The sequence below is a fragment of the Rhizobium sp. NZLR1 genome (assembly GCF_017357385.1).
GTDB lineage: Bacteria > Pseudomonadota > Alphaproteobacteria > Rhizobiales > Rhizobiaceae > Rhizobium.
Genome location: NZ_CP071632.1, coordinates 2,995,042 through 3,449,172, shown reverse-complemented (window position 1 = coordinate 3,449,172; position 454,131 = coordinate 2,995,042). Strand labels below are relative to the sequence as shown.

Below are 454,131 nucleotides of genomic sequence, written 5' to 3'. Positions count from 1 at the left end.
AAGGGCCAAGGCCAGCTTGTCGACGGGAGCGCTCATGAAATGCGACAATCCCCAGATGCCGGCGGCCATCAGGGCGACGCTGGCAAGCGCGCGGAAGTTTGCCGCGAGCTGCTGGAAGAACGGCAGATTGATTAAGCGCTTGACGAGAAGCATGTTGACAACGGTGGAAATCAGACCCGTCAGCACGCGCGCATAAACGACGCCCGGAAGCCCGGCCATCATGAGACCGGCGATGATGATGGGAATGCGAACCACCAGCATTTGCGTGTCGCGGATAAACAGCATCTTGGTATGGCCCTTCGCCATGCCCAGCGGCTGGACGAGCGAGCCAAGGGTCTGCAGGGCGAAGACCGATGCAAGTGCCTGCACGATGAAGATCGCAGGAGCCCACTTCTCTCCCAAGGCAAGCCGCATCATCGGGTCAGCCACAACAGCCATGCCGATTCCGGCCGGAAGCGCCACCGCAGCCAACAGGGCCTGTGCGCGCTGATAGGCTGCGACAAGCCGGACCGGGTCGTTCCGGACCTTCGAAAAGCCCGGATAAATCGTCTGGTTCAACGGCGCGGTAGCCTCGCGCGTCGGCAGCGTCGAAAGAGTGTTGCCGACCGTATAGTGACCAAGCTGTGTGGCGCCCAGCATCTTACCGATCAGCAGATACTCGATGCGCCAGTTCAGCGTGTTGACGATCTGTCCGGCCGTCAGCCAGACCGAGAAGGAAAACAATTCGCGGGCATGGCGGAAGGTTATGCGCGGCCAGAACGGCAAGACGGTGTAGGACACGATGATATTGGTCACCTGATAGGCAAGGGTGCCGATGACGAGAGCCCAATAGCTCTGGTAGATGGCGGCAATTGCCACCGTCACGACGAAACCGACCAGCTTTTGCGAGACGTTCAGCACGAACTCCTGCCAGAAGATCAGATCGCGCTGGAGCATGACGCGGCGTGGGTTGGCGAGGCCGCTCAGGAGCAGGCTGAAACTCAAGGCAAGCATCACGCTCGTCAAACGAGGTTCATTATAAAACTCGGCGATCGGATAAGACGCGGCGGCAAAGAGCAGCGCCAATATGGCGCTTCTTGTCACGCTCAGTGTCCAAACCGCGCTGAAATGGGTTTCGCTCGGAGACTCGTGGCGGATGAGCGCCTGATTGAGCGAAAGCTCAGTGACCGAACTCAAGATGACTTGAATCGTCGTTGCAATAGCGACGAGACCAAAGTCAGCCGGTACGAGATACCAGGCGAGGACAAAGGTGCTGAGTGCCGAAAGCCCGTTGACGATGGCGCGGGACAGGCTCAGCCACATGCTGCCCTGGATCAGTCGGTCGGTCACACTGCTCATGGGCGAACGGCTCCCGAGGTCGCGGACATTGACCATTTGAGCGGGCCGCATGCGCATCGAAGGTGCTTCTGCTCCTTGCCGGCGCAGAGGGTATTCATGAAGTTAGAAAGCATCATGCTTTAATTGCCTCGTCACGAAAGCGATTGCGACCTTAAAGGGCGCTTGCCGCTTTCTTGGAAAAATCTTGCTTCAGCCGGTTCAGCTCGACCAGCATTCTCTCGTGTGCTCTTACAATAGACTCGTCTGTGCTGAGCTGGCCCGGCTTCTCTGCCACTCGCTGCAATGTCTTGACGGTCGATCCGAAGACATAATTTCCGGTCAGCTGGCGGATCCGGCGGTGACGGAATGTTACGTTCTTCAATAGGTAGGTATTTTTCCGAACCAGCGAGGCTCCGGCTTCGACGAGGTTCGACGGGCCGATCGGGTCGAAATCGATCTCCAGATCAAGTGCACTCGCCCAGTCGTACCACTTGGCTCTGTTCCCTGGAGCGATCGGGCGAATCGCCCGCCAAGGAACGCGAAGCGCGTCTGATATAATGCAGCCATGCATCGCTTCCGAGACGACTTTATGTGATGCGCTGATTTCGGTCAGAACTTTTTCCACCGACCAGCGCGGATCGATATAGTGGATACCGGCGAGATCGCAAACCTTATCCCAGCTGCCGTACATGGCGCTTTCATAATGCGGCATGAACGAGACGGGATAACGCTTCTCGATGCTTTTTGCATCCCAGCAGCTCCGCGTGAGGATGCCCGAATCGCCGATGGCGTAGCTCGAATCGATGCCGAGAATCTCGGCGGTCTTCTTTCCGCGGACGAAATAGAATGTCCAGTTGCGATCGACTTTCGGCGGGTTGGTGTAGCCGCCATAACCCGAGCCGAAGACAATCTTCTGCATGTTCGGATCGAAATTGTCGTAGAGGATCGAACCGATGCCGAGAAAGAGCTGGCCTTCGTCATCGTCGAAGAAGCCGGGTAGCAGACGCTCCCAGAGCCAATGGTTGAGTTCATCGCCGAAATTCTCGTGTTTCCCGCGGTAGGCAAACATCTTCATCGTGCTTCTCCAGTCGGCAAGTGCTTGACGATCGAGACCGTCTCGTCTTCGCGTGCCATGCGCCCGTAACGCGAAATGATCTCGATATCGCTGCGGATTATCTTTGCCGGATTGCCCGCGACCAGCGAGCGCGGTGGAACACTCTTGGTCACCACCGAGCCCGAGCCGATGACGCATTCGTCGCCGATTTCAACACCGGGCAAAATGATGCTGCGGGCGCCGATGAAGCAGCGTCTGCCGATTCTCGTGTGAAGATAGAGCCCGCGCGTGAGGTCGTGGGTCAGGATCGCCGCCTCAAAGGCGACATAGGTTTCCGCGCCGATATGCAATCCCTTCGGATTGGTCTTGTCGAACCGCACGCTCAGGGAAAAGCTGGCCGTCGGATCGATGTCCATTCCCCAGAACTTCGTATAGTAGAGCCATTTGGCCTTCACAATTCCGTTCCGCAGCGGCCGAAATACGTTCAGTCCCCACTTCGGCTTTTTTCCTGTCTGCACCATCAAGTCCGACCCCGGCTGGAAAATTCGTCTAGCACGGAACTGTAATAGTCCTCGAGCATCCCCGTCTGACGACGTAAGTCAAAGCGCTCGGCCACCAGAAGCGGTGCCCGCGCGCTAAAGGCTGTCCACAGGGCCTGGTCATTGAGCAGCCTTCCGACTGCTTCGGCCATTCCTGCGACATCCCGCTCCTCCACGAGATAACCAGTTTTCCCCTCTTCGATCGCTTCGCCCACGCCTCCCGAGCGAAATGCGACGACCGGAGTTCCCACGGCTTCGGCCTCGAGATTGGCCAGGCCGAAAGCTTCAGCGTGACCATTATCGAGGGTCACGCTTCCATGGAGATAAAGCTCCGCACTGGCGAGCAGATCCCTTATCTCAGTCTGCGACAGATTTTCATGGATCGTGACGCTTGGCAAGGAACGACGCGCCAGTGCTTCGATTTCCTCCTTCAAAGGACCCTGGCCGACCATGACGAATTCGACCGGAGTGCCGGCGGCCGCCACGCGTGCCAGCGCGTCGATCATGAAGCGGTGGCCCTTATAGTCGACGAAGCGGGCAATGGAAACCACCAGCCCTTTTTTTCGTGGACGTGGCTCCATTTTGAACAGATCGAGATCGATGCCGATATGATGGCGATAGACGCGGTCGGCGCGAAAGCCGAGCGCCAGCAGCCGATCGCGGATGAAATCGGAAACGGCGATATTCCAGCTGTTCCAGCCAGCCATCTCGCTCCGGCCCTTGGCAAAAAAGCGCACCTGATTGAAGCCGCCCGGCTTTTTCGGGTCACCGCCATAGGTGGCGTCGAACCCGTGGAATGTCGTGACCAGCGGCTTGCCGGCGGCGCGCGCCAGGGGGCCGATGACATAACCGTTCTTGCCGAAATGGGCGTGAACGAGATCGGCCTGGCCGATCGCCGGAAAGAGAAAGGGAAGGCCGATCTGCGGAATTTTCAGAAGCAGTTCGCCGGCCCGCGCAACGGGAGACCGACGGATGTCATGAACCGGGATAGTGGATTTTTTGGTGTGGGCGGACGGAATTCGCGTGCCGGCAAGAATTTCAGCTTCGAAAGAACGAAATGCTACCGCCTGATTGAGAACAAATGCCTGGCTGGCAGGCAAAAATTTTTCCACGTAAATAACGGCTTTTCTCATGAATCTGTCGACGTCTCCGTTGTCTTGCCCATCACATCGCCTCTATTGCCCGCCTGATGCCATTAACCGCACTTCTCGGCGCATTGTTGTCGTCATAAAGATTAACGCGCTTTGCGCAGGCTGCGTCGGGAGCGGCTTCGTTCTCAATGCGCTCGCCGTATTTTTCCGACATGCCCCATACTGTCACGCCTTTCAAGTCGCCACGCTCGGCCGCCACAGTGATCACATCACCGAAAATATCCGCGTATGACGTCGGCGAAAAGCCTTTGTCGCGGTTCAGGAACTGGCAGGAGGCATCAAGCTCGGTGATGAACACGCCGACACCCATGTCCTTCAGCGCCGCGCAGAAGCGCCCCATTCCTTCCGGATCGATCCGGTCGAGGCCGGGACGGAAATGCGCCTGCAGCCCCACCGCATTGATCGGCGATTTCCGGGCGACGAGATCCTCAACGATTCTCAGGATACGCGCGCGCTTCTGTTCGAACACGTCGGATTTTTTCTCCAGATGCGTTTCGTTCAGCACCAGCATTGCGCCGGGATTTGCCTCATGTGCCATATCGAAGCTCATACGGATATAGTCGTCGCCAAGAAGGCGTCGGAAAACACAATCTCGCAGATCCGGCGCATCATATTCCAACGGCTCGTTCACCACATCCCAAGCGTCGATTGAGTTCTTATAGCGAGTGACAACCTGTTTTATGTGACGGTTCATCGTCGCCTGAATCGCCTTCGCGTCGGTGATGTCCGACACCCACTCCGGGACGCGATACCAGATCAGCGTATGGCCATAAACCCTCATGTTGTTTTTTTGCGCAAATGCAACCATCCGGTCCGCATTCCTGAAACTGAAAACACCGGGCCTCTTTTCCGTCGCATTCCACTTCAGTTCGTTTCGCGGCGTTATTGAATTGACGTTATTGATGTATATCTCGGAAGCAATTGGATCGCTGATATTTTGCAGGTCGATTGCCGATCCGAATCGGAACGCCTTGCCGTCGGCAAGGGCGCGCAGCCCTCCCGCTGAAGGCACCTGTGCCAGGACGTGGCCCGCATTGGCATACAACAGGGCGAGCGGAACCGAGGCGAGGAAACGTCTTCTATTCATTTTATCTCTCACGGTTGGCTTTTTTGATGTCCGCGGCCAAATTTAGAGGGCCAGGCTCGTCGGCAACGCGGCATTCGCGTTCAATTCAACGGAGTAATTCAACCCTAAATATGCTTTCGCAGTAGGGGATATTGTCAGTGTCTGCTAGACTTTTCAGCCGGCGCCACGATATAAACTGTTCTGGAGGGCGCTGGTGATGGAAGATTGGTTTAGCTACCTGATAAGCTGTTTTCATATGGCATTGCAAAATGCCGTTTTTTTTATGACGACCATTCGAAACGATCTATTTCTTCTCGATGCCCGACAATTCTCGGCGCTCGTTCTCGGTGTCACCGGCGTCATTTTTCTGTCGTTCGCAGCGCTTGTCAGGCTGTCGGGGCGGCTGCGTCGATCGGAGGCCGCCATTCGCTCGCTGAACGAAGACCTTGAGCAAGTCACGCAGGACCTCAATGTCGAGCGTGTCTGGCGCTTGGCGGGCGGGGACAGCACCGAACGGCCGAGTGCGGACAGTTTGAAAGAGCTTTACGAGATTTTGGCCAGGCATCACCACGATGCAAGTTACATGGCGTGAGAAGTCGGCGCATAATCTCAGCGGACCCTAATGCGGATGTTCCTGACTTTGTGCCGGTGCCTTGGCATCGGCAGGAATGGATGCCGATGCCGGCCGCAGGTCGGTCCCGACCGTCGGCTCGGGCGATCGAAGCCATGCTCTCTCGGAAAAATAGTTTCTCGTTCTTTTCTGGGGTCCCGAAGTGGCATCCAGGGCTAGCGTAAAATTATACCGCCCAGGATTGAGCACTTCGCGGCTGAAATTGATGCTGGCTCCAAAGCCGTCTTCCTTGATGTCCCTCAGATTTTTGATCGCGTTCAGCGTCTCGTGAAAATCGAGCCATTGCGGTTGCCGCAACATGGTTTCGAAAATTCGCAGAATGTTGGGATCGAGCTGACCATTTTGATCCGTCTCGGGATTGATGATTTTCACCCGCATGTTGTTGATCGCGCCGGCGGCGTCGCCGCGAACGATGACGAAGATGGAGCTCGGAAGCTGATCCTTCTCCCGCTTGCCGCTATGCTCGAAAATGCATTCGAACGTATCGGCGTCGAAGCTTGCCGCCGCCCAATCGCTGGTTTCGATGCCGGCATTGCGCAGCGCCGCACACATTGCAGGCCCGGATATCCGCCATGTCCGCAGAAAAGTCGACGCGGTCTGTGCCACCGGCGGTTCGATGATATGCAATGGAAACGTGAAGGTGGCTGGGGGCGTCGGGCGGAGCAGAGCTTTGGGGGGAGGCGGCTTAACGTCAGCGGGAAAGAGATCGAAGCCAAAGTAATGGCCCACCGTCTTCAAGTGTTTCATATCGTTGGAAAGAAGCACCGTTCCCATGACCAGCGAGAGGGAAATCGTCAGCAGCAACCAGAAGACCACGGGAATCTTCCGTTTTCCCACCGGCAGTTTCGCATTTGCGGACGATGAATTCTCAGGCAAGCTTGTCTTCTCCGGTGCGAGAAGGGTTTCGATCGGGCTGTCTAAATCCAGCAGTATACATTTATCCGTTAAATATCTTTGGCTTCGTGTCGGCAATTGGACGCCTTTGGGATGTGGTACTGGCGGGCAGCCGCTGCTCCCGCGGACAAGGGTTATTATGTCGTCGGCGTCGATCTTCCGGCGATGGTATTGCCAAGGCCAATATCAACTATCCCAACCTCCCGCGGAATATCGGCTCGGCCTATGACGCTCGTCGCTCAAAAGCCTCTTTAGAGACGGCGTCGAAGTGGCGCCGATTTCGAACAGCATTCGTCAATTTCGAGGGGTGCGGCAGAGCGAGAGAGCGCGCTTTATGCAGCCTCTCCAAGGCATCCGCTGCAATAATCCACAGGTTGTTTTTTTACTGTGTGCAGTGCTGAAAAAAAGTCCTTACCAAATATTTACTTTTAGTTGCATTTTTGCTTAAACTCTCCATTATACAGCTGGGCGTGCTGATGAGGTGGGAGACTTATTCACATGAAGGCTAAATCCCCGAATTCGATCGACGTCTATGTTGGCAACCGCGTGAGGATCCGGCGAAAGACGCTCGGGATGACCCAGCATGGTCTGGCCGAATTTCTGGGCATTACCTTCCAGCAGATCCAGAAATACGAAAAAGGCACGAACCGAATAGGCGCCAGCCGTCTTCAGCGCATATCCGAGATTCTTCGCGTGCCCATCGGCTTTTTCTTCGAGAACGGCGGTTCTGGACCGATCGAAGGCGAGACTAGCGAATTGAACAAGTTTTTGTCCTCGAAGGAGGGGCTGGCGCTCAACAAGGCATTCATCGCCATCGAGGATCCGAATATCAGGCAAAAACTGGTGGCATTGGCCAAAAGTCTGGCGGTCGCGGGATTCTCTGAGATCGACGGTGAGTTGCATGATCCGGTTGTAAACGGCTAAGGACGGATCGTGCTTCATCTGCAGGCATTCGGCGATCTGCGGTTGATCGAGACGAGTGGCGACTTGGTTCGCTACCGGATCAAAGGGCTGTTGACGACAGCCTGTATTTTTGCCGGCCATTCCAGTCATTATAGGCATACCTGGCGAGGCAGGCGCCGTCGTTCGTCGGCGCAGGTGCCTTCGGCTACGTCGATGGCTGAGGCGGTGTCCTGACACACCGCGCCCACTATTCCGACAGGATCATGTCGCCGGGGGAAACTCTTTCCCGCGTCGAACCTCTTTTGGCCAGATTCGGCATTACCAGGGTTGCACGACATACCGGATTGGACGACATCGGAATCCCTGTCTGGTGCGCATATACCCCGAATTCGCGGTCGATCGTGATTGCGCAGGGAAAGGGCCTGACCGATCTGGACGCCAAGGTATCCACTGTCATGGAAGCCCTCGAACGGGCGGTCGCCGGCGAGCCGTTCGTCAAGCTCGTTCACGGTTCCTCTTCTCGCCTGCAGGCGATGGGCTGCGAGGTCGACAGGTTGAGCTGCCTGACCGCCGTCCATAAACCCGATCTCGGGCCGGACGACGAGACGGAATGGGTTGCCGGCGTCAATATCCTCAGCGGCGGCGAGATCCACATTCCCTTCGAAGCGGTGGTGCTCGACCGGACGCGTAATGCGCGATACTGGATGTCGTCGGATGGCTTGGCTTCGGGAAACAATGCCGAGGAGGCAATCTTTCATGGCGTACTGGAGCGTATCGAGCGCGACGCCCATGTGTTGTGGCAGGTCGGCGGGGAAGCCGATCTTTATGCCCGCTGCGTCGATCCCCGCGGTTTTGGGGATGGCGCCCTCAACGGGCTGATCGACAAAATCGAAGCATCGGGATTGGCGCTCAGGCTGTTCGATATTACCAGCGACATCGCAATCCCCTGCTTCACCGCCATGCTGGGCCCCGGGGAGCTTGTTCCGGCCCCCAGGCATCTTCACGTCAGGAGTGATCTTCGCGGTGGCAGGGATCTTCGCCGTAAGAGGGACATTCGCCTTGTCGAGGTAACCGGCGGCACCGGGGCGCATCCGTTCCCGGTGCGCGCGGCCATTCGCGCGGTGACGGAAGCCGTGCAATCCCGGCTGACCCATATTAGCGGCGCCAGGGACGATATTTCGCCTGCAACTTTCTCGAGATCCCTCCCGCCGCTGATGCGGCGAGCCTTCGATGCGGTTGCCGCACCGCCTGCTACCCTCCATCGTGACGGTGCGGCAGGCCAGCAACAGGATCTGACGCATCTGCTGCAACATGTGCTTGACGCGCTGCGCAGCAGAGGGATTGCTTCGGTCATCACAGTGCGCCTCAGCGACGACACGCTTCCCTTCAGCGTCGTCAAAGTCGTTATCCCTGAACTCGAAAATCCAGAGGGGGAACGCGCCCGGCGATTTGGGACTAGGGCACTGGCCAAGGCGATAGGGCTTTGAAGATCATTTTCGCAGGTCCCAGTCTTCCCGATGCGGCGTTGCTTGCCGGCGAGGCGATCCGCGTCCTGTCGCCTGCCATGCAAGGCGATGTCCTGGCTCAGGTGGAGCAGGGCGCCAATGTCATCGGCTTGATCGACGGCTGCTTCGAATATGCCGCACCGGTTTGGCACAAGGAAATTCTCCATGCTCTCTCGCTTGGCGTGGCCGTCCTTGGGGCAGCAAGCATGGGCGCCTTGCGGGCCGCGGAATGTCATCCGTTTGGGATGATCGGGATCGGCCGCATTTTCGAGGACTATCGCTCCGGCCGGCTGGTCGACGATGCCGCCGTCGCACTCATCCACGCGCCGAGCGCACTGAGCAGCAAGCCACTGACGATCCCGCTTGTCAATGTCAGCGCCACGCTCGATGCGATGGAGGATCGCGGGCTGTTGGCAGCCGGGTTGCGCCAAAAGCTCGAAGATGCCGCAAGCGCGATCTTTTTCAAGAAGCGGACCTGGCGGGCGATCGTCGAGCAATGTGCTGACATGGCCGAGCCCGGCCGTCCGCAACTGCTGGCGGCCCTTGCTTCGAATTCCGTCGATCAAAAACGTATCGACGCGCTGGAATTGCTGAAGGCCGTGCAGGACGCCCGCGACATTCGCTCGAATGCCGATCTGCCTTGGACACTGCATGAGACCTCATTCCGGACTCGACCTGCACCGTGAATCGAAGGCGGCAATGTCACCGGGGGTTGTGTCACGCTTTTTTCACGGGCTGGATCACGTCAGCGCGCGTATCATTCCTTCAATTGAAGGGAGAAATGCACATGGGCGTGACATTGGCTGCCAAGAGAGACGCAGACCGCGCGGCGGAAGACGGTCCCGACGAACTCATCGCGCTGGCGCGAATGATCGCCTATGCACGGCAGGTCGCTCAGGATGTCAAACTGCAGCTCGCGACGAACTGCCTCGATCTGGCGCTCGAGGCCGTGAAGCAGGAGGTGGGGGAGGGGTTGACCAAGGAATTGGCCGAATTGAGTTCGCCGGTCCCGCAAGTAAGCGTGAGATGTCATTAACGCGTCGATCACGCGACTTCACACCTTCGAACCCACGCATAACCGCGAAAATCAACATCGATTTTCGCGGTTATGCGTATGTGAGCACTCGTCGATCGAAGCAGAGCCCTTCGATCCCGTCGCGGGGGAAATAGCGGATTGAAGCCGAACCCGCGCGTTGGCAATCGACCAATTGCGGCTTGGAGAAAGCCCGGCTAGTTGCAGGTCGCTGATGGTCGGCGCGTTAGGATTTGCCGGTTCCCGTCACATGGGTAGTTTCAAGCGAACGACAAACGATCTTCTTGACGTTGCTTCCGGGTAGGGAAGCGGCGCGAATTCGCGTTTACATGTCTACTGCGCGACCGGCCGATCGAGGGCCGGTCCCTGATCTCAATGGGTCAGATTGCGCTTCTGGGCCAGCAGTAAAATGTAATCGTCGGCAATGTCTGCGATGGCCATCGCGACTTCCGCCGGATCGCACCCCTCGACCCTCGTATTTGCAATGAACTGATAAACCGCCTTCTCGATCTGCTTCCGGCAGATCATCACGCGTTCATCGTAACCAAATTCCGGAATATGCGATGCCATATCACTCATCAGGTCGGCTCCCTCACTACTTACAGTGACCATGACACAAATTACAAGTTGAGCAAGCAAATGCTTTATGAAGGGTTAATTCCCTCTCGAGGTGCGGCCATTTCGACACAGGTTTGGCATACCATCAGACCTTCCGGCGTGTTGAAACGAGACGGGTCTAGGGATGCCGGGCGTGTCGTGTCGAAAGGATCCCGCACGAGGCCGACGCATCGGCCTGGCACCGGTATCTCAATCAGCTGTGCCGGAATCCCTGCACCGGATTGCGAAATCAACGGATCGGTTGTTGCCGGCTTGAGCGGCGCAATTGTTCCGTGTCGTGCTGTGTAACCGCCTGATTCTGCGATATATTGAACCATCGTACATCTCCGCTGCCTTCATCCGGCGGTCCTAAACTGCACCGGCACCTCTCGGGCGCGTCATCATCTCCATGACCGTCAGGGCCGTCAATTGTGATCCTGCCGTCGGTATGCCCGGCAGGTTGTCGGGCGGCTGCGGGGGAACGGTTTCGGTCGATTTTCTGCTCTCTGGGAAACCGAAACCGAGGCCGAGGGATAAAACAAACTGCGACTGGTCATCGTAGTTATCAAGTAAATTTTTATCAAAAGGTTAAATAATAAGTTTCAGACAGAGGTTGTATTTGAGCATCAATCAAAAGGCGAATAAAATTCTAAAATGCAATAATCGCATGGCATATCTATTAATAGTCTCAATAATTTTATTAGTTTCTATCATGCGCCTATGTCGACCATGTTACATGATCGGATTGAGGAAGTTACGTTCATGCGTAAATAATTCGGTTACCGACAGAAAGTATAGCTTCTGATGCGGGTTGACGAGCGACGCACCTGCCATCCTCATTCGAAAATGTGAGGTTGTCTCATTGAGCGTATCTCTTCCGCGCGACATCACTGTCCGATGCAATATTTTGCGATGCCGACATAGAGGCAACAGCAATCGCTTGCGACAATCTTCCGCAAGCAAAGTTGAGGACCCGTCGGGGTGGGTGACGGGTCCTCCGGTAGGAAACGCTTGTACAGTGCGTAGGTATGATTGCAGTTAAATTCGATCTTGTCCAAGATTATTATTGGGGTTATTATAATTTATGTAAATTATTACTTTAGCTACGGTTCTCCGGCGTAGTATCCTTCAAGGGTCGCCGAATGGAGAGCTCACTCCGACGAGCATTTTCAACCATCTATAATTTTTAGGACCAGGCGGCGACTGTGTCTTAGCTGCGCGCGGTCGGGCGGCCGCAGCCGGCGAGAATGCCGATCAAGCAATTGAGCATACCGTTCGATCCACCGCAGATGCGAGGCCTGAGCGATGCGAAACGGAGTACCGTTGTCGCCAAGCTGGCAAACCTTCTGATGGCCGCGGCCGGCGTCGCGGCGAAGGAGGCGAGCAATGACGAGCAATAATCTCCTTCCCGCCACGGTGCTGAAGCGCAAGGCGGGATGGATACAGATCAGCTTCCTCATAGGTAGATGGTGACCGTCTTTTTGGCGGCGCGCGTCGCTTTTGCACCGGCAATCTGTCGACTACGAACAGCTGCTGGCTAGAAATATCTTGTCGAATAACCATTACTCCATCTATTGAAACTCAAACGTCCATCTTGGTGTAACTTCTTTGCGATCGTGTGGAGTTGAGAGCTTGAAGAAATCGGCAAGAAGCGAAGCAACTGTTGCTGTTGTAATCCCGGCCTACAACGCGGAACGAACTCTGGCTGAAACAATCAACAGCGTTCGCAATCAAACGCATCATGCGCTCGATATCGTCGTGGTGGACGACGGTTCCAAGGACGATACCCTGGCCATTGCGCAAGAAATCGTTAAAATTGATCCGCGCGTGCGAGTATTGAAGCAAAGAAATTCAGGCGTCGCTGCTGCTCGAAATGCGGGTTGGCGCTCTACCCCTGCCGACCTAGTGGCATTCCTAGATGCTGATGACCTTTGGTCACCTGATAAAATTGAGCGACAATTGGTGGCATTGGAGACAGGCGGCCCACAAGTCGGGCTAGTCTACACTTGGTATGCGATGATCGACCATAAGAATTACGTCATTTACCGGAGCAATGAGATTTCCGTCGAGGGAGATGTGCTCGACGAAGTACTTGCCAAAAACTTCATTGGAAATGGAAGCTCGCCACTCGTACGGCGGAATGTCCTCGAGGCGACCGGAGGATTTGACTCCTCACTCCAACAGCGCGAGGCGCAGGGATGTGAAGATTATTTCTTCTACTGCCTGGCCGCTGAACTCTCGCATTTTGTAGTGGTGCCGGATCATCTTGTCGGCTATCGCCAAACCCCCGACAACATGTCAGCCAATCTGACGCGAATGCTTCGGTCCTGGATTCTGGTCGCGGATGAAATGCTAACGAGACACCCGGAAAAGGGTTTTGCAATCCGGGCCGGCCTACGCCGCTGTGGCCGGTGGCTCGCCCAGAGGGCTGTTGAACAAGGTCAATATCGCGCGCTCATCGGACTTGTGGCTACCATGTCGCGACATAACAAGCCCATTGCCGCCGAGATGCTTGTGGTTGACGCGAGATCAAAGGCAATGACGAGCCTCAAAAAAAAGGCCCGATCATGGCTGAAGCAGGAACCTAATTTCTCTCCAAATCCCAATCATCGCTTTGCTCTAGGAACAAAGTACGATGCGGGTTGGACGGTGGACCCCCCCATTCTTGTCTCAGCCAAATAGCAGATTTGCGAACTCTGACTGGGTGATCCCGCGAAAAACCTCCTGTCTTTTCAATGCGAGCTTATCGGCATCCGCCCGCACCGTGCCGCCGACGCAGCTTAACCCGATCCGGTAACCACATTGTTCGGCTATGTCCCGGATAGCGGGGTCGAAGTCGCCGTACGGATATGCGACCGCCAGCACTTCTCGACCTAGGCGTTTTTCAAGCATAGCTTTGGAGCCAGCAAGCTCTCGCAATAGGCTCTCCGGTGCCAGGGCCGATAAACGCACGTGCCGGACACCGTGGGCGCCCAGCGTCACGTCGCTGTTCGCGACTGCCGCAAGTTCCTCCCAAGTTAGCAGTGGAGCCGGCGATCCATAGGCCGAATCCCATATTGCGGAGCCGCCGACCCTATCGGTTGGGACAAAGAGTGAGGATGGGAAGCCGTATCGATGTAGCAGTGGGAGGGCATGCGTCATGAAATCGCGCGTAGCGTCGTCGAAGGTCAGGACTAATGTCTTTTCTGGCGGTTTGGCACCTTCATCGAAACAAGCAAGCAGCCGGTCCAAAGTCATCCCGCGCCATCCGGCGTCGCGCAGGAAGGCCAGTTGAGTTTCGAAGGCCTCCGGAGATTGGCGGTATCGAGCAAGCTGTTCCACACCGTCGTCCGAAATCTGATGATACATCAAGATCGGGACATCGTTCCAGTCGGCGGCCGCTTCCACAACTTGCCCCCCTCTCCAGCGTACTTGGCTAGCGACCTGAAGAGGCAAAGGCTGCGCCGTGTTTACTTCCACGCGTGTCGGCTCAAGGAAACCCCCGTGCTCCACCTTCTCGAACCTTTGGATTCTATAGAGCGGACTCTTGGCTTCGACCGAGAGAGTTAAATCCGGATGCTGGTCAAACATCTCACCTATGCCGACCGCACCGAATTCATGCGGCCACCCAAATCCTGTCTCATGCGGCATATCAATCAGGAGGTTGGCGTGGGCAGTAACGAACCAACCACCAGTGCGAAGACTGCCCGCAATCTTATCGACTATCTGCTGGAGTTTTTCTCTGTTCTCGAAATAGTACAGAACTTCACTGCAGACAATGAGATCGTAAGGCCCTTCTAGCTCGTCGCTCAAAAGATCCAACTGCCGATAGGTTACCGCGGAATCATGGTCCTGAAGCGAGGCCGCTCGAGCGACTGCCGACGCCGAAATGTCGGTCGCCAGCAGGTTGTCGACGCGGGAGGCCAACATCCGTGTAAAGGTTCCTTCCGCGCAGGCCAGCTCAAGGCCGTTTGAAAAGCGCCGATCGTCCAACAACGAGAGTGTTTGAAGATATTTCACAGTCTCATAGTTGTTTCGGTAGTCCCAAGGGTCGACCTGGGAAAACAGCTCCTCCCAGTACGCCTCCGTATCGTATCTCGGCACCTCATCGCCCACCGGGCCGGTTTTTTTCGACGGCGTCTCCTTGGATATCTGCGTTGAGGCTGCAACCGCCCGCTGGCTTTCCTCTTCAACGATTCGATCGAATTCGGCGCGCCCGGCATGCGCCATGCCTGATATCGAGTCGACACGTGTTGGTGTCGGCTCCTTCTTGCTCCACCAACCCGTTACTGTCTTAGCTTCGGCCCAATATGATATTTTCGCCATGAGCTTCAGCACCTGTTGAGCTACTCCGCTGTAGCTTGGCGCTGCCATGCTGGCGGAGGCGGCGCGCCCGTCATCCTGATCAGGAAGATTGACGAAGCCATCTTCTGCCAACAAAACCGCTGTTGGGTGCTTCAGATCGTCGAACTCCGGGCCGAATACCGTCCTAAGTCGACTTCGGATAGCATCCGCTTCGATTGCTCCGAAGACAACAAACTCCAGTTGCCCCAGCAGCGTCGAACCTCGCCAGATGCAACAGCGCAACCGCTCAATGCCGGGCAAGATAAGGTCAACGATAGGTCGATCCAAATCAATTGGCTCTATTTTTGTTGTTCCGATCGTGCTGGGCACGTCGGTCGGCAGCTGGTCCGCGACCTTTCGCTCCAGTGAACGAATCAACAGGGAACCAAAAGCTTCTTGGGGACCATGCCGGTTAAGCCAAGCCTCTAGGTCCGGAAGCTTGCCCTGGATCTTCGACCAAAGTCCGGGCCAAATCGGCTCGTCGGGGAAGGCGCCGACCACAATCCCGTCCATTATTATTGCACTGAGCGCGTAGGCGTCAGCGTCAGGTGGGATAGGCTCCGCCACCCGCTCAAGCAGTTCGCCAGGATTGTCGCCCTGACCTATTGAGGCGCCGACAAGCCAGATCGCGAGATACCAGCACGCCGTTCCCAACGCAGCTTTTGTTATTCCCTGGGCGAGCGCCGGCACCGGATAGGCGATGCGCGGATCGGAATGGTGGCCGCGCCGGATCACCTTAAGACCAAAATCGAGATGCTTAACCCTGTTTGACGACAGCGAACCGGCCTCTACGCTAACGTCGGCCATCAGGCCTTCGACCGGCGCAAATTCGGCGCCCACTCGAGCGAGGCGCTGCCACAGGTCCCAGTCCTCGCACATTGCCATCTCCGGATCGAAGCCGCCGAGTTCTGCAAGCCGGGACCGGCGAAGCAAGGCGGCGTGGATCGCGAAGGGGCAATAGCGCGCTGCTTCGGCAAACGGATTGTCCATTTTCACTGCGGGGTGAGACTGCCACCAGGGAGCACCATTTTTCAGACGGCGCCAACCGCAATGCAGAATGTCGGCCTGCGGCAAAGTTCGAGTGTGATTCAGCATGGTTTCGAGATGGAAGGGTGCCAGCGCGTCGTCTGAGTCGAGAAAGACGACCCAGTCGCCTTTCGCCTGTGCCAGTCCCGCATTGCGAGCAGCTGAAACGCCGCGCTGCTCCTGCCGCAGCACACGGAAGCGCGTATCCCGAGCCGCGAAACGGTCCGCGATCTCAGCGGTCCGATCGGTTGAACCATCATCAATGATGAAGCATTCCCAGTCGGCATGACTTTGCGCTATCAGGCTTTCCAAAGTCGAAGAAATCGTTGTTTCCGCTCCATGCGCCGGTGTAATGATGGAAACCATCGGCATAATTGTTGCTTCCTACGATAACGATCACGCTAGTGTACCGGGTCAGTTCGCGAGTATGATGATCTTTACTACTTTGAGGCAAGGTGTATTTAACCGGTGGCAGAAGTGAGCCGAAATGCCTGAACATCTCAAGGATGATGCGCTTGATCGCGCGAAGCGACGGGACCAATGCTGGCGTCGTGATCAGTGGAAGCCCTTGATCCACGTCTGTCTGCAATGGAACGATTTGCTGTTAGAACTTCTGGCACGCGATCTGAAGATGAGATATCAACGGTCCGCAATTGGCCTCGGCTGGTCCTTGATGCGGCCATTGAGCCAGCTGTTGGTTTTTTCGCTGATCTTTCGTAAGGTCCTGCCCCTAGATATTCCCCATTACACCACTTTCGTCTTTTCCGGCGTGTTGGCCTGGGGTTGGCTCAGCACTGCGGTGCCCGCAGCGACGACTTCCATAACCGGCAGCAGCGAACTGGTGCGCCGGCCGGGCTTTCCGATCGGGATACTTCCTGTTGTCGCAGTCATCACACAGGCAGTTCACCTTCTGCTCGCTCTGCCACTCCTCTTCATCATCTCGTTTATCGAGACCGGGGGCCCGACTTTGAGCGTCGTCGCACTTCCACTCGTCTTCCTTGCGCAGGCGCTGTTCACGATGGGCCTGTCCTATCTTGTTGCGGTTGCGCATGTCCACTTCCGGGATACTCAACATTTGGTAGGCGTAGTTTTGATGCTGGGTTTCTACCTGACACCCGTGTTCTACAGCCCACTCAAGGCGAGTGAGCCGATGGCCTTAATTCACACCTGGAACCCGATGGCCTGGATTCTCGAGGGGTACCGCGCCATTTTCGTCGAACACGCGTGGCCTCCCGTTGATGTCTATTGGAAGACTGCGCTGATTTCTTTGCCGATGCTATTTGCTGGCATTTGGCTGGTCGAGCGTGGCAGCGCACGCCTAGTGGACGACCTATGAGACAAGGCGCCATCACCGTCCACGATGTCGGCAAGCGCTACCGTGCGCAAGGGGGTGCACGCTCTACCACCCTGAAGGGTTACCTTTTGTCCGGACGGTCCGTGGTACAGTCGACAAGCTTTTGGGGCCTGCGCCACATCAGCTTCGCGGTTGCGCCAGGGCAAGCTGTCGGCGTGGTCGGGCTAAACGGGGCCGGGAAGTCCACTTTGCTGCGTCTGATCGGCGGTGTTGGTCGTCCGGACGAAGGGCAGATCAAGGTGATGGGTCGAATTGGCGCCTTGCTCGACATCGGGGCGGGCCTGACCGACGATTTGACGGGGCGCGAGAACATCTTCCTGCTGGGTGTTATCGCGGGAATGCGGCGGACCGAGGTTGCCGAGCGGTTTGACGAGATTGTAGCCTTCGCCGAGTTGGAGGCGGCCGTTGAGAATCCGGTTCGCAGTTATAGCACCGGGATGCGTATGCGCCTGGCATTCGCCGTGGCAGTTCATGTGCGCCCGGACATCTTGCTTATCGATGAGGCCCTCGCCGTAGGCGACCAAGCCTTCCAGCAGAAGTGCATTGCAAGAGTGAAGGAGATACTGAAGGACGGCGCCACTATCTTTTTCGTGTCACACGACGTCTCGCAGGTAAGAGAAATCTGCGATCACGTGCTGTTCCTGAGAGGCGGACGCGTCGTGGGCTACGGACCAATCGACGAAATGCTCCCGCTTTATACCTCGGCTGTCGAGGCGAAGGTCGCCAGCGTTCCGCACGAACCGTTCGCCGTTACAAAACTGCCCGTCGAACTTGTGCCGCAGGTCAGCCGGTTCGGCAATGGCGAACTCCAGATCACAGCCGTAGTGTTGCTGAACGAGCAAAGCACGCCGACAAGTACCATCGTTGCGGGCGACCGGCTGTCGATTTCACTGACCTATGTTGGCGCCACCAGAGATCGCAACGCCGTTATCGTCATCGGCATCTACGCGGCGGACGATACGTGCTGCTTCGAGACCGACAGCAAGTTGGCCGAATTCGCCCCTGTCGTAGACACGGACACGGTGCGCATCGAAACATCACTCAATCGTATCGACCTGGCGCCCGGCGACTATCGCGTTACTGTAGGCCTTTTTTCGGCAGACTGGCAGCAGGTTTACGATTATCACGCCGAAGTCTATCCTCTCGCCGTGACCGGCCCCGGCCCAAGAAAGGGTATGCTGAATCCTCCGACACAGTGGGAGCAGGTGCAGTCGCGCCCCACCGCGACCTCGCCGGACCACGGCTCATTGGGTCAGCGCAGCTTGGATCGGAACTCCTGATGCGCCTTGCGGTTCGAGACATCGACATTCTTGACCTTCCGCCAGATTTTGAACCGACCGATGACTATCAGGGTGCACTTGTGCTGATCCGGGTCGCCGGTCGTCCGTGCGGCCAAGCTGTGATCGCCTTCGACACCGATGGCTGCAAGACGCCAATTAAAGACCGGATTCTGTCTGCGGCCAGTTCGTCGGTGTTCGAGGCTTGGCTGAGGCATCGGCTGGCCCTCCCTGACCCGTCGCCGACTCCAAGTCAGCTGCCGAAAGCTTCCGTGGTGATTTGCACGCGCGATCGTACCGAAGATCTGGAGCGCTGCCTCACCGGGCTTTTGGCTATGCCCGATAAGGCCGATATTCTCGTCGTCGACAATGCCCCATCGAACGAGGCCACGCGAGATTTAGTCGGGCGCTTCGACACTGTGAGATATCTGCGCGAACCGCGTCCTGGTCTTGACGTCGCGCGCAATACTGCCCTTCGCAACACAGAAGCAGACGTCGTCGCCTTCATCGACGACGATGCGGTCCCCGACCCGCTATGGCTTAGAACCTTGCTTCGCAATTTCGAGGACCCCCTAGTGCTGGCCGTAACCGGCCTTACCATGGCGGCAGAGCTGGAAACGGACTCGCAGATCGCCTTTCAGCATTTTGGCGGTTTTTGCCGTGGTTTCAGGCGTCAGGTCTATGATGCCCATAACCTGGACCCATTCATGGGATGGCATGCGGGTGCCGGTGTCAACATGGCGTTGCGCCGAACGATCGTTGATGCGGTGGGGTGGTTCGACGAGGCTCTTGACGCTGGAACGCTAAGTCTGGCTGGTGGTGACACAGACATGTTCCGGCGTGTGCTCGAAGCCGGATATCGGATCATCTACGATCCCGAGGCTCTGAACTGGCACCGCCATCGTCGCTCAAGCAAGGAACTGCAGCAGCAGATGTATGGCTACGAGGTTGCATCGTTCGCCATCTTGACGAAGGCCCTCCTGTTCGAGGGAAACCCGCGTGCGCTCCCTCGCATGGTTCGTTCGTATCTCAGGCTTCTTCGGCGGTTGTTTCAACCTCGACGGAGACACCAATTCAGCCTGCCTTACAACGACGCCTTAACGCAGGTCAGAGGTGCTGTGAACGGCCCGGTCCGTTATCTGAGGGCGCGGGCGCGAGCAGGGGAGGCAGGGCATAAGCGTGGTTGACATCAGCGTTATCATACCAACGCATAATCGTGCTGCCATGCTGAGATCGCTTTTAAGCAAGCTCGACGCTCAGCGAGATGGGACCCCAGCCTTCGAAGTCCTGGTTGTGGCGGACGGGTGTGAGGACGACACGTCGACAATGCTCTCGTCGCTTCGTACCCGCGTTCCGCTTCGTACCCTGACGTTGCCGGGCGTCGGTCCGGCACTCGCCCGCAATGCGGGGTCGCAGGTCGCGAGCGGCCGTTTATTGATCTTCCTTGATGACGACATTCAGCCCGGGGAAAACTTCGTTCGGGCGCACGTCGTTGAACATCAGCGCCACCCTGGGGGCGTAGTGATAGGCCCCTACCCGCCACTTCCGCACATTGCAAAGGATCGCTTCCGCCTCAGCGCGCGCGCATGGTGGACGAGGCACTTCGAGCGCGTGTCCCGCCCTGGACATCAGTTCGCCTTTACCGATGTGCTGACAGGAAACCTTTCGCTGGATGCAGACCTATTTCAGGCAATGGGCGGGCTCGATCCTCAATTCGCCCGTGCACGAGAAGACTTCGAATTTGGTCTGCGTCTGATCAAAAAAGGGGTTCCAATTCGTTTTGCTCCTGACGCATTGGGCTATCATCTCGAACATCAAACGACGACACTCATCGGAAAGATGGTGCGCAGGCATCAAGAGGGACGCTCCGATGCCTTGATGGCTCGTAAGCACCCCGACATACAGCGGCTGCTGGCGATTCATCGGTTCGCCGGACGAAAAGGGCGGAAGAGGCGCCTGCAAAGGACTATCGCTACCCGCGCCGGTTCTGTCCTTGACCCCCTCGTCAAGGCTGGCCCCGGCGTCCTCCAAATGTTGGAAAAGGCTGGCCTTCGCAGGCTCTATGAGAAGGTAGAGCGACAGTGCAGTGGATATCATTATCTTCGCGGCGCCGCGGAAGTGTTGGGTGAGGATTGGCGGCTTCCGACGGATCCGACAGCTTCCACCGATGAAATCGACGTGCTCGAGATCAATCTGGACCAAGGCCTTGAGGCAGCCGAAGCAATGCTGGCGGAACGCCGACCCCTTGCTGCTCGTATCATGAATGGGACGGTACATGTCGGCGACATGTGTCACCGGATCGGCGCCGAACCGTGGGACGCACGGCATTTCCGTCCGTGGCTGAACCGCCAGGCAATACATAGATATCTTCCTGTGGCGCTTGCCGAATGGCAGGGTCAGCCGATCAACGTCGCCTCGCATTTGTCCGACTTCACATTGAACACGCTCAATAACCCCAGTTTCCACGCGCATATGATCGAACAGCACGTCCAGTGGATGCAGGCGAAACTGCGTTCAGCACTCTACGACAATACGAGTAAGTCGTAGCGGCCGACGCTGCTGCAGCCGACCGCCAGGTTCAGACGCCCCACCGCGCCCATGCCGATGCGCCCGCCGCGGGGGCAGTTCCGGCTGTCGCGGAGAAAGTACATGACGCGCATGCTCGATGGTCTCAGGTCGCACGACACGCTCGGCCAGGGCCGCGGCCGTCTCGGGCCTTTCGATATAGGCTTGTCCTACGGGAAGACCATCCGACAGAAAGACCACCAACCCATCAAAGATCAGGGGCGAAACGGCATCGAGGCGAGAGGTGGCGAGATCGAGATAATGAATCGGTACGGCAAACTTATATCCTTCAGATCGGACGGAATTGGTTCTCGCACCGTCACCATCTCAATCAAACCGTGAATATACGCCACCTGCACTCAGTACGCGAGTCTCGAAAGCTGATATGGTTTATTCTGCAGCCTGCGCCTTCATTTGGTCCCTGAACCAGTCGAGCGTCATCGCCACGCCCTGTTCATAGGTGATTTTGCACGACCACTCGGGCATGACATAATGCGCGTTGGTCAGGTCCGGCCGTCTGTTCGTGGGGTCCTGCGGCGGTGACGGCTCGAAGACGATCGGCACGCCGCCGACCAGCTTGGAAATATATTGCGCGACTTCGAGAACCGAGATCTCGCGATCATTGCCGACGTTCAAAGGTCCCTTATAGTCGGTTTCATTGATCCAGAAATAGCGTGCGAAACCATCGACGACGTCATCGACATAGCCCCAGCTGCGCGACTGCTTGCCGTCGCCGAATACAGTAATCGGCCGGCCCGCCAGCGCCTGGGTGATGAAGTTGGAGACGGCGCGGCCGTCATCGGGCCGGGTGCGGGGACCGTATGTGTTGAAGGGACGCACGACCTTGAGGTCGAGCCCCTGGGTACGCTGCATTTCAAACAGCAGCGATTCCGTGCAGCGCTTGCTCTCGTCGTAGGACGAGCGTGGTCCGGTGCAGTCCACCTGGCCCTTGTAGGTCTCCGGCTGCGGCGACACCAGCGGGTCGCCATAAACTTCGGACGTCGAGGTGAAGCCGAAACGCCCGCCCTTCTTCAAGAGCTCCAGCAGCCGAAATGCCCCGAGAAGATTGGCGGAAATCGTCCTCTTCGGTTCCTTCATATACCATGGCGGCGATGCCGGGGAGGCCAGATGGTAGATTTCATCGAATTTTTCAGAACTGCGCAGCGTCTCGACGTCCGACTTCACGAAGTGAAAACGGGGATCCCTGATGTGGGCGATATTGTCGAAAAGTCCGGTCCAGAGGTTGTCAACAACAACCAGCTTCTGGACGTCGGATCTAAGTAAAAGCCGGTCGCACAAATGCGATCCGATAAATCCAGCTCCGCCAGATATCAATACGCTTTTCATTGCATTGCGCCTCGTGACTTTGAGAATGTGGTTTGTTTATTAGCATCACCTTTAAGGCGTGGCAATTCATTAGAAGTATTCTAGAAAATACTCCCTTATTAATCTTAATTATTCATATGTCTTACTTAAAGTAGTGTCGCCGGATTCGGCATCGGAACGACTGCGGGCGCGGCGCGTCGTCGATCGCACCAGTTTGTATCACGAGGGCGTCGGTCCGGCATCGGGCTAAAGTCTGACCCGATTTTCGGAAGCAACGAAGCAGAATTCAAGTGATGCCGTTTGCCGTTGACGCCCCCCGGTCCGGCGTGCACTCACGCCGGCCAGGCCTGTTTTCCGATCAGTCGGCCGAGAGCGCGGTCAATATCTGATAGGCTGCAGCGACACGATCCTCGTTGGGGTAGTTCTTATTGGCCAGGATGACGATGCCGAGCCGCTGTCTGGGGATGAAGACGAGATAGGCGCCGAAGCCATTGGTCGAGCCGGTTTTGTTGATCCACACATCGTCGCGCGGTTGCATCGGTGGCTGCAGTTCCGAAACCGGCATGGTCTTCAGCATCGCGGGCGAATTGCCCTCCAACACGTCGTTCAAAACCATGGGATAGGCATATTGCTCCCAGATGAGATCCTGGGTCATCGCCCCGGCTTTGAAATATCCGATATGGGTGTTGGTGATAGCCTGCTGCAGTTTTTCGTCGAGCTTGACCAGGCCCATATTGGCGCCGACGAAGCGGATCATGTCGCCTGCGGTGGATTTGACGCCATAGGCTTCGGATGAGAGAACGGCCGGCATCATCCGGGCTGGCTCGCCGCTGCGCTTATAGCCTTGAGCATAGTCCGCCAGCCGCGCTTTCGGCACATCGATATAGGTGCTTTTCAATCCGAGTGCGGCAAACAGCTTGCCCTCCATCAAAGCCGTAAAATCCCCGTGCATGGCTTTCGCCACGATATAGCCGAGCATGCCGATGCTGGGATTGGCATAACTTCTCTCAGTCCCAGCCGCATAGGAGGGCTGCCAGGCTTCGAAATATCCGAGCAGCTGTTTTTCGGTTTTGATCTCATCGGGAAGCTGCAGCGGAAATCCGCCCGCCGTGTGGGTGCCCAGATTCATCAGGGCGATATCGCCGAACGGCTTTCCCTTCATCGCCGGCAGAAATTTTCCGACCTTGTCCGACAGCGAGAGTTGTCCGCTTGCTTCGGCGTAGGATGCCAGCGTCACCGTGAAGGTCTTGCTGATCGATCCGAGTTCGAACAGCGTGGTCGGCGCCACCGGCCTGCCGGTGTCCTTGGATTCGACGCCATAGGTGAAGATGTGGTCCCGGCCGTCGGCAGTGATGGCGACGGCAACGCCGGGGATGGCGTATTTTTCCATAATCGGCGTGATCGCGGCATCCGTGATCGCCTTCAACTTGGTCTCGTCGGCGGCAAAAACACTTGTGGCAGCGCAGGCCGAGAGCAAGACGGCCGATAAAATTCTTATCCCAACGCTTTTCATAACCATCATCCTCCAAATCGAAATGGCAACCAAAACAAGCGCAAAAGCGCATGGGGAGGACGTTTACTCGCGCTATTTTCCAATCACAAATGATGATATCTCGCAGCAGCCACAAGAAAATCTAATGCATGTCGCCCGGAAGTGGGCGGCGGTTCCGGGAGAACGACATGCATCAAAACAAAGGGCTCAAATGGTTCGGCAATTCCTCCCCTTGAACGGCCTGCGTGCCTTCGAAGCCTCCGCACGGCATCTGAGCTTCACCCGCGCCGCGATCGAGCTCTGCGTCACCCAGGCGGCGGTCAGCCAGCAGGTCAAAGGGCTCGAGACCCGATTGGGCGTGGCGCTGTTCCAGCGTCTTCCCCGCGGCTTGAAAATCACTGCGGAAGGCGAGGCGCTGCTGCCGACGGTGACGGCCTCCTTCGACCAGATGGCGACGACGCTGGACAGGATCGAAGCCGGGCAGGTGCGCGAATTGCTGTTTCTCGGCGTTGTCGGGACATTTGCGGTCGGCTGGCTGCTGCCGAGGCTCTCGGATTTCCAGCGCCGGCATCCCTTTATCGATCTCCGCATGTCCACCAACAACAACCGCGTCGATCCGGCCGCCGAAGGGCTGGATTTCGCCATCCGCTTCGGCAGCGGTTCATGGCACGGAACGCAGGCGCAACGCCTGTTCGAAGCGCCGCTCTCGCCTCTCTGCATCCCCAAGCTGGCGGAACATCTGCAATCGCCTGAGGATCTTGCCGGAGCGGTGCTGCTGCGCAGTTACCGGACGGATGAATGGAGCACCTGGTTTCAGGCCGCCGGCGTTCCCCCCACAGCGCAGGTCCATGCCGGCATCGTCTTCGATTCCTCCGTCGGCATGATGGAGGCGGCCCTTCAGGGGCTCGGCGTCGCGCTCGCGCCGCCATCGATGTTCACAAGGCACCTCTCCTCAGGCGCGATCGTCCAGCCCTTCGCCACCGCCATATCGCTCGGCAGCTATTGGCTGACGCGCCTGCAATCGCGGCCGGTCACGGCGGCCATGCAGGCATTTTCGGATTGGATCGGTGCGCAGCTGAGCGCTGCATAAACATCGGAGCGCCCACGGACGTGGGCGCTCCGAGCCGCATCAATTTTGGAATGCCAAGATCACTTTTGAATGCAAGTGTCGACGGTGTCCTTGGTGCATTCGTCAAGGCCGGTAAACACCGGATCCTCGACCTTCTTACCGGATATCATGTTCATCATCACGGTTGGCGCCTTGTAGCCCATTTCGAACGGCCGCTGGCCGACGAGCGCGGTGACCAGGCCTTCCTTGGCGATCGCCACTTCGTCGCCGATCGTGTCGGCGGCGCCGATGACGAATTCGTTCTTGCCGATCTTGTCTGCCATCGGCTTGAACAGGTCGCGGTAGGGCTGCGGGGCGCCAAACAGCGGCCAGCCGCCCATGATGCCGAAGGCATCGAGGTCGGTATTGGCGGCGAGGATGTCGGTCATCGCCTGAACGCCCTTGGCGCCATCGTCATTGGTAAAGACCGGGCAGCCGGCAACCTCCGTCCAGCCGCCTTCACCCTTCAAGGCCGCGAGACCCTTCTTTCCGCTCAGCGTATCGCGCATGCCCTGGGCGCGGCGCAGGATGTTGTCGGCGCCGGGATTGCCTTCGATCGTGCAGATCTTGCCGCCCTTCGGCTTGGCCTTCTTGATGTATTCGCCGATCTTGGCGCCCATCAGATAGTTGTCGGTGCCGAGATAGGTCTTGCGGAGAGCGGCGTCATCTGCCGAAAGATCGGCATCGAGCGTCATCACGGGAACGCTCGGATTGGCCGTCTTCAGCGTCTGGGCGATCAGCTTGGCGTTCGACGGCGAGATGGCGATGGCGGCGGTATCGGCTTTGCCAAGCATATCCTGGACGATCTGCGCTTCGCCGGCTTCATCGGAGGTCGATGCCGGGCCGGTGTAGAAGCATTCATATTCGGCGGATGCGTTTTCCTTGTTCCACTTCTGGCAACCCTGGTTGATCGCCTCGAAGAACGGGTTGTCGAGGCCTTTGACGACGATAACCAGCTGCTTCTTGGCGGCCAGGGCCTGTCCGGCCGTCAGCGCCAGGACTGCAGCTGTAAGCAATAATGCCTTCCTCATAGCTTCCTCCCATTGAAAAAGACGGACGCTTCTGCACCCGCCGCGTCATCAACCTGGATACCAGACGACCCGAGGCTCCTCCTTCGATCGCTGGTATTCCCAAGCCGAATTGATAAGCTTTTCCAGATCGTAGACGGGGTTCCAGTCCAGCAGATATCTGGCCTTGCTATTGTCCATCCAGTTCGAGTGAAACTGGCTTTCGATATTGACCGAGCCGAGCCCGCGCGTGCGGGCGAGATAAGCGGCAACCTCGCCATAATCGACGGGCCGATCCATCGAGATGTTGAAAAGCTGCCCCTTGGCGCGCGGATTGTCGATTGCCGCGAGGATCGCCGAGACGAGATCGTCGACATGGACGAAATTGCGTTTCAGCGGCCGGCCATCGGCGTCGCGCAGCAGCGGCACCGTGCCATCGCGGAGATAACGCTCGGCATCGGCTGCCGGCACCAGCGTCTTCCAGTCCGGCCCGCCGAAGACATCCTCGCCGAAGGACAGCGTGAACTTGAAATCGTCCTTCTCCATGATCCACGGCGCGCGCAGACAGCAGGTGTTGATGCCGTATTGGATGGCGAATTGCTCGAGCATTACCTCTTCCAGCACCTTGGACAGCGCGTAACAGCCGGGATAGGCGCGATGCGGCGTCTTTTCGGTCACCGGCCCGTCATGGCGATAGAAGAAATGCCCGATGCCGGCATCGCCGCCGATGAGGATGAACTGCTTTGCCGTGGGGCTGGCGCGGAACGCCTCGAGCAGCCAGAACAGGCCCTTGACGGTGATATCCATCACATCGGCGGGGATTTCCTTGCAGGTGGCGAGATGCACGACATGGGTGACGCCGTCCATCGCCGCTGCAACGACATCGCTATCGGCGATCGAGCCCTTGATCACACTGACCCGGCCGGTTTCACCAAGCACACGATTATGGCAAAGCGCGCGAATGCGTGCGTTGGAAAATTGTGGCTCGTCAAGCAGCCCAGTAATAAAGCGCCGCCCGACCTTGCCCGTAGCCCCGGTGACAAGGATCAGCATACTTCTCTCCCCCAGTAACAGCTAATATCTATGCGTTTCCGGCGTCAATCTGTATTTATCGTACAAAATAGATTTTTGTGATGAGGGGACGTTTTAGCGGACTATTGATTGACGATTCCTGGCGCTTTTGCATTAATGAGCGCAATCGCTTTTCCGGGAGGAGATCGGCTGAGCGAGATCGTAGGCGTCTGACTGGCAACCGGGTATCGGCAACCGGCGGCGAAGGCAGGCCTGCAGTTAAGGGGAGGGTAGTCGGCTGGTCGCGGTTCTCGAGCTCACCAATATTTCAAAACATTTCGGCGCCATCCAGGCGGTCAACGACGTGTCGTTCGCGCTCGAAGCCGGCCAGGTCGTCGGCCTGATGGGCGATAACGGCGCCGGCAAGAGCACGCTGGTCAAGATGATCGCCGGCAACTTTCGGCCGAGCGAGGGCATCATGCGTCTCGAGGGCCGGGAGATCGTCATGCATCGCCCGATCGAGGCGCGCCAGCACGGCATCGAGATCGTGCACCAGGATCTGGCGCTCTGCAACAATCTGACGGCGGCGGCAAACGTCTTCCTCGGGCGCGAGCTGCGCCGCGGCGTCGGTCCGTTTCGCATCCTCGATTACGGGACGATGTATCGGCGCGCCGGCGAGATCTTCAGGGAGTTGAAATCGGAAACCCGCCCGCGCGATCTCGTCAAGCAGATGTCGGGCGGCCAGCGGCAGGCGGTGGCGATCGGGCGCACCATGCTGTCGGAGGCAAAGATCGTGCTGATGGACGAGCCGACCGCCGCCATCTCGGTCCGACAGGTGGCCGAGGTCCTCAATCTGATCCGCGAGCTGCGCGACCGCGGCATTGCGGTCGTGCTGATCAGCCACCGCATGCCCGATGTTTTCACCGTGGCCGACCGGGTGATCGTCATGCGCCGCGGCCGGAAAGTCGCCGACAAGGCAATCGAGGCAAGTTCGCCTGAAGAAGTCACGGGTCTGATCACCGGCGCCATCGAACAGGTTTGAGCCGCGCCGCTTATCCCGCGGGAGAAATACCGCTGACGGGAATGCCCCATCTGGAGTGAGAGGTCGAAATGGCAGTAACATTGGACCAGACGATTGCACAGAAGCAGCGCAGCCGGCTTGCGGAGTTTGTCGGCGGCCAGACATTCTGGGTGCTGATCGCCGTGCTTCTCGCCTGCCTCTTCCTGTCCTTCGCCACCGATTCCTTTGCGACGACGAAGAACCTCTACAACATCACCCGCAACGTCACCTTCGTCGCCATCATCGCGCTCGGCATGACGCTGGTGATCATCACCGGCGGCATCGATCTGTCGGTGGGCTCGGTGCTCTGCCTCTGCAGCATGGTGCTGGCGGTCACCATGAACGCCGGTTATTCCATCGAGGTCGGCATAACGGCCGCGATCGTTACGGCGCTGGCGATCGGCGCCTTCAACGGCGTGCTGATCGCCTATCTCAATTTCCCGCCCTTCGTGGTGACGCTCGGCATGCTGTCGATTGCGCGGAGCCTGGCGATGGTCGCCTCGAACAACACGGTGGTCTTTCAGTTCGGCCCCGATCATGACAAGCTGCTGGCGCTTGGCGGCGGCGCCTGGTTTTTCGGGATCGCCAATCCGGTTCTCTATATGGTCATCCTGGCGCTCATCACTGGTTTCGTGCTGCGCTGGACGCGCTTCGGCCGCTATATTTTCGCGATCGGCGGCAATGAACATGCCGCCACGCTGACCGGCGTTCCCGTCCGCCGCATCAAGGTCGCCGTCTACATGATCTCGGCGCTGTCGGCCGGCATTGCCGGCATCGTCCAGACCGGCTGGCTCGGCGCCGTCACCACCAATATCGGCGCCGGCATGGAACTGCAGGTCATCGCCGCCGCCGTCATCGGCGGCGCCAACCTCGCCGGCGGCATCGGCACCGCCTTCGGCGCCCTGGTTGGCGCGGCCCTGATCGAAGTGATCCGCAACAGCCTCGGCCTGCTCGGCATCAATGCGTTCTGGCAGGGGACGTTTATTGGCGGGGCGATCGTGCTGGCGGTGCTGTTTGATCGGATACGGAATCTGCGGCAGAGCGAGTAGGGTTGGGCTGGACAAGGAGTCCGCGGCGCACCGAAGGGTGCGGGTGGTCCAAACTTGCTGAGATATGGATCCCTCTGCATGAGCCTCATGGGTCTCCCGTGAAGACGCCGATATACCCACCTTTGGGGGAGAATAATAACGATCGGTCGGTCAATCCCGGCGGTCAGGTCGTCATGCTCGCGTTCTCTGTCCATCGAAGCCCCAGTTCCCGACTTGCCACATATTGGCAACCCGCTCCGTTGGTTACCGTAACATACGTGCCCAAAGGCACGGTGTATGCAACTCTCAGCACGGCAGTGCCAGCATCAAAATGCCGGCGATGACATGCGGAGAGGAAGTGAGATGTTGCAGCCGGTCCAAGGCGGCTCTGCGGGCGCGCAGCCTCCGAACAGAAGGAAGATCGAGCTTGTGACGTTCTTCGCACTTGCCTTCGGCATCTGGCCGGTGATCGCCGTCGGCGTCGTCGGTAGCTACGGGTTCGCCGTCTGGATGTGGCAGATCGTCTTTGGACCTCCCGGGCCTCCAGGTCATTGAGGCGCTCCATGCAGACAAAAGCGCTTTCGCGCCGACAACTGTTCCTTGGCTGTCCCGACCCGGCATCCGAAGCGGACGCGTCAACATCAGTGCCTCATACGGCCATGGTGACGGAAGCCTGCCTGTCCAAGCGGGGCGTCGCCTGCCGGTCGTGCGACGAAAACTGTCCCGACAACGCAATTCGATTCCGGCCGCGGATCGGCGGGCCGTTTTTTCCCGAAATCGACGAAAAACTCTGCACCGGATGCGACGCCTGCCTTGTGGTCTGTCCTGTCGGCGCAATCGCGACCCGCACAAATGAACTGGAGGGTCGCAATGCCTGAAACTCCATCGCTCTATCACATATCGAGCGCGGTCGTCGCGACGCTGCCTACCGCGACTCTTAGCGTTCTCGGCCAGCTTGCGATGATGAAAAACGTTGAAGTCCACGGCCATGGCGGCGGCAAGATTGTCATCGTCATCGAAGGGACAAGCACAGGCATGATGGGCGAATGCCTGTCGCGCATATCGCTGTTCGATGGGGTCATCTCCGCGAATATGGTTTTCGAACATGTCGAAACGGAGGGGGCGTAGATGACCGGTGAACTGACCCGTCGTGACATCCTGAAGGCGCACGCAGCAGCGATAGCCGCGGCGACCGCGGGCATTGCGCTTCCCGCCGCCGCGCAGCAGGTGCCTGGAGGCATCGACGCGCTTGAGATAAAGTGGTCGAAAGCGCCCTGCAGGTTTTGTGGGACCGGCTGTGGCGTCATGGTTGGGGTCAAGCAGGGCCAGGTCGTCGCCACCCACGGCGACATGCAGGCAGAAGTGAACCGGGGCCTGAACTGCATCAAGGGCTACTTTCTTTCGAAGATCATGTACGGCCAGGACCGGTTGAAGACGCCTCTGCTTCGCAAGCAGAACGGCGTCTACGCCAAGGAAGGCGAGTTCGAGCCGGTGAGCTGGGATGAGGCCTTCGACGTGATGGCCGCGCAGTGCAAACGCGTACTGAAGGAAAAGGGGCCGACCGCCATCGGCATGTTCGGCTCCGGCCAGTGGACGATCTTCGAGGGATACGCCGCGACGAAACTGATGCGCGCCGGCTTCCGGTCGAACAATCTCGATCCAAACGCCCGCCATTGCATGGCGTCTGCCGCCGTCGCCTTCATGCGAACCTTCGGCATGGACGAGCCGATGGGATGCTACGACGATTTCGAGAATGCCGACGCCTTCGTGCTTTGGGGTTCCAACATGGCGGAGATGCATCCGATCTTGTGGACGCGTGTCGCCGATCGTCGCCTCGGCCAACCGCATGTCCGGGTCGCGGTGTTGTCCACCTTCACCCATCGCAGCATGGATCTGGCCGACATACCCATCGTCTTCAAGCCCGGCACGGACCTGGTGATCCTGAACTACATTGCCAACCACATCATTCAAACCGGGCGGGTCAACGAGGCATTCGTCCAGAAGCATACCAAATTTGCCCGCGCCGCGACCGATATCGGCTACGGCCTGCGCCCCGATGATCCGATCGAGGTCAAGGCAGCAAACTCGGCCGATCCGGGCAAGACCGAGCCGATGAATTTCGAGGCTTTCAAGGACTTCGTCTCGGACTACACGCTGAAGAAGACGGCTGCGATGACCGGCGTCGATCCGGAGTTTCTCGAGCAGTTGGCCGAGCTTTATGCCGATCCCGCCCGGAAAGTCATGTCGCTCTGGACCATGGGTTTCAACCAGCACGTCAGAGGCGTCTGGGCCAATCAGATGGTCTACAACCTCCATCTTCTCACGGGCAAGATCTCCGAGCCGGGCAACAGTCCGTTTTCCCTGACCGGTCAGCCTTCCGCTTGCGGTACGGCGCGTGAGGTCGGAACTTTCGCCCATCGCCTGCCTGCCGACATGGTCGTGACCAATCCCGAGCATCGCAAACACGCCGAGGAGATCTGGCGGGTCCCTCACGGCCTCATTCCCGAGAAACCGGGTTACCACGCCGTACAGCAGGACCGGATGCTGAAGGATGGCAAGCTGAATTTCTACTGGGTGCAGGTCAACAACAACGTTCAGGCTGCGCCGAATACAGCCAACGAGACTTACAACGGCTATCGCAACCCTGAAAACTTCATCGTCGTCTCGGACGCCTATCCGACGATTACCGCGATGAGTGCCGACCTCATTTTGCCCGCCGCCATGTGGGTGGAAAAGGAAGGCGCTTACGGCAACGCCGAACGCCGGACGCATGTGTGGCACCAGCTTGTGCAGGCTTCCGGCGAGGCTCGCTCCGACCTCTGGCAGATGATGGAGTTCTCCAAGCGCTTCACCACCGACGAGGTCTGGCCGGCGGAACTGCTGGACGCCAATCCGACTTTTCGCGGCAAGACGCTATTCGACGTGTTGTTTCGCAACGGCGAGGTTGACCGGTACCCTGTCGAGGAAATCAGCGCCGACTACGACAATAACGAGGCAAAGGCCTTCGGCTTCTATGTCCAAAAGGGGCTTTTCGAAGAGTACGCCGCATTCGGACGGGGACATGGCCACGATCTGGCGCCCTACGACGTCTATCACGAGGTTCGAGGACTGCGCTGGCCCGTGGTCAATGGGCAGGAGACCAAGTGGCGATACCGCGAAGGATACGATCCTTATGTGAAATCCGGCGAGGGTTTGAATTTCTACGGCCAGGCGGATGGTAAGGCCGTCATCCTGGCGGCGCCCTACGAGCCTCCCGCAGAATCGCCCGACGACGAGTTCGACGTCTGGCTGGTGACGGGACGGGTCCTCGAACATTGGCATTCCGGTTCGATGACAATGCGGGTTCCCGAGCTCTACAAGGCGTTTCCCGGCGCGCGCTGTTTCATGAACGCAGACGACGCGCGAAAACGCGGCATCAACCAGGGGGCCGAAGTCCGCATCGTCTCGCGGCGTGGTGAAATCCGCACCCGGATCGACACCCGCGGCAGGAACCGGATGCCATCCGGCGTCATCTTCGTCCCGTGGTTCGACGCCAGCCAATTGATCAACAAGGTCACGCTCGACGCCACCGATCCCATCTCGAAACAGACGGATTTCAAGAAATGCGCGGTCAAGATTCTCCCCGTCGTCGGTTGAGGCGACCCGAATGGACAGCCATTGCAGCGGGTTTGCTGGTGTTCGTCACGACGGCATCAATCGCCCAGGTCGTCACCCAGAATGTCCCCCAGCTTCAGGGACCGCCTGATGCCATGCAGTCCGAGCCTGCCGCCGTCCTCCCGAGATGGGTGGTCGATGACCGCCGCCAGATGCGCGCCTATCCCGACCAGCCGCCTATTATCCCGCATTCGATCGAGGGCTATGAGCTTTCGGTCAACGCGAACCGGTGCCTCTCCTGTCACAAGCGGGAGTTCACCCAGGACTCCGGCGCTCCGATGATCAGCGTGACCCACTACATGACGCGGGACGGCCAGATGATCGCTGATGTCTCGCCCCGGCGCTATTTCTGCACGGCCTGCCATGTTCCCCAGGCTGATATCAAACCGCTGGTGCCAAGCATGTTCAAGGATATGAGCGAACTTGGTTTCAAGCCTGCGGGAAGCGAGTGACGACGATGATCGCTTGGGTGAAGCGCCTCATTCTGTGGGCATGGTCAGTCTTGACGACGCCGGCCGCGACGATCGGATTGGGCGTCCTGACGCTCGGCGGCTTTATTGGCGGCGTCATGTTCTGGGGCGCATTCAACACCGCTCTGGAGCTGACCAACACGGAGAATTTCTGCGTGTCGTGCCACGAGATGAAAGACAATCCGTATGAGGAGCTGACCCGGACAATCCATTTTTCCAACCGCTCGGGCGTGCGCGCCAGTTGTCCGGATTGCCATGTTCCTCATGACTGGACGGACAAGATTGCTCGCAAGATGCAGGCTTCGAAGGAAGTGTGGGGCAAAATCTTCGGCACCATCGACACCCGGCCGGAGTTTCTTGAGCACCGTCTCAGCCTGGCGCAGAACGAGTGGGCCCGGATGAAGGCCAATGACAGCCTCGAATGCCGCAATTGCCATTCGGCAGTCGCAATGGACCTGCAGAAACAGACGCCGAGAGCCGCGGCGATCCACACGCAATATCTGCTTCCGGGGAAGGCGACCTGCATCGACTGCCATAAGGGCATTGCGCACGAGCTGCCCAACATGCAGGGAATTGATCCCGGCTGGAAGATGCCAAAGGAGCTTGAAGGAACGCAGACGTCGGTCGGCGACCCCATCGACGACCTCAGGCGCGCTATGGCCGAAATCCATACGCAGCAGTTCTGAATGAGGCGTCTGAAGGTGGCGCTGGACGCGCTGACCATGCCCTCAGGGATGCGCATCCTCATAGCCATCCAACTCAGGGCATCCCCTGATGTTGCCGAAGCCGATCACCCGCCGGTCGCCCGATTGATCCAGACCTCTGAGCACGATGACATTGTCATCCTGCTGTATAATCTCGCTGCGATAGATGCCGGCCCGGAGCGCCAGGTTTTTTGCCTGGCTTACGTTGCATTGTCCGGGCGGTGGAGTGACGTGCCAGTATCTCGTGCCTTGACCATCCGACTGCCATCCGCCAGAGGCGGCGAATCCCGATACGCTGGATAGCAGCATGGCACACGACACTATCGAGCTGCCTAGAACCAGTTTCATCTATCCTCCGTCAGCCGTCGGCGTCTCAGGGCTCGTTGCTACTCTACTTGCCCCGGTTGCAATGGATAATCAATTTCCCTTGTTGTCACCACAGTAGATGGTGCGCGCTAACATGGTGCTAACGCGGGTCCAGCGGCAACGAGATGATGTCGCCCCGTAGGCTGCCAGGCGGAGAAAACGGAAATGCTCTGGCGGCGGTGGCGCAAGTGGATCGAGCCGTTCGATAATATGGCTGCGCTAGAATTTTTGCGATGCGTGATGAGAACCAACTCATCGAGACGATGGGGGGTATGCCGAAAGTCCGGACATGAACACCAGGTTCACCGTCTCCGGCGTCTGGCCGCTTAATTTGATGGAGAAGCGGAAGGCGTGGGACCAGCGTTCGGCTGAGAACTTGCCGTTCGTTCGGATTGCCCGGCGTGCGGCGGTACCAGGAAATCGAGGAGACCGTCGCTCCGTAGATCGGCGGTTCGCTTTTCCAGAATGTCGCCGATCAAGGTCGTCAGAAATTCTGCTGTCATATGGTTCCAGTCTGTGATGAACGGAACCCCCTGCTGCTCGTGAGGCATTTCTCCTTGTCGTAATCGCAGTGAAGCTTGACGATATCGACGTAGGTGAACGCAAGATCGGATGGGAAAAATGGCAGTTGCGCTAAAGGCTGGTTGGCCGGCGGATAGGCCGCTTCCCGCAGGCATATGGAGGCATCGGATTTTCTCTGAAACATCAGCCCCAGGCACGAGTGCAATTCGTCGAGCTGAAAATAATTTCCGAAAACGAAAATGCGCGCGTCAGCCGAGTGGCTTTTCATCCAGGAAAGAAGTTCGAACCGGAAGGGGTTGACGGAGTACTCAAAAGGCCGAAGGCTCGTGAGGAAGATCGCTTTCGTTCGGCTGAGCAATGATTTGTCGTTGATATATTTTTCAAAGGGAATGCAGTATTTATCGTAAATGCTGGCGCGTGAGGGGGCCTTCACACTATCGTTCTTGATCTCCACCATGCAGTTTAAATAGCTGAGTGCCACGACTTGATATCGGTCGGTATCGATGTAATTTTTCAGCGCGATTGACCAGTTTCTGGCGTGCGAGTCCCCAATGATGAAGATAATGGGCTTTCCAGCTTGAATGTTGTCGTTCAAGCCTAGAAAAGTGCTTTCGAGCTGCGCCTCGTTCGCCTGCGCGAGAGGTGAATAGACTTCATCCAATCTGTGAGGAAAACCGGCCATAGTGATTGCTGACAGGACAGCAGCCGTGATGGTGACAACGGATGAGCTGAGGGTGATCCAGAGAGCGCGGCTTCTCCTGGTGTGGCGAAGGGGCTTTTCGATGACGACAAAGCTGGCGACGGCGACCAGGACCGTCGCAGCGATGGCGAGAAACTTGTCGCTGTTGTCGAAATTCAGGCTTGTCGACCGCCAGAAGGCGAAGACCGGATAATGCCACAAATACAAGGAGTAGGAGACTATTCCGGTGAGCGCCGCAGGCCGAGACGCCAACAGGCGCCCGATTGCGTTCTCACGGCTGGCGAATGCGAGCACCAGACAGGTCCCAATGACGGGGATCATAGTGAGCAGGCCAGGATGAACCGTGTTCTTTTTAAACAGGATCAGTGAACCAAGAACGAGGACAAGCCCGGCCGCCGCGAGCAACGGCTGGGGGCGAGGCCGTCCACGCCGCACCTCGTAATAGGCGAGAAGTGTTCCGGCTAGCAGTTCCCAGGCCCGGGTGAGCGGCGAGTAGAAGGCCTGTTGCTGATCATGCCGTACGGTTATCACACACCAGACAAAGCTGAGGGCTGCCACGACCAGCACGCATGGCAAAAACTTGGATTTCAAGTATCGGCGCACGATCAGCAATATGACCGGAAAGCCGATATAAAACTGCTCTTCGACGCTCAACGACCAGGTGTGCAGAAAAGGCTTGAGAAGTGCGTTCGGCTCCCCGTACTGAGCCGCGGTGAAATAAAAATAGATATTCGATCCAAAGAGGAGCGACGAACCTATGGAGTTCGCGTAATCTATGAGTTCCGTTGGTAATAAAAGATAATAGGCTACGGGTATTGTCGCGAAAATGACTGCGAACAACGCAGGCAGAATTCTTCGCGCGCGCCGAGCGTAGAATCTAAGGAAATCGATACGCCCCGTTGCTTCGATTTCCGTCAACAAGATTTGCGAAATCAGGAAGCCGCTGATCACGAAAAATACATCGACGCCAATGTACCCACCCTGAAGCAGCGTGTGGCCGGCAACCGTGAACTCGGCGTGATAAAGAATAACGCCTATCACCGAGATGGCCCTCAAGCCATCGATCTCTGGTCTGTAAGCCTTCAATGCGCCTGCCTTCGATATCGAGAGCGTCACTTGGCCGCGCGCAAGAGCGGCGCTTTTGGGCTCCCTAACACAGAGATCCTGCGCCCGTCGATCCAAATGATCCGGTCAGCGAAAAGGAGGAGCCCGTGCTCCGCTCCCACGTCGTCCTCGCCGGCCGAATCTGGGATCGCCTTCCGTGGACGAGCAACGGGATTACGAGCAGGCACGATCTCTCACCCAACCGGATGATTGTAATCACCGGTCCGGTCTATAGTTGAAACCAGCGACAGGGCTCGATCTTCACGACGAACTCTTTCTAAAGATCATGCCCGAGCAAGCCGATGTGGCTGGTGTAAAGGAACCTTCGTGGCTGCAGCAGCCTCGATTGGTCCAATAGGCCATGTCATCGGGTGATGATTAAAGGTGACGCCATGCGTAAAACGCTAGCAGTCGGCGGGGCCGTCTTGATTGCCATGTACTTTCTCGGCGGCATGAGCGCGAGACATGAGATCTTTCCTTGGCCACAACTTTCCGCGCTGAGAAAAATGGTTGGCGGCGAGAAGGCAGCGGCCCCAAGCCGATATAGTTTCGACGACAAGGAACGACTCATCGGGGATGAATCGAAATCGCCTGTGACCTGCCCGACTCAAACTGCTCGAACGGCTGTCTTACTCATTCTTGGCCAATCGAACGCGGCCAACGACGGAGGACAACGGCACCGGTCAAATTATGGCGCTCGCGTTGTCAACGCCTTTGACAAACGGTGCTTCATCGCGGCGTCGCCACTTCTTGGATCGACCGATACCAAGGGAGAGTACTGGACGTTGCTTGGCAATTATTTGATTGCATCGGGACAGTATGACAGCGTCATCCTCGCGCCTCTCGCATATTCCGGATCTGAGGTCGCGCGCTGGGCGACCGGCGGTGACCTCAATCCTGTGCTGGTCGATACAATGAAACAGCTTCAGGATTCCGGTTATCGGATAACGGGCGTCCTCTGGGTCCAGGGAGAGAAGGACCTCGTTATCGGCACCACCGCGGAGGCCTATCGGGATCATTTCATGTCGATGGTTGACACATTGCGTCAGCACGGCGTCGAAGCACCAGTTTACATTTCGATCGCATCGAAATGCCTCGAACCGAGCAATGGCGGCTTCAAGGAGCATATTCCAGACAATGCGATCGTACGGGCGCAACTGGCCCTGTCAAAAAGCGGCCACGGTATCCGAGAAGGCGTAAATTCTGACGCATTACTCGATGGGGATGACCGCTACGACGATTGCCATATCGGAGGCACAGGCGCGGAGAAAGTGTCGCGGGCCTGGCTGAGCCTTCTGCGCGGCGATAGCCGGCTGGAAAGCTCGGGATAGTCATCGCTGAACCGGTTTTCGCACCTTCGCACGCTTCGGCCTCGGCTCCGTCGCTCTCTGACGGAGTGGACGGTGGCGAAGGTGACGTCGTCCAGCGCGCCATGTATCCGCCACCAGACACGCTATGACTGAAAGGAAGCCGAGGACCGGCTTGCGGATCTCGGCCGCGATTGCCGTCGCATCAAGCCCTGATGATCGAGGTCAGCCCTCCGGCGGCGACGCAAACCGGCTGGCCTCGAACGGGCCTTTGGCGGCGACCGGGATGGCATCCTCATCGGATGTCGCGACACCAGCCTCACGATGAACCGTGCGGGGGGAAAGACGAGGCGCGCTCAATCCCATCGCCTCGCCGGGAGAATGCAGCGCCCATTTCATCAGCGCCGCTTCGGAGGTCGATCCGAGGAAATCTGCCTCTTCCCAGGAGGCGGTCATCGGCAGGGAGGCGATCATATCAGCGCCCGGCCTGGAGGTCGTCTGAGCAACGATGCGGCGATGGAAGCGGGCGTGGGCCGGCAAACCAGGCGTCTGTCTCTCCGGAAGGGCATCAATCGGGCCGATCGATGCAGTCTGTAGTGTGTCGTCCGTGCCGGCGTCGTGCGCAAGGGCGGGCGGGCGCATCGCCGGGATCGGAATCGGCAAGGATGAAACATCCCCGGCGGAGCCTTTGTCATCCCGCCCGGCCGCGCCGGTCTGCTGCGCGAGCGCATTCAATGCTCGGCTTTTCGGCGCCGGCAGAAGCGCCGTCACGAGTTTGCCGTCTGTGCTGTCGCCGCCAGGCGTGCTCGGCGCTCCCGCGTCTTCGTCTTCTCCAGCGGTGCTGGCAATCTGGATCGCGGTGGGGCCGCGCTTCCTGTGGTTCGCAACCGCCTGATTGTATCCCGGCAGCGGCCGGCCATCGGCCGGAAGATGCATCGTCTGCCCATTCGGGAATATTCGCGCCAGTTCCTGTCGCGACATGCGGGGCCAGGCCCTGACATTGCCGACGTCGAGATGCACGAAGGGCGATCCCGAGGTCGGATAATATCCGACGCCGCCGACCTGCATTTGCATGGCAAGTGCCCGCAGCGTCGCAAGCTTCACGCCGGGAACGTAGAAATCCATCGCCTTGCCCAGCATGTGCTGGCTCTTCTTGGCGACACCCGTGCTGCGCGAGCGGTTGCGCAGCATGTTGTTGGTCGTGGGAGATCGATAGGCGGAGACGATGTGGATGTAATCCTTGCCGCCGCTGCGCTTGTACACCTCCCAGACCAGGTCGAGCAGCCGGGGATCCATCCGGGTCGGCTCGTTCCTCCGCCAGTCGCGCAGAAACCGATTGATCTGGGCAAGGCCTTTGGGATCGAACTTTCCGTCCCGCTTGTAGGTAATCGTCGCCTTCTCGCCCGTATGGGTAAAGAACAGCTTCAGGGCGCGATCTTCCGCCGAGGCAAAGGATGCAGAACCGACAAGGGCAGGGAGCGCAAACAGAGCCGGCAGAATGGTCTGCGCTGCGAAGCGTTCCGCACGCGACAGGAGCGCGGCAATTCCGCCCAAGGCTCCGGCCGACAATCCTTGCAGTGGATACTTCAACACGAACAAACCCGTCCTACACCAAACGCTCGACGATGGGCGGGAACCTCCGCATCCATCACGCTCAGTAAAGCCAGCTTATGGTCAACAAATTCCTAACAAGCGAGTGCGGAGCTCGGCGAATTGAGGATGCAAGATCCAGCGCGAGGGCGACGTCGTCCATCTCGTGGCGCAGCAGCTCTTCGACCTGTCGGGCGACTTGTCAGGCTTGGCGGACCGCAACATGGATTTCAAGCCGCCGAGGGCAGGGGAGACGAGTTCGCGCACGGCTCGCCGGGTAGTCTGCACTCTCGCGACCGGGCGAAGCCGCCGCAACCGCAGGACATCTTCGTACCGGATCGCCACATAGACGCGCTCAAGGTGAAGGCGATGACTTCCACCGCAGGAACGCCTCGGCCCATGACGCATTCCCGCGCCAAGAAGTCCAAGTCCACTAGCTTTTCTTCGAAAAATCCGGCCTTTCTAAGAAACGCAGATCGCCGAGAAGTTCCCCAACGAGGCTGACTTCTGGAGCGAGCGTCGATAGGCTATTGCGGCGGAAGGCCGGCCCGCGCAAGGTCTGCCGCGGCTTGATCGAGAATGGAAGGATCTCGGAAGTTCCACGTCTGCCGCCACGACTGGATCGTCGCAGTGGGAGCCGACTTGAGCATCTTCTCGACGGCAGCTCGGGCGTCTGCCTCGCGTCCCAGCCGCATATAGGCGATGGCTAGTTGCAATCGTGCGTCGGCGAATTCCGTGGTCTTCAGCACCTCGACTGCGTCTTCGTTTTTGCCAAGTACGATATAGATAAAACCTCGAACATAATTAAAAAACCAAGATAGCCCGGGGTCCCGCGCGGCTGCAGCGTCGGTCAGCTCTAGCGCCTTTTCGGGTTGACCGGCTTGTAGAAAGATACTTCCTGCATCCGTAAGGGTGAATGCATTATAGGGTGCCGCAGCGATGGCCTTGTTCATTGCCGCAACAGCGCCATCATGGTCTCGTTTGAGGGTCAGGAGCCAAGCATTGAGCCAGTATGCCAATCTCGCCACTTGCGGGCTTGGGTTCTTGTCTGCGAGGGCCTGATTGACCAGTCGCTCCGCTTCCCGAAGATCTTCCTGCGGGTCAGAACTGTAGAGTAGCGCAGCGTTCAACCAATGGGACCACCCCAACTCCACAGTCAGAAGGGGGGAGCCGGGGAAGACCTGCAGCCCCTGTCGCGAGATCTCACCGGATCGCTCGAGACCTTCCTTGGTGTAAAGGTTCAATTGGCTTTCCGCGCGCAAGTAGTAGTCGTATTCAGCCAGGTTCGTGCTATCCTTACCCCAGGCCTGACTGTAGTCCGCTTTGCGAATGGCTCCGAATTCGCCCGTCATCGCCCCCACGATCTTGCCGGTCAACTCATCCTGAAGCGCCCATGGGTCGGTTCCGGCCTTGTCGAAGCGGTCTGCCCAGACATTGTCCCCCGTTTTGCTGTTGATGAGCTGTGCAACGATGCGCACTCTATCGCCTTCCTTGCGCACGCTGCCCTCGACGACATAGCCGACGCCCAGTTCCTTGCCGATCTGACGGATGTCGCCTTGCTTGTCCTCGTATGCAAACGACGACGTTCGCGAGACGACCGCAATGTCAGAAAAGCGCGAGAGGATGGCGATGACGTCGTTCGCCAGCCCTTCTCCCATGTACCCCAGGCTCTTGTCCGCACTTAGATCCTTGAAGGGTAGTACGGCAACTGATGGCATCGCACCGGAACCTGTAGGAGAGGTCAGTGTCAGCGGATACTGTAACGCCATCCATGCGGCCACTACGGCCGCGATTGCTGCCGGGACTCCAATGGCCCACCATCGTCTGTCGATCCGGCGCTTGTGCCGAATGCGTCGGCGTGGCGCGGCGTCGATGCGCACTTGGTAGACATCGACAAGCTCTTCGATGTTCTTGACCTTCTGCCGTCCAACGGAGTCGAAGGTAAATGCGAGCTTGTTCTCGACCTCCTTCGCCACCTTGCCAGAAACGCAGATCCCGCCTGGTGGCGCGAGTTGCTCCAGCCTCGCCGCGACGTTCACGCCTTCGCCATAGCGGTCGTCACCGTCGACGATCACTTCGCCGATGTTGATGCCGATGCGGACGTTGAACCTGTCCTCCTCAGGAACAGCGGCGTTGCGCTCGGTCATTCCGCGCTGCAGAGACACTGCACATTCGACGGCGTCGACCACGCTGCCGAACTCCGCGAGGAGGCCGTCGCCCATGAGCTTGAAGATGCGCCCATGATGCCGCGCAATCTCGGGTTCAAATAGCTCGCTGCGTCGCGCTCGAAGACGGTCAAATGTGCCGGCTTCATCCTGTTCCATAAGTGCGGAGTAGCCGACTACGTCGGCGGCCAGAATTGCAGATAATCTCCGCTCCATGTCTTAGTTCCCCGACATGAATTCTCCCTAGCCACTATACATCACTTTGCCGCGTAGTTCACGAATGTCTAATAAACATGCATCAGCATTCCACCGGTAGTGCCAGCCGCGCCGCCGGCTTTGGATGAGAGGAACAGGATGAAAGCTCTCGGGGTCGGGATCTCAGGGCTGATCACCTTCGCCGGCCCGACTGTCGGCGGTATCGTGGCCTATGCCAGTGACGGGGCTGTATCAGCGTTGAGGCACTGGCTGAAGATCAACTAGACGCTTCACCCGGTCCAACCAACCGCTACGACGGACGTCCGGTCTTGCTTGTCCCTAACGCACTTTGAGGTTGAATAAAGCATGTGATCAGGCATAGTCAGGGCATGGTTGATCTCTCGTTTCCTTGGCCCATCGGCCCCATTCCCATAGCCATGACTGTCTGGGCGTCTTATGGTCTTTACCGTGCAGTTGTAACACGCGACGGGGTTACGTGGGCGTCAGTAGTTTCAATACTGGGGCTGGTGGCATTCATGGCAGCACTCACTGCCCAAATCGTGAGGCCCGTCATCGACCAAACACTCGCCCTGATCATAGCCCAATTTCTCGGAACGGTTGCGTGCTTCCTGCTCGGCAAGCTACTGTGGTCCGTTCAAAAAACGAAACCGGAATTGTCTTTCAGGCGTCGCGTGAAAGTGTTTCGCGGCATGGGCATCTGCCTGAGTGTCCTGTTTGTTATTGACGGTCTTATCTTTTTGTTCGCTGACGCCGGAAAATGTCAACATTTCAAAGGGTACATGGCTGATAAGTGTGCTGCGCAGGAACTATTTATTGGAATTCATGACCTTCCAGTGGAAATTTATTTTGGAGTTGTCTTGGGCGTTCCTGCACTGGCCGGACTGATTTTAGGAATTTGGGCGCTGTTTAGGACAGCTGGCCTCCCAAATGCCGACGAACCAGATGCGAAAAACAGTGCCGGCGGTTGATGCCTGGTGGTTTTGCAGTTGGTGGTGTCCTCGGAGCTATCAGTCGCACCAGTCATTCCGATGTCTCGGGCTCCAGGTGCGCGCGAAGCCTTCCCGAAGCAGCGTCTTGCCGACCTCTTCACCGTTGGCCCGATAGATATTGACGAGCGGCCGATGCGTTTGTGTCCTGTCCACCGCGCCGCTGACCCGCCATTCCACTCTTGCTCCGCCAGTCGGTATCGATGATTTGGAAACTCGGTGAGGTCATCTTACGAGGGCTGCGGGAAGAGCGGGATAGTGCGGTGGTTTTCGATTGATAGGAGAGAGCTTGTCTTGGCATGCCTATATTGATGAGAGCTATACTCCGGACCGCGATGCTTACGTCATCGGCGGCTGCATCGCTACTGATACAGACTGGATAGAATTCTCTGAAGAATGGCGTTTGTTCACAGAGCGCTTCGGCCGGATCGATGCGGCTAGACATAGATATTTCCATATGACGGAAATGACCCACAGATTAGAAGAAGTAGGGTTTTTCTATTCGGTGATAAGCAAATATGTGCCCGTTTTCATGTCTGCACGCTTCAATCGATCTGAGTTTGATCGCGCAATAAGACGAATTTACATCCCTGGTGCGGCGATCGAATGGGATCTTGCCAACTATTATTGGATCGCTTTTCGGTGCCTAATGGATAAATTCCACCTAGCAGTCTGCTGAAAAACCCACTGGCTTTTGGGCTGGACACATGATTCCATCTTGCAAGTGATTTCGAGGGAATTTGGATGCGCGGCGGGGATGATCGGACGGGGTCGCTGTTTTCGTATGTCGACCTTGAGGCACGGGTTCCGGCCCGGCATCCGCTTCGGGCGATGCGCGAACTTGTGAACACCTCGTTTGTGGCGTTGGATGGATCGTTTGCAGCGCTGTATGCCAACACCGGTCGGCCGTCGATTGCGCCGGAGCGGATGCTGCGGGCGGTGCTGCTGCAGATGCTCTATTCGATCCGCTCGGAGCGTCAACTGATGGAACGGCTGGAGTTCGACCTGCTGTTCCGCTGGTTCGTCGGGCTTGGCATCGACGATGCGGTCTGGGATGCCTCGTCGTTTTCGAAGAACCGGGACCGGCTGCTGACGACGGAGGTTGCCCAGGGTTTCCTGTCGGCGTTGCTTTCGCAGCCTGCGGTCAAGCGGCTGTTGAGTGCGGAGCATTTTTCGGTCGACGGCACGATGCTGAAGGCGTTTGCCTCGATGAAGAGCTTCCGGGCCAAGGACGGTTCGGATGAGCCGCCGGAGGATGGCCGCAACGGCGAGCGCAACTTTCGCAAGGAGAAGCGCTCGAACAAGACGCATGCCTCGACGACGGACCCGGATGCGCGTCTGTACCGCAAGGGCAATGGCCAGGAGAGCCGCTTAGCCTATCTGGGGCACGCACTGATGGAGAACCGCAACGGGCTTGTGGTCGACGGCGCGGTGACGCATGCGACCGGCACGGGCGAGCGGGATGCGGCGAGCGCACTGAGCGAGGGCCTTGGCGAAGGGGCGACGCTGGGCGCCGACAAGGGCTACGACGCGGAAGCCTTCGTCGAGGAGTTGAAGGCTCGCAAGATCGTGCCGCATGTGGCGATCAATGGGACGGTGAGCAAGACGGGCAAGGTGCGCAAGACGGCGGTGCCGCCAGAGGTGGCGCAAAGTGCCGGCTATGCGATCAGCCTGCGCTGCCGCAAGCGGATCGAGGAAGTCTTCGGCTGGGTCAAGACGACGGCCGGGCTGGCGCAGCTCAAGCTGCGCGGACTGGACAAGGTGAAGGCCGCCTTCACCTTCGCCCTTGTCGCGTACAACATCATCCGCCTTCCCAAATTGATCGGATCGACGGGCGAAGTGTGTCTTGAGGGAGATCAATAAGCCGATATGGCCAGAAAACCCGCCTCAATCGGCCAAAATCCCACCGCACGACAGCCAGTCTGTAAAAAAATCAGACCCACAGCAAGCAACTGCGCCAACGCAGAGCGAATTTCAGCAGCCTGCTAGAGCGGCCGCAACTGGAAAAGTTGATACCGTTAGACGAGGTCGTTCAATTTCATATGGATGACACGTTCGATCGGAAGTCCGTTGAGCGCCTATGGAATGAATACATTTTTCATCGTCCGGAGGACATTCGCGATCGTTACGCCGATACCCCGATATTCGAAAATGATAAGAAGGTGGCCCCATTGCAGGCCGCTGACTTTTGGGCCTGGTGGGTTCGTGAATGGAGCGACCGGGGCGCTCCACAGCGAATATTGCGTCATGATTTCGAGGAATTTGCCAAGCCAAGCATTCGCCGATCACCTCGAGTCACGCTGGACATAGAGTTCACTGAAGAGCAATTTTTGCCGACCCTTGCTCGAATGGCGAGGAGGCAGTCAGGTAGAGAGGTAATAATTCTGCCTCCATAGGGCTTCCCCGCCAGGCCGCGAGGTAACAATGGATACCGTGTTTCCTGCAGATCCATCAACATCGCCATCTTCATCCAGTTGGTGCACCGGCAGATAGGTGTTCCTCTTCATCCAATCCCGGACGATAAACCTGACCATGTGGTTGCGCGTCTTGCCGAGCTCGCCCGGCAAATACAAGGTTTTTTTGGATATCAGGCGTCGAAATAGCGATGTCGATGTCGTTCCGAGCGGATATCGATTGCCAAACCAGTTTTCGCTGCGAAATATGCCGCCGGTTAATGATCCATGGGGAGGGGAGGCATGGGGGTACCAGATCGATTTGCTATCGAATATCCACGCCGAGCGCTCGAGCTCATCGAAATGCTCGAGGCATCCGCGCGGGAACATAGTCTGCTAGGGTCATTTGGCCTTTTGGCAGCGTCCGCGGTCCTTACGATCCCGTTTGAGCGCATGCGCACCAGTCACTTTCTGCACGATGTCGAACGCGATGGCGACCTAGTGAAACACCTGAAGGCCCTAGAGGGGGCGGAATTTCTGGAAGCGCCATTTTGGCGGAAAGCGCCGAACGATCAAGAATGGCGACAGTCCCGTATCATGAGCAACGTCGATACGGTGCATAGGTGGCAGGATCCAGGCGGCTGCGATCCACGCTCGGAGGAGGCGAACACGATCCAGACACGTAAAGCCAGCGAGGTGCTGCGTGTGCTCCGCAACGCCCTAGCGCATGGCAACATCATCTATCTCGACAAGGATGGCCAAGAGATCGCTGGAAATCAGATGATGTATATGGCTTTCCTCTCGCGTTACGAGGAAAGTCCGGAACAACGCGACCAAGCTGAGACCTACAGGGTGGTGATCACGACCGAGGAAGCCTTCTTGCACTTCGTGAAATGCTGGGCCGAGTGGATCGGCGGTCTTGCCCTTGATCGACGAGTGGTGTCGGCGGCATGAGCGGGCGCTTCTCTCCGTTTGTGGTAAAGGCGCTTGCAGACGTCATAACCGGTGGCGCTGGGCAGGGGCGCGATGTCACCAAACCGATCGGGATATACCGGAGCGGCCCCAAGATCGAGGCATTGTTTCTCGACTGCAGTCTCGACATGCGCATCGGGAATAGTTCACGCGTCCCTGCGACGATCCAATTTCTACGTGACCTCGTCAGCCAATGGGACGACGGTGACGCAATGAAGCGGGTTATCCTGCGTGTGTGTGATCCACGCGAGTATCTCTCCGCGCCTGAGAAGGCTGTTGCGGTCAGACAGCACGTCAACGCCGCACTGGAAGCCGATGGTCTAGCCGTCACCATTGTCAGTGGTGCGGCACACTTGGTGGAGCGCCCCGGCGCTGGCCTTATCGTCGAGCCATTCATCAGCAAGGTCGAAAAGCTGGATTTTGACACCGTGCAGATCGAAATCGCTCGAGCGCTCCCGAGTATCAGCGCCGACCCGGAAGACGCGGTCACAGCAGCATGCTCGCTTGTCGAGGCAGTATGTCGCTCGATCCTGATTGAACTTGGATTGCCGCTGCCGCCAAAGCGCGACATCGACGGATTGCTCAAAGCCGTGCAGGAACCATTGAGCCTCTCGCCCGGCCGCACCGATCTGCCTCCGGAGATCGAGCAAGATGTCCGCCAGGTGCTGGGCGGCCTTACGTCAGTCACCAAAGGCATCGGTGCGCTGCGCACCCATGCTGGCGACGCCCATGGACGTGAGAAAGGCTTCCGCCGCATCGATCCTCGCATCGCACGTCTGGCGCTCAATTCCGCAAGCTCGATCGCCCTATTTCTGATCGAGACCTGGGAGAGCAAACAGCATCGCCACCTGCCGCAACACAGCGAGGAGGCATGAGCGGTCATCGGGCCAAGCGTGCGCCGCGTAGCCGCCGTGGAAGAGGTTCATGACGAAGGTTTTGAGGATGTCTTCAACGTCGGCCTTGGTGAAGAATTCTACGCACTCATCTGTAGCGGAACGCCAGTTTTTGCAAGGTCGCAAAACTGTCGCTTTAATCGGGAATTTGCGACACTAGATATTAGAAACCAGATTATGAAAAATGCAGGCGAAATACTCATTCTTACGGGACCGCCCGGTTCGGGGAAGACCACCACGGCGCTGGCCCTTGCCGAAGAACCCGGCTCGCCCAAGGTTCATCTTCATTCTGACGACTTCTGGCACTTCATCAAAAACGGTGCCCTCCCGCCCTATTTGCCCGAGGCGCACGAACAGAACGCCGTGGTCATGGATGTGCTCGCAGGTGTTGCCGAAGGCTACGCAAAGGGCGGCTATTTTGTCGTTGTGGACGGTATAATCGGTCCTTGGTTTCTGCAATCGTTCAAGGCAATTACCGCGCCCCTCCACTACGTTGTTTTGCGGCCGCCGTTGGACGTGGCCATACTTCGCTGCCAGGAACGTGGTGGCGATACGTTGACCGACCCGGAACCGATCACTGCGCTTTATAAACAGTTCTCATCGCTAGAGGAGCTTGAGAAGCATGTTCTATCTACTGATGGACAAGCCCGCCACGACACGCTCAGCATGGTGATCGAGGCCGTAGAGGGCGGCAAATTTCGATTGATGGCATAGAAGCACGGCACCGACACGACAACCGCCAGCACTAACGTTCCTCTACCTCCTTGTCGCAAAACCCACTCGAAGAATGGGAGTTCGCGACAGAAAGTATTCCACATTTCAGTTATGGGCTGGGCTTTAATGCACCGGCGTTCTTTTCGAAATTGCACTCATAGCATTCAGCTTGAATGTTTGAGATATCGTCCGTCCCGCCGTGATAGACCGGTAGCTTATGCCCCTTCGTCCACGTGTATTTGTAACGGGGATCTGGCCGCTTGGGAATCACCCCACGGCCGCTTGCATTCGGCGCAAGTCGGGCTCGCCGCAAGCAAAGACCTCCATTCCGCTGCGATATGTTTGCCGCCATTCGGACGCATTGAATGAGTAAAATCGATCGCCGATACGTAACCGCACTTGCGCGTCTCTCCACAGGCAAAAAGGTGCCGCTTGCACGTGATCGAGGCAGGAGACGGAGCCTACGCGAAAGCGGAACTACAGAATGGCACAGATACCGTACATCCGTTGATTCAACTGCATTATTCGGGGTGCGGTGCATGCTGTTGGCAAGCGGAGTGCACGTTGTTGCCAAGCTGGTGCACGCTGATGCCAAGAGAAAGAGAAAATGGCGCACCCGACAGGATTCGAACCTGTGACCTTTGGAATCGGAATCCAACACTCTATCCAGCTGAGCTACGGGTGCATGCCGAAGGCGGTTTGAATCGCCTGTCCGATGGGTGGTTCTTAGCCTAGCTTGCGGCCGGCTTCAATCGCGAATTTCTCAGAAATACCGATGCTTGCGGTTTGGCACGTGTTTTTATTCGTCAGCCTTCGGATTGAACGAAAAACTCCGCCGGCCTTGCGGGCGGCGGAGTTCGATTGTCGTTAGCGGGGCGCCTGCGGCGCTCAGATCTGCATGGCGCCGGGGCCGGGGATGGCTTTCGGCGGCACCTTGCCGAGGATGATCATCCCCAGCACTTCATCCTTGGTCACATCCTCGGTGCGGGCGTGGCCGACGAGCTGGCCGTTCTTCATCACCGAGACGCGGTCGGCGAGGTCGAAGACGTCGTGGATGTCGTGGCTGATGAGGAAGATGCCGATGCCTTCCTTCTTCAACTGCTTGATCAGCTCGCCCACCTGCGCCGTTTCCTGGGGACCGAGCGCTGCCGTCGGCTCGTCCATGATCAGGATGCGGGCGTTGAAGAGGATGGCGCGGGCGATCGCCACCGATTGCCGCTGGCCGCCCGAAAGCGCCTTCACCGGCTCCTTGAAGCGCTTGAAGTTGGGGTTGAGCCGCCCCATCACCTCGCGCGCCGAGGCTTCCATCGCCACGTCGTCGAGTGTGCCCCAGCGGGTTTTCAGCTCGCGGCCGAGATAGAGGTTGGCAGCGGCGTCGACATTGTCGGCGACGGCAAGCGTCTGGTAGATCGTCTCGATGCCGTATTTCTTGGCATCGCGCGGATTGCGGATATCGGCCGGCTCGCCGTTGATCAGGATATCGCCGCTGTCGCGCTTGTAGGCGCCGGAGAGGATCTTGATCAGCGTCGATTTGCCGGCGCCGTTGTGGCCGAGAAGGGCCACGACTTCGCCGGGGTAGAGATCGACCGAGGCATTGTCCACGGCATGGATGCCGCCGAAGGAGATCGAGATGTTTTTCAGTTCCACGAGGGGAGTGCGTTGATCAGCCATGTTTAGGGCTCCTCTCACTTGGCACGGGAGCGATAGACGGTGTCGAGCCAGACCGCCACGACGAGGACGGTGCCGACGACGACGCTCTGCAGCGGTGTGTCGACATGCGCGAGAACCATGCCGGATTGCAGCGATTGCATGACGAGCGCGCCGAGCATGGCGCCGGCAATCGTGCCGGTGCCGCCCGCCAGCGACGTCCCGCCGATAACGGCGGCGGCGATGGTGTAAAGCTCGTCGAGCGTGCCCTGCGAGTTGGTTGCGGCGTTGAGGCGGGCGGTGGAAATCGCGGCTGCGATTGCCGCCAAAATGCCCATCAGCGCGAAGATGCGCACGGTCACCCAGCGGGTCTTGATGCCGGCGAGCTCCGCCGCCTCGGGGTTGCCGCCGATCGCAAAGACATAGCGGCCGAAGCGCAGCCGTGTGGCGATGAAGGTCATGATGATGCCGACGACGATGGCGATCAGCACCGGCACGGCGATGCCGTAGGGAATATCCAGGCCGGTTTCGGGCCAGGGAATATTGTTGGCCTCGGCATATTTCTTGGCGATGTTGATCGGCCAGTAATAGCTGTTGGCGATAGAGACGGCGCCGAGGATCAGCACGCAGCTGAGGGTGGCGAGGAAATATTCAGCCCATATCGGCCGGCGCGGAAAGCCGAAGCGGCGGCGCTGCCGGCGCGAGCCGATAATGCTGGCCACGACGAAGAGGCAGGCGGCGATGCCGACGATCCAGCTCCAGGTGGCGCCGATCGAGCCCTCTGCGCCGCCGCCCATGATGCGGAAGGTCTGGTCCATCGGCGCAACCGTCTGGCCGCTGGTCACAAGCCAGGTCGCGCCGCGCCAGACGAGCAGGCCGCCGAGGGTGACGATGAAGGAGGGAACGTTCAGGAAGGCGATGATCATGCCCTGGAAGGTGCCGATCAGGCCGCCGGCGATGAGACCGACCAGAAGCGTGATCGCCCAGGTGAAGGGGCTGTCGAAGCCGATATATTCCGGCAGGATCTTGGCCTGGGTCACGCCCATGATCATGCCGCAGAGGCCGAGCACGGAACCGACCGACAGGTCGATGTTGCGGGTGACGATGATCAGCACCATGCCCGTCGTCATCACGGCGATGTCGGTCGTCTGGACCGAGAGGTTCCAGAGATTGCGCGGGGTCAGAAACAGGCCGCCGGTGATGATGTGGAAGCCGATCCAGATGATGATGAGCGCGCCGATCATGCCGAGCAGACGGGTGTCGATCTCGGTGGCACGGAAGAAGCGGGTCACCGGACTGGCTTCCGCCGTTCGCGGTCCGCTCGATGTCGTTGATTTTACCATTTCGGCCATGGGTTTGCCGTTCCCCCATTATGTTTGGACGGGTGCGCCGGCGTGCCCGAAACTGTTGGCGGCGTCATTCGTCTGTTCTTCAACTGACCATCGCGATGCTTCCGGAAACCGTGGCGTGGCGTCGCGACACCCTTCCGGCAGGGAATGCAAGTCCGCGATGGTGCGGCGGGCGGAGAAAACTTCGTGGTTGGAGCTCTCATCCGCATCCGGCGCCGCAACGGTGTCTCCGCTGCGGCGCCGGCATTTCGTTCGAAGCGTGCTTACTTGCAGGCAGCGACAGCGCCGGCCTTGACGCCCTGGCAGGCTTCAGCCTTGGAAATCCAGCCGGCGTCGATGACGACGTTGAGGTTTTCCTTGGTGATTGCCTGCGGCTTCAGGAAGACAGAGTGCATTTCCACGCCCTTCGGGCCGCCCTTGAAGGTCTGGGCGCCGTCGATCTTGCTCATGTCCTTGCCGCCGGCGAGGTCGAGAGCGATTTCGGCAGCGCGGGTGCCGAGTTCGCGGCTGTCCTTCCAGACGGAAACCGTCTGCGTGCCGAGAGCGATGCGGTTCAGCGCTGCCTTGTCGCCGTCCTGGCCGGAAACCGGAACGGAGCCGGCAAGGCCCTGGGCGTCGAGAGCTGCGATCGCGCCGCCGGCGGTGCCGTCGTTCGAAGCAACAACGGCGTCAACCTTGTTGTTGTTGGCGGTCAGGAACTGCTCCATGTTGCGCTGAGCATTCTCAGGCAGCCAGCCGTCGGTATAGGCTTCGCCGACATTCTTGATCTTGCCGGCGTCGATCGCGGCCTTCAGCACTTCCTGCTGGCCCGAGAACAGGAAGTCGGCATTCGGGTCGGAAGACGAGCCCTTGATGAAGACGTAATTGCCTTCCGGCTTGGCCTTGAAGACGCCCTGGGCCTGCAGGCGGCCGACTTCCTTGTTGTCGAAGGTGATGTAGAAGGCAGCCGGGTTTTCGATCAGACGGTCATAGCCGACAACCGGGATGCCTTCAGCAGCGGCCTTTTCGATCGCCGGGCCGATGGCGTCGGAATCCTGGGCGAGAATGATCAGCGCGTTGGCGCCCTGCGAGATCAGCGATTCGACGTCAGTCAGCTGCTTTGCGGCTGAGGACTGCGCGTCAGCGGAAATGTACTTGGCGCCCTTGGCTTCGAGAGCCTTCTTGATCGCGGCTTCGTCGGTCTTCCAGCGCTCTTCCTGGAAATTCGACCAGGAAACGCCGACGACGAGATCGGCAGCCATGGCAACGGTATGCACGGAAACGAGAATGGCCGCCCCGGCCATCAGCTTCAAAATAGACTTCATAATATCCTCCCGAGTGAGTTGCGACCGGCCCAGCCCATGCTTCCTCCGGCCACCGCGAAAAGCTGTCCAGAAAAATTCGGATTATTTTCTCGACAGTCGAGAAATTTAGTGTCAGAGATTTTTTCAACTGTCAACACTGCACTGCCGGCTTAATTTCCCTTGCGGAACGGCGGCCGGAGATGCAGTGAGAACCGCGGGCGGAACTAGCAGGGGGAGAGGGCGGCATTCATGCTGACCAAGTCGAGCACGGAGCTGGTCCGGCAGAGAAACAGCGTGCTCGTGCTGTCCGTGCTGCGTCGCCACGGCGCGCTCGCCCATACAGAAATAGCCGATTCCACCGGACTTTCCTCGGCCACCATCTCGGCGATCACCGCCGATCTGGAACGCGCCCAGATTATCGAAAAATCCGAGCAGCAGGCAGCCAGCGGCCGCGGCCGGCCGCGCGTGCTTTTGCGCCAGCGGCGCGATTGCGGCTATCTCATCGTCGTCATCATCTCATCGGATGCGGTGCAATATTCGCTTGTCGATTATGCGGGCAAGCTGATCGATCGTTTCAGCGAGGAACGCTCGCATGATCCCTCGGGCGCGGCCCGCTTCGTTCAGGCGGTGCGCGCCGGGCTGTTGCGAATTCTCGATCGTTCGAGGATCACACAGGAAAAAGTGCTGTTGATCTCGATCAGCAGCAAGGGGCTGGTCAATTCCACAGAGCCGGTGCTCGTCTGGTCGCCGATCTTCGGCAGCGAGCAGATCGATTTCGAATCAGCGCTGCGGCCGGAATGGCAGGCCAAGGTGATCCTCGACAACGAGACGCTGCTGGTCGCCGCCGCCCTCGGCGCGCGCGAGGAGATCGTCAAGGGCGCCGATTTCCGCTCGCTCGCCGCCCTCTCGCTCGGCCACAGCGTCGGGCTCGGCATCGTCCGGCGCGGCAACCAGACACAGGAGATCTCGGCGCCCAATTTCGGGCACATGCTGCACATGGCGGGTGGCGGCCTCTGCCGTTGCGGCACACGCGGCTGCATCGAGGCCTATGCCGGCTTCTACGCCATCCTGCGCGGCGCCTTCGAAGTGCCGCTCGATACCATTCCCGCAAAATTCGTGCCCGTCGCCGAACTCGACAAAATCGCCGCCAAGGCCCGCCAAGGCCACCGCATCCCCGCCTTCGCCTTCCGCCAGGCGGGCCTAGCGCTCGGCAACGGCCTGTCGCGCATGCTTAGCCTGACCGAGCGCATGCCCATCGCCATCACCGGCCCCGGTACGCGCTATTACGACCTTCTGCGCCAGGGGATCGAAGAGGGTCTCGGCCAGTCGCATATCGTGCGCATGGAGGGCATGCCGGAAATCCGGGTGGTCGCCGATGAGCAGATCCTCGTCTTCGAAGGCCATCTCAACCGGGCACTGTCGGTGATCGACCAGGATATTGTAATTTCGGGGGGACAGGGTGGAGATTAGTGAGAGATCCTGCTGGCGCTTCGGCTGCGGCCGTGGATTGGAATGACGGAGGTTGAGGAGAGGGAACGGCAGGAGGCGCGGACTGGCAGGAGCGCCGCTGCATTCGTATCTGGCCATCCATCGCTGTTCTGCTGCGGAGGTCACCCCACCCAACCTCACCGCACCCGCACGCTGCTGAATTGCCTCAGCATCTCGCCTCCTGCCAGTCGCGTCCTCCCACTCTCCGTCATCCTCGGCCTTGAGCCGAGGACCCATGCCGCAGCCTCCGGCGAGGATGGGCAGGGTCGCATTTCCTCTTGTTCCCTCATTCCTGTGCTTGTCACAGGAATCCAGTGCGCCCAAGTCTTTGGGCGCGGGAGACGCTCTTCAAGGCCGATGGGTTCATTCACCGCGCAGACGCGCGGTGAATGAATTCCTGTGACGAGCACAGGAATGAGGGAGGGAGAGGTCGCGGCTCGATCCCGGTGCGTTGTGGCAGTCGGGATGACAGGCCGGTCTAGGCGCATTTACCCCCAAACGCAAAACGGCCGGGCAAACACCCGGCCATCCCACACATATCACCCGATCGAAAGCGAGCCGTCACCCAACCTTGACCAGCTTGCCTTCCTTCACCGACTGCACCGCCGCATCGGCAAGCGCTAGTGCTGCCAAACCATCGGCGCCCGAGGGCGAGATCTTCGTGCCCTTTTGGATCGCGGCGATGAAGGCGGCGATTTCGTTGGCGTAGGCTTCGGTGTAGCGGGTCATGAAGAAATCATGCAGCGGCGGGCGGGTGTAGCCGTCGCCGTTTGCGACTTCGATCGAGACCGGGCGCTGGTTTTCGGCCGCGGCCATGCCCTTTGCGCCATGCACTTCGATGCGCTGGTCGTAGCCATAGGTGGCGCGGCGGGAATTGGAGATGATCGCCTGCTTGCCGGATTTCGTCTGCAGGATCACCGAGACGCTGTCATAGTCGCCGGCCTCGCCGATCGCCTTGTCGACCAGCACGGCGGCGGTCGCCAGCACCGAGACCGGCTCTTCGCCGAGCAGGAAGCGGGCCATGTCGAAATCGTGGATGGTCATGTCGCGGAAGATGCCGCCCGAGCGCTTGATATAATCCACCGGCGGGGCGCCGGGGTCGCGTGAGGTGATCGTCACCATCTCGACATCGCCGATCTTGCCCTCGTCGATGACCTTGCGCACGGCCATGAAATGCGGATCGAAGCGGCGGTTGAAGCCGACCATCAGCTTGGCGCCGGTCTCTTCCACCACCTTCATGCAGGCCTTGACGCGGGCAACGTCGAGATCGATCGGCTTTTCGCAGAAGATCGCCTTGCCGGCGCGGGCGAAGCGCTCGATCAGGTCGGCATGGGTGTCGGTCGGCGTGCAGATGACGACGGCGTCGATATCCTTGGCGGCCTCGATCGCCTCGATGGTGCGGACCTCGCAGCCATAGGCCGAAGCAATGGCGTCGGCCGCCTGCGGAAAGGCGTCGGCGACGGCGACGAGCTTTGCATTGGCGTCGCCGCTGACGGCTTTCGCATGAACCTTGCCGATGCGGCCGGCGCCGAGAAGACCAAATCTCACTGTCATAGCAACCTCCCTTGAATTCGGAACAAACAAACCGAATTGCCAAAAATCTGGAATTTTCATTCCATTATCTGTGCGCGGCGTCAAGCCCGCGGCTCTTTCACATTTGCAAGATTCAAACTAAAGACAAGCGCCACACATGCCACCGGCAGTGTGACACATGCAAAGAGCAGTGCGACACATGCTAAGCGCAGTGTGACATATGCGACCGCGGGGTAGAGATGCAACTGATTGATCCGAACCATCCGGCATACCGGCGCCTTTGGGTGCGTGTTGCCATCGTTGCCGTCTGCTTCGGCTGGGCGGCGTTCGAGATTGTCGGCGGTGATCCCTTCTGGGCGGTGCTCTCGGCTGCGGCCGGCGCCTATTCCTTCTATATGCTATTCTGGACCTTCAAGCCGCAGCCAGAGGTCGCCGAGACGACCGCGGAGCCTGACGTTGGTGAAGAGGAGAAGCCGGCGGAGATATCCACCGTAAATCCTTCGAAGGACAGTAAGGCCGAGTAATCAGCGCAATCGCCGCAGCGCCTCGTCGATCAGCAGATTGGCGAGCATCATCCGCTTCGTCGCATTGTCGCGAAAGGGCAGGGCGACGCCGTCGGGGTGATTGGCGCGGGCGAAGGCGCGGCGCTTCTCGCTGAGCGTCAGCGGCGTGTCGGCAGCCGAGATCGCCAGCTCGGCGGCAACCTCCTGCGGTGTTGTCCGAGTCAGATGATCCGGCATGACGGGCTCAGGTTCCGGCAAAGGCGTTGGTTTGTCCACGATCTCAGCGGCCGCTTCGTGTTCCAGATTGTCGAAATAGGCCTGGCCGACGCGCTGCGAGGCGACCGAGACACCCTCCATGACATCGAAGGCAAGCCCGGTGCCGAGGCCGGCCACGCGATGGGCAGCGGGCGCCTCAGCGTCTTCATCCGTCTCGTCCTCCGCCTTCAGCCGCTCGAGGACTGATTGAAATACTGATTGTCCGAACAGCATCCGCCTTCCTTAAGTGCCCTCCGTTTTTCTACGAAACACGGAAGTGCTCTATCTTTTCAAACGCAATTCCGGACGCAAAAACCGCCGTCCACTTTTGCTGGAATTGCTCCAGCACCCATTAAAGGCGGGCAAGATGGCGCAGGGCTTGCGGGCCGCGTCAGCCCGCCTGCTTCAGGCTCTCCTCGAGGATGATGTCGTAGAGCAGCCTTGCGCTCGGCGGCAGCGCCCGTTCCCTCGCCGTGATCAGGCTATAGGGTTTGACGTTGATATCGAAGTCGATTGGCAGCATGCGCACGTCCGAGGCCTTGGCGCTTTGGCTCGCCAGGAACTGGGCGACGTCGGTGGCAACAGGAGCGATCGCGTCGGTTCCGCAGACGATGGCGCAGGTCAAAAGCAGCGAAGAGGTGTTGACGATATTTTCCGGCAGCGCCACGCCGCGCGACAGGAAAATGTCCTCAATCGTCCGGCGCAGCAGCGTGCCCGGCGGCTGGAACACCCAGTCGTAATCCCTGATGTCGGAAAGGCTGCTGGTCTTTTTCTTTTTCAGCAGCGGATGGCGGTTGCGCACGATCAGGCAGGCCCGCTCGATGCCGATCTCGGTCACCTCGAACAGGCGCGGATTGAGATCGTCGGGAATGCGGCTGATGATGAAGTCGTGGCGGGCGGCGAGCAGCTCGCGGGCCAGCACGTTGCTGGTCTCCACCTGGATATTGATCTCGATGCCGGGATAGGCCTTGCGCACCCTGTTGATCGCTGGCACGACGAGGCTCATGGCCGGCGCCGTCACCGCGCCGATGAACACTGGGCCGCCCTTGCCGCTCTTCAATTCGCCGATCTCGCGGCTTGCCTCGCGCAGCTCCAAGAGGATCTTTCGCGCCCGTCTGGCAAGGGCTGCGCCAAAGGTCGTCAGCACCACGCCGCGGGCGACGCGCTCATAGAGCGGCGTCTTGATGATTGATTCCATTTCGGACAACATGCGCGATGCGGCGGGCTGCGAGATGTTTAAGACTTCCGCAGCTGCGGAAATCTGTCCGCTATCTTCGATTGCGACGATCATGCGCAGGTGATTCAGCTTAAGTCCTGCACGTAAAAGGTTGTCATCGCCGAAACTATCGCTGTGGATATCGACGTGATCCATCAAAATGGGCTCTGAAATAATCGTCATGGTTGCAGCCTCCTCGCTGCGCTCCATCAAAAGTAATACTTTTTAACGATATACCAAAATTGTTATGCACGTTACCACTTATTCTATTTGACAGTTATAGGAATCCATACCAGTTTGCCGCCGTGTGCTGGTTGGCACTCAACACGTGTGAGATCGTGGAGGAGACCTACTTCGTTTCTCACCATCTGAAGTATCTATCCAATACGGAACCTGCCACAGTTTCGGGGCGGGCGATTTTTCGTCCGCTGCTTATTAACAAAGGGAGAGAGAAATGAAGTCCATTATCTCATTGATGGCTGCGGCTGCCTTCGGCGTCGCTTCGTTCGTTGCACCGGCAATGGCTGCCGACAAGGGCACCGTCGGCATTGCCATGCCGACCAAGGCTTCGGCTCGCTGGATCGACGACGGCAATAACATCGTCAAGCAGCTCCAGGCTGCCGGCTACCAGACCGACCTGCAGTATGGCGACGACGATATTCCGAACCAGCTTTCGCAGATCGAAAACATGGTCACCAAGGGTGCCAAGGTTCTCGTCATTGCTTCGATCGATGGCACGACGCTTTCCGACGTTCTCCAGAAGGCTCATGACGCCGGCATCAAGGTCATCGCTTATGACCGCCTGATCCGCGATTCGGGCAACGTCGACTACTACGCGACCTTCGACAACTTCCAGGTCGGCGTTCTGCAGGCTGGCTCCATCGTTGACGGCCTCGGCCTCAAGGATGGCAAGGGCCCGTTCAACATCGAACTGTTCGGCGGTTCGCCGGATGATAACAACGCCTTCTTCTTCTATGATGGCGCAATGTCCGTCCTGCAGCCTTACATCGACAGCGGCAAGCTCGTCGTGAAGTCCGGCCAGACCGGCATGGATAAGGTCGGCACGCTGCGTTGGGATCCGGCAACGGCCCAGGCCCGCATGGACAACCTGCTCTCGGCTAACTACACCGACGCCAAGGTCGACGCCGTTCTGTCGCCTTACGACGGTCTGTCGATCGGTATCATCTCCTCGCTGAAGGGCGTTGGTTATGGTACGGCTGCCCAGCCGCTGCCGATCGTCACCGGTCAGGACGCTGAAATCCCGTCGGTCAAGTCGATCATCGCTGGCGAACAGCATTCGACGATCTTCAAGGACACCCGCGAACTCGCCAAGGTCACTGTTGCCATGGTCGATGCCGTCATGTCCGGCAAGGAGCCTGAGGTCAACGACACGAAGACCTACGACAACGGCGTCAAGGTCGTTCCGTCCTATCTGCTGAAGCCGGTTGCCGTCGACAAGACCAACTACAAGCAGATCCTCGTCGACAGCGGTTACTACTCTGAAGACAAGCTGAAGTAATCAGTTAAGCAGGAGACCGGAGCCCGCGCTTGCGGGTTCCGGTCTTCGATTTTATGATCGCCAAACCGCTTGGCGGCTCAAGACGCTGGAACTTTGACTATGGACAATACCATCCTCGAAATGCGGAGCATCACCAAGACGTTCCCAGGCGTCAAGGCGCTGGAGAATGTGAACCTCAAGGTTCGCAAGGGCGAAATTCACGCGTTGGTAGGCGAAAACGGGGCCGGCAAATCGACCCTGATGAAAGTGCTATCAGGCGTCTATCCGACAGGAAGCTATGAAGGCGACATCGTCTATGAAGGCGAGACGCGCAACTTCAAGGTCCTGAAGAATTCCGAAGAAATCGGCATCGTCATCATCCACCAGGAACTGGCGCTCGTGCCGTTGCTGTCGATCGGCGAGAACATCTTCCTCGGCAACGAGAATGCCAAGAGCGGCGTCATTAGCTGGGACGAGACGTTCAACCGCACCAAGCAGCTGCTCAAGAAGGTAGGCCTCTCGGAATCTCCGAACACGCTGGTCACCGACATCGGCGTCGGCAAGCAGCAGCTCGTCGAGATCGCCAAGGCGCTGTCGAAGAGCGTCAAGCTGCTCATCCTCGACGAACCCACCGCCTCGCTCAACGAAAGCGATTCCGACGCGCTGCTCACGCTGCTGATGGAATTCCGCAATCAGGGCATCACGTCGATCATCATTTCCCACAAGCTGAACGAAATCCGCAAGGTCGCCGACCAGATCACCGTGCTCCGCGACGGCATGACCGTCAAGACTCTCGACTGTCACGCGGACGAAATCAGCGAAGACATCATCATCCGCAACATGGTCGGCCGCGATCTCGAGGATCGCTATCCCCCGCGTTCGGTGCCGATCGGCGAAACCATCCTCGAAGTGAAGAACTGGAATTGCTATCATCAGCAGCACCGCGACCGTCAGGTCCTGCACGATATCAACGTCACCGTCCGCAAGGGCGAAGTCGTCGGTATCGCCGGTCTGATGGGTGCCGGGCGCACCGAATTCGCCATGAGCCTGTTCGGCAAGGCCTATGGGCACAAAGTTTCGGGCGACGTGCTGATGCACGGCAAGCCGGTCGACGTCAGCACCGTGCGCAAGGCGATCGACGCAGGTCTTGCCTATGTCACCGAAGACCGCAAACAGCTCGGCCTCGTGCTCAACGACACGATCCTGCACAACACGACGCTGGTCAATCTGAAGGCCGTGTCGAATGCGTCGGTCATCGACAGCGTCAAGGAATCCAAGGTCGCGTCCGACTATCGCTCGAAGTTGCGCATCCGCTCTTCCAGCATCTTCCAGGAAGCGGTCAATCTGTCCGGCGGCAACCAGCAGAAGGTGGTGCTGTCGAAGTGGCTGTTCTCCAATCCCGATGTTTTGATCCTTGACGAGCCGACGCGCGGCATCGATGTGGGTGCAAAATACGAAATCTATACTATCATCAATCAGCTCGCGGCTGACGGCAAAGCCGTTCTGATGATCTCGTCGGAAATGCCGGAACTTCTTGGCACCTGCGACCGCATCTACGTCATGAATGAAGGGCGTATCGTTGCGGAACTGCCGAAGGGAGAAGCGAGCCAGGAAACCATCATGCGCGCCATCATGCGCTCAGGAGAGAAGAAACAATGACGCCGATCAACCAACCCATCGCTGAGCAAGGGCGTGTCGTCTCGATCGGAGACTACGTTCGCGGCAACATCCGGGAATACGGCATGTTCATCGCGCTGATCGCGATCATGGTGTTCTTCCAGATTTCGACCGGCGGCGTTCTCTTCAGGCCGCTCAACCTGACCAACATCATTCTGCAGAACTCGTTCATCGTCATCATGGCGCTCGGCATGCTGCTCATCATCGTCGCCGGCCATATCGATCTTTCGGTCGGCTCCGTCGTCGGTTTCATCGGCGCCATCGCCGGCGTGATGACGGTGCAATGGCACGTCAACTATGTCGTCGCGGCGATCGTCTGTCTTGCCATGGGCGCGCTTGTCGGCGGCATCCAGGGCTATTTCGTCGCTTATCACAAGATCCCGGCCTTCATCGTCACGCTCGCCGGCATGCTGGTCTTCCGCGGCCTGACGCTGTTCGTAATGACGGCTTCGGGGACCGGCACCAGCATCGGTCCTTTCCCGCCGGAGTTCCAGTTGATCAGCATCGGCTTCCTGCCGAACCTTGTCGCACTGGGCGGCATCAATTCGACCTCGATCATTCTGACCGTCGTCGGCGCCGTCGCGCTGTTCTATCTGGCGTGGCGCAAGCGGCTGTCGAACGAGAAGCACGGCAATGACGTCGAACCTTTGGGCTTCTTCCTCGCCCAGAACGCCCTCGTCAGTCTTGCCATTCTCGGGCTCGGCTGGCAGTTGTCGATCTATCGCGGCTTCCCGAACGTGTTGGTCATCATGCTCGCGCTGGTTGTCGCCTACGCCTTCATTACCCGTCGCACGACGATCGGCCGCCGCATCTACGCCATGGGCGGCAATGAGAAGGCGACCAAGCTTTCCGGTATCAACACCGAGCGGCTGACCTTCCTGACCTTCGCCAACATGGGCCTGCTTGCCGGCCTCGCCGGGCTGATCGTCGCGCTGCGCCTCAATTCGGCGACGGCCAAGGGCGGCTTCGGCCTTGAGCTGGACGTGATCGCCGCCTGCTTCATCGGCGGTGCATCGGCCCAGGGCGGCGTCGGCAAGGTGACCGGTGCGGTCATCGGCGCCTTGATCATGGGCATCATGAACAATGGCATGTCGATCCACGGCCTCGGCACCGACTCGCAGCAGATGGTCAAGGGCGCGGTGCTTCTCGCTGCCGTGTTCTTCGACGTCTACAACAAGAACAAGGGCTGAGCGCCAGAGCGCAGCCCAGGCATTCGCAGTCATAAGAAAGATGGATTCCGGCTCCTGATGGAGCCGGACAGGCGGAGCTTTTCTTAGTCTTCGCCGGAACGAGAAGGATCGAAGTCGTGCTTATTTCCCAGATCAAGGGTGCCAACGGAGAGATCGTCGTCGCCGTGCGCGAGCAGGGCGGCGCAGCCAAGTCCGTCAACAATGCCGGCAGCGTCTATGCGCTGGCGATGGAAGCCGCCGACGGCGGCAAGTCGCTTGCCGCGGTTATCGAGGCCCATGGTTACGGCGATGCCGTCGATCTTGAAAAGGCCTATGTGGACGGCCGCTTCCTGCCGCCGATCACCCATCCCGACGCCGCCCATCTGCATCTGACCGGCACCGGCCTAACGCATCTCGGATCGGCGGCCACCCGCGATTCCATGCACAAGAAGACCACCGAGGCGGCCGAGGAAACGCTGACCGACTCGATGAAGATGTTCAAGATGGGCCTCGAGAATGGCAAGCCGAAATCCGGCGAAAAGGGCGTGCAGCCGGAATGGTTCTATAAGGGCAACGGCTACGGCGCTGCTGCCCCCGGCGCGCCGCTGATCTCGCCGTCCTTCGCGCTCGACGGTGGTGAAGAGCCTGAAATGGCTGGCATTTACGTCATCGCCACCGACGGCTCGCCGTTCCGCATCGGCTTTGCCCTGTCGAACGAGTTTTCGGACCACGTCACCGAACGGATCAACTATCTCTATCTGGCCCACTCCAAACTGCGCCCGGCCGCCTATGGTCCGGAAATCCGCATCGGGCCCGCACCCGACGATATCCGCGGCACCTCGCGCATCAAGCGCGGCGACAAGGTGATCTTCGAAAAGCCCTTCCTGTCGGGTGAAGCGAACATGTCGCACACCTTCGCCAATCTGGAATATCACCACTTCAAATACGGCCTCTTCCGTGCACCGGGCGATGTCCATGTCCATATGTTCGGCACGGCGACGCTGTCTTTTGCCGACGGCATCAAGGCGGAAGAGGGCGATGTCTTCGAAATCGAAGTCGCCGAATTCGGTCTGCCGCTGCGCAATCCGCTGAAGGTGGCCGCCGAAGAAGAGATTGCCGTCAAGCAACTCTGAATTCTCATAGACGGTAAAGGAGGCTTGTTAAGCCCATGACCATTTATCAAAACCTGATCGCCGGCGAATGGGTCGGCTCGAACGCGACGAAGAACATCAACCCGTCGGATACCAACGAAGTCGTCGGCCTTTATGCCGACGGCAGCGCCGAAGACACCAAGAACGCCATCGCCGCCGCCAAGGCCGCTTTCCCGGCTTGGTCGCGCTCCGGCATCTGGGAACGCCACGTCATCCTGAAGAAGGCCGGCGACGAGATCATGGCGCGCAAGGACGAGCTGGGCGCGCTGCTTGCCCGCGAGGAAGGCAAGACGCTGCCGGAAGCCACCGGCGAAGTCATCCGCGCTTCGCAGATCTTCGAATTCTTCGCAGGCGAAGCCCTGCGGCTGGCCGGCGAGGTCATCCCGTCGGTGCGCCCGAACATCGGTGTCGAGATCACCCGCGAGGCGCTCGGGGTCATCGGCATCATCACGCCGTGGAACTTCCCGATCGCCATTCCCGCCTGGAAGATCGCGCCGGCACTCTGCTACGGCAACACTGTCGTCTTCAAGCCGGCCGAACTGGTGCCCGCCTGTTCCTGGGCGATCGTCGACATTCTCAATCGCGCCGGCCTGCCGAAGGGCGTCTTGAACCTGGTCATGGGCAAGGGCTCGGTCGTCGGCCAGGCCATGCTCGAAAGCCCGGACGTTCACGGCATCACCTTCACCGGTTCCACCGGCACCGGCCGCCGCGTGGCCGCCGCTTCCATCGAGCATAACCGCAAGTTCCAGCTGGAGATGGGCGGCAAGAACCCGATGGTCGTGCTCGATGATGCCGATCTTTCCGTCGCCGTCGAGGCCGCCGCCAATTCCGGCTTCTTCTCCACAGGCCAGCGCTGCACGGCATCCTCGCGCCTGATCGTCACCGAAGGCATCCACGACAAGTTCGTTGCTGCTTTGACCGACAAGCTGAAGACGCTGGTCGTCGACAATGCGCTGAAGGCAGGCACTCATATCGGCCCAGTCGTCGATGAGCGGCAGCTGAAGACCGATACCGACTATATCGAGATCGGCAAGAAGGAAGGCGCCAAACTCGCCTTCGGCGGTGAAGTGGTTTCCCGCGACACGCCCGGCTTCTACCTGCAGCCGACGCTGTTTACCGAAGCGACCAACCAGATGCGCATTTCGCGCGAAGAGATCTTCGGACCTGTGGTCTCGGTGATCCGGGTCAAGGATTACGATGAGGCCCTGGCAACATCGAACGACACGCCGTTCGGCCTTTCGGCCGGCATCGCCACGACCAGCCTGAAACATGCGACGCACTTCAAGCGCAATGCCGAGGCCGGCATGGTGATGGTCAACCTGCCGACGGCGGGTGTCGATTTCCATGTGCCGTTCGGCGGCCGCAAGGGCTCGTCCTATGGCCCGCGTGAGCAGGGCAAGTACGCGAGCGAATTCTACACAACCGTCAAAACCGCCTACACGCTGGCTTAAAACAAAGCGCGATGATCCGGGCCGTACGAGGCGGCCCGGCAATCACCTGAAGGACAGAGACAATGAAGAAGAAAGCCGAATGGCCGCGCAGGCTGAGGTCGCAGGAATGGTACGGCGGCACGAGCCGCGACGTGATTTACCACCGCGGCTGGCTTAAGAACCAGGGTTACCCGCACGACCTGTTCGACGGCCGGCCGGTGATCGGCATCCTCAACACATGGTCGGATATGACACCGTGCAACGGCCATCTGAGAGAGCTCGCCGAGAAGGTGAAGGCGGGCGTCTGGGAGGCCGGCGGCTTCCCGCTCGAGGTGCCGGTGTTCTCGGCATCCGAAAATACCTTCCGCCCGACCGCGATGATGTACCGCAACCTTGCCGCGCTGGCGGTGGAGGAGGCAATCCGCGGTCAGCCGATGGATGGCTGCGTGTTGCTGGTCGGCTGCGACAAGACCACACCGTCGCTTATCATGGGGGCTGCGTCCTGCGACCTGCCGTCGATCGTCGTCACCGGCGGGCCGATGCTGAACGGCTATTTCCGCGGTGAACGCGTCGGCTCCGGCACGCATCTGTGGAAATTTTCCGAAATGGTGAAGGCCGGCGAGATGACGCAGGCTGAATTCCTTGAGGCGGAAGCCTCGATGAGCCGTTCGTCGGGCACTTGCAACACGATGGGCACCGCCTCCACCATGGCTTCCATGGCTGAGGCGCTCGGCATGGCGCTGTCCGGAAATGCCGCGATCCCGGGTGTCGATTCCCGCCGCAAGGTCATGGCGCAGCTGACCGGCCGTCGGATCGTGCAGATGGTCAAGGACGACCTGAAGCCTTCCGAGATCATGACGAAAGAGGCTTTCGAGAATGCCATCCGCACCAATGCGGCGATCGGCGGATCGACCAACGCCGTCATCCACTTGCTCGCCATTGCCGGCCGTGTCGGCATCGATCTTTCGCTCGACGACTGGGACCGCTGCGGCCGCGACGTCCCGACCATCGTCAACCTGATGCCGTCGGGCAAGTACCTGATGGAAGAGTTCTTCTATGCCGGCGGCCTGCCGGTGGTGCTGAAGCGGCTCGGCGAGGCGGGCCTGCTGCACAAGGATGCGCTGACGGTCTCCGGCGAAACCGTCTGGGACGAGGTCAAGGACGTCGTCAACTGGAACGAGGACGTCATCCTGCCGGCTGAGAAGGCGCTGACCTCTTCGGGCGGCATCGTCGTGCTGCGCGGCAATCTGGCGCCGAAGGGCGCGGTGCTGAAGCCTTCGGCGGCCTCGCCGCATCTCTTGGTGCACAAGGGCAGGGCAGTGGTGTTCGAGGATATCGACGACTACAAGGCCAAGATCAACGACGACAATCTCGACATCGACGAAAATTGCATCATGGTCATGAAGAACTGTGGGCCGAAGGGTTATCCAGGCATGGCCGAGGTCGGCAACATGGGGCTGCCGCCTAAGGTGCTAAAGAAGGGCATCCTCGACATGGTGCGTATTTCCGACGCCCGCATGTCCGGAACGGCCTATGGTACCGTGGTGCTGCACACCTCGCCGGAAGCGGCGGTCGGCGGGCCGCTCGCGGTCGTGCAAAACGGCGACATGATCGAGCTGGATGTACCGAACCGTCGTCTGCATCTCGACATTTCCGACGAGGAATTGGCGCGGCGGCTGGCCGAATGGCAGCCGAACCATGATCTGCCGACATCAGGCTATGCTTTCCTGCATCAGCAGCATGTCGAAGGGGCCGATACGGGCGCCGACCTCGACTTCCTCAAGGGATGTCGCGGAAACGCTGTCGGCAAGGACAGCCACTAACAAGGCGAATTTCAAGATTGAAAGGCGGGGCATTGCCCCGCCTTTTTCTTTGCCCTTATACGATGAAGAGATGGCCCTATATTGCTACAAGTGTTGAGGAGATGTGGTCATGCCAAGACGGTTGGCGCAGCCGAGTTCGAGGCAAGGTCCCTGAACCTTATCGATCAAATGCAGAGCGACAATGGATCCATCGTGATCACCAAGCGCGGCAGAGCAGTTACCGTGCTTTCGCCGACACTCGGGACAAACGAACGCAAGAGTATTCTCGGTGCGATGAAGGGCAATGCCCTGCGTTATGACGATCCGCTGTCCCCGGCATAGAGCATCGCTCTTTTGTTCGGCCGCGCTCGCATCATGGTTTCCAAAGTCGGGAATGTGTTCTCGATGGTATTAAAGTAAGGGCTACCTGGCGGCAGGACCATCGGGTAGGCGCCTACACGCTCGATGGCATCTCGCATCCCTGCTGCCTTGTGGGTCGGTAGGTTGTCGATGACCACGGCATCACCCGCTTGAAGGCTAGGCGACATCATCCACCTCTTCGCTGTGAATGATGTTGAATCAGCTTCGAGCCGTGTCGTCTTCACGATCGATGCATCGCTCACGGGAGCATGGATTTGCTACTTATTAGTCACACTACTTCGAAAATACACCGAGTACAAAAATCCCGATGGTGCCAAACTTCTGCGTGAGCTACATGTCGGCAAACAGCCGGAACGAGTTCGGCAATTGCGACAATCCGCAACTTGAGGGGGAAAGTTCCCGCGCATGGATGGCATCCTTTCGCAGCATCTGGACTCCGGTCTTCGTGCGCTGTGCGGCATTGCTGGGTTCTATCGAATTGCCGCCGACCCGGCCCAGCTGCAGCACGACTTGGCGTTGAAAGGACGGACCTCCCAGGCCGCCGATATTCAGCGAGCAGCCAAAATCATCGGCCTGAAGGCGCGTGTTGTGGAGAACGTCACGGAGCAACGCCTTCGTGTCATGCCCGCGGCACTGACACGCTGAATGGCGGGGCAGGTGCTGACACCTTGATCGGTGGTGCGGGCAACGACACTTATATCGTCGACAATGCCGGCGACCTCGTCACCGAAGCCGCCGATAATGGGATCGACACGGTTCGCACCAACCTGGCGAGCTATACGCTTGCCGACAATGTCGAGAACCTGAGCTTTGCCGGCACTGGGGTGTTTGCCGGAACAGGGAATGCGCTGAACAACGTTATCGTCGGCGGCAGTGGTTCCAATACGCTAACGGGTGGCGCCGGCAACGATATCCTCACTGGTGGAGCGGCAGCCGACGTCTTCGTTTATTCGCCGAACTGGGGCCACGATACGATCACAAACTTCGTGGCAATCGGCTCCGCACATGACGCGATCTGGATCGATGACAGCATTTTCGCCGACTGGGCATCGCTTTTTGCGGCAACCAGCAGTCTGGGAGTGATGCAATTATTACAGCCGATTCCGACAACACCATAACGCTGAAGAATGTTGCTGTTTCAAGCCTTCAGTCGTGGGACTTCTTGTTTGCGTGACCTTCGCTTGGGCCTTGCGGCACAAATTCTGCCGGGGTGGGCTGATGCCGCTCAGCTCTGGCTCTGGCTTTGCATCTGGCCGCCGTTCTCGACCTTCACGGTGACCGACAGCGTTTCGCCCGGCGTGCCGATGCGCATGCCTGAAATCGGCGCGGCGTCGCGGTAGCAGAGGCCGGAGGCGACGCGGACATAACGCGTATCCGGGCAGATTTCGTTGGCTGGATCGAAACCGACCCAGCCGAGGCCGGGGATATGGGCCTCGGCCCAGGCATGGGTCGCCGCCTGTTCGACCTTTTCCGCCATCATAAGATAGCCCGAGATATAACGCGCCGGCACCTGCAGGGCGCGGGCGGCGGCGATGAAGATGTGGGCATGGTCCTGGCAGACGCCGCTCTTTTTCTCAAGGGCCTGTTCGGCCGTCGTCTCGGTGTTGCTGGTGCCGGGCTTATAATCGACCGTTTGGTGGATTGCTTCCATGAGCGCATGCATGCGGGCCAGCGCATTATCGCCGCCGACGTCCTTGATCAGTTCCTTGACCAGCTTGCCGCCCTTGGTCAGCGGCGTTTCGCGCAGGAAAAGCCAAAGTGGGCAGAAGCCGGTATGCGGGCCGGTGACACCGTTGTTATCCGCCGTCTCGACCTCACCTTCGGCCAGAATGCGCGTCACGTCCTGCTCGCCTTCCAGCGAGACCAGGTTGACGTGATTGCCGTACTGGTCGTCATATTCCACCTCGGGGGTGGCGCCCTCGACGTTCAGCGACCAGCCGAGCACCTTCTGGGCGGGGCTCGTCGGCGGCGTCAGTCTGAGCCGCTGCAGCGAGAACTGCGCCGGTTCGTCGTAGCGATATTCGGTGAGGTGGCTGATTTTCAGTCTCATGTTCTGATCCGCTTAAACGTAGAACCGGTAGCCGTTGGAAATCTCGGCGCCGAGCTGATTGTTGCGCGAGACGAAATCCTCCAGGAACTCATGCAGGCCCTGATCCATGATATCGCGGATCGCCCGCGTCTGCAGCGTGGTGCGGATCGCATCGGCGGTATCGTGGGCAGGCAGCCGCTCCTCGTAATCCTGGGCGAGATAGCCGAGATTGCTGACGATCTTCTCGTAACAATAGGCGAGTGAGCGCGGCATCTGGACGTTCAGGGTCAGGAAGTCGGCAATGTTCATGGCGCGGTATTCGCCGTCATAGGCCCAGCTATAGGCGCGGTGGGCGGAGACCGAGCGCAGGATCGATTCCCATTGCACGTTGTCGAGAGAGGAGCCGACGGCCGAGACCGAGGGCAGCAGCACGTAATATTTCACGTCGAGGATACGGCTGGTATTGTCGGCCCGCTCGATGAAGGTGCCGATGCGGGCGAAATTATAGAGTTCGTTGCGTAGCGTCGAACCATGGAAAGCGCCGCGGATCAGGCCGGCGCGGCGCTTGATGGCGTCGATCACCTCCGGCATTTCGGCCGGCTTGACGCGTTTTTCGAGGAGCGACTTCAGGTCGATCCAGCATTCGTTGGTCGCTTCCCAAGTCTCCCGCGTCAGCGCGGTGCGCACCATGCGGGCGTTGTTGCGGCCGGAGTCGATGCAGGACATGACGCTCGACGGGTTGGCGCGATCGCGCAGGAGATAGTCGATCGCGTCGGCGTTGGTCAGCTTCGCATGGCCCTCGTCATAGGCCTCGCGTACGCCGGCACTTTGCAGCACGCCATCCCAGTTGTCGTCGCCGGCGCTGCTGCGGGTCAGCGACATGCGTAGCCCGGCATCGACAAGGCGGGCGATATTTTCGGCGCGCTCGATGTAGCGGAACATCCAGTAGAGGCCGTTTGCGGTTCTTCCGAGCATCAGTCCTCCAATACCCAGGTGTCTTTGGTGCCGCCGCCCTGGCTGGAATTGACCACCAGCGATCCCTGCTTCAACGCCACGCGGGTGAGCCCGCCCGGAATGATCTGAACCTTGTCAGATACGAGCACATAGGGGCGAAGGTCGACATGGCGCGGCGCAATCCCTTTGTTGACGAGGATTGGCACGGTGGAGAGCGACAGCGTCGGCTGGGCGATGTAGTTGTTCGGCTTGGCCTTCAGCTTCTCAGCGAAATCGGCGCGCTCCTTCTTCGAAGCCGTCGGGCCGACCAGCATGCCGTAGCCGCCCGAGCCGTGCACTTCCTTGACCACCAACTCTTCCAGATGCTCCAGCACGTATTTCAGGCTGCTCGCCTCCGAACAGCGCCAGGTCGGCACGTTTTCCAGCAGCGCCTTGCTGCCGGTGTAGAATTCGACGATCTCCGGCATATAGGAATAGATCGCCTTGTCGTCGCAAATGCCGGTACCAGGTGCGTTGGCGATGGTGATATTGCCGGAGCGGTAGACGTCCATGATGCCGGGAATGCCGAGCGCGGAATCAGCTCGGAAGGTGAGGGGGTCGAGGAAGTCGTCGTCGACGCGGCGGTAGAGCACGTCGATCGCCTCGTAACCGCGGGTCGTCCGCATCTTCACCTTGCCGTCGATGACGCGCAAATCCGAGCCCTCGACCAGTTCGACGCCCATCATGTCGGCGAGGAAGGAATGCTCGTAATAGGCCGAATTGTAGATGCCGGGCGTCAGTACCGCGACGCGCGGCTTGCCGGCGCAGCCGGGAGGAGCGAGGGACGCGAGGCTCTGGCGCAGCAGGTAGGGATAGTCCTCGACGCGCTGCACCTTGTTCTCATGAAAGAGCTCGGGGAACATCTGCATCATGGTTTCCCGGTTTTCCAGCATGTAGCTGACGCCGGAAGGCGTACGCGCATTGTCCTCGAGCACGTAGAACTGGTCCTCGCCGGTGCGCACGATGTCGGTGCCGACGATGTGGGTGTAGACGCCGCCGGGCGGGCGGAAGCCGACCATCTCGGGGATGAAGGTAACGTTGTTCTCGATCAGCTCGCGCGGGATGCGGCCGGCGCGAATAATCTCCTGCTTATGGTAGATATCGTCGAGAAAGGCGTTGAGTGCGATCACCCGCTGCTCGATGCCCTGGGCGAGCCTGCGCCATTCGCGGGCGGAGATGATGCGGGGAATGATATCGAAGGGGATGAGCTTTTCGGAGCTATCGGCATGGCCATAGACCGCGAAGGTGATGCCGGTCTTCCGGAAAATGTTTTCCGCATCGCGGGACTTGGCAATCAGATGCGCCCGGTCTTGGCTGTTGTACCACTCGAAGTATTTTTCATAAGGCGGGCGAGGATTTTCGTCCCCGGTAATCATTTCATCAAATGCCAAAAGTGCAGCTCCCCTTTTCGTTCATTTGAATACAACGCAAATGGCAATGCAAGAACCATGCGCAGTTCGAGGAAAAGATTTTGCGCTGCGGGAAACGGGTGAAAATCCGGGCATTTAAAGTGGTGCGGTGCGGCATGCCGGATAATCGATCTGCAGGCTTGCGCAAAATCTGAGCATTTGATCGTTTTTCGTTCGGTCGCCGTGGTTTGTTGGGCGCCGACAGAACCCCACTCTCCTCATCCTGTGCCTGTCACTGGGATGAGAAGAGTGGGGAAAGCCGGCAGATTCGTCCTGCAATCCCAACCATCAGCGCAATTACAAATAAGCATCAACGCTTCGACTTTGACTGAACGGCCGGGTGCGGCTATCAGCGCGACCAGCCCTTCTCTCGCGAGCATCCCCATGTCCCTCGATCGCCTTGCCCCCGCCGTTTTCGTCCTGCTCTGGTCAACGGGCTGGGTGGTGGCGAAATACGCCTCGCTGCATTCCGAGCCCTTCACCTTTCTTTCGATCCGCTACGCGCTGTCGGCGGCGGCCTTCCTGGGGCTCTGCCTGGCGGCGCGGGCGCGATGGCCGACAAGCCGGGCGACGTGGCTACGCGCCATCTATTCCGGTTTCTTCCTGCATGGTTTCTATCTCGCCGGCCTCTGGTGGGCGATTGCCAACGGCGTGCCGGCCGGCATATCGGGAATCATCGCGGCGCTGCAGCCGCTTTTGACGGCAATGGCAGCTCCCTTCTTGGTCGGCGAGCGGCTGCAACAGGCACAGAAATTCGGGCTTGGCCTCGGCTTCATCGGCATTGCCATCGCCATTTCGCCGAAGCTCCTCGATCCGGCAACCGCCGATCTCACACATGCCGCTCTGCCGCTGGCGATCAACCTTATTGCCATGGGGTCCGTTACCTACGGCACGCTTTACCAGAAGAAGCACCTGCAATCGGGCGACCTCAGGACCATCGCGACGCTGCAATATATCGGCGCGCTGATGCTCACGCTGCCGCTTTCGCTCATTTTCGAGCAACAGCATTTCGATGGCTCCGCGCAGGCCTATGGCGCGCTCGCCTGGTCGGTCTTCGGGCTGTCGATGGGTGGCGTCGGGTTGCTGCTTCATCTGATCCGCCGCGGCCAGGTTTCACGAGCTGCCTCGCTGATCTACCTGATGCCGCCGGCCGTCGCCCTTGAGGCCTTCATCGCTTTTGGGGAACCGCTGACGCTGCCGTTGATCGTCGGCACCGTGGTGGTCGTGACGGGGGTCTACCTGACGAACCGCAGGGCATTCAGCGAGCCTGCGGAAGCGTAGATAGCAAAAAGGCCGGGAAATCCCGGCCTTTCTGCTTTTCAGTCTATCGATGCTTAGGCGCGTTCGCGGCGCTGGCCGCCGCCATTGCGGGAGCCGGAGCCACCGCGACGGTCGCCGCCGTTGCCGTCGCGACGGGGTTCCCCGCCCTGGGCCTGCTGTGGGCCGCGGTCTTCACCGTGCTTGCGAGCCGGGCGGCCGTGGGCGTGGCGGCCGTTGCCGCGATGATGACCGCTCGGCTCGCCATTGGCATGGCCGCCATGGGCGGGACGCTGCGGCTTTGCCGAGGGGCGGAAGTCGGAGGTCGAGGCCAGATCGTTGTCGGGACCAAGATTCGGGGTGGCTTCGCCGCGGCGCTGGCCGCGGAAATCCTCGTTGCGAGCGGTGCGTTCGGGACGCGGACGGCGCTCCTGGTGGCTGCCGCGATGCTCCGAACGGTTCTGATCGCCACGGCCTTCGCCACGACCCTGACCTTCGCGCGCCTGACCTTGGCCGCCACCACGATTGCGGTTGTTGCCATTGCCGTTAGCGCGGCGGGGGCCGCCACTGATATTTGCCGGCGGCTCGCCGCTTGCGACTGCGATGTCGATGCCCATCAGGCGCTCGATGTCACGCAGCAACTTGGCTTCGTCGGGGGCGCAGAAGGCAATCGCGATGCCGTCGCGACCGGCGCGCGCCGTGCGGCCGATGCGGTGAACGTAGGCGTCGGGCACTTCGGGCAGGTCGTAGTTGTAGACATGGCTGACGGCCGGGATGTCGATGCCGCGGGCGGCAACGTCGGTGGCGATCAGTGTCTTGATGCTGCCGTCGCGGAAGGCCTTCAGCGCTCGCTCACGTTGCCCCTGGCTCTTGTTGCCGTGGATCGAGGCGACGGAATAGCCGATGTTTTCGAGATGCTTCATCAGCTTCTCCGCACCGTGCTTGGTGCGCAGGAAGACGATGGCGCGGCCATCGGGGTTTTCGGTCAGCGACTTGCGGAGCAGTTCCGTCTTGTCGTTCTTGCCGCCGACGAAATGGACGTATTGCTCGACCTTGTCGGCAGCCTTGCCGGGCGGTGTGACTTCGACCTTGACGGGATCGACGAGGTAGTCACCGGCGAGATCGGCGATTGCCTTCGGCATGGTGGCCGAGAAAAGCATGGTCTGGCGCTTCTTCGGCACCATCTTGGCGATCTTGCGCAGATCGTGAACGAAGCCGAGGTCGAGCATCTGATCGGCTTCATCAAGCACGAGATAGCGGACTGTGGTCAGCGAGATCGCCCGGCGATTGATGAGGTCGAGCAGGCGGCCGGGCGTGGCGACGAGGATATCGGTGCCCTTTTCGAGCTGAAGCTGCTGCTTGTTGATCGAAACGCCACCGACGACGACGTTGATGCGCAGATGCGACTTGCGGATGAACTTCTTCAGGCTCTCGGCGATCTGGTTCACCAGTTCGCGGGTCGGCGCCAGGATCAGCGTCCGCGTCGTGCGGTTGTCGGGGCGACGTTCGTCGGCAAGCAGCTTTTCGATGAGCGGCAGGCCGAAAGCGGCCGTCTTGCCGGTGCCGGTCTGGGCAAGACCGATCAGGTCGCGGCCTTCGAGAAGGAGGGGAATGGCATGTTCCTGGATCGGCGTCGGCGTTTCGATGCCGAGCTGGAACAAAGTAGCGACGATCGGCTTGGAGACACCAAGCGATTCAAAATTAGTCAAGGCATAACCTTTCGGGGCGCCACAACGACTATCGCCGGAACGCACCATGCGATCCGGTTTCATTCTGGCGTCAAGAACCCCGCGTGAAGTGGGAACTTGTGAGTTGGAAAAAGCTTTCCAGCGCTTCTGGCCGCTCATGGGAGTGCGGCGCTCTATCGAAATGCGCTTTTGTCCCTTCTTCCTGCGTCCGTATTTTCTAGCAGGGGCACGCTCACGCGGCGGCCGGAAGGGTGAAAGCTGAGCCGCATTTGGGCTAGTTCTCTCACAAAGTCAAGTGCAGTGCACAAGAAAGCCTCAGCCAGGCTCAAGAGAAGGCATGACGAGGACGAAGCTTTCCGATGCGGTCTCCGCGCCGTTGACGAGGATGGCGATGCGATGTTTACCGGGATAATAGCGCCGCGTGGTAATCGGCCGCATGGCGTGGCGGCGCTCGATCGCGTGGCTTTGGCCCGGCGCGAGCATGATCGTCTTGCACTTGAAGACCTTGGGCGAGAGCGAACCGTCACCCTTCACGTGGTGGATGGCGTAGTCGATCATCAGCGATTGCGGGGTCTCGCCGGCATTCGTCACGCGGATTTCGAAATCCAGCCCTTCGCCGAAGAGCACCTCGCTGTTTGCGAGCCGCAATTCGCATGCGAGCGAGGCAGCCGCGCCGAAGCCGAAATTGGCGAGCGCCTGCGTATGGCCCTTCTTCAAAAGCGTGCGGGAGGCGTGCTTCAGCAGCCAACGGCGTTCGCGGGTGGCGTTTTCGATGTGGCCGGCGATGAAGGCGGCGACCATGTCCGGATGATCCTTGGCGATATCGTTCAGGCTGTTGGCGACGGAGCGGCGAACATAATCCTCCGGATCGTCGATCAATTCGGTCAGGATCGGCAGGATCGGCGCCGGATCCTTCACGAGCTGCGACAGGCGCATCGCCCAAGGCAGACGTGGCCGCGTTCCCTCGCTCGCCAGCCGGCGCACATGCCGATCGGGATCGTCGACCCAGCCGGAAATGATGGCAAGCGCACGCTGCTGGTCGCGGTGGATGAACGGGCGGATGCCGAATTCGGCGGTGAAATACGGCGTCAGCGCCTTCAGGAGATCGAGACCGAGTTCGAAATGATCAAGGCCGCGTGTGGCGATGAACTGGTTGACCGGCAGCAGCATCCAGCCTGATAGACCGGGCCTGCCTGATGCAGGGAGGCTCGCCTTCAGGATAGCGGCCGCCCCAGGAAAATCATCGGGAAGCGTGGCAAACAGCGCGTCGCGGATCAGGGCCGAGCGTTCCATCAACTCCATCTCCCCGAGGCCATCGGTCGCCAGCGTCACGAAACGGCCCTTGTCGAAGGCGGGCGCATGGGCGGCGATGCGATCGGCCATGTCGCCGACCAGCGCCTGATGCAGCAGGTTCTTGAGCGGTTCCGGCATGCTGATCCTCCTACCTATCTGGTGGCCGCAAACACCAAGTTCGGATAGAGCCGTTCAATGACGGCGCACCGCATGGCGATAGCGAGATCGTCGTGAAAGATTTCGAGCGCTTTGCCTGCGTCTTTCGGCGTGAGCCACCCGTCAGTCAGGCGCCAGCGACGGAAGAACAGCCAGTCAAGCTCGTGCCGGGATATAAACTCCAAGCTACTTCGTGCCCGTTCCGGAGTGTCGGATGAACTTATCATGTTGGCGTTCGGCCCATATTTGGCGCGTGACTCCTCTAAAGCTGCCGCACTTCGTTGCATCTCGGCTGTCACCTGCGCATCGGTGATGGTGACAAGTTTGTCCATTTCGGCGCGGATATCAGCCGGTATCCTGACAAGAGCTTGCTCCAATGCGTTAGAGAAACGGGGATCGGAGGTGAAACTCATTTCCCATTCCTCTGGCCAGTCCCGCCAGAACACGGTTTCAGCAATCTCCGTCCAACGGCCTTCGGCAAGCAGCCCCAATGCCCGAATGACAGGCAAGACCTCGGATGTTGCGAACGCAGGACCAAGACCGTTTGCAGCCGCGATATTCGGCGGAGGCGGAGGTGGTGCGCCTAACCGGTAAACGAGAAAGCCGCCCGTCGATAGAGGCACGCTGCCATCAGGCAGGCGATAAGATAGCAGCCTCTGTTGTGCCGCCAGCCGAAGCACCGAGACGCACAGATCGTCCCAGCGTGGCAGTTCGAGAGGTAGCTGAGCATTCTTACGCGGGATTGTGCCCCCGCGGGTTTCATCGGCCTGTCCGAGTGCCACCAGAGCTTCGCAACCGATCTGATAGGCCGTCAGGAACATATGGTTCCAGCCCTCTTCCCCATCGCCGCGCGGGATGTTTCGGGATAGGAAGCCGACTACGTCTGCCGCCCAACCGGCAGCCGGGATTTTCAAGGCCATTCCGCCTCTGCCCTCCGCATGTTAAATATCCGGCTGATGCTCGAAATTCGATCGATAGCGAAAGCGAAAAGCACGAACGCTTCGAGGGGATTACTAGCTGCCTTTTGCGATATTTAACAGAGTGACGAATAGATCGCTTATCGAGGATGCAGCGCGCAATTGGTGCTCCGATACTGTGGAGCCAAAGCGCTTCATCGGATCGAGCGATGTTGCGGACACTGCGCCATCGGCATTGATGCCGAAGCTGCTGTTGGCCCGGCGCCGCCGGGAGGTCAAGTGGCGCCGGTTGCGGTTTCAGCTATTCGGTGCAGACTTTGACGCGGTAGGGATCGCCCCAATCGTCGCGCCGCCATTCGAGGTGGCAATACGACGGCCGGTAGTAGGTCCGGTAGACCGGATAGGGGCGATAAGCGGGATAGGCGGGGTAGGCAGGATAAGCGGGATAGGCCGGGCGTGCGGCCTCGGACAGCAGAGCGCCGCCGACGACGCCGGCGGCAAGCCCGCCCCAGAAGGCATCGCGTGGACGGGCATCGGCGGTGGTGGCGGTGGCGAGCGAGGCGCTGACAAGGGTCAGCGCGATCAGGCCCGTCGCCATGGTCTTATGAAGAACGGACATGCTGTTTTCCTTGATTTAGACTGGCTTCGATAAAGCCATGTCCAGACTCCGCCCGGATCGCGGCGGCGAAATGGCCGCGCAAGCGCTTCCCGCATTAAATTTTCGTCATGATTCCAACGGGTCCCGGCAGGGGGTGGAATGATGCATAGGGTGGCATTGCCGCCGATATCGCCGCTTTTCAGTCTCGTGCAAGTCCGGGCTCCCAATGTGAGGCAGTTTCAGCCTGGTGAGCGGGCTCGTAAAATTCCCCCGCTAAAATTTATGGTTAAAACCTTGTTAAAAGCCTTGGTGTTACAGTCTTTGTAGTTGATATTTCATTCATTGCGGGAGCGACAATTTCTTGAAATCAGCCGGGGATCTATTGGAATTGGCTTGCCGCCGGATCGCTGATCTGGACACCCCGGCCTATGTCAAGAACAGCGAGCTGCGCTATGTCGCCGTCAACGAGGCCTATGCCGATTTCCTGGGCCGCGAGATTTCCGATTTCATCGGCCGGCGCAGCCGCGAGCTGTTCGACCGTCCCGAGGAAGAGGAGCGCGAGGATAGGGAACGCCGCGCGTTGGTGTTCGGTAGCGAGGAAAACGCCATCTGCTTCGATGCAGCCGGTCTCGGCCATGAGCGCATCCAGATCGAAAGCTTCTCACCGTCGCCTGAGCGGGCCTATGTGCTCGGTATCTTCGAAGTGCGCGAGACGGCGCGTCGCGCGGTTGACGGCGGGCGGGTTGCTAGCGATCCCAGGATCGCTGGCGATCCTGGGATTTCGGCCGATTTTGCCCGCGTGCGCGAGGCGCTGGAAAAGCTCGACCATCCGATCGGCATCTTTGCCGGGGATGGGCGACCCCTGATCGTCAACGCCGCCTATCGCAACAGCGCAAAGCCGGCTGCTCCCGGCGATACGGGCTGGCACGAAAGCGTCAACGAACGCGATCTGTTGCGCATCATCATGGAGGACCTGCCGGTCGCGGTTTTCGTACGCGACGATAGGCACCGCCTCGTCTATGCCAATCAGTATTACGAGACCTTCGGTGGCTATGACCGCTCGCAGGTGCTGGGGATGACCGAGCACGAAATGTTCGGACCAGAGGACGGCGAGGCGATCTACCAGGAAAACCGCCTGGCGTTGGAAGACGGCCTGTCGAAAGAGATCGAAAGCCAGATGCCGAGCAAGGATGGCCGCATTCATCCGCTCATCTCGCGGGTCAACCGCGTCGTGACGCCGGATGGGCGCACCTATGTCGTCGGCTCCTTTTCCGATATCTCGCCGCTCAAGGAGCGGGAGACGGCACTGATCGAGGCGAAGAAGCAGGAAGAGGTGCTGCATCGGGATATCGAAAGCATCCTTCGCTCGCTGCCGGTCGGCGTGCTGATCCTCGACAACGACCATCGGATTCTCTACGTCAACGACGAATTCTACAGCATTTGGGATCTGCCACCCGACGATCCCTTCGACGGCCGCCCCTTCATCGACGTCATCCGCCGCAATTCCGAGCTCGGCCGCTACGACGGCACGCAGACGCCGGATGAGATCTACGCTTTCCGCAAGCACCTGTTCGAGACCGATGCGCCCGAGCCGATCGAGCTCGATTGGGCAGGCGGTAAATCCGTCATCTTCGACAGTCGCCGTATTTCCAACGACCGTATCTTGCTCTCCTATGCCGACATCACGGCTGTTCGCGAGCGGGAGAAGGAAATCCACGAGGCCCGCGCCGCGCTGGAGCGGCTCGGCGAGATGATGCGCGATGCGACGCATGCCATGTCGCAAGGGCTCGCCATCGTCCAGGATGGCATCATCAAGCTGTCCAACGAGTCGCTTTCAGAGATACTGCGCATTCCAGCTTCCCATATCGAGCCAGGCGAGGGCTGGATCGGGCTCTTCGATTTCTGCGCGGCGCGCGGCGATTTCCATGATGCAGCCGCCGAGATCCTGCAGGGTTGGCGCGCCAACATCGCATCGAAGCAACCGATCTCCACGGTCTTCCATGTAGCAGGCGAACGCTGGGTGAACATGGAGGCGACGGTCAGCGAGGGGCAGCATTGGGTGGCGCTTTTCACCGACGTCACCGAGCTCAAGAGCCGCGAGGAGGACCTGCGCCAGCTCTTGTCGCGCGCCGAAGCCGCCGACCGGGCCAAATCCGAATTCCTCGCCAATATGAGCCACGAGATCCGCACGCCGATGAACGGTGTGCTCGGCATGGCGGAACTGCTTGCCAAGACCAATCTCGACACGCGCCAGAAAACCTTCATCGACATCATCGTCAAGTCGGGCAATGCGCTGTTGACGATCATCAACGACATCCTCGACTTCTCGAAGATCGATGCGGGGCAGATGAAACTGCGCAAAGCCGCCTTCGACATCACCGAAGCGGTGGAGGACGTGGCGACACTCCTATCCTCGCATGCTGCCGAGAAGAACATCGAGCTCCTGGTGCGGGCCGCACCGGATCTGCCCGCCGCGGTGATCGGCGATGCCGGGCGTTTTCGCCAGATCGTCACCAATCTCGTCGGCAATGCCGTCAAATTCACCGAGCGCGGCCACGTCTTCGTCGATGTCGGCTTCCAGACGGTTGCCGGCGGCGAGATCCTGGCGAGCGTCCGCATCGAGGATACCGGTATCGGCATCCCGCGCGAAAAGCTCGAATCGGTCTTCGACAAGTTCTCGCAGGTCGACGCCTCCTCGACCCGGCGGCATGAGGGAACGGGTCTCGGGCTTGCGATCACCGCCGGCCTTGTCGATCTCTTCGGCGGGTATCTCAATGTCGAGAGCGAATGGGGCAAGGGCTCGGTCTTCACCGTCAATCTCCCCTTTGCGGTGGCTGCAGCCCGCCTCGAGCCGAAACCGCTGCCAATCAATGTGCAGGGCGCGCGCGTCCTCGTGGTCGACGACAATGATGTGAACCGGCGCATCCTCACCGAGCAGCTTTCGCTCTGGGGCTTTGACGGCGTGGCCGCCGAGGGCGGGGGCACCGGTCTTGCGATCCTGGAGGCGGCGGCGGATCTCGGCATTACCGTCGATGCCGTCGTGCTTGATTATCACATGCCCGATATGAACGGCGCCGATGTCGCGCGCCGGCTGCGCGCCGATCCCCGCTTCGTCGAGCTTCCGATCATCTTTCTGACGTCGATGGATATTTCAGGCACAGAAAAGGAATTCGCGGCACTGAACGGTCATGCGCATCTGATGAAGCCGGCGCGCGCCAACGTGCTGCGCAATACCGTCGTCGAGGTCGTCCGCGCCGGCCGCGTGAAGCAGGTTTCAGAAGCCGAGATCGCCCGGCTGCAGGCGCAGGCGGTGGTGCCGGCACCGCCGCCTGAGCCGATGCCGCAGCAGCGGGCGCCTGAATTCGTCGATGTGCTCGTCGCCGAGGACAACGAGGTCAACCAGATCGTCTTCACCCAGATCCTGCAAGGAACGGGCCTCTCCTTCCTCGTCGTCGACAATGGCGAGCAGGCGGTTGCCGCCTGGGAGCGACACACGCCGCGCATCATCATGATGGACGTCTCGATGCCCGTCATGAACGGCCATGAGGCGACCCGGACGATCCGCGCGCGCGAAAAAGGGCAGGGGCATCGCGTGCCGATCATCGGTGTCACCGCCCATGCGCTCGAAAGCGACCGCGACCTCTGTCTCGACGCCGGCATGGACGACTATATGTCGAAACCGATCAGCCCCGAATTGTTGGAAGAGAAGATTCGGCAATGGCTCCTCAAGGACGAGCAGCAGCCGGGGCGCACCAGCTACTGATCTCAGTCGGAAAACAGGATGCTCTCGAAATCCTGAACTCCGTTCAAGATATGCAGGACCTGGATGCGATCCTTGCCGCCCGATCAAAGATCAGATAATTCCCGTAGGGCGGCGGACGCCGTGTTCATAGCGCGGGACCAGTGAAAAACCGTTCGGCGTTTCCGCCAGACGTTCACATCGTTCCATCAGTTCATGAATAAAGCTTACCGCCCGCTGCGGATTGTCCTTGCCATATAATCGTTAGCAACAGTGGACTGGAAGCAGCAAACGTTACCTGTCGGGCGCCTTGATGCCGCAGAGCATTTCGCGTTTGCCGGCGAAGCCCTGGCGGCGCTCGACGGTAAAGCCCGCCGCGATGAGGTTGCGGCGTACGAAACCGGCCGCGGCATAGGTGGCGAAAGTGCCGCCGGGCGCGGTCTTTTCGTTGACGCGGCGCATCAGTTCTTCCGACCACATATCGCCGTTGCGCGAAGGGGCGAAGCCGTCGAGATACCAGGCGTCGAAGCCGGGCTTTGCGGCTGCGACGCCGTCGAGTGCTGCGCCGCAGACGACGCTGAGCCTCATCTGGTCGTCGAGGTCGAGCGAGACGGTATCGGCAGGCGTTGGCGGCCAGGCCGCCGTCAGCGCCTCGCGTTCGGCATCGATCTCCGGCCAGTGGGAGAGCGCACGGCTGATTTCTTCGCCGCGCATCGGGTGGAGCTCGAAGGAGATGAAATGCAGCTGCTGGCCGGGCACGCTGTACAGCTTCCATCGCCGCCAGGTCTCGGCGAAGTTCAGGCCGGTGCCGAAGCCGAGTTCGCCGATCACGAATTCCTGCCGCCCGTTCCAACGCTCCGGCAGGCCGTTGCCGGCGAGAAAGACATGGCCGCATTCCAGCCGCCCATCGGTCTGGCAATAAAAATGGTCGCCAAAGGCGAGGGAATAGGGCATATCGCCGTCGCGCCATTCGAGCGGCTGCGGCGCGCCCGCGCCAATCTGATCGGGGTTCACGTCTGTCATGGAAAAAGCCGATAATCCTCAGCCGGTCTCAGGTCAATCGTCCTGCGAATTGCTGATCGTCGGCGGCGGCATCATGGGTCTCTGGGCGGCCGTCCATGCCGAGCGCCGTGGCATCGCTACCCTTATCGTCGACGCCGGCAAATTGGGTGGAGGTGCGAGCGGCGGCCTGCTCGGCGCGCTGATGCCGCATATGCCGGATCGGTGGTCTGAGAAAAAGCAGTTCCAGTTCGATGCGCTGGTCTCGCTCGAAGCCGAGATCGCCATGCTGGAAGCCGAAACCGGGCTTTCGGCCGGTTACCGCCGTTCCGGGCGGCTGATCCCGCTGCCGAAGCCGCATCTCAACAAGATAGCGCGCGCTCACTCCGAGGATGCCGAGCGCCACTGGTGCGCAGGCGAGCGCCGCTTCCATTGGCACGTGCTCGACAGCCCGCCGGTCGACGGCTGGATCGAGGCATCCGCCGGCGAGAGCGGTTTCGTGCATGATACGCTCGCCGCCCGCGTTGCGCCCCGCTCACTGACTGCGGGGCTCATTGCCTTCTTGCGACAGGCAAAACATGTGCGGATCATGGAACACGCGGCGGTGACCGGTGTCGATCCCGACTGCGGCACGGCCGACATAGGGAGCGAAACCATCACTTTCAGCGACTGCATCCTGGCCGCCGGTCACCAGTCTTTTCCGTTGCTGCAGGCGCTGACCGCCGGGCTGAAGCGACCGCTCGGTCAACCGGTCAAGGGGCAGGCGGCGCTGTTGAAAGCCGATCTCGACCCGGCGCTGCCGACGATCTTCCTCGACGGGCTCTATGTCGTCGCGCACGAGGGCGGGCATGTGGCGATCGGCAGCACCAGCGAAAACCGCTTCGACGATTCCACATCGACCGACGCTCAGCTCGATACGCTGATCGCCGCGGCGCGGGAGATCGTGCCGGCGCTGCGCGACGCCCCTATCGTCGAGCGCTGGGCGGGGCTTCGCCCGAAGGCGATCGACCGTGACCCGATGATCGGCCGCCACCCCGATCATCCGCGCCTGATCGCGCTGACCGGCGGCTTCAAGGTCAGCTTCGGCCTGGCCCACCGGCTGGCGGAAGCGGCGATATGTATCGCAGGCGATACGGATTGCGGATTTTTGCTGCCGGAAAGCTTCGCAATTTCAAGCCATATCGCGGCAGCTTCACGTTAAACGTGAATTCGACGCCGCTTCGTTTCGTTATTCTGTCATGCAAATCACCTATCTGCTTGCGCATCGACAGCGCCGGATTTGATCGGCGCTCAGTTCCTTGATGGAGGAAATTGCATGCGCTATGCCATTTGCTTCACGCCTCCGGCGAGCGACCCGCTGTCGCTTGTGGCTGCCAGTTGGCTTGGCCGAAACGTGTTTTCGGGCGATATGGTGGAGCCGCCGGCAGTTCGTGGCCTTGGCATTCACGAGATCGCCTTCCATACCGCCGTGCCGCGGCGCTATGGTTTTCACGGCGTTCTGAAGGCGCCGTTTCACCTGGGTCACAATATGTCCGAAGCGCAACTCCTGCGCGATCTGATGCGTTTTTCCGGGACCTTCGTCCCCTTCCAGATTCCGCGCATCGAAGTCGCACGGCTCGGCAATTTCTACAGCTTGCTGCCGAGCGCCCCCTGCGAGCGGATCCAGTATCTCGCTTCGGCGATCGTCCAGGAATTCGATCGTTTCCGCGCGCCGCTCAGCGAAGCCGAGATCGAGCGCAGCGATCCGGACGGGCTGTCGGCAGCGCAGTTTTCAAACCTGCATCGCTGGGGCAATCCTTATGTGATGGAAGAGTTCCGCTTTCATATGCCGGTGACAGGACCCGTCAACGCGATCGACATGGCGCGCATCGAGCCGGCCCTGCGGACGATTTTCGCGCCTGCCCTCAGTGACCCGGTGACGGTTTCAAACGTGGCGCTGATGATCGAGGAGGGCACGGGCGGTCCCTTCCGCGTTCATTCGCTGCACCCGATGGGCAAGGTCAGCGCGCGCAAGATCGCCTGAGCGTGCCGATGGGCTAAGCCATTGTACTGCAAAGGCAAAATCGGATTGAGCAGTTTCCTTCTCGACATTCCGGCTGCGGATGCTACCGTTCGCCGTCTTTTCAGAAGGTGATTTGATGGTATCCGAGACTTATCCGCGCAATCTCGTCGGCTACGGGCGACAGACGCCCGATCCGAAGTGGCCGGGCGAGGCGCGCGTCGCCGTGCAGTTCGTCATCAATTATGAGGAGGGCGGCGAAAGCTCGATCCTCGACGGCGATCCGGCTTCTGAAAATCTGCTGTCGGAGATCGTTGGCGCGGCCGCCTGGCCCGGACAGCGCAATCTCAACATGGAATCGATCTACGAATACGGTTCGCGCGCGGGCTTCTGGCGGCTCTGGCGGATGTTCACCGATCTCAAGGTGCAGGCGACCGTCTACGGCGTAACGCTAGCGATGGCGCGCAATCCTGAAGCGGTCGCTGCGATGAAGGATGCCGGCTGGGAGATCGCCAGCCACGGTTACCGCTGGCTGGAATACAAGGATTTTCCGGAAGATCTGGAGCGCAAGCACATCCTCGAAGCGGTGCGCCTGCACGCCGAGCTTACCGGCGAGCGGCCATACGGCATGTATCAGGGCAAGCCTTCCGACAAGACGCTTCGGCTGGTGCAGGAGGAGGGCGGCTTCCTCTATTCCTCCGATTCCTATGCCGACGATCTGCCTTACTGGGTGAAGGGCGTCGATGGGAAACCCTTCCTGATCATCCCCTATACGCTCGAAACCAACGACATGCGCTTTGCCACACCGCAGGGCTTCAATACCGGCGATCAGTTCTTCACCTATCTAAAGGATGCCTTCGATACGCTCTATGAGGAAGGCAAGGCGGGCAGCCCGAAGATGATGTCGGTCGGCCTGCATTGCCGCCTCGTCGGGCGCCCGGGCCGGGCGGCGGCGCTGAAGCGCTTCATCGAATATGTGCTGAAGCATGACAAGGTCTGGATTCCGCGCCGCATCGAGATTGCCGAGCACTGGCACAAGCACCATCAGCCGGACGCGATCTGATGCTGTCGCGCGAGGATTTCGTTTCCCGCTTCGGCGGCGTCTTCGAACATTCGCCTTTCATCGCCGAGCGCGCCTATGACGCCGGCAGCGTGAACGAGCCTCTGACGGCGGCCGGCGTACATGCGGCGCTTGCCGCCGTCTTCCGCGCGGCAAGCCGACAGGAGCGTCTCGGGGTGCTCAGCGCCCACCCCGACCTTGCCGGGCGCCTCGCCATATCGGGTGAACTTACCGAAGACAGCCGCAAGGAGCAGTCCGGCGCCGGTCTCGACCGCCTGAGCCCTGCCGAGCACGCCCGCTTCACAGAACTCAATTCGGCCTATGTCGAAAAATATGGCTTTCCCTTCATCATCGCCGTCAAGGGGCTCGGCAAGGAGGATATCCTGGAAGCTTTCGAAACAAGGATCGGCAACGGCCGGGACGAGGAGTTCTCGACCGCGACGGCACAGGTCGAAAAGATCGCGCTGCTGCGTCTGACATCGATGTTGCCGGAGGCTGAATGAAGGAGAGGCGCGCTATCGACTATCTCAATGACATGCAAAAGGCGGCATCCCAAGCGTTGTCCTTCATCGGCGGAATGGATGAGGCGGCTTTCGCCGAGGACCAGCTTACCTTCAAGGCCGTTGCCTTTTGCCACTTCACCATCGGTGCTGCGGCATCCCGTCTGCTGGTGTCCCATCCGGAATTTGCCACCGAGCATCCCAATCTGCCGTGGACCAGGATCTGCGGCACCGGTAATCGCATCCTCGACGACGTCTTCGATCTCGATCCCTCCGAAATCTGGGAGGCGACGTATCGGACGCTGCCGGAGCTGCTTCGGGAGATCGATGCCGTCCGATACTGGCATGCCCAAGGCGAGTGACGCGATGTCTCGGTTTCTCGACATTCGTCCTCTCACCAACTCCGCCTTCGCTCTCTTCGGTGAGGTGATCGAAGCCGATCCGGCCGCGATGCGGCTCATCAATGGCGGCACGACGGAGCGTTTCCATGCGCTGGCCGCGGCGCAAGCGACGGGCGAAGGCGCACGCGTCATCATCAATCTCTTTCGCGGCCAGCCGCGCAGCTTTCCCTATGACATCGACATGATGGAGCGCCATCCCTTCGGCAGCCAGAGCTTCTCGCCAGTCTCCGGCCGTCCCTTCCTCGTCGTCGTCTCCGAGGACGAGGGCGGACGCCCGGGCAGACCGCAAGTGTTTTGCGCGCGCGGGGACCAGGGAGTGAACTACCGCCAAAATGTCTGGCATCATCCGCTGATGGCGCTTGGCCAAGTCTCCGATTTCCTGGTCGTCGACCGCGACGGGCCGGGCAACAATCTGGAAGAGTTCTTCTTCGAAACCCCCTACATCATCAAAGAGCCAGCCCCATGACCGGACTGACCACCCATGTTCTCGACACCGCCCTCGGCAAGCCGGCCGAACGCCTTAGGATCGATCTTTTCCAGCTCGACGGCGAGATCCGCAGGCATCTGAAGACGGTCGAGACCAATGCCGACGGCCGAGTCGACGGCGGTCCCATCCTCGCTGGCGAACATTTCCGAGCCGGCACCTATGAACTGGTCTTCCACGCCGGCGATTATCTGAGGGCCAGCGGCACGCCGCTGCCGCATCCGTCCTTTCTCGATCTGGTGCCGATCCGCTTCGGCATTGCCGATGTCACGGCGCATTATCATGTGCCACTGCTGATTTCGCCCTACGGCTATTCCACCTATCGAGGGAGTTAGAAATGCGTTTTGCCGCGATCGCCGACATTCACGGCAACCATCTGGCGCTTGAAGCCGTGCTTACGGATATTCGCGCTGAGGGCATCGAGGACATCGTCAATCTCGGCGATTTCTTCAGCGGGCCGCTGGAAGCCGGTCGGACCGCTGATTTGCTGATGCCGCTTGGCCTGACCTCGGTTCGCGGCAATCACGATCGCTATCTGATCGAGCAGGATCCGGCCTCCATGCATGCCTCGGATGCTTCAGCCCATCGGCAATTGACGTCGTCCCATCTCGACTGGATTCGCAGCCTGCCGTTCAAAACCGTCTATCGCGGCGAGGTGTATCTCTGCCATGCGACGCCGAAGGACGATAATCTCTATTGGTTGGAATCGGTCTCGGCGGATGGCGTCGTCTTCCTGAAGCCGGTCGAAGCGATCGAGGCGCTGGCCGAGGGCATAGACCTGCCGCTGATCCTCTGCGGCCACAGCCACCTTCCCCGTGCCGTCCGTCTCTCCGACGGCCGCCTGATCGTTAATCCCGGCAGCGTCGGCTGCCCCGCCTATGACGACGACCGGCCCTATTACCACAAGATCGAAGCCGGCCATCCGCTGGCCGGCTATGCCATTCTGGAAAAGACGGCGGCGGGATGGACGTGGCAGTTCAGGAATGTCGCCTACGACCATATGGCGATGTCGGCACTGGCCGCCGAAAGGGGCCGTGGCGACTGGGAGAGCGCGCTGGCGGCGGGTTGGGTGAGATAGCCCAGACCCGCCTGCACGCGATCATTCCTTCTTCGGCGCCGCAGGGGCGATCGTCTTTGCCGGGGCTGCGGCCGCTGCCGGCGCTACCGGAGGCGCGGCCGGTATTGCCGGCTTTACCGGAGCCGGAACCAGCTTTGCCGGTTTCGCGCCATCGAGATTTCCAAGGAGGGATGAGATGGCGTTGTCGCCGTCGAAGCCGGCCTCTTTCAGCAATTTGTCGAGGATCGGCTTGTTTGCCTGATAGGAGAGGAGCTGGCCGGCCAAGCCTTCGCCGAGGCCGATGCCGCTTTCGCCGTTCGCGCCCCCGCGGCCCAGCATGCCGCCGGTGTCGAAGATCCTGATGTCAGAGATTTTCTCGATCGGCTTGACCGCCTCGGCGAGCTCGATCAGGATGTCGATCATCCTGCGATAGGCGACTATCGTGTCATCGAGCGCCGCCCATCACGCCGAAAATCTGCACAGCGAGGCCGCGCGCCCTAATCGTGTTGAACCCAGGTTCGATTGGCCGCGCCTATTTCGAGGAAATCGCGAAGGCTGTGAGCGGTCCTGGCGAGCCTGATCCGGCGCGGCTTACAGAGATCATGCTGCGGCACGGCCTGATTCCCGCCTGAAAAGACTCGGCCGCCGCCCGGCTGACAAGTTCCGGGCCTCCCATCCCAATGGAACCGGCGCGGGCCGTCTTAGGCGTGTGCGCAAAGCGGACCCGCCGCCGCTCGCGGTCGAGAGCCGCCGACGGCTTTCTGAAGCTACTGGACCCGCAGCCTGAAGTGGGCAGATGAGCACTAATCATGGGGAGCGGTATAAGCTTAACATACCGTTAGGAGGACGGAGGCAGCGTCGATTGTCGGATCACATTTGCCGATGGAAGCATAGGCGACAGATCGGCTCCGCTCCCTATCGGGCGGCCGTGTGCGCCTCGCGAATACCGGCGTTGATACGGTTGATGATGGTCCATATGAGAAGTAGAGCCACCACCGCCCAAAGCCACGAAGTCCATGCTGCAAACGTACCACCAACCGCGACGAAGGTGCCGAGCGCGCCAAAAAGCACCGCGCGGTCGCTCTTGCCCAGCGGCCCGTCGTAACGCCGGTTTGCCCCGACCGTTTGACCCAGAACGCCGGTAAATTCCGTCAGCGCCGAGAGGAATATGACGGCCATCGCCGGCACCAAGCCGTTCGGATCGATGAGCGCAAACGGCAAATACAAGGCGGTATCCGACACGACATCACCGATCTCGTTCAGATACGCGCCTAAAATGCTCTTCTGCCCATGTTCGCGCGCGAGCATGCCGTCGATGGCGTTGAGGCCCATGCGCAGGAGAAACCATACGGGCACCAGCAGGAACCAATGCGGAAGCGGAACAACGCTCAGAAAAACGCCCAATGCAACCGAGACGGCGGCGGCAACTGAAGTCACCTGATTGGCGGTGACGCCTCGCGCGGCGAGGGAGCGCACCAGAGGGCGAAGAATATTCTGAAATCGGGACTTCAATTGATAGACAGACATGCTACCTCAGTGGAATTTCGTGGCATCGGAAAGGTCTATCCCGGCTTTGGCGGTGCAGATCGTTGTATTTTTGAGGAAGGCCACACTTCATATCGGTTCTCGCAAAGGGCTTACATTTGCGACTAGACTTTTGCAATGAAGACAAATCACTGTTCCCGCCAGTGGTTGCAATCCACCCACCAATCAGAATTGGAGAAGACCGTGCTGCAAACTGCCGATAGCGGGCAACCGTCCTCGACGGCCAGACCAATGCATGAATCCGAATTCGCATCGCATGATGGCATACGGCTTTTTTATCGGGCGTGGCCTGCGACGGGGGCTGCACCGAAGGGCGTAATCATTCTTCTCCATCGCGGCCACGAGCATAGCGGCCGTGTCGCCCATCTCGCCACCGAGCTCGGCCTCGATGATTTTTCCTTCTACGCCTGGGACGCACGCGGCCACGGGCGTTCACCGGGAGAGCGCGGCTATTCGCCATCCTTTGCTGCCTCGGCGCATGATCTCGATTGCTTCGTCCGCCATGTCAGCGGGACAAGCGGCACTGCCGTCGAAGACATCGCCGTCATTGCGCAGAGCGTCGGCGCGGTTCTCGCTACCACCTGGGTGCACGACTATGCGCCACCGATCCGTGCGCTCGTGCTTGCCTCGCCGGCCTTCAGCGTCAAGCTCTACGTGCCTTTTGCCAAAGAAGGCATTGCGCTCTGGGAAAAGCTTAAGGGGACATTCTTCGTCAATTCCTATGTCAAGGCGAGGTTCCTGACGCATGACCCCGAGCGCATCGCCTCGTACGAATCCGACCCATTGATCACCCGGCCAATTGCCTCCAACATCCTGTTGCAGCTCTATGAGGCGGCCGCCCGCGTCGTCGGTGACGCCCGCGCCATCACCGTCCCGACCCAACTGCTGATCTCCGGCAGCGACTGGGTGGTGCGACACGCCCCGCAGCACCGGTTTTACGAAAACCTCGGCAGCCGTATCAAGGAACGGCATGTGCTTGCCGGCTTCTACCATGACACGCTTGGCGAAAAGGACCGCGCGATTGCCCTGGCCGAGGTTCGCCGTTTTATCGGCGCGCGTTTTGCCGAGCCCCGGGCGCCTGCCGACCTTCGCAGCGCCCATATCCAGGGCTATACAAAGGACGAGGCCGACCGGCTCGCGAGCCCGTTGGACGCCACATCCCCACGCGGCATCTACTGGGCGCTCAGCCGCCTCAACATCAAGACTGGCGCCCTGGTGTCCGAAGGCATAAAGACGGGGGTCAAGACCGGTTTTGATTCCGGCTCGACGCTCGATTACGTCTACGAGAACATGCCGCGCGGGCTCGGTCCCGGCGGGCGTTTGATCGACAAGGTGTTCCTCGAGGCGATCGGCTGGCGCGGCATCAGGCAGCGCAAACTGCACTTGCAGGACCTGATCGACCGCGCGCTGCAGCGCCTGAAAGCAGCCGGCCGCAGCACCCATATGCTCGACATCGCGGCCGGGCACGGCCGTTATGTCCTTGATGCGATCGAGACGGCTGCCGTGCGTCCCGATAGTGCGCGGTTGCAGGACTATTCCTCCATCAACGTCGATGCCGGCCGCAACAGCATTGCCGCGCGGGGACTGAGTGATTTCGTGAGCTTCCGCCAGCAGGATGCCTTTGACGGCGAGGGGCTGGCTGCAATCACGCCGGCCCCGGATCTCGCGATCGTCTCCGGCCTTTACGAGCTGTTTTCCGACAATGCGATGATCGCCGCATCGCTCAACGGGATCGCCCGGGCGATGCGGCCCGGTGGTCTGCTTGTCTACACCAACCAGCCATGGCATCCACAACTGGAGATGATCGCCCGCGCATTGACCTCCCACCGCGGCGGCGAGGCGTGGGTGATGCGGCGGCGGACGCAAGAGGAAATGGACCAGCTGGTCGCCGCAGCCGGTTTCCGCAAGATCGAACAGCGCATCGATCAGTGGGGCATTTTCACCGTCTCGCTGGCCGAGAGAGTCTGAGGGCAAACCGTGGACAAGGCACGTTCTACTTTTTCCCGGGCAGCACCGGTCCCGAAGCGGGCGGCGCTCTGGCTCGTCTTCCTGGCGCCGTTCTTCTATCTGAGCTATGGCGGCGCCAATTGGCTGGCATCGCAACGCGCTCATGTGCCAAACGTCGCCTTCGCATGGGAAAGCGCCATTCCGTTCCTCGGATGGACCATCATTCCATATTGGTCGATCAATCTGTTCTATGCACTCTGCCTGTTCATCAACACGACGCCGCGCGATGTGGATATGCTCGCGAGACGTTATCTGACGATCCAGATAGTAGCCGTCGCCTGCTTCGTCGTGTTTCCGCTCGAAGCGATCTTCGTGCGGCCGGCAACGAGCGGCCTGCCTGGTTTCATGTTCGCCGTCCTCGGTGGCTTCGATAAGCCGTTCAACCAGGCGCCGTCGCTGCATATCGCGCTCCTGATGGTGATCTGGGATCATCTGCGCGGCCGGCTGCCACGGAAGGCACGGCTTATCTGGCACTTCTGGTGCTTCCTGATTGGAGCCTCCGTGCTGACGACGTGGCAGCATCAGATCATGGACATACCGACCGGCATGCTGCTCGGTTTGTTTGCCGCCTGGCTTTTCCCGCGCGATGCCGGTTCGCCTCTCGCGAACTTTGCGATGAGCGGCGACCCAAGGTCGCGCCGTCTCGGCATCTATTATCTGTGCGGTGCCGTCGCATTTCTCGGCCTTGGAGCGCTCTGCACTCCTCTATCGGCCGCAGCGCTTCTGTTGCTCTGGCCGGCTGTTGCGCTGGCGATCGTCGCAGTCGGATATTTCGGCGCCGGCCCGCAGATATTCCAGAAACGCGTCGATGGCCGGGCCACGCTTGCCAGCCGCTGGCTACTGGCGCCCTACCGGCTCGGCGCTGTCATCAACGTTTGGCTCTGGACCCGCAGAATGCCGGCATCCGTGGCGATCGCTGATGGTGTCCATCTTGGTCGTTTTCCGCGTTGCCACGAGGCCAACCGTTTTGCCACGGTGATCGACATCACCGGCGAACTTCAGCGGCCGAAAGGGACGCTGGCGGGCTGGTCCAGCTTTCCAACCCTTGATCTGACCGGCCTCGACAAGATCCAGACCCGAGCTGCGGCGAACCTTATCGAGGTTGCGCGCCAGCGGGGACCGGTCCTCGTCTGCTGTGCGTTAGGTTTCCAGCGGAGCGCCGGCGTCATCGTGCGCTGGCTGCTCATCAGCCGACGGTGTGAAAATCCAGCTGAAGCGCTGCGGCTGATCGAACGGGCGGGGTGGCGTGTTTATCTGCCCGTGGAAAGTCTCCATTCCGTGGCGGAGGGCTTACAATGACGCAATGGAATGCCACAGCCTCGGCGGCTGCGCGAAATCTCGGCCGCAATTCAATCTTCTGCGGGCTGACAGCGCTGTTGCCACTGATTGTCGGCCCGATCACCGCGGAATATCGAGGCTTCGCTCCACCGCTTGGCTGGCTCTTGATGCTCGTTTTCTGCGTCATTGTTCTTGCGCTGGCGATCCATCTCCTTTTCGATGCGCTGTTGTTTCGCCTCGCGTCGACCTACGACACCGAGACGGCCGGTCTTGCAGCCGTCGACGACCTGTTGTCCCGCATGCAGCTTCGCACGCTTGACAGGACACCGCCTGGCCTCGAGAGGCGGATTGCCGGATCGCTTCGCATCGTCTGGCAGCAGCGTTTTGCGCTCGCCATCTGTCTCGCGATTTTCGCGATCCTTCTGCTCGATGCGACCGATGGGCAGCCGCTCTGCTGAATACGACCGCAGGCGATTGATGCAAACGCTCTCCGGCACGTGTCTGGCAGGTCTTGTACTCAATGACTCAGCAATCGCGACGGCAATTCCGGGATTCGTGTCTTCTAAGCTGGCTTCTCAAGCAGGTCACTGCCGCCCCGATATAATCGACGAATTCACATCGTTGATATCGCGCCGGCCGCAGAGCGCCATGGTGAGGTCCATCTCCTTGCGGATGATGCCGAGCGCCAGCGTCACGCCTTCCTTGCCCATGGCGCCGAGGCCGTAAAGGAAGGGGCGGCCGATATAGGTGCCCTTGGCGCCGAGTGCCACCGCCTTCAGCACGTCCTGGCCGGAGCGGATGCCGCCGTCGAGATGGATCTCGATGCGGTCGCCGACGGCATCGACGATCCTCGGCAGCATGCTGATCGAGGAGGGGGCGCCGTCAAGCTGGCGGCCGCCGTGGTTGGAAACGACGATCGCATCGGCGCCGGTGTCGGCGGCGGCCTTCGCATCCTCCGGATCGAGCACGCCCTTGATGATCAGCGGGCCGCCCCATTGCTCCTTGATCCAGGCGACATCGGCCCAGGAGAGCCGGGGGTCGAACTGCTCGTGCGTCCATGCGGCCAGCGAGGTGATGTTGGAGACATTTTTCGCATGGCCAATGATGTTGCCGAAGGTGCGGCGCCTGGTCTGCAGCATATCCAGGCACCAGAAGGGCCGGGTCGCCAGCTGCCAGATGTGCTTCGGGGTGAATCTCGGCGGCGCCGACAGGCCGTTGCGCAGGTCCTTGTGGCGCTGGCCGAGGATCTGCAGATCCGCCGTCAGCACCAGCGCCGAGCATTTGGCGGCCTTGGCGCGGTTGATGAGGTCGAGGACGAAATCCTTGTCCCTCATCACATAGAGCTGGAACCAGAAGGGGCGCGTCGTCACCGACGCAACGTCCTCGATCGAGCAGATGCTCATCGTCGAGAGCGTGAAGGGAACGCCGAATTCTTCCGCCGCGCGCGCCGCCAGCATCTCACCATTGGCATGCTGCATGCCGGTCAGGCCGGTTGGGGCGAGTGCCACCGGCATCGACACTTTCTGGCCGATCATCGTCGTTTCCAGCGTGCGGTCGGTCATGTCGACCATCACCCGCTGGCGCAGCTTGATCTGGCTGAAGTCGCTCTCATTCGCCTGATATGTGGATTCCGTCCAGGCGCCCGAATCCGCGTAGTCGAAAAACATCTTCGGCACACGGCGCCGTGCGAGTTTCTTCAGGTCGGCGATGGTGAGCGGAGTGGCCATGAATTGAACCTTCAATCTGATTCCAGCTGTCGGTGGTAACATGGTTTCGCAGCAGTATTGCGGGAAATGGGCGGGTGAGGCAGCTTCGCACGGGGCAATGGGCGTGTCAGCGAAGCGCCGCCTTCAGGGCGACACCTGCAACATAGGTCTCGGCAATCGCCCGGTCGTCGCCCATCGTCTGCAGCAGGAAGAGTTCCTCGGGCAGTGTCTTTACCACCTCCAACTTCAGCGCCATCGCCGGTGTTGCCGCCGCATCGAGCACGACGAGATCGGCTTCGGTGCCGGGTTCCAGCGTGCCGATCCTGTCGGTTAGGGACAGGGCTTCGGCATTGCCGCGGGTCATCAGGTAGTAACTTTCGAGCGGGTTCAGCCGTTCGCCGAGCAGTTGCTGGATCTTGTAGGCCTCGTCCATCGTCTTCAGCATCGAATAGCTGGAGCCGCCGCCGATATCGGTCGCGACGCCGATGCGGACCGGCTTTTCCCGCCGGACAAGCGCCTTGAGGGGAAACAGGCCGGAGCCTAGGAAGAGGTTCGAGGTCGGGCAGTGGACGGCAACGGCCCCCGCTTCGCTCATGACATCGGCTTCGCGATCGGACAGGTGAATGGCATGGCCGAAGAGGCTTTTCGGCCCGAGCAGGCCGTAACGGGCATAGATGTCGGTATAGTCAATCGCATCGGGATAGAGTTCGCAGGTGAATTTGATCTCGTCGTGGTTTTCCGAAAGATGCGTCTGGATGTGCAGGTCGGGAAATTCGCGGGCAAGGGCTGAGGTTGCTTCCATCTGCGCCGGCGTCGAGGTGATGGCGAAGCGCGGGGTGATGGCGACGTGGTTGCGGCCCTTGCCGTGCCAGTCCGATATTACCTGGCGGGTCTCGTCATAGCCCATCTCGGGCGTATCAAGCAGGCCCTGGGGGCATTGCGGTCCATCATCACCTTGCCGCCGACCATGCGCATATTGCGCTTCATCGCCTCGGCGAAGAAGGCGTCGGCCGAGGTCTTGTGCACGGAGCAATAGGCGACCGCCGTCGTCGTGCCATGGCGGATCAGCTCGTCGTAGAAATGCGTGGCGATCCTTTCAGCATGCGCGCTTTCGACGAAGCGGCATTCCTCAGGGAAGGTATAGGTGTTCAACCATTCGAGCAGGTTGGCGGCATATGAGGCGATCACCTGCATCTGTGGAAAATGCAGGTGCATGTCGATGAAGCCGGGCAGGATCAGATGCGGGCGGTGGTCGATCTCGGCCGTGCCCTCGGCTGCTTTTGCCTTGACGTCGGCATAGGAGCCGACCGCAGCGATCAGCCCGTCTTCGATCAGCAGGCCGCCGTCCTCCTCGTAGCGATAGCTTTGGCTGTCGGCGAGGCTTAGCGGCGCACGATGGAAGGAAAGCAGGCGGCCGCGCAGGAGTGTCGTCGTCATTGTTTCTTGCCTTCGACTGCGCTCTCGAACCAGGCGACGAGCAGCTTGCGTTCGTCCGGCGTGACGTCGGTGATGTTGCCGGGCGGCATGGCATGGCTGCGGCCCGCCTGTATATAGATTTCGCGGGCATGGGCGGCGATTTCTGCGTCGTTTTCGAGCACCACACCCTTTGGCGGCCGGACGATGCCCTCATAGACGGGCTCGGCCGCGTGGCACATCGAGCAGCGCGTCGAAACCAGCTGCTTGACGGCGGGGAAATGCGGATCACCGGCGAATTGCTGGAAGGCCGGTGCTACGGCTGCCGCATCCGTTTTGCCGGTCAGCAGTTTCGGCACTGTGGAAAGCCACATGATCAGGATGAAAAGGATGACGGTGACGATCCAAGTCCAGGTCGGCCGGCCCTTCCTGGCATGCGTGGTGTTGAACCAATGGCGGATGGTGACGCCCATCAGGAACACCAAGGCCGCGATCACCCAGTTGAATTGCGTTCCGAAGGCCAGCGGATAGTGGTTCGACAGCATGAAGAAGATGACCGGCAGGGTCAGGTAGTTGTTGTGCAGCGAACGCTGCTTGGCGATCTGTCCGTATTTGGGATCGGGCGTCCGCCCGGCGATGAGATCGGCGACGACGATCTTCTGGTTCGGGATGATGATCATGAAGACGTTGGCCGACATGATCGTCGCGGTAAAGGCGCCGAGATGAAGGAAGGCGGCGCGGCCGGTGAAAAGCTGCGTATAGCCCCACGCCATGACGACCAGCACAACATAGAGCACCGCCATCAATCCCCAGGTATTCTTCCCGAGTGGCGATTTGCAGAGCAGGTCGTAGACGATCCAGCCGAAGGCGAGCGACGCTAGCGAGATCAGGATCGCGACGGGCGGGCTGATATCGAGCACGTGGCGGTCGATGAGGAAGAGGTCGGCGCCGCCGTAATAGACGATGCAGAGCATCAGGAAGCCGGAAATCCAGGTGAAATAACTTTCGTATTTGAACCAGGTCAGGTGCTCCGGCATCTGGGCGGGCGCCACCAGATACTTCTGGATATGATAGAAGCCGCCGCCGTGGACCTGCCATTCCTCGCCGTAGGCGCCGGGCGGCAGGTGCGGGCGTTTCACCAGCCCGAGATCGAGCGCGATGAAATAGAAGGACGATCCGATCCAGGCGATCGCAGTGACGACATGGAACCAGCGCGCCGCAAAGGCGAGCCATTCCCATGCTATGGCATATTCATACATCGAGTTCCCCTGTCTTCCTCCGACTCGTGACATTGCTGAAATTTTGGCGGGGAGGGAAGAGGAGATTCGGTTTTGCCGAAGCCGTCGACCGCAGTCGCATCGCAGATCTGCGGTCGCGTGCCTAAAAGCTGCCGAGAAGGCTGTGCATTATCTGTCTCTAATACGGAATACGCTAATTCAGCGGACCTTGAAACTACGATGGTTCGATTACAGTTATTTGCAGGCCGCCGGAATAAAATAAGGACCGTTAGATCATCGGCGGCGCATTCATCGACGGAGAAGATGCCCATGCGCAGCATTCTGACGTGTGTGATGATTGCGTATGCGTCGCTGGCGACGGCTCACGACGCACCTACGGGGTGGAGTTATGACCCCTATTGTTGCAACGGCGACAGTCATAATGGCGATTGCCAGATGATCCCTTCGAAAAGCGTGGCGGTGACGCCGGGCGGATATCGAGTGACGCTGCTGCCGGGCGACCACCGGCTGGTCACGCATGCTCACGTCTTTCTGCTGCCGATGACGAAGGCGATGCAATCGGGTGACAACGACTATCATCTCTGTCTGTTTCCAAACGAGGATACGCCGCGCTGTTTCTATGCGCCGGAGATGGGATATTGAAGCCGGACTAACAGATCGGACAGGTCGGAACCAAGCCCGGACACCCGATGAACTAATTCCCGGCCGCCTTCATTTCCTCAAGGATCCAGTTGCGGAAGGCCTTGATCTTCGGCACGTTGCGGCGGTTTTCGGGGTAGACGAGCCAGTAGGCCTTGCCGTCGCTGCGGGTCAGTTCGAATGGCTGATAGAGCCGGCCGAGCGCGATCTCGGCTGCATAAAAGGCCGGATGGAGGATGGCGACACCGTGGCCGGCGATCGCCGCATCGGCTTCCACCGCCTGGGAGCCGAGCTGGTTGCGCGGGCGGCGATCGAGGTCCGTCTCGGTGATGCCGGCTGCCTCGAACCATTGTTTCCACCAGATGTCGCCGGCGTCGAAGAGATCGAGCTTCAACAGATCACGCGGCTCCTTGATGCCGCCTGCCGATTCCGCCAGCTTCGGGCTCAGCATCGGCGTGAACTCCAGCCCCATCAGCCGGTGCAGCGTCAGCCCCGGCCAGTTGCCGTCGCCCCAGCGGATGCCGACATCGATCTGCTCACGGGCGAAATCGATGATATCCGAGCTCGCCTGAAAGCGCACCGCGATCGCCGGATGTTTCAAGTGGAAAGAGCCGAGGCGCGGCGCCAGCCATTTCGAGGCGAAAGTGTGGGTTGAGCTGATGGCCAGCGTGCCTTCGACGCTGTCGCGTGCCGTCGCCATCGCGTCGTGCAGTATGGCGAAGGCCTCGGTCACCTTCGGCGCCAGCCGCTCGCCGGTTTCCGTCAGCGCGATCTGACGGGGGCGGCGCAGGAAGAGCGGCTCGCCGACATTCTCCTCCAGCAACTTGATCTGGTAGCTGACGGCTGTCTGCGTCATGCCGAGCTCGTCGCCCGCCTTGGTGAAACTCCCGAGCCGGGCCGCGGCCTCGAAGACGCGCAGCGCATTCAACGGAAATTGCTTCGAAAGCTTCATGGATAAGTTCTCTTGATGCAGGCAGACGGTTGTTCGATTGGAATTGCAGCATTTTCGGCGGCAAACTGCAACTCATACCATCAATCCACCGAGGTGATGCCATGGACTGCCATGCTATCGAAGAGCGCCGGCCGCAGCAGAGAATCCAGATTTTCCGGCGCCTTGCCGACTGGTTGGCGGGTGGTGCCGACCGTTTCCGCCGTCTGCCCCGGCTGGATCTTTCCGCCACGCCAGACCGCGTCAAACGCGACCTCGGTTTCCTCGACGGACGCGATCCCTACTACGAGGACGAGCGTATGCGGTAGGCGCCAAGCGCCGTCAGGATCTCGGCGGCGGTCATGGCGGCGATCACTTCGGGTCGTTTGTCCCTAACCACGGCGCCGCCGATCGGCAGCGTCAGCCGCTCGATCCAGTCGCGCTCCCCGCCGCCTTCACGGGAAAGCCAGCCTGCGAAAGTGGCGCGCTTGGTCGCCGAGCCGATCATGCCGGTATAGGCAAGGTCGCTCCTTGCCAGCGCTTCGCGGGCGATGAGAAAGTCGAGCGCATGATCATGCGTCAGGATGACGGCCGCGCCGCCAGCCGCAATCTCGTTCACCAGTGCTTCCGGCATCGGGACGAGGCGGGTCTTCGTCCGAGCAGGCAGGTTGGCGAGTTCCTCCTGCCGCGTTTCGACGACGGTGACCGAGAACGGCAATGGCGCAAGGGCTGCGGCCAGCGCCCGGCCGACATGGCCGGCACCGAAGAGATAGACTTCGGGTAGACGCTCGATCTCGCCCAAAAGTTTTGCCTCCAACTCACCTTTCACCGCCTGCGTCAGTCTGCGAAACCGCAACTGCGTGCGGCCGCCGCAGCATTGGCCGATCTCGGGGCCGAGCGGGATATCCATGATGGCCTTTCCGCCCGAGCCAGCCAGCATCTCCCGCGCATTCGCGATCGCCATGAACTCGAACTGCCCGCCGCCGATCGTGCCCCATAGAGCTGTTTGCGAGACGAGCATGAAGGCGCCGGCCTCACGCGGGGTGGAGCCTTGTGTGCCGGTGATGTCGATGAGGATGCTGTCGGGATGGGCGGTGAGGAATGTGGGGAGGTCGGTCATAGGGAGATGGCCGATAGGTAAGTGGCTGTGTTACCCCCCTCTGTCCTGCCGGACATCTCCCCCACAAGGGGGGAGATTGGATGGGGTTGACGGCTTCGCCAAACAACTAAAGCGCTGCTACTCCAACGGGGCAGATGGGGAGCGATGCTCCAACCTTTTACCGATCTCCCCCCTTGTGGGGGAGATGTCCGGCAGGACAGAGCGGGGTAACATTGACTCCGTCCGTCCTGTTTAAACAACAAACCAGCCGGACTCATCCTACACCCGCTTCATCCGCTCCACCGCCATCAGCACCCGCTCTGGCGTCGCCGGGGCGTCGAGTCTTGGGCAGACCTTGTAATTCGCCACACTTGCGACCGCCATCGACAGCGCTTCCAGCACAGAGATCGCCAGCATGAAGGGTGGTTCGCCGACGGCCTTGGAGCGGCCGATGGTGGCCTCAGTGTTCTCCGACCATTCGGCGAGGCGGACGTTGAAGATCTTCGGCCGGTCGGAGGCGAGCGGGATCTTGTAGGTCGAGGGAGCATGGGTGCGCAGGCGGCCCTTGTCGTCCCACCAGAGCTCTTCCGTCGTCAGCCAGCCCAGGCCCTGCACGAAGGCGCCCTCGACCTGGCCCATGTCGATTGCGGGGTTCAGTGAGCGGCCGACATCGTGGAGGATGTCGGTGCGGTCGATCAGGTATTCGCCGGTCAGCGTGTCGATCGAGACTTCGGTGCAGGAGGCGCCGTAAGCGAAATAATAAAAGGGCGTGCCGCGGCCGGCCTTGCGGTCCCAGTGAATCTTCGGCGTCTTGTAGAAGCCGGCGGCGGAAAGTTGGACGCGGGCGAAATAGGCCTGCTTGATGAAATCGGGGAAGGGGATCTCGATTTCGCCGACGCGCACGCGGTTCGGCAGGAAGACGACGTCGGCGGGGCCAACATCCCATTTCTCGGCGGCAAACGCCACCAGCCGTTCCTTGATCTGACGGGCGGCGTCGAAGGCCGCCATGCCATTGAGGTCCGAGCCGGAGGAGGCGGCGGTGGCGGAGGTGTTCGGCACCTTGGCCGTCGTCGTCGCGGTGATTTTCACCCGGTCGATGTCGACCTGGAAGCTGTCGGCCAGCACCTGCGCCACCTTGGTATAGAGGCCCTGGCCCATTTCGGTGCCGCCATGGTTCAAGTGGATCGAGCCGTCCTGATAGATATGGACGAGGGCGCCGGCCTGGTTGAAGGCGGTCATGGTGAAGGAGATGCCGAATTTGACCGGCGTCAGCGCGATGCCCTTTCTGATGTAACGGCTGTCGCGGTTGAAGGCGATGATGGCGTTGCGGCGCGCCCGGTATTCGGCCGTTTCCTCCAACTCCTCAACGATGCGGGCGATGATATTGTCCTCGACCTCCTGATGGTAGGGCGTGAGCGTGCGGCCGGAGCCCGGCTGGCCGTAGAAATTCAGCTTGCGGATATCGAGCGGATCCTTGCCGAGGGCATAGGCGATCTCCTCGATGAAGCGCTCGGCGCCGAGCATGCCCTGCGGTCCGCCGAAGCCGCGGAAGGCGGTGTTGGAGACGGTGTGGGTTTTCAGCGGTTTCGACTGGAGATGCACATGCGGATAGAAATAGCTGGAATCGGCATGGAAGAGGGCGCGGTCGGTCACCGGTCCCGAGAGATCCGAGGAGAAACCACAGCGCGCCGCGTAAGTGGCGTCAACCGCATGGATGCGGCCTTCGGCATCGAAGCCCACCTCATAATCGACGAGGAAATCGTGGCGCTTGCCGGTGGCGCTCATGTCCTCGTCGCGGTCGGGGCGGAATTTGATGGCGCGGCCGAGCTTCTTGGCGGCGATCGCCGCGAGCGCTGCGAACTGATTGCCCTGCGTCTCCTTGCCGCCGAAGCCGCCGCCCATGCGGCGGACGTTGACGGTTACGGCGTTGGAAGGGATATCGAGCACGTGGCCGACGATGTGCTGGATCTCGCTCGGATGCTGCGTCGATGACCAGACGGTGACCTCATCATCTTCGCCGGGGATGGCCATGGCAATATGGCCTTCGAGGTAGAAATGCTCCTGGCCGCCGATGCGCATCCGGCCCTTCAGCCGCATGGGGGCATTCGGCATTTCCACTTCAGGCTCGCCGCGCTGGAGCGTCATCGGGGTGATGACCAGCGGGCTGCCGTTGGCGAGCGCGCCGTCGATATCGCTCCAGTGCGGCAGGTCGCGATAGTCTATCTTCGCCAGCCGTGCGGCCCGGCGGGCAGCTTCGCGCGTTTCGGCGATGACGGCAAAGATCGGCTGGCCGTGAAATTCGACCTTGGTTTCGGCGAGCAGCGGCTCGTCATGGCTGCCGTTGGAGCTGACGTCGTTGACGCCTGGCACGTCCTTGCCGGTGAGGACCCAGACGACGCCGGGATAGGCGGCGACCGCGGACAGATCGATGCCGGCGATTTCGGCATGCGCCCGGTCCGAGAGGCCGAGGGCGCCGTGCAGCAGGCCGGCGGGTTCGGGGATATCGTCGATATAATCGGCGGTTCCGGTGACATGCTTATGTGCCGAATCATGCCGCAGCGAGCCGTGCATCGGGCCTGAAATGATGACCTTTCGATCTTCGAAGGTGGACTTATCCATTAGATCAGCCCTCCAAGCGTAGCCACACGGAATGAGGGAGGGGAGGAGATCGCGGCTGTTCCCATCAAAGCTTGCATTCCGGGCGTGCTAATCAGTGTATCCATCACGCCACCTCCTCGAACCGCTTCAGCTCAGCCGGCGCGCCCACCGTTTCCAGGTAGAACCGCGTCAGCAGGTTCTTTGCCGTCAGCTGGCGGTATTCTGCCGTGGCGCGCCAGTCGGTCAACGGTTGGTAGTCGGTGTCGAAGGCGGGGCGGGCGGCCTCGATGGTCGCCTCGGTCCAGGGTTTACCGATCAGCGCGGCCTCGACCGTGCTGGCGCGTTTCGGTGTTGCCGCCATGCCGCCGAAGGCGATGCGGATCTCGGTGATCATCTCGGCCTCGTCGAGCGTCAGCAAGAAGGCGCCGAGCACGGCGGTGATATCCTCGTCGCGGCGCTTGGTGATCTTGTAGGCAGCAAAATGGCTCGCATCGGCCGGATAGGGCACGAAGATGCTCTCGACGAATTCGCCCGGCTCGCGGTCCTGTTTGCCATAGCCGATGAAGAAATCCTCGAGCGGCATTCTGCGCTGGCCTTGCAGCGACCGCAGCGTCAGCGTCGCGCCGAGCGCGATCAGCGGCGGCGGGCTGTCACCGATCGGCGAGCCGTTGGCGATATTGCCGCCGATCGTCCCCATGTTGCGCACCTGCTCGCCGCCGATGCGGTCGATCAGCCGCCCAAGCGCCGGGATTTTCTTGGAAATCGCCGCGAAGGCCCTGCTGTAGCTAACGCCGGCGCCGATGGTGACGCCGTCCTCGCCTTCCGTGACCGACTGCAATTCGCTCAGATGATTGATGAAGACGACCGGGTTCAGCCGTCGCATCTGCTTCGTCACCCAGAGGCCGACATCGGTCGCGCCGGCGACGACGATCGCGTCGGGCTCCTGCGAGAGGACTTCGGCCAGCGCCTGGATGGAAGCAGGCACGATCAGCCGGTCTTCGCCACTGGTAATCCTGATGGTGCCGCTCGCCTGCATGGCCCAGAGCCGCGCGACGATTTCCGAACGTGTCCGCTCCAGCGGGTCGAAGAGCGCGCTCGGCCGCATCAGGCTCACCTGCTCGGCAGCCTTGACGATCGGCTCGTAGCCGGTGCAGCGACAGAGATTGCCTTGCAAGGCCTTTTCGATTTCCTGGCGGCCAGGCTTTTCCTTCGTCAACCACAGACCATAGAGCGACATGACAAAGCCCGGGGTGCAGAAGCCGCATTGCGAGCCGTGGCAGTCGACCAGCGCCTGCTGCACCGGGTGCAGTGCGCCGTCCCGGCCGGCCAGATGCTCGACGGTCACCACGTGTGTGGCATGCAGCGAACCTAAGAAACGGATGCAGGCATTGACCGATTCATAGGCGAGCTTGCCGTCCGCGAGCCGCCCGACGAGCACGGTGCAGGCGCCGCAATCGCCTTCGGCGCATCCTTCCTTGGTGCCCGTCAGCCGTTGCCTCACCCGCAGAAAATCGAGAAGCGTCTCGGTCGGCCCGACATCGGTGAGTGCGATGTCCTGGCCATTCAGGATGAAGCGGATGCTGTCGTTCATGATATTCCCGGTTGTTTTTTCCAAATGGTTAAGCCGCCGTCCAGCCACCGTCAATCGAGATGTGCGTTCCGGTCACTTGGCGGGCGGCGTCGCTGGCGAGGTAAAGCGACAGCGCACCGATTTCCTCGGCCTTGACGAATTCACGGGTCGGCTGCGCCTTGAGGATGACCTCGCTCTTCACCTGTTCCTCGGTCATGCCGCGGGCCTTGGCGGTATCCGGTATCTGCTTTTCGACGAGCGGCGTCAGCACGTAACCGGGGCAGATGGCGTTCACCGTCACGCCGAATTCGGCAAGCTCCAGTGCCGCGGTTTTGGTGAGGCCCAATATACCATGTTTTGCCGCGACATAGGCGGATTTGAAGGGAGAGGCGACCAGGCCGTGGGCCGAGGCGATGTTGATGATGCGGCCGTGTTTTTTCGCCTTCATCAGCGGGATGGCGGCGCGCATCGTATGAAAGGAACTCGACAGGTTGATGGCGATGATCTGGTCCCATTTGTCGATCGGGAAATCCTCGATCTTCTCAACATGCTGAATGCCGGCATTGTTGACGAGGATATCGACGGTGCCGAAGGACTTCGCCGCCGTTTCAATCAGGTCGGCGATCTCGGCGGGCTTGGTCATGTCGGCCGGATGATAGAGCGCCCGGCCTTTAGACAATGATTCAAGCCGCTCGACGATCGCCTTGATTTCATCAGTCTTTCCGAAACCGTTGATGACGACGTTGTCGCCCGTGTCGGCGAATGCAGTGGCGATCGCAAGGCCGATGCCGCTGGTGGACCCGGTGACGACGACTGTTCTGCTCATGCTGTTCTCCCGTGAAAGGCGCGATGCTGCGTTGCAACGTTAGTGGCGAGGTTATGCCCAAAGCCGGCGGGCTGGCAATTCCGCTTTATTCGCTTTTCTCGCCCGCATCGGTGTCCTATTGATTTGTCACGATAATCATATGCCGGAGCATTTCCGTTTTTCTTCGAATCACGGAAATGCTCTATCTCTTTTTTCACGCAATTCCGGACGCAAAACCGCTGCACACTTTTGCTGGAATTGCTTTAGCGGGGGGATTTTCATGGGTGGATTTGTACTGGCGATCGATCAGGGAACGACATCGACGCGGGCGATCGTCTTCGATCGCGACATGCATGTCGCCGGCAAGGGCCAGAAGGAATTCACCCAGATCTATCCGCGCTCCGGCTGGGTCGAGCACGATCCTGAGGAAATCTGGGATTCGGTTGTCTCCACCGTCAATATGGCACTGCGCGATGCGGGGATTACCGCCAAGGATATTTCGGCGCTCGGCATTACCAACCAGCGCGAGACTGTCGTCGTCTGGGAGCGCGAGACGGGCCGGCCGATCCAGAATGCCATTGTCTGGCAGGACCGGCGCACGGCAAGCTATTGCGATAATCTTAAACGACAGGATCTGGAGCGGCTTTTCACGAAGAAGACCGGCCTGATCCTCGATCCCTATTTTTCCGGCACCAAGCTTTCCTGGATGCTCGCCAATGTGAAGGGCGCACGGGCCCGTGCTGCAAGGGGCGACCTCTGCTTCGGCACGATCGACACCTTCCTGATCTGGCGGCTGACTAATGGCAAGAGTTTCGTCACCGATGCCACCAACGCCTCGCGCACGCTGATGTTCAACATTGCTGAAAACGCGTGGGACGAGGATCTGCTCGATATTCTGAGGGTGCCCGCCGCCATGCTGCCGGAGGTCAAGGATTGTGCCGCCGATTTCGGCACGGTCGATCCCGCGATCTTCGGTGCTGCAATCCCTATCCTCGGTGTCGCCGGCGACCAGCAGGCGGCCACCATCGGCCAGGCGTGTTTTCAGCCGGGCATGCTGAAATCGACCTACGGCACCGGCTGTTTCGCGCTGCTTAACACCGGCGCCGATATGGTGCGCTCGAAAAACCGGCTGCTGACCACCATCGCCTATCGCCTGAACGGCCAGACGACCTATGCGCTTGAGGGGTCGATCTTCATCGCTGGCGCGGCGGTGCAATGGCTGCGTGACGGGCTTCGCATCATCGGCAGCGCCGCCGAGACCAACGGGCTTGCCGAACGAGCCGATCCGACCCAGGAGGTCTATCTCGTGCCCGCCTTCACCGGGCTTGGCGCGCCGCATTGGGATGCCAATGCGCGTGGCGCGATCTTCGGACTGACGCGCAACAGCGGTCCGGCGGAACTCTCGCGGGCAGCGCTCGAAGCGGTCTGTTACCAGACCCGCGACCTGCTCGATGCCATGCAGAAGGACTGGAAGAATGGCGGCGACGACACCGTGCTGCGCGTCGACGGCGGCATGGTCGCCTCCGACTGGACAATGCAGCGTCTTGCCGACCTGCTCGATGCCCCGGTCGACCGCCCGGTGATCCTGGAGACGACGGCGCTGGGTGCCGCATGGCTTGCCGGCAGCCGGGCAGGGGTGTGGCCGGACAGAGACGGCTTTTCGGCGACGTGGAAGCGGGACCGGCGATTCGAACCCGCCATGGAGGAGAAGGTACGGGCGGCAAAGCTCAAGGGTTGGAAGAATGCGGTCAAGCGAACGCTGAGCGAAGGGTGAGGGCAATCAGCGCCGCAATATAGCTTCGTTCGCTCCGGCAAAATGCCCAGCTGCGGCATCGCCGTGCTCTGCAAGATCACGAATTTCCCCCAATAATTTTGATGCGGCCTGTCGGCTAAGCGGTTACTCCTTCGTCATTCGGAAAGAGGAGTGACCCGATGCTTTATGCAATCCTTTGTTACGCCCATGAGGAAACCGTCTTTGCCTGGACCAAGGAGGAGGAGGCTGCCGTCATGGAGAAGCTCTATGCCGTGCAGGAGCCGCTTGCCGCAGCCGGCAAGCTCGGCCCCGTCGGCAGGTTGATGCCGACGACGGCGGCGACGACGGTGCGCAAGGGCAAGGACGAGGCTTTGGTCATCGACGGCCCATTTGCAGAAACGAAAGAGGCGCTTCTCGGCTTCTACGTGGTCGACTTCGAAACGCTCGATGAGGCGATCGCCTTCTCGAAACAGCTTTCGTCGGTCAATCCAGGTTCCACCTCTTACGAAATTCGGCCTTTCTACGTCTTCAGGCCGGGAGATGCTTCATCATGACCGATATTGCCTGGATCGACCTTGCACTTGCCTCGGCCCGCCCGAAAGCCCTTGGCGCCCTGCTGCGCTATTTCCGTACTCTCGATACTGCGGAAGAGGCGTTTCAAGAGGCATGCCTGAGGGCGATCCGGACATGGCCGGAGAAAGGGCCGCCGCGTGATCCCGCGGCCTGGCTCATCTTCGTCGGCCGAAACAGCGGGATCGATGCGGTGCGTAAGCGGACGAAGCTCCAGGCCTTGCCGGATGAGGACGTCATCTCCGATACCGAGGATGCCGAAAGCGACATCGCCGAGCGACTGGACGATTCCCACTATCGCGACGATATCCTGCGGCTGCTGTTCATCTGCTGCCATCCGGATCTGCCGGCGACCCAGCAGATCGCGCTGGCGCTGCGCATCGTCTCCGGGCTTTCGGTGCCGCAGATCGCCCGTGCCTTCCTGGTGTCGGAAAGCGCCATGGAGCAGCGCATCACCCGGGCCAAGGCACGGGTGGCGAAGGCCGGCGTGCCTTTCGAAACGCCAAGCCCTGGGGAAAGGGCCGAACGGCTGTCGATCGTCAGCACGATGATCTATCTCATCTTCAACGAGGGCTATAGCCAGGCCGACCCGAAGCATGAGGCTGCGGCCTTCAGCGACGAGGCGATCCGGTTGGCACGCCTGATGCTGTATATCTTCCCGTCCGAACCGGAGTTGATGGGGCTGCTTGCACTGATGCTTCTGCAGATCTCGCGCCGCCCGGCGCGCTTCAGCGCCGAGGACGAGATCGTGCTGCTCGAAGATCAGGACCGCGCGCGCTGGAACCAGCCCCTCATCAACGAGGCTTTGGCGCTGCTCGACAAGGCGCTGCGACACCGCCAACCCGGCCCCTATCAGCTACAGGCGGCCATCGCCGCGATCCATTCTCGGGCAAAACGTGCCGGGGATACCGACTGGGTGGAGATCGATCTGCTCTACCGCGCGCTGGAGCGTCTCCAGCCGTCTCCTGTCGTGACGCTCAATCGCGCTGTCGTGGTTTCCAAACTGCGCGGACCGCAGGATGCGCTCGATCTCATCGATCCGCTTGGCGAAAAACTCGGCGGCTATTTCTACTATCACGGCCTGCGCGGCGGGCTGCTGAAGCAGCTTGGCTTGACCTGCCAGGCGCGCGAAGCCTTCGACCGCGCCATTGCGCTTGCCCATTCGGCGGCTGAAGCGGCTCATATCCGCCGGCAGATCGACAAGATGCAGGAAGAGGCGACGCAGCCGACCGCAAAATAATCAGGAAAAATCGGCACGCTGTCGGAAAGGCAAACTTCGATACGTCCTTGCTACAACCTGGGAAGCAGGTTTCATTCAATTGGAGAGATGCCGAATGACCGCCAGCACGCAACATGAACTCGTCCTCGTTCGCGAATTCGACGCGCCGCGCGAGAAGATCTACAAGGCATGGACCGATCCCGACCTCATGAAACAGTGGTTCGTGCCGCGCCCCTGGGGTGTGGCGGAAGCGACGCTCGACGTCCGCCCCGGCGGGTCCAGTGTCATCGTCATGCAAGATCCCGAGGGCAATCAGTATCCGAACCGTGGCATCTATCTCGAGATCGTCGAGAACGAGAAGATCGTCTTCACCGATGCCTATACCAGCGCCTGGGTGCCTGCCGAGAAACCTTTCTTCACCGGCGTCATCCTGCTCGAAGATCTCGGCAATGGGCGCACGAAATATACGGCGAAGGCGCTGCATTGGCGCGCCGAGGATAAGGAAACGCACGAGAAGATGGGCTTCCACGAGGGATGGGGCAAGGCTGCTGAGCAACTGGCGGAGCTGTTGGCGAAGATGTGAACGGCGCGGGCGTTGGCGCTACTCAAGCGCGGCATGAAGCAGCTTGGAAAATGATTCCGCCGTGGCTTCGAAGTCGTTGAATTCAGATTCGAATTTGTGGGTGGGTTCTGTCCCTTGATGTCTGCCGAAGCAGGGCAAAGACATCATGCCACTATCGAATTTTTCGAACATTCCGTTCCAGAGTTTGTATTTGCGCTCCGTCTCGGCGATCCTTATCTCCGGGCGGAATTCAACAGGATGCCGACAATGGAACTGGGCCTTTATACATTCGCCGACGTCAATCCCAACCCGTCCCGCAGCAAGGGCGCGGAAGGGGCCGAGCGGCTGAAGCATCTGATCGAGGAGATTGAGCTTGCCGATCAGGTGGGGCTCGACGTCTTTGGGCTCGGCGAACATCATCGACCGGATTACGCGGCGTCGGCTCCCGCGGTCGTGCTGGCGGCGGCGGCCGTCAGGACGAGGAATATCCGGCTGACAAGTGCGGTCACCGTGCTTTCTTCCGATGATTCCGTGCGCGTCTTCCAGCAGTTTTCGACGCTCGATCTGATTTCCAACGGCCGGGCCGAGATCATGGCGGGGCGCGGCTCCTTCATCGAGTCCTTCCCGCTATTCGGCTACAACCTCGAGGACTACGACCAGCTTTTCGAAGAGAAGCTCGATCTGCTGCTGGCGTTGCGCGATAGCGAAGTGGTGGAGTGGAAGGGCGAGCTTCGCGCTGCGATTAACGGGCGCGGCGTCTATCCCAGGCCGTTGCAGGATCCGCTGCCGCTCTGGGTCGCGGTCGGCGGCACGCCGCAGTCGGTGGCGCGCGCGGGCGCGCTCGGCCTGCCGGTGGCGCTGGCGATCATCGGCGGCGAGCCGCGCCGTTTTGCGCCGCTCTTCGATCTCTATCGCGAGGCCGCGCGCCGGGCAGGGCAGGACCAGGCGAAGCTGAAGACCAGCATCAATGTCCACGGCTTCATCGCCGATACGACGGAGGCTGCGGCAGATCAGTTTTACGGGCCACAGGCCGAAGTGATGAACCGCATCGGGCGCGAGCGCGGCTGGGGGGCAACGAGCCGGGCGCAGTTCGACATGTCGCGCGGGCCGAGCGGGGCGCTCTTCGTCGGCGATGCCGAGGCGGTCGCGGAAAAGATCATCGCCCATCATACACTCTTCAAGAACGACCGCTTCCTGCTGCAGATGGCGATCGGGCTGATGCCGCATGCGCAGATCATGCGTGGCATCGAGCTCTACGGGACGAAAGTCGCGCCGATCGTCAGAAAGGCGTTGACTGAAAGCGGCGAAGGGGCGAAAGCCACAGCGTGAGGCGGCCGTGGCCGTTCTGCGCAAGGCCGGAATAGACGAATGGTTATCGCAAACGACGACGAACTGGCGAAGCTCAAGGAGATCGGCCGCATCTGCGCCAACGCCATCCAGGTGATGGCGGCGACGATGGAGCCCGGCATGACGACGCTGGAACTCGACCGGATCGGCCGCAAGGTGCTTGAGGATTCGGGCGCGCGCTCGGCGCCGGAGTTCTGCTACCAGTTTCCCGGCGCCACCTGCATCAGCATCAATGAGGAAATCGCCCACGGCATTCCCGGCCCACGCGTCATCCGCGCCGGCGACCTCATCAATATCGACGTTTCGGCTGAGAAGGACGGCTTCTTCGCCGATACCGGTGCCTCCTTCGCGATGCCGCCCGTCAAGCAAAAGATCGAGCGGCTCTGCCGCGACGGCAAGCGGGCGCTCTGGGCCGGCCTCAACCAGGTGAAATCGGGCGAGCCGCTCGCAAAGATCGGCACCGCCGTCGGCGCGTTCGCGCAGAAGAACCGCTACACGCTGGTCGCCAATCTGGCGAGCCATGGCGTCGGCCGCTCGCTGCACGAGGAGCCGGCCGAGCTCTCGACCTGGCCGGACCCTTCAGAAAAACGCATGATGACGGAAGGTCTCGTCTTCACCGTCGAACCGTTCCTGTCGCTCGGCGCGACATGGGCGGAAGGCGGCGACGATGCGTGGACGCTCTATGCCGATCCAAAGGCGCCAACGGTGCAATATGAACATACGGTGGTTGCAACGCGCAACGGGCCGGTGGTGCTGACCTTGCCGGATGGGCGGGCGTAGGGCGCAGCCTCGAAGCACGCCGCAACGCTGCTCCTTGCATTCATCGGACGGGCCGAGCACCAACCTCGTCCTCAACCGCGCGTTTCCGGCTTGCCGCCCTGCAGGATTTCGGTGGCGGCGCGTTCCAATATGCCGGCGATGCGGGCGGCTTCGGGTTTCGACCAGGGATAACGCATGCGCAGGGCCGAGCGCAGTAGCATGCGGGCAGCGCGAATATCGCCGCCGTCCTGCATGAAATCGCCGTCATCACCCTCGTCGGCGCCGTGGCGGTCGGTTTCGAACACACGCTTCACATAGGCCATCTTCTCGCCGATGCGCTCGAGCTTGGCGAGCGTGTGCAGGATCATGTCGCGGTTTTCCTCGACGCGGCGACGGCCGGCCTCGGTGATACGATAGAGCTTCTTGGTGCCCTCGGCCTCCACTTCGGCAAGACCGGTTTCCTCGAGATAGGTGAGCGCGGGATAAATGACGCCGGGGCTCGGTATATAGAAGCCGCCAGAGCGCTCCTCCAGCAACTTTATCAATTCATAACCGTGGCGCGGTTGCTCAGCGAGCAGCGCCAGGATGACGAGCTGCAGATCGCCGGCAGCGAACTTGCGGCCCATGCGGAAAGCTTCGCCGAACATGCCGCCTTTAAAACCTCTCATGAGTTTTCCTTTCATCAGCAGATATATCGTTGGTTATGTCGTAAAACATATATCGTAAGATAGTCTTTTTCAAGGGAAGCGAGGAATTTTTCATGTTTCCGGAAATTGATCGATCGATCAGAATTACTTGATTGTGATGCAGATGCTGCGGCGCGATAAGCGCTGCATGCTCGAGCGCATCCGTCACTCCCCGCCGAACCTCGTTTCCACCGCCGCTGCCGGCGCCGTCGCTATGGCCGCCGCCATGGGCTTCGGGCGCTTCTCCTACACGCCGATCCTGCCCGGCATGATCAGCGGCGTGCCGCTTTCGGCTGCGGATGCAGGCTTCATCGCGTCGGCGAATTTCCTCGGTTATCTCGTCGGCGCTGTGTTTGCCGCCTATGGCTGGGCTGCGGGGCGCGAACGACTGGTGGCGCTTTTGTCGCTGCTGGCGACCGCGATCCTGCTTGCGGCCATGGCCGCCACCCAATCCGTCGCGGTCTTTGCTGTCATCCGGTTCCTCGCCGGCCTTGCCAGCGCCTTTGCGATGGTCTTCACCTCGTCGATCGTGCTCAGCCACGGGGCTGCTGCCGGTAATGACCATGTGCAGGCGGCGCATTTCGGCGGGCCGGGGGCGGGTATCGCACTATCCTCGGTCATGGTGTTTCTCATCGGCCTTGGTTATCACGACGGGCCGGGCGGCTGGCGGGCCGACTGGATCGGCGGAGCGCTCTATTGCGCGGCAAGCCTCGTCGTCGTCTTCCTGTTGCTGCCGTCAGCCCCGGCGCAATCGGCGCAATCGGGCAAGGAGCCGGCGCTTGTCTGGAGCCGACCGATGGTGCTGCTAACGTTGTCATACGGCCTGTTCGGCTTCGGCTACGTCATCACCGCGACCTTCCTCGTCACCATCGCGCGCCTTTCGGCGACAGGACCCTTGGTCGAATTCCTTTGCTGGTTCATCGCCGGGCTGACGTCGGCGGTGGCGCTGTTTGCCTGGAAGCCGCTTGTCAGGCGGCTCGGGCTTGGCGGCGTTTATGTCGCAGCCCTTCTGATCGAGGCGGCCGGCGTGCTTGCGACTGTGGCATTGCCGCATTCCGCCGCGCCGCTGGTCGGCGGTGCGCTGTTCGGGGCGACCTTCCTGGCGATCACGGCTTACGGGCTGCAGATCGGCCGCAAGCTTTCGCCGGAAAGCCCGCGGCGGATACTGGCGATGATGACGGCTGCCTTCGGTGTCGGCCAGATCGTCGGGCCTGTTGTTGCCGGCTGGATCGCCGAGCGCAGTGGCAATTTCACCGCCCCAACAGTGATCGCCGCCATCGCCCTTGTTGCCTGCGCAGCGTTGGTGATGCCGGTGATCAAGAAAATCGCATAGAGCGATTCAGCTTCGCAGAACTGCTCCATAATTTTGTCTCTACGCAATTCCGGACGGAAAACCGCTTCCCACTTTTCCTGGAATTGCTCTAACCCGTTACATCTCCGTAACAATGGGCCGAACCCATTGCTGCTTCCTTCGAACTGCCTTAGTTTCCGGCAAAATCAGTGTTCCGTGACACTCCCGACACTCACAGTTCAGGAAAGCAAAGCTCCCCGTGTTTCATTCCTTTTTTCCGCAGCCGAAGGCGTTCTTTACCTCGCTTGTTGTTTGGACGCTGATTTCCATCGCCGGCTGGTATCTCTTTGCCGCTAATCTCGGTGCATCGCTCGGCTATGCGCCGGTCGCCGAGGAACAGCAGCCGATCGACCTGTCGTTCTTCCTGCTGCCCGAAAATGTCTGGTTCTACAGCTATTTCTTCCTTACGGCGGTGATCTTCTGCGGCGCATGGCATCTGAAGGCGCTGCACCACCCTTGGAAGCTGTGGTCGATCTGGGGTTCGGCGCTGATTATTTTCGTCACCTATTTCGGCGTCCAGATCAGCGTCGTGATCAACAACTGGCGCCGGCCATTCGGCGACCTGCTGCAGAACGCATTGTCGAAGCAGCCAGGCATTTCCGTCGACAATTTTTATAGCTTAATGTGGGTCTTCTGTCAGATCGCGTTCCTCAGCATGTTCGTGTCGATCATGACCGACTTTTTCACCAGCCACTATATCTTCCGCTGGCGCACGGCGATGAACAATTTCTACATGTCGAAGTGGGAAAAGCTGCGGCACATCGAAGGCGCCTCGCAGCGCGTTCAGGAAGACACGATGCGCTTTTCGAGCACGCTCGAAGGTCTCGGCATCAGCCTCATCAACTCGGTGATGACGCTCGTGGTATTCCTTCCGATCCTTCTGGCGCTGTCGCATTATGTGACGGAACTACCGTTCATTGGGCCGGTGGCGAATTCGCTCTTCTGGCTGGCGCTCTTCTGGTCGGCGTTCGGAACGGTTTTGCTGGCGGTCGCGGGTGTCAAGCTGCCGGGCCTGAACTTCCGCAACCAGCGCGTCGAAGCGGCCTATCGTAAAGAACTGGTCTATGGCGAGGACCATGCGGAACGGGCTCAGCCGCTGACCGTCACCGAACTCTTCGGCAACGTTCGCCGCAACTACTACCGCATGTATTTCCACTACATGTATTTCAATGTCGCCCGCTATTTCTATATCCAGGCCGACGCACTCTTCGTGGTCTTCATGCTGGTGCCGACGATCGTGGCGGGCACTATCACCTACGGTATCTTCCAGCAGATCTCGACCGCCTTCGGGCAGGTCAGCAACTCGTTCCAGTATCTCGTCAACTCCTGGACAACGATCATCGAACTGCTCTCCATCCACAAACGCCTCAAGGCCTTCGAGGCAGCAATCGACGATGAGCCGCTGCCGGATATCGACCAGCGTTATCTGGAGCGTGATGCTGGTGTCGTGCACGCCGACGGTTGATGAGTGGGGTTGCCTGGATGGGGAAGGGCACGTGGGCATTCGATGACGGCATGCCGTGCGGCCCCTCATCCGACCCTGCGGGCCCTCTTCTCCCCGCCGGGGAGAAGAGGGAGTCGAGGCGCCGCTGCTTGTCTCTTCTCCCCTCGGGGAGAAGGTGGCGGCAGCCGGATGAGGGCCCCACACGGCACCACACCTCATTCCAAAAATAACTTATTACAGCCCTGACGACTGCTGCAATTTCCCGCGGGCCTCGATCAGCGAGATCGCTTCGGAATAGCTGACGCAGGCGACGTCGGCGCGATGGCAGACGTCGCCGACCAACCGGTCGAGGGCGCGCCAGTAGGCGCCGCCGTTCATTTCGACGAAGTGGAAGCCGAGCTGGAGGGGGGTGCGGCCGCCGGCATATTGTTTGTCGAAAGCCTCTTTGAAGGCCGAATAGGCGCGCTCCTCGAAGGCAGCGCTGTCCACTCTGTCTTCTTCACCCTTGGAATGGCGGACGAAGAGATTGTAGTCCATGCCGATGATCGGCTTTTCGCTCGGGCCCTCGGGGATCAGCGGCAGGCCGAAGCGGATGATGCCGTCTTCCTCGACCGGCATGGCCGGACCTTTGGTGACGAGGCTTGCGTCATAGCTGAAACCCGCCTTCTTTTCGGCGGCGATCATATCGGCGCCCGCCGTTGCGGAAAGATAGGGTGCGCGAAAACCCTTGATGCCATGGTCGACCAGATCCCGCCAGCCGGCCGGCTCCTGGAGGCCGACGCTTGTCCAGGCATTTTTCAACGTCGCGTGGAAGGTGGCGTATTCGGCCGACCAGTCGGCCTCGCTCCAGAGACGGCCATCGAAATGGCCGCAGGCATGGCTCGATATGTCGTGGCCTTCGAGATGGGCGTGCCAGATATTGCCGAGCCTTTCGCGGATCTCGTCGTCGCTCTGGGCGAAGCCGACATTGGATTTGCCGCGCTTCTGATGCGGCGCCTGGTAGGCCTTCTTCGCCGCCTCGTTCATCAGGAAAGTGCAGGAGAGGAAATAGGTAAAGTGGGCGCCGTTCTTCGCGGCCATCTCGCGGCTCTTCAGCCAGAGCGCATTGTCGTGGGCGCCGTCGAACGAAATGATGACCAGCTGTTTCGGCCGGTCGGCCGCCTCTGCCATCGTCGGCAGGAGGAACGACACAGCCAGACAGGTGGAGAGGAGATGACGAGACATGGACACCGCGACAATTTGTTCGCGATTTCCCTCCGATAGAATTGCGGCGAAGCTGCGGTCTTACTGGCATTTTTTCACGCCAGCCGGTAAGCCATGACAAACGGCACGGAAGGGACCCGCAATGACTTTGCTTATCGTCGGCATTATACTTTTCCTCGGGGTGCATTTGGTGCGGGTGGTATCGCCCGGCTTCCGCCGTTCGATGATCGCAAGCCTCGGCGAAAAGGGGTGGCGGGCGGCCTATTCCATCGCGAGTCTGGCGACGCTGATCCTATTGATCTACGGCTTCGGGCGGGCGCGTGAAGTAACCGGAATGCTTTACAATCCGCCGGTCTGGATGGCGCATATCACGATCACGCTGATGCTGATCGCAATGATCTGTCTCGTCGCCTCGCTATTGCCGGCGGGGCATATCGCCACCAAGACCAAACATCCGATGGTGCTGTCGGTGAAAATCTGGGCGCTTGCCCATCTGCTCGCCAATGGTGAAACGTCGTCGGTGCTGTTGTTTGCGGCCTTCCTCGCCTGGGGCGTCATCCTGCGCATCTCGCTGAAAAGACGGCAGCGGGCGGGCGAGATCGTGCTTCGGCCCTTCGTCTCGGCCAAATACGACCTCTATGCCGTTATCATCGGCATCGTCGTCTGGGCGCTGATCATCTGGAAGCTGCACGAATGGCTGATCGGCGTTTCGCCGCTCGCCATGTGACCTGCGCATACCCCCGAAAATCGATTCCGATTTTTGGAAAGGATTATACGCGGATTCAAAGTGTTAGAGCGTCCTTGGCGCGTCTGAAAAGACGCGCGGCGCTCTAATCTTTCATATCCCCCTTACAACGGCGGCAAAATGGAGTAGAAGGCCCGACAATGTGCGTTTTGCACAACGTATAGGTATTTCCGCGGCCGGAGACGAGAATGGCATTCAACGACGACAGCTTCATCCGTGAAGTCAATGAGGAATTGCGCTCCGACCAGATGAAGGGCGTCTGGCGCCGGTTCGGCCGCTATATCATCGTCGTCGCCATCCTGATCGTCGCCGGCACCGCCGGCAAGGTTCTCTTCGAATATTGGGACGATACCCGCTCCTCGGGCGCCGGTGACCAGTTCCTGGCGGCGATGAAGCTTGCCGACGAGAACAAGAATGACGAGGCGCTGGCCGCGCTCGACAAGCTCGAAAAGGAAGGCCACGGCGCTTATCCGGTGCTGGCGCGCATGCGGGCCGCGACTGTCGAAGTCCAGAAGGGCGATACCGCTGCGGCGATCGCTTCCTTCAACGAGATCGGCAGGGACAATGGTGTTCCGGCCGCCGTGCGCGATGCCGCCAAAATGCGGGCCGGCTGGCTGCTCATCGAAAACGGCTCTTACGAACAGGTTTCGGCCGCGATCGAGGAAATGGCCGTCCCAGGCAACGCTTTCCGCCATTCGGCACGCGAAGCGCTCGGCCTTGCTTCCTTTAAGGGCGGCAACATGGCGCAGGCTCGGCAGTGGTTCCAGTCGATCGTCGATGATACCGACAGCCCGCGCAATGTTGCCAATCGCGCCCACATGATGCTTGATCTCATCACCGCATCCGGCAAGGCGCCCGCCGCGCAGGGCTGAGTTTTAAGGAAAAAGAATGAGTTTCACGGTCGCGATCGTCGGTCGTCCGAATGTCGGCAAGTCGACCCTTTTTAACCGCCTGGTGGGTAAGAAGCTGGCGCTCGTCGATGACACGCCGGGTGTGACCCGCGACCGCCGTCCGGGTGATGCGCGGCTGATGGGCCTGACCTTCACCATTATCGACACGGCCGGTCTGGAAGAGGCCGACGCGGAAAGCCTGCAGGGTCGGATGCGCGCCCAGACGGAAGCGGCGATCGACGAGGCGGATCTTTCGCTTTTCATCGTCGACGCTAAGAGCGGATTGACGCCCGTCGATACCGATCTTGCCGAAATGCTGCGCCGGCGCGGCAAGCCGGTGGTTCTCGTCGCCAACAAATCCGAGGCGCGCGGCTCCGACAGCGGCTTCTACGACGCCTACACGCTCGGGCTTGGCGAGCCGACGCCGATTTCGGCCGAACACGGCGAGGGCATGCTCGATCTGCGTGATGCGATCGTCGAGGCTATCGGCAAGGACCGGGCTTATCCGGCGAAGGAGGAGGTCGCCGTCACCAACGTCGACATTCCTCAGTCTGAAGGCGAGGGCAGCGATGAGGACGAAGAGCCTGCCTATGACGACACCAAGCCTTTGCGCGTGGCGATCGTCGGGCGGCCGAATGCCGGCAAGTCGACGCTGATCAACCGTTTCCTCGGTGAGGACCGGCTTTTGACCGGGCCGGAGGCGGGCATCACTCGCGATTCCATCTCGGTCGAATGGGATTGGCGCGGCCGCACCATCAAGATGTTCGATACGGCAGGCATGCGACGCAAGGCCAGGGTGATCGAGAAGCTGGAAAAGCTCTCTGTCGCCGACGCGTTGCGCGCCATCCGTTTCGCTGAGACAGTGGTGATCGTCTTCGATGCGACGATCCCCTTCGAGAAGCAGGACCTGCAGATCGTCGACCTGGTGCTGCGCGAGGGCCGCGCGGCCGTTCTCGCTTTCAACAAGTGGGATATGATCGAGGACCGGCAGGCGGTGCTTGCGGACCTTCGCGAAAAGACCGATCGGCTGCTGCCGCAGGCACGGGGCATCCGCGCGGTGCCGATCTCCGGCCAGACCGGCTGGGGCCTCGACAAGCTGATGCAGTCGATCATCGACACCGACATGATCTGGAACAAGCGCATTTCGACGGCGAAGCTCAATCGCTGGCTAGAAACGCAACAGATCCAGCATCCGCCACCGGCCGTTTCCGGCCGCCGCATCAAGCTGAAGTACATGACGCAGGTCAAGGCTCGCCCGCCGGCCTTCATGATTTCCTGCACGCGCTCCGACGCGCTGCCGGAATCCTATACGCGTTATCTGATTAACGGGCTGCGTGCCGATTTCGACATGCCGAGCGTGCCGATCCGTATTCATTTCCGTTCGGCTGAGAATCCGTTTGAAGGCAAGAAGAGGCGGACGTAGGGGTTCTTGGGGCGCCAGTTGGCGTTTGTGGAATATCCGTTCGCGTCGTGCCTGGGGTTACCCCTGCCGGGCATCTCCCCCACAGGTGGGGAGATCGGCTGGGCGGACCCGCTCGCTCCAGCATCAATTGTTTGGGGAGATGCTATCCGCGAGTCGATCTCCCCCCTTGTGGGGGAGATGCCCGGCAGGGCAGAGGGGGTAACCCCAGGTACGACCTATCTCGATCGTCTTGAACCTAAGCCACGCTCTTATTCAGCGCCTCGCGTAGCGCCACGATCTCAGCCTGTAGCCGAGTAAGATCCGCTGCATCGCGACCGCTGGCCTCGGCGATGCAGCCCGGTATGCCAGTCGCTTTTTCCTTCAGCCGCTTGCCTTCTTCGCTGAGGCGGATGACGACGACGCGCTCGTCCTCGCGGCTGCGTTCGCGCCTGATATAGCCGGCGCTTTCCAGGCGTTTGAGCAGAGGGGTCAGCGTGCTCGATTCCAGGAAGAGCTTTTCGCCGAGGCCGCCGACGGTCTGGCCGTCCTGTCCCCACAGCGCGACCATGGCCAGATATTGCGGATAGGTGAGGCCGAGTGCGTCGAGAAGCGGCTTGTAAACGCGGTTCAGCGCATGGCTTGCCGTATAGACGGCGAAGCAGATGAAATCGTCGAGCTTCAGCTGATCCTGCATGGTCATCTCCAGAACTGAGCGAGTTTATATCGTACGATAAATAATCGCAAGCGTCTTTTTGGCATGGCAGATATGCGGATATGTAAATTGTGCAATAAATAGTCGTGCGCGATACAAAAGCCGTGTTTACGCCGAACACGGAACCGAGAGGACAAGACAATGTCGACCATCAAGACCGCAGTTTCCGCAGCAGCACTCCTGGCAGCCTCCGCCGCCGGCGCGCTTGCTGATCCGGTACTCGAGCCGACAACGCAGAAGTTCATCGATGGCCTTGCCGGCGGCAAGCCGATCTATACGCTATCGCCGACCGATGCCCGCAATGTTCTGGCCGGCGCGCAGAAGGGCGATGTGAAGAAGCCTGCGGCGCAGGAAGAGGATAAGGTCATCAAAACAGGCCCGACCGGCAGCATCAAGCTGCGTATCGTCCGCCCGGAACAGGCCAATGGCACGCTGCCGGTCATCCTCTATTTCCATGGCGGCGGCTGGGTGCTCGGCGATGCGGATACGCATGACCGGCTGGTGCGCGAGATCGCCAACGGCGCCAATGCCGCCGTCGTCTTCGTCGATTACGAACGCTCGCCGGAGGCCCGTTATCCCGTTGCCATCGAGCAGGCCTATGCCGCAACCAAATATGTCGCCGAGCATTCCAAGGAGCTCAACGTCGATGCCGGCAGGCTCGCGGTCGCAGGCGACAGCGTCGGTGGCAACATGGCGGCGGTGGTGACGCTGCTTGCCAAGGAGCGCGGCGGTCCCGCCATCGACCAGCAAGTGCTGTTCTACCCGGTCACGGACGCCAATTTCGACAACGGTTCCTATAACCAGTTCGCCAATGGCCCGTGGCTGACCAAGGAAGCGATGAAGTGGTTCTGGAACGCCTACCTGCCCGACGAAGCCAAGCGCAAGGAGCCGACGGCTTCGCCGCTGCAAGCCTCGTTGGAGCAGTTGAACGGCCTGCCGCCGGCGCTGGTCATCGTCGACGAGAACGACGTGCTGCGCGACGAGGGCGAGGCCTATGCCCGCAAACTCAGCCAGGCTGGCGTCCGAGTCACGTCAATGCGTTACAACGGCACGATCCACGATTTCGTGCTCTTGAACGCCATTGCCGAAACGCCTGCTGCACGCAGCGCGATTGCGGTTGCGAACGACACGCTTCGCAACGCTTTGCACAAGTAGGACGGATTAGTCCGCGGAGGGGAGAGGCCCGGCGGTTTCGCCGGGCTTTCTGCTTCTTGGAAGTGACTTGGCAAATTGCCAAGCCTTCTTCCATTTCGGCGTGATGACGCCGTTGGCAGCGCGGATGTTGTTGATGAACTGCAGCGTCGCCGCTTCCCAGGAATATTGCATGGCAAGCTCGCGCGCCTTGCCGCGCGAGGCGGAAAGCGCGGCAAGGCAAGCGGCCTGAAGGTCCTGGTCCAGCGCGCCGACGTCGCTGTCTTCGCCGATGATATCGAGCGGGCCGGTGACCGGATAGGCTGCGACCGGCACGCCCGATGCCAGCGCTTCGAGGATGGTGTTGCCGAAAGTGTCGGTGAGCGAGGGAAAGACAAAGACATCGGCCTGGGCATAGGCGTTCGCCAGATTCTCGCCGAATTTCACGCCGGTAAAGTGCACCTCGGGATACCGCTGCTCCAGCTCGGCGCGTGCCGGGCCTTCGCCCACCACAACCTTCGAACCCGGCAGGTCGAGATCAAGAAAGGCCGGCAGGTTCTTTTCCAGGGCCACGCGGCCGACCGTCATGAAGATCGGGCGAGGAAGGCCGAATGGCTTCTCTTCAAGAGGCATCGGATGGAATTGCGTGGCGTCAATGCCCCGGGTCCAGGGCATGAGGTTCTTGATGCCGCGTGCAGCAAGCTCGCGAGCAAGGCTCGGCGTCGCGACCATGCACCCAGCGCCGCCATTATGGAACCAGCGTACGAAGGCATAAAGCCAGCTCTGCGGTATCGGCAAGCGGGCGGAAACATATTCGGGAAAGCGCGTGTGATAGCTGGTGGAGAAGGGCATGCCCTTACGCAGGCACCAGCGGCGAGCGGTCAGCCCCAGCGGGCCTTCGGTGGCGATATGCACATAGGAAGGATTGTGTTTTTCGATCTCGCGGGCGATGCGGCGGTAATTGGCGATCGACAGGCGGATTTCGGGATAGGTCGGGCAGGGGATGCTGTTGAAGCGCTCCGGCGTGACCATCGAAACCGCAACGCCCATCGTCGCCAATTCGCGGTTGGTGTTCTCGATCGAGCGCACGACGCCGTTGACCTGCGGATGCCAGGCATCGGTGACGATCACCAGACGTTCAGGCAGGTTGCCGGCGGCTGTAGCATTGGCCCAGCTCTCGCCATGATGAGTGTTTGCTGGACGTTGCAGCATGTCACAATTTCCATCCGCGTTGCCTCGATATGCAACGCTTAGCCCCAAAGCGGGGTTCCGGAACGGCGATTCCCGCCTGCCTATTTTGAGGCATGATCATGATGGAAATATTACAGCCGCATGCCAGCGGTTGCAGGGCTTTCAGCCGCCGGATTCCCGCGATTATGTCAGCGGTCGATCGCGGCTTTCGTGCGGAACGAACGACGGCGCCGGTCGTGGACCGGCGCCGTTTGGAAGGTTAAGCGGCGGCGGAAGCCGAGCTTGCAGTCGGAACTTCCGAAATCGTCTTCAGAACCTGCGAAGCGATCTGGTAGGGGCAGCCCTGAGAGTTCGGACGGCGGTCTTCCAGATAGCCCTTGTAATCGTTCTTGACGAAGGAGTGCGGGACGCGGATCGAAGCGCCACGGTCGGCAACGCCGTAGGAGAACTTGTTCCACGGTGCCGTTTCGTGCTTGCCGGTCAGGCGCTTGTCGTTGTCGGGACCGTAGACTTCGATGTGGTCCATCAGGTTCGTTTCGAACTGCGCCATCAGCGCTTCGAAATAGGCCTTGCCGCCGACTTCGCGCATGAACTTGGTCGAGAAGTTGCAATGCATGCCCGAACCGTTCCAGTCGGTGTCGCCGAGCGGCTTGCAGTGATACTCGATGTCGATGCCGTACTTTTCGGTCAGGCGCTGCAGCAGGTAGCGAGCCATCCAGATCTGGTCGGCGGCTTTCTTGGAGCCCTTGCCGAAAATCTGGAATTCCCACTGGCCCTTGGCCACTTCGGCATTGATGCCTTCGTGGTTGATGCCGGCAGCGAGGCAGAGGTCGAGATGTTCTTCGACGATTTCACGGGCGACGTCGCCGACGTTCGAATAGCCGACGCCGGTGTAATATGGACCCTGCGGAGCCGGGTAGCCCTGCTCGGGGAAGCCAAGCGGACGGCCGTTCTGGTAGAAGAAGTATTCCTGCTCGAAACCGAACCAGGCATCTTCATCGTCGAGAATGGTTGCGCGAGCGTTGCTCGAGTGCGGCGTGACGCCATCGGGCATCATGACTTCGCACATGACGAGCGCGCCGTTGGTGCGGGCCGGGTCGGGATAGATGGCGACGGGCTTCAGCACGCAATCGGAACTGCGGCCTTCGGCCTGCATGGTCGACGAACCGTCGAAGCCCCAGAGCGGAAGCTGTTCCAGCGTCGGGAATACGTCGAATTCCTTGATCTGCGTCTTGCCACGCAGGTTCGGTACCGGAGTGTACCCATCGAGCCAAATATACTCGAGCTTATATTTTGTCATCGTGACTCTCTCAATGCGACAAAGGTGAGCAAATCCGGAAGCGATTTCGGCGCGTAAAGCGCATCCGACCGCCAGGGGATGACACTTTAAAAGCACGTAGCGTGCCAGTTTGGCTGAGGGAGAAGAAAAAATCGCAAATCGGCAGGCCAACATGCGTTTTCTTTTGCCGAAACCACCCCGTTTTGACGGGGGAAGGCCGTATCATCAGCAGGAAACCGAGTTTTTCGCTGCGGAACCGGATGAAAATTTCGGCGTTAACTTGGGAGTGATGAAGTGTTGAACAAATAGGCGGACGCTCTCGGCGCAGACAGCATATCGATCCATCATAATATATTGATGCATATAATTTGTGCAATTTGCATAAACTATGGGCACCGTGTTATGGTCGTAGCCTTGAATGTTGATGCGCCGAACTGAATGGAGGCGATCTCATGCCCACCGGTTTCCACCGTGAATCTGCAACGATCTACCAGTTTCCCGTTAAGCCGACGCGGACCGCCAATCGGTTCGAACGCGCCCGGCTGATGGAACGCGAGGCAGCCGACGTCTGCGACGCAGCGCTTGACAGCTGCTGGTATCATGACGAGGCGGTTCGCGAGTCCGATCGGCCGACGAAGTCCTGATTTTTTATCCCCGCAACCCGGGGCAAAAACTTCAACAGGCGAGCGCGCTTGCGCGTGCGGGTCAGCCGCCCTTCAATCCAAGCTTGTCCTTTGCCACCAGCGCGCCGTGTTCACTGACGACGTGGGCTGCAACGCTTGCGGCGAAGCCGGCTGCTGCGGTTGCGTCCTCTGTTTCAAGATAGTGTGCGAGGAAGGCGCCGTTAAAACTGTCGCCCGCGCTGGTGGTATCGACCACCTTCTCCACCTTTTCGGCCGGAACGAAGCTCTCTTCGCCGGCAAAGTTCAATCTCACCCCATCCGCGCCGTTCTTGACGACGACGTCGGCGGCGCCGAGTCCGTGATAGCGGTGGATCGTCGCCTCGATGGAATCATCACCGAAATGGGCGGCCTCGTCGTCGAAGCTCGGCATCACGAGCACGGACGAGCGAGCGCCCTCGCTGATCGTCGTGTGCATGATGTCATAGCTCGACCACAGGCGGGGGCGGATGTTCGGGTCGAACACCACCAGCTTGCCGGCGGCCTTGGCGCGGCGGATTTCGGCGAGCAGCGTCGTGGCATCCTCCGGCGGCAGGATGGCAAGGGTGATGCCGGAGAAATAGACGACATCAGCGCTTTCCACCGCCTCACGCAGGCGATCCGGGTCGGCCGCGAGGCTGCGGGCAGCCGAATTATCGCGCCAGTAGCTGAAGGAGCGCTCGCCGTTTTTCAGGTTGATCATGTAAAGGCCGGGCGTCTTGCCCTTGATGCGGTGAATAAGGCTGGTGCCGATGCCTGCCTTGTCGATGAAGGCCACCATCTCATCCGACATGGCGTCCTCGCCGAGGGCGGTGAAATAATCGACCGACCAGTCGGCGGCAAGGCAGGCGCGGGCATACCAAGCGGTGTTGAACGTATCGCCGGCGAAACCTTTGCGCAGCAGGCCGTCACCTGCCTGCGAGAGTTCCACCATGCATTCACCGATCGATAGAAACCGTCTGCTCACCTTGCCCTCCCGGCATTGCTCTTCATCGCTGATACGCGGAGCCAGCCAGAGTGACAAGCGCTGATATCATTGGCGCCGATATCGCGGGAGGTAAAAGCCCGCCCTCGAGACGCGGCGAAGGCGGGCGCTGCGAGGGCTGCCTATTCGTGGATGGTGTAGCTGCCCATCTGGCAAAGATCCTGCGTATCTTCGGTGGTTTCGAGGTTTGATCCTTCCTCGAACTCGAAGCGCATATCGTATTTGCAGACGGTGCGGCCATCGGCGATGGTGATGTCCATGCTTTCGCCCGGATTGAGAACTTCATCGCCGAAGACGTCCTCTTCCCAGTTGTCGACGCCGGTTGGAGCGCTGTAGAAGCGCGCCAGGACGGAGTTCGTGCCGTTGGTCAGCTTGAACTTCAGATCTTCGGCATGCGACGAAGCGGCGGAGGCAGCGATAATCGCGGCCGCAACCGCGATCAATCCTGATAGTTTCGATCTCATATATGCGTTCCCCAGCCCTTGATTGGGCGGGAAAGAAATAGCACGTGCGCGGATAAATCTTTCTTATCGGGGATTTTAGAACCCAAAATAAGTCCGCTTTTCCAAGCGCTTCATCCTGAAGTTGCGTGGCCGCTCATGGCCTGTCCATATGATAACAGGCGGCCTTCTGACCGGGGCGGACTTCCTCGGTCGGCGGCATTTCGGTGCGACAGATATCGGTCGCCTTCCAGCAGCGCGGCGAGAAGACGCAGCCTTTCGGCGGGTTGAGCGGCGAGGGCGGATCGCCCTGCAGGCGGATGCGGGTGCGCAGCCGCGCGAGCTTCGGATCCGGGATCGGTGCTGCGGAAAACAGCGCCTGCGTATAGGGGTGAGCCGGATGATCGAAGACGGTGGCGCAGTCGCCGGCTTCCACCACCCTGCCGAGATAGAGCACCAGAACATCGTCGGAGATCAGCCGCACGACGGAAAGATCGTGGCTGATGAAGATCAGCGTCAGGCCGAATTCCTTGCGCAGCTTGCGCAGAAGCGTGATGACCTGGCCCTGGATCGAAACGTCGAGAGCCGAAACCGGCTCATCGCAGATGATGAGCTTCGGTTTGGTGATGACGGCGCGGGCAATGCCGATGCGTTGCGCCTGGCCGCCGGAAAATTCGTGCGGATAACGGTTGATCATCTCCGGCACCAGGCCGACGGCGGTCATGATCTCGCGGACGCGTTCGGTGCGCCCGGCCTTCGAAAGTTTCGGCTCGAAGACGGTGAGCGGCTCGGCGATGATGTCGCCGACCGTCATGCGCGGGTCGAGCGAGGCGATCGGATCCTGGAAGATGATCTGCATGTCGCGGCGGGCGGCGCGCATTTCCTCTTCAGACAGGTCGAGAAGGTTGCGGCCCTGCCAGAGGATGCGGCCCTTCTGCGATTTCAGCAGCCGCAGGATGGAGCGGCCGAGCGTGGACTTGCCGCAGCCGGATTCGCCGACAATGCCGAGTGTGCGGCCTTCTGCGAGGTCGAAGCTGACATTGTTGACGGCGGTGAGGAAAATCGGCGGTTTGAACAGGCCCTTCGCCGGCAGTTCGAACTGGGTCGTCAGGTTCTCGACCCGCAGAAGCGATCGTTCAGCCATGGCTCAGCAACTCCTCACGACGCGGGAAGGGATGGTAGCAGGCGGCGCAGTGGCGCGGCGCCAGTGTTTCGAGTGACGGCGGACGGTCGATGCAATCGTCCTGGACCTGGGAACAGCGCGGCGAGAAATTGCAGCCCTTCGGCAGGTGCTGCAGGTTCGGCGGGCGCCCGGGGATGACGACGAGATCGTCGACATCCTGGTCCGGCCGCGGGATCGAGGCATGAAGCGCCGCCGTATAGGGATGGGCCGGGTTGTCGAAGAGTTCGTCGACGGGCGCTTCCTCGACGATGCGGCCGGCATACATAACGGCGACGCGGTCGGCGAGGCCGGCGACGACGCCGAGATCGTGGGTGATCATGATGAGTGCCGTGTTCATCTCCGCCGTCAGATCGTTGAACAGATCGAGGATCTGTGCCTGGATGGTGACGTCGAGCGCCGTCGTCGGTTCGTCGGCGATCAGCAGCTTCGGTTTGGTAAGCAGCGCCATGGCAATGACGATACGCTGGCGCATGCCGCCGGAAAGCTCATGGGGATAGAGATGGAAGCGCCGCGTCGGGTCGGGGATGCCGACGCGTTTCAGCATGTCGAGGGCCGCCTCGGATGCAGCTCGCGCCGTCAGGCCGCGGTGGACCTCGAGCTGTTCCGTCAGCTGCCGGGAGATCTTCAGCGACGGGTTCAAGGCGGTCATAGGGTCCTGGAAAACCATCGCCATGTCCTTGCCGCGGATCTGGTCGAGCGCGCGCGGCTTCAGCGACAGTACGTCCTTGCCTTCGAGCAAGGCCTGGCCCGTCGTCCTGCCGTTCTTGGCGAGCAGGCCCATGATGCCGAGGAAGGTCTGGCTCTTGCCGGAGCCGGATTCGCCGACGATGGCGATGCGTTCGCCGCGCCGGACGGTGAGATTGATGTTCGAGACCGCCTTTACCTCGCCGTCAGGTGTTTTGAAGGTGATCGAATAGTCCTTGAGTTCAAGGAGTATTTCTTTCTGCGTTTCATGGGGCATTCTAGCGATCCTTCGGGTCGAACGCATCGCGCAGGCCGTCGCCGATGAAGAGCAGACTGAGCAGTAGCGCCACGAGGAAGCTTGCCGGGAAGATCAGCAGCCACGGCATGCTTTCCATGGCATCGCTCCCCTCGGCGATCAGCGTGCCGAGCGAGGTCAGCGGTTCCTGGACGCCGAAGCCGAGATAGGAAAGAAAGCTTTCGGTGGCGATGATCTCGGGCACGGTCAGTGCTGCGAAGATCACTACGGGTCCGACGAGGTTCGGAATGATGTGCTTGAGGATGATCTTGAGCGGTCTCTGCCCGGAGGCACGGGCCGCCTCGATGAATTCCCGGTGCTTGATCGACAGCGTCTGGCCACGCACGATGCGGGCCATGGTCAGCCATTCCAGCGCGCCGATCGCGGCGAAAAGCAGATAGACGTTGCGGCCGAAAATTACCATCAGCAGGATGACGAAGAGGATGTAGGGGAACGCGTACATGATGTCGACGAAGCGCATCATGATCGCGTCCAGCCTGCCGCCAATATAGCCCGAAATCGCACCGTAAAGTACGCCGATGACGACCGAGACGACGGTCGCCGTCAGCGCCACAGCAAGGGAGATGCGGGTGCCGTAAAGCACGCGAGCGAGAAGGTCGCGGCCGTTCGGGTCGGTGCCGAAATAATGGCCGGTCTCAATCGAGGGCGGGATGCGGAAGGCGGCCCAATCAGGATCCTCGTAGTTGAAAGGAATGAACCAGGGGCCGAGGAAGGCGGCGAGGATCAACAGCGCCAGGACCACGATCGATAGGACGGCCGCCTTGTTGCGCCCGAGACGGCGCAGTGCATCCTTAGTGAGCGAACGGCCTTCGGGTGCCAGGCCCTCCGCTTCCAGAAGCTCCTGGGCGAGCAGCTCGCGTTTTGCGGGGTTGAGGATCATCGGTTTCTCACTTTCGGGTCGAGCCAGGCATAGGCGATATCGACCAGAAGGTTCAGGAATACGATCAGCACCATGTAGAAAATGACCGTGCCGAGAACCATGCCGTAATCGCGGTTCAGCGCTGCGTTGACGAAGTAGCGGCCGATGCCGGGCAATCCGAAGATGCTTTCGACAACGAGCGAACCAGTGAGAAGATAGCTTGCCGCCGGCCCGAGATAGGAGACGACAGGCATCAACGCCGGTTTCAGCGCATGACGCATTACCGTCAGCCGCGGGCCGATGCCCTTGGCCTTGGCTGTTCGGATGAAGTTCTGGTTCATCACCTCGATCATCGAGCCACGGGTGATGCGCGAGATGCGGCCTGCATGCGGCAGAGCCAGAACGACGATCGGCAGGACCAGGTATTTGATCGAGCCGTCACCCCAGCCGCCGACCGGAAACCAGGCGAGATGGATGCCGAAGATAAGCTGCAGGATCGGCGCGATCAGGAAGTTCGGCAGCACGACGCCGACCAGGATGAGAGCACCGAGAATGTAATCCGGCGTCTTGTTCTGGTAGAGCGCCCCAAGACAGCCAACGGCGACGCCGATGATGATGGCGAGCACGAAGGCGGCCGTGCCGATGGTGAAGGTGTAGGGCAGACCGATCATGATCTGCTGTGCGACGGTAAAATCCTCGCTGGCGAAGGAGGGGCCGAGATCGCCCCGGAGCAGGTCACCGACATAGATCAGGTACTGCTGAATCAACGGCTTGTCGAGATTGTAGTGGATCGCGAGGTTCTTCAGGATCACCGGCGGCAATGGCCTTTCGCCATCGAACGGGCCGCCGGGGGCAAGGCGCAAAACGAAAAAGCAGGCTGTGACGGCGATCCACAGAACGGGGATCGTCGAAAGCAATCGACGGAGGGCGTATTTGATCATGGTCGTGGGCCGGTCCTTCCAGCAGTGCGCGAGAAGGACCGTTTTCCCTTACTCTTTCATCGACAGCCAACGGGTGCGGTGGATGTCCTGGATGTTGTCGACGAAGCCTTCGATCTTCGGAGAAACGACGTTCTTCGAAACGTAGTAGTAGATCGGCAGGGCGGCGGAATCATCCAGCGCCAGCTGCTCGGCCTTCTTGAAGATTTCGGCGCGCTTTTTCAGATCCGTCTCGGCGTTGCCGTCCTTGATCAACTTGTCGTACTCGGGATTGGACCAGCGGCCGTAGTTCATCTGGACGCCTGTGACCAGGAGATTCAGGAAATTGTCCGGATCGTTGTAATCGGCGAGCCAGCCAGCGCGGCCGATCTGCACCTCGCCGCGCTGCAACTGGTCATAGTGCACCTTGGTCTCGGCATTGACGAGTTCGACATTGACGCCGAGCGGCTTCCACATCGAGGCGATCGCAACGGCGATGCGTTTGTGGTTGTCGTTGGTGTTGTATTTGAGCTCGGCAGTCAGCGGATGATCCGGGCCGAAACCGGCTTCCTTCAGCAGCTTCTTGGCTTCTTCGACCTTGTCCTTATAAGGAAGGTCCTTCCAGGAGACGTAGGCCGGTTCGCCGTAGTTTGCGGTACCCGGCGGAACCCAGGAATAGGCCGGCAGTTCGCCGGTGCCGAGAATCTGCGGGCCGATGACTTCGCGGTTGATCGCCATGGAGAGAGCCTGGCGCACGCGCTTGTCGGCGAAGGGCGGCTTGGTCGAATTGATGACGTAGTAGTAGAGGCCGGAGAAGGGCGCCACATGCGCCTGGCCAGGCAGGTTCTTTTTCATCCACTCGTACTGGTCGGTCGGGAAGTCGGTGAGGATATCGAATTCGCCGGCGCGGTAGCGTTTCAGCGCGGCTTCCTGGTCTTCGAGCACGAAGAACTTCGCGCCGTCGATCTTCAGGTCCTTGGCGCCGTACCACTGGTCGTTCTTGACCGTGGTGACATGCGAGCCCGGAACCCATTCGACCGGCTTATACGGACCGTTAGTAACGATGTTGCCGATCTTGACCCAATCCTGCCCCTTCGCCTCGACGACGTGCTTGGGCAGCGGATAGGCGGTGTAATGCATCAGGGCATTGAGGAAATAGGGGGTCGGATTTTCAAGGGTGATTTCGAGTGTCTTGTCATCGATCGCCTTGACGCCGAGCTCGTTGAGATCGGTGATCTCACCCTTGTTGATCTTTTCGGCATTCTTGATGGTGAACTGCAGATAGGCATAATCGGCGGCGTTCTTCGGGTCGACGAGGCGCTGGAAGGCGAAGACGAAGTCTCCCGCCGTTACCGGCTGGCCATCGGACCACTTGATGCCGTCGCGAAGTTTGAAGGTGTAAACCTTGCCATCAGGCGAAATCGTCCAGCTTTCTGCCTGGCCGGGGACCGGATTATCCTTGGCGTCCTCGGTGACCAGACCTTCGAAGATGTCGCCGGCGATACGATTTTCCCAGTCTCCGGAAAGCTTCTGCGGATCGAGCGACTGCGGGTCGCCACCATTGTGAATATTCAGTGTGGCGGCATGCGCCGAAAACGCCAGCAATGTGCCAAGCATTGCAGAGGCGAGAAATTTTTTCGTGAACTGGTTCATGGTGGGTCCACCTTTCTAGGCTTTGCGCCTTTATTAGACATCTGTTCCCGACGTTTGACCTCTTACGTGCAGGTCAGCGCGCACCTTATCGCAAAGGAATCGCGTTGCAACCCCAAATCCGGACGCTGGAAACGGGTTGTGGATAAGCCTATATGCGTCTCCTCCTTGTCGGATCGCGACGACGCGTCGCTGCCCTCCTAACCGCCTCCATTAAGGCCCCACCCTGGTTGTCTTTTGCCCCGTCCGCTTTAGTGTGGCGGCGCAGACGAGGCAGGAGATTTAGTCGATGGCATTGCAAGCAGGCGGGAGTGCGGACTGGTGGCGCGGCGCGGTGATCTATCAGGTATACCCGCGCTCGTTTCAGGACACCAACAGCGACGGGCTCGGCGACCTCAAGGGGATCACCCGCCGGCTGCCGCATATTGCCAGCCTCGGCGTCGACGCGATCTGGCTTTCGCCCTTCTTCAAGTCGCCGATGGCCGACATGGGTTATGACGTTTCCGATTATTGCGATGTCGACCCGATCTTTGGGACGCTCGCCGATTTCGACGAGATGATGGCCGAGGCGCACGGGCTCGGCATCAAGGTCGTCATCGATCAGGTAATCTCGCACACGTCCGACCGGCATCCGTGGTTCGTCGAGAGCCGGACAAGCCGGACCAATCCCAGGGCGGACTGGTATGTCTGGGCCGACCCGAAGCCGGATGGCACGGCGCCGAATAACTGGCTGTCGATCTTCGGCGGGCCGGGCTGGGAGTGGGACGGCGTGCGCCGGCAATATTACCAGCACAATTTTCTGACCTCGCAGCCGGACCTGAATTTCCACAGCAAGTCCGTGCAGGATGCGGTGCTGGAGACGGTGAAGTTCTGGCTCGACCGCGGCGTCGACGGCTTCCGGCTGGATACCGTCAACTATTATTTCTGCGACAAGCAGCTCAGAAGCAATCCGCCGCATGAGCCTGATGAGGATCATGCCGGCCTCGATGCGCCCGACAGCAATCCCTATGGCATGCAAAACCACCTCTACGACAAGACGCAACCGGAAAACGTCGATTTCCTCAAACGCTTCCGGTTGCTGCTTGACCAATACGAGGATCGTACGACCGTCGGTGAAGTCGGCGACGGCGGGCGTTCGCTGAAGACGGTGGCCGCCTATACCAGCGGCGGCGATAAGCTGCATATGTGCTACACATTCGACCTCTTGGGACCGGATTTCACCGCCGAGCATATTCGCGGCTGCGTCGAGGCTTTCCAGAAGTCAGTGACCGACGGCTGGGTCTGCTGGGCTTTTTCAAACCACGACGTCATGCGCCATGTCAGCCGCTTTGCGCTGACGGCCGATGAGCGGCCCGTCATCGCCAAGCTGGCGATCTCGGTGCTTGCGGCGTTGCGCGGCTCGATCTGCCTCTACCAGGGCGAGGAGCTCGGTCTGCCGGAGGCGGAGCTCGCCTTCGAGGATCTGCGTGATCCCTACGGCATCCGCTTCTGGCCGGCCTTCAAAGGCCGCGACGGATGCCGCACACCGATGCCCTGGGAGGCCGGCAAGGCGCATGCGGGCTTCACGTCTGCAGAAAAGAGCTGGTTGCCGGTGCCTTACGAGCAGGCGGCACTTTCCGTGGATACGCAGGAGGGGAACGACAGCTCGGTGCTGCATCACTACCGCAAGACGCTCGCATTCCGAAAAAAACACGCGGCGCTGATCGACGGCGAGATGACCTTCATCGGCACCAACCAGGATCTGCTCGTCTTCACCCGCGAAAAGGACGGGGAAAAACTGCTCTTCGTTTTCAACCTGACGCGCAAGCCAGCGGAATTCCGCCTGCCTGGGGGCTTGGTGCTGGGCGAACCGCTTGAGATGCCGGGCTTTGAACCGGTGTCGGCTTCGGGGCTGGTGAAGCTTGCGGCGCTGGACGGGTTCTGTGCGCGGGTCTGATGTCCACGCTATCGCCGCGCAGGAGATCGGGCTTGAACTGACGACGAGGCATCACGCGGTTTGAGATTTGGATATCCGCTCTCACGAAATCTCGTATGCCATATCAGTTGTATCACCCGATCAGTGCGAACTTGTCCACATCCACCATGCCGCGGTCAGAGATCTTCAGGTGCGGGATGACCGGCAGCGGCAGGAAGGCGAGTTGGAGGAAGGGTTCCTCCAACGTGGCGCCGAGAGCGAAGGCGGCCTTACGCAGATGGTGCAGCGTATCGCGGACCGTTTCATAGGGCTCGAGGCTCATCAGGCCGGCGATGGGCAGGGCGATTTCGCCGGTAACCTTGCCATCTTCGACAACGACGAAGCCGCCCTTGATCTCGCCGAGGCGGTTTGCGGCATGCGCCATGTCTTCCTCGCTGACGCCGACGACGCAGATATTGTGGCTGTCATGGCCGACGGTGGAGGCGATCGCGCCTTTCTTCAGGCCAAAGCCCTGGACGAAGCCGTTGGCGTGGTTGCCGTTCTTGCCATGGCGCTCGATGACGGCGACCTTGATGATGTCGTTGGCAAGGTCGACCGCCGTCTCGTTGCCCCTGACGGGCAGGCGGTAGCGGCGATGCTCGGTGATGATCTTGCCCGGCATGACGCCGATAACTGGCGTTTCGCCCTCGGCGACCGGCACGCCGAAATGGGCGGCGTTGACGGGCCGGGCCTTGACGCTGTCGAGGCCGATCGGTGCAACCGGTCTGCGTGAGGAAAAGAGCGCATCGGTGACGCGGCGACCGGCGGAAAAGACCATGTCGGCACGGCAATCTTCCAGGCTCTCGAGTACCACCAGGTCGGCGCGCCAGCCCGGCGCGACCAGGCCCCGGTCCCTGAGGCCGAAGGCGCGGGCGGCCGAGATCGAGGCGGCGCGGTAGATCGCCAAGGGCTCGACGCCGCTTGCGATCGCCGTGCGGATCATGTGATCGAGATGGCCCTGTTCGGCGATATCGAGCGGATTGCGATCGTCGGTGCAGAGCGCCAGGAAGGGTGAAAGCCGCTCGGTGATAATGGGCATCAGCGCGGCAAGATCCTTGGATACCGAGCCCTCGCGCACGAGGATATGCATGCCTTTGCGGATCTTTTCCAGCGCCTCGGTGGCGGTCGTGCATTCATGCTCGGTGCGGATGCCAGCCGAGAGGTAACCGTTGAGGTCGTTGCCGGTCAGCAGCGGCGCGTGACCGTCGATGTGGCCGCCCTGGAAGGCGTCGAGCTTGGCCATGCAGACGGGATCCTTGTGGATCACGCCGGGGAAATTCATGAATTCGGCAAGGCCGATGACCTTCGGATGGTGGCGGAAGGGCAGGAGGCGCTCGATCGGCAGATCGGCGCCGGAGGTTTCGAGATGGGTTGCCGGAACGCAGGAGGAGAGCTGGACGCGGATGTCCATGATCGTCTCGAGCGCGGATTGGAGAAAGAACTCGATGCCGGCTGCGCCGAGCACATTGGCGATTTCGTGCGGATCGCAGATCGCGGTGGTGACGCCGTAGGGCAGAACGCAGCGGTCGAATTCATGCGGTGTGACGAGCGAAGATTCGATGTGCAGATGCGTGTCGATGAAGCCGGGAACGACTGTTTTTCCCGATATGTCGATCTCGGTTTCACCCTGATAATTGCCCGAAGTGCCGACGATGCGATCGCCGCCGATGGCGATGTCCGACTGGACGAGTTCGCCGGTGACGAGATCGAAGAAGTGCCCACCCTTCAGCACGATATCGGCCGGCATGCGGCCGACGCCCTGGTCGATGAAACGCTCAAGTCTGCTGGTCATGGCATTGCTCACATTGCAACCGATTCCGAAGTTATAGCCGATCTGCGGCGACATGCGATGCCTGCAAACAAAACCGGGCGCCGTGGTGGCGCCCGGTCGCTGTCTCGATGTCGTGGCTTACTCGGCGGAAACGATCTTGCCGCCTTCCCACTTGTAGAGCGAGAAGCTTTGCGAGGTCAGGTCGCCGGTTTCGCCATAGGTGACCTTTCCGATAGCGGTCGGGATCTCCTTGCCGTCCTTCAGAGCGGCCGCGACGGCTGCACCATCCTCGGCGCTGCCGGCCTTCTCGATGCCGGCCTTCAGCACTTCGACAGCGGCATAGGCGTTGAGCGTGAAGGCTTCGGCCGGGATGTTCTTGGCAGCGAGCGCCTCGGCTGCGGCCTTGGAATCCGGGCTCTTCGTTGCGTCCGAGGCGTTGGTGAAGACGGTGCCGGCGGCGGCATCCGTGCCGATTGCCCAGAATTCGGTGTTGGAGAGGCCGTCGCCACCGATGATCGTGGCGTTGGCGGCGAGGTCATGCAGCTGGCGGGCGAGCAGGCCGCCTTCGGGGTGGTAACCGCCGAAATAGACGACGTCGGCTTTCTCCGACTTGATGCGGGTGGTGAGCGCGCTGAAGTCCTTGTCACCAGGGGTGATCGCGTCGTTGACGACTTCGGTGATGCCGCCGGCGTTCAGCGTCGCCTTGAAGGCGTCGGCGAGGCCTTTGCCGTAGGCGCCCTTGTCGTTGACGATGGCGACGCGCTTGTCCTTGAAATTCTTCAGCACGTATTTGGCGGCAACTTCGGCCTGCTGGTCGTCGCGCCCGCAGGTGCGCAGCACGTTGGTAAGACCGCGCTTGGTCAGGTCGGGGGCCGTCGCAGTCGGAGTGACCATCAGCACGCCGTTTTCAGCCAGCACGTCCGACACCGGAATGGCGACACCCGAGGTGACCGGGCCGACGACGAAGCGAATGCCGTCGGCGACGACCTTGTTGGCGGCGGAAACACCCTGCTTGGGTTCGCCGGCATCGTCGGCCAATTCGAGGATAACCTTCTGGCCGAGAATGCCGCCCTTCTTGTTGATCTCGTCGACGGCGGTCTGAGCGCCGTTCTTTACCTGGTCGCCATAGGCGGCGACGGGACCGGTCAGCGGCGCAATCAGGCCGATGGTGATATCGGCGTGAGCAAGCGGTGCAAAGGCGAGCGACGCAACGAGGGTCGCCGTCAATGTCTTGAGGGTCATAGTCTGTCTCCTTGGATGGGGTCATTGACCCGCGATGAGGTGCTACGCCGGCTTTCCGGATCGTTCAACAGCGCTAGGCTGTGCCAAGGACGATCGATTTCGGCGCGATCAATACGTCCTCCGGCCATATTTGGCTCGGATGGATGCAACGGCAAGATTTCTAAGAATTTTGGTGAGATTCCGCAAGATGATAACAAAATGAAACGAAAATCGAGGCAGGGCGGCACGGTTTCGTCGAAAATCGTTCGATCCGGCCCTGTCTTCCGCTTTTCGGAGGAGGCTCGGGGAGCCCATATAAGGGATGAGCGGATGTTCTCTCGTATCTGGAACTTCAATTTTGTTTGAGATTAACATTTGATTCTACCAATCAGAGTAGAATCATTGTTCGTGCATATATTGCTGCGATGCAAAAACGGTCGACGATAAACAGAGAGATATTTCAGGAACAGAGATCTGCATGCTCAAGCGTATCGAAGCCAGACAGGTGCGCACCGGAATGTTTGTCGAGGCGATCGAGGGTGTGTGGCAAGATCCTCTTCTGTCCAAGAGAAGATTTCTCCTGCGCCGTGAAATGGATGCCCTGACTCTTCGCAAGAGTGGCATTCCAGGCGTAGTCATCAATACCAGCAGGGGCGTCGATATTGATGGCCTGCCAACTGGCAATATCGAGATCGACACCAAGGCCGCACACGAGACGATTCAGAAATCCGTGCAGGTGCTGGAGAACGTTTTCGGTCGGTTGCAGCATGGCGATGGGATCAGCGTCGATCAGGTGGCGCCGGTGATTTCCTCGGTCTCCAAGTCGATCGATCAGAACCCGACCGTCTTCCTAAGCGTTACGCGCCTGAAATCCAGGGACGAGGTGACGTTCCTGCATTCCATTTCTGTGAGTGCGCTGATGATCCTTTTCAGCCGCCATCTCGGACTTGACGAGACAACCGTGCAGATGCTCGGCACAGCAGGATTGCTGCACGACGTCGGCAAGCTCGAAATTCCGCTCGAGGTGCTCAACAAGGAAGGACGCCTGGACGAAGACGAGATCAAGATGATCCGCGACCATCCGGAAAAGGGACACGCAATCCTGTCGCGTCAGGAAGGCATGCCGGAGATCGTTCTCGACGTTTGTCTCAACCATCATGAGCGGATCGACGGCAAGGGTTATCCCCGCAAACTTTCCGAGACGCAGGTCAGCTTCCATGCGCGCCTTGCGGCGATTTGCGACGTCTATGACGCCGTCACCTCGGTGCGACCCTACAGGGCGCCATGGAGCGCCAGCCAGGCACTGAAATGGATGCTTGGTAACGAAGGGCATTTCGATCGCCGGCTTCTGAAGAAATTCGCCCTCTGCCTGTCGGTCGCCGCCGTGACCTGAGGTGGATCCATCAAAAAAGGCCTGCGTGGACTTGCGCCCGCCGCAGGCGATGATGCCGAAAGCTTGAGAACTTTCTCAGATATTGTTCTGCAGGATGGTCCGCAGCTTGCCGAAGAGTTCATCGATGTGGTGCTTCTCGATGATCAGCGGCGGAGAGAGTGCGATGATATCGCCGGTGGTGCGGATCAGCAGGCCGGTTTCATAGGCTTTCAGGAAAGCGGTGAAGGCCCGCTTGGTCGGCTCGCCAGCGATCGGATCGAGTTCGATCGCGCCGATCAGGCCGGTGTTCCTGATGTCGATGACATTGGGGCAGTCCTTCAGTGAATGCAGCGCGTCGGCCCAGTAATCGGAAAGCTCGGCGGCGCGTGTTAGCAGCCCCTCTTCCTTGTAGGTGTCGAGCGTGGCGAGGGCGGCGGCGGAGGCGATCGGGTTGCCGGAATAGGTGTAGCCGTGGAAGAACTCGATCATATGCTCCGGACCGTTCATGAAGGCATCATGGATTTCGGAGGTGACGAAGACGGCGCCCATCGGAATGACGCCATTGGTCAGTCCCTTGGCTGCGGTGATCATGTCGGGCTTGACGTCGTAATATTGCGCGGCGAAGGGCGCGCCGAGGCGGCCGAAGCCGGTGATGACCTCGTCGAAGATCAGAAGGATGCCGTGTTTGGTGCAGATCTCGCGCAGCTTCTGCAGGTAGCCCTTCGGCGGGATCAGGACGCCGGTGGACCCGGCCACCGGCTCGACGATGACGGCGGCAACGGTGGAGGCATCATGCAGGGTGACGATACGCTCGAGCTCAGTGGCGATGTCGCCGCCATGCTCGGGCTCGCCGCGGGTGAAGTTGTTCTTGCCGGGCTGGTGGGTATGCGGCATGTGATCGACGCCGGTCAGCAGCGTGCCGAACATCTTGCGATTGCTGACGATGCCGCCGACGGAAATGCCGCCGAAGTTGACGCCGTGATAGCCGCGCTCGCGGCCGATCAGGCGGAAGCGAGACCCATTGCCCTTCACGCGGTGATAGGCGAGCGCCACCTTGAGCGCCGTCTCGACGGATTCGGATCCGGAATTGGTGTAGAGAACGTGGTTCAGGCCTTCGGGAGCAATGTCGACCAGGCGGTTTGCCAGTTCGAAGGCCTTAGGGTGGCCGAGCTGGAAGGCCGGGGCGTAATCGAGCTCGCCGGCCTGCTCACGGATCGCCTCGGTGATCTTCGGGCGGCAGTGGCCGGCGTTGACGCACCAGAGGCCGGCAGTGCCGTCCAGCACCTGACGGCCGTCATGGGTCGTATAATACATGTCCTTGGCGCCGACGAACATGCGCGGCTCCTTCTTGAACTGGCGATTTGCCGTGAACGGCATCCAGAAGGCGCGGAGATCGTTCGGTGCATTGAGGCGATTGGACATCTGTTCTCCTGGCCGCTGACGGCCCTTTCCGGGGCTTCACGCCCAAATTTTGACTGCCCGGTCAAATTATCAGGGCTTCCCGAGGCGTCAACGGGGAAAACGCCCGAGAGCCACCGGGGCGGGAGGTTCGAGTTGCTCCAATCAATCTGGGAATAGCTCGGGGCCGACAGGCGAAGTTAAAAAGGCACGACCGGCAAATCGCAAGGTTTGCCGGTCGTGCCATAAGGTTCAGGTGCTGAAATATCGTTGTCGCGTCTCCGGGAACATCCCCTTACGCCACGACATCGGCCGACATTCATGTCAGCGCTATCATCAAGCGGCGGATCTGTTCCGATTCTGCACGAGATAGATGTCTTCGAGCGTCGCCAGGATCTTCATCACCGGCTCGGAGGTGCTCGAATAATAAATGGTTTGTGCGTCTCGGCGGGTCTTGACCAGCTTTTGAGCGCGCAGTTTCGACAGGTGCTGGGAAAGAGCCGACTGGCTGAGGCCGACCTGCGTTGCAAGCACGCCGACGGCCACTTCGCCCTTCACGAGGCTACACAGGATCAGCAATCTCTTCGGGTTGGCCATGGCCGATAATAACGCTGCCGCCACATTGGTGTGATCGGCCAAATCCGTGGTGTCCATATTGTTATCTTCCTAATGCGAAACGTACATCATTCATGTGGGCACTGGCCGCCAGTCGGGATTTTGACCGACGCCAGAAACTAGCAACTGAGGTCGAAGATTGTATATACCTAAATTTAAGGTATCGAGTATGCTATTTTAGATATGTTTGAACAAATGTGATCGGCATCCCCTATGAGGGTTTCGAATTCGTATCGCAGCAGATAATCGCCGGAAATCATGTCGAAACCTGAGGGATCGATACCACAAATGCGCCAAGAAGCCGATTCCGGCGCCTTTAGCCTGATAGCGAGGGTCTCGGTCACATCGGGGTAGCGCGCTACTAAATCTCGCACTGCTTCTGCCGCCCCGGCGGCGACTTCTTCATTCGCGGACGACTGGATTATGAGATCGTTTGCGTCGAGCAGGTAGGCGCGGCCGAAGCCGCCATTGAAGCTGGCCCGTTTCGGCTTGAGACGGAAGAACAGGAAATCAGGAAAGTCGAGATAAAGCTTCGCCTTGGCGTGGCGAGCGAGAAAACGCGTGCGGATGCGCTCGTAGAACGCATTGCCGCGCTCGACGGGTTCAGCCAGGCATTGGGTTGTCAGGCGAGGGTGGGCGAGCGGATCGCCCTTGCCCGGCTCGCCGGTCAGGAGTGAGGCGCGCGGGTCCTTGGCAAGCGCCCTGGTATGGGCCGACAGTTTCGAAACGAGGATGACGGGGGTGCCGTCAATATCGGTCGCGACCAGCACGCGGCTGGCGAAGGGGAAGCCGGTCTCGGGGTCGAGAACGGCAATCGCCGCGTGCCGCGCGGAGCGCAGAAGCACGCGCGCAAGCTTGCGGGCATCGTCGTCGGTTTCGCGTATGGGCGAGGGTTGATCTTTCATATCCGCTTTGTGGCAAAGCGGATTGAAAACATCAAGCGTCCTGCTTGCGGCGATGGCGGGTGAGGCCGGCAACGATATCCTGGGCCGAGACGGTGCCGACGATCGTGCCGTTCTCGACGATGCCGATGCTGCCGGGCTGGCGGGCAAGGGCATCGAGGATATCGACGAGCGGGGTAGCGGCACGGGCCGTGGCGCTGACGCTCATGCCGGCGGCCGTCTGACCGAGACCGGGTTGCATCACGTCGGCCGCCGTCAGCATGCTGATCGGGTTGAGATGCTGCACGAAATCGGCGACATACTGGTCGGCGGGGTTCTTGACGATGTCGTGCGGCGTTCCGCATTGGATGATATGGCCGCCCTCCATGATGGCGATGCGGTTGCCGATGCGGAAGGCCTCGTCGAGATCGTGGCTGACGAAGAGGATGGTCTTCTTCAGCCGCCGCTGGAACTCCAGGAGCTCGTCTTGCAGGCGGGTGCGGATCAGGGGATCGAGCGCCGAGAAAGGCTCGTCCATCAGCAAGATCGGGGCGCCGGTGGCAAAGGCGCGGGCAAGACCGACGCGCTGCTGCATGCCGCCTGAGAGTTCGTTGACCTTGCGGTCGGCCCATTTCGTCAGGTTGACGAGCTCGAGCTGTTCACCGACGCGCCGCTTGCGTTCGGCCTCCGGCATGCCGGCGAGTTCGAGGCCGAAGCCGACATTCTCGGCGACGGTGCGCCAGGGCAGAAGAGCGAATTGCTGGAACACCATGGAGACGGTGTGGGTGCGCAGCTCCCGCAGCGCCTTGGCGTTGCATCTGTAAGGGTTGACCGGACCATTGGAGGTCGAGACCGAGACGTCACCGCGCACGACGGGGGCGAGGCCGTTGACGGCGCGCAGCAGCGTCGACTTGCCAGAGCCGGAAAGGCCCATCAGCACCAGGATTTCGCCTTCTTCGATGGTCAGCGAGGCATTGGCGACGCCGAGCACCAAGCCGGTGGCGGCGCCGATTTCGTCACGTGTTTTGCCCTGGTCGACCATGGCAAGCGCTGTTTCCGGCCGGTCGCCGAAGATGATGCTGACATCCTTGAAGCTTACCGCGGTCATGCGCCGCCTCCTTCACCCGCCGTGCGGAATATGCGGTCGAGAATGATCGCCAAGATGACGATACAGAAACCGGCTTCGAAGCCCTTGGCGATATTGACGGTGTTCAGCGCGCGCACGACCGGCACGCCAAGCCCGGGCGCCCCAACGAGGGCGGCGATGACCACCATCGACAGTGACAGCATGATGGTCTGGGTGAGGCCCGCCATGATCTGCGGCATGGCAAAGGGAAGTTCGATCTTGCGCAGCACCTGGATCGGCGTTGCGCCAAAAGCAACGGCGGCTTCGACGAGGGACGGCGGCGTCGAGATGATGCCGAGGCGTGTCAGCCGGATGGGGGCGGGGATGGCGAAGATGACGGTCGCGATCAGGCCCGGAACCATGCCGAGGCCGAACAGGATCAGCGCCGGAATCAGGTAGACGAATGTCGGAATGGTCTGCATCAGATCGAGCACCGGGCGCATGGCGGCATAGACCCAAGGGCGGCGGGCGGCGGCAATGCCGAAGGGAATGCCGATCACCATGCAGACAAAGGTGGCGGCGAGCACGAGGGCGAGCGTCTCCGTCGTCTCCTTCCAATAACCCTGGTTCACGATGAGCAGGAGCCCAAGACAGGTGAACAGCGTGACTGCGATCGACCGGCGCAGCCAGAAGGCAAGGGCGGTGATGGCAGCGATGACGATCAGCGGGTGGGGCTTCTGCAGCACGAAGAGCAGGCCGTCTATGGCGCTCGACAGCAGGAAGGCGAGCTGGTTGAAGAACCACTCGCCGTTCGATGTCAGCCAGTCCACGAAGGATTTGGCCCATGAGCCAATGGGAATCTTAGCCTCGGTGATCCAATTCAAGGGGCGCGCCTATCCAAAAAAATCAACAATCGGACAAAAATGAAACGGGGCGGCGAGCCGCCCCGTCATATCATCAAAGGCCGAGGCCGGTCTTGGCAGCCGCCAGAGCGTCGCCCTTGCCGTCGCGAGTCTTGACGCCTGCAAGCCAGGGGTCGAGGGCTGAGGGGTTGGCCTTCAGCCATTCGGTCGCCGCAGCTTCCGGCTCCTTGCCGTCGTCGAGGATCTTGCCCATGATCTTATTCTCCATATCGAGGGAGAATGTCAGGTTCTTCAGCATCGCGCCGACATTCGGGCATTCGCCGAGATAGCCGGCGCGAACATTGGTGTAGACCTTGGCGCCGCCGAAGTCCGGACCGAAGACGTCGTCACCGCCTGTGAGGTAGGTCAGCTTGAAATTGGTGTTCATCGGATGGGGTTCCCAGCCGAGGAAGACGACGGGCTTGCCTGCTTTTTCGGCGCGAGCGACTTGCGCCAGCATACCCTGTTCCGAGGATTCGACGACTTCCAGATCCTTCATGCCGAAGGTGTTCTTTTCGATCAGATCCATGACGAGGCGGTTGCCGTCATTGCCGGGCTCGATGCCGTAGATCTTGCCGTCGAGATCGTCCTTGTGGGCGGCGATATCCTTGAAGTCCTTGATGCCGAGTTCCGCACCCTTGGCGTTGGTGGCGAGCGTGTACTTGGCGCCGACGAGGTTGGGGCCGAAGGATTCGACCGACTTGTCGTCGAGATAGGGGCGGACGTCCTTTTCTTGCGTCGGCATCCAGTTGCCGAGGAAGATGTCGATGTCCTTGTTCTTCAGCGAGGTATAGGTGACCGGTACCGAGAGGACCTTGATGTCGGTCTGATAGCCGATGCTCTTCAGGACGACGGAGGCAGTAGCGGTGGTGGCGGTAATGTCAGTCCAGCCGACGTCCGAGAAATGTACGGTGGAGCAGCTGTCGGGATCCGCGGCGAAGGCAGCGGTCGCAACGGAGAGTGTGGCGATGGCAGTGGCAGTGACGAATTTGAACGTGCTTGTTGTTTTCATTTTAGACTCCCAGTCTTTAAGTTCCCAAGCCAACCACCAATAGCCGAGTTTGACAAGCGACCTCAGTGCGTTTGCGTCGTATCGACCCATGCGATTGCGACGTCGGGCAGATTTTTGGAACTATATTGTTTTTGGGGCTTTCAGCAGTTTTTGAGCGGGATTCCTGTGATTATCACTGTTGCAGGGCTTTTCTTTGCCATTGTGAGCTTTCAATAAGCCGATCAAGGAGAGATCGGATGGCAAAACTCTATTTCAACTACTCGACTATGAATGCCGGCAAGTCGACGATGCTGCTGCAGGCCTCCTACAATTATCAGGAGCGCGGTATGCGCACGGTGCAGCTGATCGCTGCCTTCGACGAGCGCACCGGCCGGGGCGTCATCGGCTCGCGGATCGGGCTGGAGGCGAGCGCCATTCCCTTCGAACCGCACGAGGACCTGTTCCGGCTGATCGGGACGCTGAGCGGTGAAGGCGCGCCGATTGCCTGCATCTTCGTCGACGAGGCGCATTTCATGACGCCTGTCCAGGTCTGGCAGCTTGCCCGCGTCGTCGACAGGCTCGGCATTCCTGTGATGGTCTACGGGCTGAGAACCGATTTCCAGGGCAAGTTGTTTCCGGCCTCGCAGGAACTGTTGGCGATCGCCGACGAAATGCGCGAGGTGCGCACGATCTGCCATTGCGGGCGCAAGGCGACGATGGTGGTGCGGCTCGACGCGGAGGGGAAGGTGTTGCACGAAGGCGCGCAGATCGAAGTCGGCGGCAATGAGAAATATGTCTCGCTCTGTCGCAGGCATTGGGATGAAGCGATGAACGGGGCTTGGATCGCCGAGCCGGTCTGAAGCCGGGATGCGGCCTGCTTTCTTTGGCGCCGCAAGCAACATGCTTTCGATTTTAAGCAATTCCGGACGGAAAACCGCTCACACTTTTCGGCACCATGCTCTAGCTTGAGAAGCACGAGATTCCCTGGAGAGGCCTGGTGCGTAAACCTCCGCCATTCGACAGCCAATACGAAGCTGCAGGCATCCTTGCCGAGAGGATTGCGGCCGACGGAGACTATTGCGTGGCCGCAATCAGCGCCTTCAGCGCCGATGAGGCACGTTCGGCCGACGAGGTCTTCCTCGAACAGAATTCTCGTTTCCAGGCCCATATCGCCGATGCTTCCGCGCTTGACGCCCTGCAGGCGGAGCTGGTCTTTTCCCTCGACCGGCTGACGGCGGAGGTTTCGGCCGATCTCGACAGTTTTCGGGGGCTGACGCTGCGCGAAAAGATGGCCGGCTGGACGTCGCGCCAGCGGATGTGGCGCATGTATACCGAACGTGTGCGCGAGGCCCCCGTCATCGAACGGTTGCTCGAACTTCTGACGAAATCGGACGCGCTCGCCAGACTGATTGCCGGCCAGCGCGCTTCGATCATCGAACGGCACAGGGCCGCCGAACGCGGTCTCATCGACATCGTCGAGCAACGGCGCCGACTGGTCGATTCCATCGATATTGCCCGCCTGAAGATGAAGGAACTCAATGCCAAGGCGCTGACGACGCAGGGCCGTATCGGCGTCTACGGCAGCAGGGCGCATTGGGAGCAGATGGAGGCGGAGCGGCGGGCGCTGAAGGCGGAGGCCGAGCAGATTTCCGCCGGGGAGCACGAGATGCGCGACGACAGCCAGCGGCGCGAGCGTTTCATCGGCCTGTTCCAGACCTTTGTCGATTCGCTGAATGGCCGGATCGCCGCTTGTAGCGTGCTGCTGCGCAAGCTGATGATCGACGTCGAGGAGCGGCTGATCATCTATCAGGCGCAGGTCGATACCGACCGGCCCGGCATGAAGATGCGGATCAGGCCGGAACTCTTTCCTGATATCGCCGCGCCAATCAGGCTGTTCGAAAAGGGCATGCTGGTCGCCCAGGATCTGGAGCGGCGCAAGAGCCGCGCCGATCTGGAATTTACCGGCAGGTTTCCGACCTATGCCGAGCCGGCGCCGGACAAATCGGGAGCCCCTCTGATCGATACGGCGCGCAGGTCCTTCCGGTTCAGCCTGCCTTTCCTGCGTTCCTGAGCCGCAAGACGTCGTCAGCACCTCTTTTCCGCAAGGCGCCCTTGCGAAAAATCGGAGGGCTCGTGTTGTGCTCGGCCGATCGAGCGCATATGTGGATGCGACGGGGCCGCAATGTCCTGATGTTCGCCTCGCCTGACAGGAGACGACGATGCTTGACCGGATAGCCGGTTTTTTCAGGCTGATCGGCCAGACGATCGGTCGCTGGGTCCGCCTGTTTTTCGCCTGGGCCTTCTGGCCCATTCTTGCCGCGCATGGCTGGTATCAGCGCCGGAGTTGGATGATCCGGCTGCCGGTGATCGCGTTCGTGGCGCTCTTCGTCGTGCTCTACGGCTATTTCTTCTGGCAGACGCAGGCCTGGTCGAATTTCAACACCGCCTTCGTCGACCAATACCGGCTTGCCGAACGCAAGGTTGCCGCGGGACAGGAAATGCCGGTCGCCGAGGGAAGCAACGCCACGGCAGCCAAGACCTGCCAGCGTTCGGCGATCATCGACGTCACGGCCGACCTGACCGACTTCAACGTCAACCAGAACGCATGGATCTCCTCCATGCTGCTCTACAAAATGGGCTTTTTCGGAATCGACTGGGATCACACGCCTTTCCTCGACAACAAGGCGTCGTTCCAGCGGGGCATCAATCAGGCGGTTCGGCGGACATCGGCAGAGCTCGTCGATACGCTCGGGCGCGTGCGCGGCACGTCGGGCATCAACAACGACCTGCAGAGCGCCCGCGGCAATCTGCAATTCGACGAATACAGCTGGTATTTCGGGCTCAATCCCTTCGGGCCGAAGACGCCGACGCCCTCCTATTACCGTTCGGCGATCGGCAGCCTGCGCAAATTCAACACCGATCTTTCCACGTGCAGCGTCATTTTCGACGGCCGCGCCGACAACCTCATGCAGTTCATCGACCGCATTGCCAACGATCTCGGCGGCACGTCCGACATGCTCGCCGAGCGCTCGGAAAACCACAATCGCGGCTGGTTCGATACCCGCGCCGACGACCGGTTCTGGTTCGCCTACGGCCAGCTCTACGCCTATTACGCCATCCTTGCCGCCGCGCAGGCGGATTTCTCGCAAGTGGTGCAGGAGCGCAATCTCGGAGCGGTCTGGGGCAGCACGATGCGGCAGTTCCAAGCGGCGTTGCGCATTCAGCCGGCGATCATTTCGAACGGGCGCGAGGACGGCTGGATCATGCCGAGCCATCTCGCCACCATGGGCTTTTATATTCTCCGGGTGCGCTCGAACCTAGTCGAAATCCGTTCGGTGCTCGACCGGTAAACCCCGTGGAGTCAGCGGGGTCTCGCATCGTCCTCGAAACCGACGACGCGCAGCCGCTCGACGCATTCATAGGTGACGCCGACGATGCCGCCGCCGCTTTCATCGTCACGAAAGCGGCCGACGCTGCGCACCAGCTTGTAACCGCCAAGCCGGCTGTCGACGCGGTATACGAAATGGAAGCCGACGCCATGACGGCTCGCCTCTTCGAATGTCTGGGCGATCAGGCTGCGGTCCTCCTCATGGATGCGCGACATCAGCTCGGTCAGATTGACGGGGCCGTTGCTGTAGGGGAGGTCGAAGATCTCGTGTACATCCTCGCTCGCAAAGAAATGTCCGGTCTCGATGTTGATGCGCCAGAAGCCAAAAAGGCGATAGGCAGCAAGCATCTGAAGGATTTCCGCATCGGTGATGCCGAAGTGGGCGCGGGATTGCTCGGTCTTGTCGATGATGGGCTGTTCGAAACGAAGAGACACGATTCCCCCAGATCACTGGACGACGTGCCGACTCTCTTCCGATTCCTCAGTTGATCAGCTTCAATCGAATTGCCTTAGCTACCAACTGGGTGCGGTTGACGCAATCGAGTTTTTTGATCGCGTTCGTCATATAGGCATTCACCGTGTGGTCCGACAAAGTCAGGATCTGGCCGATTTCGATCGAGGTCTTGCCCTGGGCAGTCCAGCGCACAACCTCTAGTTCGCGGGTCGACAGCGCGTTATACGCGCATTCCTCGTTGCGCTTGACTGCATTGTATGCATCGAGTGCATGCAGAGTGATCATTGCCAGCTCATTGACCTCGCTCTGGCCAAGTGCAGCGCGCTCGCCGCAGAACCAGAAAACCAGGCGCTGGCCGTCGGCCGCAATGGTCGGCATGGCAACGCCTGCCGGTATGGCATGGCGCAGCATCAGGGCATGCAGTTCGGCGGGGAAGGCCTGACCGTTGAAAGCGTCGTTGAGGTGCCAGACCGGAGGGACGGCGGATTCCCTCAGCCGTAAGCCGAAAGGGCAGCCGCGCATCATGTGGGCGCGGTCGAATTCCCTGATATAGGCGGCCGGCAGCGAACTCTCGATCAGCAGGGGTTTCAACAGGAGGTCTTCCGGGGAGGGAGCGTGCATCAGCGTTGCATGCGACAATCCGAAGGCTGCGGAAACCCGGCCCAGCGCCTGCGCAAACAGACTGCGCGTTCGTGCAATGGCAAGCTCTGCAGAAAGCAATGACTGTCTTTCAGAGGTAGTCATGTAAGACATTTGTACGCCCCCGGCAGCCCTAATGTTACCGCTATCAAACACAGAAAACCCGCTTGATGCTAGTCCCAATTGATTTGGTGTAAGTCGATTAACTCAAATTGTGAATAATTTGCCACGGTTGTTCTCGCATTGGTTGAGTGCTGAGGTGGAAATGTAGCGCTGCGGCATCTTCTACTTGCTTGATGTGTACCTGCAAGCTGCAAGTCGCCGTCTGAGAGAATCACTTCTGCAGAAGTCGGTACGGGAACTGGCGTAGGAATCTCGCTTGCTGCCCTTCAATGCAATTGATAAGCCTAAACCATGTATAACTGAGGCGATTTAATCGTGCGCTTTGCAATTGCCGTCATCCTGAAGTTTATGTTTTCATTGGTAATACTTGGTTTTCTTCTATTGAGCTTGTCGATCGGTGCCGCAACCTCGCAGGCTGCCGAGCAGAAGAAACAGAAAGGTCAGCCGCCGATGCGGTTCATCCTCGTGCGCAGCCTCCTGTGCATGGATGACTGTCCGGAATGGATATCGGCAGAAGGACGCATAACCTCCGATACGCCCGCGCAACTCAAAAAAATTCTGAAGACAATCGGCAACCGAAAAATGCCGATCGTCTTTCTTTCAGAAGGTGGTGAAGTAGACGCCGCTTATGCGATGGGCAGGATGATCCGCAAGGCCGGCCTTGAAACGGCTGTGGGCGGCACACGGCTGAAGGATTGTCCAGAAGATGATATGCGTTGCGATGCCGCTATCGCAAAGAATGAACCCACGCTTGGTGATACCTATTCCTATGGCGCATACTGCTTTTCCGCTTGTCCGCTGGTGTTTGCCGGCGGAACCTCGCGGGTCGCGTCGCAATGGGCATTCATCGGCGTTCACCAGATCACGACAATCTACAGCAAAGTGCGTGTTTCCTACCGCATCGAATACAAGATGGTGAACGGCAAGAAGACCGAAATCTCCCGCAAGGAGATGGGCCGAAAGTCAGCGGGGAGCAGCAGTTCCACCAAGCTAGGCAAGAAGGCCACTGCTGCTCTTACGGCCTATCTGAAGGAAATGGGCGTTAGCGCCGATTTGATTGGACTGATGATGAGCGCCACCCCTGACCGCATCAACATCGTGCCGGCCGCAGACGCACTTGAAATCGGTCTCACGACGGACATGTTGGCTTATAACGAATGGCCTGGCATGCCGCTCTGTGCTCCGGATGCAGCGGCCGAGGCCGTTTGTCATCGCCGTGCGGCGGCGGAGACGCCTGTATCCAAGGCCTCTGTGCAGGCTGCGGTCGCAGTCACAAACGAGACTCTGCCGAAAACCCGGCCGATGGACTTTCTGCTGATGTATCATGGCAATTGCCAGGACGAGTGCACGCAGTGGATTTCCGGGGATGGAGACATCACGCCGGATACGCCGGCTCGGCTGGAGGCGATCTTGAAAGCGCTCGGCGGAAGAAAATTGCCGGTCGTCCTTCAGTCCTATGGCGGAGACATGGATGCGGCTTTCGCGATGGGGCGTATTATCCGGGCTGCAGGTCTGGAGACCTCGATTGGCAGAACGCGGTTGCCCAACTGCCCGACGCTGGATCCGCGTTGCAAGGCGAGCATTGCCAAAAGCGGGGCGACCGATGGCGAGGTTTCTGCTGGCGGTGCATACTGCCTTTCGACCTGTACGCTAGTCTTGATTAGCGGAACGCCGCGGCTTGTCGGATATTCCGATATCGGTCTCGTCAGACCCGCGAAGGCTGAATATCCAAAATTCTTCGCCTATTTCGACGAGATGGGCGTCAATGCCGAGCCTTACAAGACGATGATGCTCGCGACCTCGATTGAGCAAAAGACTATACCTCGTTCTCAGGCGCTCGAACTTGGCATTGTCAATGGTATCATCCCTTATGGTGACGAACCCGGTTCTCGCCTGTGTGGACCCGATGCCAAGGAAAGTCTTCGATGCCCCAGAAAAGCTGAGGCAGAGATCGTTCCTGCGGCTGCTTCGTTAAATTGATCTCCGCCTTGTCGAGGGCGAAGACACCCGAGGCGATCCTCAGGAGCTTGTAGCCGAAGGAAACGGCATAGACGGCGAGCGCCGCTACCAGGCCGATATAGAAGGCGACGAGGATCGCGATCGTTGACCGCCACTCAAACGCCCCAGCGTGGTGGCCGCAAGGCGCAGCGCTATTCACACCCCGCCGATATTTCGCTATCCCGATAAAGAGAGAACAAGTACCTCCGCGTCTGCGGAAGGCCGGGACGGGGAACATCCATGCCATCAATCAAATCCGATATCGAAATCGCGCGTGCTGCGGCCAAAAAGCCGATATTCGAGATCGGGGCGAAACTCGGCATTCCGGTCGAACAGCTCGTTCCCTACGGTCACGACAAGGCAAAGGTCAGCGCCGAGTTCATCGCCGGGCAGGCGGGCAAGAAGGACGGCAGGCTGATCCTCGTCACCGCGATCAATCCGACACCGGCGGGCGAGGGCAAGACGACGACCACCGTCGGGCTCGGCGACGGGCTGAACCGGATCGGCAAGAAAGCCATCGTCTGCATCCGCGAGGCTTCTCTCGGCCCCTGCTTCGGCGTCAAGGGCGGAGCGGCCGGCGGCGGTTACGCGCAGGTCGTGCCGATGGAAGACATCAACCTGCATTTCACCGGCGATTTCCATGCGATCACCTCGGCGCACAATCTGCTGGCGGCGATGATCGACAATCACATCTACTGGGGCAACGAAGAGAATATCGATATCCGCCGCATCACCTGGCGGCGCGTCATGGACATGAACGACCGGGCGCTCAGAAGCGTGGTCTCCTCACTCGGCGGCGTTGCCAATGGTTTCCCGCGCCAAGGCGGGTTCGACATCACCGTCGCCTCCGAAGTGATGGCGATCCTCTGCCTCGCCACCGACCTCAAGGATCTGGAGAGGCGGCTCGGCGACATCATCATCGGCTATCGCTTCGACAGGACGCCGGTGCATGCGCGCGACCTGAAAGCCGACGGGGCCATGGCGGTGCTCCTGAAGGATGCGATGCAGCCGAACCTGGTGCAAACGCTCGAGAATAATCCGGCCTTCGTGCATGGCGGGCCTTTCGCCAATATCGCCCATGGCTGCAATTCGGTGACGGCGACGAAGACGGCGCTGAAACTCGGAGACTATGTGGTGACGGAAGCGGGCTTCGGGGCCGATCTCGGCGCCGAGAAATTTTTCGACATCAAGTGCCGCAAGGCCGGGCTGAAACCGGATGCGGCGGTCATCGTCGCCACCGTCAGGGCGCTGAAGATGAATGGCGGTGTGAAGAAAGAGGATCTCGGCACGGAGGATATCGCGGCGGTGAAGAAGGGTTGCGCCAATCTCGGCCGGCACGTCGGCAATGTCCGCCGGTTCGGCGTTCCGGTCGTCGTGGCGATCAACCATTTCGTCTCCGATACCGGCGCCGAGATCGCGGCAGTGAAGGAATTTGTTTCGAGGCTCGGCGCCGAGGCGATCCTTTGCCGCCACTGGGCGCTGGGTTCAGCCGGCATCGAGGAACTGGCGCACAAGGTGGTGGAACTGGCCGAATCCGGACAGGCGAAATTCCAACCGCTCTACGGCGACGACATTTCGCTGTTCGAGAAGATCGAGATCGTCGCTTCGAAGATCTACCATGCCGGCGAGGTGACGGCCGACAAGGCAGTGCGCGACCAGTTGCAGACCTGGGAGGAGCAGGGCTACGGCAAGCTGCCGGTCTGCATGGCGAAGACGCAATATTCCTTCTCTACCGATCCGAGCCTGCGCGGCGCGCCGGAAGGCCACATCGTCACAGTGCGGGAGGTGCGGCTTTCGGCGGGAGCCGGCTTCGTCGTCGCCATCACCGGCGAGATCATGACAATGCCCGGCCTGCCGAAATCGCCGTCGGCGGAGCGGATTTTCCTGAACGAGCAGGGTTATATCGAGGGGTTGTTCTGATCCGGTGACGGTTTGCCGAAGCGCTCGAGCAGACGGCGCTCGCGGCGCTTTTCCAAGTCCGGATCGATAAACAGCCAGATGAAAAGGCTTTGCAGCGCCCCGACGAACAGCATTCCGATGGCAAATGCAATTCACCAGTAAAGATGAAGCCAATAGCGACGATCAGGAGAAACAGGATGACGTTCGCTATGATCTTCAATTGCCGCTGACCCCTCCACCTATTTTGCAGCTTCTATTTGGTTATTTCGCTGCACGATTCAAGCGAGGATCGCAGCCACCAAATGGTCAGTGGCAATAGCGATAGGCGCCCTTTCTTTCGATCACGTCGAGATGAAAATGGGTCTCGTGGGCGGCGTCGCTTTCGGGGTCGAGGACGGTGGTGAAATAGAGGCAACCGGCGGCGCTGACGGTGCGCTGGAAGGCGCCGGTCAATGTCGGGTCCTCGCGGCGGGAGCGGACGGCGACATCTTCGCCCTTTTCGAAATGGAAGCTTGCAATGTCGATGGCGTTGCCACGGGCATGTTCGGAAATCTTGCCGGTTTCGGCGCTGTTGCGCAGGCGGCAGATATAGGCCGATGCCTGATTGACTGTCGTCAGGCGGCCCTGCTCCGGCAGAGCGGCGGAGGCGGCCGGGATGACGCTTTCCTTCATCCAGCGGGCAAGGGCGAGTGCGGCCGGGCAGCGGATCGTCGCCTCCGGCTTCAAACTGATGCCGGGCAAAGCATCTGAGACGATGATCGGCTTGTCGATGCCGCAGCCGTTGCCGTCGTCGATGCGCGGTGCATCCTTGAATACGACGCCCAAGGCCTTAAGCGCAGCGGTGCATTCGGCGTGCTCGGCATCGCTTTCGGGTTCGATCGTCAGGTGCTGCTCTTCGAGTGTCTGTTCGGCCGGCGGTTTATTCTCCTCCGCCGGAGCCTGCGGGCCTTCGAGCCTGCCAGGCGGGAGCGGCGGACCTTGCATCGGTTCTCCCGGTGCGGGCTTTGCGGGTTCGGTGTTTCCTGGTTCGGTTTGGGGCGCCGCCGGCTGGTCTGGCGCCGGTACTGCCGGCTCCTTCATATCAGGCTTTGGCTGAGGCGCGGGCACATCGTCCGGTGCGGGCGGTTCAGCCTTGTCAGGAAGCGGGGTAGGGGTGGTTGCAGCACCGGTGTCCGGTCGAGGTTGGGGTAAAGGGCCGTGCGGGGGCAGGCGGGCGCCGGCAAGAAAGGCGGTTGCGGCGAGAAGGATCGCCAGTATCGAAAGTTTTCTCAACGCATCCGGTTCCGTCATGTCGATCGCGTAGGTGATAACGCATTATCGCGGTTTTCGTTGCAATTACGCAACGTCAGGAAAGATCGTTAAAACTTGATAGAATAATTCAACATAAAGTGTCGCTTTATGTTGACAAAATATCTCATGTTTTTTATGCGGCGAAAAGAAGGCGAAATTCAGCATCGCTTTCATCCGCAAAAGCCCAGCCAGCCCCTCGAGCGTTCGACGCGCCGCGACCAGCCAGCCCGGTAATCATCATGAGAGGTAGGTTATGATCGTCCGGTATTGGCGCTCGGTTCTATTGGTCTGCACGGCAGCCGCAGTTGTTCTTCCTGTTTCGCAGTCTTTCGCGCAAAGCGCTTCGGCCACCACGCCGCAAGCAACGGCCGACGACAGCACCGTCCTGCAGAAGATCGTCGTCAAGGGCAAACGACTGGCGCCGGGCAGTGTCGCCGACACGCCGCTTGCAACCGAGATCACCGACAAGCAGCTGGACGAGAAACAGGTCACTAATCTCGAAGACCTCGGACGCAGCGTCGATCCCGGCGTGAATTTCTCGCGCGGCGATGCCGGCGTCAATCTGCGCGGCCTCTCCGGCGCACGCATCCTGACTGTTGTCGACGGCATTCCGATTCCCTATCTCTCGAACAGCTCGCGCCAAGGTGCCTTCGCGCCTGCCAACGCCAATGGCGGCGGCGATACGTTCGATTTCAACTCGCTCTCGTCGCTTGATATTGTGCGCGGGGCGGATTCGAGCAAGGGCGGCTCGGGCATGCTCGGCGGCGCGATCGTCGTCAATACGCTGGAGCCGGAGGATATCATTCCCGAAGGCCGCGACTGGGGCGCGATCGTCAAGTCCACCTATGACAGCGAAGACAGCAGCCTTTCCGGTTCGGCCGCCGCCGCCAAGAAGATCGGCGGCACGTCGATGCTCTTTCAGGGCGGCTACCGCAAAGGGCATGAACGCGACAATATGGGCGACAGCGACAGTTACGGTCGTTTGCGGACCGAGGCGGATCCCGCCGATTTCGACCAGCACAACCTGCTCTTCAAGCTCCGCCAGGAGCTGGAAGGCGGTCATCGCATCGGCCTGACGGCGGAGCGGTTTCGCCGCGATCTCCAAACCGACCTGAGAGAGCTACAGGGAACCGGGCGCACCTACATGATCGACAATTATGATGGCCGCGAACTGCGCGACCGCGATCGTGTATCGCTCGACTATGACTATGAAGCGCAGTCCTCAGATGCATTCTTCACCAACGCCCGGGCCACGCTCTATTGGCAGGATCTGAAGAAGGAGTCGGGCAGCCATGGACGCACAGCGGCCAATGTCGCCTACGGCCGAAACAATGAGATCGAAAATAAGACCTGGGGCTTCAACGGCACGGTCACCAAGGATTTCGAATATTCGAACGTCCGCCATTCGGTAAAAGCAACGCTCGACGCGACGACGTCGGCCTGGAACCAGTACAGCTCCGCGCTTTGCCCGACGCCGACCACGTGCCCTTCGCTCAACAATCAGTCGGAAGTGCCGGACGTAGACAGCAAGACGATCGGCCTGTCGATCGAAGACAAAATCGAGTTCGGCGATACGAATTTTGCGCTGACGCCGGGCATTCGTTTCGACTGGTTCAGCTATGATCCGTCGACGGGTGGCGGTTTTGCCAGCAATCCCGCGCTTGCAAAATTCGGTACGCTGTCCGATCGCAGCGATCAACATGCTTCGCCGAAGGTGCTCGCCACCTACGAACTGACACCCGATGTACAGCTCTACACCCAGCTGTCGTCAGCCTTCCGCGCCCCGACTGTCGACGAGCTCTATAGCCGCTTCTACAATGCGGGCGGCAATTATGCCCAGCTCGGCAATCCCGACCTGAAGCCCGAGACCGGCTATGGTGTCGAAATGGGCGCCAATTTCGACACGGGCGATTTTAACGGTCGCTTGGCGCTCTTCCACAACCGATATCACAACTTCATTGAAACGGTGACGAGCGTCAACGCCTCCACCGGCATCACGGAGTTCAACTATACCAATGTCAGCAGTGTGACGATCTCGGGTGTCGAAGCGAGCGCCAACAAGAGGTTCAACAACGGCATCAATCTGCATGCAGCGCTTGCCTATGCCTACGGCAGGAACGAGGAAACTGCCCAGCGCCTGCGCTCGGTCGCGCCCTTCAAGGCGATCGTCGGCGTCGGTTGGAGCAACGAGAATTTCGGCTTCGATCTTTCCTCGACGCTTTCGGCAGGCATGCTCACAGACCATCTCAGCACGACCGCCGATACGACCTTCGATGCGCCCGGCTATGCAATCGTCGACCTGACCGGCTGGTGGACGCCGGAACAGGTGCCGGGCCTGCGGGTGCAGGCGGGCGTCTACAACATTTTCGACCAGGAATATTTTAATGCGCTCGCCCTGCGCGACGTCAACCCGAACTCAGCCGCATCGCAGCCGCAAGATTGGTATTCCGAGCCCGGCCGCACTTTCAAGGTCTCGCTGACGAAAACTTTCTGATCGGGTCAGAGCAGGACATCAGATCGGGCGGCTTTCGGGCTGCCCTTTTTCATTACGCAATCGCCTCTTGCGTGGCGGCCGATCTCAGGCTAACAATTTTCCCATGATCAAGTCCTTGAACATTGCTGTTTGGTGGTGGGCTCGCTAAGGCGGCCTCGACCAATCGTGTCCAAAGACGACGAGTGAGCCGCCCGAAACTTCGAGGCGGCTTTTTTTGTTTTATGGTCGCCTGTCGTCCGGGCCCCGATAACGGAGTGGAACAATGGTAACGATCCTGCGGGATGATGGTGCGGAAATCTACGAGACCAAGGGCGGCATATCAGTCACGCGACAGCGGCGGGCAATCCCCTACGGCGATGCGGTCTCTTCCTATATCGACAAACTCGACGAGCGCCGCGGCGCGGTGTTCTCGTCGAACTACGAATATCCGGGACGTTATACGCGCTGGGATACTGCCGTCGTCGATCCGCCGCTCGGCATTTCTTCCTTCGGGCGGGAGGTCTGGATCGAAGCCTACAACGAACGCGGCGAAGTGCTTCTCGGCTTCGTGATCGAGCGGCTAAAGACTGTGTCCGACCTCGTGCTCGGCGCTTCCTCCGCCCGGCGTCTCGACCTCTCGGTCAAGACGCCGGACCGGGTATTCACCGAGGAAGAGCGCTCGAAGATGCCGACGGTCTTCACTGTGCTGCGCGCCGTGACCGATCTGTTCTATTCGCAGGCGGATGCGAGCCTCGGGCTCTACGGCGCCTTCGGCTACGACATCGCCTTCCAGTTCGACGCGATCGATCTGAAGCTGACGCGGCCCTCCGACCAGCGCGACATGGTGCTCTACCTGCCTGACGAGATTCTCGTCGTCGACAATTACGCCGCCAAAGCCTGGATCGACCGTTATGATTTCGAAAAAGGCGGCGTGTCGACCGAGGGCAAAGCCGGCGATATCGCGCCCGAACCCTTTAAGCACACGGATTCCATCCCGCCGAAGAGCGATCATCGGCCCGGTGAATATGCCGAGCTCGTGACCAAGGCGAAGGAAAGTTTCCGCAAGGGCGACCTCTTCGAAGTCGTGCCCGGACAGAAATTCATGGAGCGCTGCGAAAGCAAGCCTTCCGACATCTCCAAGCGGCTGAAGGCGATCAATCCGTCGCCCTATTCCTTCTTCATCAATCTCGGCCATCAGGAATATCTGGTCGGCGCCTCACCGGAAATGTTCGTGCGCGTTTCGGGCCGCCGGATCGAGACCTGCCCGATCTCGGGCACGATCAAGCGCGGTGACGACCCGATCGCCGACAGCGAGCAGATCCTGAAGCTTCTGAATTCGAAGAAGGACGAATCCGAACTGACCATGTGCTCCGACGTCGACCGCAACGACAAGAGCCGTGTGTGCGAGCCTGGCTCGGTCAAGGTGATCGGCCGCCGGCAGATCGAGATGTATTCGCGCCTCATCCACACGGTCGATCATATCGAGGGACGGCTGCGCGACGACATGGACGCCTTCGACGGTTTTCTCAGTCACGCCTGGGCGGTCACCGTCACCGGCGCCCCGAAGCTCTGGGCGATGCGCTTCATCGAGAGCCGTGAAAAGAGCCCGCGCGCATGGTATGGTGGTGCGATCGGCATGGTCGGCTTCAACGGCGACATGAACACCGGCCTGACGTTGCGCACCGTGCGCATCAAAGACGGTATCGCCGAGGTGCGCGCCGGTGCGACGCTGCTCAACGATTCCATCCCTGAGGAAGAAGAAGCCGAAACAGAACTGAAGGCCTCTGCCATGCTTTCCGCCATCCGCGACGCCAAGACCGGCAATTCCGGCAAGACTCAGCGCGACGTCGCAAGCGTCGGCAAGGGAGTCAGCATCCTGCTCGTCGACCATGAAGACAGCTTCGTCCACACGCTTGCCAATTATTTCCGCCAGACGGGGGCGACCGTTTCGACCGTGCGCACGCCGGTGCCGGAGGAAATCTTCGACCGGCTGAACCCGGACCTCGTCGTGCTGTCACCGGGGCCTGGAACGCCTAAAGATTTCGACTGCAAGGCGACGATCAAGAAGGCGCGGGCGCGCAACCTGCCGATCTTCGGCGTCTGCCTGGGGCTGCAGGCGCTCGCCGAAGCCTATGGCGGAGAACTGCGCCATCTGGCACTGCCGATGCACGGCAAGCCCTCGCGCATCCGCGTGCTGGAACCGGGCATCGTCTTCTCCGGCCTTTCGAAGGAAGTGACGGTCGGCCGCTACCACTCGATCTTTGCCGATCCCTCGACGCTGCCGCGCGAGTTCATCATCACGGCGGAGAGCGAGGACGGCACGATCATGGGCATCGAACACGCCAAGGAGCCGATCGCCGCGGTACAGTTCCATCCGGAATCGATCATGACGCTCGGCGGTGACGCCGGGATGCGGATGATCGAAAACGTCGTGGCGCATCTGGCACGCAAGGTGAAGACGAAGGCTGCCTGAGCGTAATTCCCTCGCCCTTCCCGTGTTGCGGGAAGGGCGGGCTTCCACCGAAGAGTTCGGTTGACTTTCTCAAGCAAATCAGAACATTTCAGGAACGATCAATCGGAACCCGTTGCCGTGGCCAGTGAAAAATTCATCGTTCTCCCTTACCGCAAGAACCGCGGCAACCTCGTACCCGGCGAAATGCGCCAGGCATCCAACTCCGTCAGCGCGGAAAAGATCGCTTCGGCGATGGCTGAGCGTTTCGTCGGCGTGGCGGCCTATGCCGTAATTGTCGACGAGGAAACCGGCGACATGTCCTCGCCGCGGCTGCTCGCGCGATATGGCGAGATTGCCGATCTCAACGCCGCCTGAAGCATCTTTCTGCCATGGAGACATCGCTTTACCTGCCCGTCAAAGCCTTCCTGGAGGCGGCCGGTTATGTCGTGAAGGGCGAGGTCGGAAAGTGCGATCTCGTTGGCTTGAGCGATGGCGAGCCGCCGGTCGTGGTGGTCTGCGAACTGAAACTCTCCTTCAACCTCGAACTGCTTCTGCAGGCGGTCGACCGCGCGGCGATGAGCGATGAAGTCTGGATCGCGGCGCGTGTTTCCGCCAAGGGCCGCGGGCGGGAGGCCGACAGGCGTTACCGCGACCTCTGCCGGCGGCTCGGTATCGGCATGCTCGGCGTCTCCGATGGCGGCGAGGTCAGCATTATCGTCGGTTCCATTTCACCGATGCCGCGGACCAACCCAAAAAGGCGCTCGCGCCTCGTCAGCGAGCACAAGCGCCGCCGTGGGGATCCTGCGGTCGGTGGTGGTTCGCGAGCGCCGATCATGACCGCTTATCGCCAGCAGGCACTGCTCTGCGCCTCAGCACTCGAACGTGGTCTGGTACGACCGCGGGAGATGAGGGCGCTTGCGGCGAATGCCGGCCCGATCCTGCGCGACAACGTCTACGGATGGTTCGAGCGTATAGAGAAGGGTATCTACGCCCTGACGCCCGCAGGGCAGGCCGCGCTCTTGCGCTGGCCGCAACCTGTCCTTTCCGACCCGGCCCCTTGAACCGCCCGGCACCCGCCATCGGAGGTTACGCAGCTCTCAATCGGGGAGGCACCGCCTGTGAACGACGTTTCATTCCCTTTGACAAACCCTCCTTCATCGCCCATATCACCCTCAATCTGAACCGCCTTCGCGATCGTCGCGTGGGCGGTTTTGCGTTTCAACGGCTTGAGAGCTGCAATTCATTCGCAACCGCAGGGGGACGATATGAGTGACAACGGCGACCTTACGGTTCGGACGCTGGCGATGTGGGGGATACCGCTGTCGCTTGGCGTCATGGGCCTAAAGATGGTGGCGTGGTGGGTCACCGGGTCGGTGGCGCTGCTGTCGGACGGCCTCGAATCGACGGTCAACGTCGTTGCCGCCTTCATCGCCTTTTTCGTCATTCGCTATGCGCAGAAGCCGGCCGATCACGACCATCCCTTCGGCCATCACAAGGCGGAATATCTGTCGGCCGTTACCGAGGGCGTGCTGATCGTCGTCGCCGCACTGTTGATCGTCAACGAGGCGGTCGGTTACCTCGCCGAGCCGCGCATGCTCGACGCACCTGTGCTCGGCCTTGCGATCAATGTCGCGGCCGGCGTCATCAATGCGGTCTGGGCGCGGCTGTTGATCCGGACCGGGCGCAGGTATCGCTCGGCCGCACTTGCCGCAGACGGGCAGCATATCATGTCCGATGTGGTGACCTCAGTCGGCGTGCTCGTCGGCCTGCTGCTGGCGCTGGCGACGGGTTATGCGATCTTCGATCCGGTGCTTGCCATTCTCGTCGCCGTCAACATCCTTTATCAAGGCTGGAAGGTGATCTCACAATCGATCGGCGGGCTGATGGATCAGGCGGTCGAGCCGCAGGAGGAGGAGGCGATCAAGCAGGCGATCGCTACCCACGCGGCGGGTTCGATCGGCGTGCACGACCTGAAGACGAGGCGGGCGGGTACCGTGACCTTCATCGATTTTCATATGGTGGTGCCAGGCGGCATGTCGGTACGCCAGGCGCATGATATCTGCGACCGCCTTGAGGATGCCATCAGGGCGGTGCACGAGGGCGCCACCATTGCAATTCATGTGGAGCCGGAGGGCGAAAAGGCTCACGGCATCCGCGTCAAGGTCGTCAAGGAGGCATGATGCCGAATACCGATACCTCCAGCCTGTCGATGCTGGGCCAGCAAACCGAAACCGCGCGGTCGCCGGAGGCGGCGGTGCTTGAAAAAGTGCCGTCCAACCATGCCGGCACCGATTACGTGGTGCGCTTCACCGCGCCGGAATTCACCTCGCTCTGCCCGATGACCGGGCAGCCGGATTTCGCCCATATCGTCATCGACTACATTCCCGGCGAATGGCTGGTGGAATCGAAGTCGCTGAAGCTCTTCTTGCATTCCTTCCGCAATCACGGCGCTTTTCATGAGGATTGCTCGATCTACATTGCCAAGCGCATCGTCGAGCTGCTCGATCCCAGGTGGTTGAGGATCGGCGCCTACTGGTATCCGCGCGGCGGCATTCCAATCGACGTGTTCTGGCAGACGGGCACGCCGCCGGAAGGGGTGTGGCTGCCGGAGCAGGGCGTCGCCACCTATCGCGGGCGCGGGTGAGCTGCGGTCGGGCGAAGCCCGAGCAATCGATTCAGTGAATCGATTGCAGCAGCGAACGCCCTGAGCTTAAAGCGAAGGGCCGGGCAACAGTGCGGCAATGCGAAACCAACTGCCGCCCATTTCTGCCTAATAAACCTCACACGTCCGTGACGTCGCCACCGGATGAGTCGTCGGCAGAATCGTCGCCGCCGTCGTAATCGGCCTGCTGCACATTGGCATTGTCGTTGTCATCGGCAGCGTTGTCCGAGGCCTGGCTTGTGTCGTCATTGCCGTAATAGTTGTTGATGACGGTTTCCTCGGTGGGAGCACTGGCATTGCCGAAGGGGTTTGCGCCGAAGGGCGAGCCCCAGCCGAGCGAGGACATGTGATTGCCGAAGATGCCGCTCAGTGAATTGGCAAGCAGCATGCCGCCGGCAACGCCCGCTGCCGTGCCGAGCGCGCCGCGCAGGAAGCCGCCGCCGGCCGAAGGCGCAGAGGCCTGCTGGGTCCAGGGGCCAGTCGGCTGCTGCTGCGGCTGGCGGGCATCGCGGTCGTAGCCGCGGGGTTCGTCATAGGCGCGTGATTGCTGGCCCCAGGGACCAGAAGCGCCAGGGCTGGACGGAATGGGTGCTGGCTGCTGCGTCTGGGTGTTGCCGAAGATCGAGCTCAGGAAGCCGCCGCCCTGTTCGGCCTGGCGGTGATCGTTCGCGCCGGCTTCCAGCTGGCGGACATGCTCCTCGAGCTCCTTGATATGGTTGGCCGCCGCCTCCAGCCCCTTTTCCTGAACGATGACGGCCTGGGCAAGATAATAGGTGGCCGAGGGCTGCTCGCGCGTCGCCTGGTCGATCAGGGCCTCGGCGTCGCGGTCGCGCGGCTGGGCGGCCGCGGTGCGCACACGATCGAAGAGGGCAGTCAGCAATTGGCGTTCTTCGGGTGACATGTCCTGTCTCCTGTTGCTCCAGAGCGCTCCCGTGTCCGACCGGACGCATTAAGAACGCTCGATGATTTTTTCGGTGCAGCTTTCGCTGCGTGAGGTTGAGGTAGGAACCGATTTAGGCTTTTCAAAGCCTTTGCCCGTTACAATTCAGTAAGGCTTGCAGAACGACGCGCGGCTTCTTAAGGATATCTCCATCGCTTCGGTGCCTTGTGTTTTTCCCACATTGTTTTAGGCATTGAGTCGCACTATGTGCGGGGAAGCCGAATTCATCTCCAAGAGGTTCGAATGAACGACGAAGACCAGGACGACAAGACGAAGGAACTGCCGCTCGGCAAGGAAACGGAGGCGAATCTTTTCAAGTCGCGTTCGATCTTCATCTACGGACCGATCAATCAGGAATTGGCGCAGAAGGTCTGCTCGCAGCTCGTGGCGCTTGCTGCGGCCAGCGACGAAGACATCCGCATCTATGTCAATTCGCCCGGCGGCCACGTCGAATCCGGCGATTCCATCCATGACATGGTCAAGTTCATCAAGCCGAAGGTCTGGATGATCGGCACCGGCTGGGTCGCCTCGGCCGGCGCGCTGATCTATGTCGCCACTCCGAAGGAGCGGCGCCTGTGCCTGCCGAACACCCGCTTCCTGCTGCATCAGCCCTCCGGCGGCACGCGCGGCATGGCATCCGATATCGAGATCCAGGCGCGCGAGATCATCAAGATGAACGACCGCCTGAACAGGATCATGGCTGAGGCCACCGGTCAGCCGCTCGACAAGATCGCCAGGGATACCGATCGCGACTACTGGCTTTCGGCCGAAGAGGCGAAGGATTATGGCCTCGTCTCGCGGATCGTGACGTCGCAGGCCGATATCTGAGTTCTCTCATTCAAAGCTGCTAAGAACCCGCCCTTGCCTGCAGATCTCAGGTGAGGGCGGTTTGCTTTCAGCAGTGCTTGAGTGGAGATAGCACTCCTATCGGCGAGGACTGAACGGAAAGGCCTGAATCCGGACTTGCGCCTGCGGCAACCATCATGCTCCATGCGCCGTTCTTACAGTCCAAGAGTCCCGCCATGCACAAAGATTTTTCCGTCCAGGCCCTGTTCATGGGGCTGCTGACCGCCTTCGTCGGTTCTGCCAGCTCGTTTGCCGTCGTGCTGCACGGGCTCGAAGCGGTCGGTGCGACGGATGCGCAAGCGGCTTCGGGGCTGATGGCGTTGTCGATCTCCATGGGCGTTTGCGCGATCGTGCTCTGTGCCTTGACGCGATTGCCGATCAGTATCGCCTGGTCGACGCCCGGCGCCGCGCTGCTGGCAAGCACCGGGGCAATCGACGGCGGCTTCAATGCGGCGGTCGGCGCATTTCTGATCTGTGCTGCGTTGATTGTCGTCGCCGGACTTTTCAAGCCGCTCGGCCGGGCGGTTGCCGCCATTCCTGCGCCGCTCGCCAATGCGATGCTATCAGGCGTGCTGATCGGCCTCTGCTTCGCGCCGGTGAAGGCGATCGGCTTCAACCCGCTCCTCGGCCTGCCGATCGTCGTCGCCTGGATCGTCGTCGGCGCCTTCAAGCGGCTGTGGGCGGTACCGGCAGCGCTCGCTGCCTTCGTGCTGGTGTTGGTCTTTGGCGTCGATATTCCCGACGGTGCACTGAGTTCGCTCGAACGGTCGCTGGTGCCGACGGCGGAGATCATCTGGCCGGTGTTCAATCTTGCCGGCCTTGTCTCGATCGCGCTGCCGCTGTTCATCGTCACCATGGCCTCGCAGAATATTCCGGGTATCGCGGTCCTGAAGGTCAATCACTACGATCCGAAACCCGGTCCGCTCTTTGCCGTCACCGGCTTTTTCTCCCTGCTGTCGGCGCCGTTCGGCGGCCATGCTGTTAATCTGGCGGCAATCACCGCGGCGATGTGTGCCGGACAGGATGCCCACGCCGATCCGAAGAGGCGCTATTGGGCGTCACTGATCGCCGGCGTCGGCTATGTCATCCTCGGGCTGCTCGCTGGCGCGGTGACTGCCTTCGTCGCCCTTGCGCCTCCCGTCCTGATCGAGGCGGTGGCAGGGCTGGCACTGGTCGGCGCCTTCTCCTCCTCGGCGATGTCGGCCTTCCAGGCCCCGGAGTCGCGCGAGGCGGCGGCGATCACCTTCCTGGTCACCGCCTCAGGCGTTTCCTTCGGCGGCATTTCCGGCGCTTTCTGGGGCCTGATCGCGGGCGGGCTGATGCTGGCGCTGGCGCGGCTGGTGAGTGTTTGGAAAGATCGAAGCCAGCCGCGATAGCGGAATGTCATTGCGCCATCGGCCGCCAAAAGCCTGGCAAGGGCTTGCCAGTTCCACCGCCCGAGGTTATAAGCGCGGCCATGAAGACCACTGGCGCCAGAATTTCTGACACGATTGCACGCGGCCGCATCGCCCTGCGTGACAATACGCGCGCCCTGACCTCGCTTCTTCTCCTCGGCCTTACGCGCGGTTGCCGGGTCCTTTGAGGAGCGCCCGGCGGCCGAAGGCCCGCCCGGCCATCGCTCCTCGCGACTCACTTTCAAAATTGAACTAATGACCGACAAAGGTCCGCATTTGTATATCGCCAAGCCTGATACGATCGGCTAAGAGCGGGCAAATGCCGGGACGAGGAGACGATACGATGGACGCGAAGACGCAATCCTCACTGAAGGCCGCCCCCGCAAAAGGCATGTCCGACGCTGCAAAAGGCATGCCCGACGCTGCGGTGAAATACCGGGCGTATCCGCAGGTGAACATTCCCGACCGCACCTGGCCGACGAAAACCATCACCAAGGCGCCGGTCTGGTGCTCGGTCGACCTGCGCGACGGCAACCAGGCACTGGTCGACCCGATGGGCCACGATCGCAAGGCGCGGATGTTCCAGCTGCTGCTGGAGATGGGCTTCAAGGAAATCGAGATCGGTTTCCCCTCGGCCTCGCAGACCGACTTCGATTTCGCCCGCTGGTGTGTCGAAGAGAGCAACGTGCCCGCCGACGTCTCCCTGCAGGTGTTGGTGCAGTGCCGCCCGGAACTCATCACCCGCACCTTCGAGGCGCTGGAAGGCGCAAACCGGCCGATCGTGCATTTCTATAACTCGACCAGCGAGCTGCAGCGCCGCGTCGTCTTCGCCAAGGATGTGCAGGGCATCAAGCAGATCGCCGTCGATGCCGCCAAGATGATCACCGACATGGCCGCCAAGGCGGGCGGTGGTTATCGTCTCGAATATTCGCCGGAGAGCTTCACCGGCACTGAGCTCGAGGTGGCTTTGGAAATCTGCAATGCCGTCATCGAGGTCGTCAAGCCGACGCCAGATAACAAGCTGATCATCAACCTGCCGTCCACCGTCGAGATGGCGACGCCGAACGTCTATGCCGACCAGATCGAATGGATGTGCCGCAACCTCGACAATCGTGACAACCTGATCGTTTCGCTGCATCCGCATAACGACCGCGGCACAGGGATCGCCGCCGCCGAACTGGCCTTGCTGGCAGGCGCCGACCGCGTCGAAGGCACGCTCTTCGGCAACGGCGAGCGCACCGGCAATGTCGACATGGTGACGATGGCGCTGAACATGTTCACGCAAGGCGTCGATCCCGAAATCGACTGCTCGAACATCGGGCGCATCAAGGAAGTGTTCGAATATTCGAACCAGATGGCGATTTCCGAGCGTCATCCCTACGTCGGCGAGCTGGTCTATACGGCCTTCTCAGGCTCGCATCAGGATGCGATCAATAAGGGCATGAAGGCGGCGCAGGTCGCCAACCATCCCGTCTGGGAAGTCCCATACCTGCCGATTGATCCGCGCGATGTCGGCCGTTCCTATGAGGCGATCATCCGCATCAACTCGCAGTCCGGCAAGGGCGGCATCGCCTATATTCTGCAGCAGGATTACGGGCTGAACCTGCCGCGCAACCTGCAGGTCGAGTTCCGCGAGGATATCCAGCGTATTACCGACGTAGAGGGCAAGGAGCTTCCTTCGAAGCGGATCTACGACCGTTTTATCGAGCGCTACGTGACGCAGCCGAGCGCGCGCCTCAAATTCGTTGACCACCACACCTATCCCGATACCGAGCACAGGGGTCAGCGGATCGTGGCGGCTGAGATCACCGACAATGGCGAGATCAAGCGCATCGAAGGACGCGGCAACGGCCCGATCGACGGCTTCATCAACGCGCTGTCGCATTATCTCGGCATCGAGATGTCGGTCGAGGACTATTCCGAACATTCGCTGCAGCACGGCTCGAACGCGGCAGCGATCTCCTATGTCGAGACTTCCTATCCCGGCGGCAAGCTGTTCGGAGCCGGCGTCAATACCAACATCGTCGCGGCATCGCTGGAAGCGATCGTCTCGGCGGCAAACCGCGTGCTCGAGGTGAAGGCCGGCAAGGCCTGATCTTAAGAACTCAGGCCGCGATCGATGCGGCTTGAAATGAATTGGAGCTAAAGCGCGTCGCATCAAACTTGATTCATGCGACGCGCTTTAGCTCTTTGTTTTTGTATGTCGTTATCCCGCTGCGCAATTCCGGGCGAGATGCATCAGGGCGCCGTCAGATCGCGGTAGCGATTTTCATTGCGAGCTGGCCGAGCGTCGCTTCGGCGGAGGGGCCGGCAAGCACGTAGGACGTGCCGGCATTGTGCCAGGTCACGAGGCCGATCTCGTCCTTGATCGTTTCCTTGAAGTCGTCGGTCTCCGGTGGCTGCGCGTCCTTGCGGAAGCAGATGGAGATTACGTCGCCGTCGGCGTTGGAATAGACGAGCTGGCCGACAGGGCGGCTGTCGCCGAGGATGACGCGGGCGCCCTGGAAGGTCCAGGCTTCGCCGCTGAGATCCGGCACGCGGAAGGGCACGCCGATCGCGGTCGTCAGCCAGCTGGAGATTTCCTCGGCCTGCGAGGCGGGCACTTCGACGAGATGACGAGGCTGGCGGATCAGCAGGCGCTGATAGGCTGTGACGTCGCCCAGCCAGTCGCTGGTATTGGCCGGTGCGGTGGCGGAGGTTGTGGTGGCTATTTCGTCGGCATCCGGGGCGGTGCCGACGAAATAGCCGATACCGCAACCGACGGCGAAGAGGATGAGAGCGGCGGCCAGTGCCTGCGGGCCGCTCGGCGCCAGTTTCACATGCGGGCGCGTGGCGCGCTGGGCGATCGGCGTTTTTGGCGGCTGCGTGCTTTTGATCGCGCGGACGAGGGCGAGCGGCACGGGCTCCTTCAGGATATCGTCGAAGCGGTGGCGGCCGAAATCGGCGCCGTGGCGCAGCTTCTCGTGCAGCCGGCGCGTGCTCTCGTCGGTTGCCAGGCGCTGCTCCAGTTCGTGCCGCTGTTCGGGCGAGACCTCGCCATCGAGAAGGGCGGTGAGCTGGGCTTCGAGCGGCAATTTCCTGAGATCGAGCAAATTCAGTACCTGTGGATCGGGTGGGTGCCGGCAAGCCCGGCAAAATGCAGCCTTGCGGTCGCGAGTTGGGAGACGACATTTGCCACCGGCGTGCCCATGATGTCGGCCGCCTGTTGGTAGCTGTGGCCTTCGACGTCGACGAGCAGGAACATGCTGGAAAGACCGTCCGGCATATCGGCGATCATGTGATGGATGCCGTCGGGATCGGCTCCAGCCGAGCGTTCGCGCGCGGCCTCGCGTATATCGGTGACGTTGCCGCGGACGGAAGCCTTCGGCTTGCGCTTGCGGCTGTCGTCGGTCCATTGCTGGCGGGCAAGCGTGTAGATCCAGCTTTCCAACCGGCCTTCACCGCTCCATTGATTGCCCTTGGTGATGGCGCGCTGACAGACGGCCTGAACGAGTTCGTCGGCCACGGCAGCCTCACCCGCGAGCGTGATCGCGAAGCGGCGAAGGCGGGGCAGAAGGCCGACGAGATCACGCCGGAGATCGATGGTCGTTGCGGGTTGACGCATTGTCTATCCAAGAAGCATTCACAATGGTTTCGCGGACGAAGGGTTCGCCGTCGAACGCGAAGCCGGCCTTATCGACGCCGACGATGCCAGTGCTTTATGAAACAAATCTGCTGCACTTCGCAAGCATCCGGCCGTCTTCATCCCCTTTTCTCAAGGGATTTTCGCATTGTTGCCCACAAACCTTGCGTCAATATGTCTTGTAGCCGTTCAAGCTTTGCAGCAGAGCCCGATAGGCCCATGTGCCTTCGCCGCCGCGATCGCGGATTTCGACAAGCTGGACGCGGGCTCCCTGGATATCTCCCTGTTCCACCATCGCCATGCCCATATAGGAGCGGGCGAGGATGTAGTTCTCATCCGCCTGTAGCGCCCTACGATAGTAGGACATGCCGAGCTCCATGCGACCGGCCTTGCGGTTGGCGTAGCCGAGATAGTTCAGGATGCGCGGGTCGTTCTGATTGCGGGCGAGATTGAGCACGGTGATGGCATTGTCATACTGATCGGCATAGGCAAACTCGCGGGCGAACTTATAGAGATCGTCGTCATTGAAGCTGCTCTTCTTCGGATTGACGCATTCCTTCTTGGCCTTGTCCCAGACCTTGCCGCCGGTGCAGGTCTTGGTCGTCTGGGTCTTCGGCGGCGGATTGGTGTCATCGTTGTTGTCGCCGACCGCGAAAGCAGCCGTGGCGATGCCGAAGGCAAAGCCGGCGGCGAGCGAAATTATGGACAGGTGACGGAAAGAAGACGTCATAAGTGTGCTCCGTTCTCAGGCGATGCAATCGCCGGGATTGTACGCTTACCGCTAAAAATACCAAGAGGTTAAGCGGCCGCCATGGTGATTGTTGCGACGATGGCCTGACGTCCTCTCAGATCGGTTCAAGTGCTGGATAAAAGGAGTCCGGAACCGGCGCTAACGCGTGAAAATATCTGCGCTTTCCGACATCACCGCGTCGCCGGCCCTGTTGAGGCTGAAGCGCTCGCCGCTGAGCTCCCAGGCGCCGGGCGAGCCGTCGATGGAGAAGAGGTTGTAGGCGGCAGGCGGCCTGATGCTGCCCGGGCCCTGCGAGGCTGACGCGATGCCGACGACAGGCACTGGCTGCACCTGGCCGCGCAGCCAGTGCAGCGTGTTCAGGTGCGTATGGCCATGCAGCACGAGTTCGGCGCCGCCCGTCGAAATCACGGCGGCGAAGCGGCGGATGCCGATCATTCGTTTGTAAAAGGCCGTGGCGCCGCGGATCGGCGGATGATGGATCATGACAACGCGGAAGAGACCGGCTTCGCCGGCCGCGCGCAGCACGTTGACTGTATCGCGGGCCTGTCGCGCGCCGAAAAAGCCGGAGGCGGCAAAGGGAGGGGTGGCGACCGCTGTCGAGCAGCCGACGATCGCGACTTTGTCGCGGATGCGCAGATAAGGGAAGATATGGCGATCCTCCTGCCATTGCGGCGGGGCGAGATCGCCGCGGACATAATCGTACCAGGCGCGCATCGACTTCTCGTAGGCGCCGGGCACATAGGCGTCATGATTGCCGGGAACGACTGACGTGTTCGCGGGATCGCCGAGCGCGCGCAGCCAGGCAGCGGCGGCGCGAATCTCAATGCCGCTCGCCAGGTTGACGAGGTCGCCGGTGACTGCCAGGTGATCTGCCTGATGGGCGCGGATGTCGTCGAGCAGCAGATCCAGCGTGCTGCCGAAAAGTTGCTTGCGTCGATTTCGATGCCAGTTCACAAAGCCTGTTATGCGTTTTGAAAACAGCTCTTGAATGGAAAGACTGGGCAACGGCCCGAGGTGGACGTCGGAAATATGCGCGAGCTTAAACATGCTACGAGACATAGACCAGCTTATTGACAAATCAAACACATCCGGCGCGATGAAGAGCTGAAACGGAGCGATGGTGGATAAAGAGAAGCGGCCCCCTCACATCAGGCTGGCCTTGCGCCTCCTGCATGTCTATTTCTCCTTCGCCCGCGGCATGACGATGGGTGTCAGGGCTGCGTGCTTCGATGCGGACGGTCGGATTTTCCTCGTGCGCCACAGCTATGTCGGCGGTTGGCATATGCCGGGCGGCGGACTGGAGCGCAACGAGACGGTCGAAGAAGCGCTTGCGAAAGAGCTGCGCGAGGAGGGCAACCTCAGGATCATCGGCAAGCCGCAGCTGGTGCAGGTCTATTTCAACACCACCAACACCCGCCGGGACCATGTCGTGTTCTACCGGGCGAGCGTCGAGCAGACGGCGCCACGCCCACCGGACTGGGAGATCTCCGACAGCGGCTTCTTTTCGCTCGACAGTCTGCCCGAGGGCACGACCGAGGCGACACATCGCCGCCTCGCCGAGCTTCGAGGTGAGCAGGAGCCCGACCACCGCTGGTAAGAGTCCCTCAGGCCGCGGTATGCAGCAATTCTAGATGTTAGAGCGTCCTTTGCGCGTCTGAAAAGACGCGCGGCGCAGTAGCGCGGCCATGCGGGCTGTCGAGATCAAGCGCCGGGCCGACGGGAACGATGCCGGTCGGGTTGATCGTCTTGTGGCTGCGGTAATAGTGTTCTTTGATGTGCTTCAGGTTCACCGTTTCGGCAATGCCGGCCGTCTGGTAGAGATCGCGCAGGTAGCCCGACAGATTGCGGTAATCGGCGATCCGGCGGATGTTGCATTTGAAATGGCCGACATAAACGGGGTCGAAGCGCACCAGGGTCGTAAACAGGCGCCAGTCGGCCTCGGTCTGCCTGTTGCCGAACAGGTAGCGGCTGTTGCCAAGGCGGTCGTCGAGCATGTCGAGGGTTTCGAACAGCTTGCCGACGTTTTCCTCATAGGCTTCCTGAGTGGTGGCAAAGCCCGCCTTGTAGACGCCATTGTTGACGGTGTCGTAGACAGTGGCGTTCAGCGCATCGATTTCGGCGCGGAGGTCGTCCGGATAAAAATCGGCCTTCGAGCCTGTCAGTCCGTCGAAGGCGCTGTTGAACATGCGGATGATCTCGGCCGATTCGTTGTTGACGATCGTGGCGGTCGTCTTGTCCCAAAGCACGGGAACGGTGACGCGGCCGGAATAGTGGGGATCGGCCTTGAGGTAGATCTGCCAGAGGGTGTCGGCGCCGAAGAGCTGGTCGCCGGTGGCGCCGTCGCCGATCTTGAATTCCCAGCCGTTCTCGAGCATCAGCGGATCGACGACGGAGACTGAAATCAGCTCCTCCAGCTTCTTTAGCTTGCGGAAGATCAGCGTGCGGTGCGCCCAGGGACAGGCAAGCGAGACATAGAGATTGTAACGCCCGGCTTCGGCCTTGAAGCCGCCGCTGCCGGAAGGGCCGGCCTCACCGTCCGATGTCACCCAGTTGCGGAACTGCGAGGGCTGCCGCTTGAATTGGCCCTTGCTTTCCTTCGTGTCGTACCAGATGTCATGCCAGACGCCGTCCACCAGCATTCCCATGATCTTCATTTCCTTTGGTTGCGTGTCGGGGCCGAAGTTAGCTGAGATAGCGGGGCTTTGCAGGCGGTAAAGGTTGAACAGTGTGTCACGCGGTTTGGGCACTGCATAGTTCCGAGCGCAGAAGCGTGCATTTTGCGTTGGACGGCGGAAATTTTTCCTGCTATCGGCCACTTCACGATTTTAGGATCTTTGCCTGATGTTCATTTCCAGAAACCCGCGACGACGCTGATGCTCCCGAACGCCCAAGGCGTGTTCGAGACCCATCAATCTGTCCATCCGGTTTCTGTCATCATGTACCAGCACGATCTCGTCTACCTCACCGAAGACGCGTCCCATGACGCCGCCATCGAACACATCAATGAGGAAGCTTTCGGTCCGGGCCGCTTCACGCGCGCTGCCGCGCGCATCCGTGAGCAGGGGCCGCATGATCTGTCGCTCTCCTTCATCTGCACCGACAATGGCGAGACGATCGCCTCGGTGCGCATGACGCCGGTGCTGGCCGGCACGGTGAAGGGTCACCTTCTCGGCCCGCTTGCCGTCCGTCCCTCCCATAAGAACCAGGGCATCGGTCGCGAACTGGTGCGGATCGCGGTGGAGGCGGCAAGACGCAAGGGCTCGGAAGCCGTGATCCTCGTCGGCGATCCGCCCTATTACGGCCCGCTCGGCTTCGAGAAGGTCACATATAATGCACTTTCCTTTCCAGGACCCGTCGATCCCGGCCGTGTGCTCGTCGTTCCGATGGCTGAGGGCGTACACGAACGGCTGAAGGGCGCAATTGCCTGGCATGGATGATCAGAGGGTTTTCCGGAGGAAGCTGCGGTTACGACCTTCCGGGAAATCCTCGAGCTCGCCGAAGACTTCATAACCCTGACGCAAATAGGCACTGAGAGCCAGCGGGCTGAAGGTGTCGATCCAGGCGCCGCGGCAGCCGCGCGCCTTGGCCTCTTCTTCCGCCTTTGCAAGGATCTTGCCGGCGAGACCGGTGCCGCGCAGCGTGTCGGGAATATAGAGCATCTGGGTGAAGAGCCAGCCCCAGGCGGTGAAGCCCGACAGGCCGCCGGTCACCTTGCCGTCGGTATCACGGATGAGAACGGTGAGCGGCCGGCGATCGGAGGGGCCGACATCGCTGGTGTTGAAGGCCGAGAGCGCATCGGTGATCGCAGCCAGTTCCTCCGGCGAGGGTGAAGCGGTCAGCTCGAATTCCGGCATGCGATTATCGCCCTTCGCGCCACCACATGGTTCCGAAGGCTAGCAGCAGGATGCCGACGCCGGCGAAACCGGCAAAGAGCGGCAGCGTGTTGATGCCCTTCAAGACCGTTTCGCTGGTCATGCGGATCACCATGCGATCGTTGTCGGCGAGGCGGACTTGGCCGCGCACCGGCAGGATCGGCGGGACGGTGATCCTGCCATTTTCGTTAGCGACGCGGGTGACGAGACCCTTGCTTCTGTCGGCGGCCGGCTTCAGCACATCGGTCGTCGAGATCATCGCCTTGAATTCAGGTGCGTCGACGGCGCCGATATGAACGAGCGTCGACAGCCTGCCGTTGCGGATTTCGAAGAGGCCGATTTCGTCCATCCTCTTCTCGGCCTTGTAGAGCCCCGGTTCGGATTGGGTGAGCGGCAGGGTTTCAGTCTTGCCTGAGGGATAACGCACGGTGGCGTTGCCCGGATTGTCGCCGATCGTCTGGCGGGTGACTTCAAGTGTCCGGCCGGAGGCGCGCGCCGTCAGCGCTTCTTCCTCGAGCGCCGGCTCCTTCATCAGCCAATGGGCGATACGGCGATAGAGCGAAACGTTCGGCCCGCCGCCTTCGAAGCCGCGTGCCCAAAGCCAGCCCTGATCGGAAAGCAGCATGGCGACGCGACCCTGTCCGGCGCGGTTCAGCACCAGCAGCGGGTGGTTGTCGGCACCCAGCATGATCGTCTCCCCCTGCGGCCGGTCGACATCGACGCTACGGAACCAGCGACCCCAATGCGGCGGATCCTCGCCCGAGCCGTCCAGGCCGCGGGTGACGGGATGCTTGCGGCCTTCCTCGGAGAGGCGGGGATAGAAGGCCTTCTCGATCATCTCTCCGGTGGGCGTCGCGGGCAGGACCGAGGAAAGGGGCGTCAGTGCAATGGAATCCGGGCCGGCATGCTCGGGACCGGCTGCGATCAGCAGCGCGCCGCCGTTTTCGACATATTGCGCGATGTAATCGTAATAGAGCAGCGGCAGCACGCCGCGGTGCTGGTAGCGATCGAAGATGATCAGGTCGAAATCCTTGATCTTGTCGACGAAGAGTTCGCGCGTCGGAAAGGCGATCAGCGATAGCTCGTTGATCGGCGTGCCGTCCTGCTTTTCCGGCGGGCGCAGAATGGTGAAGTGGACGAGGTCGACGGAGGCATCGGATTTCAGCAGGTTACGCCAGGCGCGCTCGCCGGCATGCGGCTCGCCGGAAACGAGAAGGACGCGAAGATTCTGGCGGATGCCGTCGATGACGTGAACGGCGCGGTTGTTGGCGGTGGTGACCTCGCCGGGGAGCGCTGCAACGGCGAATTCAAGCACGTTGCTGCCGCCGGCGGGCACCTTGAAGGAAAAGGGCGTATCCTGGCCGGGCGTCGCCTGCAGGGTGGCGATCTCGTCACCATTCAGCTTCACCGTGACATTGGCCGTGCCACCGGGGCTTGGGCCGTCGTCGAAGACGCGCAGAACGACCTGCTGCTCCTCGTTGACGATGCCGAAGCGCGGCCCCTTGATGACTTCGATGCGGCGATCGAATTCGTTGGCCTTGCCGGTCACGAGGCCATGGATAGGCGCATCGAAACCGAGCGCCTGATTGGCGGCCGGAACATCATGGACTTCACCGTCGGTCAGCATGATAGCGCCGCCAATGCGGGCAGGCGGAACATCGGCGATGTTTGCCGACAGCGCGTCGAACAGGCGCGTCGACGGTACGTCGGAATTGACGTCGCCTTCGACGTCGACGAAGCGGGGCTCTATCTGGGGGAAGCGGGCGAGCTGTCCCTTCAAGGCCGCAAGCGCATCGTCGGTCATCTTGACGCGATCGGGTGTCTGCTGGCTCTGGCTTCGATCAACGAGAACCGGGACGATCGTCGACAGTTGATCCCTATCCTCCTGCAGCAGCACAGGATTGGCAAGGGCGGCCAGCATGGCGAGAGCTGCCAGTGTTCTGATCCAGGCGCCGCGAATGCCGCGCCAGATCGCGAAGGCAGCGATGATGGCGCTGACGGCGGCCAGTGCGGCTAGAATCGGCCAAGGCAGGAAGGGCGAAAAGTCGAAGGTCATCTCATTGTCCTAACCGTTCGAGAAGGTCGGGAACATGGACCTGGTCGGTCTTGTAGTTGCCGGTCAGCATGTACATCATGATGTTGACGCCGGCACGGTAGGCATATTCGCGCTGCGCTTCATCGGACGGCACGGTCGGCAGCATCGGCACGCCGCTGTCGTCGATTGCCCAGGCGCCGGCGAAATCATTGCCGGTGATCAGGATCGGCGAAACGCCGTCGGCCGTCGCAGCAGATTTTTCGGTCGCTTCGCGGCCGCCCTGCCGAGCCTCGATCCAAAGCGGGCTGCCGGCGTAACGACCGGGAAAGCTCGACAAAAGATAGAAGGACTTCGTCAGCACGTGATCGGAGGGCACCGGTTCCAGCGGCGGAATGTCGAGATTGGCGAGGATTGCCTGCAGCCTCTGGCCGTTGGCGCTGACATTGCCGCCATTGTCCAATGCGCTGATCTGATCGCGGGTATCGAAAAGCACGGTGCCGCCGTTGCGCATATAGGCATCGATACGGCTGATCGCCGCCGTCGACGGCATCGGCGCCGTTGCCGAAACCGGCCAGTAGATGATCGGATAGAAGGCGAGCTCGTCTTTGGTGAGGTCGATGCCCACGGGCGGCGCCGGCTCCAGCGTCGTGCGGAAAGTCAGGAACTGGGTGAGGCCCTCGAGACCGCGCTCGGATATATCGTCCACGTCCTGTTCACCGGTGACGACATAGGCGAGGTGCGTGTTGTCGAGCCTTTGCAGGATGAGGTCGTCGCCGGGCTGGGAGTCGTTGGCATGAAGCGTGCCGGGCTGGATGAGAAAGACGGCACTGAGCGCAATGGCGATCATCGCCGCTGTGCGGGTAGCCGGGCGTAGTCGCGAGAAGGCGCCATTCATGAACAGGACGACCAGGCTATCGGCCAGCAGCAGCAGAAAGGCTGCGAGAAAAAACGCGGGCTTTGCCGACCAGCTTTCGCCGCCGATCAGGCCTTCGCGCACGGCACTGGTTCCCGTTGTGTCGAGTGGCGTCAGTTCGGCGTTCTCGGGCAGGACGTTCAGCGAGGTGAAACCATCTTCCGAACCATAGAGCCCGGGCGGATTGTCGAAATTCGCCGTCGATTCGGCTCCGGCCTGTGGAATGAGCGGCCGCGCCGAACCCGTCTCGGAGACGAGCGTGCCCTTGGCCGTCAGCATACGGAATGGCGGCAGGGTTTCAGCGACACGCGCATTGCCGCGCGCCTCCGACGTCACGCCGCCCGAGCGCGATATCTGCAGGAGGTGGCGCAGCATGTCGACGAAAGTGCCCGAGATCGGCAGATCGGACCAAGTCGCTTCCGCAGTGACGTGAAACAGAACGATCTGTCCGGAGGCGAGCTGCTTCATCGTGACGAGGGGCGTGCCGTCAGCCAGGCTCGCCCAGGTGCGTTCGGCAAGATCGGGCGTCGGTTCGGCAAGGACCTGCCGCTTAACGACGACATCGGCGGGACGCGCGATGCCTGCGAAAGGCCCGAAATTCGGAAATTCGGCAAGTGACTGCGGCTCGCTCCAGGACAATGTGCCGCCCAGCGCCCGTTCTCCCTGGCGCAGGATGACGGGGATCAGCGGATCGTCCGCAGGGGCTGCGGCCATGCGCGGGCCAGCGAAACGCAGGAGCATACCGCCATTCGAAATCCAACGCGTCAGAGGTTCGTAGGTGTCCTCGGGCAGCCGGCCGATATCGGCCATGATGATGATGGAGGGGTTGCTGGCGAGAAGTTTCGGAATGGCGATCGAAAGATCGGAATCGGCCGGTTGGATCAGATCCGCGTAAGGCTGCAGCGCCCGCTGGATATAATAGAGCGGCGAGAGCAGCGGTTGAAATTCATCCCCACCTCCACCGGACAGCAAAACGACGCGGCGGCGCCTGAATGCGTCGTCGAGAAGGTGGACGGCGCCTGCTGTCGCGGCGTTATCGACGCTGACGCGGGCGAAATCGTTGCGCATCTCGAAGGGTGCAGTGATCGAACTCGTCGCGACACTCTGGCCTGGGGCGAAATCCACCCTGCCGTTGGCGATCGAGCGGCCCTGGGTATCGACGGCGTTCAGCGCCACGGATGCGGCATGCGAGCTGTTGAGCCGTGTGACCTTGACGGTCATGGCATCAGCCGCATTGTTTGCCGCGGTAATCGCGACCGTTCGTGCAGCATCGCCTTCGATCAGGCGGAGATCGGCGGGCTGGAGTTCGGCGAGCCTGCGCACCGTCGCGTCGTCGGCCCTGGCGGCGGCGCCGTCGGCCAGGAAGGCGAGGGTGCCGGGCTTGATGCCGTTCAGCGCTGCGCGCAACGCCTGGAAGGCGCGCTCGCGGTCCGGCACGAGCGGTCGCGGCTCGGCAGCGCCCAGCTTGTCGCGGGCGGCAGCGGCGCTACCTGGTACGGCGTCGTTGGTCGGATCGGCGGTGAAGGCGATCGATACGGGTGTGCCGGCGGATTCGGCGTCGTCTATCAGCGCGTCAGCCGTCTGGATGCGGCGCTCCCAGTCGGGCGCCGCCGCCCAGCTGTTGTCGACGAAGAGGACGAGCGGGCCACCGGATGCGAGCGAACTGGTGCGCGGATTGAAAACCGGATCGGCGATCGCAAGGATGATGGTGGCGGCGAGCAGCATGCGCAGCAGCGTCAGCCACCACGGGCTCTGCGCCGGAGTCTCCTCGCGCTTCAACACGGAGGCGAGGATCTTCAGCGGCGGGAAGACCTCGGTCTTCGGACGTGGGGGCGTCAACCGCAGCAGCCACCAGATGACGGGCAGGGCGACGAGTGCGCCGAGAATGGCGGGAAAGGCGAAAGCGAAGGGAAGGGCGGTCATAGCTGCCCTCCATGCGTTGCCTTGGCCGGCATGCCGGACAGATACATGTGCACCGCAACCAGCGCCTCCGACGCCAGATGATCGGTGCGGTGGGTCGCAAAAGTCCATCCGAGATGGCGCAGCGACTGGCCGAGGCTGTCCCTGCGGGCGAGGTAGGCGTTGCGATAGGCATCGCGGATGTGTTCGGCGCGGCCGGAGATAAGCTTGGCGCCGCTCTCCGGGTCGGTGAATTCGGTGCGGCCGCTATAAGGGAATATCTCCTCGGCGGGATCTGCTATCTCGACCACGTGGCCGCGCAGGCCGCGGCGGGCAAGTGGGCCGAGGCGTTCCATGATCGCCGGCGCATCATCGAGGAAATCGCCGATGAGGACGAGGTCACTCCAGCCGCGGATCATCGCCGTTTCCGGCAGGCCGCCGGTCAGCGGCGTATGCATGAGCGCAGCCGCAAGGCGCTCGGCGGCGTTGCGGGCGGAGGCGGGTTCCATGATGCCGGGGCAGCCGATGCGCTCGCCGGAGCGGGCAAGGATTTCAGCCAGCGCCAGCATGACGACCAGCGCGCGGCTTTCCTTGGAGACGCTGCCATAGCCCGACTTGTACATCATCGAGGGCGACATGTCGCACCAGAGCCAGATGGTGTGGGCCGCCTCCCATTCGCGCTCGCGCACATAGGTATGGTCGTCGCGGGCGGAGCGGCGCCAATCGATGCGCGACAGGCTTTCGCCCTCGGCATAGGGACGGAACTGCCAGAAATTCTCGCCGATGCCGCGTTTGCGACGGCCATGCCAACCGGCGATCACCGTGTTGGCGATGCGCTTGGCTTCCACCAGGCAGTCCGGCACCAGGGCGGCCCGCTGCCTGGCGCGGGAAAGGGCATCGCTGCCGGGTGTCGGGTTGACGATCTGTCCGATAGATGCCACGCGTCCGGCTTCCTTATCCCTTTGCCTGCTTGACCAGTCCGGCGATGACGTCGCGCACCGACATGCCTTCGGCGCGGGCAGCGAAAGTCAACGCCATGCGGTGCTGGAGAATTGGTTCGGCGAGCGCAAAGATATCGTCGAGCGAGGGCGCGAGACGACCTTCGTAGAGCGCCCGGGCGCGGGCGCAGAGCATCATCGCCTGGCCGGCGCGAGGGCCCGGACCCCAGGCGACGTTCTTGTCGGTCGAGGCATTGCCCTGTCCGGGACGGGCAGAACGCACCAGCGCCAGGATGGCATCGACGACCGTGTCGCTTACCGGCATCTGACGCACCAGGGCCTGAATTTCGATCAGCCGCTGCGCGTTAATGACGGCTTCCGGCCGGGTTTCTCCTAAGCCCGTCGTCTCGAGCAGGATCTGGCGCTCGGCGGCGAGTTCGGGATAGTTGACGTCGACCTGCAGCAGGAAGCGGTCGAGCTGGGCTTCGGGCAGGGGATAGGTGCCTTCCTGCTCGAGCGGGTTCTGGGTGGCGAGCACATGGAAGGGGGCCGGCAGGTCATATCGCTGGCCGGCGATGGTGATGTGATATTCCTGCATCGATTGCAGAAGGGCCGACTGGGTCCGCGGCGAGGCGCGGTTGATCTCGTCGGCCATCAGCAGCTGAGCGAAAACAGGGCCCTTGACGAAGCGGAAAGAGCGGCGTCCACTGTCGTCCTGGTCCATCACCTCGGATCCGAGAATATCCGAGGGCATCAGGTCCGGGGTGAACTGAATGCGATTGGCGGCGAGGCCGAGCACTTCGCCGAGCGTCGTTACCAGTCTGGTCTTGGCAAGGCCGGGAACGCCGACGAGCAGAGCATGACCGCCGGACAGCACGGCGAGAATGGTGTTCTCGACGACGCTTTCTTGACCGAAGATCACCTTCGAGACTTCTCCGCGGATGGCGGCGATATCGGAGAGCGCCTTTTCGGCAGCGGCGACGATCGCCTTTTCATCGAGGCTGGCTTCGGTCTTCATCATACTCATGGGCATCTCCAACGGCTGAAATCATTCGGCAGCGAATCGGCGGACTTATACATGTGCCTCATACCCGATAGAGTTATGGAGATGTGACGGGCTGACAAGTTCGTTGCGAATGACTATCTCGTGACATCACTTCGTTAAGGACAAACCGGGACGGAAGAATGGCAGCCGAGGAAATCAGCGGACAGGCGGATGCGGCGGGACTTGCTGCGCTAATTTCGCGCGCGTCTGATGAAAGCGGCGGAAAAAAACGTGGGTTACCGCCAGTCGAGCGGTGGAATCCGCCTTTCTGCGGTGACATCGATATGGAGATCAGGGCCGATGGCACCTGGTTCTACATGGGCACGCCGATCGGCCGGCCAGCGCTGGTGCGGCTGTTTTCGACGGTTTTGAGGAAGGATGACGACCAGAAGACCTATCTCGTAACTCCTGTGGAAAAGGTCGGGATAAGGGTCGTCGACGCTCCGTTCATCGCCGTTGAGATGAGCGTGACGGAGGAGCAAGGCCGACAGGTGCTGACCTTCCGCACCAATGTCGGCGATGTCGTGGAGGCGGGAGGAGAGCATCGGCTGCGCTTTGCCATTGCGGGCGAGAATGCCGAACTAAAACCCTATCTGCATGTGCGCGGGCGGCTGGAGGCGCTGGTGTCGCGTGCGGTGATGTATGAACTGGTCGCGCTGGGCGAGATTTTCGACGCGGAGGGGCGGGCGATGTTTGCGATCCGCTCCGGCGGCGAGGTCTTCCCGGTCATGCCGGCCGACGAACTGGATGCTCTTTGCCGATGAATGATGCGATCACCCACCGTTATCCGCTGTTCTCAGCGGCCGAATTCCGCCGCCGCGCGCTCAACCAGAATGGCGGGCCGGTCGATCATGCCTGGCGTGATCACGGGGACCACATCCTCAATCCCGATATCGTGGCCGAGGTCGAGACCTTCAAGCTGCGCGACGCCGCCGTGCTCGTGCCCGTCGTCGACGACGGTGAGGAGGCGCAGGTGATCTTCACCAAGCGCACGGCGACGCTGCGCAAGCATTCCGGGCAGATCGCCTTTCCCGGCGGCTCGATCGATCCTGCCGATATCTCACCGGAAATGGCGGCGATCCGCGAGACGGAGGAGGAGATCGGTCTCCCCGGCTCCTTCGTCGAGACCGTCGGGCGGCTGCCGAATTATCTTGCCTCGACAGGCTTCCGCATCACGCCGGTGCTCGGCGTCGTCACGCCTGGCTTCGCGCTGACGTTGAACCCAACCGAGGTGGACGACGTGTTCGAGGTGCCGCTTTCCTTCCTGATGGACCCGGCCAATCATACCCGCGACCGGCGTGTCATCGACGGCATCGACCGGCATTTCTACCGCGTGCCCTATGAAACCAGAATGATCTGGGGCATCACAGCCGGCATCGTCCGCACGCTTTACGAAAGGCTTTATGCATGACCGGTCTTGCCGACCAAGCATGGTTCCGCGACCCGGCTCTCGGCCGGATCCTGGCACTTCTCAACGGCGACGGTGGGGCCGACGGTGGGGCCGACGACGGCGAAGCGCGGATCGTCGGCGGCGCCGTGCGCAACAGCCTGATGGATCTGCCGGTCAGCGATATCGACATCGCCACGACACTCAGGCCGGAGGCGGTGATGGAGCGGGCGGCCGAGGCCGGCATCAAGGCGGTGCCGACGGGCCTGCAGCACGGAACGGTGACGCTCGTCATCGACGGCAAGCCCTTCGAGGTGACGACGCTTCGCACCGACGTCGAGACCGACGGGCGCCATGCCGAGGTTGCCTTCAGCACCGACTGGAAGGCAGATGCCGAACGGCGGGATCTGACGATCAACGCGCTTTATGCCGATGCTAGGGGCGAGGTGGTGGATCTGGTCGGCGGGCTTGCCGATATCGAGAGGCGCAACATCCGCTTCATCGGCGATGCGGCAAAGCGTATTGCCGAGGATCATCTGCGCATCCTGCGGTTCTTCCGCTTCTTTGCCTATTACGGCTCCGGACGGCCGGATGCCGAGGGGCTGAAGGCGTGTGCGGCGGCGCGGTCGAAACTGAAGACGCTTTCGGCAGAACGCGTCTGGTCGGAACTGCGGAAGCTGCTCGGTGCTGCCGATCCAGGCAGAGCGCTGCTCTGGATGCGGCAGGTGGCAGTGCTGACGGAAATCCTGCCGGAATCGGAACTATGGGGGATCGATGCCATCCCTTCGCTGGTCGCCACCGAAAAGGCGCTCGGCTGGACGCCCGATCCGCTGCTACGGCTTGCGGCGATCGTGCCGCCCGATGCGGCGCGGCTCGAGGCGCTGGCAGTCCGGCTTAAGCTCTCGAATGCGGAAGCTGCTACCCTCAAGGCCTGGGCAATGGCCGCGCCCGCCAATGACGGCATGTCGTCGGCCGCCTTCGAACGGCTGCTTTACCGCAACGGAGCCGACGGCATCATGACGCGGCTCAAGCTGGCGCTCGGCGTTGCGCGCGGCAAGGCTGAAGGGGATTTCGATGAAATGGCGCGGTCGGCGCGGCTCATCAAGCTCTTGGATCAGGCCGCGAACTGGAAGAAGCCGCAATTTCCGCTGAACGGCGGCGACGTGATGTCGGTCGGCATCGCGTCCGGCCCGCGCGTCGGCGAGTTGCTTGCCGGCCTGGAAAACCAGTGGGTGGAGGAAAACTTCGTTTCCGACCGGGCGGCGCTGCTCGCCCGGCTACTGGAACAGGTGCAATAATCAGGCTGCATTCACCTCATCACGAATGCGAACCTTGATATTGTCCACCATGTTCTCGCGGATCGTGGTTTCGCCGTGAGCGTTTTTCAGGTGCTCGACGGCGCGGCGGACCACCTCGGCGTCGCTGTCTGCCCGTGTATGCCAGGCGCAGCCCGGGACGAGAGTGCCGCATTCGAAAAGTCGCATGGTCTTCTCCTCTGTTCAAAACACAAAGACGATCGCGATCTCACGCGATTTATGAATGTGCGGGGGGAGGGAAGGTTCCGGCCGGCATAGATATGCCGGCCGGTAAAGGCAATGTCAGTCGGGCATCGCCCAGGCTTTGTAGGTATCCGAAAGCTGGCCGGGCAGGTTGCTGTTGGCGGCGGCTGCTTCGTTCTGCAGCTGTTCCGGCGACTTCCCGCCAGCCAATTGCAGCTTGACCTGCTCGATGAAGCAGGACAGCGGCAGATCTGAGCCGCTCTTGGTCCGCAATTTCTCGGCGATGCGCGTCAGAAACTCGGACGTGTCGATCGTGCGGGATGTTTCCTGGACATCCGTGGACGCAGGCGAGCCACTTTGTATCGTCATGACAATCCTCCTCCGATTGTTACGCACATACATATAAAGTTAGGACACGCTTAATTTTCGTGAAGGCCCATCACCTCGAATTTATCGATGAGTATCACAGTGTCATGGCCAACGGACGACGGGGGGCAACGATGAGAGAATGGATTCAACGTTGCCGCCGGTCTTCAGGCCGAAGATCGTGCCGCGATCATACAGCAGATTGAATTCGACGTAGCGGCCCCGGCGGATCAATTGTTCGTCGCGGTCAGCCTCCGTCCACAATTTATTGAAGTTGGTGCGGACGATCTTCGGATAGACCATGGCGAAGGCCCGGCCGATATCGCGCGTGAAGGCGAAATCGGCGTCCCAGCCGCCAGCGTCCTCGCTCGAATGCAGCCAGTCGTAGAAGATGCCGCCAATGCCGCGGGCCTCGCTGCGGTGTTTCAGGAAGAAATATTCGTCGCACCAGGCCTTATAGGCATCGTAATCGGCGACGGCATGATTGCGGCAGGCGATCTCCATGGCCTTGTGGAAGAGCTGGCTATCCTCGTCCTCCTGGGTGCGGCGGCGCGACAGCACCGGCGTCAGATCGGCGCCACCGCCGAACCAGCGGCTGGTGGTGACCACCATGCGGGTGTTCATATGCACGGCCGGGACGTTGGGATTGACGGGATGGGCAATCAGCGAAATGCCCGAGGCCCAGAAACGCGGATCGTCCTTGGCGCCAGGTATCTGCGCCCGGAAGTCCGGAGAGAACTCGCCGTGGACGGTGGAGGTGTGAACGCCGACCTTCTCGAAGACACGGCCCTCCATCATCGACATGCGGCCGCCGCCGCCGTTTTCGCGCCACCAATCCTTGGCGACGAAGCGGCCGGGCTCCTGATCGGAGAGCGGACCTTCCAACTCGTCTTCAAGGGTTTCGAAGGAGGCGCAGATCGTATCGCGCAGTCCTTCGAACCAGTTGCGGGCGGCCGCCTTCTTCTCTTCGATATCTTCAGGCAAGCCGATCGGCAGTTCCGGTCTTTCCATTCGCGCCTCCGGCGGTCGGCATCTCCATAGGAAGCGACTCGCTTATTCTCGATTACCCGCCCCGTTTAGCAGGTGGCGCCGCATCTCGCCAAGCCAAGCAAGGACCGCCAAGCGCTTCCAAGATTCGACTCGCAAATCCCGAATTTCGATACTACCTTTTCTGAAGAGGTAGGTTTGATGAAAAAAGTTCCAGGACCTCCGTCCTTCGACGGCCTGAAGCGCAGGATAGCGAGACATCGGGCGGAAACTTCTTCCCGCAGGAAAGACCACTTCGTGCGTGAGACATATTGCCTCGCCCTGATCGACGCACGCGCCAAGGCGCGGGAATGGTTCGACGAATATCCGAAAGCCGCCTACTGGACAGAGGTGGAGAGCTGGCGCCAGCTCGACGGCGACCAGATCGAATTCACCATGCGCCGCCTGCCTTCGGCAGACTGATCCTCACTCCGCGGCGGGCCGCACACGGCTTTCAATCAGCAGGCCACTCTCGTCCATGATCGGATGCGCCACAGAGACAATGTGGGCGTTGACCCGCTTCAGGTCGCGCAGCATGTCGAGATGCAGCGAGCTGGTCTGCAGGCTGTCGGCGCGGCCGTCGCGCAGGCGTTCGAGATGGCGCTCGGCCGACTGCTTCTCCATCCGGCGCACCTCAACCTTTATCTCCATCATCTGCCGCGCGAGATTGAAATCGCGGGTGACGAAGATCGTCTGGGCGACCCGCAGATTGTCGATTGTCAGGTCGAACAGCTTGCGCAGTTCCTGATGACCGTCATCGGAGAATTTCAGGCCAAGCGAGATCTTCTTCGCCACCTGCTCCCGCAAGCCCTTCTCGATGATGTCGCCCATATGTTCGAGATTGATCGCATAATCGATGACGACGATCGAACGGCGGGCGTTCTCGTCGGTGAGTCCGTCGCGGCCGAGCTTCGAGAGATAGATCTTCACTTCCTGCTGCAGCCGGTCGACGCGCTCTTCGAGAGCCGGGATTTCGGCAAGTTTGCTGGCATCATTCTGCTCGAAGGCTTCGGAGACCCTAACCAGCATGCGCTCGATGATGTCGCCGACGCCGAGCACTTCGCGGGTGGCGCTCGCAAGGGCAATGACGGGTGTCGAAAGCTCCTGCGCATCGAGATATTTCGGTGCGTTGTCAGGCTCCGGCTGATCCGGCACCAGCCGGGCCATCAGGGTGGCGAGCGGCCGGGAGAACGGCCAGGCGAGTGCTGCGAGCAGAAGGTTGAAGGCGAGATGCGCGTCGACCGGCAGCTTGGCCGGACCGAAGGGCAGCATCTGGATGAGTTCGGCGCCATAGCCCGCCAGCGGCAGGGCGATGAAGCAGCCGAGCGCGCGCACCGCGAGATTGCCGAGAGTGACGCGCCGCGCCGACACCGGGCCGGACAATGTCGCGATGACAGGTGGGATCGCGCCGCCGAGATTGGCGCCGAGCACGAGCACGATGACGAGTTCAGCCGAGACCAGGCCCGCCGAGGCGAGCGACAGGATAAGCACCACCACAGCCAGGCTCGACGAGGAGAGGAAGGCAAGGCCTGCTGAAAAGAGCAGCGCCACGGGCAGAGCGCCGTCCAGCAGGCCGATGAAGGCGGCGAGAGCCGGAGAGGCGCGCATCGGCTCCGTGGCGAGGCCGAGCAAATGCAGCGACAGCAGCATCAGACCGATGCCGATCAGCGCCGCGCCACCGCCCTGGCGGGCGCTGGAGCGGCCACGGTAAAGCACGATGCCGGTCAGGATCAGCAGCGGAGAGAGCCATTCGATGCCGGTTGCGACGATCCAGGCGGTGATCGCGGTGCCGACATTGGCGCCGAGCAGGACGATCTGCGCCATGCGCGGCTTGATCAGGTCACGTTCGACGAAGGATGCGGTCATCAGCGCCGTTGCCGTCGAACTCTGCAGCGCGATGGTCGCTACCAGCCCCGACAGGAAGGAGCGGAAGCCACCGCGCGTGCCGCTCGCCAGCCCTGTTCTCAGTCGTGCGCCGAAGGCCCTGGACACGCCGTCCTTCACCTGCGCGAGGCCGAACAGCAGCAAGGCCACGGCACCGAACAGGTTGATCATGATGATTGTGGAATCCATTTCTTGTTTTTATTCTTCTTTCACAGCCTGGAGAAGTGGTGCTTTCCTCATATGGCGTCCAACCCATTGGAATCATGGAGGCTACGCAGTATTTTTGATTGCTCGGCTAATAAATATACGCCGGTTTGACGGATAGACAACGCTATTTTGCGACATATTCATCAGCGGATCCGCAATTCTGCGGGCCTTTGCTCTGCGCGCGCCAGCAGCGGTCAGGCCCAGACCGTCTGGCGCATCGCTTCGCCGACGATCATTGCAGCCGAGACGGCGACGTTGATCGAGCGCTGGCCTTCGACCATCGGGATCAGGATGCGGGCATCGGCCCTCTCATGGACCTGATCCGGCACGCCGGCGCTTTCGCGGCCGAAAAGCAGGATATCGTCGGGGCAAAAGGCAAGATCGGTGTAGCGGTCCGCAGCCTTGGTCGAGGCAAGGATTAGGCGGCGGCCGGTGGTCAGACGCCACGCCTCGAAGCGGTCCCAGCTGATATGTCGGGTGAGGCTAGCTGTGGCGATGTAATCCATGCCTGATCGTTTCAGGTTGCGGTCGGAGACGTCGAAGCCGGCGGGCTCGATCAGATCGACCGCGAAGCCCAGGCAGGCTGCAAGGCGCAGGATCGTGCCGGTATTGCCGGGAATATCCGGCTGATAGAGTGCCAATCTCAGGTCCGTCATCATGCCCGCTTTTTGGTTTCCGTTTCCACGCGAGAGGCCTAATGCAACCTTGCTTTCGGCGCAACAGGGCGCAGTTTGGCCCGGAAACGTTCAATTTGCGCCATTATTGGGCTGGAAATTTCGCGATTTTCGCGTTATCCATGCATGTCTTCAGTCGCCAGCAGGGAGGGCCGTCATGAATATTTTGCTCGATATGCGCTTTCCCGCCGTGATGCCGTCCAAGGCGACGCGGCGCCGCTAGGGCGCATTTCTTCTTGAATCCCTCTTTTGATCCATTGTGCGGCTGTTTCAGCCTCGCCCCTTGAACGTTCGGTTCCCATATGTGCTTGCATGCGCTGGGATGGCGCGAAGCCGGGAGCCGGAACGCTGACGTTTCGGAGCAATTTCATGTTTGGCTGGTTCGAACAGCGACTCAATCCCTTTCCAAGCGAGGAGCCCGTTGCTCCGCCGAAGGGTCTCTTTGCCTTTTGCTGGCACTACAGCAAACCGGCGGCGCCATGGCTCGGACTGATGGCCCTGTTGACCGCGCTGATCGCCGTCGGCGAAGTGGCGCTCTTCCAGTTCCTCGGCGACATCGTCGACTGGCTGACCAATGCCGATCGCGCCAACTTCCTGGACAGGGAGGGCCACAAGCTTTTCTGGATGGCGGCGCTGGTGCTGATCGGTCTGCCGCTGACGGCGGGGCTCGATTCTCTGATCATGCATCAGATGATGCTCGGTAACTATCCGATGATTGCACGCTGGCAGATGCACCGCTTCCTGCTGCGCCACAGCATGACGTTCTTCGCCAATGAGTTTGCCGGGCGCGTGGCGACCAAGGTCATGCAGACCTCGCTTGCCGTGCGCGAAACGGTGATGAAGATCCTCGACGTCTTCGTCTACGTTGTGACCTACTTCCTGACGATGATCATCGTCATTGCGGCGGCAGACTGGCGGCTGATGATCCCGATCCTCGTCTGGCTCGCCGTCTACATCGGCATCGTCGCCTATTTCGTGCCGCGGCTTCGCAAGATCGCTGCGACGCAGGCGGATGCGCGCTCGATGATGACGGGGCGCGTGGTCGACAGCTATACGAATATCGCCACCGTCAAGCTGTTTTCGCATGCCGGCCGCGAGGAGGTCTATGCCAAGGAGGGCATGGACGAGTTCCTGCAGACCGTGCACAAGCAGATGCGCAAGGTGACACTCTTCCACATCAGCGTCTATCTGAACAACTGTGTCGCGCTCTTCGTCATCTCCGGTCTGTCGATCTGGTTCTGGCTGAACGGCGCGATCTCGGTCGGAGCCATCGCCATCGCCATCGGACTTGCGATGCGCGTCAACGGTATGTCGCAATGGATCATGTGGGAAGTCTCGGCGCTGTTCGAGAATATCGGCACGGTCTATGACGGCATGGAGATGATGAGCAAACAGCACGACATCGTCGACAAGCCGGGCGCTCCCAGTTTGACGGCGAAGAAGGGCGCGATCCACTACGACCGCATCCGCTTCCACTACGGCAAGAGCAAGGGTGTCATCGACAACCTGTCACTCGACATCAAGGCGGGCGAGAAGGTCGGTCTCGTCGGCCGCTCCGGCGCCGGCAAGACGACGCTGATGAACCTGTTGCTGCGCTTCTACGACCTGGAGAGTGGGCGCATCACTATCGACGGGCAGGACATCGCCGGCGTCTCGCAAGAAAGCCTGCGCTCGCTGATCGGCGTGGTGACGCAGGATACCTCGCTGCTGCATCGCTCGATCCGCGACAACATCGCCTACGGCCGTCCCGATGCCTCGGACGTCGAGATCATCGAGGCCGCCAAGCGCGCCAATGCCTGGGAGTTCATCGAAGGGCTCGTCGACATGCAAGGCCGCGAGGGGCTTGACGCTCAGGTCGGCGAACGCGGCGTCAAGCTCTCCGGCGGCCAGCGGCAGCGCGTCGCGATCGCCCGCGTTTTCCTTAAGGACGCGCCGATCCTGGTGCTCGACGAGGCGACCTCGGCGCTCGATTCCGAAGTCGAGGCGGCGATCCAGGAAAACCTGTTTGCCCTGATGGAGGGCAAGACGGTAATCGCGATCGCTCACCGGCTGTCGACGTTGACGGAGATGGACCGGCTGATCGTGCTCGACAAGGGCCGAATCGTCGAGGCCGGTTCGCATGCCGAACTCGTCGAAGGACGCGGCATCTATGCCGACCTCTGGAACCGCCAGTCCGGCGGCTTCCTCTCCGATCACGCCGAAGAGGCGGAAGAGGCGGCGGAATGATAAAGGGCCCTCCCGGCGGAAGCGGGTAAGGCCTTTTGAATTCCTATCCTGGCTACTTTGTGGTTGCCAACGGTATTGGGGACTGCCGACGGCCGCCCCGTCCATTCACAGGCTGTCGGCCCAGTCGATGACGCGGTCATGTTCGACGAGGATGATGGTGTTGGCGGCGGCGAGGGTGCGCAGCGCGACGATGCGGCGGCGCTCCTCCTGGTCGAGCCAGGCGGTAACGGCCTCGGTGACGATTTCGTCGCGCGGCAATGCCAGGTCGAGAGCCAGGGCATCGAGCCTTTCCGCGAGCGGAAGCGGAATATGCACATCGAGCATTTTCGTTTCCATGGATACTCTCCGGTGAAGTGCGATCGTATCGTCAGATTGTGACGGGTTCGGGGGTAATCAATGGCGATGCCGCCGATGTTATCGTTCATTACCAAAATATAAGGTTGCGTCCGCTTTTCATTCCCTTTGCCGCTCGGCTCAATCCGCCTATATCGCTTCCATGTTCCTGCGCCCCATCCTTCGCCTGTTCGAAACCTGGATCGATCCGTTCGGTCCGCGCGCCAATCTTCAGCCGCCGGGCTCGACGCTCGGTTTCATCCGGTTCTATATCGGCCAGGCGAAGATGCCGTTCGTCGCCATGCTCATTCTCGGCGGCACATCGGCGGCCATCGAGGCCGCACTTTTCTGGTTCGTCGGCCGGCTCGTCGATATCCTTGGCAGTATCAGGCCCGGCGCCGGCTGGAGCGGTCTTCTCGCAGCCCATGGCGGCGAGCTGTTCGGCATGCTCGCGCTCATCGGGCTCGTGCGTTTCGTCGTCGCCTTCCTGATCGCGCTCGTCGATCAGCAGGTGATCACGCCGGGTTTCTACAATCTAGCACGTTGGCAATCCTATCTCCATGTCTCCAGGCAGTCTTTATCGTTCTTCCAGAGCGATTTCTCCGGACGCATCGTTACCAAGGTCTGGTCGGCCGGGCAGGCAACCGGGGATCTCGTCACTTCGCTGATGGAAAGCGTCTGGTTCGTCGGAATTTATGCCGTGACGACGCTGGTGCTCGTCGCCCGGCTGGACTTTTCCCTTGCCGCCGTCGTGCTGTTCTGGCTTGGCGCCTTCGGCCTGCTTGCCCGTCATTTCGTTCCGCGGATCCGCCTTCATTCCCGCGAAACAGCGGAGGCCGGATCGATGCTGAACGGCCGAATGGTCGATTCCTACAGCAACATGCAGACGCTGAAGCTGTTTGCGCGCGACGAGGAAAGCGACCGATACATGCGGCAGGGCTTCGATATCTTTCAGGATACGGTTCTGCGTTTCACGCGGTTCATCACCGGCGTCAGGGCCTCGATGGCGCTGCTCTCCGGCCTGATGATTGTAACGATGGCGGGGCTGAGCGTCGATCTCTGGCTGCGCGGCCTGATCAGCTCCGGTGCCGTGGCATTTTCTTTGGCGCTGGTGCTCAGGCTGAATTTCCTGCTCGGGCGGCTGATGACGCAGTTTAACGGTATCATGCGCAATCTCGGCACCATTCAGAACGCCGCCGAGCTGATATCCCAACCTCTGGGGCTCGTCGATCGGCCGGATGCGAAGAGCCTGCTGATCCGGCAGCCCGGCATCCGCTTCGACAATGTTTCCTTCCGCTACGGCAAGGGTCACCTGCCGGTCGTCGAGAATTTCTCACTGACCATCCAACCGGGCGAAAAGGTCGGGATCGTCGGCCGTTCGGGGGCGGGAAAATCGACGCTGATGAACCTGCTGCTGCGCCTCTACGACATTCAGGATGGTCGCATTCTCATCGACGGCCAGGATATTGCGGCCGTGACGCAGGAATCTCTCAGGATGCAGATCGGCGTCGTCAGCCAGGACACCTCGCTGTTGCATCGTTCGGTGCGCGACAATATCCTGTTCGGACGGCCGGATGCCGGTGAGGAGCGGTTGGTCGAGGCGGCCAGGCGTGCCGAAGCCATCGACTTTATCGAGCGGCTGCAGGATCAGCAGGGCCGTAGAGGTTTCGATGCGCATGTCGGCGAACGCGGTGTCAAACTGTCAGGCGGACAGCGGCAGCGCATCGCCATTGCCCGCGTCATGCTCAAGGACGCTCCGATCCTCGTCCTCGACGAAGCGACGTCGGCCCTCGATTCGGAAGTGGAGGAAGCGATCCAATCCAATCTCCATCGGATCATGGAAGGCAAAACGGTGCTTGCGATCGCCCACCGGCTGTCGACGATTGCAGCACTCGACCGGCTGATCGTTGTTGATCTCGGCCGGATCATCGAGGAGGGCAGCCATGACCAACTGCTTCGCCGCGGCGGGCTCTATGCCGAGCTCTGGGCGCGCCAGTCCGGCGGCTTCCTCGCGGCGGACGAAGACGTGGGCTCAAGGGTCGACGACGAATTCCGCCATGAGGCCAAAATGATTTGAACCGAAACTGTCCCCGATGCGGCGGACCGATTTCAGCCGCAGGGGCGCCCTGCTGAAGACGTGATCAATCGGAATGCCGAAGGCGCCTGCGGCGATCGGCCATGTCGCCGGCTCCAGCGATACCGTGCCCAAGCCTTGGCTGCGCATGAGATACTGCACGTCGGGCGCCAGAATCGACGTGTTGAAATCACCGGCAAGAACGAGCGGTCCCGGCAGTGAGGGAATAATCTCCGTGAGATCTTCGATTTCCAGGCCATGGAATTCGTCGTAATAAGGTTTGGTCAGGTGCGCGGCGAGGAAATTGATCTTCTGGCCGTCGAAGTCGATCGTCGAGATCGTCAGCCGGTTGCGCCAGAGCAGCCCGAGGTTGCGGATGCGAGGTTCGATGAGCGGGCGCTTCGACAGCACCAGCGTATCGCATTCCTGCATGCCGACACCACAGCCGACGTAATAGGGATAGGTCTTCAATAACCGCGGCAGTTCCGACAGCAGCGGTTCGGCCTCCAGGATGCTGACGACGTCGGCACCCGAGGCGATGGCCATATCGGCGATTGCTGCGCCGTTGGCGAAATTATCATTCTCGATATTGAAAGACATCAGCTTGAAGAGGGCCGGGCGGCCTTCGGCGACGGCGGGCTCGACGAATTCGCGCGTCATCACCACACCATGGACGGCAAGGACCGCGGATACGGCGAGCGTCAGCAGCGCATACCAGTGCCGCTTGACGAGAAAGGCTGCGATCGACGCTGCCGCTGCTGCCACCGCCAGATGGATCTGGAAACTGTAAAAGAGAGAAAGCAGATAGAAGTTGCTAACGTATCGCAGTGAGACGATGGTGAGAACCAGGGTTGTGAGAACGCTGAATACGCAGAAAATCGTGTCTCTCATCCGCTCCGGTCCGGCTCGCTGGCGTGATTGCGACTGCGCCTATCACGGCGGCATTTTTGTTGCAATGCAACATAATCGCAAGCTCGTGTTTGCCTTAAAAAATTCATCGGAAATTCCCGCGACATTGTGCCCTCTTCCCCTTGCCAAGGCTGGACATAATTTGCGATCAAGCTTAGAACGCGCCGGATTGCCGGGGAATCTATGGCCGAATTGTGTCTGGATCGATTCGCCGGCAGAGGGGGCAGGGCGGAATTCCGCGATAATTGCGCAGAGGATGGTTAGGCCGTGAGCGAACACGTAACGACAAGCGAGGCTTCAACAGAGCCTACTCGCCGTGATTTCCTTTATCTCACCACTGGTATGGCAGGTGCTGTCGGCGCCGTCGCGGTTGCCTGGCCGTTCGTCGACCAAATGCGCCCGGATGCGTCGACGCTGGCGCTGGCCTCCATCGAAGTCGATGTTGCGAGCCTCGAGCCCGGCATGTCGCTGACGGTCAAGTGGCGCGGCAAGCCGATCTTCATCCGCAACCGCACGGCTGAAGAAGTGAAGGCCGCCGCCGATGTTGCGCTGGCGGACCTCAAGGATCCGATCGCCCGCAATGCCAATCTGCCGCCCGAAGCTCAGGCAACGGGTGTCGACCGTTCAGGTGGCAAGGACAAGGAAAACTGGATCGTCATGATCGGCACCTGCACCCATCTCGGCTGCGTGCCGCTCGGCCAGGCCGGCGAATACAATGGTTGGTTCTGTCCCTGCCATGGCTCGGTCTACGATACGGCCGGCCGCATCCGTAAGGGTCCTGCGCCGCAGAACCTGGCGATTCCGACCTTTTCATTTATATCCGATACCAAGATCAAGATCGGTTGAGGGGAGACTGATTAATGAGTGGCCATTCCAGCTACGAGCCATCAACCGGCCTTGAGAAATGGGTCGATGCGCGCCTGCCTTTGCCGCGCATGGTCTATGACAGCTTCATCGCCTATCCGGTTCCCAGGAACCTGAACTACGCCTATACATTCGGCGCCATGCTCGCCGTCATGCTGATCGTGCAGATCCTGACGGGCGTGGTGCTGGCCATGCACTATGCCGCCGACACGACGATCGCCTTCAACTCCGTTGAAAAGATCATGCGTGACGTCAATCATGGCTGGATGCTGCGCTATATGCATGCCAACGGCGCCTCCTTCTTCTTCGTCGCCGTCTATCTGCACATCGCCCGCGGCCTCTATTACGGTTCCTACAAGGCACCGCGCGAAATCCTCTGGATCCTCGGCGTGGTCATCTACCTGCTGATGATGGCGACCGGCTTCATGGGCTACGTTCTGCCGTGGGGGCAGATGTCCTTCTGGGGCGCGACCGTCATTACCGGCTTCTTCTCGGCCTTCCCGCTGGTCGGCGAATGGATCCAGCAGTTTCTGCTGGGCGGCTTCGCCGTCGATCAGCCGACGCTGAACCGCTTCTTCTCGCTGCATTACCTGCTGCCCTTCATGATCGCCGGCGTCGTCGTCCTGCATATCTGGGCGCTGCACGTCGTCGGCCAGACCAACCCGACGGGCGTCGAGGTCAAGACGAAGACGGACACCGTGCGCTTCACGCCCTATGCGACGATGAAGGATGCGCTCGGCGTCTCAATCTTCCTGCTGGTCTATGCCTATTTCGTCTTCTACCTGCCGAACTTCCTCGGCCATGCCGACAACTACATCCCGGCCGACCCGTTGAAGACACCGGCCCACATCGTTCCGGAATGGTACTTCCTGCCGTTCTACGCGATGCTGCGTTCGATCACCTTCAACGTCGGCCCGATCGACTCCAAGCTCGGCGGCGTGCTGGTGATGTTCGGTGCGATCATCGTGCTGTTCTTCCTGCCCTGGCTCGATACCTCGAAGGTCCGCTCGGCGGTCTACCGTCCCTGGTACAAGCTGTTCTACTGGCTGTTCGTGATCAACGCGATCATCCTCGGCTGGCTGGGTTCGCAACCGGCGGAAGGCCTGTTCACCACGATTTCGCAGATCTGCACGCTTCTCTACTTCGCTTTCTTCCTGGTCGCCATGCCAGTTCTCGGCCTGGTGGAAACGCCGCGCCGCATCCCGAACTCGATCACCGAAGCGGTGCTCGAAAAGCGCAACAAGACAGCTGCCGCCAGTGCGGCGGCCAATGCGTAAGCGCGCGGCGGAAGGGAACAAAAACATGAAAACGCTTGTTGCAAGCATTCTTTCGCTCGCAGTCGCTGCTGTTCTCGGCAGCGCCGCCGTCGCCCAGGAAGCGACGCCCGCCAACGGTGCTGCTCCTGCCCATCACGCGGAAAGTGCGACGCCGCACTATCCGCTGAAGGAGCCGAAGGAGGAGGAATGGACTTTCGCCGGTCCGTTCGGCCATTACGACAAGGCTCAGCTTCAGCGCGGCCTCAAGGTCTACACCGAAGTCTGTTCCGCCTGCCATTCGATGAACCTCGTGCCTTTCCGCATGCTCGACGAGCTCGGCTACAACGAGGGGCAGGTGAAAGCTTTCGCCGCGAACTACGAAGTCCAGGACGGCCCGAATGCGGCCGGCGAGATGTTTACCCGCAAGGCGGTCCCTTCCGACCACTTCCCGGCGCCTTTCGCCAATGCGGAGGCGGCTGCCGCTTCCAACAACGGTGCGGCTCCGCCTGATTTTTCGCTGATCGCCAAAGCCCGCGAAGTCGAGCGCGGCTTCCCGCAATTCGTCTTCGACGTCTTCACGCAGTATCAGGAAAACGGCCCGGACTATATCCACGCGCTGTTGACCGGCTATGAAGAGCCGCCGGCCGGTTTCCAAGTGCCGCAGGGCGGACATTATAACCCGTATTTCCATGCCGCTGCCGTCCTCGCCATGCCGAAGCCGCTCTCCGATGGCCAGGTGACCTATGACGACGGCGCACCGCAGACCGTCGACCAGTATTCCAAGGACGTCTCCTCCTTCCTGATGTGGGCCGCCGAGCCGCATCTTGAGGAGCGCAAGCGCACCGGCTTCATGGTCATGATCTTCCTGGCGATCTTCACGGTGCTGATCTACCTGACGAAGCGTTCGGTCTACGCCAACAAAGAGCATTGAGCGCTCCTTGCCGGAATCTTAGAGGCGGCTTGCGAGCCGCCTTTTTTGTTGGTTCCGCCCCTGGCAATTGATAGGGTGCGGCGAATTTCGCTCGCAGATATGGACTTTCGATGGACAAGAATATGACTTCGGAGCTGGCCGCCAGCATCCGCTCCATCCACGACTACCCCAAGCCCGGCATCATCTTTCGGGACATCACCACGCTGCTCGGCAACCCCCGCGCTTTCCGCCGGGCGGTCGACGAACTCGTGCAACCCTATGCAGGCACGAAAATCGACAAGATTGCCGGCATGGAGGCGCGCGGCTTCATTCTCGGCGGTGCGGTGGCGCATCAGCTTTCCTCCGGCTTCGTGCCGATCCGCAAAAAGGGCAAGCTGCCGCACGAGACCGTGCGCATTGCCTACAGCCTGGAATATGGCGTCGACGAGATGGAGATGCACCGCGATGCGGTGCAGCCCGGCGAGAAGGTGATCCTGGTCGACGACCTGATTGCAACCGGCGGCACGGCGGTGGGTGCCACGAAGCTGCTGCGCCAGATCGGCGCGGAAGTGGTCGGCGCCTGCTTCGTTATCGACCTGCCGGACCTTGGGGGTCGCAAGAAGCTGGAAGAGCTCGGCGTCGTCGTTCACACCCTGGTCGAATTCTCCGGCCACTGACCCGGCATTCCGCACGCGGCGTCAGTCGAATTCCAAGACGCCGCTTTCGAAGCGCATGACGGGATCGCCGTTCTGATTGGCGCCCTCGCAGAGGATGGTGTTGAGGTGCCAGCCCGGCCGCGACGCGAGCGGCCGGCTGGAAAGGAGGGTGACGGAATAGGTCACGACGTCGCCTGGGAAGATCGGCCGCAGCCATTGCAGTTTCTGGAAGCCGGGTGAAGGGCCGAGGTTCGGAGCCGTCATGCCTCTTTGTGCGAGGGCGACGCTCTGGCTTTTCCAGAAGGCGAGGAAGGTCCGCATCCAGGCGGCGGTGGTGTGCCATCCCGAAGCGCAAAGGCCGCCGAAGAGGGTATCCTTGGCTGCTTCCTTGTCGACGTGAAAACGCTGCGGATCGAAGCGCGTCGCGAAGCGGATGATGTTTTCCTCGGTGAAGGTGTAGCTGCCGATCTCGGCCTTCTCGCCGACGGCGCAAAGCTCGGACATTCTCATGCTGATGTCTCCGGGCTGATGCTGATGTCAGTGAGGCCGGGGTGCATTCGGATCATGACCGAATTCTCCGAGAGACAAACGAGTTCGCCGCGCTGGTTTTCCATCTCGTGACGGAACTTGACGATGCCCATTCCGGAGCGCGAGCGCATCGGCCGGGCTTCGAGCACGGTCGAGTGGCCTTGCAGCGTGTCGCCTGCCAGCACCGGCTTGCGCCATTCCATCAGGTCTATGCCCGGCGCACCCTCGCAGAGCGCGTTCAGGATATAGCTGTCGGCCATCATGCGCATGAGCATCGAAGAGGTATGCCAGCCGGAGGCCGCGAGCCCGCCTAGAATGCTGGCGCGGCCGGCAGCCTCGTCGAGATGCATGGGCTGCTGATCGAATTCCCGCGCAAACTCGATGATTTCCTCGGCCAACACCAGCTTTGGACCGAGGGCGAAGCGGCGGCCGGGCTGGAAATCCTCTAGGGAAAGCTTTTCTGCCGTCATTCGTACCTCCGCCATATGCAGCGCCTAGAACAGGATGTTTTAGGCAGGTCGGCCTAAAATCTGATTCCTGTTCTGAATTAAAGAGTTAGAGCATGATGTCATAAGAAAACCGCTTACACTTTTCGGCGTCTTGCTCTAGTGCTTACAATAGCATCCGCGCGGGCTCAATGATTCCGGGGAGATAAACCGGCATGACTGAACTAAGGTCGATACTCGACGAGGCAGCGCGCGAAGGGCTGATTTCGCCGGAGGCGGGCGGGCGGCTTTTGCCATTTCTGAGCGAGCGCGGCGTCGCCGTCGTCGGGCACGCCATCGGCGTTGCCGAGGGGCGGCCGGCCGTGGCGGCGCAGGGACAGGCATGGTCGGACACAGAGACGCCGCGTTTCGTGCGCGGCTTCCACGACGTGCTGATCACCATCGGCGTTATCGTGGCGCTTTGCGGCCTCTGGGGGCTTGCCGCACTTTATGCCGTGCTGCCTGCCATCATCGTGCTTTCGGAAATCCTGGTGAACCGCCAGCGGCTTGCCCTGCCGGCCGTCAGCCTGACGATCGCGCTGTTCTGCTGGACATGCCTGCTGATGTCCCGTTTCTTCCCGCCGTGGACGCCGACCTCCCAATCTTTCGGAGCGGAGGCGACGCAGTTCGTCGCCGGCTTCCCGATCATCCTCGGCGCTTATTATGTCCGGTATCGCGTGCCGCTGTCGCTTGCGCTCTGCATCATGTCGGTGCTTGCTTTCGTCCTCACTCTGCTTTTGCGGCTGGTGCAATGGGCGAGCAGCAATCCTGCGTTTTTCCTCGATCATCCCGTCGCGTTGGCGCTGCTTGCCCTTATCTGCGCGCTCGGACTGTTTGCCATGGCGCTCTATTTCGATCTCGGCGACCGGCTGCGACGGACGACGCGTTCCGACATCGCTTTCTGGCTGCATCTCGGCGCCGCGCCGGCGCTGCTCTACAGCACGGTTTCCCTGCTGTCGTTCGGGGGAGACGTCCATATCTTCGACGTCGCGAACATGTCGGCGCGGACACCTGCAGTCGTTGCGACGGTGACGGCGCTGATGCTGATCGGTCTCATCATCGACCGGCGCGCCTTCGTGACATCAGGGCTTCTGTCGCTCGGCGTGGCGATCTTCAGCGTCTTCCGGCAGGGAAGCGCCACAGCCGACACCTATATCTTCTCGACGCTGATTGTCGTCGGCGCAATCGTATTAATCATCGGCACCGGTTGGATGCCACTTCGGCGGCTGGTGCTGCGTGCACTGCCGCCGGCAATCGCAAACCGACTGCCGCCGGGTTAAGGCTAAGGCGGCAGCGTTTTCACTTAGGTGTTGAAGCGGAAGTGGATGACGTCGCCGTCCTGGACGACGTATTCCTTGCCTTCGTCACGCGCCTTGCCGGCATCCTTGGCGCCGACTTCGCCGTTGAATTTGATGTAGTCGTCATAGGCGATGGTGTTGGCGCGGATGAAGCCGCGCTCGAAATCCGAATGGATGACGCCGGCGGCCTGCGGCGCCTTGGTGCCGCGCTCGATCGTCCAGGCACGCGTTTCCTTCGGGCCGACGGTGAAATAGGTGATGAGGTGGAGCAGCTTGTAACCGGCGCGGATCAGCCGGTCGAGGCCGGCCTCGTCAAGGTCGAGGGCGGAGAGGAATTCCTTGGCCTCATCCTCGGGAAGCTGAGCGACCTCAGCCTCGATCGCCGCCGAGATGACGACGGTTTCGGCACCCTGTTCGCGAGCCATGACGGCGACGGCCTCGGTGAATTCGTTGCCGGTCGAAGCCTCGGCCTCGGCGACGTTGCAGACGTAGAGCACGGGATGCGAGGTCAAAAGGTTGAGGCTCTTGAGGATTGCGATTTCCTCGGCATCGAGCGTCGACAGCAGCGTGCGCACCGGCTGGCCTTCGTTGAGCAGCTTCAGCGACGCTTCCATGATCGGCAGCATCGCCATCGACTCCTTGTCCTTGCCGGTGGCGCGCTTGCGCGTCTGCTCTGTCCGGCGCTCCAGGCTTTCGAGGTCGGCGAGCATCAACTCGGTCTCGATGGTCTCAGCATCGGCGACAGGATTGATGCGGCCTTCGACATGGGTGATGTCGCTGTCTTCGAAGCAGCGCAGCACATGGACGATGGCATCGACTTCGCGGATATTGGCGAGGAACTGGTTGCCGAGACCTTCACCCTTCGAGGCGCCGCGCACTAGGCCGGCGATGTCGACGAAGGAGATCCGGGTCGGGATCAGCTCCTTCGACTTGGCGATGTCGGCAAGCTTGCGCATGCGCGGATCGGGCACGGCGACTTCACCAGTGTTCGGCTCGATAGTGCAGAAGGGATAGTTCGCCGCCTGTGCCGCGGCCGTCTTGGTGAGCGCGTTGAAGAGGGTTGATTTGCCGACGTTCGGCAGACCGACGATGCCGCATTTGAAACCCATGGCGAATACCTGCTGTTCTTAAATTCGTTGCTGGTGCCTATGGGATAAAGGAGCAATGTGGTCAAGTCTTAGAGAGCTTTTACCTTGCTCACTTGCCGATGGATCGGTGCTGACCTATTCTTGATGGCGACGGGGATTTCGACGCTCGGCGGATGTCGTCAGTATGCCGGTCACCCAATTGACCCTCTCGATGCCAGACTGGCGCTGCTGCATTCAAACTGGGAATTGCGGCGGCGGCCTGTCGAAAACTCGTCATCGACAATGATTCAATGGTCTTGACATTTCCTGACCCATGTCAACGGGTGGATTTTTCCGATGAGTGACAATGACATAGCCCTTAAGCCGAAGACCAAGGTGAAGCTGAAGCTGGACAAGCCGAAGCTCTACAAAGTCATTCTCGTCAATGACGATTATACCCCGCGCGAATTGGTCATTATGATCTTGAAGTCAGTCTTCCGTATGAGCGAGGAGACTGGCTACCGGGTGATGATGACCGCGCACAAGCTCGGCTCCTGCGTGGTCGTGGTCTGCGCCAGGGATATTGCCGAGACCAAGGCCAAGGAGGGCATAGACCTTGCGAAGGAAATGGGCTTTCCGTTGATGTTCACGACGGAGCCGGAGGAATAAGTTCGGATTCAGGGCCGGCGGATCTGAAAGCCGGTCTTACCTCGCACGAAGCCGCAGTTTTCGTAGAAGCGATGCGTTGCCGGGTTGGTCGAGCCGGTGAGCAGCATCACCTTGTAACAGCCGGCCTTCCAGGCCTCAGTCACCGCATGGCCGATGACGCTGCCGGCATAACCGCACTGGCGGTGACCGGCATGGGTGACGACGTTTTCGATCAGCGCATAGGAGGCGCCGTTCCGCGTCAGATTCGGCACGACGATCAGGGTGGCGGTGGCAGCGGCGAGATCGCCGGCAAAGCCGATGAAAACAGTCATTCCGGGCTGAGCGAGGATGGCGGAGAAGCGTTCTTCGGCCATGGCTTTGTCGAGAACCGGATCGGCCGGGTTCAAATGCCGATAGAGGAGGGTCAGTCCCGGTAGATCGCTTGCAACGGCGGCGCGGATGGCGACATTCCGCTCCGGCACCAGTCTCATTCTCCCTCGTTGCCGAACATCTTCTTCAGAATATCGGCCATCGGACCAGTGGTCAGGAGCTTCGGCTGATTGTGATTGCGGGCCTGGTGGATATGCGACTGGCCGGCCGGCTTCTTTTCGGTCGTCTTGTTCGCCTTCCGCGGCTTTTCCTCCTCGGCCTTGCCGCCGAGCGCCAGCGCGATCTTGTTCATCAGCTGCGAATCCTCGTTTCGCACCAGCATGTCGGCATTGTCGGCAAGCGTGTCGAGAAGCGGCTCCAGCCAGGCCTTGTCGGCCTTGGCGAAATCGCCGAGCACGTGGTTCTGCACCATGTCCTTGACGCCGGGATGGCCGATGCCGAGGCGCAGCCGCCGGTATTCCCTGCCGCAATGGGCGTCGAGCGACTTGATGCCGTTGTGGCCGCCATGGCCGCCGCCGGTCTTCAGCCGCGCCTTACCGGGGGGAAGGTCGAGTTCGTCGTAGATCGCCACAAGGTCGGCGGGCTCGAGTTTGTAGAAGCGCATCGCCTCGCCGACGGCCTCACCGGAAAGATTCATAAAGGTCTGCGGCTTGATCAGCAGCACCTTCTCGCCGCCGACTTCGCCTTCGGCGATTTCGGCCCTGAACTTCTTCGACCAGTGCGAGAAGCTGTGGCGCCGCTGAATGGCGTCGACGGCCATGAAGCCGATATTGTGCCGGTTGCCGGCGTATTTGCTGCCGGGATTGCCGAGACCCGCGATGATCAGCATGGCCTGTCTTTCTTCGCTAGAACGTCCCGACGTTCACCACCGCGAAACGATGGCAAAGTCAAGCGGAAAGGGCATGAGCCAGTTGAGCAGAATCACTCCGACAGGTTCATGCCGTATTTCAGGAAGATCTGCTTCTGGTCGCCATCGGCGATCAGCTTGTCGAGGGCAGCCTGCATCCTGGCGAGCAGATCGTCCGGAAAGCTTTTCTCGCAGGCGATGCTCATCGGCTGGGCGGAGAGTACGGTCACCATTTCCACCGGCTGGTCGGCCTTCAGCTTTTCGAAATAGAGTTCGGAGATCGGCATCATGTCGATGCGTCCGCCGAGCAGCTTGCGTAGCGTCGCGTTGAAGTCGCTGGCGACATCGAGCTTGGTGAAACCCTTCTCCTTCAGGATCGTCTCGGTATAATCCTCGCGTTGGGTGCCGATCGTGTATTTCTTCGCCTCGTCCAGATTATTGGCGGTGACGCCCGAACCCTTGCGGGTGATCAGGATGTTGCGATCGATCAGCAGCGGCTCGACCCATTTGAACAACGGGTCGCGGGCGCCATTGTGGGCGGTGGCGAACACACAGGTCATCGGCGCCGTGCGGGCAAGGCCGAAGGCGCGCGCCCACGGCATGACCTCGATCGTGTAGTCAACGCCGATCGCGGCCATCAACTTTTCGACCTGCTCGACGGTCGCGCCCTTGATCTCCTTGCCTTCGCGATAGTTGAAGGGGGCATAATCCTCGGTGGTGAAAGTCACCGTTTGCGCATGGGCAGCGCCGGGCAGCGCCAGGCATGCGAGAAGCAGGAGCTTTTTCATCGTATCATCTCCTTCATGAGGCGCGTGCGACGGCCGATTCCGAGGCTATCAGTTGCTCGATCAGCATGGCTGCATGCTGTGGACGATGGAAGAGGTAGCCCTGGCCATAATCAAGCCCCATCTGGTGAAGCGTGCGGCATTCCTCTTCGGTCTCGATGCCCTCGGCGATGACGGTGCAGTTCATCTTGTGGGAGAGCGTGGTAATGCCTTCGATCAGCATGCGGCTCTTCTGGCGCACGTCGTCATCACCGTCGTTGATGGCGCGGGTGAAGGACTGATCGATCTTGATGATGTCGACAGGGAAGCGGTTGAGGTAGCTCAGCGACGAATAACCGGTGCCGAAATCGTCAAGCGCGATGCGGCAGCCGAAGCGGCGAAGCTCGGTGACGATCATACGGATCTGCGGGTTGTCGTGCATCAAAACGGCTTCGGTGATCTCGACGACGATTCGCTCGGGGCGGATGCCATGGCGACCGACGATGGCAGCGAGGCGGGCCGGCAGCGCCGGCTCGAACTGCAGCGGCGAGAAGTTGATGGCGAGATAGGTATCCTGCATGCCTGATATGCGGGAGATTTTCGCGAGATTGCAGATCGCCTTTTCCATGATGACGTTGCCGACGCGGACGATCTTTGCCGTCTCTTCGGCGACGCTGATGATCTCGGCCGGCGGCATCAAGCCCTTGTGCGGATGGTTGAGGCGCATCAGCGCTTCGAAACCGGCAATACCGCGACCGTTCAGATTGACGATCGGCTGCAGGAAGGCCTCGAACCAGTTGTCGACGAGGCCGGCTTCGATATTGGCCTCGATCTCCGCGCGGCTGCGGGCCCGGTCGAGCATCGCGTTGTCGAAGAGCTGCGCGCCATTCTTGCCGTCGCGTTTCTTGGCATACATCGCCAGGTCGGATTTCTGCAGCAGTTCGGCCGCGGTTGCGGCATGGTGCGGATAGATGGCGATGCCGACGGAAGCGCTCAGATGCATGTCGGGGGCGAACGGCGTTTCGAAGATCGAGGCGATCTGCTCGCACATCACCTTGGCGCGTTTTTCGGCGTCCTTCGCCGGCAGCAGGATGGCAAATTCGTCGCCGCCGAGACGGGCCGCCTCATCGGAGGGGGCAAGATAGGTCTTCAGACGCTCGACAAGCTCGATCAGCGCCATGTCGCCGGCGGCATGGCCCATATTGTCGTTGATCCATTTGAAGCGATCGAGATCGACGAAGAGGCAGGCGAGTTCCTGGCCTGCCGCGTCGGCGGCGGCGATCTTGTTGTCGAGGACGGCTTCGAAGCCCTGGCGATTGAGAAGCCCGGTCAAATGGTCGGTGATCGCCTGGCGGTGGTTGCGATCTTCGGAGGCCTTGAGTTCGGTCACATCGGTCATGACCGATAGCGAGAGGCGGTCGTGAACGCCGGCTTCCGCCTCCGATTCCATGATGAGGACGTCCATGATGCGGCCATCCAGGCAGACGAACTTGACGGTGACGGTCATGCCGCTATCCGCCTGGCGGCGCTTGAGGAACTTGTCGCGGGTGGTTGATGTGACCAGATCGGCGAAGTTGCGGCCGATGACGGCGGCGCGGTTATATCCTGTGGCAAGCAGCCAGTAATCGCTGACGGCGGTGATGCGGTCTTCCTCGTCGAGCGAGAAGAGCATGGCGGGCGTCAGATTATAGATGTCGGTGGCGCGGCGGTGGGCGAGCTTCAGCTCCTTCTCCTCGCTTTCAAGCTTGGTCTGCATCTCGTTGAAGCTGCGGGCAAGCCGTCCCATTTCATCGTTCGATTGCCAGTCGACATGATGGCGGGAGCCCAGCTGGCGGGTGGCCTCGATGGCTGCCGTCAGCCGCATCAGCGGCTGGATAACGAAGAAACGGTTGCCGATCAGCGCGGTGCCGAAAACGGTCAGCACCGCGAAGATGAAGATCGAGATGAAGACGACCTCTTCCTGCTTCAGGCCGGAGAACAGACCGAGCGCCGGATAATAGACGCTGATGCTGCCAAGGTTCTTCGGACCGTCGACGGTGTTGTAGATGATGGCACGCGACACCTGGACGAGCTTGCCGTCGAAGGAGCGCGGGATGGTGGACTGACTGATGTCGAGCTGGCCCGACTGGTCGCGCACCTCGACTTTGACGATGGCACCCTGCGAAACGACCGTCGCGCTGATCTGGGTGACGCTCTCCTCGTCGAGATCCCAGAGCGGCTTTGCCAGCGCCTGGGCATTGGCGACAAGAAGAACAGAAATATGATCGCGTATTTCCTTGTCGGCCCGTTCCGAGGAAAGAAAAAGGAAGAGAACAAAGAGGGGAGCGACAAAGACAAGCAGCGCTCCACAAACTATCGCAAAAAATCTGTTCTCAACGGAATTGTTCATTGGTTCCGTCTACTCCCCAGGCCGGCCAAATTTGCTGCTGCGTGTTCGGGCAGGCTTCTTCGCAGCTGACGGGGCATGCTTTCACGAATATATTAAATTTGCTGAAACGGAGGCCTATGCCGGGCAATGAAAAGCCCGCTTTCCAGGGGAAAGCGGGCCATATGCTTTACAAATTGGTCGAAGCGATCAGCCTTCGGCTCCGACTTCTGCAGCGGTCTCGTCAATGCCGCCGGCCGGGGCAATGATGGTCGCGATCGTGAAGTCGCGGTCGATGACCGGGGTGACGCCCTTCGGCAGGGTGACTTCCGAAATATGGATGCTGTCGCCGATCTTCTTGCCGTTGAGGTCAACGTTGAAGAATTCGGGGATCGCATCGGCCGGGCAATGAACTTCGACTTCATGGCGAACGATGTTCAGAACGCCGCCGACCTTGATGCCCGGGGACTTCGCTTCATTGATGAAGTGAACGGGGATTTCGACGGTCACCTGGGTGTTGCCGGAGACGCGCAGAAAATCGACATGCATCGTGAAGTCACGGACCGGATCGAGCTGGTAGTCCTTCGGCAGAACCTTGTACGTCTTGCCGTCGACTTCGATCGTCGCCACGGTGGTCATGAAACCACCGGCATGAATGCGCTTCGTCACGTCATTGGTGTTGAGAGCGATGGCAATGGGGGCCTGCTTGTCACCATAGATGACAGCGGGAATTAAACCGTTGCGGCGAAGTTCACGGGCGGACCCCTTACCAACCCGTTCGCGCGCCTCGGCCTTGAGCTCGTAAGTTTCCTGGCTCATGGCTATTCCTTTCGAGGTTATATGGAGAGTTCGACGGCTGGCAGAAGCCTTGCTCCGACGAACCGGAGGCGGGTATGACCCAACCTCATCCGCATTGCCTCCAAGGGTGTCTACGCGGACCGGTGGCCTATATTATAAGTCGCTCGGAAACGCAAGTTGCGGATTGAGGGTGTTTTCCGCTGATATCCGCCCTTCGGCAAGCCGAAACCGCACTCGACATCGAGGCGATGGTATCGACGGTGCCGGAAGCGGCAAAATCGCCATTCCCGGCACAGTCGAGGTTGACATCGGCGCGCTTCACCTCTTTGGATGCCGCATTCAAAAAGCGGCTGAGGAGAAATCGGACTATGCGTCTCAAACTTGTCACGGCAACGAGCTTGCTGGCACTTTGCCTTGTCACTACGGCGCAGAGCGTCGAGATCAACCAGGACGGCGCCGACGCGCTCAAGGGCAACCTGACGAAGCTGCTTCCGAAGGAATTGGCGAAGAGCGGCCTGGTCACCGTCAATCCGGCCGGCACGCGCTACGAGATCATCTACGATCTGGCGAAGCTGCTGACCAAGGTCGATCCGGCGACGTTCACGATCAACGGCCTGGCGCCGTTCTCGACGTTTGCCACACCGCTCGATAGCGGCCTCTGGGACATCGAGGGTGACAACAAATTCAACGTCTCCGGCCATTTCAAGGGCAAGGACGAGAAGCCGACGGATTTCTCCTATTCCATCGCGTCGCTTGTTTACGCTGGTGTCTTCGACCCTGCGATCAGCTATCTGCGCTCCGGCACCTCTACGGCCAAGGACATCAAGCTCACCAGCAAATCCGACACCGACGAAGTCAGCGCCAGCATCGCCAGCATGGACCAGAAGCTGAGTTCGACGGACAGCGCAGGCGGCAACGGGCGTATCGATCTTACGGGCAGCGGCTCGATGTCGACTTTCGTCGAGCAGGTTTCCGGCGCGCAAATGCCGCCCGTTGAAATCCGGGCCGACTCGATCGATGTCGAGGCCAAGGTGAACGGTCTGCCGGTCAAGCAGATCCGCGAGATGGTCTTCTTCATTCTCGATCATGTCGAGGAGAAGGAGTTGAGCCCCGAAAACAGCGGCAAGATCAAGGGAATCCTCAAGGGGGCCTTCCCACTTCTCACCTCGTTCAGTGAGACGATCGGGGTCAACAATCTGACCGTCAACACGCAGATGGGCAATGGCGGCGTCAAGGCGTTCGGCTATAACGTCGCCATGGATGGGCCGAGCGACGCCATGCGTTTCGGCTTCGGCATGAATGCGCAAGACATCAGCCTCGACAGTCCGTTGATGCCGGCAAGCTATTCGGCCTTCATGCCGACCAGCTTCGATCTGCAGCTTGCGGTTCCTAACCTGGATTTCGCAAGTTTTGGCGATGCCTTCATGGCGATGGATTTCAACGACAAGGCGCCGGAGACGAGCGGCGAGGAGATGGGCAAGAAGCTCTTCCGCGACGGCCAGCTTACGGTCGAATTTCCGAAGATCAGCGCCAAGTCGGATGTCTACGATATCGACATGACCGGCAAGATCGAAGGACGCGTCGATAGCCAGAAGGACTATTCGATGGAGGCGACCATCCTTGCCCGCGATCTCGACAAGACGATCGCCGCGGTCCAGGAGCTTGCCAAGACCGATCCCGATCTCAATCAGGTCTCCTTCGGCATCATGATGGTGAAGGGCTTTGCCAAGACCGATGCGGATGGACGCTCGCGCTGGGATATCAGCATCAGCCGCGACGGCGCGATCGCCGTCAACGGGCAGGTGGTCAAGGAAGCGGATCAGCAGCCGTAATCCTACCGGACCGATATTGGGTCTTCGTTCGAAGAGCAGACGCGCCGCCTGGGATATCATCCCTTGCGGCGCATCAGCGTCGACGCCATGTCGAGAAAGGCGCGCAGCTTCGGCTGCGTCTGCGAGCGGGCAGGAAAATAGGCGAAGAGGCCTGGCGAGGTCGGTAGAAAAGCGTCGAGCACACGCTCGAGCCGCCCTGACGCCACCGCCTCGCTGACCGAGATATCCGGCAAATAGACAAGGCCGAGCCCGGCTTCGGCGAACTGGAGCAGCAGCAAGAAATCGTTGACCATCAGACCGCCGGGCGGATCGACCGAGAAGTCGCGCCCGGTGCGCTCGAATTCCCAGCGATAGATGGCGCCCGATGTCGGATAGCGGTAGCGGACCGCTTGATGGCGGGTAAGATCCTCGGGTGTTTCCGGCCTGCCGCATCGGGCGAAATAGTCGGGCGAGCCGACGACCGTCCAGGTGATATCGGATGTCAGCCGCATGGCGATCATGTCCTTTTCGATCGCCTCCCCGATGCGGATGCCGGCGTCGAAGCCGCGTTCGGTGATGTCGATCGCCGCATCGTCGACCGAGATCTCCACTGAAATATCAGGATAGGCTTTGCGGAATCGCGGCAACAGCGGCGTCACGATCAGCGGCACGGCCATGCGCGGCACCGTGAGGCGCAGATGGCCGAGCGGGCGGTCGCGGAAGCCGCCAAGCATGTCGAAGGCGTCGGCGATGTCGGCAGCAGCCGGACGGACGCGCTGAAAGAGTGCCGCACCTGCTTCAGTCAGCGCGACGCGCCGCGTTGTGCGGACAAAGAGCGGCAGGCCGAGCCTCGTCTCAAGCGCCCGAATCGTCTGGCTGACGGCGGTTGGTGTGACGCCGAGCGATGCGGCGGCAGCAGTGAAGCTCCTGGCGTCTGCGACCGCCAGGAATTCGGTCAGTCCGGTAAAGGGATCAGGCGCCATCGGTCGATTATGAAGTTGAGCTTCATAAGCCTTATCGAATTCGCGGATTTTTCGCAATAATCCTTTCTGGCATTGTCTTTCCAGCCGATCACGACAATCCAACGAATGGAGAGATGACATGCGATATACGACCCTTGGCCGGACCGGACTTGCCGTTTCCAGGCTAGCCTTTGGCGCGATGACCTTCACATCGGGCGATCGCAGCATCGGTTCGATCTACAAGACCGATGCCGATGTTGCCGATGCGCTGGTCGGGCAGGCTCTTGATGCCGGCGTCAACTTCTTCGATACGGCCGACGCCTACGCATCCGGTCAGTCGGAAACGATCCTCGGCCAGGTTCTGAAGGCGCGGCGCAACGAGGTGGTAATCGCCACCAAGGTCGGCTTCCGCACCGGTACGCTGCTCGGCCAGGCCGGGCTCTCCCGACGTCACATCCTCTGGTCGATCGAGCAGAGCCTGAAACGGCTCGGAACGGACTGGATCGACGTCTATATCGTCCATAAGGAAGACCCGTTCACGCCACTGGAGGAGACACTTTCGGCGCTCGATGCGGTGGTGCGTTCCGGCAAGGTGCGTTATATCGGCTTTTCCAATTGGTCGGCGTGGAAGGTGGCGGCGGCGCTCGAAATCCAGAAGGCCAACGGGCTCGCCCCCTTCACGCATGGACAAATGTACTACTCGCTGCTCGGCCGCGATGTCGAGCGCGACATGGTTCCAATGCTACAGCGTTACGGTCTTGGGCTGACCGTCTGGAGCCCGCTCGCCTCGGGGTTTCTCTCCGGCAAATACACTCGCGAAACGCTCGGCGATCCGGAAAACCGCTATTCCGGTTTCGATATTCTACCCTTCGACAAGGAACGGGGCTTTGCGCTGGTCGAGCGCATGCGGGCGATCGCGACGGCGCACGGGACGAGCGTCGCGCAGGTGGCGATCGCCTGGCTGCTGGCGACGAAGGCGGTCACCAGCGTGCTGCTCGGGGCTTCGAAGCCGCATCAACTGGCCGACAATCTCGGCGCGGCGGATCTGGTGCTGGATGAAGGGGAACTCGCAGCCCTTGACGCGGCGACCGAGCCGGCGCCGGTCTATCCGAACTGGTTCATCGATAATCTCGTCGATTCACAGCAGAAGGCTGCTTTCAGCCGCTGAGCGGCAGCATCGCAATTTGAGAAAAGCCGTCTGCATATCATTGCGGACGGCTTCCCCGTGCCGGCAGATAGCTGAATTTCAGTCGAAAAGGCTAGAGACAGACTCTTCCTGGGCCGTTCGGCTGATGGCTTCGCCGATCAGCGGCGCCGTCGTCACGATGCGGATATTGTGGGCCGAGAGCACGGCCGTGGTCGGCTGGATCGAATCCGTGATGACGAGTTCGCGAAGCTTTGAGGACGCGACGCGGGTGACCGCGCCGCCGGAAAGCACGCCGTGGGTGATATAGGCGGTGACGCTGGCTGCGCCCTTGGCCAACATCGCGTCGGCTGCGTTGCAGAGCGTGCCGCCGGAATCGACGATGTCGTCGATCAGCAGGCAGTCCTTGCCGGTGATGTCGCCGATGATGTTCATGACTTCTGAGTCACCCGGCCGATCGCGACGCTTGTCGACGATGGCCAGAAGACAGTCTAGCCGCTTGGCAAGCGCGCGGGCGCGAACCACGCCGCCGACATCAGGCGAGACGACCATGACGTTGCTGAGGTCATAATGGCTCTTGATGTCGCGCGTCAGCACGGGCATGGCGAAGAGATTGTCGGTGGGGATATCGAAGAAGCCCTGGATCTGCCCGGCATGAAGATCGAGCGTCATGACGCGGTCGGCGCCGGCTTCGGTAATGAGGTTTGCAACCAACTTGGCGGAGATCGGTGTGCGGCCTGAAGCACGACGGTCCTGACGCGCATAGCCGAAATAGGGAAGCACTGCGGTGATGCGACGGGCTGAGGAACGACGCATCGCGTCGATCATGATCAGCAGTTCCATCAGGTGGTCATTAGCGGGGAAGGCGGTGGGCTGTACGAGGAAAACGTCCTCGCCGCGCACATTTTCCTGGATTTCCACGAAGATTTCCTGATCGGCAAACCTTCGAACACTGGCTCTCCCCAAGGGAACGTTGAGATAGGTGCAGATCGCTTCGGCGAGTTGCCGGTTCGAATTGCCTGCGAAAACCTTCATTTTGGTCCGCCTGTTATGCGCTGATAGCCGCGCTTTTTAGCCAGCTTCCCCGTGAATGCAAGGGGAAAGGCGCCACAGGCATTCATATTTGCAAAAAGTTTGTGACTAACCGCCCTGCGCCTGCCGCCAGGAAGAGAATTCCGCGATGGTTTTCGAGCCGATCTGCTGCATCACCGAGGCAGGAACGCCCGCCCAGGGGTCGGCCGCCGCCGTCGGCACGCTTTCCTGCCCCTGAATGCGGTGCAGGCGGCCGCCGCCACTGTCGAGAACGTCCCAGACGTAGACCACGGTGACCTTGCCGTCGTCGCTGAAGGCGGAGAGATAGCCTTTGAGAATGTAGTCGCTGCTCGCATCGGTCGAGCTCTTGATGGAAAGGCCGTGCGCGCGGGCCTCGGCGCCAAGCTGGCGCGAAAGCGGCGTCACCGCCTGCACCGGTGCGCCGATGATCGGCAGGAAGCGCACCGTGTTGCCCCGGCCAGAGGAGGCGCGGGCGTTGAGAGCGGCGGTCTGTTGCGGCTGTTGCGTCTCGGCCGGTTGCTGCGTCGACTGTGCGGGAAGTTGTTGTCCGTTGGAAGCCGGCGGTGGCAGCGATTGCCCCTCGATCGGAGCGGAGGCGGCGGGCGAGGAGCTGCTTCGCGACAGGGCGTCTGCCTGCTCCTGCATTGTCGTCGGCGGTGCGCCGGTGCCCGCCCGATAGGCCTGCTGCGACTGATCATAGGCTGGATGGTAGGTGCGCGGCTGCGAATTTCCGGCGAAGACCCGTTGGCGGGAGCCCGCCAGATCCTCGGCCTCGCTCTGCGTCACCGGACTCGACGACGCGCGCGCGGAAGAATCGCCGATATCGACCTGCGGTGTCAGCGCATCGGTGGTATTGCAGGCGGTCAGCAGCGCCGTTACGACCAGGAGCGTGGGCACAATCGCAGCTCGCGTCATCCCTTGATCCGTCCTTCCCATCGCATCAGCCCCGTCCGAATTTATGCGGGCGGGGGCGGGCGTCTGTCAATTCCGGATTCTCAAGGGTCAAAGACCGATGAAATCGAGCGGATGGCGGGACAGCGCGCGCGGCGCATCCGCCGTCGTCAGATAGGTCTGGCCAAGCGTCATCGCGGTGCCCGTGTCGGAATCGGCGATGATCATGTGCACGAAGAGCGACATGTTCGGCTCGATCGGTTGCGGATTGCCGACATGGAACATCTGGTGCTCCATCCAGGAGGGCGAGAAGCGGGCGCCGAGCGAATAACCGCAGGCATTCAGCCGGTGGCGGGCGAGGCCGCGCTCGTCCATGATCCTGGCATGCATGTCGAAGACATCGCCGAAGGTGTAGCCGGGCTTCAGGACGGTCTCAATCGCCTCGATGGTTTCACGGCAGGCATTATAGAGCTCGCGGTGGCGTTGCATCGGCTCGCCGATGACGATCGTGCGCATCATGGCCGCATGGTAATGGGCGTAAGCGCCTGCCCATTCGAGCGTCAGCTGGTCGCTGGCGTCGAGCTTGCGGCGGCCAGCCTTGTAACGGCAAAGCAGGGCATCGGCGCCGGAGCCGATGATGAACTCGTTGGCGGGATAGTCACCGCCGCCGGAAAAGATCGCGCCCTGCATGGCGGCGAGGATATCAGCCTCGTCGGCGCCGGGTTTTGTCAGCCGGATCGCGGCATCGAGCGCATCGTCGGCGAGGATGGCGGCACGCTCGACATAGGCGACCTCAGTCGGGCTTTTGACGAGGCGCAGCCGACTGACGAGGTAGGAAGCGTCGACAATCTGGCCGAAGGTGGTCAGTTGCGCATCGAGCAGGCGGGCGACGCGGCCGGTCATGCCGTGCGTATCATATTCGACACCGATGCGGGCGCCGAGCAGGTCCATCTCGACCAGCAGGTTCTTCAGGTCGAGCGTCGGATCGGCGTTGATCCGGTCCACCCAGATATGGATGTCCTCGAGGATCGAGGTATGCCTGGCCTGGCGAAGATCGGCCGAGCGGGTGATCAGCGCCATGGTGCCGTCGCTCTTGACGATCATCGTCTGGAAGAAGCAGTAGCCGAAGGTGTCGTAGCCGGTCAGCCAGTACATGCTTTCCTGAGCGAAGAGCAGCAGGGCGTCGAGCTTCTCTTCCTTCATTTTCTCGGTGAGGCGCGCAAGCCGGCTTGCGAATTCGGCCTTTTCGAAGTGCAGTGCCATTCTGCTCACGTCTCCCTGATTGATATCGCGGAAATCTGGCGGCCGTAATCCGGCTCCTTGCGATGTGTCGTCCTGCGGTAGGAAAAGAAGCGCTCGCTGTCCGGATAGGTGCAAAGGCCGAGGTTTTCGGTCCGCACGCCGGCTTTCGTCAACCGGTCGACGGTCAGCGCCGGCAGATCGAACATGGCGTGGCTGGGCGTTGCCGAAGGCGCGAAGAAACGTTGGTAATCCGGGTTCTCGGCGATGAAGCGCTCGATGAATTCCGGGCCGACCTCATAGCTTGTCTGGCTGATCGAGGGGCCGAGGCAGGCGACAATATGCGTGCGGTCCGCCCCCAGCGCCTCCATGGCGGCGATGGTGTTTTCGAGCACGCCCGTCAGCGCGCCCTTCCAGCCGGCATGGGCAGCGCCGACGACGCGATTGTCCGGGTCGGCGAACAGGATCGGGCCGCAATCGGCGGCAAGCACGCCAAGCGCGATGCCAGGGGTGCGCGTCACCATCGCATCCGCATCGGGGCGGGCGCCGTCGTAATCGGCGTCGACCGTCACGACGTCTGGGGAATGGACCTGATGCACGGTCGCCAGCCGCTCGACCGGCAGGCTGAACCAGGCGGCGACGCGGCGGCGGTTTTCCAGGACCTTGTCGCGTTCGTCACTGGAGCCGAGGCCGACATTGAGGCCACGATAAAGCCCTTCGGAAACGCCGCCGGCCCGGGTGAAATAACCGTGGCGAATAGTGGCGCCCGCCGCTTCGTTCAGCAGCGCGCTTTCGATCGGTGCGGGAGAAGCCGCGTCCTGCATCTGTGATTCCGGGGTTTTTTAAGGGGTTTGTTATTATCCCAAGCGCATCGCACAGGCGGCGCGCTTCAAGTTCTTGTTCGCGCGGATGTTGAACCAGCCGCGGGCGCCCTGTCAATCCACCGGACGAAAGGGCATGAGGTCGACTGCGGGATGAGAGACCGCCATCACCTTGAAGAGTTCGCCCATCCGGCCTTCACCGGCTCCGGCGAGCCGTTCCACTGCCGTCTGGATGACTTGCTGGGTTTGCGGTTCGCGGTCGTGGCCGAGGGCAGCGGCACGTTCGAGGATGCCGAGGCCGCTCAGAAAATCACCCTGATGCAGGGCGCCGTTCAAATGGACGCCGACCGCAAGCGCCGTTTCGGCGAGCTGTTGAAAGTCGACATGGCTCGTCAGATCTGCTTCACCGGGATGGGCGAGCGGCGGGTCGAATTCATGCATACGCACGGCCTGCAGCGTATCGCCGAAGCCGGTTACGAGATGGCCATAGTCGATCGCGAGCGCTGTTCCGCCGAAGGCGCGCAGCCGCTCGCAGATTGCCATCATCACAGCCTGGCGGGCAGGCGAGATCTCGAAGAGCGTGCCGAGCGGCAGGTTCTGCACCAGTTCGGGGAGAAGTGCCGGATCGAGGCCGGCGACGCCGGCGGCGAAGGTCAGCGCGCCATCGGCATCAATGCCGATCATGCGCTCGCGGAAACCCGTCGGCATGCGGACGAACTGGCGGATCGGGATAGCGTCGAACAATTCGTTGGCGGCTATCAGCGTGAAGCCTGATGGCACTTCGTCGAAGCCGTCGTGCCAGGCGATTTTTCCGGCGTAGGCTTCGAGCGTCTGGCTCTGGACGTCGCGCAGGCGTTCGCTGGTTTCGACGAGATGCACGGTCATCGCGTCGAAAAGCGGCGGGGCGATGCGGGAGATGACGCGCAGCATATCGGCCATCATGGTGCCGCGACCGGGGCCGATCTCGACGAGGCGGACGCCCGTCGGGGCGCCGTGACGTTGCCAGGCATGCACGATGAAGACGCCGATCATTTCGCCGAAGATCTGGCTGACCTCGGGCGCGGTAACGAAATCACCCGAACGGCCGAAGGGCTCGCGGGTGCGATAATAGCCGTGTTCGGGATCGGCCAGGCAGAGCGAGAAATAATCGGTGACGCTGATCGGGCCGTTGGCCTGGATGATCGCCTTGATCTTTTCGCCTAGAGCGGTGGTCATGTCGCGCGTCCTGCCGTTTTCAGAGCTGCAGCGCAGCCTGGCGGCGTGCCCGCAGCATCGCCCAGAGGCCAAGCAGGATCATCGGGAACGAGAGCACCATGCCCATGGTCAGCCAGTTCGTGCCTAGGAGGTAACCGAGCTGGGCGTCAGGCTCGCGGAAAAATTCGACGAAGATGCGCGACAGCGCATAACCGCAGACGAAGACACCGGTGATGAAGCCGGGGCTTTTCAGCGCGCGCATGCCGTAAACGAGAGCGGCCAGCACCAGCAGGAGAACGATGCCTTCGAGGCCGGCTTCGTAAAGCTGGCTTGGGTGGCGGGCGAATGGACCGCCGCTCGGGAAGACCACAGCCCAGGGCACGTCGGTCAACCGGCCCCAGAGCTCGCCATTGATGAAATTGGCGATGCGGCCGAAGAAGAGGCCGAAGGGAACGACGGTGGCGACGATGTCGAACAGGCTCCAGATCGGGATAGCGTTGCGGCGGGCAAACAAGATCATGGCGATCGTCGTGCCGGTGAGGCCGCCATGGAAGGACATGCCGCCGTTCCAAATCTCGAGTGCACGGATAGGACTGCGCAGGACGGCGGGGAGATCATAGAAGAAAATATAGCCGAGACGACCGCCGAGGACGACGCCAAGTGCCGCCCAGACGATGAAATCGTCAAGCTGCGTCCTTGACATCGGCGAGACATTGCCCAGCCAGAGTCCATCATTGGCGGCGAGGCGGCGCGCATAGGCCCAGCCGAGCAGGATGCCGGCGACATAAGCAAGACCGTACCAATGAATCGCCAGCGGGCCGACCGAAAAGGCAATCGGATCGATGTCAGGGAAAGGCATGATGGCAAGGAGATTGGCTGCTGTCGGCAAGGTTTTCCCACCTGTTTGTTTGCGCGGAACATGCCGCTGCGATCCCGGACGGTCAAGTCCATTGTTCGTGATGGCCCTTCCGCAGCCGGTTCAGGCACGCTTATCCCATGCAAAGCGCTTGCATCGCGGCTGGCGAAGCCCTACCTCAATCTTTGAGGCCCCGAAGGGCTGAATTCACCTCATGCGAAGGGAGAAAACCGCCATGACGACCGGAACGAACCGCATCATGGACGAATTCGCCAAGCTGATGACCGATGCGGCTGGCGCCGCCCAGGGCGTCCGCAAGGAGATCGAGACCGCCTTCAACGCTCAGGCGGAGCGCTGGCTGAATAGCATGGATATCGTCAAGCGCGAGGAGTTCGAGGCGGTGCGCGAGATGGCGATCAAGGCGCGCGACGAGAACGAGGCGCTTACCGCCCGCATCGCGGCACTCGAGGCGAGGCTTGCCGGCGAGGGTCACTAAGGCGTCGCGATCTTTCAGATTCGCTTCCTGCGCTTTAGGTCTCTGTTTTTTCGCATGTCGTAACCGCAAAGCCGCTGAACACTTTTGCGCGACATGCTTCAAAGTCCCGACATGAAGCAGATGCGGCAGCCGCCTTCATTGCAGATGCCGCATGTGCCACAAAAAAATCAGGTGAATTTTCCGCCTGTGGACACTGCCAAAAAAGCCAATTCGCAGAGTCGCTTATTCTCCCTTCTGAATTGAGTTTCGAAGAGCTTTCCACAGTCGCCCGGTCCTATTTTCCCCCCAGGGGGCTGGCAGGGGGCAGGTGGCATTATACACTGATTTTAAATGATGATTCGAAGCGACTTGGTAAGCTCCGGGCAGGTTATCTGCGTTACGTCTGGCAGCGGTTCAACGATCATCCGAGTGGTGGTTTCCGGTATTTGCGTGTGTCTTTCTTGTGTTCATACATCAAGTTAGGTCGCATTCGTTCCGGTCAAGAAGGTGCTGCATGAACCTGATGGAATTGGAAGTTGAGCGTCAGTCGAACCCGGTCGACATGATCGAGTACGTTGCCTCCCACAACGACTGGTCGTTCGAACGGTCCGGCGAGGACGAGATCGCGATGACGGTCGAGGGGCGCTGGACGGACTATCACGTCTCCTTCTCCTGGATGGAGGAATTCGAAGCGCTGCACCTTGGCTGCGCCTTCGATATCAAAGTTCCCGACATCAGGGTCAACGAGGTGGTCAAGCTGCTCTCGGCGATCAATGGGCAGGTGCTGATGGGGCATTTCGACCTCTGGCGCCAGGAAGATGTCGTCATTTTCCGCCAATCGCTGCTGCTTGCCGGTGGCGCGGAACCCACAAATCGCCAGGTCGAGGTGCTGCTTTCCAGCGCGCTCGACACCTGCGAAGCCTATTTCCAGGCATTCCAGTTCGTCGTATGGTCCGGCATGGAAGCGACGAAAGCGATGGAAGCCGTGCTGTTCGAAACAGTCGGCGAGGCATAAGATGCCCGCGAACCTTGTCTCCTCGACAAATCCCGTCGTCCTGATCGGCGCCGGAAATATGGGCGGGGCAATGCTCTCCGGCTGGCTGAAAAGCGGCGTTCCGGGCTCGGCCGTCATTGTCGTCGATCCCGGCCCGTCGGTGGCGATGCTGGCGACAATCAACGAGGCCGGCGCGACCCATGTGATCGCGCCTCCGGCGGATTTGAAGGCAAGCGTGCTGTTTCTCGCGGTCAAGCCGCAGGTAATGGAGACGGTGTTGCCGGCGGTTAAGAGCGCCGTCGGACCGGATACGGTCGTGGTCTCGGTCGCGGCCGGCAAGACGCTCGGTTTCCTCGAAAGGCATCTGGGCAAAGCCGCCATGGTGCGAGCTATGCCAAACACGCCGGCCATGGTCGGGCGCGGCGTTACCGGCGCCTTTGCCAATTCAGGGGTCAGCAATCAGCAGCGAGAGCGTGTTCATTCGCTTCTCAGCGTCTCGGGGCCTGTGGAATGGGTGCCTGCAGAGGCCGATATCGATGCCGTGACGGCGCTTTCGGGCAGCGGTCCTGCCTATGTGTTCTATCTCGTCGAATGTATGGCGGAAGCAGGCCGTAAACTCGGCTTGCAGGCGGACCTCGCCATGCGTCTTGCGCGGGAAACAGTCGCGGGGGCTGGTGAACTCTTGCACCAGTCCCCCGACGACGCTTCGCGGCTACGGCAAAATGTGACCTCTCCCGGCGGCACGACGGCGGCGGCACTCGCCGTGTTGATGTCCGAAAACGGCATGCAGCCTCTGTTCGACGCAGCACTGGCGGCGGCGCGCAAGCGGGCCGAAGAGCTGGCCGGCTGACGGAGACGATATGGCCGAAGAGATCACCTACGCCGATTTCGAGCGTGTCGACATCCGTATCGGTACGATCGTCGAGGCCAGTCCCTTTCCGGAAGCGCGAAAGCCGGCATTCAAGCTGGCGATCGATTTTGGTCCCGAGATCGGCACGAAAAAATCCTCAGCGCAGATCACCGTGCATTACACGCCGGAAAGCCTGATCGGCCGGCAGGTGTTCGGCGTCGTCAATTTCCCGCCACGCCAGATCGGGCCGTTCCGCTCGGAAGTGCTGACGCTGGGCTTCGAGGACGAGAGCGGCGCGATCGTGCTTGCTTCCGTCGAACGGCCGGTGCCGAACGGTAGCAAGATGATGTGACCGTGAGCTCACACCGTTTTATCGGCTTTTCGTCCGATGCGCTCGCCCGGATCTTCACCGGCTCAAATACCCTTTAGAAATGGATTGCTTCGCCGTTCGTCGCCGATGCGGCTGCCGGGGCCGTGGCCGCAGATGAAGCCGACGTCGTCGCCGAGTGGCAGCACCTTGTCGCGGATCGAATCGAGAAGCTGCTGATGATTGCCGCCCGGCAGGTCGGTGCGGCCGATCGAACCGTTGAAGAGCACGTCGCCGAGGTGGGCGAAATTCTGCACCCGGTTGAAATAGATGACATGGCCGGGGGCGTGGCCGGGCGTGTGGTAGACCTCGAATTCGTGGGCACCGAACGCGATCTTGTCGCCATCCTTCAGCCAGCGGTCGGGCAGGGTGTTGCGCAATCCCGATATGCCGTATTTTTCGGCCTGGGTCTCGATCCGCTGCAGCAGCGGCAAGTCGTCCTGATGCGGGCCGACAACGTCGATGCCGAGGGCCTCCTTCAACTCGGTGGCACCGCCGGCATGGTCGAGATGGCCATGCGTCAGCCAGATTTCCTTGATGACCAAACCGTTCTCCGCGATCGATTGCAGGATGAGCGGCACATCGCCGCCCGGATCGACGACGACGCCTTCCTTGGTGTCTGCATCGAAGAAGATCGTGCAGTTCTGTTGGAAGGGTGTCACCGGAATAATGCCGGCCTGGAGCATGCCCATAACTGCCTCGCTTGGTGTCTCGGATGCTCAGGGTATAGTCCGAAACCGTGCGAAGGACAGCCGGAATCTTCTGCCTTAGAGGCGCGTATCACGGCAAAAAGACGCGCTGAAACAAGAATTTATGGATCTCCACCCTGTCGCTGGATGTCATTAAAATCGAATTTTATCCCGAAAATTCAATTGCTTGCCTGAAGCCGCCTGAGCGTAGCGCTTTGCACTGCGGAGCGCATGGGAACATCGTGGAATGCCGCGCGTTGTCAGCCCATCGAAACTAAGGAGACGCTCACATGACCTTGAAGAGAAACATTCTGCTGGCGGGGGCCGTGCTCCTGGCGACCGCTGGCCTTGCGCAGGCGGAGATGACGGCGACGACCGTCAACGATCTCAACGTCCGCGCCGGCCCCGGCCCGCAATATCCGGCAGTTGGTCTTGCCACGCGCGGCTCGACCGCGGTGCTTGATGGCTGCATCGAAGGCAGCCGCTGGTGCCGTGTCGACGTCAACGGCATGCGCGGCTGGGTCTATGCCGATTATCTACAGGTCGACCAAGGCGGCAGCCAGGTCATCGTCGAGCAGCACCGCGCCGAGATCGGCGTTCCCGTCGTGACCTACGAGTCGACCGCCAGTGTCGTCCCAGTTGATCCGCAGCCGGCGCCGGGCGACGAGTTGCTCGGCCCGGTCGGGGCTGTCGAGACCATCACTCCGCCCGAAACGGTCCGCACCTATATCGACACCAATCCCGGCCAGACGGTGCAGCTCGGCGGCGATGTCGTCGTCGGCGCCGAAGTCCCTGGCGACGTCACCTTCCAGACGATCCCGGATTATGGGTACCGTTATACGAGGATCAACGATCGGCCGGTGCTGGTCGATCCCGGTACACGCCGGATCGTCTACGTTTATCAGTGATGTAATCGGCAAAATACAACGGGGCGGTCGGCTGGCCGCCTCGTTTCCAGCCCCTTCTGCTTCATCCCTTGCCTCCCGCATGGGTTGATTTTTTCTTAACGCTTTCCTCCTGAATATGATAAAATGCTAACATGCCGAAGGTTCGGCATATAAACGGCGATCGGGGAGATCGCCAGAGGAGGAAAGTCATGGAAGCCCTACTTCCGCTCGTCACACAGTTGATTGCCGGCGCCATCGGCGGCAATGCCGCGAGCGCCGCCTTAAAGCAGAACGCGATTAACGTCGTCGCCCGTACGATCGCAGGCGCGATCGGCGGTGTCGCCGGCGGCATGCTGCTCAGCATGGTCGGTGGGGAAGCGGCTATGACCGGCCTGATCGCCGACGGCATCGGCGGATTGATTGGCGGCGGCATTCTCTCGACGCTCGCCGGACTGGTCATGGCACGGGCGCATCGGTAAATGCCCGGCCGGCGTTCAGCTCAGCGCCGCGCCTTTTCAGCCGTGCGGCGCCGTAACGCTTTGAATTGCCGGGCGATCGCGTGAAGGATCTTATCCGGCAGCGACTGCCGCCGGATAGACGTCCTTCATGTAGTCGTTCATCAGCGTCTCGGAAATCACCGACGGCGTGAAGCGATGCGGGCCGATCTCGGAAACTGGGGTCACCTCAGCAGCCGAGCCGGTGAGGAAACACTCGCTGAAGCCGGGGAGCTCTTCCGGCAGGATCGCGCGTTCGATGACCTCGATGCTGCGGCGTTTGGCGAGTTCAATGACGGTCTGGCGGGTGATGCCGTTCAGGAAGCAATCCGGGGTCGGCGTGTGAATGACGCCATCCTTGATGAAGAAGATGTTGGGGCCTGTCGCTTCGGCGACCTGGCCGCGATAATCGAGCATCATTGCATCGGCATAGCCCTTGGCTTCGGCGGCGTGCTTGGAAATGGTGCAGATCATGTAGAGACCGGCAGCCTTGGAGGCGCAAGGCGCAGTCTTCGGATCGGGACGACGGTATTCGGCGATATCGAGGCGGATGCCCTTCAGCTTCTCGGTCGGATTGAAATAGCTGCCCCATTGCCAGATGGCGATGGCGACATTGATGCGATTGGCCTGCGCCGAAACGCCCATCATCTCACTGCCGCGCCAGGCGATCGGCCTGACATAGGCATCTTGGAAACCCTGGCGCTTCAAGAGCTCGACGGTCGCCGCGTCGAGTTCCTCGACGGAGTAGGGCACATTGAAGCCGAGGATCTCGGCGGATCTGTGCAGGCGCTGGTTATGTTCGGTGAGCTTGAACACCTGGCCGCCATAGGCGCGCTCGCCCTCGAAGACGGCGCTGGCATAATGCAGGCCGTGCGTCAACACGTGGATCTTGCCGTCCTTCCAGGCGACAAACTCGCCGTTGAACCATATTTCGCCGTCCAGCTGGTCGAAAGGAACTGAAGCCATCCCTAGTCTCCTCCGGCGCTTCAAGCGCCATGCCTGTTGATTGTTGTCCCCATTACGTTTTATCCACAGACGCAAGGGGAAATCGCGTATTGCGTCGGAGTGCAGGACGGGCCTTGGTTTCTGGGGAAATGCCGAGGAATAAAAGTCCGTGCGGGGCTCTCCCAGAGGTCGGAAAGCTAGCCGCGACGCAAATTTATGTCAATAAAGCTGACATATCTTGGCGAAAGTTTCCCGCGGGGTGCGAAGAGAGAAAGGAATGCCGAGTGTCACGACAGACCGGCCCCAAAGCAGGCAAGCCAGAGCCGCTGGCCACGCCGATGGAAGATACTGACATCATCGATTTCGAGATTATCGAACAGTTCTTCTTCGCCTATCGCGACTTCGTTTCCGATCCTGACGCCATCCTCGAAAAGAGCGGCTTCGGCCGGGCCCATCACCGCGTCGTGCATTTCGTCAACCGCAATCCCGGCATGACGGTTGCCGATCTTCTCGATACGCTGAGGATTACCAAGCAGAGCCTTGCAAGGGTGCTGAAACAGCTGATCGATTCAGGCTATATTCGCCAGGTGGCAGGCCCCGAGGACCGGCGGCAGCGCAAGCTCTATCCAACGAAATCGGGACGAGAGCTGGCGCTTGCACTTGCCGAGCCGCAATCGCGCCGCATTGAGCGGGCATTCGATGGGGCTTCTGCGGAGGTGCGGGAGGGCGTAAAAGCTTTCCTCAGGGGAATGCGGGACAGGCAGAAGGCGGATTGAATGGCGGTCAAGACAGGTATTTCAGACGATGCGGCGCATCTGCTGGTGGTCGACGACGACTCGCGCATCCGTGCGCTGCTCAATCGTTATCTCGCCGAGAACGGCTTCCGCGTCACTGTCGCCGCCGACGGCGCCGAGGCTCAGCGCAAGCTCGCGGGTCTCGATTTCGACCTGATCATCATGGATGTGATGATGCCCGGCGAATCCGGCATCGACGTCACCCGCGGGCTTCGCGCCATCAAGAACGTGCCGATCATCATGCTGACGGCGCTGGCGGAATCGGGCAACCGGATCGAAGGCCTCGAGGCGGGCGCCGACGACTATCTTTCCAAGCCCTTCGACCCGCGCGAATTGGTGCTGCGCATCAACAACATTCTGCGCCGCAATGCCGGCGGCGAGGGACCGAAGATCGAACAGGTGATGTTCGGCCCCTATACCTTCTCACTCACCCGCAAGGAGCTGAAGAAAGCCAGCGAGGTGATCCGGCTCACCGACCGCGAGCAGGAGATCATGCTGCTCTTTGCACGGCGCGCCGGTGATACGATCCCCCGCCATGAACTGATCGGCAACGACACAGAGGTCGGCGAGCGCACGATCGACGTGCAGATCAACCGGCTGCGGCGTAAGATCGAGGATGATCCGGCCAATCCCGTCTGGTTGCAGACCGTGCGCGGCATCGGATACAGGCTGAGCATCGACTAGATCTGAGGATAGAGGCCAGGACCGGCGCTAATGGTGACGATCGACAGCTTGCGGCGGGAAGACCGCACTTCTGGGCCGGGCTGGCGCTCGATTGCCCGCTGGCTGCGCCGGCGGCTGCCGACCGGGCTTTACGCGCGCTCGCTGCTGATCATCATCATTCCGATGGTGCTGTTGCAATCCGTCGTCGCCGCCGTCTTCATGGAGCGCCACTGGCAGATGGTGACGGAGCGGCTGTCGCTGGCCGTCACCCGCGACATCGCCGCGATCATCGAGATCATCGAGACCTACCCGCAGAATTCGGACTATAACGAGATCATCCGCATCGCCCGCGACCAGCTCAGCCTGCAGATCTCGATCGAGCCGGACGGCGATCTGCCGCCGCCGCGCGTCAAGCCGTTCTTCTCGATACTCGACGGCATCCTCAGCGACGAGATCACCGACGAGATCCACCGGCCTTTCTGGATCGACACGGTCGGCAACTCGAACCTCGTCGAGATCCGCATCAAGCTCGACAACAAGATCCTCAGGGTGCTGACCAAGCGCAGCCAGACCTATGCCTCGAACACACATATCTTCATCGTCTGGATGGTCGGCACCTCGCTGGTGCTGATCGGCATCTCTATCCTCTTCCTGCGCGGGCAGATCCGGCCGATCCTGACCTTGGCGCGAGCGGCCGAAAGCTTCGGCAAGGGGCAGAAGCCCGATAATTTCTATCCGCGCGGTGCCGACGAGGTCAGGCGCGCCGGCCTTGCCTTCATCCTGATGCGCGAGCGAATTGAACGGCAGATCGAGCAGCGCACCGCGATGCTCTCCGGCGTCAGCCATGATCTGCGCACCATCCTCACCCGCTTCAAACTGCAACTGGCGCTCGCCGGCGACAATCCCGACCTGCATGGGCTGAACGACGACGTCAACGATATGCAGGCCATGCTGGAGGCCTACACGGCCTTCGCACGCGGCGAAGTCGAAGAGGATGTCGGCGAGCTGAAACTCAGCGAGATCTTCGTAAAGCTGGAATCCGATTTCGCTCTGCACGGCAAGACATTCAGCTATTCCATCGAAGGCGATGACGACATATCCGTCAGGCCGAATGCTTTCATGCGTCTCGTCACCAACCTGGCCTCGAATGCCCGCCGTTATGCCGGCAGGCTCGACATCGAAGCCAAGCACAATGCCAAATGGCTGACCGTCATCTTCGACGATGACGGACCGGGTATTCCGGAAAAGAACCGCGAGGACGTTTTCAAGCCGTTCTTCCGACTGGACGCGGCGCGTAACCTCGATGCGTCGGGCACCGGCCTTGGCCTTGCGATTGCCCGCGACATCGCCCGCAGCCACGGCGGCAACGTCACCCTCGCCGACAGCCCGCTCGGCGGACTGAGGGCAACGATCCGCATCCCTGCTTAGAACGGGTTTTGGTTGTCGGCAACGGTCGGCAGCTTCACGGCTTTGCGTGCATCGAATGCATCCAGATGTTCGACGATCCAACGCCAGAGGCCAGCGACCTGCATGAGGAGGTCGCGTCCGAGCGGCGTCAACTCATATTCAACGCGCGGCGGCACTTGCGGATAGAGCGTGCGGATGATGAGGCCGTCTCTTTCGAGGGTGCGCAGCGTCTGCGTCAGCACCTTTTGGCTGATGCCCTCGACCCTTTCCATAAGGCGCGAGAAGCGCAGGGGTGCGCCCGCACCGGAGAGCACGTGCAGGATGCGCAGCGGCCATTTCGACGCCGCCCGCTCGATCAGTTCGCGGGCGCGCGCATCCTGTTCATCCGTCATGCTGCTGCAGAAATCGAACATGTCGCTCGGCAAGTCAGTTACCTCAAGGTGCGTATAGATCGCCAGGGTACCTTCTTTCGATCGGATACGATAGACCATACATGAGCCGGGAACCAAAGAAGGAAAGGTTTCCGATGTCCAAGGTCTGGTTGATTACAGGGAGTTCGCGCGGTCTCGGCCGAGCGTTGGCGGAGGCGGTTTTGGCCTCCGGCGACAATCTGGTGGCGACGGCGCGCGATCCGGCCCAACTTGCCGATCTGTCCGAGCGATATGGCGGCCAGGTGCTGACGGTCGCGCTCGACGTGACCGACGAGACGGCGGCCACGGCAGCGGTCGAGGCCGGTGTGAAGCGGTTCGGACGCATCGACGTGCTTGTCAACAATGCCGGCTACGGCAATGTCTCCTCGATCGAAGATACCAGCCTTGCCGATTTCCGGGCGCAGATCGAGGCCAATCTGTTCGGCACGATCATCATGACCAAGGCGGTCATCGCCCTGATGCGCGAACAGGGGGCAGGGCATATCATCCAGTTCTCATCCGTCGGTGGCCGGATCGGACCTGCCGGGCGCGGCGCCTATTCGGCAGCGAAATTCGGTGTCGAGGGCTTTTCCGAGGTGTTGGCGAAAGAGGTCGCGCCATTCGGCATCAGGGTGACGGTGATCGAGCCCGGCGGCTTCAGGACCGATTTCGCCGGCGCCTCGACGGTGCTTGCCGAAGGGCGGCAGGACTATGCGGAGACGGTCGGCGCTACCGTGCGCTTCCAGCGTGAGTATAATGGTCGCCAGCCCGGAGATCCTGCCAAAGCGGCTGCGGTGGTCATCCATATCGCCGGCCTCGATGCAGCACCGCTCCGGCTGCTGCTCGGCAGCGATGCTGTCCGCAATGTCGAGAAAGCGGATGCCGCGCGTATCGACGCTGATCGGGAATGGCGCGCGGTCAGCGTCTCGACCGATTTCGAACCCGATGCCGATATGCTTTGAGAAAAATTCGCTGACGGATCACAAAAGAAAGTGCCGCTCGAAAGCGGCGCCTGGCATCAGCGATGATAATGCATGTCGCCCGGAAGTGTGCAGCGGTTCCGGGATAGCATGCACAATAGCAAAAGAGCGTCGCGTGAATTTAGTTTGAAGCGACGCGCTTTAGAGAGATCAGCCGGCGGTACAGAAATGGCTGCGGCCGTCATTGCCGATATAGGTGCCGCTACGCGAATCGAAAGAGCGGTAGCGGTAAGAGCAGTAACGCTCCCACTGCGGCGACCAGGGCTCCACCGACGTGCGGACCGGTGCATAGTATCGCGGCTGCTCGACATATTGCGGCTGCTCGACATAGACGCGACGCGGGGCGCGATAGACCGGAGCGGGCTCGTAATAATCCGGCTCGTAAGCCGGGTCGATGTAGCGGCGCTCTTCGTATGCAGGACCGTTATTGGTATTGGCGATGGCCGAACCGACGATCAGGCCGGTCGCGAGACCAAGGGCGCCGCCGACGAGCGCATCGTTGCCGTTGTGATGGTGCCAATGACGGTCGCCGGCCGATGCATCGCCAATGGCGGAGAGGGTAAGCGCAGCAGCCGTTGCCGTCAGCATAAGAGTTTTTACGAGCCTGTTCATCAGCGTAGGTCCTAATCGCGGGAACCGAACGCCGGTTCCTTTCTCGATGGTGGCAGTCCTATAGATTGGTGGCTGAACGAAGGCTGAACGACAAAACCCGGCATCGCTGCCGGGCATCAACTCGAATTCGACAGCCTTGTTAAGAGGTTCAGCCCGCAATCTGCAGATTGACGGCCTTGGGGCCCTTGCCGCGGCGATCCGGCTCCGTGTCGAAGCTTACCTTCTGGTTTTCCGTCAGACCGGCCAGCCCGGAGGCTTGAACGGCAGAAATGTGAACGAAGATATCGGCGCCGCCCCGGTCCGGCTTGATGAAGCCGAAGCCTTTGTCGGTATTGAAGAATTTTACAGTGCCAGTCTCTGCCATGCGTCAGGTCCCTTTTCTCTCTGCCCGCCATCCACACGGGCAGCATCATAGCATTGCCTCCTTGCGGGAGGTGTAGGCAGGCAATTCTTGAAATGTGAGAAAAAGGTCCCCTCTACCTCGGCCTGTTCCAGGCAGGACTTCGCCCGCCATCTTCGGAACCGGCTGACCGGAATATTAGCGTTCCCGGCGCGCAAATACTTAAGGACTTCCCATGCTCGCAAAATGCCCGAACGCGCTGAGAATGCTGCGGTTAAAGGATTTTGGCAAGCAAAAGTTTTTAGCGTGCCGTGCGGCGCGCACCCCTGCGAATATCCAATTTGCGCAAAAACGCAAAATTTTCTTCGAAGATAGAGGAATGATTAACGTTTTATATCGTCTGCAATATAAGTTCGGAGCAGATTTTCCCAATAATGCAACGTGAACGCGTCTTTACGCATCCGATAAATTTTTTCTCAACGCGTAACTCACCCGCATTTCGACGCGTGTTCAGGTGACTGGCAGGCGTCGCCGGGCAAATCCAGGCACGAGTTCGACCACAAGCATAGCGATAAACATCAGCGCGCAACCTGCATAGCCGGTCACTGGCATCGTCTCGCCCAGCAGCAGGGCTGCGAGCGAGGCGCCGAAGAGCGCTTCGGCGGAGAGGAAGATCGCTGCCTGCGAGGGTGTGGTGTAACGCTGGGCGATCACCTGCAGCACGAAGGCCAGGCCCGAGGAGAAGATGCCGACATAGACGATCTCAGGTGCCGCGGCCCGTATCGCAGAGAGGCTGATCGGTTCGACGATTGCGGCAATGACAAGCGCGCAGATTGCGGTGACGGCGAATTGCGTGGCCGAGAGGGCGAGCGGCCGTCCGGTCGCAGAAACAGTCGTGCCGGCAAGGGTGATCTGGATTGCCCAGAAGCCGGCGCAGACCATTGTCAGGAGGTCGCCTGATGTAAGGGCCGAGAGGTGATCGCCTGACAAGAGATAGATGCCGGTGACAGCCATCAGCCCCCCCGGCCAGATGATCCAATGCGGGGCACGACGCAGGAAGAACACGGCGATCAGCGGCACGAAGACAACATAGAGGCCGGTGATGAAGCTCGAATTCGTCACAGTCGTCGTCTGGAGCCCGACCTGCTGCGTGGCTGCGCCGCCGAAAAGCGCAAGGCCGGTCAGAATATAGAGTTTCGCATGGCGTGCGCTGGTCTTCACCTTGGAGTTGAGCGCTTCGAAAACGACGAAAGGCAGCACGGCCAGCGTCGCGACGGTGAAACGCAGGGCAATGAACCAGAAGGGGCCGATCGCCTTCATCGCCGTCGATTGCGCGACGAAGCCGCCACCCCAGATGGCGGCTGCAAGCAACAGCAGAAGGTTCGCCTGAGCGCGCGTCATGTCGTCCTCGATGGGGAAGGAATGTGCCCCAGCGGTTAGCAGTTGCGTTTCCTTTCGGCAAGGGTGCAGACTATGTTGCCGGTTGGCGGAGGTGACAGCATGCAACGCGACGAAGGCCGGCTGGCCGGCGAAATGGCGGCGATGCCCGGGACGGCAGGCTATTCTGGCACGCCGCTCGCCAAGAAGCTCGGCCTCGCGCGCGGCCAGGCGGCTGCTCTTCTCGGCGTTCCCGAAACGATTGGCGAGATCTATGGCTTCGACGGCTTTGCCTCGGTCGCCCTTGCGCTTCCCGAAACGCCTCGGCGGGCGTTTGACTACATGCACCTGTTTACGACCGAGCGAGCGACGTTGGAGGCTTTCGCGTCCGCGCTTTTTCGTGTTCTGAGACCGGATGGCATCCTCTGGATCTCCTGGCCGAAGAAGAGTTCGCGGGTGCCGACGGACGTCACCGAGGATGTGCTACGAGAGATCCTCCTTCCGACCGGCCTTGTTGACGTCAAGGTCTGCGCCGTCGATGAGGTCTGGTCCGGACTGAAATTTGTTATCCGCAAGGAGTTACGTGGCGCGTTGTGATCTTTCAGCCGTTATTGGCCTCAGCGCGCGAAACCCTGAGCAGCGATCCGCTGTCCTCGTCCGTCACCATCAGCAGCGCGCCGTCGGGTGCGACGACGACATCGCGGATCCGGCCGTATTCACCCTCGAACAGGCGCTCTTCGGCGACGAAGGCGCCGCTTTCGTCGCGCTGCATGCGCGAAAGCAGCTGAAACTTCAGCGCCGCGACGAGGAAATTGCCGTCCCATTCCGGGAACATGGCGCCGCGGTAGACCGTGAGCGCACCAGGGGCAATCGACGGATCCCAGTAATGCAGCGGCTGTTCCAGCCCTTCCCTCGCGGTGCCTTCGCCGATTTCCGCACCCGAATAGTCGCGGCCATAGGTGATGATCGGCCAGCCGTAATTCTTGCCTGCCTCAGGCTGGTTGATTTCGTCACCGCCGCGCGCGCCGTGTTCGACGGTGTAGAGCTTGCCGTCCTTGGTATCGAAGGTGATACCCTGCGGGTTGCGGTGGCCCTTCGACCAGATTTCCGGCAGCGCCTTGCCGCCGTCCTTGAATGGGTTGTCGGCCGGGATGCTGCCATCGGCATTGATGTGGATGATCGAGCCGGCATCATCCTGCCAGTCCTGCGAGCGGTCGCGGTCGCCACGGTCGCCGACGCTGATGAACAGCGAACCATCACGGGCTATGGCGATGCGCGAGCCGTACTGGATATTGCCGGAGGTGAAGCGCCGCATGGTGAAAACAGGCGTTACGGCGCCCAGTCTCTTCTCGTCAGCGGAAAGCGTGGCGCTGAAGGCTTCAGTGCCAGAGCCCTGTGCATTGGCGATGGCGGCGGTGAAATAGATCCTTCTAGATGTCGCAAAGTCCGGGGCGAGCGCCACGTCCATCAGGCCGCCCTGGCCACGGGCGCTGACCGTGGGCACGCCGCCGATCGGGTCGGAGATATTGCCATCGCGGATGATGCGCATGCGGCCGGGCCGCTCGGTGACGAGATAGGCGCCATCGGGCAACACCTCGACCGCCCAGGGATGCTCGAGGCCCTTGGCGAGATTGTCGACACGAACGGCGGGACCCTGCGTATTGACGGTATCGGCCGCATCGGCGGACACGGCGCCGAACAGGAACAGCGCTGCTGCGAAATGGAAGGCGGATATTCTCTTCATCTTGCTTCCCCGGTCATCTCTCCCGTCCGAACGTGGAGCGGGCAGGGGAGAGCTTCAACCCTCATTCGACCTGCAATAACGGCTTTGTGTTTACCGGTTGAACGGAGCCGGTCGCCCGGCCGTCGATCAGTTCGGCCTTCGCCTTCAGCAGGAAACCGTCGCCGATCAGCGCCAGGCCGTAAACGGCAAGACCGGCAATAGCAAAGACGATCGCCCGTTCGGTCGAGGAAAGACGCCAGAGGAAAAAACCTTTCCTTTGCCGCGTCTTCGGCATGTCGTGGGTCGTGGCTAGGGCAAGTTCCAGATAGGTCGGAAGCGGCTCGAATTCACTCGCTCCCTCATTCTCAACTGTAGCGGGCCTATCGACCATCGCGCTTGGCTCCGATCATGACGATGTCCTTGAGGCGACGACGCCAGACTGCCAGCCCGCTTGCCGCCGTCAGCGCCAGGAGCAGCATGGTGAGCCCATGCGTAATCTGCTCGTCGGCGCGCATCGCCGCCTGCGGCAGGTTCACGGTCGAGAACTTCTGCGCGATCATAGTGGTGGCCCTGGCGATCGGCTCGGAGACATCGATTGCGACGTCGGCCTTCAGCCATGGCGCTTCGACATAGAAGCCCGGCTCCTTCGACGGAAAGAGCAGCGAACCGCTGTTGACGTCGTTCGGTCGGACAAGTGCTGCAAGTTGGCTGGATGTCTGCTGCGTCTCGGCGGCGCGCGCGGCGGAGGCAATACCCAATGTTGCGGCTACGCAGGCAACAAAGGCGGTGACGACGACAAGAAATGAAACGGAGATCCGGCGCATGCGCCCGATGGCAAACTCATCTTCCAGAACCATTGGCGACCCTCAATAACCAATTTCGCAGACCGGAATGATGCGGCTTCGATCTCGGCGCGCTCGCGACCGAATTGCGGCGGTGTGCGGCATTTGTTGCGGCTTATTGGTGGCGATGACGAAAACCGACGATCTCTTTGTTTTCAAAAGACATCGGCGACGAAAACGCGATTCGGGGATCAGGTCGCCTGGCCCCGCCTTGCCGGCCTTCGCAGGCGGAGTGCCGCTGAACCGTCTGAGACGCTATTTCTATCCAAGACCCATGGCCCAGAAGGTCACGGCTCTCATGGACGGGTGATCCTATAAACCAGCAAATCGTCCGAATCGACAAGCTTGGTTGCGGTCTTGTCCAGATAGTCGATGACCCCATCATGATGCTCGACGAACCGCCGGTCCTGCTTGTCGACGGCATTCTTGGCCGCGCCGAACAGATCGGCGCCCTGCGCGCGCAGTTCCTCGAGCTGCGCGATCGCGGTGGCGTCATCCGCGACGAATTTCGACCATTCGACATCGCCTCCGCCAGGCGGGAACACCCAGCCGCGCGCCCTGCTGTAGTAGACTGCGACGGGATCGCCGACCTCGGGCGCGATGGCGACTACGAGGTCGCCCGGTTGCGCCAACCGCGCCAGTTCCTCGCCAAGCAGCTTGCCCTTCATGGCGATTGGCTTCTTCATCGTCCTGACAAGGGGCAAGGTCGACCAGGCAAGCGCGACGGCCACGATGCAGATCGAGCGAAACACCACCGCCGGCGTTGGAACGGTTCTGGAGGCAAGCGTTGCCAGAAGAAGCGCGCCGTGGCCGCAGAACATCGCGACCGGCACATGGAAGATGTGGAAGTTCCACACATTGCTGGTGATGTCGCCCGCCGCCGCCAGATAGAGGATCATGGCCGCAGCCAGCCACACATAGGGAATGGCCGAAAGGGTGCGTTGCTTCGGGTCTTCGGCGGGCCTGGGTGGCATCCACAAGCCGACCGCGAGCAGCACCATGAACGGATAGCCGTAGAACCACAAGACCGAGGTGTTGTCGTGCCAGCCGAAGAGTTGATAGAGCAAGGCTGTGAGATAGCTGACGATCTGGAACTCGCGGCCCTGATAGCTTGGCCCGGGCCCGGTCCAACTGACCTCCGGAAAGAAGATGTTCCAGCTGCGGTGCTGGAAATTGTCGCCCATCATGGCGGTGCTTATCTCGCGCCAGCTGAAGCCGTCGACCAGCGGCAAGGTGATCTTGTGGAACCTGAAGACGATCGCAATAAACAGGATCCCCAGCAAGATCGCCGTGTTGAGGCTCAGATAGTTGCGAAAAGCCATGTCCCGGTCGGTCATCTGCTGCGGGTAGTGCTGACCTTCGGCCTGGTTCATTTCCGGGTCGTCGGTCATCTGAAAACCGCGTCCCTTCCGACGCCCGGCACGGCGCGATACGCGCCGGCATCGGATCGAGAGGAAGATTGGGTTGAGCGGGATCTCGCCGACGGCGCGGTCGGCTGCGGGGCGGCTCGTAGCCATCACCGAGCAGCGGTTTGGAAGGCTTGCGGGGCGGCTTTGTCATGACGGCAGTTCATCACCAATGCCTTAAAAAGCAATTCGCCCAGATTGATTATTGACTCCATTCCTCAGGACCGGCGTGATGTCGAAGGTCAGGTCGGATGCCGGCGATAATCTTGAACTCCTCGACATGCTCGCGGATGACTTCGAGCGGCAGCTTCCAAAACAGATAAATCCCGATGTTCTCAAGAGATTGACTCAAGAGTTGCGCGTAGCGCTTCGACTGCGCGCTGCAAGCCTTGCCGAAAAGGGCGGCGACCCGCTCGCCGATGTGGCGAAACGATCAATAAGAATCATTGCCTCCATCACGCCTTTGCGCTTGAAATGCCATCATACATTGGACATAGAGCTAGGCGCAGAACTCCGGTCCCGGCTTTCTGCCCGTTTCAACCATTAGGACCGATATCATGGCTTTCCTTGCCGACGCTCTTTCCCGTGTGAAGCCTTCAGCCACCATCGCCGTTTCCCAGAAAGCGCGCGAGCTGAAGGCAAAAGGACGTGACGTGATTGGCCTCGGCGCGGGCGAGCCGGATTTCGATACACCCGAGAATATCAAGAAGGCCGCCATCGACGCGATCAACCGCGGCGAGACGAAGTACACGCCGGTTTCCGGGATTCCCGAATTGCGCAAGGCGATCGCTGCCAAGTTCAAGCGTGAAAACGGCCTGGAATATACCTGGGAGCAGACGATCGTCGGCACCGGCGGCAAGCAGATCCTGTTCAACGCCTTCATGGCGACGCTGAACCCCGGCGACGAAGTGGTCATCCCGGCGCCTTACTGGGTTTCCTATCCGGAGATGGTTGCGCTATGCGGCGGCACGCCAATTTTCGTTTCGGCCACCCAGGAGCATGACTTCAAGCTCCAGGCGGCAGATCTCGAAAAGGCGATCACACCGAAGACCAAGTGGTTCATCTTCAACTCGCCGTCCAACCCGACGGGTGCTGCCTATACGCAGGACGAGCTGAAGGCGCTGACCGACGTACTGATGAAGCATCCGCATGTCTGGGTACTGACCGACGACATGTACGAGCACCTGACCTATGGCGACTTCAAGTTCGTCACGCCTGTCGAAGTCGAGCCGAAACTCTACGACCGCACGCTGACGATGAATGGCGTCTCCAAGGCCTATGCGATGACCGGCTGGCGTATCGGCTATGCCGCAGGCCCGATCCAGCTCATCAAGGCGATGGACATGATTCAGGGTCAGCAGACCTCGGGGGCGACGTCGATCGCCCAGTGGGCGGCTGTCGAAGCGCTGAACGGCACGCAAGACTTCATCCCTGAGAACAAGAAGATCTTCGAAGGCCGTCGCGATCTCGTCGTTTCGATGCTAAACCAGGCCAAGGGCATCGTCTGCCCGGTGCCGGAAGGCGCTTTCTACGTCTATCCTTCCTGCAAGGGCTTGATTGGCAAAACCGCACCCTCTGGCAAGGTCATCGAGACGGACGTAGATTTCGTTTCTGAGCTCCTGGAATCCGAAGGCGTTGCCGTCGTTCAAGGCTCGGCCTTCGGCCTCGGCCCGAACTTCCGCATCTCCTATGCAACGTCGGAAGAGCAGCTCGAGGAAGCCTGCCGCCGCATCCAGCGCTTCTGCGCCGCTTGCAGGTAAGCGGACTGCGATAAGATCGATCGAAGGCCTGCCGGTGACGGCGGGCCTTTTTTGTGGCGACGTTGACGATGTGGCTGCATGTGGCTACATTTGAAGCGTGAAGACCGTTTCGATCCGCGACGCGAAGAACCGGCTGACCGAGCTTGCCCGCGAGGTCGAGCAAGGCGAAACCATTGTTGTGACGCGGAACGGCCGGCCGGTGTTCGATCTGGTGCCACATCAGAAACGCGGCGGTTTGAACCTGGAAGCTGGTCAGGCCTATCTTCGCTCACGAGGCATTTCCAATCCCGTCCCGTTCATCGCAGATGATTTTGACGATCCGCTGCCCGAGGATTTTCTCCTGAAGCCGTTGCCGTAACCATGCAGCTTCTCCTTGATACCCATATCGTTCTCGCGATCCTGCGCAAGGACGTCGGACATCGGTTCCGGGAGATCGCGGCGCTGCTTGGTGACAGCAAGACCGTGGGTTTCGTCAGTGTTGCAAGTCTTTGGGAGACGGCGATAAAGGCTCGGCTGGGAAAGCTGGATCCTGGCATGCCGCTCGAAGACATCGCGCGATCTCTTGAGGAAATAGGGCTGATACTGCTGCGGATCGAAATTCAGCACGTCATCACTGCCGCCGACCCCGAGCCGGAGACGCGCGATCCCTTCGATCGAATGCTGCTGGCGCAGTGCAAGGTCGAGGGGCTGCAGCTAGCGACGGTCGACCGGTTGCTCGTCGGCCATCCGCTGGCGGTGCGATTATAGGCTCATATCCCGATTCAACGCCTTGCGGCCTTGATTCCGCTTCGCCTCGCAAGTCGTTGAATTCAGATTCAAAACGTGACGCAGAGTGACTGTTCGGCGGGTGATCTGCGGTTGCGGGGCGGCGCCAAACCAACTAGATATCCGGCATTAAGTTTAAGTTGCCGCTTTGGGAGGCCGGGATTTTGCAGCAGAGTGCGGTGATCGTCTGTTCGGATGTCAACATGCTGCCGGCCGCCTGCTGCACCCTGCTTTCCGTCAAGCGCAATCTGGGGGCTTCGCCAGCGGAGTTCCTGCTTCTCGGCATCGACCTCAAGCCGAGCGAAATCGCCGAGGTTGGAAATTTCGCGCGGCTGCACGACATGGCGATCACCGTGCTGCCCTATAATACGCCGGAAACTGCAAAGCAGGCGCGAGGCCGCTGGTCGGCCGCGACACTGGCGCGGCTCTACATGGATCTGCATATTCCCGATCATATCGAGCGCCTGCTTTACCTGGACGCCGACGTGCTAGCGGTGGCACCCGTCGACGAACTCTTCACCAGAGATTTTCGAGGCAAGGCGCTTGCCGCGGTCGACGATTATGTCATGGCCTTTCCTGAGAAGGCCGGCGCGCGGCAGCGAAAGATCGGCATGCGCGAGGGCGGCCGGTATTTCAATGCCGGCGTGCTGCTGTTCGATTGGTCGGCCTGCCGGGCGAAGGGGCTCTTTGCCAGGACACGGGAGATATTCGAGGAGCGGTCGCATCTTTTCGAGAATAACGACCAGGATGCGCTGAACGTCAGCTTCGACGGCGACTGGCTGGCGCTCGATCCGCGCTGGAACACGCAGACGGGCCTCCTGCCTTTCGTGGGCCGGCCGGCGATCTTTCATTTCACCGGCCGGAAAAAACCGTGGCAGGCGACCGTTCCCTGGGTGCACCGGCAGATGGCCAGGCGTTATATCGAGGATCTGCGAGACACGCCCTGGGCTTCCTTCTGCAGACAGCCGTCGATGACGGGCCGGGTGGCGGGCTTTCTCTCGCATGTGGGAAAGCAGATCGGCGGGCTGACGCGGCTGGCACGGATGCGCGCCTATTTCAGCAACAGCTAGTAAGGCGCGTCCTTGGAAAGTGCATGTGAGCCGATATGGAATCGATCCCCAGCGATATCAACACCGTGGCCGCCGCAGATGACGGATTGCATTTCCTCACGCCGGAAGCGTGGAAAGCGCTGCTGTCGGGCTATTCCCACATCGTGCTGGTGGCAAACAGCGAGGCGGTCGATTTCGAGCAGCTGCGAAGCGAGTTGCCGGAGACGGCGCTCTACGTCTTCTTCAATAATGTCTACAAGGTGCTCGACGAACCCTTCGCCGGCCATGCGGTGCTGGTTGCCCGCAGCGGCGTGATGGGCGCCAATATCGTCCACCGGCGCGAGGCTGCGGATGTCCTGCGCTTCTTTGCCGGCGACAATTTTCTGGGCGTCGTCAATATTCGCGTTTCTCCCGAGGAAAACTTCAGCGAGGAGCGCCGCTTCAACGGCGCCAGAGCCCGTCACCTTGATCTGACGCAGATGATCGGGGATCTCTATCCGACAGGCAAGATCGCGACGAGCGGCTTTGCGCTGGCGCTCTGGCTCGCCGAGCTGCAACTGCCGGGCAAGATCCTGCTTGCCGGCTTTTCGGCAAAGAGGAGCGAGAAGTGGAAGGTCTTCGACGTGCACGATTGGACGTTCGAGCAGATATTCCTGCGTCTCTTTGCCAGGATGGGCACGATCTCGATGATGGGTGGTGTCGATACGAGCCCCTATGCGGCGCTCGCCAAACGATTTCCACAGGTGCCGCCGATCGAGATTGCGATGACGGCGGCCGAGGTTCTGTCGGAGCGACTTCACAATGCCAACAGCCAGATCGACAGGCTGATGTCCGTCACCAAATCCATCCGGGCCGTCGAAGGTTTCTTCCGGCGCTTCAAGCCGAAAACCCGTAAGCAGCGTTTCCTCGAAAAGTCGAAGGAATAATGGTCGCAGGTCCGTGCTGACAGGCGTGGGCTGCCAAGAAGGCTGTTCGAATATCGGTTTCAGCGCGCCGCCTTCAAAGCCCCAGCCCCGTCAGCATGACGAAGGTGGCGAAGAGGATGAAATGGGTCATGCCTTCGATAGCGTTGGTCTCGCCGTCGTTAAGATTGATCGCGGCGGCAATCAAGGTGATCGTCACCATCACCGTCTGCACCGGGGTCATCGCCATGATGAATGGCTGACCGGTATAGAGTGCGATGGCCTCCATGACCGGCACCGTCAGGATCACCGTCGAGAGCGAGGCGCCCATGGCGATGTTAACCGTCGCCTGCATGCGGTTCCTGAGGGCTGCCCTCAAGGCGGTGAGAATCTCGGGGGCGGCTGAAATCGCCGCGACGACGACGGCGGTCACCGCGATCGGCGCGCCGCTGTCGCGCAGACCCTCGGTCATGAGTGTGGCCATGAACTCCGCCAGCAGGCCGATGATGACGACGCCGACCAGAATGGTGGCGATCGAGATTGCGGTCGATTCGTCGGGACCATGCTCGTCCGGACTTTCTTTCTTCCGTTCGGAGCGCGGATAGCTGTAGCTGAAGAAATAGCTGTGCTGGCCGACCTGCATGCGCAGGAAGAGGCCGTAGAGCGCAATCATCGCGACGATGGTGAAGGCGGAATAATAGTGCCATTTGTCGCCGGGCACGAATTCCGGCACGATCATCGAGATGCCGATGGCGGTGAGGATCATCACGCCGTAGGTCTTGCCCGAATTGTCGTTGTAGGGCTGTTCACCATGCTTGAGGCCGCCGAGCAGGGCGGCGAGACCCAGAATGCCGTTGATATCGAGCATCAGGGCGGAATAGATCGTGTCGCGCACCAGTGTCGGCGAACTCTCGCTGCTCATCATGATGGCGAGGATGATGACCTCGACGGCGACGGCCGACAGCGTCAGGATCATCGTGCCATAGGGATCGCCAACCTTGATGGCGAGCAGCTCGGCGTGATGGGCAACTCGGATCGAGGCGAGAACGATGGTACCGACCAGGGCGGCGGCCGCGATCAGAGCGATGCCGCGTCCCATCTCGATCACCGCGTGTTCCAAGAAATAGGCGATCGCTGCAACGACAAGTGCCGCGACCAGAAACTTCTCTTCTTTCAAGCGTGATGCAATCCCCAAGCTTCAGCTCCTGCCCCGATCCATGCGTTTTATCTAAGTCACTGATTCCGCATATCAAGCAAGCATCGATCCAGTCCGATTTGCAGTCTTCGGCGTTTAATGGAATACTGATGTCATCGGGGCCGAAAAGCAGATCGCGGCGTCCTCGAATTCTCGTCAAGCGGCCGCGATGATCCGGATCCTGTCCGGAAGCGTGCGAATGCGCAACAAGAAGATGAGGAGGTGAATGCATGATCAAGGTGGTCTACGAAGTCGTGCCGCATGACGGCGGTTGGGCCTACCGGCTCGGAGGCGTCTATTCCGAGGCATTCCCCACCCATGCCGAGGCAGTGGAAGCTGCGCGTATCGTCGCGGCCGAACAGCAGGTCGGCGGCGATTCCGCCGAGATCAGTTGGCAGGACGAGAACGGCAAGTGGCATGAGGAATATGCCGAAGGCGGCGACCGGCCGGAAACCGAGGTGGTGGACGGCCAGTGGAAGGACCGCTCGGCCGAGGCCTCGCAAGGCATTTGAAGCCTAATCGTCGCCCGTTAAGCCCCGCGCGACGATCGCGTCGACGAATTCGCGCTTATGCGCAGTATAGCGATTGCCGTCCATCCTGAATTCGGCTGCCAGCCTGCGTTTGAGCGCGGCATAATCGGCCGCCGCCTGCGGATGCATGATGAGATAATCCCGAAAAGCGAGCCTGTTTCGATGCGTGCCATTGCCGAGCAGGCAGAGGTAGACGCGCTCCCGCGGCACGGAACCTCGTGATAAAAATGCCCAGACCTCGTCGTCGTAACGATTGCCGCGCGGTTCGTAGCCTTCTGCCAGAAGCACATCGGTGGCATCCTCGATGTGCCCGAGGCCGGGAAGAACGATGTCGATATCGATCAGCGGTTTGGCACTCATGCCCGATATGGACGTGCTGCCGATGTGGTCGATGGAGAGCGCCTGCGGCAGCAAGACGAGTAACCTGTCGCGGATGCGCCGAAACGCCTCTGGCCATTGCGGATCGTAGGGCACGAGTTCAACCGGATCGTGGGTCATCATCTTCTTCCGCTACAGCGCCGCGCGTCCGATAGGACAGGTTCTAAAGCGCGTCGCGATCTTCAGATTCGCCCCTCGCGCTTTAGGTCTTTGTTTTTACGCATGTCGTTAGCGCAAAACCGCTGAACACTTTTGCGCGACATGCTTTAGATGCTCAATCACGTTGAATTTGCGCATGATTCTTTGCGAAAATCGATTCCGGATTTGGAGGTTATGTGCTGGTCGAATATCGGTGATAGTCCTGAAGCCCCTTGACCAGTGCGTCGAAGGTGGCGCGGCAGCGCGGCGAGGTCTTCAGGCTCTCATGCATCGCCACCCACGTGCCGAGCGGTAGGCCGAAAGCATCGGGTAGCACGTGCACCAGATCGGGGTTTTCACGTGCAAGCCCGACTTGGCAGAGGCCGATGCCGACGCCGGCGCGGACCGCGGCAAGCTGGGCGAGATTGCTGTCGGTCCTGTAGGAGAAGTGGATGCCGGGAACCGCGTAGCGCTTCATCACCATACGGACATAGGCCGTCTGCCGGTCGAAGCCGATGAGCCGGTGGTTTGCGAGGTCAGCCAAGGTTTGCGGAATGCCGTATCGTTCGAGATAGCGGCGATGGGCATGGAAGCCGAGCGGGATATCGCCAATGCGACGCACGACGAGCGCACCCTGCTGCGGCTCGGCCATGCGCACGGCGATATCGGCCTCGCGGTTCACCAGGTCCTCTATCGTATCGGAAGCCGACAGCTCGATCTGGAGTTCGGGATATGTCTCCTGCAGCCGTCCAAGAAGCCCAGGCAGCACTTCGATGGCGATGACCTCGCTGGCGCTGATCCTGACGGTTCCAGCCACGCGATCGCGCTCGCCGGATGCGGTGCGCAAAAGGGCGGCAGTGGTTGCCGCCAGCGTCTCGGCATAGGGTCTCAGCGCCAGTGCGGCGTCGGTCGGCAATAGCCCGTTCGGGGATCGAGTGAAGAGTTCGGCGCCGATTGCCATTTCCAGTGCGTCGACATGACGACCTATGGTCGGCTGCGTCAGCCCCAGTTCGCGGGCGGCGGCCGAAAGCGACCCTTGCTGGAGCACGGTCAGGAAACTGCGGTAGAAATCCCAGCTCGGTTCAGCGATCATGTATTTTTGTATAGCAGCTGCATTTATTTCGTCAATTTTGTTTATCTCCTCCCGGTGGCATAGTCCTTTTATCGGATCGATGGAGATGATTGTCATGAACAGCAAAATGAACACGACGGCGCTCATTCTCGGCGCCACCGGCGGCATCGGCGGAGCGGTTGCCCGCAAGCTGCTTGCCCGCGGCTGGCGCATCCGGGCGCTCAACCGTGATGCCGCCAAAGCGTCGAGGCGCGAGCCGGCCTTCGAATGGATGCAGGGCGATGCGATGAATGCCGGTGATGTCCTGAAGGCGGCTGAAGGCGTCGGCCTGATCGTCCACGCCGTCAATCCGCCCGGTTACCGCGACTGGGAAACGCTGGTGCTGCCGATGCTCGACAATAGCATTGCCGCTGCTCGCGCCGTCGGCGCGCGCATCATGCTGCCGGGTAACGTCTATAATTTCGGTCCCGATGCCCTGCCGGCGCCGACGGAAGATAGCCCGCAGCATCCGGTGACGAAGAAGGGGCTAGTCCGTGTCGAAATGGAGAAGCGGCTGAAGGCGGCGTCGCAATCCGGCGCGGGCGTCATCATCGTCAGGGCCGGGGATTTCTTCGGTCCGGGTGCGACTGGAAACAGCTGGTTCTCATCCGGCCTGGTGACGCCGGGCAAGCCGGTCGGCACGATCAAGAATCCGGGACGGCACGGCGTCGGCCATCAGTGGGCCTATCTGCCCGACATGGCGGAAACAATCGCTCGGCTTGCCGAGCGGGCCGATCGGCTGCCGCCCTTTGCCGTCTATCATATGGAAGGCTTCTGGGATGCGGATGGCATGCAGATGGCCGAAGCCATCAAACGTGTCGCCGGCGGCAAGGCGAAAATCGGCGGCTTCCCCTGGTGGATCGTGCCGCTGGCGGCGCCGTTTGTTGCTGTGATGCGGGAGATCAGGGAGATGCGCTATCTCTGGAAGGTGCCGTTGCGGATGAGGAACGGCAAGCTGGTTGCCGAACTCGGCAAAGAGCCGCAGACGCCGATCGACGAGGCGGTCAGGGCTTCGCTCGTGGCGCTCGGCTGCCTGCCTGAATCGCATCATGACATGATGACCGGCTTGATCGCGCCTTCGCATGAGAATGCGGGTTAGGCCTCTAATTCAGCGAGGGCGAGCCGGGCGACTGTCAGAGCCGTCTCCGCCTGCCGCGTGTTTGCGTCGCCGAGGAACCAAGCGGCGGAAAGGCCGGAATAGGCCGCAATCCATCGCAGCAGCCGTTTTGACTCCAGCCGGGCCTCGGCCGAAACGACGGTGAGTTGGCGGCGGAAACGGGCGGGATCGGTGATAACAGGCAGTTCCTCATTGGCGAAGATATTGGCGAAATCGAAGCCGCGCTCGCCATGGAGCCGTTTCGGATCAATCGCCAGCCAGCCACGCGCCTCGAAGTCGAGAATGTTGTCGTGATGAATGTCGCCATGCAGGACGGTGAGGTCGCGCTGGTCGGCAAGCAGGGCGTCGGCAATCGCTGAGCAATTGGCCAGCGTGCCGCCATGTTTTTTGGCTGCCGGTTCCAGATCGCGGAACCAGTGGGTGAGGGGCACGGGATCAGGAAGCGGTTTTTCGCGCGGCGCATGCAGCCGTGCCGCCGTTCGGCAGAGGATGCGGCTCGCCTCGTCGTCCTCGCCGTTCATCGCCATGGCAAGCAGCGAGCATTTTCCCATCGCCCTTTCCAAAAGCACGGCGTCGCCTTCCTGGGCATAGACATGGGCTGCGCCATCACCCGCCCACCATTGCATCAACAGCGCGCCGTATCGTTCGTCAATATCGGCCGCCACTTTCAGCATGGCGGGCCTGTCCTGCCAAAGGACTGGCAGCAGGCGGCTTGAATGGGTGATGATGGGTTCGCCGTCGGCAATCAGCGACCAGCGATCAAGATGGGGAGCGAACATGATGGCACCCTACAAAGACATCTCGGAAATGGAATCCCGCCTTTCGGCGGGATTCGCGTTGGCGTGGAAAGGCTCAGGCGACCTTTTCGAGGACGGGGTAATCGACATAACCCTTGGCGGTGCCGCCATAGAAGGTCGACTGGTCTGGCGTGTTGAGCGGCAAGTTCTTCGCCAGCCGTTCGACAAGATCGGGATTGGCGATGAAGGGCTTGCCGAAGGCGACGAGATCCACGCGGCCACTTTCAATGGCGTCGACCGCCAGTTCCCGGTCATAACCGTTATTGACCATCCAGTCGGCCTTGCCGCCGGCCGTTTCATAAGCCTCGCGCAACGCCTTATAGTCGAAGGACGGATTGTCGCCCTGGCGGTAGTCGCGATCGCCACCGGTCTGGCCTTCGATCACATGGATATAGGCGAGATCGTATTTTGCCAGACCTTCGACGACATGGGTGAAGGTCGCCTGCGGATCGGAATCGTAGCTTTCACCCGATGGCGTCACCGGTGAGATGCGGATCGCGGTGCGGCCTGCGCCGATTTCGCTCACAACGGCATCGACGACCTCGAAGGTCAGACGGGTGCGGTTTTCCATCGAGCCGCCATATTGGTCGGTGCGCTCGTTGACGCCGTCGCGGATGAACTGGTCGAGCAGGTAGCCGTTGGCGCCATGGATCTCGACGCCGTCGAAACCGGCGTCAATCGCCGCGCGGGCGGCCTTGCGGTAATCTTCGACGATACCGGGGATTTCGGTAGTTTCGAGCGCGCGCGGCTCGGAGGTGTCGGCAAAGCTGCCGCTGCCGTCGCCGTTGACCAGATAGGTCTTGGCCTTGGCGACGCGGTCGGTCGAAGAGACCGGCTTGCCGCCGTTCGGCTGCAGCGTCGTGTGCGAGATGCGGCCGACATGCCACATCTGGACGACGATCTTGCCGCCTGCTGTATGGACCGCGTTGGTTACGCGCTTCCAGCCGTCGAGAGCCTCTTTGCTATAGAGACCGGGCACGTTGGCATAACCCTGGCCCTGATGGGTGATCGCTGTCGCTTCGGTGATGATCAGGCCAGCCGTGGCGCGCTGGCGGTAATATTCGACGTTGAGGTCGTTCGGGATCGCGCCCGGCGAGCGGTTGCGGGTGAGCGGCGCCATGACGATGCGGTTCTTGACTGCGATATCGCCGACCTTGGTGGGTTCGAAAAGCTTGGCCATGATGGTCCTTTCTTTTGCGGGAGGTTCACTCAGCGGGGGCGAGGGCGGCTCGGCCCCGGGCGGAGAGATAGGTGAGCGCCATCGCGCCGAGGCCGATCAGGGCCATCAGGGCTGCGGCGAGCGGCACGCGGGTGAGATCGAAGCCGGCATCGATGACGAGGCCGCCAACCCAGGCGCCGAGTGCATTGCCGGTGTTGAAGGCGCCGATATTAATGGTTGAAACCAGGTTCGGGGCGTCCTTGCCGAAGCTGACGACGCCGACCTGGAGCGCCGGCACGGCGGCGAAGCTTGCTAGTGCCCAGAGGAAGAGCGTGATTTCAGCCGGGATAAAGAAGCGGCTCGTATAACTGAAGACGATCGAGGTGAGGGCGATCGCGGCGAAGACGCCGGCAAGCGTCGCGCCAAGACGCCAGTCGGCAAGTTTGCCGCCGACGAGATTGCCGATGGTCAGTCCGAGGCCGATCAGGAACAGCGTCCAGGTGACGCCTTCCGGCGAAACGCCGGTGACGTCGCGCAGCAACGGGGCGAGATAGGTGAAGAGGGCGAACATCGAGGCAGCGAAGAAGACGGTGGTGGAGAGCGCCAGCCACAGGCGGCCATTCCTGAGCGCCGCGATTTCGCGCAGGATACTGCCGTTTTCCTGCTGCTTATCCCTGGGCAGGATGGCGATCAGGCCGAGAATGGTGACGACGCCGATGACGGTGACGACCCCAAAGGTGGCGCGCCAGCCATAGGCTTGGCCGATTGCGGTGCCGAGCGGTACGCCGAGAACGTTGGCAAGCGTCAGGCCGGTAAACATCAGTGCGACTGCGCGGGCCTTGCGGTCTTCGGCGACGAGCCCGGCGGCAACGACCGAACCGATGCCGAAGAAGGCGCCGTGGCAAAGCGCGGTCACGACGCGGGCGATCATCAGCACCCAGTAGTCGCTCGCCAGCGCGCAGAGCAGGTTGCCGGCGATGAAGAAGGCCATCAGCGCGATCAGGGCGGTGCGGCGCTTCAGCTTCGCAGTCGAAACAGCCATTACCGGGGCGCCGATGGCCACCGCCAGCGCATAACCGGTCACCAGCCATCCGGCCTGCGGGATACTGACCGAGAGATCGGCGGCGACCTCGGGCAAAAGACCCATGATGACGAATTCGGTGGTGCCTATCGCAAACGAGCTCAAGGCGAGAACGAGGAGGGCGAGGGGCATTCTAAAGGTCCTGCGTCAGTTGCTTCAGGAAGGCGGCGATCGTTTCTTCGTTGCGTTTGTAGAAGATCCACTGTCCCACACGTTTGGTGCTTACGAGGCCGGCGCGGTGCAGCGTTCCCAAATGGGCCGAGACCGTCGATTGCGACAGGCCGCAGCGCTCGAATTGGCTGGCGCAGACGCCCATTTCGAAAGGATGCTCCTGCGAGGGGAAATGTTGCTCTGGATTTTTCAGCCAGTTCAGAATTTCCATCCGGGTCGGATGGGCGAGTGCCTTGATGATCTCGTCTTTTTCCATCGTTATTCACCGAACTATAAATCGTGTTCTATCGATATATCGATCGTTGGACGTCGATATGCAAATCACGGAGGCGTGAGGCGGCGAGTTTTATGGATTGGGTAAATTTTGGGCAAAAAAAGAGGGCCACCGGAAAACCAGGGCCCTTATAATTGTGAAGGTCAAAAACCTCCAGAGGGGAACAGCTAATGCGGTGGTACTGGGAGAGAAACCACAAGATGCATCAGCTGAGAGGGATATGGTGCTTCCTTGGGCAGGTTTCAATGCTTTTTTGTGCATATCTGCTATGCGCCGCACAAATTTTTTGCGGTGCGGCATTTCCCGAGGAGGCAAGGCAAAAAAAGAGGGCCACTGGAAAACCAGGGCCCTTTATAAGTGTGAAGGTCAAAAACCTCCAGAGGGGAACAGCTAATGCGGTGGAACTGGGAGGAAAAGCCACCGTGTGCATCAGCTATAAGCGATATGGTGGTTTAATGTGCAAACGGCAACCCTTATTTGTGCATGCCAGTTATGCGCATTCCGCATAGTATGGAAATCACTCTATAAATCTGGCTCAAAAGTTCCAGTTTCTGGCCTTGCTGACGATGAAATCGCGAAAAGCTTTCAGCTTGGCGGCGTTCTTGATCTCGTCGGGATAGCAGAAATAGGTGTCGAAGGAGGGAACGTCGGCATTGATCGCCAACTGAATCAGGCCTGGGTCGCGGCCGACGATGTAATCCGGCAGGCAGGCGACACCGATGCCGAGGAGGGCGGCACGCTTGATCGAGGTCTGGCTGTTGATCTGCAGATGCGGGATACGCTTGTTGTCTGACGAGCGGCCGGCGACCTCCAGCCAGTTGACGTCGAGCAGGTAACTCGGTGCCGGCTCGCCGAAAGTGATGATGCGGTGATTGTCGAGATCCTCGATCTTCTGCGGCTCGCCATGGCGATTGATGTAGGAGGGGGCCGCATAGACGTGCATGTGCACAGTGAACAGTTTGCGCTGGATGAGGTCGGATTGCTGCGGCTGGCGCAGGCGGATTGCGCAGTCGGCATGGCGCATGTTCACGTCTACTTCCTCATTGTCGAGGATCAGCTGGATCTGTACGTCGGGATAGAGCTGCAGGAATTCCTGGATCTTGTCGGTCAGCCAGCCTTGCCCGAGGCCGACCGTCGTGGTGACGCGCAGCTTGCCGGACGGCGTCTCATTGGTCTCGGTGAGCTGCATCTTCACCGTTTCAAGCTTCAGCAGCACGTCATGGGCAGTGCGGTACAGCAGCTCACCCTGTTCCGTCAGGATCAGGCCGCGCGCATGGCGATGAAACAGCTTGGTGCCGACATCCTGCTCCAGCGCGCTGACCTGGCGGCTGATGGCGGATTGGGACAGATGCAGTTTGTCCGCCGCGTGCGTGAACGAACCCGCCTCGGCAGCTGCGTGAAAAATACGCAGCTTGTCCCAATCCAATGGCATTCCCCCACCCCTCATGCCGATCTTACTCCGCGGCCACGGCGACGGGCATGTGGCCCGTCAGGTATCGCTCGGCTTCAAGCGCTGCCATGCACCCCAGGCCGGCGGCAGTGATCGCCTGGCGGAACGTATCGTCGGTCACGTCGCCGGCGGCATAGACCCCCTCCAGGCTGGTCGCGGTCGAATCAGGCGCGGTCCAGAGATAACCATTGTCCTTCAGCTTCAGTTTGTCCTTGAAGAGCTCGGTTGCCGGCGCATGGCCGATGGCAACGAAGACGCCGTCGACCACCATCTCGGTGATCGCGCCGGTCCTGACGTCACGCAGGCGCGCGCCGGAGACAGATTGCGGCATCGGCGGCTTGGCCGGCGTGCCGGTGATTTCGGCCACTTCGGTGTTCCACAGCACCTTGATATTATCCTTGGAGAACAGGCGTTCCTGTAGGATCTTCTCGGCCCGGAAAAAGTCGCGGCGGTGAACCAATGTCACCGACTTGGCGATGTTGGAGAGATAAAGCGCCTCCTCGACCGCGCTGTTGCCGCCGCCGACCACGATCACATCCTTGTTGCGATAGAAGAAACCGTCGCAGGTGGCGCAAGCCGAAACGCCGAAGCCCTGGAAATGCTGCTCGCTCTCGATGCCGAGCCACTTGGCCTTGGCGCCGGTGGCGATGATCAGCGTATCAGCGGTCCAGACCTGGCCGCTGTCGGTGCGGGCGACGAAGGGACGCTGGTTCATGTCGACTTCGGTCACGACGTCGTTGACGATCTCGGCGCCGACATGTTTTGCCTGCTGCAGCATCTGTTCCATCAGCCAGGGACCCTGGATCGGATCGGCAAAGCCCGGATAATTCTCCACATCGGTGGTGATCATCAGCTGGCCGCCCTGTTCGAGACCGGCGATCAGAACCGGTTTCAGCATGGCGCGCGCGGCATAGACCGCGGCGGTATAGCCTGCGGGTCCGGAACCGATGATGAGCACCTTGGTGTGGCGGGCGGGCATGTCATTTCCTTTCGACTGGCAGGATGGCGGCGGCTAAGTGGCGATTGCGGCCGTTTCGCGGTCCATGGGCCATTTATGAACGTCCAATGCTTTTATTCAAGGGCAGCCTTGCGTTACCAACAAGGCAAATCGCCCGGATGTGCAAGAATCCGCCATCGGCGTGAAACATTCTTGCGTATTCCGCCGCTTTATATAGAAGCTCCCCGCGGAGAATTAAAGAAAGGCAATGATGTGGGTCGCGCCGAACTCGACGTCATCGACATAAAGATCCTCCGGGAGCTGCAGGCCGACGGCCGCATGACCAATGTGGAGCTTGCCGATCGCGTCGGCATCTCGGCGCCGCCATGCCTGCGCCGGGTGCGCAAGCTCGAGGAAGCGGGCATCATCGAGGGTTACCACGCGATGCTGAACAGCCCGCGGCTCGGCTTCGACCTCGTCGCTTTTTGCATGGTCGGCCTCAAGCACCAGTCGGAAGGCAATCTCAAGGCCTTCGCCGCCGCCACCACCGAATGGCCGCTGGTGCGCCAGGCCTGGATGGTCTCGGGCGACAGCGATTTCCTGCTGCATTGCGTGGCCGAGAACCTCACCCGCTTCCAAGATTTCGTCATCGAGGTTCTGACCGCGAACGAACACGTCGACACCGTGCGCACCATGCTGACGATCCGGCAGGTGAAGAAGCTCGGGCTGGTGGAAGTCTGACGCGACGTCGGACTTTATTCCCGCTTATTTGCGAGCGGCATAGCCACCCCGGTTGATACCGTGGCGCTGAAGCTTGTCGTAGAACGTCTTTCTCGGAATGCCGAGTGCCTCGATGGTGCGACGCACGTCGCCATCATTGGCCGACAGCGCGTCGCGGATGATCTCCGCCTCGTACCGTTCCAGCCGTTCGGGAAGCGTGGCGTCCGTCGGCTGCGGAGTGGCCGCCGGCGCTCCACCTTCGACGCCAAGCACGACGCGTTCGGCATAATGCGAAAGTTCGCGGACATTGCCCGGCCACGAATGCGAGGCGAGATGTCGCCGCACTCCCTCTGAAAGTGGCGGGACATCACGGCGAAAGCGTTCTGCGGCGCGGGCGGCGAAGTGGGAAAACAGCAGCGGAATGTCGTCGCGGCGTTCTCGCAGCGGCGGAATGGAGATCGTCACGACATTCAGCCTGTAATAGAGATCCTCGCGAAATTCCCCCCGCACAGCGGGATCCCCGAGGTCGATCTTGGCAGCCGCGACGACGCGCAGATCGACCGGGCGTACCTCATTGGTGCCGAGCGGCGTGATCTCGCGCATCTCCAGCACCCTCAACATCTTGACCTGCGTGGCAACAGGCATGCTCTCGATCTCGTCGAGGAAAAGCGTGCCGCCGCCTGCATGTTCGATGCGGCCGGTGCGGCGCTTTTGGGCGCCGGTAAAGGCGCCGGCCTCGTGGCCGAACAACTCGCTTTCGATGACGGTTTCGGGCAGGGCGCCGCAGTTCAGCGCCACGAAATTGCCCTTCCGGCGGTGGCTCCACTGATGCAGGATCTGAGCAACCACTTCCTTGCCGCTGCCCGTCTCGCCGGCAACAAGCACGTCGACATCGGTATCGGCGATGTGGCGAAGAATTCTTCTCAAATTTTCCATGACAGGCGTCTGGCCGATCAGCGGCGAATTCTCCTGCGCATCCTCGGCAGCTTTGCGCAGCATGCGGTTTTCCAGGATAAGCCGCCGCTTCTCGCTGGCGCGACGAACGCTTTGGACGAGCCGATCGGCTGCGAAGGGCTTGGCGATGAAGTCATAAGCACCGTCTTGGATTGCCTGAACCGCCATCGGAATATCGCCGTGTCCTGTCATCAGGATCACCGGCAGGTCAACATCCATGGTCTGCAGCGTGGCGAAGAGTTGCAGCCCGTCGATCTCCGGCATGCGGATATCGGTGACGATGGAGCCGGCAAAGTCGGCTGACAGGTCGGCCAGCGCGGCCTTCGCTCCCTCATAGGCGAAAACGGAGAATCCGGCGAGTTCGAGCGTCTGGGCGGTGGCGCGGCGCAGATCCTTGTCGTCGTCGATCAGGGCAACGGGCATCATTGTGGCCATGACCTCAAGCCTTCCTCAGATGAACGATGAACCGGGTTCCACTGCTGTCGCTGGCGACCTCCATCCGGCCGCCGTAATCGCCGACAATATCCTTGGAGATGACCAGCCCCAGGCCGAGACCGCTTTCCTTCGAGGTATTGAACGGCGTGAACAGGCCCTTGCGGATATCCGGCGGAATACCGGGGCCGTTGTCGGCGACCGTCACCGTTACCATGTCTGCATCGGCTGATGTCCTGACCTCGACACGACCCTCTCCGGCCTTCGGCGCCACCGCCTCCAGGGCGTTCTGAAGCAGATTGATGAGCACCTGCTCGAGACGGATGCGGTTTCCCATGACCCGCAGTTCGGCCGGCGGCAGGTCGATGTCGAGCGTATCCATGCGACCGGCAAACCGGCTGCGCAACAGCATCACCGCGCCCTCGATCACATCCTTCAATCCTGTGGGCTCGGCGCTGCCGCGACCCTTTCGGGCAAAACTCTTCAGCTCCTCGGTGATCGAACCTATGCGCTCCGTCAAAGCCGCGATGCTTTCGAGATTTTCACCGGCAGGTGCGGCCTGCCCGCGAGCGAGGAAGGTGCGGGCGTTGTCCGCATAGGCACGGATGGTCGCCACCGGCTGGTTGATCTCATGAGCGACGCCGGCGGCCACCTGACCGAGAATTGCCAGCCGGTTGGCCTGCACCAGATCCTGCTGCACGGCCTGCAGCCGCTGTTCGGTGCTCTTATGGCCGATGATTTCAGCCTGCAGCCGATCGCGCGCCTGGCTGAGATCCAGGGTCCGCTCGGCGACGCGCCGTTCCAACTCCTCTCGCGCCTGCTGTTCTCCGAAAATCCGCAAGGTGATCGCATGGCGCCGGCGCAGCAGAAACGCTGCTCCCGCCAGCAGCGGCAAGAGTATGAGCAAGGCCAGCATACGGGCTTCGCGAATTCCCGCATCGATGGATGGCCCAAGCGCCACGAGATGCTGCAGCTGCCAGCCGGTTGCAGGAACCGGCATCCCGACATCGAGAAACCTGGTTTTTCCGGCATCGCCGGGCATGACGATCTCAGCGACATCAAGGCCGTCGCCGAGGTTCCGGACGAAATCCAGCGGCAGGGGCTGAAGCGGTGCAGCGCCGAATTGAAGGCTTTCGCGGATCGCGGTCAACCGGTCTTCGGCGATCCGACCGATCGTCATGAACCGCCATGATGGAATACTGGTGATCAGAACAATGCCGCGCTCGTCAACGACGTAGGACGGGGTGTTCGAGGCATTCCAATCCGCCTCGACGTCGTCGAATTCGACCTTGACCACAACGACACCCAGCAGGCCATTGCTGCTCGAAATCCGCTGGGAGATATAGAGACCCGGTTTTTTGCTGACCGTGCCGAGCGCGAAGTGCTCGGCCTGTCCTCTTTCGGCCGCGCCTCGAAAATACTCCCGGAAGCGGTAATCATTGCCGACGAAACTCGTCGGTTCGCGCCAGTTGCTGGCCGAAACAGCCATGCCGTCCTTGTCGATGACATAGATGACGGCAGCCTTCGTGCCCGCCGCCAGCTTTTCCAGCTTCTGACTGAGCCGCTCGAACGTGCCGGCATCGTTTCCCGCCAGTGCCGCGGCGAGTGCAGCGTCCTGCGACAGCACGAAGGGCAGGGCCCGGTATTTCTCAAGAACGGTGCGCAGCAAAGCCGCATTCAGCCTCGCATCCATGCGGGCCTGTTCCTCAAGGGCAGCCTCCGCCCGGTGCCGGCCGATCTCGCCGCCGGCCCAGAGACTTGCGACGACGGCAAGCAGTGCGATCACCGCATAGGCCCACCACATCCGGCGGATGCGGTGGTGCAGAGGCAGGGCAGGCCACAGCCTTTGCGAGACAGACAAGGACATGGCGGATTTGTGCATTTTTCTGCACTGGATGCAAATGGATTTGTGCGGATTTCCGCATTTGTCCATGAGTGCGCCGGGCCTCCTGAAATTTTTATTTAAAAAAATCAAAAGGTTATAAAAAAACTCGAAACTGGCACGGTGATTGCGAAGAAAATGGCAACAACGGCTGAGCTGTTGGATTGAAGCGAAGGCTCGGGAGGCCGGAGTTCGTTCCGGACGAGCCATAGGAGGATATCATGATCGCAGCACCATTCGATGCAGTCGCAGACAGCAAGGGCAAAAAGAAGCCCTTTTACACCCATCTTTACGTTCAGGTTCTTGCGGCCATCGCCGCCGGTATCGTTCTCGGCCATTTCTACCCCGAACTCGGCGCCCAGCTGAAACCGCTTGGTGATGCCTTCATCAAGCTCGTCAAGATGATCATCGCGCCGGTCATCTTCCTGACGGTAGCGACCGGCATTGCCGGCATGAGCGACCTTAAGAAGGTCGGCCGCGTTGCCGGCAAGGCGATGTTGTACTTCCTAACCTTCTCGACGTTGGCGCTGGTCATCGGCATGATCGTCGCCAATGTCGTCCAGCCCGGCGCCGGCATGAACATCGATCCGGCTTCGCTGGATCCCGCCGCCGTCGCCACCTTTGCCTCGAAGGCGCACGAGCAGAGCATCGTCGGCTTTCTGACCAACATCATTCCGACGACGATCGTCGGCGCTTTTGCCGATGGCGACATTCTGCAGGTGCTGTTCTTCTCGGTGCTGTTCGGCATCGCGCTGGCTATGGTCGGCGAAAAGGGCGAGCAGGTCGTCAATTTCCTCAATGCCCTGACGGCTCCGGTCTTCAAGCTCGTCGCCATCCTCATGAAGGCCGCCCCGATCGGCGCTTTCGGCGCCATGGCCTTCACCATCGGCAAGTATGGCATCGGATCGATCGCCAACCTCGCCATGCTGATCGGCACCTTCTACCTCACCTCGCTGCTCTTCGTCCTCGTCGTTCTCGGCGCCGTCGCCCGCTATAACGGCTTCTCGATCTTGGCGCTGCTGCGCTATATCAAGGAAGAGCTGCTGCTGGTTCTCGGCACCTCGTCTTCGGAGGCCGCACTTCCGGGGCTGATGAACAAGATGGAAAAGGCCGGCTGTAAGCGCTCGGTCGTCGGTCTCGTGATCCCGACCGGCTATTCCTTCAATCTCGATGGCACCAACATCTATATGACGCTGGCGGCCCTGTTCATTGCCCAGGCAACCGGCATCAATCTCTCCTGGGGTGACCAGATCCTGCTGTTGCTGGTCGCGATGCTGAGCTCGAAGGGTGCGGCTGGTATCACCGGCGCCGGCTTCATCACGCTTGCCGCCACACTTTCCGTCGTGCCCTCCGTGCCGGTCGCCGGCATGGCGCTCATCCTCGGCATCGACCGCTTCATGTCGGAATGCCGGGCGCTGACCAACCTCGTCGGCAATGCCGTGGCGACGATCGTCGTGGCGCGTTGGGAAAACGAGTTGGATACCGCGCAGCTTGCCAGAGCGTTGGGCGGCCAGACCGGTGAGGATATTTCGGCCGCAGGTCTCCAGCCCGCCGAATAATCAGTCACTTCATCGCATCTACGGAGCGGCCCGTTATTCGACGGGCCGTTTCTCTTTCTGCATCAGCGGTTATTGTCGCCAAGAAGCCGGTCGTAAACGGCGCCGATCGCACTCGCTTCCTTCTCCAGCGCGAAGTGCGCCCTGACATGACGCAGTGCATTCTCGCCATGCGCGATCGCCAGACCGGGATCTGCGATATAGGGGGCGATGGCCCGACTCAGCGCCTTGCCATCGCCGGCGGCGATCACCGCCCCTGTCTCGCCCGTGACGACGAGTTCGGAATAGGCGCCCGCGTCCGATGCCACGACGGCAGTGCGCGAGGCCATGGCTTCGAGTGGCGTCAGGCCGAAGCCCTCGTTTCTGGAGGGGGCGACGTAAAGCGTCAGGCGGCGATACCAGACCTTGATATCAGGCACTTCGCCGAGGAAGAGGATACGGTCGCTAAGCCCGGCGGCGGCGACATCGGCCTTGAGCCTGTCTGCGAATGCCGTGTGCTCCGCCGTTACCCGGCCGGAGACGACCGCCGTCCACTCGGGATGCTGCGGCAAAAGTTCGATCATCGCCTGCACGAAAAGATCGGTGCCCTTCTGATGGCGCACGCGGCCGAAGCAGCCGACGAGATGGCGGCCGGGCAGACCGGCAGCGGCGATGCCGTCGTCTGTCGTTTCCGGCGGATGGAACAGGGCAAGGTCGACGCCGTGCTGGATGACCGTGTGCGGCACCTCGAGGAACGAGCCGGAACGGTCGCTGGTCGCGATAACAGCGTCCATGCGGCGGATCAGCCATTTCGTATAGGCGGTATGGCGGCGTTGGGCGGCCGAGGTGAAAAGCAGCTTCAGCTGCATGCGCAGGAGATGGCGAAGCATTATGCCGACGGCCATCTCGTTGTTGCGGCGGGCGTGCCAGACGCGCTGGCGCCGGCGCGCCGGCTGGCGCCAGAGGCCGAGGAGCTGTGACCATCTCAGTTTCGGCAGGCCCTCCGGCAGGCCGGGACCGAGAGTTGCGATCCTGATGCCGAGCCGGATCTGGCAGGGGATGAGCTGGACGATGGTCGAGGTGACGCCGGAGAGCCGGCGCTTGAAATTGGGCGCGATGATCTCGACGTCACGAATGTCCGGCACGGGAGGGGTCTCGTATCTGGCGGCCAATCAGCCCCAGGAAACCTGGAGGATTTCGTAGGCCTTGGCGCCGCCGGGCGCATTGACCTCGATGGAATCGCCGACCTCCTTGCCGATCAGCGCACGGGCGATCGGGGAGGAGATGGAGATGCGGCCGGCCTTGACGTCGGCTTCCTGGTCACCGACGATCTGGTAGGTCTTTTCTTCCTCGGTGTCCTCGTCGACGAGCTTCACCTTGGCGCCGAACTTGATCTTGTCGCCCGACATCTTCGTCAGGTCGATGACCTCGGCGCGCGCCGTCAGGTCTTCCAGTTCGCTGATGCGGCCTTCATTGTGGCTCTGGGCTTCCTTGGCGGCGTGATATTCGGCGTTTTCGGAAAGGTCGCCATGGGCACGGGCTTCGGCGATCGCCTCGATGATTCGAGGGCGCTCCTCCTGCTGACGCCAGCGCAGTTCTTCCTGCAGCTTGACGAAGCCACCCGGTGTCATTGGTACCTTTTCAACCATTTTTCTGTCCTTCACTCCTTGTATCCACGCAGTTAGGCGCAAACACAAAAGAAAACAGGTCCCGAAGGGGAGCTTCGGAACCGTGCCACAATCCTAGTTAAGTGCTTATAGCAGATCGCCAAGGCCGATTTCCAGAAAATTCGGATAAACGAAATGCGAGCCGCCGCGACAGCGGGTCGTCCGTCGCAAAAACCGGCAAAAGATCGGACCACCGCGGTTGACTTTGTTCTAAGGAACATATAGTGAACATTCTAATGAAGAAGTCGCTAACAGAACGCTTAGCCATCCTTTCCGACGCAGCGAAATATGATGCTTCCTGCGCGTCCAGCGGCACGGTGAAACGCGATTCGGCGGCAAGCGGCGGGCTCGGCTCGACCGAGGGGTCCGGCATCTGCCATGCCTATGCCCCGGATGGGCGATGCATTTCGCTTCTCAAAATATTGCTGACCAATTTCTGCGTCTACGACTGCGCCTATTGCGTCAATCGTTCGTCGAGCAATGTCGAACGGGCGCGCTTCACGCCCGAGGAGGTCATCTGGCTGACGCTGGAATTCTACCGCCGCAACTATATCGAAGGCCTGTTTCTTTCCTCGGGCATTATTCGTTCGTCCGACTACACGATGGAAGAGATGGTCCGCATCGTCCGCGAACTGCGTGTGACGCATAATTTTAGCGGCTATATCCATTTGAAATCAATCCCCGAAGCATCGCCGCGTCTTATCGAGGAGGCGGGACTCTATGCCGACCGGCTGTCGCTCAATATCGAGTTGCCGACGGATAACGGCATCAGCCGCTTTGCGCCGGAAAAGAAACCCGCCAATATCCGCCGATCAATGGGCGATCTCAGGCTGAAGATCGAAGCCGCCGGCGAACCGACGCTGCAGACAAAGAAGCGTCAGCGTTTCGTGCCGGCCGGCCAGAGCACGCAGATGATCGTTGGCGCCGACGGAGCGAACGATGCGACGATCCTGGCGACCAGCGGCAGGCTTTACAGCAGCTACGGCCTGAAGCGTGTCTATTATTCCGCCTTCAGCCCGATCCCGGATTCGTCCAAAAACCTGCCGCTGATCAAACCGCCGCTGATGCGCGAACACCGGCTCTATCAGGCCGACTGGCTCTATCGATTCTATGGTTTCGGCATCGATGAGATCACCGCCAACCAGGTGGGCGGCATGCTCGATCTTAACCTCGACCCCAAACTTGCCTGGGCGCTCGCCAACCGCGCCGATTTTCCCGTCGATATCAACAGGGCCGAGCGCGAGCGGTTGCTGCGTGTGCCGGGTCTCGGGACCAAGACCGTCAAAGCGATCGTTTCGGCACGCCGGTTTCGTCGCCTGCGGCTCGACGATCTCTCGCGGCTCGGCGTGTCGATCAAGAAGGTCCAATCTTTCATCTCGGCGGAAGGCTGGTCGCCGCGCCGGCTGATCGACCGGCCGGACCTTCGCGCCATGTTCGAGCCGAAACCCGAACAATTGTCGTTGCTGTGATGCGCCGGGTCGTGCTTGCAGGACGGGGCGAGCTTGCCGAATGGCGCGATGCCGCGCGCGCTTTTGCCGCCGCCGGCATATTGCCTGATGAAATCGATTGGCGCGAAAAAGCCGCGGAGCCGGATCTTGCATTTCAACGCGACGCCATGCCGCCGACGCCTGCGATAACACGCAAGCCGATGACGGTGCCGCCAGCCTTCATCGAGCTGGCGGAAACGGTTCTCTGCAATTCCGATCCGGCACGGTTCTCGTTGCTTTACCGACTGCTCTGGCGACTGCAACTGGACCGGCAATTGCTGGAAGTGGCCTCCGACGAGGACGTCGTGCGGGCCCGGCTGATGGCGAAAAACGTTCGGCGTGACGCGCACAAGATGACCGCTTTCGTCCGCTTCAAGGAGGTTGGTGCCGCAACGGCAGATCGTCGAAAATTCCTCGCCTGGTTTGAGCCGGACCACCATATCGTCCGGCGCACGGCGCCCTTCTTCCAGCGCCGTTTCACTGACATGGATTGGCTGATCGTCACGCCCAAGGGGTCGGCCGCCTGGGACGGCGAGCGGCTGACGATGAGCGACGCGCCATGCGAGAAGCCCAATCTCACCGATGCCACCGATGAACTCTGGCGCACCTACTATGCCAGCATCTTCAACCCGGCGCGATTGAAGCTGAAGGCGATGCAAGCGGAAATGCCAAAAAAATATTGGAAGAACCTGCCGGAGGCCGACCTCATCCCCGGGCTGATCGCATCGGCGGAGAGCAAGGTGCGGGCCATGGCCGCGCGCGAGGCGACGCAATCGCTGCCCTTTCACGACCGCCTGCAGGACGCGGCGCGCAATATCCCTGCCGAACCCGAGGCGCCGGCCGGCACGCTGGAAGCGTTGCGCGCGGAAGCTGACGTCTGCACCCGCTGCCCGCTTCATGCCAAGGCGACGCAGACCGTCTTCGGGGAGGGACCGCGCGATGCAGAGGTGATGTTCGTCGGCGAGCAGCCGGGCGACCAGGAGGATATAGCAGGACGCCCCTTCGTCGGTCCGGCCGGCCGGCTCCTCGACCAGGTGATCGCCGAGGCGGGCATCGACCGCTCGACGCTTTACGTTACCAATGCCGTCAAGCATTTCAAATATGAGCCGCGCGGCAAACGCCGTATCCACCAGAAGCCTAATATGGGCGAGGTAAAGCACTGCCGCTGGTGGCTCAATCTGGAGATGGGGCTGGTCGAGCCGAAGCTCATCGTTGCCATGGGGGCAACGGCGCTCGCGGCGCTGACCGATGTCAAACAGCGCCTGCAAGATGTCAGGGGGAAAGCAATGGCGATCGATGGAGGACGCACGCTCTTCGTGACGGTGCATCCATCCTATCTGCTGCGTATCCCCGACGAGCGGCTGAAGGCGGAGGAGCTCGCGCGATTTCGCGAGGACATGATGAAAATTCAGCGGCTTATGACAGCCGCCGAATAAATTGATTCCGCTTGAGCTGCCGCCACCGCTCATCGAGCGATGGCGCTGTCTCTTTGTTCTTAGGCAATTCCGGACGCAAAACCGCGGCACTCTTTTGCTGGAATTGCTCTAAAGCGCGACGCATCAAATTTGATTCATGCGACGCGCTTTAGCCCTTTGTTTTATGCATGTCGTTGTCCCGGAACCGCTGCACACTTCCGGGCGACATGCGTTAATCTCAGGCGAAGTAGCTCTGCAGCGGCCGCACTTCGAGATTGCCGGCCTTCAGCGCCTTGATCGCCTGGGCGGCGGCCTCAGCACCTGCCATCGTCGTGTAATAAGGCACCTTCTGCATCAGCGTCGCGCGGCGCAGCGACTTGGAGTCGGAGATCGCCTTGTTGCCGTCGGTGGTGTTGATGACGAGCTGGACCTGACGGTTGCGGATAGCGTCCTCGATGTGCGGGCGGCCTTCCAGCACCTTGTTGATCTTGGTGGCGGTGATGCCGTTTTCGCCGAGGAAGCGGGCCGTGCCGCCGGTCGCCAGCACCTTGAAGCCCTGTTCGACGAGGATGCGGATCGCCGGGAGTACGCGCAGCTTGTCCGCGTCGCGCACGGAGACGAAGACCGTCCCGTCACGCGGCAGCTCGACGCTGGCGCCGAGCTGCGACTTGGCAAAGGCGAGAGCGAAATCGGTGTCGAGGCCGATGACTTCGCCGGTCGAGCGCATTTCCGGGCCGAGTAGCGTGTCGACACCGGGGAAACGGGCGAAGGGGAAGACGGCTTCCTTGACGGCGATGTGCTTCAGCTTGCGTGGATCGGGCTTTTCGCCATAGGCGGCAAAGGCTGCATCGAGTTTCTCGCCAGCCATGACGCGGGCGGCGATCTTGGCGATCGGCGCGCCGATGGTCTTGGCGACGAAGGGCACGGTGCGCGAGGCGCGCGGATTGACTTCGAGAACGTAGACGGTGCCGTCCTTGATGGCGAACTGGACGTTCATCAGGCCGCCGACGTTGAGCGCCTTGGCCATCGCCTTCGCCTGGCGTTCCAACTCGTCTAGCATTTCGGGGGAGAGCGTGCGCGGTGGCAGCGAGCAGGCGCTGTCGCCGGAATGAATGCCGGCTTCCTCGATATGCTCCATGATGCCGGCGACATAGACGTCGGTGCCGTCGGACAGGCAGTCGACATCGACTTCGATGGCATGAGAGAGATAGCTGTCGAAGAGCAGCGGGTTCTTGCCGAGCAGGGTGTTGATCTGGCCCGTCTTGTCGTTGGGATAGCGCTGCTTGATGTCCTCCGGCACCAGTTCGGGAACCGTGTCGAGCAGGTAGCTCTGCAGCTGGCCTTCCGAATGCAGGATCTGCATGGCGCGGCCGCCGAGCACGTAGGAGGGGCGCACGACCAGCGGGAAGCCGATTTCGGTAGCGACCATGCGGGCCTGCTCGACCGAATAGGCGATACCGTTGTTCGGCTGGTTGAGATCGAGCTTCATCAGCAGCTTCTGGAAGCGGTCGCGGTCCTCGGCGAGGTCGATCATATCAGGCGCAGTGCCGAGGATCGGGATGCCGTTCTTCTCAAGCGCTTCGGCAAGCTTCAGCGGTGTCTGGCCGCCGAACTGGACGATGACGCCGACGACTTCGCCCTTTTCCTGCTCGGCGCGCAGGATCTCGATCACGTCCTCGGCCGTCAGCGGCTCGAAATAGAGGCGGTCCGAGGTGTCGTAGTCGGTCGAGACGGTTTCAGGGTTGCAGTTGATCATGATCGCTTCATAACCCGCATCCTTCAGCGCGAAGGCGGCATGGCAGCAGCAATAGTCGAACTCGATGCCCTGGCCGATGCGGTTCGGGCCGCCGCCGAGGATGACGACCTTCTTGCGGTCGGACACGTCCGCCTCGGAGCGGGCGGCGCCGACGAAGGGCGTCTCATAGGTCGAATACATGTAGGCAGTCGGCGAGGCGAATTCGGCCGCACAGGTATCGATGCGCTTGAACACAGGGCGGACGTTCAGGCTGTTGCGAAATTCGGCGACCTGCTTGGGGCGCTTGCCGGTCAGCGTCGCCAGACGGGCGTCGGAAAAGCCCATCGCCTTCAGCATGCGGAGGTTATCGGCATCTTCGGGCAGGCCATGCTCGCGGATACGGGCTTCCGTGTCGATGATGTTCTTAAGCTCGGCGATGAACCAGGGATCGATCTTGCAGCCTTCATGCACCTCTTCGATGCTGAGACCCATGCGCAATGCCTGGGCGACCATGCGCAGGCGATCCGGCGTCGGCGTGCCGATGGCGGCGCGGATGGCGTTGTGGCTGGATTCGCCTTCCTCGGAGTCGGGGATCTCGATTTCGTCGAGGCCGGTCAGGCCGGTTTCGAGGCCGCGCAGCGCCTTCTGCAGAGATTCGGCGAAGGTGCGGCCGATCGCCATGACTTCGCCGACCGACTTCATCGCGGTCGTCAGCACCGGCGAGGCGCCGGGGAATTTCTCGAAGGCGAAACGCGGGATCTTGGTGACGACGTAGTCGATCGACGGTTCGAACGAGGCGGGCGTTGCGCCGCCGGTGATGTCGTTGTCCAATTCGTCGAGCGTATAACCGATGGCGAGCTTGGCGGCGATCTTGGCGATCGGGAAGCCGGTGGCCTTGGATGCCAGCGCCGACGAACGCGAGACGCGCGGGTTCATCTCGATGACGACGAGGCGGCCGTCTTTCGGATTGACGGCGAACTGGACGTTCGAGCCGCCGGTCTCAACGCCGATCTCGCGCAGCACCGCGATCGAGGCGTTGCGCATGATCTGGTATTCCTTGTCGGTCAGCGTCAGCGCCGGCGCGACGGTGATCGAATCGCCGGTATGGACGCCCATCGGGTCGATGTTTTCGATGGAGCAGATGATGATGCAGTTGTCCGCCTTGTCGCGGACGACCTCCATTTCATATTCCTTCCATCCGAGCACCGATTCCTCGACCAGCACTTCGGTGGTCGGCGAGGCGTCGAGGCCACCGCCGACGATCTCGAAGAATTCCGACCGGTTATAGGCGATGCCGCCGCCGGTGCCGCCCATGGTGAAGGAGGGGCGGATGATGGCGGGCAGGCCGACATGGTCGATCGCCTGGGCGGCGATCGCCATGGCGTGGCTGATGTATCGCTGCTTACGATCGCTCTCGCCGAGGTTCCACTGGTTTTCCAGCTCGTCCAGTGCCTTGTCGAGGTCGGATCCGGAGAGGCTGTCGCGCAGCTTGTTGCGCTCGGCCTCGTGCGTCTTGCGGTCGAGGTCCTTGATGTCGGTGGCGTTCGCCAGCATCGAGCGCGGCGTTTCCAGCCCGATCCGGGCCATCGCTTCGCGAAACAGCGCGCGGTCCTCGGCCATGTCGATGGCGGCGGGCTTGGCGCCGATCATTTCGACATTGTAACGGTCGAGCACGCCCATGCGCTTCAGTGAAAGCGCGGTGTTCAGCGCCGTCTGGCCGCCCATGGTCGGCAGCAGCGCATCCGGGCGCTCCTTGGCGATAATCTTGGCGACGACCTCTGGGGTGATCGGCTCGACATAGGTGGCGTCGGCAAGGCCCGGATCGGTCATGATCGTCGCCGGGTTGGAATTGACGAGGATGACGCGGTAGCCCTCCTCCTTCAGCGCCTTGCAGGCCTGGGTGCCGGAATAGTCGAACTCGCAAGCCTGGCCAATAACGATCGGTCCCGCGCCGATGATGAGGATCGATTTGATGTCTTGGCGCTTCGGCATGGGCGATATCCATTGTCTGGCTGCGCAAAAAGCCGGCCAGGGTGGGAGATCACCGGGTCGGGTCGCGCATTGAGGGTCTTTTCAGGCTAGAAGCGGCTTATAGGCAAATGTACTTGCAAACGGAACCCCATAAATCGCGGAATCGACAGGAATCCAACGCCGCGCGGCAGGCTGTTTCCCCTCAGGCAGGACGAGCACCCAGATTTCGCCATGACGCGCCGGACGGGCGAGGTCGACCGCGGCTTCGTGAAGCCCGATCCGCTTGGATGCAGCGGCACGACCCTGATCCGGCCAGAAGCAGAGAGATCGGCGCCCGCGTCGTCGCGGCGGCTTGCTTCAGAGCGTTTCGGTTCTCGCCCGCGGCTGGTCACTACCTCGGTGCAATGCCCTTGGGTGGAAGCGCTGCAGCGGTCCACGATCTTGCCCCAGGCATGGTCTGATTGCCCGATGAAGCCGCTGGAATTCCGGCCGTCGACGGATATATAGATTCCTTAAGGTGCAAGCACGGCATTGCCGGGGAGAACGAAGATGGAATGGAGAGGCCGGCGTCAGTCCGACAATATCGAAGATCGCCGCGGCGACCCGAGCAGCGGCGGTTTTGGCCGCGGCGGTGGCTTCAATTTTCCCTCCGGCGGCGGCGTTCGCCGTGCCGGCGGTGGCCTGAGCATCGGCACGATCATCTTCCTCGTCGTCATCTATTTTATCTTCAAGGCAATGGGCATCGATCTGATGCAGGTGCTTGATAACGGCGGCACGACGAGCGGCCCCGGCTACGAGCAGAGCCAGTCTGGAGGAGCACGCACGCCTGCCAATGATGAGATGACCGCCTTCATGCGTACCGTGCTTGCCGAAACCGAGGATACCTGGACGGGCATCTTCCAGGCGCAAGGCCAGACGTACGAGGAGCCGCGTCTCGTGCTGTTTTCGGGCTCGACGGCATCGGCCTGCGGCTCAGCATCGGCTGCAACCGGGCCGTTCTACTGCCCCGGTGACCATAAGCTCTATCTCGACACGGATTTCTTCCAGGAGCTCTCCGACCGGTTCGGCGCGTCGGGCGATTTCGCCGAGGCCTATGTCGTCGCTCACGAGGTCGGCCATCACGTGCAGAACCTGCTCGGCATCCTGCCGAAGTTCAACCAGGCCCGCCAGCGCATGAGCGAGGAGGAGGCCAACAAGATGTCGGTGCGCGTCGAGCTGCAGGCCGATTGCTTCGCCGGCATCTGGGGCAAATATACCCAGCAGAAAGGCCTGCTGGAGTCAGGCGATCTGGAGGAAGCGCTGAACGCCGCTCAGCAGATCGGCGACGATACCCTGCAGAAACGGTCGCAGGGTTATGTCGTGCCTGAGAGTTTCAACCACGGCACATCACAACAGCGCGTCAGATGGTTCAAGCGCGGCTTCGACAGCGGCCAGCTGTCGGCTTGCGACACGTTCTCAGGGCCGGTTTGAGGGTGAGGGAATAACGCTGTGTTGGAAGAGTGGTGATTGCCCTTCCACCCGCTCACCTCTCACTGTCCATATGCTGCAGCATATGCTCGGGATAGCGCCTACCGGCAGCCGCATCCTTCGGCACGGCGCGTTCGATGGCGACGAAATCTTCTTTCGATAGGTCGACCGCGCGCGAGCCGAGAGCCTCGGTCAGCCGGTCGCGGCGGCGGGCGCCGATGAGCGGGACGATATCCTTGCCCTTGGCGGCGACCCAGGCGATGGCGATCTGGGCGACCGAGACGCTTTTTACCTCTGCAATCTCACGCAGCTTTTCCACCAAAGCGAGGTTCTGCTCGATATTGCCTTCCTGGAAGCGTGGGCTGTAGGCACGGAAATCGCCGGCCGTCGCACCCTGGCCCTTTTGCCAGTGGCCGCTGATCAGGCCGCGCGAGAGTACGCCATAGGCGGTGATCGAGATGCCGAGTTCGCGTGTCGTCGGCAGGATCTTCTCTTCAATGCCGCGCGAGATCAGCGAATATTCGATCTGCAGGTCGACGATCGGGGCAACGGTGGCGGCGCAGCGGATGGTGTCGGCGCCGACTTCCGACAGGCCGATGTGCCTGACATAACCCGCTTTAACCATATCGGCGATGGCGCCGACCGTGTCCTCGATCGGCACGTTCGGATCGAGCCGGGCCGGGCGGTAGATGTCGATATAGTCGACGCCGAGGCGCTGCAGTGTATAAGTGAGGAAGTTCTTAACCGCGACCGGCCGGGCGTCGACGCCGTTCCAGCCGCCTGCAGGATCGCGCAAGGCCCCGAACTTGACACTGATGACGGCATCCTCGCGCCTGCGGCCCTTCAGTGCTTCGCCGATCAGCATCTCGTTATGGCCCATGCCGTAGAAATCGCCGGTGTCGAGCAGGTTGATGCCGGCATCGAGCGCGGCATGGATCGTCGCGATGCTTTCTGCTCTGTCGGAGGGGCCGTACATGCCCGACATGCCCATGCAGCCGAGGCCGATGGCCGAGACTTCGGGTCCGGTCTTTCCCAGACGATAGGTCTGCATTGTCTTCTCCTCATCAGCGCCGAGCAGTGCTGTCGGGTGCTGTTTTACAGCCTTCGCTCCTGCGCGATAATCCGGATGGCGTCGAACGGGCCGTGCGGCGGAATGCACAATGAACGATCTTTTTTAGAATGATCTGGATGCCGTTATCGCGATTGCAAGGGAGGCAATGATCACGTTGCCGCGCTCTGCGGTTGAGGCAAATTATAAATTGCCCGTTCAGCACTATCAAAAACTTTGAAATGTTCACGGATTGTTTCGGTTTATGTTCTGAGCTATGTCACTTTCTCGGCGACGAGATCGTCTTTTCAGGACCAACCGCCGTAGAGATGCCTCATGCTTGATCCTAAATTCGTTCGCCGCGGCCTTTTTCTGGTCTTCATCATCCTTTTCCTCGACATTATCGGCATTGCCATCATCATGCCGGTGCTGCCCGCCTATCTGGAGCAACTGACCGGCGGCGGCGTCAGCGATGCGGCGATCGACGGGGGCTGGCTGATGCTCGTCTATGCCGGCATGCAATTCCTGTTCGCGCCACTGCTCGGAAATCTCTCCGACCGGTTCGGCCGCCGGCCGATCCTGTTGCTTTCGGTGCTGACTTTTGCGATCGACAATTTCATCTGCGGCATCGCCACCAGCTTCTGGATGCTGTTCGTCGGCCGCGTGCTTGCCGGCATCAGCGGCGGCAGTTTTGCCACCTGCTCGGCCTATATCGCCGACATCAGCACGGAGGAGAACCGGGCAAAGAATTTCGGATTGATCGGCATCGCCTTCGGCGTCGGTTTCACGATCGGCCCGGTCATCGGCGGTGTGCTCGGCGAATTCGGCCCGCGTGTGCCGTTCCTCGGCGCGGCTGCGCTGTCTCTCGTCAATTTCATCGCCGCCTGCTTCCTGTTGCCGGAAACCCTGGAGGCGAAAAACCGCCGCCGGTTCGAGTGGAAACGTGCCAATCCGCTCGGCGCGTTGCGACAGATGCGCCACTATCCCGGCATCGGCTGGGTCAGCCTCGTGATGTTCTTGTTCTTCCTGGCGCATGCCGTCTATCCCTCGGTCTGGTCGTTCGTCTCGACCTATCGCTACGGCTGGAGCGAGGGACAGATCGGCCTGTCGCTCGGTATTTACGGCATCGGCGCGGCGCTCATCATGGGGCTGGTTCTGCCGCGTATCGTGCCGGTTCTCGGCGAGTGGAAGACGGCTCTGCTCGGCCTCTGTTTCTCGGCCGTCGGACTCACCGGCTATGCTTTTGCCTGGGAAGGCTGGGTGGTCTATGTCGTCATCGTCGCGACCGTCATGGAGAACGTCGCCGATCCGCCGCTGCGCAGTATCGCCGCCGGCAAGGTGCCGCCCTCGGCGCAGGGGGAACTGCAGGGTGCGCTAACCAGCCTCAGCAGCATCACCACCATCCTCGGGCCGCTGATCTTCACGCAATTGTTCAGCTATTTCACCCGGCCGGAGGCGCCCGTCACCTTTGCCGGCGCACCCTATCTGACCGCCGCCCTGTTCATCCTGCTGGCTTCAGGCGTGTTTCTCGTACGGGTCCGGGTCCGTGAGCCGGACGAGGCGCTGGAAGCGGCGGGTTGATCGATCAGAAATGATGATGCGATGATGAATTTTTCATCATCTGCCTGCTTTGGGGTAGTTCTTTGCGGGACTTTGATCTAAGCCCGAAGGATATTTCGCCGCAAGTTGCGGTGACACATATTTCAATCACAGGACTGGTGTCATGGACACGCCGATCGACGCGCGCAGGCTTGCGCCGGCAACCGATAATCGTTGGGGCGCACATTTCCGTGCAACGCTGGCGCTCGGCATTCCGCTGATCGGCGCGCAGCTTGCCCAACTCGGCATCAACACCACCGACGTGATGATCGTCGGTCGTCTCGGCGCCGAACATCTGGCGGCGATGGTGCTTTCGGCGCAATTCCTGTTCACGATCCTGATCTTCGGCTCGGGCTTTGCCATCGCCGTCATTCCGATGGTGGCGCAGGCCTATGGCCGCGGCGACGTCGTCTCTGTGCGCCGGGCGTTGCGCATGGGTCTGTGGGTAGTGATCGCATACTGGGTCATCATGCAGCCGGCCTTCTTCAATTCGGAGCGGATCCTTCTCTTCGCACAGCAAAAGCCCGAAGTGGCCAAGCTCGCTCATGGCTACATCATGATCGGCCAGTTCGGCCTGCTGCCGGCGCTGCTCTTCAACGTCATGCGCGCGCTGGTCAGCGCCATCGGCAAGGCGGGCATCATCCTCAACGTCACCGTCGTCACGCTGGTGATGAACGCGATCTTCGCCTATGCCCTCGTGCTTGGCCATTTCGGCTTTCCGGTGATGGGGCTCGAGGGAGCGGCGATCGTTTCGGTCGTCGTCCAGACAGCTGGTTTCCTCTTCATCCTGGCTTTTGTGCAGCGGCGGGAAGAGACGCGGCGCTACGAGATCTTCGTGCGGTTCTGGAAGCCCGACTGGCATGCTTTGCTGGAGGTCATCCGGCTTGGTCTGCCGATCAGCGTGACCATCCTTGCCGAGGTCAGCCTGTTCACCGTGGCGTCGCTGTTGATGGGGTATATCGGCACCATCGAGCTCGCCGCCCACGGCATCGCCCTGCAATGGGCCTCGATCGCCTTCATGATCCCGCTCGGCCTCAGCCAAGCGGCGACGGTGCGCGTCGGCGTCGCCCACGGGCAGGGTGATTACCGGGGGGTGGTACGCGCTTCGATCATGGTGCTCATCCTTGCCTGCGCCATTTCAGCGGTGGGCTCGGTGCTGTTTGCCACTATGCCGCAATTCCTCGGCAGCTGGTTCCTCGACGTTCACTCGCCGGAGGCGCCCCAGGTGCTTGCCTATGCCGGACCGTTGATTGTCGTCGCCGGGCTTTTCCAGTTGGTCGATGGCCTGCAGGTGATCGCCAACGGATTGCTGCGCGGCCTCAAGGACGCACGTGTGCCGATGATCATGGCGTTGATTGCCTATTGGCCGATTGGCTTCTTCCTTGCCTGGGCCTTTGCCTTCCCGCTCGGCTTCGGCGGCATCGGTATCTGGTTCGGGTTCCTCGTCGGGCTGGCGGCGGCGGCCGTCATGCTCTGCTGGCGGTTCTACCTTCTCCTTCGCCGGGAGGGAGCGACGGCCGGCGCCTGAGCCGGCCGCGTAGCTCACGCCGCGACAGGCTTGTAGCTGGCGATATCGGCGCGGATGCCGAGGCGCGCGAACAGTTCCTGCGGATCGAAATTCGCCGCCTCGTACGCGGCGGCGACGGCTGCCCGCGCACGCTCGACGACCTCGGCGCTTTCCCATTGGGCGATGGTCACGAAGTTGAACTCGCCGGGACCAGCGACCTGTTCCAGCACTCTGTGGTCGATGAAACCCTCCTGGGCCTCCAGCAGCTTGTGGGTCATCATCACTTTGACGAGAAATTCCTCACGCGCCGCGGCCGGCACGACGAATTTGTCGACACGAAAGTAGGCTCCGCTCATCTATTTTCTCCTGCATTAGATGTCTGCGGGGAGTTTGTAATTCCTCAAGTTAAGTCGAGGTCAACATGCAAGGCAAAGAAAAAGGCTCGCGGTGCGAACCCTTAGACTGCTGACAAGCGCGCCAACACAACTTTCGTCATGCTCGGGCTTGTCCCGAGCATCTGCCTCCAGTCGATATGGCAGCAGATCCTCGGCACAAGGCCGAGGATGACGAAGAGTGAGGTTTGTCAATATGTTAAAGGCTCGCCTATAGGCGAGCCTTCATCTGAAATGGGGGCGGCATTGAAATCAGCGTTCGGCGAGGGCCGGCTCGCCCTTCTTCTCGCGCACCATGTTGATGAAGCGGCGGAAGAGATAGTGGCTGTCCTGGGGCCCGGGAGAGGCTTCCGGATGGTGCTGGACGGAGAAGACCTGTTTGCCGAGGACGCGCAGGCCGCAATTGGTGCCGTCGAAAAGCGAAATATGAGTCTCTTCAACGCCATCGGGCAGTGATTTCGAGTCGACCGCGAAGCCATGGTTCATCGAGACGATCTCGACCTTGCCGGTGGTATGATCCTTGACGGGATGATTGGCGCCGTGATGACCCTGATGCATCTTCTCGGTCTTGGCGCCGAGGGCAAGACCCAGCATCTGATGGCCGAGGCAGATGCCGAAGACCGGGATATCGGTCTTAACTAGCGTCTTGATCACAGGCACGGCATATTCGCCGGTTGCCGCCGGATCGCCCGGGCCGTTCGACAGGAAGATGCCGTCCGGCTGCATGGCGAGCACGTCTTCGGCGCTCGTTGCGGCCGGCACGACGGTCACCTTGCAGTCGAGACCGGCAAACAGGCGCAGGATGTTGCGCTTGACGCCGTAGTCGAGGCAGACAACGTGGTATTTCGCGTCCGTTGCACTGAGCTGGCCGTAACCTTCGTTCCAGACCCACGGCGTTTCCGTCCATTGCGAGGACTGGCCCGACGAGGCGATCTTGGCAAGGTCGAGGCCTTCGAGGCCGCTCCAGGCCTTGGCTTCGGCCTTCAACGCCTCGATGTCGAAGACGCCGTTCGGATCGTGGGCGATCACCGCGTTCGGGGCGCCGTTCTCGCGGATCCAGGCGGTCAGTGCGCGCGTGTCGATGCCGCAGAGGCCGACGACGCCGCGCGCCTTCAGCCATTGGTCGAGATGCTTGGCGGCGCGATAGTTCGAAGGGTCGGTGATGTCGGCCTTGAAGATGACGCCGACGGCGCCGTGGCGGGCGGCAGGCGTCAGGTCCTCGATGTCTTCATCGTTGGTGCCGATATTGCCGATATGCGGAAAGGTGAAGGTGACGATCTGGCCGAGATAGGAGGGGTCGGTCAGGATCTCCTCATAACCGGTCAGCGCCGTATTGAAGACCACTTCGGCCGGCACCTTGCCGGTGGCGCCGATGCCCTTGCCTTCGATGACCGTGCCGTCGGCAAGAACGAGCAGGGCGGTCGGCTTTTCGATTGTCCAGGGTGCTGTCGCGGTCATCTTCATCCCGTTTCCGGCGGCCGGTGCGCGCGTTGCGGCGCTCGTCGCCATTTGATCTCGCAGGCGTGTGGACACGGCTATGCCGCGCGCTTCAGGCCTGATCACGAATTTTGGTGCAGGTGGCGGTAGATAGCCATGCATTCGTCTGCGGTCAATCTTTCTAGCCGAGATTGCCGCCGTTTTCCTGCGGTTTATCGCGTCGACCGCGCAATTTATTTGATCCGCCGCATCAGCGTGGTTTATGAAGCGGCATCAAAACAGGAGTAAAGACCATGCTGCGCGATCAACTCGCCACCCAGCTGAAAGAGGCGATGAAGGCCAAGAATGCGGAGCGGCTTTCCACCGTCCGGCTGATTCAGGCCGCGGTCAAGGACCGGGATATCGCCAATCGCGGCACCGGCAAGGAGCAGGCGAGCGACGACGAGATTCTGCAGATTCTCGCCAAGATGGTAAAGCAGCGCGACGAGTCGGCAAAGATCTACGAGGAGAATTCCCGGCCGGAGCTTGCCGCCAAGGAGCGCGCCGAAATCATCGTCATCCAGGATTTCATGCCGAAGCAACTTTCGGACGGTGAGGTGCGCGCCAATGTCTCGGCAATTATCGCCGAGACGGGCGCCGCGGGTGCCAAGGACATGGGCAAGGTGATGGCGGCGCTGAAGGAGCGTTATGCCGGCCAGATGGATTTCGCCAAGGCGTCGGCGACCGTCAAGGAATTGTTGAGCTGATCCGTCTTTGGAGCGGTCCTGCATTCATGGAAGCTGAACCGCTCCAATTTTGTTTTACGCAATTCCCGGCAAAAGCACTTCGCGCTTTGCCTGGGAAAACCGCTTCACACTTTTCCTGGAATTGCTCAGCTGACACGTCTTGCTTGCGGTTCGTCGCGGACCGCAGGCCCCAGCACCGCTTCGGCTGCGGCATCGATGATGGCGAATTTCGCCGCCTGATAGTTCCAATATTCGAGGATGAAGCGGCGCGACAGCCAGAAGTCGCCCTTGCGGGAGGGTGCTGTCCACCCGACACTCTCCATCGCCGCTGCCTGTGTCAGAAGCCGCTTCAGGTGGGTGTTGGAGATCATGAACTGTTCGCGGATTTCCCTGAGAGACAGAGGGCCGAGCACGACACGTTCGGCCGTCCGAGGAAATTCCGGAAGGCGCGAGATCAGGTAGTCCATCACCAGCCCGCCGGTATTTGCCCAGTTGAAGAGGTTGAAGGTGGGGCCTGGATTGCGCACCGCCTCGCTGCCAATGATCGCCCTGGCGATCCGCGGCTGGATCGCTGCCATCAACGCCGAGGGATCGGCGGTGACCTTGCCGGCGCGTTCACCGCCATCGAGGTTGTCGAGGATCATCAGATGGGCAACGAGCCATCGGGTGAAATGCTGCTCAGCGGTTTCCGTGGGCTCCAGATAGCGCGTGCGCTTGTCGGGGCCGGGAACCGGCCGCAGGAAACGATAGGCCAACATTTCCTGCATGAAGGCCGCGGCTGTATTGCGGCTGGCGATGTCGTTCCTGACCGCGAAATCGATGAAGCGGCCGGAATAGAGGCCGCTCTTGCCGTCGTCGGGATAACCGTAATGAAGCGCGAAGCCGGCATGGGCCATCAGCCAGCGCTGCTGCGCGGCGAAAATCGAGGCGATGCGCGGGCTCTCGCGATAGATCGAGAGCATCTGATCGGCGCAATGCAGGATCGCAGCGAGAAAGCGATCGTCGGCTGCGAGGTTTTCCGCGGTAAAAGCCATTTGGAGGGGTCCAGGAGTTCGGCGCATACATCTTTCATGCAAGCGCTGCCTGTCAACGGTTTTGTCAATAAGCGGTTAATTTCAAAGGAGAGTTGTCGCAAAGGGAGCCAAAATTTAAGAAGGCAGGAGCTGGGGGCGCTCCTGCCTTCTTGCTCTTTGCTTCCGCCGGCAAACGCAGGGCCGAGGCCCAAGCCGGAGGGTATTTGCAAAGGCACCCTTGCGAAGCGGCGCCGGGGGTAGGGATGGTGCTTCGCTCGGGGATCGCTTTGTTGAGATCGAACCTATTGCGGTGCGGCGGCTTGTTCAAATTACAAAAAAATAATAATTGCCGAAAACATCGATTTTGGAGGCGCCGCAGCAAAGGCTCGGCAGGCGCCGGCGGAATAGAGTTGCACAATCGATGCGCGAGATAAGTGTCTGTTTTAGAACGTTTTAATTCAATTCTGCTAAGGGTCGACGCTCTAGCCGAGACATTTGCAACGGTGGAATTTCGGCGCTTGAAAGACAATAATGTCGCACCCTGTCGCAGGGGGCGATAACGCGTTGTTGATGGGATAAACAGCGCTGATGGCCATGGGTGCACTTGCCTGTGAATAGCGGGTTTTGATGACAAGTTTCGTGGCATGGAGCGGCAAAGCAGCTTATATGGAGGTTGGCCAAGAGGTATAAATGCGCTTTTCCAACACCTTTCTCGATGATATCCGCGACCGCGTTCCGATTTCGAACGTGATCGCGCGCCGCGTGAGCTGGGACAAGCGCAAGACCAACGTGTCGCGCGGCGATTACTGGGCTTGCTGCCCGTTCCACGGCGAGAAGTCGCCGAGCTTCCACTGCGAGGACCGGAAGGGCCGCTATCACTGCTTCGGCTGCGGCCTCACCGGCGACCATTTTCGCTTCCTCACCGAGCTGGAGGGTCTGAGTTTCCCCGAGGCGGTGCAGCAGATCGCCGATATGGCCGGCGTTCCGATGCCGCTTGCCGATCCCGTGATGGAGAAGCGCGAGAAGGAGCGTGGCTCGCTGATCGACGTCATGGAAATGGCGACACAATTTTTCCAGGATCAATTGCAGACGGCGAATGGGGCGAGGGCGCGCGCCTATCTGCGCGACCGTGGGCTGACTGGGCGCACCATCGAGACCTTCCGTCTCGGCTATGCGCCGGATAGCCGCAATGCGCTCAAGGAATTTCTCGCCGGCAAGGGCGTCACCAAAGAGCAGATCGAGGCTTGCGGCCTGGTCGTTCACGAAAACGTGCCGGTTTCCTACGATCGCTTCCGCGACCGCATCATGTTCCCGATCCTCTCGTCGCGGGAAAAGGTGATCGCTTTCGGCGGCCGCGCCATGTCGGCCGATGCGCCGGCGAAATATCTAAATTCCAACGAGACGGAGCTCTTCCACAAGGGCAATGTACTTTACAATTTCGCCCGCGCGCGCCGCGCGATCCAGGGTCCGGGCCGCAGCGATCCTCAGGACGATAATGTGACCGGCACCATCATCGCCGTCGAAGGCTATATGGACGTGATCGCGCTGCATCAGGCCGGCATCGAGAACGCCGTCGCGCCGCTCGGCACGGCGCTCACCGAAAACCAGCTCGAGCTCCTCTGGAAGATGGTGCCGCAGCCGGTGCTCTGCTTTGACGGCGACGGCGCCGGCGTTCGCGCCGCCAATCGCGCCGCCGAACTGGCGCTGCCGCATTTGAAGCCCGGCCGTTCGGTCCGTTTCGCGCTTCTGCCGGATGGCAAGGACCCGGACGATCTCGTGCGCGACGATGGGCGCACACCCTTCGACAAGGTGATGAGCCAGGCGAAGCCGCTTTCGGAGATGCTGTGGAGCCGGGAGATCAACACCGGCAAGTTCGACACGCCCGAGGCGCGCGCCGAACTCGAGGCGCGGCTGAAACAGCTGGTTGCCGTCATCGCCGACGAGAATGTGCGCCGCCATTACCAGCAGGATATCCGCGATCGGCTGAACACCTTCTTCCAGCCGCAGTTCCAGAACCGCAACAATGGCGAACGCCGCGGCTTCAACGGCAACGGCAATTCCCGGACGGGCCGCGATAATGCGGGCAAGGCAGGGCCGAAAAGCCCCAGCGTCATTTCCGACCGGCTCGCCCGCTCGGGGCCGGTGCGTGGCCACCGGGACAATACGGCGTTGCGCGAAAGCGTGCTGGCGCTGACCATCGTCAATCATCCGGCCCTGATGATCGACGATTATGACGAGATCGCCGCGATCGACTACGACAGCCGCGAGCTGCAGCGGCTCTGGTCGGCCATGCTTGGGGCAGCGGCTGCGGTCGCCGGCCCGCATCTGACGCGCGACTATCTGACCGAGCGGCTAGAATTCGAAGGGTTCGGCCCTCTCATCAAGAGCCTCGACCAGCAGGTGCGCAATGCCAGGCTCTGGACGGCGACCGAGGAGGCGGCGATGGAGGATGCGCGTGAGGGTTATCGCCAGGCGCTCGCCTTCCACAAACGGGCAAAAGCGTTGCGCCGGCAGAAGATGGAGCTCGAACGCGAGATTGCGCTGGCGACCGAAGCCGGCGACGGCGAGGCGATCGTTCATCTGATCCGAGCCCAGCAGGAAGTGCATTTCGAAGGGGTGCGCCTTGAGAACCAGGAGGCGATCATCGACGGCTTCGGCGTGCTTTCCGGCCGCGTCAAAGGGGCGGCGAACCACTGATGCCGCTGACCGAACGGAACGAACCGGGCTTTTCCGCCGCCGATGCGCTGTTTTCCGCTGGCCGCGCGCCGCTCGAAATCCTCAAGCAGATCTACGGCTACTCCTCCTTCCGCGGCAAGCAGCAGCAGGTGGTCGAGCATGTGGTTGCCGGCGGCGATGCCGTTGTGCTCTTCCCCACAGGCGCGGGCAAATCGCTGTGCTTCCAGATTCCGGCGCTCTGCCGTGACGGCGTCGGCATCGTCGTTTCGCCGCTGATTGCGCTGATGCGCGATCAGGTGGAGGCGATGAAGCAGCTCGGCATCCGCGCCGCCGCGCTCAACTCGTCGCTGTCGCGCGAGGAGTTTATCGCAGTCCGCCGCGCGCTTTCGGCAGGTCAGCTCAACCTTCTCTACGTCACACCGGAGCGCATCCTCACCGACGGCTTCCGCGAGCTGATCGCCAACGAGAAGATTGCACTGTTCGCGATTGACGAGGCCCATTGCGTCTCGCAATGGGGCCATGATTTCCGGCCGGAATATCGCGCGCTCGGCCGGCTCGGCGAACAATATCCCGGCGTGCCCAGGGTGGCGCTGACGGCGACGGCCGATCCGCATACGCGCGACGACATCATCGAGCGGCTGGGGCTCGACGCTGCCGAGATCTTCACCACCAGCTTCGACCGTCCGAACATCGCCTATGAGATCGTCGAGCGCGACCAGCCGCGGCAACAGCTCTTGCGGTTCCTGTCCGGCCACAAGGGAAACAGCGGCATCGTCTATTGCCTGTCCCGCGCCAAGGTCGAGGATACGGCCGAGTGGCTGAACGGGCAGGGTGTGCGCGCGCTTGCCTACCATGCCGGCATGGACAGGGCGGTTCGCGACGCCAATCAGGATGCCTTCCTGAAAGAAGAAAACCTCTGCCTGGTCGCCACCGTCGCCTTCGGCATGGGTATCGACAAGCCGAATGTGCGTTATGTCGCTCATCTCGACCTGCCGGGCTCGGTGGAAGCCTACTATCAGGAGACCGGGCGTGCGGGCCGTGACGGCCTGCCGTCCGAAGTGTGGATGGCCTATGGCATGGCCGACGTCATCCAGCGCGGCCGGATGATCGACGAGGGCAGTGCTGGCGCGGAGATCAAGCGGGTCGAGCGCGCCAAGCTCAATGCATTGCTGGCGATCTGCGAGACCGCCTCCTGCCGCCGCCAAGCGATCCTTGCGCATTTCGGCGAGGCGCATGCCGGACAATGCGGCAATTGCGACACCTGCCTGAAGCCGGTCGAAACCTGGGAGGGCACGGAAGCGGCGATCAAGGCGCTGGCCGCGATCTACCGCACCGGCGAGCGCTTCGGCGCCGGCCATGTCGTCGACGTGCTCGTCGGCAACGTCAACGAGAAGACCGAGCGCTTCGGCCACTCAGAGATGCCGGTCTTCGGCGCCGGCAAGGATATTCCGGCGCGCGTCTGGCAATCGGTCTTCCGTCAGATGCTCGCCATGGGGCTGGTCCGCGTCGATCACGAGGCTTACGGAGCGCTGAAACTGGAGCCGGAGGCACGCACCGTCTTCAAACATGAGCGGCCCGTGTTCTTCCGCAAGGACCGGCCGGCCTCCGAGCGGCGGACGAAGAAGGCGGAACGCAGTGAACGCAAATCGGGACTGTCGGGTGCCGACGGCACGCTGTTCGAGGCGCTGCGAGCTGAGCGCATGGCGATCGCAAAATCGCTCGGCGTGCCACCCTATGTCGTCTTTCCCGATACGACGCTGATCGCCTTTGCCACCGAGAAGCCGCGGAGCCGCAAGGAACTGCTCGCCATATCCGGCGTTGGGCAGGCGAAGCTCGAGCGTTACGGCGACGCGTTTCTGGAGATCATTCTCTCGCACGACAGTGCTTGAACCAGAGGCTGAGCCGGCGGCCAATTGTTGAGATCGGCACAGGAGGCATGGTAGATGCTGCCTCGCAGGAGGAACGCTGATGACCCGAAATATCTACGATCGAGTGGAATTTTTCGCCGGATACAGCGAACTCAGCCGCTCCGTCCGCGGGCTGGACGGAGCGTCCGAATGGCCGGCGGTTCGAGCACTTCTGCCTGACCTTACCGGCAAACGCGTTATTGACCTCGGTTGCGGCTTCGGCTGGTTTTCGCGATTTGCCGTGGGCCAAGGTGCTGCAAGCGTTCTCGCGCTTGATATTTCGGAAAAGATGATCGCCCGAGCACGGACCGATACATCGGAAGCCGCGATCACCTACGAGATCGCCGATCTCGAGCATCTCCAGCTTGCCGGAGCCTCCTTCGATTTCGCCTATAGCTCGCTGGCGCTGCACTATGTCGATGACTTTGCCGGTGTCGTTGCCACCGTGCATGACGCGCTTATTCCGGGATCGCGATTCGTCTTCACCATCGAGCATCCGATCTTCATGGCGCCGAGCAACCCGGACTGGTCTACCGATGTCGAAGGTCGGCGTGTCTGGCCGCTCGACCGCTATGCTGTCGAGGGTCCGCGCACGACCGACTGGCTCGCCAAGGATGTCGTCAAACAGCATCGCAAGCTTGGAACGACGCTCAACACCTTGATCGCGGCTGGTTTCGCCATCCGCCATGTCGAGGAGTGGAGCCCGAACGATCGGGAATTGCAGGACAATCCCGATTGGGTCCAGGAATTGGACCGGCCGATGTTCCTGCTGATCTCGGTCCAGCGCTGAAGAAGACAAGCCGGCGGCGATATGCTAACCCGGCTGGCACGGAAATCGCTACGAAGGGCCGCCCATGACCTCGCAATTCCTCTCCCATCTCCAAGCCGAGATTTCGGCGCTGAAGGATGCCGGCCTCTACAAATCCGAGCGCATCATCAGCTCCAAGCAGGCGGGCGAGATCGTGATTTCGACCGGCGAACGGGTGCTGAATTTCTGCGCCAACAACTATCTCGGCCTTGCCGACAACGAGGAACTGGCCGAGGCCGGCAAGCAGGCACTCGATCGCTGCGGCTACGGCATGGCTTCGGTGCGCTTCATCTGCGGCACGCAGGAGGAGCACAAGCAGCTCGAAGCGCGCATCTCCACCTTCCTGGGCATGGAAGACACGATCCTCTATTCCTCCTGCTTCGACGCCAATGGCGGCCTTTTCGAAACGCTGCTCTCCGAGGAAGACGCGATCATCTCGGACGCACTGAACCATGCCTCGATCATCGACGGCGTCAGGCTTTCGAAGGCCAAGCGCTTCCGCTACGCCAACAACGACATGGCGGCACTCGAAGAGGAATTGAAGAAGGCCGAAGGCAGCCGCTTCAAGCTGATCGCCACCGACGGCGTCTTCTCGATGGACGGCATCATCGCCAATTTGGGCGGCGTCTGCGATCTCGCCGAGAAATACGGCGCGATGGTCATGGTCGATGACAGCCACGCCGTGGGCTTCGTCGGCAAGAACGGCCGCGGCTCGCCCGAACATTGCGGTGTCGAGGGCAGGATCGACATCATCACCGGCACGCTCGGCAAAGCGCTCGGTGGCGCCTCCGGCGGTTATACCTCGGCCAAGGCCGAGGTCGTCGAATGGCTGCGGCAACGTTCGCGGCCCTATCTGTTCTCGAATACGCTGGCGCCGGTCATCGCCGCTGCCTCGCTCAGGGTGTTCGACCTGATCGAAAACGGTGATGCCTTGCGCAAGCGCCTGTCCGACAATGCCGATCTCTTCCGCACCGAAATGACCAAGCTCGGCTTCACGCTCGCCGGCAAAGGCCATCCGATCATCCCGGTCATGCTGGGAGATGCGAAGCTTGCCCAGGACATGGCGAGCCTGATGCTGAAGAGGGGCATCTATGTGATCGGATTCTCCTTCCCGGTCGTGCCGAAGGGCCAGGCCCGCATCCGCACGCAGATGTCGGCAGCGCATTCGCGTCAAGATGTCGAGCGGGCGATTGCGGCCTTTGCCGAGGCAGGGCGGGAACTGGGCGTGATTTGAGAATGGGGCTGCCATCTTCCTCTTCTCCCCAGCGGGGAGAAGATGTCCGACAGGACAGATGAGGGGGAGGAGCAAAGCGACGTTTCGAGCGGCAAGCGAGAAACAAAGTAAAGTCATGGCGTGCCGTGTGGCCCCCTCATCCGCCCTACGGGCACCTTCTCCCCGGTGGGAGAAGAGGGAGTCGCAAGGTCCGGAACCAGAACAAGGGCGGGATATTGTCGATGTCGAACATGATGAAGGCGCTGGTCAAGTCGAAAGCGGAAGTCGGGCTCTGGATGGAGAATGTGCCGGTGCCGGAGGTCGGGCCGAACGACGTGCTGATCCGGGTGAAAAAATCGGCGATCTGCGGTACTGACGTGCATATCTGGAACTGGGATCAGTGGGCGCAGAAGACCATTCCGGTGCCGATGGTCGTCGGCCATGAATTCTCAGGCGAGATCGCCGAGATCGGTTCGGCGGTCACCCGCTATCATGTCGGCGAGCGGGTTTCCGGCGAGGGCCATATCGTCTGCGGCAAGTGCCGCAACTGCCGGGCCGGCCGTGGCCATCTCTGCCGCAACACGCTCGGCGTCGGCGTCAACCGGCCGGGTTCGTTCGGCGAGTTCGTCTGCATTCCCGAAAGCAATGTCGTGGCGATCCCGGAGGATATATCCGACGAGATCGCCGCGATCTTCGATCCGTTCGGCAATGCGGTGCATACCGCGCTTTCCTTCGATCTGGTCGGCGAGGACGTGCTCGTCACCGGCGCCGGGCCGATCGGCATCATGGGCGCGCTCGTCGCCAAACGGTCCGGCGCCCGCAAGGTTGTCATCACCGATATCAATCCGCACCGGCTGGCGCTGGCGCGCAAGCTCGGGATCGACCACGTTGTCGACGCATCGAACGAAAATCTCGCCGATGTGATGAAGGCGATCGGCATGACCGAAGGTTTCGACGTCGGGCTTGAAATGTCGGGCGCCGCACCCGCCTTCCGCGACATGATCGACAAGATGAACAATGGCGGCAAAATCGCCATTCTCGGCATTGCGCCGGCGGGCTTCGAGATCGACTGGAACAAAGTGATCTTCAAGATGCTCAATCTCAAGGGCATCTATGGCCGCGAAATGTTCGAGACCTGGTACAAGATGATCGCCTTCGTCCAAGGTGGTCTCGACCTTGCGCCGATCATCACCCACCGTATCAAGATCGGCGAATTTCGCGACGGTTTCGAGGCGATGCGGTCGGGCAACTCCGGCAAAGTCGTTATGGATTGGATGTGAGGAGGACAAAATGCTCTATGAAGGAAGCTGCCATTGCGGCAAGGTCGCTTTCGAGGTCGAAGGTGAATTCACCGAGGCTATCGATTGCAACTGTTCGCTCTGCCGGCGGCGGGGCGGGCTTCTGGCCTTCGTGCCGCGCGACAAGCTGGTGCTGAAGACACCCGAAGCCGATCCTTCGACCTATACATTCAACAGGCATGTCATCCGGCATCACTTCTGCGCCAATTGCGGCATCGCGCCGTTCGGCGAAGGCGTGGCCCCGGACGGTGCGGCGATGGCTTCGATCAATCTGCGCTGTATTCCCGCGGTCGATCTCGGCGCGCTGAAGGTGACGGCCTATGATGGCGAGGCAAAGTAACAAAGATTCGTCCGGACAGAGGCGAATAGATCAACGATAGGACTGCAAAAATAGCGCGAATAACTGGCGCGGCGCGCAAAATCTTTGCTGCCCTTGTCTTTTGTTCGCCGCATCTTAAATAAGGGGTTCGCAATCGCTGCCGCGGTTCAAAGCCTGTGGATAAGGCTTTTTCCGATTTTTCGTGAGCTTTTTTTGTGGAAAAGCTTGACGAGAGCAAAAAATGTGGGAATCACCGTTCGACTTGTTGAAACGGTGAACTGGGTCAAGGCGGATCGCGCAACCATTGCCGGAAATCCAAAGGCAAGAAAGCTTTGCTGTCCGGTGCCGGCGATCGTGGTTAATCAGGCTTTAAATGTCATCCCGTTAGGTGGGCAATGGTGATTCGAGGGCGGCGCGAGCGACGCGTCCGGCCCTGAGACGGCCCATTACCGCAGCGAGATTGGATAGCGTCAGGAAGGCGACGATATAAATGGCAACCAAGGTCAAAGAGAACGAAGACGCGGAAGTCGAACGCGACAGCGCAACCGACGGCCCTCTTCTCGATCTTTCCGACGACGCGGTCAAGAAGATGATCAAGGCCGCCAAGAAGCGCGGCTATGTGACGATGGACGAGCTCAATGCTGTCCTGCCGTCCGAGGAAGTCACGTCCGAGCAGATCGAAGACACGATGTCGATGCTTTCGGATATGGGCATCAACGTCATCGAGGACGAAGAAGCCGAGGAAGCCGGTGCTTCCAGCGGCGGCGATGATGACGACGCCAGTTCCGACGAGGAGAGCGAAGGCGGCGAACTCGCGCCTTCGAGCGGCACGGCGCTCGCGACCGCCAAGAAGAAAGAACCGACTGACCGTACCGATGATCCGGTGCGTATGTACCTGCGCGAGATGGGCTCTGTGGAGCTTCTTTCCCGCGAGGGCGAAATCGCCATCGCCAAGCGCATCGAGGCCGGCCGCGAAACGATGATCGCAGGCCTCTGCGAAAGCCCGCTGACCTTCCAGGCGATCATCATCTGGCGCGACGAACTCAACGAAGGCACGACGCTGCTGCGCGAGATCATCGATCTCGAAACGACCTATTCCGGTCCTGAAGCCAAGGCTGCGCCGCAGTTCCAGAGCCCCGAGAAGATCGAGGCCGACCGCAAGGCCGCTGAAGAGAAGGAAAAGACCCGCCGCGCCCGCTCCGGCGACGACGACATTACCGATGTCGGCGGCGAGGGCCTGCCCCCCGAAGAGGAGGAAGAGGACGAGGACGAATCAAACCTTTCGCTGGCGGCGATGGAAGCCGAGCTTCGCCCGCAGGTGATGGAGACGCTGGATACGATCGCCGAGACCTACAAGAAGCTGCGCAAGCTGCAGGACCAGCAGGTCGAGCAGCGCCTGTCGGCATCCGGCACGCTGTCGACCGCCCAGGAGCGCCGCTACAAGGAGCTCAAGGACGAGCTGATCAAGGCCGTCAAGTCGCTGTCGTTGAACCAGAACCGCATCGACGCCTTGGTCGAGCAGCTTTACGATATCAACAAGCGCCTTGTTTCCAACGAGGGCCGCCTGCTGCGTCTGGCCGAATCCTACGGCGTCAAGCGCGACTCCTTCCTTGAGCAGTATCAGGGCGCCGAGCTCGATCCGAACTGGATGAAGTCGATCGGCAATCTGGCCGCCCGCGGCTGGAAGGAATTCGCCAGGGGCGAAAACACGACGATCCGCGACATCCGCCAGGAAATCCAAAACTTGGCGACGGAAACCGGTATTTCGATCTCGGAATTCCGCCGCATCGTGCATATGGTGCAGAAGGGCGAGCGCGAAGCGCGCATCGCCAAAAAGGAAATGGTCGAAGCGAACCTTCGCCTCGTCATCTCCATCGCCAAGAAATACACGAACCGCGGCCTGCAGTTCCTCGACCTCATTCAGGAAGGCAATATCGGCCTGATGAAGGCGGTCGACAAGTTCGAATACCGCCGCGGTTACAAGTTCTCGACCTATGCGACATGGTGGATCCGCCAGGCGATCACCCGTTCGATCGCCGACCAGGCCCGCACGATCCGCATTCCGGTGCACATGATCGAGACGATCAACAAGATCGTCCGCACATCGCGCCAGATGCTGCATGAGATCGGCCGCGAGCCGACGCCGGAAGAACTGGCCGAAAAGCTCGCCATGCCGCTCGAAAAGGTCCGTAAGGTCTTGAAGATCGCCAAGGAGCCGATCTCGCTCGAGACCCCGGTGGGCGATGAAGAGGATTCGCATCTCGGCGATTTCATCGAGGACAAGAACGCACTGCTGCCGATCGACGCCGCCATCCAGGCGAACCTGCGCGAGACGACGACCCGTGTCCTCGCCTCGCTGACTCCGCGCGAAGAGCGTGTTCTGCGCATGCGCTTCGGCATCGGCATGAACACCGACCACACGCTCGAAGAGGTCGGCCAGCAATTCTCGGTCACCCGCGAACGTATCCGCCAGATCGAAGCGAAGGCGCTGCGCAAACTCAAGCATCCGAGCCGCTCGAGAAAGCTGCGCTCGTTCCTCGACAGCTAAAGCTTCGACGGCGCCGTTATGATTGGAAAAGCCGGGCTTCATGCCCGGCTTTTGCTTTTGTGATTAACACCAATGATCACGATGGCTTTCTTGTCCCTTAGTGGTGACAAGGCTATAATCCCGACCCACGGGGGAAGGATCGATCGCGACGCGCGAACGAGGTCGACGTAGGCTTGCGTAGGCCAATCCTCCGTTGGGAGGTGCGACGTGACCACTTACATTCTTTTGATCGATTGGACGGATCAGGGCATTCGCAACGTTCGCGACTCGACAAAGCGGCTGGACGCGGCGAAGAAATTGCTCGCCGGCGTCGGCGGCTCCTTCAACCAGTTCTTCCTGACGATGGGCGGGCATGACATGGTTGCCGTCTGCGAGGCGCCCGATGACGCGGTGATGGCGCATTTTACGCTCTCGCTCGCCATGGGCGGCAATGTGCGGACCGAGACGCTGAAGGCATTCCCGGAAGCGGCCTATCGGGATCTTATCGGCTCGCTCGGCTGAATGCAATTAATGATTGTGTATTTTGCCTGTTGCATGGCTTCGGCTGTGCTGGCAGTGTCAGGTCGTGCTTCAAATTCCGCGGCAGGGCTACCGGCCCGATTTTTCGGCAAACTTCATGATGAACGCGCGCCTCAGTTTCATGATCGTCATCGATCGTCCGATTGCCGCTTGCTGACCGATGGAACTGGCGGCGGGCAAATGGGATGGCGAGATCCAGCGGGGCGCGGCCGCGTCGTTTGCGTTGCATGCCCCTGCGCTCCTGCTTTTTCTGCTGTTGTTGCCGAAGGCCGAGCCGCCGCCATTGCCTGATGACGGTCTCTCGGTGGAGATCGTTCCGCAGCCCGTGGAATCGCTGAAAACGCCCGAGCTCGTCAAGGCGCCTTCGCCGGAACAGGCAAAGCCCGAGGCCGAGCGGGATGCGCCGGTTGCGAATAATCCCGCTGCTGCGGCAATACCTTCTGTGACACCAATCGCTCCACTGGTGCCAAAGCCGGCTGAATTCGTCGCGGCAAGCCGGCTTTTTTCCGACAAAGTGCTTGCCGATCCGCGCAGCCGGCGCGCCCGCGAGGCGGTGCGTGGCCTTGCTGGCGGCGAGCGCAATCTGCAGCTCTGCGACCTCGAGGCGCTGGAGCAGGTGCGCCGCGCGCGGCCGGATATGCGGCCCGATACGCTCGCCCCCTATGCGATGGCCCCGGAGAAGGTCAGCAGCAACAGCGTCGAGGTGAGAGGCGGCGCCTTCCGTAGCAAGAGGGCGTGGTACAACATTCAGTTCCAATGCGGGCTCGATGCCGGCTCCGGCAAGGTTATGTCCTTTGCCTTTCTGGTCGGCGATGCCATTCCGCAAGGTGAATGGCAGGCGCATGATCTGGTGGCCGACGACGGGGCCGCCGACCAATGACACCAACCGCGGCTGTGATCACGCGGTTTTTTTCTTTTGTGGCTTGATGCTGCCCGCTTTAAAGGCCACATCGCTGCTGTGACAGAAGAAGACGTTGTACCGGCGGAAACGCAGCACGAAACGAGAAAGCAGCGGCCCGAAATCCGCTGGGGTGTCGTCGCGTCCGTGCTTCTGCATGTTCCCCTTGTCGCGCTTCTGATCTTTGGGCTGCCGAAGATCGAGCCGAAACCTGCCGAAGACGAAAGCGTGAAGGTCGAGCTCGTCCCGCCGCCGGAGGAGAAGAAGCCGGAGCCCAAGCCCGAGGAAAAACCACCGGAGCCGAAGCCGCCGGAACAGGCGAAGAAGCAACCGCCACCTCCGCCACCACCTCCTCCTCCTCCGCCACCGCCACCGCCACCCGCTGAAAATAAGCCGTCAGAGCAAGTCAAGCCCGCGGCCCCCTTGCCGAGCATGAATCCTGTTTTCGAGTTCGGCGATAGGAATAGCGGACCGAAAAAATCGCCGGCGGGGAATTCTTCTCAGGGTGAGATAGAGCCCGCGACGACGGCGCCCCAGCACGGCGCGAAGCCGGAAGAGGCGCCTGCAGAGGCTTCAGCGGGAAAACTGCAGACCGAAACGCCTCCGGCAAGGCCGGTTCCTGACGATGTACAACTTCCCGAGGTCGCAGCGGTCGACGTTTCTCCTGAGCGCAATGCGCCTCGTGCAGAAGCGACGGGTGAAGCCAAAACCGATATCGAGGTGCTCAAGCCGCCCGAACCGAAGCCTACTGAGCCGACGAAAACGGACGCAGTAAAGGACGATCTCGTGAAAGCAAAGACCTTGTTTTCGCAGGCCGCCGATGATGATCCCGTGGCGAAAATCGCGATGAATGGCGTGCCGCGGGCTAAACGTGTTGCCCAGCTTTGCAGAAGCGAACTCCAGCAACAGCTGATCCACGCTTCACCAAGCTTTCAGCCAACTATTGTACCTAGTCAGGGTTTGTCACGCGGCACTGTCCTCGACCTTCGAGCCGCCTTCCGCACAGCTGAAGGCTGGTACGATGTACACTTTCGTTGCGAAGTGGATGAAGACGCTACGAAGGTTGTCTCTTTTGCCCATGATGTCAGCGGAGCAATTCCGCGCAGCCAGTGGAAAAGTCGGGGGCTTCCTGATTGAATTTGGAAACTCGCCGGCAATAAGCCACGCGCAAGGAACCGCATCTAGCCTCTCCTCATGGCCGTGATGATACGGTGCAGAAGAGGACAATGATATGTCGAACGAGATCGAGAATTTTCTTGAGCGTCAGGATGAAGCCGTGAGCGCACTGTTCCTGGAGAACAAGGGCGACGAGCTGACCGATATTCTGGTGGCGGCTCTGGAAGAGGCGTTCGAAATCCTTCTGGAAGCCGCGCCTGCCGGCACCATTCATTGACATTTTCTGAAAGATTGCCGGCTGGATCGCTTGGGGCACGGCTGTCCGGCTACCGGATGGAGCGGGATGCGCTTGGTCGTTCCGCAGCAAGCGTCTTCCGATTGGAAGGTGAGGGCTTGCCGGTCCTCTACCTTAAGGGCGAGGCGATGGGGCCATTCGGCGAGCTTGCCGATGAAGCAACGCGGCTCAGCTGGCTCAGGGGCTGCGGTCTGCCATGCCCTGCGGTGATCGCCCATGAGAGCGATGGCGAGCGCAACCGGCTGCTGATCAGCGCGCTGGCGGGGAGTGATCTTGCCAGCGCATCGACACTGACGCCGTTGGCACGGGTCGAACTGCTGGCGGCGGCCCTTCTCGACCTGCATCGCCTGCCGATCGCATTCTGCCCCTTCGATCACCGGCTGGAGAGCCGCATTGCGGTGGCGAAAGCGCGGATGCAGGCCGGCATCGTCGACGAGACCGATTTCGGCGAGGCGCGGCTTGGAAAAAGTGCCCAGGCGCTGTTTGCCGAGCTTGAGAGCAGAAGGCCGGACCGCGAGGATCTCGTCGTCACCCATGGCGATGCCTGCCTGCCGAATTTCATCGCTTCGGCAGAGGGTTTTTCCGGCTATATCGACTGCAGCCGGCTTGGTGTCGCCGACCGCTATCAGGATATCGCGCTCGCCTGCCGCAGCATCGCCTATAATTTCGGCGAGGCGCTGGTGCAGCCCTTCCTCGATCGATACGGCATACCGGCCACAGATCCGGCCAGGCTCGATTATTATCAGCTGCTCGACGAGTTCTTCTAGGTCGATTGCGTCAATGCTCTGCGGCTGGCAGAGTGGCCTGCGATCGGACCTGCGGGCAGATGATGGCAAAAACCCAATTCAGGATGCTGCGCTCGGCGCTGGCGGGCGTCGAAGCGGTGGAAGCGGAAACGCATCACAGTTTCTCCCGGCACACGCATGAGCAGTTCGGCATCGGCCTCGTCTCATCAGGGGCGCAGAAATCGCTCAGCGGCCGTGGCGTGGTGGAGGCCGAGGCCGGTGATATCATCACGGTCAATCCGAACGAGGTGCATGATGGCGCGCCGATCGGCGAAGGGCGATCGTGGCGCATCCTCTATTTCGATCCCGAGATCGTTGCCGGCCTGTCGCGCGAGATCGACGAGGGTGGGGCAGGGCGGCAGGAAATCCCTTACCCGGTCATCCGCAATGCGGCGATCGCCGCCCGCTTCGAAGCTTTGTTTGGCGTGGTGACCGGGGCTAGGGCGGCGGATGGGCTGCTCACAGAGCAATTGCTTCTGCAGCTCGTCGCCGATGTCATGTGCGAGCGCGGCTGTAGCGCAGAGCGGCCGCCGGTGCCGGCGTCGATCCGTGCGGCGCGGGAGCTGATCGATGACGATCCTCTTGCTGCGGTCTCGCTGACCGATCTCGCCGAGGAAAGCGGGCTCAGCCGTTTCCAGGTGCTGCGCGGTTTTGCCAAGGCGACGGGATTGACGCCGCATGCCTATCTCGTCCAGGCCCGCATTCATATCGCCCGGCGGCTGATCGCTCAGGGAACGCCGCTTGCGGAAGCCGCCTTTGCCAGCGGCTTTGCCGATCAGAGCCACATGACGCGGGTTTTCGTGCGCAAATACGGCCTGTCGCCCAGCCTTTATGCCGGCGGCTTTCTCTAAAGATCCCCCGCCTGCAATTTCGTTCAAGACCCGGACACGTCATTGCTGTTTTCTCGGCGCTTCCAACAGGAGGCGCTGAATGTCGAGACAGGTTCAAGGGTATCTCTATCTGGGGCTGGCCATGCTGACGGTGGGAAGCACGGTGATCGCCAGCAAGCTGATTGCGTCCGGCGTGGCGCCGTTCAGCGCCACGGCGTTGCGCTTCGCGCTGGCTTTTCCCATCTTGCTGGCGGCAATGCGCCTGACCGGCGCGCGGCTGCCGAAACTCTCTAAGGAAGATTGTCTGATCCTCGCCATTCAGGCTGGCGCCGGCAGCGTCGGTTATACGACGCTGCTGATTTCCGGCCTCAGCCTGACCTCGGCGGCCGATGCCGGCGTGATCATCGGCACGCTGCCGGTGGTGTCGGCTGGTATTTCCATCCTGCTGCTTGGCGAGCGGCCGAAGCCTGCTCTGCTTGTTGCCGTGGCGCTGGCGACGGCAGGCGTGTGTTCGATCGCCTTCAGCCCGGATGCTTCAGGCGGATCATTCTCCGGCAATGCGCTGATCTTCTGCGCCGTCGTCTGCGAGGGGCTGTTCATCCTGCTGAACAAAAGGCTGAGGGCGGAGATCGCGCCGCTTGTCCAGTCGACGCTGATGGCCGGTATCGGCCTCATCATCGCCGCCATACCCGCGATGTTCGAAGCGCCTTTCGCGCCGGGGATTTCCGCAGGCGCTGTCGTTGCCGTCGTTTATTATGCGCTGGTGCCGACCGTCGGCGGCTTCCTGCTCTGGTATGCCGGTGCGGCAAGGGTAAGCGGCACGGAAGCCGCGCTCTTCACGGCGCTCGCGCCGGTTTCCGCCGTCATGCTGGCTTTCCTCATCCTCGGCGAGCCGGTCGGGCTCAACCAGATCGCCGGCATCGCCTGCGTGCTGGCGGCCGTGCTCGGGCTTGCCCTTGCCGACAGCCGGGTGGCGCTGAAAATATCCGGAGGGAGATAGGCCATGCAATTCCGTCATTCCGATTCCATCTGGCAGGACTTTCCGGAGCTTCGCGCCGGTGCGCTTCATGTGGAAAGTATCCATGCGGATGCTGATGTCGAGGCGGCGATCGCCAGCTTCGGCGCGATTGCCGAGGCCCGGCTGGCCGCAGCGCCGGAAGGCGAGTTTCCTGAAATCCAGGCGTGGCGGCGCGGTTTTTCCCGAATGGGGCTGAAGCCGACGCAATATCGCTCGGCCTCCGAAGCGCTGCTGCGCCGCTTCCGCCAGGAGCATGGCCTGCCGCGCCTGCATCCGCTGATCGATCTCTGCAATGCGATATCGCTCGCCTTCGCCATTCCGATTGCCGTCTTCGACACCGAGAAGATCACTGATGATCTCGAGGTCCGGCGAGCCGGGGGCCACGAGACCTATCTTACCTTCGGCGGCGAAATCGAACATCCGGAACCGAACGAAGTGATTTTCGCAGACAGTGCGGAGAGGGCGCATGCTCGGCGCTGGACGAACCGGCAGAGCGGGCTTTCGGCGGTGCGGCAGACGACGCACTCGGTGCTGATCGTTGCCGAGGCCCTGCATGCCTCCGCGGCCGAGGATATCGGCACGCTGATCGAAACGCTCGCGGATGCACTGACACGTCACTGGCCGGCGGCGCCGAAAACGGCGATGCTGAGCCTGAGATCACCGCTTTTCGAATTCTAGATGCCGGCGTTTCAGGCCTTGGACGAACCGCATGCCCACCCTATCTCCACGGCATCGACATTTCCTGGAGGCGAACCCTATGTCAGACAAATCGATCAAGATCCCGGGGCCGGATCATCCGATCACCGTAGAACACAATCCCTCCCGCGTCGTCGTCACGCTTGACGGCAAGGTGATTGCCGATAGCCACGATGCGCTGACGCTTCGCGAAGCCTCCTATCCGCCGGTGCAGTATATTCCGCGCAAGGATGTGGACATGGCGCTGCTGCAGCGCACCGACCATACCAGCCATTGCCCCTATAAGGGCGATGCCGCCTATTACAGTATCATTGCGGGCGGCGATCGGTCGAAGAATGCGGTCTGGACGTACGAGGCGCCGAATGCCGCGGTCAGCAATATCAAGGACCATCTCGCCTTCTATCCCGACCGGGTCGACGGCATCGAGGAAATGGCTTCACCGGAAGCCGGCACCTTCTGATCACGGCAGTCGGAACATGTTGCCCGCGGGATCGTTAGCGTGTTCTAGCAGGGGATGTGTCGTGCCTAAATTCTACTTTCAGCTCCTCGATCGTGATGGTGTCGGGGCGACCGAGACCGGATATCAATTCGCCTCCATCGAGGCCGCCAAAGCGGAGGCGCGGCGCGTGCTCGCCGAGATGGCCGCCGAAGGCCTGCCGGCGGAACCTCTGAACATGCTGTCGGTCGAACTCTTCGACGAAAGCCGGCGGCCGCTTGCGGAAATCCGGCTGATTCTCGAGGAAATCGCGAAATAGCCGAGGCCGGAATGCTGCTTGCGATGTTTGTCAGAGCAATGGCGCGACTATGTCAAATTTAATTGCCAGCGGTGGAGGCGGGTCTTAATGCATGTCGCCCGGAGGTGTGCAGCGGTTCCGGGCGAACGACATGCATAAAAAAAGAGCCTAAGCGTCGCGGCGACCGAGTGGGATTGGTGCGGGAGACCTGCGGCAACCCTGAAACCGTTGCCGCTACCGCAAGACGTCGAGCCATTCATTGTTGAAGACGAGACTGGCAACCGTCACCGGGTCGCCGCTTTCGTTGCGAACGGTGACGGCGATGACGGCGCGATCACCCGCAGGCAGTTCGTCACGGGCCACATCCAGCAGGATGCGGGTCACCTCTTTCGAAATGTCCTCGCGCGATCTGAGCTCGGTGCCGTGCTCGTCGCGTGTGGGACCTTCGCCATTATGCAGATCGAAAAAATAGCGAGCCATGTTCTTTCCTGTGCGTCACAGGGGGAAATTACAGATGAAGACAATTGTTCCCGAGGCCAGGCATTGATTCCTATAGAAAATACAGGTCGCATCGTCATGATCCCCTCTTTCGAACTCGACGGACGAGCTCGTGATTGAAGCCCTGCTGCTCAACCTTGGAAGCCGCGATGTGCTGTCGACCGAGGAGGAAAACCGTCTCAGGTCGATCCTGGTCAAGGACCGGCACTTTGCTGCCGGAGAGGATATTGTCGCCGAAGGCAGCCGGCCGCCCTACAGCACGCTGCTGCTCGATGGTTTCGCCGCGCGCTACAAGGTGATGGCCGATGGCAGCCGCCAGATCACCGCGCTGCATGTCGCCGGCGATTTCGTCGACCTGCACGCCTTTCCCCTCAAGAAAATGGATCACGGCATCGTTGCGCTCTCGGCCTGTCATGTCGCCTTCGCCGATCATGGCGATCTCCGGGCGATCACCGAGCGCATGCCGCATCTGACCCGGCTGCTCTGGCTCGATACGCTGATCGATGGCGCCATTCACCGGGAATGGATCGTCGCCATGGGCCGGCGCTCGAAACGGGCTCAGATCGCCCACCTCGTCTGCGAGCTTTTCGTGCGCTTGCAGGTCGTCGAGCGGACGCGGGGCGCCAGCTTCCAGTTTCCGTTGACGCAGATCGAGATGGCCGACGTGCTCGGCATTTCCGTCGTCCATCTGAACAAGACGCTGCAGGCGCTGCGGCGCGAGGGGGTGTTTACCTGGGAGAACCGGACGATCACCATCGTCGATTGGGAGCGCCTGCAGGAAATCGCCGAATTCGATCCCGCCTATCTCAGCATCCACAGTGAGCCGCGCTAAAGCGCCCGGGATTAAGCTTGCGTCATGCGGCGCCCCGTATGGCGTAACCGGGTCGCGCCAGCGCATTCCGATTGACAAACAGCGTATCGGGGCAGAACACCGTTCCGACCTTCCCAGAACTCCCAAGAAGGCTGGCGCAGCCGCGGCCTGCCGGTGACATCGCAATGGACATATCCCAAGGCCCGCGGAGCGTTCTTCGCCACCCAGGCTATCTGAACTTCGCTGCCTCCCGCGTGTTTTCCTCGCTTGCATTCCAGTCCATCGGCATTGCCATGGGCTGGATGATCTATGACCAGACGCATAGCGCCTTTGCGCTCGGCCTCGTCGGCCTCTGCCAGTTCCTGCCGATGGCGCTGCTGACCTTCGTCGTCGGCCATGTCGCCGACCGGTTCGACCGGCGGCGCATCGGCCTCGTCTGCCAGGTGATCGAGTCGGTGACGGCGCTGGTGCTGGCGGTTGCCACCTGGCAGCAATGGCTGACGCCAGCCGGCATTCTTGTCGCGGTCACGGTGCTCGGCGCCGTCGTCGCCTTCGAGCGGCCGACCATGGCGGCGCTGCTGCCGAATATCGTGCCGGCCTCGATGCTGCAAAAGGCGGTCGCAACCTCCACTTCGCTGATGCAGACGGCGCTGATCATCGGCCCGTCACTCGGCGGCCTGCTTTACGGGCTGAACCCGGTCGCGCCCTTTGCCGTGTCGGCGCTGCTCTTTGCCGTCGCGAGCGTCAACGTCATCTCGATCCGCATGCAATGGGCGCCTGCCAAGCGCGAGCCGGTGACGCTTGCCTCGGTCTTTGCCGGCGTCTCCTTCATCCGCAGCCGGCCGGTGATGCTCGGCACCATCTCGCTCGATCTCTTCGCAGTGCTGCTCGGTGGCGCAACCGCGCTGCTGCCGATGTTTGCCAGCGATATCCTGCATGCCGGCCCCTGGGGACTGGGCTTCTTGCGCGCCGCACCGGCGGTCGGCGCGCTCGCCATGTCGATCGTGCTGGCCCGCAGGCCGCTCGAAAGCAATGTTGGGCGCAAAATGCTTGCCGCCGTTGCGGTATTCGGCGTCGCCACCATCGTCTTTGCACTCTCCACCAATATCGCGCTTTCCGTCGCCGCACTGCTCGTCGTCGGCGCGTCCGATACGGTCAGCGTCGTCGTGCGCAGCTCGCTGGTGCAGCTTCTGACGCCGGACGAGATGCGGGGCCGCGTCAGCGCCGTCAACTCGCTGTTCATCGGCACCTCCAACCAGCTCGGCGAATTCGAATCCGGCATGATGGCGGCAGCCCTCGGTCCCGTCGCCACCGGCATCGTCGGCGGGCTCGGCACTGTTATCGTGGTGCTCCTGTGGGTGCGGCTCTTCCCCGACCTGACCAAGGTCAAGACGCTGCAGGGCTGATGCATGGCTGGTGCGTTGAAAGCAGCGGCGGCCGCCGTTAGGTTCGCCCGAAACATTATTCGGCGGGGACCGCGCGTGACGAAAGTTTTTCTATCCTGTGTGCTCGCGACCGTGTTCGCATCGGCGCCGGTCGTGGCGCTGGCCGATTGGCAGGCTGTGGAAGAGGTGCGGCCCTATTCGATATCGGGAACGACCGGCGCCGAACTCTACGAATCGATCGGGGCGCGGGGGCCTGAAGCCGGCGCGAGCCGGGCGATCGCGCATACGACGTTCAAGCTGACATGGACCCGGAAATACGAACCGCAGGGCAATGCCTGCGTCATCATCACCAACCGGCCGAAGCTCATCATCACCTATACGCTGCCGAAGCCATCGGCAGCGCTGGCGCCTGCCGTTAGAAGCAGCTGGGATGCCTTCATTACGGGCGTGTACGCCCATGAGCGGGTGCATGGCGACACCATCAAGGCGATGGTCAGGGAAATCGAGGCGATGAGCATCGGCCTCACCGTCGCCGATGATCCCGACTGCAAGAAGATCCGGATCGAGCTGACGCGCCGCCTCGGCGAGATTTCCATGAGGCAACGCCAGAGCGGCCGCGACTTCGACAAGATCGAACTCGGCGACGGCGGAAATATCCAGCAGCTCATCCTCAAGCTGGTCAATGGGCCCTGATCGGGCCGAAGCGTGCCAAGGGAAGGCCGCTATGGCGTGTTGAGACTCAGGGCGTCCGGATCGTGCCGTCCGGGCTTGCCTGATCGACCGCGGCCGGCAGGTGTTGCGCGAGGATATTCGCCACCTGGTCCGTCGGCACGCCAAGCTTCTGCGCAAGCGAGACGAGATATTCGTTCGAGAGTGCGGAACGGATTTCGTCTGGGGTGATCGGCTGGTTTTCGCCACGCCCGAGCCAGGAATTGACACGCGACCCGAGGCCGGCGTCGTTCAGTTTCGTCACCACGCCGTCCAGGCCGCCGAATTGGGAAAAGGCATCGGACATCAGTCCGCCGAGGCCGCCCGGATGGTTGCTGATCGCCTTGCTCAGCATGCCGCCCAAATTATCAAAGAGACTCATCGCATCCTCCGTGTAGATCGTGATCGGCGCCGCCGCGTGGCGACGCCTGTGATAGCCGAGCGAAAAGACGTCAGGACTTGAGTTTGCTGTTGCAGATGCTGTAATAGCCGCCGCCCTTCTTGATCCAGGTGAGGCCGCCCAGGCTGTCATTGGCCTTGTCGGTTTTGTATTGATCGAGACAGGTATGCATTCTCGCCTTACCCGGGGTCTCGCTTGCGTATTTCGCCGAGACCTTGGTGGGGAAGACCACGCCCTTCGGAGCCTTGGTCGTGGTTGCCGGCGGTTCGGATGCATTGTCCGTATTGGCCATCGTCGGCTCTTCGTTCTTGGCATCGCCCGCAGCAGGTGCTGTGGCCGCAGGTGCTGCCGCGGCATCGGTTCCGCACTGCGCCTTACGGAAATCGTTCCACTTCATTCCATTCAGGCTGTTGGCCGCTTGTGCCGCTTTGTATTTGGCGCTGCATTCGTTCATCGTCAGCGCATTCGCGTGAGACGCGAAGGTGAATGCTCCGATACCAAGGGCGACGGCTGTTCCGATAGAAGCAAGTTTGATCATGAATACATCCTCCAAGAGCTGTATTGATGTCGACGCCTGAACGCGGGCACACGCCGCGTAGGCGGGTGCTGTCAGGTAACATTAGATCGCGGAGCAATACTGTCAAATTTTAGGCGTTCATTATATAAGTGGAGAATAAATCAGTAAATTTCGATACAGCCGTGTTGCCAGCCCGCTTTCGATCGGGTGAACGGTCGGTCGGTCTGGAACTACCCGACTGGTCTCCTATTTCTCCCGTCAGCGTGAGATAGATGGAGGAGGCGTGCAATGTCCTATGTCGATGGTTTCATCGTGGCGGTGCCGAAGGAGAATATCGAAGCCTATAAGGAATTCTCGGCCTTCGCCGGGTCGATCTGGAAGGAATATGGCGCGCTCGAATATGTCGAATGCATCGGCGACGACGTGCCCTATGGCACGCTGACCTCCTTTCCTCGCGCCGTGCAAGCCAAAGAGGACGAGGTGGTGGTGTTTTCCTGGATTGTCTATCGGTCGCGGCAGGAGCGCGACGATATCAATGCCAAGGTGATGGCCGATCCCAGGCTCAAAGGCGACCAATGGCAGATGCCGTTCGATGGCAAGCGGATGATCTATGGCGGCTTCGAGACGCTGCTCAGGCTCTGATGCCGGCGCTCCCGCTTTTCGAGGCATTGACTTGGCCGCCATGACGCGCCAACTCGCGGGGATATCACTCCGAGACGGGAGAGCGCCTTGCCGCAGACGGTCCTTACACTAGCCACACGCGGGCAGGGACTTTACGAATTCACCGACCAGGCGGAGGCTTTCGTCAGAGCGGCCGGGCAGGAGGAGGGGCTTCTCACCGTCTTCGTGCGGCACACTTCCTGTTCGCTGCTGATCCAGGAAAATGCCGATCCCGACGTACAAACCGATCTTCTCGCCTTCTTCCGCCGCCTCGTGCCGTCGGCCTCCGATCCCGCGATGGGCTGGGTCGTGCATAGGGCCGAGGGGCCGGACGACATGCCGGCGCATATCAAGGCGGCGCTCACTCAGGTTTCGATCGGCATCCCCGTCGCGAGGGCGCGGCTGATGCTCGGCACCTGGCAGGGCCTTTATCTGTTCGAACATCGCGACCGGCCGCACCGGCGCGAAATCGTCCTGCATCTCAGTGCCTGAAAGGATTAATCCTTCTGAATGAAAACTGAATGCGCGGTTCGAATGCCATTCAGTTTGCAGCGTCTACTGTCGAAACAATCCCTGAAGGGAGAGTTCGAGCATGTCGCGCGATAACGACATGCGTAAAGACAAAGAACAAATCGACGGAGACACCCCATGACGCATTTGCTCGCCAAAGCCTCGCTTGCCGCATTGCTCGCCCTCTGCTCCATTCCGGTCACGGCTTCCACCGCGGCAGCCGCAGGGCCGCAGACGAACCTCGTCGCCGAAGCGCAATACCATCGTCCGATCCGCGGTTGCTCGCCGATGCATGCGGTGCGCAAGGCGCGCGACTTCGGCCTGCGCGATGCCCGCATCACCCGCATGTCGCCGCGCGTCGTCGTCGTTGCGGGGCGTGAGCGTCGCGGCTGGGACAGGATCACCTTCGCGAATGTCCGCGGCTGCCCGCTGATCCGGCGTTAAGCACCCTGCGGCAAACGTCCAAGCGGCGCTTGCCGGCCGCTTTTGCCTTGACGGCGACACTTTCACTTGTCTCTTCTCTAGCCCGTATGGGTGATTCCCAAATGACGCTTCGGCGGAATGCGGAGTAATAGGCGGGCGGCTCGGCCGCACCGACTTTCAAACGAAAGGTTTTTAGATGATGCAGTTTTTGGCAAAGGCGGGTCTTGCCGCCATGCTGACAGCCGGCACCCTTGCCGGCACGGTGGCGCCTGCCGCCGCGCAGTTGAATATCATTATCGGCGATCAGGATCGTGATCAGCCGCGGGATTACCGCCGTCCGCCGCCCGGCTACGACCGTCCGCCTCTGGGCTACGATCGCCGGCCGCGCGGTTGCGATCCGCGTCTCGCTGAAGATATGGCCCGCGATTTCGGCTTCCGCCGCGCCCGCGTCGTCGACGTCACGCCGCGCCGCGTCATCGTCCAGGGCTGGACACGTCGCGGCCCCGACCAGATAAGCTTCGGCAACGTCCGCGGCTGCCCCGCTCTGCGTCGCTGATATCAACTAGAATACCGACCGCCTTTGCCAGTCTCCCGGATCGGCAAGGGCGGTTTTCTTTTTGTGTAATTCTTTGACAGCGCCGCGCGTCTGAAGGACGCGCGGCGCTGTCATGCTTACTGATCGATGGCGAAGGTCACGGTGACGCTGACATTGTAACTGTTCTCGCCGCCCTGGACGGGAACGGCAGCGTCGGAAGCTTCCTTCATCATCGTGGCGCGATAGGCGGGCTGCGGCATCGGGCGAGGGACGTTCTCGTTGATCTCGATGATCCGGCCGAGCTTGACGCCAGCGGCTTCGCTCAACGTCTTCGCCTTCTTGACGGCCTCGGCGACGGCATTCTTGCGCGCCTGTTCGAGGGCTGCTTCCGGCTTGTCGTTGGTGAACTGGATGTCGCCGTCCTGGTTGATACCGAGGGTGACGGACTGGTCGATCACCTGGCCGAGTTTGGCGAGATCGCGCAGCCTGACGGTGACCGAATTGATGGTCTGGTAGCCGATCAACTGCGGCTGCTGTTGCTGGCCATCGACCGGCTGCGGATAGTTGTATTGCGGCTGGATGGAAAAGCCTGAGGTTTGCAGATCGCGCTCGGCGATGCCGCCGTCCTTCAGCGCCTTAAGCACCTCGTTCATCGCCTTGTTGTTCTCGTCGAGCGCTTCGCGGGCGGTTTTCGCCTGCTTGACGACAGCGAGATTGACGACGGCCATATCGGGAGCGATGGCCGATTCGCCATCACCGGTCACCGAAATCACCGCCTCGCGCGGCTTTGCTTCCTGCGCCAATGCGGGCGCTGCGCTGCCAAGCGGCAGAGCCAGAAGGGTAGTCATCAGAATAGTTTTGGAGAGAATCGGCGCCATGTTTCATTCCCTAGTTGTCGTTTCCCGGAACCACTTTCTGTCGGTTGATTGTGAAGCTATTGCGGCGGAAAGGAAGGGCGGAGGCGCATCGGGAGAAAAATGTGCGGGATGCGTGGGTGGAACTCAAAACCCGTTCAGCGGTCGGCTGCAACATTCGGCTCAACAGGGAGTGAAAGAGAACGCGTCCTGCGCTGGCGAGTAACGGAGAGTGTGCCGTGTCAGCCCCTCTGCCCTGTCGGGCCCGGGGTCGAGCCGCGGGTCTCGACCCGTCCTTCGGACCCCCACGGGTGGGAAGATCGCCTAGACGCACTGGTTTCCCCAGACAATTGGCGTCGCAGAACGACGCAACGGAAGAGAGGTAGGAAGGCCTAGCCACTTGCCGATCTCCCCACCTGTGGGGGAGATGCCCGGCAGGGCAGAGGGGGGCGACCACGGCATACCCTCTCCATCCTGGGCACGGTTTTCACCGGCTTGGTCTGCAGTTCCACGGTTTCGCAGGCGCCGAAGGCCGGCCTGTCGACTGGTCCTAGTTCCGGAAGGAATTGCCTATTTCTTGATCAGAAGCCGCAGACGGCTTCGCGGCGCGCTTTATGCGCCGAAATCATCCATAAACGACGGATGGATCGCAGGCTTGCGCTCTTCGCGCGCGTCGCGAAAACGCTGGGGAACCGCACCGAGACCGGTCACGAAACGGGTCAGGAGATTGCGGTTGAAAAGTTTATGCAGGGCACTCATGGCAGTTCACTCATTCTTTTTTTTGTTAGCCGGCAGCATATATTTTGCCCAAGCTGCCATCGCAATGGGCAATTTTACATGACAGTTATGCGACAGTGCATGGCTCGGAGGCAGGTGAAAGGCGATCACATTGGCGTTAGGCGGGGCCGCCGAGGCGGCCAACCGCTCTAAATCCTCACAAACACCCGTCATCGCGTGGTAGATTGCCCTCTTGGGCTGAAATCACGCCCTTCCGAAGGAGACGCTCAGATGAACCGATTTTTCGCCTTTATCGCGACCGGAACGCTGATCAGCCTTGCAACGATCACGTCGGCCTGCACGTCGTCCGGAAGCCTCGACCAGACCTCTTCGATCGGCGACGGTTACTATCACGAGAGTCGCCCGCTCAACCCGGCCTGCGGGGGCGGGTTCAGACCTAGCGACGGGCGTTCTTGTAGTTATTAGGAAGAGTCCTGAGCACCATGTCGTTGGACGAAGTCAGTCTGATGCTGTCGTGGCGGTAGCCTATGTTTCGCCCCACATCGCCCCTATGGCCCAATCCACGACTGGCTTCCCATGGACCGAGCAAGCGGAGATTGTTGGGCAATTACAGCCAACTGCCTGCAGCCGGCGGCTCCACTTTTCCGTCTGACAAGCATGCCGTGCCGAAAGATGCGGCACCGACCAATGGAGCTATCACGGCACTGGCGTCCGCATTTCCAGCGCTAATAGCTGCACGGACGATCGTTGCCGAATCCATTGCGGCAGGCGGGCCGGAGGGCAAAATCAGCGCTGTGAGAGGTATACCCGACCGAGCCCGTTTGCACCGAGTCATGTGAGCTCGTGGTGCAGGACGATGCCGACATGGAGATGACGAAGACGGCTGTCATGGCTGCCAATAGTTTGCGAGTTTGAAACATGTGACCATCCAGCATTGCCCAAAGAGTGTCCTTGTATTCCTGACAACTAGGGTCGATGAGGCATTCCGATAACTGTGCTTGTCGATCAAGATTTCGTTATTTGTTGACAAACCTTCGCCAGCTTCACCCGAGGGCTAAGCCTAACCCGGAAAACCTGTTGGGGAGCCCATTGGCTCTCCAAATAGCCACTCTAGGAAACGCCGCCGCCGAGATAGTCGGTTTTCCGGCTTGGGCCGTGCCGCAATGAACATCACCGCTTTGGACGCCTGCTTGGCGTCCAAGGTTATCACTCAGTGAAGCCCTTGCAGTCTGTTCCGCCGCTCTGCCAGCAGTTCATTTTGAACCAGATTCCTGGCATTGTCCGAAAGACCATTCGGCCCGAACAGACCAAGCTCGGTAAACCGCGCTTCGATTTCCTTCGGAATGCTATCCGCTTCGTGTTGGCAGAGGCGCACAAGCCACTTCCATTCGTCGCTAGTCATATCCCTGTGCACGACCATGAATTGCTACCCCTCCCGAGAACCACGACATCCATTAATAAGTAGCACAACTTCTGTCGAAAGGCAGGTGGTTCGACGATCGGACTGATCATGCGCGTATCATCGTTTGTTTGTGACGCCCACACCAAGTTTCAGCCGATCGTTCAGCAGTGGGACGAGCATCTTCATTGCTTTGTCGGCGTCCAAAAAGTCTACTTCCGCCCGCCTGACGAGTTCATTTGCTAAAGTTTCGATCTCATATACCGATGCTTCGAAGTGGCTGCCCTGCATTATGTCGAATTTCCCTCTGCCTTGAGTTTTATCGAAAACGTGGTTCTCACTCTGCGTCGGGATCGCCGCTCTCTTGGCGTCGTATATTGTCCAGATTGGGATAATCGAATTGTGGATCTTGTCTAACGACACAACTGCGTTGAACGCATCGTCGTTCTTCAAGGACAATAGCATCGCCATCTCAGCTGGTGAAAATTCGACGGGGGTTGGAAGGTTTGCTATCGGAAGAAGAACAGCGGATATCAATTCTATCTTCTCGCGCTTTGCTAGCGCGAGCCGATCATCGATAGTTTTTTTGATATTAGTGAGCGATGAGTGGATAGAGATCACTTTAAAAAGAAGCGAATATCCATGGCTTTTTGCTTCCATCCTTCGATCATCTTTACGTTCCCTGCGCGCCGCGTTTTGTTCCTGCTTTTGAATGAACAGTGCGATTAGGCCGCCCACAATTGCCCCCACCAGTGCGGACCAGAATTCACTTCCAAGCCAAGTACCTAATTCTCTGATGGACGTAAGAATTTCTGACATGCTCGCCTCGTCGTAAGATGGTGAAAATTACTGTAGCGGAACCGGCAACATGAAGTGGGTCGCAAATCTGGTCACAGCTTTTTTCGGCACGTGCCCCATCATTCGCAGCGTGAGGAAAATCTGATAGCCAGCCTCGGTGATGAAACGTGGCGTAAACAGTGGGTGGCTAACCAAGTTGTCAGCCGATCTTTGGGAAAAATGGTGGGCCCGGAGGGACTCGAACCCCCAACCAAGCGGTTATGAGCCGCCGGCTCTAACCATTGAGCTACAGGCCCTTGACGCCGGTGGTGGGCGCCTTGGCGCCGGAGGCCGGCGCCTGGATGCCGGGGCAATGGTTCCCACAGCATCGGTTCGCTCTAACGCAAATTGCAGGGAGCCACAAGCGCAGAGCGCAAGCATCTGTGGACGGTGCATATTTCGTGGGCGCCGGTACTGGAACCTTCTCGCGCGGGCGGCAATTACAGAGATTGGATTCGATGAAGAGGGCGGTCGCAGATGGTGGCGTTGAACAGTGCCGTGGTGCTTATCGTCGAGGACGAGCCGCTGATCCGGTTCACTGTCCTCGATGTGCTTGAAGATGTCGGCCATGTGGCGCTGGAGGCGGCAAATGCCGATGAGGCGTTGGTGGTGCTGAAGGGCAGGCAGGATGTCGATATCCTGTTCACCGACGTCAACATGGCAGGTTCGATGGACGGGATCCAGCTTGCCAAGCGGGTGAGGGCGATGCGGCCGAATATCGGCATCATCATCACCTCGGGCATGGTGCGGCTGGACCCCATGGCGCTGCCGGCCAACACCGCCTTCCTGCCGAAGCCCTACATGCACGACGCGCTGATCTCGACGATCGCTTCGCTGATGACGTGACTGGATTGCTTGGTGATAGGACTTCCCCATGACATGACTGGGCGCGCAGCCGCAAAACGGGGACGGTTTTGCGGCTGCGCGCGAGGCGCCGGGAGACATGCTGGTCTTCGGGCGTGCGGAGGGGGTCGCGCCCTCAGCTGAAGCTGCTCTTCAGCGCCTCGTTCTCGTGGTGAGCCTTCTTTTCGTAGATCGTGAACAGCGCCATCGAGAGGAGATAGGAGAGGAAGGGATCCCCTATCTGCGTGGCAATGTCGCGGGAGGCGAGCACGTGGCGCTCCAAGGCGCCGATATCTTTCTGTATTGCGGTTTCAGCGAGGCGGTTCATGCTGCCATCTCCAGGAATTGGGTCACGACCGAGCGGGCCGGCACGTGTCTGATATAAAGGGGTAGGGTCAGGCCGAGGGCGGCGCGCATCTTGCACAGCACGCGGTCCGACACCTCGAAGGCGCCGCAGCAGACGGGATACTTGCCGTAACCGTCTGCGCGGCCGAGTTCTTCCACTTCGGCGCCGGCACGTTTGTAGACGCGCTTGAGATAGGGCTCGTAGTTGGAAATCATCGTGTGGATGCCGTGATCGAGCGCGCATTCGCAAAGCGCCAGCAGCATCATCGAGAAGGCGCGGCCGGCGTCGATATTCGGGAAATCCCTGGCGATCGCCTCCTCATCGATGCACATGCGCGTGCCCTCCCAGATGCCCGGCGCAATGAGATTGGCGGCATCCGGAAAAGTCTCGCGGAAGACATCGTAGAGAAGGGTCGGGCCGGTCGTCGGCATCAGGCGCATGCCGCCATAAAGACGGGTGCGGCTGTCGTTGCACCAGACGAGATAGGCGGGAGCGAGCGCATCGTAGCTGTCGCGCTCGTAAGGGCCGACGACGGGAACGTCCCAGCCGAGCGTATCGGCGAAAACCTGCTTGCGCAGGCGAAACATCTGATCAAGTACGGCAGCGTATTTCTGATATTCGTGAGCCTGAATGATTACAAACATCTTGCCCTCCAGCGTTTGCAAGTTCGTGGAGAGCAGAATGGTTCAGACGGGCCGGATCGGAAATTCCCTCAGATGGGCCCCCTCAGATGAGGGGGGCAGAGCATGTCGCGCAAAACTGTGCCGCGGTTTTGCGACAACGACATGCGCCAAACGACGACCTGGCGCACCGGCCCGAAAATCGGAAACGATTTTCGGAAAGCACGATGCGAGGATTCGAAGTTACAGCATCCTTTGCCCGTCTCAAAAGACGCGCGACGCGCTTCAGGGATTGATGATGCGCAATTGCACGGCCCGCGAGGCGGCGGCCGAGATCGTGGCGCAGCCGAGCTTGAAGCGGGCGGTCTTCAGATAGTCGCGCGTCGTGTGCTCGGAAATGCCCAGGATGACCGAGATATCCTTGTAATCCTTGCCCAGCGCCGTCCAATGCAGGCACTCGATTTCGCGCGGCGACAATGCCGGCACCGGATCGTTCTCACCGTGCAGCTCGTAGACCGCCTTGCGATGGATCAGATGGGCGATCTCGATCCATTCGGTGCGGCAGCGGCGGACCAGCTCGGTCCATTCGTCGACCGGTATGCGGGCATTCACCGACAGAAGCGCGCGGCGCTGCGCCTTGTCGGCGACGGGAATGGAGTAGCCGTTGCCGCCAATGCCGTGCTTCTGGGCGTCGACAAGCATGGCATAGGCCTCCGGCGTCGGCTCGACCTCGCTCCAGTCGAACGGCAGCTGGCGTTCGAAGCCCTGCTTGACGATCGGATCGACCCTCACATAGCTGTTCAGGAGATAACGCGAGACCCAGGCATCCGGATAGGTGGTGCGCACGAAGGGCGAATCGATCTTGCTGGCGATCGTCTGGGCGAGGTGGTAGGTGACGAAATCGAGGCCATATTCCGCCTGCAGAACGCGGATGGCGCCATCTACATTGGCCGCAGCCTTGATCTGTTCGAAAGCCGACTCGAACTTTTCGCTATAGGTATTCTCAGTCATTTCCACTGCCCCAATTCCCTCAATCCTACCGCGAGGACCGTCATAAATACAAGGCATCCCCACATATGCGGGGAATGACAATCCAGGCTCCGTCTGCTAGCGCCTTTCCACGAGGAGACCTCATATGGACAGCAGAAGACCATTCGAGATTGCCGAATGCCAACAGGCCGCCAAGGGCCTGAAATCCAGCTGGCAGGACATGGCAGGCTCCGAAGCGCTGATCCGCGCGCTCGTTGCCGAACGCAATGGCGACACGCCGCTGGCGCTGTTCTGGACCGAGGTCCACCGGGCGCTTTGCGTGGAAAACAACGCTTTCTGACATGGCCTGCCCTGGCGGGCGTTTCAGGCTTTTCCCGATATTACAGGATCGGCCGGGCACCGGAATTGGTGCCGCGGCGAGATAAAATCCGTGTCCCGCGAGTGACCACGTTTCATTCTTATCCGTTTCCGATTTTGCGAAGAAAGTGTCGAGCGGCAATGTCGCAGGCGGGTAAGCGGAAAGCCCGTATTCCATGGATTTGTGTCAATATGCTTGATGAAGCGTTTCCAGTGTCCGGGGAAGCGGTTGCACTGTGCCATTGCGGACCCTCCCGCGCGACAGACGCGCTACACCCTCGTTCCGCTCAGGCAAGCCGCGGCATCTCTCCGCCCTCATCCTGAGGTGTCCCGCAGGGGCCTCGAAGGACGAGGCCGGCCACCGCTATCTCCTCCGGTAATGGGAGCTGCGGCTATCACCCGCCCCCGCCCTTCGAGGCTCCGGCCTCTGGCCTGCGCACCTCAGGATGAGGGCTGGTCGTGGTGCCGTGTGGCTAGTGGGTGATCGGAGTGCTTTTGGCTTGGTCGACGGATCTCAGCTTCGCTCCGCCCTCCGGTGAGGCTGGCCGCGCCCTCTCTCCGCCCTCATCCTGAGGCGCCCCGCAGGGGCCTCGAAGGACGAGGTCGGCCACCGGCCACGCGCGCTCACTTGGCCTCGACTGGCCCGCGTTTGGACAATTCCGGCAAGGCCTCGTAATCCATGGCAATCAACGCCTCCTTCTTACGGCGGGACCAGCCCTTGATCTGCCGCTCGCGGGCGATGGCGTCGATGATGCGGTCATAGGTTTCGGTGAAGACGAGTTCGACCGGGAGGCGCTTGGCAGTGTAGCCGTCATAGGTCCCGGCATTGTGCTCCCAGACACGCGCCTCGATCTCCTGCTTGGTGAGGCCGGTGTAATACGAGCCGTCGCTGCAGCGGAGGATATAAACGGTGACTTCCATGGTGGAAGGCTAGCATGGGGAGCGAGTGGGCAGCAATCGTGCGGCGCCGTGAGTGCCCCGCCACCCGCCCTCGTGGTTCGAGACGGCCCTGCGGGCCTCCTCACCATGAGGGCTAGTTGTTGCGCCCTGCTGCCAGACTATCGGAGGCACGGCGGCCTCCGGTGAGGCAAGCCGCACATCTCTCCGCCCTCCTCCTGAGGTACCCCGACCGGGGCCTCGAAGGACGAGGCCGGCCACTGGCGATTAATGTGGCGATGTGGATGAGGCTGCGGGCCTCCTCACCATGAGGGCTAGCTGTTGTGCCTGCTGTTAGACTATCGGCGGCAAGCGCCGCGTTCTCCGATGAGGCAAGCGCGCCTCTCTCCGACCTCATCCTGAGGTGCCCCGCAGAGGCCTCGAAGGACGAGGCCGGCCACAGGGGGCTTCTTGGCAAGGGATGCGCTCCGCAGAAAAGATCAGCCGACCTTTGTCGATGGATTGGCCCAGTCCTGGCATGGCATTTCCGGCCGCTGCGGCTTCGGGCGAAACTTCACCAGCACCTCGCGGCCATCAACGGAGGCCTGGGTGCGTTCCAACGCATTGCGTTCGGCAACCGCCTGGCGCCAGTGATCGTCATCACGCCCTTGCGGGCGGCCCTGTTCTTCCCAGATCGCGTAAGCTCTTTTGCTGATCCATTCGTGGCGTCTGTTGCTCATCTATTCATTCCATTCGTTAAAGGTGTTTATTCCGCAATTCTGTCATGAGTAATTGGTCTGTCGTGGCGAACCGGCAGGCGGCGCTTGGCGGCCATCAGCAGGTCGAGTTCGATCGAGGAGGGGCCAAAGCGGGTGAACAGGCTTTCGGCCTGATCGCTCAGCAGGCCATATTTGGAAGCGAATTCATCAAGGCTGTAGGGCCGGCCGCGCAGGATCCTGCTTCGGCGCTCCGGTTCACGGATTTGCGTCATTGGTGATTACCCCAGACTGTTTTTCAAATGTGAGAACAAAACAGATTACAGCGACAAAAGTTCCGTGAATTTTCAGCGTTTTTTCGCGCGGTCGTGCCATTGCGGGGCAATCTGGAGCTGCGACATAGATTTTCAAGAACGGTCGACGCGGGGAAAATTTCAACTAAAAAATGCAAGAATATCAGCGCGTTATGGAATTCGCTTCCGGGATCGCCGATAAATGGGCTTTACCCCGGCGCGTTAGTCTATAGAATCAATCGTGTTAATCGGTTCGCAGGGGCAGCAAAAACGTTCCGTTCCCCGCGTTGGCGCGACCGATACCGGAGGACTTTGGCTTCAACCCATCAAGAGGAGACAGACATGATGAATGCCCTGCCGCCACTTCATGACGGCCATGCGCCGTTTACCCTCCAGCAGCTGTTTCGCGAAGCGCTCTATGCCTTCGAGGAATGGGACAGCGAACTGACCGAACCGATCGTGACTTACGAAGGACGGGTCATCCCCATCGGCTTCGTTTTCGAAGCGATGCGCGAATGCACAGATATCGTGCCGATGAATATCGTCGGCGCAGTTACCGAACGGCTGACCAAGCCGTGGGAGGGCGAAGGCCCGCTCGACCAGATGACTTTCTCGACGGCGGCGCGTGTCATGCGCGTGCTGGTGCGCAAGCGCCTTCTTGCCAATGGCACGGTTGATCTCGTCGCCGTTTCGGCTCGCACCGCCGAAGAACAGAACCGCGACTGACTGGATGAGGATCGCGGCCATGGCCGCGATCCTTTTCCGCTTCCTGGCGGAACCTCGCCCATTGCCAGCCGTTTTACCGGCAGGCCCGCCGCCAGTGCGGGTGAGGAATGAGCATCATGCTGAAATCCATCGTTCATGAAATCATCGGCGCTCCGCGGCGCGCGCCGGAGCTTCCGCAATCGCTCGAGCAGTTTCGCGACAGAAAGCGCGTGCTGATCATCTTCGCCGATGCGCAGGACGACCGCGCCGTCATCCAGGACGATTGGCTGCGGAACGCGCATATGCGTCTCATCGAGGAAGATGTCGAGGTTTTCATCATTGCCGGCGGCGGTGCTTTCTCGCTGTTCGACGACGGCTCCGAACTCGATGCCGACGATGTCAGAGAGCGGCTGCAGGGGCCGCCATCCGGCGCGTTCGGGCTGATCCTGGTCGGCCGCGACGGCGCCGTGAAGCTGCGCTCGAGCGAGCCGCGGACCGCCGAGGATATCTTCGCGGCCTTCGAAATGCTGCCGAAGCAGACGCCTTGGTAGTGTTTCGACACTCCGCTTGACGCGACACGGAGTGTGGCGAAAGCCGCGCGTCCGACGTCTTGCCTGGGTATCGCTCGACGGTCACTCTTAAAGTTCGAAGGCTTCCTTGAGGCCGAGGCTCTTGCGTTCGCGCAGGTCGAGATCGCCCTCGATATGGGCGATGTGATGCAGCATCAGCTCGCAGGCGCGGTCCAGTTCGTTGCTTTCGATTGCCGAGATGATCTCGCCGTGTTCGGAATGGCCGCAGCTCGAGGCGGTCGACTGGCCGTAAAGCGCGATCACCAGGGACGAGCGGGCAACGAGCTCCTCCATGAAGCGCTGCATGATCGCATTGCCGGATATGACCGCCAGCATCAAGTGGAAATCGCCGGATGCCTTGATCTCGGCGCGGCGCGCCGTCTGGCCACGCTCGCCCATCAGCCGGCCCTCTTCCAGCAACAGCTCTCTCAGATCTCTGAGGTCATCCGGGGTGATCCGCGCCGCTGCCTCACGCAACAGGCCGGGCTCGACCAGGCGGCGGGCTGAGAAAATCTGGCGGGCTTCTTCAGGCGAGGGATAGGCAACGAAGGCGCCGCGGTTCTTTTCGACGTTGACGAGGCCCTCATAGGAGAGCGCCTGCAAAGCGGCGCGGGCGAGCGTACGGCTGACATTGAAAAGATTGCCGACATCGCTTTCGGAAAGCTTGGTGCCGGGCGAAAGCCTGCGTTCGACGATTGCCTCGCGAATGGCGTCGCGGATCTGTTGCGCGCCGGTTTCGGCGGGTTCTTCGGCCTGCTGAGCCGTGGCGGCGGATTTCATGAAATCATTCCCTGATGGCGGGCAAACCATATCCGGCTTCGCGGCAAAAGTTAAATGATTTTGTGCCCGAAATGCCGGTTAAATTGTATACGATTTTTTGCAAAAATTGAGCACGATAGCCTAAATCATGTGCAGACACTGTCGTGCTCAAAATTCTCCTCATGGATCTGTCGTCGGCAAAATCTTTGTTTCACAAGAGCTTGGCGCGGCGTGAGGGAATCTGGCACGGCGGATGCATCGTCTTTTCCGAACAGGGGAAGCATGATGTCGAAAGCGGCAGAGATCGATTTAGTATCCGTTTCGAAGGTCTACGGCGCGACGACGGCGGTCGATGAGATCAGCCTGAAGATTCCGGCCGGCTCCTATTGCTGCTTCCTCGGCCCGTCGGGTTGCGGCAAGACCTCGACGCTGCGGATGATCGCCGGCCACGAGAGCATCTCGTCGGGCGATATCCGGCTCGGCCATACAGTCGTCACCGATTTTCCGCCGGCCAGGCGCGGCACGGCGATGATGTTCCAGTCCTACGCGCTGTTCCCGCATCTCGACCTGATCGACAACGTCGCCTTCAGCTTGAAGATGAAGGGCGTCGACAAGGCGGAACGGCGGGCCAAGGCGCTCGAGATGCTGAAGCTGATGCAGATGGAGTCCTATGCCGTTAGGCGCCCGGCCCAGCTTTCCGGCGGCCAGCAACAGCGCGTGGCGCTGGCGCGCGCGCTGATCACTGACCCGGAAGCGCTGCTGCTCGACGAGCCGCTGTCGGCGCTCGATCCGTTTTTGAAGATCCGCATGCGCGCCGAGCTCAAGAAACTGCAGAAGTCGCTCGGCATTACCTTCGTGCACGTCACCCACAGCCAGGAAGAGGCGATGGCGCTCGCCGATGTCATCGTCATCATGAATGACGGAAGGATCGAGCAGGCCGCGGCACCGCGCGAAATTTTCGAAAAGCCGGCGACCGCCTTCGTCGCCCGGTTCATGGGCGATCACAACGTGCTCACCGGCCGGGTAACGTCGAGCGAGAACGGCGTACTCGTCATGAGCGTGCCGGAGGGGCAGAGCTTTTCGGTGCGTGGAACGGGCAGGGAGATCGGAGAGCCCGTCGATATCGGCATCCGCACCGACCGTGTCCGCTTGCAGGTGGCGACCGAATGGACGCTCGGCTTCGACGGGATCGTCTCCAACATCGAATATCGCGGCTCTTCGGTGAAGATCACCGTTATCGGCGCCGGCAGCGACGATTTCACCGTCATTGCCGACGATAGCGACTATTTCGCCCGTCCGGTCGCCGTCGGCGACGCCGTCTCACTCAGCTGGGCGCTCGAGGATGCCGTGCTGCTCGGCCGCGCTTCCGCTTGAACCACCATCGACAACCAACCTTGCCCATCCAACAAAAAGGGGAACTGGCATGACGACTGAAACCACATCGACCAAGGCGGAAAAGGGTCTTTCCCGCCGCACCCTGCTGAAGACGGGTGCTGCCGCCGTCGGCGCCATTGCCGGCTCCGGCGCCATCACCGGCTTCCCGACAATCTGGGCGAAGACGAACATCACGCTTCGCCAGTTCGGCACCGGTGTTTCGAACATCAATGCCATCGCCGAGAAGTGCAAGGCCGACCTCGGCATCACGCTGGAGATGACGGCGACCGATTCCGATGCCGCCGCCCAGCGCGCCGTCACCCAGCCTGACAGCTACGACATCGCCGACATCGAATACTGGATCGCCAAGAAGGTGTTTCCAACAGGCGTGATGCAGCCGATGGACGTAAAGAAGCTGAAATATTACGACAAGATCGTGCCGCTGTTCATCAACGGCAAGCTGAAGGCAGACAGCGTCATCGCCCAGGGCACGGCGCCGCACACGGTCGGCTTCGTCGAAGCGCAGGGTTCCAAGAAATTCGCCAAGGAGCCGACGCAGTGGATGACGATGGTTCCAACCATCTACAATGCCGACACGCTCGGCATCCGCCCCGACCTCACCGGCCGTCCGATCACCAGCTGGGCCGATATTCTCGACCCGGCTTTCAAGGGCAAGACCGCGATCCTCAACATTCCGTCGATCGGCATCATGGATGCGGCGATGATCATGGAAGCCTCCGGCAAGATCAAATATGCCGACAAGGGCAACATGACCAAGGAAGAGATCGACAAGACGATCGAATTCCTGATCAAGACCAAGGCCGACGGCCAGTTCCGCGCCTTCTGGAAGTCGTTCGACGAGTCGGTCAACCTGATGGCCTCGGGCGAAGTCGTCATCCAGTCGATGTGGTCGCCGGCCGTCGCCGCCGTCCGCTCCAAGGGCATCGCCTGCACCTTCCAGCCGCTCAAGGAAGGCTATCGCGCCTGGGGCGGCGGTCTCGGCCTTGCCTCGCATCTCAAGGGCGCCCAGCTCGATGCGGCTTACGAATACATCAACTGGTACACGTCCGGCTGGGTCGGCGGCTACCTCAACCGCCAGGGCTACTATTCCGCTGCCATGGACACCGCCAAGGAATTCATGTCGGCCGACGAATGGGGCTACTGGATCGAGGGCAAGCCGGCCCAGGGCGACATCCTGTCTCCCGAGGGCAAGGTCATGGAAAAGGCCGGCGCCGTGCGTGACGGCGGCTCGTTCGAAACCCGCATGGGCGCCGTCGCCTGCTGGAACTCCGTGATGGACGAAGACCGCTACATGGTCCGCCGCTGGAACGAGTTCATCGCTGCCTGATGTTTCGGGCGGGGCAGCGTCGTCTTTCGCTGATGCTGAAGACGTCGCTCCGCTCCGCCTCCTCATCTGCCCTTCGGGCATCTTCTCCCCGCCGGGGAGAAGAGGGAGTTCGCAGCGATGCTGCGAAACCAAAGCAAGGTTCGCGGTGGCCCAGGCGCTGCCGCGTTTCTCTTCTCCCCTAGGGGGTCCGAAGGGACGGGTCGAGACCAGTGGCTCGACCCGGGTAAAGGTGCCGGCAGGCGGATGAGGGGGCGGCATGCACCTTCGTTCAACCTGCCGTAATCAGAACGGAGAACCGGATAATGGCGACCATCGCAGCAGAAACGGAAGAGGGCAGTCACGGCGCCCGCGGCAAAAGCTCCTTTCGCCTTTCCCCGTCAGCGATCTCCTATCTCCAGGCGATGCCGCTGATCGGCATTCTCGGCTTCTTCTTCCTGCTGCCGATCGCTATGATATCCGTCGTCAGCTTCTGGGATTACGACTTCGCCGGCCTCTATCCCGATTTCCTGACGATGAACTACACCGACACGCTCGGTTCGTGGGTGACGTGGAAGACCTATCTCAACACGTTGAAATTCACGGCGATCGTCTGGGCGCTGACGCTTCTTATCGGTTTCTGGGTCGCCTATTTCCTGGCCTTCCACATCCGCAAGACCTCGACCCAGATGATCCTCTTTCTCGTCTGTACCGTCCCGTTCATGACCTCGAACATCATCCGGATGATTTCGTGGATCCCGGTGCTCGGGCGCAACGGTCTTGTCAATTCGGCGCTGATCAAGATGGGCATCATCCCGCAGCCGATCGAATGGCTGCTCTATTCCGATTTCGCCGTCGTGCTCGCCATGGTGCATCTCTATACGCTGTTCATGGTGACGCCGATCTTCAACACGCTGATGCGCATCGATCGGTCGCTGTTCGAGGCGGCGCGCGATGCGGGCGCGTCGGGCTGGCAGGTGCTGTGGAACGTCGTCATTCCGCTGGCCAAACCCGGCATGGCGATCGGCACGATCTTCGTTGTCACCCTCGTCATGGCCGACTTTTCGACGGTGCAGGTGATGTCCGGCGGCCAGAGCGCCTCGGTGGCGTTGATGATGAAGAACCAGATGTCGCTGCTGCAATATCCGGCGGCGGCCGCCAATGCCGTGGTGCTGCTTGCCGTGGTGCTTTTGATGGTCGCGGCCATCCTGCGTGTCGTCGACATCCGCAAGGAGCTTTGAGATGAACCACGAAAAACGCGGCCTCGGATTCTATTTGCTGGCGATCTTCTTCGTCATCTTCGTGCTGTTCCTCTACGGCCCGCTTTCGGCGATCCTGATCCTCTCCTTCCAGGGGCCGGACGGCGGTCTGACCTTCCCGATGAACGGCGTTTCCATCCACTGGTTCTTCAACCTGTTCGAGAAGCAGGCGGTCGGCGATTTCGGCGCCTCCTTCCGGCGCTCCTTCACTCTCGGGCTGATGGTGATGGTGGTGACCGTCACCGTGTCGCTGCTCGCCGGCCTTGCCTTCCGCCGCCGTTTTCCAGGTTCGACCGCGCTGTTTTACGCCACCGTCGCAAGTCTCGTGGTGCCTTCGATCATCATTTCGCTCGGTATCGGCGTCGTCTTCCAGGAGGGAGGGCTGGGGCCCGCCTGGTATTCATCGGCCTTCGGCGCGCATCTCACCTGGACGCTGCCCTTCGGCGTGCTGATCATGTTTGCCGTCTTCAACCGCTTCTCGCCGGCCTATGAAGAGGCGGCGCGCGACCTTGGCGCCAGTTCGTGGCAGACGTTCCGTCATGTGGTGCTGCCGATGATCGCGCCGAGCCTGATCGGCGTCGGTCTGTTCGGCTTCACGCTCTCCTATGACGAATTCGCCCGCACGCTGATGACCTCGGGCAGTTACAACACGCTGCCGCTCGAAATCTATGGCATGACCACCAATGTCACGACGCCGGTGCTCTATGCGCTTGGCACGGTGACGACACTGTTTTCCTTCACCATCATTCTCATCGCGCTCGGCATCATGACCATGCTCGGCCGGCGGCAGGCAAAGATAGACTGACATGCGCATCCTCATCGTCAATCCGAACACCACGGCCTCTATGACCGAGAAGGCCGCGACCGCGGCACGCGCGGTGGCTGCTTCCGAAACCGAGATTATCGCCGCCACCTCGCGCATGGGCCCCGTCTCCATCGAGGGCCATTACGACGGCGCGCTGGCGATCCCCGGTCTGCTTAGCGAACTCAAGGACCGGCAGGCGGCCGGCTACGACGCGGCTGTCATCGCCTGCTTCGACGATACCGGGCTGGAGGCGGCACGGAGCTTTGCCGATGTGCCGATCCTCGGGCTTTGCGAATCCGCAGTCGTGACGGCCGGCTTCCTGGCGCAGCGCTTCACCGTGGTGACGACACTCGAGCGGTCGCGGGTGCTGATCGACAATCTGGTGCGCCGTTACGGGATGGGCGACCGCGCCAGGGTGCGCGCCTGCGATATCCCGGTGCTGGAGCTTGAAGATGCGGCCTCGGGCGCGGTCGGCAAGCTCCGGGCGGAGATCGAGCGGGCACTTGCCGAAGACGGCGCCGAGGCGATCGTGCTCGGCTGCGCCGGCATGACCGATCTGGCGCGCGAGTTGCAGGCGATCTACGGCGTGCCGGTCGTCGATGGTGTGGCGGCCGCCGTCAAGCAGGCCGAGGCCCTGGTGTCGCTTAAGCTTTCCACCAGCAAGCGCGGCTCCTATGCCTCACCATTGCCGAAATCCTTCACAGGGGCGATGAGCGGGTTCTCGCCGGCCCAGAGGGTCGGCTGATCCCATGGCGGTGTCCTTCGACTTCCAGCAGCTCTCTGAGCGCGAGCGTTACAAGCTGATGATCGGTACGATCATCCCGCGGCCGATCGCGCTGGTGACGACGGTCGACGAGCACGGCCGGGTCAACGCGGCTCCTTTCAGTTTCTTCAACTGCCTTTCGGCTGATCCGCCGATCCTTGCGATCGGTGTCGAAAACAATGCCGACATGTCGTTCAAGGACACCGGCCACAATATCCGCATGACCGAGGTCTTCACGGTCAACATCGTCTCCTTCGCCATCGCCGAGGCCATGCACGTCTGCGGCGCCAAATATCCCCGCGGCGTCGACGAACTGAAGGAAGCGGGATTGACGGCGATATCAGGCGAGAAAGTAGCCTCACCCTTTATCGCCGAGGCGCCGGCCGCCTTCGAATGCCGGCGGCATGTGACGCTGGAGCTCGGCCGCTCGCGGCAGATCGTCATGGGCGAGATCGTCTATGCGCATTACCGCGACGGGGTCGTCGATCCGGAACGGCTGCATGTCGATCCGGCCGCGCTCGATGCCATTGCGAGGCTCGGCGGCGATACTTGCGCCACCATCCGCGATCGTTTCGAGATGCTGACGCCGAAGCTCTGACACGTGAGGTAGGCCCAAGTTTTTGCTTTACATTTTCGCTGTTGGCGAGAATTGTCTGCAGCGGATTATCGCGGCAGAGGAGCGCTTGCCCATGACAATCGAGGACGATCTCAGCCGGATTGCGGAGCAGGAGAAGGCCCTGAGCTTCGACGCCTTCGACCTGACGACGGCATGGCAGCTCGGCAAACTCCTGCAGGAACTCGCCACCGAGCGCGGCCTCGGCATCGCGATCGACGTGACCCTGCATGCAATGCCGGTCTTCTATGCGGCATTGCCGGGTGTGACGCCCGATAACGTCAACTGGGTCCGGCGCAAGCGCAACATGGTGCTGCGTTATTTCCGCAGCAGTTATGCCTCCGGCCTGAAGCTGAGGAAGGATGGCAAGACGGTTGAGGATAACGGGCTTCCCGACGCCGATTATGCGCCGCATGGCGGCAGTTTCCCGATCAACGTCAAGGGCACCGGCTGCATCGGCGCGGTCACCGTCTCCGGCCTGCCGCAACGCGACGACCACAATCTCGCGGTCGAGGCCCTGGCGCTGATGCTCGCGAAGGATCTGGATACGCTGCGGCTCGCTCCGCTCTGAAGGGTAGACTGCCGTAATTTTGACAGAAAAAAGCCATGAAAACTGCAAAATTTCGTCGCCGCTGCGGTGACGTTGCCTTGGTCCTGCGGTTAAGGTGCGGCATCGCCCTCCTTAACCTTCCCGGGATGCCATGATCCGCTTGTTCTTCGCGCTTGCCGCCGCCATCGGTCTCGGCCTTCTCCAGGCCTCCTGCAACACGCTTTCCAAGGAGGAATGTTTGGCCGCCGACTGGCGGGTGATCGGCGACAGCGACGGTGCTGCGGGCTACGAGCCGCAGCAGCGCTTCGCCGCGCATGCAAAATCCTGCGAGCGGGTCAAGATCGTGCCGGATCAGACGATCTGGTTCCAGGGCTACCAGGCGGGCCTGGTGCGCTACTGCACGCCGCTCAGCGGGCTGGCGCGCGGCCAGGCGGGCAGCGGCTACGCCAATGTCTGCCCGCCGGAAACCGCGTCGGGCTTCCTGCGTGGCTTCAACCTCGGCGGCAAGCAGCACGGGCTGCAGGAGCGCTTCAACGCGATGCAGAACGACTACAGCTCCAAGGAGGCTAATATCGACGAGCTCTCCGACAAGCTTAAGGATGCGAAGGATGGCGACAGGTCGGAGCTGCGCCGGCGGATCGACGATCTGGAAGACGACATGCACGACATCCGCCGCGACCAGCGCGACGTGCAGGACGAACTCGACCGCGTCAACGAGGATGTCGAATGGTTCCAGCGCAACCCAAACGCCGAATTGAGGGCGCCGGGTTACTGAAGCTCAGAGCTTGCCGCCAGCCTCGGCGATGCCTTTCGTCAGGCTGCCGGTTGCCGGGAAAAGTGGGATGAGGCAGGCCTGCAGGGCGTGGTAGATATCGCCCTTGCCGGGGAAGAGCGAGTGCGAGGGAATGAGGTCTTCCGTCAGCTCCTCGTGCCAGCCGCCGTTGTGGTGGTCGATGAAGGCGCGCTCGATGACGTTCCAGATCTTGCGGTAGCTGTCTTCGTGGAAATCGCTCGGAAGGTGTTCGTTGAGGAAGTGGGCGGCGGCGGCACCCTCGCAGGCCGGCCACCAGAGCTTGTTGCGCTTGGCGGGCTTGTCGTCCCAGTCGAGTGTATAGAAAAAGCCGCCCTTGTCATTGTCCCAGCCGAGCGCCATGGATTGCGCGAAAAGCGCCTTGGCCGCATCCGGCAGCCATTCGATGCGTTTGCCGCCGAGCGTCCAGAGCTGCAGGATCAGGCGGGCCCATTCCAGCCAGTGACCGGGCGTCGTGCCGGCCGGGCGGAACATTTCGTTCGGATGATAGTATTGCTTGTCGAGGTTCCATTCGGCGTCGAAATGCTCGGCGACGCGCCAGTCGACCGAACCGGCCTGCCGGCGGATGACCAGATCGGCGATGCTTTCGGCCTTGGTCAGGTACTCTCTGTCGCCGGTGGCTTCGAAGGCGGCCATCAGCGCTTCGGTCAGGTGCATGTTGGAGTTCTGGCCGCGATAGGTGCCGCCATCGAGCGGCTGCCAGTCGGCGGTGAATTCCTCGGCGATGGCGCCGTGCTTTGCTTCCCAGAACTTGGTGTTGAGGATCTCGGTGATGTCGTCAAGCATGCCGTCGGCAAGCGGATGGCCGATGGTCTTGGCGGAGGAGGCGGCCAGCAGCACGAAAGCGTGGCCATAACCCTGCTTGTTGGTGTCGACTGGACCGTCATTGTTCAGTGACCAGAAATAGCCGCCATTCTTCCGGTCGCGATGCTGGTTCCAGAGATAGTTCATGCCGTGATCGACGAGGTCGCTGGCACCCGGGCGGCCGAGCAGCGTGCCGATCGAGAAACAATGCACGGCGCGCGCCGCGATATGGACGCCGCGAACCTGGCCTTCGGCGTCGAGAGGTCTGCCGGTATCGTCGAGATCGTAGAAGCCGCCCTTGGGGTTGCGCGAATTGTGCTGGAAGAAATCGAAGAGGCCATTTGCCTGGTTCAGCAGCCAGCCGCGATGATAGGCGCGGCTCGTCCAGTTTCCAAGCACGGGTGCCATGACATTTCCTCCGATTTCGTGCGCGATGCTTTTGAAATGCCTATATAGAGGCCATTCGAGTCTGTCATGGGGCCAGGCTTGCAAAGCACGAAATCGATAGGCATATATTGACATAAAGATATCTTTATGTGATGTGGACTGTCTGGTCTTACGACGTCAAGGAGCCCTCCCGTGTTTGACAACCTCTTTGGTCCGGAAACGGGCAAACGTGACGGCAATGAAGTTTTTGCAGCTTTGAGACAGGCTGCGAGCGAGCGCATCCTTGTTCTCGACGGCGCCATGGGCACTCAGATCCAGGGACTCGGCTATGACGAAGACCAGTTCCGCGGAACGCGCTTCATCGGCTGCGCCTGCCACCAGAAGGGCAATAACGACCTTCTGATCCTGACCCAGCCAGATGCGATCGAAGAGATCCATTACCGATACGCCAAGGCCGGCGCCGATATTCTCGAGACCAACACCTTCTCCTCGACCCGCATCGCGCAGGCCGATTACGCGATGGAAGGCGCGGTCTACGACCTCAACAAGGAAGGCGCCGAGATCGTGCGCCGCGCAGCACAGCGCGCCGAGCGCGAGGATGGCCGCCGCCGGTTCGTCGCCGGCGCCATCGGACCGACCAACCGCACCGCCTCGATCTCACCCGACGTCAACAATCCCGGTTTTCGCGCCGTGAGCTTCGACGATCTGCGCATTGCCTATGGTGAGCAGATCGACGGGCTGATCGACGGCGGCGCCGACATCATCCTGATCGAAACGATCTTCGACACGCTGAATGCCAAGGCGGCGATCTTTGCCTGCGAGGAGCGCTTCGAGGCCAAGGGCGTGCGCCTGCCGGTGATGATCTCCGGCACGATCACCGACCTTTCCGGCCGCACCCTGTCCGGCCAGACGCCATCGGCCTTCTGGAACTCCGTGCGCCACGCCAATCCCTTCACGATCGGCCTCAACTGCGCGCTCGGCGCCAACGCGATGCGCCCGCATCTGCAGGAGCTTTCCGGCGTCGCCGACACCTTCATCTGCGCCTATCCGAATGCCGGCCTGCCGAACGAATTCGGGCAGTACGACGAAACGCCGGAGCTGATGGCGGCGCAGATCGACAGCTTCGCCCGCGAAGGTCTGGTCAATATCGTCGGCGGCTGCTGCGGCTCGACGCCTGAACATATCAGGGCAATCGCCGAGACCGTCGCCAAGTACAAGCCACGTGCGATTCCCGAGCATCGCCCCTTCATGTCGCTGTCGGGTCTCGAACCTTTCGAGCTGACCAAGGACATTCCCTTCGTCAATGTCGGCGAGCGCACCAACGTCACCGGCTCGGCCCGCTTCCGCAAGCTGATCACCAATGCCGATTACACCGCAGCGCTCGATGTGGCGCGCGACCAGGTCGAGAACGGCGCGCAGGTGATCGACATCAACATGGACGAGGGGCTGATCGATTCCGAGAAGGCGATGGTCGAGTTCCTCAACCTGATCGCCGCCGAGCCCGATATCGCCCGCGTGCCCGTGATGATCGACTCGTCGAAGTTCTCGATCATCGAATCCGGCTTGAAGCGCGTTCAGGGCAAGCCGATAGTCAATTCGATCTCGCTGAAGGAAGGCGAGGAGAATTTCCTCGCCCAGGCGCGGCTGTTGCACAATTACGGTGCGGCCGTCGTCGTCATGGCCTTCGACGAGACGGGGCAGGCGGACAGCTACGAGCGCAAGGTGGAGATATGCACACGCGCCTATAAGCTTTTGACTGCAAAGATCGGTTTCCCGCCCGAGGACATCATCTTCGACCCGAACATTTTCGCGGTCGCAACCGGCATTGAAGAGCACAATAATTACGGCGTCGACTTCATCGAGGCGACGCGGACGATCCGCGAGCGCATGCCGCTGGTGCATATCTCGGGCGGCGTCTCCAACCTGTCCTTCTCGTTCCGTGGCAATGAGCCGGTGCGCGAGGCGATGCACGCCGTGTTCCTCTACCACGCCATCCAGGCGGGTATGGACATGGGCATCGTCAATGCCGGCCAGCTTGCCGTCTACGACAATATCGATCCGGAACTGCGCGAGGCCTGCGAAGACGTGGTGCTGAACCGCCGTCCCGATGGCACCGAGCGACTGCTCGAAGTGGCCGAGCGCTTCCGTGGCGCCGGCGCCAGGGAGGGCCGGGTCCAGGACCTCTCCTGGCGCGAATGGAGCGTCGAAAAGCGCCTCGAACATGCGCTGGTCAACGGCATCACCGAATATATCGAAGCCGATACCGAGGAGGCGCGCCTGCAGGCTGCCCGGCCGCTGCATGTCATCGAGGGACCGCTGATGGCCGGCATGAACGTCGTCGGCGATCTGTTCGGCTCGGGCAAGATGTTCCTGCCGCAGGTGGTCAAGTCGGCGCGCGTCATGAAGCAGGCGGTCGCCGTGCTGCTGCCCTACATGGAAGAGGAAAAGCGCCTCAACGGCGGCGAGGAACGTCGCTCGGCCGGCAAGATCCTGATGGCGACCGTCAAGGGCGACGTGCACGATATCGGCAAGAACATCGTCGGCGTCGTGCTTGCCTGCAACAATTACGAGATCGTCGACCTCGGTGTCATGGTGCCGGCGACGAAGATTCTCGAAACGGCGATTGCCGAAAAGGTCGACATCATCGGACTTTCAGGCCTGATCACCCCGTCGCTCGACGAGATGGTACACGTCGCGGCCGAAATGGAGCGGCAGGGTTTCGAGATCCCGCTTTTGATCGGCGGGGCGACGACCAGCCGCGTACATACGGCCGTGAAGATCCATCCGGGCTACAACAAGGGGCAGGCGGTCTACGTCACCGATGCGAGCCGCGCCGTCGGCGTCGTCTCGGCGCTGCTGTCGCCGGAGGCACGCCAAGGCTATGTCGACGATATGAGAGCCGAATATGCCAAGGTGGCGGCCGCCCACGCGCGCAGCGAAGCCGAGAAGGTGCGCCTGCCATTGCCGCGGGCCCGCGAGAATGCGCATAAGGTCGATTGGTCCGGCTACCAGCCGACGAAGCCGCAATTCTTCGGCACGCAGGTGTTCGAGGATTACGATCTGGGCGAGCTTGCCAGATATATCGACTGGACGCCGTTCTTCCAGACCTGGGAACTGCGCGGCCGCTACCCCGCCATTCTCGAGGACGAGAAGCAGGGCGAGGCAGCCCGCGCGCTCTGGGCCGATGCGCAGGCGATGCTCAAGAAGATCATCGACGAGAAGTGGTTCCGCCCGCGCGCCGTCATCGGTTTCTGGCCAGCCGGTGCTGTCGGCGACGACATCCGCCTGTTCACGGACGAGAGCCGCAGCCAGGAGCTCGCCACCTTCTACACGCTGCGCCAGCAGCTTTCGAAGCGGGACGGGCGGCCGAACGTGGCGCTCTCCGATTTCGTCGCGCCGGTTTCGAGCGGCGTGCAGGATTATGTCGGCGGCTTCGTGGTGACGGCTGGGATCGAGGAGATCGCCATCGCCGAACGCTTCGCGCGGGCGAATGATGATTATTCCTCGATCCTCGTCAAGGCGCTGGCCGACCGCTTCGCCGAAGCGTTTGCCGAGCGCATGCATGAGCAGGTGCGGCGCGAATACTGGGGTTATGCGAAGGACGAGACGCTTAGCAAAGAGGATCTGATCACCGAAGCCTATGCCGGTATCCGCCCGGCGCCCGGTTATCCCGCCCAGCCGGATCACACCGAAAAGGCAACGCTCTTCACGCTGCTCGATGCGGAGACGGCGGCCGGTGTGAAGTTGACGGAGAGCTACGCGATGTGGCCCGGTTCCTCGGTCTCCGGCCTCTATATCGGCCACCCCGACTCCTATTATTTCGGCGTCGCCAAGGTGGAGCGCGATCAGGTGGAAGACTATGCCAAGCGCAAGGGTATGGCGGTTTCCGAAATCGAGCGCTGGCTCGGACCGGTGCTCAACTACGTGCCGCGCAAGACGGGCGAAGAGATCGAAGACGCGGCGTGAGAAGCTGCCTGCGTTGTAACACTTTGCTTTGGGAAACAATGAAGCCGGACAGTGATTCACTTTCCGGCTTCATGCGTTTGAAAATGAACGTGTAATCAGCGGTGGACGGAATCGCTCCTCCTGGATTTGGCAAGATCAAGAAATTTCGCCTTGATCGTTGCGAAAAGCCCGGGCGGGATGAAGCCGTAGGCGAATATCCCCTCGCTGCCTGGCACGGGCGAAAGCCCGCCATTCGGCCATTCGTCGATGTTATGTTCGGAGACGATGACCCAACTCGGAGCGTCGTCCAGACCGATTGCGTGCTTCACCTTTGGCGGGATTTCTATTCCGACCGTTTCGCCGGACGGCGGCGTGTGCGTGATCGGCAGCAGAATGACGTAGCGGGGATTGGCTAGACTATCGCTTGCCGCGACGAGGCAGGCGGGCCTGTCCTTGCCTTGATCGCGACCCGCCGATGCTTCGCGCAACCACAGGTAATCATAGCGCACGACGAGGCCGGGCTTCGGTTCGGGAATTGACCCCATGATGCGTTATTTCAGTAGTTCATCGAGGGGTGTGTGGGCAGCATCCATCTCCGCTCTTTCGACGGCATCGATGACAACGGACAAGGCATCGGCTGTCCTATGAGTCCGTTGCGCAGCGGCCTTCAGCCAATCATACTGCTCGGCTGACATCAGCACAAATTCACGGCGGCCATGACGCGTGATCTCGACGGGTTCGCGTTGCGCTTGATGCTGAAACTCGCCGAATTTTCGCTGAAATTCCAGAGCCGTGGTCCGTGCCATGAGAAGTCTCCCAACGTTGATCTCCGAACTATACGTATAATTTGGATAAGTTCAAGCCGTCAGGTCACCCCGATCGTCAGCTCGGCGACGAAATCATAGGCGTCGCCGCGATAAAGCGAGCGGGTGAATTCTACGGCGCGGCCGGAGCCGAGATAGGAGATACGTTCGATCGACAGGCCGGCGGCGCCGACGGAGACGCCGAGAAGCTGGGCGTCGGCTTCCTTCATGTTGGTCGCCGAAATGCGCTGCACGGCGCGCACGGGCCGGACCTGCAGGCGTTCGAGCTCGGCGTAGAGCGAATTGGTGACGGCGGACGGATCGGGCAGGAATTCGCCAGAGACGCTGGCATTTTCGATCGCCAGCGGCTGCTCGTCGGCGATTCGCAGGCGAGAGAGGCGCGAAACCTTCACGTCCGTGCCGAGGCCAAGGATCATCATCTCGTCCGGCGAGGGGGTGTGAACGCCCTTGTGCAGCCATTCGGAGCGGGAGGACATGCCGCGCCTCGCCATGTCCTCGGTGAAGGAGGTGAGCTGCGACAGGCGCTGCTCGACCCTGGAGACCGGCTTGGCGACGAAGGTGCCCGAACCGTGGCGGCGCACCAGCAGGCCGTCAGCGACGAGCTCGTCGATCGCCTTGCGCACGGTAACGCGGCTGACGGCGGCGAATTCGGCGATATCGCGTTCCGGCGGCAGCGCATCGCCGTGACCGAGCGTTCCGGTGCGCACGGCTTCTTCGAGCCTGCGGCGCAGCTTGACGTAGAGCGGGCCCGTGCCTGCTGCCTGCAGGCGCTCCAGGGACAGTAGGGTGGCGAGGTCGTCGGTCATGCCGCACCTCTCTGCCTGTCGTTGAGGAGCTTCACCGCAAGTTCCACCGCACCCTGCAGGGCATCGCCCTTCGGCCTGGCAAGCCGTGACCTATAGCGTTCGGAAAGCCACGGTTCATAAGCTTCCGCAAGCCCGCCAAGCAGGCAGATCGACGGGCAATCCGGCCAGAGCAACGCGTCCAGGCTTTCGCCGATTGCCGTTGCCGCATCCGTGACGATGCCGATCGCGACGGCATCGCCCTTGGCCGCATGGTCGAATACGATGGGCGCGTAACGGGCAAAATCCGTCGGTCTTGCCGAATGTGCGAATTCGACGATGCGTTCGGGATCGTTGCCGTATTCGGCCATGACCGCTTCGGTGAGCGGCGACGCCGGGCGCACGCTGTCATGGGCAAGTAGCGATCGTTCCATGAGATCGCGGCCGAGACGGGCGCCGCTTGCCTGGTCGCCGACAATAAAGCCCCAGCCGCCGATGCCGTTCAGCCGGCCGTTCCTGCGGGCATTATAGACCGTACCTGTGCCAAAGGCGCCGACGATGCCGTCGGCATCGCCGAGTGCCCCCTGCAGGGCAATCAGCGCATCGGTGACAACTAGGCCTTCGGCAAAGGGCAGGGCTTCTTCGATCCGCCTGCCGTAATCGCCGACATTGGCGCCGGCGACGCCGACGACCGATGCAACGGAGGAGATGGTTTCAGCGGCCAGGCCCGCGTCGCGCAGCGCCTGCCGGGCGGATTCGACGACATTGAGAAGGGAGTTTTCCAGATCGGACAGGATGTTGGCAGGGCCTGATTTGCCACGGCCGATGATATTGCCATCTCTGTCCGCGACAGCCGCCCGGCAGCTCGTTCCGCCGCCGTCTATGCCGATTGCAAGCTCTGTCATCGGGCCTCCGAATACGCCGTTCCCCATGTTTTTTATTACAATACCAAAAAAATACCATTTACCAAGTGGGAATGGTAGAAAAAATATGTCTTTTTATCATATTGATATTATTGAATAAAATTTTTTAGTGATTTTAATCCAGCCGAAAAGTTAAATTCGGCTGGACAATTGGTATTTTGTTGGCCTTAATTCGTCAAAAGGGAACAGCACATCGAAGCCCACGAAAACCGGCAGCGAAACCAAGCCGGAACCGCTTCGAGGATGATCGAGAGAACAACCCGTCGGCCGACAGGCTGGTGGCGAAGCTCAGACATCCATCGGCTTTCCCATCAATTTGCCGCGCCCGATGCAAGTCGCCGGAGGCGGCCCGGCCGCAGGCAATCGCCTTCGCGGTCATCGAGCTTTCGGGGCCGGCAGTCGCTGGCGGTCCTCCAAGGGGCATTGGGTGTTTCCTCGGGCACACCAACTGCTTGTTTCAGATCGAAAACAGCGCCTTCCGGCGCTTAAAACACAGGAGAGGGAAATGAAAAACACTGCTCTGAAAAGCTTGCTGCTTGCCTCCAGCCTGCTGAGTTCAGCGGGCCTCGTCCATGCCGCCGACGTCACGCTGACGGTCGAAAGCTGGCGTAACGACGACCTGCAGATCTGGCAGGAGAAGATCATCCCGGCCTTCGAAGCGAAGAACCCGGGCATCAAGATCGTCTTCTCGCCGACCGCGCCGACCGAATACAATGCGTCGCTGAACGCCAAGCTCGATGCCGGCTCCGCAGGCGATATCATCACCTGCCGCCCGTTCGATGCCTCGCTTGAACTCTTCAACAAGAAGCAACTCGCCGACATCACCAGCCTGCCGGGCATGGAAAACTTCTCGCCGGTCGCCAAGGCCGCCTGGAGCACCGACGACGGCAAGTCGACCTTCTGCGTGCCGATGGCTTCGGTCATCCACGGCTTCATCTACAACAAGGATGCCTTCGACAAGCTCGGCATCTCCGTGCCGAAGACGCAGGACGAGTTCTACGCGGCGCTCGACAAGATCAAGGCCGATGGCACCTACATTCCGCTTGCCATGGGCACGAAGGACCTCTGGGAAGCCGCCACCATGGGCTACCAGAATATCGGCCCGAACTACTGGAAGGGCGAGGACGGCCGCGCCGCCCTGATCGCCGGCAAGGAAAAGTTGACCGACGCCGACTGGGTCAAGCCCTATGAAGAGCTTGCTAAGTGGAAGCCTTATCTCGGCGACGGTTTCGAAGCGCAGACCTACTCCGACAGCCAGAACCTCTTCACGCTCGGCCGTGCGGCGATCTATCCGGCCGGTTCGTGGGAAATCTCGTTGTTCAACAGCCAGGCCCAGTTCAAGATGGGCGCCTTCCCGCCGCCGATTCCGAAGGCCGGCGACACGGGCTACATCTCCGACCACCCCGATATCGGCGTCGCGCTAAACGCGAAGAGCACCCATGCAGAGGAAGCCAAGAAGTTCTTGAGCTGGGTCGCTTCGCCTGAATTCGCCGATATCTATGCGAATTCGCTGCCGGGCTTCTTCAGCCTGAACTCCAACCCGGTGAAGATGTCCGATCCGCTTGCTCAGGAATTCGTTTCCTGGCGCGGCCCGTACAAGTCGACCGTGCGCTCGACCTACCAGATCCTGTCGCGCGGCAAGCCGAACCTGGAAAACGAGACCTGGGTTGAATCGGCCAATGTGATCAACGGTACGGATACGCCGCAGGTCGCTGCCGAGAAGCTCCAGAAGGGCCTCGACAGCTGGTACAAGCCGGCCAAGTGAATGGTGTGGAGGGGCCGCGTTTGCTGCCCCTCCCATCCGGCCTGCCTTCCGCTTTCTCCGCACTTCAGGGGAGAAGGAGACTCGCAAGGACCTTCCAGCCCGACATGGCATCCAAGCAGGGCGCGTTGCCTCTTCCCTCAGGCGGAGAGAGGGTTGGGGAAGGCGAAACGTTTTCCATCTGTGCTGCCCTTGCAGCCAGTCGACAAGAACAGGCAAAAGCCATGAGCGAAAACCACAACGCGGTCGATATCGTTCCGATCAAGCGCCCGGTGCGCTGGCATATTTTCGTCTTTATGCTGCCGGCGATCATCGTCTATTCCGCCATCATGGTCCTGCCGCTCATCGAAACGCTCCGGCTTTCACTCTACAATACGATCGACGGGCAGCCGGCCTTCGTCGGCCTTGCGAATTTCGAGGTTCTGTTCGGCGATCCGCGCTGGGCGCATGATTTCTGGAACGCGCTGGTCAACAACCTTGTCTTCTTCGTCATCCACATGTGTGTGCAGAACCCGATCGGCGTGGCGCTTGCCGCCCTGCTTTCGGTGCCGAAGCTACGCGGCGTCGCCTTTTACCGCACGGCGATATTCCTTCCGACGCTGCTCTCCTTCGTGATCGTCGGCTTTATCTGGAAGCTGATCCTTTCGCCGATCTGGGGCGTGGCGCCCTGGATGCTCGATCTCATCGGGTTGAAATTCCTGTTCGCGCCCTGGCTCGGCAAGCCCGGCTCGGCGCTGATTGCCGTGTCGCTTATCTCGAATTGGCAATATATCGGCATTCCGATGATGCTGATCTATGCCGCATTGCTCAGCATCCCCGAAGAGGTGATCGAGGCGGCCGAATGCGACGGCATCACCGGCTGGGCGCAATTCTGGAAGATCAAGCTGCCGCTCATCCTGCCGGCGATCGGCATCATCTCGATCCTGACTTTCGTCGGCAATTTCAACGCTTTCGACCTGATCTACACCGTGCAGGGCGCCCTCGCCGGGCCTGACATGTCGACCGACATTCTCGGCACGCTGCTCTACCGCACATTCTTCGGTTTCCAGCTTCAGCTCGGCGATCGCTCGATGGGCGCGACGATCGCCACGGTGATGTTCCTCATCATCCTCGCCGGCGTCTCGCTTTATCTCTTCGTCATCCAGCGGCGCATGCGTCGCTACCAATTCTGAGGAGCGGGCATGTCCAAGGCACGCACATCTCCCATTCGCACCGGCCTCATGCATCTGGCGCTTGGCGCCTATACGCTGGTCGCGCTGTTTCCTGTTTTCCTGACCATCGTCAACTCGTTCAAGGATCGCGCCTCGATCTTCCGCGAGCCGCTGATGGTGCCGACGCCGTCAACCTTCAGCCTCGTCGGCTATCAGACGGTGCTCGGCCAGGGCGATTTCGCCAATTATTTCCAGAACAGTTTCATCGTGACGATAGTCTCGATCCTGCTGGTGCTGCTCTTCGGTGCGATGGCGGCTTTCGCGCTCTCGGAATATCGCTTCCGCGGCAATATGCTGCTCGGTCTCTACATGGCGATCGGCATCATGATCCCGATCCGTCTCGGCACGGTGGCGATCCTGCAGGGCATGGTGGCGGCGGGTCTCGTCAATACGCTGACGGCGCTGATCCTCGTCTATACCGCGCAGGGCATACCGCTGGCGATTTTCATCCTGTCGGAATTCATGCGCACGGTTTCGGACGATCTCAAGAATGCCGGGCGCATCGATGGGCTTTCCGAATATGCGATCTTCTTCCGGCTGGTGCTGCCGCTAGTGCGGCCAGCCATGGCGACGGTCGCGGTCTTCACCATGATCCCCATCTGGAATGATCTCTGGTTCCCGCTAATTCTGGCGCCCTCCGAGGCCACCAAAACGGTCACGCTTGGCTCGCAGATCTTCATCGGCCAGTTCGTCACCAACTGGAATGCGGTGCTGGCCGCACTATCGCTGGCGATCCTGCCGATCCTCGTCCTTTACGTCATCTTCTCGCGGCAGCTGATCCGCGGCATCACGTCAGGAGCCGTCAAGTGAGCCAATCCGATAAACCGATCCGGGTCCTCGTTGCCGGCCTCGGCAATATGGGCCGCAGTCATGCGCTCGCCTATCACAACAATCCAGGCTTTGAGATCGTCGGTATGGTCAACCGCTCGACGCCGAAGCTGGAACCCGAGCTGCAGGCCTATACGATCCATCCCGATTTTACGACGGCGCTCGCCGAGCTGAAGCCGGACCTCTGCTCGATCAACACCTATTCCGACAGCCATGCCGATTATGCCGTCGCCGCCTTCGAGGCTGGCTGCGACGTCTTCGTCGAGAAGCCGCTGGCGACCACCGTCACCGATGCCGAGCGCGTCGTGGCGGCCGCCAGGAAGGCAGGCCGTAAGCTGGTGATCGGTTATATCCTTCGCCATCACCCTTCCTGGACGAGGCTGATCGAAGAAGCGCGCAAGCTCGGCCCGCCTTATGTCTTCCGCATGAACCTCAACCAGCAGTCCAGCGGCCCGACCTGGGCGACCCACAAGTCGCTGATGCGCACGACCTCGCCGATCGTTGATTGCGGCGTGCATTACGTCGACGTGATGTGCCAGATCACCGATGCCAGGGCTGTCGAGGTGCGCGGCATGGGGCTGCGGCTGTCGGAGGAGATCGCCGCCGACATGTATAATTACGGTCAGCTGCAGGTGCTGTTCGAGGACGGTTCGGTCGGCTGGTACGAGGCCGGTTGGGGGCCGATGATCTCGGAGACCGCCTTCTTCGTGAAGGATGTGATGTCGCCGAAGGGCGCAGTGTCGATCGTCATGGATCCGACCGCCAAGTCCGACGATATCGACACTCATACCAAGACCTCGGTGATCCGTCTGCATACCGCCGAAACCGGCCCGGACGGCAAATTCATCCGGCCCGACCAGGACATGAGGATGACGGGCGAGCCCGGTCATCAGGCGCTCTGCGACCTGGAACAGGCCTTCGTGCTGAGGGCGATCCGTGAGGATCTGAACCTCGATCGCCATATGGCGGATGCGGTGGCGTCGCTGCGCATCTGCCTTGCCGCCGACGAGAGCGTGCGTACCGGCCAGCCGGTCAGATTGTAAGGGAAAATCAGTGGGATCGCTTCAACTCAAATCCATCCGCAAGACCTATGGCACGCATGAGGTGCTGAAAGGCATCGACCTCGAGGTCGAGGACGGCGAATTCGTCATCTTCGTCGGGCCGTCGGGCTGCGGGAAATCGACGCTGTTGCGTAGCATCGCTGGCCTCGAAGACGTCACCTCGGGCGCTGTCGTCATCAACGGCCGAGATGAGACGCTGACGCCGCCGGCCAAGCGCGGCATCGCCATGGTATTCCAATCCTATGCGCTTTATCCACATCTGACGGTCAAGGACAATATGGGGCTCGGCCTCAAACAGGCCGGCACCGCCAAGGACGAGATCGAAAGGCGTGTCGGCAAGGCGTCGGGCATGTTGTCGCTGGAGCCCTATCTGGCGCGCCGGCCGGCGGAGCTTTCCGGCGGCCAGCGCCAGCGCGTCGCGATCGGCCGCGCCATCGTGCGCGAACCGGAACTTTTCCTGTTCGACGAGCCGCTATCGAACCTCGATGCGGCGCTACGCGTCCAGACCCGGCTCGAAATCGCCCGGCTGCACCGCAGCCTGAAGGCGACGATGATCTACGTCACCCACGATCAGGTCGAGGCGATGACGCTTGCCGACAAGATCGTCGTCTTGAACGCGGGCGCGATCGAGCAGATCGGTTCGCCGATGGAACTCTACAAACGACCGGCCAATGTTTTCGTCGCCGGCTTCATCGGCTCGCCGCAGATGAACTTTATTGCGGCGGAGAAGGTTGGCGATCACAGCGCCAAGACGATCGGCGTGCGTCCCGAACACATGACGCTGTCGCGCGAGCAGGGGACTTGGGCTGCGAAGGTCGTGCATGTCGAGCATCTCGGCGCCGACACGATCATCTATCTGGAATCCGACCAGTGCGGCCTGCTGACGGCCCGTCTCTTCGGCGAGCACCAGTACGAGCCGGACGAGATCGTCTATGCGACGCCGGACCAGGCGCATGTGCACCGCTTCGATGTGGACGACCAGGCGATCCGCTGAGCGCATGACAGAATGAAAGCCCTGCCAGCGTGCGGGCTTTTCATTTCCAGTGGCCGTGCGCCGGTTCGGTCAGCCGAGCAGGGGCCGCATGAAGCTACGTTCATAGCTGACGATACTGCGGTTGCGTTTGTCGAGCTCGAAAGCGGCCTGACATTCTGGATCGCTTGCCATGCGCGTACGGTAGTCCTCGTAGGCGGCTAGGCTCGGGAAGGAAAACAATGCAACGGCAATGTTGTTGGCGCCTTCGGATGGCAGGAAATAACCGTGATGGGTGCCGCCCATCCTGTTGACGATCGGAATCCAGAGCCGGGCATATTCCTCGAATTCGGCAAGCTTGTACGGATCGATCACATAACGCAGGTGGCACGTAATCATTGACATATCCCATCGCGTAAAATGCAGTGCGGAGTGCCGCGCGGTTCATTTGATTTGCTCAACTTCTGGCAGCGAGCTTAAAGAGTTCAAGTGCTTTGTGGTGATGGCTGCATCACGTTTGTTGACAATTCGGCAGGACTGAAGTGAAAAAGGCGCCGTTTCGCGGCGCCTTTTGCTTGAGCTGTTTGGCGAACTCAGTCGCGGATGATCAGCAGGTCGGCTGCCATGAAGCGCAGTGTCACGGTTTCGCCGGCCTGCGGCGGGGTGGTGCCCGGGCTGTTGAACATGTCGAAGGAGATGACGTTTCCGCCGACATTCATGCGGGTGCGGATGACCGACCCCAGGAAGTGGGCCGAGACGACGTGACCGGTCAGCGCAGTATCGCTTCTGACGCTGTCGGAGAGCGAGCCGGCCTCCGGGCGCAGCGCCAGCGAGATGGTTTCGCCGGCCTTGTGGGCTGCGACCGACTGTTTCAGCGTGATGTTCTGATCGCCGATCTGGATGCGGTTGGCATCGGGGTCGACGACCTTGGCCTCGATGAGGTTCAGCGTGCCGACGAAAGAGGCGACGAAGCGCGTTGCCGGCGCATTGTAGATCTCGAACGGCGAACCGATCTGGTCGGCTTTGCCGGCATTCATGACGACGATGCGGTCGGAGATCGACAGGGCCTCTTCCTGGTCATGGGTGACGAAAACAGTGGTGATGCCGAGCTGCTGCTGGATCTGACGGATTTCCTCGCGCAGCGACACGCGGATCTTGGCGTCGAGTGCGGAGAGCGGCTCGTCGAGCAACAGTACCTGTGGCTTGACGGCAAGCGCGCGGGCAAGGGCGACACGCTGCTGCTGGCCGCCCGACAGCTGATAGGGAAAGCGGTCGGCCAGGTGATCGAGCTTAATCAGGCCGAGCATTTCCTTGACGCGGGCATCGATCTCAGGCTTCGGGGCGCCGGCGACCTTGAGGCCGAAGGCGACATTGTCGTGCACCGTCATGTTGGGAAAAAGCGCGTAGGCCTGGAACACCATGCCGATATTACGCTGGTTCGGCTTCAGCGCGCTCTGATCCTTGCCGTTGATGGTCAGCGTACCGCCGGTCGGCGTTTCGAAGCCGGCGATCATGCGCAGGACGGTCGTCTTGCCACAGCCGGACGGTCCGAGGAAGGAGACGAATTCACCTTTCTCGATGTTCATGTTGAAGTTTTTGACGACCTGAACCGGGCCGAAGGATTTTTGAATGTTGGTCAGCGTGAGAAAAGACATGAGCCAATTACCTTAAGCCTTTGCCGGGCGGGCTTTGCCGAAGCGGGAAACGAGGTTGAGCAGGCCCATGCTGAGCCAGGTGATCGAGAAGGCGATGACGGCGAGCGCCGAAGGCTCATAGGCCTTGTTGGCGCCGACGAGCTGCAGGTAGGGGCCGAAGGCCGGACGGTTGAGCAAGGCAGCGAATGTGAACTCGCCCATGACGATCGCAAGCGTGATGAAGGCGCCAGACAGCACGCCGCTCATGACGTTCGGGAAAATGCACTTGAACATGATGGTCGTCCAGCGGGCGCCGAGGCTCTCAGCGGCTTCCGTGAGGGTGCGGACGTCGATGGCGCGCATGGCGGTATCGACGGCGCGGTACATGTAGGGCAGCGACAGTGTGATGTAGGAGAAGACCAGCAGGATGTTGGTGCCGGTCGTCGAACCCGTCAGCGGTAGGTAGGACGATGAGTTGTACATCCTGAGGTAACCGAAGACGATGACGATCGCCGGAATGACCAGCGGCAGCAGCGTGATGAATTCGACGACCGGGCGCATCTGCGGCAGGCGCAGCCGCACCCAATAGGCCGTTGGAACGACGAGCAGCATGCCGAAGACGATGGTCAAAAGTGCCATCATCATGGAATAGCCGAAGGTCTCGCGGAACTGGGCGTCCGAGAAGACCGACTGATAGGCGTCGAGGCTGTATTCGCCGCGGCGCATGCGCAGCGAAAACTCAATGGTGCCGATCAACGGAATGATGAAATAGGACGCGCCCAAAATAATGGCGATCCAGGCTCCGAGACGTTGCGCTTTCATTTCTGCCACCGTTCGGCGCGCATGCGCAGCATGAGGTACAGGACGTTGGAGACGCCGGTGATGACGATCATTCCGAGGGCGATGGCGTAGCCGAGGTTGGCATTGTGCAGAACGTCGCCGCGGATCTGTGCATAAAGAAGGATCGGTACGATGTTCAGCGAGCTGCCGGTCAGCGCGAAAGCGGTGGCAATGGCGCCGAAGGCGTTGGCGAAGAGCAGCAGCGTCGTGCCAAGCAGGCTTGGCCAGAGGATCGGGAGCGCCACCATCGTCCAGTACTGGCGGTTGGTGGCGCCGAGGATTTGCGAGGCTTCGCGCCATTCCTTCTTCATACCGTCGAGGGCAGGCGTCAGGATCAGCACCATCAGCGGGATCTGGAAATACATATAGGTGATAGTGAGGCCGACGAAGGACAGCAGGTTGAAGCCGGTGCCGTACAGATTGAAGCCAAACCATTCCCGCAGGAAGATCGTTACAAGGCCGGTGCGGCCGAGCGTTGCCAGAAAGGCGAAGGCAAGCGGCACGCCGGCGAAATTCGAGGCGACGCCGGAGAAGGTCAAAAGGGTCGAGCGGACGGAGGCGGGCAGGCCACCAAGCACGACGGCCCAGGCGAGGAAAAAGCCGATCAACGCACCGCCGAGAGCCGACGCCACCGAGACACGGATACTGATCCAGTAAGCGCTCATGATCGAGGGGGTAAAGAGATCGCCGATATTCTTCAGCGTGAGGTTGCCCTCGGGGGTCAGGAACGCGCCCGCCACAAGATAAAGCGTGGGGATGATCAGGAACAGCAGGGAGAAGATAATGAAGGGTGCAATGCCCAGCCAGTCGATCACGCGATCTCTGTTGATCAAGGGGGCACTGCTCACCATAGGCGTTGAAACCGTGCTCATGGAAAAAGCTCATCCTGGGGCGTCGGAGTGAGAAAACCTCCCCGCCTATGCGGCGGGGAGGCAGGATCAGAGGTTACTTGACGCTGGCGCCGACCACGGAATCCCAGTTCTTGGTGATGGTTTCCTTGCCGGCGGCCTGCTCTTCGAGCGTCGGGAAGACGGCCTTTTCGTAGGCTGCTGCCGGCGGCAGCTTGTCGAGCAGGTCCTTCGGGATCTTGTTGTTCTTGGCAAGATCGTTGAAGCGGATCGGGTGGCAATAGCCCTTCAGCCAGCCGAGCTGACCCTCGTCGGAATAAAGGTATTCCATCCAGAGCTTGGCAGCGTTCGGATGCGGAGCGAAGGCAGAAATCGCCTGGACGTAGACACCGGCAACGACGCCCGTTTTCGGAACGACAACCTCGAACGGAGGGTTGCCCTTGAGGCTCTGGCCCCAGGAGAGCGCGTTGTAGTCCCAAGCGACGATGATCGGCGTTGAGCCCTGTGCGAACGGAGCCGCCTTGCCGACAACAGGCACGAAATTGCCGTTCTTGTTCAGTTCGGCGAAGAATTTCAGGCCTTCTTCGCCCGCCTTGGCCGCGTCACCGCCGGATGCGGAAAGACCAGAGGCATAGACGCCCTGGACAGCCTGGTTGGCGCTGCGCGGATCGCCGGCCAGCGCGACGCTGTTTGCGTAATCGCTCTTTTTCAAGTCGGTCCAGTCGGCCGGCGATTCCTTGACGAGATCCTTGTTCACGAGGAACGAGAGAACGCCATAATAGTCGCCGTACCAGTAGCCTTCGGCATCCTTGGCCGAGTCCGGGATCGAATCCCAGGTGGAAACCTTATAAGGCTGAATCAGGCCGTCTTTCTTGGCAGACGGACCGAAGGAGAGACCGACGTCGATGACGTCAGGAGCCTGCGGGCCGGTGTTGCCCTTGTTCGCCTTGATGGCTTCGACTTCGTCGCCCGACCCTGCGTCCGGGTTCAGTTCGTTGACCTCGAGGCCATACTTGGCCTTGAAGCCGGCAATGACGTCGCCGTAGCCGCACCAGTCGTGCGGAAGAGCAATCGTCGTCAGAGTGCCTTCCTTCTTGGCGGCGGCGATCAATTCAGCGCTCGGCTCGGCGGCGGCAATCGCGGTAGAAGCCACGATCATCGCAGTAGAGAGCGACAGAAGTCGAGAAATGTTAGAGATCACTGTTGTTCTCCTTCGGGTTTTCAGTGTCTGGCGATGCTGTTAATGAGCTTACATGAAGCTTGTGTGACGGCTGGATGACGTTAATTTTCTATGGATAGCAGGCGTTTGCGACACGTGTTTTATTTGCGACGGCACTGCTTTGTTTCCGCGAAAATCCGTCCTTGTTTTTTCTCTGTTTTAGTCTTGTCCTCCTAACCCGGTTTGCGGAAAAGCTTGGTTTGCTCGAACAAGCCCTCAAGCGTCTTCATGCGCTCCTTCGTCTCGTCCCAGGTCGAATTCTGAACGGCCTCGATCAATGCTTCGACGATGAACAGGGTGACGACGGAGGAATCCCAGGCCGACGGCGCCTCGATCCGGACGCGGAAGGCATGCCGGGCCAGCTTGGCGGCCGGCGAGCCCCACTGGTCGGTGAAGACAACGATTTCGGCGCCGCGTTTGCGGGCGGCGGTGGCGAGGCTCACCATCTCCTGCTCATAGCGGCGGATGTCGAAGATGATCAGGATGTCGCCGGCGTTCATGTTGAGGACATATTGCGGCCAGCTGCTGGAATTCGACGACAGCAGCGTCGTTGCAGGACGGATCACCTGCATGTGGGTGAAGAAATACTCGGCAAGCGCGCCGGTGATGCGGCCGCCGACGAAATAAAGGCCGCGCTTGCGGTCGGAGAGTAGCGAAGCGACACTGTCGAAGGTCGCGGTATCGAGATCACTCAGCGTTTGGCGCAGATTGCCCATGATGGCATCGGCGAAACGATTGAGGATATGAGTACCCGGCGCATTTTGAGCCCAGCGATCATGCTTGGTGATCGGGTTGGAGATCGTCGCCTCGAGCTCCAGATGCAGATGCGCCTGAAAGTCCGGATAGCCTTTGAAGCCGAGCTTCTGAACCATGCGCACGACGGTCGGCGTCGAAACGCCGGCATTCTCGGCGATCGTGGTGATGCTGCCGAGACCGGACACCGGATAATTGTCGAGAAGGCTTTCGGCCAGTTGCTTTTCGGCACGCGTCAACACCCCGAAATGCGAGTGTATGACGTCCGAAACCGTCTTCGACGCAACTGTCACGTGACTATGCTCCCCGGGATGGTCTGGCGCCACTTTCCCACTCAAATTAAGAACGCTGTCATAATCCATGTCAACCACTGTCGTGAAAAGAAATTTTCAGTCGACGCTTGACAGTGATCGAAACCTGAAGAATTCTTTTCTTCATAAGGAATTTGTTAAGGGATAAGGAGTGGCGCCTTTGGTGCTGGCCGGGCCGAAAATCCTCAGCGAAGCGGATGGCGACTGTGTCGGGATCGAGCGCGTCCGTGGCCAGAGCCCGGTGCTGCTAATCTGCGAGCATGCCTCGAATGCGCTTCCGGCGCATTTTGGCGATCTTGGCCTGCCCAGCGAAGCACTCGCGAGCCATATTGCCTGGGACCCGGGCGCCCTTGCGGTTGCCCGCGGCATATCGGAAGGGCTCGACGCGACGCTCGTTCACCAGCGGTTCTCCAGGCTTATCTACGACTGCAACCGGCCGCCCAGTTCACCTGGCGCCATGCCGGAGACGAGCGAGATTTACGCCATTCCCGGCAACAAGGAATTGACCGCCGAAGAACGCCTTGCGCGCACCGACGCGCTCTACGTGCCTTTCCACGACGCGATTCGTGGGCTGATCCGCGATCGCCGGGCGAGGGGACAAGACAGCATCATCGTGACGATCCACAGTTTCACGCCGGTCTATCACGGCCGCGAGCGACCGGTGGAACTCGGCATATTGCACGATGAGGACAGCCGGTTCGCCGACCTTATGCTGAAGGCAGCGGCCGAGGCGCCGCTTTACAGGACAGAACGCAACCAGCCTTACGGGCCCGAGGACGGCGTGACCCACACGCTGATCCTGCACGGGCTTTCGAACGGCTTGCGCAATGTGATGATCGAGGTCCGCAACGACCTCATCGCAGACGATGTCGGCCAAGGGGTCATGGCCGACTATCTAACAGGGCTGCTCCAGCAAAGCCTGGACGCCTGACATAAAAAGAAGACCCGAGGGAGCAGTCTAACTGCGGACGTCCGTACGGCGAGAAGGCCGCGGACAATTTGGCACTGAACCGGCCCGCAATCCCGCGGCCGATCGTGAACAGGGGGAAGTCATGTCGGATTATTCCGAACTGGACAAGAAACAGGATGTGCACATCCTGCATTCCATGGGTTATGCCCAGGAACTCGAACGGCGAATGAGTTCATTCTCGAATTTTGCAGTCTCATTCTCCATTATCTGCATCCTCTCCGGCGGCATCAATTCGCTGGCGCAGGCGACCTCCGGTGCCGGCGGAGCGGCGATCGGCATCGGCTGGCCGCTCGGCTGCTTCGTCTCGCTCGTCTTCGCCATCGCCATGGCGCAAATCAGCTCGGCCTATCCGACAGCCGGCGGGCTCTATCACTGGGGCTCGATCCTCGGCAATCGTTTCACCGGCTGGCTGACTGCCTGGTTCAACCTGCTCGGTCTCGTCACCGTGCTCGGCGCTATCAATGTCGGCACCTACTATTTCTTCATGGGTTCGTTCGGCACCACCTATCTCGGGCTGACGGACACGACGACGGTGCGCATCATCTTCCTCGTGATCATCACCGGCGCGCAGGCGCTCGTGAACCACATGGGCATCGGATTGACTGCGAAGCTGACCGACTTTTCCGGTTATCTGATCTTCGCGAGCTCGATCGCGCTCGCGGTTGTCTGCCTCGCCGCCGCCCCCTCCTATGAGGTCGGACGCCTCTTCACCTTCGCCAACTATTCCGGTGAAGCCGGCGGCAACGTTTGGCCGGCCACGTCAGGAACATGGGTCTTCCTTCTCGGCCTGCTGCTGCCGATCTACACCATCACCGGTTATGACGCTTCGGCTCACACTTCGGAAGAGACGGTCAAGGCTGCCGAATCGGTTCCGCGCGGCATGGTCGCCTCGGTGCTTTGGTCGGCGCTTTTTGGCTACATCATGCTGTGTGCCTTCGTCCTGATGCTGCCGAACATGGACGATGCGGCAAAACAGGGCTGGAATGTGTTCTTCTGGGCGATGGACAGCCAAGTGAATCCCATCGTCAAGGATATTCTCTATTTCGCCATCCTGGTGAGCCAGTGGCTGTGCGGTCTTGCGACGGTCACCTCGGTCTCGCGCATGATCTTCGCCTTCTCGCGTGACGGCGGTCTGCCGGCATCGAAGGCGCTGTCGAAGGTCAGCCCGCAGTACCGCACGCCGGTGGCTGCGATCTGGACCGGCTCGATCCTGTCTGTTCTCTTCGTCTGGGGTTCTTCGCTCGTTTCGATCGGCGACACGCCGGTCTATACAATCGTCGTCGCGTGCACGGTCATCTTCCTGTTCTTCTCCTTCGCGATCCCGATCACCCTCGGCCTGTTCGCTTGGGGCACGTCGAAGTGGGACAAGATGGGCCCGTGGAACCTCGGTGAGGGCGTCTTCAAGCTCTTTGCCGTACTGACTGTCATCGCGATGATCCTGATCTTCGTTCTCGGCATCCAGCCGCCGAACGAATGGGCGCTTTACATCACTGTTGGCTTCCTCCTCGTTACTGCGATCGTCTGGTTCGGCTTCGAAAGCCGGCGCTTCAAGGGGCCGCCGATCGGCGCCGAAGTGGCAAAGCGCCAGGCCGAGATCGCGGCGGCCGAAGCAGCCGTCGGCGAAAGCGGCGAACACTAAAGCGCGGGGCGATCTTTCAGATCGCTCCTCGCACTCTAGGTCTTTGTTTTTCCGCATGTCGTTAGCGCAAAACCGCGGCACACTTTTACGCGACATGCTTTAGGCATCGAGGCTTCCCTCTCAAATGGCGGGGCCGCATCCTGCGGCCCCATCACCGGTTCAACGAAAAGGCATCAGGTCCACATCCGGCCGTGCGCATGCGATTTCGTTGCCCCGATCTTCTCAATTCCAATGTCAGGCGGATCAATCATGAGCAGCAGCTACACAATCGACGATCTCAGGAAGGATGTTGCCGAAGGGCGCATCGATACGGTTCTGGCTTGCCAGGTGGATATGCAGGGCCGGCTGATGGGCAAGCGCTTCCAGGCGGAATTTTTCCTCGAGAGCGCCTGGAAGGAGACGCATAGCTGCAACTACCTGATCGCCACCGACATGGAGATGGAGACCGTCTCCGGCTACAAGGCGACAAGCTGGGAAAAGGGCTACGGCGACTATACGATGAAGCCGGATTTGGCGACGCTGCGCCGTATCCCCTGGCTCGACGGCACGGCGCTGGTGCTCTGCGACATGCTCGACCATCATACCCATGAAGAGGTCGCCCATTCGCCGCGCGCGATCCTGAAGAAGCAGGTGAAGCGCCTTGAGGATATGGGCATGAAGGCCTACATGGCCTCCGAGCTCGAATTCTTCCTGTTCGACCAGAGCTACGAGACGGCGCAGGCGTCCGGCTACCGCAACCTCAAGCTCGCCAGCGCCTATAACGAGGATTACCACATCTTCCAGACCACCAAGGAGGAAGAGGTGATGCGGGCGATCCGCACCGGGCTGCAAGGCGCCGGCATTCCGGTCGAGAATTCCAAGGGCGAGGCTTCCGCCGGCCAGGAGGAAATCAACGTGCGTTACGCCGATGCGCTGGCGATGGCCGACCGGCACGCGATCATCAAGAACGGCTGCAAGGAGATCGCCTGGTCAAAAGGCAAGGCAATCACCTTCCTGGCCAAGTGGAATTACAACGCCGCCGGGAGTTCCTCGCATATCCATCAGTCGCTCTGGAGCCTGGAGGAGAAGCCGCTATTCTTCGACCATACCGGCAAATACGGCATGTCGCCGCTGATGCACAACTACGTGGCCGGGCTTCTCGCCCATGCAAGCGAGATCACCTATTTCCTGGCGCCCTACATCAACTCCTACAAGCGCTTCATGGCCGGCACCTTTGCGCCGACCAAGGCGATCTGGAGCAAGGACAATCGCACCGCCGGCTACCGGCTCTGCGGCGAGGAGACCAAGGGAATCCGTATCGAGTGCCGCGTCGGCGGCTCAGATCTCAATCCCTATCTCGCCTTCGCCGCACTGCTTGCCGCCGGCATCGACGGGATCGAGAACAAGCTCGAACTCGAAGCCCCCTTTGTCGGCGACGCCTATGGCGGCAAGGGCGTTCGCGAAATCCCGCGCACGCTGCGTGCCGCTACGATCGAAATGACGGAATCGGCAATGCTGCGCAAAGCCTTCGGCGACGACGTGATCGACCATTATACCCGTGCCGCCGAATGGGAGCAGGAAGAATATGACCGCCGCATCACCGACTGGGAAGTGGCGCGCGGTTTCGAAAGAGCCTAATAGGCATTTACGGATTGCTTGTCCTGCACCCCAACCCTCTTCCCGTTCTGACGGGGAGAGGGGACGTACCATGCGAGGGGTGGGCTGGGGACGGAGAGGCATCGGCATGCCCCCTTCGCCAAGCGAGCGGAGAGACGGTGCCGGCAGGCGGATGAGGGGCTATGGCCCTCGACGAAATTTTTGATCATACGAGGACGGAAATCGATCATGGCAATGATCCAATGTATTTCACCGGTTGACGGGTCGGTCTACGCCGAGCGCGCCGCACTTTCTCTCGATGCCGCCAACGACGTGGTGGCGCGGGGCCGCAAGGCGCAGAAGGCTTGGGCGAAACGGCCGCTCGAAGAGCGCGTGCAGCTGGTGCTGAAGGGTGCGGCGCGGCTGAACGAGATGTCAGATGTCGTCGTGCCGGAGCTTGCCTGGCAGATGGGCCGGCCGGTCAAGTATGGCGGCGAATATAAGGGCTTCAACGAGCGCTCGAATTATGTCGCTTCGATTGCGGCGGATGCATTGGCGCCTGTTGTCGTCGAGGAGAGCGAGCGTTTCGAGCGCCGCATCGAACGCGAAGCGCATGGTGTCGTCTTCGTCGTCGCGCCGTGGAACTATCCCTATATGACGGCGATCAACACGATCGCACCGGCGCTGATGGCCGGCAATACGGTGGTGCTGAAACATGCCTCGCAGACGCTGCTGGTCGGCGAGCGGCTGGTTCAGGCCTTCGTCGAGGCCGGCGTTCCCGATGACGTGTTCCAGAACGTCTTCCTCGACCATCAGACGACGTCGGCGCTGATTGCCGCCGGCAGCTTCAATTTTGTCAATTTCACCGGATCGGTCGAAGGCGGACGCTCGATGGAGCGGGCAGCCGCCGGCACCTTCACCGGCCTCGGCCTCGAACTCGGCGGCAAGGATCCGGGTTACGTGATGGAGGACGCCGATCTCGAGGCTGCCGTCGATACGCTGATGGACGGCGCGACCTATAATTCCGGCCAATGCTGCTGCGGCATCGAGCGCATCTATGTGCATGAATCGCTCTATGACGCCTTCGTCGAGAAGTCGGTCGCCTGGGTGTCGAATTACAAGCTCGGCAATCCGCTCGATCCCGATACCTCGCTCGGGCCGATGGCGCATAAGCGCTTCGCCAAAGTGGTGCGCGAACAGATCGCCGAAGCGGTTTCCAAGGGTGCCAAGGCGCTTGTCGACCCTAAGCTTTTTCCGCAGGATGACGGTGGCGCTTATCTGGCACCGCAGGTTCTCGTCGATGTCGACCATTCCATGGCCTTCATGCGCGAGGAGACCTTCGGTCCGGCGGTCGGCATCATGAAGGTGAAGAGCGACGAGGAGGCACTCGCTTTGATGAACGACAGCCAGTACGGACTGACGGCCTCGCTCTGGACCGGCGATGTCGAGCGGGCAGCGCGGCTCGGCCGCGAGATCGAAACCGGCACCGTTTTCATGAACCGTGCGGACTATCTCGATCCGGCGCTCTGCTGGACCGGCGTCAAGGAGACCGGCCGCGGCGGCTCGCTGTCGATCATCGGCTTCCAAAATCTCACGCGTCCGAAATCCTTCCATCTGAAGAAAGTCACAGCATGAGCAGCAACATCACCGCAAACTGGAGCTACCCGACATCGGTCAAGCTCGGCCGGGGCCGCATCAAGGAACTGGCCGACGCCTGCAAGAGCCTCGGCATCAAAAAGCCGCTGCTCGTCACCGACCGCGGCCTCGCCTCGATGGCGATCACCAAGAACGCGCTCGATATTCTCGAGGATGCCGGCCTCGGCCGGGCGATCTTTGCCGATGTCGACCCGAACCCGAACGAGAAGAACCTCGATGCCGGCGTCAGGGCTTTCAAGGATGGCGGCCATGACGGCGTCGTCGCCTTCGGCGGCGGCTCCGGCCTCGACCTTGGCAAGTGCGTCGCCTTCATGGCCGGCCAGACGCGGCCAGTCTGGGACTTCGAAGATATCGGCGACTGGTGGACGCGCGCGAGCCTCGAGGGCATCGCCCCGATCGTCGCCGTGCCGACAACGGCCGGTACCGGTTCGGAGGTGGGGCGCGCCAGCGTCATCACCAATTCGCAAACGCATGTGAAGAAGATCATCTTCCATCCGAAGTTCCTGCCTGGCGTCGTCATCTCCGATCCGGAACTGACGGTCGGCATGCCGAAGATCATCACCGCCGGCACCGGCATGGATGCCTTCGCTCATTGCCTGGAGGCCTATTCCTCGCCCTTCTATCACCCGATGTCAGCCGGTATCGCGCTTGAAGGCATGCGGCTTGTCAAGGAATTCCTTCCGCGCGCCTATAGAGAGGGCACCGATCTCGAAGCCCGCGCCAACATGATGTCCGCTGCCGCTATGGGCGCGGTCGCCTTCCAGAAGGGGCTCGGCGCCATTCATGCGCTGTCGCACCCGATTGGCGCCGTCTACAACACCCATCACGGCATGACCAATGCCGTCGTCATGCCGGCGGTGCTGCGCTTCAATCGCAAGGCGATCGAGGAGAAGATCGGGCGCGCCGCTGCCTATCTCGGGATCTCGGGCGGTTTCGACGGCTTCTACGATTATGTGCTGAAACTCCGCTCCGAGCTCGGCGTGCCCGAGACGTTGTCGGCGATGGGAATCGCGGCTGACCGGATCGACGAATTGTCGGCGATGGCGATCGAAGATCCAAGTGCCGGCGGCAACCCGGTTGCACTGACGCTCGAAAATACCAAGGCCCTTTTCAGGGATTGCTTCTGACCATAACAGCGGACCTTCAGACTGGCCCGGAAGCTATTGGCTTCCGGGCTTTTTTGTCTTTTTTGTACTGGCGGCATCCGTGCTTCAAGTCTTGGCCCGATGCATATTGTTGTCCCAACACCGCTGAACACTTTTGGGCGACATGCATGAATTTTAGGGATGTGAAAAATACCAACTGCAATTTCGGCGGGCGTGTTCGGGATTTGTTAACCATGATTGTAAAGAATGGATTAACCGCACGATGCTCCGACGGTGCGTAAAAGAGCGATTCCGGCTCGCGCCATTTCCTTCCGAGGACCGAACATGCCTGTCATTACATTCGCAAATACCAAGGGCGGGGCCGGCAAGACGACCGCTGTTCTGCTGCTCGCCACCGAGTTAGCCCGCAAGGGTTACCGCATCACCATTCTCGATGCCGACCCGCAGCATTGGATTTCGCGTTGGCACGAAATATCGGGTCATGTGCCCAATATTTCGGTGATTGACTTCGTGACAACCGCTTCGCTGCCGCTGCATATCAGCGAGAACAAGCACAATACCGACTATTTCATCGTCGATCTGCCGGGTGCGCGCAATCCGCTGCTTGCCACCGCCGTCGGCCTTTCCGATCACGTGCTGATCCCGATCCAGGGCTGTGCGATGGATGCGCGCGGTGGCGCACAGGTGCTTGAACTGCTCCAGTATCTGGACGAGAAGGCGGGCATCAAGATCGGCCATTCGGTGGTGCTGACCCGCGTCAACTCGATGGTGACGACAAGGGCGCTACAGGTCGTCAAGTCGCTGCTCAGCGAGCGGCATGTTCCGGTGCTGGATACCGCCATCATCGAACGCTCGGCCTTCCGCGACATCTTCGACTGTGGCGGCACACTGCACACGATCGAGCCCACACGCGTCAGCAATCTCGACAAGGCGCGTGAAAACGCCACCTGTTTCGCCGAGGAAATGATGAGCAAGCTGCCGGTCAGGCTGACGGAGTCTGCCCGTATGGCGACGGCGGCCTGAGCATCCTCCTTATGAAACGGAAAAGGCCGTCGGAGTGATCCGGCGGCCTTTCCGTGTGCACCAGATATCCTCAGTCGACGAATTCGACCGTCACGCCCGGCTTGACCATCTTGGCAAGTTCGGTCGCATCCCAATTGGTCAGGCGGATACAGCCATGGCTCTGGGTGCGGCCGATCTTGGAAGGCTCGGGTGTGCCGTGAATGCCGTAGGTCGGCTTCGACAGCGCCATCCAGACGGTGCCGACGGGGCCGTTCGGGCCGGGCGGAATGTTGAGGATCTTGTCGTTGCCGGCCTGCTGGAAATTGATCTTCGGATTATAAGTATAGCCGGGATTGAACGCGACGCGCTCGACCGTGACGGTGCCCGACGGGGAGGGTGTGTCGGTCGAGCCGATCGATGCCGGGTAGGCGGCAATGAGATTGCCGGCGCCGTCATAGGCAAAGACCTGCTTGCGGCCCTTGTCGGCGATGATGCGGGCGACCTCGCCGCTCTTCGGCTCGCCCGGATTGACGACCTTGATGATCGTGCCGGCAACGGTGAAATCGGCGCCGGGGTTCATTTCCTTGAGGAAGGCTTCATCCATGTGGAATCGCTCGGCCAGCATTTCGGTGGTCGAGGAAAAGGCGAGCGACGGCAGCAGCGCCTTCTGCGAATAGTCTTCCGGGATCTGGGCGACGAAGGGGCCGGCGGCATCGGCCGGCGTAATCGTGTAACTGACGACCGGCAGGCCGCCGTTCATGCGCAGCTCTTCGAGAATGGCGTCGGTGTCGTTCGGGTCGAGTCTGGAGCCGGTCATCTGGTCATAGGCATAGACCGACTTGGTGACGTTCGAGCCCATATGGCCGTCAATGACGCCGGGGGAGATGCCGGCGCGATCGAGGAAGACCTGCAGCGCGACGATCTCGGGCTTCGACTTGTTCTTCAGCGTGATGACGGGCTCATCCGGTGCGGCGCTCGGCGCGTCAGCGGGCGGAAGCTGCTGGTCGGGATCGATCGAGGCATAATCGTCGCCGGGCTGCGGATTGCCGATGCTGTTGTCATTGGGATAGGGTTGACCGTCGAGCGGTTGGCGTTCGATCGCCGCATCGCGCGGAATACCGCCGGTGACCGCACCGCGCTCAGAATAACGCGTATCGCCAGAGGCGTTGTCGTCGGCGTAATAGGGATCGTTGCCGTTCTGGTCGGCATAGACCTCGCGCGGACCGGGCCGTGGCGGATAGTAGCCGCGGGCGCGCATCTCGGTGGCGACGACATTGCCATAGGCATCGATCATCACGCGATTGCCGCTGCGGTCGCGGGCATAGATATAGCCGCGGGGGACATAGTCGAGAATTTCGCCGTTCGGCGTAACCAGCACGACATCGCTCTGCCGGCGGTCACGGAACTGCTGCGCGCCTGCCCCCGGTGCTGCAGCCGCGATGGCCGCCAGCACGGCCGCAAGCGAAAATGCCGACTTCAAAAAGCGATTCACGTCTCATACCTCGGAACTGTGACTGGCAGACACACACCTGCGAATTTTGACGCTAGTGTGGAATTTATGAAACCGTGCTGAACAAAATATGAAAATCACTAAGATTTCCTTTTACTCATAAACGTTTGCGTCTCTGTGTCAGTTCCGCAAAATCCATGGTTGCGGCAAAAACACAGGATGGGGACTGCGCCGATTGACGAATGACGGCGCGAAACCTAACGCTACGGCCGCCGACAACCTCCTGAGGAGACTGCGATGATCGAATTTGCTGCCGCAAGCGGGCCGCGCCTGATGCTGGATGAAACGTCGGTGCTGGATATCGGCGGATGCATCGTCGAAGGCGTCGACATTGCGCCGAAGCGCGCCATTCCCGACGACGGCGATCCGCGAATCGATCACTCGCTCGAAGGCTTCCTGTTCACTTGCGGCCCGGACCATATCCGCCACCGGCAGCCGATTGCCGGCCGGGCCGACGGCAAGGTCTATCCGCTGCACGGATCGGCCTCCGGCCATGCGGCCAAGGTGCTGTGGACGAAGTACGAGAACGGCAATGCCGAATGCCGCGCCGATATCGACATCGCCACTGTCGAGGGACTGCCGCAGCGCATCGAGCGGCTGTGGCGGATCGACGGGGCGACTGGCGAGGTGCAGCTCGAGGACCGGGTCGTCAATACGAGTGATCACACGGTGCCGACCTTCCTGATGTATCACATGAATACCGGGGGCAAATGGCTGGACGAGGGCACGCTGCTTGAAGGCCGGATGCTTGAGAATGGCGGTTTCCCATGGACATTCGGTGAGGAGCCGGGGGGCATCTTCTGCGTTCCGGCGCCAGCGACGGAGGAAGGCTTCGCGGAGATCCGGCTTGGACCGATTGCCGCGATCGGCGGCAGGACGCTCCGCGTGCGCTTCCGCGCCAATACGCTGCCCCATCTGCAGGTGTGGCGGAACCAGAAAGCGCCGGCCCATATCATTGGCATCGAACCGGTCTCGCATCGCGGGGTCTCCCGCGACGAGCTCGAGGCGGCCGGTGAGTTCAACATGCTGGCACCCGGCGAGAGCCGCAGCTATGCGCTGACCTTCGCCTTCCTCTGAGCGAAGTGTTGTTGACGCTCGCGGGCCTCCCGTCGTAGACCTTCAGCCCACGATTTTGAGGAGACAAGACGATGGATATTCGCCAGATTGACGATGAATATTCGGTTTCGGGCCAGATCACGCTTGAAGAACTCGACGAGATCAAGGCGATGGGGTTCAAATCGATCGTCTGCCACCGTCCCGACCATGAGAGCCCCGACCAGACGTCGTTCTCGGTCATCGAGGCGCGCGCCAAAGAGCTTGGTCTCGATATCGCCCATGTGCCGGTTGGACCGATGGGCGTGACCGAGGAAGCCGTGCAGGGCATGGTCGACGCGCTCGACGAATTCCCGCGGCCGATGCTCGGTTACTGCCGCTCCGGCGCCCGCTCGACAGCGATCTACCAGAAGACCCACCATATCCGCGGCTGAGCCCCGTTAACCGCGCCCGTCCCGGCGCCCGATTTTCCGGCGCTGTGCCGCAGCGCCGCCACCTTCCATTCACTCAGGAGACTATGATGAGCATTAAGCGTATCGACGTCGGCGCGCGCATGAGCGGCGCCGTCATTCACGGCAACACTGTCTATCTCGCAGGCCAGGTCGGTGAGGGCGACAGCGTTACCGATCAGTGCAACTCTTCGCTTGCCGAAGTCGACCGCCTGCTGGCTGAAGCCGGCAGCAACAAGTCGAAGATCCTGCAGACGATCATCTATCTCTCCGACATCGCCGATTTTGCCGAGATGAACGCTGTCTGGCAAGGCTGGATCGATCCGGCCAATCCGCCGGCCCGCGCCACCAGCGAAGCCAAGCTCGCTGCGCCAAAATACAAGGTCGAGTTCATCGTTACGGCCGCGATCGACTGAGGTCACTGCGGGATTGCGTGTCGAAGCCGGTGGGGAGACCTACCGGCTTTTTGCTTGCGCGATTTCCGAGAGTGTGCGCGTCGGCGTGATCGCCTCGGGATCGAGTTTGATCTCGATGATCGCCGGCTTACCGCTGGCACGCGCCCGCTCGAAGGCCGGGCCGAATTCCGCCGTTTGCTCCACCGTCTCGCCGTGCCCGCCATAGGCGCGGGCAAGGGCTGCGAAGTCGGGATTGGTCAGGTCGGTGCTGCTGACGCGGCCGGGATATTCGCGCTCCTGATGCATGCGGATCGTGCCGTAGATACCGTTATTGACGACGACCGCGATGATCGCCAGGCCGAAGCGGATGGCGGTGGCGAATTCCTGGCCGTGCATTAGGAAACAGCCGTCGCCGGCAAAACAGATGACCTCTCGCTCGGGAAAGAGCCGCTTGGCAGCGACGGCGGCCGGCAGGCCGTAACCCATCGAGCCGGAGGTGGGGGCGGCTTGAGTGTTGAAGCGGCGAAAACGATGGAAACGATGCACCCAGGTGGCATAGTTGCCAGCGCCGTTGGTGAAGATCGTTTCCGGCCGGGTATTGGCCTCCAGCCACTCCATGATCGGCCCCATATGAACCGGGCCAGGACCTGTCGCTGGCGGCTTCGACCAGGAAAGATAGGCCTGATGCATATGCTTCGTGCGCTCGGCCCAGCGCGGCTCGGCCGGCGCTTCCAGATCGGCGAGCGTTGCGACGAAATCGGCAGGTGCGGCGCAGATGGCAAGATCGGGACGATAGATACGGCCAAGTTCGGATGCGTCGGGATGGATGTGCATCAGCGATTGCTGAGGGTAGGGTATGTCGATCAGCGTATAAGACGAAGACGGCATTTCCGACATGCGGGCGCCGAGCAGGATCAGCAGGTCGCTCTCCTTGATCTCCTTCGCCAGCGCCGGGTTGATGCCGATGCCGACATCGCCGGCATAGCAGGGATGGAGATGATCAAACAGCATCTGCCGGCGGAAGGAGCAGCCGACCGGCAGTCGGAAACGCTCGGCGAAGCCTGCAAAGTCGGCGACGGCGTCGGCATCCCAGCGCGTGCCGCCAAGGATCACCATAGGCCGTTCGGCCTTTAGCAGTCTCACATGGAGATCGTCGATCTGGCGGCGGCCGGGATGCGCCTCGACGCTGACATAATGCTTAGCGCGGGGAGCCTCGACCTCATCGCGCAGCATGTCCTCCGGCAGCGTCAGCACGACTGGGCCGGGCCGGCCCGAGGTTGCGACCGCAAAGGCGCGGGTGACGAACTCGGGAATGCGGGCGGCATCGTCGATCTCGCCCACCCATTTGGCGAATTCGGTGAAGGCGCGGCGGAATTCGACCTCCTGGAAGGCCTCGCGCTCGCGGGCTTCTCGCTGCACCTGGCCGATGAAGAGGATCATCGGGATCGAATCCTGTTTGGCGATATGCAGGCCGGCAGAGGCGTTGGTAGCGCCGGGGCCGCGGGTCACCATGCAGATGCCGGGTTCGCCGGTCAGCCTGCCCCAGCAATCCGCCATCATCGCCGCTCCGCCCTCCTGGCGACAGACGACGACGTCGATCTCGCTGTCGCGCAGGGCGTCGAGAACGGCGAGAAAACTCTCACCGGGCACGCAGGAGAGACGCTTGACGCCGTTCGCCTTCAGCGCCTCGACGATCAGTTGCCCGCCGGTCCTCTTCATGCCTATACCTTCCTCTCGCGCTCGGCGAGTTCCGCCAGAATTTCTTCGCTGTGTTCGCCGAGACGCGGGCTCGGCCTGATGTAAGACAACGGCGTTTCCGACAGCACCACCGGCGTCCTGACCCCGGGGATCACGGTTCCGGCCGCATCCGCAAGGTCAATGCGCAGGCCGCGGGCCTGTACCTGCGGGTCGGCGAACATCTCTTCGATCGTGTTGATCGGGCCGGCGGGAACCGCATTCTCCTCGCAGGCCTTCAGCAGATCCGCCTTCCGCCATTTCAGGGTCTCGGTCGAGATGAGGCTGCGCACCTCGCCGCGATTGGCGACGCGGGCCCTGTTGGTGGCGAAACGCTCGTCGCCGGCGATGGCGTCAAGGCCGAGGATGGTGCAGAGGCGACGGAACTGGCCGTCGTTTCCGACCGCCAGAATGAGATAGCTGTCTGCCGCCGGCACGACCTCATAGGGTGAGATATTCGGATGGGCATTGCCGAGGCGGGTGGGTGCCTTGTCGGAGACGAGGTAATTCATGTTCTGATTGGCGAGCACGGCCGATTGCACGTCGAGCAGGGCCATGTCGACGAGCTGGCCCTCGCCTGACTTGAGCGCGTGGATCAGGGCAGCCTCGATTGCCGAGACGGCATAGATGCCGGTGAAAATATCGGCGATGGCAACGCCTGCCTTCATCGGCTGGCCGTCCGGCTCGCCAGTGATCGACATGAAACCTGACATGCCCTGGACGATGTAATCATAGCCCGCGAGGCTGGCATAGGGGCCGGTCTGGCCGAAGCCGGTGATCGAGCAGTAGACGAGTTTCGGGTTCACCTGGCGCAAGCTGTCGTAATCGAGCCCGTATTTGACGAGGCCGCCGAGCTTGAAATTCTCGATCACTACATCGGCGGTGGCGACAAGGCGGCGGACGAGATCCTGACCTTCGGGGCTCTTCAGATCAGCAGTGATGGAGCGCTTGCCGCGATTGGCGGCGTGGTAATAGGCGGCCGAGAGATTTTCGCCATCGGCGCCTTCGACGAAGGGCGGCCCCCATTGGCGGGTGTCGTCGCCGCCGTCGGGATTTTCGACCTTGATGACATCGGCGCCGAGATCGGCGAGCATCTGTCCCGCCCAGGGACCGGCGAGCACGCGGGCAAGCTCGATCACCCGGATGCCGGCAAGCGGCGGCTTTTTCGTCGTCATATTTCCTCGTCCGTTTCTACGGCGCCAGTGTCGCCTCAGATGTATCGGATACAGGCTTTGAAGCAAAGCGGCGCTCGCGCCAGAGGATGTAGAAGCCCGACGCCATGATGATCATGATGCCGAGCCATTTGACCGCATCCGGAAAGTCGCCGAAAACAAGCCAGGCGAAGATCGTCGCCGAGACGATCTCGAAATATTGCAGCGGCGCCAGCGTCGAGGCCGGTGCTGCACGATAGGCATAGACGCCGAAGATGCCCGCTATCGCGGCCATGGCGCCGACCCCGGCGAGGTAGAACCAGGCGCTGCCTTCAGGCATGACGGGATCGAAGAGATCGGAACCGCTTCCTTCGCCCGCAAAAAGCAGGATGGCGCAGAAGATGAGGCCCCAGATGCCCATCTGGAACTGCATCGCCCAGGGATCTTCCCGGTGCGAGAGGACGCGGGTCATCAGTACGAAGATCGCGATGCAGAGCGCGCTGAGGACGGGCAGGAGCGCGACGTAGCCGACTTCGCTGAAACTCGGCTGGATGATCAGCATTGCCCCGAAGAAGCCGACGCCGCAGGCGGTATAGCGCCGCCAGCCGATCGTTTCCTTCAGGAAAATGCCGCCGAGAATGGTCAGCACGATCGGCTCGACGAAGAAGATCGCAATCGCGTCGGCGACGGCCATATATTTCAGCGTGGTGACGAAGGAGATCATCGAGACCGTTATGATCGCGCCGCGGATGGCATGGAAAAGGCTCTGGCGCCAGGAGAAGTCGGTGAAGCTGCGCCGCCATATGACGATCGGTAGCATGCAGAGCGCCTGTAGGGCAAAGCGGGCGGCGGTGATCTCGGCGGACGGGATCGTGACGACGGCAAGCTTGGCGAAGATGTCGATGAGCGGCGAGACCATTACCGAAAGAAACATCAGCGCAAGCCCTGTGGTCACGTCGGGGTTGGACGATATGGGGCGGGCAGTGGTGTTGCTCATGATGAAATCCTTGTTGCTCAGGATCTGGCCGCTCGGGGTCTGGCGACGGCCTCGTCGCACCAGTCCGCGAAGGCTGCGGTTGCCGCTTCTGCGCCGATCTCGTTCAGCGTCTCATGCCGCATGCCCTGATATATCTCAGTGCTGATACGAGAGAAGCCCCGGGCTTTCAAATGGTTTGACAGCCAGACGATGGCTTTTCCACGCGCCGTCGCCGGGTCTTCACCGCCGCCGACCAGATGGATTGGCATGTGGCGCGGCAGCCGATCCAGATGGCGCTTCTGCGGGGCGCGAAAAGTCAGGTCGAAAAGATCAAGCCAGAGAGAGACCGAGGCGTCGAAGCCGCAGAGCGGATCGGTGATATATTTGTCGACTTCGTCGGGAAGGCGCGAGAGCCAGTCGAACTCGGTGCGGCATCCCGGAATCGACTTTCCCCAGGCGCCGAAGGTGAGTTTCGGCAGGAGGCCGCTCGGCACGTCGGAGCCCTTCAGCATGCGCTCGGCAAGCAGGATCGCCTGGGCGGCGCGGCCGGCGAGACCGACGGCGAAATTCGAATTCCAGACGGCGACGGCGTCGAAATCGACAGGCGCCGTGACGGCGGCATTGAGGGCGATCAGGCCGCCCATCGAATGGCCGAAGAGGATCACCGGCAGGCCAGGATGGCGCAAGGCAGCGTGAGCGCGCATGGCGATGACGTCGCCGATCACTCTGTCGACGCCGTCCCGCCGGGCGAAGCGGCCGATCGGCGCGTCGGGGGCCGTCGTCTCGCCGTGGCCGCGGTGGTCATGGGCATAGACGTGATAGCCGCGCGCCGTCATAGCCTCTGCGAAAGCGCGATAGCGTTTCGAATGTTCGGCGAGGCCGTGCGATATCAACAGGATGCCGCGCGCCGGGCCGGCGGCCTCGATATGGTGATAGGCAAGCGACGCCCCCGGCACGGTGAGCTTTTGCGTTTCAGAAAACATCTGGATCCTCCTTGCAGGAACAGACCAGATCGCACTGCATAATTCCTTAAATCGGAATCGATTTAAGGAATTATGCAGCAGCAATGTGCTGCAGCGTCCTTTGCGCGTCTGAAAAGACGCGCGGCGCTGAAGGCAAATGCAACACCGAGCCTTGAGTTATCCGATAACAAAATGCGGGAACGCTACGATTCAGGGTTGCGGGCTTTCGATCTTCGTGCTTATTTGTTCCTGTATTGTTCTTTTTTGGGGGTTGAAATGAGCAGCATGCAGTTACGTACCTTGACGTTCGCCGTTTCGATGGTTGTTGCCGGCGCCGCCGTGGCGCAGGAGGCCGGCGGGCGCACCCGTTTTATTCTTTCAGCAAGCTGGCAGCCGGCTTTCTGCCAAACGAACCAGAAGAAGGCCGAATGTGCGAGCCAGACCGGCGAGCGCCCCGATGCGACGAATTTTTCCTTGCACGGGCTCTGGCCGATGCGACAGAATTATTGCGACGTCAACGCCGAGCAGAAGGCCGCCGATAAGGACGGCAGCTGGAACACGTTGCCGGCGGTCACGCTTTCGGCGGAGACGCAGGCGGCGCTCGCAAAGGCCATGCCCGGGACGCAATCCGGTCTGGAACGGCATGAGTGGACAAAACACGGCACCTGCACGAAAATGAGCGCCGAAGATTATTTCGGCGTCGGCGTGCATCTCCTCGGCGCGCTCAATACCTCGGCCGTGCGCGATCTTTTCGCCGCCAATATCGGCAAGCAGGTCAAGGCCGAGGCGATCAAGGCAGCTTTCGACAAGAGCTTCGGGCCGGGCGCCGGCGAGCGCGTCAAGATGAGCTGCCGGCGGGCCGGCAATGTCAAGATGATCAGCGGGTTGACCATCGGGCTTTCGGAGGCCGCCGGGGCGGCGTCGGCGAAAAGCGCCGGGCTTGCCGATCTGATCCAGGGGGCGGGGAAAACCTCCTTCGGCTGCGACGAGGGCGTCGTCGATGCTGCGGGCTTTTGACCGGAAATCCTGAGTAACCGGGTTTCGGCGTTGCCCGCAGGCGCTGTTTCGCCTACATAGCGGCACGATCGAAGTTTTCCGCCCGGAGCAGCGCAGCATGGCACGTCAGTTCATCTATCATATGTCCGGCCTCAACAAGGCCTATGGCAACAAGAAGATCCTGGAGAATATCCACCTCTCCTTCTACCCCGATGCCAAGATCGGTATCCTCGGACCGAACGGCGCCGGCAAATCCACGGTGCTGCGCATCATCGCCGGTCAAGACACGGAATTTACCGGCGAAGCCTGGCTCGCCGAAGGAGCGACAGTCGGCTACCTCGAGCAGGAGCCGCACCTCGATGCCAACAAGACGGTGTTCGAGAACGTCATGGAAGGCGTTGCTTCGAAGACGGCGGTGCTCGAGCGCTACAATGAACTGATGATGAACTATTCCGACGAGACGGCGGAAGAGGGATCGAAGCTTCAGGACATTATCGACAGCCAGAACCTTTGGGATCTGGAAAGTCAGGTCGAGATGGCCATGGAAGCCCTGCGCTGCCCGCCGCGCGACGCCGATGTCACCAGCCTTTCCGGTGGTGAGCGCCGCCGTATAGCTCTCTGCCGGCTGCTGCTTTCGCAGCCGGATCTGCTGCTGCTCGACGAACCGACCAACCACCTCGACGCCGAGACGATTGCCTGGCTCGAAAAACATCTGCGCGACTATCCGGGCGCCGTGATGATGATCACCCATGATCGCTACTTCCTCGACAACGTCACCGGATGGATCCTCGAACTCGACCGCGGCCGTGGCATTCCCTACGAAGGTAACTATTCGGCCTACCTGCTCGCCAAGGCCAAGCGCATGCAGCAGGAAAACCGGGAAGAGGCCGGCCGCCAGAAGGCGATCAGCCGCGAACAGGAATGGATCGCCTCCAGCCCGAAGGCGCGTCAGGCAAAATCCAAGGCGCGTATCAAGTCCTACGAACAACTGGTGGAGGCGGCCGAAAAGCAGCGTCCCGGCGACGCGCAGATCATTATCCCGGTCAGCGAGCGCCTCGGCCAGGTGGTCATCGAGATGGAAGGCATCACCAAGGGTTTCGAGGGCCGCACGCTGATCAACGACCTGTCGATCAAGCTGCCGCCGGGCGGCATCGTCGGCATCATCGGCCCGAACGGCGCCGGCAAGACGACGCTGTTCCGCATGATCACCGGCCAGGAGACACCGGATGCGGGATCGGTCCGCATCGGTGAGACGGTCCACCTCGGTTATGTCGATCAGAGCCGCGATGCGCTTGACGGCAGCAAGACCGTCTGGGAGGAAATTTCAGGCGGCGCGGAAATCATCAAGCTCGGCAAGTTCGATATGAACTCCAGAGCCTATTGCGGCGCCTTCAACTTCAAGGGCGGCGATCAACAGCAGAAGGTCGGCAATCTCTCGGGTGGCCAGCGCAACCGCGTTCACCTTGCCAAGATGCTGAAGGCCGGCGGCAACGTTCTGCTGCTCGACGAACCGACCAACGACCTCGATACGGAAACCCTCGGTGCACTGGAAAGCGCGCTGGAGGCGTTTGCCGGCTGCGCCATCATCATCAGCCACGATCGCATGTTCCTCGACCGTCTGGCGACCCACATTCTGGCTTTCGAAGGCGAGGGCCATGTCGAATGGTTCGAAGGCAACTTCGAAGATTATGAACAGGACAAGGTTCGTCGCCTTGGCCCCGACGCGCTCAACCCGGGCAGCCAGGCCCATAAGCGCCTGACGCGCTGATCGCAGCCGTTTTTCCAGTCAAAAAGCCCCGGTTCGGCCGGGGCTTTTTCACGTCTGGCCTGTCGCAATTTGAGCAGGCAATTTCGCGGGAGCGCGAATTGACGCTTGTCACCGTCTTTCAAATCACATAAAGATATCTTTATATCTTGATTGGACCGAAGATGAGTGAACCCTTGAAGCTTGGACTGGATGCGCTGGTGGACGTCTTGAAGGCGGCCGGCGAGCCGACGCGTCTGCGGCTTCTGGCGCTTCTCGACGGCGGCGACTTGACGGTGACCGATCTTACCGAAATTCTCGGCCAATCCCAGCCCCGCATCTCCCGCCATCTGAAGCTGCTCGGCGAGGCCGAACTGATCGAACGCTACCAGGAAGGCGCCTGGGCCTATTTCCGCCTCAAGCAGGACGGCAAGGCGGCAATGCTCGTTCGGGCATTGCTGAAGCATGTCTCCGAAAACGATCCGACCGTTCTTCGCGACGGCGAACGGCTGTCGCAGGTCAAGCGCCAGCGCGCCGAGCGGGCACAGGCCTATTTCAGCCGCAACGCGGCGGAATGGGACGAGCTTCGCCGCCTGCATGCGGCCGACGAGGAGGTCGATGCGGCCGTCATCCGGCTGCTCGGCGGCCAGCCGATCGACTCGCTGCTCGATCTCGGCACCGGCACCGGCCGCATCCTCGAACTGCTTTCCGGGCTCTACCGCCGGGCGGTCGGCGTCGATGCCAGCCGTGACATGTTGAGTGTGGCGCGCGCCAATCTGGACAAGTCCCGCATCACCAAAGCCACCGTGCGCCACGCCGATATCCTGAACCTGCCGTTCGAGGGCCAGGATTTCGATCTGGTGACGATCCATCAGGTGCTGCATTTCTTCGATCAGCCGGAGATTGCGATCGCGGAAGCGGCGCGCATGCTCCGGCCGGGCGGCCGACTCGTGGTCATCGACCTTGCGCCGCACACGCTCGAATATCTTCGCGACGAGCATGCGCATGTCCGTCTCGGTTTTTCGCACCAGGCGATATCCGACTGGCTGCGCAGGGCCGGGCTCGACGTCGAGCAGATCGTCGATCTTCATCCGGGTCAGCCAAGCGGGCAAGGGTTGACGGTCACCGTCTGGCTCGCGCGCGACCCGAGGCGCCTCATGGCTTCGCAGACAAGCGAAGGCGCCGAACCTACCTTTGCCGGGAGAGTATGACATGGCTTTGAATAACGAGGCACGCGGCCGCAACATCGGGATCTCTTTCGAATTCTTCCCGCCGAAATCCGAAGAGATGGAAGGTCAGCTCTGGCAGACGGTCAGCGAACTGCAGGACTGGGACCCGGATTTCGTCTCGGTGACCTATGGCGCAGGCGGCACCACCAAGGCGCCGACGCTGACTGCCGTCTCGCGGTTTCTGTCGAAGACGCCGCTCGCCACCGCTTCGCATCTCACCTGCGTCGGCGCGACGAAGGAAGAGACGCATCAGGTGATCGATACATTCCGCAAGGCTGGCGTGACGCATTTCGTTGCGTTGCGCGGCGATGCGCCCGGCGGCGCCGGCGCGCCCTATCAGCCGCATCCCGGCGGTTACGCCAACGCAGCGGAGCTGGTGGCCGGCCTCAAGGAGATCGGCGATTTCGAGATTTCGGTTTCCGCCTATCCGGAAAAACACCCGGAAAGCCGCGATACGACTGCCGATATCGAGATGCTGAAGCGCAAGGCAGACAATGGCGCCGACCGGGCGCTGACGCAGTTCTTCTTCGACAACGACAATTTCGAACGCTACCTGGAACGAGTGCGTGCGGCCGGCATCTCGATCCCCGTTGTGCCCGGCATCATGCCGATCCAGAACCTGACGCAGCTGAAGCGTTTCGCCGGCGCCTGCGGCACCGTCATCCCGAACTTCCTCGATGAGCGCTTCGCCGGCTTCGACGACAAGCCCGAAGAGCGGGCGAAGGTCGCAGCCGATGTCGCCGCCGAGCAGATCGAGGATCTCGTTCGGCGCGGCATCCGTGACTTTCATCTTTATACGATGAACCGTGCGCCGCTGGTTTGTGCTGTGCTCGACAATCTCGGCCTTTCCCGCGGGGCGGCAAAAAGTGCTGGCGCGGCCGCCTGATTTTTCAGCTCGAAAGTGAAAAGCGCATGTCGGGCGGGACATGCGCTTTTTCTTTGGCGGCTTGATCAGCTATTGGGGAGTTCAGGTGCTACCAGTCATTCCGCTTTCCTCGGCCGGCTCAGATGAAGAGCATGGACAAGACGAAAGCAAACGCTGCACTGACCAACAGAACATTCAAGGATTGCGTGAGTCCCATGTCTGTCTCCTCGCGTTAACCGGCCAATAATATGTCTGAAATATGTCGGTTGGGAAGCAGATTCTATGCTGCGCTGCAGAACGATGCGGTGGATAAGCTGAGCAGAATTTAATCAAGCGATTGAAAGTATTGTATTATTTTCGATGAAATTTTGTTCACAGATTTTAACATGCCGTTAAATCCGGCGAGTGCGGATTTACCTATGCGCCCAAAACATGGCGACCGGGCAACCGGTTGAAAACATGCGGAATTCGCAACCGGTATCAGGTGGTCTTCGCCAGCAGGCGATAGACCCGGCCGTCGAGAATGACGAGGCCGAAACCGATCAGCGCCATGCCGGCGAATTCGCCGAGTGCCGGGCTTTCATCAAGGAAAAGAACGCCGAGGAGGATGGCGCTCGGCGGCACCAGCAGGGTGACGAGCGAGGCGTTGGTGGCGCCGGCCGCCGCCATAATCCGGAAATAGAGGATATAGCCAAAAGCGGTCGACAGCAGCGCCAGTGCCAGGATGGCAAGCAGCGCTTCGAGCGGCGGGGCGGCCAGCGCCCAGGGGCGATCTGAGAGCAGCGACAGCGGCAGCGCGATCAGCGAGGAGGCGGTCAACTGGCCGGCAGCAGTGACCGGGGCTGGAACATTCTTGAATCGCTTGCCGTACGTGGCGGCAAAGCCGTAGGAGATCGCGGCAAGCACGGGGAGAAGCAGTGCCCAGAGCGGCGCCTCGCCGCCAGCCGACATGCCGGGGCCGATCAGCACGATCGTCCCGGTGAGGCCGACGAGGCAGCCGGTGATCTTTGCCGGTGACAGCTTTTCGTCCGACGTGAAATAGTTGGCGATGAGTACGGTCCAGATCGGCGTCGTCGCATTCAGGATCGCCGCAAGGCCGGCACCGATGCGGGTTTGGCCGAAGAAGATCAGCGCATGCGGCAGGGCATTGTTGATGAGCCCGAGGGTCAGGAATTCGCGCCAGCGGGCCTTGAGGGTCGAATAGACGTCGAAACGGCCGGCGATATAGACATGCAGCGCAAGCGCTGCGAGCAGCAGCCTGAGGAAGACGAGGGTGAGCGGCGGCACGTGATGGACGGCAATACGGGCAAAGAAGAAGGAGCCGCCCCAGATCAGACCGAGCAGGACCAGCAGGCCCCAGGTCCAGGCATTCATTCTGCTGTCCACGCCGCTTCCTCCACCGTAAGCCGGTCGTTTACGAAGACCGGCACCCGCTTCAGATCTGATGCTTAGCGCAGACGGCGGACCGCGCCACCCGTTTCTTGCGAAGTGGGCGGCGTTAGGTGTCAGCGGTGATCAGAGAGCGTTGAGAAGGGCAGGTGTGGCCCAGCCGTCGGCCGGCATGCCGAGGCGCTGCTGCTCCTTCTGGATAGCGACACGCGTGCCGGAGCCGAGGATGCCATCGATCTCGCCGACATCGTGGCCAAGCGACTGCAATTTGGTCTGCAGCGCCTTCATCTGGTCGCTGGCGAGTCCCTGTTCCGGCACGCCCTTGAGATAGGGCTCGGCGCCCGAAAGACGCGTCCCGAAATAGGCGGCCGATGTCGTGTAGATGAACGACTTGTTCCATTCGAGATAGATCTTGAAATTCGGGTAGGCGACGAAGGCCGGTCCCATGCGGCCCTGCGGCAGCACCAGATCGCCTTCGAGATTGCCGAAGGCGGTATTTCCGTCGCGCGGCTTGACGCCGAGCGCGAACCACTCGCCGGCCTTCATCGTGCCGCCGAGGCCCGATTTTTCCCAGGGCAGGTTATCCGGCACGGTCACTTCCTGCAGCCAGGGCTGGCCGCGTTCGAAGCCGAGATGTTGGATGAATTTCGCTGCCGTCAGGATGGCATCCGGGCCGCTCTGCTTCAGGCGGATATGGCCGTCGCCGTCGCCGTCCATGCCATAGGCGATGATGTCGCGCGGCAGCATCTGCACCTGGCCGATTTCGCCGGCCCAGGCGCCGGTATTGGTAGCGGGGTCGAGGTCGCCGTGCTGAACCATCTCGACGAGGGCGATCAGCTGCGGGCGGAAGAGTTCGGGGCGGCGGCAATCATGCGACAGCGTCACCAGAGCATTGCGGGTATTGAAATCGCCCTGGACGGCGCCGAAATCGGTTTCCATCGCCCAGAAGGCAGTGATGACGCCGGAGGGAACGCCGAATTCCTGTTCGGCGCGGGCAAAGACCTCGGCATATTGCTTCATCTTCTGGCGGCCGATGTCGAGGCGGGCCTGGCTGACGGTGCGCTGGGAGAATTCGAGGAAGGTCTGCTTGAAGACGCCCTGGGCCCGATCCCGGCTCAGAACTTTGGGATCGATCTCGGCGCCGGCGAAGGCTGCGTCGGCGGCTGCCGCACTTGCGCCAGCGGCAACCGCATCCTTCTTGACGCCTTCAAGGAAGGCGGAGAGATCGCCGCCGCAGGGCGCTGCCGCGGCTGCGTCCGGCGCCTGCTGGGCGGCTGCTCCGCCGGCGAGGGCGAGGGCAAACAGAAGAGCGAGTGCAGAGCGGCTTGTGAGCGAGCGGTGCATGGATGCGGTCCTTATATCAAAAAGATTGCCGTCGCTTTCACAGAGGAATGTGACGGAAGCAAGAAACATCGGAAGACGTTACTAAGAATTTCTATCCTTGGAAACGGCCGCAACCCAATTGTTCCAGTTCTTTGCACTGCCGGCAAAGACATTGATATCGGTGGGACCGCTGATGCCGGGAATGACGCCGGTCGAGGTATATTGCCAGAAGGCCCAGCGGCGGTCGGAATAGGTCACCTCGGGGTGTTTTGCCACCGAACGGACCCAGAAATGATAGTCCTGGAAGTAGCCGGCCAGATTATCCCGGTGGAAATCGACCGAGGTGTAGATGATCGGGCGTTTGCCGTAATAGGCCTCCAGCCGGTCCATGAATCGCTGCATTTCGGCGCGCACGGTTTCCGGATCGGGACGATAGCGGCAGGTCTTCGATTCTGCGTTCCATTCGACATCGAGCACCGGCGGCAGGCGCATGGCCTCCTTCGGCACGTTGCGGATGAACCAGTCGGCCTGCTGATCGGCCGAGGAGCAGAAATAATAGAAATGATAGGGCGCATGCGGGATGCCAGCGGCGCGGGCCTCGCGCCAGTATTCGTCGAAACGCGGATCGACCCTGTCCTTGCCTTCGGTCGCCTTGATGAAGGCGAAGGCGACGCCGGAATTCTTCACCGTCGCCCAGTCGATATCGCCCTGCCACTTGGAGATGTCGATCCCATGGACTTGGTTCTGTTGCGGATGCTTGGGGCCGAAATCCTGCGGATCCGTATCCTTGAAACGCATCTTCGGCTTGATCGATGCCGTTTCGAGATAGTCATACCCGGAGGAGGAGCAGCCGGCCAACAGGATGGCCAGGGGCAAAACGCAAAACAAAAGCCGGCGCATGGGCGTCCCGTCGTAACTCGAATGATCTCTTTGCCCCACAGCCTGACCTTCGAAAAAGACGAGTCGGCAGAGGATAACCCTCTTTTCACCATATCAACGTAAAAATTCGGTTAGTTTCAAGTGAATTATGAGCGCTTGCTGATAATAGCCGCCCGCCAGGCATAACCGCCGCCGACGGTACCGAACAGCAATCTCGCGTTGTTTTCATGGGCTTGCGCTTCCAGGACGTCGCGCAGATCGAGGCGCGGGGTGACGTGGAATTTCGCAAGCCATGACTGCAGCATGTGGCGGAACCAGCCGGGCAGGCCCTCCTGCTGGCCGAAATCGACGATGTGCAGCTGGCCGCCGGGGTTGAGTGCGGCGATCGACGCATCGACGGCGCGCTCCCAGTCGGGGATCATCGATAGGGTATAGGAGATCAGGATGCGGTCGAAGCCGCTGACGCCGAATTCGCGCGGCGTGAACGCCGTGGCGTCGGCGACGCGGAATTCCGGGATGGTCGCCTTGGTGGCGAAGGTCTTGCGCGCCGAAATCAGCATTTCCTGGGAAATGTCGAGGCCGAACAGCTTCGCGGTCGGGAAATGCCGATGAGCGAAGGCCATGTTACGCCCGGTGCCGCAGCCCACTTCAAGCAGGGTGCCGCCCTCGGGCACGTCGAGATTGCGGATCGTGCTGTCACGACCGAGAAGGTAATATTTGCGGGTCAGGTCGTAGATATGGCGCTGATAGCGGTACATGCCATCCATCAGGCTGGCATGTTCGCCGCTCTTTCCTGCCGTCTCGGTGTCGACCTTGCTCACGCCTTCTTCCCGTAGATGTGGAAACCGCCGTAGATTGCCGAGCGATCGAGCGCCGTCAGCTCACGCGATTTCTCCTCGAAATAATCCCACTGGTCGCGGATCGAGGAAGACAGGCGGCCTTCGATGATGCTCTTCTCGGCCGCGGTGCGGAAGATTACGTGGGCGCCATCACGCGCCGTGCGGGTGATTTCCCGCCAGACGTCGTTCAACTGCTCGTCCGTCATCCAGTCCTGCGCGTCGAGCAGGATGTAGCGGTCGCGCGAGGCGGCCGGCTCGCGGGCCAGAAGCTCGGTGAAGCTTGCATGATGGACGTTGACGCGGTCGATATTGGCGCGGATCACCTCGTAATGCTCCGATTTCAGATAGGTCGGCAGCGGACCTTCCTCTTCGGTACCGTAGCGACGGCCGAAGGCCTGCCAGGCGAAATAGTTGTCGCGCATCGGGAAATGACAGGCGAGTTTTTCCAGGCGGTGCTTCAGCACCGCTGCGATCGAATGGTCAGCGGCGAGGCTGGCGAGCTCGTCATATTGCTGCGGTGGAATGCCGAGGCCGAAGAGCGAGCTCTTGCGGCCGGTGATCCAGCGCACGACCGGCTTTTCGAACAGCGGCGCGATCTGCTCTTCGAAGAACTGGCGCTGCTCTCGGATCGAGCGGGTCTTGGTCATCTCGCGCAGCTTGACGCCATGCAGGCGGGCAAGAAGGTGGGCTGCGCCGATGAAGCGGCCGAGCAGGCCGGTTTCGTAGATGTTGCGGTCGAAGACGGTAACGCGGCGGCGGCCGAACTTGCGGCCGTTCCAATAACTGCGGGTCGCCTCGTCTAGCTTGGCGGCGAGATGCTGGTCGTAGGCGCGGCTGTTCGACTTCTCGTTCGGCATCGCCAGGAAACGGACGAGGTCGGAATGGCCGGGAAGGTGCTTGAAGGCGGCAAGCTTCAGGCGGTTCAGCGCGATGTGGTGCGGATTGAGATCGACGACGTCGATCGAGGCCGGCGCCTTGGAGAGATAGGCGAGCATGTTGCAGCCGCCGGAGCCGATGGTGACGATGCGGTGGTTGGGCTTCAGCTCCATCGCCTGCATGTCGAGATCCGGATCCTCCCAGATCTGCGGATAGACGAGGCCGGAGAAGAGAAGGCCGAAGAGACGCTCGGAAAAACCATCCTTCGAAAAAGCCTTGTGGCGGAGAAGGGCGTCCTTGAGTTTCCGGTTCTTGCGGAAGCCGGCATCCGGTGCAAATTCTGACATGAGTCTGTCACCTTTTTAGCGTTCAGGGCGTGTAGCGCGCCACTGCTACAGTTTGATGACGTGGGCTGTGGGCGCCGTTCTCCGGAGTGATCGCCCTCCTGGTAAAGTGATCGCAATGACGGCTCTTCTCCGCCGCGGCCCCTTTCCGGCGCGTGCGATTCCTGCTTCTCTCGGGCATGGAGGAATGCCATGCGATTTGTCCTGCGTATGCCGAAGGCGCTTGCTCTCCTTGTCGTTCTCGCCGTCATCGGCGTCGCCGGCTGGCTCTTCGTCCAGCCGCCGGAATTGCTACGTGTCGGCGACGGCTATGCCGCCAAGATCATCTGCTCCAACGTCTTCATCGCCGGCCGGGAGGCCGAGGAAGTGCTCCATGATGATGTCCAGGCGCCCGGAAATCCGCTGCTGCGGCTGGTGCGAGTCAGTGTCGACCGCGACGGCGATCGTGTGACGGCGCGCTTCATGGGACTGTTTGCGCCGAGTTATGCGCTCTATCGTGGCGCTTTCGGCTGCACGAGCGTGCCGGACGGCAATTTCGAGGCGGCGGCGAATGCGGTGCCTTTCAATGCGTCGGCCAGAGCGGAGGTGAACGAGGCTTTGTGGCCGGAGGGTGACGGCGCCGGCGATCGGCCGGACGGGAAGATCGCCGCCCTGCTTGCCGATGAGAGAGTAGCCGGCCCGGCCATGCGGGCGATCGTGGTGTTGCGCAACGGCCGCATCGTCGCCGAAACTTATGGCGCCGGCTTCTCGGCGAAGACACCGCTGATCGGCTGGTCGATGACGAAGACGGTGAATGCTGCGATCCTTGGCCGGCTGATGCTCGACGGCAAGATCTCATTCGACGACGACAATCTGCTGGCGCAGTGGAAGAACGATGCGCGCGCCAGGATCAAGGTCTCCGACCTGCTCGGCATGGAGAGCGGACTTGCCTTCAACGAGGATTATGGTGATGTCGCCGATGTGACGCGCATGCTTTATCTTGACCCCGACATGGTGTCGCTGCCGGCCAACGCACCGCTGGAGGCAGCGCCGGGTAAGCGCTTCCGCTATTCGAGCGGCACCGCGGTGCTCTTGTCGCGCATCTGGATGGACAGGGTCGGCCATGCACAGGCGGCCTTTTCCTATCCTGATGACGCGTTGTTTTCGCCGCTCGGCATGACCAGCGCCGTGTTCGAACTCGATGCGCGCGGCACGTTCGCCGGAAGCTCCTATCTCTACGCGACGGCGCGTGACTGGGCGCGCTTCGGCCAGTTCCTGCTGCAGGATGGAATCTGGGACGGTCAACGGCTATTGCCGGAAGGTTTTGTCGGCGCCATGCGCACGCCGACGGCAGCGTCGAACGGCCGCTATACGCAGGGCCAGGCTTGGCTCGCGCCCGGCGGCCCGAGTGCCAAGTTCGGGCTGCCCGAGGATACATTCTGGCTGACGGGGCATGACGGGCAGAGCATGGCGATCGTGCCGTCCGCCAATCTGGTCGTCATCCGGCTCGGGCTGACGCCGAGCCGGCTCGGTTATCAGCCGCAGACGCTTCTCAAGGCGGTCCTGGCGACCTTGCCGCAACCGGGAGAGCCACAACAGCAGGCGGGATCGCAACGGCCAGCGCAGCCGCAGCCATAGGCGGCCTTCGTCGTTTCAGTCGTTCTATTGCTTAATAGTTGCCCTGGGCGATGTCGGTCATGCCCTTGCGCTTGGCGTCGTAATAATAGCCGCGCGCATAGAGGCGCACGGCATCGTCTTCCTTGCTGTCGGAGACGAGCCAGGCGCCGCGCAGATATTTCGCGGCATATTTGATGTTGGTCTCGGCATCGAAAAGACCGCCGGGGGCGCCGTCATACCCCATGGATTTGGCGGTGTTGTACTTGATCTGCATGAGGCCGAAATAGCCGCGCTTGTTGTAGGCCTTGGCGTTGTAGCGGCTCTCGCGATGGACGATGCGGTGGAGCAGCGTCTCGGGAATTTCGTAGAGCTTCGAATATTTCTGAATGAGCTTGGTAACGAAGCTCTTTTCGACGGTCGGCGCATCGTCCTTGTCGTCGTCGCTAAACATCGGCGGCGCCGTCGGCGGATCGATCGGCCCGGATTCATCGAACCCGTAGTCCATGCTGGAACGCGGCGTCGTGTCGACTGCGGCAAGTGCCGCAAGCGCGCCGTTCTGCGGTGTCGCGGCAAAGGCAAGCTGCGTCGTCGGCTGCGCAGGGGATCCTGGACGCGGCGTCGGCACCACCGACTGGATCGCCGTCATTTCGGGCGTCAGCGGAATTTGCGCATAGGCTGCCGGCTGTATGGCGAGGTCGGCAGGCTGAGAGGCTGTCACGGTCGGCATCGCCGTCGCGGTCAGGGAAGGGGATGCCTGGGGAAGGGTGGCGCCGGCGACTGCCTGACCGGCTGTGCCTTCGGCTGTCGGAATCGCAGCAAGCGTGGCGTATTCACCGGGTTTAGGCATCGGCACAACGGTCTGGGCGGCTGTCAGTTCGGCCTGAGATGTGTATTCGACGCTGGCGCATCCCGTCATCACGCCGCAGAGTATCGTCGAAACGACAAGACTGCGTTTCAGGCCGGACAATCCGATCGCTACCATTCCGCCACTTTCGTGAAATCGCGCCGCCCCGGCAGCGTATAAAAGTTACTAAAAACCTTAAGCCCTGGTGACCCCATTAACCTATTTGTGACATTCCGGCAACCACGCAATGTTACTAGGCTGCAATACGGCGATACCCGGCCGTTACGGCGCCTGCAGCGATGAGCAGCGTGCCGCCGGTACGGTTTACGGCGCGCTGGATGCTCGCCTTGCGAATCAGTCCGCGCGCGGTATGGGCGAGAAACGCATAGGTGGAAGCGTTGAGGATCGCCAGTACGAGGAATGTGGCCTCCATGATCGCCATCTGACCGACGAAAGGCAGGGCCGGATTGAGGAATTGCGGCACGAAGGCGACGAAGAAGATAATGCTCTTCGGATTGAGGGCGGTGACGACATAGGCGTGGAGGAAGATCTTGAGCGACTTCTCTTCCGGCAGATTGTCGTTGTCGGCAACCGGTTCGCCGATGATGGGAGCCCGCCAGAGCTTGATTCCCAGCCAGATCAGGTAGGCGCCGCCGATCCACTTCAGGACGGTGAAAAGGGTGGCGGAGGCGGCCAGGACGGCGCCGAGACCAAAGAGAGACGCCGTCATCGCGGTGAAGTCACCCAGCGCCACGCCGCTCACCGTTGCAAACGCAGTCCTGCGGCCATGACCGAGCGCATAGGAAACGACGAGCAGTATCGTCGGCCCCGGTATGGCCAGCATAATGGCGGATGCGGCCGCAAAAGCGAGCCAAGCTTCAAGTGACATGGTGTCTCCTCCCTATTCCTCGGGAACAAGCAAAGACATCATATTAACCATCCGTCAATCACGCTTCTTTGTATTTCTGACCTATATTGTCCATGACTTCGGCAAACCATGCCGTCGAAAGGTCAAAAGCCTTGCCGCCCTTGATGCGCGGAAATTCTATAGTGCGCAATTTACCGTTCTGCGCTTCATCATGGCCGGTGACGCCGGAGACTTTGTTGAGCGCGCTTTCGACGGCGAGATCGACCATGCTTTGGATCAGCCGGAGATCGTCGCCGTTGGCCGGCGCCGATCGGGCGAAGTAGCCTGATTTCTGCACGAGCGAACGTTCGGCGTTCAACAGGCTGGCGAACTGCTTCTGGAACCAGGCGCCGACATTGATCGTGTCGATCTTCACATGGCCGAAGGCGTCGCGCTTGACGGTCTCGCCGGCGGCTTCGCGCTCCGTGACGATGGCGTCGAGGCAGGCGCCTTCGGAGACGAAGACCGTGGCGTGGCCGTTGCGGTCCATGCTCTCCTTCAGGCGGGCAGCCTCGGCGTCGAGGTCGAAGGCCATCTCAGGCAGGTAGACGGCGTCGATGCTCTTCAGATGTGCGTTCATCATCAGGCCGTCGACATACTGATTGCGGCTGGTGCGCTGGAGATAGGCGCGGGCGGTAGCGGCCGTCAGCCAGCCGCAATGGCGGCCCATGACCTCGTGGATGACGAGGGTGCGGGGGGCGGCCGTCTGTTCGTTGCCGACATTGTCGAAGAAATGCGCGCCGACTTCGGCGGCCGTCCAGGCGCCGAGCGACTGGCGGATAGGCACGACGTCGTTGTCGACAGTCTTCGGCAGGCCGACGACGGTGAGGTTGTAACCGTTGGCGGCGAGATAGGCGGCAAGGTCGGCGGCCGTGGTGTTGGTGTCGTCGCCGCCGATCGTGTGGAGAATGGTGATACCATCATTGGCGAGGCGTTCGGCGGCAATCCGCAGCGGGTTCTCACCTTCCTTGACCAAGCCGCGCTTGACGCAATCGGCGGCGTTGGTGAGCTTGACGCGGCTGTTGCCGATCGGCGAGCCGCCGTAGCGATGCAGCAGCGGCGCCTTTTCGCGCATTTCGCGGGTGATCTCGATGCTGTCGCCGAGCAGTACGCCCTGGTAGCCGGACTTGTAGGCGACGATATCGAGGTCGGGGGCGATGTCGCTGTAGCGTTCGATGAGGCCGCCGACGGCGGAGGAGAGACAGGGCGCAAGGCCTCCGGCGGTCAGCATTGCAACTTTCTGCTTGGCCATGATCCCTCCTATGGCGTTTCGGTGCGGCGGCATCAGCTATAGGCGTCGCATCAAAGTCGATTCAAGCGATGCGCTTAGCTCATTGTTGTTATGCACGTCGTCATCCCGGAACCGCTGCACTTCCGGGCGAAATGCATGAGCGCATGGATGCGGCAGGGAAAGGAGCCTGTAAAGTAAAGAATTTACGAAATAGCGCCTTTCTGCCGCGTAGTGACCGGAAGAACTGATATAATCGTTTCAGGCCGGTTCTGACTGCCGAGAACAGTTGTGGAAATTGCCGGCGAGGCGCGCACCGTAGCGGAAGTGCCGAGTGCACGAGAATCCTTTGCTGCAGTGCGACAATTACAAAATCGTGAAAACTGTGTTCGGCCCTACGACCAATAGCCGCCTTGCAAAGGCTACGATTCTTTGGTCAAGCTGTTTGCATATAAGTCGATAAGCATGCGAGAGATTTCGATGTCCTTCTGGGAAAAACTGTTGAATGCCATTGGCAATACCGCGGGCAATGCGCTGTCTGCGGTGGTCGAGGCTATCCGAACAGTTTTCGAAGGCGATCCCGAGACCCGGCGCAAAGTGGCTTTCTCCGTGGCGATCATCGCGCTGTCAGCCAAGATGGCCAAGGCCGACGGCATCGTCAGCGAGAAGGAGGTCGAAGCCTTCCGCGAAATCTTCGAATTCCCACAGGATCAGGCAAAGAACGTCGCCAGGCTTTACAACCTTGCACGCCAGGACGTCGCTGGCTACGAGGCCTATGCCGAACGGCTCTCTACGCTCTGCGTCACCTGCGCGGCCAATTGCACCGTGCTGGAAGACGTGCTCGACGGCCTCTTCCACATCGCCAAGGCCGATGGGCTGATCCACGAGAAGGAACTGAATTTCCTCGGCCATATCGGTGAGATCTTCCAGATGAGCGAGACCCGCTTCGAGCAGATCGCCGCACGCCATGTCTCGTCCGGCGGCGATCCCTATAAGGTGCTCGGCGTCTCGCCGTCGGATGATTTCCCGACCATCCGCCGCCGCTACCATGGCCTCGTCAGCGAACATCATCCCGACCGGCTGATCTCGCGCGGCGTGCCCAAGGAATTCCACGTGATCGCCAACGAACGCATGGCGGCGCTGAATGCAGCCTATGCGGCGATCGAGAAGGAACGCCGTGCCGCATGACCTCGTTCGAGGCCGACTGCCGCAGCGCCCGCGTGCAGCCTTCGCCAAACCACGGCGAGCGGGCGGACGGGCGCCGTCCAGACATGGTCCTGTTGCACTATACCGGCATGCCAACGGCAGATGGCGCGCTCGACTGGCTCTGTCGCGTCGAAAGCCAGGTTTCCAGCCACTATTTCGTGCATGGGAACGGTGAGGTGGTGCAGCTCGTACCGGAGGCGCGGCGTGCCTGGCACGCTGGAAAGAGCAGTTGGCAGGGCGAGACGGATATCAATTCGCTGTCGATCGGTATCGAGATCGCCAATGCCGGCCATCCCGGCGGGCTTCCCGATTATCCGAATGAGCAGATCACCGCGGTGATCGAATTGTGTCGCGACTGTGTCAAACGTTGGTCGATCGCGCCGGAACGGGTCCTCGGGCACTCCGATGTAGCCCCGATCCGCAAGGTTGATCCGGGCGAAAAATTCCCCTGGGCCGAGCTTCACCGGGCGGGCATCGGGCACTGGGTCGAGCCGGCAACGATCACCGGCGGACGCTTCTTCCAGCGGGGTGACGCCGGCCAGCCTGTCGAAGCACTGCAGTCGATGCTGTCTCTCTATGGCTACAGCACTGAAATCACAGGTCAATTTTCCGAAAAGACGGCGGGTGACGTGGAAGCCTTCCAACGCCATTTTCGTCCCGAACGGGTGGACGGCATCGCCGATTTCTCGACAATCGATACGCTGCACCGGCTGCTGTCGGCGCTGACGCGTTATTCCTGAGCGGAAGAGCCGGACATCAGGGCGGATTTCTCGCGACCGGCGGGAAAACCACCTCGCCACATCATTTCCCTATTATCTCCTCATTGCGATGGTCTAAGAACGCCCGCTGAACAGCGCTCGCGGCCTTTCCAAGTGTAACGATGAGCGCCAAATGAAACGATAAGAATTGCTGCGGAACACGGTCAATCCTTGATCGCGTATAACCGGATGACGGCGAGGCGCGCAGTCCTGCAATTCTATGGGTCGGAGTGAATAGACTACATGAAGAATATGATTGTTGGTGCTGCGGCATGCGTTGGCATGCTGCTGGCGGGATATAGTTTTGCCTTGGCGGGGGATGACTGGGGTGCCAGGGCCGAAACCATCTCGTTGAAAACCGTCGATCGCCAGAGCGGTTACGCCATGCCGGATTTTTCCACGAGCACTCCCTATGCCGTGCTGATCAATAAATATGCCGCCGAATACAACGTGCCCGTCGCGCTCGCCCAGGCTGTCGTGCGTGTCGAGAGCAATTTCAATCCGAATGCCCGCGGCAGCGCCGGCGAAGTCGGCCTGATGCAGATCAAGCCGGCGACGGCGCGGATGATGGGTTACTCCGGTACGAAGAAAGGCCTGTTCGATCCGGAGACCAACATCAAATACGGGATGAAATATCTGGCGGCCGCCCATCAGCTCGGTGGCGGGCAGACCTGCAACACTATCCTGAAATACAATGCCGGCCATGCCGCTACCCGCATGAACCCGGTATCCAAGACCTATTGCGGCAAGGTGCTGGCGATGCTCGATTGAGCTTCGCCAGACGGGTCGGGAGAAATTTCTTTCCGGCATTTTTGCGATATGAATCAGGACGCTCGCCGTGATATCCCCACCTGAAACGAGGTGGGCTACCTCGATACGAGGTTAGATATGGCAGTCGATTTCAGGTTCATCATCATCGGACGCGGCATGATGGGTGCCGCTGCCGCACGACACCTCTCGTCGATGGCCGACGGCATTGCATTGATCGGCCCGCGCGAGCCGGAGCAACGCAACGCCCACGAGGGGATATTCGCCAGCCATTACGACGAAGCGCGCATCACCCGCACCTTCGACGGCAATCTGGCCTGGGGAAGTTTCGCCGCCCGGGCGCTCGACCGCTACGGCGAGATCGAGGCAAGGAGCGGCATTTCCTTCTATTCGGAGGTCGGCTGCCTCTTCACCGGTCCGACGGTGAAGGATGAGCGGGACTACATCAACCGGGCGCTGACTGTCAGCCGGACGCTTGGCAGCGATATCGAGACCATCGCGCCGTCGGAACTTCGCCAACGTTTTTCCTATCTTGCCGTCGATCCTGATTTCACGGGATATTTCGAGCGCAAGCGCGCCGGGCACATCAACCCGCGGGCACTGGTGCGGGCGCAGACGAGGCTTGCCGAACAGGGCGGTGTTGCGCTGATCGAGGCAACTGCGACATCGGTGCGCGATGCCGGTTCGCATGTCGAGGTGACGGTCGGCGACAGACGCTACAGCGCCGAGCGCGTGTTGGTCGCTGCCGGCGGTTTCAGTAATTTCCATGCCCTGCTGCCGCGTCCTGTCGACACCAGAGTCCTGGCGCGCACGGTCGCCTTCTACGAGATCGGCGAGCGCGAGATGGCGACCTTCGGTGATATGCCGTCGACGATCGTGCTCGGCGACCGGGAGGAGGACCACATCTATATCCTGCCGCCGGTGCGTTATCCCGACGGCAAGACCTATCTGAAGCTCGGTGGCGACACCGAGGCACTTTCCTTCGACAGGTTGGAGGATGTCGGCGCGTGGTTCCGTTCAGACGGCAATGCTGCCGAGCGCGATAATCTCTCAGCCATCGCCCTGCAACTGATGCCGGAGCTTGCCAGCTGCCCGGTCACTTCGGCGCCCTGCGTGGCGAATTTCACACCGACCGGTTATCCCTATGCCGGATATACCCAGTCGCCGCGCATCGCGGTGCTCACCGGCGGCAATTTCGTCGCGGCCAAATCCTCCGACGAACTTGGGCGGCTGGGAGCGGTGCTTCTTACGGAAGGGCAACTTGGCGACGCGGATTTCGGCAGTGAACTCACGCCGGTCTTCGTTTGAGGAGAAATGCGATGACAATCGATTTCAAATACATCGTCGTTGGGCGCGGGCTAATGGGGGCTGCGGCGGCGCGGCATCTGGCGCGCCAAGCGGACGGTGTTGCGGTGATCGGCCCGGACGAACCTGATGATCGCAAGGCGCATCAAGGCGTTTTCGCCAGCCATTACGATGAAGGGCGCATCACCCGCACCATCGATCCTGACCGCAACTGGGCGCTGCTCGCCAACCGCTCGATCGGTCGCTATGGCGAGATCGCCCGCGACAGCGGCATCGACTTTTATCGCGAGGCCGGCTGCGTCGTTGTCGCGCTTGATCGAAGCGATTATCTCGAAAAGACCCGGCAGGCTGCCGTTTTGCTGGACGTCGAAACCAGCCTTCTCGACGCGGCCGGGCTGAAGGCCGCCTTTCCCTTCTTCGCCTTCCCCGATGGCGCCGCCGGCGTCTTCGAGGCGAGAGGGGCCGGGCATATCAGCCCGCGCAAGCTGGTGAAGGCGCAGTCGCTGCTGGCTGAAAGGGCAGGTGCTGCCGTCATTTGCGACCATGTCGTCTCGATCCGCAGCGAGGGCGGATCGGCTGTCGTCGAGACTGCAGGCGGCCGGACCTATCGCGGTGAAAAGGTGCTGCTGGCTGCGGGCGGATTTTCTATTGCCGAGAATCTGTTGCCGAAGCCCGTTGCCATGACGGTTTATGGTCGGACCGTCACGCTTTTCGAAGTGAGCGAGACCGACGCGGCGCGCCTTGCGACCATGCCGTCGCTCATTCTAAATGTGCCCGGCCTCCATATCTATCTGCTGCCGCCGATCCGCTATCCCGACGGCAAACTCTACCTGAAGATCGGCGGTGATCCCGACGATTTGGCACTCGGCGACGAGGCGGCGATGCGGGCCTGGTTCAAAACAGAAGGGCGCGACAGCGTGGGGGCACACCTCAAGCGCATCGTTGAAGGTCTCGTGCCCGACTTGGTGCCGCTCTCGATTTCGACGGCCGCCTGCGTCGTGTCGCAGACGGCGAGTGGTTACCCGATGATCGGCTATACCTCATCGCCAGAAATCGCGGTGGCGACGGGCTGTGCTGGCACGTCGGCCAAGAGTTCGGACGAAATCGGCCGGCTTGGGGCCGAGCTGCTTTTGGCAGGCGGAATCAGCGAACAAGGCTACTCCACGGATTTCACACCGCAATTTCGCTAAATAAATTTTGATTTCGGTGGCAATTGCCCTCTCTCTCGTTTATGGGAGCCCTGCCAGTTGGCTGGGCAGCCGCGCTTTATCAATGCCGAAAGGCGGTAGGGTGAGGAAAGTCCGGGCTCCACGGAAACACGGTGCCGGATAACGTCCGGCGAGGGCGACCTCAGGGAAAGTGCCACAGAAAGCAAACCGCCTGTCATGACAGGTAAGGGTGAAAGGGTGGGGTAAGAGCCCACCGCATCTCCGGCAACGGAAATGGCACGGTAAACCCCACCGGGAGCAAGACCGAATAGGGATGACGTGGCAGGCCGAAAGGCCTTCCGGCCGGTTTCCAGGCCAGCCATCCGGGTGGGTTGCGCGAGGCAGCGTGCGAGCGCTGTCCCAGAGGAATGGCTGCCACGTTCCGGTTCACGCCGGAGCCATACAGAACCCGGCTTACAGGCCAACTGGCGATTAACTTTTGTGGCGCGATCAAGCCGCAATTTCAAGAATCACTTCCAGATAAGTTGCTGAAACTGAAAGTTTTCAAGTGGATGCTCATGCAATCCGCCGGGCGAAAATTCTTTTTGCGAAAGCACGGTTGCGCGCCATCGTGAGAGGGTGATCCTAACCCTTTGTTAAACTTAACGGCTTATAAATTTTTGATCATGCGTCCACTGCAAAATGGGCGCATCCCATTGACGCCCATATGGTCCCATGCTATCCCAAATGCGCACTGCACCGGGGCAATCATCTGCCCATTCATCGCAAAGCAAAGGCGTCTTCCTTTCCGGAAGCGTCGGAGGGGTTTTTGCTCATCCGGCTTGCGAAGCTGTGTCTGATATCGGGAGTTTCGGGCGTCTTTTGGTCCGGATCCCTGCGGGAACGGATGTTTCGTGTGATGAGCCGCTTCCTTTCGAGTGCGACCAACAGGATCGATGCCAAAGGCAGGGTTTCCGTGCCTTCCGCGTTCCGTTCCGTGCTGGCGCAGCGCAATGTTCAGGAGCTCTATTGCTTCCAGGACTTTGTGTTTCCGGCGATCAGCGTCGGCGGTCCGGATCTTCTCGAAAGATTCGAACGGCGGATTGCTGCGGAGGATCCGTTTTCGCCGGATGCGAACGAGATGTCGCTTCTCATTCATGGAGGCGGGGTCTTCATGAAGCTCGACGCCGAGGGACGGCTGATGGTCACGGATTTCATTCGCGGCTTTACCGGCATCTCGGACGAAGTGACCTTCGTCGGTCGGGCGGACTATTTTCAGCTCTGGCAGCCGCAGGCTTTTGTGGCTGCGCAGGTGCAGGCACGAGGGGAGCGCAAGCTGGCGGGCAAGCGTTCCTGAAAGAACGAGGGAACGGAATGGTGGCGAATCCTGGCGGAGGTTCAACTGATGCCGGTGGCGGACCGGTTCGTCACATTCCTGTCCTTCTCGATGAAGTGCTTTCAGCGCTGGCGCCCACGCCCGGCAAGCTCATTCTCGACGGTACCTTCGGTGCGGGCGGTTACAGCTCGGCCATCCTTGCTGCCGGCGCCGAGGTGATCGCGCTCGACCGCGATCCAACGGCGATTGCCGCTGGCCAGGCAATGGTCGCCGCCCATGGTGACCGTCTCAAGCTCGTTCATTCGCAATTCTCACATCTTGCCGATCATGTGCCGCAAGGCGGACTTGACGGCGTCGTGCTCGATATCGGCGTTTCCTCCATGCAGATCGATGAGGCCGAGCGCGGTTTCTCCTTTCAGAAGAATGGACCGCTCGACATGCGCATGTCGGCGACAGGCGTTTCGGCCGCCGATGTCGTCAATCGCGCCAAAGTCGCCGATCTCATCCGCATTTTCCATTTTCTCGGCGAGGAAAGCCAGTCGCCGCGCATCGCGCATGCAATCGAGAAGCGCCGCGAGGAAAAGCCGTTCGAGACGACGCGCGATCTTGCAGGTCTCATCGAGCTCGTCACTCCACGTAAGATGAAGGACAAGATCCATCCGGCAACGCGCGTCTTCCAAGCCTTGCGCATCTTCGTCAACGATGAGCTCGCCGAACTGGCGCAGGCACTGTTTGCGGCGGAAGCAGCGCTGAAGCCGGGCGGGAGGCTCGTCGTCGTCACCTTTCATTCGCTCGAAGACCGCATCGTCAAAAAATTCTTCTCCGATCGTGCCGGCAAGGCGGCGGGGTCGCGGCATCTGCCTGTCGCGCATGAGCGGGCGGCAACCTTTGCGGCGATCGGCAAGCCGATGGTTTCGGCAAGCGATGCGGAGGCGGAGATCAATCCGCGCGCCCGCTCCGCCAAACTGCGCGCCGGACTGAGGACGGAGGCTGCGGCCGAGGCCGCGGATATGTCGCTCTTTGGGTTTCCCAATCTCGCCAGTCTCGGAAAGCTTGGAGGTTGACATGTTGAAAACGTTCGATCTCGTGCTCATCGGCGTCATGACGGCCACCGCCGCCGTCACCTATACGATCAAGCATCGCGCCGAATTGAAGCTCGAGGAGGTTCATCGCCTCGAAGCGGAGATCAAGCTCGAAGAGGACACCATCGACCTTCTCAAGGCCGACTGGGCGCTGCAATCGCAGCCGAACCGTCTTGAACGGTTGGTCAAGGCCTATGATGACGAATTGCAGCTGCAGCCGACGCAATCGACGGCGCTGGTGCATGCCAAAGAATTGCCGATGTTGAAGTCCGAGGTTCCGGTGCCCGACGTGACGGAGGCCAAGGCCAGCGCTAAAAGCGCGACCGAGCCCAGCGCCAAGGGCGCGACCGAGGCCAACGCCAAGAGCGTTACCGAGGCCGGCGCCAAAGGCGCGGCTCTTGCCGGGGCGACCGTCACGACGAAGGCGCGGCCTGTTCCAAAGCCCGCGCCGCGCGTCGAGCCGGAAGATGATGCAGATGAGATCGAAACGGGGTCGGTGGAATAATGTCGTTTCTTTCCCGCATCATGGTCTTGAAGAGCCAGGCGCATTTTTCTGCCGGCGTCTATAATCGGTTCGGCGGTCCTTCCCCTGCCGGCCTGGCGATCGAGGGCTCCCGCAAGAAGAAATCAGGGCAGGCTAAAAGCCGCGTCGGCCTGCTGATCCTCGGCTTCATGGGTGTCTACGTCATTATCGGCGGCCGTCTTGTCGAATATGCAATGAAGGATCAGGAGGTCGTCTCCAGCATCCTGCCGCCCGATCGGCTGATGGCCTCGCGCCCCGACATTCTCGACCGCAACGGCGAAGTGCTGGCGACCGACATCCGCACCGTCTCGCTGTTTGCCGAGCCCAACAAGATCGTCGATGCCGACGAGGCGGTCGAGAAGCTTGCGACGGTGCTGCCCGAACTCGACGTCAGGGACACCTATAAAAAGCTCTCGGCGAAGACCTCGCATTTCGCCTGGTTGCGCCGGCAGCTGACGCCGAAGCAGCAGAGCCAGATCCTGGCCCTCGGCATTCCCGGCATCGGCTTCCGGCCGGAGAAGCGCCGGTTCTATCCGGGCGGCTCTACCGCCGCGCACATCCTCGGCTACGTTAACATCGACAATCGTGGCGTTGCCGGGATGGAGAAATATATCGACGACCAGGGGCTCGCCGACCTCGCCTCGGTCGGCATGACCAGCGACCAGCCTCTCGAGCCGGTGCGGCTTTCGATCGACCTGCGCGTCCAGAACATCGTCCGGGACGCGGTCGTCAACGCCGTCAACAACTTCCAGTCCAAGGGCGCCGGTGCCGCTGTTATCGACGTGCATACCGGGGAAGTGCTGGCGATGGCCTCGGCGCCGGATTTCGATCCGAACGATCCGCAGCAAGGGGCCAAGGAGGGTTGGCTCAACCGGATGACCAACGGCACCTTCGAAATGGGATCGACTTTCAAGACCTTTTCGCTGGCGATGGCGCTCGACAGCGGCAAGGTCAAGATGACCGACAGTTTCGATGCCAGCAAATCGATCTATATCGGCGGCTTCACCATCCACGATTTCCATGGGCAGCGCCGCTGGCTGACCGTGCCTGAGATTTTCCAGTATTCGTCGAATATCGGCACGGCGCGCGTCATCGACATTGTCGGCATCGACGCGCAGAAGGATTATCTGACCAAGTTCGGCCTCTTGACGAAGATGCAGACCGAACTGCCTGAGGTGAAGATGCCGAGCCAGCCGCGCGTCTGGAAGAAGATCAATTCTATCACGATTTCCTTCGGCCATGGCGTCTCGACGACGGCGCTGCAGACAGGCGTGGCGGCGGCCGCCCTCGTTAACGGCGGCAAGCTGATCGAGCCGACATTCCTGCCGCGCAGCCGCGAACAGGCCGATGAGATCGCCACGCAGGTGATCAAGAAGACGACCAGCGACGAGATCCGCTATCTCCTCGATTTCAACGGATACAAGGGATCGGGCCGCGTCGCCCGCGTGCCGGGCTTTGCCGTCGGCAGCAAGACCGGCACGGCCGACAAGGTGGTGAACGGTCGTTATTCGGCGACGCTGAACTTCAATTCCTTCATTGCCGCATTCCCGATCAACGATCCGAGATATGCCGTGATCACCTTCTGCGATGAGCCGAAAACCGGCGAGAAGGCCTATGGCGGAACGATCTCCGCCGGTACCGCAGGCCCGATCGCCCGCGAGATCATCAGCCGTGCGGCCCCCATTCTCGGCATCGAGCCGAAATTCGGGGAGGGCGGATCGGCCTTGCTGGTGTCTTATTGAGTGTGAATGAATATCGGCGCCGATTCGCGAGGGGTGAACCGGTTTCAAGAGAGAAAAGTGCATTCGATGAAATTGCGAGACCTGGCCGGAGATCAGTTTCCGGAACTTGAAGCACAGCTCGAAGGCCCGGCAGGCTTGCTTGACATCTCAGGCCTGTCTTCTGACAGCCGCCATGTGGCGCCGGGCAATGCCTTCGTCGCGGTTGCCGGCACCAAGGCGGACGGCGCGGGCTTCATCGCGGATGCCGCCGGCCGGGGCGCTGCCGTCGCGATCGCCTCCCAAGCCATCGATGCCTCCATCCCGGTGCTTGCGGTCAAAGAGCCTCGCCGTTTCCTTTCGATCGCCGCTTCGCGCTTCTTCGCCAGGCAGCCCGAGACCATAGTCGCCGTCACCGGCACGGCGGGCAAAACTTCCGTCGCCTCCTTCACACGGCAGATCTGGGCGCATGCGGGTCATGCTGCGGCAATGATCGGCACGACCGGCGTCGTCTCGCCGACGCGCAACGAATATGGTTCGCTGACGACGCCCGATCCGGTGTCGCTGCACAAGCTCTTGGCCGAACTTGCCGATGAAGGTGTCACGCATGCGGCGATGGAGGCTTCCAGCCACGGCCTCAACCAATGCCGGCTCGACGGCGCTAGGCTTGCGGCGGCCGCCTTCACCAATCTCGGCCGCGACCACATGGATTATCATCCGACCGTTGAAGAATATATGGCCGCCAAGATGCGGCTTTTCGATGTGCTGCTGCCGAAGGGGTCGCCGGCGGTGATCTTCGCCGATGATCTGTGGTCGGCGCAGGCGATCAAGGCTGCGACCGATGCCGGTCACGACGTCCGCACTGTCGGGCGCAAGGGCGATTACCTCGCCTTGAAACGCGTCGAGCACTTCCGCCACAAGCAGACCGCCGAGATCCATATCGACGGCGAGATCTTCGAGGTGGACATTCCGCTGGCCGGCGATTTTCAGGTCGCCAACGCCCTGGTCGCGGCCGGGCTTGCCATGTCGACCGGCGTTGCGGCGAAGGTTGCGATGGCCGCGCTCGAAAAACTCATCGGTGCGTCCGGCCGTCTCGAACTGGTCGGCCATACGAAAGATGGCGCGCTCGCCTATGTCGACTACGCCCACAAGCCGGATGCGCTGGAAAACGTGCTAGGCTCGGTCAGACCCTTCACCACGGGCCGCGTCGTCGTTGTCTTCGGCTGTGGCGGCGACCGTGATCGCGGCAAACGGCCGATCATGGGCGAAATCGCCTGCCGACTTGCCGACGTCGTCATCGTCACCGACGATAATCCGCGCTCGGAGGAGCCGGCCTCGATTCGGGCGGAGATCATGGCGGCAGCACCCGGCGCCTCGGAAATCGCCGATCGCGCCACGGCGATCCGCGAGGCGGTTGGCATGTTGAGATCCGGCGATACGCTGATCGTCGCCGGCAAGGGGCATGAGGAAGGGCAGACGATCGGCAGCGTTACCCTGCCGTTTTCCGATCATGCGGAGGTGCGCAAGGCCTTGGAGGAACCGCAATCTTGAGCTGGCTCTGGACGACCGAAGATATGATCGCAGCAATGGCGGGGCGCCCCTTCGGCACTCCGCCCGAAGGCATCACCGGCATTTCCATCGACAGCCGCTCGATCACTCCGGGCGAAGCCTTCTTCGCGATCAAGGGTGACCGTGTCGACGGTCATGACTACGCATCGATGGCGACGGCAAACGGCGCCTCCCTTCTTGTCGTCAGCGAGGCGAGACTTCCGGCCATGGGCCGCCTGACGGTGCCGATGATCGTCGTGGAGGACGTGCTCGCAGCACTCGGCCGGCTCGGCCTTGCTTCGCGCGAGCGCTCTAAGGCCCGGATCATCGCGGTGACGGGATCTGTGGGAAAGACGACCACCAAGGAGATGCTGCGGCACGTGCTGTCGCCCTCCGGCAAGGTGCATGCTTCCGTCGCCTCCTTCAACAATCATTGGGGTGTGCCGCTGACGCTGGCGCGCATGCCTGAGGATACGGATTACGGCGTCTTCGAAGTCGGAATGAACCATCCCGGTGAGATCCGGCCGCTGGTAGCGATGATCCGTCCCGATGTCGCCATCGTCACCACAATCGCGCCGGCGCATCTCGGCAATTTCAAGAACATCAAGGAAATCGCCGCCGCCAAAGCCGAGATCTTCGAGGGGCTCGAACCGGGCGGCCATGTCGTGCTCAACCGCGACAATGACCAGTTCAATTTCCTCGACCGCACGGCGCAGTCGCTCGGCGTCGAGCATATCCATTCCTTCGGCCAGCATGCCAAGGCCGAATTCCGGCTGGCGGAATTCAACGGCTCGGACGAGAACTCGACGCTGTGGCTGACGATCGGCGGTGAGACGCTGGAGGTCGCGATCGGCGCGCCCGGCCGCCATATCGCCGAGAATGCTCTCGCAGCGCTCGGCGTCGTCAGGATCGTCGGCGCCGACATGGAAAAGGCGATCGAAGCGCTCACGACTCTGAGGCCTGAAAAGGGCAGGGGCAAGCGCCACCGGCTTTCGGTCGGCAGCGGCCGCTTCACGCTGATCGACGAGAGCTACAATGCCAATCCGGCTTCGATGCGCGCGGCGATCGCACTGCTGGCGGCTTCCGAGCCGACCGGCGGCGGACGCCGTATCGCCGTGCTCGGCGACATGCTGGAGATGGGGGAGTATGCGCAGAAGGTTCATACCGATCTTGCCGTACCGGTGCTTGCGGCCGGCATCGAACATGTCTGGCTCGCAGGAGCAGAAATGGCTGCGCTCAAGGAATCGCTGCCGGAAAGCGTCCATGTCGAATATCGCGAGAACACTGGCGAATTGACGGATTATGTATTGAACTCGGTCGCACCAGGCGACGTGTTGATGGTGAAATCGTCTCTGGGCATCGGTTTCGGCAAGATCGTCGCCGCGCTCCTTGACAAGTTCCCGCCATTTTCCGACACGCAACGCGAACTTTGATCGGGTAAACAAGGGGCCCTGAATGCTGATCTGGCTTGTCGAACTGTCGGAATATTTCAAATTTCTGAACTTGTTCAGATATATTACCTTCCGCACAGGGGCCGCTCTGTTCACCTCGGCGCTGATCGTCTTCCTGTTCGGGCCGACGATCATCAATTCGCTGCGCATCCGCCAAGGCAAGGGCCAGCCGATCCGTGCCGACGGGCCGCAGACGCATTTCAAGAAGGCCGGCACCCCGACCATGGGCGGGCTGATGATCCTTGCCGGCATCGTCGGCGCGTCGCTGCTGTGGGCCGATCTTTCCAACGTTTATGTCGTCGCCACTTTGCTGGTGACGCTCGGCTTCGGCGCGATTGGCTTCTACGACGATTATCTCAAGGTCACGAAGCAGAGCCACATGGGCTTTTCCGGCAAGGCCCGTCTCGGCATCGAATTTGTCATCGCCGGCATTGCCGTCTATTTCATGATGCGCACCGCCCTTGCCTCGGGCATTGCCGGTTCGACCTTCGGTTCTTCGATCGCCTTTCCTTTCTTCAAGGACTTCATGATCAATATCGGCATCATGTTCGTCGTCTTCGGCGGCTTTGTCATCGTCGGCGCCGGCAATGCCGTCAACCTGACTGACGGCCTCGACGGGCTTGCCATCGTGCCTGTGATGATCGCTGCCGCCTCCTTCGGCGTCATTGCCTATCTCGCCGGCAACGTGGTGTTTGCGAACTACCTGCAGATCAATTTCGTGCCCGGCACCGGCGAGCTCGCCGTCGTCCTCGGCGCGGTCATCGGCGCCGGTCTCGGCTTTCTCTGGTTCAATGCGCCGCCGGCCGCCATCTTCATGGGCGACACCGGTTCGCTCGCACTCGGCGGCACGATCGGCACCGTTGCCGTCGCCACCAAACACGAGATCGTCATGGCGATCATCGGCGGCCTCTTCGTCATCGAGACGCTCTCGGTGATCATCCAGGTCGGCTTCTTCAAGATGACCGGCCGGCGCGTGTTCCTGATGGCGCCGATCCATCATCACTTCGAGAAGAAGGGGTGGACCGAGAGCCAGGTAGTGATCCGCTTCTGGATCATCGCCGTCGGCCTTGCCATGCTTGGCCTCTCGACGCTGAAACTGCGGTGAGCCGACGATGATCCCGGTCACGACGCTCAAGGACAGGAAGGTCGCGCTATTCGGGCTCGGCGGCTCCGGCTTTGCCACTGCGCGGGCGCTGGTCTCAGGCGGCGCCGAGGTAACCGCCTGGGACGACAATCCCGACAGCGTCGCCAAGGCTGCAGCCGAAGGCATCCGGACGGAGGACCTGCACACTATCGACTGGAGCCAGCAGGCGCTGTTCGTACTGTCGCCCGGCGTGCCGCTCACCCATCCAAAGCCGCACTGGACCGTCGATCTTGCGCGCGCCGCCGGCGTCGATATCGTTGGCGACGTCGAGCTCTTCGTGCGCGAGCGCCGCGCCCATGCGCCTGATTGCCCGTTCATTGCCATCACAGGCACCAACGGCAAGTCGACGACGACAGCATTGATCGCCCATATCCTGAAATCATCAGGCTACGATACGCAGCTCGGCGGGAATATCGGCACGGCGGTCTTGACGCTCGATCCGCCGAAGGCCGAGCGCTATTACGTCGTCGAATGCTCCTCCTATCAGATCGATCTGGCGCCGACGCTGAACCCGTCCGCCGGCATCCTGCTCAACCTGACGCCTGATCACCTCGACCGCCACGGCACGATGCAGCATTATGCCGATATCAAGGAACGGCTGGTTGCCGGCAGCGATGTCGCGATCGTCGGCGTCGACGACAGCCATTCGGCGCTGATTGCCGACCGCGTCGAGCGGGCGGATGTCAAGGTAGTCCGCATTTCGCGCCGCAGCGTAGTGGCATCAGGCATTTATGCCGAGGGAAGCAGGCTCATTCAGGCAGCCGGCGGCGCCATGCTGCCCTTCGCCGATCTCGACGGTATCCAGACGCTGCGCGGCAGCCATAATGCGCAGAACGCCGCCGCAGCTGTGGCCGCCTGCCTTGCCGTCGGAATTTCCGCTGACGACATTCGCACCGGCCTTGCCTCGTTTCCCGGCCTCAAGCATCGCATGCAGCCTGTAGGGCAGCGCGGCCGCGTCGTTTTCGTCAATGATTCCAAAGCAACCAATGCGGATGCTGCAGCGCCGGCCCTTTCGAGCTATGATCGCATCTACTGGATCGCCGGCGGCCTGCCGAAGGCTGGCGGCATTACAACACTCGCTCCCTATTTCCCGCGCATCGCCAAGGCCTATCTGATCGGCGAGGCGGCGGCGGAATTCGCTGCGACGCTCGGCGAGGCTGCGCCCTACGAGATCTCCGGCACGCTGGAGCGTGCGGTTGCGCATGCGGCAGCCGATGCCGAGCGCGACGAGAGCAGCGCTTCGGCCGTGATGTTATCCCCGGCTTGCGCAAGCTTCGATCAGTATAAGAATTTCGAAGTCAGGGGCGATGCCTTCGTCGGCCACGTCGCAGCGCTTGACGGAATTGCGATGCTGATCGGTTCGGCAACAGGAGAGAAATGACATGGTAAGCCGCGCGGAACGTGGGCCTCTGGCCGATTGGTTCTGGACCATCGACCGCTTCTTCCTGGCGATGTTCATCTTCCTGATGGGCATCGGTTTCATGCTGTCGTTCGCGGCATCTCCGGCTGTCGCCGAGCGCATCGGGCTCGAGCCTTTCCACTTCGTCAAGCGCCATGCAGCCTTCATGATCCCTTCGATCTCCGTCATGCTCGGGCTGTCGTTCCTGACGCCACGCCAGGTGCGGCGAACGGCGATCCTGCTGCTGATCATCTCGATCGCCATGATGGTGCTGGTGCTGTTCGTCGGGCAGGAGGTCAAGGGCGGCAGGCGCTGGATCTGGATCGCCGGCCTTTCGATCCAGCCGTCGGAATTCATGAAGCCGGCCTTCGTCGTGGTTTGCGCCTGGTTGTTTGCCGAACATGCGCGCCAGCCGGAGATCCCCGGCAATCTTTTCGCCATCATCCTGTTTGCCATCGTCGCCGCTCTGCTCGTCGCGCAACCCGACCTCGGCCAGACCATCCTGACGACGGCCGTCTGGGGCGGGATGTTCTTCATGGCCGGCATGCCGTGGATATGGATCATGCTGCTTGGCATCGGCGGCGCCGGCGGCCTGCTCAGCGCCTATTACGTCTTCCCGCACGTTGCGCTGCGAATAGACAAGTTCATGACCGGCGAGGGCGACACGTTCCAGATCGACACCGCGCGCGAGGCGATCATCCGCGGCAGCTGGTTCGGCCAGGGGCCAGGCGAGGGTATCGTCAAACGGATCATCCCGGATGCGCATACCGATTTCATCTTCTCGGTCGCGGCCGAGGAATTCGGCATCGTCTTCTGCATAGCGCTGGTTGCGCTGTTTACCGTGCTGGTGCTGCGCGGCCTCTCTCATGCCTACCGCGAGCGCAACGACTTCAACCGTTTCGCCGTTGCCGGCCTGGTGCTGCAGATGGGCATCCAGTCGATCATCAATATCGGCGTCAATCTCGAGCTTCTGCCGGCAAAGGGCATGACGCTGCCGCTGATTTCCTACGGCGGCTCGTCCATGGTGGCGATCTGCGTCACCGCCGGCTTCATTCTGGCGCTGACGCGCCATCGACCGGAAAAACGCGCGCAGGACCGGAGCCTTTTCCGCGTCCCGCACGGCATGCCGGCGGAGTAAAAGCCATGAGCAAAGGCATCGTGCTGCTTGCCGCCGGGGGAACCGGTGGTCATGTGTTCCCGGCGGAGGCGCTGGCCTTCAAGCTGAAGGAGCGCGGCTACGCGGTGCATCTCGTCACGGACAGCCGGGCCGAGCGTTATGCCGGCAAGTTCCCGGCAGAGGAGATCCATATCGTGCCGTCGGCGACGATCGGCTCGAAGAACCCGGTTGCTGTCGCACGCTCACTGTGGACGCTCTGGAGCGGTATGCGGGCGGCAAAGAAGCTGATCCAGCGGCTGAAGCCGGTTATCGTCGTCGGTTTCGGCGGTTATCCGACAGTGCCGCCGCTACTCGCCGCCACCCGGCTCGGTGTGCCGTCGATGATCCACGAGCAGAACGCCGTGATGGGCCGCGCCAACAAGGCCTTGGCGACACGCGTGCAGGGTATCGCCGGCGGTTTCCTGCCGGAGGGCGGCGGCGCCTTCCCGGACAAGACGGTGACGACGGGCAATCCGGTCCGCCCGGCGATCATCACCGCCGCCGAGGTGCCTTACACGCCCTCGCATCCCGACGAAGCCTTCAACCTCGTCGTTTTCGGCGGCAGCCAGGGCGCGCAATATTTCTCCAAGGCGCTGCCGACGGCGATCAGCCTGCTCGACGACACGCTTCGCGTGCGCCTGCGCATCACCCAGCAGGTGCGCCCCGAGGATATGGAAATGGTCGGCGGCTGCGTCGCCAAGCTGGAGATGGGCGCCGATATCGCCCCCTTCTTCACCGACATGGCCGAGCGGCTGGCAAGGGCGCATCTCGTCATCTGCCGTTCGGGCGCTTCGACGGTTTCGGAAATCTCCGTCATCGGCCGGCCGGCCGTGCTGGTGCCTTACCCGCACGCTCTCGATCACGACCAGGCGGCGAACGCCGCAGCACTGGCTGCGACCGGCGGGGCCAAGGTAATTGCCCAGTCGCAGCTTTCGCCGGAGAAGATCGCGGCGATCCTGACGGCTGTGATGAACGATCCGGAAAAGCTTTCGCACATGGCAGCGGCGGCGAAGCTGGCCGGGAAACCCGATGCCGCGAACTTGCTTGCCGACATGGTTGAGGCTATTGCCGCCGGACGGACAATTGCGGAATTCAAGAGGACACGCGCATGAAACTGCCGAAGGCGATCGGTCTCGTTCATTTCATCGGCATCGGCGGCATCGGCATGAGCGGCATTGCCGAGGTGCTGCACAATCTCGGCCACAAGGTGCAGGGATCTGACCAGGCCGACAGCGCCAATGTCCAGCGACTGCGCGACAAGGGTATCGAGGTGTTCGTCGGCCACCGGGCCGAAAACCTGGGCGAGGCCGAAGTCGTCGTCGTTTCGACGGCGATCAAGAAGAGCAATCCGGAACTCATCGCCGCGCGCGAAAAGCTGCTGCCGGTGGTGCGCCGCGCCGAAATGCTTGCCGAGTTGATGCGCTTCCGCAATGCGATCGCCATCGGCGGCACGCATGGCAAGACGACGACCACTTCGCTGGTCGCGACGCTGCTCGAAGCCGGCGGGCTCGACCCGACCGTGATCAACGGCGGCATCATCAACGCCTACGGGACCAATGCCCGCATGGGCGAGGGCGAGTGGATGGTGGTCGAGGCCGACGAATCGGACGGCACCTTCCTGAAGCTTCCCGCCGATGTCGCCGTCATCACCAATATCGATCCGGAACATCTCGACCATTACGGCAATTTCGATGCCGTGCGCGCCGCCTTCCGGCAGTTTGTCGAGAACGTGCCGTTCTACGGCTTCGGCGTCATGTGCCTCGACCATCCCGAGGTGCAGTCGCTGGTCGGCCGCATCGAGGATCGCAAGATCATCACCTATGGCGAGAACCCGCAGGCCGACGTGCGCTTCACGAATGTGCGCATCGACGGCACGCGGTCGATCTTCGACGTCGAAATCCGCCGCCGCCGCACCGGCCAGGTGATCGAGCTCAAGGGGCTGGTCATGCCGATGCCCGGGCGGCATAATATTTCCAACGCGACGGCGGCGATCGCTGTTGCCAACCGGCTCGGCATATCGAGCGCCGATATCGCCAAGGGGCTTGCGTCCTTCGGCGGTGTCAAGCGCCGTTTCACGCTGACCGGCGAATGGAACGGGGTGCAGGTCTTCGACGACTACGGCCACCATCCCGTCGAGATCAAGGCGGTGCTGCGCGCTGCCCGCGAATCCTGCAAGGGGCGGGTGATCGCGGTCCACCAGCCGCACCGCTATAGCCGCCTTGCGAGCCTATTCGAGGAATTCGCCGCCTGCTTCAACGACGCCGACAGCATTTTCCTCGCGCCGGTCTATGCGGCGGGCGAAGATCCGATCGCGGGTATCGATTCCGTGTCGCTGGTCTCGCGGATAAAATCCGGCGGCCATCGCGACGCCCGCTTTCTCACCTCGGCGGAGCTTCTACCGCAGATGGTTGCGGAGGTTGCAAAGCCTGGCGATTTCGTGGTTCTGTTGGGGGCTGGCAGCATCACATCCTGGGCGGCGGCGCTGCCCACGCAACTGGAAGGCCTATCGGGAAAGTCCGTATGAAACAGGTGAATGGGGAAAAGCTTCTCGCGTCTCTCGGAGACGGTGTAAAGGATATCCGCGGGCGCATCACGCCGGATGCCCCCATGGACCGCGTCACCTGGTTCAGGGCAGGCGGCCTGGCCGAGCTGATGTTCCAGCCGCATGACATCGACGATCTCGTCGCCTTCCTGAAGATACTGCCGGAAGAGGTGCCGCTGACGGTGATCGGCGTCGGCTCCAATATCCTGGTGCGTGACGGCGGCATTCCCGGCGTCGTGCTGCGCCTGTCCGCCAAGGGGTTCGGCTTTGTCGAGCTTGCCGGCGAAAACCGCATTCTTGCCGGCACCATCTGCCCCGATAAACATGTGGCCGCGATGGCGATGGATAACGGCATTGGTGGCTTTCATTTCTTCTACGGTATTCCAGGCAGCATCGGCGGCGCGGCGCGTATGAATGCTGGGGCAAACGGCGTGGAGACACGCGAGCGGCTGATCGAGGTCAACGCCGTCGACCGCAAGGGCAATAAGCATGTGCTTTCCAATGCCGAAATGGGCTATTCCTACCGGTATTCCGCAGCACCCGCCGAGCTGATCTTCACCTCGGTGCTATTCGAAGGCTATCCGGAAGAGCGCGCGCAGATCCGCGCCGAGATGGACGCCGTGCGCAATCACCGCGAGACGGTGCAGCCGGTGCGCGAAAAGACTGGCGGCTCGACCTTCAAGAACCCGAAGGGCCATTCGGCCTGGAAATTGGTCGACGAGGCCGGCTGCCGCGGCCTCGTCATCGGCGGAGCCCAGATGTCGTCGCTTCACTGCAACTTCATGATCAACATGGGGCAGGCGACCGGCTACGATCTCGAATATCTCGGCGAACAAGTGCGCCGCGAAGTCTTCGAGAAAGAGGGCATCAAGCTCGAATGGGAAATCAAGCGCCTCGGTGTCTTCATGCCCGGCCGCGAAGTGCGCCCGTTCCATGGCGTCACCAGCGAATAATTCTTACTTCACAGCGATCTTCAGACCTTCGCGTGGCGTGACGATGTGTGACCAGCCGAGCACGTCGCGGGTGTGGGATATGTCGACCTGCAGCGAACCGCAAAGACGCTGGTAGACGGCGTCTTTTCCGGTCAATCGCGCGCCCAGCTGCAACAGAGCGGGGGGGAAGGGAAGCAGCATTGGTTTGACACCCAACCCTGCGGCAATTCCCTCGATGAGCCCGGGCGTTGAGAGATCTTCTCCGTCGCCTGCGAGAAACGTCTGGCCGGCAGCGCCCTGATGCGTCATGCCCGTGATAATCAGATCGACGAGGTTCGGAAGCGCAACCAGCGTCCGGTGGTTTTTCAGTGACGCGAAGGGGAGCGGTATCTTCTTCCTGACAAGTCCGACGAGCAGCGCGAAGTTGCCCCTGGCGCCCGGCCCATAGACGAGCGGCGGTCGAATGACGACGACTTCGATGCCGGTTCGGGCGGAGATTTCATGCAGCCCGATTTCGCTTTCCAGCTTCGAAACACCATAGGGATCAAGCGGCATCGGCGTGTCGTCGTGGCGGAATGGCCGATCGTTCTCTTCACCATTGACTTTGATGCTGCTGATGAAAACGAGCCTTTTTACCCTGGCGCGTGCTGCCTGTTCGGCGAGATTCAGAGTGGCGGCGGTGTTGATCCGGCGGAATTCCGTCAGTGGATCGGCTGCGCGGTCATTCATGATATGCACGCGGGCGGCGAGATGGACGACGACGTCAACACCGTGAAGAGCTGCCGTCCAGTCAGTTTCGCTGGATATCTCGATGGGGAAATGCCGCACACCTTCCGGAAAGCTGGCGGCTGAAGATCGCGTGGTTACCTGAAGCTCGCATAGCCGCTCTCTGTGCAGTCTTTCGACGAGAGGCCCACCGACAAAGCCGGCTGCGCCGGTAATGAGGCATCGCATGATCTGTTCCCCGTTTACCTTGAGTACTCCGGTTAGCCGGAAGTGTCGACCGCATCAATAAAAAAGCCGCGACAGTGGCCGTCGCGGCTTCCGGTTCATTTGCTGTCCGAGGCTCAGACCTCTTCGCGGCCCGACAGCCGGATGCAGACCAGCGAGATCACAGCCGAGGCGGCGAGGTAGTAGCCGACATAGTCCAGGCTGTAGTGGGTGGCGAGCCGGGTGGCGATAAAAGGGGCGAGCGAGGCGCCAAAAATGCCGCCGAGGTTGAAGGTCATCGAGGCGCCGGTATAGCGGATCATGGTCGGGAAGGGGGCGGCAAGGGCCGCGCCGATCGGACCGTAGGTGAAGCCCATCAAAGCAAGGCCGATGATCGAGCAAAGGAAGGCGCCGGTCAGGCCGCTGGTCAACAGCGTCGCATAGAAGAAGCCGAAGATCGCAATGGCAATCGTCGTCAGCGTCAGGATGAGGCGGCGCGAATAGCGGTCGGAGAGCCAACCGGAAAGCGGGATGGTCAGGCCGAAAAAGACGACGCCGACAAGCTGGACGACCAGGAACTGCTCGCGGGAATAACCGAGCCCGCCCTTTTCCAAAGGTGTCGTGCCCCAGGAGAGCGTGAACACCGTCATCAGGTAGAACAGCACGAAGGTGGCGACCGCGATGAAGGTGCCGAGGATCAGACTGCGCAGATGACCGCGGAAGACGACCGCGATCGGCACGGCGACGCGTTCGTGCTTTTCGACGGCTTTGCGGAATTCCGGCGTTTCGGCGATCTTCAGGCGGACATAGAGGCCGACGGCGACCAGGGCGAGGCTGGCGATAAAGGGGATGCGCCAGCCATAGTCGAGGAAGTCCTCGTTGCTCATCGTTTCCGTCAGGATGAGGAAGAAGCCGGAGGAAAGGATGAAGCCGATCGGGGCGCCGAGCTGCGGGAACATGGCGTACCAGCTGCGCTTGCCGGGAGGAGCGTTTTCGGTGGCGAGCAGGACGGCGCCGCCCCATTCGCCGCCGAGGCCGAGGCCCTGACCGAAGCGGCAAAGCGCCAGCAGCAAGGGTGCCGCGATGCCGATCGAATCATAGCCCGGCAGCAGGCCGATCAGAACGGTCGAAAGCCCCATCGTCATCAGCGCAGCAACCAGTGTCGCCTTGCGGCCGATGCGGTCGCCGAAATGGCCGAAAATTACAGCGCCGATGGGGCGGGCGAAAAAGGCGATCGAGAAGGTGACAAGCGACTGCAGCGTTGCGGCGTTCGAATCGCTTGCCGGGAAGAAGAGATGCGGGAAGACGAGGACGGCTGCCGTCGCGTAGACGTAGAAGTCGAAGAATTCGATCGTGGTGCCGACGAGGCTGGCGATGAGAACGCGTGACGGGGAATTGACTTGCGCGCTCGAGGCAGGGGTCGGCGATGCGGAGATCGCGTCTGTCATTTTCTTTCCAATCAGTATTTCAATGAAACGGCTTGGGAGATCGGCGGGTCTTAACGCAATTTCAGCTCTGAGAAAACGTCTTCTCGCGTCGCACATATCGTATCTCGAACCCGCGGTTTCTTGCGTGGAGCTTGCCGCAGCATTTGCCGCCGGCTTGACTGGAATCGAATTGTGGCAGATTCACTATAAACTCTGTGGTTGAGGCTTAGGAGGGGCGCATGCAAAAGAGTCTTGTTGCCGAGTTTCTCGGCACATTCTGGCTTGTCTTCGGTGGATGCGGCAGCGCCGTCCTTGCGGCGGCCTATCCCGAGCTGGGTATCGGTTTTGTCGGCGTGGCCTTTGCGTTCGGCCTGACCGTGCTCACCATGGCCTATGCCGCGGGCGGCATTTCGGGTGGCCATTTCAACCCCGCCGTCTCGCTCGGCCTGACCGTTGCCGGACGGTTTCCCGCGGCGCGTCTCGTTCCCTATATCGTCGTCCAGGTGCTCGGCGCCATCGCCGCGGCCGCGCTTCTCTATCTCATCGCCAGCGGCAAGGCGGGTTTCGAACTCGGCGGCTTTGCCGCCAACGGATATGGCGATCATTCCCCGGGCGGTTATTCGCTGCTTTCGGCGCTGCTGATCGAAGTGCTGCTGACCATGTTCTTCCTCATCATCATCCTGGGGTCGACCAGCAGCCGGGTGCCGGCGGGCTTCGCGCCGCTTGCGATCGGCCTCGGACTGACGCTGATCCATCTCGTTTCTATTCCCGTGACAAACACCTCGGTCAACCCGGCGCGTTCCACCGGCCAGGCCCTTTTCGTCGGCGGTTGGGCACTGCAGCAGCTCTGGCTGTTCTGGATTGCACCGCTCGCGGGCGGGGCGCTCGGCGGGCTAGTGTGGAAGTTCCTCGACGACGCCGACTGACTATAGGATCCAGAGTTATCTCATTGAGCCCGCGTGGTTTTTCCGCGCGGGCTTTTCTGTTCTCGCGGATCGGTGGGCATGTTCGCTCCAACATTCCCGAGGCGTGGGGGGTGGAGAAATGAAGCGCGCACCACGGACAAATGCCGCGCTTGGGAAGGCGGAGTTAACGAAAGTAAACACTTCATTAACCATAATGATGCTCTAATGCATCCAGATCGGACAAAGGCCTGAAACGGCGCGGACAGCTTGGCGCAAGCGTCGATTTCGAAAACGGAAGTTATTTTTGGGGGTGTTGATGAGTCGCAAGCACGTTGCTGTCCTGATGGGCGGATTTTCCTCGGAAAGGCCTGTCAGCCTTTCCTCGGGAAAGGCTTGCGCAGAGGCCCTCGAAGCAGAAGGCTTCGACGTGACGCGCATCGACGTCGCCCGCGACGTTTCCGAGAAGCTCGCCGCGTTGAAGCCCGATGTGGTCTTCAACGCGCTGCATGGGCCGTTCGGCGAGGATGGTACCATCCAGGGCATCCTGGAATATCTCGAGATCCCCTATACGCATTCGGGCGTGCTTGCCTCGGCGCTGGCGATGGACAAGGACAAGGCGAAGCTTGTTGCTGCCGCCGCCGGCATTCCGGTCGCCGAATCACATGTGGTCAACCGTTTCGCCTTTCCCTCGACGCATCCGATGAAGCCGCCCTATGTGGTGAAGCCCGTCCGAGAGGGATCGAGCTTCGGCGTCGTCATCGTCACGGAAGATCAGGCGCATCCGCCGCAGATCGTCAGCTCGCCCGAGTGGCGCTACGGCGAGGAGGTGCTTGTCGAGCGCTATGTCCATGGCCGTGAGCTCACCTGTGGTGTCATGGGCGAGACGGTGCTCGGTGTCACGGAAGTGGTGCCGCAGGGACACAATTTCTATGATTACGATTCCAAGTATGCGGCGGGCGGTTCAAAACACGTCATCCCCGCGAAAATTTCACCGAATATTTACCAAAAAATACAAACATTGGCCTTAAGGGCGCATCAGGCAATCGGTTGTCGCGGCGTCAGTCGGTCCGACTTTCGTTACGACGATCGTTTGTCCGAAGACGGCGAAATCATCTGGCTGGAGGTCAATACCCAGCCTGGTATGACTCCAACCTCGCTCGTGCCCGAAATGGCCGGTCATGCCGGCTATTCCTTTGGTCGGTTTCTCCGGTGGATGGTGGAGGACGCGTCGTGTTTGCGTTGACAGTCAAGAGGATTGGGCGTCCGAGCCATCATGCCGTGCTTCCGATCATGGAAGCCGAAGAGCGGTTCGTCCTGCCGCGTCCGCTGCGCCGCGTTACCCGCTTCCTGGTCAGTCTCGGCAGCGGCCGCATCTACATTCCGGCCCATACGGGCACGGTTTCTGCACTCGCTCTCCTGGCTGCGACCGGGCTTTACGGCATGTCGCTCGGCGGCCACACCGAAGCTGTCGCGCAGGCGACGACGACGGCGGCGGGTTTTGCGATCGAGGATGTGAAGGTCTCCGGCAACTCGGAGACTTCCGAAATCGAGATTCTGCAGCTGATCGGTCTCGATGGCACGACCTCGCTGGTCGCCCTCGACGTCGATGCTGCCCGCCGCAAGATCGTGCAGCTTCCCTGGGTCGAAAGTGTCGAGGTTCGCAAGGTCTATCCGAAGACGATCGAGGTCAAGCTCAAGGAGCGTCAGGCCTATGCGATCTGGCAGCACGGACAGGAGCTTTCCCTGATCGAGAAGAACGGCAGCGTCATTGCGCCGCTGCGCGACAACAAATTTTCGTCGCTGCCGCTCGTCGTCGGCCGCGATGCGGAAACGGCTGCGGCTTCGCTCGACGACGCCTTCTCGAAGTGGCCCGACGTGAAGGCTCGCGTGAAGGCCTATGTCTGGATATCGGGCCGTCGCTGGGATCTGCACATGGATAATGGCGTCGTCGTCAAGCTGCCGGAAGTCGGTATCGATCAGGCGCTGGCGACGCTTTCGAAGTTCGACAAGGAGCACCAGCTCCTGGAGCGGGATATTGCTGCGGTCGATCTCAGGCTGTCCGACAGAACCGCGATCCAGCTGACGCCGGAGGCGGCGGTTCGCCGGCAGACGGCGGTGACGGAACGTACGAAAGAACTGAAGAAGGCGGGGCAGAATATATGAGCTTGTTCGGTTCATCCCATTTCGGATTGCCGCGCCTGAAGCCGCTTTCGTCGAAGCGGTCGCATGTCGTTTCGGTGCTCGACATCGGCTCGACCAAGGTGGTCTGCATGATCGGCCGGCTGACGCCCCGCGAGGAAAGCCAGATCCTGCCGGGCCGGACGCACAATATCGAAATCATCGGCATCGGTCACCAGCGTTCCCGCGGCATCAAGACCGGCGTGATTGCCGATCTCGACGCGTTGGAAGGCGTCATTCGTCTCGCCGTCGACGCGGCTGAACGCATGGCGGGGCTGACCGTCGAGAGCCTGATCGTCAATCTGACGGCTGGCCGTCTCGGCAGCGATATCTACACCGCGACGATCGATCTCGGCGGCCAGGAAGTTGAACTCAACGATCTGAAGAAGGTGCTGTCGGCAGCCTGCCAGCAGTCGTTGCGCCAGGACCGTTCGGTGCTGCATTCGCTGGCGACCGGGTTTTCGCTCGATGGCGAGCGCGGCATCCGCGATCCGCTGGCAATGTATGGCGATGCGCTCGGCGTCGACATGCATGTCGTGACGGCGGAGCGCTCGGCGCTGAAGAACCTTGAACTCAGCGTCAATCGCGCGCATCTATCGGTTGAGGGCATCGTTGCAACGCCCTATGCATCGGGCCTTGCGGCGCTCGTCGACGACGAGGTCGAGCTCGGCTGTGCGGCAATCGATATGGGCGGCGGCACGACGACGATCTCGGTCTTTGCCGAAGGCAAGCTCGTTCATACGGATGCCGTCGGCCTCGGCGGCCATCACGTCACCACCGACCTTGCGCGCGGCCTTTCGACCCGCATCGAGGATGCGGAGCGGCTGAAGGTCGTGCATGCCACGGCCCTTTCGAATTCTTCTGACGAGCGCGAGCTGATCTCGATCCCGCCGATCGGCGAGGACGATCGCGACCAGCCGTCGCAGGTGCCGAGGGCGCTGGTTTCGCGCATCGTTTCGGCCCGAATCGAAGAGACAATGGAACTGATCCGCGACCGCATCCAGCGCTCCGGCTTCAGCCCGATCGTCGGCAAGCGCGTCGTCTTGACCGGTGGGGCCAGCCAGTTGACCGGCCTTGCCGACGTGGCGCGGCGCATCCTTGCCCGCAACGTCCGCATCGGCCGTCCGATGGGCGTCTCGGGATTGCCGACGGCGGCCAAGGGGCCGGCCTTTTCGACGGCCGTCGGCCTGATGATCTATCCGCAGGTCGCGGACATGGAGACACATGCGTCACAGAGCGGTCTGCTCCTGTCGCTTGGAGGAAATAACAGCCGCATAGCCCGGATGGGCCAGTGGCTGAAGGAAAGCTTCTGAAAATTGAGTAATTGGCCGGCGTGGCGATGCGGCCAGAGAGAGAAGGAACAGGTACAATGACCATCAAGCTGCAAAAGCCTGACATCACAGAGCTGAAGCCGCGCATCACCGTATTCGGCGTTGGTGGCGGTGGCGGCAATGCCGTCAACAACATGATCACCGCCGGCCTCCAGGGCGTCGACTTCGTCGTTGCCAACACGGACGCGCAGGCGCTGACGATGACCAAGGCCGAGCGCATCATCCAGCTCGGCGTCAATGTCACCGAAGGTCTCGGTGCAGGTTCGCAGCCGGAAGTCGGCCGCGCGGCGGCCGAAGAGTGCATCGATGAGATCGTCGATCACCTGAACGGCACGCATATGTGCTTCGTCACCGCCGGCATGGGCGGCGGCACCGGCACGGGTGCAGCTCCCGTCGTCGCGCAGGCCGCCCGCAACAAGGGCATCCTGACGGTCGGCGTCGTCACCAAGCCGTTCCACTTCGAAGGCGGGCGCCGCATGCGTCTGGCCGAGATGGGCATCCAGGAACTGCAGAAGTCTGTCGATACGCTGATCGTCATTCCGAACCAGAACCTCTTCCGTATTGCCAATGATAAGACGACCTTCGCCGATGCCTTCGCGATGGCCGACCAGGTTCTCTATTCTGGCGTTGCCTGCATCACCGACCTGATGGTGAAGGAAGGTCTCATCAACCTCGACTTCGCCGACGTCCGCTCGGTGATGCGCGAAATGGGCCGCGCGATGATGGGTACCGGCGAAGCCTCCGGCTCCGGCCGCGCGCTGCAGGCCGCAGAGGCTGCAATCGCCAACCCGCTGCTCGACGAGACCTCGATGAAGGGTGCCCAGGGCCTGCTGATCTCCATCACCGGCGGTCGCGACCTCACCCTCTTCGAAGTCGACGAAGCCGCGACCCGCATCCGCGAGGAAGTCGATCCCGACGCCAACATCATCCTCGGCGCCACCTTCGACGAATCGCTTGAAGGCATCATCCGCGTCTCGGTCGTCGCGACCGGCATCGATCGGGCGATGAACGAGGCTGCCGAGCGCAACCTCCAGCCAGCCGCAAGGCCGGCTATCCGTCCCTCGGCGGCTGTTGCTCCGGCAGCGGCCGCAGTTCAGCCTGCCGCCGTGATGCAGGCACCGAAGGCCATGGATCCGATCGCGCAGACCATCCGCGCAGCGGAGATGGAACGCGAGCTCGAAATTCCGGCCCCGCGCGCCGCCGCACCGCTGCAACAGCCGGTGACACAGCAGGAAACCTTCCGTCCGCAGAGCAAGATCTTCGCGCCTGCGCCGGAAGCTCCGGCAATGCGCCCGGCACCGGCGCAGCAGCAAGCTCCGGCGCCAGTCATGAGCCAGCCGGTGATGAGCCAGCCCGTCCAGCAGCAGCCGGTTCGGCAGGAGCCGATCATCCGCCAAGCGCCCGAACCGATGCGCATGCCGAAGGTCGAGGATTTCCCGCCGGTCGTCCAGGCCGAACTTGACCACCGCACGCAGCCGGCTTCCGCACATGCGGCGGAAGAACGCGGTCCGATGGGGCTGCTGAAGCGAATCACCAATTCGCTTGGCCGCCGCGACGACGACGCCGTTGCTGCCGACATGACTGCCGCACCGGCAGCCGCTTCGCAGCAGCGCCGTCCGCTGTCGCCGGAAGCCAGCCTCTACGCACCGCGTCGCGGCAACCTCGACGACCAGGGCCGGACGGTTCCGCAGGCCCGGATGATGCAGGAAGACGACCAGCTGGAAATCCCGGCATTCCTGCGTCGCCAGTCGAACTGAAGGCGTGCTTCGGCACCATTTATGCCCGGGATCAAGGTCCCGGGCATTGCTGTTTTTCAGCCCACGATTCGCAAGCGATTTCAATTGCCTGACTTCGTAACAAAGCGAAAGAAACAGTGATTTGGATTGGAGCGCCGTGGCACGTAAGTATGGTGCAACGAATCTGCCCTAGGAGACTTTTCGTGTGGCTCCTTGTGCAGAAAGAACGGTGACCGCGCCGATCGAACAGACCGCCGGTGCGGAAGAATAAAGGCAGATTTTATGGCAATTGGCTTGCTGGGTTTTCAAACGACGGTATCGCGTCCCGTGTCGCTTTCGGGCATCGGGGTGCATTCGGGCGCTAATGTCTCGATCACGCTGAACCCGGCCGAATCGGACACCGGCGTCGTTTTCCAGCGCCTGCATGACAATGGCGACATCACCGAACTCAAGGCTGTCTCCTCGCAGGTCGGCAATACCGACCTCTGCACGGTGCTCGGCTTCTCGCCCGCCCATTCTGTCGCGACGATCGAACATGTCATGGCGGCGATCTATGCGCTCGGCCTCGACAATGTGGTGATCGAGGTGCAGGGCTCCGAAATGCCGATCATGGACGGCAGCTCGCTGCCTTTCGTCGAGGCGATCGAGCAGGTCGGTCTGGTCTCGCTCCGCGTCAAGCGCCGCTACATCCGTATCACCAAGCCGGTGCGAATCGAGCATGGCGGCTCCTGGAGCGAATTCCGCCCCTATGACGGTACGCGCTTCGAAGTCGAGATCGATTTCGACTGCCCGCTGATCGGCCGGCAGAAGTGGGCCGGCGACATGACCGCCGCCGTCTTCAAGGCCGAGCTTTCCCGCGCCCGCACCTTCGGTTTCATGCGCGATGTCGAGCGTCTCTGGGCCTCGGGCCACGCGCTCGGCTCCTCGCTCGAAAATTCCGTCGTCATCTCGGACGACAATACCGTCATCAACGTCGAAGGGCTGCGCTACGCCAAGGACGAATTCGTCCGCCACAAGACGCTCGATGCCGTCGGCGATCTGTCGCTTGCCGGCGTCCAGTTCATCGGCTGCTACCGTTCCTATCGCGGCGGTCACAAGATGAATGCCAATGCGCTGAAGGCGCTGCTCGCCGATTCCTCCGCCTACGAGGTGGTCGAGACGTCGACACCGCGCCAGCGCGTCGCTGCCCGCGAACTGATCGCGGTCAGTGCTTCGGAATTCGCTCCCTGGTCGGCATGACCTCCAGCACATTCTCAAGACCAGGCCGCCTCTTTCCCGGAGGCGGTTTTTTTATGTCCAGCTGGGTCAGGTGCTTAACTGCCACAGCTCGGGGAAGAAGATGAAAAGCCAGTCATTCCCCGGCCGCTGCCACAAAAATGCGTTAATGCCTTATCATTGCGTTGCTCTTGATGCACATTTGTGGCTAGAAACGCCAGAGAGGCGTGGCTGCCGTGGAGCGAGCGGCGGCAGTGGGGTTCTTTCGAATGGGTTATGCAGGATCTGAAGGTATGATGAAGACAGCGCGTGCTTTGTTCGCATCGCTTCTGGTGCTCAGCGCAGGCGCCTCGATATCCGGTTGCCAGTCGGATCCCGATATCGACATCACCAAGCTCGGCCTCGAAACCGATCCGCCGGATGTGCTCTACACCCAGGGCCTTGCCAACATGAAGGCTGGCAACATGGCGGAAGCGGCGCGCAAGTTCGACGCAATCGACCGCGAGAACCCGTTCTCCGAATGGGCGCGCAAGGCGCTTGTGATGAGCACCTTCGTCAAATACCGCCAGGGCCGCCTGGATGATGCGCTTGCATCAGGCAACCGCTACATGTCGCAATATCCGAAATCCCCGGATGCGGCCTATGTGCAGTATCTCATCGGTCTCACCTATTCCAAGCAGATCGTCGACGTGACGCAGGACCAGCGCGCCTCGGCAAAGACGATCGAAGCGATGCAGGCCGTCATCGACAATTATCCGAATTCCGAATATGTCGACGACGCGCAGGCGAAGATCCGCTTCTCGCGCGATCAGCTTGCCGGCAAGGAAATGCAGATCGGCCGCTACTACATGGAGCGGAAGGAATATCTCGCCGCGATCTCGCGCTTCCGCATCGTCGTCGAGAAATATCCGAACACGAACCAGATCGAAGAGGCCCTAGCGCGTCTCGTCGAAGCTTATTATTCCATGGGCATTGTCGACGAGGCGCAGACGGCGGCTGCCGTTCTCGGCCACAATTATCCCGACAGCCAGTGGTACGCCGATTCCTACAAGCTGCTGCAGAGTGGCGGTGCCGAGCCGCGTGAGAACAAGGGCTCGTGGATCGCTGCGGCAGGCAAAAAACTTCTTCTCGGTTCCTGAGGCCAATGCTGATCCAGCTTTCGATCCGCGATATCGTCCTGATCGAGCGGCTGGATCTTGCCTTCGAGACCGGCCTCTCCGTGCTGACGGGCGAGACCGGGGCGGGCAAATCCATCCTGCTCGACAGCCTGTCGCTGGCGCTCGGTGGGCGCGGCGACGGCGGCTTGGTGCGCCATGGCGAGGATAAGGGCCAGGTGACGGCGGTGTTCGACGTCGGCATGGACCACGGCGCCCGCACCCTTCTGCGTGAAAACGGCATTGACGACGAGGGCGACCTGATCTTCCGCCGCCAGCAATCGGCGGACGGACGCACAAAGGCCTATGTCAACGACCAGCCGGTCAGCGTGCAGCTGATGCGCCAGGCCGGCCAGATGCTGGTCGAAATCCACGGACAGCACGACGATCGCGCCCTTGTCGACACCAATGCCCACCGCACTCTGCTCGATGCCTTCGGCGGTCTTACCGATGAGGTTTCCGAGGTATCCCGGCTGTATCGTCTGTGGCGCGACAGCGAGCGGGCGCTGAAGAAGCACCGCGAGAAGGTGGAAGGTGCGGCGCGCGAAGCCGACTACCTGCGTTCCTCCGTCGAGGAACTCGAGAAGCTCTCGCCGCAGGATGGCGAGGAGGACGAACTCGCCGATCGCCGGCAGAAGATGATGAAGGCCGAGCGAATCGCCGGCGATATTGCCGAGGCGTCCGAGTTCCTGAACGGCAATGCCTCGCCAGTGCCCCATATCGCCTCGCTGGTGCGCCGGCTGGAGCGCAAGAGCCATGAGGCGCCGGGCCTGCTCGAAGACACCGTGACGCTGCTTGATGCCGCGCTCGACCAGCTTTCCAACGCGCAGATGGAAGTCGAAGCAGCGCTGCGCAAGACCGAATACGATCCGAGGGAACTGGAGCGGGTCGAGGAGCGGCTTTTCGCGCTCAGGGCCGCCTCGCGCAAATACTCCGTGCCGGTCACTGAGCTGCCGGCGCTTGCCGTCCGCATGATCGCCGATCTCGCCGATCTCGACGCGGGCGAGGAGCGGCTTGCCCGGCTCGAAGCCGAGGTTGGCCTGGCACGGGAAAATTACGATGCGGCGGCGCGCGCGCTCTCCGACAAACGCCATCACGCCGGCACCGCACTGGCTGCGGCTGTGATGACGGAACTGCCGGCGCTGAAGCTTGAACGCGCCCGTTTCATGGTCGAGATCACCACGGATGCGCAGGAGGCGCTCGCCGAGGGCATTGACGTCGTCGAGTTCCATGTCCAGACCAATCCAGGCACGCGGCCGGGCTCGATCATGAAGGTCGCCTCCGGCGGCGAGCTGTCGCGTTTCCTGCTGGCCCTGAAGGTGGCGCTCGCCGATCGCGGATCGGCCCCGACGCTCGTCTTCGACGAAATCGATACCGGCGTCGGCGGGGCGGTGGCCGATGCGATCGGCCAGCGGCTGAAGCGGCTGTCGGAGCGTGTGCAGGTGCTATCGGTGACGCATGCGCCGCAGGTCGCGGCGCGAGCGGCGACGCATCTGTTGATCTCCAAGGGGCCAGCCGCCGAGGGATCCGAAAAGATCGCCACACGGGTGGCGACGATGGCGCAGAAGGACCGCACCGAGGAGATCGCCCGCATGCTAGCTGGGGCTTCGGTGACCGAAGAGGCGAGAGCGGCGGCGAAGCGCCTGCTGGCGGGCAACGGCTGATCGCCAGAACCGGCCGCGATGGCATGCGTTCCGATTGATGCTGCGAATTACTCGATCATCGGTGATCCCTTGCCATGCGTCTTTTCCATTTCAGCGATGATCCCGATATCGCCGTCTTCGAACCGCGCCCGGTCCGCATCCCCTCCATTCGCCCGGCCGGCCGGGAATGGTTGAACGGTCCGCTCGTCTGGGCGATCGATGGCGATCATGACTTCATGTATCTCTTTCCACGTGATTGCCCGCGGATCCTGATATGGGCGAAACCCGAGACACCGGAGACGGAGCGGCGGCGCTGGCTCGGCGATTGGCGGGCTGCGGGCTTCGTCGAGCGCCATTGGCTGGAAAAGCTCGAAACAGAGACGATCCATCGCTATGAGATGCCGGCCGACGGGTTCGAGAATCTCGATGATGCGGGCATGTGGGTGTGCCGCCGGCGCGTCATTCCCATGGAGAGGACCGCCATGTCACGGCTAGATCGGGAGTTTGCTCCGCGCGGTGTGGACCTGCGGGTCGTCGACAGCCTGCGGCCGCTGAAGGGCCTCTGGAGCACTGGACTGCATGTCAGCGGCATCCGGCTGCGCAATGCGAGGGATTGGGAATAGGCGGGCAGGGTATTCCAATGCTATCCGTCTGTGCGATGCTCCGACGTGTCAATGCAGCCCAGAGCAGAGCGATCTTCCCGACGCGACAGATACTGCCTCTCTTTTCATCCGGAAATTTTGCTCTAAAACCAATCGAGATTTTTTGGCCAGATTCCCTGGAGTGATATTCCATGTCCACCGAAGGTTCCGCCGTCGACACGTTGACGATCGAAGAGGTTGCCGCCGAACTCGAACGGCTGGCAAAGGCGATCGCGCATCACGATGCGCTCTACCACGGCAAGGACCAGCCGGAGATCTCGGATGCCGATTACGACGCGCTGAAGCGCCGCAACGATGCGCTGGAAGTGCGGTTTCCCGAGCTGATCCGCGAGGACAGCCCGTCGCGGCGTGTGGGCGCTGCGCCTTCCGTCACGTTCTCGCCGGTCGTTCATGCGCGGCCGATGCTGTCGCTCGACAATACGTTCTCACAGGAGGACGTGCAAGATTTCGTCGCCGGCGTCTATCGCTTCCTCGGCCGTCTGCCGGACCAGTCGATCGCCTTTACCGCCGAGCCGAAGATCGACGGTCTGTCGATGTCGATCCGTTACGAGAACGGCAGTCTGGTGACGGCTGCGACGCGCGGCGACGGCACGACGGGGGAGAACGTCACCGCCAACATTCGCACCATCGCAGAAATCCCTAACAAGCTGCCGAAGGGCGTGCCCGCCGTCGTGGAGATCCGCGGCGAGGTTTATATGGCCAAGAGCGACTTTCTGGCGCTGAACCGGCAGATGGAGGCGGAGGGCAAGCAGACCTATGTCAATCCGCGCAATACGGCGGCCGGGTCGCTGCGCCAGCTCGACGCCAAGGTGACGGCAAGCCGCAAGCTGAAATTCTTCGCCTATGCCTGGGGCGAGATGTCGGAGATGTCGGCCGATACGCAGTTCGCCATGGTGCAGACCTTCAAGGATTGGGGATTTCCCGTGAACCCGCTGATGAAGCGGCTGAATTCCGTCGCCGACATCCTGGCGCATTATGACGAGATCGGCCTTGAGCGTCCGGATCTCGACTACGACATCGACGGCGTCGTCTACAAGGTCGACAGTCTCCAGCTGCAGGCCCGTCTCGGCTTCCGCTCGCGCAGCCCGCGTTGGGCGACGGCGCACAAATTTCCGGCCGAACAGGCCTTCACCGAGGTCGAGAAGATCGAGATCCAGGTCGGCCGCACCGGCGCACTGACGCCGGTGGCGCGGCTGAAACCGATCACCGTCGGCGGCGTCGTCGTTACCAATGCGACGGTGCACAACGAGGACTACATAAAGGGTCTCGGCAATAGTGGCGAGCGCATCCGGCCGGAGGACCACGATATCCGCGAAGGCGATACCGTCATCGTCCAGCGCGCCGGCGACGTCATTCCGCAGATCCTCGATGTGGTGATGGAAAAACGCGCCGCCGATGCCGCCGCATACGAGTTTCCGACGACCTGCCCGGTCTGCGGTTCGCATGCGGTGCGCGAAGTCAACGAGAAGACCGGTAAGATGGATTCGGTGCGCCGCTGCACCGGCGGCTTTATCTGCCGAGCGCAGGCGACCGAGCATCTGAAGCACTTCGTCTCGCGCAACGCCTTCGATATCGAGGGGCTCGGTTCGAAGCAGATCGACTTCTTCTTCGAAAACGAGGATCCGTCGCTGCAGATTCGCACGGCGCCTCAAATCTTCACGCTGGAGGAGCGGCAACTGCAATCGCTGACCAAGCTCGAAAATATCGACGGCTTCGGCAAGGTCAGCGTCGGCAAGCTTTATACGGCGATCAACGAGCGGCGCAGCATTGCGCTCCATCGCTTTATCTACGCGCTCGGCATCCGCCACGTCGGCGAAACCACAGCGAAGCTGCTGGCGCGCTCCTATGGCACCTACGAAGCCTTCGCGACCGCGATGAAGGAGGCGGCACCGCTTTCCGGCGACGCCTGGAACGATCTCAACGCTATCGACGGCATCGGCGAAGTTGTGGCGCGCGCCATGGTCGAGTTCTACAAGGAGCCACGCAATATTGAGGTCATCACCCGCCTGCTTGAGGAAGTGACGCCCGAGGAGGCCGAACAGCCGGTCACCTCAGGCAGTCCGGTCGCCGGCAAGACCGTGGTCTTTACCGGCTCGCTGGAAAAATTCACTCGCGACGAGGCGAAGGCGAGGGCGGAAAGCCTCGGCGCCAAAGTGGCGGGATCGGTCTCCAAGAAGACCGACATCGTCGTTGCCGGTCCCGGCGCCGGTTCCAAGCTCGACAAGGCGCGAGAGCTCGGCGTGCAGACGATGGACGAGGACGAGTGGCTGGCATTGATCAGTGGGTGAAGGGCTGACGGCAAGCCGCCAGCCCACGCTCATAGCCTGAGCCGCGCCATCGTATAGGCGTCGACATACTCCCCTGAGCGGAAGCCGAAGGCCCTCAGCAGACCTTCGCGCTCGAAGCCGAACTTTTCGTAGAGGCCGATGGCGGCGTCATTGTCGGTGTAGACGGTCAGTTCCAGCCGTTTGACATCGAGCCAGTCGTCGGCAGCGTCGACCATCGCGCCGAGCAGGATCTGTCCGAAACCGTGGCCGGTGAAATCGTCATGCACGCCCATGCCGAGGCTCGCAACGTGCTGCCTGCGGCCGGAGAGGCGATTGAGGCCGCAATTGCCGACGATCCTGCCATCCAGGGTAACGACGAGGTTCAGCGCGCCCGGCGTCGGGTTTTCCATATTTCTGCGAACCTCTTCGACCCTCTGGTACGGCGGCCGCAGGGTTCCGGCCCGATAGCCCGGCAGATTTATCAGATCGGTGATTTCCTCCGCATCGGAAAGGCACACGGCGCGCACGAGAACTCCGTCCGGCAGGCGCGCTCGGCGGCCAGGTTCACTCTCTTCGTTTTCAGACATTGGCTGCTCTCCGTTGGTTTCAGGAGGAGAGCCTGAGTTTCGGAAAACCCTGCTCGCCTCGGCAGGGTTTTCGGGATGATCGGATCGCTGTTAACGCGCCATCGCTCCCGCGTACCCTTCAAGGGTCGTGGTGTGATGAATAAGCGCTGCCATGGTCATGGAACCAATCATGGCGAGAAGTTTCGATATGCCGGTTGAAAAGTCAACCATGCGTCGTGTCGAATTTGCGCGGCCGGGAGCGGGACGGTATTTCTGTTCCCGAAGAAATGATTCGGGTGCTGATTTGAAGACCATCGCCATTGACTTCGAGACGGCGAACGAACAACGCGGCAGCGCCTGTTCTGTCGGCCTTGCCTGGATCGAGGAGGGCAGGGTCACGCGCGTCGAGGAGCGGCTGATCCGGCCGCGGGACATGCGCTTTTCCGGGATGAACATTGCGATCCACGGCATCCGGCCGGAACATGTCGAGGATGCACCGGAGTTTCCCGAGGTGATGGACGAATTCCACGAGGATATCAGCGGTGCGACAATGATCGCCCACAACGCCGCCTTTGACTTCAGCGTCTGGCGGGCGAGCCTCGATCTCTATCGGCAATCCTACCCGGAGCTTTCCTATCTCTGCAGCCTGAAGATGGCGCAGCGGATCTGGCCGCACTTCCTCTCACACCGGCTGAACCTGATCGCCGAGCATCTCGGCCTGCGGTTCGTTCACCACAATGCTGCCGAGGACGCCGTCGTCTGCGCTGCTGCAGCCATCGAGATGGCAAAAGCGGTCAAGGCCAACGCCGTTCACGCCATACCGGCGATGATCGGTATGAAGCCCGGCCGGCTGACGGCGCGGGCCTACGAGCCCTGTACCTGCCGGAAGGGCTGATCGTTTCCCGCCGTCGGCCTTTCTTGCAAAGCATCGGGACGCACTTATCTAGAACGCGGATCAGCGCATAACCCCTAAAATCGGAATCGATTTTCGGAAAGGATTATGCGCAGATTCAAAGCGATAGAGCGTCCTTAGCGCGTCCGGTCGGACGCGCGGCGCTCTAAGGAGCCGCCATGTCCAAGCCGCGCAATCTTCTCCTCGCCGCCTTTTCTTTCGCCGCCCTTTCCGCCGGCGCCGTCTCGGCCGAGGTCGTCGGCAAGGTCGGGGTCGACTGGATCGGCAACGACATCATCGTCGAGGCAGTCTCCGATCCTGAGGTCAAGGGCGTCACCTGCCACGTCACCTATTTCGACCGCAGCCTGATCGACCGGTTCAAGAACGGCAACTGGTTTGAAGATCCCTCCAACAATTCCATCGCCTGCCGGCAGACGGGGCCGATCGAGATCGGCAGTATCGACCTGTCCAAGGATGGCAGCGAAGTATTCCGGCAAGGCATGTCGCTGATCTGGAAGACGCTGGTCGTCAACCGCATCTACGACAAGACCAATGACACGCTCATCTATCTCGCCCATTCCAGGGAGCTGACGGACGGCTCGGCGAAGATGTCGATTTCGACGATTCCCTTGTATGGGCAGAATGTGACGTGGAAGAATGGGAAGCCGCAATAAGGCTGCGGGTTGGTGTGCAACGCGCGTTTCATCTTGAGTAGTGCATCCCTCGGAGCTCCCTCATGCCTGTGCTTGTCACAGGCATCCAGCGTGTCCAAGTCTTTGGGCGCGGGAGACCCTTCTTGACAAGCGAGTCATTCAGCGCGCGGACGCGCCGTGGCTGGATCTCTGTGACAAACACAGAGATGAGGGAGGAGAGGGTGTGCCACGCGGCTTGGAGAGATTGGCGGCGAGTCGGTCTTCTTCAAATATAAAAAGGCCCGGACGAGCCGGGCCTTCCAACGCCAGAATGGAAAAGTATCAAGCCGCCTGAGTCAGTTCGTCGGCGATAACCGTATCGAGATTCAGGAAGCAGACCATGGTCTTTTCGAGCGCGACGATGCCGCGGCAGAAGGCGCGCTGGGCTTCCGGGATGATTTCCGGCGGCGGCTGCAGGTCTTCGCTCTTAATGGTCATCATGTCGGAAACCTGTTCGACCAGCAGGCCGACCAGCTTGCCGGCGATGTCGGTGACGATGATCGCCGAGCGCTCGGAGGGCTCGGTCATCTTCATGCCGAGACGGCAGGCCATGTCGATGACGGGGATGACCGCACCGCGCAGGTTGATGAGGCCTAGCACGTAGGGCGGAGTGTGCGGCATCGGCGTCACCGGCGCCCAGCCGCGGATTTCGCGGATCGCCATGATGTCGATGCAGAATTCCTGGTCGCCCAGGTGGAACGAGACGATTTCGAGATAAGCGCCAGACTGCTTGATGGCGTTATTGTTGTTCATGATCAGAATTCTTCCCAGTTGTCCCCGGCGGGAGAAGCGATGGCTTTGGCGGTGGAGCCGTTGAATGCGCCCGCGACTATGCCGATCAGGCGGCGCGCGGGAGATGGTCTCGAATGCGAGGCGGCATTTGCTTCTCGCGGCGTTTGCCGGGCGCTCATGCCCTCGCCGGTCTTGAACTGCTTGATCAGTTGCGTCAGGGTTTCGGCGTCGATGGCGAGCGTGTGGCTTGCAGCCTTTGTCTCTTCCACCATGGCCGCGTTCTTCTGCGTGACCTGATCCATTGCCTGATCGACGTATTGATTTCGTTCAGTCAAACCGATTGTTCCCCCGCAGAGGTTACGATTGATTTAACATGTTCGCCGATGCACAAAACATCTTTGCTGGCGAACGTTGCCAATTCGCCGCCGATCTGCATCTTGTCGGCGAATTTCTCGATTAAGGTCTTGATATTCTTACGGCGCCCGCGGTGCGACCATCGAGTTCGCGCGGTTCCACCGTCGCGGCCGATTTGAACACGTGAGGCAATTCATCACGGCTCGGAAAACGCATTGTTGAATTGCGCGCGTCCGGTCGAGACTATAATCACGCGGGGGCTAAGGGGCGGCGGTACATATCCGCCTGGATCGAGGATCATGCCAATGAAGTCATTTCGCATCGCCATCTGGGTCGGCGTCCTGATACTTGCCGGGGTTCTCGGCGGGTTAACGCTGTACCCCATGAAATCGAAGGATGTGGCGGTGGAGGCGCCCTTCGGCGTGCCCTTTACACTGGTTTCGCAAAGCGGACAGCCGATCACTGAGCAGGCGCTGCGCGGCAAGCCGACGGCGCTGTTCTTCGGCTTCACCCATTGCCCCGAAGTTTGCCCGACGACGCTTTTCGAGCTCAACGGCTGGATGGAGAAGGTTGACCCGAAGGGCGACAAGCTACAGGCCTATTTCGTGACCGTCGATCCGGAGCGTGACACGCCCGAGATCATGAACGGGTACGTTTCCAACGTCTCCAAGCGCATTACCGGCATATCAGGCGCGCCTGACAAGATTGCCGAAGTCATCAAGGGTTTCCGCGTCTACGCCAAGAAGGTGCCGATCGACGAAAAGGATCCGAACGGCGACTATACGATGGATCACACCGCCTCGGTCTTCCTGCTCGATTCGGCCGGGCGGTTTGCCGGAACGATCGCCTATGGCGAAAACCCGGACACGGCGGTAAAGAAGCTGGAGAATCTCGTCAGCAAGGGGTGATGGTTTCAGCGTGATGGGGCGTTGGCTCGACCGGTGGCGGGCAACGGAAACGGGAAAGACCGCCTATCGTGAGTGAAATCCGCCTTTACGTGACGACGACCGAAAGCAGGGCCGAAGAGATCCTGGACCTTCTGAGCGCGGTCTTCGGCGAAGAAGACTTTGCCATCGGCACCACCGAGATCGATGAAAAGAAGGACATCTGGGAAGCCTCGATCTATTTGATGACCGAGGACGAGGCTGAAGTGCACTCCCGCGTCGAGGACGCATTGAAGGCTTCTTTCCCCGATGCCCGGTTGGAGCGGGAAGTCATCCCTGACGTCGACTGGGTGGTAAAGTCGCTAGAGGGGCTGAAGCCCGTCAGGGCAGGGCGCTTTCTGGTGCACGGCTCGCATGACCGCGACAAGATCCGCCCGGGCGACATCGCCATCGAGATCGATGCCGGCCAGGCCTTCGGTACTGGCCATCATGGCACGACGGCTGGTTGCCTCGAGGTGATCGATGCCGTGGTGCGTTCGCGCTCGGTCCGCAACGCGCTCGATCTCGGCACCGGCAGCGGCGTGCTGGCGATCGCGGTGCGCAAGCTCAGGAACATACCGGTGCTCGCGACCGACATCGATCCGATCGCGACGCGGGTGGCGGCCGAGAATGTACGCCGCAACAGCATCGCGTCTGGCATTGTTACCAGGACCGCGCCCGGTTTTCATTCGACGGCGTTTTCCGAGCATGGTCCTTTCGATCTCATCATCGCCAACATTCTCGCCCGGCCGCTGATCCGTATGGCGCCGAAGCTTGCGACACATCTGGCACCCGGCGGATCGGTCATTCTCTCCGGCATTCTAGCCACTCAGCGATGGAAGGTTATCGCCGCCTATAGCGGTGCAAGGCTTCGTCATGTCAGGACGATTTGGCGGAATGGCTGGGTGACGATCCACTTCGATCGGCCGTGATTTTTGGCAATTGCAAGGTGAAGGGCTTGCCCTGGAACGGTGTCTTGCGTGAGGCGTCACGTCTCCTCTCCACCCTCACCAAGTCAGTCCATGCGGATAGGAGCAAGCACCTCGCCTCCCCCATTCCTGTGCTCGTCACAGGAATTCAGCCACCGCGCGTCTGCGCGGTGAATGACCTCATATCTTGAAAAGAGTCTTTCGCGCCCAAGGACTTGGGCGCACTGGATTCCTGTGATGGGCACAGGAATGAGGGAGGTCGGGGCTGGCGCCGCAGTCTATCGAAACCGCCGGGCACTTTCCCAAACCAACAAAAAAGGCGGTGCCGATGGCACCGCCTTGGACCGGTCTATCCGGCCAATGCCCGCGAGCTCAAGGGGAGGAGCGCTCGAGCGGGCTCTACTGCATTCCAATAGGCCGGTCCGGGAGGGAGGAGACGGACAGGCTTTCAGGCTTAGAACGCGTAGCTGGGAGCGCCGTTGTGGCGCGTGGCGCGCTGGCCGGCGCCGAGCAGCTTGAGGCTGTCGTCGTTCTGTGGCCGGCGGGCGCCGATGACGTGACGCACGGTCTGGCGTTCGCCAGCCTGCAACGGGCTGCTATATGCGAAGCGCGAGAGAGAGGCGGTCATTTCAAAAATTCCTTTGTTTCAGGTTCATCGCGAACCGTTCGATGGCGTCTATATAGCTATTCTGAAATGCGGAGGCAGAGGGTTTCGCTCATGGGAGCCATGCGGCAAATGCATAAAGCGTGCCAAATTAACTTTTCGCGTCACAGTTCTGTCAAAATGTTGGGCGGCACGACGGGTTTTGACTCGTTTCGTCGCTTTTTCTCCCCATCGATTGAAATTTCGCTAACATGGCCGGCATCCCATTCACCGGATTCGTCTCAATCATTCGGGTTTTCAGCATGTTCCAGTCCTTCGACGTCACCTCCACGCCGCAGTTCGGCAGGGATCGGGTATCGGCGCTGCGCGCTACTTTCGATTCGCTCGGTATCGACGGCTTCCTGGTGCCGCGTGCCGATGAGTTCAACGGCGAATATGTTCCCGCCGGTTCGGAGCGCCTCGCATGGCTGACGGGCTTCACCGGCTCGGCCGGCATTGCGCTCATCCTACGCACGCAGGCGATCGTTTTCGTCGACGGGCGTTATGTGACGCAACTTGCCGAACAGGTCGACGGGTCGGTCTTCTCGGGCGGCGATCTCGTCAACGAGCCGCCGCATCTCTGGCTGGCTGCAAACGGCGCCAAGGGCTTGCGGCTCGGAATCGATCCCTGGCTGCATGCGGGCGCCGAGGTGCGCCGTCTGGAAAGAGCGCTTTCAGAGGTCGGCGGCACGCTGGTCTTCCTGCCGCACAATCCGCTGGACAGGCTCTGGAGCGACCGGCCGGCCGAGCCGTTCGGCGCGGTCAGCATCCAGAATGTGGCGCAGGCCGGCTTGCTGGCGAGCGACAAGATTGTCACGATCGCCGCCGACCTTGCGAAGAAGAAGCTCGCGGCGGTGCTGATCGCCGATCCGTCCTCGGTCGCCTGGACCTTCAACATTCGCGGCGCCGACGTGCCGCACACGCCGCATCCTTTGGCCCGCGCCATCGTCCATTCCGATGGGCGGGCCGAACTCTTCCTCGACAAGCGCAAGACCGGCATCGAGCCCGAAGCCTATCTGGCACAGATCTGCGCGCAGATGCCACCCTCGGCGCTGGAGGAGAGACTCACTGTCGTTTCCACGGATGGCGGCCGCGTGCTGATCGACCCGGATATCGCCTCCTATGCGCTGGCGGAGATCATCCGCAAGGCAGGCGGCGAAGTGGTGGAGGGCGCCGATCCCGCCAAGCTGCCGCGCGCGGTGAAGAACGACGTCGAGATCAACGGCTCGGCCGCCGCGCATCTGCAGGATGGGGCAGCGATGGTGGAATTCCTCTATTGGCTGTCGCAGACGAAACCCGGGACGGTGAGCGAGATCGCTGCCGCCGAGCATCTCGAAGCGTCGCGTGCCCGCGTCGGGCAGAGCATGCAGAACCCGCTAAAGGACATTTCCTTCGACACGATTTCGGGTGCCGGCGAACATGCGGCGATCATGCATTACCGCGTGACGACCGAGACCAACCGGATGATCGAGGCCGGCGAACTCTTTCTGATCGATTCCGGCGCGCAATATATCAATGGCACGACCGATATCACCCGTACCGTCGGCATCGGCACTGTCTCGGAAGAGCATCGCCGCTTCTTCACGCTGGTGCTGAAGGGAATGATCCAGATCAGCACGGCGCGTTTCCCAAAGGGCACGCGCGGCTGCGACCTCGATCCGCTCGCCCGCATCGCGCTGTGGCGGGCAGGCGCCGATTTCGCCCATGGCACGGGCCATGGCGTTGGCTCCTATCTCTCGGTGCATGAGGGGCCGCAGCGCATCTCCAGGCTTTCGACGCAGGAACTGCTGCCCGGCATGATCCTGTCGAACGAGCCGGGCTATTACCGGCCTGGCAGCTTCGGCATCCGCATCGAAAACCTGATCTATGTGCGCGCGGCCGAGGAGATCGACGGCGGCGATGCGGCGATGCTCGGCTTCGAGACGCTGACCTTCTGCCCGATCGACCGCAGCCTCGTCATTGCCGAGCTTCTGACCCATGACGAGTTACACTGGTTCAACGACTATCACCGCCGCACATGCGAGGTGCTGATGCCGCTCGTCCACGATCACGATGTCAGGGCTTGGCTCGAAAATGCGACGCTGCCGCTAGAACAGGATGATTTTAGGCCGGGTCGGCCTAAAATCTGAATCCTGTTCTGCATTATAGAGTTGCAGCATGATGTCATGAGAAAACCGCTCAGACTTTTCGGCATCATGCTCTAGAATATTGAGATGCCGGCCTTCGGGCCGGTGCTCAGACGCCGATCGTGTGGCGCCACGCCATCACGACGATCCAGGCGGCGACCAGCATCCAGCTATGCGAGACGCGCAGGCCGACGAAGAGGGCGACGACCAGCGCCAGCTTCGAATCCCAGCCTCCGATGAAGAAGGCGGGGGCGACCAGCGTCGTCAGCACGGCGGCCGGCACGGCATTCAGCGCCGCCTCCATGCGCGGCGGGATGTGCTTCATCCTGGTGATGAGGATATAACCGCCGATGCGTGTGGCGTAGGTGGCGACCGCGGCTGCCAAGATGACGAGCGCCATGTGAAGGTCGAATTCCATGGCTCAGACCTCGTGAATTTCGGATTGAAGGGCGTCGGCCTCGAGATCACCCGGTTGCGGCAGCGGTAATAGAGCGGCAAGCACGATGCCGGCGGCGGCGCCGAGGCTGACATGCCAGGGCGAACCGACATAGCGATAGGCAAGCACCGACGCGACCGCGCTGACGAGTGCCACGGGCAGGAAATTGTCGCGTTTGCGGAAACCGAGGACGATGCCGAGGAAATAGGCCGGCAGCAGGATATCGAGGCCGATCGCTTTGGGATCACCGATGAAGCCGCCGAGCAGGCCGCCGCCGACGCTGATCAGCACCCAGGGGATGTAGATGATGATGCCGAAGCCGAGATACCAGGCGAAGGTCACCGGCAGGCCGGCCTCGCCGCGTTTCACCGCTTCGGCAAACTGCGGATCGACGAGCAGGAAGAAGGTGAAGAACTTTTGGACCGGCGTGAAATCGCCGATATAGCGCGCCATCGCCGCCGAATAGAGCACGTGGCGAAAATTGACGGCAAGGATCGACAGCACGATCAGCCAAGCATGGACATTATGCCCGAAAAGTTCGATGCCGACCATCTGGCTGGCGCCGGCATAGACGGTGCCGCTCATAAGGGCGATCTCGGGAAGCGACATGCCATTTTCGACCGCAAGCGCTCCGAACAGGGCGGCAAAGGGCGCCGACGCCAGCGCAACGGCGAAGCCGCCCCGCAAACCTTCAACAAAGTCGGCGCGAGTCATGCGATCTCATCCTGTTGGAATCCAAGGTTTCCCTTATGGTCTATGGTCTGCGTCGGCAATTGAATTTCATTGATTGACCAATCGATTTCGCTGAACCATCAAAGTCCTGATCGCATCCGGCAAAGAGGAAACCATGAAGAAAATCGAATTTTCGAAAGAGGCGAAGACGACGATCGTTTCCAGCATCCGCCGCTATTTCGAAACGGAACTCGACCAATCGATCGGTGTTCTGCCGGCAGAGTTCCTGCTCGACTTCTTCGCCGATGAGATCGGCGCTCATTATTACAATCAGGGCCTGCGCGACGCGCATGCGGCGCTTCTCAAGAAGATGGAGGACCTGGCGGAAGATATCTATCTGCTGGAGCGAGATGAGAAGAGCAAGGGCACGATCCCGTAAACGGCGCGCGGCGACGCGGCCCAAGATTTCAGAACGAAGAGGCGTTCAGCCCTCGCGCTTCATCCGCTCCCGGCGGGCGATTTCGGCTTCGGAGGGCTGCGCCAGCTCGAACGTTCCCGTCTTGATTGCGCCTCCACGCGCGTAGACGCTCATGATGACGCCGGTCGTCGAAACCGTGTTGGCGGTGAGCTTCAGCGCCTCCGGCTTGGCACCCTTGCCGAACAGGCGCTTGCCTGTGCCGAGGATCAGCGGGAAGGTCAGGAGCCGGAACTCGTCGATCAGGTCGTGCGTCAGCAAGGTTTGCAGCAGGCCACTGCTGCCCTGTGTCAGGAGGTCGGGGCCGTCCTGCTGCTTCAACCGGGCGATTTCGGCGGCGGCATCGCCGCGCAGCGCAACGGAATTTTCCCAGGTCAGCGGCTTTTGCGAGGTGGTCGCGACATATTTGGTCACGGCGTTGAAGACCTTGCCAATCGGATCGTCTTTCCCGACGAAGGGCCAGTGCGCGGCGAAGATCTCGTAAGTCTTGCGGCCGAGCAGCAGTTCGAAGGGATCGGTAAAGATCCCGCCCATGAACTGGCTCATCGGCTCGTCCCAATAATTGACGGTCCAGCCGCCTAGGGTGAAGCCGCTGGTCGGATCCTCCCGCGGCCCGCCAGGCGCCTGCATGACGCCATCCAAACTCACAAAGGCTGCGGCAACAACTTTTCTCATCACGCCGCTCTCGTCATCGGTGTATCTCCAGCAAGGACGATGCGGCAGGTGCCGATCCGACATACGATGCGGTCTTTTTTCGAGGCATCGAGCTACCTAACCAGCACCTCGGCGCTGTCGATGATGGCGATACCATGCGTCCGCATCTCGTCGATGGCGGCGGCGACGCCTTCGGGGGTGATGCCGCGGCTGGCGTCCTCGATGAAGCGGACGCGGACACCCGGCATCATCTCCAACGCGTCGAGCGCGGAGAATTTGACGCAGTAATCGGTCGCCAGCCCGCAGACGTCGAGGTCGGTGACACCCTGGTCCTCAAGGAAATCGGAAAGGCCGGTCGAGGCATCGCGGTCATTGTCGCGGAAGGCCGAATAGCTGTCGATGTCGGGATCCTCGCCCTTCTGCTGGATCAGGTCGATCTCTTCGGATTTGAGCGCGGGATGCAGTTCAGCATCGAGCGTCCCCTGGATGCAGTGGTCGGGCCACATCATCTGCGGCTTACCCGACAGTTCCCCCATCTCGAACGCCGCGGCGTCCGGATGGGCGGAGGCGAAACTGCCGTGGCCCGGCGGGTGCCAATCCTGCGAGGCAACGATCAGATCGTATTTGCCGCTGTCGATCAGGCGGTTTGCGACGGCAACCACCTTGTCGCCATCCGGTACCGGCAGGTTGCCGCCCGGACAGAAGCCATTCTGAATGTCGACGAGCAGCAGCGCTTTTATCAAGGCCAATCCCTTCGCTTGTTCCAGTATCAGACGCCAAGCACATTGAACGCATCAACTAGTGGATTTCCAGACGCCGACGCGCAAGCGTTAATTCTCGTACTAGCGGTAGCAACCGGCTGTAAAAGAATGCTCTAATACAATCAGTGAGAGAATTGCCGGCGACTCTCGTGTCGAAACGGAAGGGGAGACGTAAGACGCTTTTGCATCTGGCGGATCGAGGCTCCCCCGGCGGAGCCCCATGCCGAACTACGCCGCGGTCACGTCGTCGGCGGGATCACTTGCTGCGGCGGAAGCGCCGTAGGTATTGCGGTGGGCCTGGAGAGCCGTCTGCATGTCGCTCAACACTTTGGTGAGGAGCGGATCGCTATCGCCTGACGCATTGATTTTACTTGGATCGGCGGCGAGGAATTCGGACTCGGTCAACTTGCCGTCGCCATTGGTATCCATTGCGGCGAGGACGCCCTTGGAATCGTCGCTCTGATCGCCGCCGTCGCCCTGATTGTCGCTGTCGTCGGTTTTCTGCAAGGACAGCATCAGAGACAGGATGTCGGCGGTGATCTTCTTGGCGATATCAGTGCTGCTGTCGTCGCTATCGCCGTCAGTCGCGGTCGTGCCTGATGTCGAGGACTGTGATGCGGCGGCGAGCTCGTCTGGTGAAATGACGCCGTCGCCATTCTTGTCGAGACTGGAAAGCGGAGACTGGTACTGGGTTAATGTGCTGCCGAGAGATGAAACACTGGTCACTTGAACCTCCTTTAAAAAGTTCGTCGTGAGGCCCGCCTTTCATGGACGGGCAGCTTCCGAGCTAAGCTGATTTGCAGAAAGCGTCAAAGCGACGTTTTGACACGTTAACTTTTCGGTTACCAAATATATCCTATTGGAATTGTTGTATTTTTATCGACAGATGGATTCTGTCGAATTGGGTTCTGCGTCGGCGATCACATGAGACCGCGCTGGCGGTGCTCGCGGAAAGGGCCTTGAGCGCTGCGCCGGCTCTCCGCCGCGACGGCATTTCGTCCGCCCTTCCGGACGCGCGATGCGAGGGCGATCTTGCTCCCGGGCGCGATTTCTGCCTTTCTTGCTCAGACGCAAGCCGGAAGCGAAACCATGTCCGAGCCAGAGCCGAACGAGAAGATCGATGCGACGTTCCGAAACGGATCGCTGACGGCGACCGGGATCATCCTCGGTTTCTCCCTTAATTTCATCAGCGTCTGGGTTTCCAATCCCAATGACTGGAGCCGCATCGATATCCTGCCGATGCTGTTCCTGACCATCGGCATAGCCATTCAGGTGAAGGTCTTCGCCGACTTGCTGGCGCGCAATTCCCTCATCGCCGTCAAATATGATCGGTCGCGCCGGCTCTTTCTAATCGGATTGGGAGTCGTCGCCGCGGGGATCGGCATCGCCCTCGTCAATGATATCCTGGGTCTTGGAAGGATGCGGATGCTCGGGTGAGCGTTTTCCCGCCATGCTGACGCGACGTCAGACGCGCTCGACGAACCCGTCCAACACCCGCTTCTGTCCAGCTCGGTCGAACTCGATCGTCAGCTTGTTGCCTTCGATGCCGGTGATGTTGCCGTTGCCGAATTTCAGATGGAATACGCGGTCGCCGAGCGTGAACTTCGACGGTTCCGACGAGGTGGATTTTGCCACCAGTTCGCCTTCGATCGTGCGCCCCTTCGGGCCGCTTTCGCCATAGCCGATACGTTCGACGGCGTGGCCGGAGCGGGAGCCCCAATTGTCGCGCGTGGCGTCGGTCTTGTTGGCCTGGGCGCGTTTCCAGCCGGGGGTGGAATAGGAATTGGCGAAGGGTTCTGATTTGTCGAAGCGGGACTGGCCGTAGCCGCCGCGGCCATACCCACCATAGCTCTGCTCCATTTCGGCGACCTCGACATGGGTTTCCGGCAGTTCGTCGAGGAAACGCGAGGGCAGGGTTGACTGCCAGAGGCCGTGGATGCGCCGGTTGGAGACGAACCAGATATGGCAGCGGTGTTTGGCGCGGGTGATGCCGACATAGGCAAGGCGGCGTTCCTCCTCCAGGCCGGCGCGACCGCTTTCATCCAGCGCGCGCTGATGCGGGAAGAGGCCTTCCTCCCAGCCGGGGAGGAAGACGGTGTCGAATTCCAGCCCCTTGGCCGAGTGCAGCGTCATGATCGAGACGGCATCGAGATTCTCGTTGGTCTCGGCGTCCATGACCAGCGATACGTGCTCGAGGAAGCCGCGCATCGACTCGAAGCTATCCATCGAGCGGATGAGCTCCTTCAAGTTCTCGAGGCGGCCGGGGGCTTCGGCACTCTTGTCGTTCTTCCACATGTCGGTATAGCCGGACTCTTCGAGGATCTGCTCGGCAAGTTCGGTATGCGGTGTGTTTTCAAGCAGTTCCTGCCACCGGCGGAAAGATTGAATCACATCGAAGAGTGCCTTTCGCGCCTTCGGCTTCAGCTCATCCGTTTCGATGATGTCGGCGGCTGCCGCAAGCATCGGGATATCGCGGGCGCGGGCGTAGTCATGCAGCGCGCGCACCGTCGTATCGCCGAGGCCGCGCTTCGGCGTGTTGACGATGCGTTCAAAGGCCAGGTCGTCGGCGGGCTGGGCGACCATGCGGAAATAGGCCATCGCATCGCGGATCTCCAGGCGCTCGTAGAAGCGTGGGCCGCCGATGACGCGGTAATTGAGGCCGAGGGTGACGAAGCGGTCTTCGAATTCGCGCATCTGGAAAGAGGCGCGCACGAGAATCGCCATATCGTTCAGCAGATGCTTGCCGCGCTGAAGCTGCTCGATTTCCTCGCCGATGGCGCGGGCTTCCTCTTCCGAATCCCAGGAGGCGTGGACCTGCACCTTGACGTCGTTTGGATCGGAGCGGTCGGTAAACAGCGTCTTGCCAAGCCGCCCTTCATTATGGGCGATCAAATGGGCAGCAGCCCCGAGAATATGTTCGGTCGAGCGGTAGTTGCGCTCGAGCTTGATGACCTTGGCGCCGGGGAAATCCTTTTCGAAGCGCAGGATATTGTCGACCTCGGCGCCGCGCCAGCCATAGATCGACTGATCGTCGTCGCCGACGCAGCAGACATTCTGCTTCTCGCCCTTGGAGCGCTGGGCGAGAAGCCTCAACCACATATACTGGGCGGTGTTGGTGTCCTGGTACTCGTCGACGAGGATATAGCGGAAGCGGCCGTGATATTCCTTCAAGAGATCCGGGTTCTTGCGGAAAATCGCGATCGGATGCATCAGCAGGTCGCCGAAATCGCAGGCGTTCAGCGTCGTCAGGCGTGCCTGATAGGCAAAATAGAGATCGCGGCCACGGCCATTGGCAAAGGCGCGGGCATCGCCCTCAGGGATATCGGCAGGGCCTAGACCCTTGTTCTTCCAGGTGTCGATCATGCCGGCGAACTGCTTGGCCGGCCACCGCTTGTCGTCGAGGCCTTCGGCCTGGATCAGCTGCTTGATCAGACGGACGACGTCGTCGGTATCGAGAATGGTGAAATCGGAGCGCAGGCCGACGAGCTCGCCGTGGCGGCGCAGAAGCTTGACGCCGATCGAGTGGAAGGTGCCGAGCCAGGGCATTCCCTCGACGGCGCCGCCGACGAGCAATGCGATGCGCTCCTTCATCTCGCGGGCGGCCTTGTTGGTGAAGGTGACGGCGAGGATCTGCGACGGGAAGGCGCGGCCGGTATTGAGGATGTGGGCAATGCGGGTGGTCAACACGCGCGTCTTGCCGGTGCCGGCGCCTGCAAGCACGAGGACCGGGCCTTCCAGGGTTTCGACGGCTTCGGTCTGCTCGGGGTTCAGTCCGGTAAGATAATCCGGCCGGGCGCCGCCGTCGCGGGCCGCCATCGCGCGAGCGGCAATGCCGCCGCCGGGGGCGGGCGCTCTTGCTGCGGGCGCGGCAGGCGGCTGCGGCTTGCGCGCCATCTCGTCCGGCTCTTCGTCGAAGAAGGGAATATCGTCGAAACTATTGCTCATGGCGCGTAATGTAGTGATTCGGGAAGGAAAGACCAGAAAAGATGTTCTGCTTTCATTCCCGAGCCACCGCTAATCCAAGCGGGTTACTGCGGGCGGCAAGGCCGCCGGCCGGCGCGGCTGCGCTCGCCATGTCGGCTGGAATGGGGCGAAAATTTCTAATCGCAGTCTGTCGGAACCGGCGCCGGCCGGGCGTCCTTGGATCGGGCTTGGATCATCGGGCAGTAGTCTGGGGACATGCTCATCAACAACAAGGAGGCTGTTGCATGGCGAAGGTCGTTTCAAATCTTTGGTTCGCGGAGGAAGCCCGTGAAGCTGTCGAATTCTACGTGTCTGTTATTCCCGACTCCAGGATCGGCCGCACCACCATATTGCCGGCGGAGACGCCGAGCGGACCTCCCGGCAGCGTCGAGCTGATTGAGTTCACACTCGGCGATCAGGCCTTCCTGGCAATGAAGGCCGGCCCGCTCGATAGCTTCAACCATTCCTTCTCGATCGCGATTCTCCTGGAAGGCCAGGCCGAGATCGATCGGATATGGGAAGCATTCCTAGCCAATGGTGGCACGCCGGAAGCCTGCGGCTGGCTGAAGGACCGCTGGGGCCTGTCCTGGCAGATCGTGCCGCGCATGCTTGCCGAGATGATCGCTGACGACAACCGCGAGCGGGCCAGGCGCGTGACCGAGGTGATGCTCGGCATGGTCAAGATCGATGTCGCTGCGCTGGAGAAGGCATTCAACGGCTGAATTGCCGCGGCGGGGGACGGTCGCGACGATTGGCTCACGGCCCGGATGCGCCCGTTTCCATCATGTCAGGAGCGGGTCGGCACGTGCTGGCCAGCATCGACTCTGCGCAGATTTGGCTGCCAATCGCCGATTTTTCCAGAGTTCGAATCACGGGCGACATTGCACACCCTTTTCATCTTTCTGTCACGTCGCGAAATGTGCTGATACCGCAGGGGTGCTTTTTTCAACTATAATGAGAAACAGTTTCGTAGAGTAAAAATAACCGGTGCATGCACGTTTTTGTGCGTTGCAAGAAACAGCCGGTGAGCGTCGAATATACCTACGAAATTATTGATTCTTAGGAACGTCGTAGCCATCTCGATGGTTATACGACTTTGAGCCTGCGGCATAACCTTAATGGAGGGCCCATGCTGAACGAATCCGTATTCGATGCGTTTACGCGCAGTTACGAAGCACGCCGCGAAACCGATATGTCGGTGGCCGAGTATCTCGATCTCTGCAAAAAGGACCCGATTGCCTATGCCAATGCGACGGAGCGCCTGCTCTCCGCGATAGGCGAGGCGCAAATGGTCGATACCGCCAAGGATACGCGGCTTGGCCGGATCTTCATGAACAGGACCATCCGGATCTATCCGGCCTTTACCGGTTTCCACGGCATGGAAGAGACGATCGAGCGCATCGTTTCCTTCTTCCGGCACGCGGCACAGGGGCTCGAGGAGCGCAAGCAGATTCTCTATCTGCTCGGCCCGGTCGGCGGCGGCAAGTCTTCCTTAGCGGAGCGGCTGAAGCAATTGATGGAGGTTCATCCAATCTATGTGCTGAAGGCGGGCGACGAGATCAGCCCCGTTTTCGAAAGTCCGCTCAACCTCTTCGATCCGGAGACGATGGGGTCGCTGCTCCAGGAGCAATACGGTATCCCGCTGCGGCGCCTGAACGGGCTGATGAGCCCGTGGTGCCTGAAGCGGCTCGACGATTTCGGCGGCGATATTTCCCGCTTCCGTGTCGTCAGAGTTCAGCCTTCGCGGTTGCGCCAGATCGCCATCGCCAAGACCGAGCCCGGAGACGAGAACAATCAGGATATCTCGTCGCTGGTCGGCAAGGTCGACATCCGCAAGCTGGAGACCTACTCGCAGAACGATCCCGATGCCTACAGCTATTCCGGCGGGCTCAACCGCGCCAATCAGGGTATCCTTGAATTCGTCGAGATGTTCAAGGCGCCGATCAAGATGCTGCATCCGCTGCTGACGGCGACCCAGGAGGGGAACTATATCGGTTCCGAGAATATCGGCGCCATACCCTTCTCAGGCGTCGTCCTTGCGCATTCGAACGAAGCCGAATGGCAGACCTTCAAGGCCAACAAGAACAACGAGGCCTTCATCGACCGCATCTGCGTGATCAAGGTGCCCTATTGCCTCAGGGTGATGGAGGAGCAGAAGATCTACGAGAAGCTGATCGAGGGATCGGAGCTGGCGGATACGCCATGTGCCCCGGCAACGCTCGAAATGCTGGCCCGTTTTTCCGTGCTCTCACGCCTGCGCAAGCACGAGAACTCGACGTTCTTCTCGAAGATGCGCACCTATGACGGCGAGAGCCTGAAAGAAACCGACCCGCGCGCCCGCAGCGTTCAGGAATACCGGGATGCTGCCGGCATCGATGAGGGCATGGACGGCATATCGACCCGCTTCGCCTTCAAGGTGCTTGCCTCGACCTTCAATCACGACACCACGGATATCGGCGCCGATCCTGTCCATCTGATGTATGTGCTGGAACAGTCGATCCGTCGCGAGCAGTTTTCCGATGATGTCGAGAAGCGCTATCTGGAATTCATCAAGGCCGATCTTGCGCCACGTTATGCAGAGTTCATTGGCAATGAGATTCAGAAGGCCTATCTTGAATCCTATGCGGACTACGGACAGAACCTGTTTGACCGCTACGTCGATTATGCCGATGCCTGGATCGAAGACGTCGACTTCAAGGATCCCGATACTGGCCAGCTTCTCGACCGCGAGCTCCTCAATCAGGAATTGACGAAGATCGAAAAGCCGGCAGGCATTGCCAATCCGAAGGATTTCCGCAACGAAATCGTCAAGTTCTCGTTGAGGTCCCGGGCATCCAATGGCGGAAAAAATCCGTCATGGACAAGCTACGAGAAGATCCGGGAAGTGATCGAGAAGCGTATGTTCTCGCAGGTCGAGGATCTTTTGCCGGTCATTTCCTTTGGATCGAAGAAGGACTCGGAAACAGAAAAGAAGCATAGCGAATTCGTCTCGCGCATGGCCGCGCGGGGTTACACGGAGAGGCAGGTTCGGCGCCTCGTCGAATGGTACATGCGCGTCAAACAGGCAAGTTAATGCGGAGCCAATATGCACATTGTCGACCGTCGGCTAAATCCGCGCGGTAAAAGTCTCGAAAATCGGCAACGGTTTCTTCGGCGCATGAAAGGTGCCGTGCAGCAGGCGGTAAAGCGTTCTCTGCAAAACCGAAACATTCGCGATGTGCTCGACGGCGGTGAGATCAGCCTGCCGATCGACGGAATGGCCGAACCGAGCCTTCGGAGGGGCGACGGCGGCACCGCCGATCACATTCTGCCGGGAAACAGAGCCTTCGTAGAAGGCGACATCATTCCGCGGCCGCCGAGCGCGAGGGGCGGAAAACCAAAAGATGCGGGCGAAGGCGATGGGGAGGACGGTTTCCGCTTCGTGCTCACCCGGGAGGAATTCCTTGATGTATTTCTCGATGACCTGGAACTTCCAGACCTTGCCAAACGGCGTCTAGCCGAAACGGAAGAGGAGACTCCGGTGCGGGCCGGCTATTCCGTCTCCGGATCGCCGTCCAACATCGCCGTCGGCCGCACAACGAGACTTGCAATGATGCGCCGCGTCGCGCTTCACCGTCCGCGTCGCGAAGAGATCGAAGCCCTGCAGCGGCAGATCGAGGAGTGCGAGGACGACGAGAGCCGCCTGGCGTTTGAGTCAAAACTCAAATCCCTAACGGAAAAAAGCCGGCGCATTCCCTATATCGATCCGCTCGACGTACGATATCGCCGTTTCGAGAACGAGCCGAAGCCTGTGGCCAAAGCCGTGATGTTCTGCCTTATGGACGTCTCCGGCTCCATGTCGGAACACATGAAGGATCTTGCCAAGCGGTTTTACCTGCTGCTCTATCTTTTCCTGTCGAAGCGCTACAAGAAAGTGGAGATCGTCTTCATCCGCCATACCGACAAGGCCGAGGAAGTCGACGAGGAAACCTTCTTCTACGGTCCGGCGACCGGCGGCACGCTGGTATCCAGCGCGCTTGTTGCCATGCGTCGGATCATTGCTGCGCGTTTCGATCCGGCAGAGTGGAATATCTACGGCGCCCAGGCCTCGGACGGCGACAACGCCCATTCGGACGGAAATTTGAGCGGACAGCTGCTGCGCGAGATTTTGCCGCTATGCCAGTACTTCGCCTATATCGAGGTGGGCGAAGAAGGCGGCGACTCTTCCGTATCCCGTTCACCGCTTTGGATGCTCTATGACGGGATCCGTTCAGAGCTGCTGCCGCTTTCGATGCGCAAGGTCTGCCGGCGCGGCGAGATATTCCCTGTTTTCCACGATCTCTTCCAGAAGCGGGATGCACAGTCGAGGGTGACGCCATGACCATGACGATGAGGCCAAGGGAGCGGCTGTTGTTCGAGGGGGCGGACTGGGACTTTTCAACGCTCCAGCGTATCCACGACGCCTGCGAGGAGATCGCGCTCGGCGAACTCGGCCTCGATGTCTATCCGAACCAGATCGAAGTCATTACCTCTGAACAGATGCTCGATGCCTATTCCTCGACCGGCATGCCGCTCTTTTATCGCCATTGGTCCTTCGGCAAGCACTTCGCGCATCACGAAGCCTTCTACCGCCGCGGCATGCGCGACCTCGCCTACGAGATCGTCATCAACAGTTCTCCCTGCATTTCCTACCTGATGGAGGAGAACACGGCGACGATGCAGACGCTCGTCACCGCGCACGCGGCGTTTGGCCACAACCACTTCTTCAAGAACAACTATCTCTTCAAGCTCTGGACCGATGCGGAGGGCATCCTCGATTACCTCGACTTCGCCAAGGGTTATATCACCCGCTGCGAAGAACGTTATGGCGAGACGGCGGTCGAGCGGACGCTGGATGCGGCGCATGCGCTGATGTCGCACGGGGTGCATCGATATGCGGGCAAGACCACCATCGACCTTCGCCAGGAGGAGAAGCGGCAGCAGGAGCGTCGCGCCCACGAAGAGCAGATGTTCAACGATCTCTGGCGAACGGTGCCCGTCGGCAAGGCCAAGAAGGCGAGCGACGGCGGTTTGGAAAAGCGACGCGCCGCGCTTGGCCTTCCGCAGGACAACATCCTCTATTTTCTCGAGAAAACCGCGCCGCGGCTGCAGCCATGGCAGCGGGAAATCCTTCGCATCGTCCGGCATGTCGCACAATATTTCCATCCGCAGCGGCAGACCAAGGTGATGAACGAGGGAACCGCCACCTTCGTCCATTACAAGATCATGAGCCGGCTTCACGAGCGGGGGCAGATCAGCGACGGCAACTTCCTGGAATTCTTGAAGTCCCACTCCAACGTCGTGTTCCAGCCGAGCTACGACGACCGGCGGTTCTCGGGCTTCAACCCTTATGCGCTCGGTTTTGCGATGATGCAGGATATCGAGCGGATCGTCACGAAGCCGACGGAAGAAGACCGCGCATGGTTCCCCGATATATCAGGGCGAGGCGATGCGATGGCGGTGCTGCGCGACATCTGGGCCAATTACCGGGATGAGAGTTTCATCAGCCAATTCCTGAGCCCGAACCTGATCCGCCAGTTGCGGCTGTTCCACCTCTACGATGATCCGGAACAGACCGAAGGGGTTCTGGTTTCGGCGATCCACAATGAGCGCGGATACTTGCGCATCCGCCGCCAGCTCTCCCGCGAATACGATATCGGCTGGACCGACCCGGCAATCGATATCGTCGATGTCGACCTCGCCGGTGACCGCCGCCTGTTGCTGCAACATATCATGATGAATGGCAGCTATCTTCAGGAAGCCGATACCAGGCTCGTCCTGCAACATCTTGCCGATCTCTGGGGCTACGACGTGTTGCTTCAGGAAATCGATGGCTCGAATACCGTGGCCAGAGAACATTCAGCAAGCCCGCGCAAGATCGTGCAATAATCCGCCGGTATGCTGAAGGGCGATCATGAGCAATTATCGGTGGCGACAGACATAAAGCCTTAGTAGGTTACCGGCGTTGCAATCGCCCACTTGATCCCCTGTCGGCCAGTTTCAGCCTTTGCAGCGATCTTTCCGGGGACGGATAGCGCGGAGACGAGAGACCATGAGTGAAACGCGGCGCAAGCTGACGACGATCTTCTGTGCTGACGTGCAGGACTATACCCGGCTGATGGGAGCTGACGAGGAGGGGACGCTTGCGGCGCTGAAGCGCTGCCGGGAAGCGATGGGGCATCTGATCGAAAGCCATGGCGGCCGTGTCATCAATACCTGGGGCGATGGGCTGATCGCCGATTTCCCAAGCGTCGTCGAGGCGGTGCGCGCGGCTGTCGATACCCAGAACGAACTTGCCGGCTTCAACGCCCGCCGCCCGACGGACGGGCGCATGCTGTTTCGCATCGGCATCAATCTCGGCGATGTGATCGTCGAAAACGACGACATCTACGGCGACGGCGTCAATATTGCCGCGCGGCTGCAGGCCTCGGCCTCGGCCGGCGGCATCGTCATATCCAGTACCGTCTACGATCAGGTTCGCAACAAGGTCGCGGTCGGTTTTGAGTTCCTCGGGCCGCTGATGGTGAAGAACGTCGATGAAGGCGTGCCGAGCTATGCGGTGAAGATCGGCAATGCCAAGGACGAGACGCCGCCTCGCCAACGATCCGGCCCCGCGCGGCCGCAGCCGGCGGCTGAGATCGCCGAGGCAAGACCGGCACCTGGCAGGCGCAGGCTGTTCGGTGTGCTCGGCGTCATCGCCGCTGTCTTGATCGGCATCAATCTTTTATCGTGGCAGGGCGTTTTCTGGGCGTGCTTTCCAGTGCTTGCGCTCGCCGTCGTCGCGGCGCTCGCCTGGAACCGCGACCAGACGCGGTTCAACCGCAGGATCGCCTCGCTGGCGATCGTGGCGCTCGGTATTGCCGGCATCAACCTTTTCACCTGGACGGGGCAGTTCTGGGCGGTGTGGCCAATACTGGGGATTACGGCTGTGATGGGCCTGCGGTGGTCGATGCGTCGCTAAGGCGTGTCGCGCAAAAGTGTGCAGCGGTTTTGCGCTAACGACATGCGTAAATACAAAGCGCTAAAGCGCGAGGCGCGAATCTGAAAGATCGCGGGGCGCTTCAGAAATCCAACCACATCGGCAGCGATTCTGGACGGCATCTCGCCCGACAATCGGCGGTGTTAAAGGCATGGCAGGGGTTTGTTCAAGCAAAAGTGAGCGGCCGGGTTATTTCCATTCTTTGCTGATATTACAAATCGGTAATGCCGGCTGCTTATGCTTGCCGGTAAGCTGTAAACGCGCGATATTGTCGCATCAGACGGGAATCTTGATCCCGCAGCGCCTCTTTCGACCGACCCTGGTCCAACCTCGAGTCCCTCCGGAGACGTGAATGGCTTTTTGGAAGCAGTTTGTACTTTCGCTCATCGTCATTGTTGCCGGCTTCGCCGCGTGGGTTTTCTTTGTGCCCGGTGCCGGCGATACGATGCGCGATGCAGGTATTCCAGGCAGCATCGTTTCCAAGATCGCGCCAAAGGCTGAGGGGACCGCGGATGCCGACGCTCCCGCGCGGGCGCAAGGGCAGCAACGTGGTGAGGGACAGGGGCAGAACCGCCGAAATGCCGACGGGCGCAACAGCGCCATCCTCGTTGCGACGCAGGCCGTTGTCCAGGGCGTCGTCAACGACCGGCTGAACGCCATCGGCACGGGTGACGCGATCCGCTCGGTCGCGGTCACGCCCCAAGCATCGGGTACGATCCGCGAAATCCTCATCAAGTCGGGCGACAGGGTGAAGGCCGGCCAGGTGCTCGCCACGCTCGACAGCGAGGAGCAGGTGATCGCCCGCGGCCAGGCGGATGTGGCAGTCAAGGCTGCCGTCGAGAAATCCAATCTCTATCACAACATCAAGTCCAGCGTGTCGCGCATGGACGTGTTCGATTCCGAGATCGCCGAGCAGGGGGCGCGGCTGCAGCTGCAGGCCGCCGAACTCAATCTCGCCCGGCGCAACATTATCGCGCCGATCGACGGCATCGTCGGTATCTTACCGGTCAACATCGGCGACAACGTCACGACGAGCATCCCGATCGTCACGCTCGACGACCGGTCGGAAATTCTCGTCGACTTCTGGGTGCCGGAGCGCTTCGCCAACACGGTATCGCTCGGTCAGCCGGTCGAGGCGATGTCGGTGGCAAAAGCCGGACAGGTATTTTCGGGTATGGTCGAGGCCGTCGACAACCGCATCGACGCGGCAAGCCGCACGCTTCGCCTGCGCGCCAAGATCGGCAACAGTTCGGATGAGCTGCGCGCCGGCATGTCCTTCAGCGTCAGCATGAAATTTGCCGGCGACAAATATCCGGCAGTCGATCCCGTCTCGGTGCAGTGGGATTCGCAGGGCTCCTTCGTCTGGCGGGTCAACGACGACAAGTCGCGCAAGGTGCGGGTCAGCGTCGTGCAGCGCAACCCGGATTTCGTGCTCGTCAAAGCCGACCTCAAAGACGGCGACAAGATCGTGACGCAGGGTCTGCAGCGCGTGCGGGAAGGCGGGGCGGTGCGTCTGAGCGCCGATGTCGCCGCGAATGCGGAGGTCGCCACCCAGTGAGCGTGACCGAGATCCATCAGGACAGGCCGTCGGGCAAGCAGAGCTTCACTGCGCTTTTTGTTCGCCGGCCAATCCTGGCGCTGGTGTTCAACACGCTGATGGTCGTCGCCGGCCTTGCGGCTTACGTCGGCGTCGAGGTGCGTGAACTGCCGGATGTCGACCGTCCCGTCGTCACTGTGCGCACGACCTTCGACGGCGCATCGCCGCAGACGATCGACCAGGAACTGACCAAAGTGATCGAGGGCGCGGTGGCGCGTGTCAGCGGTCTGAAATCGATCTCATCGACCTCTTCCTTCGGCCAGAGCCGGGTGACGCTCGAATTCTCCGATGCGATCGATCTCGCCGTCGCCGCCAACGACGTGCGCGACGCGATTGGCCGCATCACCCAGAACCTGCCTGACGAAGCGGATGCGCCGCAGATCGTCAAGGCGGACTCGGATTCCTCGGCGATCATGCGTCTTGCCGTCACCTCCACCAAGCTCAACATGGACGACCTGACACAACTCGTCGAAAACGAGGTGATCGACCGCCTCGCATCTGTCGACGGCGTCGCCGACGTTGAGGAATATGGCGACCAGGAGAAGGTTTTCCGCGTCGATGTCGACCAGGGCGCGCTGGCGAGCCGGGGACTGACCATCGGCGATCTGACGAAGTCGCTCGACAACGCTGCACTCGACGTGCCGGCGGGATCGCTGAAGAGCAATACGCAGGATATTGTGGTGCGCGCCACCGCCAACCTGCAGACGCCGGCAGATTTTTCCAAGGTTATGCTGCAGGACCGTGTCAGGCTTGGCGATGTCGCGACGGTGACGCTTGGACCACGCGACGGCGAAACGGCGCTGCGCTCCAACGGCAAGCCGGGCATCGGCCTCGGCATCATCCGCCAGGCACAGTCGAACACGCTGAATATCTCGACCGGCGTCAAGGCCGCCGTCGAGCAGCTGTCGAAGACGCTGCCGGAGGGCACGACGATCGCGATCACCAGCGATGACGCCGTCTTCATCCAGGGTGCGATCCATGAGGTGGTGCTGGCGCTGGTGCTCGCCGCCGTTATCGTCACCGCCGTTATCTATCTCTTCCTGCGCGACTGGCGCGCGACGCTGATCCCGGCGGTCAGCATGCCGGTGGCGCTGATCGGCACGCTGGCGGCGATCTATATGGTCGGCTTCTCGATCAACATTCTGACGCTGCTCGCGATCGTGCTGGCAACGGGCCTCGTCGTCGACGACGCGATCGTGGTGCTCGAAAACATCGTGCGCCGGCGCGCTGAAGGCATGGGGCCGCGCGCGGCGGCCGTGCTTGGAACACGCGAGGTGTTCTTCGCCGTTATCGCCACGACCGCGACTCTCGCGGCTGTGTTCATACCGCTATCCTTCTTGCCGGGACAGGTCGGCGGCCTCTTCCGTGAATTCGGCTTTGTGCTCGCCTTCTCCGTCGGGCTGTCGTCGATCGTGGCGCTGACGCTCTGCCCGATGCTTGCCTCGCGCATGCTGACCAAGCCGATGATCGAGGATCACGGCGCGCTCGGCCGTTTCGGCGGGGCGCTTGCCCGCCTCTACAAATGGGCGCTGCACGGCTGCCTCAACGCCCCCTTCGTCGTCATCCTGTTTTCGGTAATCCTCGCCGGCGCGGCACTCGTCGCCTTTTCCACAGTCAAGAGCGAGTTGACACCCGAAGAGGACCGGTCGATGGTGATGATGCGGCTGACGACGCCGCAGGGATCGAGCCTCGAATATACGCGCGACAAGATGCAGCTCGTCGAGGAATATCTGCAGCCGCTGGTCGATAAAGGCGACATCCGCAACGTCTTCTCGATCTCCGGCCAGGGTGGTTCGCTGAACAGCGGCTTCATGGTGTTGACGCTCGCTCCCTGGGGGGAGCGCCATCGGACGCAGGCGGAAATCGTCGCAGACATCAACCAGGCGGCATCAAGGGTGCCGGCCCTGCGCGGCAACGCCATCTCCTCCAACAGCCTGCGCATCCGCGGCGCCGGCAGCGGCTTGCAGATGGCGTTGATCGGCAATGATCACGAGGCGCTGACGGCGGCCGCCGCCAAGCTGGTCCAGGCACTCGACGCCACCGGCCAGTACGATACGCCGCGCCTGACCAACGAGCCCAGCCAGGCGCAGGTGTCGGTGGCGATCGACCGCGAGCGCGCTTCCGATCTCGGCATCGACATAACCGGGCTTTCGACGGCGATCCAGTCGCTGCTCGAAGGGCGCTCGGTGGTCGACGTCTTCGTCGATGGCGAATCCTACCCCGTGCTTCTGACGTCGACGACGCGGCCGATTGACGATCCGACCGACCTAGAGAACGTGTTCCTGAAAACCGGCGACGGCAAGATCGTGCCGATGTCGGTGATCGCCACGATGAAGGAAGGTTCGGTCGCGCCGCAGCTCAACCGCGAGCAGCAGCTCGCCTCGGTCGCGATCACTGCCGGTCTCAGAAACGGCATGTCGCTCGGCGATGCGGTCAAGCAGGTGACGCAGCTTGCGCAGCCGTTGCTGCCGGCTGGCGCACGCCTACTGCCGCTCGCCGAAGCCGCGACGCTGGAAGAGAATTCAAATGGCATGGCACTGACCTTCGGCTTTGCCATCGTCATCATCTTCCTGGTGCTGGCGGCGCAGTTCGAAAGCGTGCTGTCCTCGCTGATCATCATGTCGACGGTGCCGCTCGGCCTGGCTTGCGCTGTCTTTGCGCTCATCATCACCGGCTCCAGCCTCAACATCTACAGCCAGATTGGCCTCGTGCTGCTGGTCGGCGTCATGGCGAAGAACGGCATCCTGATCGTCGAATTCGCCAATCAGCTGCGCGACCGGGGTGAGGACGTGCGTTCCTCGATCGAGAAGGCCTGCGCGCTGCGCCTTCGCCCGGTGATGATGACGATGATCGCCACCATCCTCGGCGGCGTGCCGCTGGTCTTTGCCCATGGCGCGGGCGCCGAAGCGCGCGTCGCGCTCGGCTGGGTGATCGTCGGTGGTCTCGGCTTTGCGACGCTGGTGACGCTGTTCATCACGCCGGTCGCCTACCTGCTGCTTGCCCGCTTCGCCAAGCCGCACGCTCATGAAGAAGCGCGGCTACACGAGGAGATGGCGGTCGCCACCCGGCCGCGCGCAGCATCCGCCGAGGAGCAGCTTCAGGCCGCCGAGTAAAGTTCACATCCGACTTAAGCGCCGCCGGATCCCGTCTGACGGCATTTTTATGGGCTATGAACCTTACGAAATAAGATAAATTACTTCCGAAGTTTAGCCGTTTGTTAAGCATAAACGGCAATTATCGTTACCAGTAACCGGCTGGTCTTCTTCATTTCTTGAAGGCTGCAATTCGCTGGAGTTCCAGCGACCCCGGACATGAATGTCCGCGCGGCAACGGTTCATTTCTTGTGTCGTTTGCGTCTGTTTTGCGTTTTGGAGTTTAGTTCCCGTGAGTATTTATCAGCGCGTCTCCGTGGACGCGGCGCTTCATGTGCTGCGCGATATCAACCGGAATATGACGGTCACGCAGAACCACATCACGACCGGCATGCGTGTCGCAAAAGCCGCCGACAATGCCGTCTACTGGTCGGTCGCCACCACCGCGCGCACTGACAACAAGGCGGTTTCGGCGATCCAGGATGCGCTCGGCATGGCGGCTGCGACGATGGGCACAGCCTATACCGGCGTCCAGAACGTCATCGACGTCGTCTCCGAGATCAAAGCCAAGCTGGTTGCCGCAACCGAAGACGGCATCGACAAGAACAAGGTCGATGAAGAGATCAAGCAGTTGCAGGAGCAACTGCGCAGTGTTTCTGAATCAGCAACCTTCAACAGCGACAATTGGGTGATCCTCAACAACGACGCGACGCCGACGCAGCCGCGCCAGATTCCGGCCTCCTTCATCCGCAATGCCGACGGGACGGTCTCCGTCGGCATGCTGAGCTATCATATCGACACGACGCCGGTCGGAGCCACGACCTCCAAGGATGCGCGCTATCTGATCGACGACCGTGCCACCGGTTCTGGTGAATATGGCGTGCTGACCTCGTCCAATTTCGCCACCGAACTCGGCGCCGCACAGAACTACGTGTTGATGACGAGCAAGAACGGCACCACGGCCGGCCAGGTGGTGATCTCGGTGGCAACAGGTATGACGAAAGGCCAGATCGGGCAGATGATCAGCGTTGTCGATGCGGCGCTGACGCAGCTGACGACGGTCGGTTCGGCCTTCGGCGCGCTGGAAAAACGCATCAACCTGCAGAACGACTTTGCCACCAAACTGCACGATAACAACACCGCCGGCATCGGCCGCCTCGTCGATGCCGACATGGAGGAGGAGTCCAGCAAGCTCAAGGCGCTTCAGACGCAGCAGCAGCTCGGCTTGCAATCGCTGAATATCGCAAATGCCACTTATGATACGGTAAGGCAGTTGTTCCAGAATTTCTAAGCGATCGCCCAGCCCGCCATCCTCGTGGTTCGAGACGGCCCCTAAAGCGCGTCGCGATCCTTCGGATTCGCTTCTCGCGCTTTAAGTCTTTGTTTTTATGTATGTCGTTATCCCGGAACCGCTGCACACTTCCGGGCGACATGCATTCGGGCCTTCTTACCGGGCTTATCGTCGCACCTTGCTGCCCGTAAGCGTGGTCGATCTGTCAAAACCGGTGATATCAGCGCATTCCCGCAACATGGCGCCTGTTTCGGCGACTGAAATTCCCTTATCAACAGCACATCTTCATTTTCTTGCCGCAATCCTTGCCATTTGCTCGCATCAGCTTTGAACGGAGACCGACCTGTCCATGATCAAGAAATTCCTACTTCTGGCTGTTGCAGCAAGCTATCTCAGCGCTTGCACGACGACCGATCCCTATACCGGTGAACAGAAGGTTTCCAATACGGCGGGCGGCGCGGCGCTTGGCGCCCTCGGGGGCGCTCTCGTCGGCGTGGCTGTCGGTGGCGGCGGCCACGGCAAGCGCAACGCAGCGCTGATCGGCGCCGGCGTCGGCGCACTCGCCGGCGGCGCGATCGGCAATTACATGGACCAGCAGGAATCCGAGCTTCGCGCCCAGCTCGAAGGCACCGGCATTTCGGTGACCCGCAACGGCGACAACATCATCCTCAACATGCCGTCGAACATCACCTTCGACGTCGACCAGGACGCGGTGAAGCCGGGCTTCTATCCGACGCTGAATTCGGTGGCGATCGTGCTGCGCAAATTCAATCGCACGCTGATCGACGTCAATGGCCATACGGATTCGACCGGCAGCCTGCAACACAATCAGGACCTGTCGCAGCGCCGCGCGCTTTCGGTTGCCGATTACCTCGGCGGCCAGGGAATCGACCAGCGCCGGGTGTCAGCCGTCGGCTTCGGCCCTTCGCAGCCGGTCGCTTCCAATGCGAGCGAGGCCGGCCGCGCCCAGAACCGCCGCGTCGAAATCCAGATCGCGCCGATCACCCAGGGCTGAGTGGGATTTTTCCGTCTTTGAAGCGGCCGGGCCATGCCCGGCCGTTTTGTTATTGCTGCATCGTCGCGCCCTTGGTGATTTTGTCGACGATCTTCTTTTCGGCCCGTATTGCGATGCCGACCACCTTGGCATCGTTGGGCGCAAACTCGGCGAAGACGGCGCGGTTGGCCGCGTCGTGGCCGGTCGCAAACATTTCCTCGATGAACAGCGAGGCGGTGATATCGCGCTCCAGCGCACGGCGGTGGACGGCTGACATCGTCGCCTCGTCAGCGGAGAGAACAATGATCGGCTGGATCGATAGTGGATTGTAGAGATTGCCGGCACGGTCCTTGTAGGGCTCGCCAATGATCTCGGGATGCCCGCCGGCGATGCCGGTCATCAGGAAGGCGGTGACGTTCAGCTTCTGCCAGCCGGCAAGATTGTTTCGCAGGACGACGGCAATTTTGGTATCAAACATCGGACAGTTACCTCTGTATCGGTCATGGAGTATCGGGCCCATTGAGCCAGGATCTACATCCGCAGGCCTTCGAAGGTCTTGAACGTTTGTGCGCAGGACCATCCGGCAACGCCATCCTGGCGGCGCCGGCTTTTCCCGGCATCGAGCGCATCGGGGCGCAATTCTCAGGCAATGCCTTCGAGCCGCACCGTCACGACACCTATGCGCTCGGCGTGACGCTGAAGGGGGTGCAGACCTTCCGCTATCGCGGTGAGCAACGTTTCAGCCTGCCGGGGCAGGTGATCGTGCTGCATCCGGACGAGGAGCATGACGGCGGGGCAGGGACCGAGGACGGGCTGCAATACCGTATGCTCTACTTGGAGCCGTCGTTGCTTCTCGAATGCCTGGAGGCGGATGGGGTCGGCCTGCCTTTCGTCGACGAACCCGTCATCGGCGATCCAGCGCTGGCGGGTGTGCTGCTCGCCGCTCTCAGCGAACTCGACCGCGAACTGGATGAGCTTTTCGTCGACGATTTCCTGTCGCAGGTGGCGGGCGGGCTGTCCCGGCATGCGTCGATGCCGCGCCGGCCGCTCGGCGGCGTTGCCTGGCGGCAGGCGCGGGCGGCGCGGGATTATCTCGAGGCGCATGCAACGCGGCCGGTACGCTCCGGTGAACTCGAGGCGGTGACCGGGCTCGACCGTTTCGCGTTGTCGCGGCATTTCCGGACGGCCTTCGCCACCAGCCCGCATCGCTACCTGCTGATGCGGCGGCTGCAGCAGGCGCGGGCGATGATCGGCGCAGGCGAGGGGATTTCGGATACGGCAGCGGCAACGGGCTTTGCCGACCAGAGCCATCTCAACCGGCATTTCAAGAAGGCCTATGGCATGACGCCTGGCCAGTGGGCAACGCTCGTCCACAACTCTGCGCGGCGCTTTACACGGGGTTTTCCGCAAGGCCTGAACGGCGGGCGGTGAAGCGGGCGAGCATCGGGCCGATCATCAGGATCACCAGGAAACGGCCGGTCTGCATCGCCATGACGAAGGGCACGTCGACATCGCTGGAGGCGGCGATAATGGCGACGGAATCGGCGCCGCCGGGGCTGGTGGCGAGATAGGCCGTCAGCGGATCGATGCCGGCGAAAATATGAAGGGCAGCCGCCATGCAGCCGCAGAGCGCCATCAGCAGGAGGATGCAGGCCGATACCCGCGGCAGGGCGCGCGCCACGTGGTTGATGATCGAACGGGTGAAACGCAGGCCGATGCTCCAGCCGACGAGCGCATAGGCGATGGCAAGCAGCCACATCGGCAGCTCGATCTTCAGGAGGCCCGAGCCCTGCAGAAAGGCGCCGAGAAAGAGCGGCACGATGATCGTGCCGCCCTGGATGCGCAGACGTTTTACGCCATAGGTACAAAAGGCCGCAAAAGCTAACGTCGCCGCAAAGGCCGGCCAGTCGACTTCGGGGAAGAGGACGAGCGGCGGCGGCTCGGCACCGTCGGCCGCCACCCACAGGCGCGAGATCACAGAGGCGCCGACGGCGACGAAGACGACGCGCAGATATTGCATAAAGGCGACGAGGCGGGCGTCGGCGCCATACGCCTCCGACATGATGACCATGGCGGACGCGCCGCCCGGCGAGGAGCCCCAGACGGCAGTCGTTCCCGGCAGGACCTGCCAGCGTGTCAGAAGCCAATCGAGGCTGGTGGCGATGGCGATGACCGAGAAGATGAACAGCAGAAAGAGCGGTGCGTCCTTTGCCATGGTGCCGAGAATGTCTGGCGTAATGGTGCGCGCCATCATGAGGCCGACGAGGACCTGGCCGAGCTGCAGCGGCCAGAAGGGCACATGAAGCTTTCCCTTGCCGACGGCGAGCGCCAGCAAGATCGCTGCGACCATCGGCCCGATCAGCAGCGAGGCAGGCAGGGCGAAGAGTTCGAGGAAGACGGTGAAAGCGAGCGAAAGCGCCAGCAGCAGCGCCCATTTCGGCAGGCCGGTATCGCGCAGCAGGCGGCTTGCGTCGCTGGGTGACATGTTCCCCGTATCTTTCCTGGCCGGTGCCAAGCCCTGAGGCTGAAGGTGGGAGGATGTCCCGGCATGGCAAAGAGCGGCCGGTGGCAAAGACCGCCTAGCGCGGTCCGGTATAGGCGGGTGCGAGGCGGACGGTCAATTGCGAAATCGGGCTTTATCGGCGTCCTGGACTGCGAAATTGATTCATCCGGCCGCGTCAAGCCATTGTTTTTATGCGCGTCGTCGTCGCGAACTGCTGAACGGTTTGGCCGCGATGCATCAGAGACGCACGTGGCTGGCGAGAAAATCGAGCAGCGCGCGCACGCGTGCCGGCAGCGGGCCGCCTTGACCGATATAGAGAGCGTGGAATTCCTCGCGATCGCCGGGATTGAGGTTTTCGAGCACCGGCACCAGCCGGCCGGCATCGATATCGGCGCGCACGGTGAAGGCGGCAAGTCTGGCGAGGCCGGCGCCGGATAGCGCCAGATGCCGCATGGCTTCGCCGTCTCCCACCTGTACGCCCGGCATGATCGGGACAGTTACCGTCTCGCCTCCTTCGCGTAGCGGCCAGCCCTCGACGGCGCGGACGTAGGAAAAGCCGATGCGGCAGTGGCGGTGGAGATCGGTGACCGTGCGTGGCTCGCCGTGATGCCCGAGATAATCCGCCGAGGCAACGATGATCTTGCCGGTGGCGCCGAGCTTGCGGGCGATCAGGCTGGAGTTCTTCAAGGGGCCGGCGCGGATCGCGACGTCGGCGCGTTCCTCCATCAGGTCGACAATCCTGTCGGTATGGGAAATATCCAGCGTCACGGCGGGATGAAGCGCCATGAAGGCTGGAACCAGCGGCGACAGCACATGATAGCCGAACGAGCCGCTGGTGTTAATGCGGATGCGGCCGGCCGCTTCCTCGCCGGTCGAAGCATGGCGTTCCGCCTCGCCGATATCTGCAAGGATGGCGATGCTGCGCTCATAAAAGGCGCAGCCCTCGGGCGTCAGTTGCAGCTTGCGGGTCGAACGATTGACAAGGCGGGCGCCGAGGCGTGCCTCCAGCCGGGCGACGAGCTTGCTGACGGCCGACGGCGTCATGCGGCGGGCCATGGCGGCCGCGGAAAAGCCGCCGCGCTCGACGACACTGACGAAGACTTCCATTTCGCCGGAGCGGTTAATGTCCTGACGGCTCATGATGAATTCAAGTCACAGATGATTTGCTGGAATGCAATCTATATCACCAAACGGCCAAGGTCTATCCTACAGGAAACGAAGGAGACAGATCCATGGACTACAGAAATCTCGGCGCATCCGGCCTCAGAGTGCCGGTGTTGAGCTTTGGCGCGGGCACATTCGGCGGCAGCGGGCCGCTGTTCGGCGCCTGGGGCAATACCGATGCGGAGGAGGCGCGAAGGCTCGTCGATATCTGCCTCGAAGCCGGCGTCAATCTCTTCGACACGGCCGATGTCTATTCGGCCGGCGCTTCCGAAGAGGTGCTCGGCCAGGCGATCCGCGGCCGGCGCGACGCTGTGCTGATCTCGACGAAGACAGCGCTGCCAACGGGCGAGGGGCCGCAGGACTGGGGAACTTCGCGGGCGCGGTTGATCCGTGCGACGGAAGATGCGTTGCGCCGGCTCGGGACCGACTATATCGACCTCCTGCAGCTTCACGCCTTCGATGCCTCGACGCCGGTCGAGGAGGTGTTATCGACGCTTGACGGGCTCGTGGCATCGGGCAAGATCCGCTATGTCGGGGTTTCGAACTTTTCTGGCTGGGAGCTGATGAAATCGCTTGCCGCCGCCGAGCGCCACGGCCATCCGCGTTATGTCGCCCATCAGGTCTATTATTCGCTGGCGGGCCGCGATTACGAATGGGAGCTGATGCCGCTCGGCGCCGACCAGGGCGTTGGAGCCCTCGTCTGGAGCCCGCTTGCCTGGGGACGGTTGACCGGCAAGATTCGCCGCGGCCAACCGCTGCCGGCGTCAAGCCGGCTGCACGAGACGGCGCAGTATGGCCCGCCGGTCGACGACGAGAAACTGTTCGACATCATCGATGTGCTGGACGCCATCGCAGCCGAGACCGGCCGGACGGTGCCGCAGATCGCCATCAACTGGCTGCTCAGCCGGCCGATGGTCTCGAGCGTCATCATTGGCGCCCGCAACGAGGAGCAACTCAGGCAAAACCTCGGTTCGGTCGGCTGGGGCCTGTCCAAGGATCAGATCGAAAGGCTCGACGCCGTCAGCGCTGTAACAGTGCCCTATCCCTATTTCCCCTATCGGCGGCAAGAGGGTTTTGCGCGGCTCAACCCGCCGATCGTCTGAGGCGCCGGAGACGACGGACTTTGTGTATGGCTACCGGCCTATAACAAAGGGGGAATGAAATCTTCTGCCAATCTTAACTGGACAGCCGCTTTGACTTGCCGCATACCCAGCCTGCTGCATAATTCCTTAAATCGGAATCGATTTAAGGATGAAATTATGCAGCAATTTTAAAGTTCTACAGCGTCCTTTGCACATCTGAAAAGACGCGCGGCGCTGTAGCCTGCGGGACACGATACGGTTTCGGCGGAATGGCAGGGAGATTAAAGGGATGGCGCTGAAGGACGCGAAGGCCGGCACACGCAACGAGGCGGGCATCGCCGCCGTGCTCGGTATTCTCAAGCAGAGCTTCGGCGAGCGCTTCCAGACCGGCCAGTCCTTCCGCGAACAGCATGCCCACACGACCACCTACATCCCGCCGCAGTTGCCCGACGGCGTGCTCTTTGCCGAGAGCGCCGAAGATGTGAAGGCGGCGGTCAGGGCGTGTGCGGCCCACAAGGTGCCGGTGATCGGCTTCGGCGTCGGCACCTCGCTGGAGGGCCAGGTCAATGCCGCCAATGGCGGTATTTCCATCGATTTCAGCCGCATGAACCGCGTGCTCGAGGTCAATCCGGAGGACCTCGACTGCACCGTCGAGCCGGGTGTGACGCGCGAAGCGCTGAACATCCATCTGCGCGATACCGGCCTGTTCTTCCCGATCGATCCCGGCGCCAATGCCTCAATCGGCGGCATGGCGTCGACGCGGGCCTCCGGCACCAATGCCGTGCGCTACGGGACGATGAAGGACAATGTGCTTGCCGTCACCGCGGTCACCGCCAATGGCGAGGAGATCCGCACGGCGCGGCGCGCCCGCAAGTCTTCCGCCGGCTACGATCTGACGCGGCTCTTCGTCGGCGCTGAGGGTACGCTCGGCATCCTGACCTCGGTGACGCTGCGCTTGCAGGCGATTCCGCAGAAGATCGCCGGTGGCGCCTGCGCCTTTCCGAGCGTCAAGGCTGCTTGCGATGCCGTCATCATGACGATCCAGATGGGTATTCCGGTGGCGCGCATCGAGCTGCTCGATACGGTGCAGATGCGGGCCTGCAATGCCTATTCCAAGCTTTCCTATGCCGAAAGCCCAACGCTCTTCCTCGAATTCCACGGCACCGACGAGACGGTGCCGCTTCAATCGGCAGCCTTCGCGGAGATCGCGGCAGAATGTGGCGGGGCCGAATTCCTGTGGACCGCCAATGCCGAGGAGCGGACGAAACTCTGGAAGGCCCGCCACGACGCCTATTGGGCTGCAAGGGCGCTGGCGCCTGGGCTTGCCGCACTTTCGACCGATGTTTGTGTTCCGATATCGAGGCTCGCCGATTGCGTTTCCGAAACGCAGGCGGATATCGAGGAGCACCGGCTGCTGGGACCGATCGTCGGCCATGCCGGCGACGGGAACTTCCATGTGCTGTTGTTGTTCGACGATAGACGCGCCGAAGACATCGTCATGGCCGAGAGTTTCGTGCAGCGGCTCAACCGGCGGGCGCTCGACATGGACGGGACATGCACCGGTGAACACGGGATCGGTCAAGGCAAGATGGCGTTTCTGAAACAGGAACTCGGAGGCGCGGTAGATCTGATGCGACAGGTGAAACAGGCGCTCGATCCGGACGATATCTTCAATCCCGGCAAGATTTTCTACCATGGCTGACCGGAATATTCTCCTGAACTTGGGCCTTCGCCCCGGCATCGACAGCGCTAGGGCATTTCCGTTCTCTGCACTTCGGAAATGCTCTGTCTTTTTGTTTTTCCGCAATTCGCTGAGAACATCACTTCGCGCTTTTCCCGGCAAAACCGCTGTGCACTTTTGCTGTAAGTGCTCTAGTGTCGGCACCAGAATCCCGAATGGAGAATCCTTGAATTGGTAGGCCGGTTCCTCGTCTTTCTGGGGGGAGTGATCGTCGTAGCGCTGTTTGTGGCGCTGCTTGCGCCGCTATTCATCGACTGGACGGATTTCCGCAAGAATTTCGAGGATCAGGCGAGCCGCATCATCGGCAAGAAAGTCACTGTCTACGGGACGGTGGATGCGCGGCTCCTGCCGTTTCCGTCGGTCACGCTGCATGATGTGCGCGTCGGCCAGGAAGCGGACGGCACGCCGATCGTCCAGGTCGAGCAGTTCTCCATGGATGCGGAACTCGCGCCTTTCCTGTCGGGAGAGGCGCTGATCTTCGACATGCGCGTCGTCAATCCGAAGGTGCGCCTGAGATTGCTCAAGGACGGCACGCTCGACTGGATGCGCGGCAGCCGCGCCGAAATACCGGCGAAAACCGTCGTTCTCGAAAACGTGCATGTCAGTGGCGGCGAAGTCGAGTTCATCGATGATCAGTCGGGCCGTTCACGCCGCATCACCGGCTTCAATGCGGAAATGTCGGCCAAGTCGCTGGCCGGCCCCTGGCGCATCGAGGGCGATGCGGCCCTTGACGGCGAGCACGGCAGCTTTTCGATCTCGAGCAGCCAGCCGGACGAGAAGGGCGTGCTGCGCATGCGCACGAAGCTTTCGCCGGACAAGCACCCCGTCAGCATCGATCTCGACGGTGAACTGAAGCTCGTCGACAGCAAGCCGAACTATCAGGGCCAGCTTTCGGCAGCGATTGAAAACCGCAACAGTGCCAAGCCCGCCAACAAGAAAGAGCAGCCGCCGCGCGTCAAGGGCCGCTTCGAGCTCACCAACGAACGCATCCGCATTCCCGAATACCGGATGGAGATCGGCCCAACCGACGATCCCTACGTCATAACCGGCGAGGCGACGCTGGATACCGGCAATCAGCCGGAATTCCTGTTGACCGCCGACGGGCAGCAGATCGATGTCAACCGCATCGGCAATCAGGGTGAGGCCGGCAAGACGACGCGCGACGCGGCGGTTTCGGCACGCCAGCGCCTTAATTCGCTGATCGATGTCATCGGCCAGGTGCCGATTCCGCAGGTGCCGGGCAAGGCGAGTGTCAAGCTGCCGGCGATCGTCGCCGGCGATACGACGCTGCGCGACGTGCAACTGGAGTTGGAGCCGGCCGGTACCGGCTGGATGATCGACAGCGCCAGCGGTACGCTGCCGGGGCGTACGCAGGTGGAAGGCAAGGGCAAGCTGCTGCTTCAGGGCGACGCCTCGTTCAACGGCCAGATCGTGGTGGCCTCCAGCCAGCCGACGGGACTTGCCTCCTGGCTTGCCGGCTCGGTCGATCCGGCCATCCGGCAATTGCGGCAGGCGGGCTTTTCCGCCAATGTCAGCCTGACACATGAATTGCAGCGGTTCGAAAATCTTGAAATCGCCATCGGGCCGGCGACCCTGAAGGGCCGGCTGGAGCGGCAGGCGCTTTCCGGCCAGACGCCGACGCTGTCGGTGGCGCTGAACGGTGATACGCTCGATCTCGATGCGCTGCAGGCGCTGAGCGGGCTGATGACTGGCCAGGATGCCGGCGACAACGTGCTGGACCACAAGATTGCCGCCCAGCTCAAGGCCGATAAGTTCACCGCCTTCGGCGTCGATGCCGAAAATGTCGAGACCACCTTCACGATCGCCGACGGCGCGCTTGCCGTCGACCGGCTGTCGATCAAGAACATCGCCGGCGCCGAGCTGACGGCGACCGGCAGGGCGGAAGGCTCGCTGCTCGACTACAAGGGCGCGGGCGAGATCACCTTCAAATCGGCTGATCCCGGCGGCTTCTTCACCATGCTGCGCGAGCACCTGCCGCATCACCCGGTGCTCGACCGGCTGGTGCGCAATGCCGGTTGGTACGGCAATACGGCGCTGCGCGGCGCGCTGACGCTCGGCGGTGATGAAGGCAACGCCCTGACGGTAACGCTGGCGGGCGTCTCGAATGGCAGCCGCGTCAATCTCGACTACCGCATGTCCGATCTCCTGGCGCTGACCGGCAACGGCACGACGAGCCTCGAAACGACGCTCGAAAACGCCGTGCCGTCCGTCTTGTTCGGCCAGGCCGGGCTCGATCCGCTGCCGGTCGATGTCGGCGCCAATGGCCGCCTGACACTGAAGGTGAAGGCATCGGGCAACGATCCTGCCGATGCGGCGCTGACCTTTGCGACCGACCGGACCTCGTTCACCGCCAATGGTAAGGTCGATGTCCGGCCGGAGACTTTCATGAACGGCCAGATCGTGCTTTCGCTCGACAGCGCCGACATCGACCCCTACCTCATCATGAACGGGATCGCCCTGCCGCAGACGGGAACCGGGCTGCCGTTCGGCCTGCAGGTCAATGCCGCCGTCGATAGCGACAAGATCGTCTTTTCCGATCTCAAGGGCCATGCGGCCGACAACGAGTTTTCAGGCGCGCTAAGCTTTGACCGGAAGGCTGCGAAGACGACCGCGTCCGGCGAGCTGAGGCTCTCCAAGGCTGATGCCGGCTGGCTCGGCGAGGCGGTGTTCGGCCAGATCGTCGATCCCGCCAATGGCGCGCTGACGACGGCGCCGCTCGGGTTGCCCGTCTTCAAGGATCTCGACGTCAATGTGAAGCTGACGGCCAAGCAGTTCTGGCCCGGTCTGCCGGAAACGGAGGTCACCGACTTTACCAGCAACGTCGCCTACAAGGGAGACGAGCTGCAGCTCAATGACATGGCCGGCAACTTGGATGGCGGAAAGCTCTCCGGCAATCTGCTGTTCACCAATGCCGATGGTACCGGCTTCCTGCAGACGAAGCTTGCACTTGCCGATTCCGATCTTGCCGGCGTCGTCTGGTTGCGCGACGGCGCGCCGATCGCCAACGGCAAATTCGGATTGTCGCTGTCGATGGAAGCCTCGGGCAAGACGATCGGCGAGATTGCCAGTTCGCTCAACGGTTCGGGCGAACTGAGGCTCGGCGAAACCAGCATACGTGGGCTGAACCTTGCCATCCTTCCACCGCTGCTTGCTGCGACCGACACGATGCAGGAGCAGATCAATGCCGGCAAGGTGCATCCTATCGTCGAGACGCTGCTCAGCAACGGAGAGGCGAAGCTGCCGCCACTCGGCATCCCCTTCAATATCACCGATGGGACATTGCGCGTGCAGAACGTCACCGTCGCCAACGATCTGGCCCGCATCACCGCCGATGCGCAGATCGCGCTGCCGGAGGAGCGGATCACCGCGACGCTGGGCGTCGGGCTCAATCCGGGCACGGAAGCGCTGTCCGGCGCCGAGCCGGCGCTCAGGCTGAATTTTTCCGGCATGCTGCCGTCGCCCGGCAAGACGATGGATGTGACCGATATCACCAGCTATCTGTCGCTACGCGCTTTTGAGCGCGAGCGCCGGCGCGTCGAGCGGCTACAAGCGATCGTGCTCGAAAAGCAGCGGCTGCGGCGCGAGGCAGCACTCTACCGGTTCAATGACGCCGAGCGCGTCAAGGCGGCTGAGATCGAGCAACAACGGCAGGCGGAGGAAGAGCGACTGCGCGCATTGGCGCAGGCAGCGGCGGCGCAAAAGGCTGCTGCCGAGGCTGAGGCTGCACGCACGGCGGAAGCCAAAGCCAAGGCGGATGCGCAGGCGAGGGCTGCCGCCGAGGCGGAAGCGGCGCGGCGCAGCGGGCCGCTGCCCGGTTCGCTCAATTTCGACCAGGTGCCAGGCGTTCAGGCGCAATGAAAATGCATGGGATTTGATTACAGCTCGCGGCTACAGCGCCGCGCGTCTGAAAGACGCGCAAAGGACGCTGTAGCGCTTTCGATTCCGATTTAAGAACTATGCAGTAGCGCCGGCTTTCGCCCAAGCGAGCACATGCAGCCGGAGCGCCGAGGACAGGTTGCTGTCTGGCGGCCGATGATCATCGATCTCCGAAATCAGCGCGGCGAGCGGTATAGAGCGGCTTGCGGCGATCGTCTTCAGCTCGGCCCAGAATTCATCCTCCAGCGAGAAACTGGTGCGGTGGCCGTGTAATGTCGCCGAATGCTTGCGGATCATGAAGCGGCTTTACATCTTGATGGGATTGTCAGATCGATTCATGCAAACCGCATAAGTGGCTGATCTCAATGCAGGTCGCCCGGAAGTGTGCAGCAGTTGCGGGACAACGACATGCACAAGACAAAACTTTCAGAGTTCACTCCGGCTGTTCAAGCTTTGCATGAAACCGTCACGCGCCATCGTCATCCGTCTCGATCCGGCCGTCTCGATGCGCCCTGTCAGCCTTTTCGTTCAGGCTGCGGGTGAGCTGCTTTTCGGCCTTGGTGCGGCCGAAGGAAATACGGTTCTGTTCGGCCTGCGTCTCCTTTTCGGAGCGGGCCTGCTTCTTGCGGAATTGGCGCAGATTGACGATTTCGGCACTCATGCGGGGCCTTAATCCTTATGAAAAAGGGAGGCTTGGCCTCCCTTCAATCACTGCTTCTTGCGGAAGGAGTCGAGCGAGACGACCGAACCCGGTTTCTTCTCTTCGCCATCGGCAGGTTTTGCTCCTGCGGCCTCATCCGACTTTCCTGCCGCGTCGACTGGATAGGCGGTGATTTCACCGGACGGCAATTCCTCGCCATCGGCGAGCGGAACGTCGAATTCGAGCTCGAAATTGACGGAGGGATCGTAAAAGCCGCGGATCGCATTGAACGGGATGACCAGCTTTTCTGGAACGTCGGAGAAGGAAAGGCCGATCTCGAAATGCGTCTCGGTGATCTTCAACTCCCAAAACTGATGCTGGATGACGATGGTCATCTGCTCGGGATATTTCGACTTCAGGTGCTGGGAAATGCGTACGCCGGTGGCACCGGTGAGGAAGGTGATGAAGAAGTGATGGTCGCCCGGCAGGCGGCCCGTCGCTCCGACTTCCGCCAAAACCTTGCGGATGACGCCGCGAAGTGCATCCTGTGCCAGAATGTCGTAGCGGATATGATCCTGCCCCATGCTTTTCCTGTCTTTCGTCGGTTCGGAAGTCTTTTCACAAGGTTATATGCCACGTCCAGGCGCCTTGGGAAAGACCGGAGCCGAGTCACGTTTTTAAGCAGCATACATGATTTCGGCGGCAGGGAGAAGGTGAAGGCTTCTGTTGCCAGGTGCCTTCGGACCCCGCCTAGAGGTGCGAACCACTAGGACTTTGATTGAAGTGTCACACCGCGATTAAGCAGCGAGACGAGCTTCCGCATAGTTGTCGTTTGCAACTACAATTTTAGCCCGATAACGGCGGTACAATGCCGAGCAAAAAGACGATCTTTACACCCTTGTCGATCCTGTTTCGCCCCCATCAAAAGCCGGCCTTCGAGGCCGCCGGTTTTTGGTGGAGGCGCCGGGTACCGCCCCCGGGTCCAATAGGCTTATTACACCGCTCATTTATCGCCATAGCCAGCCCGAAAGCTAGCACGGGTGATATAGTGGTTTCCTCAGCCGATGGAAAGGGCAAACGTCATAAAAGCGTTATGCGATCCATCAGAAATATTGGGAAAATGCCTGCCGGCGATTGGTTTCCTGCTGCTAGAGGCTTAAATTAACGCAAACGGAATCAGCGCAACATGAAGCAATATCTCGATCTCCTGACCCATGTGATGGAAAAGGGCTCCGACCGGGGCGACCGCACCGGCACCGGCACGCGCTCGGTCTTCGGCTATCAGATGCGCTTCGATCTCGAAGAGGGCTTTCCCGTCCTCACGACGAAAAAGCTGCATCTGCGCTCGATCATCCACGAGCTCCTCTGGTTCCTGAAGGGCGAGACGAACATCCGCTATCTCAAGGAGAACGGCGTTTCTATCTGGGACGAGTGGGCTGACGAAAACGGCGATCTCGGGCCGGTCTACGGCGCCCAGTGGCGCTCTTGGCCAGCGCCGGATGGCGGCCATATCGACCAGATCGCCAACCTCGTCAAAGGTATCGTCAACAACCCGAATTCGCGCCGCCACATCGTCTCGGCCTGGAATCCGGCCGAGGTCGACGAGATGGCGCTGCCGCCCTGCCATTGTCTATTTCAGTTCTATGTCGCCGAAGGCAAGCTTTCCTGCCAGCTCTATCAGCGCTCGGCCGACATTTTCCTCGGTGTGCCGTTCAACATCGCCTCCTATGCGCTTTTGACGATGATGGTGGCTCAGGTGACCGGGTTGAAGCCCGGCGATTTCGTTCACACGCTTGGCGACGCCCATCTCTATCACAATCATTTCGACCAGGCGAAGCTGCAGCTGGCGCGCCGGCCGAAGCCGCTGCCTTTCCTGCGCATCAACCCCGATGTAAGGGACATCTTCGGCTTCACCTTCGACGATTTCGAGCTGATCGGCTACGAGGCCGATGCCAGCATCAAGGCGCCGATCGCGGTCTGATCCGGGATATTTCATGGCTGACATCCGCAAGACCATTATCGTCGCCGTTGCGCGCAACGGCATCATCGGCCGCGACGGCGACATGCCTTGGCGGCTTTCGAGCGATCTCAAGCGCTTCAAGGCGCTGACATTGGGCAAGCCGGTCGTGATGGGCCGCAAGACCTACGATTCAATCGGCAAGCCGCTGCCGGGGCGGCCGAATGTCGTCATCTCGCGGCAGGTGGCGATCGACCATGCTGATGTCTCCATGGCGCATTCGCTGCCGGAGGCGATGACGGCGGCCGAAAGGCTGGCCATCGAAACGGGCGTCGACGAGATCTGCATTATCGGCGGCGGGCAGGTTTACGCCCAGGCGATCGGCCTTGCAGACCGGATGTGCATCACCCATGTCGAGGCCGACCTCGATGGGGACGCTTCGTTCCCCGCGATCGATCCCGACATCTGGCGTGCAGGGGAGTCTATCGCGGTTCCGGCCGGCGAGAAGGACAGTCACCCCACGCGCTTCGTCGTCTATGAACGCCGACACGGCTGAAAATGAACTATTTTCCATTTAAATTGACCAAGTTCCTCACGTTGCGTTGAAAGCGGATGCGGCGATACCTATAACGGTCACCAACGCATCCACCGGTCAGCCCCCACGGTTCTGGATGCGTGGAAGACTTAACGAACAACGAGGTTTTGATGCCCTGGAGCAATCAGAATGGCGGCGGCGGCCCTTGGGGCGGCGGCGGCGGTAATAATAATCAGGGACCATGGGGCCAGGGGCCGAACCGCCCGCGCGGCGGTGGCAGCGGCAAGGGCGGACCGCCCGATCTGGAAGATATCATCCGGCGCGGCCAGGACCAGCTGCGCAACATCATTCCCGGCGGTTTCAACGGCGGCGTCGCGGTGATCGTCGCGGCGATCGTCGCCGTCTTCTGGCTGATCCAGTGCGTCTACGTGGTGCAGCCGGATGAGCGCGGCGTCGAACTGCGGTTCGGCAAGCCGAAGGACGAGATCTCGATGCCCGGCCTGCATTTTCATCTCTGGCCGATGGACTCCGTCGAGACCGTCAAGGTGACCGTGCAACAGCTGAATATCGGGGCGACCTCGGCATCGTCTTCAAACGGCCTGATGCTGTCTAGTGACAAGAGCGTCATCAACGTGCAGTTCGCCGTGTTCTACACGGTCAGTGATCCGAAGGCCTATCTCTTCAACGTCGAAAATCCGGCAGAGACCCTGCAGCAGGTTTCCGACAGCGCCATGCGCGAAATCGTCGGACGGCGTCCGGCGCAGGACGCCTTCCGCAGCAATCGACAGCCGATCGAAGTGGACGTGCTCAATATCCTGCAAGATACGATGAACCGCTACGGCGCAGGCGTGACCGTCACCGGCGTGACGATCCAGAACGTGGCGCCGCCGCGCGAAGTCGCCGATGCTTTCGAAGAAGTGCAGCGTGCCGGTCGCGACCGCGACAGCACGATCGAAGAGGCCAATCGCTACACCAACCAGAAGCTCGGCCAGGCGCGAGGCGATGCGGCGCGAATCCGTGAAGATGCAGCCGCCTACAAGGACCGCGTCGTGAAGGAGGCGGAAGGTGAGGCGCAGCGGTTCACTGCGATCAACGACGAATATGCGAAGGCTCCCGAAGTGACCCGCAAGCGGCTGTTCATCGAAACGATGGAGCAGGTACTGAAGAATTCGAAGAAGGTCATTATCGACGAGAAGCAGGGCGTGCTGCCCTATCTGCCGCTCAATGAGCTCGGCAAGCCGGCGCAGCAGGGAGGTTGAGCCATGACATCGAACAGACTTCCCATCATACTCCTCATCCTCGCCATCGTTCTGGTCGGGCTCTATTCGTCCATCTTCGTGGTGAATGCACGCGAGCAGGCGATCGTCGTCCGCTTCGGCCAGATCCAGTCGGTCAAGACCGAGCCCGGTATCTATTTCAAGCTGCCCTTCGGCTTCATGGATGCCGACCGCGTTCAGCTGGTCGAAAAGCAGGCATTGAGGCTCGATCTCGACAATATCCGCGTTCAGGTCCAGGACGGTCAAACCTTCGACGTCGACGCCTTCGTGATCTATAACATCTCGGATGTTCGCCGCTTCCGCGAAACGGTCTCGGGCGATCGCGAGGCCGCAGAAGCGCGGTTGAGGGCGCAGCTCGATTCATCGCTTCGCCGCGTCTACGGTCTGCGCGATTATAATGCCGCGCTCTCGGAAGAGCGTGTCGCGATGATGCTGGAGATTCGCGACGACCTGCGAACCGATGCCGAAAATCTCGGCCTGCATATCGACGATGTTCGCATCCGCCGCACCGACCTTTCGCCTGAGGTTGCGCCCAACACCTATAACGCCATGCGCTCGGAACGCCTGGCCGAGGCCGAGCGTATCCGTGCCGAGGGTAATGAAGAAGGCCAGCGGCGCCGAGCCATCGCCGACCGCCAGGTTGTCGAGTTCACCGCGGGCGCCCAGCGCGATGCGGAAATCCTGCGCGGTCAGGGCGACGCGGAACGCAACCGCGTCTTCGCCGACGCCTTCAGCAAGGATCCTGGTTTCTTCGAGTTCTATCGCTCGATGGCGGCCTATTCCTCTGCGCTCTCGTCGCAGGACACGACATTGGTGTTGTCGCCCAATTCGGAATTCTTCCGCTATTTCGACAATGCCGCCGGCACCCTGCGAACGCCGACAAATCCGGCGGCGGCAATTCCCGGCGCGGCTGCTCCCGCAGCACCCGCGCAGCCGGCGAACTGACGCCAAGGGATGCCATTCGCATCCTGACAATCCTGGAAGGGTCGGCCCGAGTGCCGGCCCTTTTTCGTGGAAAGGTCGAGATAATCAGGCTTTTGCGAGGGCGCATCATATTGCTCGGGGATTTCGCGAAAAGGTGATTTCACCCTCCATCATTCCGCCTTATGCTGGTGCTCAATGTGCGCATTTACCGCTTATGAGGATGCTTGATGGCCCCCACGACTCGCTCGCCCTTCAGACGAACGCTCGCGCTTATGGCCAGCGCTGCAATTCTTGCGCATGCCGGCATGAACGGGGCCGCCTATGCGCAAACCGCGCCTGAGACGACAGCGCCTGGGGTTGTTGCACCCGCTCCTTCTACTCCGGAAACGGCCGCTCCTGCACCTACGCCGCCTGCACCCTCCGCACCGCAGCAGGCCGCACCGATGCAGGCCTCACCAATTCAGGCCCCAGCAATTCAGGCCCCAGCAATTCAGCCCGGAGTGCCCAACAGTGGTCCGGCTTCGGTTGCCGATCTCGCCGAGGGGCTGCTCGACGCCGTGGTCAACATCTCGACCTCGCAGAATGTGAAGGACGACGAGGGCGCAGGCCCGGCGCCGCGGGCGCCCGACGGCTCGCCGTTCCAGGAATTCTTCAACGATTTCTTCAACAAGCAGCAGGGCAACAAGGGCCCGAACCATAATGTCAGCTCGCTCGGCTCCGGCTTCGTCATCGATCCGGCCGGCTATATCGTCACCAACAACCATGTGATCGAGGGTGCCGACGACATCGAGATCAATTTTGCCAATGGTTCGAAGCTCAAGGCGAAGCTGATCGGCACGGATACGAAGACCGATCTTTCGGTGCTGAAGGTCGAGCCGAAGGCACCGCTGAAATCGGTGAAATTCGGCGATTCCAGCACGATGCGCATCGGCGACTGGGTGATGGCGATCGGCAATCCGTTCGGCTTCGGCGGCTCGGTGACGGTGGGCATCATTTCCGGGCGCGGCCGCAACATCAATGCCGGCCCCTACGATAACTTCATCCAGACGGATGCGGCGATCAATAAGGGCAATTCCGGAGGGCCGCTCTTTAACATGAAGGGTGAGGTGATCGGCATCAACACCGCGATCATTTCGCCGAGCGGCGGCTCGATTGGTATCGGCTTCTCGGTACCCTCCGAGCTTGCCTCAGGCGTCGTCGACCAATTACGCGAATATGGTGAGACGCGGCGCGGCTGGCTCGGCGTGCGCATTCAGCCGGTGACCGACGATATCGCCGACAGCCTCGGGCTCGACACCGCCAAGGGCGCGCTGGTCGCCGGGGTCATCAAGGGCGGCCCCGTCGACGATGGTTCGATCAAGGCTGGCGATGTCATCTTGAAATTCGACGGCAAGACCGTCAGCGAAATGCGCGATCTGCCGCGCGTTGTGGCGGAAAGCACGGTCGGCAAGGAAGTCGACGTGGTGGTGCTGCGCGACGGCAAGGAACAGACCGTCAAGGTCAAACTTGGCCGGCTCGAGGACAGCGATCAGGCGGCAGCATCCGACGATGCGGCGCCCGATGGTTCACAGGATGACGGGGTGATTACGCCTGATCCCGGCGAGAACAACGACATGGACCAGCCGGATTCCGACGATCAGGCGCAGCCCACACCGGGCAAGCCCGACCATCACCAGGGCCAGGTGTCGCCGGATGCGGCAACGCCGAAGAACGTGCTCGGGCTATCGCTGTCGCTTTTGAGTGCCGAAACGCGCAAGGCTTTCGGCATCGCCGAGAGCGTCGACGGTGTCGTCGTGACGGAGGTGACGCCCGGTTCGGCCTCGGCCGAAAAGGGGTTAAAGCCAGGCGATGTGATCGTCGAGGTGGCGCAGGAGTTCATGAAGTCGCCGGATGCGGTCGCCGCCAAAGTGCAGGCGTTGAAACAGGAGGGCCGCCGCAACGCCCAGTTGATGATCGCATCGGCAAACGGCGATCTGCGGTTTGTGGCGGTGCCGATGGAGTAAGGGGACGGCGGCGGTGACCGTCTCGCTGCCGTGGCCTCGACTTCCTTCATTGACAAGCACTGGAATGAGCGAGGAGAGGGCGTGCCGTGCGGTACCCCCTCTGCCCTGCCGGGCATCTCCCCCACAAGGGGGGAGATCGGATATGGCCTGCGCCTCCTATCTATCGTTTTGCCGTGCTGGACGTTAATTGTTTGGGGAAGCCAGTGCGCCCAGCCGATCTCCCCACCTGTGGGGGAGATGTTCGGCAGGGCAGAGGGGCGGCCACAGTCACACGGGTGAAGGCGGAGAAGTGTGTGTCGCGTGGTTTACGCGGTCACAAAATCCGTCTTCCTATAGCCCTGGACGTAGAGCAGCGCGGTCAGGTCGCCGTGGTCGATGCGCATTTTGGCTTCTGCGGCAACGGCGGGCTTGGCGTGGAGGGCGACGCCGGCGCCGGCGAGGTGCAGCATGCCGAGGTCGTTGGCGCCGTCGCCGACGGCGATTGCTTCTTCCGGCGAAATGCCAAGGCTTGCCGAAATCTCGTTCAGTGCATCGACCTTCGCCTGCTTACCGAGGATCGGTTCGGCGACAAAGCCGGAGAGGATGCCGCCGTCTTCGAGCAGCGTGTTGGCGCGGTTCTCATCGAAGCCGAGAGTGGCGGCGATGCGGCTGGTGAAGACGGTGAAGCCACCGGAGACGAGGGCGGTGTAGTGACCTTTCGACTTCATGGTGGCGATCAGTTCCGGGCCGCCCGCCGTCAGCGTGATGCGCTTGGCGATCACTTCGTCGACGACCGATATCGGCAGCCCCTTCAACAGGGCGACGCGTTCGCGCAAAGCGGGCTCGAAGGCGATCTCTCCGTTCATGGCGCGGGCGGTGATGGTCGCGACCTTCTCCTTCAGGCCAACTTCGGCGGCAAGTTCGTCGATGCATTCCTGGCCGATCATGGTCGAATCCATGTCGGCGATCAGCAGCTTCTTGCGGCGGCTTTCCTGCTCCTGGATGACGAGGTCGATCGGCGCGCCTGATAGGACTGCAAGAATATTGGCCTCGGCCGCTTGCGCATCCATGCCGTCACGCAGCGCGATGTCGCAGGCGATGCCGTCGGCCAGCCAGTAGAGGCCGGCAGCGTTCACCGCCTCGGCCGCCTTTTCGGCGATTGCGGGTGTCAGCACGGGATTTGACGGATTGGCAACAAGCGTGGCAACGAGGGCCATGATGGAAAACCTTCTGAGCACAGTGAACGCGATCCTGATAACCGGGCCGACTGCCAGCGGCAAGTCCGCTCTCGCCGTCGAACTGGCAAAGCGCCATCGCGGCGCGGTCGTCAACGCCGATAGCATGCAGGTCTATGACACGCTGCAGGTGCTGACCGCGCGCCCGTCGGAAGAGGAGATGCAGGGTGTGCCGCATCATCTCTACGGCCATGTGCCGGCGGGTTCCGGTTATTCCACTGGCGCCTGGCTGCGCGATGTCGCGGTGCTGCTGCCGGCGCTCAGAGCTGCCGGCCGGCTGCCGGTCTTCGTCGGCGGCACCGGGCTCTATTTCAAAGCGCTGACCGGCGGCCTCGCCGATATGCCCGAGATACCGGAGGCGTTACGGGAGGAATTCAGGGCGCGGCTGCTGGAGGAGGGGCCGGAGGGGCTTCATGCAGAGCTTGCCGAGGCCGATCCCGCCATGGCGGCAAGCCTCAACCGCCAGGACGGGCAGCGCATCGTCCGGGCGCTTGAAGTGGTCAAGGCGACGGGACGGTCGATCGCCGAATTCCAGGGCCGGTCCGGACCAGTGGTGATCGACGCTGCCCAGGCTCGCAAGATCGTCGTGCTGCCGGACCGGGCGGTGCTGCATGAGCGCATCAACGGTCGTTTCGAAAAGATGCTGCGGCAGGGCGCGGAGGACGAGGTGAAGACGCTGGTGGCGCTTGGTCTGCCGGCCGAGGCCCCTGTGATGAAGGCAATCGGCGTGCCGCAGATTGCGGCGATGCTGAAGGGCCAGATGACGCGCGACGAGGTGCTGGAGAAGGGGGCTGCGGCAACGCGGCAATATGCCAAGCGGCAAATGACCTGGTTCCGCAACCAGATGGACGGCAGCTGGGAACAGCTGACGGTTTAGGTGAGGCGGCGAAGTCGTTCGGCTGTCGCACTTGTGCTGGGTATTGGGCAAAATCCACTTTCATTCTGTGCGGTTGTTCGTGACCATAAGAGCCCGCCTTCGTCGACGGCTCCCGGTCGGTCTCGATCAGGCATATGGTAACCGGGTACTTTGCGATCGCAGGAGATCTGATAAGTGTCATTGGCATAGTCGACATTGGTGCTGTTACCAAAGTCTGCGTCGGCGACCGAGGGAAGTCTTGCCGTGTTTTTCGCCGGTGCCGGATCGCGCCTGTTGTTCTCATGTCGACCGTCTTTTAGGATCGCATCATGTCTGTCGCTTCACCGTTTCATAGCCTTTCGGCCTTTCCGCCGACCCCCGCCGATATAGATGGCCGCGTGGACACCGAATCCCTCTGCCGCCTGCTGGATCGTCTGTGTGACGCAGGCGTCGCTTCCATCGGCCTTCTCGGCAGCACCGGGATCTACGCCTTTCTCACGCGTGAGGAGCGGCTGCGGGCCGTTCAAGCTGCGGTCGAGTGCGTCGCAGGTCGCGTTCCCCTCGTCGTCGGCGCCGGTGCCCTGCGGACGGACCATGCCGTCGATCTCGCCAGGGATGCCGAGGCCGCTGGTGCAGACGCTCTTCTGCTGGCGCCCGTCTCATATACGCCGCTCACCCAGGAAGAAGCCTACCAGCACTTCCTCGCGGTCACGAAGGCGGCGAAGCTGCCGCTTTGCATCTACAACAATCCCGGCACGACCCACTTTACCTTCAGCCGGGACCTTTTGCAGCGGCTCTCCGAGATCGAGACAATCAGGGCGGTGAAGATGCCTCTGCCCGTTGACAGCGATTTCAGAGGCGAACTGGCGGCATTGCGTCAGACGACGAACCTTGAGATCGGCTACAGCGGCGACTGGGGCGCTGCCGAGGCGCTCCTCTCAGGCGCCGACGCCTGGTACAGCGTCGTCGGCGGCTTGTTTCCGCGCGTTGCTCTTGCGCTAACCACAGCCGCGATTGCCGGAGACCGCGCCGAGACGCTCCGGCTCGATGGCCTCCTGCAGCCGCTCTGGAAAACGTTCAAGGATTTCGGAAGCATCCGTGTGGTCTATACGCTGGTCGACGTTCTTTCTCTCGCCCAGGTACAGCTGCCGCGGCCACTCTTGCCGCTTGGGCCGATGGATCGGCAGCGTGTGCTCGACGCTGTCGAGCCCCTGATCGCCTTGGAACGGTAGGGCATGATGTCGTCCGAAAACCGCTACGCTTTTCGGGTCGTACTTTGGAGATCGAGCGCCAGCGTCAATCCTTGTTGTAGAGGCTGCTCAGCGGTTTTTTCAGGATGCTTTCGCGCAGCGACGTGCCGGGTTCCCGGCGGGTGATCGCGGGCTGGTCCGTCGGTGATGCCGGCCGGGGGAAGACCGGCTCCTCGCGGCGCATCTCGCGGCGGAGCGCGTCCAGCCGGGGGTCGATCGCTGGCGGTGCGACCGGGTCCAGTCGCGGTGTCTGCGGCAGCAGTTCGCGCCGGTAGGATTCGAGCGGAGCGGACGACGGCGCAGGCGGCGCGTAGGGTATTGCGTCGATATCCTCGTCGGCTGCATCGGCCTCGTCGGGGCCTGCGGCGGACGCAGCATAGCTCACCTGGAAATTCGAGATGTCGGGTCCGACAGTGACCGCCCGCATGCGGGTGACGATCTTGCGCAGGTCGACCGTATCCGGATCTTCCTCACTGTGTTTGCTGTTGGCGCTGCTCGCCTTCGGCAGCAGGCTCTCGTCGACGCGGGAAAAGCGCATGCGCATCGGTACGCTGATCGCCTCGCCGAAAGCAATCGCCTCACCGTTGCCGATCGAGGAGATGAAACTCGTCGTCGAGATCGACGAGTTCGGGATGGCCGAGCGGATGATTTCCTGGTCTCGGTCGTTGGCAAGGCGCATGGCAAAGAGTGTCGAGCACTGCGACAGGATCGTCTGGTCGAGCTCACCCGGCCGTTGGGTGATGATGCCGAGCGAGACGCCGTATTTGCGTCCCTCCTTGGCGATGCGGGCGATCGCCTGGCGCGTCGGCACGAAGCCGAGGCTCGGATCGGAGGGGATGTAGCGGTGGGCTTCTTCGCAAACGACCAGCATGTGGATGGCGCCTTCGCTCCACAGCGCCACCTCGAAGGCCATGCGGCAGAGCACGGAGGCGACCGAATTGACGACTTCGGAGGGAATGCCGGCGAGCTGGAAGGCGCAGATCGGCCGGTTCTCGCCCGGAACGCGGAAGATCTGCGCGATGGTCTCGGTGATCGTGTCGCTGATCGTGTTGTTGGAGAACATGAAGTGGTAGCGCGGATCGTTGATCGCGGCGATCAGGCGCATTTTCAGCGACCGGAGGAAGGGCTTTTCGGTACGGCCTTCGAGGCGACCGATGCGCTCGTCGATCAGCGCCAGCAGATCGGCCATGCGGTAGGGCACCGGCGTGTCGGCGGTGATGGAACTCTTTTCCGTCGTGCGGCGCACCAGCGAATTGTCACTGCCGCGGAAGGCGCGTTTGGCTTCCGGCAGGATATCGCGCAGCATGTCGAGCTCTTCGGGCACCGGCGGGCGGCCGCGAAAGACGACTTCGGCAAACTCCTCCAATCGCATCAGCCAGAAGGGCAGGTCGAGCGTATCGGTATCGATGGTGACGGCGTGGTTGGGAAAGGCAGCGGCGAATTCGTTATGCGGATCGAGGATCAGCACACGCAGTTTCGGATCCGCCGCGATCGCTTTGTGCAAGAGCAGCGACACGGCCGTCGACTTGCCGACGCCGGTGGAGCCGACGACGGCGAAATGCTTGGAGAGCATCGAGGGGATGTGGATCGCCGCGTCGATACTTTCGTCCTGAGTCAGCTTGCCGATGACGGCGGTCGTGCCCTCTCCCGCATCATAGATGCGTATCAGGTCGGCAGCGCGGATGCGATGGGCGATGGCGCCGAGATAGGGATAACACGAGATGCCGGTCGAGAATTCTTCGCGCCCGTCCTCATCAACACGGACTTCGCCGAGCAGCTCGGTCTCGATTTTGAAATTATTGTCCTCGCCTTCGCCCCAGGCATGGCTGCCGGTGTTCATCTGGTAGACGAGGGCGACGACGCGGTTGCGGCCGACACTGATCGAAATCAGCCGACCGACGGACCAGAGTTCGGTCAGATCGGTGCCGCCTTCTTCGGCGACGGCAGCAATGGTCGCCCGCGAGCCGCTGCACGCAACGACGCGGCCAAGAAAGCGATTTCCCGGTGCATGGCCATCGCGGCGATCGTGCTCGCCTGCCTTGCCAGACACGCGCAAGTCGTTGTTGAGCAAAGGGCTACTCCCTGCAATGGGACATAAGAATAAAGTCCATCCTTTAACAAATCCTTCAAACCATGGTTTTTAGAGGGTAAAGGAGCGCGGATGGATTTTTATTGCGGCATGCGTTGACGCTGCGAAATTTTCTGTCTATCACTTCCGACCATGAAAATCGCAACGGCTCTTATCGTGGTGGGAAAGCGCATGGGCAGGATGGTGTAACCATCCGGCGGTAGCCACCCATGCGCTAGATGACAGGCTCCTCCGGGGCCTTTTTTTATGCCCGAAATTCGGGCTTCCGGCCACAAACGCAATCCCAGCATCAAACGGAACAGACAGATGAGCACGGACAATCAGGCGGCAGGCAATCGGATGACGGGAGCGGAGATCGTTCTCAAGGCGCTGAAGGACAACGGCGTCGAACATATCTTCGGCTATCCGGGCGGCGCGGTCCTGCCGATCTACGACGAGATCTTCCAGCAGGAAGACGTCAAGCACATCCTCGTCCGCCATGAGCAGGGGGCAGGTCATGCGGCCGAAGGGTACGCGCGCTCCACCGGCAAGGTCGGCGTCATGCTGGTGACCTCGGGCCCGGGCGCTACCAATGCGGTCACGCCGCTGCAGGACGCGCTGATGGATTCGATCCCGCTCGTCTGCCTGACCGGTCAGGTCCCGACGCCGCTGATCGGCTCCGACGCCTTCCAGGAATGCGATACGGTCGGCATCACCCGGCCCTGCACCAAGCACAATTGGCTGGTCAAGGACGTCAACCAGCTCGCCGCAGTCATCCACGAAGCCTTCCGCATCGCCCAGTCCGGTCGTCCGGGTCCTGTCGTCGTCGATATTCCGAAAGACGTGCAGTTTGCGACCGGCACCTACACGCCGCCCGCCGATTACGCGATCCAGAAGAGCTACCAGCCGAAGATCCAGGGCGACCTCAACCAGATCCATGCGGCGATCGAGCTGATGGCGAATGCGCGCCGTCCGGTCATCTATTCCGGCGGTGGCGTCGTCAATTCCGGGCCTGAGGCTTCCAAGCTGCTGCGCGAGCTGGTCGAACTCACCGATTTCCCGATCACCTCGACGCTGATGGGCCTCGGCGCCTATCCCGCTTCGGGCAAGAACTGGTTGAAGATGCTCGGCATGCATGGCTCCTATGAGGCCAACATGGCGATGCACGACTGCGATGTCATGGTCTGCATCGGCGCCCGTTTCGACGACCGTATCACCGGCCGTCTCAATGCCTTTTCGCCGAATTCGAAGAAGATCCATATCGATATCGATCCATCTTCGATCAACAAGAACGTCCGTGTCGATATCGGCATCCGCGGCGATGTCGGCCATATCCTCGAAGACATGGTCCGCCTGTGGAGGGCGCTGCCGAAGAAGCCGGAAAAGGGCCGCCTTGAGGACTGGTGGACCGATATCGCTCGCTGGCGGGCGCGCAACTCCTTTGCCTATACAAGGAGCAGCGATGTCATCATGCCGCAATATGCGCTGGAGCGGCTCTACGCGCATACCAAGGACCGCGACACCTACATCACGACCGAGGTTGGCCAGCACCAGATGTGGGCGGCGCAGTTCTTCGGCTTCGAGCAGCCGAACCGCTGGATGACTTCCGGCGGCCTCGGCACGATGGGATATGGCCTGCCGGCAGCGCTCGGCGTACAGATCGCCCATCCCGACAGCCTCGTCATCGACATTGCCGGCGATGCCTCGATCCAGATGTGCATCCAGGAAATGTCGGCTGCGATCCAGCACGATGCGCCGATCAAGATCTTTATCATGAACAACCAGTATATGGGCATGGTGCGCCAGTGGCAGCAGCTGCTGCACGGCAACCGGCTGTCGAACTCCTATACCGAGGCGATGCCTGATTTCGTCAAGCTGGCGGAAGCCTATGGTGCTGTCGGTCTGCGTTGCGAAAAGCCGGAGCATCTCGACGACACCATTCTGGAGATGATCGAGGTCAGAAAGCCGGTCATTTTCGATTGCCGCGTTGCCAATCTCGCCAATTGTTTCCCGATGATCCCCTCGGGCAAGGCCCACAACGAAATGCTGCTGCCGGATGAGGCCACGGACGAAGCGGTCGCCAATGCAATCGATGCCAAGGGCCGCGCGCTCGTCTGACATTTTTAATTTGCGCATAATCCTTTCCGAAAATCGTTTCCGATTTTCGGGGTTATGCGGCAGGGAAGAGGAAACTCAAGACCATGAACGCACACCTTCAGCCCACGGGCTCCGCCTATTTCATTTCGCCGGAAACGGCGGCGATCGAAAGCCACACGCTTTCCATTCTCGTCGACAATGAGCCGGGCGTTCTTGCCCGGGTCATCGGCCTGTTTTCCGGCCGGGGCTACAATATCGAAAGCCTGACGGTCTCCGAGACCGAACATCAGGCGCATCTTTCCCGGATCACCATCGTCACACGCGGCACACCGCATGTGCTGGAGCAGATCAAGGCGCAGCTCGAGCGCATCGTACCGGTACACCGCGTCGTCGACCTGACGGTGCGTGCCCGCGAACTCGGCCAGGACCGGCCGATCGAGCGCGAAGTGGCGCTGGTCAAGGTGATCGGCGAGGGCGACATGCGCGCCGAGACGCTGCGCCTGGCCGATGCCTTCCATGCCAAGGTGGTGGATGCGACGGTCGGTCACTTTATTCTTGAGATAACCGGCAAGTCATCGAAGATCGATCAGTTCGTGGCGATCATGAAGCCGCTCGGCCTCATCGAGGTCTGCCGCACCGGCATCGCCGCAATGAATCGCGGCGCGCAGGGCATGTAAGCTCGCTGCTGTAATAATTGGAAGCCGCTGAAGATCAGAGCATCTCCAGCGGTTTTTTCTTGGTGGGCGGCGGGAAGGCGGCGTCGAGCGCCTGCCAGTCCTCGGCAGTGATATCGAGCGAGACGCAGTCGCGGTTTTCCGCCGCGCGTTCAGCATTCGATGTCTTCGGGATGACGATGACGCCGTCGCGTTCGAGCAGGAAGGCCAGCGCCAGCTGGGCGGGCGTTGCCTGATAGGCCTTGGCGATGCGGATCAGCTCGGGATGATGCAGGATATGTCCCTGCTCGATCGGCGAATAGGCCATGACGGGAATCTTACGGCTCTGGCACCAGGGCAAGAGGTCGAATTCGATGCCGCGGCGGGAGAGATTGTAGAGCACCTGGTTGGCGGCGACATTGGCGCCGTCGGGCACTCCGAGAAGTTCCTCCATGTCGCCGGTGTCGAAGTTGGAGACGCCCCAGGCGCCGATCTTGCCGGATGCCTTCAGCATTTCGAAGGCCGCGACGGTCTCGGCCAGCGGATGGCTGCCGCGCCAGTGCAGGAGATAGAGATCGATGCTGTCGGTGCGAAGCCGTTCGAGACTGCGCTCGCAGGCCTCGACCGTGCCCTTCAGGCTGGCGTTCCAGGGATAGACCTTGCTGACGATGAAGACCTCGTCGCGCCGTCCGCTGATCGCTTGGCCGACGATCTCTTCGGCACCGCCGTCGCCGTACATTTCGGCGGTGTCGATCAGCGTCATGCCGAGATCGATGCCGACCTTGAGACTTTCGATCTCCGCCCTAGCGTGGCCGGCATCCTCGCCCATGGCCCAGCTTCCCTGGCCGAGTGCCGGCACTTGCGCGCCGTTCGGGAATGTAATGGATGGGATCGGGTCGTCCTGCATGGGTTTTCTTCCGTTCGCGAAGAGATTGGGCCGTGTCGCCATCTTTCAAGCAATCCTGTCACCATGACAATGATGGAATGGTGTCAGCTGTTTAGGACAGTTATGCTGACCTAAAATGAACTCGGCCGAGAAGGTCGGTTCGGGAGGTCGCATGCCGCTGGATACATTTCTCGCCCTCATTCTCTTCGCCTTTACGACGTCGATCACGCCGGGGCCGAACAATATGATGCTTTTTGCATCGGGCGTGAATTTCGGCTTCCGCAGGACGATCCCGCATATGTTCGGCATCGGTGTCGGCTTCTTCTCGCTGCTCATCGGCGTCGGCCTCGGGCTCGGTGCGGTTCTGCATACGGTGCCGGTCGTCTATATGGCGCTGAAATTTGCCGGCGGTGCCTATCTCGTCTGGATCGCCTGGAAGATCGCCTCTTCGCGGTCGCTCGCCGAAGGCAGGAGCGGCGTCGAGCCGATGTCATTCTTTTCGGCTGCCGCCTTCCAGTGGGTCAATCCGAAAGCCTGGGTAATGGCGGTCACCGCGATGGCGACCTATACCAATCCGGAGCTTTACTTGGGCAGCGTGCTTCTCGTCGGCCTGGCTTTCGCAGCCGTCAACGTGCCAAGCGTATCGACATGGGCGGGCTTTGGTTCGGCGTTGCGGGAATGGCTTTCCGATCCGGTGCGGCTGAGATGGTTCAATATCAGCATGGCGGTGCTATTGGTGGCGAGCCTCTGGCCGATGCTAAAATAGAGCGATTGCCGGCTTCATCAGCATCAGCCAGAGAATGCCGACGACGGCTGAGAAGGCCGGAAAACCGCAGGCGAACCAGATGCGGTAGAGGCGAAAATAAGCCGGCGGCAAGGCGCTTCCAGACGCCGCGGCCATGCGGGCGAGATCGCGCAGCCGGATCTGGATCCGGACAACCGGCAGCCAGAACAGGCCGGTGACGACGTAAAGCAGCAGCGAAAGCGTGATCCATCCCTCCGACAGCTCCCAGCCGATCGATCGGGCCAGCAGAGCGCCGGTGGCCGGCTGGAGAATGGCTGCGGTGGCGGTAAAGACGGTGTCTGCGACGACGACGGTGGCGGCGACATGGGCAATCAGCCGGGGATCACGTGTCCGGTGCGCCATCATCATGAAGAAGGCGATGCCGGCGCCGGTGCCGAAGAGCACGGTCGCGCCGATGACATGGGCAAAGAGCAACCATTGCTCAAGCATCAGCGTTCATCCAGGGTGGCGAGGGCTGTCAGCGTCAGCAGGATCGACGGCAGCACCTTGACGAGCGGGCCGAGCGGATCGAGCCAGAGTGCCGGTTCTATGAGGCTTGCGCCAATGAGATAGGCGAGCGACACGGCCAGCATGCCGAGAAGAGCGCGTTTGGCCAGCGGACGGAAAAGGACGGCGGCGCCGAGCGCGATGTCGATCAGGCAGGTGGCCAGTGTCAGCATCGTTGCGGCTGCCTCCGGCATAAACGGCAGGAAATGGGTGGATGTTTTCTCGATCGCAAGCAACGGGATCAGGCCGGAGAGCAGCCAGAAGGCGGAGAGGCCCGAGATGACAAGCGGCTTCAGGAGATAGAGCCGGGCAAACCAGAGATCCTGCACGCCGGAGGGATTGCCCGAAAGGGTTGCGGCCGCCGAGAGAGTCGCCAGGCCTGACGGTGGCGCGCGATCCATGCTGATACCTTCGGACATGACGGTCATGGCGGTAGAGCGCAGCGGCGAGCGCCAGCCGAGATGACCGGCCATATCCGCAAGCCATGTGACCGGCCTTGCAAGAATGGGCGGAATGGAAATGACGGGTGCATGCGGCAGGCCGAGCCAGGCGCGGTGGAGTTTGACGAGGCTTGCGAGCGTTTGCCGTTCTTCGGCCGCCAGTTCGATATCGCTGCCGGAGGGGAGCGCACCGCAGATTGCGGCTGAGACTGCGGCGGCGACATCTTCGACGGCGACGGTTTCGACCGGGCTGTCGGCGTGGATGAGCGGCAGGACGAGGGGGATGGTAGCGAGGGAACGCAGCAGCGCTGTGCCACCGTGGGCGTTTCGGCCGAGCACTAGCAGGCTGCTGAAAAACCCACTGGCTTTTGGGCTGGACACATGATTCCATCTTGCAAGTGATTTCGAGGGAATTTGGATGCGCGGCGGGGATGATCGGACGGGGTCGCTGTTTTCGTGACCTTGAGGCACGGGTTCCGGCCCGGCATCCGCTTCGGGCGATGCGCGAACTTGTGAACACCTCGTTTGTGGCGTTGGATGGATCGTTTGCAGCGCTGTATGCCAACACCGGTCGGCCGTCGATTGCGCCGGAGCGGATGCTGCGGGCGGTGCTGCTGCAGATGCTCTATTCGATCCGCTCGGAGCGTCAACTGATGGAACGGCTGGAGTTCGACCTGCTGTTCCGCTGGTTCGTCGGGCTTGGCATCGACGATGCGGTCTGGGATGCCTCGTCGTTTTCGAAGAACCGGGACCGGCTGCTGACGACGGAGGTTGCCCAGGGTTTCCTGTCGGCGTTGCTTTCGCAGCCTGCGGTCAAGCGGCTGTTGAGTGCGGAGCATTTTTCGGTCGACGGCACGATGCTGAAGGCGTTTGCCTCGATGAAGAGCTTCCGGGCCAAGGACGGTTCGGATGAGCCGCCGGAGGATGGCCGCAACGGCGAGCGCAACTTTCGCAAGGAGAAGCGCTCGAACAAGACGCATGCCTCGACGACGGACCCGGATGCGCGTCTGTACCGCAAGGGCAATGGCCAGGAGAGCCGCTTAGCCTATCTGGGGCACGCACTGATGGAGAACCGCAACGGGCTTGTGGTCGACGGCGCGGTGACGCATGCGACCGGCACGGGCGAGCGGGATGCGGCGAGCGCACTGAGCGAGGGCCTTGGCGAAGGGGCGACGCTGGGCGCCGACAAGGGCTACGACGCGGAAGCCTTCGTCGAGGAGTTGAAGGCTCGCAAGATCGTGCCGCATGTGGCGATCAATGGGACGGTGAGCAAGACGGGCAAGGTGCGCAAGACGGCGGTGCCGCCAGAGGTGGCGCAAAGTGCCGGCTATGCGATCAGCCTGCGCTGCCGCAAGCGGATCGAGGAAGTCTTCGGCTGGGTCAAGACGACGGCCGGGCTGGCGCAGCTCAAGCTGCGCGGACTGGACAAGGTGAAGGCCGCCTTCACCTTCGCCCTTGTCGCGTACAACATCATCCGCCTTCCCAAATTGATCGGATCGACGGGCGAAGTGTGTC

General features: G+C 61.0%; 422 protein-coding genes, 2 tRNA genes, 2 other RNA genes and 15 pseudogenes (1 of these 441 only partly in view). 247 read left to right on the top strand and 194 right to left on the bottom strand.

Annotated elements, in window-relative coordinates; all coding sequences use genetic code 11:
* The 5 genes from J3O30_RS17135 to J3O30_RS17115 form a co-directional block, all read right to left on the bottom strand.
* Positions 1–1,338 carry the 5' portion of a lipopolysaccharide biosynthesis protein gene (locus J3O30_RS17135; RefSeq protein WP_207581448.1) on the bottom strand. 165 nt of this gene lie to the left of the window's left edge, so 1,338 of the gene's 1,503 nt are visible here — the first part of the coding sequence; its start codon is at positions 1,336–1,338; its stop codon lies beyond the left edge, outside the window.
* Between the two features lie 151 nt (positions 1,339–1,489).
* A complete protein-coding gene (gene pssM, locus J3O30_RS17130; protein ID WP_207581447.1) occupies positions 1,490–2,392 on the bottom strand; it encodes an exopolysaccharide glucosyl ketal-pyruvate-transferase in 903 nt (300 codons plus the stop codon).
* Positions 2,389–2,892 carry an acyltransferase gene (locus J3O30_RS17125; RefSeq protein ID WP_007630830.1) on the bottom strand — a complete coding sequence of 168 codons (504 nt, stop codon included), beginning with the start codon at positions 2,890–2,892 and terminating at the stop codon, positions 2,389–2,391. Before J3O30_RS17125 ends, pssM begins: the two co-directional genes overlap by 4 nt.
* Positions 2,892–4,043, bottom strand: coding sequence for a glycosyltransferase (locus tag J3O30_RS17120; protein WP_207581446.1), 1,152 nt, complete (start codon positions 4,041–4,043; stop codon positions 2,892–2,894). The genes J3O30_RS17125 and J3O30_RS17120 overlap by 1 nt, the downstream gene beginning before the upstream one ends.
* 31 nt (positions 4,044–4,074) lie before the next feature.
* The gene (locus J3O30_RS17115; protein WP_207581445.1) at positions 4,075–5,148 is read right to left on the bottom strand and encodes an endo-1,4-beta-xylanase; all 1,074 of its coding nucleotides are present in this window, start codon (positions 5,146–5,148) and stop codon (positions 4,075–4,077) included.
* A gap of 196 nt (positions 5,149–5,344) precedes the next feature.
* On the opposite strand from J3O30_RS17115, the gene J3O30_RS17110 reads away from it, so the two are divergent.
* On the top strand, positions 5,345–5,719 hold the full coding sequence (locus J3O30_RS17110; RefSeq protein WP_207584356.1) for a hypothetical protein: 375 nt from the start codon (positions 5,345–5,347) through the stop codon (positions 5,717–5,719).
* Between the two features lie 27 nt (positions 5,720–5,746).
* Here the strand turns inward: J3O30_RS17110 and J3O30_RS17105 are convergent, their stop codons facing one another.
* A complete protein-coding gene (locus J3O30_RS17105) occupies positions 5,747–6,634 on the bottom strand; it encodes a DUF6030 family protein (protein WP_207584355.1) in 888 nt (295 codons plus the stop codon).
* A 106-nt stretch (positions 6,635–6,740) separates the two neighbouring features.
* Between J3O30_RS17105 and J3O30_RS33215 the strand changes: the two are divergent.
* The 5 genes and pseudogenes from J3O30_RS33215 to J3O30_RS17085 form a co-directional block, all read left to right on the top strand.
* Positions 6,741–6,882, top strand: a pseudogene (locus J3O30_RS33215) (methyltransferase domain-containing protein); the annotation flags it as partial.
* Between the two features lie 268 nt (positions 6,883–7,150).
* Positions 7,151–7,576 carry a helix-turn-helix transcriptional regulator gene (locus J3O30_RS17100; protein ID WP_207581444.1) on the top strand — a complete coding sequence of 142 codons (426 nt, stop codon included), beginning with the start codon at positions 7,151–7,153 and terminating at the stop codon, positions 7,574–7,576.
* Between the two features lie 242 nt (positions 7,577–7,818).
* Positions 7,819–9,042, top strand: coding sequence for a YcaO-like family protein (locus J3O30_RS17095; protein WP_207581443.1), 1,224 nt, complete (start codon positions 7,819–7,821; stop codon positions 9,040–9,042).
* Positions 9,039–9,746 (top strand): TfuA-like protein, encoded by a 708-nt coding sequence (locus J3O30_RS17090; RefSeq protein WP_207581442.1) that lies wholly within the window; start codon positions 9,039–9,041, stop codon positions 9,744–9,746. The genes J3O30_RS17095 and J3O30_RS17090 overlap by 4 nt, the downstream gene beginning before the upstream one ends.
* Positions 9,747–9,847: 101 nt before the next feature.
* The gene (locus J3O30_RS17085) at positions 9,848–10,096 is read left to right on the top strand and encodes a hypothetical protein (protein WP_207581441.1); all 249 of its coding nucleotides are present in this window, start codon (positions 9,848–9,850) and stop codon (positions 10,094–10,096) included.
* Between the two features lie 369 nt (positions 10,097–10,465).
* Here the strand turns inward: J3O30_RS17085 and J3O30_RS17080 are convergent, their stop codons facing one another.
* On the bottom strand, positions 10,466–10,672 hold the full coding sequence (locus J3O30_RS17080; RefSeq protein WP_007630845.1) for a hypothetical protein: 207 nt from the start codon (positions 10,670–10,672) through the stop codon (positions 10,466–10,468).
* Positions 10,673–10,737: 65 nt separating this feature from the next.
* The gene (locus J3O30_RS17075) at positions 10,738–11,028 is read right to left on the bottom strand and encodes a hypothetical protein (protein ID WP_207581440.1); all 291 of its coding nucleotides are present in this window, start codon (positions 11,026–11,028) and stop codon (positions 10,738–10,740) included.
* Positions 11,029–11,937: 909 nt separating this feature from the next.
* Between J3O30_RS17075 and J3O30_RS17070 the strand changes: the two genes are divergently transcribed.
* Together J3O30_RS17070 and J3O30_RS17065 are read left to right on the top strand one after the other, a co-directional pair.
* Positions 11,938–12,090: a hypothetical protein gene (locus J3O30_RS17070; RefSeq protein WP_207581439.1), complete on the top strand. Its 153-nt coding sequence runs from the start codon at positions 11,938–11,940 to the stop codon at positions 12,088–12,090.
* A gap of 232 nt (positions 12,091–12,322) precedes the next feature.
* Positions 12,323–13,372, top strand: coding sequence for a glycosyltransferase family A protein (locus J3O30_RS17065; protein ID WP_207581438.1), 1,050 nt, complete (start codon positions 12,323–12,325; stop codon positions 13,370–13,372).
* Here the strand turns inward: J3O30_RS17065 and J3O30_RS17060 are convergent.
* Positions 13,361–16,411, bottom strand: a complete 3,051-nt coding sequence (locus J3O30_RS17060) for a trifunctional glycosyltransferase/class I SAM-dependent methyltransferase/polysaccharide deacetylase (RefSeq protein WP_207581437.1) — start codon at positions 16,409–16,411, stop codon at positions 13,361–13,363. The two genes, J3O30_RS17065 and J3O30_RS17060, sit on opposite strands and share 12 nt — an antisense overlap.
* 115 nt (positions 16,412–16,526) lie before the next feature.
* Between J3O30_RS17060 and J3O30_RS17055 the strand changes: the two genes are divergently transcribed.
* The 4 genes from J3O30_RS17055 to J3O30_RS17040 are packed head-to-tail and all read left to right on the top strand — an operon-like array spanning position 16,527 to position 21,217.
* Positions 16,527–17,375 (top strand): ABC transporter permease, encoded by an 849-nt coding sequence (locus tag J3O30_RS17055; RefSeq protein ID WP_207581436.1) that lies wholly within the window; start codon positions 16,527–16,529, stop codon positions 17,373–17,375.
* The gene (locus J3O30_RS17050) at positions 17,372–18,673 is read left to right on the top strand and encodes an ABC transporter ATP-binding protein (protein WP_207581435.1); all 1,302 of its coding nucleotides are present in this window, start codon (positions 17,372–17,374) and stop codon (positions 18,671–18,673) included. The genes J3O30_RS17055 and J3O30_RS17050 overlap by 4 nt, the downstream gene beginning before the upstream one ends.
* Complete coding sequence (locus J3O30_RS17045; RefSeq protein WP_207581434.1) at positions 18,673–19,857, top strand: glycosyltransferase; 1,185 nt, start codon at positions 18,673–18,675, stop codon at positions 19,855–19,857. Before J3O30_RS17050 ends, J3O30_RS17045 begins: the two co-directional genes overlap by 1 nt.
* Complete coding sequence (locus J3O30_RS17040) at positions 19,850–21,217, top strand: glycosyltransferase (protein ID WP_207581433.1); 1,368 nt, start codon at positions 19,850–19,852, stop codon at positions 21,215–21,217. The genes J3O30_RS17045 and J3O30_RS17040 overlap by 8 nt, the downstream gene beginning before the upstream one ends.
* A gap of 105 nt (positions 21,218–21,322) precedes the next feature.
* Here the strand turns inward: J3O30_RS17040 and J3O30_RS33210 are convergent.
* The 3 genes and pseudogenes from J3O30_RS33210 to ampC form a co-directional block, all read right to left on the bottom strand.
* A pseudogene (locus J3O30_RS33210) lies at positions 21,323–21,594 on the bottom strand (glycosyl transferase); the annotation flags it as partial.
* Between the two features lie 31 nt (positions 21,595–21,625).
* Positions 21,626–22,582 (bottom strand): NAD-dependent epimerase/dehydratase family protein, encoded by a 957-nt coding sequence (locus tag J3O30_RS17030; RefSeq protein WP_207581431.1) that lies wholly within the window; start codon positions 22,580–22,582, stop codon positions 21,626–21,628.
* A 337-nt stretch (positions 22,583–22,919) separates the two neighbouring features.
* Entirely contained in the window at positions 22,920–24,074 is a 1,155-nt protein-coding gene (ampC, locus tag J3O30_RS17025; RefSeq protein ID WP_207581430.1) for a class C beta-lactamase, read from the bottom strand.
* 190 nt (positions 24,075–24,264) lie between these two features.
* Here ampC and J3O30_RS17020 point away from each other — a divergent pair, with 190 nt between their 5' ends.
* Positions 24,265–25,143 (top strand): LysR family transcriptional regulator, encoded by an 879-nt coding sequence (locus tag J3O30_RS17020; RefSeq protein ID WP_207581429.1) that lies wholly within the window; start codon positions 24,265–24,267, stop codon positions 25,141–25,143.
* Positions 25,144–25,202: 59 nt separating this feature from the next.
* Here the strand turns inward: J3O30_RS17020 and J3O30_RS17015 are convergent, their stop codons facing one another.
* Positions 25,203–26,192, bottom strand: coding sequence for a substrate-binding domain-containing protein (locus J3O30_RS17015; RefSeq protein WP_207581428.1), 990 nt, complete (start codon positions 26,190–26,192; stop codon positions 25,203–25,205).
* Positions 26,193–26,240: 48 nt separating this feature from the next.
* A complete protein-coding gene (locus tag J3O30_RS17010; RefSeq protein ID WP_207581427.1) occupies positions 26,241–27,221 on the bottom strand; it encodes an NAD(P)-dependent oxidoreductase in 981 nt (326 codons plus the stop codon).
* Between the two features lie 80 nt (positions 27,222–27,301).
* On the opposite strand from J3O30_RS17010, the pseudogene J3O30_RS17005 reads away from it, so the two are divergent.
* The 8 genes and pseudogenes from J3O30_RS17005 (at position 27,302) to J3O30_RS16970 (ending at position 34,077) form a co-directional block, all read left to right on the top strand.
* Positions 27,302–28,221: pseudogene (locus J3O30_RS17005) on the top strand (ATP-binding cassette domain-containing protein).
* A 68-nt stretch (positions 28,222–28,289) separates the two neighbouring features.
* Positions 28,290–29,288 carry an ABC transporter permease gene (locus tag J3O30_RS17000; RefSeq protein ID WP_207581426.1) on the top strand — a complete coding sequence of 333 codons (999 nt, stop codon included), beginning with the start codon at positions 28,290–28,292 and terminating at the stop codon, positions 29,286–29,288.
* Positions 29,289–29,630: 342 nt separating this feature from the next.
* Positions 29,631–29,822 (top strand): periplasmic nitrate reductase, NapE protein, encoded by a 192-nt coding sequence (gene napE, locus J3O30_RS16995; protein WP_207581425.1) that lies wholly within the window; start codon positions 29,631–29,633, stop codon positions 29,820–29,822.
* An 8-nt stretch (positions 29,823–29,830) separates the two neighbouring features.
* Entirely contained in the window at positions 29,831–30,145 is a 315-nt protein-coding gene (locus tag J3O30_RS16990) for a 4Fe-4S dicluster domain-containing protein (RefSeq protein ID WP_207581424.1), read from the top strand.
* Positions 30,138–30,395, top strand: coding sequence for a chaperone NapD (locus tag J3O30_RS16985; protein WP_207581423.1), 258 nt, complete (start codon positions 30,138–30,140; stop codon positions 30,393–30,395). Before J3O30_RS16990 ends, J3O30_RS16985 begins: the two co-directional genes overlap by 8 nt.
* On the top strand, positions 30,396–32,903 hold the full coding sequence (gene napA / locus J3O30_RS16980; protein ID WP_207581422.1) for a periplasmic nitrate reductase subunit alpha: 2,508 nt from the start codon (positions 30,396–30,398) through the stop codon (positions 32,901–32,903).
* Positions 32,870–33,373, top strand: a complete 504-nt coding sequence (locus tag J3O30_RS16975) for a nitrate reductase cytochrome c-type subunit (RefSeq protein ID WP_207581421.1) — start codon at positions 32,870–32,872, stop codon at positions 33,371–33,373. The genes napA and J3O30_RS16975 overlap by 34 nt, the downstream gene beginning before the upstream one ends.
* An 8-nt stretch (positions 33,374–33,381) precedes the next feature.
* Positions 33,382–34,077: a NapC/NirT family cytochrome c gene (locus J3O30_RS16970; protein ID WP_281438265.1), complete on the top strand. Its 696-nt coding sequence runs from the start codon at positions 33,382–33,384 to the stop codon at positions 34,075–34,077.
* A 42-nt stretch (positions 34,078–34,119) separates the two neighbouring features.
* Here the strand turns inward: J3O30_RS16970 and J3O30_RS16965 are convergent, their stop codons facing one another.
* Positions 34,120–34,443 (bottom strand): hypothetical protein, encoded by a 324-nt coding sequence (locus tag J3O30_RS16965; RefSeq protein WP_207581420.1) that lies wholly within the window; start codon positions 34,441–34,443, stop codon positions 34,120–34,122.
* Between the two features lie 517 nt (positions 34,444–34,960).
* Positions 34,961–36,769: an acyltransferase gene (locus J3O30_RS16960; protein ID WP_246762682.1), complete on the bottom strand. Its 1,809-nt coding sequence runs from the start codon at positions 36,767–36,769 to the stop codon at positions 34,961–34,963.
* Positions 36,770–37,179: 410 nt separating this feature from the next.
* Between J3O30_RS16960 and J3O30_RS16955 the strand changes: the two genes are divergently transcribed.
* Complete coding sequence (locus J3O30_RS16955; RefSeq protein WP_207581419.1) at positions 37,180–38,118, top strand: sialate O-acetylesterase; 939 nt, start codon at positions 37,180–37,182, stop codon at positions 38,116–38,118.
* 201 nt (positions 38,119–38,319) lie between these two features.
* Here J3O30_RS16955 and J3O30_RS16950 read toward each other — a convergent pair whose 3' ends face one another.
* Positions 38,320–39,693, bottom strand: coding sequence for a DUF882 domain-containing protein (locus J3O30_RS16950; protein ID WP_207581418.1), 1,374 nt, complete (start codon positions 39,691–39,693; stop codon positions 38,320–38,322).
* Between the two features lie 124 nt (positions 39,694–39,817).
* Between J3O30_RS16950 and J3O30_RS33205 the strand changes: the two are divergent.
* Positions 39,818–40,053 (top strand): annotated as a pseudogene (locus J3O30_RS33205) (hypothetical protein); the annotation flags it as partial.
* A 158-nt stretch (positions 40,054–40,211) separates the two neighbouring features.
* Here J3O30_RS33205 and J3O30_RS16945 read toward each other — a convergent pair.
* A complete protein-coding gene (locus J3O30_RS16945; protein ID WP_207581417.1) occupies positions 40,212–42,065 on the bottom strand; it encodes an adenylate/guanylate cyclase domain-containing protein in 1,854 nt (617 codons plus the stop codon).
* Between the two features lie 114 nt (positions 42,066–42,179).
* On the opposite strand from J3O30_RS16945, the pseudogene J3O30_RS33200 reads away from it, so the two are divergent.
* Together J3O30_RS33200 and J3O30_RS16940 are read left to right on the top strand one after the other, a co-directional pair.
* Positions 42,180–42,329, top strand: a pseudogene (locus tag J3O30_RS33200) (DUF1515 domain-containing protein); the annotation flags it as partial.
* Positions 42,330–42,580: 251 nt separating this feature from the next.
* Positions 42,581–43,033 (top strand): hypothetical protein, encoded by a 453-nt coding sequence (locus J3O30_RS16940; protein WP_246762681.1) that lies wholly within the window; start codon positions 42,581–42,583, stop codon positions 43,031–43,033.
* Between the two features lie 39 nt (positions 43,034–43,072).
* Here J3O30_RS16940 and J3O30_RS16935 read toward each other — a convergent pair.
* A pseudogene (locus J3O30_RS16935) lies at positions 43,073–43,222 on the bottom strand (thermonuclease family protein); the annotation flags it as partial.
* Between the two features lie 118 nt (positions 43,223–43,340).
* On the opposite strand from J3O30_RS16935, the gene J3O30_RS16930 reads away from it, so the two are divergent.
* The 3 genes from J3O30_RS16930 to J3O30_RS33745 all read left to right on the top strand — a co-directional run bounded on the left by J3O30_RS16930 (position 43,341) and on the right by J3O30_RS33745 (position 45,447).
* A complete protein-coding gene (locus tag J3O30_RS16930) occupies positions 43,341–43,730 on the top strand; it encodes a hypothetical protein (RefSeq protein WP_207581415.1) in 390 nt (129 codons plus the stop codon).
* A 65-nt stretch (positions 43,731–43,795) separates the two neighbouring features.
* Complete coding sequence (locus J3O30_RS16925) at positions 43,796–44,914, top strand: IS5 family transposase (protein ID WP_141335696.1); 1,119 nt, start codon at positions 43,796–43,798, stop codon at positions 44,912–44,914.
* 146 nt (positions 44,915–45,060) lie between these two features.
* A complete protein-coding gene (locus J3O30_RS33745) occupies positions 45,061–45,447 on the top strand; it encodes a DUF3800 domain-containing protein (RefSeq protein WP_348651595.1) in 387 nt (128 codons plus the stop codon).
* Between the two features lie 45 nt (positions 45,448–45,492).
* On the opposite strand, the pseudogene J3O30_RS33195 reads toward J3O30_RS33745, so the two are convergent.
* Positions 45,493–45,618, bottom strand: a pseudogene (locus tag J3O30_RS33195) (CopG family transcriptional regulator); the annotation flags it as partial.
* 129 nt (positions 45,619–45,747) lie between these two features.
* On the opposite strand from J3O30_RS33195, the gene J3O30_RS16920 reads away from it, so the two are divergent.
* The 3 genes from J3O30_RS16920 (at position 45,748) to J3O30_RS16910 (ending at position 48,023) form a co-directional block, all read left to right on the top strand.
* Complete coding sequence (locus J3O30_RS16920; protein WP_207581414.1) at positions 45,748–46,398, top strand: hypothetical protein; 651 nt, start codon at positions 45,748–45,750, stop codon at positions 46,396–46,398.
* Positions 46,395–47,291, top strand: coding sequence for an abortive infection family protein (locus tag J3O30_RS16915; protein ID WP_207581413.1), 897 nt, complete (start codon positions 46,395–46,397; stop codon positions 47,289–47,291). Before J3O30_RS16920 ends, J3O30_RS16915 begins: the two co-directional genes overlap by 4 nt.
* Before the next feature lie 195 nt (positions 47,292–47,486).
* The gene (locus J3O30_RS16910) at positions 47,487–48,023 is read left to right on the top strand and encodes an AAA family ATPase (protein WP_207584352.1); all 537 of its coding nucleotides are present in this window, start codon (positions 47,487–47,489) and stop codon (positions 48,021–48,023) included.
* Between the two features lie 608 nt (positions 48,024–48,631).
* Here J3O30_RS16910 and J3O30_RS16900 read toward each other — a convergent pair.
* From J3O30_RS16900 to xylF, 4 genes are all read right to left on the bottom strand, one after another.
* Positions 48,632–48,708 (bottom strand) — tRNA-Arg (locus J3O30_RS16900).
* 203 nt (positions 48,709–48,911) lie between these two features.
* Complete coding sequence (locus J3O30_RS16895; RefSeq protein ID WP_007630865.1) at positions 48,912–49,694, bottom strand: ATP-binding cassette domain-containing protein; 783 nt, start codon at positions 49,692–49,694, stop codon at positions 48,912–48,914.
* 14 nt (positions 49,695–49,708) lie between these two features.
* Positions 49,709–51,022: a sugar ABC transporter permease gene (locus J3O30_RS16890; RefSeq protein WP_207581411.1), complete on the bottom strand. Its 1,314-nt coding sequence runs from the start codon at positions 51,020–51,022 to the stop codon at positions 49,709–49,711.
* Positions 51,023–51,282: 260 nt separating this feature from the next.
* The gene (gene xylF / locus J3O30_RS16885) at positions 51,283–52,323 is read right to left on the bottom strand and encodes a D-xylose ABC transporter substrate-binding protein (RefSeq protein WP_207581410.1); all 1,041 of its coding nucleotides are present in this window, start codon (positions 52,321–52,323) and stop codon (positions 51,283–51,285) included.
* Between the two features lie 228 nt (positions 52,324–52,551).
* Here xylF and J3O30_RS16880 point away from each other — a divergent pair, with 228 nt between their 5' ends.
* Positions 52,552–53,772, top strand: coding sequence for an ROK family protein (locus J3O30_RS16880; protein ID WP_207581409.1), 1,221 nt, complete (start codon positions 52,552–52,554; stop codon positions 53,770–53,772).
* Between the two features lie 579 nt (positions 53,773–54,351).
* On the opposite strand, the gene iolG is transcribed toward J3O30_RS16880, so the two are convergent.
* On the bottom strand, positions 54,352–55,344 hold the full coding sequence (iolG, locus tag J3O30_RS16875; protein ID WP_207581408.1) for an inositol 2-dehydrogenase: 993 nt from the start codon (positions 55,342–55,344) through the stop codon (positions 54,352–54,354).
* A gap of 218 nt (positions 55,345–55,562) precedes the next feature.
* Between iolG and J3O30_RS16870 the strand changes: the two genes are divergently transcribed.
* Complete coding sequence (locus J3O30_RS16870) at positions 55,563–55,847, top strand: hypothetical protein (RefSeq protein ID WP_207581407.1); 285 nt, start codon at positions 55,563–55,565, stop codon at positions 55,845–55,847.
* On the opposite strand, the gene J3O30_RS16865 is transcribed toward J3O30_RS16870, so the two are convergent.
* Both J3O30_RS16865 and J3O30_RS16860 read right to left on the bottom strand, forming a co-directional pair.
* Complete coding sequence (locus J3O30_RS16865) at positions 55,848–56,315, bottom strand: hypothetical protein (RefSeq protein ID WP_207581406.1); 468 nt, start codon at positions 56,313–56,315, stop codon at positions 55,848–55,850. It lies immediately after the preceding gene.
* Between the two features lie 157 nt (positions 56,316–56,472).
* Positions 56,473–57,480, bottom strand: coding sequence for a LysR family transcriptional regulator (locus J3O30_RS16860; RefSeq protein ID WP_207581405.1), 1,008 nt, complete (start codon positions 57,478–57,480; stop codon positions 56,473–56,475).
* 271 nt (positions 57,481–57,751) lie between these two features.
* Here J3O30_RS16860 and chvE point away from each other — a divergent pair, with 271 nt between their 5' ends.
* From chvE to J3O30_RS16815, 9 genes are all read left to right on the top strand, one after another.
* On the top strand, positions 57,752–58,816 hold the full coding sequence (gene chvE, locus J3O30_RS16855) for a multiple monosaccharide ABC transporter substrate-binding protein (protein ID WP_164015215.1): 1,065 nt from the start codon (positions 57,752–57,754) through the stop codon (positions 58,814–58,816).
* A gap of 99 nt (positions 58,817–58,915) precedes the next feature.
* Positions 58,916–60,454 carry a multiple monosaccharide ABC transporter ATP-binding protein gene (gene mmsA / locus J3O30_RS16850; RefSeq protein WP_207581404.1) on the top strand — a complete coding sequence of 513 codons (1,539 nt, stop codon included), beginning with the start codon at positions 58,916–58,918 and terminating at the stop codon, positions 60,452–60,454.
* Positions 60,451–61,662, top strand: coding sequence for a multiple monosaccharide ABC transporter permease (mmsB, locus tag J3O30_RS16845; protein ID WP_207581403.1), 1,212 nt, complete (start codon positions 60,451–60,453; stop codon positions 61,660–61,662). Before mmsA ends, mmsB begins: the two co-directional genes overlap by 4 nt.
* Positions 61,663–61,778: 116 nt before the next feature.
* Positions 61,779–62,774 carry an AraD1 family protein gene (gene araD1 / locus J3O30_RS16840; RefSeq protein WP_207581402.1) on the top strand — a complete coding sequence of 332 codons (996 nt, stop codon included), beginning with the start codon at positions 61,779–61,781 and terminating at the stop codon, positions 62,772–62,774.
* Between the two features lie 35 nt (positions 62,775–62,809).
* A complete protein-coding gene (locus tag J3O30_RS16835; RefSeq protein ID WP_207581401.1) occupies positions 62,810–64,243 on the top strand; it encodes an aldehyde dehydrogenase family protein in 1,434 nt (477 codons plus the stop codon).
* A 62-nt stretch (positions 64,244–64,305) separates the two neighbouring features.
* Positions 64,306–66,045 (top strand): L-arabinonate dehydratase, encoded by a 1,740-nt coding sequence (gene araD, locus J3O30_RS16830; RefSeq protein ID WP_207581400.1) that lies wholly within the window; start codon positions 64,306–64,308, stop codon positions 66,043–66,045.
* 192 nt (positions 66,046–66,237) lie between these two features.
* On the top strand, positions 66,238–66,366 hold the full coding sequence (locus tag J3O30_RS33630) for a hypothetical protein (RefSeq protein ID WP_259671212.1): 129 nt from the start codon (positions 66,238–66,240) through the stop codon (positions 66,364–66,366).
* Between the two features lie 444 nt (positions 66,367–66,810).
* Positions 66,811–67,050 carry a cysteine peptidase family C39 domain-containing protein gene (locus tag J3O30_RS16820; RefSeq protein ID WP_246762680.1) on the top strand — a complete coding sequence of 80 codons (240 nt, stop codon included), beginning with the start codon at positions 66,811–66,813 and terminating at the stop codon, positions 67,048–67,050.
* 26 nt (positions 67,051–67,076) lie between these two features.
* Positions 67,077–67,523 (top strand): hypothetical protein, encoded by a 447-nt coding sequence (locus tag J3O30_RS16815; RefSeq protein ID WP_311043803.1) that lies wholly within the window; start codon positions 67,077–67,079, stop codon positions 67,521–67,523.
* A 107-nt stretch (positions 67,524–67,630) separates the two neighbouring features.
* Here J3O30_RS16815 and J3O30_RS16810 read toward each other — a convergent pair whose 3' ends face one another.
* The 3 genes from J3O30_RS16810 to J3O30_RS16800 are packed head-to-tail and all read right to left on the bottom strand — an operon-like array spanning position 67,631 to position 70,818.
* Positions 67,631–68,455: a transglutaminase family protein gene (locus tag J3O30_RS16810; protein WP_207581398.1), complete on the bottom strand. Its 825-nt coding sequence runs from the start codon at positions 68,453–68,455 to the stop codon at positions 67,631–67,633.
* Positions 68,456–68,467: 12 nt separating this feature from the next.
* Complete coding sequence (locus J3O30_RS16805) at positions 68,468–69,409, bottom strand: alpha-E domain-containing protein (protein WP_207581397.1); 942 nt, start codon at positions 69,407–69,409, stop codon at positions 68,468–68,470.
* On the bottom strand, positions 69,409–70,818 hold the full coding sequence (locus tag J3O30_RS16800) for a circularly permuted type 2 ATP-grasp protein (protein ID WP_207581396.1): 1,410 nt from the start codon (positions 70,816–70,818) through the stop codon (positions 69,409–69,411). Before J3O30_RS16800 ends, J3O30_RS16805 begins: the two co-directional genes overlap by 1 nt.
* Before the next feature lie 402 nt (positions 70,819–71,220).
* Here J3O30_RS16800 and J3O30_RS16795 point away from each other — a divergent pair, with 402 nt between their 5' ends.
* A complete protein-coding gene (locus J3O30_RS16795) occupies positions 71,221–72,117 on the top strand; it encodes a DMT family transporter (RefSeq protein ID WP_207581395.1) in 897 nt (298 codons plus the stop codon).
* Between the two features lie 53 nt (positions 72,118–72,170).
* Here J3O30_RS16795 and J3O30_RS16790 read toward each other — a convergent pair whose 3' ends face one another.
* From J3O30_RS16790 to J3O30_RS16775, 4 genes are all read right to left on the bottom strand, one after another.
* Entirely contained in the window at positions 72,171–73,850 is a 1,680-nt protein-coding gene (locus J3O30_RS16790) for a DEAD/DEAH box helicase (RefSeq protein WP_207584351.1), read from the bottom strand.
* 246 nt (positions 73,851–74,096) lie between these two features.
* Complete coding sequence (locus J3O30_RS16785) at positions 74,097–75,212, bottom strand: DNA alkylation repair protein (protein WP_207581394.1); 1,116 nt, start codon at positions 75,210–75,212, stop codon at positions 74,097–74,099.
* A 14-nt stretch (positions 75,213–75,226) separates the two neighbouring features.
* Positions 75,227–76,150, bottom strand: coding sequence for a hypothetical protein (locus J3O30_RS16780; protein ID WP_207581393.1), 924 nt, complete (start codon positions 76,148–76,150; stop codon positions 75,227–75,229).
* A 298-nt stretch (positions 76,151–76,448) separates the two neighbouring features.
* On the bottom strand, positions 76,449–76,766 hold the full coding sequence (locus J3O30_RS16775; protein WP_207581392.1) for a hypothetical protein: 318 nt from the start codon (positions 76,764–76,766) through the stop codon (positions 76,449–76,451).
* A gap of 340 nt (positions 76,767–77,106) precedes the next feature.
* On the opposite strand from J3O30_RS16775, the gene J3O30_RS16770 reads away from it, so the two are divergent.
* Complete coding sequence (locus tag J3O30_RS16770) at positions 77,107–80,508, top strand: response regulator (protein WP_207581391.1); 3,402 nt, start codon at positions 77,107–77,109, stop codon at positions 80,506–80,508.
* A 270-nt stretch (positions 80,509–80,778) separates the two neighbouring features.
* Here J3O30_RS16770 and mnmD read toward each other — a convergent pair whose 3' ends face one another.
* A complete protein-coding gene (gene mnmD, locus J3O30_RS16765) occupies positions 80,779–81,507 on the bottom strand; it encodes a tRNA (5-methylaminomethyl-2-thiouridine)(34)-methyltransferase MnmD (RefSeq protein ID WP_207581390.1) in 729 nt (242 codons plus the stop codon).
* Between mnmD and J3O30_RS16760 the strand changes: the two genes are divergently transcribed.
* The 8 genes from J3O30_RS16760 (at position 81,506) to J3O30_RS16725 (ending at position 87,005) form a co-directional block, all read left to right on the top strand.
* The gene (locus tag J3O30_RS16760; RefSeq protein ID WP_207581389.1) at positions 81,506–82,684 is read left to right on the top strand and encodes an FAD-binding oxidoreductase; all 1,179 of its coding nucleotides are present in this window, start codon (positions 81,506–81,508) and stop codon (positions 82,682–82,684) included. The genes mnmD and J3O30_RS16760 overlap by 2 nt on opposite strands.
* 114 nt (positions 82,685–82,798) lie before the next feature.
* On the top strand, positions 82,799–83,506 hold the full coding sequence (locus tag J3O30_RS16755; RefSeq protein ID WP_207581388.1) for a DUF1045 domain-containing protein: 708 nt from the start codon (positions 82,799–82,801) through the stop codon (positions 83,504–83,506).
* Between the two features lie 115 nt (positions 83,507–83,621).
* Positions 83,622–84,545 (top strand): allantoinase PuuE, encoded by a 924-nt coding sequence (puuE, locus tag J3O30_RS16750; protein ID WP_207581387.1) that lies wholly within the window; start codon positions 83,622–83,624, stop codon positions 84,543–84,545.
* Positions 84,545–85,045 carry a 2-oxo-4-hydroxy-4-carboxy-5-ureidoimidazoline decarboxylase gene (gene uraD, locus J3O30_RS16745; protein WP_207581386.1) on the top strand — a complete coding sequence of 167 codons (501 nt, stop codon included), beginning with the start codon at positions 84,545–84,547 and terminating at the stop codon, positions 85,043–85,045. The genes puuE and uraD overlap by 1 nt, the downstream gene beginning before the upstream one ends.
* Positions 85,042–85,404, top strand: coding sequence for a HepT-like ribonuclease domain-containing protein (locus J3O30_RS16740; protein ID WP_207581385.1), 363 nt, complete (start codon positions 85,042–85,044; stop codon positions 85,402–85,404). The genes uraD and J3O30_RS16740 overlap by 4 nt, the downstream gene beginning before the upstream one ends.
* A 4-nt stretch (positions 85,405–85,408) precedes the next feature.
* A complete protein-coding gene (locus J3O30_RS16735; protein WP_207581384.1) occupies positions 85,409–85,909 on the top strand; it encodes an ureidoglycolate lyase in 501 nt (166 codons plus the stop codon).
* Complete coding sequence (gene uraH, locus J3O30_RS16730) at positions 85,906–86,262, top strand: hydroxyisourate hydrolase (RefSeq protein ID WP_207581383.1); 357 nt, start codon at positions 85,906–85,908, stop codon at positions 86,260–86,262. Before J3O30_RS16735 ends, uraH begins: the two co-directional genes overlap by 4 nt.
* 2 nt (positions 86,263–86,264) lie before the next feature.
* Positions 86,265–87,005 carry a metallophosphoesterase family protein gene (locus tag J3O30_RS16725; protein ID WP_207581382.1) on the top strand — a complete coding sequence of 247 codons (741 nt, stop codon included), beginning with the start codon at positions 86,265–86,267 and terminating at the stop codon, positions 87,003–87,005.
* 21 nt (positions 87,006–87,026) lie between these two features.
* On the opposite strand, the pseudogene J3O30_RS16720 reads toward J3O30_RS16725, so the two are convergent.
* Positions 87,027–87,404 (bottom strand): annotated as a pseudogene (locus tag J3O30_RS16720) (flotillin domain-containing protein); the annotation flags it as partial.
* 495 nt (positions 87,405–87,899) lie between these two features.
* The gene (locus J3O30_RS16715) at positions 87,900–88,511 is read right to left on the bottom strand and encodes a CDP-alcohol phosphatidyltransferase family protein (RefSeq protein WP_207581381.1); all 612 of its coding nucleotides are present in this window, start codon (positions 88,509–88,511) and stop codon (positions 87,900–87,902) included.
* Positions 88,512–88,712: 201 nt separating this feature from the next.
* Between J3O30_RS16715 and J3O30_RS16710 the strand changes: the two genes are divergently transcribed.
* The 3 genes from J3O30_RS16710 to J3O30_RS16700 are packed head-to-tail and all read left to right on the top strand — an operon-like array spanning position 88,713 to position 92,272.
* A complete protein-coding gene (locus tag J3O30_RS16710; RefSeq protein WP_207581380.1) occupies positions 88,713–90,497 on the top strand; it encodes a bifunctional alpha/beta hydrolase/class I SAM-dependent methyltransferase in 1,785 nt (594 codons plus the stop codon).
* A gap of 9 nt (positions 90,498–90,506) precedes the next feature.
* Positions 90,507–91,835, top strand: coding sequence for a phosphatase PAP2/dual specificity phosphatase family protein (locus J3O30_RS16705; RefSeq protein WP_207581379.1), 1,329 nt, complete (start codon positions 90,507–90,509; stop codon positions 91,833–91,835).
* Positions 91,832–92,272, top strand: a complete 441-nt coding sequence (locus J3O30_RS16700) for a hypothetical protein (RefSeq protein WP_207581378.1) — start codon at positions 91,832–91,834, stop codon at positions 92,270–92,272. The genes J3O30_RS16705 and J3O30_RS16700 overlap by 4 nt, the downstream gene beginning before the upstream one ends.
* A gap of 126 nt (positions 92,273–92,398) precedes the next feature.
* Here J3O30_RS16700 and J3O30_RS16695 read toward each other — a convergent pair whose 3' ends face one another.
* From J3O30_RS16695 to puuD, 3 genes and pseudogenes are all read right to left on the bottom strand, one after another.
* Positions 92,399–93,541, bottom strand: coding sequence for an alpha-hydroxy acid oxidase (locus J3O30_RS16695; protein WP_207581377.1), 1,143 nt, complete (start codon positions 93,539–93,541; stop codon positions 92,399–92,401).
* Between the two features lie 106 nt (positions 93,542–93,647).
* Positions 93,648–94,957 (bottom strand): annotated as a pseudogene (gene guaD / locus J3O30_RS16690) (guanine deaminase).
* Positions 94,954–96,192 carry a urate hydroxylase PuuD gene (gene puuD / locus J3O30_RS16685; protein WP_207581376.1) on the bottom strand — a complete coding sequence of 413 codons (1,239 nt, stop codon included), beginning with the start codon at positions 96,190–96,192 and terminating at the stop codon, positions 94,954–94,956. Before puuD ends, guaD begins: the two are co-directional and overlap by 4 nt.
* A 288-nt stretch (positions 96,193–96,480) precedes the next feature.
* On the opposite strand from puuD, the gene J3O30_RS16680 reads away from it, so the two are divergent.
* Complete coding sequence (locus J3O30_RS16680; RefSeq protein ID WP_085738009.1) at positions 96,481–96,813, top strand: hypothetical protein; 333 nt, start codon at positions 96,481–96,483, stop codon at positions 96,811–96,813.
* A gap of 52 nt (positions 96,814–96,865) precedes the next feature.
* On the opposite strand, the gene gcvA is transcribed toward J3O30_RS16680, so the two are convergent.
* Positions 96,866–97,762: a transcriptional regulator GcvA gene (gcvA, locus tag J3O30_RS16675; protein ID WP_207581375.1), complete on the bottom strand. Its 897-nt coding sequence runs from the start codon at positions 97,760–97,762 to the stop codon at positions 96,866–96,868.
* Between the two features lie 101 nt (positions 97,763–97,863).
* Between gcvA and J3O30_RS16670 the strand changes: the two genes are divergently transcribed.
* Positions 97,864–98,067, top strand: coding sequence for a hypothetical protein (locus J3O30_RS16670; protein WP_207581374.1), 204 nt, complete (start codon positions 97,864–97,866; stop codon positions 98,065–98,067).
* Here J3O30_RS16670 and xdhC read toward each other — a convergent pair.
* The 4 genes from xdhC to J3O30_RS16650 form a co-directional block, all read right to left on the bottom strand.
* Complete coding sequence (gene xdhC, locus J3O30_RS16665) at positions 98,043–98,858, bottom strand: xanthine dehydrogenase accessory protein XdhC (RefSeq protein WP_207581373.1); 816 nt, start codon at positions 98,856–98,858, stop codon at positions 98,043–98,045. The genes J3O30_RS16670 and xdhC overlap by 25 nt on opposite strands.
* Before the next feature lie 258 nt (positions 98,859–99,116).
* Positions 99,117–101,456: a xanthine dehydrogenase molybdopterin binding subunit gene (gene xdhB, locus J3O30_RS16660; protein ID WP_207581372.1), complete on the bottom strand. Its 2,340-nt coding sequence runs from the start codon at positions 101,454–101,456 to the stop codon at positions 99,117–99,119.
* Positions 101,457–101,559: 103 nt separating this feature from the next.
* On the bottom strand, positions 101,560–103,026 hold the full coding sequence (xdhA, locus tag J3O30_RS16655) for a xanthine dehydrogenase small subunit (protein ID WP_207581371.1): 1,467 nt from the start codon (positions 103,024–103,026) through the stop codon (positions 101,560–101,562).
* A 28-nt stretch (positions 103,027–103,054) separates the two neighbouring features.
* Positions 103,055–103,831 (bottom strand): 3-hydroxybutyrate dehydrogenase, encoded by a 777-nt coding sequence (locus tag J3O30_RS16650; RefSeq protein ID WP_207581370.1) that lies wholly within the window; start codon positions 103,829–103,831, stop codon positions 103,055–103,057.
* Positions 103,832–104,090: 259 nt separating this feature from the next.
* Between J3O30_RS16650 and glpK the strand changes: the two genes are divergently transcribed.
* The 6 genes from glpK (at position 104,091) to map (ending at position 110,041) form a co-directional block, all read left to right on the top strand.
* On the top strand, positions 104,091–105,584 hold the full coding sequence (glpK, locus tag J3O30_RS16645) for a glycerol kinase GlpK (RefSeq protein ID WP_207581369.1): 1,494 nt from the start codon (positions 104,091–104,093) through the stop codon (positions 105,582–105,584).
* A gap of 158 nt (positions 105,585–105,742) precedes the next feature.
* Entirely contained in the window at positions 105,743–106,117 is a 375-nt protein-coding gene (locus J3O30_RS16640; RefSeq protein ID WP_207581368.1) for a YciI family protein, read from the top strand.
* Positions 106,114–107,373, top strand: a complete 1,260-nt coding sequence (locus J3O30_RS16635; RefSeq protein ID WP_207581367.1) for an RNA polymerase sigma factor — start codon at positions 106,114–106,116, stop codon at positions 107,371–107,373. The genes J3O30_RS16640 and J3O30_RS16635 overlap by 4 nt, the downstream gene beginning before the upstream one ends.
* A 94-nt stretch (positions 107,374–107,467) precedes the next feature.
* Complete coding sequence (locus tag J3O30_RS16630) at positions 107,468–107,935, top strand: SRPBCC family protein (RefSeq protein WP_207581366.1); 468 nt, start codon at positions 107,468–107,470, stop codon at positions 107,933–107,935.
* A gap of 246 nt (positions 107,936–108,181) precedes the next feature.
* Positions 108,182–109,243 (top strand): LLM class flavin-dependent oxidoreductase, encoded by a 1,062-nt coding sequence (locus J3O30_RS16625; RefSeq protein ID WP_207581365.1) that lies wholly within the window; start codon positions 108,182–108,184, stop codon positions 109,241–109,243.
* 39 nt (positions 109,244–109,282) lie between these two features.
* Complete coding sequence (map, locus tag J3O30_RS16620; RefSeq protein WP_207581364.1) at positions 109,283–110,041, top strand: type I methionyl aminopeptidase; 759 nt, start codon at positions 109,283–109,285, stop codon at positions 110,039–110,041.
* 71 nt (positions 110,042–110,112) lie between these two features.
* Here the strand turns inward: map and J3O30_RS16615 are convergent, their stop codons facing one another.
* Positions 110,113–110,688 carry a PadR family transcriptional regulator gene (locus tag J3O30_RS16615; RefSeq protein ID WP_207581363.1) on the bottom strand — a complete coding sequence of 192 codons (576 nt, stop codon included), beginning with the start codon at positions 110,686–110,688 and terminating at the stop codon, positions 110,113–110,115.
* 166 nt (positions 110,689–110,854) lie between these two features.
* Between J3O30_RS16615 and J3O30_RS16610 the strand changes: the two genes are divergently transcribed.
* Both J3O30_RS16610 and sbmA read left to right on the top strand, forming a co-directional pair.
* On the top strand, positions 110,855–112,039 hold the full coding sequence (locus J3O30_RS16610) for a YbfB/YjiJ family MFS transporter (protein WP_207584350.1): 1,185 nt from the start codon (positions 110,855–110,857) through the stop codon (positions 112,037–112,039).
* Positions 112,040–112,256: 217 nt separating this feature from the next.
* Positions 112,257–113,522 (top strand): peptide antibiotic transporter SbmA, encoded by a 1,266-nt coding sequence (gene sbmA / locus J3O30_RS16605; protein ID WP_207581362.1) that lies wholly within the window; start codon positions 112,257–112,259, stop codon positions 113,520–113,522.
* A 213-nt stretch (positions 113,523–113,735) separates the two neighbouring features.
* Here the strand turns inward: sbmA and J3O30_RS16600 are convergent, their stop codons facing one another.
* Positions 113,736–114,725 (bottom strand): polysaccharide deacetylase, encoded by a 990-nt coding sequence (locus J3O30_RS16600; protein ID WP_207581361.1) that lies wholly within the window; start codon positions 114,723–114,725, stop codon positions 113,736–113,738.
* Positions 114,726–114,846: 121 nt separating this feature from the next.
* Between J3O30_RS16600 and J3O30_RS16595 the strand changes: the two genes are divergently transcribed.
* From J3O30_RS16595 to der, 3 genes are all read left to right on the top strand, one after another.
* Positions 114,847–115,431, top strand: a complete 585-nt coding sequence (locus J3O30_RS16595; RefSeq protein ID WP_207581360.1) for an NnrU family protein — start codon at positions 114,847–114,849, stop codon at positions 115,429–115,431.
* Positions 115,432–115,637: 206 nt separating this feature from the next.
* The gene (locus J3O30_RS16590; RefSeq protein WP_207581359.1) at positions 115,638–116,321 is read left to right on the top strand and encodes a tetratricopeptide repeat protein; all 684 of its coding nucleotides are present in this window, start codon (positions 115,638–115,640) and stop codon (positions 116,319–116,321) included.
* 16 nt (positions 116,322–116,337) lie between these two features.
* A complete protein-coding gene (gene der / locus J3O30_RS16585) occupies positions 116,338–117,762 on the top strand; it encodes a ribosome biogenesis GTPase Der (protein WP_207581358.1) in 1,425 nt (474 codons plus the stop codon).
* Positions 117,763–117,997: 235 nt separating this feature from the next.
* Here the strand turns inward: der and J3O30_RS16580 are convergent, their stop codons facing one another.
* Positions 117,998–118,435 (bottom strand): MarR family transcriptional regulator, encoded by a 438-nt coding sequence (locus tag J3O30_RS16580; protein WP_207581357.1) that lies wholly within the window; start codon positions 118,433–118,435, stop codon positions 117,998–118,000.
* A gap of 159 nt (positions 118,436–118,594) precedes the next feature.
* Here J3O30_RS16580 and J3O30_RS16575 point away from each other — a divergent pair, with 159 nt between their 5' ends.
* Positions 118,595–119,608, top strand: coding sequence for an alpha/beta hydrolase (locus J3O30_RS16575; protein ID WP_207581356.1), 1,014 nt, complete (start codon positions 118,595–118,597; stop codon positions 119,606–119,608).
* A 6-nt stretch (positions 119,609–119,614) separates the two neighbouring features.
* Here the strand turns inward: J3O30_RS16575 and J3O30_RS16570 are convergent, their stop codons facing one another.
* Entirely contained in the window at positions 119,615–120,796 is a 1,182-nt protein-coding gene (locus J3O30_RS16570; protein WP_207581355.1) for a glycosyltransferase family 1 protein, read from the bottom strand.
* 238 nt (positions 120,797–121,034) lie between these two features.
* Entirely contained in the window at positions 121,035–122,075 is a 1,041-nt protein-coding gene (locus tag J3O30_RS16565; RefSeq protein ID WP_207581354.1) for a glutamine synthetase beta-grasp domain-containing protein, read from the bottom strand.
* 431 nt (positions 122,076–122,506) lie between these two features.
* On the opposite strand from J3O30_RS16565, the gene gstI reads away from it, so the two are divergent.
* Positions 122,507–122,698, top strand: coding sequence for a glutamine synthetase translation inhibitor GstI (gstI, locus tag J3O30_RS16560; protein WP_003581258.1), 192 nt, complete (start codon positions 122,507–122,509; stop codon positions 122,696–122,698).
* A gap of 61 nt (positions 122,699–122,759) precedes the next feature.
* Here the strand turns inward: gstI and J3O30_RS16555 are convergent, their stop codons facing one another.
* From J3O30_RS16555 to J3O30_RS16525, 7 genes are all read right to left on the bottom strand, one after another.
* Positions 122,760–123,680 (bottom strand): sugar kinase, encoded by a 921-nt coding sequence (locus tag J3O30_RS16555; RefSeq protein ID WP_207581353.1) that lies wholly within the window; start codon positions 123,678–123,680, stop codon positions 122,760–122,762.
* Between the two features lie 140 nt (positions 123,681–123,820).
* A complete protein-coding gene (locus J3O30_RS16550) occupies positions 123,821–124,162 on the bottom strand; it encodes a hypothetical protein (RefSeq protein ID WP_207581352.1) in 342 nt (113 codons plus the stop codon).
* A 133-nt stretch (positions 124,163–124,295) separates the two neighbouring features.
* Positions 124,296–125,282 carry an oligopeptide/dipeptide ABC transporter ATP-binding protein gene (locus J3O30_RS16545; protein ID WP_207581351.1) on the bottom strand — a complete coding sequence of 329 codons (987 nt, stop codon included), beginning with the start codon at positions 125,280–125,282 and terminating at the stop codon, positions 124,296–124,298.
* Entirely contained in the window at positions 125,275–126,282 is a 1,008-nt protein-coding gene (locus tag J3O30_RS16540; protein WP_207581350.1) for an ABC transporter ATP-binding protein, read from the bottom strand. The genes J3O30_RS16545 and J3O30_RS16540 overlap by 8 nt, the downstream gene beginning before the upstream one ends.
* Before the next feature lies 1 nt (position 126,283).
* A complete protein-coding gene (locus tag J3O30_RS16535) occupies positions 126,284–127,201 on the bottom strand; it encodes an ABC transporter permease subunit (protein WP_207581349.1) in 918 nt (305 codons plus the stop codon).
* Positions 127,198–128,121 carry an ABC transporter permease subunit gene (locus J3O30_RS16530; protein ID WP_207581348.1) on the bottom strand — a complete coding sequence of 308 codons (924 nt, stop codon included), beginning with the start codon at positions 128,119–128,121 and terminating at the stop codon, positions 127,198–127,200. The genes J3O30_RS16535 and J3O30_RS16530 overlap by 4 nt, the downstream gene beginning before the upstream one ends.
* A 48-nt stretch (positions 128,122–128,169) precedes the next feature.
* Complete coding sequence (locus J3O30_RS16525) at positions 128,170–129,750, bottom strand: peptide ABC transporter substrate-binding protein (protein ID WP_207581347.1); 1,581 nt, start codon at positions 129,748–129,750, stop codon at positions 128,170–128,172.
* Positions 129,751–130,036: 286 nt separating this feature from the next.
* Here J3O30_RS16525 and J3O30_RS16520 point away from each other — a divergent pair, with 286 nt between their 5' ends.
* Positions 130,037–131,683: an alpha-glucosidase family protein gene (locus J3O30_RS16520; RefSeq protein WP_207581346.1), complete on the top strand. Its 1,647-nt coding sequence runs from the start codon at positions 130,037–130,039 to the stop codon at positions 131,681–131,683.
* A gap of 112 nt (positions 131,684–131,795) precedes the next feature.
* On the opposite strand, the gene ade is transcribed toward J3O30_RS16520, so the two are convergent.
* Positions 131,796–133,493, bottom strand: a complete 1,698-nt coding sequence (gene ade / locus J3O30_RS16515; protein ID WP_207581345.1) for an adenine deaminase — start codon at positions 133,491–133,493, stop codon at positions 131,796–131,798.
* A 117-nt stretch (positions 133,494–133,610) separates the two neighbouring features.
* Positions 133,611–134,714, bottom strand: coding sequence for a branched-chain amino acid ABC transporter substrate-binding protein (locus J3O30_RS16510; protein WP_207581344.1), 1,104 nt, complete (start codon positions 134,712–134,714; stop codon positions 133,611–133,613).
* A gap of 457 nt (positions 134,715–135,171) precedes the next feature.
* On the opposite strand from J3O30_RS16510, the gene J3O30_RS16505 reads away from it, so the two are divergent.
* On the top strand, positions 135,172–136,086 hold the full coding sequence (locus J3O30_RS16505) for an HD-GYP domain-containing protein (RefSeq protein WP_207581343.1): 915 nt from the start codon (positions 135,172–135,174) through the stop codon (positions 136,084–136,086).
* 75 nt (positions 136,087–136,161) lie between these two features.
* Here the strand turns inward: J3O30_RS16505 and J3O30_RS16500 are convergent, their stop codons facing one another.
* The 6 genes from J3O30_RS16500 to J3O30_RS16475 form a co-directional block, all read right to left on the bottom strand.
* Positions 136,162–137,487 carry an aspartate aminotransferase family protein gene (locus J3O30_RS16500; RefSeq protein WP_164013674.1) on the bottom strand — a complete coding sequence of 442 codons (1,326 nt, stop codon included), beginning with the start codon at positions 137,485–137,487 and terminating at the stop codon, positions 136,162–136,164.
* 312 nt (positions 137,488–137,799) lie between these two features.
* Complete coding sequence (locus J3O30_RS16495; protein WP_164013673.1) at positions 137,800–138,117, bottom strand: metalloregulator ArsR/SmtB family transcription factor; 318 nt, start codon at positions 138,115–138,117, stop codon at positions 137,800–137,802.
* A gap of 116 nt (positions 138,118–138,233) precedes the next feature.
* Positions 138,234–138,983: a pyridoxamine 5'-phosphate oxidase family protein gene (locus tag J3O30_RS16490; protein WP_207581342.1), complete on the bottom strand. Its 750-nt coding sequence runs from the start codon at positions 138,981–138,983 to the stop codon at positions 138,234–138,236.
* Between the two features lie 31 nt (positions 138,984–139,014).
* Complete coding sequence (choV, locus tag J3O30_RS16485; protein ID WP_207581341.1) at positions 139,015–140,067, bottom strand: choline ABC transporter ATP-binding protein; 1,053 nt, start codon at positions 140,065–140,067, stop codon at positions 139,015–139,017.
* Positions 140,064–140,909: a choline ABC transporter permease subunit gene (gene choW / locus J3O30_RS16480; RefSeq protein ID WP_207581340.1), complete on the bottom strand. Its 846-nt coding sequence runs from the start codon at positions 140,907–140,909 to the stop codon at positions 140,064–140,066. The genes choV and choW overlap by 4 nt, the downstream gene beginning before the upstream one ends.
* Positions 140,910–140,982: 73 nt before the next feature.
* A complete protein-coding gene (locus J3O30_RS16475) occupies positions 140,983–141,939 on the bottom strand; it encodes a choline ABC transporter substrate-binding protein (RefSeq protein WP_207581339.1) in 957 nt (318 codons plus the stop codon).
* A 236-nt stretch (positions 141,940–142,175) separates the two neighbouring features.
* Between J3O30_RS16475 and J3O30_RS16470 the strand changes: the two genes are divergently transcribed.
* The 3 genes from J3O30_RS16470 to J3O30_RS16460 all read left to right on the top strand — a co-directional run bounded on the left by J3O30_RS16470 (position 142,176) and on the right by J3O30_RS16460 (position 145,268).
* Positions 142,176–142,778: a thymidine kinase gene (locus tag J3O30_RS16470; protein WP_207581338.1), complete on the top strand. Its 603-nt coding sequence runs from the start codon at positions 142,176–142,178 to the stop codon at positions 142,776–142,778.
* Positions 142,779–142,915: 137 nt separating this feature from the next.
* Positions 142,916–143,989, top strand: coding sequence for a hypothetical protein (locus tag J3O30_RS16465; RefSeq protein ID WP_207581337.1), 1,074 nt, complete (start codon positions 142,916–142,918; stop codon positions 143,987–143,989).
* 148 nt (positions 143,990–144,137) lie between these two features.
* Positions 144,138–145,268 carry a DUF2333 family protein gene (locus J3O30_RS16460; RefSeq protein ID WP_207581336.1) on the top strand — a complete coding sequence of 377 codons (1,131 nt, stop codon included), beginning with the start codon at positions 144,138–144,140 and terminating at the stop codon, positions 145,266–145,268.
* A gap of 11 nt (positions 145,269–145,279) precedes the next feature.
* Here the strand turns inward: J3O30_RS16460 and J3O30_RS16455 are convergent, their stop codons facing one another.
* Together J3O30_RS16455 and J3O30_RS16450 are read right to left on the bottom strand one after the other, a co-directional pair.
* A complete protein-coding gene (locus tag J3O30_RS16455; protein WP_207581335.1) occupies positions 145,280–145,741 on the bottom strand; it encodes a PAS domain-containing protein in 462 nt (153 codons plus the stop codon).
* A gap of 46 nt (positions 145,742–145,787) precedes the next feature.
* Positions 145,788–146,513 (bottom strand): LuxR family transcriptional regulator, encoded by a 726-nt coding sequence (locus J3O30_RS16450; RefSeq protein WP_207581334.1) that lies wholly within the window; start codon positions 146,511–146,513, stop codon positions 145,788–145,790.
* 324 nt (positions 146,514–146,837) lie between these two features.
* On the opposite strand from J3O30_RS16450, the gene J3O30_RS16445 reads away from it, so the two are divergent.
* Complete coding sequence (locus tag J3O30_RS16445) at positions 146,838–148,502, top strand: hypothetical protein (protein ID WP_207581333.1); 1,665 nt, start codon at positions 146,838–146,840, stop codon at positions 148,500–148,502.
* 258 nt (positions 148,503–148,760) lie between these two features.
* Positions 148,761–150,440 (top strand): formate--tetrahydrofolate ligase, encoded by a 1,680-nt coding sequence (locus tag J3O30_RS16440; protein ID WP_207581332.1) that lies wholly within the window; start codon positions 148,761–148,763, stop codon positions 150,438–150,440.
* On the opposite strand, the pseudogene J3O30_RS16435 reads toward J3O30_RS16440, so the two are convergent.
* Positions 150,419–150,639, bottom strand: a pseudogene (locus J3O30_RS16435) (hypothetical protein). The gene J3O30_RS16440 and the pseudogene J3O30_RS16435 overlap by 22 nt on opposite strands.
* 86 nt (positions 150,640–150,725) lie before the next feature.
* Positions 150,726–151,709, bottom strand: coding sequence for an extensin family protein (locus J3O30_RS16430; protein WP_207581331.1), 984 nt, complete (start codon positions 151,707–151,709; stop codon positions 150,726–150,728).
* Between the two features lie 253 nt (positions 151,710–151,962).
* Here J3O30_RS16430 and J3O30_RS16425 point away from each other — a divergent pair, with 253 nt between their 5' ends.
* The 6 genes from J3O30_RS16425 to queF all read left to right on the top strand — a co-directional run bounded on the left by J3O30_RS16425 (position 151,963) and on the right by queF (position 159,278).
* Positions 151,963–154,203, top strand: a complete 2,241-nt coding sequence (locus tag J3O30_RS16425; RefSeq protein WP_207581330.1) for a TonB-dependent hemoglobin/transferrin/lactoferrin family receptor — start codon at positions 151,963–151,965, stop codon at positions 154,201–154,203.
* 262 nt (positions 154,204–154,465) lie between these two features.
* Positions 154,466–156,655 (top strand): anthranilate synthase, encoded by a 2,190-nt coding sequence (locus J3O30_RS16420; RefSeq protein ID WP_207581329.1) that lies wholly within the window; start codon positions 154,466–154,468, stop codon positions 156,653–156,655.
* 117 nt (positions 156,656–156,772) lie between these two features.
* A complete protein-coding gene (locus tag J3O30_RS16415) occupies positions 156,773–157,009 on the top strand; it encodes a hypothetical protein (RefSeq protein WP_037078786.1) in 237 nt (78 codons plus the stop codon).
* Between the two features lie 14 nt (positions 157,010–157,023).
* Positions 157,024–157,695, top strand: a complete 672-nt coding sequence (locus tag J3O30_RS16410) for a DUF2161 family putative PD-(D/E)XK-type phosphodiesterase (RefSeq protein WP_207581328.1) — start codon at positions 157,024–157,026, stop codon at positions 157,693–157,695.
* A gap of 204 nt (positions 157,696–157,899) precedes the next feature.
* On the top strand, positions 157,900–158,814 hold the full coding sequence (gene emfA, locus J3O30_RS16405) for a cation diffusion facilitator family transporter (RefSeq protein WP_207581327.1): 915 nt from the start codon (positions 157,900–157,902) through the stop codon (positions 158,812–158,814).
* Entirely contained in the window at positions 158,814–159,278 is a 465-nt protein-coding gene (gene queF, locus J3O30_RS16400) for a preQ(1) synthase (RefSeq protein ID WP_207581326.1), read from the top strand. Before emfA ends, queF begins: the two co-directional genes overlap by 1 nt.
* Before the next feature lie 136 nt (positions 159,279–159,414).
* Here the strand turns inward: queF and J3O30_RS16395 are convergent, their stop codons facing one another.
* Entirely contained in the window at positions 159,415–160,197 is a 783-nt protein-coding gene (locus J3O30_RS16395; protein WP_207581325.1) for a DUF2076 domain-containing protein, read from the bottom strand.
* 282 nt (positions 160,198–160,479) lie between these two features.
* On the opposite strand from J3O30_RS16395, the gene J3O30_RS16390 reads away from it, so the two are divergent.
* The 3 genes from J3O30_RS16390 to leuA all read left to right on the top strand — a co-directional run bounded on the left by J3O30_RS16390 (position 160,480) and on the right by leuA (position 164,571).
* Positions 160,480–161,064 (top strand): ATP-dependent Clp protease proteolytic subunit, encoded by a 585-nt coding sequence (locus tag J3O30_RS16390; RefSeq protein ID WP_207581324.1) that lies wholly within the window; start codon positions 160,480–160,482, stop codon positions 161,062–161,064.
* Between the two features lie 155 nt (positions 161,065–161,219).
* On the top strand, positions 161,220–162,458 hold the full coding sequence (locus J3O30_RS16385) for a benzoate/H(+) symporter BenE family transporter (RefSeq protein WP_207581323.1): 1,239 nt from the start codon (positions 161,220–161,222) through the stop codon (positions 162,456–162,458).
* Between the two features lie 361 nt (positions 162,459–162,819).
* Positions 162,820–164,571 carry a 2-isopropylmalate synthase gene (gene leuA / locus J3O30_RS16380; protein WP_207581322.1) on the top strand — a complete coding sequence of 584 codons (1,752 nt, stop codon included), beginning with the start codon at positions 162,820–162,822 and terminating at the stop codon, positions 164,569–164,571.
* A 154-nt stretch (positions 164,572–164,725) separates the two neighbouring features.
* Here leuA and J3O30_RS16375 read toward each other — a convergent pair whose 3' ends face one another.
* From J3O30_RS16375 to J3O30_RS16360, 4 genes are all read right to left on the bottom strand, one after another.
* Positions 164,726–165,568, bottom strand: coding sequence for an anti-sigma factor (locus J3O30_RS16375; protein ID WP_207581321.1), 843 nt, complete (start codon positions 165,566–165,568; stop codon positions 164,726–164,728).
* A gap of 2 nt (positions 165,569–165,570) precedes the next feature.
* A complete protein-coding gene (locus tag J3O30_RS16370) occupies positions 165,571–166,080 on the bottom strand; it encodes an RNA polymerase sigma factor (RefSeq protein WP_207581320.1) in 510 nt (169 codons plus the stop codon).
* A gap of 187 nt (positions 166,081–166,267) precedes the next feature.
* Positions 166,268–166,828: a hypothetical protein gene (locus J3O30_RS16365; RefSeq protein ID WP_207581319.1), complete on the bottom strand. Its 561-nt coding sequence runs from the start codon at positions 166,826–166,828 to the stop codon at positions 166,268–166,270.
* Between the two features lie 159 nt (positions 166,829–166,987).
* A complete protein-coding gene (locus tag J3O30_RS16360) occupies positions 166,988–167,896 on the bottom strand; it encodes a metallophosphoesterase (RefSeq protein WP_207581318.1) in 909 nt (302 codons plus the stop codon).
* Positions 167,897–167,966: 70 nt separating this feature from the next.
* Between J3O30_RS16360 and J3O30_RS16355 the strand changes: the two genes are divergently transcribed.
* Positions 167,967–168,446: an NUDIX domain-containing protein gene (locus J3O30_RS16355; protein ID WP_207581317.1), complete on the top strand. Its 480-nt coding sequence runs from the start codon at positions 167,967–167,969 to the stop codon at positions 168,444–168,446.
* A 37-nt stretch (positions 168,447–168,483) separates the two neighbouring features.
* Here J3O30_RS16355 and J3O30_RS16350 read toward each other — a convergent pair whose 3' ends face one another.
* Positions 168,484–169,494, bottom strand: a complete 1,011-nt coding sequence (locus J3O30_RS16350) for a glutathione S-transferase family protein (RefSeq protein WP_207581316.1) — start codon at positions 169,492–169,494, stop codon at positions 168,484–168,486.
* Between the two features lie 228 nt (positions 169,495–169,722).
* Here J3O30_RS16350 and J3O30_RS16345 point away from each other — a divergent pair, with 228 nt between their 5' ends.
* On the top strand, positions 169,723–170,286 hold the full coding sequence (locus tag J3O30_RS16345; protein ID WP_207581315.1) for an N-acetyltransferase: 564 nt from the start codon (positions 169,723–169,725) through the stop codon (positions 170,284–170,286).
* On the opposite strand, the gene J3O30_RS16340 is transcribed toward J3O30_RS16345, so the two are convergent.
* The 5 genes from J3O30_RS16340 to J3O30_RS16320 are packed head-to-tail and all read right to left on the bottom strand — an operon-like array spanning position 170,287 to position 177,533.
* Positions 170,287–170,703: a GNAT family N-acetyltransferase gene (locus tag J3O30_RS16340; protein ID WP_207581314.1), complete on the bottom strand. Its 417-nt coding sequence runs from the start codon at positions 170,701–170,703 to the stop codon at positions 170,287–170,289. It lies immediately after the preceding gene.
* 4 nt (positions 170,704–170,707) lie between these two features.
* Entirely contained in the window at positions 170,708–172,777 is a 2,070-nt protein-coding gene (locus J3O30_RS16335) for a hypothetical protein (RefSeq protein ID WP_207581313.1), read from the bottom strand.
* A 1-nt stretch (position 172,778) separates the two neighbouring features.
* On the bottom strand, positions 172,779–175,592 hold the full coding sequence (locus J3O30_RS16330) for a DUF4159 domain-containing protein (protein WP_207581312.1): 2,814 nt from the start codon (positions 175,590–175,592) through the stop codon (positions 172,779–172,781).
* Complete coding sequence (locus J3O30_RS16325; RefSeq protein WP_207581311.1) at positions 175,589–176,509, bottom strand: DUF58 domain-containing protein; 921 nt, start codon at positions 176,507–176,509, stop codon at positions 175,589–175,591. The genes J3O30_RS16330 and J3O30_RS16325 overlap by 4 nt, the downstream gene beginning before the upstream one ends.
* A 13-nt stretch (positions 176,510–176,522) precedes the next feature.
* Positions 176,523–177,533, bottom strand: a complete 1,011-nt coding sequence (locus tag J3O30_RS16320) for a MoxR family ATPase (protein ID WP_207581310.1) — start codon at positions 177,531–177,533, stop codon at positions 176,523–176,525.
* A gap of 158 nt (positions 177,534–177,691) precedes the next feature.
* On the opposite strand from J3O30_RS16320, the gene J3O30_RS16315 reads away from it, so the two are divergent.
* From J3O30_RS16315 to J3O30_RS16305, 3 genes are read left to right on the top strand one after another with little or no spacing between them, the layout of a single operon-like run.
* The gene (locus J3O30_RS16315) at positions 177,692–178,315 is read left to right on the top strand and encodes a DUF1285 domain-containing protein (RefSeq protein WP_207581309.1); all 624 of its coding nucleotides are present in this window, start codon (positions 177,692–177,694) and stop codon (positions 178,313–178,315) included.
* A complete protein-coding gene (locus J3O30_RS16310) occupies positions 178,312–178,962 on the top strand; it encodes a CoA pyrophosphatase (protein WP_207581308.1) in 651 nt (216 codons plus the stop codon). The genes J3O30_RS16315 and J3O30_RS16310 overlap by 4 nt, the downstream gene beginning before the upstream one ends.
* Entirely contained in the window at positions 178,959–180,236 is a 1,278-nt protein-coding gene (locus J3O30_RS16305) for a CCA tRNA nucleotidyltransferase (protein WP_207581307.1), read from the top strand. The genes J3O30_RS16310 and J3O30_RS16305 overlap by 4 nt, the downstream gene beginning before the upstream one ends.
* On the opposite strand, the gene J3O30_RS16300 is transcribed toward J3O30_RS16305, so the two are convergent.
* The 3 genes from J3O30_RS16300 to hemF all read right to left on the bottom strand — a co-directional run bounded on the left by J3O30_RS16300 (position 180,237) and on the right by hemF (position 181,814).
* Positions 180,237–180,422, bottom strand: a complete 186-nt coding sequence (locus J3O30_RS16300) for a DUF1059 domain-containing protein (RefSeq protein WP_207581306.1) — start codon at positions 180,420–180,422, stop codon at positions 180,237–180,239.
* Between the two features lie 114 nt (positions 180,423–180,536).
* Complete coding sequence (locus tag J3O30_RS16295) at positions 180,537–180,806, bottom strand: hypothetical protein (RefSeq protein ID WP_207581305.1); 270 nt, start codon at positions 180,804–180,806, stop codon at positions 180,537–180,539.
* Positions 180,807–180,908: 102 nt separating this feature from the next.
* A complete protein-coding gene (hemF, locus tag J3O30_RS16290; RefSeq protein WP_207581304.1) occupies positions 180,909–181,814 on the bottom strand; it encodes an oxygen-dependent coproporphyrinogen oxidase in 906 nt (301 codons plus the stop codon).
* 177 nt (positions 181,815–181,991) lie between these two features.
* On the opposite strand from hemF, the gene J3O30_RS16285 reads away from it, so the two are divergent.
* The gene (locus J3O30_RS16285; RefSeq protein WP_207581303.1) at positions 181,992–182,252 is read left to right on the top strand and encodes a hypothetical protein; all 261 of its coding nucleotides are present in this window, start codon (positions 181,992–181,994) and stop codon (positions 182,250–182,252) included.
* A gap of 3 nt (positions 182,253–182,255) precedes the next feature.
* Here the strand turns inward: J3O30_RS16285 and J3O30_RS16280 are convergent, their stop codons facing one another.
* The gene (locus tag J3O30_RS16280) at positions 182,256–183,902 is read right to left on the bottom strand and encodes a Na/Pi cotransporter family protein (RefSeq protein WP_207581302.1); all 1,647 of its coding nucleotides are present in this window, start codon (positions 183,900–183,902) and stop codon (positions 182,256–182,258) included.
* Positions 183,903–184,114: 212 nt separating this feature from the next.
* Entirely contained in the window at positions 184,115–184,576 is a 462-nt protein-coding gene (locus tag J3O30_RS16275) for a tRNA (cytidine(34)-2'-O)-methyltransferase (protein ID WP_207584349.1), read from the bottom strand.
* A gap of 387 nt (positions 184,577–184,963) precedes the next feature.
* Here J3O30_RS16275 and J3O30_RS16270 point away from each other — a divergent pair, with 387 nt between their 5' ends.
* Positions 184,964–186,820, top strand: a complete 1,857-nt coding sequence (locus J3O30_RS16270) for an ABC transporter ATP-binding protein (RefSeq protein ID WP_207581301.1) — start codon at positions 184,964–184,966, stop codon at positions 186,818–186,820.
* A 105-nt stretch (positions 186,821–186,925) separates the two neighbouring features.
* Here J3O30_RS16270 and J3O30_RS16265 read toward each other — a convergent pair whose 3' ends face one another.
* Positions 186,926–187,156, bottom strand: a complete 231-nt coding sequence (locus J3O30_RS16265) for a ribbon-helix-helix protein, CopG family (RefSeq protein WP_207581300.1) — start codon at positions 187,154–187,156, stop codon at positions 186,926–186,928.
* Positions 187,157–187,316: 160 nt separating this feature from the next.
* Here J3O30_RS16265 and J3O30_RS16260 point away from each other — a divergent pair, with 160 nt between their 5' ends.
* Complete coding sequence (locus J3O30_RS16260) at positions 187,317–189,230, top strand: ABC transporter ATP-binding protein (protein ID WP_207581299.1); 1,914 nt, start codon at positions 187,317–187,319, stop codon at positions 189,228–189,230.
* On the opposite strand, the gene J3O30_RS16255 is transcribed toward J3O30_RS16260, so the two are convergent.
* Positions 189,186–190,118 (bottom strand): endonuclease/exonuclease/phosphatase family protein, encoded by a 933-nt coding sequence (locus J3O30_RS16255; protein WP_207581298.1) that lies wholly within the window; start codon positions 190,116–190,118, stop codon positions 189,186–189,188. The two genes, J3O30_RS16260 and J3O30_RS16255, sit on opposite strands and share 45 nt — an antisense overlap.
* A 285-nt stretch (positions 190,119–190,403) precedes the next feature.
* Here J3O30_RS16255 and petA point away from each other — a divergent pair, with 285 nt between their 5' ends.
* From petA to J3O30_RS16235, 4 genes are all read left to right on the top strand, one after another.
* The gene (petA, locus tag J3O30_RS16250; protein WP_207581297.1) at positions 190,404–190,982 is read left to right on the top strand and encodes a ubiquinol-cytochrome c reductase iron-sulfur subunit; all 579 of its coding nucleotides are present in this window, start codon (positions 190,404–190,406) and stop codon (positions 190,980–190,982) included.
* A gap of 14 nt (positions 190,983–190,996) precedes the next feature.
* A complete protein-coding gene (locus tag J3O30_RS16245) occupies positions 190,997–192,277 on the top strand; it encodes a cytochrome b N-terminal domain-containing protein (protein WP_207581296.1) in 1,281 nt (426 codons plus the stop codon).
* Positions 192,278–192,302: 25 nt separating this feature from the next.
* Entirely contained in the window at positions 192,303–193,187 is an 885-nt protein-coding gene (locus J3O30_RS16240) for a cytochrome c1 (protein ID WP_207581295.1), read from the top strand.
* Between the two features lie 110 nt (positions 193,188–193,297).
* Positions 193,298–193,843, top strand: a complete 546-nt coding sequence (locus J3O30_RS16235) for an adenine phosphoribosyltransferase (RefSeq protein WP_207581294.1) — start codon at positions 193,298–193,300, stop codon at positions 193,841–193,843.
* Positions 193,844–193,864: 21 nt separating this feature from the next.
* Here the strand turns inward: J3O30_RS16235 and J3O30_RS16230 are convergent, their stop codons facing one another.
* A complete protein-coding gene (locus tag J3O30_RS16230; RefSeq protein ID WP_207581293.1) occupies positions 193,865–194,332 on the bottom strand; it encodes a MaoC family dehydratase in 468 nt (155 codons plus the stop codon).
* The gene (locus J3O30_RS16225; protein WP_207581292.1) at positions 194,329–194,820 is read right to left on the bottom strand and encodes a MaoC family dehydratase; all 492 of its coding nucleotides are present in this window, start codon (positions 194,818–194,820) and stop codon (positions 194,329–194,331) included. The genes J3O30_RS16230 and J3O30_RS16225 overlap by 4 nt, the downstream gene beginning before the upstream one ends.
* A 191-nt stretch (positions 194,821–195,011) precedes the next feature.
* Between J3O30_RS16225 and J3O30_RS16220 the strand changes: the two genes are divergently transcribed.
* The gene (locus J3O30_RS16220; RefSeq protein WP_207581291.1) at positions 195,012–196,115 is read left to right on the top strand and encodes a hypothetical protein; all 1,104 of its coding nucleotides are present in this window, start codon (positions 195,012–195,014) and stop codon (positions 196,113–196,115) included.
* A 23-nt stretch (positions 196,116–196,138) separates the two neighbouring features.
* Here J3O30_RS16220 and ychF read toward each other — a convergent pair whose 3' ends face one another.
* Positions 196,139–197,242 (bottom strand): redox-regulated ATPase YchF, encoded by a 1,104-nt coding sequence (gene ychF / locus J3O30_RS16215; RefSeq protein ID WP_207581290.1) that lies wholly within the window; start codon positions 197,240–197,242, stop codon positions 196,139–196,141.
* Between the two features lie 315 nt (positions 197,243–197,557).
* Between ychF and clpS the strand changes: the two genes are divergently transcribed.
* Entirely contained in the window at positions 197,558–197,869 is a 312-nt protein-coding gene (gene clpS, locus J3O30_RS16210; protein WP_207581289.1) for an ATP-dependent Clp protease adapter ClpS, read from the top strand.
* An 8-nt stretch (positions 197,870–197,877) separates the two neighbouring features.
* Here the strand turns inward: clpS and J3O30_RS16205 are convergent, their stop codons facing one another.
* The 5 genes from J3O30_RS16205 to J3O30_RS16185 form a co-directional block, all read right to left on the bottom strand.
* Entirely contained in the window at positions 197,878–198,339 is a 462-nt protein-coding gene (locus J3O30_RS16205; RefSeq protein ID WP_207581288.1) for a GNAT family N-acetyltransferase, read from the bottom strand.
* Entirely contained in the window at positions 198,336–199,067 is a 732-nt protein-coding gene (pth, locus tag J3O30_RS16200) for an aminoacyl-tRNA hydrolase (RefSeq protein WP_207581287.1), read from the bottom strand. Before pth ends, J3O30_RS16205 begins: the two co-directional genes overlap by 4 nt.
* Positions 199,068–199,159: 92 nt before the next feature.
* Positions 199,160–199,873 carry a transporter substrate-binding domain-containing protein gene (locus J3O30_RS16195; RefSeq protein WP_207581286.1) on the bottom strand — a complete coding sequence of 238 codons (714 nt, stop codon included), beginning with the start codon at positions 199,871–199,873 and terminating at the stop codon, positions 199,160–199,162.
* Between the two features lie 13 nt (positions 199,874–199,886).
* Positions 199,887–202,238, bottom strand: a complete 2,352-nt coding sequence (locus J3O30_RS16190) for an EAL domain-containing protein (protein ID WP_207581285.1) — start codon at positions 202,236–202,238, stop codon at positions 199,887–199,889.
* A gap of 186 nt (positions 202,239–202,424) precedes the next feature.
* Entirely contained in the window at positions 202,425–203,033 is a 609-nt protein-coding gene (locus J3O30_RS16185) for a 50S ribosomal protein L25/general stress protein Ctc (protein WP_207581284.1), read from the bottom strand.
* A 347-nt stretch (positions 203,034–203,380) separates the two neighbouring features.
* On the opposite strand from J3O30_RS16185, the gene J3O30_RS16180 reads away from it, so the two are divergent.
* On the top strand, positions 203,381–204,844 hold the full coding sequence (locus tag J3O30_RS16180) for a hypothetical protein (protein WP_207581283.1): 1,464 nt from the start codon (positions 203,381–203,383) through the stop codon (positions 204,842–204,844).
* 56 nt (positions 204,845–204,900) lie between these two features.
* Here the strand turns inward: J3O30_RS16180 and J3O30_RS16175 are convergent, their stop codons facing one another.
* Positions 204,901–205,806, bottom strand: coding sequence for a LysR family transcriptional regulator (locus J3O30_RS16175; RefSeq protein ID WP_207581282.1), 906 nt, complete (start codon positions 205,804–205,806; stop codon positions 204,901–204,903).
* Positions 205,807–205,924: 118 nt separating this feature from the next.
* On the opposite strand from J3O30_RS16175, the gene J3O30_RS16170 reads away from it, so the two are divergent.
* Positions 205,925–206,953, top strand: a complete 1,029-nt coding sequence (locus J3O30_RS16170; protein WP_207581281.1) for an aldo/keto reductase — start codon at positions 205,925–205,927, stop codon at positions 206,951–206,953.
* A 78-nt stretch (positions 206,954–207,031) separates the two neighbouring features.
* On the opposite strand, the gene J3O30_RS16165 is transcribed toward J3O30_RS16170, so the two are convergent.
* From J3O30_RS16165 to lgt, 6 genes are all read right to left on the bottom strand, one after another.
* Positions 207,032–207,964 carry a ribose-phosphate pyrophosphokinase gene (locus J3O30_RS16165; protein WP_207581280.1) on the bottom strand — a complete coding sequence of 311 codons (933 nt, stop codon included), beginning with the start codon at positions 207,962–207,964 and terminating at the stop codon, positions 207,032–207,034.
* Between the two features lie 105 nt (positions 207,965–208,069).
* Positions 208,070–208,897 carry a hypothetical protein gene (locus J3O30_RS16160; protein WP_207581279.1) on the bottom strand — a complete coding sequence of 276 codons (828 nt, stop codon included), beginning with the start codon at positions 208,895–208,897 and terminating at the stop codon, positions 208,070–208,072.
* Between the two features lie 87 nt (positions 208,898–208,984).
* On the bottom strand, positions 208,985–210,136 hold the full coding sequence (locus J3O30_RS16155; RefSeq protein WP_207581278.1) for a Xaa-Pro peptidase family protein: 1,152 nt from the start codon (positions 210,134–210,136) through the stop codon (positions 208,985–208,987).
* A gap of 5 nt (positions 210,137–210,141) precedes the next feature.
* Positions 210,142–210,936 carry a peptidoglycan editing factor PgeF gene (pgeF, locus tag J3O30_RS16150; RefSeq protein WP_207581277.1) on the bottom strand — a complete coding sequence of 265 codons (795 nt, stop codon included), beginning with the start codon at positions 210,934–210,936 and terminating at the stop codon, positions 210,142–210,144.
* A gap of 111 nt (positions 210,937–211,047) precedes the next feature.
* On the bottom strand, positions 211,048–212,148 hold the full coding sequence (locus J3O30_RS16145; RefSeq protein ID WP_207581276.1) for a class I SAM-dependent methyltransferase: 1,101 nt from the start codon (positions 212,146–212,148) through the stop codon (positions 211,048–211,050).
* A 19-nt stretch (positions 212,149–212,167) separates the two neighbouring features.
* Positions 212,168–213,016, bottom strand: coding sequence for a prolipoprotein diacylglyceryl transferase (gene lgt, locus J3O30_RS16140; RefSeq protein ID WP_207581275.1), 849 nt, complete (start codon positions 213,014–213,016; stop codon positions 212,168–212,170).
* A 202-nt stretch (positions 213,017–213,218) separates the two neighbouring features.
* Between lgt and J3O30_RS16135 the strand changes: the two genes are divergently transcribed.
* The 4 genes from J3O30_RS16135 (at position 213,219) to J3O30_RS16120 (ending at position 215,654) form a co-directional block, all read left to right on the top strand.
* Positions 213,219–213,479, top strand: a complete 261-nt coding sequence (locus J3O30_RS16135; RefSeq protein ID WP_207581274.1) for an accessory factor UbiK family protein — start codon at positions 213,219–213,221, stop codon at positions 213,477–213,479.
* 493 nt (positions 213,480–213,972) lie between these two features.
* Positions 213,973–214,473, top strand: coding sequence for a YbjN domain-containing protein (locus J3O30_RS16130; RefSeq protein ID WP_207581273.1), 501 nt, complete (start codon positions 213,973–213,975; stop codon positions 214,471–214,473).
* Position 214,474: 1 nt separating this feature from the next.
* On the top strand, positions 214,475–215,302 hold the full coding sequence (proC, locus tag J3O30_RS16125; protein ID WP_207581272.1) for a pyrroline-5-carboxylate reductase: 828 nt from the start codon (positions 214,475–214,477) through the stop codon (positions 215,300–215,302).
* Between the two features lie 10 nt (positions 215,303–215,312).
* Positions 215,313–215,654: a tRNA-binding protein gene (locus J3O30_RS16120; RefSeq protein ID WP_207581271.1), complete on the top strand. Its 342-nt coding sequence runs from the start codon at positions 215,313–215,315 to the stop codon at positions 215,652–215,654.
* Positions 215,655–215,716: 62 nt separating this feature from the next.
* Here the strand turns inward: J3O30_RS16120 and J3O30_RS16115 are convergent, their stop codons facing one another.
* Positions 215,717–216,361 (bottom strand): MBL fold metallo-hydrolase, encoded by a 645-nt coding sequence (locus J3O30_RS16115; protein WP_207581270.1) that lies wholly within the window; start codon positions 216,359–216,361, stop codon positions 215,717–215,719.
* A gap of 287 nt (positions 216,362–216,648) precedes the next feature.
* On the opposite strand from J3O30_RS16115, the gene J3O30_RS16110 reads away from it, so the two are divergent.
* Positions 216,649–217,266, top strand: a complete 618-nt coding sequence (locus J3O30_RS16110; protein WP_207581269.1) for a DUF1236 domain-containing protein — start codon at positions 216,649–216,651, stop codon at positions 217,264–217,266.
* A 188-nt stretch (positions 217,267–217,454) separates the two neighbouring features.
* A complete protein-coding gene (locus J3O30_RS16105) occupies positions 217,455–217,724 on the top strand; it encodes a hypothetical protein (RefSeq protein ID WP_207581268.1) in 270 nt (89 codons plus the stop codon).
* Positions 217,725–217,814: 90 nt separating this feature from the next.
* Here the strand turns inward: J3O30_RS16105 and J3O30_RS16100 are convergent, their stop codons facing one another.
* The gene (locus J3O30_RS16100; RefSeq protein WP_207581267.1) at positions 217,815–218,705 is read right to left on the bottom strand and encodes a branched-chain amino acid aminotransferase; all 891 of its coding nucleotides are present in this window, start codon (positions 218,703–218,705) and stop codon (positions 217,815–217,817) included.
* Between the two features lie 263 nt (positions 218,706–218,968).
* Here J3O30_RS16100 and J3O30_RS16095 point away from each other — a divergent pair, with 263 nt between their 5' ends.
* From J3O30_RS16095 to J3O30_RS16085, 3 genes are read left to right on the top strand one after another with little or no spacing between them, the layout of a single operon-like run.
* Positions 218,969–219,460 (top strand): MarR family transcriptional regulator, encoded by a 492-nt coding sequence (locus J3O30_RS16095; protein ID WP_207581266.1) that lies wholly within the window; start codon positions 218,969–218,971, stop codon positions 219,458–219,460.
* On the top strand, positions 219,461–220,162 hold the full coding sequence (locus J3O30_RS16090; RefSeq protein WP_003581129.1) for a response regulator transcription factor: 702 nt from the start codon (positions 219,461–219,463) through the stop codon (positions 220,160–220,162).
* A 30-nt stretch (positions 220,163–220,192) separates the two neighbouring features.
* Entirely contained in the window at positions 220,193–221,569 is a 1,377-nt protein-coding gene (locus J3O30_RS16085; RefSeq protein ID WP_207581265.1) for an ATP-binding protein, read from the top strand.
* On the opposite strand, the gene J3O30_RS16080 is transcribed toward J3O30_RS16085, so the two are convergent.
* Positions 221,566–222,039 carry a helix-turn-helix domain-containing protein gene (locus J3O30_RS16080; protein ID WP_207581264.1) on the bottom strand — a complete coding sequence of 158 codons (474 nt, stop codon included), beginning with the start codon at positions 222,037–222,039 and terminating at the stop codon, positions 221,566–221,568. The two genes, J3O30_RS16085 and J3O30_RS16080, sit on opposite strands and share 4 nt — an antisense overlap.
* A 35-nt stretch (positions 222,040–222,074) precedes the next feature.
* Here J3O30_RS16080 and J3O30_RS16075 point away from each other — a divergent pair, with 35 nt between their 5' ends.
* Positions 222,075–222,920, top strand: a complete 846-nt coding sequence (locus J3O30_RS16075) for an oxidoreductase (protein ID WP_207581263.1) — start codon at positions 222,075–222,077, stop codon at positions 222,918–222,920.
* Positions 222,921–223,088: 168 nt separating this feature from the next.
* Here the strand turns inward: J3O30_RS16075 and J3O30_RS16070 are convergent, their stop codons facing one another.
* Both J3O30_RS16070 and J3O30_RS16065 read right to left on the bottom strand, forming a co-directional pair.
* Positions 223,089–223,550, bottom strand: a complete 462-nt coding sequence (locus J3O30_RS16070; RefSeq protein WP_207581262.1) for a BA14K family protein — start codon at positions 223,548–223,550, stop codon at positions 223,089–223,091.
* Positions 223,551–223,698: 148 nt separating this feature from the next.
* Positions 223,699–223,914, bottom strand: a complete 216-nt coding sequence (locus J3O30_RS16065; protein ID WP_003561293.1) for a cold-shock protein — start codon at positions 223,912–223,914, stop codon at positions 223,699–223,701.
* A gap of 211 nt (positions 223,915–224,125) precedes the next feature.
* Between J3O30_RS16065 and J3O30_RS16060 the strand changes: the two genes are divergently transcribed.
* Positions 224,126–224,335, top strand: coding sequence for a hypothetical protein (locus J3O30_RS16060; protein ID WP_207581261.1), 210 nt, complete (start codon positions 224,126–224,128; stop codon positions 224,333–224,335).
* A gap of 65 nt (positions 224,336–224,400) precedes the next feature.
* On the opposite strand, the gene J3O30_RS16055 is transcribed toward J3O30_RS16060, so the two are convergent.
* A complete protein-coding gene (locus J3O30_RS16055; RefSeq protein ID WP_207581260.1) occupies positions 224,401–225,291 on the bottom strand; it encodes a DMT family transporter in 891 nt (296 codons plus the stop codon).
* 99 nt (positions 225,292–225,390) lie between these two features.
* On the opposite strand from J3O30_RS16055, the gene J3O30_RS16050 reads away from it, so the two are divergent.
* Positions 225,391–225,864: a DUF3052 domain-containing protein gene (locus J3O30_RS16050; RefSeq protein ID WP_207581259.1), complete on the top strand. Its 474-nt coding sequence runs from the start codon at positions 225,391–225,393 to the stop codon at positions 225,862–225,864.
* Between the two features lie 4 nt (positions 225,865–225,868).
* On the opposite strand, the gene J3O30_RS16045 is transcribed toward J3O30_RS16050, so the two are convergent.
* The 4 genes and pseudogenes from J3O30_RS16045 to J3O30_RS16030 form a co-directional block, all read right to left on the bottom strand.
* Complete coding sequence (locus J3O30_RS16045) at positions 225,869–227,011, bottom strand: PQQ-dependent sugar dehydrogenase (protein ID WP_207581258.1); 1,143 nt, start codon at positions 227,009–227,011, stop codon at positions 225,869–225,871.
* A gap of 130 nt (positions 227,012–227,141) precedes the next feature.
* A pseudogene (locus tag J3O30_RS16040) lies at positions 227,142–227,381 on the bottom strand (class GN sortase); the annotation flags it as partial.
* A 178-nt stretch (positions 227,382–227,559) separates the two neighbouring features.
* Positions 227,560–227,847: pseudogene (locus tag J3O30_RS16035) on the bottom strand (marine proteobacterial sortase target protein); the annotation flags it as partial.
* Between the two features lie 281 nt (positions 227,848–228,128).
* A complete protein-coding gene (locus tag J3O30_RS16030; RefSeq protein ID WP_207584348.1) occupies positions 228,129–229,223 on the bottom strand; it encodes a hypothetical protein in 1,095 nt (364 codons plus the stop codon).
* Between the two features lie 247 nt (positions 229,224–229,470).
* Here J3O30_RS16030 and J3O30_RS16025 point away from each other — a divergent pair, with 247 nt between their 5' ends.
* The 6 genes from J3O30_RS16025 to J3O30_RS16000 all read left to right on the top strand — a co-directional run bounded on the left by J3O30_RS16025 (position 229,471) and on the right by J3O30_RS16000 (position 233,738).
* Positions 229,471–229,785 (top strand): hypothetical protein, encoded by a 315-nt coding sequence (locus J3O30_RS16025; protein ID WP_207581257.1) that lies wholly within the window; start codon positions 229,471–229,473, stop codon positions 229,783–229,785.
* 10 nt (positions 229,786–229,795) lie between these two features.
* Complete coding sequence (locus J3O30_RS16020) at positions 229,796–230,998, top strand: pyridoxal phosphate-dependent aminotransferase (RefSeq protein ID WP_207581256.1); 1,203 nt, start codon at positions 229,796–229,798, stop codon at positions 230,996–230,998.
* A 97-nt stretch (positions 230,999–231,095) separates the two neighbouring features.
* Complete coding sequence (locus J3O30_RS16015; protein WP_207581255.1) at positions 231,096–231,356, top strand: type II toxin-antitoxin system prevent-host-death family antitoxin; 261 nt, start codon at positions 231,096–231,098, stop codon at positions 231,354–231,356.
* Positions 231,357–231,358: 2 nt separating this feature from the next.
* The gene (locus J3O30_RS16010; RefSeq protein ID WP_207581254.1) at positions 231,359–231,745 is read left to right on the top strand and encodes a type II toxin-antitoxin system VapC family toxin; all 387 of its coding nucleotides are present in this window, start codon (positions 231,359–231,361) and stop codon (positions 231,743–231,745) included.
* A gap of 182 nt (positions 231,746–231,927) precedes the next feature.
* Entirely contained in the window at positions 231,928–232,833 is a 906-nt protein-coding gene (locus J3O30_RS16005; protein ID WP_207581253.1) for a glycosyltransferase family 8 protein, read from the top strand.
* A gap of 35 nt (positions 232,834–232,868) precedes the next feature.
* On the top strand, positions 232,869–233,738 hold the full coding sequence (locus tag J3O30_RS16000) for a 3-deoxy-manno-octulosonate cytidylyltransferase (protein WP_207581252.1): 870 nt from the start codon (positions 232,869–232,871) through the stop codon (positions 233,736–233,738).
* A 73-nt stretch (positions 233,739–233,811) separates the two neighbouring features.
* On the opposite strand, the gene J3O30_RS15995 is transcribed toward J3O30_RS16000, so the two are convergent.
* Positions 233,812–234,909 (bottom strand): calcium:proton antiporter, encoded by a 1,098-nt coding sequence (locus J3O30_RS15995; RefSeq protein ID WP_207581251.1) that lies wholly within the window; start codon positions 234,907–234,909, stop codon positions 233,812–233,814.
* Positions 234,910–235,139: 230 nt separating this feature from the next.
* On the opposite strand from J3O30_RS15995, the gene J3O30_RS15990 reads away from it, so the two are divergent.
* A complete protein-coding gene (locus J3O30_RS15990) occupies positions 235,140–235,421 on the top strand; it encodes a DUF2188 domain-containing protein (protein WP_164013504.1) in 282 nt (93 codons plus the stop codon).
* A gap of 3 nt (positions 235,422–235,424) precedes the next feature.
* On the opposite strand, the gene J3O30_RS15985 is transcribed toward J3O30_RS15990, so the two are convergent.
* Together J3O30_RS15985 and J3O30_RS15980 are read right to left on the bottom strand one after the other, a co-directional pair.
* On the bottom strand, positions 235,425–235,940 hold the full coding sequence (locus tag J3O30_RS15985) for a GrpB family protein (RefSeq protein WP_207581250.1): 516 nt from the start codon (positions 235,938–235,940) through the stop codon (positions 235,425–235,427).
* A gap of 208 nt (positions 235,941–236,148) precedes the next feature.
* A complete protein-coding gene (locus J3O30_RS15980) occupies positions 236,149–237,048 on the bottom strand; it encodes a LysR family transcriptional regulator (RefSeq protein WP_207581249.1) in 900 nt (299 codons plus the stop codon).
* A 94-nt stretch (positions 237,049–237,142) separates the two neighbouring features.
* On the opposite strand from J3O30_RS15980, the gene J3O30_RS15975 reads away from it, so the two are divergent.
* Positions 237,143–238,165 carry an NAD(P)H-binding protein gene (locus J3O30_RS15975; protein WP_207581248.1) on the top strand — a complete coding sequence of 341 codons (1,023 nt, stop codon included), beginning with the start codon at positions 237,143–237,145 and terminating at the stop codon, positions 238,163–238,165.
* Here the strand turns inward: J3O30_RS15975 and J3O30_RS15970 are convergent.
* From J3O30_RS15970 to trxB, 6 genes are all read right to left on the bottom strand, one after another.
* Entirely contained in the window at positions 238,162–238,962 is an 801-nt protein-coding gene (locus tag J3O30_RS15970; RefSeq protein ID WP_207581247.1) for an aminoglycoside phosphotransferase family protein, read from the bottom strand. The two genes, J3O30_RS15975 and J3O30_RS15970, sit on opposite strands and share 4 nt — an antisense overlap.
* Before the next feature lie 73 nt (positions 238,963–239,035).
* The gene (locus J3O30_RS15965) at positions 239,036–240,160 is read right to left on the bottom strand and encodes an alkene reductase (protein ID WP_207581246.1); all 1,125 of its coding nucleotides are present in this window, start codon (positions 240,158–240,160) and stop codon (positions 239,036–239,038) included.
* Positions 240,161–240,185: 25 nt separating this feature from the next.
* Positions 240,186–241,352 carry an MFS transporter gene (locus tag J3O30_RS15960; RefSeq protein WP_207581245.1) on the bottom strand — a complete coding sequence of 389 codons (1,167 nt, stop codon included), beginning with the start codon at positions 241,350–241,352 and terminating at the stop codon, positions 240,186–240,188.
* Position 241,353: 1 nt separating this feature from the next.
* Positions 241,354–241,647 (bottom strand): metalloregulator ArsR/SmtB family transcription factor, encoded by a 294-nt coding sequence (locus J3O30_RS15955; RefSeq protein WP_207581244.1) that lies wholly within the window; start codon positions 241,645–241,647, stop codon positions 241,354–241,356.
* Positions 241,648–242,200: 553 nt separating this feature from the next.
* A complete protein-coding gene (locus J3O30_RS15950) occupies positions 242,201–243,097 on the bottom strand; it encodes a LysR family transcriptional regulator VtlR (protein WP_003593139.1) in 897 nt (298 codons plus the stop codon).
* Positions 243,098–243,119: 22 nt separating this feature from the next.
* Positions 243,120–244,094 carry a thioredoxin-disulfide reductase gene (trxB, locus tag J3O30_RS15945; RefSeq protein ID WP_207581243.1) on the bottom strand — a complete coding sequence of 325 codons (975 nt, stop codon included), beginning with the start codon at positions 244,092–244,094 and terminating at the stop codon, positions 243,120–243,122.
* 231 nt (positions 244,095–244,325) lie between these two features.
* Between trxB and J3O30_RS15940 the strand changes: the two genes are divergently transcribed.
* Positions 244,326–244,793 carry an Lrp/AsnC family transcriptional regulator gene (locus J3O30_RS15940; RefSeq protein WP_164013485.1) on the top strand — a complete coding sequence of 156 codons (468 nt, stop codon included), beginning with the start codon at positions 244,326–244,328 and terminating at the stop codon, positions 244,791–244,793.
* Positions 244,794–244,817: 24 nt separating this feature from the next.
* On the opposite strand, the gene J3O30_RS15935 is transcribed toward J3O30_RS15940, so the two are convergent.
* Positions 244,818–246,161: a sigma-54 dependent transcriptional regulator gene (locus J3O30_RS15935; RefSeq protein WP_207581242.1), complete on the bottom strand. Its 1,344-nt coding sequence runs from the start codon at positions 246,159–246,161 to the stop codon at positions 244,818–244,820.
* A 4-nt stretch (positions 246,162–246,165) separates the two neighbouring features.
* Positions 246,166–248,040, bottom strand: a complete 1,875-nt coding sequence (locus tag J3O30_RS15930; RefSeq protein ID WP_207581241.1) for an ATP-binding protein — start codon at positions 248,038–248,040, stop codon at positions 246,166–246,168.
* A 221-nt stretch (positions 248,041–248,261) separates the two neighbouring features.
* Between J3O30_RS15930 and J3O30_RS15925 the strand changes: the two genes are divergently transcribed.
* Positions 248,262–249,599: a dicarboxylate/amino acid:cation symporter gene (locus J3O30_RS15925; RefSeq protein ID WP_207581240.1), complete on the top strand. Its 1,338-nt coding sequence runs from the start codon at positions 248,262–248,264 to the stop codon at positions 249,597–249,599.
* Positions 249,600–249,661: 62 nt separating this feature from the next.
* On the opposite strand, the gene J3O30_RS15920 is transcribed toward J3O30_RS15925, so the two are convergent.
* A complete protein-coding gene (locus tag J3O30_RS15920) occupies positions 249,662–250,720 on the bottom strand; it encodes a glycosyltransferase family 4 protein (RefSeq protein ID WP_207581239.1) in 1,059 nt (352 codons plus the stop codon).
* Between the two features lie 27 nt (positions 250,721–250,747).
* Positions 250,748–251,224: a transcription elongation factor GreA gene (greA, locus tag J3O30_RS15915; protein ID WP_164013475.1), complete on the bottom strand. Its 477-nt coding sequence runs from the start codon at positions 251,222–251,224 to the stop codon at positions 250,748–250,750.
* A gap of 254 nt (positions 251,225–251,478) precedes the next feature.
* On the opposite strand from greA, the gene J3O30_RS15910 reads away from it, so the two are divergent.
* Together J3O30_RS15910 and J3O30_RS15905 are read left to right on the top strand one after the other, a co-directional pair.
* On the top strand, positions 251,479–252,711 hold the full coding sequence (locus tag J3O30_RS15910; protein WP_207584347.1) for a putative DNA modification/repair radical SAM protein: 1,233 nt from the start codon (positions 251,479–251,481) through the stop codon (positions 252,709–252,711).
* Entirely contained in the window at positions 252,711–254,165 is a 1,455-nt protein-coding gene (locus tag J3O30_RS15905; protein WP_207581238.1) for a UdgX family uracil-DNA binding protein, read from the top strand. Before J3O30_RS15910 ends, J3O30_RS15905 begins: the two co-directional genes overlap by 1 nt.
* A 217-nt stretch (positions 254,166–254,382) precedes the next feature.
* Here J3O30_RS15905 and carB read toward each other — a convergent pair whose 3' ends face one another.
* A complete protein-coding gene (carB, locus tag J3O30_RS15900) occupies positions 254,383–257,871 on the bottom strand; it encodes a carbamoyl-phosphate synthase large subunit (RefSeq protein WP_207581237.1) in 3,489 nt (1,162 codons plus the stop codon).
* Between the two features lie 528 nt (positions 257,872–258,399).
* Here carB and J3O30_RS15895 point away from each other — a divergent pair.
* Positions 258,400–259,320 carry a neutral zinc metallopeptidase gene (locus J3O30_RS15895; RefSeq protein ID WP_207581236.1) on the top strand — a complete coding sequence of 307 codons (921 nt, stop codon included), beginning with the start codon at positions 258,400–258,402 and terminating at the stop codon, positions 259,318–259,320.
* Positions 259,321–259,372: 52 nt separating this feature from the next.
* On the opposite strand, the gene J3O30_RS15890 is transcribed toward J3O30_RS15895, so the two are convergent.
* Positions 259,373–260,368, bottom strand: coding sequence for an aldo/keto reductase (locus J3O30_RS15890; protein WP_207581235.1), 996 nt, complete (start codon positions 260,366–260,368; stop codon positions 259,373–259,375).
* 333 nt (positions 260,369–260,701) lie between these two features.
* Between J3O30_RS15890 and J3O30_RS15885 the strand changes: the two genes are divergently transcribed.
* Positions 260,702–261,946, top strand: a complete 1,245-nt coding sequence (locus J3O30_RS15885; protein ID WP_207581234.1) for a TCR/Tet family MFS transporter — start codon at positions 260,702–260,704, stop codon at positions 261,944–261,946.
* A 142-nt stretch (positions 261,947–262,088) separates the two neighbouring features.
* Entirely contained in the window at positions 262,089–263,492 is a 1,404-nt protein-coding gene (locus J3O30_RS15880) for an MATE family efflux transporter (RefSeq protein WP_207581233.1), read from the top strand.
* A gap of 14 nt (positions 263,493–263,506) precedes the next feature.
* Here the strand turns inward: J3O30_RS15880 and J3O30_RS15875 are convergent, their stop codons facing one another.
* Positions 263,507–263,827, bottom strand: a complete 321-nt coding sequence (locus J3O30_RS15875) for an antibiotic biosynthesis monooxygenase (protein WP_207581232.1) — start codon at positions 263,825–263,827, stop codon at positions 263,507–263,509.
* Between the two features lie 288 nt (positions 263,828–264,115).
* A complete protein-coding gene (gene carA / locus J3O30_RS15870; protein ID WP_207584346.1) occupies positions 264,116–265,321 on the bottom strand; it encodes a glutamine-hydrolyzing carbamoyl-phosphate synthase small subunit in 1,206 nt (401 codons plus the stop codon).
* 272 nt (positions 265,322–265,593) lie between these two features.
* Between carA and J3O30_RS15865 the strand changes: the two genes are divergently transcribed.
* A complete protein-coding gene (locus J3O30_RS15865) occupies positions 265,594–266,046 on the top strand; it encodes a GatB/YqeY domain-containing protein (protein ID WP_207581231.1) in 453 nt (150 codons plus the stop codon).
* A 125-nt stretch (positions 266,047–266,171) separates the two neighbouring features.
* On the opposite strand, the gene J3O30_RS15860 is transcribed toward J3O30_RS15865, so the two are convergent.
* Positions 266,172–267,059 (bottom strand): hypothetical protein, encoded by an 888-nt coding sequence (locus J3O30_RS15860; RefSeq protein ID WP_207581230.1) that lies wholly within the window; start codon positions 267,057–267,059, stop codon positions 266,172–266,174.
* Positions 267,060–267,728: 669 nt separating this feature from the next.
* Here J3O30_RS15860 and dnaG point away from each other — a divergent pair.
* The 18 genes from dnaG to J3O30_RS15770 all read left to right on the top strand — a co-directional run bounded on the left by dnaG (position 267,729) and on the right by J3O30_RS15770 (position 284,719).
* Positions 267,729–269,735, top strand: a complete 2,007-nt coding sequence (gene dnaG, locus J3O30_RS15855) for a DNA primase (RefSeq protein WP_207581229.1) — start codon at positions 267,729–267,731, stop codon at positions 269,733–269,735.
* Positions 269,735–271,603, top strand: a complete 1,869-nt coding sequence (gene recQ, locus J3O30_RS15850) for a DNA helicase RecQ (RefSeq protein WP_207581228.1) — start codon at positions 269,735–269,737, stop codon at positions 271,601–271,603. Before dnaG ends, recQ begins: the two co-directional genes overlap by 1 nt.
* Before the next feature lie 79 nt (positions 271,604–271,682).
* Positions 271,683–272,411 (top strand): class I SAM-dependent methyltransferase, encoded by a 729-nt coding sequence (locus tag J3O30_RS15845; protein WP_207581227.1) that lies wholly within the window; start codon positions 271,683–271,685, stop codon positions 272,409–272,411.
* A 64-nt stretch (positions 272,412–272,475) separates the two neighbouring features.
* Positions 272,476–273,663: a glycine C-acetyltransferase gene (locus J3O30_RS15840; protein ID WP_207581226.1), complete on the top strand. Its 1,188-nt coding sequence runs from the start codon at positions 272,476–272,478 to the stop codon at positions 273,661–273,663.
* A gap of 221 nt (positions 273,664–273,884) precedes the next feature.
* Positions 273,885–274,922, top strand: coding sequence for an L-threonine 3-dehydrogenase (gene tdh / locus J3O30_RS15835; RefSeq protein ID WP_207581225.1), 1,038 nt, complete (start codon positions 273,885–273,887; stop codon positions 274,920–274,922).
* A 10-nt stretch (positions 274,923–274,932) separates the two neighbouring features.
* Positions 274,933–275,280, top strand: coding sequence for a GFA family protein (locus tag J3O30_RS15830; RefSeq protein ID WP_207581224.1), 348 nt, complete (start codon positions 274,933–274,935; stop codon positions 275,278–275,280).
* 84 nt (positions 275,281–275,364) lie between these two features.
* Positions 275,365–275,661 (top strand): hypothetical protein, encoded by a 297-nt coding sequence (locus J3O30_RS15825; protein WP_207581223.1) that lies wholly within the window; start codon positions 275,365–275,367, stop codon positions 275,659–275,661.
* A gap of 88 nt (positions 275,662–275,749) precedes the next feature.
* Positions 275,750–277,807, top strand: coding sequence for an RNA polymerase sigma factor RpoD (rpoD, locus tag J3O30_RS15820; protein WP_207581222.1), 2,058 nt, complete (start codon positions 275,750–275,752; stop codon positions 277,805–277,807).
* A 207-nt stretch (positions 277,808–278,014) separates the two neighbouring features.
* Positions 278,015–278,308 carry a GYD domain-containing protein gene (locus J3O30_RS15815; protein WP_064839863.1) on the top strand — a complete coding sequence of 98 codons (294 nt, stop codon included), beginning with the start codon at positions 278,015–278,017 and terminating at the stop codon, positions 278,306–278,308.
* 178 nt (positions 278,309–278,486) lie between these two features.
* Positions 278,487–279,206 carry a DUF930 domain-containing protein gene (locus J3O30_RS15810; RefSeq protein WP_207581221.1) on the top strand — a complete coding sequence of 240 codons (720 nt, stop codon included), beginning with the start codon at positions 278,487–278,489 and terminating at the stop codon, positions 279,204–279,206.
* A 36-nt stretch (positions 279,207–279,242) separates the two neighbouring features.
* Positions 279,243–280,361: a DUF930 domain-containing protein gene (locus J3O30_RS15805; RefSeq protein WP_207581220.1), complete on the top strand. Its 1,119-nt coding sequence runs from the start codon at positions 279,243–279,245 to the stop codon at positions 280,359–280,361.
* A gap of 94 nt (positions 280,362–280,455) precedes the next feature.
* Entirely contained in the window at positions 280,456–280,617 is a 162-nt protein-coding gene (locus J3O30_RS15800) for a hypothetical protein (RefSeq protein ID WP_207581219.1), read from the top strand.
* A gap of 56 nt (positions 280,618–280,673) precedes the next feature.
* Positions 280,674–281,402 (top strand): APH(3') family aminoglycoside O-phosphotransferase, encoded by a 729-nt coding sequence (locus J3O30_RS15795; RefSeq protein ID WP_246762765.1) that lies wholly within the window; start codon positions 280,674–280,676, stop codon positions 281,400–281,402.
* Between the two features lie 62 nt (positions 281,403–281,464).
* Positions 281,465–282,271 (top strand): AraC family transcriptional regulator, encoded by an 807-nt coding sequence (locus J3O30_RS15790; RefSeq protein WP_207581217.1) that lies wholly within the window; start codon positions 281,465–281,467, stop codon positions 282,269–282,271.
* 79 nt (positions 282,272–282,350) lie between these two features.
* Complete coding sequence (locus J3O30_RS15785; protein ID WP_207581216.1) at positions 282,351–283,250, top strand: DMT family transporter; 900 nt, start codon at positions 282,351–282,353, stop codon at positions 283,248–283,250.
* Positions 283,251–283,253: 3 nt separating this feature from the next.
* Positions 283,254–283,946, top strand: coding sequence for a phenylalanine--tRNA ligase beta subunit-related protein (locus J3O30_RS15780; RefSeq protein WP_207581215.1), 693 nt, complete (start codon positions 283,254–283,256; stop codon positions 283,944–283,946).
* Between the two features lie 79 nt (positions 283,947–284,025).
* On the top strand, positions 284,026–284,424 hold the full coding sequence (locus J3O30_RS15775) for a DUF427 domain-containing protein (protein WP_207581214.1): 399 nt from the start codon (positions 284,026–284,028) through the stop codon (positions 284,422–284,424).
* Positions 284,425–284,485: 61 nt separating this feature from the next.
* Positions 284,486–284,719: a hypothetical protein gene (locus J3O30_RS15770; protein WP_207581213.1), complete on the top strand. Its 234-nt coding sequence runs from the start codon at positions 284,486–284,488 to the stop codon at positions 284,717–284,719.
* Positions 284,720–284,932: 213 nt separating this feature from the next.
* Here J3O30_RS15770 and J3O30_RS15765 read toward each other — a convergent pair whose 3' ends face one another.
* Complete coding sequence (locus J3O30_RS15765; RefSeq protein ID WP_207581212.1) at positions 284,933–285,178, bottom strand: hypothetical protein; 246 nt, start codon at positions 285,176–285,178, stop codon at positions 284,933–284,935.
* 130 nt (positions 285,179–285,308) lie between these two features.
* Between J3O30_RS15765 and J3O30_RS15760 the strand changes: the two genes are divergently transcribed.
* The 3 genes from J3O30_RS15760 (at position 285,309) to J3O30_RS15750 (ending at position 288,085) form a co-directional block, all read left to right on the top strand.
* Positions 285,309–286,028, top strand: coding sequence for a Crp/Fnr family transcriptional regulator (locus tag J3O30_RS15760; protein ID WP_207581211.1), 720 nt, complete (start codon positions 285,309–285,311; stop codon positions 286,026–286,028).
* Positions 286,029–286,192: 164 nt separating this feature from the next.
* A complete protein-coding gene (locus J3O30_RS15755; protein WP_207581210.1) occupies positions 286,193–287,413 on the top strand; it encodes an MFS transporter in 1,221 nt (406 codons plus the stop codon).
* A gap of 3 nt (positions 287,414–287,416) precedes the next feature.
* A complete protein-coding gene (locus tag J3O30_RS15750) occupies positions 287,417–288,085 on the top strand; it encodes a DUF922 domain-containing protein (protein WP_207581209.1) in 669 nt (222 codons plus the stop codon).
* A 46-nt stretch (positions 288,086–288,131) separates the two neighbouring features.
* Here the strand turns inward: J3O30_RS15750 and J3O30_RS15745 are convergent, their stop codons facing one another.
* On the bottom strand, positions 288,132–288,482 hold the full coding sequence (locus tag J3O30_RS15745) for a YidB family protein (RefSeq protein ID WP_207581208.1): 351 nt from the start codon (positions 288,480–288,482) through the stop codon (positions 288,132–288,134).
* 70 nt (positions 288,483–288,552) lie between these two features.
* On the bottom strand, positions 288,553–289,038 hold the full coding sequence (locus J3O30_RS15740; RefSeq protein ID WP_207581207.1) for a hypothetical protein: 486 nt from the start codon (positions 289,036–289,038) through the stop codon (positions 288,553–288,555).
* Positions 289,039–289,305: 267 nt separating this feature from the next.
* Here J3O30_RS15740 and J3O30_RS15735 point away from each other — a divergent pair, with 267 nt between their 5' ends.
* The 4 genes from J3O30_RS15735 to J3O30_RS15720 all read left to right on the top strand — a co-directional run bounded on the left by J3O30_RS15735 (position 289,306) and on the right by J3O30_RS15720 (position 291,166).
* A complete protein-coding gene (locus tag J3O30_RS15735; protein ID WP_207581206.1) occupies positions 289,306–289,659 on the top strand; it encodes a DUF1428 family protein in 354 nt (117 codons plus the stop codon).
* 87 nt (positions 289,660–289,746) lie between these two features.
* Positions 289,747–290,169 carry a secondary thiamine-phosphate synthase enzyme YjbQ gene (locus tag J3O30_RS15730; RefSeq protein ID WP_207581205.1) on the top strand — a complete coding sequence of 141 codons (423 nt, stop codon included), beginning with the start codon at positions 289,747–289,749 and terminating at the stop codon, positions 290,167–290,169.
* Between the two features lie 156 nt (positions 290,170–290,325).
* On the top strand, positions 290,326–290,631 hold the full coding sequence (locus J3O30_RS15725) for a hypothetical protein (protein ID WP_207581204.1): 306 nt from the start codon (positions 290,326–290,328) through the stop codon (positions 290,629–290,631).
* Between the two features lie 175 nt (positions 290,632–290,806).
* Complete coding sequence (locus tag J3O30_RS15720) at positions 290,807–291,166, top strand: hypothetical protein (protein WP_207581203.1); 360 nt, start codon at positions 290,807–290,809, stop codon at positions 291,164–291,166.
* Between the two features lie 116 nt (positions 291,167–291,282).
* Here the strand turns inward: J3O30_RS15720 and J3O30_RS15715 are convergent, their stop codons facing one another.
* A complete protein-coding gene (locus tag J3O30_RS15715) occupies positions 291,283–292,023 on the bottom strand; it encodes an SIMPL domain-containing protein (RefSeq protein WP_207581202.1) in 741 nt (246 codons plus the stop codon).
* Between the two features lie 588 nt (positions 292,024–292,611).
* Positions 292,612–292,758 carry a hypothetical protein gene (locus tag J3O30_RS15710; RefSeq protein WP_003593213.1) on the bottom strand — a complete coding sequence of 49 codons (147 nt, stop codon included), beginning with the start codon at positions 292,756–292,758 and terminating at the stop codon, positions 292,612–292,614.
* A 249-nt stretch (positions 292,759–293,007) separates the two neighbouring features.
* Here J3O30_RS15710 and J3O30_RS15705 point away from each other — a divergent pair, with 249 nt between their 5' ends.
* Positions 293,008–293,202 carry a hypothetical protein gene (locus J3O30_RS15705; RefSeq protein WP_207581201.1) on the top strand — a complete coding sequence of 65 codons (195 nt, stop codon included), beginning with the start codon at positions 293,008–293,010 and terminating at the stop codon, positions 293,200–293,202.
* Positions 293,203–293,462: 260 nt separating this feature from the next.
* On the opposite strand, the gene J3O30_RS33190 is transcribed toward J3O30_RS15705, so the two are convergent.
* The 4 genes from J3O30_RS33190 to J3O30_RS15690 form a co-directional block, all read right to left on the bottom strand.
* Positions 293,463–293,657, bottom strand: a complete 195-nt coding sequence (locus J3O30_RS33190) for a hypothetical protein (protein WP_246762677.1) — start codon at positions 293,655–293,657, stop codon at positions 293,463–293,465.
* A gap of 290 nt (positions 293,658–293,947) precedes the next feature.
* The gene (locus tag J3O30_RS15700; RefSeq protein ID WP_207581200.1) at positions 293,948–294,157 is read right to left on the bottom strand and encodes a hypothetical protein; all 210 of its coding nucleotides are present in this window, start codon (positions 294,155–294,157) and stop codon (positions 293,948–293,950) included.
* A 99-nt stretch (positions 294,158–294,256) separates the two neighbouring features.
* Complete coding sequence (locus J3O30_RS15695; protein ID WP_207581199.1) at positions 294,257–294,955, bottom strand: hypothetical protein; 699 nt, start codon at positions 294,953–294,955, stop codon at positions 294,257–294,259.
* Positions 294,956–295,154: 199 nt separating this feature from the next.
* Positions 295,155–295,230, bottom strand: a tRNA-Ile gene (locus J3O30_RS15690).
* 220 nt (positions 295,231–295,450) lie between these two features.
* Between J3O30_RS15690 and J3O30_RS15685 the strand changes: the two genes are divergently transcribed.
* The gene (locus J3O30_RS15685) at positions 295,451–295,819 is read left to right on the top strand and encodes a response regulator (protein ID WP_207581198.1); all 369 of its coding nucleotides are present in this window, start codon (positions 295,451–295,453) and stop codon (positions 295,817–295,819) included.
* Positions 295,820–295,952: 133 nt separating this feature from the next.
* Here the strand turns inward: J3O30_RS15685 and J3O30_RS15680 are convergent, their stop codons facing one another.
* The 3 genes from J3O30_RS15680 to J3O30_RS15670 all read right to left on the bottom strand — a co-directional run bounded on the left by J3O30_RS15680 (position 295,953) and on the right by J3O30_RS15670 (position 297,793).
* A complete protein-coding gene (locus J3O30_RS15680) occupies positions 295,953–296,144 on the bottom strand; it encodes a hypothetical protein (protein ID WP_003593249.1) in 192 nt (63 codons plus the stop codon).
* Positions 296,141–296,806, bottom strand: a complete 666-nt coding sequence (locus tag J3O30_RS15675) for an acyl-homoserine-lactone synthase (protein ID WP_207581197.1) — start codon at positions 296,804–296,806, stop codon at positions 296,141–296,143. Before J3O30_RS15675 ends, J3O30_RS15680 begins: the two co-directional genes overlap by 4 nt.
* Positions 296,807–297,067: 261 nt before the next feature.
* Positions 297,068–297,793 (bottom strand): LuxR family transcriptional regulator, encoded by a 726-nt coding sequence (locus tag J3O30_RS15670; RefSeq protein ID WP_207581196.1) that lies wholly within the window; start codon positions 297,791–297,793, stop codon positions 297,068–297,070.
* Between the two features lie 124 nt (positions 297,794–297,917).
* On the opposite strand from J3O30_RS15670, the gene J3O30_RS15665 reads away from it, so the two are divergent.
* Positions 297,918–298,112: a hypothetical protein gene (locus J3O30_RS15665; RefSeq protein WP_207581195.1), complete on the top strand. Its 195-nt coding sequence runs from the start codon at positions 297,918–297,920 to the stop codon at positions 298,110–298,112.
* A gap of 641 nt (positions 298,113–298,753) precedes the next feature.
* Here the strand turns inward: J3O30_RS15665 and J3O30_RS15660 are convergent.
* From J3O30_RS15660 to J3O30_RS15650, 3 genes are all read right to left on the bottom strand, one after another.
* The gene (locus J3O30_RS15660; protein WP_207581194.1) at positions 298,754–299,050 is read right to left on the bottom strand and encodes a GIY-YIG nuclease family protein; all 297 of its coding nucleotides are present in this window, start codon (positions 299,048–299,050) and stop codon (positions 298,754–298,756) included.
* A gap of 455 nt (positions 299,051–299,505) precedes the next feature.
* The gene (locus J3O30_RS15655) at positions 299,506–299,745 is read right to left on the bottom strand and encodes a DUF2934 domain-containing protein (RefSeq protein ID WP_207581193.1); all 240 of its coding nucleotides are present in this window, start codon (positions 299,743–299,745) and stop codon (positions 299,506–299,508) included.
* Positions 299,746–299,771: 26 nt separating this feature from the next.
* Positions 299,772–299,996: a hypothetical protein gene (locus J3O30_RS15650; protein ID WP_207581192.1), complete on the bottom strand. Its 225-nt coding sequence runs from the start codon at positions 299,994–299,996 to the stop codon at positions 299,772–299,774.
* 360 nt (positions 299,997–300,356) lie between these two features.
* Here J3O30_RS15650 and J3O30_RS15645 point away from each other — a divergent pair, with 360 nt between their 5' ends.
* A complete protein-coding gene (locus J3O30_RS15645; RefSeq protein WP_207581191.1) occupies positions 300,357–300,740 on the top strand; it encodes a hypothetical protein in 384 nt (127 codons plus the stop codon).
* Positions 300,741–300,856: 116 nt separating this feature from the next.
* The gene (locus tag J3O30_RS15640; RefSeq protein ID WP_207581190.1) at positions 300,857–301,270 is read left to right on the top strand and encodes a DUF4174 domain-containing protein; all 414 of its coding nucleotides are present in this window, start codon (positions 300,857–300,859) and stop codon (positions 301,268–301,270) included.
* Positions 301,271–301,357: 87 nt separating this feature from the next.
* Here J3O30_RS15640 and J3O30_RS15635 read toward each other — a convergent pair whose 3' ends face one another.
* Positions 301,358–302,068, bottom strand: coding sequence for a GntR family transcriptional regulator (locus J3O30_RS15635; protein ID WP_207581189.1), 711 nt, complete (start codon positions 302,066–302,068; stop codon positions 301,358–301,360).
* Between the two features lie 264 nt (positions 302,069–302,332).
* Between J3O30_RS15635 and J3O30_RS15630 the strand changes: the two genes are divergently transcribed.
* From J3O30_RS15630 to J3O30_RS15595, 8 genes are all read left to right on the top strand, one after another.
* On the top strand, positions 302,333–303,421 hold the full coding sequence (locus J3O30_RS15630; RefSeq protein WP_207581188.1) for an ABC transporter ATP-binding protein: 1,089 nt from the start codon (positions 302,333–302,335) through the stop codon (positions 303,419–303,421).
* 49 nt (positions 303,422–303,470) lie between these two features.
* Positions 303,471–304,769 carry a PotD/PotF family extracellular solute-binding protein gene (locus J3O30_RS15625; RefSeq protein ID WP_207581187.1) on the top strand — a complete coding sequence of 433 codons (1,299 nt, stop codon included), beginning with the start codon at positions 303,471–303,473 and terminating at the stop codon, positions 304,767–304,769.
* Between the two features lie 302 nt (positions 304,770–305,071).
* Positions 305,072–305,986 (top strand): ABC transporter permease, encoded by a 915-nt coding sequence (locus tag J3O30_RS15620; RefSeq protein ID WP_207581186.1) that lies wholly within the window; start codon positions 305,072–305,074, stop codon positions 305,984–305,986.
* A gap of 1 nt (position 305,987) precedes the next feature.
* Positions 305,988–306,809, top strand: coding sequence for an ABC transporter permease (locus tag J3O30_RS15615; protein ID WP_207581185.1), 822 nt, complete (start codon positions 305,988–305,990; stop codon positions 306,807–306,809).
* Between the two features lies 1 nt (position 306,810).
* Positions 306,811–307,554 carry an aspartate/glutamate racemase family protein gene (locus tag J3O30_RS15610; RefSeq protein WP_207581184.1) on the top strand — a complete coding sequence of 248 codons (744 nt, stop codon included), beginning with the start codon at positions 306,811–306,813 and terminating at the stop codon, positions 307,552–307,554.
* A 4-nt stretch (positions 307,555–307,558) separates the two neighbouring features.
* Positions 307,559–308,170 carry a flavin reductase family protein gene (locus J3O30_RS15605; protein ID WP_207581183.1) on the top strand — a complete coding sequence of 204 codons (612 nt, stop codon included), beginning with the start codon at positions 307,559–307,561 and terminating at the stop codon, positions 308,168–308,170.
* 91 nt (positions 308,171–308,261) lie between these two features.
* The gene (locus J3O30_RS15600; protein ID WP_164011818.1) at positions 308,262–308,756 is read left to right on the top strand and encodes a heme-degrading domain-containing protein; all 495 of its coding nucleotides are present in this window, start codon (positions 308,262–308,264) and stop codon (positions 308,754–308,756) included.
* Positions 308,757–308,886: 130 nt separating this feature from the next.
* Positions 308,887–309,510 carry a DUF2799 domain-containing protein gene (locus J3O30_RS15595; protein ID WP_207581182.1) on the top strand — a complete coding sequence of 208 codons (624 nt, stop codon included), beginning with the start codon at positions 308,887–308,889 and terminating at the stop codon, positions 309,508–309,510.
* 3 nt (positions 309,511–309,513) lie between these two features.
* On the opposite strand, the gene J3O30_RS15590 is transcribed toward J3O30_RS15595, so the two are convergent.
* Positions 309,514–310,758, bottom strand: a complete 1,245-nt coding sequence (locus tag J3O30_RS15590; protein WP_207581181.1) for an AGE family epimerase/isomerase — start codon at positions 310,756–310,758, stop codon at positions 309,514–309,516.
* Between the two features lie 171 nt (positions 310,759–310,929).
* Between J3O30_RS15590 and metH the strand changes: the two genes are divergently transcribed.
* Positions 310,930–314,703 (top strand): methionine synthase, encoded by a 3,774-nt coding sequence (gene metH / locus J3O30_RS15585; protein WP_207581180.1) that lies wholly within the window; start codon positions 310,930–310,932, stop codon positions 314,701–314,703.
* Positions 314,704–314,798: 95 nt separating this feature from the next.
* Here metH and J3O30_RS15580 read toward each other — a convergent pair whose 3' ends face one another.
* Genes J3O30_RS15580 through J3O30_RS15565 form a run of 4 tightly spaced genes read right to left on the bottom strand, consistent with a single transcriptional unit; the run spans position 314,799 to position 317,193 of the window.
* Positions 314,799–315,227: a hypothetical protein gene (locus J3O30_RS15580; RefSeq protein ID WP_207581179.1), complete on the bottom strand. Its 429-nt coding sequence runs from the start codon at positions 315,225–315,227 to the stop codon at positions 314,799–314,801.
* 6 nt (positions 315,228–315,233) lie between these two features.
* On the bottom strand, positions 315,234–315,488 hold the full coding sequence (locus J3O30_RS15575; RefSeq protein WP_207581178.1) for a type II toxin-antitoxin system prevent-host-death family antitoxin: 255 nt from the start codon (positions 315,486–315,488) through the stop codon (positions 315,234–315,236).
* A 59-nt stretch (positions 315,489–315,547) separates the two neighbouring features.
* Complete coding sequence (locus tag J3O30_RS15570; RefSeq protein WP_207581177.1) at positions 315,548–316,312, bottom strand: GntR family transcriptional regulator; 765 nt, start codon at positions 316,310–316,312, stop codon at positions 315,548–315,550.
* Entirely contained in the window at positions 316,309–317,193 is an 885-nt protein-coding gene (locus J3O30_RS15565; RefSeq protein WP_207581176.1) for an N-acetylglucosamine kinase, read from the bottom strand. The genes J3O30_RS15570 and J3O30_RS15565 overlap by 4 nt, the downstream gene beginning before the upstream one ends.
* A gap of 523 nt (positions 317,194–317,716) precedes the next feature.
* Here J3O30_RS15565 and J3O30_RS15560 point away from each other — a divergent pair.
* From J3O30_RS15560 to J3O30_RS15540, 5 genes are all read left to right on the top strand, one after another.
* Positions 317,717–318,976, top strand: coding sequence for an ABC transporter substrate-binding protein (locus J3O30_RS15560; RefSeq protein WP_207581175.1), 1,260 nt, complete (start codon positions 317,717–317,719; stop codon positions 318,974–318,976).
* Positions 318,977–319,197: 221 nt separating this feature from the next.
* Positions 319,198–320,145, top strand: coding sequence for a sugar ABC transporter permease (locus J3O30_RS15555; RefSeq protein WP_207581174.1), 948 nt, complete (start codon positions 319,198–319,200; stop codon positions 320,143–320,145).
* Between the two features lie 9 nt (positions 320,146–320,154).
* On the top strand, positions 320,155–320,994 hold the full coding sequence (locus J3O30_RS15550; RefSeq protein ID WP_207581173.1) for a carbohydrate ABC transporter permease: 840 nt from the start codon (positions 320,155–320,157) through the stop codon (positions 320,992–320,994).
* 47 nt (positions 320,995–321,041) lie between these two features.
* Positions 321,042–322,055, top strand: coding sequence for a Gfo/Idh/MocA family oxidoreductase (locus J3O30_RS15545; RefSeq protein WP_246762764.1), 1,014 nt, complete (start codon positions 321,042–321,044; stop codon positions 322,053–322,055).
* A 10-nt stretch (positions 322,056–322,065) separates the two neighbouring features.
* A complete protein-coding gene (locus J3O30_RS15540; protein WP_207581171.1) occupies positions 322,066–323,067 on the top strand; it encodes an ATP-binding cassette domain-containing protein in 1,002 nt (333 codons plus the stop codon).
* 69 nt (positions 323,068–323,136) lie between these two features.
* On the opposite strand, the gene J3O30_RS15535 is transcribed toward J3O30_RS15540, so the two are convergent.
* From J3O30_RS15535 to J3O30_RS15510, 6 genes are all read right to left on the bottom strand, one after another.
* The gene (locus J3O30_RS15535) at positions 323,137–323,442 is read right to left on the bottom strand and encodes an NIPSNAP family protein (protein WP_003541496.1); all 306 of its coding nucleotides are present in this window, start codon (positions 323,440–323,442) and stop codon (positions 323,137–323,139) included.
* 194 nt (positions 323,443–323,636) lie between these two features.
* Positions 323,637–324,698, bottom strand: a complete 1,062-nt coding sequence (locus tag J3O30_RS15530) for an ABC transporter ATP-binding protein (RefSeq protein ID WP_207581170.1) — start codon at positions 324,696–324,698, stop codon at positions 323,637–323,639.
* Positions 324,699–324,710: 12 nt separating this feature from the next.
* A complete protein-coding gene (locus J3O30_RS15525; protein WP_207581169.1) occupies positions 324,711–325,499 on the bottom strand; it encodes an ABC transporter permease in 789 nt (262 codons plus the stop codon).
* Positions 325,496–326,389: an ABC transporter permease subunit gene (locus J3O30_RS15520; RefSeq protein WP_207581168.1), complete on the bottom strand. Its 894-nt coding sequence runs from the start codon at positions 326,387–326,389 to the stop codon at positions 325,496–325,498. Before J3O30_RS15520 ends, J3O30_RS15525 begins: the two co-directional genes overlap by 4 nt.
* A 73-nt stretch (positions 326,390–326,462) precedes the next feature.
* The gene (locus tag J3O30_RS15515) at positions 326,463–327,566 is read right to left on the bottom strand and encodes an ABC transporter substrate-binding protein (protein ID WP_207581167.1); all 1,104 of its coding nucleotides are present in this window, start codon (positions 327,564–327,566) and stop codon (positions 326,463–326,465) included.
* Between the two features lie 191 nt (positions 327,567–327,757).
* The gene (locus tag J3O30_RS15510) at positions 327,758–328,630 is read right to left on the bottom strand and encodes a MurR/RpiR family transcriptional regulator (RefSeq protein ID WP_207581166.1); all 873 of its coding nucleotides are present in this window, start codon (positions 328,628–328,630) and stop codon (positions 327,758–327,760) included.
* Positions 328,631–328,808: 178 nt separating this feature from the next.
* On the opposite strand from J3O30_RS15510, the gene J3O30_RS15505 reads away from it, so the two are divergent.
* The 6 genes from J3O30_RS15505 to J3O30_RS15480 all read left to right on the top strand — a co-directional run bounded on the left by J3O30_RS15505 (position 328,809) and on the right by J3O30_RS15480 (position 336,617).
* Positions 328,809–329,579 carry an N-formylglutamate amidohydrolase gene (locus tag J3O30_RS15505; protein WP_207584345.1) on the top strand — a complete coding sequence of 257 codons (771 nt, stop codon included), beginning with the start codon at positions 328,809–328,811 and terminating at the stop codon, positions 329,577–329,579.
* Between the two features lie 121 nt (positions 329,580–329,700).
* Complete coding sequence (locus J3O30_RS15500; protein ID WP_207581165.1) at positions 329,701–331,257, top strand: amino acid permease; 1,557 nt, start codon at positions 329,701–329,703, stop codon at positions 331,255–331,257.
* Between the two features lie 249 nt (positions 331,258–331,506).
* Complete coding sequence (locus J3O30_RS15495) at positions 331,507–332,874, top strand: glutamine synthetase family protein (protein WP_207581164.1); 1,368 nt, start codon at positions 331,507–331,509, stop codon at positions 332,872–332,874.
* 207 nt (positions 332,875–333,081) lie between these two features.
* A complete protein-coding gene (locus J3O30_RS15490; RefSeq protein WP_207581163.1) occupies positions 333,082–334,467 on the top strand; it encodes an aldehyde dehydrogenase family protein in 1,386 nt (461 codons plus the stop codon).
* On the top strand, positions 334,464–335,615 hold the full coding sequence (locus J3O30_RS15485; RefSeq protein ID WP_207581162.1) for an iron-containing alcohol dehydrogenase: 1,152 nt from the start codon (positions 334,464–334,466) through the stop codon (positions 335,613–335,615). The genes J3O30_RS15490 and J3O30_RS15485 overlap by 4 nt, the downstream gene beginning before the upstream one ends.
* Before the next feature lie 303 nt (positions 335,616–335,918).
* The gene (locus tag J3O30_RS15480; protein ID WP_207581161.1) at positions 335,919–336,617 is read left to right on the top strand and encodes a ParA family protein; all 699 of its coding nucleotides are present in this window, start codon (positions 335,919–335,921) and stop codon (positions 336,615–336,617) included.
* Between the two features lie 70 nt (positions 336,618–336,687).
* On the opposite strand, the gene J3O30_RS15475 is transcribed toward J3O30_RS15480, so the two are convergent.
* Positions 336,688–338,088: a L,D-transpeptidase gene (locus J3O30_RS15475; protein ID WP_207581160.1), complete on the bottom strand. Its 1,401-nt coding sequence runs from the start codon at positions 338,086–338,088 to the stop codon at positions 336,688–336,690.
* Positions 338,089–338,343: 255 nt separating this feature from the next.
* On the opposite strand from J3O30_RS15475, the gene J3O30_RS15470 reads away from it, so the two are divergent.
* The 3 genes from J3O30_RS15470 to J3O30_RS15460 all read left to right on the top strand — a co-directional run bounded on the left by J3O30_RS15470 (position 338,344) and on the right by J3O30_RS15460 (position 340,024).
* Complete coding sequence (locus J3O30_RS15470; RefSeq protein ID WP_207581159.1) at positions 338,344–339,183, top strand: DUF4432 family protein; 840 nt, start codon at positions 338,344–338,346, stop codon at positions 339,181–339,183.
* Between the two features lie 71 nt (positions 339,184–339,254).
* Positions 339,255–339,593: a TIGR01244 family sulfur transferase gene (locus tag J3O30_RS15465; protein ID WP_207581158.1), complete on the top strand. Its 339-nt coding sequence runs from the start codon at positions 339,255–339,257 to the stop codon at positions 339,591–339,593.
* A gap of 86 nt (positions 339,594–339,679) precedes the next feature.
* Complete coding sequence (locus J3O30_RS15460) at positions 339,680–340,024, top strand: RidA family protein (RefSeq protein WP_207581157.1); 345 nt, start codon at positions 339,680–339,682, stop codon at positions 340,022–340,024.
* Positions 340,025–340,063: 39 nt separating this feature from the next.
* On the opposite strand, the gene J3O30_RS15455 is transcribed toward J3O30_RS15460, so the two are convergent.
* The 4 genes from J3O30_RS15455 to J3O30_RS15440 are packed head-to-tail and all read right to left on the bottom strand — an operon-like array spanning position 340,064 to position 344,847.
* Positions 340,064–341,722: a thiamine pyrophosphate-binding protein gene (locus tag J3O30_RS15455; RefSeq protein WP_207581156.1), complete on the bottom strand. Its 1,659-nt coding sequence runs from the start codon at positions 341,720–341,722 to the stop codon at positions 340,064–340,066.
* Between the two features lie 2 nt (positions 341,723–341,724).
* Positions 341,725–342,912, bottom strand: a complete 1,188-nt coding sequence (locus J3O30_RS15450; RefSeq protein ID WP_207581155.1) for a CaiB/BaiF CoA-transferase family protein — start codon at positions 342,910–342,912, stop codon at positions 341,725–341,727.
* A 16-nt stretch (positions 342,913–342,928) separates the two neighbouring features.
* The gene (locus tag J3O30_RS15445; protein ID WP_207581154.1) at positions 342,929–343,885 is read right to left on the bottom strand and encodes a DMT family transporter; all 957 of its coding nucleotides are present in this window, start codon (positions 343,883–343,885) and stop codon (positions 342,929–342,931) included.
* A 17-nt stretch (positions 343,886–343,902) separates the two neighbouring features.
* Positions 343,903–344,847, bottom strand: a complete 945-nt coding sequence (locus J3O30_RS15440) for an alpha/beta hydrolase (RefSeq protein WP_207581153.1) — start codon at positions 344,845–344,847, stop codon at positions 343,903–343,905.
* 255 nt (positions 344,848–345,102) lie between these two features.
* Here J3O30_RS15440 and J3O30_RS15435 point away from each other — a divergent pair, with 255 nt between their 5' ends.
* The 4 genes from J3O30_RS15435 (at position 345,103) to metF (ending at position 349,681) form a co-directional block, all read left to right on the top strand.
* Entirely contained in the window at positions 345,103–345,843 is a 741-nt protein-coding gene (locus J3O30_RS15435) for a ribonuclease (protein ID WP_207581152.1), read from the top strand.
* A 97-nt stretch (positions 345,844–345,940) separates the two neighbouring features.
* Positions 345,941–347,590, top strand: coding sequence for an energy-dependent translational throttle protein EttA (gene ettA, locus J3O30_RS15430; protein ID WP_207581151.1), 1,650 nt, complete (start codon positions 345,941–345,943; stop codon positions 347,588–347,590).
* A 161-nt stretch (positions 347,591–347,751) separates the two neighbouring features.
* Entirely contained in the window at positions 347,752–348,777 is a 1,026-nt protein-coding gene (locus J3O30_RS15425; RefSeq protein WP_207581150.1) for a metalloregulator ArsR/SmtB family transcription factor, read from the top strand.
* A 1-nt stretch (position 348,778) separates the two neighbouring features.
* Entirely contained in the window at positions 348,779–349,681 is a 903-nt protein-coding gene (gene metF / locus J3O30_RS15420; RefSeq protein ID WP_207581149.1) for a methylenetetrahydrofolate reductase [NAD(P)H], read from the top strand.
* 459 nt (positions 349,682–350,140) lie between these two features.
* On the opposite strand, the gene J3O30_RS15415 is transcribed toward metF, so the two are convergent.
* The 5 genes from J3O30_RS15415 to J3O30_RS15395 form a co-directional block, all read right to left on the bottom strand.
* Positions 350,141–351,046, bottom strand: a complete 906-nt coding sequence (locus J3O30_RS15415) for a DMT family transporter (RefSeq protein ID WP_207581148.1) — start codon at positions 351,044–351,046, stop codon at positions 350,141–350,143.
* 129 nt (positions 351,047–351,175) lie between these two features.
* Positions 351,176–352,393 carry a lytic murein transglycosylase gene (locus tag J3O30_RS15410; RefSeq protein ID WP_207581147.1) on the bottom strand — a complete coding sequence of 406 codons (1,218 nt, stop codon included), beginning with the start codon at positions 352,391–352,393 and terminating at the stop codon, positions 351,176–351,178.
* Positions 352,394–352,474: 81 nt separating this feature from the next.
* Positions 352,475–353,272 (bottom strand): GH25 family lysozyme, encoded by a 798-nt coding sequence (locus J3O30_RS15405; RefSeq protein WP_207581146.1) that lies wholly within the window; start codon positions 353,270–353,272, stop codon positions 352,475–352,477.
* A gap of 125 nt (positions 353,273–353,397) precedes the next feature.
* Entirely contained in the window at positions 353,398–354,072 is a 675-nt protein-coding gene (locus J3O30_RS15400) for a class I SAM-dependent methyltransferase (protein ID WP_207581145.1), read from the bottom strand.
* Positions 354,069–355,313 (bottom strand): DUF3419 family protein, encoded by a 1,245-nt coding sequence (locus J3O30_RS15395; protein ID WP_207581144.1) that lies wholly within the window; start codon positions 355,311–355,313, stop codon positions 354,069–354,071. Before J3O30_RS15395 ends, J3O30_RS15400 begins: the two co-directional genes overlap by 4 nt.
* 189 nt (positions 355,314–355,502) lie before the next feature.
* Between J3O30_RS15395 and J3O30_RS15390 the strand changes: the two genes are divergently transcribed.
* Positions 355,503–356,927 (top strand): serine hydrolase, encoded by a 1,425-nt coding sequence (locus tag J3O30_RS15390; protein WP_207581143.1) that lies wholly within the window; start codon positions 355,503–355,505, stop codon positions 356,925–356,927.
* A gap of 31 nt (positions 356,928–356,958) precedes the next feature.
* Here the strand turns inward: J3O30_RS15390 and J3O30_RS15385 are convergent, their stop codons facing one another.
* From J3O30_RS15385 to J3O30_RS15375, 3 genes are all read right to left on the bottom strand, one after another.
* Complete coding sequence (locus tag J3O30_RS15385) at positions 356,959–357,888, bottom strand: lytic transglycosylase domain-containing protein (RefSeq protein WP_207581142.1); 930 nt, start codon at positions 357,886–357,888, stop codon at positions 356,959–356,961.
* Positions 357,889–358,003: 115 nt separating this feature from the next.
* On the bottom strand, positions 358,004–358,639 hold the full coding sequence (locus J3O30_RS15380) for a LysE family translocator (RefSeq protein WP_017965118.1): 636 nt from the start codon (positions 358,637–358,639) through the stop codon (positions 358,004–358,006).
* Between the two features lie 58 nt (positions 358,640–358,697).
* Positions 358,698–359,909: a pyrophosphate--fructose-6-phosphate 1-phosphotransferase gene (locus J3O30_RS15375; RefSeq protein ID WP_207581141.1), complete on the bottom strand. Its 1,212-nt coding sequence runs from the start codon at positions 359,907–359,909 to the stop codon at positions 358,698–358,700.
* Between the two features lie 456 nt (positions 359,910–360,365).
* Between J3O30_RS15375 and J3O30_RS15370 the strand changes: the two genes are divergently transcribed.
* From J3O30_RS15370 to murB, 18 genes are all read left to right on the top strand, one after another.
* Positions 360,366–361,073 (top strand): DnaJ family molecular chaperone, encoded by a 708-nt coding sequence (locus J3O30_RS15370; protein ID WP_207581140.1) that lies wholly within the window; start codon positions 360,366–360,368, stop codon positions 361,071–361,073.
* The gene (locus J3O30_RS15365; protein ID WP_207581139.1) at positions 361,070–361,831 is read left to right on the top strand and encodes an N-acetylmuramoyl-L-alanine amidase; all 762 of its coding nucleotides are present in this window, start codon (positions 361,070–361,072) and stop codon (positions 361,829–361,831) included. The genes J3O30_RS15370 and J3O30_RS15365 overlap by 4 nt, the downstream gene beginning before the upstream one ends.
* A 261-nt stretch (positions 361,832–362,092) precedes the next feature.
* Positions 362,093–362,620 (top strand): lytic transglycosylase domain-containing protein, encoded by a 528-nt coding sequence (locus J3O30_RS15360; RefSeq protein WP_007630080.1) that lies wholly within the window; start codon positions 362,093–362,095, stop codon positions 362,618–362,620.
* Between the two features lie 117 nt (positions 362,621–362,737).
* The gene (locus J3O30_RS15355) at positions 362,738–363,925 is read left to right on the top strand and encodes an FAD-binding oxidoreductase (RefSeq protein WP_207581138.1); all 1,188 of its coding nucleotides are present in this window, start codon (positions 362,738–362,740) and stop codon (positions 363,923–363,925) included.
* 11 nt (positions 363,926–363,936) lie between these two features.
* The gene (locus J3O30_RS15350; RefSeq protein WP_207581137.1) at positions 363,937–365,112 is read left to right on the top strand and encodes an FAD-dependent oxidoreductase; all 1,176 of its coding nucleotides are present in this window, start codon (positions 363,937–363,939) and stop codon (positions 365,110–365,112) included.
* Between the two features lie 53 nt (positions 365,113–365,165).
* Positions 365,166–365,563, top strand: an RNA gene (gene rnpB / locus J3O30_RS15345) — RNase P RNA component class A.
* Positions 365,564–365,989: 426 nt separating this feature from the next.
* Positions 365,990–366,427 (top strand): division/cell wall cluster transcriptional repressor MraZ, encoded by a 438-nt coding sequence (mraZ, locus tag J3O30_RS15340; RefSeq protein ID WP_221115800.1) that lies wholly within the window; start codon positions 365,990–365,992, stop codon positions 366,425–366,427.
* A gap of 17 nt (positions 366,428–366,444) precedes the next feature.
* The gene (rsmH, locus tag J3O30_RS15335; RefSeq protein WP_207581135.1) at positions 366,445–367,470 is read left to right on the top strand and encodes a 16S rRNA (cytosine(1402)-N(4))-methyltransferase RsmH; all 1,026 of its coding nucleotides are present in this window, start codon (positions 366,445–366,447) and stop codon (positions 367,468–367,470) included.
* Between the two features lies 1 nt (position 367,471).
* Complete coding sequence (locus tag J3O30_RS15330) at positions 367,472–367,993, top strand: hypothetical protein (RefSeq protein ID WP_207581134.1); 522 nt, start codon at positions 367,472–367,474, stop codon at positions 367,991–367,993.
* The gene (locus tag J3O30_RS15325) at positions 367,993–369,753 is read left to right on the top strand and encodes a penicillin-binding protein 2 (protein WP_164011719.1); all 1,761 of its coding nucleotides are present in this window, start codon (positions 367,993–367,995) and stop codon (positions 369,751–369,753) included. The genes J3O30_RS15330 and J3O30_RS15325 overlap by 1 nt, the downstream gene beginning before the upstream one ends.
* 6 nt (positions 369,754–369,759) lie before the next feature.
* Entirely contained in the window at positions 369,760–371,280 is a 1,521-nt protein-coding gene (locus J3O30_RS15320) for a UDP-N-acetylmuramoyl-L-alanyl-D-glutamate--2,6-diaminopimelate ligase (protein WP_207581133.1), read from the top strand.
* Complete coding sequence (locus tag J3O30_RS15315; protein WP_207581132.1) at positions 371,277–372,710, top strand: UDP-N-acetylmuramoylalanyl-D-glutamyl-2,6-diaminopimelate--D-alanyl-D-alanine ligase; 1,434 nt, start codon at positions 371,277–371,279, stop codon at positions 372,708–372,710. Before J3O30_RS15320 ends, J3O30_RS15315 begins: the two co-directional genes overlap by 4 nt.
* A 22-nt stretch (positions 372,711–372,732) precedes the next feature.
* Positions 372,733–373,833 carry a phospho-N-acetylmuramoyl-pentapeptide-transferase gene (mraY, locus tag J3O30_RS15310; protein ID WP_207581131.1) on the top strand — a complete coding sequence of 367 codons (1,101 nt, stop codon included), beginning with the start codon at positions 372,733–372,735 and terminating at the stop codon, positions 373,831–373,833.
* A 7-nt stretch (positions 373,834–373,840) separates the two neighbouring features.
* Entirely contained in the window at positions 373,841–375,253 is a 1,413-nt protein-coding gene (gene murD, locus J3O30_RS15305) for a UDP-N-acetylmuramoyl-L-alanine--D-glutamate ligase (RefSeq protein ID WP_207581130.1), read from the top strand.
* Position 375,254: 1 nt separating this feature from the next.
* Complete coding sequence (gene ftsW / locus J3O30_RS15300; protein WP_164011711.1) at positions 375,255–376,409, top strand: putative lipid II flippase FtsW; 1,155 nt, start codon at positions 375,255–375,257, stop codon at positions 376,407–376,409.
* A gap of 5 nt (positions 376,410–376,414) precedes the next feature.
* On the top strand, positions 376,415–377,539 hold the full coding sequence (gene murG, locus J3O30_RS15295) for an undecaprenyldiphospho-muramoylpentapeptide beta-N-acetylglucosaminyltransferase (protein WP_207581129.1): 1,125 nt from the start codon (positions 376,415–376,417) through the stop codon (positions 377,537–377,539).
* Positions 377,536–378,951, top strand: a complete 1,416-nt coding sequence (murC, locus tag J3O30_RS15290) for a UDP-N-acetylmuramate--L-alanine ligase (RefSeq protein WP_207581128.1) — start codon at positions 377,536–377,538, stop codon at positions 378,949–378,951. Before murG ends, murC begins: the two co-directional genes overlap by 4 nt.
* A complete protein-coding gene (murB, locus tag J3O30_RS15285) occupies positions 378,948–379,922 on the top strand; it encodes a UDP-N-acetylmuramate dehydrogenase (protein ID WP_207581127.1) in 975 nt (324 codons plus the stop codon). Before murC ends, murB begins: the two co-directional genes overlap by 4 nt.
* A 3-nt stretch (positions 379,923–379,925) precedes the next feature.
* On the opposite strand, the gene J3O30_RS15280 is transcribed toward murB, so the two are convergent.
* Entirely contained in the window at positions 379,926–380,855 is a 930-nt protein-coding gene (locus J3O30_RS15280) for an SDR family oxidoreductase (RefSeq protein ID WP_207581126.1), read from the bottom strand.
* A 113-nt stretch (positions 380,856–380,968) separates the two neighbouring features.
* On the bottom strand, positions 380,969–382,279 hold the full coding sequence (locus J3O30_RS15275) for an MFS transporter (protein ID WP_207581125.1): 1,311 nt from the start codon (positions 382,277–382,279) through the stop codon (positions 380,969–380,971).
* Positions 382,280–382,497: 218 nt separating this feature from the next.
* Between J3O30_RS15275 and aqpZ the strand changes: the two genes are divergently transcribed.
* From aqpZ to ligA, 10 genes are all read left to right on the top strand, one after another.
* Positions 382,498–383,184, top strand: a complete 687-nt coding sequence (gene aqpZ / locus J3O30_RS15270; protein ID WP_207581124.1) for an aquaporin Z — start codon at positions 382,498–382,500, stop codon at positions 383,182–383,184.
* 295 nt (positions 383,185–383,479) lie between these two features.
* Positions 383,480–384,406 (top strand): D-alanine--D-alanine ligase, encoded by a 927-nt coding sequence (locus tag J3O30_RS15265; RefSeq protein WP_207581123.1) that lies wholly within the window; start codon positions 383,480–383,482, stop codon positions 384,404–384,406.
* Positions 384,394–385,326, top strand: coding sequence for a cell division protein FtsQ/DivIB (locus J3O30_RS15260; protein ID WP_207581122.1), 933 nt, complete (start codon positions 384,394–384,396; stop codon positions 385,324–385,326). Before J3O30_RS15265 ends, J3O30_RS15260 begins: the two co-directional genes overlap by 13 nt.
* Positions 385,323–386,654 carry a cell division protein FtsA gene (gene ftsA / locus J3O30_RS15255; RefSeq protein WP_007630115.1) on the top strand — a complete coding sequence of 444 codons (1,332 nt, stop codon included), beginning with the start codon at positions 385,323–385,325 and terminating at the stop codon, positions 386,652–386,654. Before J3O30_RS15260 ends, ftsA begins: the two co-directional genes overlap by 4 nt.
* A gap of 56 nt (positions 386,655–386,710) precedes the next feature.
* The gene (gene ftsZ, locus J3O30_RS15250) at positions 386,711–388,429 is read left to right on the top strand and encodes a cell division protein FtsZ (RefSeq protein WP_207581121.1); all 1,719 of its coding nucleotides are present in this window, start codon (positions 386,711–386,713) and stop codon (positions 388,427–388,429) included.
* 261 nt (positions 388,430–388,690) lie between these two features.
* The gene (lpxC, locus tag J3O30_RS15245; RefSeq protein WP_207581120.1) at positions 388,691–389,647 is read left to right on the top strand and encodes a UDP-3-O-acyl-N-acetylglucosamine deacetylase; all 957 of its coding nucleotides are present in this window, start codon (positions 388,691–388,693) and stop codon (positions 389,645–389,647) included.
* Positions 389,648–389,892: 245 nt separating this feature from the next.
* Positions 389,893–390,762 (top strand): outer membrane protein assembly factor BamD, encoded by an 870-nt coding sequence (locus J3O30_RS15240; RefSeq protein WP_207581119.1) that lies wholly within the window; start codon positions 389,893–389,895, stop codon positions 390,760–390,762.
* 5 nt (positions 390,763–390,767) lie between these two features.
* Positions 390,768–392,441, top strand: a complete 1,674-nt coding sequence (gene recN, locus J3O30_RS15235; RefSeq protein ID WP_207581118.1) for a DNA repair protein RecN — start codon at positions 390,768–390,770, stop codon at positions 392,439–392,441.
* 74 nt (positions 392,442–392,515) lie between these two features.
* Entirely contained in the window at positions 392,516–393,043 is a 528-nt protein-coding gene (locus J3O30_RS15230; protein WP_207581117.1) for a DUF6886 family protein, read from the top strand.
* Positions 393,044–393,213: 170 nt separating this feature from the next.
* Entirely contained in the window at positions 393,214–395,370 is a 2,157-nt protein-coding gene (ligA, locus tag J3O30_RS15225; RefSeq protein ID WP_207581116.1) for an NAD-dependent DNA ligase LigA, read from the top strand.
* A gap of 29 nt (positions 395,371–395,399) precedes the next feature.
* On the opposite strand, the gene J3O30_RS15220 is transcribed toward ligA, so the two are convergent.
* On the bottom strand, positions 395,400–395,936 hold the full coding sequence (locus J3O30_RS15220; RefSeq protein WP_207581115.1) for a GNAT family N-acetyltransferase: 537 nt from the start codon (positions 395,934–395,936) through the stop codon (positions 395,400–395,402).
* Between the two features lie 283 nt (positions 395,937–396,219).
* On the opposite strand from J3O30_RS15220, the gene J3O30_RS15215 reads away from it, so the two are divergent.
* Positions 396,220–396,810 (top strand): 3'-5' exonuclease, encoded by a 591-nt coding sequence (locus J3O30_RS15215; protein ID WP_207581114.1) that lies wholly within the window; start codon positions 396,220–396,222, stop codon positions 396,808–396,810.
* Positions 396,811–396,986: 176 nt separating this feature from the next.
* The gene (locus J3O30_RS15210; protein ID WP_207581113.1) at positions 396,987–397,481 is read left to right on the top strand and encodes a CreA family protein; all 495 of its coding nucleotides are present in this window, start codon (positions 396,987–396,989) and stop codon (positions 397,479–397,481) included.
* A gap of 300 nt (positions 397,482–397,781) precedes the next feature.
* Here the strand turns inward: J3O30_RS15210 and J3O30_RS15205 are convergent, their stop codons facing one another.
* Both J3O30_RS15205 and J3O30_RS15200 read right to left on the bottom strand, forming a co-directional pair.
* Entirely contained in the window at positions 397,782–398,252 is a 471-nt protein-coding gene (locus tag J3O30_RS15205; RefSeq protein WP_003541378.1) for a chemotaxis protein CheW, read from the bottom strand.
* Positions 398,253–398,254: 2 nt separating this feature from the next.
* Positions 398,255–398,744 (bottom strand): annotated as a pseudogene (locus J3O30_RS15200) (methyl-accepting chemotaxis protein); the annotation flags it as partial.
* 146 nt (positions 398,745–398,890) lie between these two features.
* On the opposite strand from J3O30_RS15200, the gene J3O30_RS15195 reads away from it, so the two are divergent.
* Both J3O30_RS15195 and J3O30_RS15190 read left to right on the top strand, forming a co-directional pair.
* Positions 398,891–399,493, top strand: a complete 603-nt coding sequence (locus tag J3O30_RS15195; protein ID WP_207581112.1) for an SCO family protein — start codon at positions 398,891–398,893, stop codon at positions 399,491–399,493.
* Between the two features lie 68 nt (positions 399,494–399,561).
* The gene (locus J3O30_RS15190; RefSeq protein ID WP_207581111.1) at positions 399,562–400,440 is read left to right on the top strand and encodes a 50S ribosomal protein L11 methyltransferase; all 879 of its coding nucleotides are present in this window, start codon (positions 399,562–399,564) and stop codon (positions 400,438–400,440) included.
* 451 nt (positions 400,441–400,891) lie between these two features.
* Here J3O30_RS15190 and J3O30_RS15185 read toward each other — a convergent pair whose 3' ends face one another.
* Positions 400,892–401,065, bottom strand: a complete 174-nt coding sequence (locus J3O30_RS15185; protein ID WP_207581110.1) for a hypothetical protein — start codon at positions 401,063–401,065, stop codon at positions 400,892–400,894.
* Positions 401,066–401,343: 278 nt separating this feature from the next.
* Between J3O30_RS15185 and J3O30_RS15180 the strand changes: the two genes are divergently transcribed.
* Complete coding sequence (locus tag J3O30_RS15180) at positions 401,344–403,209, top strand: aminopeptidase P family protein (RefSeq protein ID WP_207581109.1); 1,866 nt, start codon at positions 401,344–401,346, stop codon at positions 403,207–403,209.
* Between the two features lie 106 nt (positions 403,210–403,315).
* Here the strand turns inward: J3O30_RS15180 and J3O30_RS15175 are convergent, their stop codons facing one another.
* Positions 403,316–403,624 carry an AzlD family protein gene (locus J3O30_RS15175; protein ID WP_207581108.1) on the bottom strand — a complete coding sequence of 103 codons (309 nt, stop codon included), beginning with the start codon at positions 403,622–403,624 and terminating at the stop codon, positions 403,316–403,318.
* A gap of 3 nt (positions 403,625–403,627) precedes the next feature.
* Positions 403,628–404,356 carry an AzlC family ABC transporter permease gene (locus tag J3O30_RS15170; RefSeq protein WP_207581107.1) on the bottom strand — a complete coding sequence of 243 codons (729 nt, stop codon included), beginning with the start codon at positions 404,354–404,356 and terminating at the stop codon, positions 403,628–403,630.
* 133 nt (positions 404,357–404,489) lie between these two features.
* Between J3O30_RS15170 and J3O30_RS15165 the strand changes: the two genes are divergently transcribed.
* Positions 404,490–404,753 carry a DUF2164 domain-containing protein gene (locus J3O30_RS15165; RefSeq protein ID WP_207581106.1) on the top strand — a complete coding sequence of 88 codons (264 nt, stop codon included), beginning with the start codon at positions 404,490–404,492 and terminating at the stop codon, positions 404,751–404,753.
* A 45-nt stretch (positions 404,754–404,798) separates the two neighbouring features.
* Here the strand turns inward: J3O30_RS15165 and J3O30_RS15160 are convergent, their stop codons facing one another.
* The 3 genes from J3O30_RS15160 to J3O30_RS15150 all read right to left on the bottom strand — a co-directional run bounded on the left by J3O30_RS15160 (position 404,799) and on the right by J3O30_RS15150 (position 406,930).
* Positions 404,799–405,464 (bottom strand): dihydrofolate reductase family protein, encoded by a 666-nt coding sequence (locus J3O30_RS15160; protein ID WP_207581105.1) that lies wholly within the window; start codon positions 405,462–405,464, stop codon positions 404,799–404,801.
* 92 nt (positions 405,465–405,556) lie between these two features.
* Positions 405,557–406,192 carry a bifunctional nicotinamidase/pyrazinamidase gene (pncA, locus tag J3O30_RS15155; RefSeq protein ID WP_207581104.1) on the bottom strand — a complete coding sequence of 212 codons (636 nt, stop codon included), beginning with the start codon at positions 406,190–406,192 and terminating at the stop codon, positions 405,557–405,559.
* A gap of 240 nt (positions 406,193–406,432) precedes the next feature.
* A complete protein-coding gene (locus J3O30_RS15150; protein WP_207581103.1) occupies positions 406,433–406,930 on the bottom strand; it encodes an EF-hand domain-containing protein in 498 nt (165 codons plus the stop codon).
* A gap of 363 nt (positions 406,931–407,293) precedes the next feature.
* Here J3O30_RS15150 and J3O30_RS15145 point away from each other — a divergent pair, with 363 nt between their 5' ends.
* Positions 407,294–407,641, top strand: a complete 348-nt coding sequence (locus J3O30_RS15145) for a hypothetical protein (protein WP_207581102.1) — start codon at positions 407,294–407,296, stop codon at positions 407,639–407,641.
* A gap of 27 nt (positions 407,642–407,668) precedes the next feature.
* Here J3O30_RS15145 and J3O30_RS15140 read toward each other — a convergent pair whose 3' ends face one another.
* Positions 407,669–410,149: a UvrD-helicase domain-containing protein gene (locus J3O30_RS15140; RefSeq protein ID WP_207581101.1), complete on the bottom strand. Its 2,481-nt coding sequence runs from the start codon at positions 410,147–410,149 to the stop codon at positions 407,669–407,671.
* Positions 410,150–410,412: 263 nt separating this feature from the next.
* On the opposite strand from J3O30_RS15140, the gene J3O30_RS15135 reads away from it, so the two are divergent.
* The 9 genes from J3O30_RS15135 to J3O30_RS15095 all read left to right on the top strand — a co-directional run bounded on the left by J3O30_RS15135 (position 410,413) and on the right by J3O30_RS15095 (position 424,159).
* Positions 410,413–410,889 (top strand): VOC family protein, encoded by a 477-nt coding sequence (locus J3O30_RS15135; protein WP_207581100.1) that lies wholly within the window; start codon positions 410,413–410,415, stop codon positions 410,887–410,889.
* 407 nt (positions 410,890–411,296) lie between these two features.
* Positions 411,297–413,240, top strand: a complete 1,944-nt coding sequence (locus J3O30_RS15130) for a PrkA family serine protein kinase (RefSeq protein WP_207581099.1) — start codon at positions 411,297–411,299, stop codon at positions 413,238–413,240.
* Positions 413,241–413,252: 12 nt separating this feature from the next.
* Complete coding sequence (locus J3O30_RS15125; RefSeq protein ID WP_207581098.1) at positions 413,253–414,527, top strand: YeaH/YhbH family protein; 1,275 nt, start codon at positions 413,253–413,255, stop codon at positions 414,525–414,527.
* The gene (locus J3O30_RS15120; RefSeq protein WP_207581097.1) at positions 414,524–416,074 is read left to right on the top strand and encodes a SpoVR family protein; all 1,551 of its coding nucleotides are present in this window, start codon (positions 414,524–414,526) and stop codon (positions 416,072–416,074) included. Before J3O30_RS15125 ends, J3O30_RS15120 begins: the two co-directional genes overlap by 4 nt.
* A gap of 163 nt (positions 416,075–416,237) precedes the next feature.
* On the top strand, positions 416,238–417,146 hold the full coding sequence (locus tag J3O30_RS15115; RefSeq protein ID WP_207581096.1) for an adenylate/guanylate cyclase domain-containing protein: 909 nt from the start codon (positions 416,238–416,240) through the stop codon (positions 417,144–417,146).
* Between the two features lie 370 nt (positions 417,147–417,516).
* Positions 417,517–418,722 (top strand): efflux RND transporter periplasmic adaptor subunit, encoded by a 1,206-nt coding sequence (locus J3O30_RS15110; protein ID WP_207581095.1) that lies wholly within the window; start codon positions 417,517–417,519, stop codon positions 418,720–418,722.
* The gene (locus J3O30_RS15105) at positions 418,719–421,874 is read left to right on the top strand and encodes an efflux RND transporter permease subunit (protein WP_207581094.1); all 3,156 of its coding nucleotides are present in this window, start codon (positions 418,719–418,721) and stop codon (positions 421,872–421,874) included. The genes J3O30_RS15110 and J3O30_RS15105 overlap by 4 nt, the downstream gene beginning before the upstream one ends.
* A 271-nt stretch (positions 421,875–422,145) precedes the next feature.
* Positions 422,146–423,144, top strand: coding sequence for a flagellin (locus tag J3O30_RS15100; protein ID WP_207581093.1), 999 nt, complete (start codon positions 422,146–422,148; stop codon positions 423,142–423,144).
* A gap of 349 nt (positions 423,145–423,493) precedes the next feature.
* Positions 423,494–424,159, top strand: coding sequence for an OmpA family protein (locus J3O30_RS15095; protein ID WP_003564977.1), 666 nt, complete (start codon positions 423,494–423,496; stop codon positions 424,157–424,159).
* A 49-nt stretch (positions 424,160–424,208) separates the two neighbouring features.
* Here J3O30_RS15095 and J3O30_RS15090 read toward each other — a convergent pair whose 3' ends face one another.
* Entirely contained in the window at positions 424,209–424,616 is a 408-nt protein-coding gene (locus tag J3O30_RS15090) for a DUF2000 family protein (RefSeq protein ID WP_207581092.1), read from the bottom strand.
* Between the two features lie 41 nt (positions 424,617–424,657).
* Between J3O30_RS15090 and J3O30_RS15085 the strand changes: the two genes are divergently transcribed.
* Complete coding sequence (locus J3O30_RS15085; RefSeq protein ID WP_207581091.1) at positions 424,658–425,569, top strand: AraC family transcriptional regulator; 912 nt, start codon at positions 424,658–424,660, stop codon at positions 425,567–425,569.
* Here J3O30_RS15085 and J3O30_RS15080 read toward each other — a convergent pair.
* Both J3O30_RS15080 and J3O30_RS15075 read right to left on the bottom strand, forming a co-directional pair.
* Positions 425,529–426,623 (bottom strand): AbrB family transcriptional regulator, encoded by a 1,095-nt coding sequence (locus tag J3O30_RS15080; RefSeq protein WP_207581090.1) that lies wholly within the window; start codon positions 426,621–426,623, stop codon positions 425,529–425,531. The two genes, J3O30_RS15085 and J3O30_RS15080, sit on opposite strands and share 41 nt — an antisense overlap.
* Positions 426,624–426,878: 255 nt before the next feature.
* A complete protein-coding gene (locus J3O30_RS15075; protein WP_207581089.1) occupies positions 426,879–427,781 on the bottom strand; it encodes a LysR family transcriptional regulator in 903 nt (300 codons plus the stop codon).
* A 92-nt stretch (positions 427,782–427,873) separates the two neighbouring features.
* Between J3O30_RS15075 and J3O30_RS15070 the strand changes: the two genes are divergently transcribed.
* The 3 genes from J3O30_RS15070 (at position 427,874) to J3O30_RS15060 (ending at position 434,507) form a co-directional block, all read left to right on the top strand.
* Positions 427,874–428,908 (top strand): aldo/keto reductase, encoded by a 1,035-nt coding sequence (locus tag J3O30_RS15070; protein WP_207581088.1) that lies wholly within the window; start codon positions 427,874–427,876, stop codon positions 428,906–428,908.
* A 268-nt stretch (positions 428,909–429,176) separates the two neighbouring features.
* Positions 429,177–430,589: an FAD-linked oxidase C-terminal domain-containing protein gene (locus tag J3O30_RS15065; RefSeq protein WP_207581087.1), complete on the top strand. Its 1,413-nt coding sequence runs from the start codon at positions 429,177–429,179 to the stop codon at positions 430,587–430,589.
* A 210-nt stretch (positions 430,590–430,799) separates the two neighbouring features.
* Complete coding sequence (locus tag J3O30_RS15060) at positions 430,800–434,507, top strand: AsmA family protein (protein ID WP_207581086.1); 3,708 nt, start codon at positions 430,800–430,802, stop codon at positions 434,505–434,507.
* A gap of 96 nt (positions 434,508–434,603) precedes the next feature.
* On the opposite strand, the gene J3O30_RS15055 is transcribed toward J3O30_RS15060, so the two are convergent.
* The 4 genes from J3O30_RS15055 to ssrA form a co-directional block, all read right to left on the bottom strand.
* A complete protein-coding gene (locus tag J3O30_RS15055) occupies positions 434,604–434,822 on the bottom strand; it encodes a ribbon-helix-helix domain-containing protein (RefSeq protein ID WP_207581085.1) in 219 nt (72 codons plus the stop codon).
* Between the two features lie 169 nt (positions 434,823–434,991).
* A complete protein-coding gene (locus J3O30_RS15050; RefSeq protein WP_007630199.1) occupies positions 434,992–435,186 on the bottom strand; it encodes a DUF4169 family protein in 195 nt (64 codons plus the stop codon).
* A 47-nt stretch (positions 435,187–435,233) separates the two neighbouring features.
* Positions 435,234–435,749: an SspB family protein gene (locus J3O30_RS15045; protein ID WP_207581084.1), complete on the bottom strand. Its 516-nt coding sequence runs from the start codon at positions 435,747–435,749 to the stop codon at positions 435,234–435,236.
* A 128-nt stretch (positions 435,750–435,877) separates the two neighbouring features.
* Positions 435,878–436,240: a transfer-messenger RNA gene (gene ssrA, locus J3O30_RS15040) on the bottom strand.
* A 111-nt stretch (positions 436,241–436,351) separates the two neighbouring features.
* Between ssrA and J3O30_RS15035 the strand changes: the two genes are divergently transcribed.
* The 5 genes from J3O30_RS15035 to J3O30_RS15015 all read left to right on the top strand — a co-directional run bounded on the left by J3O30_RS15035 (position 436,352) and on the right by J3O30_RS15015 (position 441,861).
* On the top strand, positions 436,352–437,146 hold the full coding sequence (locus J3O30_RS15035) for a thymidylate synthase (protein WP_207581083.1): 795 nt from the start codon (positions 436,352–436,354) through the stop codon (positions 437,144–437,146).
* Positions 437,147–437,159: 13 nt separating this feature from the next.
* Positions 437,160–437,678 carry a dihydrofolate reductase gene (locus J3O30_RS15030; RefSeq protein ID WP_207581082.1) on the top strand — a complete coding sequence of 173 codons (519 nt, stop codon included), beginning with the start codon at positions 437,160–437,162 and terminating at the stop codon, positions 437,676–437,678.
* 149 nt (positions 437,679–437,827) lie between these two features.
* Entirely contained in the window at positions 437,828–438,916 is a 1,089-nt protein-coding gene (hflK, locus tag J3O30_RS15025; protein ID WP_207581081.1) for an FtsH protease activity modulator HflK, read from the top strand.
* A 3-nt stretch (positions 438,917–438,919) separates the two neighbouring features.
* On the top strand, positions 438,920–439,879 hold the full coding sequence (locus J3O30_RS15020; RefSeq protein WP_207581080.1) for a protease modulator HflC: 960 nt from the start codon (positions 438,920–438,922) through the stop codon (positions 439,877–439,879).
* 206 nt (positions 439,880–440,085) lie between these two features.
* Entirely contained in the window at positions 440,086–441,861 is a 1,776-nt protein-coding gene (locus J3O30_RS15015) for a Do family serine endopeptidase (RefSeq protein ID WP_207581079.1), read from the top strand.
* Positions 441,862–442,166: 305 nt separating this feature from the next.
* Here J3O30_RS15015 and serB read toward each other — a convergent pair whose 3' ends face one another.
* The gene (gene serB, locus J3O30_RS15010) at positions 442,167–443,057 is read right to left on the bottom strand and encodes a phosphoserine phosphatase SerB (protein ID WP_207581078.1); all 891 of its coding nucleotides are present in this window, start codon (positions 443,055–443,057) and stop codon (positions 442,167–442,169) included.
* On the opposite strand from serB, the gene miaA reads away from it, so the two are divergent.
* Together miaA and J3O30_RS15000 are read left to right on the top strand one after the other, a co-directional pair.
* On the top strand, positions 443,056–443,952 hold the full coding sequence (gene miaA / locus J3O30_RS15005; RefSeq protein ID WP_207581077.1) for a tRNA (adenosine(37)-N6)-dimethylallyltransferase MiaA: 897 nt from the start codon (positions 443,056–443,058) through the stop codon (positions 443,950–443,952). The genes serB and miaA overlap by 2 nt on opposite strands.
* 308 nt (positions 443,953–444,260) lie before the next feature.
* Positions 444,261–445,163 carry a dihydrodipicolinate synthase family protein gene (locus J3O30_RS15000; RefSeq protein ID WP_207581076.1) on the top strand — a complete coding sequence of 301 codons (903 nt, stop codon included), beginning with the start codon at positions 444,261–444,263 and terminating at the stop codon, positions 445,161–445,163.
* A 64-nt stretch (positions 445,164–445,227) separates the two neighbouring features.
* Here the strand turns inward: J3O30_RS15000 and J3O30_RS14995 are convergent, their stop codons facing one another.
* Positions 445,228–447,252: an ATP-binding protein gene (locus J3O30_RS14995; protein ID WP_207581075.1), complete on the bottom strand. Its 2,025-nt coding sequence runs from the start codon at positions 447,250–447,252 to the stop codon at positions 445,228–445,230.
* Between the two features lie 324 nt (positions 447,253–447,576).
* Between J3O30_RS14995 and J3O30_RS14990 the strand changes: the two genes are divergently transcribed.
* Both J3O30_RS14990 and ilvN read left to right on the top strand, forming a co-directional pair.
* Positions 447,577–449,367, top strand: coding sequence for an acetolactate synthase 3 large subunit (locus J3O30_RS14990; RefSeq protein WP_207581074.1), 1,791 nt, complete (start codon positions 447,577–447,579; stop codon positions 449,365–449,367).
* A gap of 83 nt (positions 449,368–449,450) precedes the next feature.
* On the top strand, positions 449,451–450,023 hold the full coding sequence (gene ilvN / locus J3O30_RS14985) for an acetolactate synthase small subunit (protein WP_207581073.1): 573 nt from the start codon (positions 449,451–449,453) through the stop codon (positions 450,021–450,023).
* A 34-nt stretch (positions 450,024–450,057) separates the two neighbouring features.
* On the opposite strand, the gene J3O30_RS14980 is transcribed toward ilvN, so the two are convergent.
* Entirely contained in the window at positions 450,058–450,906 is an 849-nt protein-coding gene (locus J3O30_RS14980; RefSeq protein WP_207581072.1) for an aldo/keto reductase, read from the bottom strand.
* Positions 450,907–451,057: 151 nt separating this feature from the next.
* Between J3O30_RS14980 and J3O30_RS14975 the strand changes: the two genes are divergently transcribed.
* Positions 451,058–451,651, top strand: coding sequence for a LysE family translocator (locus J3O30_RS14975; RefSeq protein WP_207581071.1), 594 nt, complete (start codon positions 451,058–451,060; stop codon positions 451,649–451,651).
* Here J3O30_RS14975 and J3O30_RS14970 read toward each other — a convergent pair.
* Complete coding sequence (locus J3O30_RS14970; RefSeq protein ID WP_207581070.1) at positions 451,643–452,119, bottom strand: DUF2269 domain-containing protein; 477 nt, start codon at positions 452,117–452,119, stop codon at positions 451,643–451,645. The two genes, J3O30_RS14975 and J3O30_RS14970, sit on opposite strands and share 9 nt — an antisense overlap.
* Positions 452,119–452,958 (bottom strand): annotated as a pseudogene (locus tag J3O30_RS14965) (DoxX-like family protein); the annotation flags it as partial. The pseudogene J3O30_RS14965 and the gene J3O30_RS14970, both read right to left, overlap by 1 nt.
* Positions 452,959–453,034: 76 nt before the next feature.
* On the opposite strand from J3O30_RS14965, the pseudogene J3O30_RS14960 reads away from it, so the two are divergent.
* Positions 453,035–454,115: pseudogene (locus J3O30_RS14960) on the top strand (IS5 family transposase); the annotation flags it as partial.
* Between the last annotated feature and the right edge of the window lie 16 nt (positions 454,116–454,131).

What these genes read in the sequence shown, in the direction of transcription:
- pssM (WP_207581447.1), bottom strand. Translation starts at nt 2,392, where the DNA reads ATGAAGATGTTTGCCTACCGCGGGAAACACGAGAATTTCGGCGATGAA.
- J3O30_RS17125 (WP_007630830.1), bottom strand. Translation starts at nt 2,892, where the DNA reads ATGGTGCAGACAGGAAAAAAGCCGAAGTGGGGACTGAACGTATTTCGG.
- J3O30_RS17120 (WP_207581446.1), bottom strand. Translation starts at nt 4,043, where the DNA reads ATGAGAAAAGCCGTTATTTACGTGGAAAAATTTTTGCCTGCCAGCCAG.
- J3O30_RS17115 (WP_207581445.1), bottom strand. Translation starts at nt 5,148, where the DNA reads ATGAATAGAAGACGTTTCCTCGCCTCGGTTCCGCTCGCCCTGTTGTAT.
- J3O30_RS17110 (WP_207584356.1), top strand. Translation starts at nt 5,345, where the DNA reads ATGGAAGATTGGTTTAGCTACCTGATAAGCTGTTTTCATATGGCATTG.
- J3O30_RS17100 (WP_207581444.1), top strand. Translation starts at nt 7,151, where the DNA reads ATGAAGGCTAAATCCCCGAATTCGATCGACGTCTATGTTGGCAACCGC.
- J3O30_RS17095 (WP_207581443.1), top strand. Translation starts at nt 7,819, where the DNA reads ATGTCGCCGGGGGAAACTCTTTCCCGCGTCGAACCTCTTTTGGCCAGA.
- J3O30_RS17085 (WP_207581441.1), top strand. Translation starts at nt 9,848, where the DNA reads ATGGGCGTGACATTGGCTGCCAAGAGAGACGCAGACCGCGCGGCGGAA.
- J3O30_RS17080 (WP_007630845.1), bottom strand. Translation starts at nt 10,672, where the DNA reads ATGAGTGATATGGCATCGCATATTCCGGAATTTGGTTACGATGAACGC.
- J3O30_RS17075 (WP_207581440.1), bottom strand. Translation starts at nt 11,028, where the DNA reads ATGGTTCAATATATCGCAGAATCAGGCGGTTACACAGCACGACACGGA.
- J3O30_RS17070 (WP_207581439.1), top strand. Translation starts at nt 11,938, where the DNA reads ATGCCGATCAAGCAATTGAGCATACCGTTCGATCCACCGCAGATGCGA.
- J3O30_RS17060 (WP_207581437.1), bottom strand. Translation starts at nt 16,411, where the DNA reads ATGCCGATGGTTTCCATCATTACACCGGCGCATGGAGCGGAAACAACG.
- J3O30_RS17055 (WP_207581436.1), top strand. Translation starts at nt 16,527, where the DNA reads ATGCCTGAACATCTCAAGGATGATGCGCTTGATCGCGCGAAGCGACGG.
- J3O30_RS17050 (WP_207581435.1), top strand. Translation starts at nt 17,372, where the DNA reads ATGAGACAAGGCGCCATCACCGTCCACGATGTCGGCAAGCGCTACCGT.
- J3O30_RS17045 (WP_207581434.1), top strand. Translation starts at nt 18,673, where the DNA reads ATGCGCCTTGCGGTTCGAGACATCGACATTCTTGACCTTCCGCCAGAT.
- J3O30_RS17030 (WP_207581431.1), bottom strand. Translation starts at nt 22,582, where the DNA reads ATGAAAAGCGTATTGATATCTGGCGGAGCTGGATTTATCGGATCGCAT.
- ampC (WP_207581430.1), bottom strand. Translation starts at nt 24,074, where the DNA reads ATGAAAAGCGTTGGGATAAGAATTTTATCGGCCGTCTTGCTCTCGGCC.
- J3O30_RS17020 (WP_207581429.1), top strand. Translation starts at nt 24,265, where the DNA reads ATGGTTCGGCAATTCCTCCCCTTGAACGGCCTGCGTGCCTTCGAAGCC.
- J3O30_RS17015 (WP_207581428.1), bottom strand. Translation starts at nt 26,192, where the DNA reads ATGAGGAAGGCATTATTGCTTACAGCTGCAGTCCTGGCGCTGACGGCC.
- J3O30_RS17010 (WP_207581427.1), bottom strand. Translation starts at nt 27,221, where the DNA reads ATGCTGATCCTTGTCACCGGGGCTACGGGCAAGGTCGGGCGGCGCTTT.
- J3O30_RS17000 (WP_207581426.1), top strand. Translation starts at nt 28,290, where the DNA reads ATGGCAGTAACATTGGACCAGACGATTGCACAGAAGCAGCGCAGCCGG.
- napE (WP_207581425.1), top strand. Translation starts at nt 29,631, where the DNA reads ATGTTGCAGCCGGTCCAAGGCGGCTCTGCGGGCGCGCAGCCTCCGAAC.
- J3O30_RS16990 (WP_207581424.1), top strand. Translation starts at nt 29,831, where the DNA reads ATGCAGACAAAAGCGCTTTCGCGCCGACAACTGTTCCTTGGCTGTCCC.
- J3O30_RS16985 (WP_207581423.1), top strand. Translation starts at nt 30,138, where the DNA reads ATGCCTGAAACTCCATCGCTCTATCACATATCGAGCGCGGTCGTCGCG.
- napA (WP_207581422.1), top strand. Translation starts at nt 30,396, where the DNA reads ATGACCGGTGAACTGACCCGTCGTGACATCCTGAAGGCGCACGCAGCA.
- J3O30_RS16975 (WP_207581421.1), top strand. Translation starts at nt 32,870, where the DNA reads ATGCGCGGTCAAGATTCTCCCCGTCGTCGGTTGAGGCGACCCGAATGG.
- J3O30_RS16965 (WP_207581420.1), bottom strand. Translation starts at nt 34,443, where the DNA reads ATGAAACTGGTTCTAGGCAGCTCGATAGTGTCGTGTGCCATGCTGCTA.
- J3O30_RS16955 (WP_207581419.1), top strand. Translation starts at nt 37,180, where the DNA reads ATGCGTAAAACGCTAGCAGTCGGCGGGGCCGTCTTGATTGCCATGTAC.
- J3O30_RS16945 (WP_207581417.1), bottom strand. Translation starts at nt 42,065, where the DNA reads ATGGAGCGGAGATTATCTGCAATTCTGGCCGCCGACGTAGTCGGCTAC.
- J3O30_RS16940 (WP_246762681.1), top strand. Translation starts at nt 42,581, where the DNA reads ATGGCAGCACTCACTGCCCAAATCGTGAGGCCCGTCATCGACCAAACA.
- J3O30_RS16925 (WP_141335696.1), top strand. Translation starts at nt 43,796, where the DNA reads ATGCGCGGCGGGGATGATCGGACGGGGTCGCTGTTTTCGTATGTCGAC.
- J3O30_RS16920 (WP_207581414.1), top strand. Translation starts at nt 45,748, where the DNA reads ATGGGGGTACCAGATCGATTTGCTATCGAATATCCACGCCGAGCGCTC.
- J3O30_RS16915 (WP_207581413.1), top strand. Translation starts at nt 46,395, where the DNA reads ATGAGCGGGCGCTTCTCTCCGTTTGTGGTAAAGGCGCTTGCAGACGTC.
- J3O30_RS16910 (WP_207584352.1), top strand. Translation starts at nt 47,487, where the DNA reads ATGAAAAATGCAGGCGAAATACTCATTCTTACGGGACCGCCCGGTTCG.
- J3O30_RS16895 (WP_007630865.1), bottom strand. Translation starts at nt 49,694, where the DNA reads ATGGCTGATCAACGCACTCCCCTCGTGGAACTGAAAAACATCTCGATC.
- J3O30_RS16890 (WP_207581411.1), bottom strand. Translation starts at nt 51,022, where the DNA reads ATGGCCGAAATGGTAAAATCAACGACATCGAGCGGACCGCGAACGGCG.
- xylF (WP_207581410.1), bottom strand. Translation starts at nt 52,323, where the DNA reads ATGAAGTCTATTTTGAAGCTGATGGCCGGGGCGGCCATTCTCGTTTCC.
- J3O30_RS16880 (WP_207581409.1), top strand. Translation starts at nt 52,552, where the DNA reads ATGCTGACCAAGTCGAGCACGGAGCTGGTCCGGCAGAGAAACAGCGTG.
- iolG (WP_207581408.1), bottom strand. Translation starts at nt 55,344, where the DNA reads ATGACAGTGAGATTTGGTCTTCTCGGCGCCGGCCGCATCGGCAAGGTT.
- J3O30_RS16870 (WP_207581407.1), top strand. Translation starts at nt 55,563, where the DNA reads ATGCAACTGATTGATCCGAACCATCCGGCATACCGGCGCCTTTGGGTG.
- J3O30_RS16865 (WP_207581406.1), bottom strand. Translation starts at nt 56,315, where the DNA reads ATGCTGTTCGGACAATCAGTATTTCAATCAGTCCTCGAGCGGCTGAAG.
- J3O30_RS16860 (WP_207581405.1), bottom strand. Translation starts at nt 57,480, where the DNA reads ATGACGATTATTTCAGAGCCCATTTTGATGGATCACGTCGATATCCAC.
- chvE (WP_164015215.1), top strand. Translation starts at nt 57,752, where the DNA reads ATGAAGTCCATTATCTCATTGATGGCTGCGGCTGCCTTCGGCGTCGCT.
- mmsA (WP_207581404.1), top strand. Translation starts at nt 58,916, where the DNA reads ATGGACAATACCATCCTCGAAATGCGGAGCATCACCAAGACGTTCCCA.
- mmsB (WP_207581403.1), top strand. Translation starts at nt 60,451, where the DNA reads ATGACGCCGATCAACCAACCCATCGCTGAGCAAGGGCGTGTCGTCTCG.
- J3O30_RS16835 (WP_207581401.1), top strand. Translation starts at nt 62,810, where the DNA reads ATGACCATTTATCAAAACCTGATCGCCGGCGAATGGGTCGGCTCGAAC.
- araD (WP_207581400.1), top strand. Translation starts at nt 64,306, where the DNA reads ATGAAGAAGAAAGCCGAATGGCCGCGCAGGCTGAGGTCGCAGGAATGG.
- J3O30_RS16820 (WP_246762680.1), top strand. Translation starts at nt 66,811, where the DNA reads ATGGATGGCATCCTTTCGCAGCATCTGGACTCCGGTCTTCGTGCGCTG.
- J3O30_RS16810 (WP_207581398.1), bottom strand. Translation starts at nt 68,455, where the DNA reads ATGAGACTGAAAATCAGCCACCTCACCGAATATCGCTACGACGAACCG.
- J3O30_RS16805 (WP_207581397.1), bottom strand. Translation starts at nt 69,409, where the DNA reads ATGCTCGGAAGAACCGCAAACGGCCTCTACTGGATGTTCCGCTACATC.
- J3O30_RS16795 (WP_207581395.1), top strand. Translation starts at nt 71,221, where the DNA reads ATGTCCCTCGATCGCCTTGCCCCCGCCGTTTTCGTCCTGCTCTGGTCA.
- J3O30_RS16790 (WP_207584351.1), bottom strand. Translation starts at nt 73,850, where the DNA reads ATGGTGCGTTCCGGCGATAGTCGTTGTGGCGCCCCGAAAGGTTATGCC.
- J3O30_RS16785 (WP_207581394.1), bottom strand. Translation starts at nt 75,212, where the DNA reads ATGCCGGAACCGCTCAAGAACCTGCTGCATCAGGCGCTGGTCGGCGAC.
- J3O30_RS16780 (WP_207581393.1), bottom strand. Translation starts at nt 76,150, where the DNA reads ATGGCCTTGAAAATCCCGGCTGCCGGTTGGGCGGCAGACGTAGTCGGC.
- J3O30_RS16775 (WP_207581392.1), bottom strand. Translation starts at nt 76,766, where the DNA reads ATGTCCGTTCTTCATAAGACCATGGCGACGGGCCTGATCGCGCTGACC.
- J3O30_RS16760 (WP_207581389.1), top strand. Translation starts at nt 81,506, where the DNA reads ATGGAAAAAGCCGATAATCCTCAGCCGGTCTCAGGTCAATCGTCCTGC.
- mnmD (WP_207581390.1), bottom strand. Translation starts at nt 81,507, where the DNA reads ATGACAGACGTGAACCCCGATCAGATTGGCGCGGGCGCGCCGCAGCCG.
- J3O30_RS16755 (WP_207581388.1), top strand. Translation starts at nt 82,799, where the DNA reads ATGCGCTATGCCATTTGCTTCACGCCTCCGGCGAGCGACCCGCTGTCG.
- puuE (WP_207581387.1), top strand. Translation starts at nt 83,622, where the DNA reads ATGGTATCCGAGACTTATCCGCGCAATCTCGTCGGCTACGGGCGACAG.
- uraD (WP_207581386.1), top strand. Translation starts at nt 84,545, where the DNA reads ATGCTGTCGCGCGAGGATTTCGTTTCCCGCTTCGGCGGCGTCTTCGAA.
- J3O30_RS16740 (WP_207581385.1), top strand. Translation starts at nt 85,042, where the DNA reads ATGAAGGAGAGGCGCGCTATCGACTATCTCAATGACATGCAAAAGGCG.
- J3O30_RS16735 (WP_207581384.1), top strand. Translation starts at nt 85,409, where the DNA reads ATGTCTCGGTTTCTCGACATTCGTCCTCTCACCAACTCCGCCTTCGCT.
- uraH (WP_207581383.1), top strand. Translation starts at nt 85,906, where the DNA reads ATGACCGGACTGACCACCCATGTTCTCGACACCGCCCTCGGCAAGCCG.
- J3O30_RS16725 (WP_207581382.1), top strand. Translation starts at nt 86,265, where the DNA reads ATGCGTTTTGCCGCGATCGCCGACATTCACGGCAACCATCTGGCGCTT.
- J3O30_RS16715 (WP_207581381.1), bottom strand. Translation starts at nt 88,511, where the DNA reads ATGTCTGTCTATCAATTGAAGTCCCGATTTCAGAATATTCTTCGCCCT.
- J3O30_RS16700 (WP_207581378.1), top strand. Translation starts at nt 91,832, where the DNA reads ATGACGCAATGGAATGCCACAGCCTCGGCGGCTGCGCGAAATCTCGGC.
- J3O30_RS16695 (WP_207581377.1), bottom strand. Translation starts at nt 93,541, where the DNA reads ATGGCCACTCCGCTCACCATCGCCGACCTGAAGAAACTCGCACGGCGC.
- puuD (WP_207581376.1), bottom strand. Translation starts at nt 96,192, where the DNA reads ATGTATGAATATGCCATAGCATGGGAATGGCTCGCCTTTGCGGCGCGC.
- J3O30_RS16680 (WP_085738009.1), top strand. Translation starts at nt 96,481, where the DNA reads ATGCGCAGCATTCTGACGTGTGTGATGATTGCGTATGCGTCGCTGGCG.
- gcvA (WP_207581375.1), bottom strand. Translation starts at nt 97,762, where the DNA reads ATGAAGCTTTCGAAGCAATTTCCGTTGAATGCGCTGCGCGTCTTCGAG.
- J3O30_RS16670 (WP_207581374.1), top strand. Translation starts at nt 97,864, where the DNA reads ATGGACTGCCATGCTATCGAAGAGCGCCGGCCGCAGCAGAGAATCCAG.
- xdhC (WP_207581373.1), bottom strand. Translation starts at nt 98,858, where the DNA reads ATGACCGACCTCCCCACATTCCTCACCGCCCATCCCGACAGCATCCTC.
- xdhB (WP_207581372.1), bottom strand. Translation starts at nt 101,456, where the DNA reads ATGGATAAGTCCACCTTCGAAGATCGAAAGGTCATCATTTCAGGCCCG.
- xdhA (WP_207581371.1), bottom strand. Translation starts at nt 103,026, where the DNA reads ATGAACGACAGCATCCGCTTCATCCTGAATGGCCAGGACATCGCACTC.
- J3O30_RS16650 (WP_207581370.1), bottom strand. Translation starts at nt 103,831, where the DNA reads ATGAGCAGAACAGTCGTCGTCACCGGGTCCACCAGCGGCATCGGCCTT.
- glpK (WP_207581369.1), top strand. Translation starts at nt 104,091, where the DNA reads ATGGGTGGATTTGTACTGGCGATCGATCAGGGAACGACATCGACGCGG.
- J3O30_RS16640 (WP_207581368.1), top strand. Translation starts at nt 105,743, where the DNA reads ATGCTTTATGCAATCCTTTGTTACGCCCATGAGGAAACCGTCTTTGCC.
- J3O30_RS16635 (WP_207581367.1), top strand. Translation starts at nt 106,114, where the DNA reads ATGACCGATATTGCCTGGATCGACCTTGCACTTGCCTCGGCCCGCCCG.
- J3O30_RS16630 (WP_207581366.1), top strand. Translation starts at nt 107,468, where the DNA reads ATGACCGCCAGCACGCAACATGAACTCGTCCTCGTTCGCGAATTCGAC.
- J3O30_RS16625 (WP_207581365.1), top strand. Translation starts at nt 108,182, where the DNA reads ATGGAACTGGGCCTTTATACATTCGCCGACGTCAATCCCAACCCGTCC.
- map (WP_207581364.1), top strand. Translation starts at nt 109,283, where the DNA reads ATGGTTATCGCAAACGACGACGAACTGGCGAAGCTCAAGGAGATCGGC.
- J3O30_RS16615 (WP_207581363.1), bottom strand. Translation starts at nt 110,688, where the DNA reads ATGAGAGGTTTTAAAGGCGGCATGTTCGGCGAAGCTTTCCGCATGGGC.
- J3O30_RS16610 (WP_207584350.1), top strand. Translation starts at nt 110,855, where the DNA reads ATGCTCGAGCGCATCCGTCACTCCCCGCCGAACCTCGTTTCCACCGCC.
- J3O30_RS16600 (WP_207581361.1), bottom strand. Translation starts at nt 114,725, where the DNA reads ATGTCTCGTCATCTCCTCTCCACCTGTCTGGCTGTGTCGTTCCTCCTG.
- J3O30_RS16595 (WP_207581360.1), top strand. Translation starts at nt 114,847, where the DNA reads ATGACTTTGCTTATCGTCGGCATTATACTTTTCCTCGGGGTGCATTTG.
- J3O30_RS16590 (WP_207581359.1), top strand. Translation starts at nt 115,638, where the DNA reads ATGGCATTCAACGACGACAGCTTCATCCGTGAAGTCAATGAGGAATTG.
- der (WP_207581358.1), top strand. Translation starts at nt 116,338, where the DNA reads ATGAGTTTCACGGTCGCGATCGTCGGTCGTCCGAATGTCGGCAAGTCG.
- J3O30_RS16580 (WP_207581357.1), bottom strand. Translation starts at nt 118,435, where the DNA reads ATGCAGGATCAGCTGAAGCTCGACGATTTCATCTGCTTCGCCGTCTAT.
- J3O30_RS16575 (WP_207581356.1), top strand. Translation starts at nt 118,595, where the DNA reads ATGTCGACCATCAAGACCGCAGTTTCCGCAGCAGCACTCCTGGCAGCC.
- J3O30_RS16570 (WP_207581355.1), bottom strand. Translation starts at nt 120,796, where the DNA reads ATGCTGCAACGTCCAGCAAACACTCATCATGGCGAGAGCTGGGCCAAT.
- J3O30_RS16565 (WP_207581354.1), bottom strand. Translation starts at nt 122,075, where the DNA reads ATGACAAAATATAAGCTCGAGTATATTTGGCTCGATGGGTACACTCCG.
- gstI (WP_003581258.1), top strand. Translation starts at nt 122,507, where the DNA reads ATGCCCACCGGTTTCCACCGTGAATCTGCAACGATCTACCAGTTTCCC.
- J3O30_RS16550 (WP_207581352.1), bottom strand. Translation starts at nt 124,162, where the DNA reads ATGAGATCGAAACTATCAGGATTGATCGCGGTTGCGGCCGCGATTATC.
- J3O30_RS16545 (WP_207581351.1), bottom strand. Translation starts at nt 125,282, where the DNA reads ATGGCTGAACGATCGCTTCTGCGGGTCGAGAACCTGACGACCCAGTTC.
- J3O30_RS16540 (WP_207581350.1), bottom strand. Translation starts at nt 126,282, where the DNA reads ATGCCCCATGAAACGCAGAAAGAAATACTCCTTGAACTCAAGGACTAT.
- J3O30_RS16535 (WP_207581349.1), bottom strand. Translation starts at nt 127,201, where the DNA reads ATGATCCTCAACCCCGCAAAACGCGAGCTGCTCGCCCAGGAGCTTCTG.
- J3O30_RS16530 (WP_207581348.1), bottom strand. Translation starts at nt 128,121, where the DNA reads ATGATCAAATACGCCCTCCGTCGATTGCTTTCGACGATCCCCGTTCTG.
- J3O30_RS16525 (WP_207581347.1), bottom strand. Translation starts at nt 129,750, where the DNA reads ATGAACCAGTTCACGAAAAAATTTCTCGCCTCTGCAATGCTTGGCACA.
- J3O30_RS16520 (WP_207581346.1), top strand. Translation starts at nt 130,037, where the DNA reads ATGGCATTGCAAGCAGGCGGGAGTGCGGACTGGTGGCGCGGCGCGGTG.
- ade (WP_207581345.1), bottom strand. Translation starts at nt 133,493, where the DNA reads ATGACCAGCAGACTTGAGCGTTTCATCGACCAGGGCGTCGGCCGCATG.
- J3O30_RS16510 (WP_207581344.1), bottom strand. Translation starts at nt 134,714, where the DNA reads ATGACCCTCAAGACATTGACGGCGACCCTCGTTGCGTCGCTCGCCTTT.
- J3O30_RS16505 (WP_207581343.1), top strand. Translation starts at nt 135,172, where the DNA reads ATGCTCAAGCGTATCGAAGCCAGACAGGTGCGCACCGGAATGTTTGTC.
- J3O30_RS16500 (WP_164013674.1), bottom strand. Translation starts at nt 137,487, where the DNA reads ATGTCCAATCGCCTCAATGCACCGAACGATCTCCGCGCCTTCTGGATG.
- J3O30_RS16495 (WP_164013673.1), bottom strand. Translation starts at nt 138,117, where the DNA reads ATGGACACCACGGATTTGGCCGATCACACCAATGTGGCGGCAGCGTTA.
- J3O30_RS16490 (WP_207581342.1), bottom strand. Translation starts at nt 138,983, where the DNA reads ATGAAAGATCAACCCTCGCCCATACGCGAAACCGACGACGATGCCCGC.
- choV (WP_207581341.1), bottom strand. Translation starts at nt 140,067, where the DNA reads ATGACCGCGGTAAGCTTCAAGGATGTCAGCATCATCTTCGGCGACCGG.
- J3O30_RS16475 (WP_207581339.1), bottom strand. Translation starts at nt 141,939, where the DNA reads ATGAAAACAACAAGCACGTTCAAATTCGTCACTGCCACTGCCATCGCC.
- J3O30_RS16470 (WP_207581338.1), top strand. Translation starts at nt 142,176, where the DNA reads ATGGCAAAACTCTATTTCAACTACTCGACTATGAATGCCGGCAAGTCG.
- J3O30_RS16460 (WP_207581336.1), top strand. Translation starts at nt 144,138, where the DNA reads ATGCTTGACCGGATAGCCGGTTTTTTCAGGCTGATCGGCCAGACGATC.
- J3O30_RS16450 (WP_207581334.1), bottom strand. Translation starts at nt 146,513, where the DNA reads ATGTCTTACATGACTACCTCTGAAAGACAGTCATTGCTTTCTGCAGAG.
- J3O30_RS16440 (WP_207581332.1), top strand. Translation starts at nt 148,761, where the DNA reads ATGCCATCAATCAAATCCGATATCGAAATCGCGCGTGCTGCGGCCAAA.
- J3O30_RS16430 (WP_207581331.1), bottom strand. Translation starts at nt 151,709, where the DNA reads ATGACGGAACCGGATGCGTTGAGAAAACTTTCGATACTGGCGATCCTT.
- J3O30_RS16425 (WP_207581330.1), top strand. Translation starts at nt 151,963, where the DNA reads ATGATCGTCCGGTATTGGCGCTCGGTTCTATTGGTCTGCACGGCAGCC.
- J3O30_RS16420 (WP_207581329.1), top strand. Translation starts at nt 154,466, where the DNA reads ATGGTAACGATCCTGCGGGATGATGGTGCGGAAATCTACGAGACCAAG.
- J3O30_RS16410 (WP_207581328.1), top strand. Translation starts at nt 157,024, where the DNA reads ATGGAGACATCGCTTTACCTGCCCGTCAAAGCCTTCCTGGAGGCGGCC.
- emfA (WP_207581327.1), top strand. Translation starts at nt 157,900, where the DNA reads ATGAGTGACAACGGCGACCTTACGGTTCGGACGCTGGCGATGTGGGGG.
- queF (WP_207581326.1), top strand. Translation starts at nt 158,814, where the DNA reads ATGCCGAATACCGATACCTCCAGCCTGTCGATGCTGGGCCAGCAAACC.
- J3O30_RS16395 (WP_207581325.1), bottom strand. Translation starts at nt 160,197, where the DNA reads ATGTCACCCGAAGAACGCCAATTGCTGACTGCCCTCTTCGATCGTGTG.
- J3O30_RS16390 (WP_207581324.1), top strand. Translation starts at nt 160,480, where the DNA reads ATGAACGACGAAGACCAGGACGACAAGACGAAGGAACTGCCGCTCGGC.
- J3O30_RS16385 (WP_207581323.1), top strand. Translation starts at nt 161,220, where the DNA reads ATGCTCCATGCGCCGTTCTTACAGTCCAAGAGTCCCGCCATGCACAAA.
- leuA (WP_207581322.1), top strand. Translation starts at nt 162,820, where the DNA reads ATGGACGCGAAGACGCAATCCTCACTGAAGGCCGCCCCCGCAAAAGGC.
- J3O30_RS16370 (WP_207581320.1), bottom strand. Translation starts at nt 166,080, where the DNA reads ATGCGTCAACCCGCAACGACCATCGATCTCCGGCGTGATCTCGTCGGC.
- J3O30_RS16365 (WP_207581319.1), bottom strand. Translation starts at nt 166,828, where the DNA reads ATGACGTCTTCTTTCCGTCACCTGTCCATAATTTCGCTCGCCGCCGGC.
- J3O30_RS16360 (WP_207581318.1), bottom strand. Translation starts at nt 167,896, where the DNA reads ATGTTTAAGCTCGCGCATATTTCCGACGTCCACCTCGGGCCGTTGCCC.
- J3O30_RS16355 (WP_207581317.1), top strand. Translation starts at nt 167,967, where the DNA reads ATGGTGGATAAAGAGAAGCGGCCCCCTCACATCAGGCTGGCCTTGCGC.
- J3O30_RS16350 (WP_207581316.1), bottom strand. Translation starts at nt 169,494, where the DNA reads ATGGGAATGCTGGTGGACGGCGTCTGGCATGACATCTGGTACGACACG.
- J3O30_RS16345 (WP_207581315.1), top strand. Translation starts at nt 169,723, where the DNA reads ATGCTCCCGAACGCCCAAGGCGTGTTCGAGACCCATCAATCTGTCCAT.
- J3O30_RS16340 (WP_207581314.1), bottom strand. Translation starts at nt 170,703, where the DNA reads ATGCCGGAATTCGAGCTGACCGCTTCACCCTCGCCGGAGGAACTGGCT.
- J3O30_RS16335 (WP_207581313.1), bottom strand. Translation starts at nt 172,777, where the DNA reads ATGACCTTCGACTTTTCGCCCTTCCTGCCTTGGCCGATTCTAGCCGCA.
- J3O30_RS16330 (WP_207581312.1), bottom strand. Translation starts at nt 175,592, where the DNA reads ATGACCGCCCTTCCCTTCGCTTTCGCCTTTCCCGCCATTCTCGGCGCA.
- J3O30_RS16320 (WP_207581310.1), bottom strand. Translation starts at nt 177,533, where the DNA reads ATGAGTATGATGAAGACCGAAGCCAGCCTCGATGAAAAGGCGATCGTC.
- J3O30_RS16315 (WP_207581309.1), top strand. Translation starts at nt 177,692, where the DNA reads ATGGCAGCCGAGGAAATCAGCGGACAGGCGGATGCGGCGGGACTTGCT.
- J3O30_RS16310 (WP_207581308.1), top strand. Translation starts at nt 178,312, where the DNA reads ATGAATGATGCGATCACCCACCGTTATCCGCTGTTCTCAGCGGCCGAA.
- J3O30_RS16305 (WP_207581307.1), top strand. Translation starts at nt 178,959, where the DNA reads ATGACCGGTCTTGCCGACCAAGCATGGTTCCGCGACCCGGCTCTCGGC.
- J3O30_RS16300 (WP_207581306.1), bottom strand. Translation starts at nt 180,422, where the DNA reads ATGCGACTTTTCGAATGCGGCACTCTCGTCCCGGGCTGCGCCTGGCAT.
- J3O30_RS16295 (WP_207581305.1), bottom strand. Translation starts at nt 180,806, where the DNA reads ATGACGATACAAAGTGGCTCGCCTGCGTCCACGGATGTCCAGGAAACA.
- hemF (WP_207581304.1), bottom strand. Translation starts at nt 181,814, where the DNA reads ATGGAAAGACCGGAACTGCCGATCGGCTTGCCTGAAGATATCGAAGAG.
- J3O30_RS16285 (WP_207581303.1), top strand. Translation starts at nt 181,992, where the DNA reads ATGAAAAAAGTTCCAGGACCTCCGTCCTTCGACGGCCTGAAGCGCAGG.
- J3O30_RS16280 (WP_207581302.1), bottom strand. Translation starts at nt 183,902, where the DNA reads ATGGATTCCACAATCATCATGATCAACCTGTTCGGTGCCGTGGCCTTG.
- J3O30_RS16275 (WP_207584349.1), bottom strand. Translation starts at nt 184,576, where the DNA reads ATGACGGACCTGAGATTGGCACTCTATCAGCCGGATATTCCCGGCAAT.
- J3O30_RS16270 (WP_207581301.1), top strand. Translation starts at nt 184,964, where the DNA reads ATGTTTGGCTGGTTCGAACAGCGACTCAATCCCTTTCCAAGCGAGGAG.
- J3O30_RS16265 (WP_207581300.1), bottom strand. Translation starts at nt 187,156, where the DNA reads ATGGAAACGAAAATGCTCGATGTGCATATTCCGCTTCCGCTCGCGGAA.
- J3O30_RS16260 (WP_207581299.1), top strand. Translation starts at nt 187,317, where the DNA reads ATGTTCCTGCGCCCCATCCTTCGCCTGTTCGAAACCTGGATCGATCCG.
- J3O30_RS16255 (WP_207581298.1), bottom strand. Translation starts at nt 190,118, where the DNA reads ATGAGAGACACGATTTTCTGCGTATTCAGCGTTCTCACAACCCTGGTT.
- J3O30_RS16245 (WP_207581296.1), top strand. Translation starts at nt 190,997, where the DNA reads ATGAGTGGCCATTCCAGCTACGAGCCATCAACCGGCCTTGAGAAATGG.
- J3O30_RS16240 (WP_207581295.1), top strand. Translation starts at nt 192,303, where the DNA reads ATGAAAACGCTTGTTGCAAGCATTCTTTCGCTCGCAGTCGCTGCTGTT.
- J3O30_RS16235 (WP_207581294.1), top strand. Translation starts at nt 193,298, where the DNA reads ATGGACAAGAATATGACTTCGGAGCTGGCCGCCAGCATCCGCTCCATC.
- J3O30_RS16230 (WP_207581293.1), bottom strand. Translation starts at nt 194,332, where the DNA reads ATGAGAATGTCCGAGCTTTGCGCCGTCGGCGAGAAGGCCGAGATCGGC.
- J3O30_RS16225 (WP_207581292.1), bottom strand. Translation starts at nt 194,820, where the DNA reads ATGACGGCAGAAAAGCTTTCCCTAGAGGATTTCCAGCCCGGCCGCCGC.
- J3O30_RS16220 (WP_207581291.1), top strand. Translation starts at nt 195,012, where the DNA reads ATGACTGAACTAAGGTCGATACTCGACGAGGCAGCGCGCGAAGGGCTG.
- ychF (WP_207581290.1), bottom strand. Translation starts at nt 197,242, where the DNA reads ATGGGTTTCAAATGCGGCATCGTCGGTCTGCCGAACGTCGGCAAATCA.
- clpS (WP_207581289.1), top strand. Translation starts at nt 197,558, where the DNA reads ATGAGTGACAATGACATAGCCCTTAAGCCGAAGACCAAGGTGAAGCTG.
- J3O30_RS16205 (WP_207581288.1), bottom strand. Translation starts at nt 198,339, where the DNA reads ATGAGACTGGTGCCGGAGCGGAATGTCGCCATCCGCGCCGCCGTTGCA.
- pth (WP_207581287.1), bottom strand. Translation starts at nt 199,067, where the DNA reads ATGCTGATCATCGCGGGTCTCGGCAATCCCGGCAGCAAATACGCCGGC.
- J3O30_RS16195 (WP_207581286.1), bottom strand. Translation starts at nt 199,873, where the DNA reads ATGAAAAAGCTCCTGCTTCTCGCATGCCTGGCGCTGCCCGGCGCTGCC.
- J3O30_RS16190 (WP_207581285.1), bottom strand. Translation starts at nt 202,238, where the DNA reads ATGAACAATTCCGTTGAGAACAGATTTTTTGCGATAGTTTGTGGAGCG.
- J3O30_RS16185 (WP_207581284.1), bottom strand. Translation starts at nt 203,033, where the DNA reads ATGAGCCAGGAAACTTACGAGCTCAAGGCCGAGGCGCGCGAACGGGTT.
- J3O30_RS16180 (WP_207581283.1), top strand. Translation starts at nt 203,381, where the DNA reads ATGCGTCTCAAACTTGTCACGGCAACGAGCTTGCTGGCACTTTGCCTT.
- J3O30_RS16175 (WP_207581282.1), bottom strand. Translation starts at nt 205,806, where the DNA reads ATGGCGCCTGATCCCTTTACCGGACTGACCGAATTCCTGGCGGTCGCA.
- J3O30_RS16170 (WP_207581281.1), top strand. Translation starts at nt 205,925, where the DNA reads ATGCGATATACGACCCTTGGCCGGACCGGACTTGCCGTTTCCAGGCTA.
- J3O30_RS16165 (WP_207581280.1), bottom strand. Translation starts at nt 207,964, where the DNA reads ATGAAGGTTTTCGCAGGCAATTCGAACCGGCAACTCGCCGAAGCGATC.
- J3O30_RS16160 (WP_207581279.1), bottom strand. Translation starts at nt 208,897, where the DNA reads ATGACGCGAGCTGCGATTGTGCCCACGCTCCTGGTCGTAACGGCGCTG.
- J3O30_RS16155 (WP_207581278.1), bottom strand. Translation starts at nt 210,136, where the DNA reads ATGGCACTGCACTTCGAAAAGGCCGAATTCGCAAGCCGGCTTGCGCGC.
- pgeF (WP_207581277.1), bottom strand. Translation starts at nt 210,936, where the DNA reads ATGCAGGACGCGGCTTCTCCCGCACCGATCGAAAGCGCGCTGCTGAAC.
- J3O30_RS16145 (WP_207581276.1), bottom strand. Translation starts at nt 212,148, where the DNA reads ATGACCACCGCTCTAGGCGAAAAGATCAAGGCGATCATCCAGGCCAAC.
- J3O30_RS16135 (WP_207581274.1), top strand. Translation starts at nt 213,219, where the DNA reads ATGACGACCGGAACGAACCGCATCATGGACGAATTCGCCAAGCTGATG.
- J3O30_RS16130 (WP_207581273.1), top strand. Translation starts at nt 213,973, where the DNA reads ATGAACCTGATGGAATTGGAAGTTGAGCGTCAGTCGAACCCGGTCGAC.
- proC (WP_207581272.1), top strand. Translation starts at nt 214,475, where the DNA reads ATGCCCGCGAACCTTGTCTCCTCGACAAATCCCGTCGTCCTGATCGGC.
- J3O30_RS16120 (WP_207581271.1), top strand. Translation starts at nt 215,313, where the DNA reads ATGGCCGAAGAGATCACCTACGCCGATTTCGAGCGTGTCGACATCCGT.
- J3O30_RS16115 (WP_207581270.1), bottom strand. Translation starts at nt 216,361, where the DNA reads ATGGGCATGCTCCAGGCCGGCATTATTCCGGTGACACCCTTCCAACAG.
- J3O30_RS16110 (WP_207581269.1), top strand. Translation starts at nt 216,649, where the DNA reads ATGACCTTGAAGAGAAACATTCTGCTGGCGGGGGCCGTGCTCCTGGCG.
- J3O30_RS16105 (WP_207581268.1), top strand. Translation starts at nt 217,455, where the DNA reads ATGGAAGCCCTACTTCCGCTCGTCACACAGTTGATTGCCGGCGCCATC.
- J3O30_RS16100 (WP_207581267.1), bottom strand. Translation starts at nt 218,705, where the DNA reads ATGGCTTCAGTTCCTTTCGACCAGCTGGACGGCGAAATATGGTTCAAC.
- J3O30_RS16090 (WP_003581129.1), top strand. Translation starts at nt 219,461, where the DNA reads ATGGCGGTCAAGACAGGTATTTCAGACGATGCGGCGCATCTGCTGGTG.
- J3O30_RS16085 (WP_207581265.1), top strand. Translation starts at nt 220,193, where the DNA reads ATGGTGACGATCGACAGCTTGCGGCGGGAAGACCGCACTTCTGGGCCG.
- J3O30_RS16080 (WP_207581264.1), bottom strand. Translation starts at nt 222,039, where the DNA reads ATGGTCTATCGTATCCGATCGAAAGAAGGTACCCTGGCGATCTATACG.
- J3O30_RS16075 (WP_207581263.1), top strand. Translation starts at nt 222,075, where the DNA reads ATGTCCAAGGTCTGGTTGATTACAGGGAGTTCGCGCGGTCTCGGCCGA.
- J3O30_RS16070 (WP_207581262.1), bottom strand. Translation starts at nt 223,550, where the DNA reads ATGAACAGGCTCGTAAAAACTCTTATGCTGACGGCAACGGCTGCTGCG.
- J3O30_RS16065 (WP_003561293.1), bottom strand. Translation starts at nt 223,914, where the DNA reads ATGGCAGAGACTGGCACTGTAAAATTCTTCAATACCGACAAAGGCTTC.
- J3O30_RS16060 (WP_207581261.1), top strand. Translation starts at nt 224,126, where the DNA reads ATGCTCGCAAAATGCCCGAACGCGCTGAGAATGCTGCGGTTAAAGGAT.
- J3O30_RS16055 (WP_207581260.1), bottom strand. Translation starts at nt 225,291, where the DNA reads ATGACGCGCGCTCAGGCGAACCTTCTGCTGTTGCTTGCAGCCGCCATC.
- J3O30_RS16050 (WP_207581259.1), top strand. Translation starts at nt 225,391, where the DNA reads ATGCAACGCGACGAAGGCCGGCTGGCCGGCGAAATGGCGGCGATGCCC.
- J3O30_RS16045 (WP_207581258.1), bottom strand. Translation starts at nt 227,011, where the DNA reads ATGAAGAGAATATCCGCCTTCCATTTCGCAGCAGCGCTGTTCCTGTTC.
- J3O30_RS16030 (WP_207584348.1), bottom strand. Translation starts at nt 229,223, where the DNA reads ATGACCGACGACCCGGAAATGAACCAGGCCGAAGGTCAGCACTACCCG.
- J3O30_RS16025 (WP_207581257.1), top strand. Translation starts at nt 229,471, where the DNA reads ATGTCGAAGGTCAGGTCGGATGCCGGCGATAATCTTGAACTCCTCGAC.
- J3O30_RS16020 (WP_207581256.1), top strand. Translation starts at nt 229,796, where the DNA reads ATGGCTTTCCTTGCCGACGCTCTTTCCCGTGTGAAGCCTTCAGCCACC.
- J3O30_RS16010 (WP_207581254.1), top strand. Translation starts at nt 231,359, where the DNA reads ATGCAGCTTCTCCTTGATACCCATATCGTTCTCGCGATCCTGCGCAAG.
- J3O30_RS16000 (WP_207581252.1), top strand. Translation starts at nt 232,869, where the DNA reads ATGGAATCGATCCCCAGCGATATCAACACCGTGGCCGCCGCAGATGAC.
- J3O30_RS15990 (WP_164013504.1), top strand. Translation starts at nt 235,140, where the DNA reads ATGATCAAGGTGGTCTACGAAGTCGTGCCGCATGACGGCGGTTGGGCC.
- J3O30_RS15985 (WP_207581250.1), bottom strand. Translation starts at nt 235,940, where the DNA reads ATGATGACCCACGATCCGGTTGAACTCGTGCCCTACGATCCGCAATGG.
- J3O30_RS15980 (WP_207581249.1), bottom strand. Translation starts at nt 237,048, where the DNA reads ATGATCGCTGAACCGAGCTGGGATTTCTACCGCAGTTTCCTGACCGTG.
- J3O30_RS15975 (WP_207581248.1), top strand. Translation starts at nt 237,143, where the DNA reads ATGAACAGCAAAATGAACACGACGGCGCTCATTCTCGGCGCCACCGGC.
- J3O30_RS15970 (WP_207581247.1), bottom strand. Translation starts at nt 238,962, where the DNA reads ATGTTCGCTCCCCATCTTGATCGCTGGTCGCTGATTGCCGACGGCGAA.
- J3O30_RS15965 (WP_207581246.1), bottom strand. Translation starts at nt 240,160, where the DNA reads ATGGCCAAGCTTTTCGAACCCACCAAGGTCGGCGATATCGCAGTCAAG.
- J3O30_RS15960 (WP_207581245.1), bottom strand. Translation starts at nt 241,352, where the DNA reads ATGCCCCTCGCCCTCCTCGTTCTCGCCTTGAGCTCGTTTGCGATAGGC.
- J3O30_RS15955 (WP_207581244.1), bottom strand. Translation starts at nt 241,647, where the DNA reads ATGGAAAAAGACGAGATCATCAAGGCACTCGCCCATCCGACCCGGATG.
- J3O30_RS15950 (WP_003593139.1), bottom strand. Translation starts at nt 243,097, where the DNA reads ATGCCATTGGATTGGGACAAGCTGCGTATTTTTCACGCAGCTGCCGAG.
- trxB (WP_207581243.1), bottom strand. Translation starts at nt 244,094, where the DNA reads ATGCCCGCCCGCCACACCAAGGTGCTCATCATCGGTTCCGGACCCGCA.
- J3O30_RS15935 (WP_207581242.1), bottom strand. Translation starts at nt 246,161, where the DNA reads ATGGCCACAATGATGCCCGTTGCCCTGATCGACGACGACAAGGATCTG.
- J3O30_RS15930 (WP_207581241.1), bottom strand. Translation starts at nt 248,040, where the DNA reads ATGCACAAATCCGCCATGTCCTTGTCTGTCTCGCAAAGGCTGTGGCCT.
- J3O30_RS15925 (WP_207581240.1), top strand. Translation starts at nt 248,262, where the DNA reads ATGATCGCAGCACCATTCGATGCAGTCGCAGACAGCAAGGGCAAAAAG.
- greA (WP_164013475.1), bottom strand. Translation starts at nt 251,224, where the DNA reads ATGGTTGAAAAGGTACCAATGACACCGGGTGGCTTCGTCAAGCTGCAG.
- J3O30_RS15910 (WP_207584347.1), top strand. Translation starts at nt 251,479, where the DNA reads ATGAAGAAGTCGCTAACAGAACGCTTAGCCATCCTTTCCGACGCAGCG.
- J3O30_RS15905 (WP_207581238.1), top strand. Translation starts at nt 252,711, where the DNA reads ATGCGCCGGGTCGTGCTTGCAGGACGGGGCGAGCTTGCCGAATGGCGC.
- carB (WP_207581237.1), bottom strand. Translation starts at nt 257,871, where the DNA reads ATGCCGAAGCGCCAAGACATCAAATCGATCCTCATCATCGGCGCGGGA.
- J3O30_RS15895 (WP_207581236.1), top strand. Translation starts at nt 258,400, where the DNA reads ATGGAATGGAGAGGCCGGCGTCAGTCCGACAATATCGAAGATCGCCGC.
- J3O30_RS15890 (WP_207581235.1), bottom strand. Translation starts at nt 260,368, where the DNA reads ATGCAGACCTATCGTCTGGGAAAGACCGGACCCGAAGTCTCGGCCATC.
- J3O30_RS15885 (WP_207581234.1), top strand. Translation starts at nt 260,702, where the DNA reads ATGCTTGATCCTAAATTCGTTCGCCGCGGCCTTTTTCTGGTCTTCATC.
- J3O30_RS15880 (WP_207581233.1), top strand. Translation starts at nt 262,089, where the DNA reads ATGGACACGCCGATCGACGCGCGCAGGCTTGCGCCGGCAACCGATAAT.
- J3O30_RS15875 (WP_207581232.1), bottom strand. Translation starts at nt 263,827, where the DNA reads ATGAGCGGAGCCTACTTTCGTGTCGACAAATTCGTCGTGCCGGCCGCG.
- carA (WP_207584346.1), bottom strand. Translation starts at nt 265,321, where the DNA reads ATGACCGCGACAGCACCCTGGACAATCGAAAAGCCGACCGCCCTGCTC.
- J3O30_RS15865 (WP_207581231.1), top strand. Translation starts at nt 265,594, where the DNA reads ATGCTGCGCGATCAACTCGCCACCCAGCTGAAAGAGGCGATGAAGGCC.
- J3O30_RS15860 (WP_207581230.1), bottom strand. Translation starts at nt 267,059, where the DNA reads ATGGCTTTTACCGCGGAAAACCTCGCAGCCGACGATCGCTTTCTCGCT.
- dnaG (WP_207581229.1), top strand. Translation starts at nt 267,729, where the DNA reads ATGCGCTTTTCCAACACCTTTCTCGATGATATCCGCGACCGCGTTCCG.
- recQ (WP_207581228.1), top strand. Translation starts at nt 269,735, where the DNA reads ATGCCGCTGACCGAACGGAACGAACCGGGCTTTTCCGCCGCCGATGCG.
- J3O30_RS15845 (WP_207581227.1), top strand. Translation starts at nt 271,683, where the DNA reads ATGACCCGAAATATCTACGATCGAGTGGAATTTTTCGCCGGATACAGC.
- J3O30_RS15840 (WP_207581226.1), top strand. Translation starts at nt 272,476, where the DNA reads ATGACCTCGCAATTCCTCTCCCATCTCCAAGCCGAGATTTCGGCGCTG.
- tdh (WP_207581225.1), top strand. Translation starts at nt 273,885, where the DNA reads ATGTCGAACATGATGAAGGCGCTGGTCAAGTCGAAAGCGGAAGTCGGG.
- J3O30_RS15830 (WP_207581224.1), top strand. Translation starts at nt 274,933, where the DNA reads ATGCTCTATGAAGGAAGCTGCCATTGCGGCAAGGTCGCTTTCGAGGTC.
- rpoD (WP_207581222.1), top strand. Translation starts at nt 275,750, where the DNA reads ATGGCAACCAAGGTCAAAGAGAACGAAGACGCGGAAGTCGAACGCGAC.
- J3O30_RS15810 (WP_207581221.1), top strand. Translation starts at nt 278,487, where the DNA reads ATGGAACTGGCGGCGGGCAAATGGGATGGCGAGATCCAGCGGGGCGCG.
- J3O30_RS15800 (WP_207581219.1), top strand. Translation starts at nt 280,456, where the DNA reads ATGTCGAACGAGATCGAGAATTTTCTTGAGCGTCAGGATGAAGCCGTG.
- J3O30_RS15795 (WP_246762765.1), top strand. Translation starts at nt 280,674, where the DNA reads ATGGAGCGGGATGCGCTTGGTCGTTCCGCAGCAAGCGTCTTCCGATTG.
- J3O30_RS15790 (WP_207581217.1), top strand. Translation starts at nt 281,465, where the DNA reads ATGGCAAAAACCCAATTCAGGATGCTGCGCTCGGCGCTGGCGGGCGTC.
- J3O30_RS15785 (WP_207581216.1), top strand. Translation starts at nt 282,351, where the DNA reads ATGTCGAGACAGGTTCAAGGGTATCTCTATCTGGGGCTGGCCATGCTG.
- J3O30_RS15780 (WP_207581215.1), top strand. Translation starts at nt 283,254, where the DNA reads ATGCAATTCCGTCATTCCGATTCCATCTGGCAGGACTTTCCGGAGCTT.
- J3O30_RS15775 (WP_207581214.1), top strand. Translation starts at nt 284,026, where the DNA reads ATGTCAGACAAATCGATCAAGATCCCGGGGCCGGATCATCCGATCACC.
- J3O30_RS15765 (WP_207581212.1), bottom strand. Translation starts at nt 285,178, where the DNA reads ATGGCTCGCTATTTTTTCGATCTGCATAATGGCGAAGGTCCCACACGC.
- J3O30_RS15755 (WP_207581210.1), top strand. Translation starts at nt 286,193, where the DNA reads ATGGACATATCCCAAGGCCCGCGGAGCGTTCTTCGCCACCCAGGCTAT.
- J3O30_RS15750 (WP_207581209.1), top strand. Translation starts at nt 287,417, where the DNA reads ATGGCTGGTGCGTTGAAAGCAGCGGCGGCCGCCGTTAGGTTCGCCCGA.
- J3O30_RS15745 (WP_207581208.1), bottom strand. Translation starts at nt 288,482, where the DNA reads ATGAGTCTCTTTGATAATTTGGGCGGCATGCTGAGCAAGGCGATCAGC.
- J3O30_RS15740 (WP_207581207.1), bottom strand. Translation starts at nt 289,038, where the DNA reads ATGATCAAACTTGCTTCTATCGGAACAGCCGTCGCCCTTGGTATCGGA.
- J3O30_RS15735 (WP_207581206.1), top strand. Translation starts at nt 289,306, where the DNA reads ATGTCCTATGTCGATGGTTTCATCGTGGCGGTGCCGAAGGAGAATATC.
- J3O30_RS15725 (WP_207581204.1), top strand. Translation starts at nt 290,326, where the DNA reads ATGACGCATTTGCTCGCCAAAGCCTCGCTTGCCGCATTGCTCGCCCTC.
- J3O30_RS15720 (WP_207581203.1), top strand. Translation starts at nt 290,807, where the DNA reads ATGATGCAGTTTTTGGCAAAGGCGGGTCTTGCCGCCATGCTGACAGCC.
- J3O30_RS15715 (WP_207581202.1), bottom strand. Translation starts at nt 292,023, where the DNA reads ATGGCGCCGATTCTCTCCAAAACTATTCTGATGACTACCCTTCTGGCT.
- J3O30_RS15710 (WP_003593213.1), bottom strand. Translation starts at nt 292,758, where the DNA reads ATGAGTGCCCTGCATAAACTTTTCAACCGCAATCTCCTGACCCGTTTC.
- J3O30_RS15705 (WP_207581201.1), top strand. Translation starts at nt 293,008, where the DNA reads ATGAACCGATTTTTCGCCTTTATCGCGACCGGAACGCTGATCAGCCTT.
- J3O30_RS33190 (WP_246762677.1), bottom strand. Translation starts at nt 293,657, where the DNA reads ATGTTTCAAACTCGCAAACTATTGGCAGCCATGACAGCCGTCTTCGTC.
- J3O30_RS15700 (WP_207581200.1), bottom strand. Translation starts at nt 294,157, where the DNA reads ATGGTCGTGCACAGGGATATGACTAGCGACGAATGGAAGTGGCTTGTG.
- J3O30_RS15695 (WP_207581199.1), bottom strand. Translation starts at nt 294,955, where the DNA reads ATGTCAGAAATTCTTACGTCCATCAGAGAATTAGGTACTTGGCTTGGA.
- J3O30_RS15685 (WP_207581198.1), top strand. Translation starts at nt 295,451, where the DNA reads ATGGTGGCGTTGAACAGTGCCGTGGTGCTTATCGTCGAGGACGAGCCG.
- J3O30_RS15680 (WP_003593249.1), bottom strand. Translation starts at nt 296,144, where the DNA reads ATGAACCGCCTCGCTGAAACCGCAATACAGAAAGATATCGGCGCCTTG.
- J3O30_RS15675 (WP_207581197.1), bottom strand. Translation starts at nt 296,806, where the DNA reads ATGTTTGTAATCATTCAGGCTCACGAATATCAGAAATACGCTGCCGTA.
- J3O30_RS15670 (WP_207581196.1), bottom strand. Translation starts at nt 297,793, where the DNA reads ATGACTGAGAATACCTATAGCGAAAAGTTCGAGTCGGCTTTCGAACAG.
- J3O30_RS15665 (WP_207581195.1), top strand. Translation starts at nt 297,918, where the DNA reads ATGGACAGCAGAAGACCATTCGAGATTGCCGAATGCCAACAGGCCGCC.
- J3O30_RS15660 (WP_207581194.1), bottom strand. Translation starts at nt 299,050, where the DNA reads ATGGAAGTCACCGTTTATATCCTCCGCTGCAGCGACGGCTCGTATTAC.
- J3O30_RS15655 (WP_207581193.1), bottom strand. Translation starts at nt 299,745, where the DNA reads ATGAGCAACAGACGCCACGAATGGATCAGCAAAAGAGCTTACGCGATC.
- J3O30_RS15650 (WP_207581192.1), bottom strand. Translation starts at nt 299,996, where the DNA reads ATGACGCAAATCCGTGAACCGGAGCGCCGAAGCAGGATCCTGCGCGGC.
- J3O30_RS15645 (WP_207581191.1), top strand. Translation starts at nt 300,357, where the DNA reads ATGATGAATGCCCTGCCGCCACTTCATGACGGCCATGCGCCGTTTACC.
- J3O30_RS15640 (WP_207581190.1), top strand. Translation starts at nt 300,857, where the DNA reads ATGCTGAAATCCATCGTTCATGAAATCATCGGCGCTCCGCGGCGCGCG.
- J3O30_RS15635 (WP_207581189.1), bottom strand. Translation starts at nt 302,068, where the DNA reads ATGAAATCCGCCGCCACGGCTCAGCAGGCCGAAGAACCCGCCGAAACC.
- J3O30_RS15630 (WP_207581188.1), top strand. Translation starts at nt 302,333, where the DNA reads ATGTCGAAAGCGGCAGAGATCGATTTAGTATCCGTTTCGAAGGTCTAC.
- J3O30_RS15625 (WP_207581187.1), top strand. Translation starts at nt 303,471, where the DNA reads ATGACGACTGAAACCACATCGACCAAGGCGGAAAAGGGTCTTTCCCGC.
- J3O30_RS15620 (WP_207581186.1), top strand. Translation starts at nt 305,072, where the DNA reads ATGGCGACCATCGCAGCAGAAACGGAAGAGGGCAGTCACGGCGCCCGC.
- J3O30_RS15615 (WP_207581185.1), top strand. Translation starts at nt 305,988, where the DNA reads ATGAACCACGAAAAACGCGGCCTCGGATTCTATTTGCTGGCGATCTTC.
- J3O30_RS15610 (WP_207581184.1), top strand. Translation starts at nt 306,811, where the DNA reads ATGCGCATCCTCATCGTCAATCCGAACACCACGGCCTCTATGACCGAG.
- J3O30_RS15605 (WP_207581183.1), top strand. Translation starts at nt 307,559, where the DNA reads ATGGCGGTGTCCTTCGACTTCCAGCAGCTCTCTGAGCGCGAGCGTTAC.
- J3O30_RS15600 (WP_164011818.1), top strand. Translation starts at nt 308,262, where the DNA reads ATGACAATCGAGGACGATCTCAGCCGGATTGCGGAGCAGGAGAAGGCC.
- J3O30_RS15595 (WP_207581182.1), top strand. Translation starts at nt 308,887, where the DNA reads ATGATCCGCTTGTTCTTCGCGCTTGCCGCCGCCATCGGTCTCGGCCTT.
- J3O30_RS15590 (WP_207581181.1), bottom strand. Translation starts at nt 310,758, where the DNA reads ATGGCACCCGTGCTTGGAAACTGGACGAGCCGCGCCTATCATCGCGGC.
- J3O30_RS15580 (WP_207581179.1), bottom strand. Translation starts at nt 315,227, where the DNA reads ATGGGGTCAATTCCCGAACCGAAGCCCGGCCTCGTCGTGCGCTATGAT.
- J3O30_RS15575 (WP_207581178.1), bottom strand. Translation starts at nt 315,488, where the DNA reads ATGGCACGGACCACGGCTCTGGAATTTCAGCGAAAATTCGGCGAGTTT.
- J3O30_RS15570 (WP_207581177.1), bottom strand. Translation starts at nt 316,312, where the DNA reads ATGACCGACGACCTCGCCACCCTACTGTCCCTGGAGCGCCTGCAGGCA.
- J3O30_RS15565 (WP_207581176.1), bottom strand. Translation starts at nt 317,193, where the DNA reads ATGACAGAGCTTGCAATCGGCATAGACGGCGGCGGAACGAGCTGCCGG.
- J3O30_RS15560 (WP_207581175.1), top strand. Translation starts at nt 317,717, where the DNA reads ATGAAAAACACTGCTCTGAAAAGCTTGCTGCTTGCCTCCAGCCTGCTG.
- J3O30_RS15555 (WP_207581174.1), top strand. Translation starts at nt 319,198, where the DNA reads ATGAGCGAAAACCACAACGCGGTCGATATCGTTCCGATCAAGCGCCCG.
- J3O30_RS15550 (WP_207581173.1), top strand. Translation starts at nt 320,155, where the DNA reads ATGTCCAAGGCACGCACATCTCCCATTCGCACCGGCCTCATGCATCTG.
- J3O30_RS15545 (WP_246762764.1), top strand. Translation starts at nt 321,042, where the DNA reads ATGGGCCGCAGTCATGCGCTCGCCTATCACAACAATCCAGGCTTTGAG.
- J3O30_RS15535 (WP_003541496.1), bottom strand. Translation starts at nt 323,442, where the DNA reads ATGATTACGTGCCACCTGCGTTATGTGATCGATCCGTACAAGCTTGCC.
- J3O30_RS15530 (WP_207581170.1), bottom strand. Translation starts at nt 324,698, where the DNA reads ATGTCTTTTCTCACGCTGACCAACATTCAAAAATCCTTCGGCCCGGTT.
- J3O30_RS15525 (WP_207581169.1), bottom strand. Translation starts at nt 325,499, where the DNA reads ATGAAAGCGCAACGTCTCGGAGCCTGGATCGCCATTATTTTGGGCGCG.
- J3O30_RS15520 (WP_207581168.1), bottom strand. Translation starts at nt 326,389, where the DNA reads ATGAGCACGGTTTCAACGCCTATGGTGAGCAGTGCCCCCTTGATCAAC.
- J3O30_RS15500 (WP_207581165.1), top strand. Translation starts at nt 329,701, where the DNA reads ATGTCGGATTATTCCGAACTGGACAAGAAACAGGATGTGCACATCCTG.
- J3O30_RS15495 (WP_207581164.1), top strand. Translation starts at nt 331,507, where the DNA reads ATGAGCAGCAGCTACACAATCGACGATCTCAGGAAGGATGTTGCCGAA.
- J3O30_RS15490 (WP_207581163.1), top strand. Translation starts at nt 333,082, where the DNA reads ATGGCAATGATCCAATGTATTTCACCGGTTGACGGGTCGGTCTACGCC.
- J3O30_RS15485 (WP_207581162.1), top strand. Translation starts at nt 334,464, where the DNA reads ATGAGCAGCAACATCACCGCAAACTGGAGCTACCCGACATCGGTCAAG.
- J3O30_RS15480 (WP_207581161.1), top strand. Translation starts at nt 335,919, where the DNA reads ATGCCTGTCATTACATTCGCAAATACCAAGGGCGGGGCCGGCAAGACG.
- J3O30_RS15470 (WP_207581159.1), top strand. Translation starts at nt 338,344, where the DNA reads ATGATCGAATTTGCTGCCGCAAGCGGGCCGCGCCTGATGCTGGATGAA.
- J3O30_RS15465 (WP_207581158.1), top strand. Translation starts at nt 339,255, where the DNA reads ATGGATATTCGCCAGATTGACGATGAATATTCGGTTTCGGGCCAGATC.
- J3O30_RS15460 (WP_207581157.1), top strand. Translation starts at nt 339,680, where the DNA reads ATGAGCATTAAGCGTATCGACGTCGGCGCGCGCATGAGCGGCGCCGTC.
- J3O30_RS15455 (WP_207581156.1), bottom strand. Translation starts at nt 341,722, where the DNA reads ATGAAGAGGACCGGCGGGCAACTGATCGTCGAGGCGCTGAAGGCGAAC.
- J3O30_RS15450 (WP_207581155.1), bottom strand. Translation starts at nt 342,912, where the DNA reads ATGACGACGAAAAAGCCGCCGCTTGCCGGCATCCGGGTGATCGAGCTT.
- J3O30_RS15445 (WP_207581154.1), bottom strand. Translation starts at nt 343,885, where the DNA reads ATGAGCAACACCACTGCCCGCCCCATATCGTCCAACCCCGACGTGACC.
- J3O30_RS15440 (WP_207581153.1), bottom strand. Translation starts at nt 344,847, where the DNA reads ATGTTTTCTGAAACGCAAAAGCTCACCGTGCCGGGGGCGTCGCTTGCC.
- J3O30_RS15435 (WP_207581152.1), top strand. Translation starts at nt 345,103, where the DNA reads ATGAGCAGCATGCAGTTACGTACCTTGACGTTCGCCGTTTCGATGGTT.
- ettA (WP_207581151.1), top strand. Translation starts at nt 345,941, where the DNA reads ATGGCACGTCAGTTCATCTATCATATGTCCGGCCTCAACAAGGCCTAT.
- J3O30_RS15425 (WP_207581150.1), top strand. Translation starts at nt 347,752, where the DNA reads ATGAGTGAACCCTTGAAGCTTGGACTGGATGCGCTGGTGGACGTCTTG.
- metF (WP_207581149.1), top strand. Translation starts at nt 348,779, where the DNA reads ATGGCTTTGAATAACGAGGCACGCGGCCGCAACATCGGGATCTCTTTC.
- J3O30_RS15410 (WP_207581147.1), bottom strand. Translation starts at nt 352,393, where the DNA reads ATGCACCGCTCGCTCACAAGCCGCTCTGCACTCGCTCTTCTGTTTGCC.
- J3O30_RS15405 (WP_207581146.1), bottom strand. Translation starts at nt 353,272, where the DNA reads ATGCGCCGGCTTTTGTTTTGCGTTTTGCCCCTGGCCATCCTGTTGGCC.
- J3O30_RS15395 (WP_207581144.1), bottom strand. Translation starts at nt 355,313, where the DNA reads ATGTCAGAATTTGCACCGGATGCCGGCTTCCGCAAGAACCGGAAACTC.
- J3O30_RS15390 (WP_207581143.1), top strand. Translation starts at nt 355,503, where the DNA reads ATGCGATTTGTCCTGCGTATGCCGAAGGCGCTTGCTCTCCTTGTCGTT.
- J3O30_RS15385 (WP_207581142.1), bottom strand. Translation starts at nt 357,888, where the DNA reads ATGGTAGCGATCGGATTGTCCGGCCTGAAACGCAGTCTTGTCGTTTCG.
- J3O30_RS15380 (WP_017965118.1), bottom strand. Translation starts at nt 358,639, where the DNA reads ATGTCACTTGAAGCTTGGCTCGCTTTTGCGGCCGCATCCGCCATTATG.
- J3O30_RS15375 (WP_207581141.1), bottom strand. Translation starts at nt 359,909, where the DNA reads ATGGCCAAGCAGAAAGTTGCAATGCTGACCGCCGGAGGCCTTGCGCCC.
- J3O30_RS15370 (WP_207581140.1), top strand. Translation starts at nt 360,366, where the DNA reads ATGTCCTTCTGGGAAAAACTGTTGAATGCCATTGGCAATACCGCGGGC.
- J3O30_RS15365 (WP_207581139.1), top strand. Translation starts at nt 361,070, where the DNA reads ATGACCTCGTTCGAGGCCGACTGCCGCAGCGCCCGCGTGCAGCCTTCG.
- J3O30_RS15360 (WP_007630080.1), top strand. Translation starts at nt 362,093, where the DNA reads ATGAAGAATATGATTGTTGGTGCTGCGGCATGCGTTGGCATGCTGCTG.
- J3O30_RS15355 (WP_207581138.1), top strand. Translation starts at nt 362,738, where the DNA reads ATGGCAGTCGATTTCAGGTTCATCATCATCGGACGCGGCATGATGGGT.
- J3O30_RS15350 (WP_207581137.1), top strand. Translation starts at nt 363,937, where the DNA reads ATGACAATCGATTTCAAATACATCGTCGTTGGGCGCGGGCTAATGGGG.
- mraZ (WP_221115800.1), top strand. Translation starts at nt 365,990, where the DNA reads ATGAGCCGCTTCCTTTCGAGTGCGACCAACAGGATCGATGCCAAAGGC.
- rsmH (WP_207581135.1), top strand. Translation starts at nt 366,445, where the DNA reads ATGGTGGCGAATCCTGGCGGAGGTTCAACTGATGCCGGTGGCGGACCG.
- J3O30_RS15330 (WP_207581134.1), top strand. Translation starts at nt 367,472, where the DNA reads ATGTTGAAAACGTTCGATCTCGTGCTCATCGGCGTCATGACGGCCACC.
- J3O30_RS15325 (WP_164011719.1), top strand. Translation starts at nt 367,993, where the DNA reads ATGTCGTTTCTTTCCCGCATCATGGTCTTGAAGAGCCAGGCGCATTTT.
- J3O30_RS15320 (WP_207581133.1), top strand. Translation starts at nt 369,760, where the DNA reads ATGAATATCGGCGCCGATTCGCGAGGGGTGAACCGGTTTCAAGAGAGA.
- mraY (WP_207581131.1), top strand. Translation starts at nt 372,733, where the DNA reads ATGCTGATCTGGCTTGTCGAACTGTCGGAATATTTCAAATTTCTGAAC.
- murD (WP_207581130.1), top strand. Translation starts at nt 373,841, where the DNA reads ATGATCCCGGTCACGACGCTCAAGGACAGGAAGGTCGCGCTATTCGGG.
- ftsW (WP_164011711.1), top strand. Translation starts at nt 375,255, where the DNA reads ATGGTAAGCCGCGCGGAACGTGGGCCTCTGGCCGATTGGTTCTGGACC.
- murG (WP_207581129.1), top strand. Translation starts at nt 376,415, where the DNA reads ATGAGCAAAGGCATCGTGCTGCTTGCCGCCGGGGGAACCGGTGGTCAT.
- murC (WP_207581128.1), top strand. Translation starts at nt 377,536, where the DNA reads ATGAAACTGCCGAAGGCGATCGGTCTCGTTCATTTCATCGGCATCGGC.
- murB (WP_207581127.1), top strand. Translation starts at nt 378,948, where the DNA reads ATGAAACAGGTGAATGGGGAAAAGCTTCTCGCGTCTCTCGGAGACGGT.
- J3O30_RS15280 (WP_207581126.1), bottom strand. Translation starts at nt 380,855, where the DNA reads ATGCGATGCCTCATTACCGGCGCAGCCGGCTTTGTCGGTGGGCCTCTC.
- J3O30_RS15275 (WP_207581125.1), bottom strand. Translation starts at nt 382,279, where the DNA reads ATGACAGACGCGATCTCCGCATCGCCGACCCCTGCCTCGAGCGCGCAA.
- aqpZ (WP_207581124.1), top strand. Translation starts at nt 382,498, where the DNA reads ATGCAAAAGAGTCTTGTTGCCGAGTTTCTCGGCACATTCTGGCTTGTC.
- J3O30_RS15265 (WP_207581123.1), top strand. Translation starts at nt 383,480, where the DNA reads ATGAGTCGCAAGCACGTTGCTGTCCTGATGGGCGGATTTTCCTCGGAA.
- ftsA (WP_007630115.1), top strand. Translation starts at nt 385,323, where the DNA reads ATGAGCTTGTTCGGTTCATCCCATTTCGGATTGCCGCGCCTGAAGCCG.
- ftsZ (WP_207581121.1), top strand. Translation starts at nt 386,711, where the DNA reads ATGACCATCAAGCTGCAAAAGCCTGACATCACAGAGCTGAAGCCGCGC.
- lpxC (WP_207581120.1), top strand. Translation starts at nt 388,691, where the DNA reads ATGGCAATTGGCTTGCTGGGTTTTCAAACGACGGTATCGCGTCCCGTG.
- J3O30_RS15240 (WP_207581119.1), top strand. Translation starts at nt 389,893, where the DNA reads ATGGGTTATGCAGGATCTGAAGGTATGATGAAGACAGCGCGTGCTTTG.
- recN (WP_207581118.1), top strand. Translation starts at nt 390,768, where the DNA reads ATGCTGATCCAGCTTTCGATCCGCGATATCGTCCTGATCGAGCGGCTG.
- J3O30_RS15230 (WP_207581117.1), top strand. Translation starts at nt 392,516, where the DNA reads ATGCGTCTTTTCCATTTCAGCGATGATCCCGATATCGCCGTCTTCGAA.
- ligA (WP_207581116.1), top strand. Translation starts at nt 393,214, where the DNA reads ATGTCCACCGAAGGTTCCGCCGTCGACACGTTGACGATCGAAGAGGTT.
- J3O30_RS15220 (WP_207581115.1), bottom strand. Translation starts at nt 395,936, where the DNA reads ATGTCTGAAAACGAAGAGAGTGAACCTGGCCGCCGAGCGCGCCTGCCG.
- J3O30_RS15210 (WP_207581113.1), top strand. Translation starts at nt 396,987, where the DNA reads ATGTCCAAGCCGCGCAATCTTCTCCTCGCCGCCTTTTCTTTCGCCGCC.
- J3O30_RS15205 (WP_003541378.1), bottom strand. Translation starts at nt 398,252, where the DNA reads ATGAACAACAATAACGCCATCAAGCAGTCTGGCGCTTATCTCGAAATC.
- J3O30_RS15195 (WP_207581112.1), top strand. Translation starts at nt 398,891, where the DNA reads ATGAAGTCATTTCGCATCGCCATCTGGGTCGGCGTCCTGATACTTGCC.
- J3O30_RS15185 (WP_207581110.1), bottom strand. Translation starts at nt 401,065, where the DNA reads ATGACCGCCTCTCTCTCGCGCTTCGCATATAGCAGCCCGTTGCAGGCT.
- J3O30_RS15180 (WP_207581109.1), top strand. Translation starts at nt 401,344, where the DNA reads ATGTTCCAGTCCTTCGACGTCACCTCCACGCCGCAGTTCGGCAGGGAT.
- J3O30_RS15175 (WP_207581108.1), bottom strand. Translation starts at nt 403,624, where the DNA reads ATGGAATTCGACCTTCACATGGCGCTCGTCATCTTGGCAGCCGCGGTC.
- J3O30_RS15170 (WP_207581107.1), bottom strand. Translation starts at nt 404,356, where the DNA reads ATGACTCGCGCCGACTTTGTTGAAGGTTTGCGGGGCGGCTTCGCCGTT.
- J3O30_RS15165 (WP_207581106.1), top strand. Translation starts at nt 404,490, where the DNA reads ATGAAGAAAATCGAATTTTCGAAAGAGGCGAAGACGACGATCGTTTCC.
- J3O30_RS15160 (WP_207581105.1), bottom strand. Translation starts at nt 405,464, where the DNA reads ATGAGAAAAGTTGTTGCCGCAGCCTTTGTGAGTTTGGATGGCGTCATG.
- J3O30_RS15145 (WP_207581102.1), top strand. Translation starts at nt 407,294, where the DNA reads ATGTCCGAGCCAGAGCCGAACGAGAAGATCGATGCGACGTTCCGAAAC.
- J3O30_RS15140 (WP_207581101.1), bottom strand. Translation starts at nt 410,149, where the DNA reads ATGAGCAATAGTTTCGACGATATTCCCTTCTTCGACGAAGAGCCGGAC.
- J3O30_RS15135 (WP_207581100.1), top strand. Translation starts at nt 410,413, where the DNA reads ATGGCGAAGGTCGTTTCAAATCTTTGGTTCGCGGAGGAAGCCCGTGAA.
- J3O30_RS15130 (WP_207581099.1), top strand. Translation starts at nt 411,297, where the DNA reads ATGCTGAACGAATCCGTATTCGATGCGTTTACGCGCAGTTACGAAGCA.
- J3O30_RS15125 (WP_207581098.1), top strand. Translation starts at nt 413,253, where the DNA reads ATGCACATTGTCGACCGTCGGCTAAATCCGCGCGGTAAAAGTCTCGAA.
- J3O30_RS15120 (WP_207581097.1), top strand. Translation starts at nt 414,524, where the DNA reads ATGACCATGACGATGAGGCCAAGGGAGCGGCTGTTGTTCGAGGGGGCG.
- J3O30_RS15115 (WP_207581096.1), top strand. Translation starts at nt 416,238, where the DNA reads ATGAGTGAAACGCGGCGCAAGCTGACGACGATCTTCTGTGCTGACGTG.
- J3O30_RS15110 (WP_207581095.1), top strand. Translation starts at nt 417,517, where the DNA reads ATGGCTTTTTGGAAGCAGTTTGTACTTTCGCTCATCGTCATTGTTGCC.
- J3O30_RS15095 (WP_003564977.1), top strand. Translation starts at nt 423,494, where the DNA reads ATGATCAAGAAATTCCTACTTCTGGCTGTTGCAGCAAGCTATCTCAGC.
- J3O30_RS15090 (WP_207581092.1), bottom strand. Translation starts at nt 424,616, where the DNA reads ATGTTTGATACCAAAATTGCCGTCGTCCTGCGAAACAATCTTGCCGGC.
- J3O30_RS15080 (WP_207581090.1), bottom strand. Translation starts at nt 426,623, where the DNA reads ATGTCACCCAGCGACGCAAGCCGCCTGCTGCGCGATACCGGCCTGCCG.
- J3O30_RS15075 (WP_207581089.1), bottom strand. Translation starts at nt 427,781, where the DNA reads ATGAGCCGTCAGGACATTAACCGCTCCGGCGAAATGGAAGTCTTCGTC.
- J3O30_RS15070 (WP_207581088.1), top strand. Translation starts at nt 427,874, where the DNA reads ATGGACTACAGAAATCTCGGCGCATCCGGCCTCAGAGTGCCGGTGTTG.
- J3O30_RS15065 (WP_207581087.1), top strand. Translation starts at nt 429,177, where the DNA reads ATGGCGCTGAAGGACGCGAAGGCCGGCACACGCAACGAGGCGGGCATC.
- J3O30_RS15055 (WP_207581085.1), bottom strand. Translation starts at nt 434,822, where the DNA reads ATGATCCGCAAGCATTCGGCGACATTACACGGCCACCGCACCAGTTTC.
- J3O30_RS15050 (WP_007630199.1), bottom strand. Translation starts at nt 435,186, where the DNA reads ATGAGTGCCGAAATCGTCAATCTGCGCCAATTCCGCAAGAAGCAGGCC.
- J3O30_RS15045 (WP_207581084.1), bottom strand. Translation starts at nt 435,749, where the DNA reads ATGGGGCAGGATCATATCCGCTACGACATTCTGGCACAGGATGCACTT.
- J3O30_RS15035 (WP_207581083.1), top strand. Translation starts at nt 436,352, where the DNA reads ATGAAGCAATATCTCGATCTCCTGACCCATGTGATGGAAAAGGGCTCC.
- J3O30_RS15030 (WP_207581082.1), top strand. Translation starts at nt 437,160, where the DNA reads ATGGCTGACATCCGCAAGACCATTATCGTCGCCGTTGCGCGCAACGGC.
- hflK (WP_207581081.1), top strand. Translation starts at nt 437,828, where the DNA reads ATGCCCTGGAGCAATCAGAATGGCGGCGGCGGCCCTTGGGGCGGCGGC.
- J3O30_RS15020 (WP_207581080.1), top strand. Translation starts at nt 438,920, where the DNA reads ATGACATCGAACAGACTTCCCATCATACTCCTCATCCTCGCCATCGTT.
- J3O30_RS15015 (WP_207581079.1), top strand. Translation starts at nt 440,086, where the DNA reads ATGGCCCCCACGACTCGCTCGCCCTTCAGACGAACGCTCGCGCTTATG.
- miaA (WP_207581077.1), top strand. Translation starts at nt 443,056, where the DNA reads ATGATGGAAAACCTTCTGAGCACAGTGAACGCGATCCTGATAACCGGG.
- serB (WP_207581078.1), bottom strand. Translation starts at nt 443,057, where the DNA reads ATGGCCCTCGTTGCCACGCTTGTTGCCAATCCGTCAAATCCCGTGCTG.
- J3O30_RS15000 (WP_207581076.1), top strand. Translation starts at nt 444,261, where the DNA reads ATGTCTGTCGCTTCACCGTTTCATAGCCTTTCGGCCTTTCCGCCGACC.
- J3O30_RS14990 (WP_207581074.1), top strand. Translation starts at nt 447,577, where the DNA reads ATGAGCACGGACAATCAGGCGGCAGGCAATCGGATGACGGGAGCGGAG.
- ilvN (WP_207581073.1), top strand. Translation starts at nt 449,451, where the DNA reads ATGAACGCACACCTTCAGCCCACGGGCTCCGCCTATTTCATTTCGCCG.
- J3O30_RS14980 (WP_207581072.1), bottom strand. Translation starts at nt 450,906, where the DNA reads ATGCAGGACGACCCGATCCCATCCATTACATTCCCGAACGGCGCGCAA.
- J3O30_RS14975 (WP_207581071.1), top strand. Translation starts at nt 451,058, where the DNA reads ATGCCGCTGGATACATTTCTCGCCCTCATTCTCTTCGCCTTTACGACG.
- J3O30_RS14970 (WP_207581070.1), bottom strand. Translation starts at nt 452,119, where the DNA reads ATGCTTGAGCAATGGTTGCTCTTTGCCCATGTCATCGGCGCGACCGTG.